Source organism: Mesorhizobium sp. M1D.F.Ca.ET.231.01.1.1 (assembly GCF_003999155.2).
Classification (GTDB): Bacteria; Pseudomonadota; Alphaproteobacteria; order Rhizobiales; family Rhizobiaceae; genus Mesorhizobium.
Genome location: NZ_RZOZ02000002.1, coordinates 1 through 452,079, shown reverse-complemented (window position 1 = coordinate 452,079; position 452,079 = coordinate 1). Strand labels below are relative to the sequence as shown.

Genomic DNA, 452,079 nt, shown 5'->3' with positions numbered 1-452,079 from the left:
CCTGCACGGCCGGGTTGCGGCGGCCAGGCGCTCTCCACTGCGCCTGCTTGTTTACGGGGCGGGGGCTCACCATATCGAATCCAGGGAGTCATAGTCTCCCTGCGACAGACCGGAAACCAGAAGGAGTGACGTGATGAAGACGTCGAATCCGGCCTGGAACGTTCCGGCACACTGAGGCGGCCGCATGTGCCTCCCTTGCCGGAATGCGAAGGCGAAGGAGGTGCCCCATGGCACGCATATTTTCGTTTCGATGGATCAAGCTGGCGGTCGTCGGCGCCATGGCGGCGTTGCCGGCACTGCCTGCGCGGGCGCAAGTCATCTGCGGCGGCCATGACTATCTGGTCTCAAGACTGGCAGAGGCGTTCGAGGAGAAGCGGCTCGGCTATGGCGTGGCCGGAGAAGCCGCCATCTTCGAGGTGTTCGTCTCGGCCAAAGGGACCTGGACCATCCTGATGACCGACGTCAAGGGCCAGGCCTGCATCCTGGCGGCCGGGGACGGATGGGAAGACACGCTGGCCACCGCGGTCCGGCAGCCGGGCGGCTGAATTGCGCAAATAGCCAACCGGAGCGGTGCGGCGAAGGACCGCTCCGCTCAGCGCGTTGCCGCCATCTCGGCGTGGCCGCGCAGCAGCGCCATCAGCTTCTTGGCGTCCTTGGCGGCGGATTCCTCGTCGCCGTCGAGGATCGAGCGGATCAGCGCGACATGGTGCTCGGCCGATTCGGCCAGGCCGGTGTCGGCCTTGTAGCGGAACCAGAAGCGACGGCTGTGCGTCTGCAGGGGCGCCGCCACGCGCGCCGCGAACGGATTATCGGCGGCGATCGCCAGCGCTTCGTCGAGCTGCTTGTCGGCTTGGATGAAGGCAAGCACGTTGCCCGAGATCACCGCCTTCTGCATGGCGAGCGCCGCCTCGTGGAACAGGTCGGCCGCCTCGCGGGTGACGAAGCGGGCGGCGGAGCGGGCAAGCACGACCTCGACGCCGCGCCTGGCGTCGATGACGCGCAGCCAGTCGCCGGCGTGAAGCGGCGCGACCGCGATGCCCGCGCGGGGTCTTATGTCGAGAAGCCCTTCCCAGGCGAGCCTCTGGATCGCCTCGCGCACGGGCGTGCGCCCGAGGCCCAGCCGCTCGATCAGCGCGCCCTCGGTGACGAAGCTCGAAGGCGCCAGCTCAAGCGTGACGATCATGTGCTCCAGCGCTCGATAGGCCTTGGTCGCCGCAGGCTCGAAGGTCGCGTTCGTCTCAACGGATATCAGCGAGAATATCAATGGGCAGGCTCCTGATATATTTTTCATATATCATAACGGATTCAGCGTTGACAGGCCAGTTCTTAATAGATATACGTCTGATATATCAGAGGAGAGATTGTCATGTGGGCCGGAGTTTTCCCAGCAGTCACGACCAAATTCACCGCCGACGACCGCCTCGACCACGCCGAGATGGAGCGCTGCTATGGCTTGCAGATGGAGGCCGGCTGCGACGGCATCATCGTCTGCGGCTCGCTCGGCGAGGGGCCGATGCTGTCGCCTGACGAGAAGATCGAGGTGCTGAAGACGGCGCAGAAAGTCGCCGCAGGCAAGCCGGTGCTTTTGACCGTCAACGAGCCGGGCACGCGCGAGGCAGCAAGCATCGCGCGCCGCGCCGCCAGGGAAGGCGCCAATGGTCTGATGGTGGTGCCGAGCCCGATCTACCACACCGACCGCCGAGAGACGGTGGCAGCGCTGCGCGCCGTCGCCGAAGCCGGCGACCTGCCGGTCATGATCTACTCCAACCGGCTCGCCTATCGCGTCGACGTCACCGTCGACCTGATGGAGGAGCTGGCGTCGGACAAGCGCTTCGTCGCCATCAAGGAATCGTCCGACGACATCCGCCGCTCGACCGAGATCATCAACCGCCTTGGCGACCGTTACGACCTCTTCACCGGCGTCGACAACCTCGCCTTCGAGGCGCTCTCGGTCGGCGCCATCGGCTGGGTGGCCGGCCTAGTCACCGCCTTCCCGCGCGAGACGGTCGCCATCTACCAACTGATGAAGCAAGGCCGCCGCGAGGAGGCGCTGGCAATCTACCGCTGGTTCCGGCCGCTGCTCGACCTCGATGTCTCGACCTATCTGGTCCAAAACATCAAGCTTGCCGAAGTGCTGGCGATCGATACCAATGACCGCGTTCGCATGCCGCGCCAGCCGCTGTCGGGCGAACGCCGCAAGGCGGTGGAGAAGATCGTCCGGGATGCGCTGGCGGTGCGGCCGAAGCTGCCGGCGTTCCAGAATACTCCACGACCGGCGGAGAAGATGGTGGCGGCCGAATAAAGGGCGCAGCACTGACGTGCAAGGAAATTCCAAATCCCCGGGAAAGGGGCGCCGACCCGCCGCCGGGGCTCCTTCTCCCCGTGAGCGGGGAGATGGAGAGGTCGTCGCCATCATCGGCGGCGGTATCATCGGTATCTGCGCCGCCGCCTTGCTCGCCGAGGCCGGGCGCAGCGTCGCCGTTTTCGACCGCACCGGCATCTGCGAGGAGACGAGCTCCGGCAACGCCGCCGCCTTCGCCTTCTCCGACGTGCTGCCGCTGGCGCATAAGGGGATGATCAGGCAGTTGCCGAAATGGCTCACCGATCCGCTCGGTCCCTTGGCCATTCCGCCAGCCTATCTGCCCAAGCTCCTGCCCTGGCTGATCCGGTTCTGGCGCGCGGGCGCCGCCAGGCACTACGAGGCCAGCCTCGCGGCGCAGGCCGGCATGATGAGGCTCGCCGAAGCCGAATGGATGGGCCTGCTCGACCGCTCCGGCACCAGACCGATGCTGCGCGAGGACGGCTCGCTGGAACTCTACGAAAGCGAGGCCGAGTTCCGCGCCGCGCTGCCCGGCTGGGCGGCGCGCGAGCGCTTCGGCATCGGCTTCCGCCATGTCGAGGGCGAGGAGATGGCCGGCTTGCAGCCGGGCCTCGCGCCGCGCTTCGTCAAGGGCACCTTCGTGCCGAGCTGGAAGACGGTCGCCGATCCGAAGCTGCTCGGCAAGGCGGTCTTTGCCTATGCGCAGACGCTCGGCGCCCGTTTCGAGCCCGCGCGGGTCGAGCGCATCGCGGCCGGAACGGACGGCGCCACGATCGTGCTTGCCGACGGCACGGCCCGAAAGGCGAAGCAACTCGTCGTCGCGGCCGGCGCGTGGTCGCATCTCTTGGCCAAAGACCTCGGCGACCGCATCCCGCTCGAGACCGAGCGCGGCTACAACACGACGCTGCCGGTGTCGGCCTTCGACGTGAAGCGGCAGTTGATCTTTTCCGGGCACGGCTTCGTCATCACGCCGCTGGAAACGGGCCTGCGCGTCGGCGGCGCCGTCGAGCTCGGCGGCATCGAGCGGCCGCCGAATTTCCAGCGCTCGAAGGCGATGCTGGAAAAGGCCAGGCGCTTCCTGCCGGGGCTCGATTCGTCGGGCGGCCGCGAGTGGATGGGTTTTCGCCCCTCGCTGCCGGATTCGCTGCCGGTCATCGGTCGGGCTCGGACGCCGAACGTCTTCTACGCTTTCGGCCACGGCCACCTCGGCCTGACCCAGGCGGCGTCGACCGGCCGCTTGATCCGTGATCTCGTTCTCGGGCAGACTCCGCCGCTCGATCTCAACCCTTTCCGTGCGCAACGGTTCTGAAAGTCTTTTCGTTTTGACGCAATTCCGGACGGAACGTTACGGCGAAGGCGCCGAACTTAATCGCACACTTTTGCTGAAATTGCTCTAGGAAGCATCATGGCCAAGAAATCCTTCTTCTGCATCGACGGCCACACCTGCGGCAATCCGGTGCGGCTGGTCGCCGGCGGCGGGCCGCTGCTTGAGGGCTCCACGATGATGGAGCGGCGCGCGCATTTCCTCGCCGAGTACGACTGGATCCGCACCGGCCTGATGTTCGAGCCGCGCGGCCACGACGTGATGTCGGGCTCGATCCTCTATCCGCCAACGCGCGAGGACTGCGATATCGCGATCCTGTTCATCGAGACCTCGGGCTGCCTGCCGATGTGCGGCCACGGCACGATCGGCACGGTGACTTTTGCGATCGAGCATGGGCTGGTGAAACCGAAGACGCCGGGCGTGCTGAGGCTCGACACGCCGGCCGGTTTGGTCGTCGCCGAATACAAACAGGTCGGCGACTATGTCGAGGAAGTGCGCATCACCAACGTGCCGTCCTTCCTCTACGCCGAAGGGCTGACGGTGGAGTGCCCGGTGCTCGGCGAGATCGGCGTCGACGTCGCCTATGGCGGCAATTTCTACGCCATCGTCGAGCCGCAAAAGAACTATCGCGACATGGCCGACCATTCGGCCGGCGACCTCATCGCCTGGAGTCCGGTGGTGCGCCAGCGCCTCAACGAGAAATACTCATTCGTCCATCCGGAGAACCCCGGCATCAATCGGCTGTCGCACATGCTGTGGACCGGCAAGCCGAAAGATGCCGAGGCCGATGCGCGCAACGCCGTCTTCTACGGCGACAAGGCGATCGACCGCAGCCCTTGCGGCACCGGCACCTCGGCGCGCATGGCGCAGCTCCACGCCAAGGGCAAACTGAAAGCGGGCGACAGCTTCGTCCATGAATCGATCATCGGCTCGCTGTTCAAGGGCAGGGTCGAAAAGGAGGTCAGCGTGGCCGGCACGCCGGCTATCATCCCCTCGATCGGCGGCTGGGCGCGCATGACCGGATTGAACACCATCTTCATCGACGACCGCGATCCGTTCGCGCATGGCTTCATCGTCACCTGATCGCTCCCGATCGAGGCGTCAGGCCGCTTCGCCGTCCGTCGAAACCTGACTGCGGAACCAATCGGCAAAGGTGATTTCGGCGGCCGAGGGATGCGCCGACATGATGAGATAGTAGCCTTTGTCCTTGTCGGTCGCGATGTCGGAGACGACAACGAGATCGCCGCGTCGCAACTCCTCGCGGAAAACCTCGATCGGGCAAAGGGCGACGCCGTGGCCGGCGATGACGGCGGTCGCCAATATGTTGAAATCCGCAAAGACAGGCCCGTTGCCGACATCGGCTCCGGCCATGCCGGCTTGCGAGAACCACTCGCGCCAGCCCTGCCGCGTCTCATCATGCAAAAGGTCCACCGCGGCCATGTCCGCCGGCGTGCCAAACCGGCCTTTGCGGGCCAGGTAATGCGGGCTGCAGGCGGGCTGGCTGACACGGGAAAAGAGCTTCAGGCTGGTGGCCCTTGGAGACGGATCCGCGCCGAGCGTGATCAGGATGTCATTGTCGTCGTCCTCGAGCCGGTCCTCGGCTTTCGCATAGGCGACGCGGATCGCAATCTCGGGGTAGCGGGCGGTAAAGTCCGGCAGGCGTGGAACCAGCCAGCGACTGGCAATGGATGGAATGCAGCCCACCGAAATCGACGCGACAACCGCGTTCCTGCGGATACGCCGGCAGGCAGCCGCGAGGTCGGAGAGCGCCGCGTTCGCCGAGGCCTGGAGAGCCAGTCCGGCGTCGGTCAGGCGGACCTTGCGGGCATCCCTGTGGAACAAGGGCACGCCGAGCCACTCTTCGAGTCGCCTGATCTGATGGCTGATCGCTGGATGGGTAACGTGCAACTCCTCGCCGGCGGCTGAGAAGCTGAGATGGCGCGCGGCGGCTTCGAAGGCGCGAATGGCATTCAGCGGCAAATAGTCCATCTGTAAATTTTTCTAATGCGTTGGGCGAAAATCGGTCATTTGAATTTCCCGGCCGCTTACGACATTTCCTCACCCGGTTTCGAAAACTTAACGCATCGAACCCGCAAAAACCACATCAATCCGAGAGGCTGTCGCTCTCGCTGCAACTCACAAGAAAGAGATGCCATGTTCACCAGGCAATTGGCCGATGTAGAAAAAACTGACTTCTTCGTCGATTGGGGCAACGGCACGAGCCACCGGCTGCTCACCCGGCGGGACGGCATGGGGTTCACAGTCTGTCATACGGTCGTGCGTGCGGGCAGCGAGTCGCGGCTTCAGTACCGGCGGCACCTGGAGGCCTGCTACTGCATTTCCGGCAGCGGCGAAGTCGAGGATATGTCGGGCGCGGTCCATCGCATCGAATCCGGCACGATCTACGTTCTCGATGCCCATGACGATCACTATCTGCGTGCCGATGCGGCCGGCGACATGGTGCTGGTCAGCGTCTTCAATCCGCCGCTCCACGGCACAGAACGGCATACTCTCAGCGGCGAAGGAAGCTCTGCTTACTGAAACTTCGGGCCGGGTGAAACGCTTCATTGGCGAGGCGAATATTCGCGGCGTCGCCTCGCCGTCACATGACCGTCACACCGAGCAGAATCCTGACCCAGCGGAATGTGTGGGACGGCAAAATCGAGCGCTCCCGTTGACGCAAGGAATCTTCTCATCAACTTATTTTGACGGCGATTTCTTCGAAACGGCGCGCATCATACGGCTGAATCGTCAAAGACATTGCGTTGTGCCAATGATAGGGTCCGCGATAGTCCAGAGGCCGGGTGCGAAAAAACGGGCAATCGGGCGGCGTGCGTCCAAACCACGCTCGGCGATTGAAAAAATCACGTTGCAATCCGGGCTCGAAACTTTACGACTAGGGGAAATACGAACAAGGAGTGCGACCGGGGAACGGGCGACATTCCAGGGGAGCCGCATAAATATGCAGTACTTCGTCCAGCAGCTTATCAACGGGCTGACGCTGGGATCTATCTACGGGCTGATCGCGATCGGCTACACGATGGTCTACGGCATCATCGGCATGATCAATTTCGCCCATGGCGACATTTTCATGGTCGGCGCCTTCACGGCCCTCATCGTCTTCCTCATCCTCGGCGCGATGTTCTACTCGGTGCCGGTGGTGGTGGCGCTCCTGATCATGATGATCGTGGGCATGCTGCTTACCAGCCTCTACAACTGGACGATCGAGAAGGTCGCCTACCGGCCGTTGCGCGGCTCGTTCCGGCTGGCGCCGCTGATCACCGCAATCGGCATGTCGATCGCGCTGTCCAACTTCGTGCAGGTCACGCAAGGGCCGCGCAACAAGCCGATTCCGCCGCTGGTCAGCCAAGTCTACACCATCGACGGCATCAGCGTCTCGCTGAAGCAGATCATCATCGTCTTGGTCACCGCCGTGCTGCTGGCGATCTTCTGGTACCTCGTCAACAGGACGGCGCTGGGGCGGGCGCAGCGCGCCTGCGAGCAGGACCGCAAGATGGCGGCGCTGCTTGGCGTCGACGTCGACCGCACTATCTCCATCACCTTCATCATGGGCGCAGCACTTGCCGCTGTCGCGGGCACGCTGTTCCTGATGTATTATGGTGTGGTGGTGTTTTCGGACGGCTTCGTGCCGGGTGTGAAGGCGTTTACCGCGGCGGTGCTCGGCGGCATCGGCTCGCTGCCGGGCGCGGTGCTCGGCGGGCTCCTGATCGGCTTCATCGAGAGCATGTGGTCGGCCTATTTCTCGATCGACTACAAGGACGTCGCAGCCTTCTCGATCCTGGCGATCGTGCTCATCTTCCTGCCCTCCGGCATCCTGGGCCGGCCTGAAGTCGAAAAGGTCTGATCCTCATGGCCGTTACCGTGTCTCCGGAGCGCGACGTCGTCGTCCCTCCCATCCAACGCGCATTCCGCGAAGCGCTCTACGCCGGCGCCATCGCGCTCGGCCTGTTCGTGCTGTTCATCGGCCTCAGGACCGACCAGAACATCAGCAACGAATTGATCTTGGTGCAACGCTGGGGCCTGCTTGCCCTGGTGGTCATTGCCACCGCCGTCGGCCGCTTCCTCTATGTCGGCTACGCGCAGCCGGCGATGGAGCGGGCCAAGGCGGAAAAGGCCAAGGCGCCGGCCGCCGTCGCGGCCGAACCGGGCTTTGTGCGGCGCAACTTCAACAGGATTGGCGTCACGGTGCTGATCGCCTATCCAGTCGTGATGGTCCTGGCATTCGGCTTCCAGGGCTCGCTGAAATGGGTCGACAATTTCGGCATCCAGATCCTGATCTATGTGATGCTGGCCTGGGGCCTCAACATCGTCGTCGGGCTGGCAGGCTTGCTCGACCTCGGTTACGTCGCCTTCTATGCCGTCGGCGCCTATGCCTACGCGCTACTCGGCACGCATTTCGGCCTGTCGTTCTGGATCCTGCTGCCGGCCGCTGGCATGATGGCCGCGTTCTGGGGCGTCATGCTCGGCTTCCCGGTGCTGAGACTGCGCGGCGACTACCTGGCGATCGTGACGTTGGCCTTCGGGGAGATCATAAGGCTGGTCATCATCAACTGGCGCGAGGTGACCAACGGCTCGGCCGGCGTTTCCGGCATTCCGAAAGTGTCGTTCTTCGGCCTGATGTCGTTCAACGTCTCGGACCCTAACTACATAGCCAAGGTGCTGCACATCGCCCAGTCGGGCGCCTATTATAAAATCTTCCTGTACTACCTCATCCTGGGCCTCTGCTTCATCACCGCCTTCGTCACCATCAGGCTTCGCCGCCTGCCGGTGGGCCGCGCCTGGGAAGCATTGCGCGAGGACGAGATCGCCTGCCGCTCACTCGGCATCAACACCACCACCACCAAGCTCACGGCCTTCGCCACCGGCGCCATGTTCGGCGGCTTCGCCGGCTCGTTCTTCGCCGCCCGGCAAGGCTTCGTCAGCCCCGAATCCTTCGTCTTCCTGGAATCGGCGATCATCCTCGCCATCGTCGTGCTGGGGGGCATGGGCTCGCTCGGCGGCATTGCGGTGGCGGCGCTGGTGATGATCGGCGGCACCGAGATCCTGCGCGAGCTCGGCTTCCTCAAGGCCGTGTTCGGTCCTGACTTCACGCCGGAACTCTACCGCATGCTGCTGTTCGGCATGGCCATGGTCATCGTCATGCTGTGGAAGCCGCGCGGCTTCGTCGGCAGTCGCGAGCCGACAGCCTTCCTCAAGGAGCGAAGAGCGGTCTCAGGCTCCTTCACCAAGGAGGGCCACGGCTGATGAACGTGCAAGCTTCCACGAGCGATTTCATCCTCCAGGTCGAGCATCTGTCGATGAAATTCGGCGGCCTGGTCGCCATCGGCGACCTGTCCTTCCAGGCCAGGCGCGGCGAGATCACCGCGCTGATCGGGCCGAACGGCGCCGGCAAGACGACGGTGTTCAACTGCATCACCGGCTTCTACAAGCCGACGGAAGGCATGATCACGCTCAACAAGCGCGACGGCTCGACCTTTCTGCTCGAGCGCCTGCCCAACCACGAGATCCCGGCGCGCGCCAACGTGGCGCGCACCTTCCAGAACATTCGGCTGTTCTCGGGCATGACGCTGCTCGAGAACCTTTTGGTTGCGCAGCATAACAAGCTGATGAAGGCCTCGGGCTACACCTTCCTCGGCCTGTTCGGCTTTCCGAGCTATCGACAGGCTTCCGCCGAATCGATCGAGCTTGCCAGGCATTGGCTGGAAAAGGCCGACCTCGTCGACCGCGCCGACGATCCGGCGGGCGACCTGCCCTATGGCGCGCAGCGCCGGCTGGAGATCGCGCGCGCCATGTGCACCGGCCCCGAGCTGCTCTGCCTCGACGAGCCGGCCGCCGGCCTCAATCCGAGAGAGTCGGCGGCGCTCAATGAACTCTTGATGGACATCAAGAACAGCACGTCGATCCTGCTGATCGAGCACGACATGTCGGTGGTGATGCAGATCTCCGACCATGTCGTCGTGCTCGAATATGGTCGCAAGATCTCCGACGGCAATCCGCAATCGGTCAGGACCGACCCGCGCGTGATCGCCGCCTATCTCGGCGTCGACGACGAGGAGGTGGAAGAGGTGCTGACCGAAGTCGGCGACGAGGCCGTCATCGAGCAGCTGGATACCGGTCCCGATGCCGCGCACGGCCCTGGAAGCTCGGCCTCGATGATGGCGGGGCCGGTTTCCGATACCGTCGAACACGCGGACGAAGGCGAGCGGGTCACGGTGTCGAAGGGGGCCTCGAAAGCGGCTCAGGTCGACGCGCGCGCGAACTCGACAAGAAGCAAGCCGGCCTCGCAATCCGGACAGCCCGCAGTGAAGCCGAAGCCCTCGGCCAAAAAGTCCACCTCGCCGGCCAAGCCGGCTGCGAAATCCTCGACAGCTAAGCCGCGCGGAGGGCGTAAATAATGGCCGGCACATCGCTGCTCGATATCAAGGGCGTGCAGACCTACTACGGCAACATCCGGGCGCTGAACGGCGTCGACGTCAGCGTCAACCAGGGTGAGATCGTGGCGCTGATCGGCGCCAACGGTGCCGGCAAGTCGACGCTGATGATGACCATCTTCGGCGCGCCGCGCGCTAGCGCGGGCACCATCACCTTCGCCGGCACCGACATCACCCAGTTGCCGACACACGAGATCGCGCGCCTGCGCATCGCCCAGTCGCCGGAAGGGCGCCGCATCTTCCCGCGCATGACGGTGATGGAAAACCTGCAGATGGGCGCCAGCATCGACAACCTCAAGCATTTTGACGAGGATGCCGAGAAAGTCTTTGCACTGTTCCCGCGGCTGAAGGAGCGCATCAACCAGCGCGGCGGCACGCTGTCGGGCGGCGAGCAGCAGATGCTGTCCATCGGGCGCGCGCTGATGGGGAGGCCGAAGCTGCTCCTACTCGACGAGCCGTCGCTTGGCTTGGCGCCGCTGATCGTCAAGCAGATCTTCGACGCCATCCGCGAGCTCAACAGGTCGCAGGGGCTGACCGTGTTCCTGGTCGAGCAGAACGCCTTCGGCGCGCTTAAGCTCGCCAATCGCGGCTACGTCATGGTCAACGGCAATGTGACGATGAGCGGCACCGGCAAGGAGCTGCTCGCCAATCCGGAAGTGCGCGCCGCATATCTCGAAGGCGGGCATCACTAGGGGCAGTTTTGATGCAATTCCGGAAAACCGTTTCACACTTTTCCTGGAATTGCTCTACGGTCGGGAGACATCAAATCATGCAAGGCGTTCTCTACGAAGAAGCCTCGATCTGGCACTTCTTGTTCGTCACGGGCCTGCTCGGCGGCGGGGCGGCATGGATGACCGGCAAAGCTGTGGCCCAGACCTGGGGCACCCACGTCCGCCTGTTCATTTACATGCTTGGCCTCGGCATCGGGGTAAGGTTCATCCATCATGCCCTGTTCGGAGGCACGATGTTCTCGCTGCATTATTACATCGTGGATACCATCGTGCTGATGTTATTCGGCTTCCTCGGCTATCAATACACACGCACCAACCAGATGGTCACACAGTATAATTGGCTCTACGAAAGAGCTTCCTTATTGAGCTGGAAGCCCAAGGGCTGAAGTTCATGATTAACGTCGTTTCAGGGATGAATCGGCGTGACAAGTGCCTGAAAATCGGCATTCTACGCTTTCTGCGATAAGGGTGGGCATCGCATGAAAGTATCATCCACGCCCACTCCGTAAATGGGAGCGTTTCAATGAAAAAATCACTTTTGTCCGCCGTGGCGCTGACCGCGTTCATCGCGTTCAGCGGCAACGCGTGGGCCGATATCCTGATCGGCGTCGCCGGTCCGATCACGGGCCCGAACGCCGCCTTCGGCGCGCAGCTGCAGAAGGGCGCGGAACAGGCGGTCGCCGACATCAACGCGGCGGGCGGCATCAATGGCCAGCAGCTCAAGCTCGAGATCGGTGACGACGTCTCCGATCCCAAGCAGGGCATCTCGGTCGCCAACAAGTTCGTCGCCGATGGCGTCAAGTTCGTCGACGGCCACTTCAACTCGGGCGTGACCATTCCCGCGTCGGAAGTCTATGCTGAAAACGGCATCCTCGTCATGACGCCGGCTGCGACCAATCCGAAGCTCACCGAGCGCGGCCTGTGGAACACCTTCCGTACCTGCGGTCGCGACGACCAGCAGGGCAAGGTGGCCGGCGACTATATCGCCAAGAACTTCAAGGACGCCAAGATCGCCATCATCCACGACAAGACGCCTTACGGCCAGGGCCTCGCCGACGAGACCAAGAAGAACCTGAACGCCAACGGCACCAAGGAAGTGATGTATGAAGGCGTGAATGTCGGCGACAAGGACTTCTCCGCCCTCATCGCCAAGATGAAGGAAAACGGCGTCACCCTGATCTACTGGGGCGGCCTGCACACCGAAGCCGGCCTGATCATCCGCCAGTCGGCCGACCAGGGCCTGAAGGCGCCGCTGTTCTCGGGCGACGGCATCGTCTCCAACGAACTGGCCTCGATCGCCGGCGACGCCGTTGCCGGCACGCTCAACACCTTCGCTCCGGATCCGCGCAAGAATCCGGCCGCCAAGGAAGTGGTGGAGAAGTTCCGCGCTGCCGGCTTCGAGCCGGAAGCCTATACGCTCTATTCCTATGCCGCCATCCAGATCATCACCCAGGCCATCGCAAAGGTCGGCTCGGCCGATGACGCTCAGAAGGTCGCCGACACGATCAAGTCGGGCGGTCCGTGGAAGACGGCCATCGGCGAGATCGGCTACGACTCCAAGGGCGACATCACCCGTCCGGACTATGTCGTCTACGAGTGGAAGAAGGGCGAGGACGGCAAGTACAGCTACTTCGAGAAATAAGCCGGCAAACACAAGCCGACTTTTCGGATGCCCGGCGCTCAGCGCCGGGCATTTTTTGTTGACGGTGCCGTCGTCCCGGTCGGCGGCGTCGTCCCGCATTGAGGACAACCCGCAAATCGTCCCTGAACCGCTTTGGGGGAACGGCAGCGGCAGCCCTGGCGCAAACAGAGGATTTAAATCGTTTTAGGTGTCGCGCTATTTTGTTTGCGCTGCAGCATTTTCACGTTAATCATTGCCCCGTTCATCTCACCTTCCGCTGCTGGAGCCCAGTCCTTGGCAATCACGAAGATCCTCGTCGCCAACCGGTCCGAAATCGCCATCCGCGTCTTTCGCGCGGCCAACGAGCTGGGGCTCAAAACCGTGGCGATCTGGGCGGAAGAGGACAAATATTCGCTGCATCGCTTCAAGGCCGACGAAAGCTACCAGGTCGGGCGCGGGCCGCATCTGGCCAAGGACATGGGGCCGATCGAGAGCTACCTTTCGATCGAAGAAGTGATCCGCGTCGCCCGGCTGTCGGGCGCCGACGCCATTCACCCCGGCTACGGCCTTTTGTCGGAGAGCCCGGAATTCGCCGAGGCATGTGCGGCCGCCGGCATCACCTTCATCGGGCCGAAGCCGGAGACGATGCGCCGGCTCGGCAACAAGGTCGCCGCGCGCAACCTGGCGATCGAGGTCGGCGTGCCGGTTGTGCCCGCCACCGATCCGCTGCCCGACGACATGGAAGAGGTGAAGAAGCTCGCCGCGCAAATCGGCTATCCGGTGATGCTGAAGGCCTCATGGGGCGGCGGCGGCCGCGGCATGCGCGCCATCCGCTCGGAGGCCGACCTCGCGCGCGAGGTCATGGAAGGCAAGCGCGAGGCGAAGGCCGCCTTCGGCAAGGACGAGGTCTATCTCGAAAAGCTTATCGAGCGCGCCCGCCATGTCGAGGTGCAGGTGCTCGGCGACACCTATGGCAACGCCGTGCATCTGTTCGAGCGCGACTGCTCGATCCAGCGCCGCAACCAGAAGGTCGTCGAACGCGCGCCGGCGCCCTACCTCAGCGAGGTCCTGCGCGAGGAACTCTGCGGCTATGCGCTGAAGATCGCGCGCGAGACCAGCTATATCGGCGCCGGCACGGTCGAGTTCCTGCAGGACGCCGACACCGGCAAGTTCTACTTCATCGAGGTCAATCCGCGCATCCAGGTCGAGCACACGGTCACTGAAATGGTGACCGGCATCGACATCGTGAAGGCGCAGATCCACATCCTCGACGGCTTCGCCATCGGCACGCCGGAATCGGGCGTCCCGGCGCAAAAGGACATCAAGCTCAACGGCCACGCGCTGCAGTGCCGCATCACCACCGAAGATCCGGAGCACAATTTCATCCCGGACTATGGCCGCATCACCGCCTATCGCGGCGCCACCGGCTTCGGCATCCGGCTCGACGGCGGCACCGCCTATTCGGGCGCGGTCATCACCCGCTTCTACGATCCGCTGCTGGAAAAGGTGACGGCCTGGGCGCCGACGCCGGCCGAGACGATCGCGCGCATGAACCGGGCGCTGCGGGAGTTCCGCATCCGCGGCGTGGCGACCAACCTCACCTTCCTCGAAGCGATCATCAATCACCCGAGCTTCGCCGACAATTCCTACACCACCAAGTTCATCGACACGACGCCGGAACTGTTCCAGCAGGTGAAGCGGCAGGACCGCGCCACCAAGCTGCTCAACTACCTGGCCGATGTCAGCGTCAACGGCCATCCGGAGACGCGCGGACGGCCGATGCCGAAGGCCGATGCGTCGGCGCCTGTCGTGCCCTATCTCAACGGCAAGGTGCCGGACGGCAGCAAGCAAAGGTTCGACGCGCTCGGGCCGCAGAAGTTCGCGGCATGGATGCGCGAGCAGCCCCAGGTGCTGGTCACCGACACGACGATGCGGGACGGCCACCAGTCGCTGCTCGCCACCCGCATGCGCACCTATGACATCGCCGGCATCGCCGGTACCTATGCGCGGGCGCTGCCGCAGCTGTTGTCGCTGGAATGCTGGGGCGGCGCCACCTTCGACGTCGCCATGCGCTTCCTCACCGAGGACCCGTGGGAGAGGCTGTCACGGGTGCGCGAAGCCGCCCCCAACCTTCTGCTGCAGATGCTTTTGCGCGGCGCCAACGGCGTCGGCTACACCAACTATCCGGACAATGTCGTGCAGCATTTCGTCAAACAGGCAGCCGCCGGCGGCGTCGACCTGTTCCGCGTCTTCGACTGCCTGAACTGGGTCGAGAACATGCGCGTTGCCATGGATGCGGTGGGCGCCGAGGGCAAGCTGATCGAAGCGGCCATGTGCTATACCGGCGACATTCTCGATCCGGTGCGCGCCAAGTACGACCTCAAATACTATGTCGGGCTGGCAAAGGAACTGGAAGCGGCCGGCGCGCATATCATCGCCGTCAAAGACATGGCGGGCCTGTTGAAGCCGTCGGCGGCCCGGGTGCTGTTCAAGGCGCTGCGCGAAGAGACCGACCTGCCGATCCATTTCCACACGCACGACACGTCCGGCCTGTCGGCGGCGACGGTGCTGGCGGCGGTCGAAACCGGCGTCGACGCCATCGACGCGGCGATGGATTCCTTTTCCGGCAATACCTCTCAGCCTTGCCTCGGCTCGATTGTCGAGGCGCTCAGGGGCACGGAGCGCGACCCGCGCCTCGACCCACAGTGGATCCGCCACGTCTCCTTCTACTGGGAAGCCGTCCGCAACCAGTACGCCGCCTTCGAAAGCGACCTCAAGGGGCCGGCCTCGGAGGTCTATCTGCATGAGATGCCGGGCGGCCAGTTCACCAATCTCAAGGAGCAGGCGCGCTCGCTCGGCCTCGAAACCCGCTGGCACGAGGTGGCGCAGGCCTATCATGACGTCAACCTGATGTTCGGCGACATCGTCAAGGTGACGCCGTCCTCGAAAGTGGTCGGCGACATGGCGCTGATGATGGTGAGCCAGGACCTCACCGTCGCCGATGTCGAGAACCCGGCCAAGGACATCGCCTTCCCGGATTCGGTCGTCTCGATGCTGCGCGGCGATCTCGGACAGTCGCCCGGCGGCTGGCCGCAGGCGCTGCAGAAGAAGGCGCTGAAGGGCGAAAAGCCGATCACGGTCAGGCCGGGCTCGCTGCTCAAGCCGGCGAACCTCAAGGCCAGCCGCAAGGAGATCGAGGAGAAGCTCGAGCGCAAGCTCAGCGAGTTCGAATTCGCCTCCTGGCTGATGTATCCGAAGGTCTTCACCGACTTTGCCGCCGCGCAGGAAACCTACGGCCCGGTCAGCGTGCTGCCGACGCCGACCTATTTCTACGGCATGAAGTCGGAAGACGAGATCTTCGTCGACATCGAGAAGGGCAAGACGCTCGTCGTGCGTTGCCAGGCGTTCGGCGATGTCGACGAAAAGGGCATGGTCACCGTCTTCTTCGAGCTCAACGGCCAGCCGCGCCGCGTGAAGGTGCCGGACCGGGCCCACGGCGCCTCGGCCGCCAAGGCACGGCGCAAGGCGGAACCCGGCAACGAGGCGCATATCGGCGCGCCGATGCCTGGCGTGGTGTCGGCGCTTGCCGTCGCAGCCGGCCAGGCGGTCAAGGCGGGCGACGTGCTGCTCTCGATCGAGGCAATGAAGATGGAGACGGCGCTGCACGCCGAGCGCGACGGCGTGGTCGCCGAAGTGCTGGTCAAGGCCGGGGACCAGATCGATGCCAAGGATCTGCTGATCGCTTTCGGCTGAGGCGCACTGATATTCAGGTGAGGCCGGCCTGCAAACGCAGGCTTCCTGCGCTTCCGGCCTTCGCCGGCCGAAGCATCCGGTTCTCGGAAGCCACCGTTTTCGACTCGGCCTGACCTGAATCTCAGCACACCTCAGGTGCCGCAACCCTTCATGCCGCATCGATAATGTCTTGACCCGCCGCGCCTGCTCGGGCATCGAACCCGCTCCAATTTTGCCGGGCGGGAATCGCCGCGGCGCAAGAAAACGCGGAGAGAAAAATGGCCGATGAGATCACCGAGACCAGCCAGACTGTAGCCGCCGGCCAGCTGCGCGCCATCATCGAGCGCATCGAGCGGCTCGAGGAAGAGAAGAAGACGATTTCCGACGACATCAAGGATGTCTATGGCGAGGCCAAAGGCACCGGCTTCGACACCAAGGCGATCCGCACCATCATCCGGCTGCGCAAGAAGGACCAGGCCGAGCGCCAGGAGGAGGAGTCGATCCTCGATCTCTACAAGGCCGCGCTCGGCATGGTCTGAGCCTCATGGCCGGAGACCGGCCATGAGTGAGTTCGACTTCGGCGGCCGGCGCGCCTCGGAGTTCCGCCATCGCGGCTTCTGGGCGCTGTTCGCCGAGCGGCATCCGGAAGAAAGGGCCCGGCTGGCGAGGCGCGGGCCCTGGTTCTGGCAGCGTGGAATGCCGGAGTTCGCCCTGGTGCTTTCCATGTATGTCGCGCCCAGCGAGAACGTGGTCGGCGTCTTCTTCGGCCGCAATGAGAAGCTTGGCGCGACCGGTGTCTGGTCACGGCTGAAGCCGTTCCAGCCGGCGATCGAGGCGCGGCTGAAGCTCAGGCCGGAGCAGAGCGCGCAAAACCTCGGCATCAATTCGCAGTGGCGGGTCAACTGTTTCGCCGAGGACAACTGGCCGGCCATGGCCGACTGGCTGGTGACCGAATGTTCGCGCTTCGAGCAGGCTGTTCTCGCCGTGCTGGGCGACGAAGACAGGCCATAGAAGCTCAGCGCCTTTACAGGTGGGCGCTCGTTTCAGCCAGTTTGCGACTGGTTGCGGCCAATCTCTTCGAGATGCTGCTGCAGCGCCATCTGATCGAGCGAATGTATCGGCAGGTTCGTGAACAGGCCGATGCGGTTGCTCATCATGCGGAAAGCCTCGGCGAAGGCCAGATGCTGCTCGGCGTCCCTTCCACCGGCCCTGGCCGGATCCGGCACCGCCCAAAGCGCCGTCATCGGATGACCGGGCCAGATCGGACAGCTTTCGTTCGCGGCGTTGTCGCAGACGGTGAAGATGAAGTTCATCTCGGGCGCGTTTGGTCCGGAAAACTCGTCCCAGCTCTTGGAGCGGGCGAAGGAGGTGTCGTAATTCAGGCTCTCCAGCAGTTGAAGCGTGTATTGGTTGACCGTGCCCCTGGGGTTGGCGCCGGCTGAATAGGCCTTGAAACGGCCGGCGCCGAGCCGATTGAGAATGGCCTCGCCCATGATCGAGCGGGCCGAGTTGGCGTTACAGAGAAAGAGGACGTTGTAGACTTGACCGCTCATTTTCGAACCTCTCTGTGTTTGCTGGTGCAAATGACAGAATACGATGTGGGGGTCACAGATCCGTGATGATACATGTTATGGCGGCCAGCTTCTGTTTCGTCTGCGTCGGATTCTGCGACATCGAGGTTCGTCGATGGGTTTGAAACTTTCGTTCGGCTCAATGAGGCTCGATTGATGGACAAGCCTGAACCCGCGGCCCCCCAACCAGCGAAAATCGATCGCGGGGCGGCGGACTTCTTCCGCATGCGCTGGCAAGGTGAAGCACCGCTCGACCGGCTGTTCTGGCGCGACATGCTGCTCGCCGGGACGGCGATCAACATCGCCTCGTCGGGGCTGGCGCTGACGCTGCTCGGGCTGAAGCTGCCGCTCTGGCTGGTGCTGACGGTGCACTTCCTCCCCGTTCCCTACAACATCTTCCTCGCCCTTGCCGTCTGGCGAACGGCGGAGAAGGCGGGCGGCGCCAAGGCCTCGCTGATGATGCTGGGCTCGGCGCTCTGGCTGATCGCGACGGTTGTCGCCTGAGGGACCGTCCGCAAAACAAAAAGGGCGGCCGAAGCCGCGCTCTCCAGTGTGCGTTGTGGCCGTTCAGGCCGACGGCTCGAACTGCAGCGCCACGCCGTTGATGCAGTAGCGCAGGCCGGTCGGCGGCGGGCCGTCCTCGAAGACATGGCCGAGATGGCTGCCGCAGCGCGAGCAATGGCACTCGGTCCGCACCATGCCGTAGCTGCGGTCGACGGTGGTCTCGATCGAGCCGGGGACCGGATCGTTGAAGCTCGGCCAGCCGGTGCCGCTCTCGAACTTCAGCTTGGATTCGAACAGCGGTTGGTCGCAGCCGACGCAGAAGAAAGTGCCGGCGCGCTTCTCGTAAAGCAGGGCGCAGCTTCCGGGGCGCTCGGTGCCGTGGTTGCGCATGACGGCATATTGCTCCGGCGTCAGCCGGGCGCGCCACTCGGCATCGGTGCGGGTGACGGGGTAGGCGTGGGTGTCCATGAAATCTCCTCGGCCTTGGCGGCTCGTTGTTGGTTTGCAGCCTGTATTCGCGCAAACATAGGCTTTTGTTACAGGCGCTGCCAGCGGCAGTGGACTAGTGCTTGCGGGACAGCTGCCTCGTCGCTGCCTCGAGCCCAGCCAGCGTCAGCGGGAACATGCGGCCGCCGAAGATGTCGCGGATCAACTGGATCGAGTGGGTGTAGCCCCAGTTCTTCTGGCTTTCGGGGTTCAACCAGATTGCATTCGGCCATTGCTGCAGCAGGCGGCCGAGCCAGATGCTGCCGGCCTCCGGGTTCCAGTGCTCGACGGAGCCGCCGGGATGGGCGATTTCGTAGGGGCTCATCGACGCATCGCCGACGACTATCACCTTGTAATCCGGCCCGTATTTGTGGATGAGGTCGAAGGTCGGGATCGTCTCGGCAAGGCGGCGGCGGTTGTCCTTCCAGACGCGCTCGTAAAGGCAGTTGTGGAAGTAGAAATATTCGAGCTGACGGAATTCAGCGCGGGCGGCGGAAAACAATTCCTCGACGCCGCGGATATGGTCGTCCATCGAGCCGCCGACGTCGAAGAACATCAGGAGCTTCACCGCGTTGCGCCGCTCGGGTCGCGTCTTGACGTCGAGATAGCCGTGCTCGGCGGTGGCGTGGATGGTGCCGGGCAGGTCGAACTCTTCTTCGGCGCCCTCGCGCACCCAGCGCCGCAGCCGCTTCAGCGCCACCTTGATGTTGCGGGTGCCGAGCTCGACCGCGTCGTCGAAATTCTTGAACTCACGCTTGTCCCAGACTTTTACAGCGCGACGGTGGCGGCTCTCGTGCTGCCCGATGCGCACGCCTTCGGGATTGTAGCCATAAGCGCCGAAGGGCGAGGTGCCGCCGGTGCCGATCCATTTCGAGCCGCCCTGGTGCCGGCCCTTCTGCTCCTCCAGCCGCTGCTTCAAGGTCTCCATCAGCTTGTCGAAGCCGCCCAGCGCCTCGATCAGCTTCTTTTCCTCGTCGGTCAGGTGCTTCTCGGCAAGGCGTCGCAGCCATTCCTCGGGGATCTGGGCGACATCGACGGCGTCCGGCCCGCCAAGCGCCTCGACGCCCTTGAAGACATGCGCGAACACCTGGTCGAAACGATCGATATGGCGCTCGTCCTTCACCAGGGCCGAGCGGGCGAGGTAGTAGAAACCCTCTACGTCATAGTCGACCAGCCCGGCCTCCAGCCCTTCGAGCAGCGACAGATATTCCCTGAGCGAAACGGGAACCCGCGCGGCCTTCAATTCGAGGAAGAAGGGGATGAACATGGTCGGATTGTTATCTGTGTCCCTCGATCTTTTCTCTGGCAGCGCTTGCAATGAAAGCGGAGCGCGTGAGTCCACGCCGGCCAGCCTCTTCGTCGATTGCCGCCAAAAGGCCGGCGTCCAAAGAAAGGTTGGCTCGTACAGGTCGCCCGGAATCGATCAGCACAGGAATCATCACCGCCGACTCGCCGGCACTGCTGTCGATTTCGCCCGCCAGCAACAAATCCGCCACGGTACGTGGGGCAGGCATGGGCAACTGCTTTGCCATCCGTGTTTCGGCCCATTCCCGCATGGCCGAGGTCGCGTCGGCAATCGCTTCCTCGGGGCTCGCACCGCCGGCATGGCAGCCGGGAAGATCGGGAACGCGCACGCCCCAAGTATCTTCGGCGCCATCGAGAATTCCGACATAATGCGTCATGCAATTGGTCCTCAAAGCCATCCGGCAAGCCGCGCGATCGACCGCGCGACGCCCGGAGACTGTTCGCGATGCCTCGGCACGACAAATCATGATCTCCGGTTTCTCCGGATGCTCGTACTTGTCGTGCTTGCCTCCGCCTACGCTAACCCAGCCGTCACGCAACAGCCTCGTGATGATCTTGCGCGTGTCAATCTCGATCAGCGGCATGACCAGCATCGATCGATGCGCAATATATTGCGCAAACTCGGTGAATTCAACCGGCGCTGCTTCACAACAGATCGTATTCGATGAAGCCCGTGCGGCGCGCGACATGGTCGTAGAGCCGGCGGGCGGTGGCGTTGGTCTCGTGCGTCATCCAGTAGACGTTCTTCACGCCGATCTTGCCGGCCTCATCCTGCACCGCCTTGATCAGCGCGGCGCCAACGCCCTTGCCGCGCACTTCGGGGTCGGCGAACAGATCCTGCAGATAGCAGTTGTCGACCAGCGACCAGCAGGAGCGGTGGTAGAGGTAGTGCGTGAGGCCGACGGCCTTGCCGTCGAGCGTGGCGATGAAGCCCTTCGGCTCGAATTCGCCTGCCGTGAACAGGCGCTTCCAGGTGACGTCGTAGACCTCGTCCGGCAGCCTGGTCTCGTAGAAGGTGAGGTAGGCGGTCCACAACCGGCGCCAGTCGGCGTGGTCGGACTGGGCAAGCGGGCGAACGGTGATCTCGGTCATTATTTCCTCCAATGCTTCTCCCCGAAGCTGCGGCAGCGGCTGCTTGGCGGCAACGGTCCACAGCCGAAGAATGCGCTATTGCTGCCGATTATTGTTGCCGCCTCGCCATGAAGGCCAGGCGCTCGAACAGATGCACGTCCTGCTCGTTCTTCAACAATGCACCATGCAGCTTCGGCAGCGCGTTTTTCGGATCGGCGCGCAGGTCTTCCGGCGCGATGTCGTCGGCGACCAGCAGGCGGATCCAGTCGAGCGCCTCGGAGGTCGACGGCTTCTTCTTCAGTCCGGGCACCTCGCGGATCGCGTAGAACTGCGTGAGCGCGGCGCGCACCAGGTTCTGCTTGATGCCGGGATAATGCACGTCGACGATCCGGTGCAGCGTCTCGATGTCGGGGAAGCGGATATAGTGGAAGAAGCAGCGGCGCAGGAAGGCGTCGGGCAGTTCCTTCTCGTTGTTGGAGGTGATGATGACGATCGGCCTCAGCGCCGCGTGAATCGTCTCGCCGGTCTCGTAGACGAAGAACTCCATCCGGTCGAGCTCCTGCAGGAGGTCGTTGGGGAACTCGATGTCGGCCTTGTCGATCTCGTCGATCAGAAGCACGACCTTCTTCGGCGCGGAGAAGGCATCCCAAAGCTTGCCGCGCTTGATGTAATTCCTGATGTCGCTGAAACGGTCGTCGCCGAGCTGGCTGTCGCGCAGCCGCGAGACGGCGTCATATTCGTAAAGGCCCTGCTGCGCCTTGGTGGTGGACTTGACGTTCCATTCGATGAAATCCAGCCCGAGCGCCGCCGCCACCTGGCGGGCGAGCTCGGTCTTGCCGGTGCCGGGCTCGCCCTTGACCAGCAAGGGCCGCTCCAGCGCGATCGCGGCGTTGACCGCCACCATCAAATCCTTGTCGGCGACGTAAGCCGCGGTGCCTTCGAAACGCATTTCTTCTCCTGGCCGTTTTGCGGCGACCGTAAGGAGGCGGCTCGGAGCGCGCAAGGGCGGGATGTCGAGGGGGCTGTTCTGGCGATCCCGGCGGTTCAATAACGTCGCCCTCGACGTCCGTTCCTATGTCGGTCGTTTCTCTGGCGCTTGGCCAGCCATCGGCCTATATTGGCGCCGGCGGTCTGCGCTTCCCGGCAGGAGAAACTTATCCCCGGGGCCTTATCGATCCTTAGGGAGCTGTCCCTGGGAAGACCCGTGGGTTTTCTCACACGGCGCCCACCTACTTTGTAGGCACCCGGGATCGACCTCTCCACCGGTTGTGTGGATCGTCGCACTCCCTTTTTGGCAAGCCGTGCGGTAGAAGACGTCGTTCCTGCAACTTCACCCGGATACGACCTTCTCTACCATCGTCGCATGACACCTTCCAAAGACCTGAAAAAACAGCTTCGCAAGGACGCCTTGGCGCGCCGGGACGCGCTGGATGAATTCTGGCGAGTCGAGATCGCGCTCGAGATGGCGGAAACCGCGAAGGAGAAGATCGCCGTCGAGCCGGGCCAGATCGTCTCCGGCTTCTGGCCGATGCGCTCCGAGGTCGATGTGCGGCCGCTGATGTTCGCGCTGCGCGAAAAGGGCGCCAGGCTCTGCCTGCCGGCGATCCTCGACAAGACCACCATCGTCTTTCGCGAACTGGTGCGCGGCGCGCCGATGGTCGAGATGGGCTTCGGCACGGTCGGGCCGCATGCTGAGGCGGAAGTGCTGGACCCGTCGATGATGCTGATACCGCTTGCCGCCTTCGATGCGCGCGGCCATCGCATCGGCTACGGCGCCGGCTACTACGACCGGGCGATCGCGAGGCTGGCCGACAAGGGCCTGACACCCCGGCTGATCGGCATCGCCTTCGACTGCCAGGAAGTCGAAATGGTCCCTGACGAGAACCATGACGTCATCATCCCGGAAATACTCACCGAGAGCGGGTTGCGCCGGTTCACGCCGGAATTGTAGAAATGCGTTTGAGAAACGCATGATCTTTTGCGGAAAGTCATGCAGCTTTTGCTTGGCGGACCTTCGGCGCAGGATCGTATGAGACTTTTCTTTCTCGGCGACATGGTTGGAAAAACTGGACGCACGGCGGTGTGGGAACAGCTGCCCGGACTGATTTCCGACTTCAAGCTCGACTTCGTCATCGTCAATGGCGAGAACGCCGCCGGCGGCTTCGGCATCACCGAGGAGATCTTTCGCGAGACGCTCGCGGCGGGCGCCGATGTCGTCACCACCGGCAACCATGTCTGGGACCAGCGTGACGCGCTGATCTTCGCGCCACGCGAGGAGCGCTTCTTGCGCCCGTCCAATTTCCCGAAGGGCACGCCGGGGCGCGGTTCGGGCGTCTACATCGCCAGGAATGGCGCGCGGGTGCTGGTCGCCAACATCATGGGCCGCGTCTTCATGCATCCCGAGCTCGACGACCCGTTTCAGGCCGGCGAGCGCGAGCTTGCGGCCTGCCCGCTCGGCGAGCAGGCGGATGCGGCGGTGATCGATTTCCATGCCGAGGCGACCTCGGAAAAGATGTGCTTCGCGCATTTTGTCGACGGCCGCGCCAGCCTGGTTGTCGGCACCCACACGCACCAGCCGACGGCCGATCATCAGATCCTCAACGGCGGCACCGCCTATATTTCGGACGCGGGCATGTGCGGCGACTATGATTCCTCGCTCGGCATGGACAAGGAGGAACCGCTCAACCGCTTCCTGTCGAAAGTGCCGAAGGGCCGTTTCGAGGCGGCGAACGGACCAGCGACGCTGTGCGGCATCGGCGTCGAGATTTCCGATCGCACCGGGCTGGCCGAAAAGATCGCGCCGTTTCGTCGCGGGCCGCGGCTTGAGGAAACGGCGCCGTCCTTCTGGTCGTGACATTGATATGGGCGAGGCCAGCACCTAACTGGCGACGAAACCCGCGAAAACTTCTCTAAACCACGCAATTCCGGACGGAAAACCGCTACGCACTTTTCCTGGAATTGCTCTCGATCGTAGAGGGGACGACCTTCATGCAGCTTGTCGAATTCCTGGCGCCGCACTTTGCCTTCGTTTCCGATCCGACCGCATGGATCGCGCTGCTGACGCTGGTGGTGCTGGAGGTGGTGCTCGGCATCGACAACCTGATCTTCATCTCGATCCTCACCAACAAGCTGCCGGAAGCACAAAGGGCACGCGCACGCCGGCTGGGCATCTCGGCGGCGCTCGTCATGCGCCTCATCCTGCTCGCCACCATCTCGATCATCGTGCAGCTGACGACGCCGGTGTTCACGGCGCTCGGGCACGGCTTTTCCTGGCGCGACCTGATCCTGATCGCCGGCGGACTGTTCCTGGTCTGGAAGGCGACCAAGGAGATCCATCACACCGTCGACCCGCAGGACCATCAGGATACAATGGTGGGCACGCTGCAGTTGAGCCTGGCCGGCGCGATCTTCCAGATCCTGCTGCTCGACCTCGTCTTCTCGATCGATTCCATCATCACCGCCGTCGGCATGACCGACGAGATCGCCATCATGTATATCGCGGTGATCGTGGCGGTGAGCGTGATGATGCTGGCGGCGACACCGCTCGCCAATTTCATCGCCAAGAACCCGACCATCGTCATGCTGGCGCTGGGCTTCCTGCTGATGATCGGCATGACGCTGATCGCCGACGGCATGGGATATCATGTGCCCAAGGGCTACATCTACGTCGCCATGGGTTTTTCCGCCCTGGTCGAGGGGCTCAACATGCTGGCGCGGCGGCGGAAGGAGCAGAGGCCCGGCGACGGGCATTGAGACCCATCACGACACGCCCTTGGGGTGCCGGTCGCCGATAAGGCCGAGCGTCAGGCCCTGTTCCAGCCACGCCTTGGCGCCGGCAAGCACCAGCGCAAAACCGCCGGTCGAGCCGATCGCCTGGTTCACCTGGTCGTCGCCTGAGCCGGCGAAGCCGAAATTGCGGACCTCGAGAAAAGTCGCGTCGCCCGGCATCCGGGTGAAAGTCCAGACAACGGTGGTCGGCGGCTCGCTCCATTGCATGACGATCTTTTCGTTGGGGACGATCTCACTGACCTCGACCTTGGTCGAGACACCGTACATGCGCCATTCCCACTGAACGGGCCTGCCCTCGTCCAGCCGGCCGCTGGAATGCGTGAACCAGAACTTCGTCGTGATTGCCGGATCGACAATGGCCTCGAAAACTTCGGCGACCGGCCGGCGGATAAGCATGCCGGTCTCGGCGGCAGGGGCCTGGTTGAGTTCCATGACATCCTCGAATTGCTCAGGGCAGGTTGATCTGCCAGGAGACGCCGAAGCGGTCGTTGAGCCAGGCGAAACGCTGGCTGAAGCCATAATTGCCGGTTGGCATCAGGAAGCCGCCGTCTTTGGACAGAACGCCGACGATGCGCTCCAGTTCCTCCTCGGACGAACAGTCGACGAAGAAGGAGAAGGACGGCGTGAAGGTGAAGGCGTGATGCACGGGACTGTTGTATAGCCTGACCTCGACGCCGCCGATCGAGGCGCGTGCCAGCTTGACCGTTCCTTCGGGCCCGTCCTCGCCTGGACCGTAGCGCGTGACGTCGAGGACGCTGCTCTCGGGAATGGTCCCGCAATAGAGTGTCATGGCCTCTTCGGCCCGGCCTTCGAACATAAGGAACGGCGTAACTTTCACAACCGACCTCCTTGGCTAGGATGTTGGGGCTCAGATGTTGGTTTCGTTGGCCGGCTCGCCTTTCATCTCGGCGCGATAATAGCCGTCACGCAGGTTGATGCCGTATTCGAGGTAGGCCTTCATGCAGGCGAGCATCTGCGACCAGCCCTCGCAGTTGAGGTAGGACTTCTTCAGGCCGGCATCGCCTTCGTGCCAGCCGGCCTCGGCGATGGTGACGAAGGTGCCGCCGTCGTCCAGCGGTTCGAAATTCATCTCGATGCGGGTCTTGTAGGCCGGCTTGCCCTCAGCGTCGGTCGCGTCCCAGCGCAGCACGATGCGCTTGTCCCTGGTCACCTCGTCGACCTCGACAGGCACCGTCTTCCACCAGGTGACGGTGGTGCCGGCGACCAGCGGAGCGGAGGCGCCGCCGATGGTGGTGAAGTAACCGCTGAGCTTCGCCGGATTGACGACAGCGTCGAAGACCTCGTCGACCGGTTTGCCGATGCGTCCGGAGATCCTGAATCCAAGAGACATATCCACAGCTCCTTCCTTGCTCGTCCAAACGATATGTTATAGAAATATAACATGTCAAGTCAAACCGCGGACGACCATGTTTTCAAGGCCTTGGCGCATCCGCGTCGGCGCGAGCTGCTCGACCGGCTGAAGGATCGGCCGCAGACCACCGGCTCGCTCTGCGAGGCTTTCCCGGACATGGACCGCTGCACGGTGATGATGCATCTCAAGGTGCTCGAAGAGGCCGACCTGGTCGTGGCGCGGCGCGAGGGGCGCGAGCGCTGGAACCATCTCAACGCGCTGCCGATCAGGCAGATCCACGACCGCTGGATCAGCCAGTATGCCGGCCACGCCATCAGCATCCTCGACCGGCTCAAGTCGGATCTGGAGGGATGATTTCCTGCCATGCGGGCCGTGCTCGTCCGCCGTCTTGCGGGGGCCACGGCGCGGCTGGACGAATTGAGCCGATTTATCTATAAGCCGGCCATTCCGACAGAGAGCGCCGTGTGCCTTCGCAGGCATGCTTGCAGCGTTCTGAAATTATGAATTCGAGCATTTGCCGATGCCGGGTGATCGCTCCGGCCGAAAGATGCTCTAGCCGAACACGACAGGGGTGCCATGGCTGGCCATTCGCAGTTCAAGAACATCATGCACCGCAAGGGCCGCCAGGACGCGGTGCGGTCGAAAATGTTTTCCAAGCTGGCGCGCGAAATCACCGTCGCCGCCAAGACCGGCACGCCCGATCCGGCGATGAACCCGCGCCTGCGTCTTGCGGTGCAGAACGCCAAGGCGGTGTCGATGCCGAAGGACAACATCCAGCGCGCCATCAACAAGGCCTCCGCGGGCGACGGCGAGAACTACGAGGCGGTGCGCTACGAGGGCTACGGCCCGGGCGGCGTGGCGCTGATCGTCGAGGCGTTGACCGACAACCGCAACCGCTCCGCGTCCAATGTGCGCGCCGCCTTCACTAAGGCCGGCGGGGCGCTCGGCGAAACCGGCTCGGTGTCCTTCATGTGGGACCGCATCGGCGAGATCTACTATCCGGCCGCTGCCGGCAGCGCCGACAAGGTGATGGAAGCCGCGATCGAGGCCGGCGCCGACGACGTCGAGTCGGACGAGGAAGGCCACACTATCTACTGCGGCTTCGAAAATCTCGGCGAAGTGTCGAAGTCGCTCGAAGCCGCGCTCGGCGAGGCGGAATCGGTGAAGCCTATCTGGCGGCCGCAGAACAATGTCCCGGTCGACGAGGAGCGGGCGCAGTCGCTGATGAAGCTGGTCGCCACCCTCGAGGACGATGACGACGTGCAAAGCGTCTACGCCAATTTCGAGGTCGACGACGAGACGATGGCCAAGCTCAGCGCGGCCTGATCCACGTCGCCATGAGCGAAAAGCCGCTGCCCAGCATCCGCATCACCTACTGCACGCAGTGCCACTGGCTCTTGCGCGCGGGATGGATGGCGCAGGAACTGCTCTCGACCTTCGGCACCGATCTCGGCGAGGTGACGGTGGTGCCGGGCACCGGCGGCATCTTTACCATCACCTGCAACGAGGTGCTTATCTGGGAGCGCAAGCGCGACGGCGGCTTTCCGGATGCGGCGAAGCTCAAGCAACTGGTGCGCGACGTCATCGACCCGGATCGCGACCTCGGCCATGTCGACCGCACAACGCACAAGAAGACAGACCCCGCCTGACGCGGGGTCTTTTGCATCGTGGAGTGCTGTCTTCAGATCAATGCCATGATGAAGCAGGCCATCGCCACGATGGCGGTGATGGTGCGGACGTGGTTCCACATCACCCATTCGCTCAGATAGTTCGTCCAGATCGCGGCGCCGTTGGCGTTCGCCGGATCGACGGCGGCTAAAGCATCGTTGAGCGGCACGTTGAAGACCATGGTCACGATCGGATTGCCGACGAAATAAATCACGGCGCCGGCAAGCAGCCAGTACGTGCCGGACTGGCTCCAGCCGAAGAAAACGGCCGCAATGAGCACCAGGCAGATGAGGCCGGTGCCGAACAGCGCCGTCATGAATGTCGGCGTGATCACCGTGATGTTGATCGAATTCATCGCCGCGATCCCACTTGGGACGGGCAGCCGGGTAAGCGCCGCCATGACAAAATTGGAAAAGGCGAAGAACACGCCGCCGACCACGCCGGAGCCGATCGCGGCGATGAAGGTGAGGGTGGGCAGAAGTTTCATCATGTCAGTTGCTCCAGATGCCGGGTTCAAAATATGAGTAATCCTCACATTTGCGAAACGTGATAAACCCTCGTATTTTGAGAGTCAAGCCAGCTTTCGGAAAATCGCCTGGAGAGCGCCATGGATGAGAAAGTCGCCGCGAAGACCGATCACGCCGTCATCGCTTCACCGCGGCGGGCACCGACGCAGCAACGCAGCCGCGAGCGCGTGGAGCGAATGCTGGCCGCCGCCTCGGCACTGATTGCCGAGCAAGGCAGCGATGCGATGCGCATGGGCGAGGTGGCGGAGCGGGCAGGGGTTTCGATCGGCTCGCTCTACCAGTTTTTTCCCGACAAGCGGGCGATCGTCTGGGCGCTGGCCGAGCGCTACACCGCCGAAAGCCAGGCCTGCATTGCATCGGCGCTGAAGGATGTCGGCGACGCCGAAGGCCTGAAGCAGGCGTTTTCGGAGCTGGTCGACATCTACTACCGGCTGTTCCTGGCCGAGCCGGTGATGCGCGATATCTGGTCGGGCACGCAGGCCGACAAGGCGCTGCGCGAGCTCGAGCTGGCCGACAGCCGGGCCAACGCCGAATTCCTCGTCGCGGTGCTCAAGCGCCTGCGCCCCGGCGCCGATCCGATCGCGCTGGAGACGACGGCGTTCCTCGTCTGGCAGATGGGCGAGGCCGCGATGCGGCTGGCGATCTCGGTCGACCGGGAAGAAGGCGACCGGCTGGTCGCGGCCTACAAGCGCATGGCGCTGCGGGAGCTGGCGGGCAAGTAGGCGGGTTAGCTGCCCCAATACATCTTGAGCATTTCCTCGCGCTCATCGTCGGTGAACATCACTATTCTGGCCATGCTGAGACTGCCACAATGGAATGCGACGACTGCCAATGCGTAAGTCGCGGTCGCCTCGTCGGTGGTGGTTGCAAGGTCTCGCAACGCCAGATGCAGTAGCGTCTGCCAAGCGGCCCTATAGTGCGGTTCGATCCAATCGGGGATCGGCGGATTGCGCTCATCCGCCAACCGAGCCTCTTCGATTACCGCAGCGATGCCATAGGTTGCCCAATTCGCGGGGACGTGCTCAGCCGAGAGGCGTACGATCTCCGGGATCGCCGCGTAGGATGCGCTCCCGACATCCCCTTGATGGTGCAATTCCTCCCAAAGTTCGTTCCAGATTGTTTTATCGTCGTAGCGAGCAGCCAACGCGCGCAAGGCTGGTCTTGGGTCGTAAACGACCTTGTATCCACCCCGAAGGTCGGACCATCGCTCGTCATCAAGATCTATCACCTGTATCCCCATCATGGTCGGCTCAGCCTGCTATCGGCGGGACGTCATGGCAACAAAAAACCCGCCTCGAAGGCGGGTTTTTGATCTGCGACAAAGCGCGGAGAAACTTAAAGGCCGAAACCTTCGAAGCGCTTCTTGAACTTGGAGAGGCGGCCGCCGCGGTCGAGCAGGGTCTGTTGGCCGCCGGTCCAGGCCGGGTGCGTGGTCGGGTCGATGTCGAGGTTCATCGTGTCGCCTTCCTTGCCCCAGGTGGAGCGGGTCAGGTACTCGGTGCCGTCGGTCATGACGACCTTGATGGTGTGGTAGTCGGGATGGATATCGGCCTTCATTGTCTTATTTCCTGGCTTGCCGGCGCTGGTGACGGGCCGATGGCCTGCGTCGATGCGCCCCTTTTTAAAACTCGAAGCCGCAGCTAATGAAAAGCCACGGCTTCTAAAACGGTCGGCGAGCCTATACATCAGCCGGAATTGAATCACAAGGCCGCGGCAAGCGCATATTGAAGCGCATGACCGGCAAAGCGGCCAGAGGAAACGCTCATGGCGGATATCGGTGTCAGTGGAGACGCGCGCAAGCGCTCGATCCGGCCGCTCAGAAGCCTTTTTCCGTACATCACTCGCTACCGGAAACTGGCGATCGGCGCCATCATCTCGCTGATCGTGGCGGCGGCGACGACGCTCGCCCTGCCGATGGCCGTGCGGCGCATGATCGATCACGGCTTCCAGGCATCGAGCTCCACCTTCATAGCGGAATATTTCGCCGCGCTCGTGGCGATGGCGGCGCTGCTCGCGGCGGCATCGGCCAGCCGCTACTATTTCGTCATCACGCTCGGCGAGCGGGTCGTCGCCGACATCCGCCGCGATGTGTTCGCCCATGTCACGACCCTGTCGCCGGCCTTTTTCGACAAGGCGCATTCGGGAGAGATCGTGTCGCGGCTTGCAGCCGACACGACGCAGGTGAAGTCCGCCGTCGGGGCCACGGCCTCGGTCGCGCTGCGCAATCTCATCCTCGGCCTCGGCGCCGTGGCGATGATGGTCTTCACCAGCCCAAAACTCTCCGGCCTGGTCATTGCCGCCATTCCGCTGATCGTGTTGCCGCTGGTCGCCTTCGGCCGATCGGTGCGGCGCAAGTCGCGGCTGGCGCAGGATACGCTCGCCGAAGCCACCGCCTATGCCAGCGAGCAGATCGGCGCGGTGCGCACGCTGCAGGCCTTCACCAACGAGAAGCTGGTGACGGGGCGCTTCTCGGCCGCCGTGGAGGCTGCCTTCGAGGCGGCGCGCATGTCGGTCTTTGCCCGCTCCTTCCTCACCTTCTTCGCCATCTTCATGATCTTCTCGTCGGTGGTGGCGGTGCTCTGGTTCGGCTCACGCGACGTGCTTGCCGGCACGATGTCGGCCGGAACGCTCGGGCAGTTCCTGCTCTATTCGGTGTTCGCCGCCGGCGCGCTCGGCGCCTTGTCGGAAGTGTGGAGCGAGCTGTCGCAAGCCGCGGGCGCCGCCGAGCGGCTGACCGAGATCCTGGCGGAAAAGCCTGCCATCCAGCCGCCCGCCGATCCGCAGCCGCTGCCGGCCAAGGCGAAGGGCGCGATCAGTTTCGACGATGTTTCCTTCTCCTATCCGGCGCGGCCGGACCGGGCCGCCGTGCATGGCCTGAGCTTCCAGGTCAAGCCGGGCGAGACGGTGGCGATCGTCGGACCGTCGGGCGCGGGAAAAAGCACGGTCTTCTCGCTGATCCTGCGCTTCTACGATCCGGAAAGCGGGCGCATCGTTATCGACGGCGTCGACGTGCGCGAGGCCGATCCGGCCGCGGTCCGCGAGCGCATCGCCATCGTGCCGCAGGACGTCACCGTCTTCGCGGCAAGCGTCCGCGACAATATCGGCTTCGGCCGGCCTGGCGCCGGCGACGCGGAGATCGAGGCGGCGGCAAAGGCGGCCCTTGCCGACGAATTCATCGGCAAGCTGGAACGGGGTTATGACAGCCAGGTCGGCGAGCGCGGCGTGACGCTGTCGGGTGGCCAGCGCCAGCGCATCGCGATCGCCCGCGCCATCCTGCGCGACGCGCCGATCCTGTTGCTCGACGAGGCGACCTCGGCGCTCGACGCGGAAAGCGAGACGCTGGTGCAGACGGCGCTGGAGCGGCTGATGCGCGGCCGCACTACCATCGTCATCGCCCACCGGCTGGCGACGGTGCTGAAGGCCGACCGGATCCTTGTCATGGAAGGCGGCCGCATCGTCGAGGAAGGCACGCATCAGAGTCTTGTCGCCAAGGGCGGCACCTATGCCCGGCTCGCCAAGCTGCAGTTCGAGATCGGCGCCAGCGCCTTCAAGGGCGCGGCGGAATAGCCACGCTACAAAGCGGCTGGTTTTAGCTGCACGTCAGTCCGCGTAGCGCTTGCGCAAGTGCTCGGTGAAATAAGCGGCGTCGAGCCTCTCGCCGGTGGCGCGCTGGAGCAGTTCCGGCGTCGACCAGCGCGAGCCCTGCGACCAGATCCTTTTGCGGCGCCAGTCGTTGATGGCGCTGAAGTCACCCTTGGCGAGGTCCTTGTCCGCCGCCGGGTGCTCCCTGGTCAAGGCGGCCCATTGCTGCGCCGCCATCATCGCGCCCAGCGTGTAGGACGGGAAGTAGCCGAAGGCAGCGCCCGGCCAGTGCACGTCCTGCATCGGCCCGTCGGCAGGGTTGTCGATGGTCGACAGGCCGAGATAGTCGCGCATCTTGGCGTCCCATGCCTCCGGCAGGTCGACGGCTTCCAGCCGGCCGGAGACGAGCTCCTGCTCGAGCTCGTAGCGCAGGATGACGTGCAGCGGATAGGTCACCTCGTCGGCGTCGACGCGGATGAAGCCGCGTTTCACATGGTGGACATGCGGCAGGATGTCGTCGAGCGACCAGACCTCGGCAAGATGTTTTTCGACCACCGGCAGCGCCCAGCGCCAGAAGGCGGGATTGCGGCCGATCTGCTTTTCGACGAACAGGCTCTGGCTCTCGTGCACGGCCATTCCGCGCGCCTTGCCGAGCGGCCAGTGCGACCAGGTCTTCGGCAGGTTCTGCTCGTAGAGCGCATGGCCGGTCTCGTGCAGCACGCCCATCAGTGCCGACAGGAAGTCGGAGGTCTTGTAGCGGGTGGTGATGCGCACGTCGCTCGGCACGCCGCCGCAGAAGGGATGGTGCGACACCGACAGCGAGCCGTGGGTGAGGTCGAAGCCGACCGCGGCCATCATGGCAAGGCCGAGCTCGCGTTGACGGTCGATGGCGTAGCTGCCGGAGAGCGGCTTCAGCGGATGCTTGGCCAGCCGCGCATCCTGCACGGCCAGCGCGTGCGGCAGGAAATCCTTCAGGAAAGCCTTCAGCTCGGCAAACACCGGCGTGATGTCGGCGGCGCGGTTGCCGGGATCGTACTGCTCCATCAGCGCGTCGTAGGGGGCGAGGCCGAGCGCGTCGGAGCGCAGTGCCGCCTCTTCGCGCACCAGCGCCACGACGCTTTCCAGTGCCGGCAGGAAGCCCGCCCAGTCGTTCTTGGCGCGCAGGTCGCGCCACAGCTGCTCGGAGCGCATGCGCGCGACCGTCTGGCGCTCGACGAATTCGACCGGCAGGCAGGTGAGGTTGGTGTATTGTCGGCGCAGCTCCCGCACCGCCGCCTGCTGTTCGTCGTTCAGCGGCTCTTGCTCGGCGGCGGCGATCCAGTCGCCGATCTCCGGCGCGGTCGCCTGGGCGTGCAGCATGCCGGCAAGCGCCGACACTGCCTCGGCGCGCTTCTCGCCGCCGCCGACCGCCATGTGCGTCGCCTCGTCGGCGCCGAGAATGGCCAGCGCATGCTCCAGCGCTTCGAGCTTGTGGCCGAGTTGGTCGAGTTTTTGGAAGGACATGGATGGTTTCCGGCTACAAATGGGCTGGCGCGAAAAGATACCAAGGCATCGAGCTTGGCAACCCTGATCGATCAGCGGAGAGCAGCCGCATCTTGCCTTGCAGCGGCGGCGCGTGATCAATGCCGGGAACAACAGCTGGAGGGGACAATGATCGGCAACATCCTGACCGCGCTGGTAGCGCTGATCCACTGCTACATCGTCTATCTGGAGATGGTGCTCTGGGACACGCCGCGCGGGCACAAGGCGTTCAAGCTGACGCCAGAATTCGCGAGCGCCTCAAAAGTGCTCGCTGCCAACCAGGGGCTCTATAACGGCTTTCTCGCCGCAGGCCTGATCTGGGGCCTCTATCTCGGCGCCGGCGGGTTTGCGATCAAGATGTTCTTCCTGCTTTGCGTGGCCATTGCCGGCCTTTACGGCGCGGTCACCGTCGGCCGGAAGATCCTGTTCATCCAGACCGTGCCGGCGGTGCTCGCCATCGTCGCGGTTTGGCTTGGCTGGTGATCAAAAAGGGCGCGATCGAAAAAAGGACGCCCTTGGGGCCAGGTCCCTCGGGGCGCCAGGCGGTCCCTTCCTCCGAAGACCTCAACCGTTCGGGTAGTGACCGCCGTCCGAGCCGTCGCCCATCAGGAAGCCGCTGCCGGTGTCGACCATGAGTTTCTGGTCGACATGGTCGAGACGGCGCAGCAGGTCGTGATATTGTGCGGCGGGAATCCTGCCATGATCCGAAGCGGCGACCTTTTCGGCGGCCTGGCTGATATGAGCGGCACGAATATGCAACTGCTCGGCCTCGGTGGCCGAGATGGTATTGGCTTCCCGCGCATCCCTGATGCCCTGGTCCACACCCTGGACCTGCTCGATCAGGCTGGTCGCGCGCGGGCCGGTCATGTCGGTTGGAGCGGTTGCGTCGAGAGCGCCCTTATGATGCCCGGCGGCGTGGGCGCCGGCCAGCGGAGCGGCGATCAGAACCGCGGCGAGGGTTGCAGTCTTGAGAGATGTCGAAGCGCGCATGACGGCCCATCCTCCTGCTGGGAAGGGAGCGGCCATTCCGCTCCGCCTTCCGACCTTGTGGGGCCGTCCGGTTCCGTCGCGTCGCGATGGGGCCATCGCCGGCGGTTCCCGGCCCTGCGCGGCAAGCTAGGAGCGCCAATTTGCGATGTGTAATTAAAAAAAGATAATATTTTCAGGCCTTGCCGCCGGAACCCTGCGCCCTAGAGTTGAGCCGGCGAACAAATTCGCGTGAGCTTGAATCAACGTTCGGTGAGCTTCAGTTCAATGCGGCGGTTCTTGCTGCGCGCGTCGTCCGTGTCGGCGGGATCGAGTGGCTGGAATTCACCGAAGCCGGCGGCGACCAGCCGGTTGGCGGGCACGCCGTTCTCGATCAGGAACTTCACCACCGAGGTCGCGCGCGCCGTCGACAGTTCCCAGTTGTCGCGATAGCGGCCGGCGCCGGACAGCGGCTTGTTGTCGGTGTGGCCATCGACGCGCAGCACCCAACTGATCTCGGGCGGGATTTCCTTCTGCAGCTCGATGACGGCATCGGCGAGCTTCTTCATCTCGACCTTGCCGGCATCGTTGATCTCGTCGGAGCCGGTCGGGAACAGCACCTCCGACTGGAAGACGAAGCGGTCGCCGACGATGCGGATGTTCTCGCGGTCGGCGAGGATCTCGCGCAGCCGGCCGAAGAAATCGGAGCGGTATCGGTTGAGCTCCTGGACACGCTGCGCCAGCGCCACGTTCAGGCGGCGGCCGAGATCGGCGATCTTGGTGTTGGACTCGCGGTCGCGCTGCTCCGATACGTTGAGCGCGTCCTCGAGCGCCGCGATCTGCTTGCGAAGTGCTGCGATCTGCTGGTTGAGGATCTCGACCTGGCTCAGCGCCTGCTGGCTGATCTGGCGCTGGTTGCTGAGCTCGCCGGAGAGCGCTTCCGCGCGCTTGTTGGCCGCGTCGCCGGCGCCTGCGCCCTGGTCCAGCAATTGCTGAAGCCGGCTCCTTTCGGCTTCCGCCGCCGACAGCGAGGCCTGCAGGTTGGCGAGCGTATCTTCCTTGTCCTGACTGTTCGAGCGCTCCAGCGCGAGCAACTGCGTCAGTTCGTTGATCTGCGAGTTGAGGCGGTTGAGCACGGTATCCTTGCCGGAGATCTCGCGGCTGAGCAGGAACTGCGCCAGCACGAACACCGTCAGCAGGAACATGATGGCGAGCAGCAGCGTCGACAGCGCGTCGACGAAGCCCGGCCAGTAGTCGATGCGGCGGTCGGCGCGCCGTCTTGCCAGCGCCACGTCAGTGGACCCCTTGCTTCTTCAGCGCGTCGGCGATCTTTTCCAGCGTGTTGCGCATCGCCTTCTGCTCGTCGGACTGCGCCTCGACCCAGTCGCGCATGATCTGCTGCTCGGAGCGCATGTTCTTGACCAGCCCGGAGATGCCGTCCGCCAGGTTGGCCATGGCGGTGGCGACGCGCGGGTTGGAGCCGCCGCCATTTTCCTGCAGGCTGCGCAGCCGTTCCGACAGCAGGCGGATCTCCTCCGACGGTTCGGTGCGGGCCTGGTCGGCGACCACGATGTCGGACGAGAGATCTGTGACCGAGGACAGCCAGTTTTCGAGCTCGGTGTAGAAGCGGGTCTGGGCGCGGCCGGCCTGCAGGTCGAGGAAGCCGAGCACCAGCGAGCCGGAGAGACCGAACAGCGAGGACGAGAAGGCCGTGCCCATGCCGGCGAGCGGCGCCGACAGGCCCTGCTTCAGCGCGTCAAGCACGGCGGCCGCGTCGCCCGTGCCGGGGTCTAGCGCCTCGATGGTCTCGCGGATCGAGGCGATGGTGCCGAGCAGGCCCCAGAAGGTGCCGAGCAGGCCGAGGAACACCAGCAGCCCGACGAGATAGCGCGAGGTGTCGCGGCTTTCGTCGAGGCGGGTGGCGATGGAATCGAGCATGGTGCGCATCGAAGAGGTCGAGAAGGCGATCGTCGACGAACGGCCGATCATCGCCTTCATCGGCGCCAAAAGCACCGGCTCGGTGGTTTCGGAGCCGGCACGGAACGAATTGACCCAGCGCACTTCCCGGAACAGCCGCCCGACCTGGACAAAGGCGAGCAGGATGCCGACGGCGAGCACGCCGATGATCAGCCCGTTGAGGCCGGGATTGGCGGAGAAGGCTCTCGATATCTGGCGGGTGAGGATGGCGGCGATGAACGCGACGATGACCAGGAAGATCACCATGGTGAGCAGGAAGACCTGCGGACTCGACAGCTTGTGCGGATCGTAGACCAGGACATCCGAGCGCCTGCCGAAGGATCTGAGAAAAGCCATTCGTGCCCCGTTTCCGATGCCACCCGCCGCAGAATTGCCGCGACTCTAAACGGAATTGTGACCAAATTGAATGGCGCTTGGCAATATCGCCGTCGCCGCCTTGTTTTGACGCAATCCCGGACGGAAAGGCTATGGCGAAGTCGCCGAGCCTGAACGCTTCACACTTTTCCTGGAATTGCTCCAAAGCGCGTCGCGCCGAAGATTTTCAGGCGAAGCGCTTCGATCTTTTGTTTGATGCATGTCGTTGTCCCAAAACCGTTGCGCACTTTTGGGCGACATGCATTGGCATCAGAACCGGTTGATAACCAGGCAGTCGACCATCGCGGCCAGGTGCAGCCCGGCGCCGGTGACGACGAAGCCGTGCCAGACGGCATTGTGGAAGCGCAGGCCTTTCCAGGCAAAGAAGATGACGCCACAGGAATAGACGATGCCGCCGGCAATGAGCAGCACGACCGAGGTCGTCGGCAGGGTCTCCGCCAGCGGTCCGGCCAGCGCCACGCCGCTCCAGCCGATAGCGAGGTAGAAGACGATCGCCAGCCTGTCGTAGCGCCCGGGCAGGAACATCTTGATGGCGATGCCCATCGCCGCCGCGCTCCACACGATGACGATCATGGGCAAGGCAAGTGGCGACGTGTCGATCTGGGCCAGGAAAGGCGTGTAGGTGGCGGCGATCAGGAGATAGATCGCGGCATGGTCGAAGCGACGCAGGATCCACTTCGCCGGCCACGATATCGGCCACAGATTATAGGCCAGCGACACCGACAGCACGGTAAGCAGCGACACCACATAGAAGACGGCGGCCACATATTCGCCCGGACCGGAATGGAAGGCGGCCAAAGCCAGGAAGGCCGAGCCGGCGGCGATCGCCAGCACGATGCCGACGGCATGGACGATGCCGTCGGCGATCATCTCCGCGCGCGAATAATGCCAGCGACCCACAAAGGGGATCTCGATCTGGGAGATTGGGCGCGCGTCGTTCATGAGTGATCCTGCAACTCTAATCTGGGCAGTCGCGGACCAGTATTTCAAGCTACGATTGCGGATTTGCGACGACAGCCGCGCGTCCTTTCGACGCGCAAAGGACGATGTAGTACCTCGATTTGGTTCAGTGCGTCGCGCGCTTCAGCCGGGCCGACCTGTCAGCCGGACCGACCAGTCAGCGGGGCCGACTTGTCAACGGGGCGCAAGCGGCTTCTTCACCGTCTTCCAGAGCGCGCGCTGGATGATCTCGTTGCCGGCGACGACGGAGCCGGCCTCCAGCATGTCCTGCCCGCCATCCATGTCCGAAACGAAGCCGCCCGCCTCGCGGATGAGCAGCGTGCCGGCGGCGATGTCCCAGGCCGAAAGGCCGGTTTCCCAGAACCCGTCCATGCGGCCGGCCGCGACATAGGCGAGGTCGAGCGCGGCGGAGCCGAGGCGGCGGACGCCGGAGACTTCGGCCATGACGTTGCGCAATTCGATCAGGAAATTGCCGTGCTGGCCTCGTCCGAGATGCGGCACGCCGCAGCCGATCACGGCATCCGTGAGCTTGGCGCGCCCGGCGACCCGCAGCCGGCGGTCGTTCATGAAAGCGCCGCCGCCGCGCTCGGTGGTATAGAGCTCGTCCATGGCCGGATTATAGATGACGCCGGCGACGATCTGGCCCTGGCGCTCGAGCGCGATCGAGACCGCGAAGAGCGGTATGCCGTGCAGGAAATTGGTGGTGCCGTCGAGCGGGTCGACGATCCAGCGATGCTGGCCGTCCTCGCCTTCGACGGCGCCGCGTTCCTCCATCAGGAAGGCGTAGCCCGGCCTTGCCTTGGACAGTTCGGCAAAGACGATCTCTTCGGCCTTGCGGTCGGCCTGGCTGACATAGTCGCCAGGTCCCTTCATCGAGACCTGCAGGTTCTGCACCTCGCCGAAATCGCGCGACAGGGACCGGCCGGCCTTCATCGCGGCCTGGACCATCACATTGAGGAGAGCGGAGCGCGCCATTTTTCTTCCTGCTTCCGGCCGTTCAGTCTGCGCGGCGTACGTAGGTGATTTCGTTGGTGTCGACGATGATGCGCTCGCCGGCCGAGATGAAGGGCGGCACGAGAACGCGGACGCCGTTTTCCAGAACCGCGGGCTTGTAGGAGGAGGCCGCCGTCTGGCCCTTCACCACCGGATCGGCCTCTGTGATGGTCAGCGTCACCTGATCCGGCAGCGAGATGCCGATCGGCCGCTCCTCATAGAGCTGGACCGTCACCATCATGCCGTCCTGCAGGAAGGCGGCGCGCTCGCCGACAAAATCCTTCGCCAACTCCAGCTGCTCGTAGCTTTCGGTGTCCATGAACACCAGCGCGTCGCCCTGCTCGTAGAGGAAGGAGAAGTCCTTCAGATCGAGCCGGATCTGCTCGACGGTCTCGGCCGAGCGGAAGCGCTCATTGAGCTTGGTGCCGTTGATCAGGTTCTTCAGCTCGACCTGGTTGTAGGCGCCGCCCTTGCCGGGCTTCACGGTGTTGGTCTTGACCGCCACCCACAGGCCGCCATCGTGCTCGATGACATAGCCGGGACGGATTTCGCTGCCACTGATCTTGGCCATGTTGAACTGGTCCGGAATGAGATTTTCTCGCGCGGAACGCGCTTTGGCGCCTCCAAGACCACAAATCGCCCGGAGAGGCAAGGGAGAGGGTGCCAAGGAGGGCGTCGCGGACGCTCGCAAATCCGGCCGCTGCCGGGGAACGTCTTTTCAGGGCAGCTCAGGGCAGCCGGTTCGCCTTCTGCAGCGCCTGCTTGGTCTGGTCGTCGTCGAGGCCTTGCAGGAAATCGTCCATCTGCGGGTCGATCAGCCCGGCGCGGCGGGCGACGATATACCAGGCTCCGGCCAGGATCAGGTCGGGGTCGGTGCCGATGCCACCCATATAGAGCTTGGCGAGGCGGTTCTGGGCGGCGACATTGCCGCCCTCGGCCGCCCGCCTCATCCAGGCGAAGCCCGATTTCAGGTCGCGCCCGCCGCCGCGCCCCTCGATCATCCAGGCGGCGAGATCAAGTTGCGCGGTATCGTAGTTCTGCCGCGCGGCCTGCGCCAAAAGGGTGCGAGCCTTGGCGTCGTCGCGCGGCTTGCCGCCGGCGCCGTTGGCGTAGATTTGCGCCATCGCATATTCGGCGTCGGCAAGGCCGGTGCCGGCGGCGCGCTCATAATACGCGGCGGCCTTGGCGATACCGGCATCGCCCGGATCCTGCTGGATGAGCAATTGCGCGAAGTTGAACTGGGCCAGGCGGTTGCCGGCCTCGGCGGCGGCCTGCATCAGCGCATAGGCTTCCTTGTCGTCCTTCTTCACATAGCGGCCGTCGAGCAGCATCAGCCCATACTGGAACTGCGCCTCCGGCACGCCCTGCTCGGCGGCGAGCCCATACCATTTCGCGGCTTCGGCCGCGTTGATCGGCACGCCCAGCCCGCGCGACAGGATCTCGGCGACGAGCGTCTGGGCTGCGGGGTCGCCGTTCTTGGCCCGGACCAAGGCAAGGTTGTAGGCGGTCTTGTAGAGCCCGCGCTGGAAGGCGCCGTAGGCGGCGTCCGGCGGCTTGGCGCCGAAGCGGTCGGGATTGACGGTATCGGCCGATGGCGGCTGAAGCGTCGCCGGCTGGGGCAGCGGAGTTACGATCGGCTTGTCCGTATGGACGGCACCGGCATTCGGGGCGCCAGCGTTCGGGGCGCCGGTAATCGGTGTGCGTGTAACAGGGGCGCCTGTATTGGCAGGGCTTGTGGTCGGCGCGCCCGTGTCCGGCCTCGGCTGCGGCACCGGCACGCTTTCCGTGCCCGCTGCCGCGGCCGCCTGGATGGTCAAGGCAGCCGCCAGGGCCGTGAAGGAAAGCCGGGACCAGCGCACGTCAGTCCTCGAAGCGCGGCGCGCTGTCGTCGAGCAGCGCATTGGCGGCGGCGACCGCCGCGCGCGGATCGAGTCCCTCGGCGAAGACCGCGCTGGAGAGCGCCACGAACTCGGCTCCGGTGGCCGCTACGGTCTCCACCGAGGCGAGCTCGGACCCGGCCATGACGATGCAGGGAATCTGGATCATCTGCGCCCACCATTCGCCGAGCGAAAGGTTGCGCGGATGCGGCTCCGGCTTGTTGTCGTAACCGAAGCGGCCGAAGAACATATAATCGGGCCGCTCCTCGCCGAGGTCCAGCGCCTCGTCACGGGTCTTGGCGCCGCCGGTGCCGACCATCATCTTGTCCGCCAGGCGCTCGATCGTCTCGGCGAGTTCCTTGCGATTTGCCTCGACATGGATGCCGTCGGCGTGGACGCGGCCGGCGATGCGGCTGTCGCCGGCGATGATGACGGCGATGCCGGCGGCTTGCGCGAGGGGCACGATCTTCTCGGCAAAGGCCTGGAAGGCGGCATCGTCCATGCCGTTGCCAGGCAGGATCAGCGAGGCGATGTCGCCGCCGTCGAACGCCGCGCAGATGTGCTCGGCCGTCGCAAGCGGCGGCGCGATCAGCACGATGCGGCAGCGGTTGGGCGGCGTTGCTTCATTCATTGGTCTTCGATCCCGGTTTTCGCCTATGCCGGGCGAAGATGGTTGCATTGCGGCATAGAACAAAGCGCCCGGTTTGAACAGGCGGGGCGACGCAGGATCGTCAGAAGGCCGCGCCCAGCGCCGTCGCGAGCGGCGGTCCAGGCGGCGGTCTAAGAGCGGTTCAGCTTTTCACAGAATCGCCGACCCGCTCTAAGCGTTTGTTTTTGCGCAATTCCGGACGGAGAACCGCTACGCACTTTTCCTGGAATTGCTTTAAGGGGGTCACCCGTCCGGTAGGCCGAAGACGGCGCACGATCTGGCGATTCCGCGCAATTGATGTTCGCCCAGCGGGACCAAGGGCGTTGATATTTCCGCTGCGACAGCCCCCGAGATCAGCACACCCCGTCCAAGCGGCCGGCACAGGCCTTCGAGCCGGCTGACAAGATTCACGGCCGGGCCGATAGCGGTGAAATCCAGCCGGTCGGCTGTGCCGATATTGCCCCACACCATGTCGCCCAGATGCAGCGCCATGCCGAACTGCAGCTCGGGCATGCCCTGCCTGGCGCGGACCTGATTGAGCTGCGCCATCCCCGCCCGCGCCGCTCCGATCGCGCGCAACGCTGCCTCGCAAGCCTCTGAAGCCGAACGTTCGCCGACAGGAAAGATAGCCAGCACCCCGTCGCCGATGAATTTCAGCACCTCGCCGCCAAATGCGTGAACGGCCCCGGCGATGCGGTCGAAGCTGGCGTTGAGCGCCGCCACGACCTGTTCGGCGGCCGTCTCCTCCGACAGGGCGGTAAAGTCGCGCAAATCGCTGTAGAACAGGATGGCGCGGATCGTCTCGCCAACCTCGCGCCGTGAGCGGCCGGCCAAAACCTGCGCCGCGCTTCGCTGCCCGAGATAGGCCTGAAGCAGGGCCGACAGGGCCGACCTGGCGGTGAGCGCGGCAAGCGGCGCGGCGGCGAAGCGCGCCACCTGGTCCAGTGTGTTCGATTCGTGCACCGCGAGCGGACGCGCCGCGACCCAATTCAGCTTTGGTTTCTCGGATTGGTCATCCTCACGCTCAGGCCCGACCGTGTAATCGTGCACAACACCGGTTCCCAGTCCCGCCAGCCACTCGCGTCCGAGATCGCCCTCCCCGGCTCCAGGCATCGTGCCGGCGCCAAAACCCAGAGCCTCCATAACGACGCCCGTCTCGGCCCGCCACAGCCAGGCGCGGCGCGTTATGATCGGATGCGGCGCGGCGAGCGTCAGGGCTCCACCGGCGAGCGGCAGCCCATCGCCAACCAGCCGCGCGCCCAGCGTGGCCAGAAAATCATCCGGTTGGCCGGCGCCGCCGGCGCTGTCGACCAGCCAGGCGAGAGTTGAAGAAAGCCGCATCGACACGATCTTGCTTCGGCGTGCCGCCGCTGTCACCAGCGTGAATCAACCCAACGAGATTTTTGTTGAACGGAAGGGCGATTTGGCTTCGAATCGAAAGCGCTGGTCCGGCGCCGCCTGCCGGGCAGGCCATGTTGGTGCACGTAAACTCGGGAGGTATCGGTGGCTGAACCCTTGATCGTTCGTCGCGAGGTGCAGATCGCGGCACCGCCGGCGACAGTCTTCGCCTTCCTGACAGATCCCGACAAGATCGTGCGCTGGATGGGAACGGAGGCAACGACTGAGCCCAACCCCGGCGGTCTTTACCTGCTCAATTTGGCGGAAAGAGCCACGGCACGCGGCCAATTCACCGAGGTCGTACCCGTCCACCGCCTTGCCTACAGCTTCGGCTGGGAGGGCAACGACAAGACACCGCCCGGTTCGAGCCTTGTTGAAATCGATCTGGTCGAAGAGTCCGGCGGAACCAGGGTCAAGCTCACCCATAGCGGCCTTGCCGACCGAGAGATTTGCGACAGCCACGAGAAGGGCTGGACGCACTATCTGGGCCGGCTCGCGATCACCGCCGCCGGTGGCGACCCGGGACCGGACAAGATGTAGGGCTGCGGCCGCGATCGCGAACAGCCAACGACCAACCGCTAGAGCCCGAGCTTGTAGCCGATGTGGCTCGCCTTGAAGCCGAGCCGTTCGTAGAAGCGATGCGCGTCGAGCCGGCTCTTGTTGGTGGTCAGCTGGACGACCCTGCAGCCGCGCTCGCGGCATTTCTCGATCGCCCATTCCAGCAGGCGCTGCCCGAGCCGTTCGCCGCGCCGGTTCGCCGCGACGCGCACCGCCTCGATCTGGCCGCGCCAGGCCCCCTGCAACGACAGCCCCGGGAGAAAGCTGATCTGGAGAGTGCCGATGACCTCGGCGCCCTGCGTCATCACCGCCAGGAACTGGTCCGGGTTGCCGTCGATCGCCGCGAAGGCATCCTGATAAGCTCGCGCCAAAGGCAGGCTTGCGTTCTCGCGGGCGCGGCCAAGCGCGTCGTCGGCAAGCATCGCGACGATCGCCGGGAGGTCGGCGTTCTCCGCGCGGCGGATCAGGATTTCGCTCATCGTCAAAACCTCGGCTGGACCCGCGACCTTATGCATGGTCCTGCGCCTGCCGCAAACCGGGAAGGTCGGGTTACGGACAGTTGATCGCGGCGGCCGGCTGGCGGAACGCATCGGCTATCGCGGTCTTCCGCTTTGTGGTCTATAGCGGGTTTTCCGCCATCCGCCATCCGCTTCTGATCCCCGTTCCCCCATGTCAGGCCTGCTCAGCGATCCCTGGTTCTATGCCGCCGCCATTCCGGCGGTCATCCTCGTCGGCCTGTCGAAGGGCGGTTTCGGCGGCGCCGTCGGCTTCGTCGGCGTGCCGCTGATGGCGCTGGCCATCCCGCCGGTGCAGGCGGCGGCCATCCTGCTGCCGATCCTTTGCCTGATGGACATCGTCTCGGTGTGGACATGGTGGGGCGTCTATGACCGCAGGATGCTGGTCGACATGATGCCCGGTGCCGTCATCGGCATCGGCCTCGGCTGGCTGACGGCGGCCCTGGTGACCGAGGAAATGGTGCGGCTGATCGTCGGCGCGGTCGCGCTGGTCTTCGTCCTGCGCTGGATCTATCTGCAGTTCCGCCATGGCGCAGACCACGCGGCGGAGCCGAACCGCATCGCCGCGGCCTTCTGGGGCACGGTCGCCGGCTTCACCAGCTTCGTTGCCCATGTCGGCGGCCCGCCCTTCCAGGTCTATGCGCTGCCGATCCGGCTCGATCCGAAAGTGCTGTCGGGGACGGCGGCGATCTTCTTCGCCGCCACGAATGCGCTGAAGCTCGTTCCTTATTTCGCGCTCGGCCAGTTCGACAGCACCAACCTCATCGCCTCTTTTGCGCTGATGCCGCTGGCGCCGCTCTCCACCATCGCCGGCGCCTGGCTGGTGCGCCGCATGCGGCCGGAAGTGTTTTATCCGTTCACCTACGCGACGGTGGCGGTGGTGGCGGTCAAGCTGCTCTGGGACGGCGTCGCAGGGCTCATGTAGCGGATGGGGCGGCCAGGCAGCCGCCCCGGGGCATGACGCCATCAGGCCGCGCTCGGCACCATCTGGCGGCCGGCGCCGAGGGCCAGCGCAGCGCCGGCCGCCATCACCAGCACCATGCCGGCGATGATGCCGATGTCGCTCATGGTGGGCTTGAGCACCATGTCGGCAATGATCACCAGCATCACCGCATAGTCGAAACGCGCCCAGCTCATCATGCGCTGGCCGATGGCGAGAACCGCCGGCGTCACGCCTTCCTTGGCGACCATGGCGCCCATCCGCTCGCCGGTCGGCTTGAAGACCAGCATGCCGATCGAAAAGGTCGTGGCGTAGCCGGCGAGGCCGATGACGATCCACAGCTCGGAAAAGCCGACCCAGAAGCCGCACATGATGAGGCCGAAGATCAGCGTGAGCATCGACATCGGCGCGAAGAAGCGGCCACCGAGCTCACCGCTGGCGCGCAGCGCCTGCAGCTTGTCCTCGATTTTGCCGGAGCGCTCGGCAAGCACGCCGAGCAGGAACAGCACGAAGCCGCCACCCACCCACAGGATGGCCGAGACGACGTGAAGGAATTTGACGATCGAGTACCAATCCATGCTGTGCTCCTGCATATCTTGCTGATTGGCGACGGCGCGGATTTGCGCCAGCCCCTGAGAGGAGCGGCGTTTTGCGCGGCACGTGTTTCGGAACGATGTCGCAGCGGCGGCCGGCATGTTTCGGCGCCGCGATCAGCACGGGAGAATCCGGTCTTCGTACGAGCCGCGGAGACAAACCGACCCGTCCCGTTCCGGCACAGGAAGGCCGGTTCGGTTAAAAATTCCATCCGGCGTTAAGGCTTCATTAAGCTTTACAGGCGTTTACTACGATCATCCAGTTTTGCTGGATTCTTACCGAGTGGTTGGAGCCACTTTGTTTGACGCCTCCCTGTTAAACTCCTGAGAGCCGCCTTATCCGCGGCTCTTTTTTTGTCCGCCGGCGGAAGGCCGGCGGCGCGGGCCGGCGTTAACCGTTTGTTAAACATGCGCTTGCCTTCGTGGGCATCGAAGCGCATTTTCAAGCCTCAGTCGTTTAAGGGTGCAGGACGTATCGGCAAGGATGCCGAATCGGCTTGCGGCAGTGCAGGGGCGTATCGATGACCGAGCCTTCGAAAGGCAGCGCGAAAACCATAAAACTCGCGGAACGCCGGGTGTTCTCCCAATCCTTCAAGCCGCTCTATCAGGAGGGCATGGGCCTGGTCGAGCAGGCGGCCGAGTATCTCGACGGCAAGGGCAGGCTCGAGGCCAAGAAGCTGTCGCGCACGGCGGCGACGCTCTATGCGGCCGAATCGATGCGGCTGACCACCAGGCTGATGCAGGTCGCCTCGTGGCTGCTTCTGCAGCGGGCGGCCAATTCCGGCGAGATGACCCGCGACCAGGTCGCCTCGGAGAAATCCAAGGTGCGGCTCGACACCGCCTCCGCGCATGACGAGGCGCTGGGCTGGAATGAGCTGCCGAAGGAATTCCTGGATCTGGTGAGCCGGTCGCTGCGGCTGCAGGCGCTGGTAAAGCGCATGGACGAGGAAATCTATGGCGGTGCCCTGAACGACCCGCCTTCCGCCGTCCGCCGCGCCAATCCGGTGTCCGACCAGATCAGCCTGTTGAACACGGCTTTCGCACGCGGCTGACGGCAGGTTCCTTATTGCGGCGGGTTGTCCGCAAAGCTGTTTCTGGTTTGTTCACATTTCGCTGGCATCACCATGCGCCGAGGTTAGACTTGGCGCATGGGGGAAGCGATTCGCATCATCGGCATCGATCCGGGCCTTAGGCGCACCGGCTGGGGCATTATCGAGAGCCTCGGCAATTCTTTGCGCTTCGTCGCCTCGGGCACCGTGCGCTCCGACGACAAGGCGCCGCTGGCAACAAGGCTCTGCCAGTTGCATGACGGGCTGGCCGAAGTGCTGCATCAGGCCATGCCGCATGAGGCCGCGGTCGAGCAGACCTTCGTCAACAAGGATGCGACGGCGACCCTGAAGCTCGGCCAAGCCCGCGGCATCGCCATGCTGGTGCCGGCGCGCGCCGGGCTGGTGGTCGCCGAATATGCCCCCAATGCGGTCAAGAAGGCGGTGATCGGCGTCGGCCACGGCGAGAAGAAGCAGATCCATATGATGGTGAAAGTGCTGATGCCGAAGGCGGTCTTCGAGACCGACGATGCCGCCGACGCTTTAGCCATCGCCATCTGCCATGCGCATCACCGCCCGAGCGTCGCCTACCGGATGGCGGCGCTGGCGTGAGGGGACAGTCATGATCGGCAAGCTGAAGGGAACGCTGGACGAGATCGAGGAGGACTTTTGCGTCGTCGACGTGCATGGCGTCGGCTATGTCGCCCATTGCTCGGCGCGCACGCTGGCCTCCCTGCCGGCGCCTGGCGAGGCGGTGGTGCTGTTCATCGAGACCTATGTGCGCGAGGACATGATCCGGCTCTACGGCTTCCAGTCGGCCCTTGAGCGCGAATGGTTCCGCCTGTTGATGAACAATGTGCAGGGCGTCGGCGCCAAGGTGGCGCTGGCGGTGCTGTCGACCATGGCGCCGGCCGATCTCGCCAATGCGATCGCGCTGCGCGACATCGCCATGGTGTCGCGCGCGCCAGGCGTCGGCAAGAAGGTGGCGGAGCGCATCGTCACCGAATTGCGGACCAAGGCGCCGGCCTATGCGGGCGCCGCCAGCGGCACGATCGGCCTCAAGCAGGAGCTCGGCGAAGGTGTGGCGCCGGCCCCCATCACCGACGCTGTCTCGGCGCTGGTCAATCTCGGCTATTCGCGCGACATCGCCGCCAACGCGGTTTCGGCGGCGCTGAAGTCGGCCGGCGAAGGCGCCGACGCTTCCAAGCTGATCCGTTTTGGCCTCAAGGAGCTGGCACGGTGAGGCGACGCTTGTTCGGTCCTTTGGCGTATGCGAGGAAGGCGGCATGAGCCTTTCGCCCCGCCTCATTGCCTCCGACAAGCGCGGCGAGGATGCAGACCAGACCCTGCGGCCGCAGTCGCTGGACGAGTTCGTCGGCCAGGCGGCGGTTCGCGCCAACCTCAAGGTCTTCGTCGACGCCGCCAAGAGCCGCGGCGAGGCGCTCGACCATGTGCTGTTCGTCGGCCCGCCGGGGCTCGGCAAGACGACGCTGGCGCAGATCATGGCGCGCGAGCTCGGCGTCAACTTCCGCTCGACCTCGGGGCCGGTCATCGCCAAGGCGGGCGATCTGGCCGCGCTGCTCACCAATCTCGAAGAGCGCGACGTGCTCTTCATCGACGAGATCCATCGGCTCAATCCGGCGGTGGAGGAGATCCTCTATCCGGCGATGGAGGATTTCCAGCTCGATCTCATCATCGGCGAGGGGCCGGCGGCGCGCTCGGTCAAGATCGACCTCGCCCGCTTCACGCTGGTTGCCGCGACGACCCGGCTCGGGCTTCTGACCAATCCGCTGCGCGACCGGTTCGGCATTCCGGTCAGGCTCAATTTCTACACGGTCGAGGAGCTGGAGCAGATCGTGCGCCGCGGCGCGCGCATCCTCTCGATGCCGCTCGGCGACGACGGCGCGGTGGAGATCGCGCGGCGCGCGCGCGGCACGCCGCGCATCGCCGGCCGGCTGTTGCGCCGGGTGCGCGACTTCGCCTCCGTCGCCGGGAACGGCCATGTCGACAGACGCATCGCCGATGAGGCGCTGACCAGGCTCGAGGTCGACGGGCTCGGCCTCGACGCGCTCGACCGCCGCTATCTCTCGATGATCGCCCGCAACTTCGGCGGCGGCCCGGTCGGCATCGAGACGATCGCGGCAGGCTTGTCGGAACCGCGCGACGCCATCGAGGACATCATCGAGCCCTATCTCATCCAGCAGGGCTTCATCCAGCGTACCCCGCGCGGGCGCGTGCTGACCGCCAATGCCTGGCGGCATCTCGGCCTCGAGCCGCCAAAGGACCTCGCGCAGCAGCAGATCAGCCTGTTCCAGGAAGAGTAACGGACATTTGTTCGCCGGACGCGCGTGGAACGGCCTGTCTGCGCAAAATCTCCTTTGCTCCGCCAAGGTGAAGGCACAATTGTCGCCTTTAAGGCAAAGCTCGCGTAATGAATCCCAAGGGCTTGGGGCAACTGATGATCACCAGACGTGGCTTCCTGCGCCTCATCGGCGGCTCGTTCCTGTCTATGGTGTCGCTCAGCGCCTATGCCATCGGCATCGAGCCGATGCTGCTCACCCATGTCAAACGCTATTCCCTGACGCCGCCCCACTGGCCTCCAGGCCTCAAGCTCCGGGTGGTTGCGCTTGCCGACATTCATGCCTGCCGGCCGTGGATGACGCCGGAGCGGATCGCTTCGCTCGTCGAAAAGACAAATGCCTTGCAGCCGGACCTGATCGCGCTCCTTGGCGACTATGTCGACGGAATGCGCCTGGTGACTGCCGACGTGCCCGCGCCGGATTGGGCCTCCGCCCTTTCAGGGCTGAATGCGCCGCTCGGTGTGCTCTCGATCCTCGGCAATCACGACTGGTGGCACGACTATGCCGCTCAGGTGGCCGGAGCCGGACCAACGGTCGCGCGCGAGGCGCTGGAGGGCGTCGGCATTCCGGTGCTGGAGAACGACGTCGTGCGACTGGAGAAGGACGGCCATGGTTTCTGGATCGCGGGGCTTGCGGACCAGCTGGCGATCCGGCCAAGCAAAGCCCTGGGCCGCCACGGCTTCAAGGGCCTGGACGACCTTGACGGCACGCTCGCCAAGGTGAACGACGACGCGCCCGTCATACTGCTTGCGCATGAGCCGGACATCTTCCCGAAAGTTCCGTGGCGGGTTTCGCTAACGCTGTCCGGCCACACCCATGGCGGGCAGGTGCGGCTGTTCGGCTATTCGCCGGTCGTGCCTTCCGATTTCGGCAACCGCTACGCCTATGGCCATGTCGTAGAGAACGACCGCAACCTGATCGTTTCCGGCGGCCTCGGCTTCAGCATCATGCCGGTGCGCTTTGGTGTGCGGCCCGAAATCCTGCAGATCGATTTGGGCTGAGCCCGCCTCAGTGAAGCGATTTGATCGCGTCCATCACGTTGGGCTCGGCCTTGTCGCCGTCGAAGGCATCGACGATGCCGAAGGCCCCGCCATAGCCCCACACCGACCAGGAGAAGCCGTGCGCCTCGGCGCGCGCGATCATGTCCCTGACATAGGCGGCACGGTATTCGGCGGGCATCACATAGGCGTTGCCGTATTCCTGGCGGATCATGCCGAACTCGCCGAGCGTGATGTCTTCCGGCTTGATGCCGTTGGCTTTCGCCCAGCTCTCGACGGTCTTGAAGGGCGCATCCATCTGGCCGACGAGCTTGTCGGGTGTGTCCATGCTGGCGACCTGCTCGTCGAGATAGGCAAGCATGCCGCCGCGGCGCGTCCACGGCGCCTCGGCCCTGATCCTGTCGCGGATCGTCTCCAGCGCCACGTCGAGCCGGGCGCGCGGCACGGCGGTCAAAGGATAGGGAAGGCCGGTGACATAGCGGATGAAGTCGCCGGCCCAGGTCGCGCCCTGGTGCGTCAGCAGGAACGGGTCGTAGGAGTGGAAAGTCCAGATGATGTTGTCGTCGGGGATAGCCTTCGGGTCGATCTTCGCCAGCGAGGCCGCGTTCGAATAGCAGCCGCCGGTGAGGATGAGCGTCAGCCTGGTGGCGGAAGACCGCGCCGCCGCGAACAATGTCTTCTGGCGGTCCGGCCAGAGGTTGGTGCCGTTCTCGTCGCAATCGACGATCGGCTCGTTCATCAGCTCGAGGGCGACCTGGCCCGGGTCTTCCTGCGACAGCGTACGCGCCATCTTGCGCACGAGCTCGACATAGGCGTCGAAGGTCTCCGGATCGTCCATCACCTCGCTCATGCCGATCTTGCGGCTGCCGCCGGCCGGAATGAGATGCAGGTCGACGATCACTTTCAGCCCGGCGCGGTTGATCATGCGCGCCGAGTCCCGCACGCTGGCGTAGAGGTCGTCGCGCAGCGGCAGCGTCTCGTCGGACAGGAAGGGCGCGGGATCGACCGGCATGCGCAAGAAATCGAAACCGGCGTCCTTCAACGCCTTGAGGTCATTCCCTTTCAGATATTTGCGCCATTCCGGATAGGGCAGGATGGCGTTCGGGTCGTTCCATTTCTCCTCGCCGGTCCAGGTCGTCCACTGGTCGAGATTGAGGCCGCGCTTCATCGCGAACGTCGCCGCCTCGGCCGGCAACGCCACAGCGACAAGCGTCAGCAGCGCCGCCATCGAGGTCTTGATCATCGCGCCCAACAGTGCCATCCGGTTCCCGCGCGAAAACACCTGCCTGTTTGGACCTGAAAAGGAAAGCGCGATGGACGATCATGGTGAATCGGCGGCGCTGAGCGCCGGGCTTTCCGGAGCGCTGACGGCATTCGGCCATCGCCTGATGGCCCGGGTCTACTATGCCGACACCGACTTCTCAGGCGTCGTCTATCACGCGCGCTATCTCGAATTCCTCGAGCGCGGGCGCTCGGATTACCTGCGGCTCGCCGGCGTCCATCACACCGAGCTGTTGGATGGCAAGCACGGCGAGCGCATCGTCTGGGTGGTGCGGCGCATGGAGATCGACTTCCGCTCGCCGGCGCGCATGGACGACATCGTCACCATCGACACGCGCACCGAAGACATTTCCGGCGCCCGCATCTTCATGGCGCAGCAACTGAAGCGCGGCGGCGAGATGCTGGTCGAGGCGAAGGTCGAGGCGGCGATCGTCGGCGAGAGCGGCCGGCCGAGGCGCTTCCCCAAAGAGTGGATCGCTGCATTCATGCCGAAGGCAAGCGATTGATTTCGGGGCGTTAACGGGACGATCCCAGGCATAAGGCTTGCTGCCCAGGCGCGGCAATGCGCCGCGCTTCATATCCTAACCCATCCTTAACCATAACGGTTCATGAAGGAATTGGTGAAGATTGGCGCAATTCGTGCGCCTTCCTTTCACCAATATTTGCCCCGAAAAGGCCGCGAAACGGTGCATTTCGGGGCAAGTCCCGCAAAGCTCCAAGCTTCGCGCGATGTGACCAAAGGGATGCCCATGGGCCAGCCGCTAGCGATGCCCGGAAAATCTTAAGGACTTAAGTCATGGAAAACATCGCACTCGCCGATCCGGCTGCGCATTTGTCGATCTGGGCCTTGTTCATGCAGGCCGGCTGGGTGGTCAAACTGGTCATGATCGGCCTGCTTTGCGCCTCGATCTGGACCTGGGCGATCATCATCGACAAGCTCGTCGCCTACAGCCGCATGCGGATGGCGCTCAACCGCTTCGAGCAGGTGTTCTGGTCGGGACAGTCGCTCGAGGAGCTCTATCGCACGCTGTCGGACCGCAAGACCACCGGCATGGGCGCGATCTTCGTCGCCGCCATGCGCGAATGGAAGAAGAGCTTCGAGAAGGGCGCCAAATCGGCGCTGGCGCTGCAGACGCGCATCGACAAGGCGATGGACCTGGCGCTGACCCGCGAGATGGAAAGGCTGGAGGGCCGGCTCGGCTTCCTCGCCACCACGGGTTCGGCCGCGCCCTTCATCGGCCTGTTCGGCACCGTCATCGGCATCATGACGTCCTTCCAGGCGATCGCCGCCTCGAAGAACACCAGCCTGTCGGTCGTGGCGCCCGGCATCGCGGAAGCGCTGCTCGCGACGGCCATCGGCCTGCTCGCGGCCATTCCCGCAGTCATCGCCTACAACAAGCTGTCATCGGATGCGAACAAGCTTGCCGTGCGCATGGAAGGGTTTGCGGACGAGTTCTCCGCCATACTCTCGCGCCAAATCGATGAAAAAGTCGCGCAGAAGGCCTGAGGTACGATCATGGGGATGTCTGCTGCTAGCGCAGGTGGCATAGGGCGAGGCGGACGCGGCCACAGGCGGCGCGGCCGCCATCATGGCCTGATGTCGGAAATCAATGTCACGCCGATGGTCGACGTGATGCTGGTGCTGTTGATCATCTTCATGGTCGCGGCGCCGCTGCTGACCGTCGGCGTACCAGTCGACCTGCCGGAAACGAAAGCCAAGGCGATGAATGCCGACACGCAGCCGATCCAAGTCTCGATCGACGCCGCCGGCAAGATTCACCTGCAGGAGACCGAAATCCCGCAGGAAGAGCTGGTCGCCAAGCTGCAGGCGATTTCCAAGACCGGCTATGACGAGCGCATCTTCATCCGCGGCGACAAAGCGACCAATTACGGCACCGCGCTGAAGGTGATGGGCCTCATCCAGGCCGCCGGCTACAAGAATATCGGCCTGATCTCGCTGCAGGAACAGGATCAATAGAAGCGAATGCGGACCGGCCTCACCTCATCGGTGATCTTGCATGCGGTGGCGCTGGCCTTCGGGCTGTTCACGCTGTCCTCGCCGCCGGCGATGCCCGCTTCAGACGTGGAGTCGGTGGCGGTCGACATCGTGCCGATGGAGGCGATCGCGCAGACGCTGCAGGGCGACAAGAAAGCCGTCATGCATGACAAGCCGGCGCCGCTGCCGACCAAGCGCCCGGATATCGTTCCCGATGCCCAGAAGGTCGGCGAGAACAGCGTCGACACCGAGAAGCCGGTGACGGACGAGGCCAAGCCGAAGCCGGTCGAAAAGACTTCGGCGCCGCCGCCGGCGCCGACGCCGACCGAAAAACCGGCCGTCGAAGACGTGCCGAAGCCGCAGGAAAAGCCGAAGCCGGTGCCCGCGACCGAAGTGGCGCCGACGCCTGCGCCCAAGGAAGAGGTCAAGCCCGAGCCGGTCAAGCAGACGGACCCCACGCCGACGCCGGCCAAGGAGCCCACGCCGGCGCCGCCGAAGGACACGACCGCCGCCATCCAGAAGGAGGAGGTGAAGCCGGACGCCGTCGCCGAGGCGATCGCCAAGGAACAGCCGACCGAAGAGGCCAAGCTTCCGGACTCCGCTCCGGCGCCCGAGGCGCGGCCGAAGCCGCAGCCGGCCCAGGCCGAGAGCGCCAAGGCGCCGGAACGCAAGGACGCGGAAAAGCCGGTCAAGGAGGCCTCCTCGAAGCCGAAGTCGGATGAGAAGCAGTTCAACGCCGACGAGATAACGGCCCTGCTCGACAAACAGAAGCCGTCCGGCGGCGGCGCCAAGCGCTCGACCCAGCAGGCCTCGCTCGGCGGCGAGAAGGACCAGGGCCAAAAGCTCTCCAAGTCGGAGCAGGGGGCCCTGGAGGATCAGCTCAAGGGCTGTTGGTCTATTCCAGCCGGTCTCGAGGGTGCCGAGAACTTTGTGGCAGTCATCCAGTTCAATCTGAATGCCTCCGGCAAGCTCGATGGCCGACCGAATGTCGAAAAGTCGAGCGGCAATCCCCAATTCGACGCCAGCGCGGTGCGGGCCATCCAGAAATGCGACATGGCTGGCCTGCAGGTTCCTGCCGGCAAGCAGGACATCTGGAACGATGTCGAAGTCACGTTCGATCCACGAGCGATGTTTGGCCTCTAGGCCGAGTGTCTGAACAATCGAAGAAGAAAAGCGAGAAGACATGAGATCTTTCCTCAATCCGCTCCTGGTGATCGCAGCGATGGCACTGGGCACGACTTTGGGCTCTGCCTTGCCGGCATTGGCTAAGGTTGAGCTGAAGGTCACCCAGGGCAATGTTGAGCCGCTGCCGATCGCCATCCCCGATTTTCAAGGAGGGCTTGGGCCACAGATATCGGAAATCGTAACCGCCGATCTGAAACGGTCGGGACTGTTCGCGCCGATCGACAAGGCTGCCTTTGTCGAAAAGATCACGAATCCGGACGCCGCGCCCCGCTATGAGGATTGGAAAGTCATCAACGCCCAGGCGCTGGTGACCGGCGCCGTGAGCAAGGAAGCCGATGGCCGCATCCGCGCCCAGTACCGGCTGTGGGACATTTTCGGCAACCAGCAGATGGCCGGCGAGCAGTTTTTCGCCAACGACGCCAATCAACGCCGTGTCGCGCACATCATCGCCGACGCGATCTATGAGAAGATCACGGGCGAGAAGGGCTATTTCGACACCCGCGTCGTCTTCGTCGACGAATCCGGCGCCAAGAACGCGCGCAAGAAGCGTCTCGCCATCATGGACCAGGACGGCGCCAACGTGCGCTATCTCTCCGACGGCCGCTCGATCGTGCTGACGCCGCGCTTCTCGCCGAACCGGCAGGAAATCACCTACATGTCCTATGAGAGCGGGCAGCCGAAGGTCTATCTCTTGCAGATCGAGACCGGGCAGCGCGAGCTGGTCGGCAACTTCCCCGGCATGACGTTCGCGCCGCGCTTCTCGCCTGACGGCCAGAAGGTGATCATGAGCCTGCTGCGCGACGACGGCAATTCCAACATCTTCGCCATGGACCTGAGGAGCCGCTCGACGACGCGGTTGACCGATTCGGTCGCCATCGATACCTCGCCGTCCTATTCGCCGGACGGTTCGCAGATCGTCTTCACCTCCGACCGCGGCGGCGGCAGCGGCCGTTCGCAGATCTATGTCATGGGCGCCGACGGCTCCAACCCGCGCCGCATCTCGTTCGGCGACGGCGTCTACTCCACGCCGGTATGGTCGCCGCGCGGCGACCTCATCGCCTTCACCAAGCAGTCAGGTGGCGAGTTCCAGATCGGCGTCATGAAGACCGACGGTTCGGGCGAGCGCATCCTGTCCTCCGGCTTCCAGCAGGAAGGCCCGACCTGGGCGCCGAACGGTCGCGTTCTAATGTTCTTCCGCGACTCCGCCGGCGGACCGAAGCTCGTCTCCGTCGACCTCACCGGCCGCAACGAGCAGCAGATTCCAACCGCGAATTTTGCTTCGGACCCGGCCTGGTCGCCGCTGCTGGAGTGAGCGCGGGAATTGAAGAACTGAGGAATTGAAGAATCGAAGAAATAAGAATGGAGAAAGAAGGCAGCTACATCAAGCGCGCGAAGGACTTGGAAGTCTATAGGCGCGCTTATGCGGTTTCCCTCGAGGTTCACAAGGCTACACTCGTCTTCCCGAAAATCGAGCAATACGCTTTGGCCGACCAAATGCGTCGATCCAGCAAGGCCATTTGCGCCAATCTCGCGGAGGGCTTCGCCGTGGTCGCGTTTTGGCCGCATTTCCGCCTACGGTCCCCGCGCATTGTGAGCCTAGCGAAATCGGCCGAGGACGGCGGCACGAAACGAAAAATTAACCGTGTTTCTTGAATGCCGGTTAACCCAAACGTGGTTACTGGGTGATCAACGAAATCACTCGAATGCGAAGGAGAGGCGGCATGGGCCGTATCGCAGCACTTACCAGAAACCCGGCGATGATCGCGCTGGTGGCGGCGCTCGCCATCACCGGTTGCGCCTCGAAGAAGACGCCGAACAGCGCGGCCGATCTTGGCCTGAACGGCGCCGGTGCCGCCACGCCCGGCTCGGCGCAGGACTTCACCGTCAACATCGGCGACCGCATTTTCTTCGACACCGACTCCTCGTCAATCCGCGCCGACGCGCAGACGACGCTTGGCCGCCAGGCACAGTGGCTCAACCAGTACAGGCAATATGCCATCGTCATCGAGGGCCATGCCGACGAGCGCGGCACGCGCGAATACAATCTGGCGCTGGGCGCCCGCCGCGCCGCCGCCACCCGCGACTTCCTGGTTTCCAAGGGCGTCGCGGCCAACCGCCTGAAGACGATCTCCTACGGCAAGGAACGCCCGGTCGCCGTCTGCGACGACATCTCGTGCTGGTCGCAGAACCGCCGCGCCGTCACCACGCTCTCGGGCGCCGGCTCCTGACGCCTCGTGCCGAAAATCGGTATCGATTTTCGGAAAGGATCATAAGCGCCACAGCGTCCTTTGCGCGTCTGACGACGCGCGGCGCTGTGGGCTGCAAAAATACAACATCGCGCAACGAAAGGCGGCCTCAGGGCCGCCTTTTTCATATGCGACCGCTTGAAACAAAATTTGGCCGAAGTCTCGCGTCCTGCTAAGAGCGCGAGGGCGCTTCCTCCCATTCCGATTTGGAAAGGCGCATCAGGCCAACAGATTTCACGGCGAGAGACAGAATGCATTTCAGAACGGTCCTGAGCGGCACGCTTGCGCTGCTGCTCGTATCAAGCATCGCAGGCGTCGCCGCCCCGGCGGACAGCGGGCAATCCTCGGACAGCGGGTTCACTTTCCATCTGCCGACGCTCGGCATCTTCGGCGACAAGAAGAAGGCCGAGCCGGGGCAGATGGCGCAGCAGGACAATGCCGGCATGACCGGCCTGGAAGATCAGCTGCGCCAGATGAACGGCAAGATCGAGGAGCTCAATTTCCAAATCCTGCAAATGCAGGAGCAGATGCGCAAGCAGCAGGAAGACAACGAGTTCCGCTTCCAGCAGCTCGAAGGCGGCTCGCAGGGCGCCAAGCCCGCCGGACAGAAGAAGTCCGAGGCCGCGCCGCAGGACGGCAACACCAGCGTTGGCGACGCAAATACAGGGAACTCGAGCACCGGCGACGGCGGTGCCGTCACCGGCGTCGCCCAAGCCCCGGCGACGCAAGCCCCGTCCGACACTGGCGCGCAGGACGGCGGCGGCAAGAGCGTCGGCGACGTCATCGTCGAATCGCAGAGCGGCGATCCGGGCAAGCTGATCACCGGCGCGCCGCCGAAGAACTTCGGCACCATCACGGTCGACAAGAACGGCAATGTCGTCAATGCCGAGTCCGACCCGCGGGCGGGCGCGCAAGCGGAAGCTCCCGCGGCCACGGCAAACGCGCCTTCCGCCGAGACCGGGGCCAAGAGCGGCAAGGGCAAGGCCGGCGGCACGGTGATGGCTTCGCTGCCGTCGACCAACAATCCGGACGAGCTCTACCGCAACTCCTACCAGTTCATCCTGTCGGGCGATTATCCCACCGCCGAGCAAGGTTTCCGCGACCATATCTCCCGCTTCCCCAAGGACGCCAAGGCGGCGGATGCGCATTACTGGCTGGGTGAATCCCTGCTCGGCCAGCAGAAATACCGCGACGCGGCGGAGGTCTTCCTGGCGGCCAGCAAGGATTATCCGAAGGCCAAGAAGGCGCCCGACATGCTGCTCAAGCTCGGCGTGTCGCTGGTCGGCCTCAAGCAGAACGACGTGGCCTGCGCCACCTTCAACGAGATCGGCAAGCGCTATCCGGATGTCTCCGGCACGCTGAAAGAACGCATCAAGCAGGAAAGGGCGCTGGCGTCGTGCTAGTGCGTTTCACCGTTTCACGGAAACGGCGAAATGCCCTATCTTCTTGTTTTTACGCAATTCCGGACGGAAAACCGCTCACACTTTTCCTGGAATTGCTCTAGCCTGCATGTCGGTATCCCGAAACCGGGACCGCTTTTGGACGACATGCACTGATGCTCGACACCGAGCCTGATCTTTCGGACCGCCTTTTTTCAGACTACGACTTTTCCAACGGCGCCGTTGCAGCCGTGTCCGGCGGCAGTGACTCGACCGCCCTTCTCTTTCTCCTCAAGCACCACCTCGATCGAACCCTGCCCGCGGCAACGCTGCTTGCGGTGACGATCGATCACGACCTACGCCCAGGTTCGGCGGCCGAAGCGCAAGCGGTGGCCCGGCTTTGCGCCGGGCACGGCATCGCGCATCGCACGCTCGTCTGGTCCGGCCGCAAGCCGTCGACCGGCCTGCCCGCCGCCGCGCGCGAGGCGCGTTACCGGCTGCTCGCCGAGGCAGCGGAAGCGGAAGGCATCCGGCTCATCCTGACCGGCCACACCGCCGACGACCAGGCGGAGACCGTGCTGATGCGGCAAGCCCGTGACGAGGGGGCACGCGAGGACGATACGCACGACGGCCGGGGCCTGGCCGGCATGGCGCCCGCCACGCTCTACAATTGGCGTACATGGATCGCCCGGCCGCTCCTCGGCACCCGCCGCGCGGCATTGCGCGAGATGCTGAAGCGCCGCGGCATCGGCTGGGCCGAGGATCCGACCAATGTCGACCAGCGTTTCGAGCGCCCGCGCCTGCGCATGTCGCTTGCAGGCGGCGACGGCGAGGCGCGCGCTGAGCAGGCGATCACCAAGGCCGGGCAGGCGGCCGCCGAGCGCGAGGAACTCGGCCGGCGGGCGGCCGCGCTGATCGGCGCCCTTGCCAGCAGCCCGGCTTCAGGGCTCATCCGCCTCGATCGCGTTTTCGCCGACGGCGAGGACGGCGAAGCGGCCGTCTATGCGCTGCGCATCCTGCTCGCCGCGGTCGGCGGCGTCTCGTTCCTGGTCGATGAGGCGCGTTGCCGGGCGCTGTTCGAGCGTCTCAGGTCCGGGGCGCTTTGCGCCACATTGTCGCGGACGGTGGTCGACGCGCGCCGGACCGGCATCTTTCTCCACCGCGAGGCCCGCGACCTGCCCGCCGTTCAGGCAGCGGACCAGGCCGTTTGGGACGGCCGGCGCAGGATCACATTGAGCGACAGATCGGACGGGTTGGTGATCGCTCCGGCGGGGTCCGCGGCGGCCAGCCGATATGCCCCGGAAGGCGATGTTCCAGCAAGCGTGCTGCGCAGGGCGCTGGCCGCGGAACCCGCGCTGTGGCGCGGCGGTGAACGCCTTGATTTTGCTGGCGGCGGCGCGACGCCGCCGGCAGCGGCGATCATCCCGGTGGTGTCACCTTTCGCGCGCTTCCTGCCGTCCTTCGATCTCAAGCCCGCGGCGGCAGTCGCCGCGCTGATCGGCGCACCGCCGCTGCCGCCCTTGCCTTGTCGCGGCCATGATCGCGACGGAGCATGGGCGAAAGCTTAACCGAGGCGTGCTGTTATGCTTGGCAAGGGGAGGCGCTCTCCCTATGTTAGGCCCAAGCCTCCATCACCATCGTGGGTCCGCGTGCGGACGCCAACAGGACAATAGATGAATCCGAATTATCGCAACCTCGCGCTCTGGGCGATCATAGCGGTCCTGCTCATCGCCCTGTTCAATCTTTTCCAGACGCCGCAGACGCGCGGCGCTTCCAGCGAGATTGCCTATTCGCAGTTCCTGCAGGATGTCGCGTCCGGGCGGGTCAAGAGCGTGACGATCGCCGGCGCCCGCATCTCGGGCAACTACACAGACAACGCCAACGGCTTCCAGACCTATTCGCCCGGGGATCCGTCGCTGGTCTCGAGGCTGCAGGACAAGAACGTCACCATCAACGCCAGGCCTGAAACCGACGGCTCCAACTCGCTGTTCGGCTACCTGATCTCGTGGCTGCCGATGATCCTGATCCTCGGCGTGTGGATATTCTTCATGCGCCAGATGCAATCCGGCTCCGGTAGAGCGATGGGCTTTGGCAAGTCGAAGGCCAAGCTGCTCACCGAAGCGCATGGCCGCGTCACCTTCCAGGACGTCGCCGGCGTCGACGAGGCCAAGGAAGACCTTGAGGAGATCGTCGAGTTCCTGCGCGATCCGCAGAAGTTCCAGCGCCTCGGCGGCAAGATCCCGCGCGGCGTGCTTCTGGTCGGCCCTCCCGGAACCGGCAAGACGCTGCTCGCCCGCTCGGTCGCCGGCGAAGCCAATGTGCCGTTCTTCACCATTTCCGGCTCGGACTTCGTCGAGATGTTCGTCGGCGTCGGCGCTAGCCGTGTGCGCGACATGTTCGACCAGGCCAAGAAGAACGCGCCCTGCATCATCTTCATCGACGAAATCGACGCGGTCGGACGCCATCGCGGCGCCGGCCTCGGCGGCGGCAACGATGAGCGCGAGCAGACGCTGAACCAGCTGCTGGTCGAGATGGACGGCTTCGAGTCCAACGAAAGCATCATCCTGATCGCCGCCACCAACCGGCCCGACGTGCTCGACCCGGCGCTGCTCAGGCCCGGCCGCTTCGACCGCCAGGTGGTGGTGCCGAACCCCGACATTGTCGGCCGCGAGAAGATCCTCAAGGTGCATGTGCGCAACGTGCCGCTGGCGCCCAATGTCGACCTCAAGGTGATCGCGCGGGGCACGCCCGGCTTCTCCGGCGCCGACCTGATGAACCTCGTCAACGAATCCGCGCTGATGGCGGCGCGGCGCAACAAGCGCCTCGTCACCATGGCCGAGTTCGAGGACGCCAAGGACAAGATCATGATGGGCGCCGAGCGCCGCTCGTCGGCGATGACGCAGGCCGAGAAGGAGCTGACCGCCTATCACGAGGCCGGCCACGCCATCCTGGCGCTCAACGTGCCGACGGCCGACCCGCTGCACAAGGCGACCATTATTCCGCGCGGCCGCGCGCTCGGCATGGTCATGCAACTGCCGGAAGGTGACCGCTATTCGATGAGCTACAAATACATGATCTCCAGGCTGGCGATCATGATGGGCGGCCGCGTCGCCGAGGAGTTCAAGTTCGGCAAGGAGAACATCACCTCCGGCGCCTCCTCCGACATCGAGCAGGCGACGAAGCTGGCGCGGGCCATGGTCACGCGCTGGGGCTTCTCCGACAAGCTCGGCCATGTCGCCTATGGCGACAACCAGGAAGAGGTCTTCCTCGGCCATTCGGTGGCGCGCACGCAGAACATCTCGGAAGAGACGGCGCAGATCATCGACGCCGAGGTGCGCCGGCTGATCGACGACGCCTATTCGACGGCCAAGGCCATCCTGACCAAGAAGAAGAAGGACTGGATCGCGCTCGCCGAAGGGCTGCTCGAATACGAGACGCTGACCGGCGACGAGATCAAGCAGCTGATCGCCGGCCACAAGCCCGCCCGCGACCTCGGCGACGACACGCCGCCCAGCCGCGGCTCGGCCGTGCCGAAGGCCGGCACCGGCGGCCGCCGCAAGAAGGGCCCCGAGCCCGAAGGCGGCATGGAACCGCAGCCGTCAAGCTGAGGTTGGCGCGCGAAAGACTGACCGAGAAACGCCGCGGCTTGGTCCGCGGCGCTTTTGTTTGGAAATTGGAGACAAGGCAAGACTTCCCTCGTCCTGGCGCCTAGAGCGGTTCGCCGTTTCACGGAAACGGCGAACCGCTCTATCCCTTTGTTTTTACGCAATTCCGTACGGAAAACCGCTCACACTTTTCCTGGAATTGCTCTAGATATCGCCCGACAGCAAATCCTCGGACACGCCCGAGGATGATGGCTCAACGTCTGCGGGAAAAACGGTGAACCGCTCTATCCGCCGTATTCGATTTTTATGATTCAGCTTTCAGCCGCGCATTGCAAAGGCTGTAGTAACCGCCGCCCTTCTGGATCCAGCGAAGGCCATTCAATGTACCCGCCTCCTTGTTGTCGTGGTAACCCTGCAGGCAGGTCTTCATCCGGGCCTTCGCGGGCTTTTCGGTCTTGAACTCGGCGGCGAGGGTGGTCGGGAATGTCACGCCCGCCGGCGCTACAGTGGGGGCGACCGCCGCGCTGGTTTCCTTTTTCTGCTGCTCCGCGGTTTTGACCGTATCCGCGCTGACGCTCTCCGGGGCGGACGTCGCGCATTTCTCCTTGCGAAAAGCGGTCCAGTCCATGCCGTTCAGAGTGCCGCCTTCCTTGGCTGCACGATAGGTCTCGCCGCATTCCTTCATCGTCAGTGCGCTTGCAGGTGCGGTGCTCCAAGCGACTACTGCCGTCACAGCCAACGCCGTCAATTTCAAACTGAACATAAGACCCTCCCGATTGATAATAGGTTGATGTCTTTTTGTATACTGTTTGTTCTCGATATGTTCAACTAGAATCTTTGCGACTACCGATAAGCCTGGCGGTGGGCAGTGTGGGAGAGAATCGATGATGCCGACAGTCCCGCGATATGCAGATGCGAGCAAGGCCGCGGGCGTCTTCGCGCGCAACAAAAAGCCCGCGCATCTTGCGATGCGCGGGCCTTTTCTCTTCGAATAATTAGGCGATCAGCTCTTCAGCTTGGCGTTGCAGAGGCTGTAGAAGCCGCCGCCCTTCTGGATCCACTTCAGGCCGTTCAGCGTGTTGGCGTCCTTGTTGGCATAGTACTGCTCGAGGCAGGTATGCATGCGGCCCTTGGCCGGGGTCTCGGTGGCGAACTTGGGCGAGATCGCGGTCGGGAAGGTCACGCCCTTCGGCGCGGCTGCGGTCGGCTTCGCCGGCTCCTTGGTGAAAGTCGCCTCGGTCGGGGCCGGCACGGTGTCATCGTCGGCGGCGTCGGCACCGCATTCGGCCTTGCGGAAGTCGTTCCACTTCATGCCGTTCAGCTTGTTGGCGGTCTTGGCTGCCTGATACTTGGTGCTGCACTCGGCCATGCTCAGGCCCTTGCCGCCTTCAGCCGCCGTCGTGGCGGTCTTGGTCGCCTTGGCAGGCTTGGTGTCGGTCGCCGCCGCGGTGGCGCCGGCCGCGCATTCGGTCTTGCGGAAGTCGTTCCATTTCATGCCGTTCAGCGTGCCCGCGGCCTTCGCGGCCTGGTACTTGGCGCTGCATTCCTTGGCGGTCAGCCCCTTGGCGGAGCTGTCGGCGGTTGCCGCGGCGGTCGACTCCTTGGCCTTCTTGGCCGGCTTGGTTTCAGCCGCCTTGGTGTCGGTCGCGGCCTTGGTGTCGGTCGCTGCGGAGGCGTCGCTGCCGCACTCGGCCTTGCGGAACTGGTTCCAGGTCTGGCCATTGAGCGTTCCGGCGTCCTTGGCCGCGTTGTACTTGGTGCTGCACTCGGCCATGGTCAGCGCGTTGGCCGGCGCCGCCACGAAAAAGGCTGCGACGGCGAGGCCCGTCAATGTTGCAAGTCTATGAATAAGCATGGCGTTTTCTCCCTTGCTGCCGCCAGGTGGTGTCCCTATACCAAATCAATAGCCCTCAACTTCCGACTGCGCCAGATGCTTCCGGCGCGGACGCCGTCACAAAGTGTGTTCCTCGCGACAAGGTGATGAATTGCTTGGCGTCGGCTGCGAAAACAAGGTTTTGCCCGGCGACCTTGGGCAGAAAAGCTCGCTCCGGCTGGTATATTGCCGCTACAGTCAGAGGTCGTGGTAGGCTGTCGAATCACTTGAACCGCCCGCGACAATGATTTTCTAAGGAATGGTAATATATAATCACGAAATGTGATGATCGGATGCGGCCCAATTGTGGCAATACGGACGGCTGAAAAACCGACGGGGACATTGGCAGGCATGGCAGGGCAATATTTCGGCACCGACGGCATTCGCGGACGCGCCAACAAGTTTCCGATGACGGCCGAGGTCGCCATGCGAGTGGGTATGGCAGCCGGCCTTTCATTCCAGCGCGGCAACCATCGGCACCGCGTCGTGCTCGGCAAGGACACGCGGCTTTCCGGCTACATGATCGAGAACGCGATGGTCTCGGGCCTGTGCGCTGCCGGCATGGACGTGTTCCTGCTCGGGCCTATACCGACACCGGCGGTCGCCATGCTGGTGCGTTCGCTGCGCGCCGACATCGGCGTGATGATCTCGGCCTCGCACAATCCCTATTTCGACAACGGCATCAAGCTGTTCGGCCCCGACGGCTACAAGCTCTCCGACGAGATCGAGGAGCGCATCGAAAGCATGCTCGACAAGGATATCGAGCTCGCGCTGGCCGATTCCGACGGGCTGGGCCGCGCCAAGCGCGTCGACGGCGTCCACGACCGCTATATCGAGTTCGCCAAGCGCACGCTGCCGCGCTCGATGTCGCTTTCCGGGCTTCGGATCGTTGTCGATTGCGCGAACGGCGCCTCCTACAAGGTGGCCCCCGAGGCGCTGTGGGAGCTCGGCGCCGAGGTGGTGGCCATCAATGTCGAGCCGAACGGCTTCAACATCAACAAGGAATGCGGCTCGACCCATCCGGCAGGTCTGCAGAAGAAGGTGCACGAGGTGCGCGCCGACATCGGCATCGCGCTCGACGGCGACGCCGACCGCGTGGTCATCGTCGACGAGAACGGCGCCATTGTCGACGGCGACCAGATCATGGCACTGATCGCCGAGTCCTGGCACCAGGGCGGGCGGCTGGCCGGCGGCGGCGTCGTCTCCACCGTGATGTCCAATCTCGGCCTCGAGCGTTTCCTCGGCGATATGGAGCTGCAACTGCACCGCACCAAGGTCGGCGACCGCTACGTCGTCGAGCATATGCGGGCGCACGGCCTCAATGTCGGCGGCGAGCAGTCCGGCCATATCGTGCTCTCCGATTTCTCGACCACCGGCGACGGCCTGGTTTCGGCGCTGCAGGTGCTGGCCTGCATCAAGCGGCAGAACCGGCCGGTCAGCGAGCTGTCGAAGAAGTTCGAGCCGGTGCCGCAGCTCTTGAAGAATGTCCGCATCTCCGGCGGCAAGCCGCTGGAGGAGGCGCCGGTCAAGGCGGCGATCGAGGAGGCGCGCAACCGGCTCGGCAAGTCCGGCCGCCTCGTCATCCGGCCCTCCGGCACCGAGCCGCTGATCCGGGTCATGGCCGAAGGCGACGATCCGCAATTGGTCGAGACCGTCGTCAACGACATCGTCGGCATCATCTCGGAAACCCGCAGCGCCGCCTGACGAAGGCCGAAGCAAAGCTGGTCGCCTGGAAGCCCGCCGCCCGGCGGGCTTTTTCGTGCGCGCACGCCGGCCGGACAACGGCATACTCTCTAAAATTGTATAGGTTCGTGGTTAATCGGTACGGTTAAACGGCTTTTAACCTTTGCAATTCATTATCCACGCCGAGGTTCATCTTCGGGCGATGTCGTCCCGAGGCTTGTTAGGGGTGACAGCATGTTGAATGCAGCAAGAATGGCATTGTTTGCCGCGCTGTTTGCGGGGGTGGCCGGACCGGCGCTCGCCGCCGACCTCGCGGAACCGCCTCCGGTCGAGGAGGCGCCGCCGCCCGTCGTCGAGGCTCAGCCGGTCGATGTCGGCGGCTGGTACATCCGCGGCGACATCGACTATCACTGGTCGAATTTGGGCAGCATCGACTACATCACCTACGGCCCGCCGCCCGGCACCAACGATTTCGATTTCGGCGACCTGAAGAGCGGGTTCTCGCTCGGCGCCGGCGTCGGCTACAAGATCAATGATTATCTCCGTACTGATCTGACTGCCGACTACTGGCTCAAGTCGGATTTCAACGGCCAGACCTCGGATCTCGTCACGACATCGACCGAGGTGTCGAGGATGAGCGCCTTGCTGCTTCTGGCCAATGCCTATGTGGATATCGGCACGTGGCACGGCATCACGCCTTATGTCGGCGCCGGCATCGGCGGCGCAAGGATCAAGTGGGATACGGTGCGCGATCCCAACACCACCGAAACCAACCCCGGGTCGTCCAACTGGCGCTTCGCCTACGCGCTCATGGCAGGCGCTTCCTACTGCCTCACAGACAAGATCATCCTCGATGCGGGCTATCGCTTCACTCACATCCAGGGTGGGCGCATGTTCGAATTCGATACGACCAGCTCCGGACCGGGTTTCGACCACGGCCTCAACACGCATGAAGTGCGCGGCGGTCTGCGCTATCAGTTTGGCGGCAATAATGGCTGCGCCGCGCCGGTGGTTGCCTATCAGCCTGAGCCGGAGCCGATCTACACCAAGTAGTCTCTTCCGCGTCCTGAAATTTGCGAGCCGCCCGGCGCCAGCCGGGCGGCTTCCGTTTGTGAGCCGCCGGTAAAATCTCATCGAAATCAATTCGGTAACTGCCTGTTATCCTTAACCGGCACTTAACCACTATGGTTAACAATGCTCCCTGAAACGGCAGCTGTGCTCGCGTTCGCGACTGGCGCCAACTTCAGGAGCCGGGGACCATGACATCAAAATCGCGTATCGCACTGGCGCTCGCCGCAATCGTGCTGATGCCGGCGACACAGGCGGTGTCGGCCGACTACGACCCGCCGATCTATGTCGACCAGGCGCCGGACTACCAGCCGGTCGAGGTGGGCTCGGGCTGGTACCTGCGCGGCGACGTCGGCTACGCCTTCAGCAATCCGTTCAAGCACGAGGAAGTATCGTCCGGTCCGCTCAACACCTTTTCCGACGAGTCCAGCCTGTTCAGCGGCAGCATCGGCATGGGCTATCACTTCAACGACTATCTCCGGGTCGAGTTGAACGGCGGTATCCTGCCGACCGACAAATTCGCGGCGAGTGAAAAGCTCGGAGCAACCTGCGACGGGCACACGCTTGTCGACGACGGTTTCGGAACGATCAATTCCGTGCCGGCCAGCCAGGCTTGCGATCTCTCCGACAACGCCTCCAACAAGGGCTACAGCATCATGGCCAACGGCTATGTTGACCTGGGCACCTATGTCGGGCTCACGCCCTATGTCGGCGGCGGCATCGGTGTCGCCTACAACAAATACTACAGAAGCATCGGCGCACGCGACTGCGTGGAAGTCCCGACCAACAACGCCGGCACGGGGGGATTCTTCTGCGACGATCCTGCCGGCTATGAAGGACAGACCGACACCGCGGCCAAGTTCAATCTCGCCTATTCGATCGGCGCGGGCCTGTCCTACCAGGTCACCAAGAATGTCTCCGTCGATCTCGGCTACGAGTATTTTTCGGTGCCGGGCGCCAAATACGTCGCCTATGACGGCGGCGCTTTCAACATCCGCAAGGGCATCGATTATCAGACGGTCAAGCTCGGGCTGCGCTACGATCTCTGGTGAGAAACGAAAGTCCGGAAATGTCGACGGCGGATCCAGCGATCCGCCGTTGTCGTTTCACCGTGTAGTGAAAAACCTGACGAATATCCCGCCAGCGACAAAAACTTTGCTCTTGACGCCGAAAGGCTGAAAGAATATCGCCGTCCGTGGGCCACCCCTCCCCAACGAGGGGCCACTATCTGGAAGGATAGACCACGATGACGACGCTTACCAAGCCCGGACTCCGTCCGGCAAATCCCAATTTCTCCTCAGGTCCCTGCGCAAAACGTCCCGGCTGGTCGGCCGAGGCGCTGAAAGACGCCGCGCTCGGACGCTCCCACCGTGCCAAGATCGGCAAGGGCAAGCTCGAGCAGGCGATCGAGCTGACGCGCGAAATCCTCAAGGTTCCCGCCGGCTACCGGATCGGCATCGTGCCCGCGTCCGATACCGGCGCGGTCGAGATGGCGCTGTGGTCGCTGCTCGGCGAGCGCGGCGTCGACATGGTCGCCTGGGAAAGTTTCGGTTCCGGCTGGGTGACCGACGTGGTCAAGCAGCTCAAGCTCGCCGACGTGCGCAGGTTCGAGGCCGGCTACGGCGTCTTGCCTGACCTGACGCAGATCGACTTCGACCGCGACGTGGTCTTCACCTGGAACGGCACGACCTCGGGCGTGCGCGTGCCGAACGGCGACTTCATCCCGGCCGATCGCCGCGGCCTGACCATTTGCGACGCCACCTCGGCAGCCTTCGCGCAACGGCTCGATTTCGAAAAACTCGATGTCGTCACCTTCTCCTGGCAGAAGGTGCTGGGCGGCGAGGGCGCGCATGGCATGCTGATCCTCTCGCCGCGCGCCGTCGAGCGACTGGAGACCTACAAGCCGGCCTGGCCGCTGCCGAAGATCTTCCGCCTGACCTCGGGCGGCAAGCTGATCGAAGGCATCTTCAAGGGCGAGACCATCAACACGCCGTCGATGCTGTGCGTCGAGGACTATCTCGATGCGCTCAACTGGGCGAAGTCGACCGGCGGCCTGGAGACGCTCATTGCCCGCGCCGACGCCAACGCCGCGGTGCTCGACCGGTTCGTGGACAAATCATCGTGGCTCGGCCATCTGGCCGTCGATTCGGCGACGCGCTCGAACACCTCGGTCTGCCTGTCCTTCACCGATCCGGATGTCGCGGCGCTCGATGCCGACGCTCAGGCGGCTTTCGCCAAGGGCATCGTGTCTTCGCTCGACAAGGAAGGCGTCGCCTACGACATCGGCTCCTATCGCGATGCGCCGCCCGGCCTGCGCATCTGGTGCGGCGCGACCGTCGAGACCTCCGACCTCGAAGCGCTGCTGCCCTGGCTCGACTGGGCCTTCGCCACGCAGAAGGCGTCGCTCAAGGCAGCGGCCTGAGTTCCGTGGCGGCCCCGCGGGCCGCCATTTCCCCGACCCATCCAATTCCATCAAGGAGGCCGCCATGGCGCCCCGCGTTCTCGTCTCGGACAAACTTTCAACCACCGCCGTGCAGATCTTCAAGGACCGCGGCATCGAGGTCGACTACTTGCCCGATCTCGGCAAGGACAAGGAAAAGCTTCTCGAAGTGATCGACCAGTATGATGGCCTCGCCATCCGCTCGGCGACCAAGGTCACTGAGAAGCTGATCAATGCCGCAACCAGGCTCAAGGTCGTCGGCCGCGCCGGCATCGGCGTCGACAATGTCGATATCCCGGCGGCAAGCCGCAGGGGTATCATCGTGATGAACACCCCCTTCGGCAATTCGATCACCACGGCCGAGCATGCCGTGGCGATGATCTTCGCGCTGGCGCGCCAGATCCCGGAGGCCAATGCCTCGACGCATGCCGGGAAATGGGAAAAGAACCGCTTCATGGGCATCGAGATCACCGGCAAGACGCTGGGTGTGGTCGGCTGCGGCAATATCGGCTCGATCGTCGCGACGCGCGGCGTCGGCTTGAAGATGCATGTGATCGCCTTCGATCCGTTCCTGTCGGACAGCCGCGCCGAAGAGCTCGGCGTCGTGAAGGTCGAGCTCGACGAGCTCTTCGCGCGCGCCGATTTCATCACCTTGCACACCCCGCTGACCGACAAGACGCGCAACATCATCGACGCGGCCGCGATCGCCAAGATGAAGGACGGCGTGCGCATCATCAATTGCGCGCGCGGCGGGCTGGTCGTCGAGGCCGATCTGGTCGCCGCGCTGAAGAGCGGCAAGGTGGCCGGCGCCGGCATCGACGTCTTCGAGGTGGAGCCGGCGGAGAACAATCCGCTGTTCGGCAGGGAGAATGTCGTGGCAACCCCGCATCTCGGCGCCTCAACCACCGAGGCGCAGGAGAATGTCGCCCTGCAGGTCGCCGAGCAGATGGCCGACTATCTGATCAAAGGCGCCGTTTCCAACGCCATCAACATGCCCTCGATCACGGCGGAAGAAGCGCCGCGGCTAAAGCCCTTCGTCAAGCTGGCCGAGGTGCTCGGCGCCTTTGTCGGCCAGGTCACCGAGGATCCGATCAAGGAGGTCGAGATACTGTTCGACGGATCGACCGCGACGATGAACACGCGCGCGCTGGTGAGCGCCACCCTTGCCGGCCTGATCCGGCCGCAGGTCTCCGACGTCAACATGGTGTCGGCGCCGATCATGGTGAAGGAGCGCGGCATCATCGTCGCCGAGGTCAAGCGCGACAAGTCGGGCGTCTTCGACGGTTATATCAAGCTCACCGTCAAGACCGAGCACATGACGCGCTCGATTGCCGGCACCTGTTTCTCAGACCACAAGCCGCGCTTCATCCAGATCAAGGGCATCAACCTTGACGCCGAGGTCGGCCAGCACATGCTGTACACGACCAATGCCGACGCCCCCGGCATCATCGGCCTGCTCGGCACCGTCTGCGGCGAGAACGGCGTCAACATCGCCAACTTCCAGCTCGGCCGCAACCGGCCGGGCGGCGATGCCATCGCGCTGCTTTATCTCGACGCGCCGTTCCCGGAAAAGGTGCTCGACCAGCTGCGGGAGCACAAGTCGATCGACTCGGCCAAGCCGCTCCACTTCGACGTCGGCAGCGTCTGAGCGGGCGGGTATCGGAAACGTCCGCCTGCGCAGGCGGACGTTTCAACAAGCCAAACCTCGTCCGGCCTCATCCTCAACGAGGCGGCTATCTCTGGCTGCCGCTTGACATGCCTAGAGAAGGTGGGGGCGATGCCTGCAGGATTGCCCTTCTGCCACTGTATTCGGCGAGCGCGATGCCACCGAGCACGAGCACAAGCGCTAGGCCCTGGTAGAGCTGAAACTGCTCGCCGACGATCAGCACCGAAAGCAGCGTGCCGAAGATCGGCACCAGGTTGATGAACAGCCCGGCGCGGTTGGCGCCGATCAATTCATTGCCTCTGATGTAGAAGATCTGCGAGACGACGGACGCGCCGAGCGCGGTGTAGAACGCGACAGTCCATCCCCGAGCGTCCGGAGCGATGACGCGACCCGCCGCCACTTCCCAGACAAAGAACGGCAACGAGGTCAAAAGCGCGGCGAGCGACAAAGCCAGCATGAGGCTTTGCCAGCGGATGGCCGGCTTCAGACGCAGCCCCACCGAATAGAGGCTGTAGCAGAGAACCGCGACCAGCATGATGGCGTCGCCGAAATTGAGATCGAGCCGCAGCAACTGGCTGAGATCGCCGTGGCTCGCGATGATGGCGACACCGACAATGGTCAGCGCGACACCGACGATCTGCAGGCGCTGCACGTGCAGCCGGAACAGCGCGAAATTGGCGAGAATGATGACGATCGGTATGGCTGCCTGCAAGATCGAGACGTTGATGGCCGTGGTGTGGTTCAGCGCCGTGTAGAAGATGACGTTGAAGATCGTGAAGCCGCAGGCGCCGAGGCCGGCAATCAGCCGCCAATGCCGGCGCAGCTCCGGCCAATCCTCGCGAAAAGCCCGCCAGCCGACTGGCAGCATGATCAGCACCGCCAGCACCCAGCGCAGGAAAACCAATGTCATCGGCGACACATGGCCGACGGCAAGCTTGCCGGCCACGGAATTGCCGCCCCATAGCAGCATGGTGGAGAGAAGGAACAGATAGGCGGCTCGATGCATCGCTTGATCCGGCATGGGAGGCGCGTTCGAAGTTCGGAGCCGGCCTACGGCGACGGCCAGGCCAAGTAAATGATGCGAAAGCCGGAATTTGTTGTGCCTGGCTTGTTGCGTCTGGCTTGATGCGCCTTGGGCTGGTTTCGACGGCAAAGAAGGGGTCGCATCGGCATGCACATGAGGTTATAGAGGCCTGTCGTTTCAAGCCGCCAAGGCGGCATCTCAAGGGAAAAGAACATGGCCAATGTGGTGGTCGTCGGCTCGCAGTGGGGCGACGAAGGCAAGGGCAAGATCGTCGACTGGCTGTCGGAACGTGCCGACGTGGTCGTGCGCTTCCAGGGCGGCCACAACGCAGGTCATACGCTGGTCGTCGACGGCAAGGTCTACAAGCTTTCGCTCCTGCCGTCCGGCGTGGTCCGGCAGGGCAAGCTGTCGATCATCGGCAACGGCGTGGTCTTCGATCCGCATGCCTTCGTCGCGGAGGTGGCCAAGCTCAAGGAGCAGGGTGTGGAGGTGACGCCCGAGCGCCTGAAAATCGCCGAAAACACCGCGCTTATCCTGTCGTTGCACCGGGAACTGGACGGGTTCCGCGAAGACGCCGCCTCGAATTCCGGAACCAAGATTGGCACGACCCGCCGCGGCATCGGCCCCGCTTACGAGGACAAGGTGGGCCGGCGCGCCGTCCGGGTGATGGATTTGGCGGATTTGGAAACGCTTCCCCTGAAGGTCGACAGGCTGCTGACGCACCACAACGCGCTGCGCCGCGGGCTCGGCCATGCCGAGGCGACGCATGAGGCGATCATGCAGGAGCTGACCTCGGTGGCCGGCGAGATCCTGCCTTACATGGACCGCGTCTGGAAGGTGCTCGACGACAAGCGTCGCGCCGGCGAGCGCATCCTGTTCGAGGGCGCGCAGGGCACGCTCCTCGACATCGACCACGGCACCTATCCTTTCGTCACCTCATCCAACACGGTGGCGGGGCAGGCGGCCGCCGGCTCCGGCACCGGTCCCGGCGCGATCGGTTATGTGCTCGGCATCACCAAGGCCTATACGACGCGCGTCGGCGAAGGGCCGTTCCCGACCGAGCAGAAGAACGAGATCGGCGAATTCCTCGGCACTCGCGGCCACGAATTCGGCGTCGTCACCGGCCGCAAGCGCCGCTGCGGCTGGTTCGACGCGGTGCTGGTGCGCCAGGCGGTGGCCGTCAACGGCATCAAGGGCATCGCGCTCACCAAGCTCGACGTGCTCGACGGGCTGGACGAAATCAAGGTCTGCACCGGCTACCGCCTCGATGGCGAACCGATCGACTATCTGCCGGCCAGCCAGGGCGCCCAGGCGCGCGTCGAGCCGATCTATGAGACGCTCGAAGGCTGGAAGGGGACGACGGCCGGCGCCAGGAGCTGGAACGATCTGCCGGCGCAAGCCGTCAAATATGTCCGCTACATCGAGGAGCTGATCGGAGCGCCGGTTGCGCTGCTTTCCACCAGCCCGGAGCGGGACGACACGATACTTGTGACCGACCCGTTTCAAGACTAGTTTCACAGCCCTTCCCGGCGCCACGGCTGATTTGCGGCCAGCCGGGGAAAGAATGCAGGTCGACTGACGCATGGCAGATTTCGTTGGTGTTCTGAAGAAGCAGCTCGAGAAGCACGGCGAGCCCTCGTCCGAGCTGCGCAAGCGGATTTACGAGAATGCGCGTGCGGCACTGGCGAAGCAGCTCGCGAACTATTCTCCACCGTTGTCCGCCGATGTCGTCAGCAGGCAGAAGCGCTCGCTCGAAGACGCGATTTCCAGCGTCGAGCGTGATTATGCCAAGCCCGCTCCGGCGCCCAAGCCGGCTCCGGCAGAAGACCCGCTGGCGGAGCTGGAGCATATCTTCTCGTCGATCGACCGCAACAAGAACCAGCCGAGCCACGTCCGGCAGCCGTCCGTGGCGAAGCCCGAACCCGCCAAGCCGGAGCCGTTCAACCCGGTGCCGGCTCCGGTCAAAACGGAACCAAGCTGGCAAAGCGCCCCAAAAACCGAGCCAAGCTGGCAAGGCGCGACGAAGACGGAGCCCGGCGGCTGGCACAAAGTGCCCGCGGCACCGCCGTCGATGCCCTCGCCGCGCGAGGACGATGTCGGCCTGCCCGGCATGAACGCTGCCGAACCGGACGACGGCAGCGATGTCTTCGCCAGTGACGAGCAGCCGGCGCCGGACAATTTTCAGCGGCTGCGGTCGCCGGCGCGCAAGCGCAGCTATGGCGGTTTGATCGCCGCTGTCGTCGCGTTGCTGGTGCTGGGCGGCGGCGGTTACGGCGTCTGGCTGAACAAGGATGCGTTCCGCTCGATGCTCGGTCTGAACGGCGGCGGCAGCAAGACGGTCTCGGTCGAGCCATTGGTGAAGCCCGCTCCGGCAAAGCCGGCTACCGAGACGGCGGCGGCGCCGCCCGCCGGGGGCGCCAACGCAGCCGGCGCCAACGAACCGGCCGAAACAAAGTTCACCCAGCGCCTGACGCCTGAAGGCAAGGAGGTCGATCCCGGCCCTGCAGGCGGACCGAGCACCATCGGCGAGGGTGAATCCGTGGCTGCGCTGACCACGCCGCCGCCGGCCGCGCCTGCAACGACCGCTCCGCCGGCCGCGCCTGCGACGACGGCTCCGCCGGCCGCGCCTGCTACGACGGCTCCGCCGGCCGCGCCTGCGACGACCACGCCGCCGGCCGCAGCCGCACAGACGCCGAGCGCGACCCTGCCCACCGCCGGAGCAACCCCGCCGGCGCCCGCCGGTGTCGCCAATCCGCCCGCGCCGGCTGCCGGGGCGACACCGCCTGCAGCGGCTACGACCCCGCCCGCCGCCGGCACAACGCCTCCCGCCGCCGGAACCACGCCTGCGCCGGCGACGGCCCAGGCGACCGTACCGGTCGGCCAGAAGGCGATCTTCTATGAGGAGCGCACCAGCACCCAGCAAGGCACCGCCGAGCCCGGCAGCATCGTCTGGTCGCTGGTGCAGGAATCGCCGGGCGGCGACCTGCCGCCGGAGCCGGCGATCCGCGCCGAGGCGACCATACCCGGCAAGGACATCCAACTGCGCATGACCATCCGGCGCAACACCGACCAGACGCTGCCAGCCAGCCACATCATCGAGATGATCTTCCTGACGCCGGAAGGGTTTGACGGCGGCGGCGTCGACAACATCCTGCGAATCGCCATGAAGAGCTCCGAGCAGGACGCCGGCAGCCCGCTGATCGGCATCCCGGCCAAGATCGCCGACGGCTTCTTCCTCGTCGCGCTCAACGACACCAAGGCCGACGAGGACGCCAACCTGACGCTGCTCAGGGGGCAGGACTGGATCGACGTGCCGGTGGTCTACAAGACCGGACGCCGGGCGCTGCTTACCATGGAAAAGGGCATTCCCGGCGAGAAGGTCTTCGATGAGGCGCTGAAGGCCTGGGCGACGAAGACTTCGGGGTGAGGAAAGATTGTCGTCCGCTCAGAAGCCTTGGAAAAGCATATCAAGAGCGGCGACGATATCGTCGTGGTGTCTTGCAAGATTTCCTTCTGCCGCCCGCAGCTCGGAAGCCGTCAAAGCCGACATGAATTGAGTGACCATCACATGGTCCTCGCCATCAATCCTGAAGATTGGATTCAGCCTGCGGGCCGGCAAGGGCGCAATGTTGGGCGGCAGAAGCGGAACGACGACCTTGGTGTCGAGGTGCTCCAGCAGGTCGGATTGGACGTCGAGGAGATAACCGCCGCTTCCCGCGTTTCGGTAGAAGTCATATCGGGCCATCAAAATAGCCGGTACTTGGCTAAAGGCAGGCCGTTGCGCTTGACGTAGTCGTTGGAGCTTTCGAGCGCCTGCTTGTTCTCTTCCTGCCAGCGCCGCGTCTTTTCAGCAGAAATTGCCTTGGCGATGCCTTGCTCGGCAGCACGGGACATGTTGATCCCCAATGCCTTAGCCTCCTCGATCAATCTGGAATCGATCGAGGTGTTGACCGATTTGCGCTGTGGTTTTGCGGTTGATTTGAGCACAGTCGCCTCATTTATGCGCATAAGGTAGGCGCATAAATGCATGCAGGCAAGGGTTATCCCTCCATGTCCTCCCGCAGCATCTCCAGCTCAAGCCATTGTTCCTCAAGTGCCGCCAGCGTCGTGCGCTCCTTGTCGAGCGCCGCGATGGTCTTCTGGAACGAGACGGGATCGCGCTCGTAGAAGGACGGATCGGCGATGTTGTTCTCCAGCCGCGAGATCGAAGCCGTCACCGCCTCGATCTTCTTCGGCAGCGATTCCAGCGCGAATTTCTGCTTGAAGGAGAGTTTCTTCGCCGGCCCTTTCGAGGTTGTCAGCTCGGCCTTGGGCGCAACGCCCGCGTCGGCGGTTTCGGCCTTGGACTTCGCCCGGCGCTCTTCAAGCCTCGAGCCGCCGCGCTGCGCCAGCATGTCGGAATAGCCGCCGGCATATTCGACCCAACGGCCGCCGCCGTCGGGCGCGATCACGCTGGTGACGGTGCGGTCGAGGAAATCGCGGTCGTGGCTGACCAGGATCACCGTTCCGGCAAAGCCGGCGACCAGTTCCTGCAACAGCTCCAGCGTCTCCATGTCGAGGTCGTTGGTCGGCTCGTCGAGCACCAGGAGGTTCGCCGGCCGGGCCAGCACGCGAGCCAGCAGCAGGCGCGCCCGCTCGCCGCCGGAAAGCTCGCGCACAGGCGTGCGCGCCTGTTCCGGCTTGAACAGGAAATCCTTCATGTAGGAGACGACGTGGCGCTGCTCGCCATTGACCACGAGGTTCTCGCCACGGCCGTCGGTGAGGTAATGCGCCAGCGTCTCCTGCGGGTCGACGGCCTCGCGCTTCTGGTCGAGCGCCGCGATCTCCAGATTGACGCCGAGCCGCACTGTGCCTGCATCCGGCGTCAGCTCTCCGGTCAGCATCTTGAGCAGCGTCGTCTTGCCGGCGCCGTTGGGGCCGACAAGGCCGACACGGTCGCCGCGCTGGATGCGGGTCGAAAAACCCTTGACGACGGTGAGGTCGCCAAAGCTCTTCTCGATACCCTTGGCCTCGATCACCAGCTTGCCGGATTCGGCCGCGTCGCTCGCCACCATGGTCGCGGTGCCCTCGGCGCCGCGATGGCTGCGGAAGCGCTGGCGCATGGCCTGCAGCTCGCCGAGGCGGCGCATGTTGCGCTTGCGCCTGGCGGTGACGCCATAGCGCAGCCAATGCTCCTCGCGCACGATCTGGCGGCCAAGCTTGTGCTGCTCGCGCTCTTCCTCTTCCAGCACCTGGTCGCGCCATTCCTCGAAATGCGCAAACCCCTTGTCCAGCCGCCGCGTCTGGCCGCGGTCGAGCCAGACCGTGGCACGCGAGACGCGTTCGAGAAAGCGACGGTCGTGCGAGATCAGGATGACGGCGGACGAGGTGCGGGCAAGCTCCTCTTCCAGCCATTCGATGACCGACAGGTCGAGATGGTTGGTCGGCTCGTCGAGCAGCAGGATGTCGGGTTCGGGCGCCATGACGCGGGCAAGCGCCGCGCGGCGCGCCTCGCCGCCGGAAAGGTCGTTCGGCCGTTCCTCCCCCGTCAGGCCGAGATGATCCATCAGATAGGTGGCGCGATGCGGGTCGTCGGCCGGGCCCAGCCCTGCCTCGACATAGGCGCGCACAGAGGCAAAGCCGTCCATGTCGGGCATTTGCGGCAAATAGCGAACCGTCGCCGAAGGCTGGCGGAAGACCTCGCCATCCTGCGGCTCGATCAGCCCGGCGGCGATCTTGAGCAGCGTCGACTTGCCGGAGCCGTTGCGGCCGACAAGCGCGATCTTCTCGCCGGCGGAGGCACTGAGCGCGGCGCCGTCGAGCAGCGGCGTGCCGCCAAACGTCAGTTTTATGCCGTCGAGATTGAGAAGAGGCGGAGCCATGTCAGCTTTCGGGAAGAGGATAGGGATGGGCGAGCAGCAGCGCCCGGCCACGCTCGAGCGCGATCTCGAGCCGGCCCTTGACCTCGTTTGATATAGTGAGCGAGGAGCCGAACGCCACCTCGACACGGTCAAGCGGCCACTTGGCGCCGGAGACCGTCAGGCCGGCGAGCTCGGAAAAGCCCAGCACCGAAAACAGCGTGCCGTCGGCGTAGTCGAAGCCGGCTGTGCCGGGCAGGATGGGCACGCCTTCCTGGGCGCCGCTGGTCAGCAGCACCGTCGTGCCCGCCTCGGCCAGCCGCACGCTGAGAGCCAGATGCAGGAAGGCATGGTCGGCGCGCTTGCCGCCGAAGGCGCCGGCCAGCACCAGGCTGGTGGCGCCGCGCGCGAGCGCTTCGGCGATGGCCAGCTCGCCATCGGTCTTGTCCTTCTCGGCCGGAAAGATCTTGCGCGGCACGGCGGCGAGGTCGGCCGGAAGGTTCGCCGGCACCGAGTCGAAGTCGCCGACCCAAAGCTCAGGGATCAGCCCAAGCATGCGGGCATGGCCGATGCCGGCGTCGGCGGCGATGACGCGGGAGCCTTCGATCTGGCGATCGAGCCGAGGCGTGCGGACGAGGTCGCCGCCAAGCAGGATGGTGAATGTGCCCATGGGCGTCGCCCTTACCAGCCCCGGTCGTGAAACGGAAGCCAGGCGCATCCAAACCAAACGGCGCGCGTTCCAGAATAGGCCGTGATGCATTGGATGCCCGGCAAACTTCCGCTTGCGCGCCGCATCGGCCGGGCCTATGTCTCGAAACGCTCTAACGGGGTGCCGGACGCTGACTTCGCGAACCGGCTGAGAGGCGACAAAGCCAACCCGCTGAACCTGATCCGGTTTGTACCGGCGGAGGGATTAGACGTTTCGGACCATCCGACGCCTCAATTCCTTTAACGCGAACGAAGGAGGCGCCGATGCGCTCATTGTTGTCCCGGCTTATTCTCGCGATAGGCTTTGTTTCACTTCTGGCAGGCATCGCGCCCGCCGAGGCGAAGGACAAGCTCACCGTCTATACCTATGAAAGCTTCACCGCCGACTGGGGTCCGGGACCCGCGGTGAAGAAGGAATTCGAAGCCGAATACGGCTGCGATCTCGAATTCGTCTCCGTCGCCGACGGCGTGGCGCTGCTCAATCGCGTCAAGTTGGAGGGCGCCGGCACCAAGGCCGACGTCGTGCTCGGCCTCGACACCAACCTGACGGCCGACGCCAAGGCGAGCGGACTGTTCGTGCCGCATGGTGAAGTGTCCGGCACCAATGTGCCGGGCGGCTGGAGCGATGACACGTTCGTGCCCTTCGACTACGGCTACTTCGCCGTCGTCTACGATACCGAGAAGCTGAAGAGCCCGCCGAAAAGCCTGAAGGAACTCGTCGAAGGCAACGCCGCCGACAAGATCGTCATCCAGGATCCGCGCACCTCGACGCCCGGCCTGGGGCTGCTGTTGTGGGTGAAGTCGGTCTATGGCGACAAGGCGCCGGAAGCCTGGGCGAAGCTCAAGGCAAAAGTGCTCACCGTGACGCCTGGCTGGAGCGAGGCCTACGGCCTGTTCACCAAGGGCGAGGCGCCGATGGTGCTGTCCTACACAACCTCGCCGGCCTACCACATGGTGGCCGAGAGCACCGAACGTTACCAGGCGGCGTCCTTCGAGGAGGGCGAATACCTGCAGATCGAGGTCGCCGGCATCACCACCACGGGCGCGAAGAACCCGCTGGCGGAAAAATTCATCGCTTTCATGACCGGACCGAAATTCCAGGACGTCATCCCCGAGACCAACTGGATGTTTCCGGCCGGCAAGACCGACAAGCCGCTCAATCCGGCCTTCGACAAACTGGTGAAGCCGACCAAGACCTTGCTGTTCAGCCCGGAAGAGGTCGCGGCCAACCGCAAGGCCTGGGTGGACGAGTGGCTGGCGGCGATGAGCAAGTAGGCTTTCGATCTCGTCGATGTCTGCGCCAAGCCACCCCCCTCTGTCCTGCCGGACATCTCCCCCTCAAGGGGGGAGATCGGCAGCTTGGGCGCCTCGCTCAGTCCTTCAGCGCAGGAGATTGGCGAAAGCCGATGTGACGGCCAATCTCCCCCCTAGAGGGGGAGATGTCCGGCAGGACAGAGGGGGGCGCGAAGGAACGCGGCGTTCGTTGGCTCGAACCCCGTTGGTGCAGCGTGCAGTCCGCACCGCGCCCTGACTCCCGCGTCACCGCCGGCATCGTCGCCCTGGTGGCAATCGCCGTGCTCATCGGCGGCGCCTTCGCCGGGCTCATCCTCGAAGGCGCGAACGACCCATCCGGCGCTCTCGCCGCCTTCGACGGTTATCTCCTGCGCGTCGCACGCTTCACATTGTGGCAGGCGCTGCTGTCGACATTGCTGTCGGTCGCGCCGGCGCTGCTGGTGGCACGCGCCCTGTCCCGGCATCCGGGCTTTCCGGGCCGTCGGCTGATCCTGCAGCTCTTCGCCGTGCCGCTGGCGCTGCCGGCAATCGTGGCGGCGCTCGGCATACTGGCACTCTACGGCCGTGCCGGCTACTTTGCCGGCGTCCTCGGCAGTCTTGGCGCCGGGGAATGGCCTGGCATCTATGGCCTTTCCGGCATCCTCATCGCGCATGTCTTCTTCAACCTGCCTTTGGCCACGCGCCTGTTCCTGGAGGCGCTTGGCACCGTGCCGGCCGACCAGTGGCGGATGGCGAGCCAGCTCGGCATGGGGGCTTGGCCGGCGTTGCGGCTGATCGAATGGCCGGCGCTGCGCGCGACGTTGCCGGGCGTCGCCGGGCTGGTCTTCATGCTCTGCATCACCTCCTTCACCATCGTGCTGACGCTGGGCGGCGGACCGGCCGCGACGACCCTGGAAGTCGCCATCTACCAGGCGCTGCGCTTCGATTTCGATCCCGCGCGGGCCGTGACACTGACGTTTCTCCAGATCGTTCTGACCTTTGTCGTGGTCGCCATGCTGACGCGGCTCGGCGCCAACACGGTCGGCGACGCCAATTTGCCGGTCGCGCCACGGCGCTATCTTGCGGCAGGCAAGGCTGAGACGGTGCTGAATGCCGGCCTGATCGCGCTTGCCCTGCTGTTCGTCGCCGGGCCGATGGCGGCGACCGTGCTGGCCGGCCTGAAGGCCGATCTCGGACGGTTGGCCGGCGAGGAGGCGGTGCGCCGGGCGACGCTCACCAGCGCCGGGCTTGCTTTGCTGTCGGCGCTGGCAAGCGTCGCGCTGTCCCTGGCGCTGATCGCCGCCCGGCGCGCGCTGGCCATGCGGTGGCGCGCGGGCGGCGCCACGTCGCTGCTCGAGCATGCCACCGACACTGGCGCCGGTTTCGTGCTCGTCGTGCCGCCTATCGTCGTCGGCGCCGGCTGGTTCCTGGCCCTGCGCACCATCACCGATGTGTTCGCCATCGCGCCGGTCATGGTCGTCGCCGTCAACGCGGTGATGGCGATGCCGTTCGCCATCCGCGCCGTTCGCCCGGCCTACGATGCGGCGAGCGAGCGTCATGAGCGGCTCTGCCTGGCGCTCGGCATTTCCGGCTGCAACCGGCTGCGCCTGGTCGACTGGCCGGCGCTCAGGCGGCCGCTCGCTACGGGCTTCGCCTTCGCCATGGCGCTGTCGCTCGGCGACCTCGGCGTGATCGCGCTGTTCGGCAGCGATTCGGTGCAGACCTTGCCCTATCTTCTCTTGGCGCGCATGGGCAGCTACCGGACCGCCGACGCCGCGGGGCTGGCCTTGCTGCTCGGCCTCGTCTGCCTGATGCTGGTGGTCGCCGCCGATTGGCTGGGGCGGGAGGCAACGGCATGACAGGGACGACCGACGGGATCGCGGCACAGAAGGCGCTCGCCGTCGCGCTGAAGGGCGTTTCGTTCAGCTATGGCGAGGCGTCGTTCCGCTTCGACGCCGAATTCGCCGCCGGCAGGATCACCGCCGTCATGGGGCCAAGCGGTTCAGGCAAGTCGACGCTGCTCAACCTGGTCGCCGGCTTCGAATCGCCCGATGCGGGCAAGGTGCTGATCGGCGGCGTCGATGTCGGCACTGCCGCGCCTTGGGCGCGCCCGGTGTCGATGGTATTCCAGGAAAACAATCTGTTTGCCCATCTTTCGGTCGAGGGCAATGTCGGGCTCGGCCGCTCGCCATCGCTCAAGCTCACTGCCGCCGACCGTCATTCGGTCTCGGAGGCACTGGGGCGCGTCGGCCTTGCCGGCAAGGAGAAGCGGCTGCCGCGCGAGCTTTCGGGCGGCGAGCGCCAGCGCGTCGCGCTGGCAAGGGTGCTGCTGCGCGACCGTCCGGTGCTTCTGCTCGACGAGCCTTTCGCCTCGCTTGGTCCTGCGCTGCGCGACGACATGCTCGACCTTGTGGCCGGCATCCATGCCGAGCGGCACATGACGGTGGTTTTCGTCACCCACCAGCCGGAGGATGCGCGCCGCATCGGTCAGGAGATCGTGTTTGTGGACGAGGGCAGCGTCGCGGCAACGGGGTCGGCCGCCGATTTCTTCGACGGCTCTGGACCGGTCGCCTTCCGGCGCTATATCGGCGATCGAGGCGGCAGCGTTGCCGGATGACAACACATTGCCCGGAAGCGGACATAATTTGCGGCCAAACCGGCTGCGGGTAATCCGGCGTTTGCTTGCCTTGTCCGGGGGAGTGTGGCTAGGTCCGGCCATGCTGGTCCGGAGTGGCCGTGATTTGCCGAAAGATTTCGAAAGGAAGCCGATCTGACGACCGGCATCGAGAGAGTGTGGACGAGGCCGCTGGCGCGATTTTTCGCGATGGCCGGCTTTGCCGTGGCGCTGGCGAGCTGCCAGATGTTCACGCCGCCGGACGTGCAGGAGTCCGGCTTCCAGCCCTCTGACAAGCCGATCACGGTCGACAACGTCGTCGCCAACGCCAAGCTCGCCGAAATGGCGAAAGCGCAGCATCCGCGGATACTCGCCACCTATGGCGGCGAATATTCCGATCCGAAGCTCGAGCGCATGGTGGCCAAGGTCGTCGGCAACCTGACGGTGGTGTCGGCCAACCCGACCCAGACCTATCGCATCACCATTCTCAATTCGCCCAACGTCAATGCCTTCGCGCTGCCGGGAGGCTATCTCTACGTCACGCGCGGGCTCCTGGCGCTTGCCAACGATTCCTCGGAACTCGCGGCCGTCATCGCGCATGAGATGGGCCACGTCACCGCGAATCACGGGTTGCAGCGGCAGCAGCTCGAGGCCGAGGAAGGGCTGGCGACCAAGGTGGTCTCCGACGTGCTCGGCGACAGCCCGACCGCCAAGGCGGCGCTCATCCGCGGCAAGCTGAAACTGGCGCAGTTCTCGCGCAACCAGGAACTGCAGGCCGACGCCATCGGCATCAAGTCGATCGGCGAGGCGGGCTATGACCCCTATGCCGCCGGCCGCTTCCTGCAGTCGATGTCGGCCTATACCGATTTCCGCTCGGTCAGCGGCGCCACCGATGCCAGCCTCGACTTCCTGGCCACGCACCCCAACACGCCGCAGCGCATCGAGCTGGCGCAGCGCCTTGCCCGCAATTTCGGGCCACCGGGCGTCGGCACGCGCGACCGCGATGCCTTCCTCGCCGGCATTGACGGCCTGCTCTACGGCGACACGCCGGAAGAAGGCTATGTGCGCGGGCAGACCTTCCTGCATCCGGGCCTCGGCGTCTCGTTCTCGGTGCCGGACGGCTTCGTCATCGACAATTCGGCGGCCGCCGTGACCGCGACCGGTCCGGGCGACATTGCCATCCGATTCGACGGCGTGGCGATCGACAAGTCGGTGTCGCTGACCGACTACATCCGAAGCGGCTGGGTCGCCGGACTTGAAGACTCGAGCGTGCGCCAGGAAACGGTCAACGGCAACGAGGCGGCGATGGCGCATGCCCGCGCGCAAGGCTGGCAGTTCGACATCGCGGTCATCCGCGCCGGCGGGCAGGTCTACCGGCTGCTCACCGCCGCGCCTTCGGCCAGCAGCGCGCTGGAGCCGGTCGCGCGCTCGGTCAGCGGTTCGTTCCGCACGCTGAGCGCGGCCGAGAAAGCGGCGCTGAAGCCGCTGCATATCAGGGTGGTCACCGTGCAGCCGGGCCAGAACATGGGCACGCTTGCCGCCCAGATGGTCGGCGTCGACCGCAAGCTCGACCTCTTCCGCGTGCTCAATGCAATGTCGCCCGGCGCGACCGTATCGGCCGGCGACAAGGTCAAGATCGTCACCGACAGGTAGGGCCAGCGCCCGCATTCAGGCGGTTTCCGCGAGGACGACTCGGCGCCGTCTGTTCGATTGGCGCCGCGCACGCCAACGCTGTTGGTATCCGTCAGAAGAGCCCGGAGCTGACGCCGTCAAAGCCGCCGGTGCTTCCTGTGTCGGAGCCGGTGCTGGTGCCGGTGTCAGAGCTGCCACTGCTGCTGCCTTCAGAGCTTCCGTCATCGGAGCCGCCGCCGCCGCGGGGCTCGGGATGATCGCCGTTACTGCCGCGCCAAGGCGCCGGTCCGGTATCGATCGGTACCTCGACGACCGGTGGCGTCTTTGGCGTGGGTATGCGGACCACCTTTATCTTGGTGATTGTTTTCCGCACGACCTTGGGCTTGCACACCGCTGCCGTCTGGGTGCTGCGCGCGGGAAGACCGAGAATGCTCATCGAATACACGCCTTGCCGTTCGATGCCGGCTCTGAGGAAAGCCAGGGCGCGGGCCGGGTCGGCGGGCACGCCATTGCGGCCTTCCTGGAAGATCAGGGCGAGATCGTTCATGGCGTTGATATGCCCCATCGCCGCCGCCCTGAGCAGAAGGTCCAGCCCCTTGCCGGTATCGCGCTGGACGCCGAGGCCATTGAACAAGGCGCGTCCCCAGGCGGCCATGGCGTAAGGGTCTCCCTTGTCGGAAGCTTGCGAATAGAAGCCGCTTGCTTTCGTTGGATCCACGGCCGTCCCTATTCCGGACGAGGCGATGGAGCCGAGCTCGAAGACGGCGCGGACATGCCCCTTGTCGGCGGCATCCTGGATGGCCTTCCTGGCCTCATCGACCTTGCCGGCCGCCAGCAGCGCCCGCCCGAGCTCATAGTGGAAGCGGGCGACATCGGGGTAGGCCGTCACCGCCGCCTCGCAAGCCTCGACAGCCGCGCCGCCGATCTCGTTCGGCAACCTGCCGCGAACGACGCCTTGCAGGTCCAGCGGCGCGCCCGCGGCCTGGTCGCAGGGGTTGAGGCTTGGCGACAGCTTCATCGTCGCCGACCTGGACGCGTTGCCGGCGCGGATTTCGAAGCCAACCTCGACGGGAGTTGCCGAACCGATCTGCGGCTCGTAACGCAGATTGTCGACTTCATCGGCCGTCAGGCTCGATTGAGGCGGCAATATGCGATCCGGCAACGACAGCATTCCGGTTGCCGGATAGCTCGCCAGCTTCAGGCTGACCGCGGGATCCCCGGTCGGAAAGTCCAGCTTCAATGAAACCGGGCCAACGCCGACTGGAATGCTGATGTCGCGGCTTTCGATCGCCTCGGCGGCACCGCTGGGCAGGTTCAGCGCGCCAAGCTCGACGCCCGACGGCTGGACTTTCTCCGGCGCCGGTTGGCTCGGGCCGCGCAACAGCACCACGTCGTCGATCAGCGAGGAGTTTTCCCAGGGAACCTGCTTGCCGTTGGTGGCTTTGACCACGTCGCGGCGCACGGCCGCCATCACGGCGCGGATCTCCTGGTCCGGCGCCAGCGCGCGGCGGGTGAAGGCGGATGAGAAGGGGCTGAGGCTGCCGGCGCCGTCATAGGCGACCGCTCCCGGCTCGGTGGCGAAAGCAATCAGCGTGTTCAGCGAGCTTTTCACCTGCGCCAGGCCGGTGTCGCCGGCGACGATCAGCTGGTCGCGCAGCCAATAGTCCTTGCGCGGGAACGGATTGTTGCGGCAGGCATCGAGGATGATCACCTGGATCTTCGACTTCGAGCGCAATTGCTCCAGCACGTCGTCGAGCTTGATCGCCTGGACCTCGATGTCGGCCGCGGCCTTCAGCGAGGCGTCGACCGGGATGAGGAAATTCTCGCCGCCGATCTGAAAGCCATGGCCGGAATAATAGACGACTGCGAGATCGACGCCGTCGGCCGCGGCAAGATAGTTGCGGAACTGCTCCTCGAACTCCAGCTTGGTGAGATCCCTGGCGACGAACACATCGAAGCCGGCCAAGCGGAACGTGTTCGCCACGTCACGAGCATCCTTGTCCGGATTCTTAAGCGCCGGGATTTGTTGGTATGCGGAATTGCCGATCACAAAGGCAACCCTGCGATCGGCGTGAGCTTCGAACGCCGTGAACCCCACGAGGATCAAGGCCGCAAGGAACGCGTAGCATCGCAGCATGGCAAATCCCCCATCCGCTATGGTATGTTGGCTCAACAAAGACCAGTTGCGGCACGCGGGTCTGTTAAAGAATTCACAATACGCCGATTTGGAAAAGAAGAAAGGTCGCTGCGTTCGCGATATATTTTGGGTTTATAGATATTTATAGATATTTTGGCCTCAGCAACTTCAAGTTGCTGCTCAGGCTGCTTCCGCCAGGAATTCCGGGTTCTGCTTGACCAGCGCCACCCGCAGCTTTTCCATGGCCCGCGCTTCGATCTGGCGGACGCGTTCCTTGGAGATGCCGAGCGCTTCGCCGAGCGATTCCAGGGTGGCGCCGTCGTCGCTCAGCCGACGCTCCTCGATGATCCGGAGCTCGCGGGCGTTGAGCGCGCCGAGCGCGCTTTTCAGCCAGATGGCGCGGCGCTCAATGTCGATCGTCTCGCCGACCACCTCGTCGGGAAGCGGATCCTCCGAGACCAGGAAATCCATCCGTTCGGCGGCGCCGTTCTCGTCGGCCAAAGGGGCGTTGAGCGAGCTGTCGGGTGCCGAAAGGCGCGAATCCATCATCGCCACGTCGGCCTCGGGCACGCCGAGCGCGGCCGAGACCTCGCGATAGAGCGAGGCGTTGGAGATCGGCTCGGCGCCATTGGCGAGCCGGGCGCGCAATCTTCTCAAATTGAAGAACAGCGCCTTCTGCGCCGAACTCGTCCCGCCACGCACGATCGACCAGTTGCGCAGGATATAGTCCTGCATCGAGGCGCGGATCCACCAGGTGGCGTAGGTCGAGAAACGCACTTCGCGGGCGGGCTCGAAGCGGGCCGCGGCCTCCAGCAGGCCGACATGGCCTTCCTGGATCAGGTCGCCCAGCGGCAGGCCGTAATGGCGAAATTTGGAAGCCATCGAAATCACCAGGCGCATGTGGGCGACGGTGATCATGTGTAGCGCGTCCTGGTCGTTCTTCTCCCTCCAGCGTATGGCCAGGAGATGCTCCTCGTCGCGCTCGAGATAGGGAGCCTTCATTGCCGCCCGGACCAGTGTCCGTCCTGCCACATCCTCGATCATGCGGGCTCCTCTTGGAGGTCGTTGCGCCGATGGCGGTTGAAAAGACGCTGCCGCGCCCTACAACAGCCTGCAACGTGTCAGGCGCATGGATGGTTCCGTGCGGCGGAGGCGCGCATGCATTGCGCCTCGCACGGTTTTGTTATCGATCCCGGGCGCGTGCCTGTCGCGATTTGCATCGATTTTGAGGATCAGATTTCTGGCCGAGCCAATGTTTGAAATCTGGTTCCTTATTTCGCGGACATCTATCTGTCAGTTTGCGGCTCTCACAATGCGCCGGGGCACCGGTCAAAACGGGATCACAGAAAAATGAAATGGCTCAAATCGCTCCTCGTCGCCGGAACGTTGCAGGTTCTGGCGGTTACAGCCGGTCACGCCGGCGCCAATCTCGACCAGATCAAGCAGGCAGAGGTCATCAAGGTCGGCACCGAGGGCACCTACGCGCCCTTCACCTATCATGACGAATCCGGCACGCTGGTCGGCTTCGACGTCGAGATCGCCAAGGCGATCGCCGAAAAGCTCGGCGTCAAGGTGGAATTCCTCGAAGGCAAGTGGGACGGCCTGATCGCCGGTCTCGACGCCAACCGCTACGACGCCGTCATCAACGAGGTCGGCATCACCGACGCGCGCAAGGCCAAGTATGATTTCTCCGATCCCTACATCGCCTCCAAGGCGGTGCTGATCGTGCGCGGCGACAACAGCGACATCAAGACCTTCGCCGATCTCAAGGGCAAGAAGGCGGCGCAGTCGCTGACCTCGAATTTCGGCAAGCTCGCCGAGAAGAACGGCGCCGAGCTGGTCGGCACCGACGGCTTCGACCAGTCGATCCAGCTGCTGCTCACCGGCCGCGCCGACGCCACCATCAACGACAGCCTGTCCTTCCTCGACTTCAAGAAGCACAAGCCCGACGCCAGTGTGAAGATCGCCGCGCAGGAAGAGAACGCGGACTATTCCGGCGTCATCGTGCGCAAGGGCGATCCGGAACTGGTGGCGGCGATCAACAAGGCACTGGCCGACATCAAGGCCGACGGCACCTACAAGAAGATCGCCGACACCTATTTCGGCCAGGACGTTTCGCAGTAAGACACCAGCTTCGTTCTTTTGATCCCGGCGGGCCGTCTTTGACGGTCCGCCGGTTTTTGCGTGATAGTCATCCAGATACCGGGCAGACGCTTTCGCATCCGGAAAAGAGAGGGCTCCGTGCCGCACTGGCTGCAATTGATGCTGGAATCATTGCCGACGCTGCTGTGGGCGGCATTGATCTTCACCGTGCCGCTGACGCTGCTGTCTTTCGCGCTCGGGCTCATCGCCGGGCTGGTCACGGCGCTGATCAGGCTGTTCGGCCCGAAGCCGCTGGTCGCGCTCGTCCGGTTCTATGTCTGGATCTTTCGCGGCACGCCGCTGCTGGTGCAGCTGTTTTTGATCTTCTATGGCCTGCCGTCGGTCGGCGTCCTGCTCGATGCCTTTCCCGCCGCGCTGATCGGCTTCACGCTCAACATCGGCGCCTACACCTCGGAGATCATCCGCGCCGTCATCGGCTCGGTGCCGAAAGGGCAATGGGAGGCTTCCTACTCGATCGGCATGACCTGGAGCCAGGCGATGCGGCGCACGATCCTGCCGCAAGCAGGCCGCGTCGCGGTGCCGCCGCTCTCCAACACCTTCATCTCGCTGGTCAAGGACACATCGCTCGCGGCGGCGATAACGGTGCCCGAGATGTTCCAGGCCGCGCAGCGCATCGTCGCCACCACCTACGAGCCGCTGATCCTCTATGTCGAGGCGGCCGCGCTCTACCTGGCGATGAGTTCGGTGCTGTCGGCGCTGCAGGCTCGGCTGGAGGTGCGGCTCAATCGGTATGGCGGCTTCCTGGAGGCCAATGCATGATCGGCCTCACCGATATCGAGAAGCGCTTCGGCGACAACCTTGTCCTGAAGGGCGTCACCGTCAGCATCGACGAGGGCAGCGTCACGGCGCTGGTCGGGCCGTCGGGCGGGGGAAAGAGCACGCTTTTGCGCTGCATCAACCTGCTGGAGATCCCGACCTCCGGCACCTTGCGCATCGGCGACGAGACACTGGAATTTCACGCGGGCGCAAAGGTGCCGGCAAGGGATGTCCAGCGCGTGCGCCTGCAGACTGGCATGGTGTTCCAGAACTTCCAGCTCTTTCCCCATCGCACCGCGATCGAGAATGTCATGGAAGGGCTAGTGACGGTGCTGAAATGGCCGCAGGCCAGGGCCCGCGAGCGGGCGCTGGCGCTGCTCGAAAAGGTCGGCATGGCGCACAAGGCCGATGCCTGGCCGGCGACGCTGTCCGGCGGCCAGCAGCAGCGCGTGGCGATCGCCAGGGCGCTGGCGCCGTCGCCGCGCGTGCTGCTTTGCGACGAGCCGACCTCAGCGCTCGATCCAGAACTGGCGCAGGAAGTGGTCGATGTGCTGGGACAGCTGGCCCGCGATGGCACCACCATGGTGATGGCCACGCACGATCTGAGGCTCGCCTCCAAGATCGCGCAGGAAGTGGTGTTCCTCGATGCCGGCTCGGTCGTCGAAAAGGGCCCGGCCGCCATCGTGTTCGACAATCCGGAGCGTGAGCGGACCAAGCGCTTTATCGCCTCGCTGCGCCAGGAAGAGGCGCAGAAGGAAGCCGGCGGCGAGGGATAGGTTTGGCGCCGGACCCAACAAAAAAAACCCGGCGCAAGGCCGGGTTTTTCGTGTTCGGTTGAGCGCAAAGCTCAGGCAGCTTCTTCCTGCTCGGCTTCCTCGTTGTCGGCCTTGGCGCCGCGCTTCGGGCCCTTGTTGAGGTTGACCTCGATGAGGCGCACCGCTTCCGTCTCCGACATGCGGTTGACGGCGGCGATCTCGCGGGCCATGCGGTCGAGCGCGGCTTCATAGAGCTGGCGCTCGGAATAGGACTGCTCCGGCTGGTTGTCGGCGCGGTAGAGGTCGCGCACCACTTCCGAGATCGAGATCAGGTCGCCGGAATTGATCTTGGCGTCATATTCCTGCGCGCGGCGCGACCACATGGTGCGCTTGATGCGGGCGCGGCCCTGCACGACCTTCAGCGCGCGGTCGACGTAATCCTCTTCCGACAGCTTGCGCATGCCGATCGAGGTCGCCTTGGCGACCGGCACCTTGAGACGCATCTTGTCCTTCTGGAAATCGATGACGAACAGCTCCAGCTTGTGACCCGCGACTTCCTGCTCGTCGATGGCCACGATCTGGCCGACGCCATGCGCCGGATAGACGATGAACTCACCGGTCTTGAACCCGTGACGGGCCGCGGTGGACTTCTTCTGCGGGGTGATCGTTGCCATTACGCCCTGAACTCCTTAGTTGTAGCGCCGGCATGGCGGCGCCGGCTGAACCCACGTGACCGGCGTTGGCCGATCGTTAGCCGCACAACAGGTGAACCCGCCGGAAAAACCGAGACCGACAACCCGCACGAATGCGACCGCCTGCCCCAGATCGCTCTGGTTGGGGTTTGAAAAGCTCACCTTTCAGTGATTTGGGGCGTTAGCGCCATAAATCGACGTTGTGTCACCGGCATGTTTGGTTTGATGTAACACAAAAAGTCGGAAGAATCAAGGTTTTGCTGCGTTCGCTAACGTCAAGCGCCATCGCTGCCTGTCAAGACAGCAATTGTATCGGCTCCGTTACGCCGCGTCATGCCGACTTGGGCGGCTGAGCCGTCAGTCGCCTTCGCCAGGCTCGGCCGAGAAATATTTCTCGAACTTTCCGGTCTCGCCGTCAAAGGTCTTGGCGTCGGCCGGCGGCTCTTTCTTGGCGGTGATGTTGGGCCATTTCTCGGCGTATTCGGAATTGACCTGCAACCATTTGTCGAGGCCCGGCTCGGTATCCGGCTTGATCGCGTCGGCCGGGCATTCCGGTTCGCAGACGCCGCAATCGATGCACTCATCCGGGTGGATGACGAGCATGTTCTCGCCTTCGTAGAAACAGTCGACCGGACAGACCTCAATGCAGTCCATGTATTTGCATTTTATGCAATTGTCGGTCACGACATAGGTCATTGCAAGCTCCGGGAGGTCCCGTTTTGTCGGGCTTTTCAAGGTGAGGTAACGCCTTTGTCCGTCGCTTGCAAGGGCAGGGCCTGCCGGCTGGGGCAGCGTGGCGGAATGGAATTCCAGCCGGCTGTCGCGACGAGTTCGGATGGTTCCTTCTAGTCTTCGCCGAGCAGCCGGTCGGTTTGCCGGCGCTCCCGCTTGGTCGGGCGTCCGCTGCCGGCCTCGCGCAGCGCCGGAATGGCGTCGGGAACGGCCTCGCCCTTCGGCGTCGGCAGCGGCGACATGTCCTCGTAAAGCAGGCGCGCTTCCTCGGCCGGGCCGCGCCGGGAACCGCAGCCGAGCAGCTTCCAGACCAGGATCCGGCGGTCGAGCGTGATGGTCAGCACATCGCCGGCCTTGATCAGATCGGAGGCCTGCGCTGCTTTGTCGCGATTGATGCGGACGCGTCCGGCAACCACCAGCTTCGCCGCCAGCGAGCGCGATTTCACCGCACGCGAGAAGAACAGCCATTTGTCGATGCGCTGGCGGCCTTCTCCAACCATCGCAACCGGCCTGGGCTATTTCTTCAGCTGGTCGCGCAAGGCGGCGAGCTTGGCGAAGGGCGAGTCCGGGTCGAAGCGCTGCGGGCGCTCGTCGCGCGGCTTGCCCTGGAAGGCCGGCTTGCCGGCATTGCCCTTGCCGTCCTGCCTGTTGCCCTTCCAGTCCGGCCGCCCCTCGCGGCGGTCGGTGCGCTCGCCTTGCGGCTTGCCGTCGCGCCGCTCGCCGTCACGTTCCGGGCGCGGCTTGAACTTCGAGCGATCGAAGCGCGGCTTGCCGGCGCCCTCGCGCTGGTCGCGGCGTCCCTCATGAGCCGGCCGATCGCCGGCCTGGCCACCCGTGGCGCCTGGCTGGCCATCGCGTGCCGCCTGGCCGTTGCGGGGACGATTGTCGCGGCGGTTGTCATGACGGTGGCGCGGCCGCTGATGGTCGAAACGGGCCTGCCGCCACAAAAGGATCGGCTTAGGCTCTTCCTGCTCGGTTGCGGTTTCGCCGGCGGCGGCTTCCGGTGCGGCGTCCGTCGGGGCTTCCGTTGCCGCGGCGGTATCGGACCGAGCAGCGCTCTCGCCACTTTCCGCCGCAGGTGCCGCTTCGGCAGTTGGCTCAGCCTCGGCAACGGCAACCAGTTCATCGGTTTGTTCCGCCGCGGCGTCGTTCGCCGCCACGGTTTGGGTGCGCGCTTCTGCTTCAGCAGCGGGTTCTGCATCTGCTTCGGCAGCAGGCTCGCCTGTGGTTTCGGCTTCCTTGGCGGCGTGCACTTCAGCCGCCGCCTCCGAATCTTCGGCAGCCGCTTCGGCAACGGCATCCGTGGTCGATGCCTCGGCCGCCTTTGCTATCCGAGCGGCCTCCTCCGCTGAGAGCTTCGCGGCGGCGGCCTCGCGGGCCGCGTTGTCCAGCGCGTCGAGCTTGGCCTTCACCTCGGCGGCCGGCTTCGGTTCGGAGCGATAGCCCAGACCTTTGAGGATCTCTTCCATGTCGTCGGCGGTGGCCCCGAGAATCGACATCATCGGCGGCGTCACCATGAAGGCGTGGCCGTCATAGGCGCCGTCCGGACGCTGGCCGAGGCCGGGCTTCCAGTTGGTCGCCGGACGGATCAGGTCGGCCAGCCGCTCGAGGATGTCGACGCGCACGGCGCGGCGGCCGAGATTGCGATAGCCGGCGAGCTTGTAGAAGGTCTTGTCGAAGGCCGGGTCGATGACCACCGACGTGCGGCCCGATGCCAGCGCATGCACCACGTCGCCGAAGCCCGGCTTGTCCTTGCCGTCGTTCTTCAGCGCCCACAGCAGCGTCACCAGCCCGGCCGGCGCCGGCTTGATCAGCGCCGGCACGAAGACATGGTAGGCGCCGAAGCGCACGCCGAGGCGTCGCAGCGCCGCGCGGCCCTCCTGGTCGAGCGACTTCATCTCCTCGGCGATGTCGCGGCGGTTGATGAGGCCGAAATGCTCGACGAGCTGGAAGGCGATGCCGCGCGCGATGCCGGCGAGCTGCTCGGCATTCTTCAAATCGACCAGCGGCTTCAAAAGCGTTTCGATCTGGAAATTCACGAAACGCTCGGCGCGCGCCGCCACCTTGTCGCGGGCCGGGCCGGTAAGCTGCTCGTCGGCGAGCAGCACGAGCCGCGGCTTGAGTGCTTCGTCGCCGGCGACCAGCGTGCCGATCGGCGCGCCGATCCAGCGCAGGACGCCGTCCGAGCCCAACGCCAGATCGCCATTGGCGCAGGCGGCGAAGCGCTCGGCGCGCGCCTCGAACTCCGCGCTGAGCGCCTTCTGGGCTGCGGTGCGCACCGCCTTGGCGTCCTCGCCGCCGGCGCTCTGGTCGGCGGTGAAGCGGAATCCCTGCAACTCGCCGACGTGATGGCCTTCGACGAGGACGGTTCCGGTTGGGCTGATTTCGGCTTCAGGCATGGTATTTTCTCTAAGGCGCCGCATGAGGACGGAAGTCCTGCGGTCTACGAAGCGTTTCGTCAACCGCTCATGCAGCGCATCCGACAATCTGTCTTCGATTTCGCGCGTCTTTTCCTGCCAGTGTAGCTGATCGGCCAGCCAGCCAGGCCGGTTGGAGACGAAGGTCCAGGTGCGGATCTGGGCGATCCGGTGCGACAGCGTGTCGATATCGCCATCCGTGGTGTCGGCTCGCCGCACCTGCTCGGCCATGTAATTCTCATCGACATGGCCACGGCGTGCAAGGTCCATGTAGATCGAGGCGATGAGGTCAGAATGCTGGGCCGGCGCGATCTTGCGGTAGTCGGGCAGCGCGCAGGCTTCCCAAAGCAGCGCCACGCGCTCCTTGGCCGTGGCGAGCGCCCTGATGTCCTCGTCGCGCGACAGGTGCTCCAGCGCCTGGGCGTCGACCGCCGGCAGCGCCCGGGTCAGGCCTTCGACCGGCGCGTTGGTTTCGATCGAGCGCTTCAACGCGTCGAGGCTGGAGAAATCGAAGTCGGCGGTGCGCCACTGCAGCACCTTCACCGGGTCGAAATCGTGCCCCTCGATCTTCTTGACCAGATCCTCGTCGAACGGATCGACCTGGCCGGTGACGCCGAAGGTGCCGTCGCGCAGGTGGCGGCCGGCGCGGCCGGCGATCTGGCCGAGCTCGGCGGCGGTCAGGTTGCGGTACTGGTAGCCGTCGAACTTGCGGTTCTGGGCGAAGGCGACGTGCTCGAGATCGAGGTTCAGTCCCATGCCGATGGCGTCGGTGGCGACGAGATAGTCGACGTCGCCCGACTGGAAGATCTCCACCTGGGCGTTGCGGGTGCGGGGCGAGAGCGCGCCGAGCACGACGGCGGCACCGCCCTGCTGGCGGCGGATCAGCTCGGCAATCGCATAGACCTCGTCCGCCGAGAAGGCGACGATCGCCGTGCGCCGCGGCAGACGGGTGAGCTTCTTCGAGCCGGCATAGGCAAGGTGCGACAGGCGCGGCCGCGTCACCACCGAAACGCCCTTCAGCAGTTTCTGCAGGATGCCGTGCATGGTGGCGGCGCCCAGAAGCAGCGTCTCCTGGCGGCCGCGCAGATGCAGGATGCGGTCGGTGAAGATGTGGCCGCGCTCGAGGTCGCCGGCAAGCTGCACCTCGTCGATGGCGACGAAGGCGGCATCGGTCTCGCGCGGCATCGCCTCGACGGTGCAGACGGAATATTTGGCGCCCGCCGGAACGATCTTTTCCTCGCCGGTGACCAGCGCCACCTTGTGCGCGCCAACCTTCTCGCAAACGCGGGCATAGACCTCGCGGGCAAGAAGTCTCAGCGGCAGGCCGATGACGCCGGTCTCGTGCGCCACCATGCGCTCGATGGCGAGATGGGTCTTGCCGGTGTTGGTGGGGCCGAGCACGGCGGTCACGTCGCGGCCCGAAAGGATCAGCGGCTGGGAGTGTTTCGGCTGGATATTCATCGGCCCGGAAATGACGCTTTCTGCCGCTTGTTGTCGGGGACGCGGCGGTGCCGCCGCGTATGACAGCCGACACATAGGGATTTCAGACGCGAAGCGAAAGCGGAATGTTCCCATCAAGAGATGGCATCAAGAGATGGCGCAACGACAGGCAAGGTCAAATCCGTTGCAGATTAACCGTTGGAACGAGTCTGGAACGAATCGGCGACGAATCACTGACTCGTTCTGATTCAGGTTTTGTTCACGGCTATATGTGGATTTTTTGACGATGAGTCTCACCACATGCTGAATCCGGGAACTGGCCCGTTTCATGCTTGGCTCGGACGGGCCGCGGGGGCTGTTAACTTTTGCTGGTGAACGATCATCGCCGGCTTGGGCGCGGTCGCCAAGATTATGAAATGGTTGATCTTTCCTAACCGCCGTTAATCTTTTCAGCGCCATTTCCGAGCCTCGGCGTTAACTTTGCGGTCAAAGCCGGAACGAATCGGCGACGAATCAGCGATCCACGCATTTTCCCGGTTTGTTCACCCCCAGATATGGTGTTGTCCACAGCTTGCGCACCGAAAACTCACAGCTTGTGAACAAGGTTTCGCACAGGGCGCGGGGAGGCCGTTAACTTTTGCGTGCCGAATTGAGGCATACATCGCGCGGCCCGGAAAAACAGCCGACCCGATTGCGTCGGGCCGGCTGCCGCGGTGTCAAAAGATCTCAGGCAAAATGGATCTCAGGTGAAATATTGGCCGCCATTGGCGCTGATCGTCGAGCCGGTGATGAAGCCGGCCTCGTCCGACGCCAGGAAGACGACGCAGCGCGCGACCTCTTCCGGCTCGCCGAGCCGGCCGACCGGAATTTGCGGGATGATGCGCTCGTTAAGCACCTTCTCGTCGATCGCCTTGACCATCTCGGTCGCGATATAGCCGGGACAGATGACGTTGACGGTGATGCCCGCGCGGGCCCCCTCCTGCGCCAGCGCCTTCGAGAAGCCGATGTCGCCGGCTTTGGCGGCGGAATAATTGACCTGGCCGGCCTGGCCCTTCTGGCCGTTGATCGAGGAGATGGTGATGACGCGGCCGAACTTGCGGTCGCGCATGCCGCTCCACAGCGGGTGCGTCATGTTGAAGACGCCGGAGAGGTTGGTGTCGACGACCTCCTTCCACTGCTCGCGGGTCATCTTGTGGAACATGGCGTCACGCGTGATGCCGGCATTGTTGACCAGCACCGAGACCGGTCCGAGATCGGCCTCGACCTGTTTGATGCCGGCGGCGCAGGCGTCGTAGTCGGCGACCGACCATTTGTAGACGGGAATGCCGGTCTCGGCCTTGAATTTCCCAGCCGCTTCGTCATTGCCGGCATAGTTCGCGGCAACCGAATAGCCGGCATTCTTCAGAGCCACCGATATGGCCGCGCCGATGCCGCGCGATCCGCCCGTGACGATTGCTACCTTGCTCATGTGGTCCTCCCTTTAAAATCGTCTGAGCGAATAGGGAGTAGCGAATAGCGAGTAGGGACCTGTCGTCCCGGCGCGCAGCGCTTTTCTTCCCCATTCGCTACTCCCTATTCGCTATTCGCCGAGCTCAGAGCGCCTCGACGCACATGGCGACGCCCATGCCGCCACCGATGCACAGCGTGGCGAGACCCTTCTTGGCGCCGCGGCGGCGCATCTCATAGACCAGCGTGTTGAAGACGCGGGCGCCGGAGGCGCCGATCGGATGGCCGATGGCGATGGCGCCGCCATTGACGTTGACGATCGAGGGATCCCAGCCCATGCCCTTGTTGACGGCGCAGGCCTGCGCGGCGAAGGCTTCGTTGGCCTCGACGAGATCGAGATCCTTGACCGACCAGCCGGCCTTCTCCAGCGCCCGCTTCGAGGCCGGGATCGGGCCGGTGCCCATGATCGCCGGATCGACGCCGGCGGTCGCCCAGGAGGCGATGCGGACCAGCGGAGTGATGCCGCGCCGGGCGGCCTCGGCCTCGGTCATCAGCAGCGCGCCGGCGGCGCCGTCATTGATGCCGGATGCGTTGGCTGCGGTGACCGTGCCATCCTTGTCGAAAGCCGGCTTCAGCTTGGTCATGGCGTCCAGCGTGGCGCCGAGACGGATATATTCGTCCTGGTCGACGATGGTGTCGCCCTTCCTGCCCTTGACGGTGAAGGCGACGATCTCATCCTTGAACTTGCCGGCCTTCTGCGCGGCTTCGGCCTTGTTCTGCGAGGCCAGCGCGAACTCGTCCTGGTCGTCGCGGGTGATCTGGAACTGGCGGGCGACGTTCTCGGCGGTGTTGCCCATGTGGTAGCCGTTGAAGGCATCCCACAGGCCGTCCTTGATCATGGTGTCGATCATCTTGTAGTCGCCCATCTTGACGCCGGCGCGCAGGTGCTGGGCGTGCGGCGACAGCGACATCGATTCCTGGCCGCCGGCGACGATCACCCTGGCGTCGCCGGTGGCGATCTGCTGCATGCCGAGCGCGACGGCCCTGAGACCCGAGCCGCAAACCTGGTTGAGGCCCCAGGCGGTCGTCTCCTTGGGCAGGCCGGCATTGATGGAAGCCTGGCGGGCGGGGTTCTGGCCCTGAGCGGCTGTCAGCACCTGGCCGAGGATGACTTCGTCCACTTCCGCCGGATCGACCTTGGCCCGCGACAGCAATTCCTTGATGACGACGGCGCCGAGCTCGTGCGCGGGCGTTGCGGCGAAACTGCCGTTGAAGGAGCCGACCGCCGTGCGGGCGGCGCTGGCGACGACGATTGAATTGGAAGCGGACATTTTCTTCTCCAGACTTCGAGGTGTCGTGTTTCGGGCTATCCTTGAGGACTTTTCTTGCCCGTTCAAGGACCTGAGTCAAACCGGAAATGGGCATGGCCGCCATGCGCGGCAAGCAGGTCGGGCGCTTATCGTGACGGCGCAGCCGTTGCCGCGCAGCACAATTTGCTCCGCCCTTTCCGCATTAAATGATGCCGCACTGCACAAAGCACTTGGAATTATGACGCTTTTGCGCATATCCTCGGCAAATGGCGCAATCGTTACCGGCCGCTTACTCTGAACGCGCCGGTATCCTGGGGAGGATACGGATGGCCGCAAAAGACGACCCAATCGTCATCAAGAAATATGCCAACCGCCGGCTCTACAACACCGGCACCAGCACCTATGTGACGCTCGAGGATCTGGCCGACATGGTCAAGAAGGGCGAGGAGTTCACGGTGCAGGACGCCAAGACCGGCGACGACATCACGCATCCGGTGCTGACCCAGATCATCTTCGAGCTGGAAAACAAGGACGGGCAGAACATGCTGCCGATCCCGTTCCTGCGCCAGCTGATCTCCTTCTACGGCGACCAGATGCAGATGATCGTGCCGAGCTTCCTCGAACAGTCGATGATCGCCTTCTCCAAGGAGCAGGAACGGTTCCGCGAGCAACTGAAGGGCGCGTTCGGCAAGACGCCGATCGACATGATGAAGACGCCGATGAAAGCGCTGGAGGAGCAGACACGGCGGAACGTGGAGATGTTCCAGAACGCCATGCGCATGTTCACGCCGTTCCCATCGGCAGGGACCAATGCGTCTGCCTCGGCCGAGCCGCCGAAGAAGGAAGAGAAATCCGACGATCTGCAGGAACTGAAGGCGCAGATCGCCGCGATGCAGCGCAAGCTGGATACGATGTCCTGACGGGTGTGCCGATATTCAGGTGAGGCGGCCTGCGAACGACGGCTTCCTGCGCTTCCGGTGCTCACGTACTTCAAGTACGCTCCGCTCCGGCCTTCGCCGGCCGAAGCCCTCATAAGGATCTCCGCTCTATGAAGGCTACGGCCGGCGTAGGCCGGTTCTCGGAAGCCATCGTTCTCGACTCGGCCTGACCTGAATCTCAGCGCACCCTACGGCTTTCCATCGCTCACCGCTCTCTCGGCCGGCCCGTCATAGCGGGCGCGGGGCCTGATCGGCCTGTTGCTCGTCACCTGCTCGAGCGCGTGCGCCGTCCAGCCGACGCTGCGGCCGAGCGCGAACAGGCGGAAGGGCGCGTCGGCGGGCAGATGCAGGCTCCGCGTCAGTGCTGCAAGCGCGAAATCGACATTCGGATGCAGGCCGGTAGCGGCAAGGACGCTGCCGCGCAGACGCAACAGGGCGTCATCGACCTGGACATGCGGTAGCAAGGCCTCCGCGCGCGGATCGCCTTCGGGGTAAAGCTGGTGACCGAAGCCCGGCAATGGCCGGTCATGGGCGAGCCAGCGGGCGACCGCCTCGTCCGAGCCTAGCCGCTCGGCGTCCTCGACAAGCGCGATCGCCGCGGCGCCGGCACCGCCATGACGCGGGCCGGTGAGGGTGGCGAGGCCGGCAAGCAGGCAGGCCGCGATCGGCGCGCCGGTCGAGGCCGCGACGCGCGCGGCGAATGTCGAAGCGTTGAGCTCATGATCGGCAAGCAGCACCAGAGCCCTGCGGATGAGATCGGCGCCGGCGGCGTCGACCGACCAGCCGCGCGCCAGCCGTTCATGCACCGGCTCCGCCCCAGGGCTTGCGCCGAGGGATGTCGCGAGCACGCTTGTGGCGTTGGCGCCGTCCTGCTGCAGCATGGCCGGCCGGCGGCCGAGCGAAGGCCGACCCGCGGCCGCAAGCGCCGATAGTCTTGCAAAGGCCGTCTGCGTGCCGCTCTCCCGAACGGCCGAAGGGGTCAGCGACGCGAAAGACACCAGGGCGCCCGAAGCCCAAAGCAGGCCCGCCGTTTCCTCCAGCCTCGCCGTCGCCGCAAACGTCGCGGCGTCCTTGCCGCGATAGACGAGGCGGCCGTGCAGCACGGTCGAGATGGCGGTGGTGATTGCCGGCTCGCCCCAGGCGATGGCGCTTTCGGCGATCGCCTGCGGGCTGCGTCCGCGCGCCCGGCGGGTGGCGAGCGCGGCAATGTCGTCGGCGCGATACTGGCTGCGGCGCGGGTCGACCCCGTCCGGCCGCATGCCGATGCGGCCGCGGCTGACATAGGCATAGAGCGTCTGCGGCCGGACATTGAGCCGCGCCAGCGCTTCCTCCCGCGTCAGCCATTCCGACATGCTTGCCGCCTCATATTGATTCAGTTGATCAAGATTGATGCATTGATCGCGCAGCATTAATTGCAGTGCACAAAAGGTCAAGGAGACAAGGTCATGGCAAACGGGCTCGATGATGTTGTGGCGGCGGAGACGGTGCTTTCCGATGTCGACGGCGCAGGCGGACATCTCACCATCCGAGGCTACTCATTGACCGAACTCGCCGGCCATTGGCACTACGGCCAGGTGGTCCGCCTGCTGCTCGACGGCTTCTTCGACGAGCTTCCCGGCGACGCCGAACTGGAGAGAGCGATCGGCAAGGCCCGCGTCGAGGTTTTCGAACGGCTGCAACCGATGCTTGGCCAAATCGCGCCGCTCGATATCTACCGCGCGATGCGCGCCGGCATCGCCCTTCTGCCGGATGGCGAGGCGCTTGCCGATGCGCTCAGGCTGGTCGCGGCGCCGGCGGTGCTGACGCCTGCCCTGCTGCGGCTCGGCCGCGGCGAGAAGCCTGTGGCGCCGGACGCTCGCGCCGATCACGCCGCCGATATGCTGAAAATGCTAGGCGGCCCGTCATCGCCGGCGCTCGCCAAGGCGCTCGACACCTATCTGGTGACGGTCAGCGACCACGGGCTCAACGCCTCGACCTTCGCGACGCGGGTGGTGGCGTCGACGCAGGCAGGTTTGACCTCGGCGATCCTGGCCGGGCTCGGCGCGCTCAAGGGGCCGCTGCATGGCGGCGCGCCGGGACCGGTGATCGAGATGCTCGATGCCATCGAAGCCAGCGGCGACGCCGCCGCCTGGCTGCGCGACGAGATCGCACGCGGCGAGCGCATCATGGGTTTCGGCCATCGCATCTACCGTGTGCGCGATCCGCGCGCCGACGTGCTCAAGGCGGTCGTGCGGCGACTTGGTTCCCGCAAGGATACCGGAAGCCGGGAGACGGGCAACCGGCTGGCCTTCGCCGAGACCGTGGAACAGACGGCGCTCGATGTGCTCAAGGTCGCCAAGCCGCAGCGCTCGATCCAGACCAACGTCGAATTCTACACGGCATTGCTGCTCGAAGCCGCCGGCTTCCCGAAAGAAGCGTTCTCCAACGTCTTTGCCGCCGGTCGCGTCGCCGGCTGGATTGCGCATGCGCGCGAGCAGCAGGCGACCGGACGGCTGATCCGGCCGCAGTCGCGCTATGTCGGACCGGTGCCCGATCTCGTCGCCTGACATATTTCGCGGCCGATGCAACCTCTCCTCTCCCAGCGGGTGGGGAGGTTTTCATGACCGAAATTTCACGTGATCACGCTTGTGTGTTCGTGTTCTTGCCTTGGTCAGCCCTTATATGCTGCACTGCAACATAAGCTGACGGCGCCAGCTCCGCCTTCGTTACGCGGCGGCAGGCAGGCGCATCGAGACAAGGAACGTCATGGCGAAGAACGGCAAGGCGGAGCACGACAAGAAGATCAACATCGCGCTCCAGGGCGGCGGCTCGCACGGGGCCTTCTCATGGGGCGTGCTCGACCGCCTGCTCGAGGACGGCCGGCTGGAGATCGCGGCCGTGTCCGGCACCAGCGCCGGCGCCATGAACGCGGTGGCGCTGGCCGACGGCTTCGTGCGCGGCGGCGTCGAGGGCGCGCGCAAGAAGCTCGACGATTTCTGGCGGGCTGTGGCCTCGAAAGGCCGCTTCAGCCCGGTGCAGCGCATGCCGTGGGATGTCGTGTGGGGCAACTGGTCGATCGAGAACACGCCCGGCTATCTGTTCTTCGACACCATGTCGCGGGTGTTTTCACCCTATGTCGCCAATCCGCTCGGCCTCAACCCGCTGCGCGACGTGGTCGAGAAGGAGATCAACTTCCGCAACGTGCGCGCCTGCAAGTCGATGGAGCTCTTCATCTCGGCGACCAATGTCGAGACCGGACAGTTGCGCGTCTTCTCCGACGGCGAGATCGACCTCGACACGGTGATGGCGTCGGCCTGCCTGCCGCAATTGTTCCGCGCAGTCGAGATCAAGGGCGTGCCTTATTGGGACGGCGGCTATGGCGGCAATCCGGCGCTCTATCCGTTCTTCAAGACGGCGGCGACCGAGGATGTGCTGCTGGTGCAGATCAACCCGGTGGTGCGCGAGGGCACGCCGAAGAGCGCCAACGAGATCCAGAACCGCATCGACGAGATCACCTTCAACGCCGGGCTGCTACGTGAATTCCGCTCGATCGCCTTCGTCAAGGAACTGATCGCGGCCGGCCGCCTGCCGCATGGCGAATACCGCGACATCCGCATGCACAGGATCGACGCCGACGAGGCGTTCAAGGACCTCTCGGCCTCGTCCAAGGTTAACGCCGAATGGGCCTTCCTCGCCTATCTCCGGGACCTCGGCCGAAATGCCGCCAGCGACTGGCTGGAGGAAAACTACGACGCCGTCGGCAGCCGGGCGACGCTCGACCTGTCGGGCGAGCTCGACGACGGCTTCAAGCCGCTGCGCGGTCCGGCGCCGGGGCGGCGGGTCAAGGAATTCCTCGCAGTGCGCATCAAGCCGGAATCGGCGCGCCGGCGAGCGTAAATCGCCCTTGAGTTTCTCGATCACGTTTTAGGTGGCGCTGATACTTACCTTGCGGAAACCGGCGACGCGCTGGATTCACCCTCGACGGGCGAGTAGTTTACCTCGACGTAAACGAGAGGTGGCGATGCTGCAGACCAGACAGAATGCCCTCGGGGTCAGGTTTGAAGCGCAGTGCAGGGCCTTCGAGAAGGAGCCCTTTCCCAGCCTCGAGGTGCGCAAGGACCGGCTGAAGCGCCTGCTGGCGCTAACCGAAAGGCATGAGGCTGAGATCTGCGCCGCGATCGACAGCGATTTTTCCGGCAGGGCTCAGCAGGAAACGCGGCTTGCGGAACTGTTCGTCGTTGGCGCCGGCATCCGGCATGCCGTTCGGCATCTGAGCGGCTGGATGCGCGAGCGCCGCGTCGCCACCAGCCTGCCCTTCCTGCCGGGCCGCAACCGGTTGCTGCCGCAGCCGCTCGGCGTCGTCGGCGTCGTGTCGCCCTGGAACTATCCATTCCAGCTCGCCATCGCGCCGGCGACCGCCGCTTTAGCCGCCGGCAACCGAGTGCTGCTCAAGCCGTCCGAGCTGACGCCGAAGTTTTCGGACCTGCTTGCCCGCCTGGTCGAAGAGCATTTCTCTCCCGACGAGATGAGCGTGGTGGTCGGCGACGCCGAGGTCGGCAAGACATTCGTGTCGATGCCATTCGATCACCTCCTGTTCACCGGCTCGACTGCCGTCGGCCGCCAGGTGGCGCTGGCCGCGGCCGCCAACCTGACGCCGGTCACGCTTGAGCTCGGCGGCAAGTCGCCGGCGATCTTCGATGCGTCCTGCGATCTGGATGCCGCCGTCGCAAGCGTCGCCTACGGCAAGCTGTTGAACGCGGGCCAGACCTGCATCGCGCCGGACTATCTGATGGTGCCGCGAGGGCAAGGCGCGGCGATCGCCGCAAAACTTGCCGCCGCGATGGCGCGGCTCTATCCCAGTCTGCGCGACAATCCCGACTACACGGCGATCGTGAGCGAACGGCACCGCCAGCGGCTGAGCGACATGATCGCGGAGGCGCGCGAAAGCGGCGCCGATGTCACAGAGGTCAATCCGGCAAACGAGGAGCTTGGCGTGAGCGACCGCAAGCTGGCGCCCGTCCTGGTCCGCAATGCCGGCGAGAACTTGCGGCTGATGCGCGAGGAAATCTTCGGGCCGGCGCTGCCGATCCTCGAATACGGCACGGTCGACGACGCCATCGATCACGTGAACCGCGGCGAGCGGCCGCTCGCCCTCTACTGGTTCGGCAAGGACAGCGCCAATCGCCAAAGGGTGATGCGGGAAACCGTGGCCGGCGGCGTGACGGTCAACGACTGCATGATGCATCTGGTGCAGGAGCGGCAGCCGTTTGGCGGTGTCGGCGAAAGCGGCATGGGCGCCTATCATGGCGAATGGGGCTTTCGCACCTTCAGCAAGGAAAAGCCGGTCTTCGTCCAGTCCAGGCTGAGCGCCGGCGGCCTGCTCAGACCACCCTATGGCAGGATGTTCGAGCGGCTGTTCCGGCTGCTTAACTTGATCAGCTGACAGCATTTATTTTCGAGGTGGGCGCGTCCTCAGCATTGTCCCATGCCAATGCGCGGCGTCATTTCGCAAAAAAATTCTTCATCATACTGACGCCTGCTGCCATTCAGCGTCAGAACGCGCGAAAAACCGCCCCGATTGAGAAAAGCCGGGCAGTGTGGCATGTAAAAAATGAAAAAAAACCGGCGCGCCAAGCGCCGCAGCGCAATAATCCATCAAAGTTTCTGACTATATTGCACCGCAACTTTGCGGTAGAAGCGCGCTTCGCCGATCACGGCAAATTGAACATGGCTTTGCGCGCACCCATATCGGCCGCGCGCCCGGGGATTGGATACGCCGACCTCGCCAGGCCTGCAACGGAAAAACGACGATGCCGAAAATCAGGTTTCACAAGCTTGCAGCCATTGCTGTGCTCATCGGATTCGCTGCCTGGATGGCAACGGGCGAGTTCTCGTCCGTGGGCAGCGCCGCCGACCACCAGAAGGCAGGAGAAGCGGGCAAGGCCGCGCAATCCGGGACCGAGAAGCCGAAGACGGCGGAGGCCGAGCCGAAGGCGGCATTGCGCACCGTCGCGGTGGTGACGCCGCCGCGCAGGACCTTCGCGCGGGCGATACGGATCTCGGGCCTGACCGAGGCTGACAAGCGCGCGGTGCTCGCCACCCGCGTCGCCGGCGTCATCGACAAGCTGCCGGTCAAGCAGGGTGATCACGTCAAGACCGGCGACCCGGTGCTGATGCTCGCCGCCGAGGAGAAGATCTCCAATGTCGACAACGCCAGGCAGCTCCTCGTGCAGCGCCAGGCCGAACTCGACGCGGCGCTGCGGCTGATGAAGACCGGCAACCTGCCCAAGCTACAGCTCGACACCGCGCGCTCGAACCTGACGGCGGCGCAGTCCATGCTGGAGACGGCACAGGCCGAACTGGACCGCAATGAAGTAAAGGCGCCGTTCGACGGCGTCATCGACCGCTTGCCGGTCGAGCTCGGCAGCTCGGTGATGCAGGGCGGCGAGGTGGCGACCATCCTCAAGCTCGATCCGGTGATCGCGCGCGGCGAGATCAGCGAGCGCGACCTGCGCTACATCAAGATCGGCGACGAGGCCAATGTGCGCCTGGTCAACGACCAGAAGGTCACCGGCACGGTGCGCTACATCAGCCGCGATGCCTCCTCGCAGACCCGCACCTTCCGCGTCGAGGTGGCGATCCCCAATGGCGACGGCTCCATCCCCGCCGGCATGACGGCCGAGATCACGCTCAGCGCCGAGCCGACCGACGCGGTCATGCTGCCGCGTTCGGTGGTGACGCTGGGCGACAAGGGCGATCTCGGCATCCGCGCCGTCGGCAAGGACGACAAGGTGGCGTTCTTCCCGATCGACCTCGTCGACGACACGCCGAATGGCCTGGTGCTCGGCGGCATCCCGCAGGATGCGCGCATCATCGTCGCCGGCCAGGAGCTGGTGAAGGAAGGCGATCTGGTGAAGCCCGTCGAGGCCGACCAGGCGACCATCAACAAGCTGATCAGCGAAGCCACGGCCGGCACGCAGTAGCGCGATCGTCCTGGCGCGTCGGGTCGCCCGGCGCCGCCGGCCAATGTCGCGGCTTCCAAGAAAACAGCAGGCATAAGTCATGGACATCGTCAGACTCGCCATCCACAACGCCCGCCTCACGATATCGGCGCTGATGTTCCTGCTCGCCGCGGGCTGGGTCGCCTATCAATCGACGCCGAAGGAAGCGGAACCCGACGTTCCGATTCCGATGATGTATGTCAGCCTGATCTACCAGGGCATCTCGCCGGAGGACTCCGAACGCCTGCTGCTGAGGCCGATGGAAAGCAAGCTCAAGAGCCTCAAGGGGCTCAAGGAGATGCGCTCGGCCGCCTTCCAGGGCGGCGGCTACGTGCTGGTCGAGTTTCAGCCGCAGACCAATCTGGCGACGGCGCTGCAGGATACGCGCAGCAAGGTGCAAGACGCCAAGGCCGACCTGCCGCAGGCGGCCGAGGAGCCGACCGTCAACGAGGTCAACGTCTCGGAATTTCCGGTCCTGGTCGTCACCCTTTCCGGCGACGTGCCGGAGCGCGTGCTGACGTCCGCCGCGCGCGAGCTGCGCGACCGCATCGAGGAGGTGCCGGGCGTGCTGGAAGGCTCGCTGCAGGGCGCGCGCGACGATCTGGTCGAAGTCGTCATCGATCCGGTCAAGCTCTCCTCCTACGGGCTGCAGCTCGACCAGGTGATCCAGGGCGTCGGCGCCTCCAACAGCCTGGTCGCGGCCGGCAATCTCGAAGGGTCCGAAGGCAAATACGCCGTCAAGGTGCCGTCGCTGATCGAGACGCCGGAGGACGTCGCCAACCTGCCGGTCGTCGCCACGCCCAATGCCGTGGTGCAGGCCAAGGACGTCGCCACCGTGCGCTCGACCTTCAAGGACGCCGAGACGGTGACCCGCCTCGACGGCAAGCCGGCGATCGCCATCGAGGTCAAGAAGCGCATCGGGGCCAACCTGATCGACACGCTGACCCATGTCAGGGAGGTGTCGGACAATTTCATCAAGACCATGCCCGAGGGCATGCATGTCACCTACACGCAGGACAAGTCGGTCTTCGTCAACCAGCTTCTAGGCGACCTGCAGAACCACGTGATGATCGCGGTCATCCTGGTGTTCATCGTCATCCTCTACGCGCTGTCGGGACGGGCCTCGCTGCTGATCGGCCTCGCCATCCCGTCATCCTTCCTGATCGGCATCCTGCTGCTCGCCATGATGGGCTACACGATCAACATGATCGTGCTGTTCAGCCTCATCCTGGCGGTCGGCATGCTGGTCGACGACGCCATCATCGTCACCGAATTCGCCGAGCGGCGCATGAGCGAGGGCATGCCGAAGGCGGACGCCTTCGCGCTGGCCGCCAAGCGCATGGCCGGCCCGGTCATCGCGGCGACGATGACGCGCATCGCCGCGTTCTCGCCGCTGCTGTTCTGGCCCGGCATCATCGGCGACTTCATGAAGTACATGCCGATCACGCTGATCGTGACGCTGTCGGCCTCGATGCTCTATGCGCTGGTCTTCGCGCCGACGCTCGGCGCCATCTTCGCCAAGGCGCCGGCGCATCACGAGGAGAGCAATCGCGACGGCTGGTACATGGGCTTGGTCAAGCAGGCGGTGCGCTTTCCGATCACCGTCATACTGCTCACGGTCTGCCTGCTGGTCGGCGTCGGCTTCGCCTATTCGAAATACGGCGCCGGAGTCGAGTTCTTCCCCAGCGTCGAGCCGGACTACGGCCTGCTCTACGTGCATGCCCGCGGCAATCTTTCGCTGGCCGAAATGGACGCCGCCACCAAGACGGCGGAAAGCCGCCTGCTCGGTTGGCCCGGCGTGAAATCGGTCTACACGCGCGTCGGCAAGACGCAAGGCGGCGGCCAGGACATCCCGGAAGATGTCGTCGGCGTGATCCAGTATGAATTCGTCGATTGGCGCGAGCGCAAGTCGGCCAACCAGATCCTCGACGATCTGCGTGGTGTCATGGCCGGCATTCCCGGCGTCGATGTCGAAGTACGCGTGCCGGAGGCCGGTCCACCGACCGGCAAGCCGATCCAGATCAGGCTTTCGGCCGCCGACCCGGCCGGGCTCGACGACAAGGCGCGCGCCGTCGCCGCGCGCATCGCCAAGATACCCAACGTCATCGATATTTCGGACGGCCTGCCGCCGCCCGGCGTCGACTGGGCGCTCGAGGTCGACCGCGCCAAGGCGGCGCAATACGGCATCAGCCCGACCTCGGTCGGCACGGTGGTGCAACTGGTCACGAACGGCCTCAAGCTGTCGGAATACCGGCCGGCCGGCGCCGACGACGCCGTCGACATCCGCCTGCGCCTGCCGGAAGACCGGCGCACGCTGTCGACGCTCGACGAGCTCCGGGTGCAGACCTCGCAAGGGTCGGTGCCGATCTCGAACTTCGTCGTCAGGAAGCCGGAGCCGACGGTCGGCATCCTCAACCGCATCGACGGCGCGCGCACCGTGGTGGTGCAGGCCAATGTCAGCGCCGGCGCGCAGGTGGCGGCGGTGCAGCAGCAAGTCACTCAGGCCGTCGCCGACATGGATCTCGGCAGCGGCATCCGCTGGAAGCTCGCCGGCTCCAACGAGGATAGCGCCGAGGCCAGCGCCTTCCTGAGCAAGGCCTTCGGCGCCGCGATCTTCCTGATCTTCCTGGTGCTCCTGGCGCAGTTCAACAAGTTCACCAGCGTGTGGCTTGTTCTGTCCTGCGTGGTCATGGCGACCATCGGCGTGTTCCTGGGGCTGCTTCTGACCGGCGAGGCCTTTGGCATCGTTATGTCGGGCATCGGCGTCATCGCGCTCGCCGGCGTGGTGGTGAACAACAACATCGTGCTCATCGACACTTATGACCGGCTGCGCGAGGAGGGCTGGGACAAGATGGACGCGGTGCTGCAGACCTGCCGCGAGCGCGCCCGGCCGGTGGTGCTGACGGCGGTCTCGGCCATCCTCGGCGTGCTGCCGATCGCCTTCGGCCTCGGCCTCGAGATCTTCCATCACGAGACCACGATCAACGCGCCGTCGACGCAATGGTGGATCTCGCTCTCCTCGGCGATCGTCTTCGGCCTGTCCTTCGCCACCTTGCTGACGCTGGTGGTGACGCCGTCGATGCTGATGGTGTTCACCCGCGCCAAGGTGAAGCCTGGCGCGCGGCGCGGCTGGTTCGGCCGCCTGTTCCGTCGCGGCAAGATGTCGGCCGATCAACCGGCGACCGAGCCCGGCACCGAGCCGGCGATCGCCTTCCCGAAGGCCGCGGAATAGGCGGTTTTCGAAATCCAAATGCAAAAAGCCGCCCGGGAACAACCGGGCGGCTTTTTGCATTGTTCCCTTGAGGTTCAACCAACCGGCGAGGGCATTTTCATGACGATCGGCACACTTCTCGTAATAATCCTGATCCTGATCCTAATCGGCGCCGTGCCGGCATGGCCGCATTCGCGCGCCTGGGGCTACGGGCCTTCGGGGATCGTCGGCGTAATCCTGGTCATTCTGCTGATCATGTTGCTGTTGGGACGGATCTGATCAGGCGGCCTCGCGCGAAGTCGCGGCGCCAATGCCGATATCCTGCATGGCTTCCGCCACCGCTTGGTCGAGCGGGGTGTGTGGGATTTCGCCGATGACCTCTTGCAGCCGCGCCGAGACCAAACGGTGCGGCTGGAAGCGCAGATAGGACATCGAGACGATCTCGCGCCACATGGCCACGAACGGGCTGCCGGCGCGCAGCACCCACCAGGGCATGAAGGAAAGTTTGAGCCTGCGTGCCAGCGCCTTCTCGGCCGCGGCCTTGATGTCGAGGTCGGTGACGGCGTGGCCCGGGAAATTCAGAGCCTCATAGAAGCCGAGCTTGTCGAGATTGCGCGCCAGTCCGACGAAAGCCACAGCAAAATCGGGCAGATAGGCCCATTCATGCGTGAGGTCCGCCGGGCCGGGTGCGGTGTAGACGCCCTTCTTCATCTTGGCGGCGACGACGAGGTCGAACCAGCCGCCGCTGCCGGTGCCGCCGAAGAAGTCGCCGGCGCGCAGGAGGATGGTGCGCACGCGGCCGGCATCGGCCTCGCGGCGGAACAGCTTTTCCATGGCGCAGCGGACCCGGCCCTTCTCGGTCGTCGGATGGAAAGGCGTGTCCTCGGCGATCAGCTGCGGCATCGGCGAGCCGTAATTGTAGACGGTGCCGGGGAAGAGATGCAGCGCGTTGTTGGCGCGGCAGGCGGCCATGACGTTCTCGGCCATCGGCAGGCACTTGCCCCAATCGGTGTAGATCGGGTTCAGGCCGTTGAAGACAATGTCGACGCCTTCCGTCGTGCGGATCAGCGACTGGCGGTCCAGCGCGTCGCCGGCGACGGCGATAGCGTCCTTGAGCTCGGCCGGCACCTTGCCGCTGCGGGTGACGGCGCGGACGTCGAAGCCGGCGTCGATGAAGGCCTTGGCGACCACGCGGCCGAGCCGGCCATTGGCGCCCAGAACTGCGATCTTGGTCATTTGTCGTCTCCGTTTCTTGCGTTTGCCCCGCTAATCTGACTGCCTCCATCAATGAATGAAAATTGACTAGGATCGGCGATCTGATATTCAAGAATGAATGGCAGAATTCGACTGGAACCTGATCAAGAGCTTCGTCGCGGTCGCGGAGACCGGCAGCCTTTCGGCCGCTGCCCGCAGGCTGGAGGCCAGCCAGCCGACGCTCGGCCGCCACATCGCCGAGCTGGAGCAGGCGCTGGGCGTCACGCTGTTCCGGCGCGGGCGGCGCGGCTATGAGCTCACCGAGGCCGGCGGCGCGCTCCATAAGCGCGGGCGGGCGGTCAGCGAGCAGGCCAACGCCTTCTCGTTGCTGGCGCTGGGATCGGTCGAGGCGATCGAGGGCACGGTGCGCATTGCCGCCTCGGAGGTGGTCGCGGCCTGCGTGCTGCCCGAAATGACGGCGCGTCTTGGCGAGGAGGAGCCGGGCATAGAGGTCGAGATCGTCGCCTCGAACCAGGTCGAGAACCTTTTGCGCCGCGACGCCGACATCGCCATCCGCATGGTCAGGCCGGCGCAGAACGAGCTGGTGGCGCGCAAGATCACCGACATCGCGCTTTGCCTTTGCGCGGCGAAATCCTATCTCGACCGGCACGGCCGCCCGCAAAAGCCCGCCGACCTCGCCGACCATGCCCTGGTCGGGTTCGACCGCAGCGACGAGATCATTCGCGGCTTCACCGCTTTTGGCATCGCGGTCGGCCGCGCCGACTTCCGCTTCAGGACCGACAACCAGATCGTGCTTTGGGAAGCGGTGCGGGCAGGAAACGGCATCGGCATCGGCCAGGAGCCGCTTGCGAACCGCGATCCGGACATGGAGAAGCTTTTGCCGGAGGCTCCCTTGCCCGTGCTACCGGTGTGGCTTGCCATGCATCGCGATGTGCGCACCAGCATGCGCATCCGCCGGGTGGCGGATTTCCTGCATGAAGAGCTGAAGCGCTATTCGGCCGGCGCCGGCTAGAGCATGATGCCGAAAAGTGTGACGCGGTTTTCGGACGACATCATGCTCTATTTCTCTGATCCTAGAGCCGGATGGATTTCAGGTCGGATCGACCTGAAATCCATCCGGCTCGGGCGCGAATTCGGCCCGCTGAGCGAGGCTCGCCATCAACAGCACGATGACCAGCAGGCCGGAAAGCGCGATGAAGATCGGGCCGAAGCTCGAGTGCTCCGCGACGAAGCCGATCGCCGACGGCGCCACCAGGATGCCGGAATAGCCCATCGTGGTGACCACGCTCATGCCGGTGCCCGACGACATGCCTTCCTGGTTGCCGCCGGCCGAGAACAGGATCGGCACCATGTTGGCGATGCCGAAGCCGCAGAAGGCGAATGCGGCAATGGCGAGATAAGGCGAAGGCGAGAGGCCGGCCACGAGCATGCCGGCGGCGGCGACAAGCGCCGAGCCGCGCAGCGTCGCCACCGCGCCGAAGTGGTTGCGTACGCCGTCGCCCAGGAAACGCATCAGCGCCATGACACCGGAGAAGGCGGCATAGGCAAGGCCGGCAATCGCAAGGTCGGCGCCGAGCTCCTGTTGGAGATAGAGCGCCGCCCAGTCGAGCACCGCGCCCTCGGATACCATGGTGAGCAGCGCCATCAGCCCGACCAGATAGACGATCGTGTGGCGCGGCAGCGTGAACTTCCGATGCTCGGCGGCCTGCGGCCTGTCCTCGGCGATCAAATAGCCGATCGCGAAAGCGATCAGAGCGAAGGCGATCGCCGTCACGACGATCGCATGCGCCAGATAGCCGTAGTTCTGGATCGTGTAGCCGCCCAACGCGCCGCCGGCGAAGCCGCCCAGGCTCCAGAAGCCATGCGAGGACGACATGATCGCCCGCGACAGTCGCCGTTCGACGACCACGGCGTTGGAGTTCATGGCGACGTCCATACCGCCGATCGATCCGCCGAAGATGAGCATGGCGATTGCCGCGAGCGGCACATTGGGCGCGAGCGCCACGACCAGCAGGCCGAAACTGCCGCAAACGCCGAACCAGCACAGCACGGCGCGCGGGCCGTGTCTGGAGATGAGATGGCCGCACCAGGTCATCGCCATCACCGCGCCGACGCCGAACAAAAGGATCAGCAGGCCGAGGGTGAATTTCGAGAGGTCCAGCCTGGTGAGGAACACCGGGATCTGCGGCGCCCAGCTGCCGGTGAGGAAGCCATTGGCAAGGAAGATGCCGGCAACAGCCCAGCGGCCGCGCGTCGCGGCATGCATTGTTGTTTGCGCGCTCATGCTCTGAAACCCGGTGCGCCGTGGATTTGGGCGGCAAATTAGATCGATTCAATTGGCGGTCAAGAACCTGACCGCCAAAGCTTGTGGGCCAAGTCGAAGAGCAAATGACAAAACCGTTCGGCAGCGATCCTTCGCGCCCCCCTCTGTCCTGCCGGACATCTCCCCCACGAGGGGGGAGATTGGCTGTTCCAGCGCACCGCCGTATCCTGCAACGTTGGAGATTTGCGAAAGCCGACGTGACGTCTGATCTCCCCCAAGTGGGGGAGATGGCCGGCAGGCCAGAGGGGGGCGCTGTCCCGCCAGCGTTAAGCCTTGTGCATTGCGCGATAATTCAATGATCCTTCGGCCGCTTCGCCTCGAACTCGGCCTTCTTGGCGTCCGACGCCTCCGTCTGGTTGAGCGCCTGCCACTCGCCATAGGGCATGCCGTAGATGATCTCGCGCGATTCATCCTTGGAGAGCGCGACGCCGTCGGCCTCGGCTGCCTCGCGATACCAGTTCGACAGGCAGTTGCGGCAGAAGCCGGCGAGGTTCATGAGGTCGATATTCTGGACGTCGCCGCGCTCGCGCAGGTGATCGACCAGCCGGCGGAAAGCGGCGGCCTCGAAATCGCGTTTCTGTTCGTCGCTGAGTTCGGTCATTTCGTAGATCCTGGCCTGACGGCCTTTTCACACCGGCCCTGTGCGCGAGCCGAACATCTTCACCTGGTGTATATCGGCACGGCGGTCGATGGCGTCAACGATCGGGGCCAGCCGTTCCGCCCATGCGAGAGCGCCGGCGCGGTTGGCGATCAGGTCCTGGCGGATCTCGATCAGCGCATGGGCGTAACCGTTGACGATGGCGTGGCGGAACATGGTGTCGCCGCGCAGCGCGCCGTCATAGGGTTCGTTGTCGCCGACGACGAGCGCCTTGTCGGCGGCCAGCATGTCGATCAGCGGCCGCGCCACGCGGTCGTCGCGGTCCCACAGGATGCCGACATGCCAGGGGCGGATGAAGCCTTGCATGCGCGGGGTGAAAGAGTGCACCGAGAAGATAAAGGGCGCTTTCCCGGAAGCGTGCGCCACCGAGGAAATCATCGCCCCGACGGCGTCGTGATAGGGCCGGTAGAAGCGGTCGAGGCGCTTCTCCCGCTCGTCTTCGGCCATGGGATAGTTTCCCGGCACGATGGTGCCGTCATAGAGCTGGCGGATCAGCGTTGGGTCGTCCTCGCCGCGGTTGGGGTCGATCAGAAGCCGGGAGAAGCCGGCAAGCAGGGCCGGCGCGTCGAGCGCCGCCGCCAGCTCGCGGGTGACCGTCTCGACGCCGATGTCATAGGCGATGTGGCGCTCGAACTCCGCCGCCGGCAGGCCGAGGCTGCCATACTCTTCCGGCAGGTCGCGGCGGGCATGATCGGCCAGAAGCACGATGCCTTTCTTGCGGTCGCCCTCGACGATGTCGAAAGGCGCGAAAGCTGTGGATCGGGTCATCGGCTGAAAACGGGTCCGTTCGCTGGCGTTCGGGCAGGGTGTTATGGTCATTCCACGAAGAGGACTGAGGCGCAATGCCGTTGTTTGGCCACGGTTTCTGCAAAAAATCCCGAATGGGACGACTGACCGCACGCCTGCAGCGCCGCGCGTCCTCTTGGACGCGCAAAGGACGCTGTGGCACTTTGATTTTAGCGCATGATCCTTTCCGGAAATCGATTCCGATCTTCGGGGTCATGCGCGAGCCTTTCTAAATCGATTGGAATTGAACAAAACGGCGCGTTGACATGCGCCCGGAGTTTGCTGAAAAGGGCTTCAAGAGATGCAGATGTGGTTCGCGAAGGGATTTGGGATGGGTTTCGCCGGCAGGCCGCGCAAGCGCCTGACCCTGCCGCTCCTGATCTTTGGCGCGGTTCTCGGCGCGCTTTGCGCGACCTCGCCGGCGCGCGCCGACTTCCGCGTCTGCAACGCGACGCAGAACCTGGTCGGCGTCGGCATCGGCTATCGCGCCAAGGCCGGCTGGATCACCGAAGGCTGGTGGCATATCGAAGGATCGACCTGCAAGACGCTGATCGAGGGACCGCTGTCATCAAGGTTTTACTATCTTTATGCAGAAGACGCCGAGCGCGGCGGACGTTGGGACGGCCCGATCAACATGTGCGTCGCCGAAAAAGAGTTCAAGATCGCCGGCGTGAATGATTGCGTCGCCCGGGGCTTCCAGCGCGCCGGATTTCAGGAATATGACACGGGCGAGCAGGCAAGCTGGATGGTCCAGCTGACCGACGAGCCCGCAACGGGAGGCGCGTCAGCGACCCCCGCCCCGGGAACGAACAGTCAATGAGACGCAACCGCAAGGTCAAGATCCTCGCCACCATCGGTCCGGCTTCCTCGTCCGAGGAGATGTTGAAGAAGCTCTTCGAGGCGGGCGCCGACGTCTTCCGCATCAACATGAGCCATACCGACCACGAGCTGATGCGCACGCTGGTCGGCCGCATCCGCGCCGTCGAGGCCGCCGTCGGCCGGCCGATCGGCATCCTGGCCGACCTGCAGGGGCCGAAGCTCAGGGTTGGCAAGTTCGCCAATGGCAAGGAAGCGCTGACCGTCGGCCAGACCTTCACGCTCGACGACAATCCGGAGCCCGGCACGTCCAGCCGTGTCTACCTGCCGCATCCTGAAATCCTGAGCTCGGTCGAGGCCGGTCACCGTCTCCTGATCGACGACGGCAAGCTGGAGCTCAAGGCTCTGAGGAGCGACGGCAAGTCGATCACCTGCACGGTCGTCGCCGGCACCGGCATTTCCGACAAGAAGGGCGTCAGCCTGCCCGACACCGACCTGCCGGTCGGGGCGCTGACCGAGAAGGACCGCGCCGATCTCGACGCGGTGCTCGCGGCAAACGTCGACTGGGTGGCGCTGTCCTTCGTGCAGCGGCCGGAGGATCTGGCCGAAGCGCGCAAGATCGCGCGCGGCCGGGCCCTGATCATGGCCAAGATCGAAAAGCCGCAGGCAGTCGCCCGTCTGGCCGAGATCATCGAGCTGTCCGACGCGTTGATGGTCGCGCGCGGCGATCTCGGTGTCGAGATGCCGCTGGAAGCCGTGCCCGGCATCCAGAAGCAGATCACGCGCGCGGCGCGCCGCGCCGGCAAGCCGGTGGTGATCGCCACCCAGATGCTGGAATCGATGATCACCGCGCCCGTGCCGACCCGTGCCGAGGTATCGGACGTATCGATCGCCGTGTTCGAGGGCGCGGACGCGATCATGCTTTCCGCCGAATCCGCCGCCGGCGCCTATCCGGTCGAGGCTGTCGCCATGATGAACCGCATCGCCACCAAGGTCGAAACCGACCCGACCTATGCCGGCATCATCAACGCCCAGCGCTCGGAGCCGGAAGCGACCGGAGCGGACGCGATTTCGCTGGCCGCCCGTGAGATCGCCGAGACGCTGAAACTGTCGGCGATCATCACCTACACCGCCTCCGGCACCACTGGGCTGCGCGCCGCGCGCGAGCGGCCGCAGGTGCCGATCGTGGCGCTGTCGCCGATCGTCAACACGGCGCGGCGGCTGTCGCTCTTGTGGGGCACGCATTGCGTGGTCTCGGAGGACGCCATCGACCTAGACGACATGGTCGACCGGGCCTGCCGCATCGCGCTCGACGAAGGTTTCGGCAAGCCGGGCGACCGGATCATCATCACGGCCGGCGTGCCGCTCAGGACACCCGGCTCGACCAACATGCTGCGGATTGCCTATGTCGGGTCGGAAACGCATTAGGTATGCCGATATTCAGGTGAGGCCGCCCGGCGCGAGTTCCACGTCCGGAACCTTGAGCTCGGGGCATCTGCCGGTGCCTTGCGTGTCGTCGGCAATCCGCTCCTCTACCATGCCGGCCATAGCCTGCAGATCGATGTCCTTGCCCGCGACCTTGTCGATGGCGCCGACGACGAGATCGGGCGCGACCCAGTCCGGTTTGTGGCCGAGGTTGCGGACCCAGACCAATTCGGCGCCGGGAACGTCGCGCTCCAGGCCGATCGAATGGATCGTCGCGTAGACCACCTTGTCGCGATCGCCCGAGATGACGACCGTCGGCACCTTGAGTTCACGGTACCCGGGCGAGGCCGCGCGCACATAGTCATATAACTGGGCCACATCGCGGGCGTTGGCGCGGAACGCCGGCGGCCTCAACACCAAGGGGATCGCGGCCTTTTCGATGTAGTCCTGCGGCGCATTGTTAGGCGAAAAGACGCAGGCCGTCGCGTCGCCGATCTGCAGCATGCCCGCCGGATAGGCAATCGTCTCGGAAAACAGCCAGCCGACCACCGGCATGGCGGTCAGCTTGTAGTACCAGGCCGTCGCGCCGCCCGGCCAGGGATGGCTGACGGGCGCCAGGAAGACGAGGCCGAGCGTCTTTTCCGGGTGTTTTCGAGCAAAGGCGGTGGTAACCGCGCCGCCGAAGGAATGGCCGACGATGACGGCTCCGGCGATGCCGAGGCGATCCATCAGCGCGGCGATGGTGTCGGCCTGCGCGGCAAGCGTTTCGTTGTTGCCCGCCCCGCGCTCCGACCAGCCGAAACCCGGCCGGTCGAGGAAGAGCAACTCGGCGCGGCCTTCGAGCAGGGGCTGCAGCGGCAGCATCTGGTCCTTCAGATTGGCGCTGGCGCCATGGATGAAGACGACCGGCGGCAGGTCGGCGGCTGGGGCGGCTGGAATGTGGACGTAGTGGATACTGGCGCCGTCAATGTCGGCGAATCGGCCGACCGGAGGGTTGCGGCGCTCGACCAGCCAGGCACCGGTACGGGTGACGCCGGCGAGGGCGAAGACGAGTGCGGTAAGGAAGAGGAGCGCGGCGCAGATGAGGTTCATGCGGAGGAGATACGGGCGAAGGGCGGAATTGGTTTTGAGGGTGCTGTGACTTTGACAGGTTAGGGGCGTGTTGGCAGCCAGAATCTGGCTGGTCGTCGGTGAGCTATCGCAGACGTTCGAGATTGGCCGAAGCCCCTCAGCTTCGTCATCCACGGGCGGAGCGGGAGCGAAGCGGACGCGGAGACCCGAGGATCCATGCCGTGACGTCGATCGCAGGATGCAGCGGAGCAAAATTCTGCACCGTCGCGACGCTCCAAAGTAACGGCATGGATTCTAGGGTCTGCGCCGCGTCGCTTCGCTCCTTGCTCCGCCCTAGAATGACGAAGCAACTGACGCAGCACATCAGTTCCGAATCAAATGCCTTCGCCGGCCAGCTCTTCCGAAAGCGCCGATACCTGGTCCTGGGCGCTGCGCATCATCGGATAGATGGCGAGCACTTTCTGCCAGGCTTCCAGCGCCGACTGCTTGTGGCCGGTTTCGGTCATGATCTGCGCCAAGCCGGAAAGCGCGCCGAAATGGCGGGGTTCGAGATGCAGCGTATGGTCGATGTCCGACATCGACTTCCCGTAATTCTTCATCAGGAAATGCACGGTGGCGCGGCGATTCCAGCCTTCGGCATAGTCGGGCTGCAAGGTCACGACCTGGTCGAGGAAGTCGAGCGCGACGTCGAATTTCTGGTCTTCCGTCGCTTTTTGCGCCCACTGCATCATCAGGTCGATCGAGGCGCTGCCGGACTGGTTCCACTCGTTCCAGATGCGGCCGGCGATGCGTTCGGCGGCCTTTTCGTTGCGCTCGCGTTTGAGATCGCCAAAGAGCTGGTCGAGGCGCCCCTGCCTGGTCGAAGCGACGGGCGGCGGCGTGATGGCCGGCGGCGGCGGGGCGGCGGACGGCCGCGTGGCCTGATCCTCGGCCGACGCAGGCGAGGCAGCACATGCCAGGAGAACGCCGGTGAAGAATGCAAAAAGAATCCGCATCGCCGGAATCTAACGCCGGACGGCGGATCGTCAAAATGATTTTAGCGTGAGAGGGCCGGCGAACCGGCAATCGACATCAGCTCGGCGCGGCCTCTTCGTGCGTGTCGTTGCCCAGAACCCGGTTCTGGGCAACATGCAAGCCGCGCGCAGGTCTCAGCCCTGGCGCGCCTTGTAGCGCGGAGCGGTCTTGTTGATGATGTAGATGCGTCCCTTGCGGCGAACCAGCCGGTTGTCGCGGTGACGCGCCTTGAGCGCCTTGAGCGAATTCTTGATCTTCATGGTCTTGCCTGTTCGGTCGGGGGCCCGGTCCCGGGCCGAATTTTAAAGGCGCGCCCGAAAAAAGCGCGCCTTTGAACTTGCGTGGCTCATAAACGAGGAGCCTTGCCCGTGTCAACCGCAAGCGCGCAACTCTGATACCCTCAACTGGCGCGCTCATCAAATATTCGCCATCCGGATCGCGGCGCATTGCGCGACTCGGGAGCCGCTGGGATGCTGCCCCGACGCAAAGCGATTGGAGATCCAGCATGCGCCGTCTCTTCCTGCCAGCCAGCCTCGTCCTCCTGGCAACCGCCCCGGCAGCCTGGGGACAAGAATGCGACCGCAACGACGACAGCCAGTCGATGATGACGATTTGCGCCAACACCGACTATGAAGCGGCGGATGCCAAGCTCAACGCCGCCTACAAGGATATCGTCGGCGGCAATGACGAGAACGCCAACAAGCTGCTGCAGACGGCGCAACGCGCCTGGATCGCCTTCCGGGACGCCGAATGCGCCTATTCGACCGCCGACAGCGAGGGCGGCTCCATCCATCCGATGGAGGTTTCGCAATGCCTGACGGAGCTCACCAACGAGCGCGCCAAGCAGCTTACCTCCGGGCCAAACTGTCGGGACGGCGACCCGAGCTGCGCCAGCCCGGACGAGGACGAAGGCCAGGATATGCAGTAGTCGGGATTACCTCCGGCGAAGAATCCGGGTGAGATGGCCCATCTTGCGGCCGGGGCGGGACTCCGCCTTGCCGTAGAGATGCAGCATCAGGTCGGGCTCGGCGAGCAGCGCCGGGACCTTCAGCATGTCGTCGCCAACCAGGTTTTCCATGACGCAGTCGCAATGGCGGGCCGCTGAGCCCAGCGGCAGGCCGGCGACGGCGCGGATATGCTGCTCGAACTGCGAGACGGTTGCTGCGGCCTCGGTCCAGTGGCCGGAATTGTGGACGCGCGGCGCCAGCTCGTTGGCCAGCAGCGAGCCGTCGGCGAGGACGAAGAACTCGACGCCGATGACGCCGACATAGTCGAGCGCGGCGAGGATTTTTGCAGCCGCATCCTTGGCTGCCTCGGCCGTATCGGATTCAATGGCGGCAGGCAGGGTCGAAGTTCGCAGAATGCCTTCGCGGTGGACGTTCTCGGCCGGATCGTAGGCGGCCGTCGAACCGTCCTGTGCCCGCGCGGCGATCACCGAAATCTCGCGCTCGAAGGCGACCAGCGATTCGAGGATAAGCGGCACGTTGCCCATCGCCTCGCAGGTGCCGGCAAAGCCGCCGCTTTCCATGTTGCGGAAGACGCGCTGGCCCTTGCCGTCATAGCCCAGGCGGCGCGTCTTCAAGACGCCGCTGCCGCTGAATTTTTTCAGCGCCACAGTCAGCTGGTCGTCATCATCGACGGGGCAGAACTGCGCCGTCGGAATGCCGATGCCGTTCAGGAAACTCTTCTCGGTGACGCGATCCTGCGCGACTTCGAGCGCGCGGGCCGGCGGATGGACCGGAACGCGCGCGGCGAGCGTTTCGGCCGCTTGAACCGGAACGTTCTCGAATTCGTAGGTCACGACGGCGCTGGCGCCGGCCAGCTCAGCGAGCGCCGCGGCATCGTCATAGGCGGCGACGATCTGCCGGTTGGCGACCTGCGCCGCCGGGCAATCGGGCTGCGGTTCCAGCACGATCGTGCGATAGCCGAGGCGGGCGGCGGCCATCGCCAGCATGCGGCCGAGCTGGCCGCCGCCGATGATGCCGATGGTCGATCCGGGAGCCAGGCTCACGGCGTATCCGCCGGCTCGGCGGCGACTTTGGCGGTCTGGGCGGCGCGCCAGGCGTCGAGCCGGGCGGCGAGCTTTTCATCGTTCAGCGCCAGCACCGCTGCGGCGAGAAGCGCCGCATTGGCGGCCCCGGCCTTGCCGATGGCTAAAGTGCCGACCGGAATGCCGGCCGGCATCTGCACGATGGAAAGCAGCGAATCCTGGCCGGACAGCGCCTTGGATTCGACCGGCACGCCGAAGACGGGGAGCGGCGTCATTGCCGCCGTCATGCCGGGCAAATGCGCCGCGCCGCCTGCGCCGGCGATGATCACCTTGTAGCCGGCCGCCTTGGCGCCCTTGGCGAAGTCATAGAGGCGGTCGGGCGTGCGGTGCGCCGAGACGATCAGCCTTCTGTGCGGGATGCCCAGCGCGTCCAGCGTTTCGGCCGCCTGGCGCATCGTCGCCCAGTCGGACTGGCTGCCCATGATGATGGCGACGTCGGCACGCTGGTCGGTCAAGGTGTGGCTCCGCGGCGGCAAAGGCGCGCCTTAGCGGAATTCGCCAAAAGCCGCAAGGATTAGGTCTTGTGTGCCAGCCGGGCGCGCAGTTACTGCCAGCCGCCTGATGCGGCGATGCGCTCGCCGGTGAGCCAGGCTGCTTCGTCGGAGGCGAGGAAGACCGCTACGCGAGCGATGTCCTCCGGTTGGCCAAAACGGCCGAGGGGAGTCCGCTCGACGATCTGCTTCTCAAGTTCGCTGCCCATGATGCCGACACGCCTCAGTCCTTCGGTGTCCACCACGCCGGGCGCTATGGCATTGACACGAATGTTGCGGCGGCCGAGTTCCCTGGACATCGAAACAGTGATCGTATCCACGGCACCTTTGGTCGCGGCATAGACGAGTGAATTCGGTTGCGGATTTGAACTGGCAATCGAGCTGATGTTGATGATGCTGCCGCCGGCGGGGCCGAAATACCTGGCCGCTTCCTGGATGGTGAGGATCGGCCCAAGCACGTTAACGTCGAACTGACGGTGAAACCGCGCCTCCGTCACCGTTTCCAGTGGCTCAAACTCGAATACCCCGGCATTGTTTACCAAAATCGCGGGCGTACCGAACGAGGATTTTGCTGTCTCGAATAGACGGCGCACATCGACGGCTATCGATACGTCGCCCTGGACGGATATGGCTTCGCCGCCCTGCCGCTTGATCTGGCCCACCACCTGGTCGGCATCCATCTTCGATGAGGTGAAATTGACGACTACGGCGGCGCCGGCCGCTGCAAGCGCCTTGGCAATTGCTGCGCCGATACCTTTGGAACCACCCGTGACGATAGCGACCTTGTTGACCAGCTTGCTCATCAAATCTCTCCTTATGGCGATGACAGGCGCTATGTGGAGATGATTAGTTGACCGATTAGGGTTGATTTGGTGCGTTCTTTTTTTCCTGGAATTCCGGAATGACAACTATCCTTGAAAAAACCGCCGGCCTGGTCGCCTTCGTAAGGACCGTCGATGCCGGGTCGTTCCAAGCCGCGAGCCGCTTGCTTGGATCAAGCCCATCAGCGGTTTCGAAGAGCGTGGCGCGGCTCGAGCGACGGCTGGGGGTGCGGCTGATCCGCCGTTCGACGCGTCGGCTTGGGCTGACGAGCGAGGGCACAGCGTATTACGAGCGTGTCGCGCCTCTCTTGAGGGCGCTCGACGATGCAGAAGACACCGTCCGCGTGGCCGACAATGCGCGGGGCCTCTTGCGCGTCACCGCGCCTGTCGAACTTGGCCGCACCCTGATTGCTTCGTGGGCACAAATGTTCCTGGCCCGGCACCACGAAGTGAAGCTTGAGCTCAACGTTACCGACCGTCACGCCGACTTGATCCGGGAAGGCTACGATGTCGCGGTGAGGATGGGGGAGTTGTCGGACGTCGGCTTGCTCGCGCGAAAGATTGCCGATCTGCCGGTCGTGCTGGTCGCGTCCCCCGCCTACATCGAGCGGAAGGGTGACCCGAACTCAATCGAAGACTTGCGAAATCACGACTTTGTTCGTCATCAGATGCTGGGCCGGCCTTATCCGGTTGCCTTCGCCAACGGTGGCCGTGTTGTGCCGAACGGCCGTCTCGACACCGACGATGCCGGTGCAATTCGCCAAGCGGCGCTTGCCGGCGCGGGTATCGCACACCTCATGCAATTTGCGGTACAGGACGATCTCAGCTCAGGCCGGCTGGTCCGCGTGCTGACGCAAGCGAGCATGCCCGCCATACCTGTGCGTGCCGTTCATGCGTTCGGTCGGCAGGTGCCGGTCCGCGCCCGGCTGTTTATCGACTTCCTGTCAAAGCAGATGGCCGTGCTGACGAGGCCGGTGCAGCCAGACACTTGAAGTGGTGCTTGAAGTTCCTCTTCCGGAGCGGTCCTTGGGCGGGAGCAGCTGTGTCAATCCGGCCAGCGCAGCGCGCCGGCAGAATCCTTGCGGGCCGCTTTCATTGCATCTACGGGACGCTCCTTCGCCGTCAGCATGGCGCGCAGTTGCTCGGCCACGATCTCGGCTTCGCCGGGATGGAGGTTGCACGGATCGAGGAAGAAATGGCCGCGCTCGACCTCGTGGTTGCGCACAATGACCGGCGGCGAGCCGGCGGCCAAAGCCGAGGCGAGGCCGGCGGCGGTGAAGCGGCTTTCCGGGCGCACGAAGACCTGCAGGCGATCGAGCGGATTGGCGGTCGGGTCGGGGATGATCTCAGCGCCGATGCCGGGAATGCCTTGCAGCGCGTCCTTCCACAGATTGAGCGCTGCCTCCTCGCGCCGGCGGATGCCGGCATGGTCGCGCTTCTCCCAGGCTTCGAGCGCGGCCATGGTGCCGGCGATGCTTTCCTTGCCGACCTTCATGGCCCGCGCCACGCCGCGGTTTTGCAGATAAGCGGCGCGCACGAGTTCCTTGCGGCCGGTGACGATGCCGCTGGTCGGGCCGCTCAGGAATTTGTGGCCGCTGTAGACGACGACATCGGCGCCGCGCGCGAGGAAGCTGCGCAGATCGTATTCCGAAGCCGCATCGACGATCACCGGAATGTTTTTGGCGTGACAGATCTCGCAGAATTCCTCCAGCGAAAGCATGCCGTATTGCACGGTGTGGTGCGCGACGACGTAGAGTGCGGCCGCCGTGCGCTCGTTGATCGCCTCGCGCACGTGGTAATCCTGCGTGACGCTGACCGTGCCGGCGGGGATTACTTTGGCGCCGGCGACGCGGATCGACTGGTCGATCGGCGCGCCGTAATTGACGATATGGCCGAGCTGGATGACGACCTCGGACTTCAGCCCTTCGGTGTCGTCCGGCAGCCGTTCCATTGCCAAAAGGTTGGTGCCGGTCATCGCGCCGGCAATCGACATGGTGATGCCTGAGGCACAGCAGGCGGTGATGAAGCCGGCCTCGCCGCCGGTGAGGCGTGCGACGACCGCGCTCGCGGCGCGCTGCAGATCGTCCATCTCCACCCATTGCGAGGCGATCTCGGCCATGGCGCTGATCGCCTCGGGAACGATGATCGAGGCGCCCAGCGTCGTCATCGTGCCGGACACGTTGATGATCGGGCGAAGGCCAAGACGCTCGCGGATTGTCATGTTGGAGATCGTCATCTCAAGAAAATCCCATTCTGATAGGCCTTAGGCGGCGATCTCGACCACCGCCTCGATTTCGACCGTGATGTTGCCGGGCAGCGAGCCGACGCCGATGGCCGAGCGCGCGTGCCCGCCGATCCTATCAAAGACGTTGGCGAAAAGATCGGAGCATCCGTTGACCACTTTCGGGTGATCGCTGAAGGTCGGCGTCGCGTTGACGAAGCCGAGCAGTTTCACCACGCGCACGATGCGGCCGAGATCGCCCGCCGCCGCATGCATGACGGCAAGCAGATTGAGGCCGGTGAGGCGGGCATGCTCATAGGCCTGCGCGACGGTGACATCCTCGCCGACCTTGCCGGTGCAGAGCGTGCCGTCGGCGCGCAGCGGCCCCTGGCCGGAGAGGAAGATCAGCCGGCCGCTCTCGGCATGGGTAACGAAGTTGGCGATGGGCGTCGGCGGCTCGGGCAGCGTCAGGCCGAGTTCAGCGAGCCGGATGTAAGGCGTCATGCAAGAAGGCTCCCCAGGATGGCTTCAGCCATCCGTTGTCGACGATGAATGGCGAAGATCATCCGATTTCAGAAATGCGAGGCGCGGAAGCGCGCCAGGAAGGTACGCAATCGCTCGTTGGTCGTCTCCGAAGCGAGGACCTCCTTCGGCGGTCCGACGGCGCTGACGCCGCCATCGGCCATGAAGACGATGCGGCTGGACGCATCGCGGGCAAACGCCATTTCGTGCGTCACCATCACCATGGTCATGCCGTCTTCGGCGAGGCTCTTCACCACGGCCAGCACCTCGGCGACAAGCTCCGGGTCGAGTGCCGAAGTGATCTCGTCGAGCAGCAGGATTTTCGGTTCCATGGCGACCGCACGCGCAATGCCGACGCGCTGCTGCTGGCCGCCCGAAAGCTCGGCAGGCAGGCTGTCGGCCTTGTGGGCGAGACCGACACGGCCCAGCCAATGTTCGGCGATCGAGCGCGCCTCGGCATTGCTCTTGCCGCGCACCTTGGTGAGGCCGAGCATGATGTTGCCGGCGGCGGTCAGATGCGGGAAAAGGTTGAATCCCTGGAAGACCATGCCGGTCTCGGCGCGCATGGCGGCCAGGTCGCGTTCGCTGCGGCGCTGCCGTGCGCCGCCGTCGCGAAAACCGACCTCCTTGCCGTCGATGCGGATGGAGCCGCTGTCGTAGCTTTCAAGGAAGTTGACACAGCGCAGCAGCGTGGTCTTGCCGCTGCCGGACGGGCCGATGACGGTGACCACCTCGCCCTTGGCCACTTGCAGGCTGACCGAGCGCAGCACCCCGACGGAGCCGAAGGATTTCGAGACTTCGGCGATATCGAGAAGCGCCGGGCTGTTGTTCGAATTGTTGGCCATCGTGCTATTCCCGGATGAAGGCGAAACGCTGCTCCAGCCGGCGGCTGGCGTATGAAAGCGCGTAGTTGACGGCGAAATAGAGGAGGGCACCGAGGATATAGAGTGGCATCGCCTCATAGGTTCTGCCGATGACCTGGTTGATGGCCTGCATCAGGTCGGTGATGCCGAGCAGCGAAACCAGCGCGCTGCCCTTGACCGCGTCGGTGACGCCGTTGATCCAGGGCGGCAGGAAGCGGCGGAAGGCCTGCGGGAAGATGACGTAGGCGAGCCGCTGGCGGAAGGTCAGGCCGATCGCCATCGCCGCCTCGGACTGGCCCTTCGGGATGGAGGCGACGGCGCCGCGCAAATATTCGACCACCTGGGCGGTCTTGAACAAGGTCAGCGCCAGCACGGCGGCCCAGAAGGACTGCAAGTGCACGCCGACCGCCGGCAGACCGTAATAGACGAAGAAGATCAGCACCAGGATCGGGATGCCGCGAATGGTGTCGCTGAAGATGCGCACCGCCCAGCGCAACGGTGCCGGGCCGTAGACGAGGCCGACGCCAAGGATCACGCCGGCAATCAGCGACAGCACCACGACCAGCAAAGACACCCAGAGCGTCAGCGCGAAGCCTTCGGCAAGAAAGGGCAGGGCATAGGCGATCTGGCCAAGCATCAGCGCGCCGTCCTGTACCAGCGTTCGACAAGCCGCAGCGCGAAGAGAAGGGCATAGCCGGTCACCAGATACATCGCCGTCACCACGAGATAGACCTCGACGATGCGGAAGGTATTGAAGTTGATCCACTGGGCGCCATAGGTCAGCTCGGGCACCGAGATGACGGATGCGACGGAGGTGTCCTTGAACAGCGAGATGAACGTGTTCGACAGCGCCGGCAGCGTGATGCGCATCATCGTCGGCAGACGCACATGAAGCAGCCGCTGCCAGGGCGTGAGCCCGATCGCCTTGCCGGCGTCGATCTGGCCGCGAGGCACGGCCTCCAGGCCGGAGCGGAAAACTTCGACCAGATAGGCGCCGCTATAGAGCGCCAGCGTCGCCACGAAGGAGGTCTGTGCGCTGTAGGCGAGGTCGACGATGGTAGGCAGGCCGTAGAAGACCAGATAGACCAGCAGGATCAGCGGCACGTTGCGGATGAATTCGACATAGGTCGCGATGACGCCGCGTACGACGCGCCCGGCCGAGACGTACCAGACTGCCAGCACCAGCCCGATGACGATGCCGATGGCGATCGAGATCACGGCAAGCTCGAGGCTGAGCAGAAGCCCGCCCCACAGCTTGTCGAAATGCCGCCAGATCAGATTGAAATTGAGCGTATAGCCCATGCGTCCGTCTCAATGGCCCATGGTGGCGGATCCGGGATCCGACGCCGCTTGGCCTCCGTCGGGGAGAAACAGGCGAAAGGGCGTTTGCCGCGCCCTTCCGCCGACACCATCAGATGAGCTGTGTCATACGGCCGGGAAGCCCGGGTGGCGGAGTGGCGGCTCCTGGCCGAAATATTCCTTGAAGGCGGCGTCGTAGAGCGCCGTCTCATGGCCGAACATGGCGATGGTGAAGGTCTGGTTGACGAAAGTCAGCCAGTCGAGATCGCCTTGGCGAAGTGCAGCGCCGTAAAGCATCGAATACCAGCTCTTGCCGGCATCGAAATATTTGTCGGGGTTGCGCGAGGCGAGCCAGCGCACGGTGGAGAGGTCGACCGCGGCGGCGTCGACGCGCTTGGATTCCAGCGCCTGTAGGACGTTGGCCTGGGTGTCGATCTGCATCACCTGCGCCTGCGGCAAGGCGTAATGCACCGAAGTTTCGGCGTCGACATTCTGCAGGATCGAGACGCGCGTGGCGGAGCCGCCGGCAAGCAATTTGTCGAAGGTTTTGTTCTCGGAGCCGGGCAGCGTCAGCAGGGCGACGCCTTCGACATAATAGGGCCGCGAGAAGTGAATCAGCTGCGAGCGCTGCGCGTTCATGGTCATGAACTGGATGGTGATGTCGACCTTGTTGGTGGTCACATTCGGAATGCGCTGCGCCGGATCCTGGGTGACGAATTCGACCTTGGTCGGATCATCGAAAAGGCCCTTGGCGAGAATGCGGCCCATGGTGATGTCCATGCCTACCAGCTCGCCGGCATCGTTTTCGAAATGCCACGGCGCATTGGTGCTGCCGGTGCCGACAATCAGCTTGCCGCGATCGAGCGCGGTGCGCAGCACGCTGTCGGGCGCGGCTTGCGCGGCGGCCTTCTCGGCGCTGACCGCGGTGAGCGCGCCGGCGGTGGCAAGTCCCGCCATTCCCAATTTCAGAAAATCACGTCTTCCGGATGTGTCGTTCACGGCGACCTCCTTTCGTGTTGTGTTCCCCTTGCGAATACACGCGCCGGCAAGCGACAAAGCAGTTGTCTCTTACAAAGGACAAGTGTATCCTGTACAAGACAGATACTAGCATCAGGAATCGACAATGCAAGATGGCGAATCGCTAGCCGAGTGGCCGGCCGGCGGCATGGACGAGGAGAAGCCCGCGAATTCCCGTGAAAAGGGTCTCAACCGCGTGCTGCATATCCTGGAGTTCCTGCACGCCACGCAGCGCGCGATCGGCATCGGCGAGCTGGCCAAGGGACTAAACGCGCCGCGCTCGACGACCTACACGCTGGTGCGCGAGCTGGTCGATGCCGGGCTCCTCGAGATGACCGGCGACGGCAACCGCGTCTATTTCGGCAAGAAGCTCTACCTCTATGGAATGGCCTATATGCGCGGCAACGACCTGCTCAGGCGCGGACGGCAGGAGGTCGACACGCTGTCGCGCGAGACGGGCGAGACCTCGGAGCTGTGCATGCTGCAGAGCGGCCGCTACACGATCGTCCATTCGAGCCCCGGAACGCGACCTTTCCGCATCAGCTCGGCCACCGGCCTGCAGATACCGCTTCCCTGGACGGCTTCCGGTCGGCTGCTGCTCGCGGGCCTCGACCGCAGCCGGATCGAAGCCATGATGTCCGAGGACGACCTCGTGCTGCCGGACGGCCGCAAGATCGAGCTCGACGACTTCATCGACGACATAGGAAGAGCCCGCGTCACCGGCTATTGCGTGACCTCGGGCCTTGTCGACGCCTACACCAAATGCCTGGCGGCGCCGGTCTTTTCGGCGCCCGGCAAGGTCGAGGCGACAATGTGCCTGGTGGTGCCGATCGACACGTCGCAAGAGCGGACAGGCGAACTGGTCGCGCTGCTGCGCGAGCGCGCCGCGCGGCTGTCGATCTCGTAGCGAAGGAAAGCGCTGCCGGTCTAGGCGATGATATCGGGGATGATGCGGTCTTCCAGCGCCATCAGCCGGTCCTTCAGCAGCAGCTTCTTCTTCTTCATGCGCTGGATCTGCAGCGGGTCGCAACCCATGGCGATCATCGCATTGATGGCGGCGTCGAAATCGGCGTGTTCCTGTTTGAGCCGGGAATATTCTAGGCGTATTTCAGCCTGTTCCTGTTCGGACATTATCTACCGTCTGCGTATGCGTCGCCCAGGATGGGCCTTTGGGCGGGGCCGGTGGGGTTTGTGACCTGTCGGTCTTGTCACCGGCGCGCCGCTGATATCACATTTCACATTGTCGTGGAATGCTACCACACGGCATTCGACATCGAGATTGGTTGGTGGCAAAGTGTCATCGTGCCGTCACAGTCGCGACCTGCGGTGGACGTGCCTGCGACGGCTGCGATCGAGGAAACCATGAAAGGGAGAACCAATCATGTCTCTTGCATCCCATCTTGATGAGCTGCAGCGGAAGCACGGCGACATCGAGCGTGAGCTTATCGACGCGATGAACCATCCTTCGGTAGACGACCTCGAGATCGCCAGTCTCAAGCGGCGCAAGTTGGCAATCAAGGACGAGATTGAAAAGCTGAAGGCGAAACCGACGGCACACTGAAGCTCCTCTAGGCAACATACGCGCATTCGCGGCGCAATCATCCCCCGGTGGCTCTTGTGCTGCCGGCGCCTAGGTTTTTAATTTCGATTTCTGACCAGTTTCGGCAGCGGCGGCGCGGCTTGGGCGCCTTCGAGGCCGAAGCCGGGTCTTATAGTCTCGGCGGCAGCTCAGGCAGCCGATTTGTCCGATCGACGGCTCCCCGCCATTGACAAGCCTTCTTTGCTCCTCCACCTCATGCCCGGACCCTTGAGCATCTTCCTGCTCCAAGCTAAAGGCGGCCGGCATGACCGGATATTTTTCTTCTCCTTTCCCGCGCAGGACGTCCGTCGGCGTCGATGTCGGCGGCGTGGCGGTCGGCGGCGGCGCGCCCGTCGTCGTGCAGTCGATGACCAATACCGACACCGCCGATGTCGACCAGACGGTCGCGCAGGTTGCGGCGCTGCATCGCGCCGGCTCGGAGATCGTGCGCATCACCGTCGACCGCGACGAGAGCGCCGCCGCCGTGCCGCGCATTCAGGAAAGGCTGTCGAGGCTCGGCGTCAACGTGCCTCTGGTCGGCGATTTCCACTATATCGGCCACCAGCTGCTCGCCGATCATCCGGCCTGCGCCGAGGCGCTGGCGAAATACCGCATCAATCCCGGCAATGTCGGCTTCAAGGAGAAGAAGGACCGCCAGTTCGCGGCGATCGTCGAGATGGCGATCAGATACGACAAGCCGGTGCGCATTGGCGTCAACTGGGGCTCTCTCGACCAGGAACTCCTGACACGGCTGATGGACGAGAACCAGGCCCAGGGCTCGCCGCGCACCGCGCAGGAAGTCACGCGCGAGGCGATCGTGCAGTCGGCGATTCTCTCGGCCGAGATGGCCGAAGAGATCGGACTTGGCCGCGACAAGATCATCCTGTCGGCCAAGGTCAGTGGCGTGCAGGACCTGATCGCCGTCTATACCGAGCTTGCGACCCGCTCCGACCATGCGCTGCATCTCGGCCTGACCGAGGCCGGCATGGGCACCAAGGGCATCGTCGCCTCTTCCGCGGCGATGGGCATCCTCCTGCAGCAGGGCATCGGCGACACGATCCGCATCTCGCTGACGCCGGAGCCGAACGGCGACCGCACGCGCGAGGTGCAGGTCTCGCAGGAACTGTTGCAAACCATGGGCTTCCGCCAGTTCGTGCCGATCGTCGCCGCCTGCCCCGGCTGCGGCCGCACGACCTCCACCGTGTTCCAGGAACTGGCCCAGAGCATCCAGGCCGACATCCGCAAGAACATGCCGGTGTGGCGCGAGAAATATCCCGGCGTCGAAAACCTCAAGGTCGCGGTGATGGGCTGCATCGTCAACGGCCCAGGCGAATCCAAGCATGCCGATATCGGCATATCCTTGCCCGGCACCGGCGAGACGCCGACGGCGCCGGTGTTCATCGACGGCAAGAAGGCGGCCACGCTGCGCGGACCCTCGATCGCGCAGGATTTCGAGAAGATGGTCGCCGACTACATCGAGCAGCGGTACGGACACGGCAAAGCCGCCGCGGAATGAGCCCATGCGGCGTTTGTTCAGGGCGGCACTGATCCTGACTTGCGCGTTGATCCCTGCAGGCCAGGCGTTCGCCGATCCGCCGCAGTCGCAATCGGCCGCCAAACGGCTGATTTCCCGCGTCTGCGACTTGATCGAGACCCAGGCCGAGCAAAACCGCCTGCCCAAGGATTTCCTCGCCAGGCTGATCTGGAAGGAAAGCCGCTTCGATCCCAATGCGGTCAGTCCGGTCGGTGCCGAAGGCATCGCGCAATTCATGCCGGGCACCGCCACGCTGCGCGGGCTTGCCGATCCCTTCGACATCGAGCAGGCCATCCCGGCTTCAGCGAAATATCTCGCCGAGATGAAGGCGGGCTACGGCAATCTCGGCCTGGCGGCAGCCGCCTACAATGCCGGCGAGAACCGGGTGTCGCGCTGGCTAAGCTCCGGCGGCTTTCTGCCGATGGAGACCGAAAGCTATGTCTTCGACATCATGGGCGAACCGGTCGACAAGTTCTCGGACACAGCCTATGCCGGCGCCATCCAGCCGCTCGATCCGAAGATGAGCTTCGCGGTCGCCTGCCGCCGGCTGCCGGTGATCATGTCGCAGACCGTCGCCATGGCCTCGATCAACGTCAAACCGTGGGGTGTCCAGGTGGCCGGCAATTTCCGCCGCTCCGCCGCGATCGGCCAGTGGCTGCGCGTGCGTGGCCGGTTCCCGGCCCTGCTCGCCAGCCATGATCCGGTGGTGAGCCGCGTGCGCACGCCGATCGGCCGGCGCGGCATCTATGCGGTCAGGATCGGCGCCAATTCGCGGGCTGAGGCCAACGGCATCTGCGACAAGCTGCAAAACGTCGGCGGCGCGTGTGTGGTCATGCGCAACCGGTAGGTCGTCTGCAACGAGATATCTAGAAACGCTGGCGGGACAGCGCCCCCCTCTGTCCTGCCGGACATCTCCCCCACAAGGGCCCACTTGGGGGGAGATTGGCAGCTTCGTCGACGGCGCTCGTCCTGCAAGGTTGGAAATTGGCGAAAGCCGTCATGACATCCGATCTCCCCCCAAGTGGGGGAGATTGCCGGCAGGCCAGAGGGGGGCGCGAAGGAACTCGGCGAAGGCCGTTGGCCGCCACCCGGTCTCAATCTCACGCCGTCTTTGCCGTCACCGTCTCGCTGAGCCAGGTGCCGATCTTGGCGCCAAGGCGGTCTGGGGAAACCGGCTTGGGCAGGTAGTCGTCCATGCCGGCCTCGATGCATTTTTCGCGGTCGCCCTTCAGCGCGTGCGCTGTGACGCCGATGATCGGCGTATGGCTGCCGGCCTGCTGCTCGATGGCGCGGATGGCTCGCGTCGCCTCGTAGCCATTCAGCTCCGGCATGGAGACGTCCATCAGCACCAGCCGCGGCCGCAGCGAGCGGTACATCTCGACCGCGGTGCGGCCGTTGCCGGCGATGCGATAGCTCAAGCCAAGGCCGTTGAGGATCTGACCGAAGACCAGCTGGTTCACCTCATTGTCCTCGGCGATCAGGATATCGATCGGGCCGCTCGGCGCGACGGTCGATTCCGGCGCCACCGGCACCGGAACGGCCGGACCGCGGATGACGGTGAAGGCCGGCGGAGCCGGCTGGGCGACGACCGGCTCGCGCACGAAATGCGCCTTGGCGCCTTGCATACGCGCCTTCTGGATGGCGGAGATGACGGTGCCGAGCAGCACCGCCGAACGCGCCGGCTTGGTGAGATGGGCGACGATGCCGAAGTCGATCACCATCCTGCCGAAATCGACCTGGTCGACGGAGGTGAGCAGCACGACCGGAATGGACGTGAGGCGGCTGTCCGCCGCTATGGCTCTCGCGACATCGGCGCCGTTCATGCCGGGCATCTGGTAGTCGAGGATGATGCAGTCGACCGAGGCGCCGAGCTGGCAGGCACGGTCGAGGAAGGCGAGGCCGACGGCGCCGCTTTCGGCCGCCGCGCAATCGAAGCTCCAGCTCCGCAGCTGTTCCAGCAGGATCTCGCGATTGACCGGATTGTCGTCGATGACCAGCACGCGGGCGCCGGTGACGTCGACCGGCACGATCTCGTCGCGCGCCTCCTGTTTGTGCACCGGCAGCGGCACGGCGAACCAGAACACCGAGCCGCGGCCGATCTCGCTTTCGACGCCGATCTTGCCGCCCATCAGGTCGACGAGGCGGGCGGAGATGGCGAGACCGAGGCCGGTGCCTTCGTGACGGCGGGTTGACGAGCCGTCGACCTGGGCGAATTTCTCGAACACGCTCTGCAGCTTCTCGGCGGGGATGCCGATGCCGGTATCCTCGACGCGGACCTTGAGCTGGACCGTGCCGTCGACGACATCGCCGCCGACATCGATCAGCACATGCCCCTTCTCGGTGAACTTCACCGCGTTGCCGAGCAGGTTGGTGACGATCTGGCGGAAGCGCCCGGCGTCGCCGACGACGAAAGCCGGCAGGCGCGGATCGACGCGCACGATCAGCTCGAGGTTCTTTTCGGCCACACGGGCCGACACCAAAGTGGCCACGTCCTCGACGGCTTCGGCCAGGCGGAAGGGGGCGGGGTCGAGCGTCAGCTGGCCGGCGTTGATCTTCGAGAAATCGAGGATGTCGTTGATGATGGTGAGCAGCGCGTTGCCGGATTTGACGATGACGTCGGTGAAGGTCTTCTGGCGCGGCGTCAGCTCGGTCTTGGCGAGAAGCTCGGCCATGCCGAGCACGCCGTTCATCGGCGTGCGGATCTCGTGGCTCATATTGGCGAGGAATTCGGACTTGGCGCGGTCGGCCGCCTCCGCCTTGAACAGCGATGCGGCGGTTTCGGCGAAGGCGCGGCGGATCGCGCTCTCCATCGGCCGGAAGATCAGAACCGCCGCGATGGCGAGCACCGCGAAAAGCAGGCCGCTCGCCCACAAGAGCAGCCGGTCGTTGGCGGCGTCGGCGAGATGCCGCTCGTCATCGAGCGCCGTGCGAACGCGCACCAGCATCGGCTGGGCGAAAAGATCGTTCTGGTTGCGGATCTCGCGATAGCTCCATTCGTCGACTTTCTGAGCCACCGACATCAGGTTGAAGTTGCGCACCATGTCGCGCGCCGACCAGAACAGATCGCCGTTCACCGAAGCGGATTCGAGCGCGTTGAGGGTGTTGTTCGACAGGCGCGGCCTGATCGCCGCGAGCTGCGCGTTCAGGATCTCGATCTCGCCCATCAGCCGTTCGGAATGGCCGCGCGCGGCGGAGGTCAGCGCATCGCGGGTCTCGGCCCGCCAGGTTGTTCCGGTCGTCTCGGCGAAATTGGTGGCGTTGCGAAGGTCGCGGGAGAAGATGACGAAATTGGCGCTGAGGGCATCGACCTCGTGGCGGTATGAGTTCACGCGGTTGAGCGCGAACATGATCGCGGCCGAGGCCAAAGCGAAAACAAGCAATCCCGAAATGTAGCGAACCCGGATCGACCGGATGAAGGAGGAATACTCCGGCATGCGCAACCCCAACCCATACGCACAATTTTAATGGCCGGGATTACGCTTGATTTACATTAAGATTTCGTTGGTGCCGGGGTGTCGTGCCCGTGAATGGTGAATAGTGAAATGGTGAATGGTCAAACTGCCGTTCACCACTGACTGGTCGCATGGATGACAGCGCCGCCAGTCCGCCGGCGACCTTGCGAGCCATCGAAGCGGCCACGGTGCGGGATCGCGACGGACCGTCGCTTCACTCGAGCCCGATCCACACAAAGCCATCCTGCTTTCGGCAGGGATAGACGATGAGCTTTGCGCGGTTTTTCGAAATGTCACCCAAATATTCCAGGCCCGCCCTGGTACCGTCGTGCTCCAACTTGGCCCACCCCCTGATTTCACCGGTAAGCAGGTCGAAACAGCTCTGATGCCAGCGGCAGACCAAGCCAAGATCCGCGGTGATCGTGCTCTCCGTGTGCGGGAGCTTCAGCGCTTCGGCCTGAGCGGGGCTTCGGCGTTCGTAGAGCGGCAGGTGAAGATGCGGGCAGGCATTGTTGAAGGCGCAATAGCTGTCGGATCCGCGAATGACGACGATGTCGTAGTTCTCGAAATCGAGAACCCGGCGTTCGTGGGGCTGTAGCTCGTCTTCGGCAAAAGCGCGGATCCACCTCCTGCCGCCTTGGCGTATGGTTTCGCGAGGCCGTTTGGCATTCAGCTCGGCGTCGATTTCCGGATTCAACCCGACGATTTCGAACAGGCTCGTGCGCTCGGCGGTACCGCGAAGGCGCACCCTGACGAAATCGGCGATTTCGACCTTGTCGGCGATCTGGTCGCGCAGGGTCTCGGATATCAGCAGTCGCGTGCCGGCATCCTTGTTGGCCGCCTCGATCCGGCTGGCCAGATTCACCACGTCGCCGACTGCCGTGAGACGTTCGTGTCCGGCCAGACCCAATGTGCCGATGACGGCTTCGCCATAGTTGAGGCCGATCCGAATATCGAAATCGATGCCATACATCGAGGCGAAGAACGGCTTCAGACGATCGACTGTGGCGAGGGTCTGAAGCGCGGCGTTCACGGCGCGGAGCGGAGCGTCGGGCTGGCCGTCGATGCCGAATATAGCCATCAGCCCATCGCCGATGAGCTTGTCGACGAAACCACCGTTCTGCTCGATGATGTCGCCGACCTGGGCGAAGTAGCGATTGAGCAGATACATCACGTCGTAGGGCGAAAGGCGCTCCGACAGCGCCGTGAAATCGACGACGTCGCTGAAGAAGACCGCAACATGCTTTGCTTCGCCGCAACGCGTCGCGGCGGAACCGCCAAGCTGGCTGGTGATCATCATGTCGGTTTCGTCCAGCACCAGGCGTCGGACGCGAAGCTCGCCTTCCGGCCTGAGCTGACAGGCCAGCCGAACCTCATCCGCCAATCGCAACCGCTCCGCCATCGAAGCCTCGGCGGAATTCCGGTCCGGGCAGGCCTTCAGGCCGTCGAGCACCCAGACGCGGCAGGTCGAGCATTTCGCACGGCCGCCGCAGGCATGCGCGAACGGCACACCCGATCTGAGAGCCGCCTCGAGCAAGGTCTCATCGGCGGCCACGTCAAAATCGATCTGGTCAGGTAGAGCGGTTACTCTGGTCATAATCTTGAACAGGGCTCTGCGGCGTTGACCGGTTTGCCAGTGTAGCACCAATCGGCTCAGGCAATCGAATCATGCAATATTCGGCCGACGGCGGGCCGTGATGGGTTCGTTGCGAACAAGCGGAACGCGATGCTTCGAGGGCGCAATCGAATTGACTGCGCTCGCCAGGCGGACGTCACGGGCTCCGGTTCCAGGCATTGCGAAGGGAGTTGGCGCGCTGATCGCGTCTAGCCGCGCATAATGCGATAGACGGTTGCATCACCCTCCACGCCCCGAAGAGGCGCCTCAAATGCCACGACACGATGGCCGGCAAGCATTTCGCCGACCCCGGGCGCGGCACGGAGCGCCTCGGAAATGCAGACTTGTCCGGCCTCCGCCAGGGACTGCACGCGCGCGGCCACATTCACGGTCTGGCCGAAATAGTCGAGGTTGTCGTTGAGCGTCACGGCGATCGACGGCCCACAATGGGCGCCGATCTTGAGGATGATCCCCGGCCCGTCATGGTCGCCGTTGAAGCGATCGATTTCTTCAAAGATGTGGAGTGCGGCCGAAATCGCATCCGACGGCCGCGAGAACGCAGCCATCACCGCATCCCCGATCGTCTTGACCACCGCTCCGGCATGTTGCTGAACCGCCGCGTTGACCAGAGCGAAATGCTCGCGGACCAGAGCATAGGCGTTGAGGTCGCCCAGGCGCTCATACATGGCGGTCGAACCCTTGAGGTCGGTGAACAGGAAGGTGATCTGCCGGATGCCGAGCCCCTCCTTCTCGTCGACACGTTCGGACCGGAAGAGCTGGCGGAAGGTTTGCCGCGCTAGCAGCGCTCCACCGGAAACATAGGGGTCGAAATCGAGGGCCGGCTTGTTGGTCAGCGCGACAAGCTCGGGCGGCCAGTTGATGGCAAGCAAGGAACCTCGCACCGGCCCCCTGTTCGCCACCTCAATGACAACCGGACCCGGTGGCACGGCGGGCAACGCCGGCAAGAAGCGCTTGCCGTCATAGTCGACCTTCAGAAGTGTCGGCGCCAACACCGGATCGCCTGATATCGGCACAGCGAAAGCGGCCTGCGTCTGCACATTGACGCCCGCAAGCGCGCCCGGTCCCAGGTCGGCGCGGAGCACTGTCGTGGTGCCTGGCGGCAGAAACGTCATGCCCCGAATGAAGCCGCGCAGGACGTCGAGAAAGCGAACGTGTTGCCCGGGTAGCCGCCCGTCATGTCCGAAGTGGAGCCTCCAGTGAAAATCCTCGACAGGGAGCGTCTCGGGATCGTGATAGGGCAGGCGCCGTAACTTTGGCGAAATCGAGAAGGTGACCTCGATAAAGTCGTCGAGGTTGGTGTCGCCCGACACGTCGCACAGGCCGCAGACATAGTGGGTCTTCAGCGTACGCAAGGCGCCGAAACTGTCGAGCACCATCCCGGACTGGGGACAGATCACATCCCAGCTCATGTCGAACAGGCCACAGCGGGCGGCATGAAGGAAGAGGTCGATCGCCTCCGGCTCGGCGATTGCGCGGTCGCGCGCAAAGGTCAGCGGATTGACGCGATAGAGCGACTGGTCGTCGGAACTCCTGATCAGCGTCTCGAATTTCGAGATGACGCGCGGGCTCCAGGCTCGCGCCTGCTCGACCTTGGTCATCCTGCTTTCGAGAAGACGATCGTCGACTGCCGTCACGTCGGATCCTCAACTTCCTCCTGACAGCCTACTAAAAAACCAGCGCGATGCGAATAGGCTCGGAACGGATCGCGGCGCACTGGAGCAGGCGCCCGCCGACCATGCCGCCGCTGCCCGCGGCATGGTCGGCGGGCGCTTGGACGAGCACCGTTCGGCCGGCAACGCGGTCGCCTCGTCGAGGGGCCGGCGGCTCGCTCAGTTCAAGTCAGACAGTATCTTTCGCCCGGTAGGCGTCGGGAAGGATGAAGACTTCGTCGGCGCGGCCGTAGCCTCCATCAGGAACTTCTTCGATCAGCACCATGGTGTAGGGGCGCACAGCCTCGCCGAAATAGTCGACGAACATCTGCGTGGTCTTGTGGACGAGTTCTTCCTTCTGCGCCCTTGTCAGGGCGGCTTCGGGCGTCTTGAAGTTGGCAAAGGGCATTTCGGGGTCCTTTCGGATTGTTGTCTTACAGCGACGGATGGAGAAGGTCGGCGAGACCGATGCGCTCAAGAAGCTGCGCCCGGACGCGGTCGGCGACGCCGTTGACGATGGTCGCGCCGTCGTCCGACGGATCGACATGGACACGGAACGGCCGGCGGCCATGCGGCATCGCGACGAGATCGACGATGGCCTGGGCGACTTTCGAGGGATCGGCATCGGCCGGTTCCAGCCCGGCAAGGCCCTTCAGCGCCTGCTCGTCCACGCCGGCATAGGGTCCCGACCAATAGGCGTCGGCGCGTTCGGTGTCGGCCGGCTTGCCGGAATGGGCGAAGTGCTCCGTGCCTTTCGTGAATGCGCCCGGCACCACGATGCTCGTCTCGATGCCGAAACGGGCAAGCTCCAGCGCATAGCTTTGCGCCAGCGCGTCCATGCCCGCCTTGGCGGCGAAGTAGGGCGCGAGGAAGGGCGGCGTGCCGCCGCGCGTGCTGCTCGATCCGACCCAGATCATCAGAGCCCGGCCGAACCCGCGCAGATGCGGAAGCACCGCCCGGTTGACACGCTGGGTGCCGAGCACGTTGACGTCGTAGAGCGCCGCCAACTGCTCCGGCGTGAAGGCTTCGGTCGGTCCGAACACCATGTGGCCGGCATTGTGGATGACGACGTCGATGCGGCCGGCGTCTTCGATGATGGTTCTGACGGCCGCCTCGATCGATGGTTCGGACAGCACGTCGAGCGCGATGGCGCGGAGCGCCAGTTTCTCGTCGCGCGCCAGCCTTTCGACTTCGGCCGCTGCCGCGCCTCCGCGTGCCTGCGGATCCCGCATCGAGGCATAGACGCGGTGACCGGCCCTGGCGAGAGCCTTGGCCGTCATCGCGCCGAAGCCGCTCGACGCGCCGGTGATAAGTATCGTCTGCTGCATGATCGTGCCCTTAAATGGCGCCGCCATTGGCGCGGATGATCTGGCCGTTGACCCACTGGCTGTCCGGACCGGCGAGGAAGGCGACAAGCCCGGCGATGTCGTCGGGCTGGCCAAGGCGGCCGAGCGGAATAAGCTTGGTGATCGCCTCGATCTGCGCGGCGCTTTTGCCGTCGGTGAAGAGTTCGGTGTCGATCGGCCCGGGCGCTACGGCATTGACCGTGATGCGGCGCGGGCCGAGCTCCTTGGCCAGGATATGCGTCATGGCTTCGACGCCGGCCTTGGTTGCGGCGTAGACGCCATAAGCCGGCTGGTAGAAGCCCACCACGCTCGAGGAAAAGTTGATGATGCGTCCGCCATCGTTCAGGCGCCGGGCGGCTTCGCGCATGCCGCGGAACGGGCCGCCGAGATTGACGGCAAGCTGGCGTTCGAATTGCGCCTCGTCAGTCTCCGCGATCGGCGAGAGCTTCATCATGCCGGCGTTGTTGACGAGAATGTCGACCCCGCCAAAGGCCATTTCCGCCGCGTCGAACAAAGCAGGCATGCCGGTCGGATCGCCGATGTCGGCCTGGACCGCAAGCGCGGCGCCGCCGGCCGCCTCGATGGCCGAAACGACTTCGTCGGCGGCGTCCTTTCCGCGCGCATAGTTTACGATGACGGCAATGCGCTCTTGGGCGAGTCGCTTGGCGATCGCCGCGCCAATGCCTCTTGACGCGCCTGTCACGATCGCGGCTCTTGTCTTCTGCATGATCGATCTCCGTTTGTTTGTTGCAGAACGGATATAGACGGTATCTCCTGCCGGATAATCGGCCCGCTATTGACAGTAGTATTCGGATTGGGCGAACAATCCGACATGGATCGACTCGACAGGATGCGGCTGTTCGTGCGGGTGGTGGAGCGGCGCAACTTCACCGCGGCAGCGGCCGATCTTAGCCTGCCGCGTTCGACCGCCACCGAAGCGATCAAGCAGCTGGAGGATCATCTGGGGACAAGGCTGCTGGACAGGACAACGCGCCATGTCGCCACGACGCTCGACGGGCAGGCCTATTACGAGCGCTGCCTGTCGATCCTGGGTGAAGTGGAGGATGCCGAGGCCGGGTTCCGCAGCGCCGAACCGCGCGGCCTGCTGCGCATCGACGCGCACCCGCTGCTCACGCAGCGGTTCCTGCTGCCGAAATTGCCCGCCTTCCTCGAACGCTATCCTGAGATCGATCTGCATATCGGCCAGGGCGACAAGCTGGTCGACCTGGTGCGCGAAGGCGTCGACTGCGTCATTCGCGCCGGCGAGCCGCAGGACAGCGGCATGATCATGCGGCGGCTGGCGATGATCCGCGAAATCACCTGTGCGAGCCCGGGCTATCTGGAGCGTCATGGGGTGCCGGCGTCGCCCGACACACTGGGCGGCCATCAGGCCATCGGTTTCGTCTCCTCGCGCACAGGAGAAATCCTGCCGCTGGAGTTCACGATCGGAGCAAGGGTGCACCGGCTTGCGCTGTCGGGTCGGGTGAGGGTCAACAATTCAGACACTGCGGCCGCGCTGGCGCGCCTGGGCTTCGGGCTTATCCAAGCGCCACGCTATCGGCTCGAAAAGGATCTGGCGGACGGGACGCTGGTCGAGGTGCTCCAGGATTTCCCGCCGACGCCAACGCCGCTGTCGGCGCTCTATCCGCAGAACCGGCAGCTCGCTCCGCGGCTGCGCGCCTTCCTGGAATGGGCATCCCGCATTTTCGCGGAGGCGAGGCTGTGAAGATCGGATTGGAGCGATGCCGGCACGACCGTCGCCCGCCCGTAACCCGTCTCAGCTGTTGCGCGTCGCCACGAAAGTCGCGGCGGCTTTGAGCATATCCGCCTGCTCGCCATAGGGCTCCAGCAGCGCATGCGCCTGGTCGATCAGGCCGTGGAGCTGCTCGCGCGCCCAGTCGGCGCCGTGCAGCGCAGCGAGCGTCGCCTTGCCGGCGGCAGCATCCTTCTTCGTCGCCTTGCCCATCTGCTCGGCATCCGCGGTGAGGTCGAGCAGGTCGTCGGCGAGCTGGAAGGCAAGGCCGATCGCCGAGCCGAATTCCGCCAGCCTTTCGCGATCGGCGGCGGGCGCGCCGGCGACGATGGCGCCGGCCTCGCAGGCGAAGCGGATCAAGGCGCCGGTCTTCATCGCCTGCAGGCGGATGATGCCGGCCTCGTCCGCCCGCTTGCGCTCGGCCTCCAGGTCCAGCATCTGGCCGCCGACCATGCCGCCGCTGCCTGCGGCGCGGGCGAGCGCCAGCACCAGCGCCGCCCGGCGCTCGGCCGGCAACGCGGTCGCCTCGTCGGCGAGGATGTCGAAGGCCAAAGTCAGCAGCGCGTCGCCGGCAAGGATGGCGGTCGCCTCATCGAAGGCCTTGTGCACGGTCGGCTGGCCGCGGCGCAGATCGTCGTCGTCCATGGCCGGCAGATCGTCATGGATCAGCGAATAGCAATGCACACATTCGAGCGCCGCCGCGACCCGCCGCGCCGCCTCGTTGTCCGCCGAAAACAGCGCCGCACTTTCCATGACCAGAAAAGGGCGGAGCCGCTTGCCGCCGTTGAGCACGCCATGGCGCATCGCCGCCATCAGGCGTTCCGGCCGGGCGATCTCACCGGAAAGCGGGCGCGGATCGAGGACCTGCCGCAGCAGCGCCTCGACCGCGGCGGCGTACGCCAAAAGCGCGGATTCGAAGGCCGTCTGGTCGTCTTTCATCATGGCCGGGACCGGTAGCCGACACTCAGACATTGCGCAAGAAGCCTCGCGCCATTATGCCGGGGTAGCGAGTGGCACGGGTGGGGCGACTTGACGGAACCGATCGTCGAACATGAAAGCGAAGGGCTGGACATGGCGCGGCCGCGGCGCCTGAACCGCGCCGGTCTCAAGCGCCTTGGCCGGCGCTGTCTGGCCGCGGCGATCGTGCTGGCGACGATCCCGGTCGTGCTCACCTTCCTCTATCTGCCGCCCTTCGTGCATCCGGTTTCGACGCTGATGCTGAAGGACCTAGCCACCTTCTCAGGATACGACCGGCGCTGGGTGTCGATCGACGACGTGGCGCCTGTGCTGGCACATTCGGTGATCATGTCGGAGGACGGGCAGTTCTGCTTCCACCGCGGCGTCGATCTCGGCGAATTGCGCGGCGTGGTCGACGATGCGCTCGCCGGCGAGGCGACGCGCGGCGCCTCCACCATCACCATGCAGACGGTGAAGAACCTTTTCCTGTGGTCGCGGCCGCTGGGCAGTGTGCGCAAGGTGGTCGAACTGCCTTTGGCCGTGTATTTCGATGCGGTGATGTCGAAGCGGCGGATCATGGAGATCTATCTCAACATCGCCGAATGGGGACCTGGCATCTACGGCATCGAGGCCGCCGCGCGGCATCATTTCGGCGTCTCGGCCAAGCAATTGTCGCGCCGGCAGGCAGCACTTCTTGCCGTCAGCCTGCCCAACCCGATCGCGCGCAATCCGGCGAAGCCGGGGCCTGGTCTGAGGCGTCTCGCCAACCTGATCGAGCGCCGCGCGGGACGCTCGGGCGCCTATGTCGGTTGTCTCGATTGAGGCGGACCGGCGTCGGCTTAAAAAATTTCGCGAGCGGCGCTGGCCAAAACAGCGCAAGACGTGTATAGGCACCCGACTTTCTCAGATTATGGCCTCGATGCGGCCCTTTCGCGAGGGTTGCCGGGGCATTTTGACCATCTAGTGGAGCATATCCATGGCCGTTCCAAAAAGAAAAACCTCTCCGTCGAAGCGCGGCATGCGGCGCTCGGCCGACGCCCTCAAGGCCCCGACCTATGTCGAGGACAAGAATTCCGGCGAAATGCGCCGCCCGCATCACATCGACCTGAAGACCGGCATGTATCGCGGCCGCCAAGTGCTGGAGCCGAAGGAAAGCTGAGAAGCTTCCACGGTTTGCGACGTGTCGAAGGACCGGCCCCTGGCCGGTCTTTTTGCGTTTGCACCGGTTTAAGCCCCAGAGGCATCGTGTTTGCCTATGCCAAAGAACCCGGCGCCGGTGGCAATATCCGCCGCGGCCGAGGTGCTGTATCTCCTCAACGTGAGACGCCATGTCTCTCCACATCCGGCGTCAGCACCCGACGGCATCGAGGCGGAGGAACCAGATGTCTAGACTCACCACCGCGCCGCGCGATGTCTTCCGGACATTCATGAACTTTCCGCTGGTCGATGACCTCGACGCGCTGAAGGCCGATGTCGCGATCATCGGCATGCCCTACGGCGATCCCTATACGATCGACGAGCTGATCAATGACCAGACCAACGCGCCGACCGCGGTGCGGCGGGCCTCGCAACGCGTCAGCCTCGGGCTCGACCGCTACGATTTCGACATCGGCGGCACCTTGTTCGATGGCCAGGACATAAAAGTGGCCGATGTCGGCGACGTTCCCGCAAGCGTGGCCGATCCCAGGGGTCACTACGGGCTGGCCGAGGCCGCGATCCGCAAGATCCGCACGGCCGGCGCGCTGCCGATCGCCATTGGCGGCGATCACGGCATTCCGATCCCGATCTTGCGCGCGCTGGATGGCGAGGGTCCGGTCACGCTGGTGCAGGTCGATGCTCATCTGGACTGGCGCGACAACGTCAACGGCGTCAGGGAAGGCTATTCAAGCCCCATTCGCCGCGCCTCGGAGATGGCGCATATCGACAAGATCTTCCAGCTCGGCATTCGCGGCCAGGGCAGCGCCCGCGCCGAGGAGGTGGAAGCAGCACGCGCCTATGGTTCCAACATCATAACCGCCAACGAATGGCAGGATATCGGCACCGCGGCGCTGCTGAAGCGCATTCCCGACCGCGGCCGCTATTATCTCACCATCGACGCCGACGGCCTGGATCCCGCGGTGATGCCCGCGGTTGAAGGTCCGTCACCCGGCGGCGTCAGCTACCGGCAGACCATCGAATTGATCAAGGGGCTGATCGCCAAGGGCAAGCTGGTCGGCATGGATATCGTCGAGATCGCGCCGTCGCGCGATGTCAACGAGATAACCGCGATCACGGCCGGCAACATCATCCTCAACGTCATTGGCGCCGCCGTGCGCGCCGGCTACTTCAAGCGCTAGACCTTCGCTGAATTGCCGGAGCATGATCCGCTGCGAAACCGGTTCTCACTTTCGCAAGACATGCTCCGGGCCGTAGGCCGGTGACGCGAGCGACAGCATGTCGGCCGGGCAACCGGCTGACATCGTTATTTCATTAGGTCTTAGAGCGTGTTCGGCGCCGCCGCCGAAAAGCCTTGACGGCGTGCCTGCCGCGGCTTTTACAAAAGGGTGCCTCATTGGAGTCACCCAGATGTTCGGTGCCATCCCACTGCTGATCGTGCCCTTCGTCCTCTACAATCTCGGACTGCTCGGGCTGTTCGGCGGCGGCGACGATCCATGGATGATCGAGATGTTCTCGTTCCGCATGATGTCGGGCGGCGTCTTCTCGATGACGCTCGGCGACCTCATGGTGCTGATCGGGCTGATCTTCCTGTTCATCGAGATCTCAAAATCGGTGCGCACAACCAATGCCTCGATCCTGGATCATCTTCTATCGACGCTCGTCTTCATCGCCTTCCTGGTCGAGTTCCTGCTGGTGAAGGGCGCGGCGCACTCGGTGTTCTTCACGCTGATGGTCATCGCGCTGTTCGACGTGCTCGCCGGCTTCTCGGTGTCGATGCGATCGGCCAGCCGCGATATCAACCTGAACTGAAGGCATAGAATTTCTGGTCGCATGACTTCGCGATTGGCGAAGCACATTGATCGCGTCGTCATTCTATGGCGGAGCAAGGAGCGAAGCGACGCGCGCAGACCATAGAATCCATGCCGTGGCTTGGAAGCGCTGCTGCGGTCCAGAATTCTGCTCCGCTGCATTCCTCGGCCAAGTTAACGGCATGGATTCCAGGGTCTCCGCGACGGAGCTTCGCTCCTGCTTCGCCCTGGAATGACGAAGTTTCTTCGCCCCGCCTCAGCCTGCCATCGCCTCCGCCTTCCGGGCGACCACTTCCTCATAGGCAGCCTGCAGTTGCCGGCGCACAGTCGGCGCGCCCGGCGGCGTCTTCACCGGCGCGCCGAGGTGTTCGTGGCGCAGCTCGTCCATGAACTGCTCCCATAGCGGCGGGCCGCCCTTCTCGAGCAGCTCGGCGCGGATCGACAGCTCCTCGCTGACCGGCAGCCACACCCGTCCCCAGGCGCCGAGATGCGCCATGATCGGCACCAGCGTGATCGCCATCTCGGTCAGGCTGTAGATCGCCTTCTGCTTGTGGCTGGGGTCGTCGGCCTTGGTCAGCAGGCCGAGCTCCATCAGCCGCCGCAGCCGGTCGGCCAGGATGTTGGAAGCGATGCGTTCCAGCGACCCGTTGAGCAGCTCGCGGAAATGGCGCCTGCCGCCGAAGATCATGTCGCGCAGGATGATCAGGCTCCAGCGGTCGCCAAAGACCTCGAGCGACAGATTGATCGGGCAGCTGGAGCGATGCTCGGTGTTCATGACGGTCTCCAAAAAACCAGTTGCATTATGATATCGGTGTGATTATCGTGCAACTGATTGCAAAATGCAATCGGATTGGGAGAGGAGAGAAGGATGACCGCTTTGCCGCGCCCCGAAATCGTCTCGGAGACCTTCGGCGATCCGTCCGATCCGGCGATCCTTCTGATCATGGGCGCCATGGCCTCCATGCTCTGGTGGCCGGAAGCCTTCTGCCGGCAGCTTGCCGAACGCGGCCGCTTCGTCATCCGCTACGACAGTCGCGATACCGGCCTATCGACCAAGTACAAGCCGGGCGAGCCGCCCTATGCATTCGAGGACATGGTCGACGATGCCGTCCGCGTGCTCGACGACCACGGCCTCGCGAGCGCGCATGTCGTCGGCATGTCCATGGGCGGCATGATCGCGCAGATGGTGGCGCTGAAATATCCGACGCGCGTCAGCGCGCTCACGGTGATCTCAAGCTCGCCGCTCGGCGTCGATACGTCCGGCCTGCCCGGAACGACCAAGGCCTACAAGGAGCATTCCGCGCAAGGCGCCGATGTCGACTGGTCGAACCGGAGACAAGTGCTCGACTTCATGGTCAAGGATGCGCGGGCACTTGCCAGCACCTTGCATCCGTTCGACAGCGAACGGACACGCGCAATGATCGAAGAAGATTACGACCGCTCCGGCGGCCTCGCCAGCGCTTCCAACCATTTCCTGCTCAAGGGCGGCCGTCCGGAGCGGCGGATCAAGGACCTGACGGCGCCACTGCTCGTCATCCACGGCACCGCCGATCCGATCTTCCCGATCGAGCATGGCGAGGCGCTCAGCAAGGCGGTTCCCGGCGCCGGGCTGGTGCGGATCGAAGGCGGCGGCCACGAACTGCACCGCAACGACTGGCCGCAAATCATCGAAGCCATCGCGACGCATCGCTAGCCGGCGACGGCCAGCCTTGACTCCAGCGGTCCAGGAAAATAGTTAAGTGATCACTTCAGTATTGCCTCGACGCCCGACCACAGGAGAAAAAATGTCCCTGACGCTGCATTTCCATCCGCTGGCCTCCTTCTGCTGGAAACCGCTGATCGCGTTCTACGAGAACGACACGCCCTTCACGCCGGTGATCGTCGATCTTGCCGAGGAGCAATCGCGCGCGGCCTTCCTGAAGGTTTCGCCGACGGGCAAGATGCCGGCCCTGCGCGACGACGCGCGGGACCGCACCGTGCTGGAATCGACCATCGTCGTCGAATATCTCGCGGCCCATTACCCTGGGCCGGTCGAGCTCATCCCCGCCGCCATCGATCTCGCCATCGAGGTCCGCCAGGCCGACCGCTTCTACGACTTCTACGTGCAGCAGCCGATGCAGAAGATCGTCGCCGACCGGCTGCGGCCGCAAGGCAAGACCGACCCGTTCGGGGTCGAGGAGGCCCGGGCGCAGCTGCGCAATTCCTACGCCATCATCGAAAAGGAGATGCAGGGAAAGATCTGGGCGGTCGGCGAGACCTTCACCATGGCCGACTGCGCCGCTTCGCCGGCGCTGTTCTATGCCAACAAGGTCGAGCCGCTCGGCGACAGTTTCCCTGCCGTGAAACGCTACCACGACCGTCTGCTCGAACGGCCGGCCTTCGCCCGCGTGATCGAGGAAGCGCAGCCTTATTTCAAGCTCTTCCCCTACAACAACGGCTAGCCCGCGATGCTGCACGATCCCGCCCAGCTCGACCTGATGTTCCAGGCGCTCGCGGATCCGGCACGGCGCCAGATGGTGGACCGGCTGTCGCGCGGGCCGGCCTCGGTCAGCCAGCTGGCCGAACCGCTGGCGATGTCGCTGTCGGCCGTCGTCCAGCACCTCAGCGTTCTCGAGGCGAGCGGCCTTGTGAGCAGCGAGAAGCTCGGCCGGGTGCGCACCTGCCGCATCGAGCCGAAGGCGCTCAGAGCTGCCGAGCATTGGATCAACGAGCGGCGGCTCGCCTGGGAGCGCCGACTTGACCGGCTCGGCGATTTTCTCGCCGAAACCAAGGACCAAAACTGAGGAACGCCGTCATGACCAAACGATCCGTCGTCCATTCCACCTTCGTCATCGAGCGCGTCTACCCGGCGGCGCCCGAAAAGGTCTATTTCGCGCTCAGCGATCCGGCGGCCAAGAAGCGCTGGTTTTTCGATCCGGACAATCCGATGCCGAGCCGGCATGAGATGGACTTTCGCGTCGGCGGCAAGGAGGTGAACGCCGGCTGCCCCAGCGACGGGCAGATGCATTTCTTCAACGCGGTCTATCAGGACATCGTGCCGAACCGGCGTATCGTCTACAGCTATGAGCTTTTGTTCGGCGATACCCGGGTCTCGGTGTCGCTTGCGACGATCGAGCTGATCGCGGAAGGCAAGGGCACGCGGCTTATCATGACGGAGCAAGGAGCCTTCTTCGACGGCATCGATACGCCGTCCACGCGCGAGCATGGGACGGGCGAGCTGCTCGATGCGCTCGGGGCGGCATTGGCAACTGGCGACATGAAGCAGTAGAGCGTTTCATCATTTGACGGAAACGGCGAGCCGCCCTCTACCTGTCAAATGCTTGGCTTTTCGTCGCTGCATGGTGAAGCAGGTCCAGCTAAGGAGTCCTACTCCGCCGCAGCGACCAGATCACAGAAAACGAGCCGTGGCGGCGCACTCAGCAGCGCCTCGAAGCGCTCCAACGCCTGCTTCACCGGCGGAGATGCGAGGTGCGCGTCACACGCCGCCGCGTCTCGATAGAGCTCGTAGACCACAAAGGCACTGGGGTCCTCCTTCCGCCGATGCACGGCATAGCGCACATTGCCTTCTTCGCCGCTTGCGATATCCACTAGCTTGCGCAGAATCTCTTCGACTTCGCCGGCACAGGCAGGGCGGGCACTCAATTCCGCCAGCAAAAGATGCATGATGACAATCTCCTAGAGGTGTGAAGGAGCCATCAGCATCGATCCAACCCGACGGGAAGTATTGTAAAAATGCGTCCTGGCGCGAGCCTCTCTGAGGTAGCGCTGCGGAGACACCGCAACCAGCTCGCGGAAGTGGCGGATAAAGTGAGCCTGATCGTAATAGCCGTATGCCAGCGCCGCGTCTGCGGTCCTTGCGCTTTCATCCAGCATCAGGGCGCGAACCGTCTTCTGGAGGCGTCCCAGACTACGAATCTCGACTGGTGTCTGCCCGGCAATCCTAGCGAAACGGCGTTCCAACTGACGGCGCCCGAGTCCGACGCAGTCCGTCAACCGGTCGATCGCGAGGTTGGCAGGATCGCCATACAGCATGCCCATTGCGTGCTCGAAGACGATGTCCGGCGCCGCGCGGGATAGGCGTTCTGCAAGGAAGCGCTGGATCAGCAGGAGCCGGGCGGACGGCGTCTCCGCGCCGACTACACGCCAGGCCAACTCTTGGCCCGCCGCCCCCCACAGGTCCTGCGCGGAAAGGGCACGATCCATCATGTCTCTGCCCGGCATATCGACAAATCGATGTATCATGCCGGCCCGGAAGCGCACCGCGACGAAACCTACGTCGTCTGATGACAACAGTTCCAGCGGCTGCTGGCGAATGTAGAACAAGTGGGCGACGGAACAGGTTTCCGGTGCGCCACCACCCACCGATCGCCTGAACGGCGTACGGTAGTGGAAATACAGTTCGGCCCCGGTTCCGGGAAGCAGCACAGGCAAGTCGACCCGCTCGCCGCGGACACTTTCCCATCCCCAAATCCTGTCGACATAGGGAGCCAGACCATCGATCGGAAGGAATTGAAAGGCGCGCATCTGCACACTTTCTGAGCGACATGCATTCACGGCCAAAGGCTATTCTCCCGGCGCCGTCTCCCAGAACTGGTCGAGCCAGATGTTGAGCCTGAGGAAGCCGGCGCCGCTGACGGTATAGACGCGCCTTGTGCCTTCAGCCTTGGCATTGACCAGGCCGGCGTCGAGCAGGACCTTGAGATGCTGGGAAACGGCCGGGCGTGAGACGGGCAATCCGGCAGCCAGCTCGTTCACCGTCTTCGGACCGCGCCGGAGTTCTTCCAAGAGATAACGCCGGTTGGGATCAGCTATCGCCACGAAGGCGTCGGAAAAGATCATGCCTTCATTTGTGAGGCAAAGTCTTGCGAATCTCAACTATTGGTTTCAACCTTTCTGCGCGGATCGAGCCGTGTGGCCTCGGGCGTGACCGCGCGGTCGGCGGGCTGCGTCTTGAAGGCCTCGCGGTTTTCGATCGGCACCGGCGCGCGTGCGCGGATGCGCAGCAGCGTGTAGCCGGTGAGACTGAGATGGGCGAGCGCGGTCGCAAGGAAGAGCGCTTCGGGGCGCAGCCAGCCCATAAGGGCCGCCGCAAGCAGCGGCCCGATCATGGTGCCGAAGCCGTAAAGCAGAAGCAGGCCGCCCGAAACCTTGACGAAATCCTCCGCCCGCGCGTGGTCGTTGGCATGCGCGACGGCGATCGAATAGAGCGTATAGGCGAAGGCGCCGTAGGAGGCGGTCAGCACGATGACGAAGACGCCCGAATGCGGCTCGACCAGGAAGATCAGCACCGCGAAAAGCGCCGCGCCAAAGGCGGCGCCGGCCAGCACGAAACGGCGGTCCGTGGTGTCGGAAAGCCGCCCCGCCGGGAGCTGCATGGCTGCGCCGGAGACGACCACAAGGCTCATCATCAGCGCGATCTCGGGGGTGGAGATGCCGATGCGGGCGCCATAGACGGCGCCGAGCGTGCCCCAGGCACCATTGGCGATGCCAATCAGAAGGCAGGCCACCGCCGAAACCGGCGAATTGGCGTATAGGCCTTTGACGTCGAGCTTGACGTCCTGCAGCGGTTTGGGATGCGACTGCGTCGAGACGGCGGTCGGAATGAGCGACAGGCAGAACAGGATGCCGGTGATCATGAACAGCGAGGCCGATTTCACGTCGCCGCCGGCGACGATCATCTGGCCGCCCATGATCGAGGCATAAGTGACCATCATATAGAGGCCGAAGACGGTGCCGCGGTTCTCGTTGGTGGCTTTCTCGTTCAGCCAGCTTTCGATGACCATGAAGGCGCCGGCCATGGTGAAGCCGGTGAAGGCGCGCAGCAGGATCCAGAAATATTCGTCGATGATGAGGCCGGTGAGCAGTGCGATGATCGCGCCGGAGGCGGCGAAGGCGCCGAAGGCCCTGACATGGCCGGCGCGGCGAACGAGGCGAGGCGCGAAGAAGCAGCCGGTGACGAAGCCGCCGGCCCAGGCCGTGCCCATCAGGCCGAGCGAGGCGGTCGAGAACCCTTCGACCTGGCCGCGCAGCGGCAGCAGCAGGCCATGCAGGCCAGATGCCGCCAGCAGGAATGCGGTGCCGCGCAGCAGCGAGAGGATCGGTCGATAGGTAGCGAACATGGGCTGATCCGGCTGGAAATTTCGGAGCACAGGTGGGTTCAGAGGAAAGGTGTCTGGCAGTCGCTTTCAGGCTTTTCCGGGGCGGGCGAACACGCCGCCAGGATTATCCCCGGCGAAACAGCGCCTCGGCGGCGGATTTGGTGGCGCCCTTGGCGGCGCGCTCTGCTTCCAGCCTGGCGATCTCGTCACGCAGCAGGGCAATGCGCTCGGACAACTCGTCGGCGGACAGCAACGACAGATCCTGGCCGATCTCGTGCGGGCGCGGCTTCTTCTTGGGTTCGTCGTCGAAGATCGCCATCGTCGCTCCTCCCTCACTTGGCCATTTGCCTGATTTGGTAATGAGCATACATAGGGCGGGGCTGCTGATGCAAATAGCCGGCCAACGGCATGAGGAGACGGACAATCCATGGCAAGCGGACAGAAGATTCCGGCGAGGATGACGGCCATCGCGATCTCGCAGCCCGGCGGTCCCAGGGTGCTCAAGCCCGAGACGCGCGACGTGCCTTCGCCTGGTCCCGGCGAGATCCTCATCCGCGTGCATGCCGCCGGCGTCAACCGGCCGGACGTGCAGCAGCGCAAGGGTGCCTATCCGCCGCCGCCCGGCGCCTCGGACCTGCCCGGCCTCGAGGTGGCCGGCGAGGTCGCAGCGCTCGGCGACGAGATATCGCGCTGGCGCATCGGCGACCGGGTCTGCGCGCTGACGCCGGGCGGCGGCTATGCCGAATATGTCAAGGTCCATGCCGGCAGCGTGCTGCCGATCCCAGCCGGCTTCACCTATTCGGAGGCAGCCGCCGTGCCAGAGAACTATTTCACCGTCTGGCACAATGTGTTCGAGCGCGGCGGGCTGAAAAAGGGCGAGACGCTGCTCGTCCACGGCGGCTCATCGGGCATCGGCACCACGGCCATACAGCTGGCCTCGGCGTTCGGTTCCTATGTCGTCACTACGGCCGGCAGCAAGGAGAAGTGCGACGCCTGCCTGAGGCTCGGCGCCGACCGGGCGATCAACTACCGCGAGCAGGATTTCGTCGCCGAGGTCAAGGACGCGACCGGCGGCCGGGGCGCCGACGTCATCCTCGACATGGTCGGCGGCGACTATGTGGCGCGCAACTACGATGCCGCGGCGATCGAAGGGCGCATCGTCCAGATCGCCGTGCAGGCCGGCGCCGTCGCCAGCACCGATTTCGCAAAGCTGATGGTCAAGCGCCTTGTCCATACCGGCTCGACGCTCAGGCCCCGCACCGTCGAATTCAAGGCGGCCATCGCGGGTGCGCTCGAGGCCCAGGTCTGGCCGCTGCTCGGAACCCGCAAGGTCGCTCCGGTCATGGACATGATCTTTCCGCTGACGGAAGCCTGGCGGGCGCATGAGCGCATGGAAGAGGGCGAGCATATCGGCAAGATCGTGCTCGACGTCGGTTAGGATGGGCCCCACCTGAATCTGGACCCATCCTGGGCCTGGGCATTCCCCCGCGACAGGCTGAACAAAGGCCTAATGCTGCAATGCACAAAACGCATTGCGGCCATGCAAAAGCGTCCGTTCAATTTGTGGGCAGGCGTGCCTATTTACGCGGCATCGAACAATTAGACCAAACGATTGGAGAACCATCATGAACCCGATCCGTGCTTTCCGTAAATGGCGCATGTACAACGAGACCGTGCGCGAGCTGAACAAGCTCAATGCCCGTCAGCTGAACGACCTCGGCATCAACCGCGCCGACATCGAGCGCATCGCCCGCCAGGCGGTGTAATCACAAGCAGCCCGACCGCAAGGCCGGGCTGCGACATGCAAGCCAGAGCCGTCGAGACGCTTGCTTCGTTTCCGGTTCCAAGCCCGCTGGACCTCGTCCAGCGGGTTTTGTCTTTCTGGGGCTGTCTCAATGCATGTCGCCCAAAAGTGCGCAGCGGTTTTTGGGAAGACGACATGCGTAAACAAATACCTAAAGCGGGTCGCCTGCATCCGCTTCGGCGCGACGCGCTTTAGCCCCTTTCCAAAAACATTGCGAAAATGTGAGGGAGCGTTTATACAGGCCGCGAATTTCCCATTTTGGTGGCTCTAAAACCACCGCCCGCGCGGGAACGCGGGCGAACGAGAAGGATTTTTGACATGGCCAATACGCTGCTGATGCCCAAGGCGACCGCTGTCTGGCTGGTCGACAACACCGCGCTCTCCTTCGAGCAGATCGCGCAGTTCTGCGGGCTGCATCCGCTGGAGGTCAAGGCGATCGCGGACGGCGAGTCGGCGCAGGGCATCAAGGGCATGGACCCGATCATGACCGGCCAGCTCACCCGCGACGAGATCGCCCGCGGCGAGAAGGACCCGAACCACCGGCTGAAACTGTCCGACCCCAAGGTGCGGGTGCCGGAATCGAAGCGCAAGGGCCCGCGCTACACGCCGCTGTCGAAGCGCCAGGACCGGCCGAACGCCATCCTGTGGCTGGTGCGCAACCATCCCGAGCTCAAGGATGCCCAGATCGCCCGCCTGGTCGGCACCACCAAGTCGACGATCGAGCAGATCCGTGAGCGCAAGCATTGGAACTCGGCCAACCTGCAGCCGATGGATCCGGTGACCCTCGGCCTCACCTCGCAGATCGACCTCGACCTCGAAGTCAATCGCGCCTCGCGCGGCCGCGAGCAGGCGCAGCCTGTCGCCGGCGACACGCTGCTGCCGGCGGCGCTCACCGAGCGGCTGGTGCCGGCTCCGGAGAAGCCGAAGGACGAGGATCAGGAACTCGACGCCAACGCCGTCTTCGCCAAGCTTTCGGCGCTGAAGTCGAAGGACAAGGACCAGGACGACGGCGAGGAGTAGGCTTATCGAGGTCTAAAGCGCGTCGCGATCTTTCAGATTCGCTCCGCGCGCTTTAGGTTCTTGATTCTACGCATGTCTTTGTCCCGAAACCGGTTCCCACTTCGGGAGACATGCTCCAACAAAAAAGCCCGCTTCGAGCGGGCCTTTTTGTTGGACAAGTCGCTTGGGAGGGATCATGTCCGCGCTGCGCGGTCGGGCGCCATGCCGTAATCCTCGCTGCGCTCCACGGCGCGGTAGAAATCGGCGAGCTGCTTGCCGCGCTCCGGCTTGTAGACGCGGCCGGCGATCACCACCGAGGCGATGCGGTCGATGCGGAAGGCGCGAAAATCGTCGCGCATCTCGCACCAGGCGACCAGGGTCCAGACCTTGCCCCAGAACCACAGGCCCAAAGGCCGGATGTCGCGTGCCGTGCCGCGGCCGGCCTCATCCGAATAGTCGATGGTCAGCACCTGGCGCTTCTCGATGGCGCGCTCGATCAGATCGATCGCTTCCCGCGCGGCATCGCTCACCACCCACATCGGCGTATGGATCTCGGTGCGCGCGATGCGGTCCTTTTCCGTGTCGGGCAGCACGGCGCCGATCTTGACCAGCGCCTCGTCGGCGGCCCTTGCCATCGCGGCGCCGCCGAAGGCGCGCACCATGCGGGCGCCGGCAACCAGCGCCACGATCTCGTCACGCGTGAACATCAGCGGCGGAAGGTCGAAACCCTCCCTCATCATGTAGCCCACACCCGCCTCGCCGTCGATCGGCACGCCGGTCGACTGCAGGTCGGCGATGTCGCGGTAGATGGTCCGCTCGGAAACCTCGAGCCAGGTGCCGAGCTTCTGCGCGGTGACCAGGCGGCCGCCGCGCAAATGCTGGACGATCTGAAAAAGCCTGTCGGCGCGGCGCATCGTTTGACCCCTTGGTTTCGGTTCTACGCATGCCGCGGTCCCAAACCGGTTCCCGCAGGTTCAAGACTGCATCAATAACGCAAGCCTCCTGACAACATACTGTCAGGAGGTTGCGGCCAATCCGCCACGGGACAACGGCGTCTTTCGTGAAACCCAGCGTTTCAACCGACATTACATCTGGGCGTGGCACGGTCGCTATCCAAGTCGTGCGCGCAAAAATTTCAGTTCCTACGCACGCGGCCGTCATAGAGATCCGGCCAGCCGATGTCCTTGCGGATGTCCGCTGGCAAAGTATTCAGGAAACGCTGGGTGCGAATCTCGTCCCGCACGGTGCGGATCTTGCCGACATAGTTCTGTACGCTACGCAGGATGGTAAAACCGTTCATGACCAGACTCCTCTCTTTTGATGGGAGGAGTATCTCACACCCCTGCTGACAGCAGTCTGTCAGGAGCCTGGCAGGTTGCCGAAGCAGGCCCCGGAAAGATTGGCGCGGCCCCGGGCAACCGGTTGCCTGTCAGGAGCGAATGCGGCTGCCGGAGGCGCCAAGAACCGCTTTGACAGCTGCCGGCGATGCTGGTCAAAGGCGGCATGACGAAACTTCTCGCCCTTGTCATCATCGGCATCATGCTGATCCAGATCATCAAGCCGCTCGGCTGGCCGGGGCTGAAGCGCCGCAGCGATTTCTGGAAGCTGGCGCTGCTTGCCATGGCCGCGATCTCTCTGGCCGCCGTGCTCGGCCACTGGGCCTGAGGCACGTCCATATTCAGGTGAGGACGCCTACGAATGGCGGCCTCCTGCGGCTGATTCGACGGAGGTGAACGAGGCCGGTCACTCGCAGCAGTCCGGCCGATCCTTGCCTTGCGCCTGGTATTCGTCGTGCAGGCGAACCCAGTCCATCAGGCCGTGATAGGGGCCGGTCTCGTTGCGGCCTTTCGGCGTCATGTCGAGATAGTGGTAGGCGCCGATCAGCGCGTCGCCGCCGCGGGCGCGCGACATGAAGGTGAGGAAGATGTCGCCGTTTGCGTCGCGGTAGAAGACGCTGATGCCCGGCAGGTCCCTCGACCGTAGCGGGCGCTTCTCGAAATTGTAGACGGTGTCGCCGGCCGCGATCTGCCTGTCGGTGAAGGAGACCTGCATGTCGAAGTTGAAGTCCGACGCGTAGGACGACACCCAGTCGAATTTCCAGCCCATGCGCTGCTTGTAGGGCAGGAGCTCGGCCAGCGGCGCCCGTGAGACGGCGACCAGCGACACGTCGTGGTGCTTCAGATGCTGGTCGGCGGCGTCGATGTGATCGGCCAGGAACGAGCAGCCTTCGCAGCGATGGTCGGATCCTGGTGTCATCATGAAGTGGTAGACGATCAGCTGGCTCCTGCCGGCGAACAGTTCGGCGAGGCGCTTCGGTCCCTGCCCGCTTTCGAAGACATAGTCCTTGCGCAGCTTCAGCCAGGGCAGTTGCCGCCGCTCGGCGGCGATGCAGTCGCGAAACCGCGTCAGCTCCTTCTCGCGCTCGAGGTGCCTTCTGTGCGCCGCGAACCAGTCCTCTCGCGAAACCACGGCATTGCGATGCATGATCATCTCCTGTCCTCTCCTGCCAAGGACGTTCGACATCGGCGCGATCCGACACGGCCGGTAGCGGCCGCAGCCTCACAAGTGGGAATGCAGTCCGCAAAAAGCAAAACCCGGGCCGATGGCCCGGGCTTTCAGCGGCGGCGAGGCGGATGTCAGGCGGCTTTTTCCAGCGCCGGCTGCCATTTTCCGAGCGCTGCCAGGTGGTTCATATGGGCGCGGTGGATGAAGGCCGCCTGGCCGGCGGCGACGTTCGACGCCTTGCCGCTCCAGGCCTTCTGCGCGGCCGCCTGCAGGGCGCGGCCGTAGGAGAAGGAAAGCTTCCACGGATGCGGGCCGATGACGTTGATGGCATTGAGGTTGGCCGTCGCTTCCTCGTCGTCCTGGCCGCCGGAGAGAAAGGCAATGCCTGGCACCGCCACCGGCACGGTCTCGCGGAACAATTTGATCGTCTTCTCGGCGACTTGCTCGGGATTGTCCTTCTTTCCCGATTTCTTGCCGGAAATGACCATGTTCGGCTTGAGGATGGTGCCTTCGAGCACGACGCGCGCGGCATAAAGCTCGCCATAGAGCTTCAGCAGGGTAGCCTTGCTCACTTCGTAGCAAGTGTCGATCGAGTGGGCGCCGTCCATCAGCACTTCCGGCTCGACGATCGGCACGATGCCGGCCTCCTGACAGAGCGCGGCATAGCGGGCAAGCGCATGCGCGTTGGAGGCGATCGAGGTCGCCGAAGGCACGCCCTTGGCGGTGTCGATGTCGATCACCGCGCGCCATTTGGCGAAACGGGCGCCGAGCTTGTAATAGTCCGCCAGCCGCTCGCGCAGGCCGTCCAGGCCTTCGGTGATGGTGTCGCCGGGAAAGCCGGCGAGGGGTTTGGCGCCGAGATCGACCTTGATGCCCGGAATGGCGCCGGACGCCTTGATGATATCGACCAGCGGCGTGCCGTCGGCGGCCTTCTGGCGAATCGTCTCGTCATAGAGGATGACGCCGGAAATGTACTTGGTCATCGCGTCCTTGGCGCGGAACATCATCTCGCGATAGTCGCGGCGGCTGTCGGCGGTCGATTCGACGCCGATGACGTCGAAACGCTTCTTGATGGTGCCGGAGCTCTCATCGGCGGCCAAAAGGCCCTTGCCATCGGCCACGATCGCGGCGGCAATGTCTTCGAGACGTTCGCTCATGGTGCTGCTCTCCTTGACGGTTGTATTCCGCGCCTGGAGCGGTCAGCCCGTCGACCGCTTCAGGCCTTTGTTTTCCCGCAATTCCGGACGGAAAACCGCTGCGCACTTTTCCTGGAATTGCTCTAAGCAGAACACTACCGCCAAAGGAATGACGCCGGAAAGCTCGAATCGATTGAAAGTCTTTGAGGCTGGACCGGCTCGCCGACTATTGATCGGCTCAGCGCTTCAGCACCTCGACACCGGGCAGCGGCTTTCCCTCCATCCATTCCAGGAAGGCGCCGCCGGCGGTCGAGACATAGGTGAAGTCGTCGGCAACGCCGGCCTGGTTGAGCGCGGCCACCGTGTCGCCGCCGCCGGCAACCGACACCAGCTTGCCCTCCTTGGTCCGGGCCGCGGCGTGTTTCGCCGCAGCCACCGTGGCGCGGTCGAAGGGCTCGATCTCGAAGGCGCCGAGCGGGCCGTTCCACACAAGCGTCGCGGCGCGGTCGATCCAGTCGGTGACGCTCTTCACCGTTTTTGCGCCGACATCGAGGATCATGCCGTCGGCCGGCACGGCCTCGATGGCGACGGTTTCGCTGGCGGCGCCCGCCTTGAATTCCTTCGCCACGACGCCGTCGGCGGGCAGGATGATGGCGCAGCCGGCCTCTGCCGCCTCGATCATGATCTGCTTGGCGGTGGAGGCCAGGTCGTGCTCGCAGAGCGATTTGCCGACATCGGTGCCGCGCGCGGCGAGGAAGGTGTTGGCCATGCCGCCGCCGATGACGAGCGCGTCGACCTTCTTCACCAGGTTCATCAGGAGGTCGATCTTGGTCGACACCTTGGCGCCGCCGACGATGGCCACCACGGGCCGAACCGGATTGCCGAGACCCTTTTCCAGCGCGTCGAGCTCGGCCTGCATGGTGCGGCCAGCAAAGGCCGGCAGGCGGTGCGCCAGGCCTTCGGTCGAGGCATGCGCGCGGTGCGCGGCGGAAAAGGCGTCGTTGACATAGATGTCGCCATTGGCGGCAAGCCTTTCGGTGAAGGCCGGCTCGTTCTTCTCCTCGGCCTTGTGGAAGCGGGTGTTTTCCAAAAGCAGGACGTCGCCGTCCTTCATGGCCGCGACGGCTTCAGCCGCCTTGTCGCCGATGCAGTCGGAAGCAAAGCCCACCGGGCGGCCGAGCACTTCCGCCGTCGCCCGGGCGATCGGTTCCAGCGAGAACTCGGCCGACGGGCCCTCCTTGGGACGGCCGAAATGCGCGAGCAGGATGACCTTGGCGCCTTTGCCGGAGAGCTCGGAAATGGTCGGCGCGACGCGCTCGATGCGTGTCAAGTCGGTGACCTTGCCGTCGGCGACGGGAACGTTGAGGTCGACGCGCACCAGGACGCGCTTGCCGCTGACGGCGCCGATATCGTCGAGTGTCTTGAAGCCGGCCATGATCGTTCCTTTTTAGCGAAAAACGCGGCGACCTTACCCGGCACCGGAGACGATGCAAGGGCTGCGTTACGGCGCGCGCGCAAAAATCATCTCGATGTGTGACGTCAGCTTTCGGTCGCGGCTTTTTGCGCCGCGGGTTCGGGCTTGGCCGCTTCGTTTGCCGCGCTCTCGGCAACCGGCACCTGCGCCGGTTTGCGCCACTTGCGGATGAAGGCGCCGAGGCGGTCGGCGATCTCGCCGGCGCTCAGGAATACAGGCACGCGCGCCACCGGCGCGGTCGGCTCGAAGGACAGGCCAAGGCCGGTGATCCGGCCCTTCTCGTCAACATCGCGCACGATCAGCTCGATCGGGCCGATCATGACGCGGTCGGCATATTCGGCATGGCCGCCGAGCCGCTCGGTGACCAGTGCCGCGACGGTGAGCTTCTGTTCGGCCTCGGTGAGGCCGGGCGCGTATGCGGCTTCCAACTCGGCAGCGGAGCGGGCCGGATCGACGGCGAAGGCGCCGAAGAAATCGGCGTCCTCGGGGTCGACGACGGCGCGGCTGGCGAACAGCTTGTCGAGCAGGCGCGGATAACGGTCCGGCACGAAGATGTAGACCTGGTCGCCCGCGGTCAGCCGGCCCATGTCCTGGAAGCGCATGGAGCGGCCGTCGCGCAGCACCAGCGAGGGCCGCGCCCAGCGCGGGATGCGCTCGCCGCGCGCCACCGGGCTGCCTGGCGCGACGCGATAGGCGAGGAGCTCGTGATGCGCCGAGCCCGGCAGCTCGAGCTCGACCTTGTCGAGCGGGCCGAGTCGCGCCGGCACGATCAGGCCGAGCCGGCGCGCCAGCGGGCCGACGGTCCAGCCCTGCACCACCAGCGACACCAGCACGATGATGAAGGCGACGTTGAAGATCAGCCGGCCGTGCTCGAGGCCGCCGAGCAGGGGCGTGATGGCAAGCAGGATCGACACGGCGCCACGCAGGCCGACCCAGGAAACGAATGCGACCTCGGGGCGCGGCAGGCGGAACGGCATCAGGCAGAGCCAGACGGCCACAGGCCGCGCGACGAAGATCAGGAACAGGCCGAGCAGGATCGCCGGCAGCATGATCGCCGGGAATTGCGAGGGCGTGGCGAACAGGCCGAGGATCAGGAACATGATGATCTGCGCCAGCCACGACATGCCGTCCTGGAAGCGCTTCAGGATGGTGACGGCGCGGATGTCGGAATTGCCGGCGACGAGGCCGGCGAGATAGACCGCCAGGAAGCCCGAGCCGCCGACCGCGCCTGCCGCCGCGAACACCATCAAGGAGAGCGTCAGCACGAAGATCGGCAGCAGGCCGTGGTCGAGGTTCAGCCGCTCGACGAGGCGCACGATCGCCAGGCCGCCGAGCACGCCGATGACGGCGCCGAGCCCCATGTTGATGAGGAAGCCGAGCAGGAGATTGGTGGCCAGCACGTTGGCTTCCGGATTGGCATGCGCGGCAATGATCTCGACCAGGGTGATCGTCAGGAAAATAGCGATCGGATCGTTGGTGCCGGATTCGACCTCCAGCGTCGAGCGCACGCGCTCGCGCAGATGGATCTCGCCGGCGCGCAGCAGGAAGAACACGGCGGCCGCGTCGGTCGAGGCGACCGCCGCGCCGAGCAGCGCGGATTCCAGCCAGCTGAGATTGAGGAGATAGAAGGCGGCGACGCCGAAAATGCCGGTGGTGAGGACGACGCCGATCGTGGCCAGCGACAGCGCCGGCCCGGCCGCCTGGCGCAAGGCGTTGAGCGGCGTGCCGAAGCCGGAATCGAACAGGATGATGGCCAGAGCCAATGAGCCGGCAAAATAAGCCAGCCGCGCATTGTCGAACTCGATGCCGAGGCCGTCGACGCCGGTGGCAAGCCCGATGCAGAGAAAGAGGAGCAGCAGGGGAGCGCCGAAGCGGAAGGCGATCAAGCTCGAAAACGCGGCGGCCACGACAAGCGCGGTTCCGACCAGCGTCACAAGATAGATCGCATGCTCCATCCGGAATCGCCCCTCATCTTCCGCTTCCCTCCCGCTTTACGGCAGAGTGGGGCGAAGACATGACCAGTGCAAGGCGGCGGTGTGTTTTTTGGCTCAAGCCGGCCAACAAAAAACGCCCGGCCGAAGCCGGGCGTCTGGATCAGAGTGACTATTCTCTAGATCAGGCGATGGTCTTGCCGAAGGCGACGGCGGTGTCGGCCATGCGGTTGGAGAAGCCCCATTCGTTGTCGTACCACGAGAGCACCGACACGAAATTGCCGTCCATGACCTTGGTCTGGTCGAGCGCCGCGATCGAGGAATGCGGATCGTGGTTGAAGTCGATCGAGACATTCGGGTGATGGGTGACCGCCAGGATGCCCTTCAGCTTGCCCTTGGAGGCGGCGATCAGCGCTTCGTTGATCTCCTGCGCGGTGGTCGAGCGCTTGGCGATGAACTTGAAGTCGACGACCGAGACGTTGGGGGTCGGGACGCGGATCGAGATGCCGTCGAGCTTGCCCTTGAGGTCCGGCAGCACGAGGCCGATCGCCTTGGCGGCGCCGGTCGAGGTCGGGATCTGCGACAGGGCAGCCGCGCGGGCACGGTAGAGGTCCTTGTGCATGGTGTCCAGCGTCGGCTGGTCGCCGGTGTAGGAGTGGATCGTCGTCATCATGCCCTTCTCGATGCCGACGGTCTCGTGCAGCACGGCGGCAAGCGGCGCCAGGCAGTTGGTGGTGCAGGACGCGTTCGAGATGACGACGTGGTCCTTGGTCAGCTTGTCGTGGTTGATGCCGTAGACAACGGTGAGGTCGGCGCCGTCGGACGGGGCCGAGACGATGACGCGCTTGGCGCCGGCGGCCAGATGCGCGGCTGCCTTGTCGCGGGCGGTGAAGATGCCGGTGCATTCGAGCGCGATGTCGATGCCGAGATCCTTCCAGGGCAACTGGGCCGGATCCTTGATGGCGGTGACCTTGAACTTCTCCGAGCCGACCGAGATCTGGTCGCCGTCGACCGTCACCTCATGCGGGAAGCGGCCGTGCACGCTGTCGTAACGCAGCAGGTGCGCGTTGGTCTCGACCGGGCCGAGATCGTTGACGGCGACGACGTCGATGTCCTTGCGCCCGGATTCGTGGATCGCGCGCAGGATGTTGCGGCCGATGCGGCCAAATCCGTTGATGGCAACTCTGACGGTCATTTTTCTCTCCCTAGGGGCTGGAAGCAGATAGGTCCGCAGCTTCATAGCGGCGGACGGCACAAGAATCCAGCCGCAGAAGCCGGAATTTAAATCGATTAGGTTAGGCCAGTCCGGCAAAGCCTTTGAATAGGCATCGCCGGACCGGAGCCCTTCCTGTTCTACAGGCCGCTCGAAACCGCCGTGCGCTTTCGAGCGACATGCAATGGCTCACTTGCCGTGCAGGCGTTCTTCCACGGCCTTGGCCGCGGCCTCGGCGGTAATGCCGAAATGCGGATAGAGCTGCTCGATCGAGCCGGAGGCGCCGAAGCCGTGCATGCCGACGAAAATGCCGTCGGTGCCGATCAAGTGGTCCCAGCCCTGGCGGATGCCGGCTTCGATGGCGACCTTCACCTTGGCGTTGCCGATGGTCTTCTGGCGATAGTCCTTGCTCTGCAGGTCGAACAGCTCGAAGCACGGCACCGAGACGACGCGGGTCGGGTGACCGTGCTTCTCGAGCAGATCGCGGGCGCCAAGCGCGACCTCGACTTCGGAGCCCGTGGCGAAGATCGTCACCGCCGCCTCGCCGCTTGCCGCAGCGAGCTCATAGGCGCCGGAAGCGCTGCGGTTCTCTTCGCTGAACTCGGCACGCACGGTCGGCAGGTTCTGGCGGGTCAGCGCCAGCGTCGAGGGCGTCTTTTCCGATTTCAGCGCCAGCTGCCAGCATTCCATCGTCTCGACCGCATCGGCCGGGCGGAACACGTTGTGGTTCGGAATGGCGCGAAGCGCGGCCAGATGCTCGACCGGCTGGTGGGTCGGACCGTCTTCGCCGAGGCCGATGGAGTCGTGCGTCATGACGAAGATCGAGCGGATGCCCATCAGCGAGGCAAGGCGCATCGAGGGGCGGGCATAGTCGGAGAAACAGAGGAACGTGCCGCCATAGGCGATCAGCCCACCATGCAGGGTCAGCCCGTTGATCGCCGCCGCCATGCCGTGCTCGCGGATGCCGTAATGAACATAACGCTGGCCGTAGTCGTCCGGCGTGATGTTCTTGGTCTGGCTGGTCTTGGTGTTGTTGGAGCCGGTGAGGTCGGCCGAGCCGCCGATGGTCTCCGGGACCGCGCCGTTGATGACTTCCAGAGCCATTTCCGAAGACTTGCGGGTGGCGACCTTCGGCTTGTCGGCCGAGAGCTTCTTCTTGTACTCGGCAATGACGGCGTCGAAATTGCCGGGCAGCTTGCCGGCGAGGCGGCGCTCGAATTCGCCCTTCAGGCTGGCGTCGGCCTTGGCAAGGCGGCCTTCCCAGTCGGCGCGCGCCCTGGCGCCGCCGATGCCGACGGCGCGCCAGGCGTCGAGGATGTCGGCCGGAATCTCGAAGGGCGGCGATTCCCAGTTGAAGAATTTGCGGGCGCCGGCGATCTCCTCGGCGCCGAGCGGCGAGCCATGCGCCTTGTTGGTGCCGGCCTTGGTCGGGGCGCCGAAGCCGATGGTCGTCTTGCAGGCGATCATCGTCGGCTTGTCGGAATGGCGGGCCGCCTCGATGGCGTAGGCGATCGCTTCGGGATCCGTGCCGTCGATGTGGCTGGCGTTCCAGCCGCTGGCCTGGAAGCGGGCGACCTGGTCGGTGTTGTCGGCAAGCGAGACCGGGCCGTCGATGGAGATGTTGTTGTTGTCCCAGAAGACGATCAGCTTGTTGAGCTTGAGGTGGCCTGCAAGCGCGATGGCTTCCTGGGAAACGCCCTCCATCAGGCAGCCGTCGCCGGCCAGCACATAGGTGTAGTGGTTGACGAGGTCGTTGCCGAAGGCGGCGTTCATGATGCGCTCGCCGAGCGCGAAGCCGACCGAGTTGGCGAGGCCCTGGCCGAGCGGACCGGTCGTGGTCTCGATGCCGGCCGCATGGCCGAATTCGGGATGGCCAGCGGTCCTCGATCCGAGCTGGCGGAAATTCTTGATCTGGTCGATCGTCATGTCCTCGTAGCCGGTGAGGTACAAGAGCGAGTAGAGCAGCATCGAGCCGTGGCCGGCCGACAGGATGAAGCGGTCGCGGTCGGCCCAGCGCGGGGCCCTGGCGTCGAATTTCAGGAAGCGGGTGAACAGCACCGTGGCGATGTCGGCGCAGCCCATGGGCAGGCCAGGGTGGCCGGAGTTCGCCTTCTCGACGGCGTCCATGGAAAGGAAACGGATCGCGTTCGCCATCCGGTCATGTTGTTCACGCGAGGTCATGCTTCCTCCGGAAGTAAGGGTTGGAGCCTTGGGAGAGCCCGTGGAAAGGGTGCGCGACACATAGCAGGCGCGGCCCTTGAGTCAACAAATCGGTGCTTTTTTGCCGGGCTTGTGAAGGCGCCGGCGGCGCAACATTAGCGTTAGCGGGGGACAGTCGCGAGAGCTTTATTGACGCGCGCTTCACCCGGTGCCTAATGTTTCCGCAATAACGCGTTCTGAACGCGAGCGATTCGGTGACGGGCAGGGCATAGGACGAAGGCCATGACCGGGGAAACGACCCTCAAGGAAGTCATCGCCAGGCTCGGCAAGGCCATGGAAGGACTGGAAAGCGCCGTCGCGGCGCGGCTCGAGCACGAGCGCGACTATTCCGAAGCCGAGGCCGAGGTGCAGCGCATGAACGCCGACCGCTCGCGGCTGGCTCAGGAGCTCGACAATTCCGAGGCCCGCGCCGAACGGCTTGAGGATGCCAACAAGGAAGTGTCGCGCCGGCTGGTCACCGCCATGGAAACCATCCGCGCGGTGTTGGACAGGTAGGCCAATGGCACAGGTGACGGTTTCCATCGACGGCAAGCAGTACCGGATGGCTTGCGACGAGGGCCAGGAAGAGCATCTGATCGACCTCGCCGAGCGCTTCGACCGCTATGTCATGCATTTGAAGGATTCTTTCGGCGAGATCGGCGACCAGCGGCTGACCGTGATGGCCGGCATCATGGTGATGGATGAGCTGTCGGAGCTCAACAAGCGCGTCAAGGGCATGGAAAGCGAGGTGCAGACGCTGCGCAAGACCCGCGACGAGGCTCTGACCAAGGCCGACAAAAGCGACAGCGTGCTGACCACCGCGCTTGCGGCGCTCGCGCAGCGCATGGAAGACCTGGCGACAACGCTGGCGATGAAAAAAGCTTAAAGCGCGGCGCAGGGTTAAATATCCGTCGCGGAAGTTCCTGCTGTCTTTTCCAGGAAAAGACGAAATTTTTCCGCTCTCCCGATCACGCTTGCGGACACAAGCCTTTTGAACCGGACCGTGCGGCGGTATAGAAGGCAGAGCCGCCGATGGGTTGGCCCATGCCGGCGAATGTCACAGGGTTGGGAGCAACGTCATGAGCCTTCGTATCAACGATACCGCGCCGGACTTCACGGCCGAGACCACGCAGGGAACGATCAATTTCCATCAATGGATCGGTGACGGCTGGGCAGTGCTTTTCAGCCATCCGAAGAACTTCACGCCGGTCTGCACGACCGAGCTCGGCACGATGGCCGGCCTCGAAGGCGAATTCAAAAAGCGCAACGTCAAGGTCATCGGCATTTCCGTCGATCCGGTGTCGAGCCACGACAAGTGGCAGGCCGACATCAAGACCGCTACCGGCCAGACGGTGAACTACCCGCTGATCGGCGACAAGGACCTCAAGGTCGCCAAGCTCTACGAGATGCTGCCGGCGGGCGCCGGCGAGAGCTCGGAGGGCCGCACCCCGGCCGACAACGCCACCGTGCGTTCGGTCTATGTGATCGGCCCGGACAAGAAGATCAAGCTGGTGCTGACCTATCCGATGACCACGGGCCGCAACTTCGACGAGATCCTGCGCGTCATCGATTCCATCCAGCTGACGGCCAAGCACCAGGTGGCGACGCCGGCGAACTGGAAGCAGGGCGAGGATGTGATCATCACCGCCGCCGTCTCCAACGAGGACGCGATCAAGCGCTTCGGCGCCTACGAGACGGTGCTGCCGTATCTGAGGAAGACCAAGCAGCCGACGGCTTAGGGCGTACTGATATTCAGGTGAGGCCGGCCTGCAAATGCCGGCTTCCTGCGCTTCCGGGGCTCACGTACTTCAAGTACGCTCCACTCCGGCCTTTGCCGGCCGAAGCCCTCATAAGTCTCTTCGCTCTATGAAGGCTACGGCCGGCGTAGGCCGGTTCTCGGAAGCCGTCATTTTCGGCGCGTCCTGACCTGAATCTCGCCACGCCCTGGGCCGTGCCCTGAAGACAACAAAAAAGCGGCGCCGAAACGCCGCTTTTTGTTTCCATATCGAGATCGAGCTTTAAGCAGCCGGCTGCGCTTCAATGGTGCGCAGCGCCTGGTTTTGGCGCTTGGCCGCGGCCTTGACCGCGTCCTGGACCTTCTCGAAGGCGCGCACCTCGATCTGGCGCACGCGCTCGCGGCTGATGTCGAACTCGGCCGACAGCTCTTCCAGCGTCAGCGGCTCTTCGGCCAGGCGGCGCGCTTCGAAGATGCGACGCTCGCGATCGTTGAGCACCGACAGCGCGCCCGACAGCATGGCGCGCCGGCTTTCCAGCTCGTCCTGCTCGATCAGCATCTCTTCCTGGCTCTCGTGGTCGTCGACCAGCCAGTCCTGCCATTCGCCGGACTCGCCCTCGCTCGCCCTGATCGGGGCGTTCAGCGAAGCGTCGCCCGACAGGCGGCGGTTCATCGACACCACCTCGGCCTCGGAAACGTTGAGGCGCGTGGCGATCTCGGCGATCTGGTCGGGCTTCAGGTCGCCGTCGTCGAGCGCCTGGATCCTGCCCTTCACCTTGCGCAGGTTGAAGAACAGGCGCTTCTGGTTGGCGGTGGTGCCCATCTTGACCAGGCTCCACGAGCGCAGGATGTATTCCTGGATCGAGGCCTTAATCCACCACATGGCGTAGGTGGCGAGCCGGAAACCACGCTCCGGTTCGAATTTCTTGACGGCCTGCATGAGGCCGACATTGCCTTCCGAGATCACCTCGCCGATCGGCAGGCCGTAGCCGCGATAGCCCATGGCGATCTTGGCGACGAGCCGCAAATGGCTGGTGACGAGCTTGTGCGCGGCGGAAGTGTCCTGATGCTCGGCGTAACGCTTGGCGAGCATGTATTCTTCCTGCGGCTGAAGCATCGGAAAGCGACGGATTTCTTCCAGGTACCGGGCGAGACCGCCTTCACCGGAAACGATACTGGGTAGTGACTGGGCCATGATAGCGCCCCCTCTCAATTGGAGTGATGCCCCCGTAACGCGGCGGGCATGTGACGCGAATGCCAATCGGCTCATCCGCGGCAACTGCTGTATATAGGAACAAAACCAGAAAGGACAGGCATTTGTTCAACACGAAACAGTGTGTCACGCTGAAGTGAACAACGCCAGTCAGGTTTTTTGATGGCTGGTTTGAAGCGTCTTGATGGCGGTTCAGAACTTGCGAAAGCCGCCGACGAGTTCCTCCATGTCCCTCGGCATCGGCGCCTCGAACCTCATCGTTAGATGGGTGGTCGGGTGCCGGAATGCAAGGAGCCAGGCGTGCAAGGCCTGCCGGGAAAATGCATTGACCTCGCTTTTCAGCGGCTCCGGCAGCCGGTTGGCCTTGGTGCGAAAGGCCTGGCCGTAGTCCGGGTCGCCGATCACGGGATGGCCGATATGCGCCATATGGACTCTGATCTGGTGGGTCCGCCCGGTTTCCAGCCGGCATTCGATCAGGCTTGCGGTGGCGAATTCCTTCTGCTGCGCGCCGAAACGCTCCACCACCGAAAAATGCGTGACCGCGTGGCGGGCATCGTCCCGACCTTCGGGAACCACGGCGCGCCGCACGCGGTCGGCGGCGCGGCCGAGCGCTGCGTCGACGGTGCCGGTCGGCCGCTGCGGGATGCCCCAGACCAGCGCCAGATAGGCTCGCTCCAGATCGCCGGTCAGGCCATGGTCGGCGAAGGCCTCCGACAGCGCCTTGTGGGCGCGGTCGGTCTTGGCCACCACCATGACGCCGCTGGTCTCCTTGTCCAGCCGGTGCACGATGCCTGGCCGTTTTACACCGCCGATGCCGGAGAGACTGTCGCCGCAGTGATGGATCAGCGCGTTGACCAGCGTGCCGGTCCAGTTGCCGGCGCCGGGATGGACGACCAGTCCGGCAGGCTTGTTGATGACGATCAGCTCGTCGTCCTCGTAAAGGATATCGAGGGGAATGTCCTCGCCTAGCGGCTCGGCCGGCTCCGGTTCCGGCATGACGACCGAGACGCGCTCGCCGGCCGCAATCTTGCGCTTGACTTCCTCGACCGGCTTGCCGGCGATGGAGACCGCGCCCTGGCGGATCAAGGCCTGCACGCGGCTGCGCGAGATATCGGGGCCGAGCTTCGCGGCCAGCCATTGGTCGAGGCGCTGGCCGGCGGCATCGGCGCCGGCCTCCAGAACGACCGCTTCGTTATCGGCCAATTCATCCCCTATCAAAATCGGGGGCTCTTCGTTATGAGCGCTCATCGAAACCCGTTGCGGATTGTTTAGCCATGGCCCGGCCTGTCGCCGAAGAAGATGAGGAGAAGCCGCTCGACCCGGCAGCCGAAAAGGTGCGCCGGAAGCTCATCCGCTTCATGATCGTCAATCTCGGCCTTCTGTTCCTCGCCCTTATGGTGGTGATCGGGGCGCTTGTCTACAAAGCCCGCAACGCGCCCGGCGCCGGGTCGGCTCCTGCTGGCGATGTCCCGGCCCCGGCCGGCGCGCCGCTCTCCGGCGACATCGTGCTGCCGGTCGGCGCCAGGGTGGTCAGCCAGGCGCTGTCCGGCAACCGGCTGTCGATCGACGCCGAGCTTGCCGACGGCAGCCGTTCCATCTTCGTCTACGACATTGCCGAGCGCCGCATGATCGGCCAGTTCGCGATCCGCAACAAATGAGCCCGCAACAGATGAGCGGCTTTGCCGAAAACCGCTGCATTGCGACCGTGGCGCTCGTGGTCGGGAACTACGACGAGGCGATCGCCTGGTATGTCGGGCGGCTCGGCTTCGTGCTGACCGACGACGTCGCCCTCGGCGGCGGCAAGCGCTGGGTGACCGTCACGCCGGCGAGCGGGCGGGGCGCGCGGCTGCTCCTGGCGGAAGCCTCCGGCGAGACGCAGGCAAGCCGCATCGGCGACCAGACCGGCGGCCGGGTGTTTCTGTTCCTCGAAACGGACGACTTCGCGCGCGACCATCAGGCGATGCTCGGCCGGGGCGTCGAGTTTCGCGAAACGCCGCGCCTTGAAGCCTATGGAACGGTGGCGGTGTTTGCCGATCTCTACGGCAATCTATGGGATCTGATCGAGCCGAAACGGCGGGGCTGATCACGGTCCTCTGGCAAAGTCTGCGGACAGTCCGAAACCCCAGTTGCTTTTTCGCGGCCTTCATCCTATGTAGCCGGTTCTTGAGCGCGCCCATCGTCTAGCGGTCAGGACACCGCCCTCTCACGGCGGGAACAGGGGTTCGATTCCCCTTGGGCGTACCATCTTCATTTAATTGCCCTTTGTTTTCAGCTGCTTACGGCGGTGTTTGTCCAACTTTTCGACTTGGTTGGACAAGTTTTGTTCCCTTTTTGCACTTTCCAGCCGCTCCATGCCGCGATCGGCGAGCTGCTTGCGATCGGCCTTCTTGATGTAGGTCTGCGCCTCGGCCGGCGTGCGATGGCCGAGGAAGGCCATGATCTCCAGAACGTTCGCGCCGGCATTCGCCAAGCGCGTCGCGCCAGCCTTGCGCAGGCCGTGCGCGGAGCAGTGCGGCAGGCCGGCGGCGACGCATTGGTCGCGGAACCAGTTGCCGAAGGATTCGGTCTTGTAGGGCCGCGCCGCGCCATGGGTCAGGAATAGCATCTGATCAGACGGCACGAAGGCCAGCACATCGGCGAGCTCTGACAGGATCGGCAGGTCGACGTCGCCGCCAGTCTTGCCGCGGCGATAGGCGATGCGGCCGGCCTTGGTGCTCTGCCGGCCAAGCTTGATTACATCCTGGCGGGCCGCTCCGGTGCAGAGCATCAGGCGTAGCGCGCGCACTGGCTTCGAGGCGATGCCGTGATGTTCTTCGAACTTCAGGATCTCGTCCTCGGTCCAAGTGTGGAAGCCGTCGGGGTTTTCCGCATAGCGCTCGGCGCCAACCGTCGGATCGGTCGTGATAACACCCTTGCGGATAGCGAAGCGGCAGAGCCGGCGAATGAGCTTCAGCAGCCGGTTGGCCGCCGCAGGCGTCGCTGCCTTGCGCGCCAGCAGCGCCTCAATGTGCTCGGGCCGCAGGTTCTTGACCCGCTTGCTGCCGTGCTCGGTGCGGAAGCGATCCATTTCATGCAGCAGGTTACGCCGACTGATCGGCGCCAACTTCTGCCATTTCGGCGTCCTGACATAGTGCTCGATCAGCCAGTCGAACGTCCCATATTCGGCCTTGGGGACGACGGGCAGATTGCTGCCTCCGGACTTCGCTTCCTCATAGGCCGCCCGGAATTCGGCCGAGCCATAGACGCCTGGCAGGTAGCAATTGGGCCGACCCTTGAAGCGGAACCGCCAACGCACCTTGCCGTGGCGATCGACGGTTCGCGTGACGCCCGGAAATGGATTTGGTGCGCGCCGTTTCATCTGGTCAGGACCTCGTCCCACTCATTGCCGCCGGCGTCGCTGCTCTCTCCTTCGCGCAGCGTCTCGGCGAGCAGTTCGATACGACCGTCGGGATGCGACACCAGGCGCGCCCGATCGTAGCCGGCGGCCTTTGCTGCCTGGAAAAGCCGGCTGGCGTCGCTCTTGGTGATCAGTGCTGCACGCTTCGACATGGCGTCCTCGAAATCTCCGCCCCGAATCGCCGAAGGGAAGGAACACCCTTTGCGACCCTCAAAGCCCGGCGCCAGGCTTCCGATCTGCGCCACCCTCCCCATGAACGGGGCTTAACCGCGAGGGGCGGAGGATGATGCTTGAGGCCTGATCGAATGGCCTTCCAGAGTTGCCCCTCAGACCTCGCTATTCGCCGGGATTGAAGTAGGCGGCGCGGTAGTCGTAGACGCCGCAACCGAAATCGAGGATGCAGCGGAACTCGGTGCCGAGTACTTCCCAGCCCGCCTTGGTCTCGATCTGCGGCCCGGATGCGCCGTCGAGATAGGCATGCATGAATGCAGGCCGGCTGGCCGGATCGGCGAGCAGCCACCAGCCGCTGCCCTCGTAGCGATCCTCGACCTCGACCTTGAGCTTGCCGCTGAACGGGTTGACCGCGTCGATCGCCGTCGAGTTGAGCGTCGCCACGATCTTTTCGGCGGCTGTTTCCTGCGCCGGGCCAACGAGAAGGACCGCGGGCACGGTGCCGGAAATCCAGCTGCCGTTGACGTTCATCTGCTGACGCATGGCTTGCCGGGCAGCACTCAGGCCAGTGATGTCGTCGAGGCCTGCGGCGCTGCCAAGATTGCCGTGATCGGCATGGAACAGCTTCTTGCCGTCCGACAGTTTCTTGCCGCCGAAGTCGTTGGCGGAAAGCAGCTCATAGAACAGGTTGGCCTCGGTCGTGGCGGCCGAGATGCCGAAGGCGCTGATGAAGTCGGCGAATGCGCCAAGCGAATCGTTGTAGATCGCCTGCCGGCTCAAGGAAAACATCTTGCCGTAGGTCGCGACCTGCAGCCCTTGCTTTTCCTCCGACAGTGTGCCGCTCTTGACCTCGCCCGCCTCGTTGACCTTTTCGAGCAACGGCGCCTCGCCGGGCCTGATGTAGGACATCGGCTTGAAATCACGTGCCGAGCGCACCGCCGAGAACCGCTTGAGCGGCGTGAGCTGCGCGCCAAAGCGGGCCATCAGCGCATCGTTCGCGGCCGTGTTCATTAGCATCGGAAAATCCGAGGTCGTGTGCATGGCGCGCTGGCCCTGCCCAGGCGAAAGCATGTGCCCGACGATCTGAAGATCAGACATGCCCCTTGTCGAGGTGCCGGCAAGCTCCATGTGCGCCCGGAACATCCCGACCAAAGTCATGCCGCGGAACTCGTTTTGCCCCTCGATCGTCTGGGGGCCGCCGAGGCGGATCGAAAGCGCCTCGACCATGTGACGCTCGGCGTCTTCGATACGGCTAAAGCTGCCTTCCTTGCGGCCAGGGTTTGTCGCGGTTCGGCGAGAATTCTCGGCCAGCCGATGGAAGACGCGCGTCCGGGCTTCGTCGGCCGTCCGGACATCGCGGAGATCGGCGTCGAGCTGGCGACCGTCGAGGCCGGCTGCAACGCCCTGGCGGAAGACGGTGTCGATGTCGCGCTGATCGCGCGCGGTGCGCTCGATCTGACGCTGGCGCGGCGGCTGATCATCGTCTTCGTCGTCGGTGATGGTGGCATCGTCGTCGACCAGGTCATCCTGGCTGAGATCGAGCGGCGGCGGGTTGGAGACACGGCGTGGACGCTTCATGTTCATTCCTCGTATTTTGGCGTTGGGGTCAGCTGGCACGCTGACCAGCGACGCCTCGAAAGGCGTCCACCGCGTCACCGTGACGGTTAATGTCCCATCGGTCGCTCTGGATTCGGTCTCGTCGTCGACGGTGTAGCCGACGCTCATTTTGCTGATCGTGCCGGCGGCGATCTGGGCCATGGCGGCATCGCCGCGCTCGGTCTCGGCCAGCCTGAATTTCATCACCAGCGACGGCCCTTCGAAGCGATAGGCGATCGCGCGGCCGAGCAGATTGTCGATGCCGACGATCTGGTGTGAATCGAGCAGCGGCAGGTCGGCCAGTCGCTCGACGTTCACGGCGCCCGCATTGCAGGCGAGGATCTCGCGGCCGAAGAAACGCCGGACCGGCGTTTGCGTGGCGACGGTCGCCTCGAATGTGCGCGTCTCGGTGTCGATCGATTCCGGCCGGAACTTGAGCGCCAGGCGTTCGATGCCGCCGGGCTTCTTGCGGGTGGTGAGTGGCTTTTTCAATGCTTTGCCTCCCCCGCCAACGGCGCGACGTGGGCCGCAATCTGGCTGATCGCTGCCTCGCTGAGGTCCCATGCCTCAATGAAGGCAAACAGCATCTGCGCCATCTCGCTAGGCAGACCCAGGCCTTCGGCAAGTTCATCGTCGGTGAGGGATTTGCCCCTTGCGGTCGCCGCGCGTGCGGCAAGGCGCGTTCTGGTCAAACGTTCGATGAACTCGCGCGACCGAAGATAGGCCGAAACGTTATCCATGAGGTTGTCTCCTGCCTTCGCAAATGACGTTGATCCTGGCGGCCATGTGATGCGCCTGCCCCTCGATCGCCGCGGCGGCCTGCCAGGCGCAGATCAGGTCGACGATTGGGCGCGGCAGGTCGAGGATGACCGCGGCGGTGCTCGGTGCCACGCTGCCGGCGCGCGCCGTCGCGGCGCGAAGATTGGCGATGCGCCTGACAAAGTCAGGCTCGCGCATGCCGTCGGCGATCCTGGCCAGGCGACGGTCGTTCATGCGTCACCCTTGCTTTGCAAGAAAGGCTTCGATGTCGGCCAAGCGGCGCCGGCCGATGACCGACAGATTGACGCGAAGAAACCCTTCGCTCTGGACCACATGGTCCACGGGATCGTTGAAGCCGGTAGATTGAGGGATATCGAAGCGGGCGATCATCCACTGGCGAATGTCGCCACGGCTCTCAGGATCGAACGTCAGAAACAGTCCCCTGTCAGGCCACTCCTCGCCCACGATGATCGCGGCGAAAAGCTGATGAGCGTGCGGATGGTCGACGATCTTGAAGGCTCGCTTCAGGTCAACACCCATGCCGCTGATCGAAAGGGCGGCGCCCATCTTGACGACCTCGATCCAGGAATACGCCATCCGAGCGCCGTCGCCGCCATAGCGGCAGATGTCGCGCACTCGCCAGATCTTCAGAACGCCTTGCTTGATGCCAAGGATCTCGGCCGTCTCGGCCATTGTGAATTGCTGTTTCATGCCAGCCTCTGGTTACAGCGTGTTGCCATCCATATACGGCAACACGCTGTATCCGGTCAAGAGGCTTCATGCTAGGCGACGATATAGGTCATCGTGCCTTCATCTGGCCCATCTTCCCTCCGGCACACGTAGCCCTTGACCGGATCACCGTACATGAGAGGCGGCCCGGCAACGCCAGTCGGATCATGCAGGCCACGAAACCATTTTGGATGACTGGCGAGCTGGCGAGGCCGCTGCTCATCATTGAACGTTACTGTCTGGTCGGAAGCGATGTAGATTTCCCACGTCATGCCCGTTTCCTCGCAAAGCAGATCGTTCAGCTGCTCGATGCAAGCTTTGATCTTCTCCTGCCGGGAGGGCATCAGCCCAGACAAAGCGGCGCTTGCTTGGTCGCTGACCATCAGGCCGGCGGTAAGAGCGACTGATCCGGAAAGCATATTGCGACGGGTGATCGGGACGTTCGGCATTGGGTGACCTCCGATTGCGGCAAAGTTACATCAATGGTATAAGGCTACACCAGAATTGAAGTCAACAACTTTGATATAAGGTTTGATTAAAATGATAATCTCATCTGCGCAATGTCGGGCTGGTCGCGCACTGATCGGATGGTCGCAAGACCAACTCGCCGACGCATCGAAGGTGGCCAAGGCAACCATTGCGGTTTTCGAGACCGGCAAGCGAACCCCCTATGATCGGACGCTTGGCGATGTGCGAGCGGCGCTCGAGGCCGCCGGCGTCATCTTCGTCGAAGAGAATGGCGAAGGTCCTGGCGTGCGGCTGCGGAAAGTGCGCTGAAGGAATCGATGCGCATTGGTCCGAATTGACCGTAGATTCGCGCCCCGAGGCGGCCTCTAACTTGCGTTTGGACGCGTCCAAATGCGTTTTCTGCAACTAAATCAATGTCAATTGCACGCTTTCCACAGGGGTGCTGGTTTTCTGTGGATAGGTTGCAAGCTTTTGATTTTACTTAGATATTTGCAGATTTTAGATCAAACAGCGAACAACGGGCCTGTTAACACCGGATCGGTTCGCTTGACGTGAGGCGCGACAAACTATCAGCTTGATCGCGACATGTGATGGAAGAGAAGCCGTCGTGGCTTTGCCTCCCCCGACGGCTTCTCGAAATCACATCCTGCTCAATGGTTGTGCCCAAGGCGCAGGAAGCGGCCCCTTTAGGACTAGGACACACTGTCCCGTTCCTTTCCGTCGGTCAAGCCTTGGGACGTTCCGAAACATGATAGGAACCTCTCAAATGGAAATACCTTCTCCCGAAATCCCTCCGCCGAGCAAGCAACCGCTCACTTTCAAGGATGCTATTGTGGTCTGGATGCTTCGCCGCGACGGCTGGCACCAGCACCAGATCGCGGCGCGATTCGGCGTCAATTCGGCCAGGATCAATGACATCCTGAAAGAGCGAAAGCACGTCGGCAGCAAGGATGCGCCCGACGACACCGCGCACTGAGGCTTAACCGCCTTCTCTGCTGGCGCGTCTAGGCGCGCCAGCTACCAAGGCCACCACGCCAGCGCCAGCACTACAGCGCAGGCGATGGCGAAGGCGGCGTGCGCGATCATGTGGCGCCCTTTGGATCGTCGCCACCGGTCTTGCCTCCTGACAGCACCGTCAGGTTAGGACCTGCCTCTGAGATGCTCGGCACGATGTACCCGGGCGTGATGAGTGCTTCCCAGATTGGCCTGACCTTGCTGAGAAGGTCTTCCATAATCTGCGCCGGGCCGGTTCCACGCACGCCGGCATCGCACATGGCCAAGAAGATAAATCCTTGGAAGTGTGCGAAGGCTGCATGTCCATCGTGCCAGGCCGGATCGGCTCCCATCCCGCTCGTCACTGCCCGAGAAAACTCTGTCGCCAGATGTTGGCAATATTTGAAGTTGTCGCCCTCGAATGGGCCAAGGTTCGGGTTCGGAAGTGTCATGTTCTAAGCCTTTGTTAGCGATTGACTGACCGACCAACGCGCAAGCCTGTCGACGACGCTATCATCAGCGATCATCTGAAAGACTTCGGCGCGACTTGGTCCGAGTCGCAGGTTGATCTCTGTCACCCTTCTAGTCGAGCCCAGCACCGCCGGCGCAAGCGGCTTGACCGTGCCTCCGCCGGCAAAACTCTGGGCCGACATCGATCGATTGAAACCGTCCACCATGCCGCCGATGTTGAAACCGCGCATGCCCCTGAAAAACTCGCGCGGGATCTTCATCTGGTTGAGCGCATGCATGAAGCCTGGTCCATAATAGGCAGTGGCCTTCGCCTGCATGATGAATTCCTTGACCGACGCCATGATCGGGATGCTGTCGCTGGTCGGCGTACCGGGACCGTTGGCGAGATAGCCGCCGCCGGCAAAGCCACCTTGCGAACCGCCGCCTGACGAAGAACTGCCGCCCGCCTGCGCGCGCAACTGCTGCGCCTGCGCCACCGCTTCCCGCAAGGCCGAGATGATTGAGTTGATCTCCGTGCGGATTTGAGAGGCGAGGCTGGAAATGACAGAGGACAGATTTCCGAAGCCGCCCTGGATGAGCGCGCCGAGACCGGAGAAGATGCTTGAAAAGATGCCAGGCAATTGCTGGAACGGCTGGGCCACACCGGCCGCCGCCGAACTTGCCGCCGGCGGCATCTTGTCGAGTTCGGTGATGACCCCGTCGACCGTCGTGCTGATATCGGCGCTCAGGCCACCGCCGACATCGCCGGGGTTCAGCGCGGATTGCAGACCGCTCACCGCTTCAGTTGCGGCCGGCCCCAGCTTCTGAACGCTGGTGACGACGCCATTGACGGCGGTGTCGACATTCGCGGCCAGGCCAGCCCCGACGCCGGTGTCAACGGTCAGCGCCTCTTTCAGACTTGTGCTGGCAGCGTCGGCCGCTGGCTTGATCCGGCCAAGATCGTTGACGACGCCATCGACCGCCGGCTTAACCGCATCGGACTTGAACGCATCAGGGACGGTGCGGATGTGGCTGGCGATATCATCGGCAACCTGCTTGACCTTGTCGCCGGCAGTCTTGGCGCTGGTCCCGACATCGTCGAGCGCCTTCTTGGACTGCTCGGCCTGCTGCGCCACGCCGTTGACAACGTTGAAGACCTCGGACGAAAGCTTCCCGCCCTCGCCGCCGCCACGGAAAACGGTGATCTGATGCGACAGGCCCTCAATCTTCTTGCCGGTTTCGTCGGCCGCATTGCCAAGCGCCTGCGTATCGGCCACGGCGTTTTTGTTTGCCGCAACAAAGCCATCGATCCCGCGCGCCGCCTGCGCAGCCTGGAACGCTTGGTCGGACATCTTTCCCGACAGCCAGGCGACCCGGTCCGCCATCTCGTTCGTCTTGGCGGTGAGGTCGGTCGCGTTCTTGGTCAGCTCGAGCCAAGTCTGGGCCAGCTTCGCGACATCGCCGGGGTTTTCGGCGCCGATGCGGGCAATGGCCTTGTTGAACTCGTCGACAGATATCTTGCCGTCCTGGAACTGCTTGGCGAGATCGAACATCGCCTGCGCGGCGGCGTTCTGCATGTCGCCTTCGAAATGCGGCAGCTTGTTGGACAGATCGGCCAGGGCATCGACGAGCGCCTGCTTGGTCTTATCGAGAGAATCGCTCGCCTCGAGCAGAAGGCGATCCTTCACCTCCTGCGTCATTTTCGCGAGCGAGCCGCCTACCTTCTGGTACGCGGCGTCGACCTCATTGACAACCTTCTCATGTTGCTGAAGCGCGGCGGTGGCCTCATCGGTGCGCGTGGCCCAGACCCCGATCGCCACGCCGATGAGCGTCAGAGCGGCTAGTTCTGGAACGCCGGCAACGAAAAGCAGCGCCGCGGCGAGGTTGCGCAAGCCGGCAATCAGTGTGCCGAGGCCCTGCAACGTAACCCCGAAAGCGCGCGTCGCGAGGCCGAGACCAAATAGAAATGGACCGATTGTTGCTACCACTCCGCTGACGACAGTCCCAAGTCGCAGCACCTCTGGACTGAGCTGCGAGAGCGCCTGCGCCCAATCTGTGAGCTTAATGACGATATTCGTCACAAAATCGAGGAAGCCAGACTTGCCGATAGCGATCGAAAGGTTCTCCACCGCGCTATTGAACTGGTCGAGCTCACCGACCAGGCCTTTGACGCGCGTCGCGGCAATGTCCGCCGAGTTCGTATTTTTCAGATGCATCATCATGGCATCGATGCCGGCACCGCCCTGCTTCATGAGAGCGATTGCCGTGCGCAGCGCATCGGTGCCGAAGATGGTAGAAACGGCGTCGTTGAGGTCTTCCTGCGACAGCTTGCCGAGCTTGTCCTGAAGCTCCTGCGCGATCTGTGACATCGACTTCATCTTGCCGGATGCGTCGAAGAACTTCAGGCCTAGCTTTTCCATCATCGCCGCAGCCTGCTTCGATTGCGGGACGAGACGGGTCAGGAAGGTCTTGAAGGACGTGCCGGCATCAGAGCCCGAGGCAAATGATGAAGCCGTCGCCGCAAGGACGGCGTTGAACTCTTCGAATTTGACGCCGAGCGCTCCCGCGGCGCCACCAGCCTGCCCGATGGCAAGCGCATAGTCATCGAAGGACAGCTTGGATTCGACGGTCGCGCCGGTGATGGAATCGACGATGCCGGGAAGCTGCGAGGCGCTGAGCTTGAACTGGTTGATGACGTCGCCGACGACGGCCGCCGAAGACGCAAGGCCGGTGTCGTTCGCCGCCGCAAGGTCGACCATCGCCTTGGCCGCGCCTTGCATGATGGTCTGGAAATCGAGGCCGACCTTGGCGAGCTCGGTCATGCCCTCGGCGGCTTCGGACGAGGAGAAGACCGAAGCCTGGCCGAGATCCTGCGCTTTCTTCTCGGCATCGGACAGCGCCTGACCGGCAACGCCAGCATTGACGGCGAAGCTGTTCATCGCCTTCTGGAAATCGGCGGCCTGCTTGAGGATGCCGGCGCCGGCGCCGACGATCGGCAGGGTGAGCGCGGTCGTCAGCGTACGGCCGATATCCTGGATCTGCTTGCCGGTCGTTGCGAACTGCGCGCCCAGCGATTTGACCTGCGCTTCGGCATTTTTCAGCGACGAGAAGAAGCCAGCCGGCAGGCCCTTAACCTCGGCGGCAGCAGCCTGCAGGTCACGAAACGCCTTGCGACCGGCGGCGCCGAATTCCTCGAGCTCGCGCTTAAGTTCCTTCCCGCCGTCGAGTTCGATACGCTGTTTGATGGTCCCTGCCATGATAGAAAAATCCTTTCAAAATAGTGGTGAACGTTTACCGTTCACCTCGATCGTAAACTTCGTACACCCAGTTTTCCGGACCCCGTCACTAGTCCCCCCTCGGTCTTCGCCGTCCCGCATACGGTTTTGATGGCGGGAAGGACCCGCGACGGGGTGGCGTCCCAACCGTCCCGACCTGTCGCCTGCTCGGCTGGAAGTTGGGACAGGATATTTCTCAATGAAATCAAGGCCTCGTCCCAACTGTCCTAACTGTCCTAACCTTTTCAGAGGGGTTGTAGGAAAGCAGACAAGTCGATCCTCGCTAGAGTACGCGCGCGCACGGACCAATCGATCAGGTTGGGACAGTTGGGACAGTTGGGACTGCCCATTGATTTCGTTGGCTTTTTCGCGTCCTAACCTCGGAGGCTGTCCCAACCTAGGTTGGGACAATCGTCTATTCGGGGTCATCGATAGCCCCCCAATCTGATCGTTGCCCGACCTGTTCATCGAAGGCCGCGCGACAGTCGGCGAGAGGTGGCAGGGCATAGAACCATCGCCGCGCTACGTTCGCGCCAGTCTCGTCGGTGACCTGCCTGCGCACGCGATCTATGCCCGGCAGCAGATGGCCTATCTTCATGCCGAACGAGATCTGGGAGACCCGATAGCGGATGCCCATCTGCTCGGCCGTAGCGAGGTAGCTTTTGTAAAGCGCCTCGCATTCGACCGCCTTCGGCCAGGCCACGCCTCGATCGATGATCGCGCCCTCATGCAGCCTGTCGTAAAGCCATTGCTCGACAGGATCGAACGACCTGATCTTTTGCTCGAGCAGCGCCGCAGTCTTGGGGATCTCTCGCAGATTGACCTTGGACAGGTCGAAGGTGAGCAGATCGTAGAGCAGCGCCTCACGCCCGCCGGCGTCAAGCTCCTCGGTCATCTCGCGGAAATATTCGTGGTTCTGTTTCGCATGCGGCGCGATGTCAAAGCAGGCGAAACGCCGTTCTTCCTTGCCTGCGGGGACGACCCAATCGAAATTGGACGTCATCATCAGGCGTATGTAGTTCGGCAGGCGAATGGGGTCGATGCCCTTGCTTTCGACCATTTGGCGCTCGGATGTCACCAAGCCGCGCAGATGACCCTCGGCAGCTTTGTCGCCGGCGAAAACCGCCTCGTCGGCCTGCAGAAACAGGCAGGCCGCCATGTGGCTATTGAACTGGCCGATCAGGTATCGCGGATTGTCGATCTGGAAATAGTGCGCCTGGATCAGCGAGCCGAACACCTCGCCTATCTTGGTCTTGCCGGCGCCCATCGGGCCGCGGAGGATAATCGACGTGCCGGGCTTTTCGCGCGGCAGCTGCATCATCTGGGCAAACCAGCCGAAAAACCATGCGTAGGTCTTTTCCGACCCGCCGCAGACGTTGGTCAGAATGTGATCGCGGAAGATGGCATAGCTGCCGCCCCTGCGCGGATCGACTGAAAAGCCTCTCCACAAGTTGTAGAAGCCGGGTGTTCCTTCGGTGCCGGCCGGGTCTGGGAAAAACTCCAAGCCGCGAAAATCGCGTCGGCGCGGGCTGTCTAGCCAGGCGTTGGCCTGCGTCTTCCATTTCGGCTTTCGGTCGGCGCCGAGCACTTCGGTGAACCGGTTCTGATAGATCGTTTGGAAAGCGCTGATCTGCAGAAACTGCAGCTGCTCCTCCGGCGGCGCGTCCGGCTTTTCCCAAAGGATGACCGCGCGGCTGCCAATCGGCACGACCGCAAACTGCCGGTTGAAGGCGTCGATATTGAAGCCGTTGTCGTCGACGTTTTCGCCGTTTGCCTCAGCGGCCAGGGCATCATACTCTGCCTGGCCATCGGGGTCGTCATCCGACGGTCGCTCCATGCGTTCGAGCGCCGCTTTCGCGACCTCGGCACCGGGCCTCGATTTCTTACTGCCGCCGGCCATGAACGATCAGCCGGCGTTGGACACGGCGACAAATTCGCCAATGGTTTCAATGGTGTCCCGGTTGCTGGTTGGACACGCTAACCAGTTGATTTCAAAGGAAAGATAAACTCCCCTTGGGCGTACCATCTCTCCCAATAAGCTGCGTAGGTTGCCGGTGCTGACCCGACATCCGATTCTAAACGCCCGCTACGGTCTTGTCATGGGACGCCTGCTCCAGCAACCGCGACAGGTGCTGGAGGTGCATCGATTGGGCATCTTCGAGCAACTGCAGGAAGTTGGACGCCTTGCCGCGCGGCAGCCGACGACGCTTCAGGGTGGCGATGCGCGCGCGCTGGCGCTTGATGTGGCGCTCGGCCTGCAGGACATGCCGTTCCGCCATTTGGATATCGTCGTTCAGCGCCATGGCCCTAAACGGCCGGGCGGTCAAAGGGTTCCGCAGGGGAAAGCTCTGAAGCGCGGTCCCGATGGCGAGAACCCGATTCGCTACGCGGCCTGAGCGGAAGGCAGCTCGCGGTGCAGGCGGGGATCACGCCCAGCATGCTGTCGCAGATAGAGCGCAGCGGAAAGGCCGCCTCCGCCAGGACCCTCAAGGTCATCGCACGCATCCTGGACGTGCCTTTGGAAGCCATTTGCCGGACCTTTCCGCCGGAGCCCCGGACATGCTGGCGGATACCAGCAGGTCGGTCGCCTGGGTTTTGACCTGAGGCATCGAGACGCCCGCGCCGTGCGCCTGAAGCTCAGCGCTTCTGGCGCAACGCCGCGGATTGAATTAGCATCCGTTCATCAAAGCTTCGGCCGCAATCCCGCAGGATACGGAAAATGCGGTGCGCGGGGAGCGAAGCCGGGCGGCGGTCACATGCCGGGCGCCAAGCGCGACTGGGCATCTGAAACGCGTCCGCCGGCAAGGCGGCGTGGCCGGGAGGAGCAGATGCAGAAACTGCAATCGCAAGGCGTCCATCACATCACGCTGGTCGGCGCCGATCGCCAGACCTCCATCGATTTCTGGGAAGGCGTGCTCGGCATGCCCTTCGTCTTCGAGCAGCCCAATCTCGACAAGGCGAGCGAAAGCCACCTCTATTTCGACCCGGGCGATGGGCGGCTGATCACGGTCTTCACCGACGAGAGCCGCAGCCCGGTCAAGCGGCGCACGCCGACCGACATCGGCTGCGTCCACCACATCGCGTTTGCGGTGTCGCGGGTGACCTTCCTGCAGGCAGTAGGCCGGCTCGACGAGCGCGGCATCAAGCACAGCGGCGTCAAGGATCGCGGCTTCATGGATTCGATCTATTTCGAGGATCCGCTCGGCCTGCTGATCGAGCTCGCCTCCTACCGCTTCGAGCCGCCGGCCGGCTTCAGCCATGCCGACGTGCTGATGGAGGCGCACAGGGTTCGCGTGGGGCGCGGCGACTACGCAATAGCCGAGGTGCATCTTGCCGACGCCATCCAGGCGCTGGTCGAGCGATCACGCGCAACATTGTCCGAGGACCGGGCGGCGAAGAATCCATACTGAGCAGGTGACAGGGAGGACCAAGATGGCAAAGGCAGCAACGAAAGCAACGAAGAAGACCGCGGCCAAGCCAGCGGCGAAGCCTGCAAAGCCGGCGGCGAAAACCGCGGCAAAGGCAACAACTGCCGCCAAGGTGTCGGCCAAGGCAGCCAAGCCCGCGCCTAAAGCGACGGCCAAAGCCGCGCCTAAAGCCGGGGCGAAGCCGGCCAGGAGATCCGCGGTCAAGCTCAGCATGCTGAGGCCCAGCGTCAACAACATGACGGTCAGGGTGTTCACCCGCGCGGCCGGCCTCGATCATGCCGAGACCGACGCCTGGGGCCTGACGCGCACGCCGGAATTCCTGGCGCGGAACCCGGCGCATCTGACGCCGATGATCGAGGACAAGGGGCTTCCGAGAGGCGTGCTGTGGGAAAGCTGCGCCATCATGCAGTACCTCGCCAACAAGCACGGGCTGGACAAATTCTATCCCAAGGCGCCCGCCAGGCGGGCGATGGTCGACAGCGCCATGTTCTACCTGGTCGGAACGCTCTATCCCTATGTGGCCAGGGCCACCTATCCGGCGCTCGGCTTTCCGCAATATGCCGGCGAGGTCGGCCATAGCGACGCCCATCCGGAGAAGAAGTCGGAAGCACAGAAAGCTGCCGCCGCCGCGATCGCGGAGCCGCTGGAGGTGTTTCACTCCTTCTTCAGGGACGGCAAGCCGTTCATCGGCGGCAACAACCCGTCGATCGCCGATATCCGTCTGGCGGCGACGCTCGAGTTCCTGGCCGTCATCGACTATGCTCTGCCGGCATGGGCGAAGGACTATATGGCCGCGATTGAGAAGAAGCTCGGCAAGGCCTATGCGGAGCCGGCCGGCGACGTGCGCGGCTATATCGCGCATATCAAGTCGCAGGCCGCCGCCTGAAGCGTGTCGCTCCGAAACGGATTCAGGCGACGCGCTTAAATGGTTCGTTAACCAAAGCCTGTCTAGTGATCCGGCCCTCTTCGCGACCACGGATGTACTGGCGCGATGGCAAGGCGAAGGAAAGGTCGGCTCCGTGCCGGCCTTTTGCTTTTGGCGACGGTCGCGCGATCACGGCAGTCTGATTTCGACAGCGCCGGGCGGGTCGAAATCCTATTGTCATCGTTCCCGTTGATCGTACGATGCCATCGGCGGGCGGCGAAAGCGACGAGGACCTGCGATGAGAAACACGGCAAGATTTGCGGCGGTCGCCGGCGTGCTGCTGGCGCCACTCTTCCCGGCGAATGCCGCGTCGCTCAACACCATGAACGAGGTCGGAACCGCCCTCCAGGCGTGCTGGACGCCGCCCGCCGATTCCGGAACTGCCTCGGTCACCTTGAGCTTCAGCTTCAAGCGCGACGGCACGCTGATCGGCCCGCCGAAGCCGACGGCCATCAAGGTCAGCGGCGACGACAAGGCGCGTCAGGCCTATGTCGACGCGGCCACCGCGGCCCTGCGCAACTGCCTGCCGCTCAGCTTTTCGCCGGCATTGGCCAAGGGAATTGCCGGCAACGTCTTCACGCTTCAGTTCAATTCGCCGAAGCAATAGCAAATGCCGGGCTATCCCGACGCAAATGCTCCGCGGCGCGTGAGCGGAACGCCGTTCCACGACCAGGCAAGGCCTGCCCCGGGCAAATCAACAATCAGTGCGGCAAGGATTCAGCGCGCGCCACGCCTTGCGGTGACGTGCTTTGCCAACTCCGGCATCTCGAACACATAGTCGTTCCAGGCCGACTCCGGAATCTGTCCGGCCAGATAGCATTCCAGCAGCAGATTTTGCTCCGGCGTCAGATGCCTCGGCGCCCGCTCGTGGTCCAATCCAAGCGAATGGATCAGGTTCCTGGTCAGGCCAGAGACGGTGAAGTGAATGGACATCTTCAGTCTCCCTCGCGCTGCACAGATAACGTCCGATGCCGGCCAAAGGTTTCATCGTCAGTCCGTGATCGAGGGCCGCCGGACATCGATAGGCAGGCGCCGGCCGGTGCGGAGTGATTTTTGGCTTCTGTCCCATTCTTGAAATGAAAGCGTAATATTCATTTTACAAGATCGGTCAACACTCAGTATAAGGAGGCCGATTGAGGCGCTTTACTTGCAATCGCGACGATGAGCCTAAAAGCCGTTGTTTTATGCATGTCGCCCAAAACAGCTGTGCATTTTCGGGTGACAGGCATCACTCGCAGACGACGCGATAGCGCTTGCCGGTTTCGCTGACATTCCTGCAGGCCAGCGCCTTCTCCGGCTGGGAGGACGCATCGGGCAAATCCGGCTGAAGGGAAGGGGTCGTCGAAGCCGGCCTGAAATGTCTTCGGCCGGGGGGACCCGCAGGCGCGCCCGGCGGCTGCGGAAATACGTCCGAGGCAACCTGCCTCGAGGCGGTCGTCCCCGGCGGGGCCTTGTCCCAGATGCGCCTGACGTCCATCCGGCTTGGAATGATGACGGTTCCGTCGTCGCTGCGCGCGCAGCTGCTTGCCGCGAGCAGCGCCGGGCAGAGAACAAAAGTCAGCATTCGACCAAGCATCGGCAATACCCCCGGACAGTCTTATATCGCGGTGGCGGCGGGGCAGCCAACGGGCGGATTACCGCAGCCGGCATCGGACCAGGGTCTGACTAAATGGAATTACGCGGAGGTGGTTCCAATTCGTTAAGGTTAGCGGATCGTTAATGCTTCTAAGGCACTGTCCGCCGACGAACCACGAAGGCGGTTCGGCTGGGGGTGGCGACAGCATGGCGGACTTGGACGAGACGGGCGGGACAGGCGGCATGCGCAACCCCCTCGAAGCAGCGGTTGCGCGTGGCGACGATTCGTCCGGCAGCGAACAGCATCTTGCCGATCTCGATCGCACCATGGACGCCATGCATATGGGCGTCGTGCTTTTGGACGCCCGGCTCGACACGCTGATCATCAACAAGGCCTATCGCGACCTGTCCAGGATTCCGGACGGGGCCGTGACCGTCGGTGCCCCATTCAGCCACCTGATGGACCTCAACCGCCGCAACGGCATCTATGGCGAGATCGGCGAACAGGAGTGGCATCGCTACCTCGCCGCCCGGATCGCGGAGATTCGCGCCGGATCCGTCGCGCCGCGCGAGTTCGTCCATGCCGACGGCCGGACGATGATGTTCTCGGTGACGGCGCTGTCCGAAGGCAAGCGCCTGCTGACCTACTATGATGTCACCGAGGTCAAGCGCCGCGACGCCGAGATCGAGAGAGCCAACGCCAGGACGGCCGAGACGTTCACCAATCTTCGACTGATGGTCGATTCGATGCCGATCGGCGTCATCGTCCTCGATGCCGATCTCAGGGCGGAGGTCATCAACCGCGCCTTCTACGACTTCTGGAAGATCGATCCGCGCCGCGCCACGGTGGGCTGCGGCTTCCGCGAGCTGATGGAGGCGAGCCGCGACGCCGACCCCTATGGCGCCGACGAGGCGGCCTGGCAACGCCACATCGCCGAACGCGAGGCGGAAATCGGGGCGGGTGTCGCCGGCTCCAGGCAGTTGCCGCGCATTGACGGCCGCACGCTGATCGCCTCGCTGGCGCCGCTTGCCGGCGGCAAGCGGCTCATCTCCTATGTCGACATCACCGACATGAAGCATCGCGAGACTGAGGCCGACGATGCGCGCAAGAACCTCGCCACCGTGCTGGAATCGCTGCCGGCCGGGGTCATCATCTACGATCGCGACGACAAATTCGTCTTCGCCAACCGCAAGCTGCAGGATACGCTGCCGGCGCTGAAACCGGCCTGGCAAGCGGGCTGCACGTTCCGCGAGGCGCTCACTCTCGGTCATTCCGTCGGCTATTTCCGGTCGAGTGGCGACGCCGAGGTCGACAAGCTCTACAGCATCGAGAAGGAACGCTGGCTCGACGCCATGCTCGGGCGCTATCGTTTGCCAAATTCCTCCTACGAGCGCCAGAATCCCGACGGTCGCTGGTACCAGGTCTACGACATGAGGACCGACGACGGCACGTTCATCGGCGTGCGCGTCGACATTTCCGACATCAAGGCGCGCGAGAAGGCGCTGCGCGACTCGATGCGCCAGATCGACCTCTACCGGCATGTCATGGACGAACTGCCGGTGGCGGCCTTCATCAAGGCAGAGGATCTCAGCATCGAGTTCGTCAATAAGGCCTGGTGCGCGCTGACCGGCATCCCCAAGGAAGACGTCATCGGCAAGACGGACCGCCAGCTTTTCGGTACCCAGGATGCCGAAAGCTACAGCCAAGACGACACCGAGGTCGTCGCCACCGGCAAGGGGCGCGAGGTCGAGGAACCGGTCACCCATCGCGACGGCACCGTGCGGCAGCTGATGACGCGCAAGAACCGGCTGGTGGCCATCGACGGTTCGGTGCATCTGGTCGGCTCCAGCACCGACATCACCGACGTCAAGGCGCGGGAGCGGGCGCTCAAGGAAAGCATGAGCGAGAACGAGGTGTTCCGCAGCCTGATCGACAACGTGCCGGTGTCGATCTATGCCAAGCGCTCGGATCTGCGGCAGTTCTACGTCAACAAGGGCTGGTCGGATCTCACCGGCTTCAGCAAGGACGAGGCGATCGGCAAAACCGACGTCGAAATTTTCGGCGCGGACGGCGAAGCTTTCATCGCGGGGGATCTCGCGGTGCTGCGCACCGGCGAGACGCAGGAGATCGAGGAAAAGGTGACGCTGCCCGACGGCAGCGTGCGCCACCAGTTCGCGCGCAAGGGCGCGATGATCGCGTCCGACGGCTCGCTCTACCTGATCGGGTCGACCACGGACATAACGGAACTGAAGCAGCGCGAGGCCGAGCTTAGCGAGGCGCGCCAGCGCGCCGTGCTCGCCGACCGCGCCAAGTCGGAGTTCCTCGCCAATATGAGCCACGAGATCCGGACACCGATGAACGGCGTGCTCGGCATGGCCGAGCTGCTCGCAAAGTCCGACCTCGACCCGAAGCAGAAAACGTTCACCGACATCATCGTCAAATCGGGCAACGCGCTGCTCACCATCATCAACGACATCCTCGACTTCTCCAAGATCGACGCCGGCCAGCTGGTGCTCGACCCGGCGCCCTTCAATCTCGCCGAGGCGGTCGAGGACGTGGCGACGCTGGTGTCGACGCGCGCCAAGGAGAAGGACCTCGAGCTCATCGTCCGCGTCCAGCCCGGGCTCGACGGGCAGTTCGTCGGCGATGTCGGCCGCCTCAGGCAGATCGTCACCAATCTGCTCGGCAACGCGGTGAAATTCACCGACCAGGGCCACGTGCTGGTCGACGTCATCGGCGAGCGGGTTCCGGCCGGCACCAGGCTCACCATCTCGATCACCGATACGGGTATCGGCATTCCCGAGGACAAGCTGAAGCTGGTGTTCGAGAAGTTCAGCCAGGTCGACACCTCCTCGACGAGGCGGCACGAGGGCACCGGCCTCGGCCTTGCCATCACCTCGCGGCTGGTCGAGCTGATGGGCGGCGAAATCGGCGTCGACAGCGCCGAGGGCAAGGGCTCGACCTTCTGGTTCACCGTCACGCTGCCGCGGGCGGAACGCGGCGGGCAACGGATCATGCCGGTCGACGTGACCGGCGCGCGCGTGCTGATCGTCGACGACAACGCCGTCAACCGCTCGATCCTGAGCGAGCAGATGGCGTCGTGGACCTTCGATTCCTGCGCGGCCGAAAGCGGCGCCGAGGGACTGAAGGTGCTGATCGCGGCCGCCGCCTATGGCGTGCCTGTCGACTGCGTCGTGCTCGACTACCAGATGCCGGGCATGACAGGCGCCGAAATGGCGCGCATCGTGCGCAACACGGTCGGCCTCGCGCATACGCCGATCATCATGCTGACCTCGGTCGACCAGTCGCTCGCCACCGCCGCCTACCGCGATCTCGGCATCGATGCGCAACTGATCAAGCCGGCACGTTCCTCCATCCTCCTGGAGACGCTGGTCGCCACCATCCAGCGCCATCGCCACACAACGGCGGCTGCCCGGCCGCCGCTGGCAACCGGAACCGGTCCCGCGCATGGCGCGCCGCCGCAGCCATCGCAGGCGCAGGTGCCCGCGGCGGCGTCGAATCGTGCCCTGCTGCAGCCGCCGTCCGTCCGCGCGCGCCCGCGCCCGGCCGGCGCGGAGCGCGGGCTCGACATCCTCGTCGCCGAGGACAATGAGGTGAACCAGCTGGTGTTCACGCAGATCCTCGGCGAGACAGGCTATCAGTTCGAAATCGTCGGCAACGGCCGCAAGGCGCTGGACGCCTTCAGCAAGCTCAACCCGCGCATGATCCTGATGGATGTGTCGATGCCCGAGATGAGCGGTCTGGAGGCGACCGCCGCCATCCGCCAGCTCGAAGCGGAGATGGGGACGCATGTGCCGATCGTCGGCGTCACCGCGCATGCGCTGAAGGGGGACCGAGAGCGCTGCCTGGAAGCCGGCATGGACGACTACCTGCCGAAGCCGATCAGCCCGAAGGCGTTGCTCGAAAAGCTCGAAAGATGGCTCGGGTCGGACGCCGAAGTCCGGCGCAGCGCCGGCTAACAGTCTTGCTCGCGGAGTTACCCGCCGCGAGCAGTGTCCGCGGATCGGACGCGGGGCATATGGTGTGATCGCACCATACAAAACGAAGCCCAAGTCGCGACAATGGTCACTGTCGATTCCGCCCTTCGGTTACGGGCGGGAGCAGCGACCGCCGGCAAGGAACAGCGTCGACTCTACCCCAACGGACCTGTTTTCGGCGATGGCTATGCCATGATCCGCTCTGGCATTCGGGCAACGCGCTCTCGTCCGGATTTTATTTCCCGGCGGCCGAGATCCGGCCGCCGGGATAATTTTTGACTCAAAAGTCAGACAAGTTACTGATTCCCGCGGCAAACTCCGGCCGGTCCGCAAAGGGCGGCTGCAGGCTCCTCCAGGCATCGCCGATGAGGCGTTACCGGGCTGACACGAAACTGTCATGCAACTGTAATAATCGAGAGCTATTGCGCTCACGGGCGCCGCCAAAAGGCGGTGCCAAGAGACCATATTCCGAACAGGAGCAGGCCACATGAGACATTTCATCCGCTCGGCGGCCGTTGCGATCGCAATGGCTACGGCGTCCACGCTCACCCTGTCCGCCGCTTGGGCTGCGGACATCTCCGGTGCCGGCGCCACCTTCCCCTATCCGATCTACGCGAAGTGGGCCGACGCCTACAAAAAGGAGACCGGCATCGGTCTCAACTATCAATCGATCGGTTCCGGCGGCGGCATCAAGCAGATCAAGGCCAAGACCGTCACCTTCGGCGCCTCCGACGCGCCGCTGAAGGGCGACGAACTGGACGGCACCGGCCTCGCGCAGTTCCCGATGGTGATGGGCGGCATCGTTCCGGTCGTCAACCTCGAAGGCGTCAAGCCCGGTGAACTCGTGCTCGACGGCCCGACGCTGGCCGATATCTTCCTCGGCAAGATCACAAGCTGGGATGACGCGGCGATCAAGAAGCTCAACCCCGACGTCAAGTTGCCTTCGCAGGCGATCGCCGTGGTTCACCGTTCAGACGGTTCGGGCACCACGTTCAACTTCACCTACTATCTCGGCGACGTCAGCGCGGACTGGAAGGGTAAGGTCGGCGTCGACAAGGCTGTGGAATGGCCCGTCGGCATCGGCGCCAAGGGCAATGAGGGCGTTGCCAACAACGTCTCGCAGACCGGCGGCGCGATCGGCTATGTCGAATATGCTTACGCCAAGCAGAACAAGCTGACCTACACCGACCTGATCAACAAGGACGGCAAGAAGGTCGAGCCGACCGCTGCGGCGTTCTCGGCCGCGGCGGCCAGTGCCGACTGGAACTCGCAGCCGGGCTACGGCGTGATCCTGGCCAACCAGGCTGGCGCCGAATCCTGGCCGATGACGTCGGCCACCTGGATCCTCGTCTACAAGAAGCCCGACGACGCCGCGGCCACGACCGAAGCGCTCAAGTTCTTCGCCTGGTCCTACGCCAAGGGCGACGATATGGCCGCCGAGCTGGACTATGTTCCGATGCCCGACGCGGTGGTGAAGAGCGTCGAGGAAATGTGGGGCAAGGACATCGTCGACGCGAACGGCAAGCCGCTCTATTCCGGCATGTAATTCCTGCGGAATAAGGAGGGCGCCACGGCGCCCTCCTGTCTCTTTCGAAATGCGAGGGGCTAAATGACTTCTGTTTCCGAAGCCGTGGCATCGTCGGTCACGCGGACCAGAGAAGCGACGGTGCGCCGCTTCGCCCTCACCGACACGATCTTCCGGACGGCCACGCGCCTTTCCGCCATCCTTGTGCTGGTCCTGCTCGGCGGGGTCGCGATCTCGCTGATCGCCGGCTCGTGGGAGGCCCTGTCTAAGTTCGGCTTCTCCTTCCTTACCACCGAATCCTGGAACCCGGTCACCGAGAATTTCGGTGCCCTGGCGCCGATCTACGGCACCATCGTCACCTCGGCCATCGCCATTCTCATTGCCGTGCCGATCGGCATCGGCATCGCCGTCTTCCTCACCGAGCTCTGCCCGCGCCCGCTCCGGCGCCCGATCGGCATCGCGGTCGAGCTGCTCGCCGGCATTCCCTCGATCATCTACGGCATCTGGGGCCTGTTCGTCTTCGCGCCCTTCCTGCAGACGACGGTGCAGCCCTTCATCATCGGCCTTTTCCACGGCATACCGGGCCTTTCCAGCCTGTTTGCCGGTCCACCCTACGGCATCGGCCTGCTGACCTCGTCGCTCATCCTTGCCATCATGGTGCTGCCCTTTATCACCTCGATCACCAAGGACGTGTTCGATACGGTGCCGGCGGTGCTGAAGGAATCAGCCTACGGCATCGGCTGCACGACCTGGGAAGTGACCCGGCGCGTGACCATTCCCTACACCCGCGTCGGCATCATGGGCGGCGTCATGCTCGGCCTCGGCCGCGCGCTTGGCGAGACGATGGCCGTCACCTTCGTCATCGGCAACGCGCACCGCATCAGCGCCTCGCTGTTTGCGCCGGGCACGACGATCTCGGCGACCATCGCCAACGAATTCACCGAGGCCGACGGCGAGCTGTATACGTCCTCGCTGGTCTCGCTCGGCCTGATCCTGTTCATCATCACCTTCATCATCCTCGCGCTCGCACGCTACATGCTGTTGCGCATCGATAGCCGCACGGGAGCCTGACCGATGTCGACAGCCGCATCGCTCCACCAGAGCCGCAAGCGCAAGAACGCCGTGATGATGGCGCTGTGCGTCATCGCCGCGGGCATCGGTCTTGCCTGGCTGGCGCTGATCCTCGGCGCGCTGATCTACAAGGGCCTCTCCGGCGTCTCGCTGGCGGTCTTTACCGAGATGACGCCGCCGCCCGGCGACGCCGGCGGCCTGCTCAACGCCATCTACGGCAGCATCGTGATGACCATCATCGGCATCATCGTCGGCACGCCGATCGGCGTGCTGGCCGGCACCTACATGGCCGAGTACGGGCGCTTCTCGCGTCTCACCACGGTGGTGCGTTTCATCAACGACATCCTTTTGTCGGCGCCGTCGATCATCGTCGGCCTGTTCGTCTATGAGCTGATGGTGCGGCCGATGGGGCATTTCTCGGCGATCGCCGGCGCGGTGGCGCTGTCCATCCTGGTGATCCCCGTCGTGGTGCGCACCACCGAGGACATGCTCAACCTTGTGCCCAACGCGCTGCGCGAAGCCGGCACCGCCATCGGCGCGCCGCGCTGGGTGGTGATCCGCTCCGTCGCCTATCGTGCCGCGCTATCCGGCATCGTCACCGGCATATTGCTGGCGATCGCTCGCATTTCAGGCGAGACGGCGCCGCTGCTGTTCACCGCGCTCAACAACCAGTTCTGGTCGAGCAATCTCAACGCGCCGATGGCCAGCCTGCCGGTGACCATCTTCCAGTTCGCGCTCAGCCCCTATGAGGAATGGCAGCAACTGGCCTGGACGGGCGCACTCATAATCACCCTGACGGTTCTCGGGCTGAGCATTTTCGCCCGCAGCCTTACCGGACGCAGAGAGGACAGATGAAACCGATGTTGTCCACCGACCTTAACGTAGCCGAGACGGCCGTCGAAAAGGCCAAGATCGAGGTCAAGAACCTCAACTTCTACTATGGCCAGTCGAAGGCGCTGAAGGACATCAACCTGTCGCTGCCGGAGCGCAGCGTCACCGCCTTCATCGGGCCGTCGGGCTGCGGGAAGTCGACGCTGCTGCGCGTGCTGAACCGCATCTACGAACTCTACCCGAAGCAGAGCGCCGAAGGCCAGGTGCTGCTCGACGGCAAGAACATCCTCGACCGCTCGCAGGACCTCAACCTGCTCAGGACCAAGATCGGCATGGTGTTCCAGAAGCCGACGCCGTTCCCGATGTCGATCTACGAGAACATCGCCTTCGGCGTCAGGCTGTACGAGAAGATCAGCAAGGCCGAGATGGACAACCGGGTCGAGTCGGCGCTGAAGCGGGCGGCGCTGTGGAACGAGGTCAAGGACAAGCTCAACGCCAGCGGCCAGAGCCTTTCGGGTGGCCAGCAGCAGCGGCTCTGCATCGCCCGCACGGTGGCGGTGAAGCCGGAGGTCATCCTGCTCGACGAGCCGGCATCGGCGCTCGATCCGCTGTCGACGGCCAAGATCGAGGAGCTGATCGACGAGCTGCAGGCCGACTACACGATCGTGATCGTCACCCACAACATGCAGCAGGCGGCGCGTGTGTCGCGGCAGACGGCGTTCATGTATCTCGGCGAGCTGGTCGAGTTCGACCGGACCGAGAAGATCTTCACGTCGCCTCGCGAGAAGCGCACCCAGGACTACATCACCGGCCGCTTCGGCTGAGTTCATACGAGGACATCACCATGGCCCATACGGTCGCTTCCTTCGACGACGATCTGAGGCAGATCAGCCAGCTTATCCGTGACATGGGCGATCTTGCCGGGTCGATGGTCGGCGCGTCGACCAAGGCTCTGCTCAACTCCGACAACGCGATGGCGCAACGTGTGGTCTCCGACGATGCCATCATGGACGCGCGGCAGCGCGAGCTCGACGATCGCGCCATCACGCTGATCGCCAAACGCCAGCCGATGGCCGACGACCTGCGCAGCGTGGTCGGCGCCATCCGCATGGCCGGCGACCTCGAGCGCATCGGGGACCTTGCCAAGAACATCGCCAAGCGCGTCGGCTCGGTCGGCGTCAGCGCCGCGCCGCGCGACCTTTCGCACTCCATCGATTCGATGGCGCAGCTGGTGCTGATCCAGGTCCAGGGCGTGATCGAGGAGTATACGGCGGGCGACGCCACGGCGCTCGCCAAGCTGCGCAACGACGACGAGCGCATCGACGTCAAATACACCTCCGTCTTCCGCGAGCTCCTGACCTACATGATGGAAGACCCGCGCAACATCACGGCTTGCACGCATCTTTTGTTCTGCGCCAAGAATCTGGAGCGCATCGGCGACCATGTGACCAATATCGCCGAGAACGCCTATTATGTGCTGACCGGCACGCAATTGCCCGCGAACCGTCCGAAACAGGACGAGACGGCGATGTCGGCGCCGGCGGCCTGACAGCGAAGGTAGCTCTATATGATCGCGCCACGCATCATGGTGGTGGAGGATGAGGAGCCGCTGGGGGTGCTGCTCCGTTACAACCTCGAATCCGAAGGCTATCAGGTCGAGGTGGTGACCCGCGGCGACGAGGCCGAGATCCGCCTGCAGGAGAACGTGCCTGACCTTCTGGTGCTCGACTGGATGGTGCCGGCGGTTTCCGGCATCGAGCTTTGCCGGCGGCTCAGGATGCGGCCCGAGACCGAACGGCTGCCGATCATCATGCTGACGGCGCGCGGCGAGGAAAGCGATCGCGTGCGCGGCCTCTCGACGGGCGCCGACGACTACCTGGTCAAGCCGTTCTCGACGCCGGAATTCATGGCCCGGGTCAAGGCGCTGCTGCGTCGCGCCAAACCGGAGGTGCTGTCCAGCGTGCTCAAGGTCGGCGACATCGTGCTCGACCGCGAATCGCACCGCGTCTACCGCAAGAAGAGCGAGATCAGGCTCGGCCCGACCGAGTTCCGGCTGCTCGAATTCATGATGCGGCATCCCGGCCGGGTGTTCTCGCGCAGCCAGCTGCTCGACAATGTCTGGGGCGAGACGATCTATATCGACGAACGCACGGTGGACGTACATGTCGGACGCCTGCGCAAGGCGGTCAACAACGGCCGCATGCCGGATGTCATCCGCACCATCCGCGGGGCGGGTTACGCGATCCGGGAAGACTAGGCTAGAGCCCCGCCATCCCGATGGATCGAAATCATGTTCCAGGGGCAGAACTCAATAGCAGGCGGTTGCCGATGCCGCAGTAGTGGCGATGCAGGGGATATGCATGAGGCCCGGCTCGCCTGGCCTCAAGCCTTCCTCCGGCTTTCCCGCAGGCGCTTCACCGTTGCATCGACGATCGGACCGATGTCACTGCGATCGATACCCACATCCTCGAGATAGTGGTCGTTGAGCCTATTCAGTTCCTCGATCACGGCGATCCGGAATACTTCATCCTGGCACCAGCCCACCAGTTTGCCGAGAACGCGGCCGACACCAGAAGAGGACCAGTGGCGCCAGGCATGCGGCCTTGCGTATGGCGGCAGGGACTTCACACTCGTTGTCATGTCGAACCTCCCGGAAATGTTTATGCAGTCTCTGCCTTCTCCGGCGGAAAGACCCGAAATGCTCCTGAAAGAGTTCGGAAAAGTTTCCGAAGTCGGGTAGATTTCGGCCCATGGTGATGATCCACCGAATGGGACCGTTCCGCCTCGATACCGAGACGGGAATCGTGTTTCGAAATGCCGAGCCCCTCGCATTGGGGCAGCGAGCGGTTGCGCTCCTGCGCGTGCTGGTGGAGCGAGCGGGTGCACCCGTCTCCAAGGCTGCGCTGATGGATGCCGGATGGTCCGGTCTCGCCGTTGAAGAAAGCAACCTGACTGCCCAGATCGCGGCACTCCGCCGGGTGTTCGGGGAAGAACCCGGCGGCGAGCGCTGGATCGAGACGCTCCCGCGCCGCGGCTATCGGTTCGTCGGACCAGTGGTCCCGGCGAAGGACCCGCCCCAAGATGAAGGAGCGGAAGTGAATCCGGCACTCCTGATTCCCGGAGGGCCCTCCCTCGCCGTTCTGCCCTTCGTCAACATGAGCGGCGACCCCGAGCACGAATACTTCAGCGACGGTATCACCGAGGACATCATCACCGACCTCTCGAAGGTCTCCACGCTCAACGTGCTGTCGCGCCACACCACCTTCACGTTCAAGGGCAAGGCCGTCGAAATAGGTCAGCTGGCTCAGCGGCTGAAGGTCGGTTACGTCGTCGAAGGCAGCGTGCGCAAGGCTGGCGGGCGGGTGCGGATCACGGCGCAGCTGATCGACGCGAGCAAGGACAGCCAGGTCTGGGGCGAGCGCTATGACCGCGAACTGAAAGACATCTTTGCGCTGCAAGACGAAATCGCGCAGGCCATCGTGGCGGCGCTGAAGATTAGGCTGCTGCCAGCCGAGAAGACAGCGATCGAGAGCCGCTCGACGCAGGACCCGGAGGCCTATCAGCTCTATCTCCAAAGCCGGTATTACCGGACGCAGCAGGGAGCGAGAAACCTGGAGATCGCTGTTCGCTTTTGCCGGCGAGCGCTGGAAATCGACCCTGACTACGCTCGCGCCTGGGCTTTGGTCGCCCTCTGCCAGGCGGGCCTGCATTTCAGGGGAAGGTCAGAAGAGCCGGGCTTATCAGCCGCCGAAAAGGCGCTCTCGATCGATCCAACTTTGGCCGAGGCTCATACTGCTAGGGGGCGAGCACTGGCTGAGATGGGGCGCTTCGATGAGGCGCTGGCGGCGCAGCAGGAATCGCTGCGCCTGGAACCGGACTCGTTTGAGGTGCGGGCTAACCTTGGCGTGACCTGCCATTACCTCGGCCGCTACGAAGACGCGATCGAGCATTCCGAGCGCGCCACCCGGCTTTTTGAAGCAGACTACTGGGCTCCCTGCATTGCGGCTGATTGTTATCGAATGTTAGGCCGGCATGACGAACTCAGGGCTGCTGCACGTCGGATTTTGGAGCGCGTCGAAAGGGAGATCGCGCTGCACCCCGACAACGCACGTGCCATTGCGATAGGAGCTATCGCATTGGCCCACCTTGGAGAGAAAGCCCGCGCCAAGGAATGGGCCGCGCGAGCGTTGACGATTGAGCCGGATGACGTGATGGACCACCACAATATTGCATGCGCCTTTGCCCAGATGGGCGAGCTGGATCAGGCTATCGATCTATTGGAGACCTGCGTTCGCAGAGCTCCGCCCAAACATCTCATGTGGATCACGCGAGAGCCCGATTTGATGCCCCTCCACGGCCATCCACGGTATCAAGCGCTGATCGCGCGCGAAGAAGCGCGGTTAGCTGCGATTGCGACCGGGCAAGCGAGCTAAGCAGGTTGACTTTGGTCGCTTGTCCGATATCGACCTGAAGGTCTCGATGTCAGCATTTGGCATACAGCAGGTCGGAAATTCGGTCGCTTAGAGATGATCGGTTTCACCCCTAATCGTCAGGCGACGTTTTTCCCGGTTGAGCCGGACCTCGCCTGAACGCCCGGCGCGAAGATCTCCTGGTCGACGAAGGTCAGCGCGCGCATGGCGCAGCCTTCGCGGATCAGCGGCAATTCGTTCGGCTCGGTATCGAAGGAGATCGACTGCGAATGCTGGCCGCCGGCGGTCTGGGCGATCGCCTCGCGCAGCGCCGGCTCGATCAGGTCGAAGGCGGCGGCGCTGACGCCGACCATGGCGACCGGCGCCGGGTCGATCAGCGCGAACAGGCTGCCGAGGCTGAAGCCCAGGGCCTCGCCCGCCCGGCGATAGGCCTCGCGCTCCGGACCATCCTTCTCGCGCGCCTTGGCGGCGAGCGCGCGCATGTCGGCATCGCCGACATCGACTGGCTCGGCATCCTCGCTCATCTTCATGGCGCTGCGCCAGATGGCGTAGTTGCCGGCATAGGCCTCGACGCAGCCGCGCCGTCCGCAGCGGCAGAGCGCGCCGCCCGGACGGTGGATCATGTGGCCGAACTCGCCGCCCGAGGAATGCGTGCCGGTGAACAGCTCGCCCTTCAGCACCAGCCCCATGCCGATGCCGTGCGAGAGCAGGATGGCGATGAAATTGTCGCGATAGCGGTCGGGGTCGCGCCATTGCAGCGCCACCGCCATCATGTTGCAGTCGTTCTCCATGGTCGCCGGGATGCCGAATTCCTTTTCCAGGATGTCGGCGAAGGGAATGTCGGTCAGCGGCGTGATCGGCGACCACAGCATGGCGCGGGCATGGGAATCGGTGATGCCCTGGATGCCCATGGCGAGGCGGGCGACGCTGCCGACATCGAGGTCCGGATCCTCCAGCCGGCGCCGCACGATCGCAATGCATTCGCCGATCAGCTCTTCGCGCGGCATGGTAAGGGTATCGAGGCGACGCTGCTCCTCGGCGATGACCTGGCCGGCATAGTCGATGACCGCGACAGAGAGGAAATTCAGCGACAGCACCACCGTCACCACCGCCGCCACCTCGGGATTGAGGGCGAGGCCGACCTGCGGCCGGCCGCGCTTCAGGGAAGCGGTCTCGCTCGGCTTGCTCTCGGCCAGGATGCCTTCCTGGATCAGGTCCGCGCTGATCGCCGAAATGGTCGAGTGGCTGAGCCCGGTGGTTGCGGCGATTTCCGTTCGCGACGGCTGGCCGGCCTGTCGCACGGCCGAAAGCACCATGGCGCGGTTGCGCCGGCGCAGGTCGTCGTGGCGGATTCCGACCGACATTTCTTCCTCCCGGTCAGCGCGGCCTCTTGATAATGCATGGCCGTCGGCGACGCGCCAGATCGGTTCAGGTCCGGACAGTGCCGTCGAACCGCCTGAATTGTCTCGTTCAATTCCAGCGGAAAGCGTCGCGCTTCCTTGGAACTGTTTTGGGATAGTGGCAGAAGCGGCAGGGACTGTCATTATTTATTGCGGGCCTCGAAAAAAAGTCCGGGCCACCTCAAAAACCATCATTGTCGCAGTTGACAGCGCTTCGGCGTTGGATCACTATTTTTTCGAGGCTCGAAAAAAAGCCTCGGTGCCGGCCTTCGGGCCAGTCTGGGTCGCGCCGCAAGGGCGCAGGGAGGAAATCATGAAGAGATTCGCAACCGCCATGCTGGCGGGTGTCGCCTTGTCGTTGACGCTTGCGTCGGTCGCCGAGGCGAAGGACAAGGTGATCGGCGTTTCCTGGTCGAATTTCCAGGAAGAGCGCTGGAAAACCGATGAAGCGGCGATGAAGAAGGCCATCGAGGCGGCCGGCGACAAGTATATTTCCGCTGACGCGCAGTCCAATCCGGGCAAGCAGCTGACCGACGTCGAAAGCCTGATCTCGCAGGGCGCCAATGCCCTGATCGTGCTGGCGCAGGACGCGTCGGCCGTCGGGCCGGCGGTGCAGAAGGCGCTGGACGAGGGCATTCCGGTCGTCGGCTACGACCGGCTGATCGAGAACAAGGACGTCTTCTACCTGACCTTCGACAACAAGGAAGTCGGCCGCATGCAGGCCCGCGAAGTGTTCAAGGTCAAGCCGGAAGGCAACTATGTCTTCATCAAGGGCTCGGGCGCCGACCCGAACGCCGATTTCCTGTTCGCCGGCTCCATGGAAGTGCTGAAGGAAGCCATCGACGGCGGCAAGATCAAGAATGTCGGCGAGGCCTATACCGACGGCTGGCTGCCCGCCAACGCGCAGAAGAACATGGAGCAGTTCCTGACCGCCAACGACAACAAGGTCGATGCGGTGGTGGCGGCCAATGACGGCACCGCCGGCGGCGTCGTCGCGGCGCTGACGGCGCAGGGCCTCGCCGGGACCGTTCCGGTGTCGGGCCAGGACGGCGACCACGCCGCGCTGAACCGCATCGCGCTCGGCACCCAGACCGTGTCGGTGTGGAAGGACGCGCGCGAACTCGGCAAGAACGCCGCCGAGATCGCCTCGGCGCTCGCCGACGGCAAGAAGATGACCGACATCGCCGGCGTCAAGGATTTCACCACGCCGGGCGGCAACACTGTCAAGTCGCTGTTCCTGACCCCGGTGGCAATCACCAAGGACAATCTCAACGTGGTCATCGACGCCGGCTGGATCAAGAAGGACGAGGTCTGCGCCGGCGTTGCCGCGGGCGCCGTCGCCGCCTGCAACTGAGGCAGGCCTTCCAGTTTGAAGACCAGGCGCCGCGGCCCATAAGCCGCGGCGTCCATCAAGCTTCGTTTCGCAACGGGCTTCCGGCTTCAAGTGAGCCGGGAAAGCCAATAGAATCATGTTCCGGCAACCGCGCCAGACGGCAAACCGGTGGGAGGAAATCATGACCGATACGACCTCAAGCACGGTCGCCGCGGACCGGGCACGCGCAGCCGAACTCAGCGCCGCCGGCCGCTTCCTCAAGGCAACCGAACTCGACACGCGCATGCTCGGCATGGTCGGCGCGCTGCTGGTCATCTGGATCGGCATCCACGTCCTGTCGGGCGGGCTTTTCCTGACGCCGCGCAACCTGTGGAACCTGTCAGTGCAGACGTCCTCGGTAGCCATCATGGCGACCGGGATGGTGCTGGTCATCGTCATGCGCAATATCGATCTTTCCGTCGGCTCCGTCGAAGGCGTGGTCGGCATGATCATGGGCGTGGCGCAGGCCGAATTCCTGATCCGGGTCATCGGTCTCGAGCTCGGAAATCCCTTGCTGTGGATCATCGCGCTCGCCGCCGGCGTGGTGCTTGGCCTGGCGATCGGCGCGTTCCAGGGCTTCATCATCGCCTATATGGAGGTGCCGGCCTTCATCGTCACGCTGGGCGGCCTGCTGGTCTGGCGCGGCATGGCCTGGATGATCACCAGCGGCCGCACGGTCGCGCCGCTCGACGCCACCTTCCAGTTGATGGGCGGCGGACCGCGCGGCTCGATCGGCGCCACGGCGAGCTGGGTCGTCGGCGTCGTCGCCTGCGCGGCGGTCGCCTTCGCGCTGCTCAACGGCCGCTCGCAGCGCAAGCGGTTCAATTTCCCGCTGCGTCCGGTGTGGGCGGAAGTCTTCCTCGGCGTCGTCGCCTGCGCCGCCATCCTCGGCGCGGTCTCAGTCGCCAATTCCTATCCGTGGCCGGTCGGCATCGTGCGCCAGTACGCCCAGCAGAACGGCATCACCATTCCCGAAGGCGGTCTGTTCATCGCCCACGGCATCGCCATACCGGTGCTGATGGCGGTCGCGGTCGGCATTGTCATGACCTTCATCACCCGGCGAACCCGCTTCGGCCGCTATGTCTTCGCCATCGGCGGCAATCCGGAGGCGGCCTCGCTCGCCGGCATCAACACGCGCTGGGTGACGATGAAGGTGTTCATGATCATGGGCGTGCTGGCCTCGATCAGCGCCGCCATCTCGTCGGCGCGCCTCAACGCCGCCACCAACGCGCTGGGCACGCTGGACGAGCTGCTGGTCATCGCCGCCGCCGTCATCGGCGGCACGTCGCTCGCCGGCGGCTCGGGAACCGTGCTGGGGGCCATGCTCGGCGCGCTGCTGATGCAGTCGCTGCAGTCAGGCATGGTGCTGCTCGGCATCGACTCGCCGCTGCAAAGCATAGTCGTCGGCGCGGTTCTGGTCGTCGCCGTCTGGCTCGATACCGTCTACCGAAAGCGAGTCTGAGCAAGAACTTCAGGGAGGAGACGCGACCATGGAAAAGACAGCTCCCACCGGCACGCCGCTGATCGACATGCGCAACATCTCGATCGCCTTCGGCGGCATCCGCGCCGTCGACGATGCCTCGATCGATCTCTTTCCGGGCGAGGTGGTGGCGCTGCTCGGTCACAACGGCGCCGGCAAGTCGACGCTGATCAAGATCCTGTCCGGCGCCTACAAGCGCGACGCCGGCCAGATCTTCGTCAACGGCGAGGAGGCGCACATCTCCAATCCGCGCGACGCCAAGAAATACGGCATCGAGACGATCTACCAGACATTGGCGCTTGCCGACAATGTCGACGCCGCCGCCAACCTTTTCCTCGGCCGCGAGCTGATGACCGCCTGGGGCACGCTCGACGACGTCGCCATGGAGGCCGAGGCGCGCAAGGTGATGGGCCGGCTCAACCCACGCTTCCAGCGCTTCAAGGAGCCGGTGATCAAGCTCTCCGGCGGCCAGCGGCAATCGGTGGCGATCGCGCGCGCGATCCTGTTCAACGCCCGCATCCTGATCATGGACGAGCCGACGGCGGCGCTCGGGCCGCAGGAGACGGCGCAGGTCGGCGAGCTGGTCAAGCAACTCAAGGCCGACGGCATCGGCATCTTCCTGATCAGCCACGACATCCATGACGTGTTCGAGCTGGCCGATCGTGTCTGCGTGATGAAGAACGGCCAGGTCGTCGGCACGGCGCGCACCGGCGACGTGACCCAGGACGAGGTGCTTGGGATGATCATTTTGGGCAAGTGCCCGCCGGGCGCCATCCCGGGTCCCGGAGCGCTGAAAATCGCGGCCTGAAGCGCGTTGCGCTGAACTGATTCAGCGCGACGCGCTTCAGGCCTTGTTCTTCTGCATCTCGTTTTCGCAAGACCGCTGCGCACTTTTTGCGCGACATGTAAACGCATTAAGTTAGCCGGCTAATTTACGAATGATTGATGTGCCAGCCGCCGCGATGGTTTGGCCTCGCCATTGTGTTGACGCGGAGACTTGCTCATAAAGGTGGTCAACCATCCATGGGCCGCACCCTGCGTTGAAAAAGCTCTTTCCGATCGTCGCTTTCATCGCCGTCGCGCTGATCAGCCTGACGATGGCGGGGTTTGCCTATTTCGCGACCCAGGAGGCGGCGCGCATCAAGTTCGAGGGAACGGCCGACGACGCGCTCAACCGCATCGAGAGCCGCATCGACCTGCATCTGTCGCTGCTGCGCTCGACGCAGGCGCTGTTCGATGCCCGCAACGGCGACATCACGCGCGGCGAATTCAACGCCTTCTTCACCGCGCTCGACATCGACGACAATTTCGCCGGCCTGCGCGGCATCGGCTTCCTGCGGCTGGCGAAGACCGGCGACGAGGCGGCGGTCGAGCGCGACATCCTGCACGATCACGGTTCGGCGCACCCGATCTATCCTGCCACCACGCAGCAGCCGTGGCGAACGCCGATCGTGCTTTTCGAGCCACTCGACACGTCCAACCAGTCGATCATCGGCTTCGACATGTTCAGCGAGCCGATGCGGCGGGCGGCGATCGAGAAGGCCATGGCCGACGACCGGCAGCATGCGAGCGGACTCGTTCAACTTGGCCAGGGACAAGGGCAGGAGCAAACCTTCCCCGGTTTTCTGGTCTTCGTGCGGCTGAACGTGGAAACGGCTCCGGACGTCATCAATGCCAGCCGCTCCTCGACCGCGGGCCTCCTCTACGCCGCCTTCCGCGCGCGCGATTTGTTCCAGGTGGCGCTCAGCAAGGCTCCGCTGCTGCCGGTCAATGTCGAGATTTATGACGGCAAGCCGGGAGGCGACAATCTCCTGTTCCGGTCGGAGGCGCCGCCGGCCGAATCGCTTGGCGGAAGGCTTGTGGCGCGCCGGGATATCGTCGTGGCCGGCCGGCCCTGGACTGTCCTGTTTCGGCCGACGAGCGCTTTTTCGTTGCCTTCCTCACGCGCCATTCCGGTGATGCTCGGGCTGTTCGGCCTGCTGCTGGCCGGGGCGATCGCCCTGGTGGCCCGCTATCAGGAACGCGCCTATGAGGCGAAGTCGCTGCTGCATGAGGCGACGGAGAAGAGCCTGCTGGAAAAGGAGCTGATCCTGCAGGAGATGAAGCACCGCATCAAGAATTCGATCACAAGGGTGCTGGCGATCGCGCGGCAGACTGCTTCCCAGGCCACCGACGTGAAGGAGTTCTCCGCATCATTTTCGGCGCGGCTGCAGGCGATGGCCGCGTCGCAGGACATGCTGACACGCTCGCGCTGGCAGAAAGCGGATCTCGGCGATCTCCTGCGCATCGAACTTGGCCAGGTGTTCGGCAAGGAGCTCCCCGAAGGCATATTGTCGGGGCCAGAGGTGCTGCTCGACGAGACGACGACACAGGCGCTCGGCCTGACCTTCCACGAGCTTGCCACCAATGCGCTGAAATATGGCGAAGCCGGCAGCACGGCCAATGTTCTCAAGGGAGACTGGGCGCTGAAAGTCGACTGGATGGTGGAACGGCGCGGACGCGAGCGGACGCTGGTGCTCAACTGGCGCGAGACGGGGCAGGAAAAGCTGGAAGCACCGGCCAAGACCGGCTTCGGCACCAAGCTGATCGATCTCAATGTCACGCGCGAGCTGCACGGCACGATCAAGCGCGATTTTCAGGCCGACGGACTGAAAGTGGAGATAAGGCTTCCGCTGACGGAGTGAGCGAGCCTTTCAGCGGGCAACCGCTCGTTCAAACACAAGAAATGGAGGCCGGCGAGCCGGCCCCCAGATTGGCATTTTACGCAATTCCGAACCTGGAATTGCTGATCAATTGCAGCGGGCGGTGTAAATCCGGCCGCGGTGATCGCGATACTGGCAATAGCCATTGCGCAGATTGCGGACCAAGAGGCCGGACCCGGCGCCGACGGCCGCGCCGATCAGCGCGCCCTTGCCGCCGCCGACCAGGCCGCCCACACCGGCGCCGATCAGGCCGCCGCCGACCACATCCTGCTCGGTCGTGGTGCAGCCGCTGACAGCGACCACGGCAACCATGGCAATGATCATCTTCCGCATAAATTGCTCCTCACTTTTGTCCTCACTTTTGGCAGTACCAGCCGCCATTTAGCACGAAAAGGCGGGCTTTGCTTGCCTGATCTTACTGTTGCTGAAGATAGTCTTTTTCGGGGCGCGCGCCGTTCGACGCGACAACCGTGCCGGAGACCTCCAGCGACGCGACGAGCGTGCCGTCGGGACGCACGGTCCAGAGGATCTGATCGTAGTCGTCCTCGAGCGCCGGATCGACGGCAAGGCACTCGCCCATGATGTGCGGCGTCCGGCCCCGCAGGTCGCCCAGCGCAAAGGGCCGTTCGGCAATGCAACCCTCGAAGGTCTCGAAAACGCTGACCGGCACCGGCAGCTGGCGGCAATCGGTCATAGTGTCCGAGCAGCCGATGACGAGGAGCAAAGCGGCGATGTGTTCCACGGAGTGATCCTCCCGCCGCCAAGAACGATTCTCGCCGCTCAAAAGTTCCCGGCCAGCTACCCTTGCCGGCCACGATACCGCGAGCCCTTAAGCGGCTCCCGGAATTGCACCAGTGGCCCGGAATTGCTCCGGTGGCTATGCGGTTGCCGAGCGGGAACTCATCGGATCAGGTCAGCCGCCACGCCGCCGCCAGCACCAGCGCGGCAAGGAGCGCGACGGCGCCGAGGCGGAGCGACAGATGGGCGGAACGCGGCAAGGGCGGCGCCTCGGCATCCTGGAAGCCGCTCATCGAGACGCGGGCGGCCTGCTCCAGCCTGTTCATGTCGGCAACCATCATTCAGTCCTCCCGGATCGCATGCCCACTCGTGTGCCAAATCACGTGATCGGGCGCGATTGGGTTCCGGCGCACCCGCGCGGTTCAGCGTTCGATGGGGCCGCCGACCCGCTCCAGGTGTTTGTTTCTGCACAACTCCAGACGAAAATCCGTCGAACGCTTTTCCCGGAGTTGCTTTCAGCCGGGAACAGAATCGGACTTTATGGTGAACAGCCGGTTAAGGCTCGCCGGCGAATGGCGACGCGGCGGTTCACTCTATCTCGAAATTGCCGCGCGGGATCGTGAGGCGGTATTCGAGACGATCCTCGTTGATATCGAGGGTGGCCGAGCCATTCAGCGACGTCGGCACAACACGTTCGAGAGCGACGCTGCCAAAGCGTTTTTCGTCGCGCCGGCCGGCGCCGATCTTTTCGGCCCATATCAGCAAAAGACCGGGCGAGGTCTCGCTGCCGGCGGCGATCCTGGCGCTTACCTTGATCCGGCCGTCGGGCCGCGACAGGGCGCCGTAACTTACCGAATTCACGGCCAGTTCATGCATGGCAAGCCCGATATGCAGGGCGGCGTTCGGATTGAGGTAAGGGTTCTCGCCATCGAAACGCAAGCTGCGACCTGGATCGGCGCTATAGCGGCCGACCTGGCCGGATACGAGCTCCCGAAGCGCAGCTCCCCGCCAGTTGGAGGATGTCACCAGATCTTGAGACGATGCGAGCGACTGGAGGCGTCCGCGAAAGCGCGTCAGGAAGTCGCCAAGCGTCTCGGAGTAGCGCCCGGTCTGGGTGGCTATGCTCTGGATGATGGCCAGAAGGTTCTTCGAGCGATGGCTGACCTCCCGCAGCAGCGTCTTCAGCGTCTGCTCGCGGCGTTTCTGCTCCGTCGTCTCGACCATGGTGGTGACGACGCCCTGGACTTCGCCGGAGTCGCTGCGATCGGCATCGATCCAGATATGGAACCAGCGCACGCCGTCATTGTCGGGAATGCCGAGCTCGAGGCGATCGGCGTTGCCGGTTTCAACCACCTTGCGCTTGGCCGCGCCTATGCGCTCGGCCTGTGCGGGGGACAGCAAATCCTTGCCGTCGGCTGTCTCGGATGCCCACGGCGCGCGCATGTTGCGGGCCCAGACGGTTTTCATTTCACGATCCTGGTAGAGGACCGAAATTCCAGCATTGTGCAGCGCATGGAGCAGCGCGCGCCCGAGCTGCATCCCGCTTTCCGCCGGATGCATCGCGATCACTTCATCGCTGCGTCTTTCCGTATCGTCTTTCTCCGAGGCCTTGGAACGCATCCAATACTTCCCGCATCCAGGCTTGAACGGCTAAGTCGGGTTACCGCCCCCGGTTTTGACACGCCGAGGCTGCGCGTAGCCCCAAAAGCGGTCCGCCGGACGATGCCCTTTGGAGACACCGCCCGGCGGTAGCTGGAAACCGTTTGAGGGGTGCGGCTTCCAGTGTTCGGCGTTCTCGCGTCAGACCCGTCTGAAGAGGCCGGCGATAAGCGAAATCACCAGGAAGGCAAGGAAGATGAAGAACAAGATCTGCGCGATGCCAGCCGATGTGCCGGCAACGCCGCCGAACCCAAGCGCGCCGGCGATAATCGCGACCACAAGAAAAACGAGCGCCCAGTACAGCATGATACATCTCCTTCTGATGACCTGAAAAACGTGGTTGGATAGCGTTTGTTCCACCATTTGCGGAAAAAGACGACCCCTGGAAGCAGTTGCCGATCAGGCACCGCCAGCCTCATGCGAGGCGGGACCCTCGCATGAAATATCGGTCGTCGGCACGGATAGGGTCAGGCTGCGGCTTTTGCCTGGCGGTCGAAGAAAAGCGCCTGGCTGATCAAGGCCTTGACCATCTCGGGATTGAACGGCTTGGTCACCAGAAACGCCGGTTCCGGGCGCTCGCCGGTCAACAGGCGTTCGGGGAAAGCGGTGATGAAGATCACCGGCACCGGTGTCGAGGACAGGATCTCGTTCACCGCCTCGATGCCCGAGCTGCCATCGGCGAGCTGGATGTCGGCCAGGACCATTTTCGGACGCGTCTTGCCGAAAATCGCCACCGCCTCGGCATGCGTGCGCGCGGTGCCAACAACGCGATGGCCGAGGCTTTCGACCATCTCCTCGATGTCCATGGCGATCAGCGGCTCGTCCTCGATGATCAGCACGTCGGTCGCGACCTGGCGGGAGATCTCGCTGCTTGCCTGGGCAAGCAATTCCGAGAATTCCTGTTCGTCGGCGTCGAGGATTTCCGCCGCCTCGTCCTCGCTGAAACCTTCCACGGCGACCAGCAGGAAGGCCTGCCGCGGCCGCGGCGCGATCGCGTTCAGATTGGCGGCCGCCCGCTGCTCCCAGGCGGTCTGCGCATGCTCCTGCGGCACGCGGATGGCAATCGAGGTGAAGAGCCTGGCGAAGACCTTGTACAGCGCGATGCGATCGCTCGATGCCTTGGGGAAGACGTCGGTGTCGGCGATAATGGCTTCCAGCAACGCGGCGACCAACGCGTCACCGCTTTCCTGGGATCCCGACACGGCGCGCGAGAAACGGCGAAGGAACGGCAGGTGAGGAGCGATGGTTGCGGATAGGCTCATATTCGACGTCTCCCTCAGATGACGCTGTTGCATTTCCATTAGGCCAGACAGGTCGCGAACCCCGGCAAACCAACGTCGGCTTTCTGAAAAAGTTCCGCCGGGCGTGGAACTAAATTAGGAAGCGGACGTTTGGGGATTTCGGGATGGGCAACCAGACAAAGGTGCCGCTTGCGTTGTGGTCTGTGGTTCTAGAGCGGTTTCGGGTGCTTGGGAATTAGGGCAAATATGAAAGAAATGTCAAAGAATTCAACGACTGGCGCCATGGGCAGGCACCGGAATGGGGGTGGCAATCCGCTCGGACCGAACTCCGAAATTGCCCGCAAGCTCAAACAATATTACGACGATCTGGTTTCCGATCAGGTGCCGGATCGATTCGCTCAGTTGCTCAGCCAGCTGGAAAAGGCCGAACCCGCCGAGAAAAAGGACTGAGGCATGGCGGCGGTCTCCCAGAGCTTCAAGACCGAGCTGCTCGGCGCGATCCCGAGCCTGCGCGCCTTTGCGGTATCGCTGACGCAGAATGCGGACAAGGCGGACGACCTTGTCCAGGAAACGCTGGTCAAGGCGTGGGACAAGCATGAGAGCTTCCAGCCGGGCACTAACCTCAAAGCCTGGCTGTTCACCATCCTGCGCAACGAATTCTATTCGCAGATGCGCAAGCGCGGCCGCGAGGTGCAGGACAGCGACGGCATCATGACCGCCAGGCTTGCCGTCCACCCGGCGCAGCACGGCCAGCTCGACCTCAAGGATTTTCGCGGCGCGCTGGAGCAGCTGCCGGAGGATCAGCGCGAAGCCATCATCCTCATCGGCGCGTCCGGCTTTTCCTACGAAGAGGCGGCCGAGATCTGCGGTTGCGCAGTCGGCACCATCAAGAGCCGGGTCAGCCGGGCGCGCGCCCGGCTGCAGGATATCCTCAAGATTTCCGGCGAGGACGAATACGGCCCCGATGCGATCTCGGCGCAGGTGACCGGTTCGAACGCGGCCTGACGTCGCGCCGCATCGAATATCGTTCCCTGTGGCGAATCAACCCGTTCAGGCGGCCGCCGCGCGCCCGCAGGCGGCAGCCAGGGCCGTGACCAGGTCTTCGCCCGAAAAGGGCTTGCCGATCAGCCGTATCTCGGGAAAGGAGTCCCTGAGGTCGTCCGAGTCCGAATAGCCGGTGGCAAAGACGAACGGAACGCCCGTGCTGCGCAGTCGCCCGGCAAAATCGAGGGTCGAAACGCCGTCCAGCATCAGGTCGACGACGGCCGCGTCGAAGCGCGACGGCAGGTCCTGCTCGTCGATCTCGGTCAATCCGCGGGCGATGGCGACATCGGCGGCACCATGGTCCCGGCACAGCTGTTCGACATCCATGGCGATCAGGAATTCATCCTCTACAACCAGGATGCGCAATCCGTCCAGCAATGAGGGCACGTGTCGGCGACTCCTATAAGGCCCGCAGTCATGCGCGGTATTTGGGTCTCTGTCATTTAAAAAAGACATGACCGGGTGATGCATTGCCGTGAACGGCGGAACCTCGGTGCGCGTGGAGCGTTTCCATTCGCCCGATCGGGGGAGGGATTTCGAAGAGGGGTCGAAATGTCCGGCCAGAGCGCACCTTCCGTTTCCAGCCGCCAATACCCTTGCGAGAAATGTCCGCTGCGGCCGCTGCCGGCTTTTCGCGAATTCGAAAGCCAGGAGCTGTCATTCATCAGCGGCTTCAAGAAGGGAGAGCTCGCGGTCGACAAGGGCGCGACGGTGCTGGTCGAAGGCAGCCACAGCGCTCATCTCTATACCGTCCTCTCGGGCTGGGCATTCCGCTACAAGCTGCTACCCGACGGGCGGCGGCAAATCCTCAACTATTCCATGCCGGGCGATCTCATCGGCCTGCAGGGCAGCCTGATGGGCGAGATGCAGCATTCCGTCGAGGCCTTGTCGCCGATGCTGCTGTGCGTCTTCGAGCGCGACCAGTTGCACGAGCTCTACCGCAACTACCCGGGCCTGGGCTATGACATCACCTGGATGGCATCGCGCGAGGAACGCATGCTCGATGAAAACCTGCTGAGCATCGGCCGGCGCTCGGCGCTGGAGCGCACGGCCTATCTCGTTGCCTTCATCTCCAGCCGCGCCCGGGGCGCAAGCCTGGAAAGCAAGAAGCCGATGCAGATCCCGATCACGCAACAGCATATCGCCGATACGCTCGGCCTTTCGCTGGTGCACACCAACAAGACGATCCGCAAGCTGATCGACCGCAAGCTGATTGCGTGGCGCGACGGCGGTTGCGAGATCATCGACCAAGAAGGGTTGAAGGACCTCGCCGGTTGGGAAGGCCTGGGTGAGGAGCGCAGGCCGCTGATCTGAAGGACCCGGGCTGCGAGGTACGGAACCCTGGTCTCGACCGGGCGTTGGAAGCGAAGCGAACTTAAGGAGTTAAGCAATGGCGACCGCCTCAGGCAGATCCGCAACGGATGCTCCCTCCAACACCGACCTCGAGGCCGACATCCGGCAGTTGAAGGCCGACATCGAAGAGCTCACCAGGCAATTGGCCAAGACCAGGGACGACGGCTACGGCGCGGCGCGGCGAGCGGCCACCGAGGGCGTCGAGCAGTTGCGCGCGCAAGGCGAAGCAGCGTTCGAAAGCGTGCGCGGAAGCGCCCAGGACCTGGAAGCGCAGTTGATAGCCAGCGTCCGCGAAAAGCCGGTGACATCGCTGGCGATCGCCGCGGGAGTGGGCTTCCTGTTCGCTCTGCTCTCGCGCCGCTAGCCCGCATATGGGGACGCTGGCTTCGCTGATCTCGGCCCTTGCTTCCGGCGAGGCGACGGCCGCTTTGCAAAGAGCGCGCATGACGGCAATCCTCTACGGGCTTGCCGGTGTTTTTGCCCTGTGCGGCGTCGGCTTCCTCGTCGGCGCCACCTACATCTGGTTGGCCGGGCGCTACGGCGCGCTGGCGACTTCCCTGGGCTTCGGCGTGGGGTTCCTGGTGTTGGCGGCGCTCATTCTGGCGATCCACAGGCTGACCGCCGGTATGCGGGCGCGGCGACGCGCGCGAAGGCGAAAGGCCGACATGACGGCCGTCGGTATCACCGCGGCGCTCGCGCTGCTTCCGGCGCTGGCCAAGAGCAAGGGTGGCCTGGGGGCGCTTCTCGCCCCCGCGATCGCGCTCGCCGCCTACGCCATCTACCGTGAGAATGTGAAGCCCGGGCCCGGCGATCCGGATTCCGGCAGTGGATCTTAAGCGGTTCAGCGTCAGGCAGGAACGCCGAACCGCGATTTGTCTTTCGTCACTTCAGCAGCGGCTCGAGCGGCATCGCTATCTCGGCAAAGACGCCGCCGGGACGATATTCGTGGGTCACCTCGCTGTCGATGACCTTGGCCAGGCTGCGCCGGATCAGGATGGAGCCGAAGCCGTGGCGATCGGGGGGCTCGACCTTGGGGCCGCCGGTCTCGCGCCAGGTCAGCACCAGCCGTCTCGCGCCCTTTCGACCCTGTGTTTTCCATTCCAGATCGACTTTTCCGGTCGGAACCGAAAGCGATCCGTATCTCAGCGCGTTGCTGGCGAGCTCATGCAGGATCAAGCCCAGCCCAACGGCCTGATCCGGCGAGAGCAGGAGATCGGGGCCGGAGATCCTTATGCGGGACCGGCCGCCGGCGTCGAAGGCCTTTGCCTCGATCCTTGCCAGCTCGGCGATCCCGATGCCGCGCCATTCGCGGTCCGACAGCAAACCGTGGGCGGCGCCAAGCGCCTGCAGCCTGGCGCTGAAGGCTTCGAGAAACTCGCTCGGCTGGCGGGCATGGCGCACGGTCTGCGTCGCCAGGGCCTGGACCGTCGCCAGCGTGTTCTTGACGCGATGGTTCAGCTCGCGAAGCAACAGGCGCTGGCGCTCGTCGCCGAGCTTGCGCTCGGTGATGTCGTAGTTGACGCCGAAGATAAGCGTCGGCCTGCCGTCGCTGTCGCGCTCGACGACGCGTCCGCGCGTCGCGATCCAGCGGACCGGATGAAGCCCCTTGACGCGATATTCGCCAAAATAGTCGTCACTGCCGCTCAGCGCGTCGCGGAAGCGCGTCTCGGTCTGATAGACGTCGCGGGGATCGATGGCGCGCAGGATGTCCTTTGCCTTGAGCCGGTTGGACGGCGGCAGGTTGAAAAGCTCCGCCAAAAGCGCGTCGCAGTCGATCATGTCGGTGCGGATGTCCCAGGCCCAGCTCGCCAGCGAGGCAGCGTCGAGCGCGATCGCGCGGCGCTTTTCCTCGCGTGCCAGCTGCGCCTGGGCGATGGCGCCGTTGCGCGTGGCGTCCTTGAGCACGAACAGGCTGGCGGCAAGCTCGGCCAGCGTCTTCAACTGCGCGATCTTCTCGTCGGCCGGAAACGCCCTCGGCTTCCGATCGAGCACGCAAAGCGTGCCGACCCTGACGCCGGCAACGATCACCGGCGCGCCGGCGTAGAAACGGATATGCTCTCTGCCGGTGACCAGCGGATTGCCGGCAAAGCGCGGATCGAGCGTGGCGTCGGTGACCACCATGGGATCGTCGCCGGCGGCAATGGCATGGGCGCAGAACGAGATGGCGGTCGGCGTCTGCCTCTCGTCGAAGCCCAGCCGCGACTTGAACCAATGGCGATCGGTGTCGACCAGCGTCACCAGCGCGACCGGCGTTTCGAGTATCGCGGCGGCGAGACCGCCGATGCGGTCGAAGTCGGGATCGCCGGCCGTGTCCACGGCCCTGAGGCCGCGAAGCACGCCAAGCCGGCCCGCATCCTCGACGAAGCGGCTGACGTCGGCCGGCAAGCTGGCTGCCTTGCTACCCACCAATCCCCCATGCGCCACGCCCCGCGACAAGCGGCGGCCCGATCGCTGCCGAACCTCGCCCGCGGTTTCGGAACCTTCCCTGAAAGGGCCCGTTACCCGACCATGCCGCGCCCGCCGCCACGCAACATGGAGGCCAATAATGACCAAGATCGTTCCTGAAGACAAAGCCCGCCAGGGGCACTGGGGCTGGCACGCGCTGAGAATCCTCGTCGCCGGGCTTTTGCTGGCCTTTATCGCCTGGGCGGCGGTCGAGATCTATGGCGAGGTGATTAAGAGCCCGACGAGCGACCAGAGCGTGCCTGAGGCGCCGGCTGCCGGGCAGAAATCCCCGCAAGGCGGCTGATCGCATCATCATGCCGCCTTGGCCTGCGCATTGCTTGCCGGAACCAGCACGTTCAAGGCGCGGGGATGGATTTCGATCACCGTCTCGCGTTCCAGCCTGACCAGCTCTCCATCCATGACCGCGCTGAATTTCCTCGTCGGCGAATGGATCCTGAGAACGGCCTTGTCGGCCTGATGGATCTCGACATGCTCGCTGTCGCGCCATCGGCCGCGCAGCATGTCGAGGAGCAGCTTCGCCAGGTGGTGACGTCGACGCGCGACGCTGACATAGATGCCCAGCACGCCACCCGCCGGATTGTCAGCGTAAGGCAGATGGCCTTCGCCGAACAGATTGTTGCTGATGCCGATGCCGGTCGTGCGGGTGACGATCTCGGCGTTGCCGATGCTCAAGGTGACCTTGAGGGTACGCGGGTTCTTGATCGTTGCCCATGCCGCGCGAACGGAAGCCCGCATCTTTCCCAGCCGCGAACCGAAATCCATATTCGCCCGAAGCTGCACCATCCTCGCATGCATGCCGATCGAAAACTGATGCACGAATGGCTGGCCGTTGGCGCTTGCCATGTCGACGGCCATCACCTCGCCCCCGGCGAAGGATTTCAGCGCCGCATCCAGTGTCTGCGGGATGCCGAGCCCGCGCGCAAAGAGATTCATCGTGCCCGCCGGCAATATGGCCAGGGCCTTTTTCTTGTTCATGAGAAGGGACGCCGCCGCCGAAATCGTGCCGTCACCGCCTCCAGCGATCACGACGTCGATGTTCCGCTTCGCTATGGCCGTTTCCAATGCCGTGGCGACTTCGCGGCCGGCAACGATGTCGACCTCAACCGAATGGCCTGCCGCTTCCAGCGTCTGGCGCAGACGATCGGCAAAGGCTGAGATGTCGATCGTGCGCAGCGTGCCGCCGTCCTGGTTCAGCACCGCCGCAAAACGCATGCCCCGCTCCGTTCCTTGCAATCCCTTGGCTGAATGACCCCTCAGCCGCAGGCTGAAACGAAAACCGCCGCCGAAAGGTTCCTTGCCGGCCAGGAAACCCGGCAGGGCCAGTGCCGGCCGCTGTTTTGGAACAAGCCCCCGCTCACGACGTTGTGAAATCGTGGAACAGTGCCGCATCGGGCCGGCGTAGCCAAAGGCCCGTAGTGCGGCGTGCACCAACCAGGCACGAGGAGGAACCATCATGATCCGCACCCTTTTTGCGACGACCGCGCTTGCGACGCTGGTTGCAACCGGGGCCTTCGCCCAGACGGCAACGCCGGCACAGCCGCCTGCCGCCGAAAACCCCGCGTCAGTGATCCGCGCGGATGGCGCCCTAGTGACCAACATCATTGGCGAATCCGTTTACAATGGCACGGGCAACGACGCTCAGAATATCGGCAAGGTCGACGATGTCGTCTTCGACGCAAGCGGCAAGGCCAAGTCCGCAATCATCGGTGTCGGCGGTTTTCTTGGCGTCGGCACGAAGGACGTTGCCTTTGACTATAGCAAGCTCGAGTGGGCCGAGAAGAACGGCGACCGGTGGCTGGTGGCCAAGACGACTAAGGACGAGCTGAATGCCCAGCCTGCGTTCGACCGCAAGCCATACGATCCGGCCCCGGCGCAATCGGCAGATGCTACCCAGCCTGCAACCACTGGAACGGCGCAGGCGCCCGCTCAGCCGGCTGAACCGGTGAAGAAGGCGGACGGCAATCTCGCCACCAACATCATGGGCGAGTCTGTCTACAATGGCACCGCCGATGACGCCCAAAAGATCGGCGATGTGAACGACATCGTGCTTGCCAAGGATGGCAAGGCCGAGTCGCTCGTCATCGGCGTGGGCGGCTTTCTTGGCATCGGTGAAAAGAACGTCACCTATGACTTCGCCAAGGCAAAATGGGCAGAAAAGAACGGCGACCGCTGGCTGGTTGCCGAGACGACGAAGGAGGAGCTGCAGGCGCAGCCGGACTTCAACCGCAAGGCTTACGATCCGGCGCCGGCCTCGACAAGCACTGCTGCGTCGAACGAGACGCCACCTACCACAACGCCCGCTGTGGCGTCGTCCGACACCACGGCCGGCAAGGAGGCTAAGCCAGCCCAAACTGCGCAGGCGACCACCGAGACGAAGCCTGCGGACTCCGGCACGTCAGCCACCGACACGACGCAGACAGCTTCGATCGACAAGTCGACCCTGACCGAAATGCCGATGGACAATATCCGGGGCGACGATCTGAAGGGCGCCACCGTCTATGGCGCCAACGACGCCAAGATCGGCACAATCGGCGATGTCGTGCTGAAGGACAACAAGCCGGACGCCGTGATCGTCGACGTTGGCGGCTTCCTCGGCATCGGCGCCAAGGAAGTGGCGGTCGGCATGGACAAGCTCAAATTCATGACCGACAAGGACGGCAAGAAATATCTCTACACCAACTTCACCAAGGAGCAGCTGCAGGCGCAGACGGCCTATGACAAGGGCACCTATGCCACGAAGCGCGACCAGCAGCGGATGATTCTGAAATAGGGAACAGGGCAGTAGGGCAGTAGGGCAGCAGGAGACACCGTCTCGACATACTGCCCTACTGCCCTACTGCCTTGGCCACGTGGCCGACCACGCCATTCTCCGTAAGCTCCGCCAGCGCCAGCGACTGGTCGAGATGCCTGGCGCGCCAAGCCAGCATCCTCTCGGCGAATTCCAGTCGCGCCGGCAGGTAGGCGGGGTCGTTCGCGACGTTGCGCAGCTCGCCGGGATCCTTTGCAAGGTCGAACAACAGCGGCGGTAGGCCGCCACCGAAATGGATATATTTGAAGTCGTCGCTGCGCAGGACAGCCAGGTTGCAGTCGCGCGAGCCGATGCCGAAATGATGCTCGGCTTTGCCGTCGGCGATCTCGCGGAAATCGAATTCCCAATGCGCGGCCTCGCGCCAGTCGGTCGGCTGCTTGCCGTCGAGCCACGGCGCCAGCGACCTGCCGTCGAGATGCGGTTCGGGTGCCGCGCCGATCAGGTCGAGCAAAGTCGGAAAGATGTCGACGGCTTCGGTGAAGCGGTCGACGGATGCGCCGGCCACCGCTCTGCGGCTCGGATCGCGGATGATCAGCGGGATGTGGTAGCTGGCGTCGAAGAAGCCGCCTTTGCCGAGCATGAAATGGTCGCCCATCATCTCGGCGTGGTCGGAGGTGAGCACGATCACAGTGTCGTCCCAGCTGCCGGCCGCCTTCAGCGCTTCCCAGATGCGGCCGAGCTGCGCGTCGAGCTCGGAGATCATGCCGTAATAGATTGCGCGGATGCGGCGGAAGTTTTCCTCGCTCCAGTCCGGCACCTTGCCCTCGATGCCGGGAACGAACTTGGTCCGCTTCTGCAGGCCCAGATCGTAGGCGAGATAGGGATGGCTTTCGGCCTCGGCCTGCCAGGTCGCCGCGCGCCGGAAAGCGGGACCGTCGGCCGGATCGTACATGGTGTTGTAGGGCTCGGGCACGATGAACGGCGGGTGTGGGCTGATGAAGGAGATGTGCGCGAACCAGGGCGCACCCTGCTCGCCAAGCCAGCGAATGAATTCGCCGGCCAGGAAGGCGGTCGGCGTCTGGTCCTTCGAGTAGACCGGCAGCGCGTTGCTCACATCGCCTCCGGTCTTGCCTCGCTCGCCCGCCGGACGATGGATGCCGGGGCTGCCGGCGCTGGCGTCGATGCCCTGCATTCTCAGCCAGGACAGCCATTGCTTCTGATGCTCGGGCAGGGACTGCCGGACGCTGAAGCCGGGCAGCACGCCTTCATAGCTCCTCAGGCGCGGATCGCCGGCTGCGAGCCGGCGAGGGTCAGGCGCCACATCGGTGTAGCCGAACAGCGTCGGGTCATAACCCGCCGCGCGCGCCGAAAGCGCGATATTGCCGTGGCGGGCATCGAGCGGCGAGCCGTTGCGGCACACGCGGTTGTTCATCTGGTAAAGGCCGGTATAGAGGCAGGCGCGGGCCGGCGAGCAGGGCGCCGCTCCGCCATAGTGGCGCCGGAAGAGCACGCCTTCGGCGGCAAGCGCGTCGGTGTTCGGCGTCCTGACCACCGGATGGCCGGCGGCCGAAAGGCAATCGCCGCGCCACTGATCGCAAGTGATGAGAAGAACGTTCGGGCGGCTCACTCGGTTGTCCAAGGTCTTCTCCTCAAAACGGCGCGCCGCTCATGGAGCCGAAATTCCCGTTCATTGCAAGGAAGGCATCTTCCTCAATTTATGAACATGAACCATAGGTCCGTTCACTTTTATGAGACAGTCCATTCTGTGTTTGCCTGCTTTGCCGCCGGCGGGGCTATCCTCATATTGGCGTGGACAGCGGCGAGGGCCGCAGCAACGATAAGGAAGGAGCAGCATCATGCTCAACCAGATCAAGGGCCTGCATCACGTCACCTCGATGGCGAGCGATGCGCGCCGCAACAATGAATTCTTCACCAAGAAGCTCGGCCTGCGCCGGGTCAAGAAAACCGTCAATTTCGACGCGCCGGACGTCTATCACCTCTATTATGCCGACGAATTCGGAACCCCGGGCTCGGTGATGACCTATTTTCCGTTCCCGGATATAGGCAAGGGTCGGCACGGGGTCGGCGAAGTCGGCACCACGGTCTTCTCGGTGCCGGAAGGCACGCTCGGCTATTGGGAAAAGCGCTTCGCCGACGAGGGCGTGGGCAATGTTGCCCGTACGGAAAGCTTCGGCGAGAAGCGTCTTACCTTCACCGGTCCCGACGGCGACAGCTTTGCGCTCGTCGAGGACAAGGCCGACAGCAGAGCGCCCTGGGTGAAGGGCGGAGTTCCGGCCGACGAAGCGATCCGCGGCTTCCACTCGGTTGCGCTGAGGCTGAAGGACGGCGGCGCCACCGAGGAGCTCATGAAGTTCATGGGCTATGAGGAAGTCGACAAGTCCGGCAACATCCGCCGGCTGGCGATCAAGAACGGCAACGGCGCCGATGTCGTCGACATCGAATCGCTGCCCGGCGCGGGCTTCGCCAATCTCGGCGCCGGCTCGGTGCATCACGTCGCCTTCGCGGTCGAGGATCGCGCCAGGCAGCTCGAGGTGCGCAAGGCGCTGATCGACACGGGTTACGGCGTCACGCCGGTGATCGATCGCGACTATTTCTGGGCGATCTATTTCCGTACGCCGGGCGGCGTGCTGTTCGAGGTCGCTACCAACGAGCCGGGCTTCGACCGCGACGAGGACACCGCGCATCTCGGCGAGGCGCTGAAGCTGCCGACGCAGCATCAGCATCTGAGGCCCTATCTCGAAGAGCATCTGCAGAAGCTGGAAGACTGAGGCCATGAGCAAGGACGCTTACATCCACAAAATGCTGCCCGGTTCGCCGGGCAGCCCGCTGCTTTTCGTCTTCCACGGAACCGGGGCGGATGAGAACCAGCTTCTGTCCTTCGGTCGCGAGTTGCTGCCATCGGCGACCATCGTGTCGCCGCGCGGCGATGTCTCGGAACACGGCGCCGCCCGCTTCTTCCGCCGCACCGGCGAAGGCGTCTACGACATGGACGACCTTGCACGCGCGACGGGCAAGATGGCGGGCTTCGTCAAGGCGCATGTCGAGGCGGCAAAGCCTTCGGCGGTGTTCGGGCTCGGCTATTCCAACGGCGCCAACATCCTGGCCTCGCTGGTGTTCGCGGAGCCGACCTTGTTCGATGCCACGGCGCTCATGCATCCGCTGATCCCGTTCGAGCCGGACGTGCAGGGCAGCCTTGCCGGCCGCCGCATCCTGATCACGGCCGGCAGGCGCGATCCGATCTGCCCCCCGAACCTGACCGCGCGGCTGGAAGCCCATTTGCGGGCCGACGGCGCGGATGCCACAGTGGAATGGCACGACGGCGGGCACGAGGTGCGGCCGAATGAAATCGAAGCGGCGCGGCGGCTCTTCGCTCTCGTGTCCGCTGCCGAAGGAGACAGGAACAATGGCTGACCAACCGCCCGAGATCGAACTGGAAGACCGCGGCTCGAAGGGGCGCTACGTGCTGCGCGGTTCCGGCGGCGCCGAGGCCGAGATGACCTTTACCAAGGTCGGCGAGCACCAGCTCATCATCGATCACACCGAGGTGCCGGATGTGTTCCGCGGCCAGGGCGCCGGGCTTCGGCTCGTAACCCGCGCGGTCGAGGACGCGCGCGCCGCCGGCAAGAAGATCATCCCGCTCTGCCCCTTCGCCAACGCCCAGTTCCGCCGCCATCCGGAATGGGCCGATGTGTTGAAGCGGTAGCAAGTTCCCCCTTCTTCCCTTCTGGGAGAAGGTGGATCGGCGCGCAGCGCCGAGACGGTTGAGGGGTGCTGGACGGATCGCCGTGCTTGCCAAGCTGGAACACCCCTCATCCGTCGCCTTCGGCGACACCTTCTCCCACAAGGGGAGAAGGCATTCCCGCCACCCAGCCACAGATGCGAACACGCGTCTGGCATTTGCGCAGTTCGACCATCTTGCCTAAGTAGACAGATCACCCGCGGATTTCTCCCGCCCGACCTGCCACCTCAAAAGCGAATGGCCTGATGACCGAACCCGACCTCATTCCCGTTTTCGATGGCCACAACGACACGCTGCTGAGGCTCTACCAGTCGAAGGAAGCGGATGTCGAAAAGCTGTTCATCGAGGGCACGCCGGGCGGGCATATCGACCTGCCGCGCGCGAGAAAAGGCGGCTTTGCCGGCGGCATGTTCGCGATCTTCCCGCCGCCCATCGAAAAGACCAAGCGCAGCGCCGTGCCGCCGGCGCCGAGCGACAACGAACCCCTGCCGCCGGAACTGCCGCGCGCCGAAGCGGTAACGTCGACCATCGGCATGGCCTCGATCCTGTTCAGGCTGGAGCGTGCCGGCGCGCTCACCATCTGCCGCAGCGCCGGCGAGGTGCGCGAGGCGATGGCGAAGGGCTCGGTCGCGGCGGTGTTCCATATCGAAGGCGTCGAGGCGATCGATCCCGAGCTTGCCATGCTCGATGTGCTGCACGCCGCCGGCCTGCGTTCGCTGGGCATCGTCTGGAGCCGGCCGAACGCCTTCGGCAACGGCGTGCCGTTCCGCTTTCCGTCCTCGCCGGACACCGGGCCCGGCCTCACCGACGCCGGCAAGGCGCTGGTCAAGGCCTGCAACCAGCTCAGGATCATGATCGACCTGTCGCATCTCAACGAGAAGGGTTTTCGCGACGTGGCGGAGTTGAGCGACGCGCCGCTGGTCGCGACGCATTCCAATGTGCATGCGATCTGCGGCCACTCGCGCAACCTGACCGACTGGCAGCTCGGCGCGATCCGCGAAACGGGCGGGATGGTGGGCCTGAACTTCGCCACCGGCTTCCTGCGCGAGGACGGCAAGATGAATGCCGACACCGGCCTCGACATCATGGTGCGCCACATCGACTCGCTCTTGCAGGCGCTGGGCGAGGACGGCGTCGGTCTGGGTTCGGACTTCGACGGCGCCATGATCCCGGCCGTCATCGGCGACGTCGCCGGCCTGCCGAAACTCATCGATGCGCTGGCCGCGCGTGGGTTTGGGCGCGCGCTGATCGAGAAGATCGCATATCGCAACTGGCTGAATGTGCTGGAAAGAACAATAGGGTGAGCCACACTTACCGGGCCCAAAGCGCGTCGCGCTGAAACGGATTCAGGCGGGGCGCTTTAGGTCTTTGTCTTTATGCATATCGTTCCCCTGATACCGCTGCACATTTCGCAGCGACATGCATTAGCCGATACGCTTCAGCCATTCCTTTGGTCGGTACGGCCCATGTCGACATAACGAAGATGCTTGACGGGGTGAACGCCGCACCCTCATCTGCGCGGTTGGGAGCCGGTCGAACTGCCGGCAGATCAGGGCCGGCAATTGAGCAGCAAGATCGAAAGCATCGACGTTGCGATCATTGGAGCGGGGTTCACCGGCCTCTGCGCCGCGCTCGAACTCAAGCGCGCCGGGACCGATTTCCTGCTGTTCGAGGCGCGTGATCGCGTCGGCGGTCGCGTGGAGGCCATGCGAAACGGGCTGGGCGAACGGATCGACAGCGGCGGCCAGTTCCTGTGCCAGGACATGCCGGAGCTGATGGCGTTGGCGCAGGCGCATGGCAAGACATTGGTCGAGACCCATTTCGATGGCAACTTCATCACGCATCCGCCAATGTCGGTCGATCAGGCGGGGCGGACCTACCATGCCGCGATGGCGATCCGCGAGCGGATGAACTGTATCGAGCCTGAGGATCCGGCGATCGCCGGTCTGACCGTCGCCGACTGGCTGGGCCGCCAGAAGGACGCGGCCGATGCCAAGTCCGCCTTCCGTTCGATGATCGAGGGGTTGTGGTGCCTGGCGATCGACAAGGTGCCGCTCTGGCACCTGATCGACAACGACCGTCGCATCACCAACGAGGCGCCGGAGCTACAGTATTCCCTGCACGAGACCATGCAGTCGCTCGCCGACGATCTGGCCGGCGATATCTTTGACCGGGTGCGGCTAAGCGAGCCGGTCACGCGCATCGAGCACGGCCGCGAAGGCGTCGGCGTCAGCACGGCGAGCGGTGTCATCGAAGCGCGCCAAGTCCTTGTCGCCCTGCCACCGGCGACGGCCGCGAAGCTCGAGTTCGCGCCCGCCTTGCCGACCGCGCTGACCAGGGCGCTGGGCGCCTGGGAAAGCGGCGCGGTTATCAAGATCGTGGCGCGCTATGCCAGGCCCTTCTGGCGGGAGCGAGGATTGAGCGGCATGGTGATGTGGCGCGACCTGCCAGGCTTGTTTGCCTGTGACGCCAGCAGGGATGAGGAGCACGCCGCGCTCACCGTCTTCATCGGCGGGCCGCTGGCGTTGCGCTGGCGCAAGTTGGGCGAGATGGCCCTGCGTGCGGAAGTGGGGGCAAGACTTGCCGATGCGCTCGGTCCGAAGGCGGTCGACATGCTCGATTTCAACCAGCGCGATTGGACACATGACCGCTGGAGCGGTGGCGCCTATGGCGACCTCATCGTCGATGTGACGGCAAGGGATGCGGAAAGTACCATCCTTGCCGGCGCGCCACCTGTCCATTTCGCTGCTTCGGAACTGTCGCCGTCATTTCCCGGCTATGTCGAAGGCGCGATCGTGGCGGGGCGTATCGCCGCCCGGAAGATCTCGGCCGCGACTCAATCGGTCAGGGCGACGAGAGCCTCGAGATCGTAAGCGGGCGGATCGGCGCGCCGATCGGAATGTCTGCCGCGCCGACGTCGTCGCCCCCGGTCACTGAAATCGGTTTCCCCGGCTCGGCATCTCAAAGATCAGTGTCTGCGACGCCGATTCAGCGCGCTGTGTGAGTTCGCTTACAGTTCGCGAAATCCGGCTGTGCATGAGTTCACTAAGCCGGAAGCGGCGCGCGCCAGGCGGTTGGCAGGGACGGGTGTCGCGGCGAAGGTCGCTGTTTCAATCCTGTTACACGGGTAATCGCGCCCTACCATTCGCTCGTTACGCAGTGCGCGTACGTTCGTTTCATAAAGGAAAAGAAAGATAACGAAGGGAACCGCCGATGTTTACGAAAGTCCGGATCGCCGACAGCAGCCGCCGTGCCCATGGCCCCGAGCGTAATGACCGCCGGCCGAAGCTGGCGTTGCGCCAGCGCGCCAGCGACCATCCGATGGCGATGTTCATGCTGTTGGGCGCCACGGCCTTTACCAGCATGGTGCTCGCGCCTGCCGCCGGTCCCGCTTTCGCTTCGATCAATCCTCCGGCCAATGTCGTGGAAGGCGCGCCGACCACGCTCAAGACCGCGCGCCTGCCGCAGCCGCAGGTCGACTTCGCCTGCAAAGGCCAGAACTGGGGCGCCGAAAGCCCAGAGTGCCTGCGCGCGATCGCCGAGCAGTCCGGTCAACACAGGGCCCACGCGGTGCGCATGATCGCCAACGCCGCGCCGCTCACCAACACCCCGAACGTTTTTTGAGGCTCCCCTGAGCGCACCCTCCGCGCTCCAGTCAGGCTCCCGCCGCAAAGTCGGTCGGGAGCCTCTTTTTTGGACCTGTCGATATTCGGGTGAGGCCGGCCTGACCGGAATCTCAACAGACCCTGGGGGCGCAGAATTTCAGCCTTCCACGGCCGCCTGATCGGCAATGGCGGAAAGGACGCCGCGGACGTCGAGCGTCGAGAAAGGCTTCTCCAGAATCTGCGGCCGCTGCTGCGGCGGCAGCGCGTCGATCTCCGCCTTGGCGCCGACAAGGTCGCCGGTGACCAGCACGAAACGCTGCGCCAGCTCCGGCTGTTCAGCAAGCAGCTCGCGATAGATCGATATGCCGCTGGTGCCCGGCATGCGCAGGTCGGAAAAGACGATGTGCGGCGGTATCTGGCCGCTCAGCACCTCGCCGGCGGACGTCCAGCTCGGCACGATACGTGACTTGACCCCCATCAGCTCCAGTATATCCGAGAGCGAAGCGGCGACGTCGGGCTCGTCGTCGATGATCAGCGCGTGGCGCAGCCCGCTCGATCGGACTGGACTTTCGCCTGCCCTTGCCGCATCGCCGGCAATGGCCGGCAACTGGACGACGAAGCGCGCGCCATGCGGGTCAACCTCTTCGAACCAGATGTTGCCGTTGTGGCGCTCGACGATCGATTTCGAGATCGACAGGCCGATGCCGGTGCCGACGCCGACCGGCTTGGTGGTGAAGTAGGATTCGAAGATGCGCGAGCGGATCGCCTGGGGAATGCCGGGTCCGTTGTCTTCGACGGAGAACCCGGGATTGCCGCGCTCGCTGCGAAAGGTCCGCACCTTGATGCGCCGTTCGCCGGTGATGCCAGCCAGCGCGTGCTGGCTGTTGATGAGGAAGTTGGCCGCGACCTGCGTGACATGGTCGGCGTCCGCCATGGCGAGCAGCGGGCCGTTGGCGAAGTCGGTGTCGATGATGATGCCGGTGGAGCGCGCGCCGTAGGCGGTCACCTCGAGCGCCGAGCGCATCACCTGGTTGAGGTCGGTTTCGGCCTGCTCGGTCGGATGCAGACGCACCATCGAGAGGAAGCTCTTGACGATGCGCCCGCAGCGTTCGGCGGCCGCGCGCACCTTTTCGGCCCGCACCTTGGTCTGCGGGTCGGTCGCGAATTCATGCAGCAGGGTCGATTGCGCGACCACCACCGCCAGGGGGTTGTTGAGCTCATGCGAGACGCCGGCGAGCAGCGAGCCCATCGCCGCCATCTTTTCGTTCTGGTGCAGCTTCTCGCGCTGGCGGTTGATCTCTTCCTCGGCGTGCAGCTTCTCGCGCAGGTCGCGGATCGAGCCGAAGATCAGGCGGCGGTCGGCGACACGCATCTCGGTCGCCGTCAGTTCGATCGGAAAGACCTCGCCGGCGGCATTCTGGGTGACGGTCTCCATCCGCTGGCCGACCATCGGCGCGCCACGGCCCGACATGTATTCGGCCCCCGAGGCATAGCCCTTGCGGTAGTAGATCGGCACGATGGTGTCGAGCAGGTCCTTGCCGAGGATGTTGCTGCGCGGGAAGCCGAACATCTTCTCGGCCGCGGGATTGAATTCGATGATCGAGCCCGCCTCGTCGATGACGATGATGGCGTCGAGCGAAGCCTGCAGCATGGTGCGGCGGATGACTTCGCTGGCATGCGCCTCGGACGGGGAGTGTTCGATGGCGTCGCCGATGGCTAAAGCGATGATGTGGAGCGTCGCTTCTTCCTCGTCCGTCCATTCGCGCTCGGCCACGCAGTCGTTGACGGCCAGCGTGCCCCAGAGATGGCCGTGGGCGAAGACCGAGACCGACAGGAAGGACTTGATGTTCTGCTTCTCGAAATCCGTCCGCAGAAAACCGTCGAGGTTGCGCGTGTGGCCGGCAAAGACCTTGCCCTGGCGCTCGTCTTCCTGCAGCCGTTCCAGCAGCGGATCCGAGTTGATGAGCGATTGCACGATCACGGTGGGCGATGCCAGCTCACCGCCGAACTCCGGGTCGATCCAGTAGGCCGAAACGGACTGGGCAAAGCCCTGGCCCGGCAGTTCGCGCAAACGGAAGAGAATGCCGCGCTGGCAGTCCATCGAGCGGCACAGCGTTTCCAGTATGCCCTCCATCTCGCGCTGCCAGTCGCCCGCCTCGCGAAGTCGGCGCACGACATGGACAGCCGCCATCGCGGCGCCCTGGCGGGAGCCGTGCATGTCCATCCGTGCGGCCTCAGCTGTCATCGTCGAACGTCATCCCCGGGGCATATCGGTAAACCATGAAATCCAGTACACAAGCCCCGAAAATCGATCGCGGTTTTCGGGAGCCATGCGCTGGATCGGCATGCTACAGCGTCCGTCGCGTATCCGGAAGGATGCGCGGCGCCGGAGTCAGTTGCCGTCGCCGGTCGGCAGCGAGAAGATATAGCCTTCGCCGCGCACCGTACGCAGGAATTTCGGATTAGCGGGGTCCGCCTCGATCTTTTTCCTCAGGCGCATGATGCGGATGTCGACCGCGCGCGAAGACTCAGGGTCCTCGACAAAGCCGATCGCCTCCGAGATCGCGGCCCGCGTCAAAAGCCGGTTGGCGCGGGTGAGGAAGACTTCCAGCACGTCGAACTCGCTCTTGGCCATCTCGATGACCGCGCCATTGGCGCCGGTCACCAGCCTGCCGTCGAAATCGGCCTGGAAGCCGCCAAAATTCATGAAGCGGCGCGTGCCGGCCTCGGCCTTCGCGGCCTGCGGAGCGACCGGCTGCGGCACGCGGCGCAACACGCTGCGGACCCTCGCCAGCACTTCGCGCAACTCGTAGGGCTTGACGATGTAGTCGTCGGCGCCGAGCTCCAGGCCGACGATGCGGTCGAGCGCGGTGCCGGCGGCGGTGGCATAGATGATGCCGATCTGCGTCCTGGAGCGCAGCCAGCGGCCGAGCGACAGGCCGTCCTCGCCGGGCATGGCGATGTCGAGGATGGCGAGGTGGAAGGGCTGCGCCTCGAGCAGGCTGCGCGCCGCCGCGGCATTCTCGGCCGTGGCGACGTCATAGCCGCTGGCGCCGAGATACTCGGCAACCGCTTCCCTCAGGTCCGGCTCGTCCTCGACGACGATAACGCGCGCCTTCACAATGGTCTCGCTCCCGCTTTCAGCGGAAAGTAGATTGGGTATAAACATGATGTCCAGCGCTCATCTCAAGTTGTCTGTGGCGGGGTGGAGAAAAATGGCAGCACGATCCGTCGTCGCGCTTGTGTCCGTAGCCGAAGTGGTGGCCGGCGACCTTGCCGACCATCTCGAGCGGCGCGGGCACGACGTGCGCCTGGCGCGCCAGCCCTGGGAGGCCGAGTCGCTGCTTTCGGCAGGGGGCATCGACGTCGTGGTCGTCGGTGACGACGTGACCCAGGCGGAGGGGCGCGAACTGCTCAAGCGCTATAGTAGCCAAGGTGGGGGCGGCGAGGGTGGCTCCGACTTCATCCTGATCTGCCGGCCCGCCGATCTCGTCGACAAGGTGCTGGCGCTGGAGCTCGGCGCCGCCGACGTGATCGAAAGCCCGCTCAACGTGCGCGAGCTGGCGGCGCGTATCGGCGGCCTGCTGACGCGGCGGGGCCGCAACACCCAGGAACTGATTGTGCTGGAGAACGCCACCGTCGACTTGAGGTCGGCTATGGTCATGCATCGCTCCGGCGCCGAGGATCAGCTCTCGCCGGGGCAGGTGGCGCTGCTCAGGCTGTTTCTGGCGAGCCCGCGAAAGGTGCTGACGCGCGACGACATCATTGCCGCCGCGCCCGCCGAGAATGCCGATGCCTTCGACCGCTCGATCGATTCGCGCATCGTGAGGCTGCGTCGCAAGCTCGATACGGAGACCATCACCACCATCAGGGGCGCCGGCTACCGCTTCGATCCGCCGACGTCGCGCACCGACTGAACCGAGGGTGGCCAGGGTTCTTCCTTGATCCTGCATCGGATTGCCCCAAAGCCGCTTCGCACTTTTTGGGTCCGAGGCTCGCGCCTATCGCACCACCAGCACCGAGGGACCCGAGGGCAGGTCCGCGCTGGCGGTGATTTCGACATGGGCGCGCTCCTTGAGCAGCACCGTTGCGAGCGCGGCAAAGCCGAGCAGTCCTTGCGCGTAGAGCAGTGCCGAAAGCACGGAAGCTGCAAATCTGGTGTTCATGTCGTTACCCCCTAAATCGATATGTATTGGTGCTTCAGGAAACTCCCGAAGCGCCCGCGCCGCTGACGGAGCCCCCCGCTGCGGCGCGGGCCTTCGGTCCTCTCGGCAGCAAGTAGCCGGAGGGGCCGCGAGTCCTCATCAACCAAAGGCCGACCCGCCAGAGGGCCTTCAGCCGGTGGACGCGCAGGCTGGAAACAATCCAGACCGTGGCGATGAACAGTGCAGCGTGCAGCGTCGAAACCTCGCCGGAATTCATGGCGCCAAAATTCAGGGCGCCAAAATTCAGGGCGCCAAAATTCAGGGCGCCAAAATTCAGGGCGCCAAGCGTCGTCACCGGGTTGCCGGCGACAGTGCCGGCGGGGCCACCGAGGATGATCGCCGCGACGCCGATCCTGAGAAGCCAGGTGCGTGGTTTCGATTTCCTGCCCATTTTCGTTTGCGTGTCTGTTCCCGTTGCGTCGACATTGCCGCCGGCCTGTATCCGCATCATGCCGCGCGAGCCGCGCTTTGTTGCAACCCGGTTTCGAGATCGGCGAAACGACTTTTCGCATCAAGGCCATACGCGTTTTCGTTTGCCAGCTTCCCCCAATTTTTCGTTAATCATACCCGGATCCGCGAGCCGATTTCGTCAGCGGCGCCGTTAACCTCGGGAAACAGATTCGAAACAGAAGCGAGCATCAAGCGAAATAGCCTTGAAACAGGCGCCCACGATAAGACGGCCCATCGAAATTGAAGCCGGCCGGACCGGCATAAAGAGAGGGATCGTCATGCACACTGCCATTTCCGCCAAGCTCATCAACGTCTCGGCCGCCGCGCTCACACGCGCGGCACTGCTCTTCGGCAGCAATGCCGCTCACGCCAACCAGATCGTCGCCCGGGTTTCGCTGTCGCAGCAGATCATGGAAGTCACGGTCGACGGCCGGCCGACTTTCACCTGGAAAGTGTCGACGGGCGACAGGGGGCACATCACGCCGACGGGGTCGTTCAAGCCGACCCGCCTGCATGAGATGTGGTATTCGAAGAAGTACGACAACGCGCCGATGCCGCATTCGGTGTTCTTCAGCGGCGGCTACGCCGTGCACGCAACCTACGCCATCAAGCGGCTCGGTAGTCCGGCCTCGCATGGCTGCGTGCGGCTGCATCCCGATGCCGCGGCCGATTTCTACCAGCTCGTCGAGGCTTTCGGCCCGGCCAATACCAGCATCGTGATCGTCAAGTAGCGGGCTGGGTCAAGTAGCAGGCTGGTTGCCGCCTTCGGCGGACACGTCGAAGCAGCGGGGCGACCGCCAAAAAAAGAGGCCGGAAATATTCCGGCCTCTTTTGTTTTTCGAACTCGTCTTGTCGTCAGGTCGGCAGCGCCGGCATCAGCTTCGGATCCGGCTTCTCGGCGAGATGCGGAAGATCCTTGCTGGCGATGAAGGTGTAGAACATGGGCACGACGAACAGCGTGAACATCGTGCCGACGAGGATACCGGTGAAGATCACCAGACCCATCGAGTAGCGGGCCGCGGCGCCGGCGCCGCTGGAGATGATCAGCGGCACGACGCCGAGCGCCATCGCCGCCGTCGTCATCAGGATCGGCCGCAGGCGCACCTTGGCCGAGGCGATGATGGCGTCACGGCGCCGCATGCCATGGACCTCGCGCTGCTGATTGGCGAACTCAACAAGCAGGATGCCGTGCTTGGTGATGAGGCCGATCAGCGTGATCAGTCCGACCTGCGTGTAGATGTTGAGCGTGCCGAGCCCGATGTTGAGCGGCACGATGGCGCCGAAGATCGAGAGCGGCACGGCCATCATGATGATAAGCGGATCGCGGAAGCTCTCGAACTGGGCGGCCAGCACCAGGTAGATGACGACCACGGCGGCCGCAAAGGCGATCAGGATGGTGTTGCCCTGCTCCTTTTCCTGCCGCGACTGGCCGGAATAGTCGATGAAGAAGGTGTCGGGAAGCGTTTCCCTGGCGAGGTCTTCCAGCACCTTCAGCCCGTCGCCGGTGGTCACGCCGGGCAGGGGCAGGGCGGAGATCGTGGCCGAGTTCAGCTGGTTGAACTGCTCGATCGCCGCCGGCGAGGCGTTGGTCGAGATTTTCACCACGGCCGACAGCGGCACCATCTTGCCGTCGACGCTACGCACGAAATACTCGCCGAGCTTGGCCGGATTGTCGCGGAATTCCTGCGGCACCTGCGGGATGATGTCATAGCTGTTGGAGTCGCGGTCGAACTGCGCCACCTCGGCGCCGCCGACAAGCAGCGTCAACGTGTTGCCGATATCGGCGATCGGCAGGTTCAGTGCCGCCGCTCGCTCGCGGTCAATTGTCACCGTCACTTGCGGCGCGTCGTAGGACATCGAGTTCTGGACGACGATGAAGCGGCCGGAAGCCTGCGCCTTGTTCTTGATCTTCTCGGCCTGGTCGAAGACCTCGGACGGATCGCCGGTCGAGCGGACCACCATGGAGATCGGCAAGCCGCCGCCCGAGCCAGGCAGTGTGGGTGGCGCGAAGACGAAAGCCTCGACGCCCGCGACCTTGGCCAAGCGACCGGTGATGTCGGCCTGGATTTCCTTCGAGCTGCGCTGGCGTTCGGCCCAGTCTTTGAAGGCGAAGCCGACAAAGGCGCCGTTGGTGGCGCCGCCGAAGGCGACCGCCGAGAACTGCGCCCGCGTTTCTGGAATGTCCTTCACAAGACCGAGGATCTGGTTGACGTAGGTCTCGGTGTAGTCCGAGGTGGCGTAGCGCGGCGCGGTCACGATCGAGAGCAGGAAGCCCTGGTCTTCTTCCGGCGCCAATTCGGTCGAGGTCTTGGTAAACATGAAGCCGGTGAGCGCCACCAGCGCGAGGACGATGATAAAGGTAACCGGCCTGTTCCTGAGCGAGGCGGTGACTGCCCGCTCGTAGACGCGCTCGACCCGACTGAAGGTGCCGTCGACGATGCGCTGGAAGCGGCCATGCACGCCAGGCTTCAAGAGGCGCGCCGACATCATCGGTGTGATGGTGACGGCGATAAGGCCGGACAAGACCACGGAGCCGGCCAGCGTCACCGCGAATTCGCGGAACAATGCCCCGGTCAGGCCGCCGGTGAAGGCCAGCGGTGCGAACACGGCGGCCAGCGTGATGGTCATGGCGACGATGGCCGAGAAGATCTCGCGCATGCCGTTGAAGGCCGCCTGCATCGGCGACATGCCTTCTTCTTCCATGTGGCGGTGGATGTTCTCCACCACCACGATGGCGTCGTCGACGACGAGGCCGATAGCCAGCACCATGGCCAGCAGCGACAGAAGGTTGATCGAGTAGCCGACGGCAAACAGGATGAAACAGACGCCGATCAGCGACAGCGGGATGGTCACGATCGGCATCATCACCGAGCGGAACGAGCCGAGGAACAACAGGATGACGACGATGACGATGGCAACCGCCTCGACGATGGTCTTGAACACCTCTTCGATCGAGGCGCTGATCTGCTCGGTGGAATCGTAGACGACCTCGATCGTCATGCCTTTCGGCAGCGTCTCCTGAATCACCGGCACGAGCTTGGTGACTGCCGCCGCCGTCGTCAGCGGGTTGGCCGCCGGCGTCGGGAAGATGGCGAGGAACGTGCCGGGCTTGCCGTTGAAGCTCACCCTGGTGTCGGTGCTGGCAGCGCCGAGCTCGACGCGCGCCACGTCACGCAGGCGCACCACCTGCCCATCCGTCGAGCGGATCGGCAGCTGGGAGAAGGCTTCCGGCGTCTGCAAGGTCGAGTGAACCGTGATCGACGAGACCACATATTCGTTCTGGGTGTTGCCGGGCGCCGAAAGGAAGTTGGAGTTGTTGATCGCGGTCAGCACGTCGGCGGCGGTGGCGCCGCGGGCGGCAAGCCTGACCGGATCGATCCAGACGCGCATCGAATATTCCTCGGCGCCAAAGATCTGGACATCGGCTACGCCTTCCACCGTCGAAATGCGTGGTCGAACGACGCGCTCGATGTATTCGGTGAGCTGCTCCTTGGTCATGTTCGGATTCTGCATCGAGATGTACATCATCGCGAACTGCTGGCCGGTGCCCTTGATGATCACCGGGTCCTTGGAGGCATCCGGCAGCGTGCCGCGCACGCCCTGAACCTTGGACAGCACCTCGGTCAGCGCAACGTCGGGATTGGAGCCGAGCTTCATCTGCACGGTCACGGTGCTCGAAGAGGGGCGGCTCGACGAGGTCACGTAGTCGATGTTCTCGGTCGAGGCGACGGCACGCGCGATCGGCGCGGAGATGAAGCCCTGGATCAGGTCGGCGCTGGCGCCGGGATAGGCCGTGGTGATGGTGATCGCCGTCTCATCCACCTTCGGATACTGGCGGATCGACAGGTTGAAGATGGCCTGGAAGCCCAGGAGCAGGATCATGCAGGCCAGCACCGTCGACAGCACGGGCCGGCGAATGAAGATATCGGAAAAGCTCATTGCTGAACCTGCTTGTTCGCCGATTTGCTGGGATCAATAGTGTTGTCGACGGCAACCGACATGCCGTTGAAGAGCCGGTTCTGACCGGCGGTCACGACCTGATCGCCGGCCTTCAGGCCCTCGGTGATCTCGACCATGCCGTTGTTGCGGCGGCCGAGCTTGACGAATGCCTGCGACAGAACGAGCGCCGGCTGCTGCGCGGCCTCGGCCGGCTTCTTAGCGTTGTCGGCAGGCTTTGCCGTGTCGGAGGCGGGCTTCGAGGCATCGGTTTGCGGCTTGGCGGCATCGCCGGCCGGCTTCTCCGCGCCGGCTTTCTGGTCTTCCGGTTTCGCCGGCGCGGCAGTACCGACATCGGCGGGCTTGGCCGGCACGACCACGAAAACGAAGTCGCCGTAGAGGCTCGACGTCACCGCCGTCTGCGGTACGGAGATGACGTTGTCTTCCTCCGGCAGCTCGACGCGGATCTGCACGAACTGGCCAGGCGTCAGCTTGCCCTCGGGATTGGCAACCTCACCTCGGATCGACACCAGCCGGCTCGCCGGGTCGATCTTGGGGTCGATACCACGAATGGAGCCGGCAAACGGCATGTCCGCGCCGCTCGAGCCGATCCGCACGGTCTGGCCGATCTTGAGCGACGGCAGCTGCTGTTCGGGAACCGTGAAGTCGACCCGCATCGTGTCCAGATCCTGGATAGTCACTACCGGGGTTCCCGGCGCCAGATATTGGCCGATATCGATCCTTGGAATGCCCACCGTGCCGTTGAACGGCGCCGACAGCTGCTTCTGGTCGAGCACCGCCTGCAGCTTGTTGACCTGAGCGGCAGCGGCAACTGCCGCTGCCCGCGCCAAGTCAAGCGTTGCGTCCGTGCCGACGCCGCGCCGCTGCAACTCGAGCGCGCGGGTCAGTGCCGCCTGGAAGGAGGCGGCCTGCGCCTTCTGTGCCGCCAGGTCGGCCTTCTCGACGGCATCGTCGAGCTGCAGGAGCACGGCGTCGGCCGCGACCTTCTGGTTGGCGTGGAAGAGGATGTCCTTGACGATGCCGGCCGTCTCGACGGTCAGGTCGACGCCGCGCACGGCGTTGACGGTGCCGATCGCCTCGACGCCGGGCGTCCAGTTCGCGGGCTTCGCGACAACGGTCGACACTGTCGCGGCCGGCGGCTTCATGGTGGCGAAAAACTGCTTGATCGCACTGTCGCGAAACAGGTTGAAGCCGACGATGCCGGCGCAGACCACAGCGAGCAGCAGCAGAAATCCGGTAATGATGGCGAAGCGCTTCACGAACAGACCCCTCGAGCCGGCAACCGGCAAAACAATCGATGCCGGGACACATACCGGCGATGGGTCCCGATTTCAAATTTCGGGCGCTTTACTGTACCGTCTGGACGGTCTTGTCAATTCCGCATATGCTAATGTAGGTGGAGGGGTGATGAAGGCTCGCAGGGCGAATTCGCGCGACAGGATATTGGCCGCCGCCGCCGACGTGGCGCGCGAGGCGGGTCCGGGAAGCCTGTCGCTCGACGCGGTTGCCAGCCGCGCTGGCGTCTCCAAGGGCGGCCTGCTTTACAACTTCCCGACCAAGGCCAAGCTGATGCAGGGGCTGGTCGAGAACTACCTCAATGCTTTTGAAAAGGCACTCGAGGAACGCACGGCCGAGGCCGGCGACGGAAGCGCGCTCGCGGCCTACATTCGGCTCTCGGCCGACGATTGCGAGAAGCCGAAACCTTCGGCCACCTGGATATTCTCCGCGATTGCCGAGGATCCGGAATTCCTGACGCCGATAAATGCCTTCAAGCGGCAGCTTTTCGAACGGCTGAAGGGGGAGACGGACGACCTCGGCTCGCTGCTGGTCTGCTTCCTCGCCATCGAAGGCCTGCGCAGCATGAACCTTTTCGATTCCGACGTGCTTTCGGAGGACGAGCGCAAGCTGCTGGTGGCCTCGCTCCTCAGGATAGCCGGATAGGTTGCAGGCGTCACACCAGCTTCATCCTGGGGACATAGCGTTCTTCCGGTTCTTTGCTGCAATGCAAAAGGAGTGGGACATGGTGGACGTTGTTTCCAGTGAGGCGGGGATTCCGAGACCGGATCACCCATTAGAGCAATCGAGCGGCGCCAAATGGTTCCTGCCGGCCTTCGGCGTGCTGGTTCTGGCCGGCCTGATCTATGTCGGCTATGCGCTGAGCCAGGATCTGGCGATCGCCAAGACGGTGCCCTGGATCCTGCTCGGCATCGCCCTGCTGATCGCGCTCGGCTTCGAGTTCGTCAACGGCTTCCACGACACCGCCAATGCGGTGGCCACCGTCATCTACACGCGCTCCCTGCCGGCGGAATTCGCCGTCATGTGGTCCGGCGTCTTCAACTTCCTCGGCGTGCTCACCTCCAGCGGCGCGGTGGCGTTCGGCATCCTGTCGTTGCTGCCGGTCGAGCTCATCCTGCAGGTCGGCTCCTCGTCAGGCTTCGCCATGGTGTTCGCGCTCTTGGTGGCGGCGATCCTGTGGAACCTGGGCACCTGGTTCCTCGGTCTGCCGGCGTCCAGCTCGCACACGATGGTCGGCTCGATCATCGGCGTCGGCCTCGCCAACCAGTTCATGGCGCCGGCCGGAAGCGCCACCAGCGGCGTCGAGTGGGGGCAGGCGAGCAATGTCGGCCTGTCGCTGCTTGTCTCGCCGCTTGTCGGCTTTTTCGCCGCCGCCATCCTGCTCTATGCGATGAAGCTTCTGGTGCGCAATCCGGCGCTCTACGAGGCCCCGAAGGGCAACACGCCGCCGCCGTGGTGGATCCGCGCCCTGCTGATCTTCACCTGCACTGGCGTCAGCTTCGCGCATGGCTCGAACGACGGCCAGAAGGGCATGGGCTTGATCATGCTGATCCTGATCGGCGTGGTGCCGACCGCCTATGCGCTCAACCGCACGCCGGACATCAACTATCTGGAAGCCTACAAGTCGGCTTCCGTCGCCGTCGAGCAGGCGCTGGGCAAGTACGCCAAGCCGGGCGTCACCGTCGCCGACGCCAAGGCCGCGGTTCAGGAGGCTGTGCGCAGCAAGACCTGGAACGATCAGACGACCGTGGCGCTGCAGACCTACATCCACAACACGACCGCCGGACTGCAGCCCTATGCCAGCATCGACAAGGTGCCGACCGACCTGGTCAGCAACGCCCGCAACGATATCTACCTGATCGGCGAAGCGCTGAAGCTGATCGACAAGAAGAAGCTGCTGCCGATGCAGGACGCGGACCTGAAGGCGGTGACCGACTATCACAAGGCAGTCGACAACGCGACGAAGTTCATCCCGCTGTGGGTGAAGATCGCCGTGGCGCTGGCGCTCGGCCTAGGCACCATGGTCGGCTGGAAGCGCATCGTCGTCACCGTCGGCGAGAAGATCGGCAAGAGCCACCTGACCTATGGCCAGGGCGCCGCCGCCGAGCTGGTCGCGATGATCACGATCGGCGCTGCCGACCGTCTCGGCCTGCCGGTGTCGACCACCCACGTCCTGTCGTCCGGCGTTGCCGGCACGATGGCGGCGAACGGCTCCGGCCTGCAGTGGGCGACCGTGCGCAACCTTTTGCTCGCCTGGGTGCTCACGCTGCCCTGCTCGATCGCGCTGTCCTTCGTCCTCTTCGTGGTGTTCCGCCAGGTGTTCTAGCGTTCGAAGCGGAAAATCAGAGGCGGCGCCGTTCGCGGCGCCGTTTCTTTTTGGCGGAAAGCAGGGGTCAGTACGCCCGGGTAATCGCCAGCACCGATGCTCTGCACATGCGGAACGATCAGCTGCCAGGGTCCGGGCGAGGTAATCATTCCCATGGTGATCGCGACTGCGAAGTCGGCCAGTCCGATGAAATTCCAGAAAGTTGCCGCCCTTCGGCCCCCGGCTGTGCCGGTCGCCACGGCGATCGCCGCCGGCAGCGCGAGCAGTCCGGTCAGCATGTCGCCGATGCCTGCCGGCATTGCGAAGACGCCGGGCAGCCCACCATGCAGCCAGGCCGCGATCGCCCAGCTGCCGAATATGCGGTAGAGCTGAAGCGTGACGAGCCAGTTCGCTGGTATCGCATCGAGCACCTGCCCAATCCGTTTTGAGAACAGCAGCAGCGGCGCGCCGATCACCACCGGCAGGAAGATCGCCGATGGCAACACCGGAAAAGACGCGGTGTCCGGGTGGAAGACGCCGTTGATAGCGGCGCTCCAGGCGACGGCGAGCCACAGGGTGTCCGGGATCATGATTGCCAGCCAGGTCGCGCGGCGTTGACCCAGCGTCAAGCTCGTGTGTTCGAGGCCGAGCCACAATCCCAGTGCGACGAGCCCGTGGGCGGCGAGTTGGTGAGCCGTGGTCGGAATGCCGCTGCCCGGTATCGCCGGCCAACTGTAGATCAGCAGTAGCCATAGCGCCGTGAGCGGCGCAAACCAGAGCAGGCTGCGCCAGGGATCTTGCGACGGAACGATAGCAGAGGGAACAGCTTCGGCGGTCATCGGCGGCACTCCATCGAGCCTGGCGCATTTGCTTTCGCCCGGATGTACGCCAGCTTTCCGCAAGCGCCTATTCGCGGTAATGTTGATGGGCTATCAAGCAGAACTTCACAGTTCGAAGGCGTTACCAAGCGTTGCCCTGCACCGCGGTTTTCGCCGAGGCGCCGCAGAAACTCAGGGTGTCTCTTGTCGGATGAGTCGGCGGTGCGCCTTTATGAGGCGCGTCGGACCAACGCGTGATGCACACCCGACGCCCAGCATCGGGCTGACCGAAGCCGGTGAAGGTTTCCTTCCGCGCGCAAAACCTGCCTTCGACAATATCAGGTCGGATCTTCCCGATGCAGGTCGTGGATGGCGACGCCTTCGACATTGGTCGGCAGCATCAGCCACTGCTTGTGGCGCAGCGTGCGCTCGGTGTCCTCGAGGCCCATCTCCCAGTGCTCGCGCATCGAGGTGCCCGAGAACTCATAGTCCTTGGCGTGGCCCTCATAGCCTTTGTGCTGGTAGATCAGGTGGACGATGTTGACCACGCCGGCGTCGGAATAGTCGGCGATCAGCTCCCTCTCGCCCTCCTTCAGCAGTTCCGGTGGAACGCGCTTGAGGGCATCGAGCAGCTTCATCTTCAGCGCATGGATGCGCTGGAAATTGTCGGTGTTCTGGCGCGTGCGGCTCGAATACATGATATCCTTGTGGCGCGACAGCACCTCGGCCATGCCGCGCGGCAGCGCGCCGCGGGCGCTGAAAAGATCGACCTGGAACACCAGCGAGGAACGGTCCTCTTCCTGGTCGAGCAGGTACTGCAGCGGTGTGTTGGAGACGATGCCGCCGTCCCAGTAATACTCGCCCTCGATGCGGATCGACGGGAAGGCCGGCGGCAGCGCGCCGCTCGCCATGATGTGCTCCGGTCCGATGCGCACCTTGTCGGTGTCGAAATAGACGAAGTTGCCGGTCCTGACATTGACCGCGCCGACGCTCAGCCTTTTCCTGCCGTCGTTCAGCACATCGAAATCGATCAGGCTCTCCAGCGTCTCCTTCAGCTCGGCGGTGTCGTAGAAGCTGGTCGCGCCATCCGCGCCCGGCGGCTGGAACCATGGGTTGGGACTGCGCGGCTTGAAGAAGCCGGGCTGACCCATGGTCATCGTCATCCATGACGAGGTGCGGTTGCGGATGTCGCGGTAGACGTCGCCTTCGGGCGTGTAGGCCCAGATCTTGCGGCCCGAGACCGTCTGCCAGAACTGCTCGAGACGCCGCAGCCGCCGGCTCGGCTCGTTGCCGGCGATGATCGAGGCGTTGATCGCGCCGATCGAAACGCCGGACAGCCAGGTCGGCTCGCAGCCGGCGTCGGAAAGCGCCTGGTAGACGCCGGCCTGATAGGCGCCCAGCGCGCCGCCGCCCTGGAAGACCAGAGCGACGCGGTCATATTGCTGCGAGATTTCCTGGATGGTGGCGGCGATAGCCTCGCTTCGGGTGCGTTCAAGCACGAGCCTTCTCCGGCTGGATTGCACTGGCGGCCGACTGTTCAGGGAGATAGTCGTGGACGACTTCGCCGAGCCCAAGCGTCAGGTCGGCGGTGAAGTGGACGGCCGACACCACCTCGAGCACTGGCAGCTTCGCCACATCGGCCATGACATGCGGCCGAAGGTCGAGCGCGGCCGGCGCCGTCCAGGCTTCCTTCAGCGTCACGTCGGTCAGGTAGTAGCGTACCAGCTCGCAGATGCGCGGGCTGCCGTCGACATGCGGGATGATCTTGATCAGGAAGTTGGGCGCGGCGAGCGAGGCGAGCACGGAATCATGGTCGGCTTCGCGGTGCTTGTAACCCATGGTGCCGGTGGCGCACAGAACGCTGCCATAATGCAGCGTGCCCACCACCACCTCGCCCTCATGCACGATCTTGGGGCTGGCGAGCTTCTTCGGGAAACCCCAGAGCTCGCGGCCGCCGGCGATCGGCGCGTCGTCGTCGAGATACATGGAATGGACGTAGCCGCCATGCTGGCCGCCGAAGCGCACGGGGATCACCTGGCCGGTCTCGGTGTACTCGCCGAAACCGGTCGAATCCGGCATGCGGATGAACTCATACTTGACCAGCGGCTCGTCGATCTCGAGCGGCTTCGGCACCACCGCTTCCAGCGCCTCGCGTGTCGTGCGGTAGGTGATGATGATGTATTCGCGGTCGAAGAAGCGGTATGGGCCGGGCGGGAAGGACGGGTTGGTGAGCGGCATGGCATAGGCGCGCTTCACGACATCGGCGATTTCCAAGCTATTCACCCATCGGCTCAGGAATGACACACGCGAGACGCGCAGGAGGATTATGTTGCACGGCACCATGACAGTGCCATGTCACCCTCTCGCCCGCCAGCTTCTCGGCTCCCGGACTGCATCACAACATTGTAATCGCAACGACATTGGTCATGACATTGTTATGTTGCGGTGCACAAACTATGTGCCTTCGCAGTTGCACTCACCTGTCGCGAGATTTCCCATGGGTTCCCTGTCTTCGAAGAATGCGCTCGTCACCGGCTCGACCAGCGGCATCGGGCTGGCAATCGCCCGCGCCTTTGCCGCCGAGGGCGCCAACGTCACCATCAACGGCCTGGGCGATGCCGCGGCGATCGAAAAGGAACGTGCCGGCATCGAGAACGACTTCGGCGTCAAATGCCGCTACTCGGACGCCAACATGATGGACGGCGCGGCGGTGACCGCCATGATCCGTGATGCCGAAGAGGCGTTCGGCAGCCTCGACATCCTGGTCAACAATGCCGGCATCCAGCATGTCGCGCCGATCGACGAGTTTCCAGACGACAAGTGGGAGGCGATCATCCGCATCAACCTGCTTGCCGCCTTCTATGCCATCAAGGCGGTGCTGCCCGGCATGAAGAGCCGCAAATGGGGCCGCATCATCAACACGGCGTCGGCGCACGCGCTGGTCGCCTCGCCGTTCAAGTCGGCTTATGTCTCGGCCAAGCACGGCATTGCCGGCCTGACCAAGACAGTGGCGCTGGAAGTGGCGCAGGACGGCATCACCGTCAACGCCATCGCGCCCGGCTATGTCTGGACGCCGCTCGTGGAGAAGCAGATCCCCGACACGATGAAGGCGCGCGGCATGACCGAGGAGCAGGTCAAGCACGACGTGCTTTTAGCCGCGCAGCCGACCAAGGAGTTCGTCACCGTCGAGGAACTCGCGGCGCTGACGCTCTTCCTCTGCTCGGACGCCGCCAGGCAGATGACCGGCACGACCCTGCCGATGGATGGCGGCTGGACGGCGCAGTAGCCGAAACAGCGCTCGCGGAAAGGACGGCGGGCGGGAACGCCTTCCTCGGCAATTGGATTCTTGACAATCGCAGGCGAGCGTTCCAGCATTCTGGTCAAGGGGTTCCCCGCGACGACCCCGTGAGGCGTCAGCCCAACGATCGCGTCCAAACTCTCTTCGTTTCAGGAGGTGGACGCCATGCCATCAACAACCGCAATCACCGTTCCACAGCTTTCCCGTCTCGTCGGCCTGCCGGACGCACCTGTTCTCATCGATGTACGCATTGACGACGACTACCAAGCCGACCCGCGCCTGCTGCCGGCTTCTTACCGGCGCGATTTCAGAACCGTCTCGACCTGGGCGGCCGCGTTCTCCGGATCGAAAATCGCCGTCATCTGCCAGAGAGGGCAGAAGCTCTCGCAGGGCGTGGCGGCGTGGCTGCGCCACGAAGGCATTCCCGCGGAGTCGCTGGAGGGTGGCTTCGAGGCCTGGGCTGCTGCCAAGGCGCCATTGGTCACAGCCAGCGCGGTGCCGCCGCGCGACGAGAAGGGCCGCACCGTCTGGGTCACCCGTTCCCGGCCGAAGGTCGACCGCATCGCCTGCCCGTGGCTGATCCGCCGCTTCGTCGATCCTAAGGCGGTGTTCCTGTTCGTCGACCCGGCCGAGGTGCCTCTGGTGGCCGATCGCTTCGCCGCGGTTCCCTTCGACATCGAAGGCGTGTTCTGGAGCCACCGCGGTGAGCGCTGCACCTTCGACACTATGATCGAGGAATTCGGCCTGCGCATCGAGGCGCTCGATCGTCTGGCGCTGATCGTGCGCGGGGCCGACACGGCGCGCCTCGACCTCGTGCCGCAGGCGTCCGGGTTCCTCGCCGCCTCGCTTGGGCTGTCGCGCATGTTCCGCGAAGATCTCGAACATCTCGAAGCCGGCATGCTTCTCTACGACGCCTTCTTCCGCTGGTGCCGCGACGCCATCGACGAGACGCATAACTGGCCGGTCGGAGGCAAGCCACAATGACCGTGCTTGCCAAAGACGGCGCCGCGCAGCCGGCCGAAGTCCCGGTCATGCCGAGCTTCCGCGAGGCGACGCGGCTCTGGGCGAAGATCGGACTGCTCTCCTTCGGCGGGCCGGCCGGGCAGATCGCCCTGATGCACAAGGAGCTGGTCGAGGAGCGCCGCTGGATCGGCGAGGAGCGCTTCCTGCATGCGCTCAACTACTGCATGCTGTTGCCGGGACCCGAGGCGCAGCAGCTTGCCGTCTATATCGGCTGGCTGCTGCACCGGACGGCCGGCGGCCTCGTCGCCGGAACATTGTTCGTGCTGCCCGGTGCGCTGGTCATGCTTGGCTTGAGCAGTTTCTACATGCTCTACAATGACGCGCCGGTCATCGAGGCGTTGTTCTTCGGCATCAAGGCGGCGGTGCTCGCCGTCGTCGTCGAAGCGGTGATCCGCATCGGCAAGCGGGCGCTGAAGAACCGGGTCATGGTGGCGATCGCTGTGGCGGCTTTCCTGGCCATCTATGTCGCCAGGCTGCCGTTCCCACTGATCGTGCTGGCGGCAGGTCTGATCGGCTGGATCGGCAGCCGCTTTGCGCCGGGCCTGTTTTCGGGCGTGGCGCACGGCAAGGGCAGCGCCGCTGCCGACAGTCGCGGCGTGGTCGATCTGATGTTCGAGCGCGGCGAGCTCGGCCACGCCGTGCCGAGCAGATGGCATGCGGTTCGCACCATCGCCATCTGGCTGCCGATCTGGCTGGGCCCGGTGGCGCTGATCGCCTTGCTTGCCGGCCCGGGAAGCGTGTGGGCGCAGATCGGTGGCTTCTTCAGCCTGATGGCCGTCGTCACCTTCGGCGGCGCCTACGCGGTGCTCGCCTATGTCGCGCAGGCAGCGGTGACGTCGTTCGGCTGGCTTTCGCCCGGAGAAATGGTCGACGGGCTGGGGCTCGCCGAAACGACGCCCGGGCCGCTGATCCTGGTGCTGCAATTCGTCGGCTTCGCCGCCGCCTATCGCCATGCCGGGGCAGTCAGCCCATTGCTTGCGGGATCGCTGGGGGCGGCGCTGACGCTCTGGGCCACCTTCGTGCCCTGCTTCTTCTGGATATTCCTGGGCGCGCCCTACATCGAGCAGTTGCGGCAGAACAAGGCGCTGTCGGCGGCGCTCGGCGCGATCACGGCTGCCGTCGTCGGCGTCATCATGAACCTGGCGCTGTGGTTCGCGCTGCATGTCGTCTTCGGCAAGGTCGTGAGCGTCGGCTGGGGCGTCGAGGTACCTGTCCTGTCCTCGCTCGACTGGCGGGCCGCGCTGCTGTCGGCGGCGGCGATGATCGTCATGCTCAGGCTGAAGGTCGGGATGCTGCCGACGCTGGCGGGATCTGCATTGGCGGGATTGGCTCTACAGGCATTGTGAATTTATTTCTGGCCGCCGCCGACGTGATCAACGGACTTGTTTACAGCTAACATGTTAGTATGATAATGCTGCCTGCAGATTGATGAATTGGAGACTTTGCAGGTGGCTTCGCGCTTTGGTCTGTCGGTTGCGCTCACAACGCCCTTTGATGCCGCCGGGCGGATTGCCGTCCCGCTGATGACAGCCCATGCCAAGGCTTGTCTCGAAGCCGGTTGCAGCAGCGTGACGCTGTTCGGCACCACTGGTGAAGGCGCTTCGGTCGGCACGGCGGAGCGGCAGGCGGTCATCAACGCCATGCTTGCCGCAGGCATCCAGGCCGATCGGCTCGTTGCCGGCGTGCTGGTCGATGCGGCGGAAGACGCTGCGGAGCAGTGCCGCCAGGCCTTGCAGCGCGGCGCCCGCAACATCCTGCTGGCGCCGCCGAGCTACTTCAAGAATGTCGGCGACGACGGGCTGTTCGGCTGGTTTGCCGCCGTATTCACGGCGCTCGGTGCGCTCGCCCGCGGCATGCTGCTCTACAACATCCCCTCGGTCACGACAGTGGAGCTGTCGCTCGACCTGATCGGCCGCCTGCGCAAGGCGTATCCGGACGTCATCGCCGGGGTCAAGGATTCCGGCGGCGATTGGGCCTACAGCGAAGCGCTGCTCAAGGCGCATAGCGACCTGATCATCCTGATCGGCGACGAACGGCATCTGGCGCCCGCGGTGCGGATCGGCGGTCAAGGCGCGATTTCCGGCATGGCCAATTTCGCCGGTCGCGAGCTTTGCGCCATTGTGGAGAGCGGGCGCGACGATCCCCGTGTGGAGGGCTTCGTCCTCGAGCTGCTCAGGCGTCCGGTCATTCCGGCGGTGAAGGCCATGGTGGCGCGACAGACCGGCGACGAGCGTTGGCTGACGGTTCGGCCGCCGCTCGAGCCGATGGCATTGCAGGAGCGGCAGCAGCTTGGCGCCGCTTACGACCGGCTGTTCGCGACGCAAGCGGCCTGAACGGCAAAGGACGCGGGATCGGCATGGACGATACGAGCGAACCGGCAACTCTGAGGGAAAAGGCCTATGCCAGCTTCACGCGGCATCTTTTGGCCCGCGACCTGAGACCCGGCCAGTTCGTGTCCCAGCGCGAGCTGGTCGCCTTCACCGGCCTGCCGCTCGGCGCCATCCGCGAGATCGTGCCGCGGCTCGAGGCCGAGGGGCTGCTGACCACCATACCGCAGCGTGGCATGCAGATCGCGCATATCGACATCAGCCTGATCCGCGAGGCTTTCCAGTTCCGCCTGTTCATGGAGCGTGAGGCGGTTGCGCTCTTTGCCGTCAACGCTTCCGACACCGAGATTGCGCAGCTCAAGCGCGAGCACGAGGACATGCTCGCCCAGGCGCTGGCGCAAACCCCGACGCCGGAAATGGAAGCCCAGGCGCAGAGCATCGACTGGGCCATGCATGACACGTTCATCAGCGCGCTGGGCAACGAGATCATCGCCAAGGCCTATCTGGTGAATTCGGTGAAGATCCGGCTGATCCACCAGGAGCGGTTCCGCATCGACGGTCGCGTCGTGCCGGTCATGCGCGAGCATCTGGCGGTGATCGATGCGCTGGAGAAACGCGATCCGCAGAAGGCGGTCGAGGCGATCAGCCGGCACATCGACAATGCGCGCCGGCTGGCGCTGCAGATTTGAGGAAGCAGGACCGCGTCGCAATCGTCGCGGCGCAATCGACAACGACAACAACCGGGAGGAAGAGATGTCGTCCAATCCGTTCAATCCAACCAGAAGGCAGTTGCTCCGGGGAACCGCTGCACTGGCCGCCGCAGGTTTCGCCGGTCTTCGTCCGAGTTTCGCCGCGGGCGTCGACTGGAAGCGCTTTTCCGGCACCACGCTCGACGTCAATCTGGTCAAGAGCCCGCGCAGCGAGAACATTCTGAAGAACCTCGCCGAGTTCGAGGAACTGACCGGCATCAAGGTCAATGCGGAGGCGACACCCGAACAGCAGCAGCGCCAGAAGACGGTGATCGAGCTCAGCTCCGGCAAGCCGAGCTTCGACGTGGTGCATCTCAGCTACCACGTGCAGAAGCGACAGTTCGAGAAGGGCGGCTGGCTGGCCGACATTTCCGGGTATCTTGCCGATCCGGGCCTCACCGATCCGGGGCTGGTCGAAAGTGACTTCGCCGAGGCCGGCATTCAGTTCGCCAAGGACAGCCAGGGCGTGCTGCGCTCACTGCCGTTCTCCGTCGACTACTGGATCCTCTACTGGAACAAGGAGCTGTTCGACGCCAAGGGGCTGAAATATCCCGAAACCTTCGAGCAGCTGGTGGCTGCCGCCGAAGCGCTGACGGATCCGTCCAGCAACACCTTCGGCTTCGTCGCACGCGGTCTCAAGAACGCCAACACGCCGGTCTGGACGTCGCTGATGCTCGGCTACGACATGACGCCGCTCGGCAGCGACGGCAAGCTGCGCACCACTTCGCCGGAAGCAATCGAAGCCGCCAGCCTCTATCAGCGGCTGATGACCAAGGCTGCGCCTCCGGGCGTCACCGGCTTTAACTGGGCCGAGGCGCAGTCCGCTTTCCTGCAGGGCAAGATCGGTATGTGGTTCGACGGCGTCGGCTTCGCGCCGCCCATGGAAAATCCGGAGAAGTCGCGGGTGGTCGGCAAGGTCGGCTACGGCGTTGTGCCCAAGGGTCCCAAGGCGCATGCCGCGGGCACTTTCGGCGACGGCATCGGCGTGGTTTCCGCCAGCACGAAGAAGGAAGCGGCCTATCTGTTCTGCCAGTGGGCGGTATCGCCTGCCATGGGCGCACGGCTGCTGCAGGCCGGCGCCGGCGTGCCGTTCCGCAAGTCCGTGCTGGAAGACCCCAAGGTGCGCGAGGGCGTCACCATGCCGCCGAGCTGGCTGGATGCCGTGGTCGGCTCCGGCAACATCAGCCGGCTGGCGCTGCCGGTCATCATCCCGGTCACCGAGTTCCGCGACATTTATGGCGTTGCGCTGACCAACATGATTGCCGGTGCCGACCCGGCCGACGAACTGAAGAAGGCCACGGAGCAGTTCCAGCCGGTTCTCGACAGGAGCGAGCAAGGCTGATGTCCGCCATCGCCCCAGAACGCGCGGGGGTGACGACGCAAGCCATCGAAGAGAGCCAGCCGCTTCGGCTGGCCCCCAACTACTGGCCTTTCGTCGTCCCGGCGCTCGTAGTCGTCGGCGCCGTGATTGTCTTTCCCTGGGCCTTTACGCTGTGGATGAGCGTCAACAGCTGGACGCTCGGCCAGTCGCGAAGCTTTGCCGGCATGGAAAACTATCTGCGCCTGGCGACCGATCCGCGCTTCTGGGAATCGCTCTGGCATACCTTGATCTACACCTTCCTGTCAGTCGTCGCGCCAATGTTCCTGGGCACCGTCGCCGCCTTGATCTTCGACGCGAAATTTCCGTTGCGCGGTCTGCTGCGCGGACTTTTCGTGATGCCGATGATGGCCACACCGGTTGCAGTGGCGCTGGTCTGGACGATGATGTTCCACCCGCAGCTCGGCGTGCTGAATTACCTTTTGTCGCTGGTCGGCATTCCGGCGCAGGAGTGGATCTTCAACCCCAACACGGTCATTCCTTCGCTGGTCGCGGTCGAGACCTGGCAGTGGACGCCGCTGGTGATGCTGATCGTGCTTGGCGGGCTGGCATCCGTGCCGCGCGAGCCGTTCGAGAGCGCCGAGATCGACGGCGCCAACGCCTGGCAGCAGTTCCGCTATCTCACCTTACCGATGATCGCGCCGTTCCTGATGATCGCGGTGATCATCCGCACGATCGATGCGTTGAAGAGCTTCGACATCATCTACGCGATGACCCAGGGCGGGCCGGGCACCGCCTCGGAGACGATCAACATCTACCTCTACAACACCGCCTTCTCCTACTACGACATGGGCTACGGCTCGGCCATGGCCGTGGTCTTCTTCATCGTCATCGTGGCGCTGTCCTTCATCCTGTTGATGCTGCGCCAGCGCTCGCAATGGATCGACGCGGAGGGCAAATAGATGGGCTCGCGGCTGCTCAACAAGATAGGCCTGTTCTTCGCGGCGCTGGTGCTGGTCTCGCCGGCGATCCTGTTCTTCCTCTGGATGGTGTCGCTGTCGCTGAAGTTCGAGATCGACAACGGCGCCTACCCGCCGATCCTAATCCCTGAGCGCTTCGCCTGGTCGAACTATGCGAAGGTGTTCGAGGAGAACAATTTCCTGCTCTATATGTGGAATTCGGTTCTGGTGACCGGCACGGCAACCCTGCTCGCTCTCTTGATCGGCGTGCCGGCTGGCTACGGCATCGCCCGGCTCAAGGCAGAGCGCTCGGCGATCGTCATCATGATCGCGCGCATGACGCCGGGGCTCTCCTATCTCATCCCGCTGTTCCTGTTGTTCCAGTGGTTGGGGATCCTCGGCACGCTCTGGCCGCAGATCATCATCCATCTGGTTGTGACGGTGCCGATCGTGGTCTGGGTGATGATCGGCTATTTCGAGACGACGCCGATGGAACTGGAAGAGGCGGCCAATATCGACGGCGCCTCGTCTTGGCAGGTGTTCCGGCTGGTGGCGCTGCCGATCGCCAAGCCTGGCATCGTCGTGGCCTTCATCCTGTCGATCATCTTCTCGTGGAACAACTTCGTCTTCGGCGTTGTGCTCGCCAGCCGCGAGACGCGGACCTTGCCGGTCGCCGTCTACAACATGCTGTCCTACGAGCAGGTGAGTTGGGGGCCGCTCGCCGCGGCGGCGCTGGTGGTGACGCTGCCGGTGCTGGTGCTGACCATGTTCGCGCAACGGCAGATCGTCGCCGGGCTGACCGCCGGCGCGGTCAAGGGCGGCTGAGCGCCTGATCCGCCGCCACTTTTTGGAGACACGCAATGGCATCGGTAACCATCAACAACGTGCAGAAGGCCTTCGGCAACGCCAAGATCATCCACGACGTCAGCGTCGATATCGCCGATGGCGAGTTCGTCATCCTTGTCGGACCTTCGGGCTGCGGGAAGTCGACCCTGCTGCGCATGATCGCGGGGTTGGAAACGATCTCGGCCGGCAAGATCGCGATCGGCGAGCGAACCGTGAACAATCTCAGGGCGCGCGACCGCAATATCGCCATGGTGTTCCAGAACTACGCGCTCTACCCGCATATGACGGTGGCCGACAATATGAGCTTCGCGCTGATGATCAAGAAAGCCGATCCGGCCGACACGGCGAGCCGGGTCAAGCGCGCGGCGAGCATCCTCGGCCTCGAAAAGCTGCTCGACCGCTATCCGCGTCAGCTCTCCGGCGGTCAGCGCCAGCGCGTCGCCATGGGCCGCGCCATCGTGCGCGATCCGCAGGTCTTCCTGTTCGACGAGCCGCTCTCCAATCTCGACGCCAAACTGCGCGTCCAGATGCGCGGCGAGATCAAGGCGCTGCATCAGCGGCTTGGCACCACCACCATCTATGTCACGCACGACCAGATCGAGGCCATGACCATGGCCGACAAGATCGTCGTGCTGCATGACGGGCTTGTCGAGCAGATCGGCGCGCCGCTCGATCTCTATGACCGCCCGGCCAATCTGTTCGTCGCCGGCTTCATCGGCTCGCCCGCCATGAACTTCATCCACGGCCGTATCGAGGAAGGGATCTTCCGCAGCGCCGGCGGGCTGACGCTGCCGCTGCCGAAAGCCATCCAGCCAACCGAGGCCGCGGGAAAGGAACTGGTCTACGGCATTCGTCCCGAACACATCCGGGCGTCCGGCCAGGGTCTCTCCGGCACCGTCACCCTGATGGAGGCGACCGGTTCGGAGATCTTCGCCACGGTCGACTGCGGCGGGGAGGTGATCTCCTGCCTGTTCCGCGAGCGGCTTGCGTTGAAGCAAGGCGAGGCCGTGCGGATCGAGGTCGACCGCGCCTCGGCGCATCTGTTCGACGCCAAGACCGGCCAGCGCATCTGATCGCGGCTGTCCGTGCCGACCGCCCGGAACGACCGCGCCCTGCCGTTCGAACCGTTCGGCAAGGCCGGGGTTGCCGGATCTCCGGGTAGCCTTGGCGACATCGATCACGTCAGCGTGATCGAAAAAAAGCCGGCCATCCGGGAATAAACCATCGGAAATGCCGGTCTTTCGGGCATGCGCCGTTCACCGCGTGCTGGAGACCGAGATGACCTACGATGCCGTTGAGAATGCCGAGAGGCAGCCCGCGGGCGCCCGCCTTTGGCGCGCATGGGCTGGAGCAGGGCGCTCCAGCCATCGTCGTTCCTCCGCCGGCCGTGACCGTGCGAGCCGCAACAAAAGTGATCCACGACAATGACGGCGGCATTCTCTTCGCGGTCAGCGATGCGACGTTCCGCTCTGAGGCGCTTGACTCCGGTGACACCTATGCCTTCACCTCCCCCAAAGCAGGCGCCTTCGCCTGCAGTCGCGATCTTTACCCGCAGGAGCAAGGACGGATCGCCGCCTCCCGCTGAAGGTGGCCGCAAAGCCCAGGCGGAGGCGCCTGACGGTGGGACTATGTTGAGCGAAAGAATGCTGGCCGCGCGTTTTGCCGAAGTGGTGCTGCCGCATCTTGGCGACGCGCTGTCGCTCGCCCGCTGGCTGACCGGCAATGCGGCGGACGCCGAAGATGTCGTGCAGGAGGCCTGTCTCAAGGCGCATGCCGGTATTGCCGGTTTTGCCGGCGGCAATCCGCGCGCCTGGCTGCTCACCATCGTGCGCAACGCCTCCTACACCTGGCTGGCGCGCAACCGTCCGCGCAGCGTGGTCGCCGTCGGCGACCTCGCCGATCTCGATGACGTGTCGCCGCCACCTGACAAGGACGCGGACAGCCCGGAGGCGGCGCTGATCGCCAAGGCCAACTCGGCGGCGGTGGAAGCAGCGATCGCGAGGCTGCCGGACGCGTTTCGCGAAACGCTGGTGCTGCGCGACATAAACGGCCTCAGCTATCGCGAGATCGCGGCGATGCTCGGCGTGCCGCAAGGCACGGTGATGTCGCGGCTGGCGCGGGCCCGCAGCCTGCTGATGACGGAACTTGGAGGTCGCCCATGAGCCCGCGTGAGAATGGCCCGCGTGAGGACGGATTGCCGGAAGACCCGCAGGATATGAAGCTGATGATCCATGCACTTGTCGATGGCGAGCTCGATGCAGCTGCGGCGCTTGCCGTCGAGCGCCGCATCGCCGCCGATCCGGAGCTTGCCGCCGAACATACGCGCCTCCTCGCGCTGCGCACGGCTGTCGCCGGCGTGCCGCGGCCGGCGGTCGGCGACGACTTCCTGGCGCGCATCGCGGCCATCGCCGAGGCGAAAGGTTCCGACGAAGCCGAGGCAGCGCAGGCCGGCGCCGTGACGGCACAGCCGCAACGGCAGAACAAGGTCATCGAGATGCGGCCGCGCGCTTCGGCACGCTGGTTCAACGCTTTCGACTGGCGCCAGATGGCGGCTTCGATCGTGCTGACGGCGTTTCTCGCCAGCGGCGCGACGCAGTGGCTGATGGTGGAGAATACGCCCGACAGTTTCGCGGTCGCCGTCGCCAACGGCCATCGCCGCAGCCTGCTCGCGACGAGCCCGGTCGACATCGTCTCGTCCGACCGGCACACGGTGAAGCCGTGGCTCGACGGCCGGATCGGCGTGTCGCCGCCGGCGCCAGACATGGCCAAGGACGGCTACGCGCTGCTAGGCGGCCGCGTCGAGGTCATCGGCGACAGGCCGGTGCCGGCGCTGGTTTACCGCCACCACGAGCATCTCATCACCCTGGTGGCGGCGCCGCGGCAGAACGAGGCCAAATCGGTGCCGGTGGCGGACGATCTCTCGGCGGGCGGGTTCCTGCTGGTCCACTGGACTGACGGCGCCTTCTCCTACTGGGCGATCTCGGACGCCGAACGGCCGGCACTCGACGATTTCGTCGCCCGCTTCCGGGCGGCCGTCATCGCCAATCCGGCGGCGGGCAGCCCGGGGTGATGCCTTGCCGGCAAGCTAGAGCGTTTCAGCGATTCATAGAATCGCCGAACCGCCCTTAGTATTTGTTTTTACGCAATTCCCGACGGAAAACCGTTACACACTTTTCCTGGAATTGCTCTAGGCATCGACGATATAAAAATTTGGTGAGCCCGACTGGGAATCGAACCTGTGACCGCCATCGCACCAGCGTCTGGATCCTCGGCGGGCTTGGGTGGCCAGAACGACGCGACTGATGATGGTGCGTTTACGCGCTCGTCGCCCGGTTCGCCTCGGCCAACTCGCCGAGCGCCCGCTCGATCCTGGCGATAGATTCATCAATCCGGCCGAGGAGAACCAATGCCTGATAGGTCAAGGCGACCTTGGCCTGTGGGTGCAGATCGCTGGCCTTCGCGGCCGCCATGTCAAATCTTGGATTCGGGATCATTGGACAGCCTTAGTGCGCGGCGGGGTGAACTTCGGGCACCAGAAACAATTGGCGGGCGTTTTTGGTTCCGACACAGTTCGAGACAGGCTGTCACACAGCGTCAAACAACAGACCTGCGGCAGTGGCAGCTTGAGGCTAGTGCTGCACGGAAGGCGGAACTGCCCGGCTGGTCGCAACAGACATTGCGGTGATCACAGACGAGGGCTTGTCGTGGACATGCTGGCAACGCGACACGCCGCGGAGCAAAGGTGACGATGATGTGTGTAGGGGACGTGGCGCTCTTCCCGGCCGACAGCAGAAGCGGTCACATGATTGAACACAAGGAAAAGCGCGACGATCTGTCGAAATGGGGCAATGACCTGCGGCAGACGTTCCGCACAATCGCTCAGGCCGCGGGTGTGGCGGAGCTCGATGTTCACCTTCTGATGAATCATTCAATCCCTGGAGTTAATGCAGGCTACATCACCCCGCAATAAGCTGCTGAGTGATCACCTGCGTCATCAGCAGGAGGCCATTTCACGTCGGATACTCGAAGCGGGGCGTTCGCGAGAGACGGGGCCTCGTGCTTCTGCCTGGCCCGCGCTCCCGGCCAGACGCATCCTTGATGAACTGATGAGCGGCAAGGATTAGCACAGTGCCACATTCCACCGGACGTAGCGCGAGCTGATGGCAACTTTGCGCCGATCTCGGTCGTGGAGATCGACTTCGCAAGTTCCTGAAAGCAGACCTTGGCGGCGAAAACGCTGCGTGTCGCGGCTGCGCTAAAACAGCCGAACTCCCGGCGCAGTGGTCAGGTTTCGGCCCCAACGCGCCGCTCGCCTCTGTTAACGGGGATCGATTTCGCAGCTCGGCTGCGACTGTGCCGCAAGCGCCGACTCGCCTCACGCGATGATGACAGGCCCCTTCGGCGCCTGGCTCGCGCCGCCTCCGTGTGCCGCGACCCGCTGAAACTGCAATCCAGTCGCCGATGATCTACGGGCTCCCCGCCGTCGCTGTGGCGAGCGGGTCCGCTCGGCAGTCTTATCGGAGTCATCAATACCGGCATTCCCACAATGAATTGGCCGCGTATGGAAAGACAACGAAAATAAACGAAACAGAATGACGACTGCGAGGAATGAATGGCGGCGGGAACGACAACAACGGACATGCAATGGATACAGGCGATCCGCGTTGACAGCCTGCCCGTCGGCGACGCCACGCGCGTAGAGCACGCCGGGGCGTGCATCGCAATCTTCAATCTCGGCGGCAGATTTTACGCGACAGCCGGCGTCTGCACCCATGCACACGCATTTCTTTCCGAGGGCTACATCGATGGCCAGACGATCGAATGTCCGCTGCATCAGGGACTGTTCCATATCCCGACCGGCATGCCGCTTTCGCCGCCGGTCACCGAGCGGCTGAAGACTTACGAAACCAAGGTGGCGGACGGCTACGTCCACATCCTGGTGGGAGGAGGAGACTAGCACTGACTTCTTCGGGACATATCCCGGGCTGAAACCAAAATATGGGAGGAAACCTAATGCTGAAACTATCACGCCGTCATCTCTTGAAGACGGCTGCGACACTGACCGTGCTTGCTGCCGCCCCGCTGGCAATCGCTCCGGCGGCCGCCGAGGAATCGGTCCATTCCGTCATCAACGCGCTCATCAAGAAATATTCCGACGAGGCAAAGGCCGAAATGTCGAATGGGGACGTGGGCGCGCTGTTCGAGAAGGATGGCTTTCGCGATTACCTAGACGTCTATCCTGTCGGCGATCTCGCAGGCGGGTTCGTATGGAAACCCGGCATGGGCGCGAGTTTCGTCGGTCCCTATAGCAAGCTTCAGATCAAGTCGCCTTTCACTGACTATCTGCCGCTGGCGGAAGGTCCGGTGCTGGATCACAACAAGAAGTACCGCATAGGGCTGGTCTTTCACGGCTTCAACCACCCCTGGCTGATCAGCCTCGCGGACACCGCCGCCTGGGAGGCCAAACGCCATCCCAACATCGAGCTCGAGGTGATCGACGCCGAGTTCGACGACAACAAGATGGGCCAGGTCATCGATACCTGGATCGCCAAGCAGTATGACGGAATAGTGCTTTGGCCGAACCGCGAAGCGCCGATGGGGCCACCGGTCGACCGCGCCATCGCGGCCGGCATCCCGGTAGTGAGCCTCGATCGCCGCACTTCGTCCGAGCAGATCAGCTCGGAGGTGCTTGGCAACTTCTATGCCAACGGTCTGCAGCAAGGTCTCTATCTCAAGCATGCCGCGCCCGAGGGCAACATCATCTTCAATCGCAAGGATCTCGGCAGCACGGCGGACTCGATCCGCACCGGTGCCTTCCTGGAGGCGATCGGCAACACACCTGGCTACAAGGTGCTCGCCAACTATCACACCAACAGCCAGCGCACGTTGGCCTTCAAGTCGACGGCGGATGCGCTGCAAGCTTTCCAGGACATCTCGGTGTCGTTCAACACCGGCGGCGAGGAAGCCATGGGTGCGCTCGACGCGATCCGCGAGGCAAACCGGCTGAATAGCGCCCCCGGCGGGAAGAAGATCATGATCCTCGCCAATGACGATGCCCGCGAGGTGCTGAAGGAGATCAGGGCCGGCAACATCGAGATGGTGTCGCCCTACACGCCGCTGATCGGCGACATCGGCATCCGCGCCGTTGTCATGCATATAGGCGCCAAGGCAGGCCTCAACGAAGCGCCGCCGAAGCTCATCATGACGCCCAACCTGCCGATGATCACCAAGGAGAAGATGAACATCGAGGGCATCGAGACGCTGACGCCGGACGAGTGGCCCTACGCCTACGGTCCGGAAGTCGCGGGCTGATCGCCAGCTCCCATGCGCCTGCCGGATTCTCTGGTGAGGACCGGCAGGCGCTGACCGAACAGGCAGGCGAGCACGTCATGACCATGAGCACTCTTGAAACCAAGGTCGCCTCACAGGCGCGGCCTTCCGACGCCTTGCGGCACCTCGGCGTCGGCGACATGAGCCGCGTCGCGGTGTTGATCGCGCTGCTTATTGCGGGGCAGGCGATCACACCGTCCTTTCTGTCCCTCGCCAACATCCATGTCATACTCCTCGCCGTGGCCGCGATCGGCATCATGGCCTACGGCATGACACTGGTGGTGATCACCGGTGAGATCGACTTGTCGATCGCCGGGGTCGCGATCCTGTCGTGCATCGCCGGTGGGCTGTTGATCCCGACAGGCTCCGCGGCACTGGTCATCGGCGCCACCTTGCTCACGGGCCTTGCCATCGGCCTGGTCAACGGCATTCTCGTCGCCGCGCTGGGTATTCCCTCGCTGATAACCACGCTCGGCATGCTCGGCATAAGCCGCGCGCTGGCCAACATCTTCTCGGGTGGCCAGGCGCTTTATCCCGAACCGATCGCCGCCTACCTCTGGCTCGGCCGCGGCGACCTCGCAGGCATCCCGCTGCCGGTCGTGCTGCTCGTCGTGCTGGGCGCAGCCGCGATCGCGCTTACCAAATACTCGATCTTCGGACGTGCGCTCTACGCGACCGGCGGCAACGTCAAGGCGGCCGCATTGTCCGGCATCAATGTCGTCGGCGTCCGCTCCGCCGTGTTCGCGATTTCCGGCGCCTGCGCGGCGCTTGCCGGGATGCTTGAAAGCGCCAGGCTGTCCTACATCAATCCGGCGGGCTTCGAAGGCATGGAGCTTTCGGTTCTGGCGGTCACCGTGCTGGGAGGCGCGGCGCTGTCCGGGGGCTCGGGCTCGATCATCGGCACGGTTGTGGCTGCCCTGATCATCGGCATCGTCAACAACCTTCTCAATCAGCTCGGTGTCAGCATCTATCTGCAGCAGGTCGTGACCGCGGCAGTCATCCTTGCCGTCGTGATGCCCGGCATGTGGCAGCGGGGGATCGCGAAATGAGCGTCCTGGAGCTCTCCACCCCGCGCGTCGCGCCCTTCCTGCAGGGTTTGCTCCGCGATCCCATCATCTGGCTGATCCTGCTGATCTTCGCGGTCGGTGCGCTGACGTCGCAGTATTACCTCACGGCGCTCAACATCGAGAACCTCATGCGCAGCATCGCGGTCATCGGCCTGTTGTCGCTCGGCATGACGGTGGTGCTGCTTACCGGCCGCATCGATCTGTCGGTCGCGGCGCTGATGATCTTCTCGGTCATTGTCGGCGTGGTCGTCATGGCCGAGATCGGCCCAATGCTGGGAAGCCGTTGGCTGGTGCGCGGCAACACCTATGCCGGTCCGATCGTCCCGGTCATTCTGATCGCGCTGGCGACCGGTATCGCGGTCGGCGCGCTCAACGGCATCGGCGTGGCGTATTTGAAGGTCGCGTCCTTCATCATGACTCTGGTGTCGCTGACGGCCTTGCGCGGCTTCAATTATATGCTCACCAATGGCCACCCCTATTATCTCAAGGCGCCGTTCTACAGCTGGATCGGCGATGGCAAGATAGTCGGCATCCCGGTCAGTTTCGTGGTCTTCGTTTTCGTCCTTCTTGCTCTCATTGGCTTCGTAAATGGCAGCATGCGAGGGGGCCGCTTCTACGCCATAGGCGGCAACGAAAAAGCCGCGCTCTATGCCGGCATCAAGACGCAGCGCTACGTGGTGCTGGCCTATGCCATCAGCGGATTGTGCGCCGCTCTTGCCGGCATCATCTTCACCGCGCGGCTGAAGTCGGTCGATGCGCCGCTCGCTGCCGGTTATGAATTGACCGCCATTGCCATTGCTGTCATCGGCGGCACGGCGCTGGCTGGAGGCATCGGATCGCCGTGGCGTACGCTGCTGGGCAGCGTTGCGTTTGCCGCCGGCCTCAACCTGCTCGCCATCTGGGGCGTCGGGACCTGGTACCAGAACCTCGCCATCGGCGTTGTTCTCATCATATCGGTCGGCTTGTCGAAGATGAGCCGCAAGAAAACACAAGCATAGAGCCTCTGGGAGGAGCGATTTATGGGCGGACATCTCACGCTCGGCATCGATATCGGCACGACGAACGTAAAGGCGGCGATTCTCGACACCAACACCGGCAAGGTGGTGGCGTCAGGCTCGCAGGAGCATCCGCTGTTTCACCCGTTCCCCGGTTGGGCCGAACAGGATGCGTCGAATTACTGGGGCGCCGTGGTCTCGTCGATAAGGCAATGTCTGGAACAGGGGCGCTTCGCTGATGATATCGCGGCTGTGGCGCTTTCGGGCCTGGTTGGCGTGACGCTGCCGGTCAGCGACCAGGGCAGGCCGTTGCGTCAGGCCATGATCTGGATGGACTCCCGCTCCGAGGAAGAGTGCGAGGACATCCGCCGCAGCGTCGGCGAGGCGACCATCAACAAGAACAACGGCAACCGCATTGCGCCCTGGTTCATCGACCCCAAGGCGCTGTGGATCAAGAAGCACGAACCGCACATCTTCAACGCCACGCACAAGTTCCTGTCGCCTTCCGGCTATTGCACCTACCGGATGTGCGGCAACTTCACGATGAATACCGGCGATGCGGGCCTGGCCTACGCTTACGAGTACCGCGAGGAGCGCTGGAACGAGTCGGTCGCCAGGGCGATCGGCATTCCACTCGAGAAGCTGCCGCGGCTCTACCAATCCCATGAAGTGGTGGGCGAGGTGACCAGGCAGGCGGCCGAGGAGACGGGGTTGCGGCCCGGCACCATAGTCGCCGCAGGCGGCACCGATATCAGTTCGGCCGCACTTGGCGTCGGCGTCGCCAAAGCCGGCGAGGCCTACTACTCCATGGGCACGGGATCCAACCTCGGCATCATGATCCCGACCGAGCAGAACGTCGAGGAATACCGCATCCTGAAATGGCCGCACGTGCTGCCCGGCCTGACCATGTTCGATGGCCCCATGGCCTTTACCGGCGCGTCGTTGAAATGGTTCCGCGACCAGTTCGGCGACGCCGAATTCCGCCTCGCCGAGCGCATGGGCCACAATGTCTTCGACCTTTTCACCGAGCAGGCGAAGCGCATACCGGCATGTTCCGACGGTCTGCTTTACTTGCCGTATCTCGGCAACACGCTGTCGCCCAACTGGAACAGCAATGCTTGCGGCAACTTCTTTGGCGTACGCCCGACGACGACACGGGCGCATTTCATCCGCGCGCTGATCGAGGGCGTCGCCTTCGACCTTTACTCCAACGTCCGCGTCGCCAACGCGGCCGGCGTCAAGGTCGACGGTTTGATCCTGAACGGCGGCCCGACGAAGAGCCGGTTCTGGAACCAAATCACCGCCAGCGTGGTGAACCTGCCGTTGAAGACACCGGATATAGGCGAAGCTGCCCCGATTGGTGACGCGATCCTTGCCGGCGTCGCCGCCGGAATCTACAAATCGCCGACCGAGCCTCTTGCGAGAATCGTTCGCATCAAGGAGACGATCGACCCCGATCCGAAACTGCACGAGCGTTACCGGGATTTCTTCGAAGTCTGGTCGTCCGTCTATCAGAACCTGCGCGGAGACATGGATCGCCATCGCGCGCTTCTCAACAAATATCATTCGGCGTGATTGCAATGAGCACCCCGCTGCTCGAGGTCGAATCGATCCGCAAGACATATCCTGGTGTCGTCGCGCTTTCCGATGTGACCTTCGATCTGAAGGCCGGCGAAGTACATGCCCTGGTCGGTGAGAACGGTGCCGGCAAGTCGACGCTGCTGTCGGTCATGAATGGCCTCGTCGCGCCCGACAGCGGCGAAATCAGGATCGACGGCCGGCCTGTGGTCCTCAACGATCCCACGGTGGCCCTCGCCAACCGGCTGGCACTGGTCCACCAGGAACTGGTGTTATGTCCTAACCTGAGCGTTGCCGAGAACATCTTTATCGGCCGTGAACCGGCCGGCCGTCTTGGCAAGACGCGCGCTATGCTCAACCGCATGGCGAAGGACCTGCTTGACGAAATTCATGTCAGTCTCGATCCGTCGCGAGCTGTCGGCGAACTCAGCCTCAATGAGCAGCAGATCGTCGAGATATGCCGCGCATTGGCGAGCCGTCCGCGCGTGCTCGTCTTCGATGAGCCGACAGCCTCGCTGAACGAGGATCAGGTCGCCCACCTGCTCGCCATAATTCGCAAGTTGAAGGCCAACGGTCTCGGCATCGTCTATGTCTCGCACCGGTTGAGCGAGGTGATGCAGATTTCGGATCGCGTTACCGTGCTCCGCGACGGCCATGTCGTCGCCACCCGCGACATTGACGGCTTGAGCGAAGGTGCTCTTGTCGCCTTGATGGTCGGACGTGAACACAAGCCTGGCCAATCCGCCTACAAGGAGAGGCGCTTCGGCGATGTTGCGCTGGAAGCAAAGGGGATCGGCAAGGCCGGCGTCTTCGACGATATTTCGATGCAGGTGCGGGCGGGCGAAATCGTCGGCATTGCCGGGTTGCTTGGCTGCCAGCGTGAGGCAGTCGTGCGCGCGATCTTCGGCGACCAGTCTATCGATCGCGGCGAGATCCGCGTTCAGGGACGCAAGGTGCGGCTGCGTTCTCCGCGGGACGCCATTGCCTTCGGCATCGGCTTCATGCCTGCCGATCGCAAACGTGAGGGCCTCGTCCTGCCGATGAGCGTCGGCGACAATATCGGCATGACGATCCTGCGCCGCCTCGGTCGCCTCGGCTTCGTGAAGCGTCGGCAAAGAAACGCGACGGCCAACGGCCTGGTACGCACATTGGCAATCAAGACCAACGGCCTGTCGCAGCTGGCGTCACAACTGTCCGGCGGAAACCAGCAGAAGATCGTCATCGGCAAATGGATCGCGCGCGGCGGCGACATCGTGATCGCCGAGGACCCGACCCGCGGTGTCGATGTGGGCGCCAAGTTCGAGATATGGCGTGCCATCCAGGGTCTGGCGGAAGAGGGCAAGGCAATTCTGCTGCTGACTACGGAACTGCAGGAGATGATGGATGCCTGCGACCGCATCCTCGTCATGAGCCGCGGTCGGGTGACCGGACACTTTCACCGCAAGGATTTCTCCGCGGAAGCAATCGCGCATTGCTTCGTGGCCTGACGCCGAACCAATAACGCCATGGGAACAATGAATTTTTCTTCTATGTGGCGACCCCGCTAGACTGTCGCGACAATATGCAATCTGAAGGAGGATCGGCATGCAAGGCGACAATTCCGCGAGCTATGCTGGGATTGGCGGCATCGGCAGCAAGATATGGCCGCTAACGGGACCGGAGATCATTTCACGCGACAAGCTGAAGACGCTTCGCACGCGAACCAACGGACCGGGGCTGATCAGATTGGCGGTCCATCTCACGGCTCTGGCTCTCGGCGTACTCGCCGTCTACCTCTCCGGTGGAACGCCGTGGCTGCAGATACCCTCAATGCTCGCTTACGGCATCATCATCGTGCTGCTGTTCGCACCCTTGCACGAATGCTCGCATGGCACCGCTTTCCATTCGCGATGGATCAACCACATCGTTGGATTTGCGGTCGCCGCCTTCACTTTTCGTCCGTTTCTCTACTTCAAATACCGACATGCTGCGCATCATACCTTCACCCAGCACGAGGACAATGACCCGGATATCGTGCCGTTCCCCACATCACTTCGCGACTATTTCGGGCAGATAATCGGCCTCTCCTTCTGGCCGAAGCTGGTCGGCACGCTTTGGCGCGGCACAACAGGGCGCTTCACTGAGGAGGAACGTGAATTTCTGCCGAAATCGGTCTGGAAGCAGGTGATGCTGGAGATACGGCTGCTCGTCTTGCTCTACGTCGTCATCGCCACCGCCTCGATCTATTTCGGCAGCATGATCGCGCTGTTGTATTGGCTGCTTCCACGGGTGATGGGTGAGCCCGTGCTGCGTGCCATTCGCATGGCCGAGCACACCGGCGCCGAAGAAAGTCCGAACCTGCTTGCCAATACCAGGACTACGCTCGCGAATCCGTTGCTGAGGATGCTCTACTGGAACATGCCGTTCCATGCGGAGCATCACCTCGCCTCCTCGGTGCCGTTTCATGCGCTGGGCCGGCTTCATGACGAGGTCTCGCCGCATCTGCAATGCGTCAGCAAGAGTTACTTCCATGTGCATCGCGAGATCATCCGCGAGGTGCTGCGGAATGGCCGCGCCGGCGCCACGCCTGCCGGGCAGGGGGCTTGAACGGCGTGGCGGGTCCAGGGAGGACGGCCGGGGTTGTGATCGTCGGCGGAGGACACGCCGGCGGCCGCGTCGCGGAAAGGTTGCGGCACGGCGGCTTTGTCGGGCCGATCGACGTGGTCGGGGCCGAAACGGAGCTGCCTTACGAGCGGCCGCCTTTGTCCAAGGGTGTGCTGACATCGGCGGGCGTGCCGGCAAATGCCTATCTGCTATCACCGGCACGGTGGAACGAGATCGGCGTGCGGTTCCATCTGGGTGTCGAGGCGGTCGGCATAGACCGGCGAGAGAAGATCGTGGCTCTCTCTAACGGCGCCAGCCTCTCCTACCGGAAGCTGGTTTTGGCGACGGGATTGTCGCCCCGCCGGATCCGATCACTTGAGCCCATCGCGGCACACACCTTCTATCTTCGCTCGTTCTCGGATGCGCTCGCGCTGCGTGAGCGCGTCGTGGCTGGCGCGCGGTTGGTGCTTGTCGGAGCGGGGCTGATCGGCCTGGAGGTCGCTGCAAGCGCGGTCAAGCTCGGTGCGGCGGTGACGGTTCTGGAAGCCGCCGAGCGGCCGTTGAGCCGACTGCTTCCGCCTTATCTTTCACAATGGCTCGCCGATCTCCATGAACGGGCAGGCGTACGCATTCTCTGTGGTCGCCAAGTCGTTTCCTCCGAGACGCTGGATGCCGCTGGACGCCTCCATCTCGATGACGGGTCGCTGCTGGAGGCCGACCTTGTTCTGGTCGGCATCGGCGGCACGCCGAACGACCGGATCGCCGGCGAAGCCGGCCTGCATATCGACAACGGCATCGTCGTCAATGAGTTCGGGAAGACCAGCGATCCCGATATCTTCGCCGCCGGCGATGTCGCGGCGCATGAGAATCGCGTCTTCGGCCAGCGCTGGCGGTTGGAGTCGTGGAAGAATGCGGAAGACCAGGCGGCCGTCGTTGCGTCCTATCTGTGCGGCAATCCATCCCCTTACAGCGAAGTGCCTTGGTTCTGGACGGATCAATATGACCTCAATGTTCAAGTGGCGGGGATGCCGGGTGCAGGAGAGCCGGCATTTGAGCGCGGCAAGCCAGGCGAGCGCGCCTATCTGGCGTATTTCACGACTGGTGGCCGGCTGATTGGTGCAATCGGCGTCGGCTGCGGCCGCGACATCCGCATCGCGCGCGAGATGATCAAGGCAGGCGCAAGGCCGGACGGCGCCGAACTCGTTCGTAGGGGCTTCACGCGCTTCGGCGATGAACTCGGCAGGCGGGCGTCATGATCCGTTCACGCGCCGCGATCTGCTTCGAAGCTCACAAGCCGCTCGCGATAGAAGAAGTACAGGTCGCGCCGCCCGGTCATGGTGAAGCGCTCGTCGAGATCGTCGCGTCCGGCCTTTGTCACACGGATCTCACCGCGCTCGACGGCGTCAACGCGACCAGCGTCTATCCTCTCATTCCCGGGCATGAGGGCGCAGGGCGAGTGGTCGAGGTGGGCGAGGGAGTCTACGACCTCCAACCGGGCGATCATGTCATTCCGCTCTATGGTCCCGAATGCCGGCATTGCCGCATGTGCAGGAGCGGGCGGACCAATCTTTGCTGGACCATCAAGCCGACACGCGACCAGGGCGTCATGCCGGATGGGACTTCGCGCTTCTCGATCGGATCGCAGCCGGTGCACCATTTCATGGGCACCTCGACGCTTTCCCGCTATACGGTCGTCCCTGAAATTGCGCTGGCGAAGATCCGCAAGGATGCGCCGCTGGACAAGGTCTGCCTGTTCGGCTGCGGTGTCACGACTGGCGTCGGCGCGGCGCTGGCCGAGATCCGGGAGGGTGACGCCGTTGCCGTCTTCGGGCTCGGCGGTATTGGCATCAATGTTGTGCAGGGAGCGCGGCTTGCCGGCGCCGCAACCATCATCGGCATCGATCTGACCGACGGCAAATCCGAACTCGCCCGCTCCTATGGCATGACCGCTTTTGTCGACGCGTCGCGCGAGGGCGGCAAGGTCGTCCAGGCGGTTCGCGATCTTACCGATGGCGGCGTCGACGTCGCCTTCGAATGTACCGGCATCGTGCCGGTCATGCGGCAGGCCTTCGACTGCTGCCAGCCGGCCTGGGGCACCGCCGTATTGCTCGGCGTCGAGCCGCCAGGCGCCGAAATGGGATTCCCACCGGTAGGCGTCCGCTACGGCCGCACGATCCGCGGCAGCTATTTCGGCGGCGTCAAAGGACGCGGCGGGTTGGGAAGGCTGATCGACTATTACATGGACGGCAGGCTCGATCTTGACCGTCAAATCACACACAGCCTGGCGCTCAGTGAGGTCAATCGCGGCTTCGACCTGATGCGAGCGGGAGAGTCGGTGCGCAGTGTCGTTCTCTTCGAATGAATGGCGCGAATTCCAGCAAGGAATACGGCTACGTCTTCCGTGACCGTCATCCGGAAAGAGCGGACGTCTATAGACGTTTCGATGAGGCGAGCGCCGCTGCCCGCAGTTCACTGACATGCCGACGCAACGTTGCCTACGGCGCGCATCCGCGTGAAGTGTTCGACTTGTTTGCGGCCGGCGCGGGTGCGCCGCTGGTGCTTTTCGTACACGGCGGCTACTGGCAGAGCCTCGACAAGGACCGTTACTCCTTCGTCGCTTCGTCGCTCGTTGGCCGCGGCTTCTCCGTGGCGCTGCCAAACTATCCGCTGGCGCCGGAGACGCGCATCGAAGCAATCGTTGCACGCATCGGGACCTGCGTGCCGGCGATTTTGCGAACCCTTGCAGCGCCTCCGGCTTTCTGGATCGCGACCGGCCATTCCGCCGGTGGTCATCTTGCTGCCACACTCGCGATGACAAGCCCTATGGTAAGCGTGCCGCTGGCAGCTTGCGTTCCGATCAGCGGCATCTTCGATGTCGAGCCGGTGGTGGAGACATCTCTCAACGCGGCGCTTGGGCTCGACGGCGAGCGAGCCGCAGGGCTCAGTCCGATCCGCTGGCCGGTGCCGCATTGTCGGCTCGCGGCGATCGTAGGCACGGACGAGACCCGAGAGTTCCGCGAGCAGTCCCAGCGGTTCTCTTCCTATTGGAGCGGCTCGGGCCAGCATGCCGAGTTGGTTCCGATACACGGAAAAAACCACTATACGATATTGTGCGATCTGTTGGAGGAACGCTCGGAAATTGCTGGAGAAATCGTGCGGATGGCTGACGCCTTTCGCAGGGAGACAGGTCGTGGGCGGCATTAACAAGCTTCATTTCGTCAATTTCAGCCAGCTGCGTTCCTTCTATGCGGTGGGTCGCGAGCTTAGCTTCACAAAGGCTGCCGATCTGCTCTGCATCGGCCAGCCGACGGTGACCACCCAGGTCAAAGCGCTTGAAGAAACCTATGACGTTCAGCTCTTCTTGCGGTCGCCGCGCGGACTGAAACTGACGGATGCGGGCGAAGCGCTTCTGACCGTGGCACGCCAGATCTTCTCGCTGGAGGAGCAGGCGGTCGGCATACTGCGCGCCGAGGGCAATCAGATTTCGGGCAAGCTGCGCGTCGGCACGGTGGGTCCGTTCTTCGTCATGGAACTTCTCTCCGCGTTTCATGCTCAATACCCTTTGGTGCAGGTCTCGCTTGAAAGCGGCAATTCCGACGTCGTCTACAACAAGCTCATGAATTATGAGGTGGACGTGGCCATCATCGGCCGAGACTATGACGACCCGCGTCTTGATCTCGTTCAGCTCGGCCGCCATGAGGTCATCATCTTCGTTCACCGCAACCATCCGTGGGCAGGCCGGCAGCAGATCGATCTCGAGGAACTCGACGGGCAGCGGATGATTTTTCGCGAACCTGGTTCGATGACGCGTCGGGCGTTGGAGGAGATGCTGGAACTGCATCGGATCCGACCAAACGTGGTCATGGAGATCCCGCGCGACGGTGTTCGGGAAGCGGTCGCGGCAGGCTTGGGTGCCGGCATTGTGTCAAAGACCGAGTTCCAGCTCGACGACCGGCTGACGCCCTTGTCGATCGCAGACCACAAGCCATTCACCGAGTCCTTCGCAACGTGCCTGAAGGCACGTCAAGAACTTCGTCCAATCGGGGCCTTCATGAAACTTGTGACGGAAGTTTCAAATCTAAAGTTCAACCAAATGGCTGCCGCCGTCCTCTGAGAGGAATGAACCTCAATCAGAGGCACTAGGATGACAGGTCCTTGAGGCTATCGGCGGAAGTGGCGACGCGGCTGGAGGGCCCAAGTCTGCCCGCCAGACGAAGCGGAAGGGCATCGCGGCGACCGGCGGCCGAGCGCGACGTCTTGCGACACGCCGTCCACATTGATTGTCGTTTCTAGAACTGCCGATACAAATTCCAGCGATGCAGTCTGCGACGGGCACTTACGCTCACTCCAATTCAATCGTCCTCTTCAATGCCTGGCCTCTTCGCAGGGAAGGAACCTTTGATCCAATCCGCGAAGGCCTGGGCGGCAGCGGACGGGATCGATAGCCGGGGAAGTAAGAGGTGGAAGGCATGGCGGACGATGGGCCTGGCGTTGACGGGTTGAATGAGCGTCCCGTTCGAGAGGAATCTCTGAACCAGCGGCGGGCCGATCAAGGCAAACCCCTGACCTTCAAGCGCGGCCTGAACCAGGTTCGTATAGGAATTGACGGTTATTCCGGCCTTCGCTCTTGCCAGATCGAGTCCGTGAACACGCAGCCAGGTCGACCACCTGGTATGTTCGTCATATGGACCTTCCAGGTGAATGAGCGGATAGGTCAGGAGTTCGGACGGTTCGAGCAGCGTGCCCGCGGGCAGAAATGTATTCGCGCAGGTAGGACTTATCTCTTGCCGAACAAGGAATGTCGTCTCGGCATCATCAAACGGCGGGGAACCGTATCGGATCGCGAGGTCCATATTATCCTCGAACTGCAAGTTGCTGTCGGAGACGATAAACCTCAGTTCGATGTCGGGGTGGATCGCCCTGAACTCGCCGAGTCTCGGTGACAGCCAATAGGTCATGAAACCCGGCGTGGCGCCAACATTGACGACGTTGGTGTCGGAGCGCCGGCTGATTTCGAGCGTCGCGCGAAGCGCTCGTTCAAGGGCCTCGGAGATGGCGCGGTGATACCTCTCTCCTGTCCGTGTCAACCGAACCGAGCGTTGCAGCCGTTCGAACAGCGGCACACCGAGAAATCTCTCCAGAGCATGAATCTGCTGGCTGACCGCGACACGCGAAACATTCAGCTCCGACGCCGCTTTGGTAAAGCTAAGCTGACGTCCGGCAGCCTCGAAGGTGATTAGAAGATTGGGCGGCGGCAGCTTGTGGCGAAGTTTTTGCATAAAGCTCAGCTTACCCATTGCGTAGGAATTAAGCAACTTGCCAACCGGCTGTCGGGCCGTAATCTGGCTCCTGCTTAACAAGCCGAAAAAAACACCTGATCGCGCGCCGCGGGGACGCAGCAGCAATCAAGCTCGCCGCGCTTGATCAGGCATAACTTCGCCAAAGGGGAATGACATGAAATCTCTTATTGCAGCAGTCGGCATGATCGGCGCGAGCTTTCTGGCAGGCGCATCGCCCGCCAGCGCCGCGTGCGGCACGGTGACGATCACAGAAATGAACTGGGCCTCGGCCGCCGTGGTCACCGCCGTGTCGAGCTTCCTGATGGAGCAGGGCTACGGCTGCACGGTGAAGAAGGTGCCGACCTCGACGGTCCCGGCGCTCACTTCGCTTGCCGAAACAGGACAGCCCGACATTCTGACCGAAGTCTGGCCAGGCGTCGCGGATATCTATTACAAGCTCGAGAAGGAGGGCAAGATCGTCAAGGTCGGCGACGTTCTCTCCGACGGTGGCGTCGATGCGTGGCTGATTCCAGATTATCTCGCCGAAGCCCATCCCGAACTGAAGACGCTCGACGGCATCCTGGCCAACCCAAAGCTCGTAGGCGGCAAGTTCAACAATTGCCCAGTCGGCTGGGGCTGCCGCACCTCGAATGACAACCTGATCAAGGCCTTCGAAATCGAGAAACACGGGATCGAGGTTTTCAACCATGGTTCCGGCGAGACGCTGGCGGCCTCGATAGCGGCGGCCTATACGGCGAAGGAGCCATGGTTTGGCTACTACTGGGCGCCCACGGGGGTTCTCGGAAAGTACAAGATGGTGGAGGTCGACATGGGGCCGGTCGACAAGGACAAGGCAAAGTGCAACGCCACGGCCAATTGCCCGACCCCAGGCAAGACCGGTTGGCCGAAGGCCACGGTTTTGACCACGATGTCGAAGCCTTTCTACGACAAGAACCCAGAACTGGTCGCGCTCATGAGCAAGGTGAGCTTCACCAACCAGATCATGAACGAGCTTCTTGCCTGGCAGGAGGACAAGAAAGCAACCGCCGACGAGACGGCCGTGTATTTTCTGACGAAATACAAGGATGTCTGGCCGAACTGGCTGTCCGACGACGCCAAGGCGAAGGTCACCGCCATCGTGAAGTAACGTTGTTGGGTTCGTGGGCAGATACGGCCTGCGGACCCATTGCCGTTGTTGTGGATCCTGGCTTTCGAGATGGCGTTGCTTTGCGCCGATCCGATGCCGGACTGAAGGCGCCCCATGGCTTATTACGCCGGACTATTCGATCAGCTCGGACTTCGCGGGTGGTGCGATGCCTCGGACTCCACGGGTCCGATGAGCATGGCCGAATTGCTCAAGAAGAGCAAGGAAGCCAATGCGGGCGGGCAAGCCACCGAGAGCGTTCCGTTCCCATCGCTCGACGCGCTGCATGATGCCTGTCGCGCGGTGCCGCGCACCAGGGACTTCACCGCCGGCATCGAGAACAGCTTCCTCCACGTGCGGGTGACGTTGAAGACGGTGCTCGATCCGCTGACGCAGCCGCTGTCATGGCTTCTGGATTTCTCGCTCAGGGTGGTCGAAGTCGTCCCGTGGTGGGCGCTGGTGATCGCGCTTCTGCTGCTCGTTTATTTCGTGTCCCGGTCCTGGTCCATCCTGGTCCTGGTCGCCGCGACTTTGTTGCTGTTTGGCTTCATCGACCATCTTCATTACGCGCTACAGACGATGGCAATCGTCTTCACCTGTACGTTCATCTGCATCCTGATTGGCATACCGATCGGCATACTCATGGCGAAGAGCAACCGGTTCGAGAGACTCTCGCTGCCTGTCCTCGATATGCTGCAGACGCTTCCGTCCTTCGTTTACCTCATCCCCCTGATCTTCCTCTTCTCGGTCACCGAGTCGAAGCTCTACGGGATTGCGATCATTCTTTATGCCGTCGTTCCGGTAATCCGGCTTACGAACCTCGGCATCCGTATGGTCGACGGCAATGTCGGCGAAGCCGCGGATGCCTTTGGCATGGACCGCTGGCAGAAGCTGGCGAGGGTGGAGATGCCGCTCGCGCTTCCCAGCATAATGGCGGGTGTCAATCAAACGATCATGATGGCGCTTTCGATGGTCGTCATCGCATCTCTGGTGTCGGCTCCGGGACTGGGCGTCCTCGTCCTGCGCGGCATCAACAACCTCGAACTAGGCGTCGGATTGGTCGCGGGCCTCGGCATCGTGCTCCTGGCCATCAATTTCGACAGGGTGAGCAAGGCCTCGATGGCGCGCGTCAACGGAACGCTCCAGCCACGCGGAGAAAGCCGTTGACCGAGCAACCGAAGATTTCCATCCGGAACCTGTACAAGATCTTTGGCCCCGACCCGCGGTCGATGGTGCCCAAGGTCCAGGGCGGTATGAGCAAGGCCGAGCTGCTGGGCAAGCACAACCATGTCATCGGGCTCCAGGACATTAACGTCGACATGCGCAGCGGTGACATCACCGTGATCATGGGCCTTTCGGGTTCGGGAAAGTCGACGTTGATCCGCCATCTGAACGGTCTCATCAGGCCCACAGCCGGCGAAATCCTCCTCGACGGCGTCAATGTGGCGGGCCTCGCCGGTGCGGCGCTCCGGGAGCTGCGCCGGTTTCGGATGTCGATGGTGTTCCAGAGCTTCGCCCTGATGCCGCATATGCGCGTGCTCCAGAACGTAGAGATGGCACAACGCGTCAGAGGCGACAGCGAAGCGGATGCTCGTGACAACGCGATCAGATGGCTGGAGCGGCTCGGTCTCAAGGGGTTCGAGAACCACTATCCGCACCAGCTCTCCGGCGGCATGCAGCAGCGCGTGGGCATCGCGAGAGCGCTGGCCTCCAACTCCGATGTCATGCTGATGGACGAGGCGTTTTCGGCGCTTGATCCGCTGATGCGGACGGACATGCAGAGCCTTCTGCTCGAACTTCAGGAAGAGCTTTCGAAGACGATCGTCTTCATCACCCATGACCTGGATGAAGCGCTCCGGATCGCGGATCACCTGGTGATCCTGAAGGATGGCGTGGTCGTCCAGCAGGGCGAGCCGCAGAGCATCATCCTCAATCCGGCCGACGCCTACATCGAGAAGTTCGTGAACGACATAAATCGCGCACGCGTGCTCCGCGCCGAGTCCGTCATGGTGCCGGGCATCATCGTCGAGTCCGGCACGTCGGGGCAGGTCGATGTGGACGACAATCTCGAAACGGTGATGGCGCGTTCGCAAGGCGATCTCACCCGCACCTTTGTCGTCGTAAGGGCGGGCGTTCCGGCCGGGTTGATAAAAATGCAGGACGTCTTCGCGGCATTGGTCCCCCGGCATGCCGTGCCGCCGGCGCCCGCAATGGCAATCAAAGAGGCACGGACATCTTGAAACATCTCGACCACTTCTACATCGACGGCCGCTTCGTTCCGGCGCGGGACAGGCCACAGAGGGCCGTCATCAACCCGGCGACGGAGGAACCGGCCGGGAGTATCGCAATGGGCACCGCGCAGGACGTGAATACCGCGGTCGTGGCCGCCCGGATAGCCTTCGGCACTTATGGTCATTCGACGCGCGAGGAGCGCCTGGAGATGCTTCGGCGCGTGCTTGCGCTGTTCGATGAGCGTGCCGAGGAGCTTGCGCGACTGACGACGCTCGAGATGGGCGCGCCGATCACATTCGCGCGGCAGGCCCAGATCGCCGGGTCGAGGGCGCACATCGCCGACACCATCCGCATTCTCGAACACTACGAATTCGAGCGGCTGGCCGGCCGGACTATGTTGGCGTTTGAACCGGTCGGCGTCTGCGCCCTCATCACGCCGTGGAACTTCCCGGTGCTCCAGATCGTCACGAAAGTCATGCCGGCGCTGGCGAGCGGGTGCACGATCGTACTGAAGCCCAGCGAGTATGCACCGATCAGCCCGATGCTGTTCGCCGAAGTCCTCCACGATGCCGGCGTGCCGCCGGGCGTCTTCAATCTGATCAACGGTGACGGACCAACGGTCGGCGAAGCGCTCTCGAGCCATCCTGATGTCGACATGGTATCATTCACCGGGTCCACTCGTGCGGGCGTTCAAGCGGCGAAAAACGCCGCCGACACCGTCAAGCGTGTCCACCAGGAACTCGGCGGGAACTCAGCCAACATCCTGATGCCGGATGTCGACGTGGAGCCGGCCGTAACCAGGGGAGTTCTCGGCGCTTACCGCAACGCGGGCCAGTCATGCACTGCGCCGACACGGATGCTTGTGCCTCGGCAACTGCACGAGGAGGCGATCGGGATCGCCAAACAGACGGCCGAATCCGTGATTATCGGCGACGTGAATGACGAAGCCACCACGCTCGGCCCGGTGATGAACGAGCGGCAGTTCGAGCGCGTGAATTCTCTGATCGAATCCGCGGTCCAGGAAGGTGCAACCCTCGTCACCGGCGGGCCTGGCAGGCCGTCGTCGCTGAATCGGGGATTTTTCGTGAAGCCGACCGTGTTCGGTCGTGTCACGGCCGATATGACGGTGGCTCGGGAGGAGATGTTCGGCCCGGTCGTCAGCCTCATCCCCTATGACAGCGTGGATGAGGCGATCGAGATCACCAACGACACTCCCTATGGCCTCGCCGCTTATCTGCAGTCGAAGGACCTCGGCGCGGCCAAGCGCGTCGCCTCGAAGCTTCGCGCAGGACAGGTGATGATCAATCACCCGGCCTGGGATGCGTCCGCGCCGTTCGGAGGCTTCAAGCAGTCGGGCAACGGCCGCGAATGCGGGGAATTCGGTTTCGAGGCATTCCTCGAGGTCAAGGCGATCGGCGGACTTCACGAAGGCTGAGCCAACCGACTCCAGCAATCCAGCTCAGCGCACCGCGGCGACAAGCGTTCCCACGGCCGTCGCGATCCGCTGACGCAGTCCCGCCGTCGGTTCGTTCTCCGGCCCGAAATCGTGGTCCAGGGCATAAACGGACCCGGCCACCACGTTCGCCCGAAAGAAGGCAAGCAGCGGTCGAAACTGGTGGTCGATCATCAATTCGTGGCTCGGTGCCTTGGCGGTCGCGGCGACCAGGACCGGGCGCCCGCGAAGCGCGTTCATGTCCAGCACGTCGAACAGATGCTTCAGCAGACCTGTGTAGGATGCCTTGTACACGGGTGAGCCGACCACGAGCGCATCGCATGTTTCGATAGCCGTCCAAATTTCGTCGATCTCGGGCAGGGCCTGTTTCCTGCCGAAGGTGGCGCCTAGCGAAGGTCCGGCATCGACCAGATCGAAGACTTGGGAATTCCAATTCAGTTCTCTCGCGGCCATGTCGACGATCGTCTCCACCAGGCTGCGGGTCTTCGAGGGACGGCTGAAATTGCCGCTGATGCCGACTATGGTTGCCATGGAGCCCGCCTCCTTTTCAGCGATGTTCGCGTGCGTCACAAATCGGTCGCGGTGACGACGCGATCGACGTCAGCCGCGCAGACACGATCATTGCGGCTCTATTGCCGCCAGGTAGATCGGTGCGCTCCGCGGCAATGAAGCGGCCGACGCGTGTTCAGTCATACCATGCGTCTCAAGGATGCGCGCGATCCAGCCCGTCCGAGAGAAGGGACGTAGGCACTTCGTGGACGCAGCATTCGCATCTGCTGCGGGGAGACGCCATGGAATGCTTTGTAGCACTTGGCGAAATGGGACCCCGAGACAAAGCCGCACGCTACGGCCACGTCGATGATGGCCATGCTCGATTGCAGGAGCATCAGCCGTGCTCGATCCAGCCGAAGCTCGAGAAAGTAGCGGGAGGGAGATGTCGCGAGCTCCCTGGAGAAAAGACGCTCCATCTGCCTGCGGGAAAGGCTGATGTGCCTCGCCACCGCCGCGATATCCGTCTGATCCGCGATATTGTCTTCCATGAACTGAACGGCCGCCAGCACAAGCGGGTTGACGCTGCCCAATGTTCTCAACGGACTGGGCTGCCGTTCAAACGGCTCTCTTATACGGTCGACAATTGCCTGTTCGCAAATCGCCAACGCCACCCGCCGGCCGCAGTCCTTTTCAATGAAGTGGAGCATCATGTCGAAGGAGGCCGTCCCGCCAACGCAGGTATGGATGTCGTCGTCGCTTTCGATGAGGCCGCCGCCGACAATGACGGACGGAAACGTCTCTCTGAAGATTGGAAAGTTCTCCCAGTGGATGACGCAACGCCTCCCAGCCAACATTCCCGCATCCGCGAGGATGTGGGCGCCCGTGCAGATTCCCGCGACGGAGATGCCGAAATTCCGGCTTTGGCGCAGCCATCCCGCGACAGATTTGTCCACCGCACGCTCGACGTGCCAGCCCGTGCAGACCACGATCATATTCGGCCGCTCCGCTCGTGGGCTCGAGCGCTCTGCGGCAACGGAGCGATCGGGTGGGACCGACAGTCCGCAACTGGATCGCACGGGGCCACCATCCACGCTGACGATCCGCCATCGATAGACGTCTTCCCCCATGACCGCATTCGCCAAACGCAACGCTTCGATGGCGGACGTAAACGCAAGCATGGTGAATTCGGGCACGATGTAGAAAACGAAGGTCTTTGACACGGGCTCTTTGGTCATTGTCGGATCACTCGAAACTGTAGCGGCGGTCATGCTTCCGCACCCCAATCACCCGTCAAATCATGCCGTGGCGTAGGCGGCTTGTTTCTGAAGGATCAGATCGGCGCCCTTCTCTCCGATCGCCATGCTGATGGCATTGAGATTGCAGCTCGGTATCTGCGGGATGATGGAGGAATCGACCACGCGCAGGCCCTCCACGCCGATGACCTTGAGATCCGGTGTCACGACGGCCATGGGATCGATGCCCATCTTGCAGGTGCCGCACGGATGGTAGCTGCCGCTCGCGTTCTCGCGCATATAGGCGATCCATTCGTCGTCCGTCTGGACGTCCTTGCCGGGCTTCATCTCGCCCGTGACATAGGGGGCGAAAGCCCTCGTTTGCAGCGCCGCGCGTGCAATCCTGCCGCCCGCCATCAGTGTTTCGATGTCGTAGCGATCGCTCAGAAGGTTCAGCTGAATCTTCGGTTGTTCATTCGGATCGGCTGAGCGAAGTTCGAGATAGCCGCGACTGCGTGAAGCGTTGACATTGGGCTGGAGGTTGATCGCAGCCTCCTTCTGCATCTCGATGCCTTCGTCAGTGTAGTTCGCGGAGAAGGCACCGAAATGGTACTGGATGTCCGGATACTCGAGATCGGGCCGCGTGCGCACCATTCCCATGCCGGTATAGGTGTAGGTCGCATAACCCGAGCGGCTAAGCAGGAATTGCGCTCCATACTTCAGGATGCCCAAGAGATTGAACTCCTGGTTCGGCGTCTTCACGTTGACATAGGCCTTTACCTGGGTACTGGCATGCTCCTGAAGATTGCGGCCGACGCCTGGGCTGTCTTGCAACACCGGGATGCCATGTGCCTCAAGCTGCTCGGCCGGACCGATGCCTGACAGCATGAGCAGTTTTGGAGAGTTTATGGCGCTGGCAGCGATGATCACTTCGCCGGAGCAATGCTCCGTCCGGGTCCTGCCCTCTATTTCCAATTCTACACCGGCCGCGCGCCGTCCTTCAAAGATGACCTTTCGCGCGACGGCGCCGGTGATGATCTTGAGGTTTGGCCGTGACTTGATGGGGTCGAGATAGCCCCTCGCGGCGCTGAAGCGCGTCCCCATATGCTGGGTTACGTGGCTCAAGGCCACGCCCTCGGTCGGTTCCGCGTTATAACTGGGGTTATGCGGATAACCGAGTTCCTGCATGGCCTCGATGAATACCTGGGCCAGTTTCGGCGGCCTGCGCACGACACTGACGACGATCGGCCCGTCCTTGCCGTAGATATCTGTGACGCCGTCGCGGTTGCCCTCGAGCTTCTTGAAGTAGGGCAGAATATCGTCGTAGGACCAGCCCCTGTTGCCGAGTTGCGCCCAATGGTCATAGTCGCCGCGATTGCCACGCACGTAGAACATCGCATTGATCGAACTGGAGCCTCCGAGAACCTTGCCACGCGGGACCATATCCCGACGGTTATTCCGCGTCGGATCCGGCTCGGCCATGAATTTCCAGTTAGTGCGCTTGTCGGCCATCGCCTTGAAGGCCAGCGACGGCATCATGATGTTGAACTTCTTGTCGCTGCCACCCGCTTCGAGCAGCAGAACCTTCGTCGATGGATCGGCGCTCAGGCGGTTGGCGAGCACGCAACCGGCAGAACCCGCGCCAACGATAATATAGTCCCAACTCATCAGTTTGGGGCCCGGTTCTGCGAAATAAGCTTGGACAGCGTCTTCTGCGTGGTGCGAAGGTCCGCCTCCGGTATGCCCGCCATCTGGTCTCGCTGGAAGTTCCGCCAGCGGGTCTGGATCGCTTCGCGCAGGCGCTTTCCGGCCTCGGTGAGGGTCAGTTCTCCAGCCGTGCCGCTCACAAGCATCCCGCGCTCGGCAAGCGTCGCGAGGGCGTCCTCTGTGTCGCGCTGTCCGAGATAGGTGACGCGAGCCACTTGTTCCGCCTTCAGGCCTGGAATGTCATACACGCAGGCGATGACGCGGGCCACCGGGATATCAAGGCCTTCCGCGTGCCTGTGCTCGTCGAACACCGCCGACAGCAGATGATGCGCCTCGAAAATCTGCGGGATAATCCCTGCCTGCGAAGGCATTTCAGGCTTGGGACCACTGACTTCGGGCGCTGCAGATACCTCCGGATGGGCGTAGGCGACCGAGTATTGGCCCTGCGCGAACAGGAGCGGCTCCCCCTCGAACCGGCTGGCCCGGCGTACCAGCCCTATTAGGACGGTGTGGTCGCCACCTTCCACCTGCGCGTAGGTCTCGCACTCGAAGTGAGCGAGGCAGCCATGAAGCAGCGGTGAGCCATGCTGGCCCGGACTCCAGTCCGCATCTGCAAACTTGTCCTCGATCTTGCTGGAAAAGTGCCGCGATACCCCCATCTGGGTGGAGGCGAGGATATTCACGGCGAACGGACCGCCAGCCTTGAACAGCGGATAGCTGCGGGACGTGTGGCTGATCGACCAGAGCACAAGAGGCGGATCGAGTGAAACGGACGCGAAGGAGTTCACCGTAACCGCCGCCCGCTGACCAGCGTTCTCCATTGTGATGATGGCAATACCTGTTCCGTAGAGACCGAGGCATCTGCGAAACAGCCTGCTGTCCTCCGCGGGATCGGCCGACTCAATCGGTAGACGAGTAGCACTTTCGGACATCGTGGGTTCTCGACTGACGTTCGCCTGCATGTCGTGGACTCGTTCGATCGTGATCAGCTGGCGAGACGCGCAACTGCTGAAGCATCAGCGTCGTAGCGGCTCTTTGGCAACGGTAGTCCGAGGTTCTCGCGCAGCGTGCGGCCCTCATATTCGTCGCGGAACAGGCCGCGCCGGCGCAGTTCCGGCAAAACCAGTTCGACAAAATCATCAATGCCCTGCGGCAGGTGCGTCGGCGTGATGTTGAAGCCGTCCGCAGCACCGGCCTCGAACCAGCTTTCCATCTCGTCGGCCACGTCCTTCGCGGTGCCGACAACCGTCTTGTGTTCCTGCGCCATGCCAAGCTTTTTATAAAGCTGGCGGATGGTCAGGTTCTGCTTCTGGGCCAGTTCGTAATACATCTGCGCGCTGCTCTTGAGGCCGACCTTGTCGAGATCCGGTTTCGGCACCGGACCATCAAGCGGCAAGTGCGAGAGGTCGCCGAACGACCGATAGAGCAGCTGCAGGCCGACGACCGGATCGATCAGCGATTCCAGTTCTTCATACTTTTCCTGCGCCTCCTCGCGGGTGCGGCCGACGATGGGTGTCAGGCCGAGCATCATCAGGAGATCCGTCTTCTGCCTGCCGAAGCCATCGAGCCGATTCTTGACCGACGAATAATAGTCTTGGGCGGATTTCAGGTCGTTCTTGGCCATGAAGACCATATCACAATACTCGGCCGCGATCTGCTGCCCTGGCTCCGATACGCCTGCCTGCACGAGGATCGGCCGACCCTGGGGCGAACGCCGGACGCTGAGCGGTCCGCGGACGGAGAAATGCTTTCCGACATGATCGAGAACATGCATCTTGCGGTCGTCGAAAAAGATGCCGGACTCCTTGTCGATGACAAATGCATCCTCGTCCCAACTATCCCAGAGACCGGTAACGACATCGACGAATTCCGCGGCCCGCTCATAGCGAGTGTCGTAATCGAGCTGCTTGCTCATCGAAAAGTTCCAGGCCTCCTGATCCGACCAGGAGGTCACGACATTCCATGCCGCCCGGCCACCGCTGATCTGGTCCAGCGACCCGTACTTGCGCGCAATGTGGAAGGGCTCGTTGTACGTGGTTGACGCCGTGGCGACGAGGCCGATGTTTCGCGTAAGCGCAGCCAACGCCGAAAGCAGCGTCAGCGGCTCCAGCTCGACGTTGTGATGCGAGCGGCAAAGTGAGCCTTTCGGCTTGTCGTCCAGCCGTACACCAATTCCGTCCGCGAGGAACAGCATGTCGAACTTGGCACGCTCCGCCGTCTGAGCGACGCCGAGGAAGGACTGAAGCATAGAATTTCCGCCCTTGACGGTATCCGGATGCCGCCATGCCCCCACGTGGTAACCCATGTAGCGCATGGAAAGCCCCAGCTTCATCTGCTTCTTGCCCATAAGGAAAACCCTCCGTTGGCATGCGTTGCGGCGGCGATTCGGCGACCGCACGACCGCGAGACATGCTCTTGTTGAGGGCAACGTCCGACTTCGGCCGGACATTGTAAACGCCGAAAAAACTGCCGTTGTTGTTAAGCGGAGCTTACGCCAGCGATGCGCAGATGTGGAAAATCCTGAGGCCAAATTTGGCGACCATGCACAAAGTCAATTGGGCGCCAGAACAAGAGGTCGCGCCTTGCGGCGTCCATCCTGCCCGCCTGAAATGTCGCCTTTCGACATATCACTACGGAAGACCGACAGACCGCCTTCGGTCCCATTTCACCGTTCACCGACAGCTATAAGGGAGGTCGCTCATGGCCCAAAGTTTGAAGGTCTGCAAAATTTGCCGTACTTTTTGGGCAAAAATAGTACGGCGATTTCCGAGCCAACCATTGAAAACTATGGTGATCCCGACAGGAATCGAACCTGTGACCTACAGATTAGGAATTTGTCAGACGGCCTTTCCTGTTATTTCCCGATGCCGGTCGTTGTAAGATTGCGCTGGTTCTAACATATTCAAGTTGTTGTTGTTTTCGCACTGCGCGGCTATGATAGCGTAGACAAACCGACAGATCGGGTCGGATCGAACATCGCGCAATCGCCGTACTAATGCCGTACTAATTTCATGAAAGACCTTCGGCTCTCCCTCACCGACCGAGCCATCTCAAGCCTCCAGCCGCGACACCGATCTGCCGGGCTTCATGGTGCTTGTGGGCAAACGGCGCAAAACATTCGTTGTCCAGAGGTGAGCGAAGGAAGGCGGGGCAGCGGCTTTCCGTCCGAATGAAGGTTGCCGAAGTTGGAGAACTCACGGCGCGCGCGGCGCGTGCGAAGGCGTAGGACATTCTCGGCATGATCGCCAGCGGCGCTGACCCTCGCTCGCCCACTCGTAAGCCGGGCGGCGATACCGCGGTGGTTGATCTGCCGCCGATTGCGAACCCCACGATGCGCATTGCCTGGGACGCTTCCGTGACGGGCATATGAAGAACAAAGGCCGAAGCATGGGACGATCGACAACTATCGCGATCACATCGAGCGGCTATTGGCCGATTGGCTCGACGAGCCACTCCCCAAGCTGGGTAATGATCCTTCCCTTGTGACTTGTGCTGCATGAGAAACTCACGAAAGAGAACGGCGCTATATCGCCAATGGGTGCATGCGAACGCTGCGCGCCGTCTACAATCATGCTCGCAAAGCCGCTCGCACGCTCCCAGCAGACAACCCGGTCTCAGCCATTGATTGGAATGCCGAACATCGGCGCAACACGGCGCTGGGCTTTCGGATCTCGAGGAATGGTTCAGCCAACTGGCAGCAGTGAAGAACCCTGTCCAGCGGGAGTTCCACTTGTTCATGCTGCTCTCAGGCCACCGCCCTGACGTGGTCAGGAAGGCGCGGGTCGCGCACGCCGACTTTCGTAAGCGTGTCCTGCGCATACCCAGGCCAAAGGACCGCGCCGGGCGTCCCGCTAGGAGAAACGGTACCTCCTACGTGGGATCAAACTTGCGCAAGCTTTCAACGGATCCATCTGATGAACCGGACGATTACCTTCTCGGCGATGATCATGACCATGACGACGATAATCAACGTCACCACTCCGTGCAGTATGCGTTCGAACCGAGCCGGAGAATGCGCTTGAGATGAGCGAACAGCATCTCGACCTTCTTGCGGCGCGTACAGGCCTTCTCATCTCAGTCCGCCACGTTGAAGCCGGCTTTCCTCAGCGAACGGATGAAAATTTCGACGTCTTGCGAACGGGCCAGCCGCATCGACACCACCTGACGCATGTTCTTCGCCCAAGCCGGTTGATTTTGCTCCAGCCAGGCACGCTCGCGATCAGCCTCGACCCTGTAGCCCCCTTCGCTCAGAATGGCAGCCGCAACAATATGATAGATCGGGTTCAATCGGACCGGCGATTTCTTGATCCACATAACCGCCTGCGAATAATCGCCGTTGAAATAGGAGCAAAGAGCCAGATCCACCTCATAGTAGCCCAACGAACTCGGATTTTTTTGACGCGCCTCCGTAATCAATGCGCAGCCGTCGTGCCAATTTCCGGAGACAGCCAGGCGCTGACCGTATTCGCCCATGAATTCGGTGTCGTTGGGATTGATGGCCAAACCCCGTTTGCCCACTTCCAATGCCAGTTTGATTTCCTTGCTGAAATAGAGTGCAAGCATTTCTCCCTGAAGCCCTCTTACATTGAGAGGATCGACTTCCACCGCCTGTCTTGCGGCTGCCAAGGCGCGCTCGAGCGCGGCGGCGGACAATTTGGGGTCGTTTGGAAATTCGAAGCGGTAGTCGTCGATGTAGATAAGCGAAAGAAGACCCCAGGCGGTGGCGTAATTCGGGAAGCGCCCCACGGCCTTCTCGAGGCACGTACGTACGGATGCACGGGTTTGTGGGCTGAGGTCGACGCGATATGCATAGAAGGACAAGGTGCACGAATATGCCACCCAATCGTCGGGCGGATTGTCGACATGGAGATTGGCATCCGCCTGGAAGATGACACCATAGGCTTGAGCCAAGCTCGTCGACACATTCCGCGCAATGTCCGCCTGGGCTTCGACAAGTTCCGCGACTTTCATCCGGCCATCATAGCTGTCTGCCCACAGAACCGAACCGTTGGCTCGGTTGATCAACCTCACCCGAAGCAGAAAGGTATCGACCGACAGGTTGACGCTTCCGGCAAGGACAAAGCGTGGTGGCGCGGTCGACGTATCGCCATCCTTAGGCGCCGACTCCATGACCACAATATCCTTGAACTTCGAAAGTTGGCTGACAATTTCCTGCTTCAATCCGCTCGCAATGGCTGCCGCCGCGGCGTTGCCGGTCAGATCGTCAAACGGCTCAACAAGCACGTGGGGCGTTTCTGGCGCGCTTGACCTGACAGACCCCCACGACCATGCCAGTACCGACGCTCCAGCCGCGAGAATGGTTGCAAGCATCGCCGGCAGCAGGAACGCAATCCATCGGACCGGAGAGTGGGTGATTGATTGAGAAACTATGGGCGGCTGCGGTTGCGCCAACAAAGGCGGCGACCGAAGCGAGAAGATAGGAACATAACCACCCTTTGGAATCGTGATCAGGATTGGGTCTGTATGTCCGGCTGTCAGATAGTATCGCTCGAGCGCACGCCTGAGGTGGCCGGCCTCGATGCGGACGATCGGATCCGTCTGCGGGTCGAACGCCTCGCCACGTCCAAACACTTGGACGGCGATTGAATAGGCCTTGATCCGGTCGCCTCGCCCCGACAATGCTTCTTCCACCACATGGCTGAGGAAGCGGCGCTCGCGGCCGGTGGCATCGAAGCCCGCACTGTCGAGGATAAGGGCAAGTTGGGCGCGACAAGCCTCTATAGGGATCTCATGCTCCCTCAGCGCGGACGTTTCCGCCTGGATCACCTTACCCTCGCCTGATCCCGTGCACCGCAGTTTTTGTTGTCGCGCGGTTACATGCTTGTCCACGTAACTTACCTTCTGCGGCCAGTTCTTTGCAATACGATTGCGTGAGGTCGATGAACTGGTGTCATGGCAACAAAAGACGGATCGTCTGACAGACATAGAGCGGTCTCGGCGGCAATGCGCCGATTCCCCCAGTTTGAATTGACGATCCATCGGCTCATGGACCGAAGCGAGAGCTTTCGCGACATCTGCGAGGAACTCGCGGATGCAGAGTTTGCGCTTTCGAAGGTCGACGAGGCTCCGCCGGCATTGCGCGAGACCAGACGAGCCGAATGGCAGGAACTGGTGGATCGGTTGGTCGGAGAGGTAGGAGCAGCAGTGCTGAACGCCGACGCCGCCCGGAAATCGGGTATCAACCCTTGGCCGCCACGGTGAACAGCCATGAGTGCCGGGCCGAAAGAACTGGCGGCCGGGGAAATCGAACTGGTGAAATGACCTCCGAGCAACGCCCTGGGTTGAGCGCTGCTGTGACGATCCACAAAAACGAACATTCATGAACAAAGAACGGCGAACAAAGGGAAGACAATACCATGCGAAACTTCATGACACTCATCGCGGCAACATCAGTGGCACTTTCGTCTGCGACGGCGGCCTACGCGCAAACAGAAAATCCCCTTCCTAAGGCCAGCGATGTGCTTGTCCGATACGGGAAGGACGTCGAGGGCTGGACGGTCTATGCGAACCAAACCCGCGGAGATTGTTTGATCGTGCGCCAAGATGGACCAAGCGCGGTGCAAATGGGCGTTACCGCAAATCAGGAAGTCGGGTATCTTGGCGTGTTCACCAAGGTGGATATCGGCCTTCAGAACGGGACCAAGTCGGACATCTTCGTCTCCTTGGACGGCCATCTCTACAAGGGTGTGGCCACGAGCACGAGCGGCGAACTCAAGGGCGGATATTCAGGCGGCTATATCTTGACCGACGACCCGAACTTTAAGCGCGACGTGGCGAAGAAATACAAAATGACCGTGTTTCCGGAAACCAAGGGGACCTTCGTCATCGACCTGAAGGGGACTTTCAAGGCAATGGCAGTGGGCCGCAAATGCCTCAAGCACTGACCGCCCGCCGGGCAATATCTCCGCCACTGGCCGCAGCAAGCATCGCTTCGGGGATAGGCGAATTTAGGGTTGGCGCTTCACCCGCTCTGCGTGGTGACGGATCCCAGTGTCTGGAACAATTTTGGATCGGCGACGTTTCATCCAGTTAATGACACGCTTCGCCTACGGTAAACATTGCCACCAGCGAGGACGCGATCATGAGATTGCTGTCAGGCATAGCGACCTTCCTGGTCGCAACCTTTGCACTAGCGAGCACTTTTCCGGTTGATGCCGCCCCGATCTTCGTGCCCAAGGTGCAAAGCGCGCAGTCTGATGTCATCCAAATTCGGGATGGCTGGCACAGGGGCTACCGCCACTATCGGGGATATCACCAGCACGACGACTTCTGGGCGACTGGGGGTGCATTTGTCGCCGGAGCGCTGCTCGGCAGCGTGCTCGCCAACGACAACGGCTACTATGGCGGGTATTACCGAGGCGATGACTACTACGGAGATCCGTATTACGGCGATCGGTATTATGTCGATCCGTATTACCACGACCGGTATTACGCCGACCGCTATTATGGCAATGGGTATTACTCAAACAGGTCCTATCGCCCATGCTCGCCCAGGGAAGCGGATTCCGGCAATTGTTATTAGCGTGGCGTTGCGCGGCCTGTCGCGGCACAGTTTGCCGCCTGTCGCCAATTTGACCTTGATGTGCCCAGATGCCACTATGAAACGATAGCTGGACTGCGAAGACAAGACTTCTTGCCGCGGCGACCTATCCCTTAAAACGTGCGGCTGGCAGCGATGAGTTGAGCCCAACGAACCAGATTGGCAAGACGTCGATTTGCTTTGGTGTTCAATTCTCGGATGGTTTAGGTGGAGGAGCAAAATGGCCAAAGACATAGACACAAGTGCGGTCCCGCCAAGTGCTGAGCAACTGCGAATGGCTCTCCTGCAGGAGCAGATGGCAGAGGCAGACAAGCAGGAAAAACTGCGAGCGAGAGAAAATGAGGAACTCACGAAGTTTACAAACAGTTTCCTGAAGGACCAAGTGAACGACGATGAAATCGCAATGGTCCGCCGCCTGGTGATGAACGCTGTCAAGAATGGTAAGTATGAGGCACTAGTATATAGTTTCCCCTCGGACCTGTGCACTGACAGTGGTCGAGCCATAAACAGCTCTGATCCGCAATGGACCGAGACCCTCCAGGGTAAAGCCAAGCAATTCTATCAACGCTACCTTGAGATTGCGAAGCCGCAAGGTTACAGGCTCAAGGCCATGGTCATTAACTTCCCAGGCGGAGTGCCCGGTGACATCGGCTTTTTCCTTAGCTGGGCGCCGGAAACCAAATAGGAACCGGCGCTGGTTCTACGCGCTGCTCTTTCAGAACACGTCCGGCACCACGTTGCGCGGAGTCGCATCGTCCACGAAGTCGTCGGGTCGCTTCTGGCGTTTACTGAAGTTTGGTTTTTCGAACTCGACGCGCTCATAGGGGATTGAGCTCAGAATGTGCGAAATGCAGTTGATGCGCGCGCTCTTCTTGTCGTTCGACGGCACGATCCACCAGGGCGCATGCTTTGTGTCTGTTGCACGGATCATTTCGTTGTAGGCGCGGGTATAGTCCCACCAACGGTTGTATGACTCAACATCCATCGGGCTCAGTTTCCACTGTCGAAGGGCGTCGTCGGCACGCTGCTGGAAACGCCGTTCCTGCTCTTCCTCGCTCACATCGAGGAAGTATTTGAGCAACGTGATGCCGCCTTCTACGACGGCCGCCTCAAAAGTCGGTACCTGTTCGAGAAAGCGCCGCGCCTGCTTGTCGGTGCAGAAACCCATGACGCGTTCGACGCCGGGACGGTTATACCAGGAGCGGTCGAATATCACGATCTCGCCTGCCGCAGGAAAGTGCGCGAAGTAGCGCTGCATATAGAGTTGGGTCTTCTCCCGATCGGTCGGCGCCGGCAATGCGACGACCCGGAACACCCGTGGGCTGACCCGCTCGGTCAGGCGCTTGATCACCCCCCCCTTCCCGGCGGCATCACGGCCCTCGAACACGATCGCGATGCGGGCGCCGGTCTTCTTTACCCAAGCCTGAAGGTGGGCAAGCTCAACATGCAACCGGGCGAGTTCTTTCGAATACTTTTTCCCTCCCGATTTCTCCACATGCTCAGATACGACGGCCGACTTGTTCTTCTTCTTACCCATGGGTTCCTCCCTTCAACACAACTCACACGGTGCAAATTCCTTGAACAGTCATCGCGGGCCAGGCGGGCGCAGAATTCGGCTGGGCTGGCGCAAAACGTGGATGAGATCCGCCCCTTCTGGAAGTAACTCGGCACCGCGACCGACGGCTGACACAAGCGCCAATGGGTTCCCAATTAGTCTTGGTTGAAACGCGTCGTATACTGCTGAATGGCTTCCCGCGCCCCGGAAAATAGGCGCTCGGGGCCCAGCCGATTGGCGAAGCCTGAGGCCCGGATATATGCGAATACGCTGGGGTTCAGCCCTACTATCCAACATGTCATGCCTTGCGCGGTTAAGCGGCGTTCACCCTCCATCAACATCTGGAGGGCTGAATACTCGATGTCGAAGACCCGGCTCATGTCGAGCGCGAGGACACGCGGCTTATGCTCGGCGACCAGGGCCTGGATTCGATCGGCGACCCGTTGGGCATTGGCGAAGAAGAGCCGTCCCTCCGGCCGCAGGATAAGCAAGCCCTCGAATGTCTCATCGTCCGGGTGCTCGGGTGACAACGGACGGATTACGTCGGTCCCCCGATTGCGGCCGATCACGTAGACATTTGGGTTGGCTGACTGACTGGCCAAGCCTACCAGCGACAGAACGATCGCCACGACGATGCCCTGCAGCGTGCCGAAGGCAAGCACGCCAAGGAAGGCCGCCAGCGCCCATCGAAACTCCATTCGCCGAACCCGGCGGATGGACATGAACTCGGTCGGCTGAATTAGTCCGATCGAGTAGACGATCACGATTGCCGCCAGCACAGCCTGGGGCAACAGGCTGAGCAGCGGAGCGAGCAACAGCATGGTGGCTGCTGCGACGGCGGCCGTGACGAGCGACGCCATCTGCGTGCGTCCTCCGACCGAGCGGACCACGGCGGTCTGCGAAGTACCACCCCCCGCCGACATGGCGCCGAACAAGGCACCTGCGAGGTTGGCGGCCCCAGTTGCAAGAAGCTCGCGGTCGGGATTGATGGGTGGGTCCACCGGGGCAACAAAGGCTCGGCCGGCGGCGATCGTTTCGGTGAAGCTCATCAATGCGATGCCGAGAGCGCCGGGCAAGAGTTGTTGGACAAGGCTGAGACCGGGCAGGGTGATCGACGGGAGCGACTGTGGAATGAACCCCACGGTGGCAACGCCCAAGGTATCCAAACCAAGGAACCACGAAAGCACGATCCCGGCACTCACTACGACCAGGGGAGCTGGCGAATGGGGCCAGAGCCGCTCCATCACCAACAGCGCGACTATCGCCGCGATGGCGATGGCCAGAGTGAGCACCGACGTGTTGGACAAATGGTGCGCCACACTCAGAATGTCGCGGAGGAAGCCTTCCTTCGCAATGTGCAAGCCAAGCAGCTTCGGCACCTGATCGAGCACGATCACAAGGCCGATACCGGCCTTGAAGCCGGTCAGAACGGGAGACGAAATGAAATTGGCGACGAACCCGAGGCGAAGCACGGAGGCCCCGATCAGCAGGGCTCCGGTCAGCGCGGTGAGCGTCGCAGTCGCCGTGATCAGCTTGCCTGGATCACCGTCCGGAACCGCGAGCCCGAGCTGCGTCCCGACTAGGATTGCAAGGGTGGTCGTCGAGCTTACGCTTAGCACGCGCGATGTGCCAAGCAGCGCGTAGACGATCATCGGCACGAAGGCCGTGTAAAGCCCGATGCTCACCGGCAGCCCCGCGACCGTCGCGTAGGCCATCGCCTTGGGCAGGACGACGGCCGCGGCCGTCAGACCTGCGACCACGTCGAGGCGTTGGATTGGAACAAGCGAGGGCTTTTTCACGCCGCTTTGCCAGCGCTCATTGGTCGAGCGACCTTCTTGATGTCAATTATGGATTCTGGTCCTAGCGCGCAACTCCTCGGCAAGGAAGGTAACTAACTGTATCCTACTTCAGCAAAGTCGGTTCGGTCGTCATTGACGAGGCGAGCCTTTCTTGGCCATCCTGAGGACAATTCGACCTCTTTCGAACGGTCTTGCAGTCGGAAAATTACCTGCCCTCCACGTAACTTACGTTCCGCTACCGGTTCGGTCCGGTAGTCTCGGGGACAATACGAACCAAACAACGGGACGGAACTCGTCGGCTGGCAGACAAAAAGGCGGCGGCGGCGCGCCGGTTGTGCCGTTTCGGGGTTCTTCGGCGATCGCTCCGACGACGGGAGTTGGCAACAATGTTTGACCGGGCAACGAGGCATAGATAATGCCCGCGAATGCACCTACCTCCGACCCCGCGCATCGGCGTTCGGCCCTGGTCGATGCTGCACTTAGACTCGGACTTTTGGCCTTGCTGCTATACGCCTGCGGCCGGATCATATTTCCGTTTGCCGGCATCCTGCTCTGGTCGGTGATCCTGGCGGTGATGCTGAACCCGCTGCACCATCGCCTGGCCGCCCGGTTAGGCAATCGGTGGTCGGCGCTGCTGATCGGGCTGGTCAGCGTTGCGATGATCCTGGTGCCGATGGTCACGGTAGTGACCTCGCTTGGGTCTTCCATATTTTCGCTCGTCTGGAGTTGGCAGAACCACGGTCTGACCGTACCGCCGCCGCCGCCATGGCTCGCCGATCTTCCGATGGTCGGCCAGAAACTGACGGAGACCTGGGCGCTCGTCGCCACCAACACGCCGGCGGCGCTTGCCAAATACGGCCAAATGTTGAGCGGGCCTGCGGCGTCGCTGATGTCGTTCGCCGGCGGCCTGGCCGTCGGTGAACTATCGTTTGTCCTTTCGTTCGCGATCGCCGCGGTGCTCATCGCCTACGGCACGAGTGCCGCGGAATTCGCCAGCCGCCTGTTGGAACGTGTCACCGGCAGCACGGCGCGTGGGGCAATGCTAGTTACGCTGACAGCCGCCACGATCCGCGGCGTGGCAGTGGGCGTGGTCGGCGTGGCAACGATCCAGGCGCTGCTCCTCGGGGTCGGCTTCTTCGCCATTGGCCTTCCGGCAGCCGGACTTTTGACGCTGGTGACGCTTTTGCTGGCCATTGTGCAGGTGCCGGCGCTGCTGCTGACCCTGCCGGTCATGGCCTATGTCTTTGCGACGGAAGCAACCACGTCGGCGATCATCTTTGCGGTCTGGACCCTTTTCGCCGGACTCAGCGACAATATCCTCAAGCCTTTGATGCTCGGCCGCGGACTGGAAGCGCCGATGCCGGTAATCCTGATCGGTGTCATCGGCGGCATGCTGGTCGACGGCCTGCTCGGCCTGTTCGTCGGCCCGGTGGTGCTGGCCGTCGGCTATGTGCTGCTCAATGAATGGCTGCGCCAGCCTCCGGGCAGGCCACAAATCGAGGGTCCGGCGCCGTGATTACGGTTGTTGTGCTCGGCTTGCTGGCGATGTCGGTATGCCTTGCGTTCCAGGCTCTGGCATCGGTCCTCGCCGCGCGCTACATAGCCAAGGCCTCCAAACAACCTCTGGGCGCAAGGCCGTGGCGGTCGATCTTCCTGCAATTCTCGATACTGATGATCGTGCTCATGATCGGTAACATCGTCCAGATCGCGTTCTGGGCGGTGCTCCTACAGATCGCTTGGTGCCTTTGAGGATTTTGAAACGGCGATGTATTTTTCGGGTGTCACCTTCACCTCGCTTGGCTATGGCGACGTGGTTCTCGTCGGCCGCATGCGGCTGCTTGCGCCGCTCCAGGCCGCCAATGGGCTGATGATGTTCGGGGTTACCACGGCCCTCTTCATCGCCGCTGTTCAGCACGTCACCGGTAAGTGGACCGCGGCGCTTCTGACCCGCCCGCAGGATGCGGAGTGAAACCCTCCACGTCGAGGGCGCTCCACAGCGGCCGAGCCATTGGCGAGATCGAGTAGGCCCTGCTGACTATCGGATAGCCGCGTGAGCTATCCCGGGACAAATCCGACGTCCTTCGAACGCCTTGTGAGCCCGAAAATACCCTGCCCTCCACGTAACTTACGTTCCGCTGCCGGATCGGTGCGGTAGGCTGTAGAGGATGGTGCCTGATACTGGACCAGGCGGGGTAGTTGAGATCCTTAAAGGGGGACGGAATGGCGGACACGACACATCCTGCGGCGATTGAGCATTTGCCAATCTTCATTACTGCTCCCGGCCACACTGATTGGCTGTTTAATGTGATGATCGTCGTCATTTTGGCGATGGTCCTGATCGTCGGCAATCTCTACTTCCAACTCCATGCACTTCCGGAGCACTTGGCGCATCGGGGTAAAAAAGTGCAAATGGAGATTGTGGCAGTTCTTGGATTGATCTCGCTTTTCACCCACAACCATATTTTCTGGATCGCAGGTTTGTTGCTGGCGTTGATCGACCTGCCGGATTTCGGATCGCCGGTCTCTTCAATTGCACTGTCGCTCGAGAAACTGTCCGGACGCGATCCCGACGCCGAGGAGCGGGCGCAGGAGCAGGCAACAGCGCAAGCTGGACCTGAGCAGAAAACCGACGCTGGGGCCGGGAGTATCAGTCATGCTTGAGCTAACTCTCTGTTCGTTGTTGACGATCCTTCCGGACTATCTTTTCCGCCGTTATGTGCAAGGCAAGCGTATCGGGCGCGAGATTACCCTCTACACGATGTGGTACGAGCTGCGCTGGGGCATCACGGCCTGCTTGCTGCTGACCATTTCGCTGATTACCCTCATTTTTTATTATCATCCTTCGACGAAAGACGTCTCGGCGGTATTCCGTACCGTTACCATCCTTCCCGAGACGACCGGCCGTGTTGCCGAGGTGTTCGTCGGTGTAAATGCAAAGGTCAAAGCCGGCGACCCACTCTTTCGCCTTGACAGTTCCCAGCAGGAAGCCGCGCGAGAGACGGCGCAGCGCCAGATAGCCGAAACCGACGCCGAAGCCGCGGTAGCGCAAACGGAATTGGCGGCAGCGGATGGGCTCATCCAGCAGGCTCAGGGCGCCTACCAGCAGGCCCTGGACGAACTGGAAACCAAGCAGCAGCTGATGGCAAAGAATGCAAACGTCGTTTCGGTTCGTGAGATCGAGCGGCTGCAAAACGCAGTCGATGGCCGCAAAGGTGCCGTTGACGCGGCCATCGCAAGCAAGCGGACCCTCGAGACGAAAATAGCCTCGCTGCTGCCGGCACAGAAAGCCAGTGCGGAGGCGGCGCTTGCGCAGGCGCAGGTCGAGTTGGATAAAACCCTGGTTCGCGCCGGCGTTGCTGGGACCGTCCAGCAGTTCACACTTCGGCCCGGCGACGTGGTAAACCAAATGGTGCGACCCGCTGGCATCCTAGTCCCGGAAGAAGCCGGGCGTGTAGCCTTGATTGCCGGCTTTGGTCAGATCGAGGCGCAGGTGATGAAAGAGGGGATGATTGCCGAGGCCACATGCGTCGGCAAGCCATTTACGATCCTTCCCATGGTCGTGACCCAGGTACAGGACGTCATCGCTGCCGGACAGATCCGACCGACAGATCAGCTTGTCGATGTTCAACAGCTTGCCAAGGGTGGGACGCTCACCGTCTACCTCGAGCCACTCTACCCGGGGGAGCTCGACGGCCTGCCGCCGGGCAGCAGCTGCATTGCCAACGCATACACAAACAACCACGACGCGCTCGCGGCAAAGGACATCAGCACGCTTAATTGGGTGTTCCTGCATGTGGTGGACACTGTAGCGGTTGTGCATGCCATGATCCTTCGAATTCAGGCACTGTTGCTGCCGGTCCAGACGCTCGTGCTGGGTGGGCACTGAAGGATTCTCGACTAGCGCGTCGGCGGCGCGCTGCTAATGCATGTCGCCCAGAACCGCGCACACTTCTGGGCGACATGCATTAGGCGGATAGTCCGCAGTGGGTCGAATCTGCTGTGGCCGCTCAGGAACTCGCGACAAGTCGGCACATTCTGGCGAGGTCGGGTCGTAAGGCGAAATCGTCGCTCGCATCGCATCAGCTTTGCAGTGAGGGAGGCGCTGCTCAGCCGAAGCAGCCGAATAGAGCCTGTTCGATGTAGGCCGTTCATCTGCGGCCACGCGTCAGAGCGCTATCGGTTCACGGAGCCGGTCCTGAGACGTTCGTCCCGTTGGGGACGTAGCATACAGTTACTTACGTTGCCCCTCGGCGGGTAATGCGACAAGATTCAAGATTGTACTAAGGCAACAGCATTCGCCCTGGACTTGGCGAAATAACATCGCTGACAGCCAGGTTGGCACAACTTGGAGGGACGACAATGGGGGTCAAGTTTCCATGCTGGCCTGTTGGCACTGTGGCCATAATGGCGTTCTTGATGTGCTCCGGTCCGGCCTCTTTCGCGGTTGCTCAGGATCAGGCTGCTGCGACCAATGGCACAGCGGCAACCCAAGCTCCCGAACCGCTCGACGAGGATGAACTCGAGATCCTGGTAGCGCGAATTGCGCTCTACCCCGACGAGCTTGTCGCAGTGATTTCCGAGGCGTCGCTGTATCCATTGCAGATCGTGGAGGCGAGCCGGTTCTTGGATCAGGTCGCCAAGAACAAAAGCCTGAAACCGAAGGAAAGCTGGGACGGCAGCGTCATCTCGCTGCTCAACTATCCCGACATCGTCAAGATGATGGGTGACGATCTGGAATGGACCCAGACGCTTGGCGGCGCACTGACGTATCAGCAGAAGGACGTGCTGGTCGCAATTCAGCAGTTGCGCGACAAGGCTGTCGCCAAAGGCGTGATCAAGACGGATGACAAGATCAAGGTTGTCGAGGAGAACAACAACGTCGTCATCACGTCCGCTACTCCCGACAAGATCTATGTTCCACGGTATGAGCCGGAAATGCTCTATACCACGGGCTATCCGGTTGCCCCGATCTCGTACTACCCCGATCCCTACCCTAGCTACTACTATCCGACCGCAACCTATTTCGCGGCCTTCGCGACTGGCGCCCTCTTTGCAGCGGCAATAGATTGGAATAATTGGGGTGTTTGGGGTGGCGGCTGGAACGGCAACGATATCGATATCGACTGCAACAATTGCTTCAACAACAGAAACGGCAAGTTCAATTTCAACGACGTCGACTGGAAGAACGTTGACCGTTCGAAATTGAACTTCGACAGGTCCCAGCTCGCCAAAATCGACAAGACGAACATCGGCGACCGGGTCAAAGCCGACGATCGCAACAATATGCGCAACAAGGCGTCTAATCTCCAAAAGGACCGCGCGAGTGCGCTTGCCAGAAACTCCGGCAAGGTGAAGGACGTCCGCCAACGCGAAATCAAAGAAGGTTTGAAGGCCAAGCCTGGCCAGAATCCTGCAGCAAAGTCAGCCCAAAACAGGCCGACTGCTTCGGCGCGAAATGACAACCGCCCTGCCGCAGGGAATCGCCCGGCTGGCAAGCCGAAACCGGCAACGAGGGTGGACAACAGGCCGAAGAAGCCTTCCGGGCTTGGCGACTATGGCTCCGGGAAAAGGCAGAAGGTTTCCTCCAACCGAGGTGCGCAGAGCAGGGCAGGCGTATCTCATGGCGGCGGACGCAGTATGGCCAGGCCCAGCGGCGGCGGACACAGGGTGGTCAGGCCCAGCGGCGGGCGAGGCGGTGGCGGGCGCGGGCGCAGGCGTTAGGAACTAAGAACTTTGGCGAGAGGAAAACTGACATGAAAACGTCCGTCCGGGGTCTTGTTCTACGTTCGCTGCTCGGTGCCGGAGTGATCTTGAGCATTTGCGCGGGTTCCACAAATCTTGCCAGCGCGCAAGACGTGCGCAGCCTCACGGACTACGTGGCCAAGAACCATCCCCCGCTTTTCGATGATCCCTCAGCGGCAGTTGAAGCGTTCAAATCGGTCATGGCGAAGGACGATTTCGATGGACTGGCGGCATTGCTTGGGCTGAATGGCGCGAAGCTGCGGACAAGCGAAGGCGTGATGGATACCTACGCGCAGATCCGGCAAGGCGCTGGGAAGTCGGTGACTGTGCACGATCTTGGCGACCGCAAGGAACTCGACATTGGCGACGAGCTATGGCCCCTGCCATTCCCAATCACGAAGGGTAAAGACGGCAAATGGGCGTTCGATACCCGTGCTGGCATCGAAGAGATCATCAACCGGCGCGTCGGCGAAAATGAGCTCACGGCAATCGAAACGGTCCGCGCCTATGTGGACGCTCAGCGCGATTATGCCGCCGAAGATCGCGATGGCGATGGCGTGCTGGAGTACGCCCAGAAGCTGATCAGCAGCGACGGCAAGGCCGACGGGCTGTATTGGCCGTCCAATGAGACCAATGGCGTCAGTCCGGCAGGCGACTTCATCATCCAGGCTGCTCTCGACAAGGCGAAGAAGGGCAATGGCTATTTTGGTTATCGCTTCCGCATCCTGACCGGCCAAGGCAAAAACATCGCCGGTGGCGCCTACAACTATATCATCAACGGCAACATGATCGCCGGTTTCGCACTTGTGGCCTGGCCTGTGAAATACGCCGAAACGGGCGTCAAAACCTTTGTGGTCAATCAGCAAGATATCGTCTACGAGGCCGATCTGGGCCCAAACACCGAGGCCGCGGCCGGACGGATAACGCTGTTCAATCCCGATGACAAATGGCAGGTGACCGGTGACTAGCCTGGTTCGGAAAAGGTGATGCTATCGCCAATACCAAACTCGTTGGCAGAGGCCGCTTCATGATCAACCGGAACTGGTGGTTCACGACCCCGCTGACAAAGCAGTTTAAGTATTGTCCGCCGTTAAATCGGTCCATCAAGTGCGAAGTGTTGAAGTCGCTCGTCGCCGCCATTGCTGTTCTTGCCTTGGGTGGGTCGGCTTTGGCTGCCAGCGTGGTTAACAAGGACAGCGAGATCCGCACGCTGATCGTGACGGAAGGCGGCGGCAAGACGAAGCTTGCACTGCATGCCGGCGAGACCGTGGAATTCTGTCCGAACGGCTGTTTCGTCACCTGGCCCAATGGTGACCTCGAGCCCCTGACCGGGTCGGAAACGATCGAGATTTCGGGTGGCGTCGCCCGCATCAAGTAAAGTCGGCGGCATTTGGGGGGGTGTTTTGAAAACCGGCGTAATAAGCAAGTTCAAAGTCGAGCGTATCACAAACGCGTTGTTGGCATTCGCCCTGATCGGCCTGGTTGGCGGCTGCGCGTCTCGTCCCACAAACGTGCTGCTGCCCGTAGCCGATACGTCCCCGTCATCCAGCAAGGTGGAAATGCTGGTGACGACGACGCGCGCTCGCTCAGCCAATCCGGCCGAGATGTATACGGGCGAGCGCGGAAGCGCTCCCTCTTTTGCGGACATTACGGTGTCGATCCCGCCAGTGTCGGCGCGCAAGGTCGGCGAGGTCGCCTGGCCCAAGAAGCTGCCCTCAAACCCGGCTACCGATTTCGCAGTGGTGAAAGCCGAAGAATTAACACGGGATGGCGCGAAGGAGTGGCTACACGCCTCCGTCAGGAAGAGCCCGGACCACAGCGTTCTGGTTTTCATCCATGGTTTCAACAACCGCTTCGAGGACTCCCTTTATCGCTTTGCGCAGATCGCGAAAGACACCGGCACCGACAGCGCTCCGATCCTGGTCACATGGCCTTCGCGAGGCAGTACGCTGGCCTATGGTTACGATCGCGAAAGCACCAACTACACCCGAGATGCGCTCGAGACGCTGTTCCAATACCTGGCGCACGATCCCGAAGTAAAAGAGGTTTCGATCCTCGCCCATTCGATGGGCAACTGGCTGGCGTTGGAGTCCCTGCGCCAGATGGCCATCCGCAATGGCGGTCTGCCGGCGAAGTTCAAGAACGTCATGTTGGCAGCGCCTGATGTCGATGTCGACGTGTTTCGCACGCAGATTGCCGACATGGGCAAACAGCACCCGCAGTTCACCCTGTTTGTCTCGCAGGATGACCGGGCGCTCGCATTTTCGCGGCGGGTTTGGGGCAACATCCCGCGGCTCGGCTCTATCAATCCGGAAGAGGCTCCATACAAGGAAGAACTTGCGAGCAACAATGTAACCGTCATCGACCTGACGAAAGTCAAATCCGGAGACAGCTTGAATCACGGTAAGTTCGCCTCGTCACCGCAGATCGTCCAGTTGATCGGGGCGCGGATGGCTGCCGGCCAGACCCTGACCGACAGCAGGGTCGGCCTTGGCGACACAATCGTGCAAGCGACGACCGGCGCGGCGGCAGTGACCGGCAGCGCTGCAGGGTTGGTGATTTCGGCACCCCTAGCAGTGGTCGATCAGAACACCAGGGAAAACTACGGCAACGAGGTCGAGAGTTTGACCGGCTCCCCAAGCCAGAAATCGAATACCGGCAGCAAGAATTGCGACCTGCCCGCGGCATCCACGAAGGGGTGCAAGAAATAGCGGTTCAACGAGGCCATAGTGGTAGCGAAGCTTATTGATGCCCCATCTCGAAGTTGCGTCGAACGTTCCGTGAAAATGGCCTTCAGAGGGCAGAGCGAGCCCGTCCACACTGGAAGCGACGCCTCTGCTGGTCCTGTCTGGCTGGAAGGGGAATGAATGCATCGCATCGCTCGCATCTCGCTCGCCATCCTTCTTTCGTCAGCCGTTGCAATTTTCACTGCCTGGGCCGGGCTTGCCATCTGGTACCGCTTGCCTTTGGCAGAGCTTGGACGGGTTATGGCCTGCGCCCTTTTCATCTTGTTCGGCATCGGCACCGTCATTGCGCTCTTCAGCCGTTTTCGCTTCGGGGGGCTCGTCCTGTTTCTCGCGGCTTTCGTCACGGTTCTGGTTTGGTGGAGTACCATCAAACCTTTGGGCGACGCCGACTGGGCGCCCGATGTCGCCCGTCAGGTAACCGGGACGCGCGATGGAAATCTGTTGACGCTGAAAGACGTGCGCGACTTCGAATGGCGCAGCGACACTGATTTCACCGAACGTTGGACAACGCGAACCTACGACCTCTCCACCGTTCAGACCGTCGACCTCTTCATGTCCTATTGGGCTGGACCGAGAATCGCCCATGTCATCCTGAGTTTTGGCTTTTCAGGGGGTGACCATCTTGCCTGGTCCATCGAGGTGCGGCGTCGTATCGGTGGCGAGTTTTCGCCCGTAGCGGACCTGTTCAAGAGCAATCCCCTGGTCATTATCGCGGCTGAAGAGCGAGACGTTGTCGGCGTCAGGTCGAACGTTCGCGGAGAGGACGTCCAGATCTATCGGCTAAAAGCCTCGCCGGACGCGGCCCGGGCGCTCCTGCTGGAATACGTCTCCGATGCCAATGCGCTTTCCACAACGCCAAAATTCTACAATTCCATCACGACGAACTGCACGACCACGATCGTCAAGATGATGCGCGCTGTCGGCGATGTGGTTCCTTTCGACTGGCGTCTCATCGTCAACGGCTATCTTCCCGACTATGCTTATGCACGGGGTGCACTCGACACCCCGCTTGCCATTGTCGACTTTGAGGCAGTTAGCCCACATAGGCGACCGAGCGCGGAAGTCGGGCCTTTCGCTAGATTTTTCGAGATTGATCCGTGTTGGCGTGCCGTCTTCCGGCCCTGGCGATTGATGGGAGTTCTCGAGGGTGGGATCGAAGCGCCATGGGGCGTTTTCCGGACTTGATGATCTCGATTGGTGGTAAGCTGGCTAAGCAGCGCGGTTGTGATTTTTGCATCGCAAGAAGACGTCTGGCCATTCGCCGAAACGAGATTGGTAGTGACGATGATAGAGGTGCGCTCGCAGAGCCGCGAGACGGGGAATTGTGCCGATGGCCGCAGATCATATCGAATTTCCGGAACTTGCGACGCTGATCATTGGTCTCATCGCGTTGCTCGCGGGAACCCGCATCCGTCAAATGGTTCCAATGCTGAAACGCATCGACATGCCCAACGCCGTGATCGGAGCCATGATAGTGGCTCTGCTGGTTCTCCTTGTTCAGGTCATGTTCGGAACCGAGGTCGCCTTCGGCACAAAGCTCCGCGATCTTCTGTTGCTTGTCTTCTTCACGACGATCGGCCTGTCGGCAAAGTTGAAAGCGCTGCGAGCAGGTGGCCGTCCGTTGGTCATCCTCTGCGCTGTGACGGTGCTTCTGCTGGTCTTCCAGAATCTGGCTGGCATCGCTGTCGCGGCTTGGGGTGCACACCCCTTCTACGGGCTCCTTGCCGGGAGCCTTTCCTTCGTCGGTGGGCCGGGGACTGCACTTGCTTGGGCGAAGGAAGCGGAGGCCGTCGGGCTTCAGAATGCACAGGCTGTCGGAGCCGGCGCGGCGACTGTTGCCGTCATCACCGGCGCTCTGGTGTCGGGACCCATTACCGGCTGGCTGATCGGGCGTCACAAACTTTCCCCGGTTGCGGCACTGCAGACTGAGGTCTCCTTCGCCGAGCCGCAAAAGGAGGCGCCGGGAGCATCTCAGGAGGGTCGCGGTAACCTTGAGAGTATTCTGGCGACCATCCTGATCGTCGCTGTATCGGTCTTTCTTGGCGACAAGCTCAATAGCTGGGCCAAGGGCGCGGGACTATTGCTGCCTGGGTTCCTTTCGGCGATGCTCGCTGGGGTTTTCCTGACGAACCTTGCTGACTGGACCCGCATCCGCCTGGACTCCGACCCAATTCAAAAGGGCGGCGAGGTCGCTCTGAACCTGTTTCTGGTGCTCAGCCTGATGAGCACAAAGCTGATTGCCGTTGCCGCTATCCTCGGACCACTTTTCGTCAACGTGCTGCTGCAGATCGTCGTCATCGTGGCGATTGCCTATTTCGTTCTATTCCGGTTGCTGGGGCGGGACTATGAGGCAGCGGTTACGGTCGGCGGGTTCCTCGGCTTTGGGATATCTTCAATGCCCGTCGCGATGGCGACCATGGATGAGGTGGCGCGCCGTTACGGTCCCGCTCCGAAGGCGTTCTTGCTCATCACCTTGGCGGGATCGTTCTTCGTCGATCTCGCCAATGCGCTGGTTGCGAAGGCATTCCTCGCGTTACCACTCTTCGACATGAATGCCCTTGGCATCGCGGGGCGCTGATTCGACAGATGCGGTCTGACGAGCGGCAGCCTATCGACTGGCATAGCGATGCCGCTGGCCGCCCTAAAGCCGACTCGTTATGCTTGTTGCAAGTTTGTCGGCCTCATCGGCAACGGCGATCTTCGCGCGGTTCAACAGCAACAGGTGAAGCATACGGCGCAGCTGGCTTTGCTACTCGTTCGGAGCGACCAACTCGCCCAGCGGATCAATTGCGCGTGGTGTTGGGCGGCAGTATTGAGACGCAACCGCAGTCCACCACAGAGGCCCACCATGGACGATACTGCCACTGCCGATGTGACTGGTCGATCCGACAGCGCCGTAGCTGACACGCATCAGAAGGCGCTGGAGGTCAATCTCGATGCGACGAGTTTCGGCTCGTTCGCCGAGATCGGCGCGGGTCAGGAAGTGGCGCGATGGTTTCTGCGCGTTGGCGGCGCGTCGGGCACGGTGGCCAAGACCGTCTCAGCCTACGACAAGGAAGTGAGCGACGACCTCTACGGCTCCGGAACGCGCTACGTGTCCGCGCCACGGCTTAAGGCGATGCTCGACTGTGAATGGAAATCGCTTGTGCAACAGGTCGGCAATGCCCGCGGCAAAGACACGCGCTTATTCGCTTTCGCCGATACCATCGCCGCCCGTAACTTTGCGGGCACCAACGATTGCCACGGCTGGATCGGTGTCCGCTTTCAGGGTCACCCACGGGCCGAGGCGAGCGACATTCTGCTGCACGTAAACCTTCGCGACAATGCCAATCTGCTTCAGCAGGAGGCTGTGGGCATTCTGGGTGTGAACCTGCTGCATGCGCTGCTGAATGAGCGGGCAGTCCCCGGCGATTTGCCTGCGAGGATGTTCGACAATCTCGCAAACGATCGCCTCGAAATTGATCAGATCGTGATGCGTGGCAGCGCGTTCGCGGGTTGCGACATGCGCGAACTGCATGCGGCCTTGGCACGTGACGGCCAGGCTGAGGCGGTGACGCTGGACGGCGAGGGTGCGGCCGTCGCTGCCAACGAATTTCTGTATAAAAAGTCTGTGGTCATAGTGCCGCTGGCGAGCGACGCGCACGACGACCTTTCACCGGAAGCGATTGCGGCGTGCCTGGAAACGCTTCGCCGCGAGGTCGCTGGCAATCCTGAGGTGAAGGATGTGATCGACGTGCGCCTGATGATCGTCGGTTCTGATACGTCGCTACCTGCAATGGGCAAGGGTGCAGCAATGATGACGCGGCATCGCCAGTTGTACCGCACCACCGCATTCGTGCGTCGATATACGCAGGCTCCATTGCGCTTTGCCGTGCCGCTGCCTGCCTTGATGCGGATTTTCGACGATGTGAGATATCGGCACCTGGAAGGCCGCCTGCTCGAGGGTATCGCGCGGCTTTTCGGCTCCAACGTGCGCGTTCTGGCCTATCCGTGCCGTCGCGAGGAGTTGCTACACCTACTCAAGACCGAACTGGGACACGGATGGGAGGTTGACGGCAGCGGGCAATGGATAACTGCCGATCAGTTGCGTCCCGCACCGCCGCTACGGCATCTTTATGAATATCTGCTGGCCAGTGGCTTCCTGGTCGCGATACCTCCCAGCTAGTGATGGTATGCCGCGCAAACTTCTCAACACTCCCACTCTGCTACGATGAAGCACTGCCCGTCGAATGGGCCATTGTCGTTTGGCAGCGTACGTGCTTACGGGGAGGCGTTCAAATAGAGAGCTGAATGAGATGTTGGTTTTCCGAAAGTCGAGCAGGAGAAAGCCACAGACAACGCTTGAGAGGCAGCGCAAATCAGACCTGCGACATTGGCGCGGTCGTTGCGCTCTGGGCCGATAAGTTCAGTGCGCTCGGACCCCGCGTGGGTAAGGGGCCAGGCAGAAAAGCTTGAATTGTTCGACGGTTAGGCGCTGGATAGCGAGACAGCGGCCGACGGAACTGGCTTCCGAGGCGTTGAAGAGGGGGAGATCGTGAACACGACGGCGGACACGGACGTTACTTCGTTGATTTCGGGCTTCGAACAGTTCGCCGAGCGTTTCGTCTCCGGACTGTTCGCGCGGTTTGCCGCTTTGAGCGACGTCCCCGTCGAGTTTGAAAACCTGAGGGCCTCACTTGCGGCCGGGGGAACATCTCTCCTTGCGCTCCTGTTCGAGATTGTGTTGGTTGTTGCGCTCGTCGCGGGCGTGTTCATCCTGCTCGCCCGGCGGTTCAGGAAGCCGAGTGCCACAAGTAGCGCATGGCGCAGATTCTTCGCTGGCGCGGCGGCGACCGTGGTGGCGCTGGTGATCGGTTTCATTGCTGCGCGGCTGCTGGCCGGTTCTGGCTTGCCTTTGCAAACCCTTCGCCTTTGGACGGTGGTGACTGTGCTCGGCTTCATCATTCTAGCCGCCGTCAGATCGCTCTTGATGGCATCGCGGCGAATCGAGTTCGCGGAGCGCTCCGTCCATCTGGAGGCGCTCGTGCGCGACCTCTCGCTTGCCATTGGCTTGGCGATCATCGGCGCTACGCTGCTCGCGACGTTGCGGCTCTGGAGCGTCGGGCCGGCCTTGGGGGATCTGCTGCGAACAGGCTTGGGAATTCCGATCTACCTTCTGTTTGCATGGGCGGTATGGCGGCACAGGCGCACAATGGCAGCCGCCGTCGCCGGTCCGCGCCCCAGAGGCCGCTGGCGCACCCGTCTCGCCAAAATGTGGCCGGCAATCGTGATCGCGTTCCTGATAATCACCTTTCTCAGCACTCAGGCCGCACTGACCCTGGGAGCATCGCTTCGTGGGTCGGTCGTTCTGCTGACCGGGTTGATATTTCTCGCCGCGCCGCATCTCGACGCAATGATCGGGAACTGGGCGCAGCGCGGACTGGAGTCTCGTGACATCTCGATCTTGGCAGCGGCAGGGCGACAGACCGCCCGCTTCACCGTTGTGGCCACCATGATTGCCATGCTGGGAACACTCTGGGCGACACCGTTGGCTGCCGGGTTCGGCATAGATCTGCGAGAGGTCATCAAGGGCGCGTCTGGTGTGGCGCTGATCATGTTGGTGGCGGCGTTTCTGTGGAACGTGGTCGGCACAGCGACGGCTCGCGCCTTGCGCGCGGAATTGCCCGCCGCAGCTGGTGACGAGGAGGCGCTGGGTGCGCCGCGTTCACGGCTGGGCACGTTGGTACCGCTGATCAGCGCCGTCGGCAAATCGAGCATTCTGGCCTTGGCGCTGCTCTCGATCCTGGTGTCGGTCGGGGTCAACGTCTGGCCGCTGATCGCCGGCTTGAGCGTGTTCGGGCTGGCCATCGGCTTCGGCTCGCAGACGCTGGTGAAGGACCTGGTCTCCGGGCTGTTTTTCCTGATCGACGATGCATTCCGCTTCGGCGAATATATCGAAACGTCAGGCGCCAAGGGGACCGTGGAAAAAATCTCGGTCCGGTCGGTTTCCCTGCGCCATCAACGCGGTGCCTTGGCGACAATTCCCTATGGCGAGATTGGCAAGATCCAGAATTTCAGCCGCGACTGGATGATAGAGAAACTGGTCTTTCGCGTTGCGTTCAACACCGATGTCGAAAAAGTCCGCAAGATTTTCAAGAAGATCGGGCAGGATATGTCGGCCAACCCGGACCTTGCTGGAGATCTGCTCGAGCCGTTCAAGAGCCAGGGAATTGCCGAGGTTGAGGACGGCACGCTGGTCATCCGGGCCAAATTCAAGGCGAAAGCGGGCAGACACTTCATGATCCGCCGCGCCGCTTTGATCGCCGTGCATCAGGCATTTCAGGAACACGGCATTCAGGCCGTCCCAAAGCCACTGACATCCAATCCCGGAGCAACCTGAGCATTCCGGATAGTCAAGGCTATGACGTGCTGATGTATGCTGATCACATCGCGCGTGTCTGGACCTTCAATGCTGCGTGGCTAGGCGTCTGGAGCCGGCGCGATCCTTGGACGGGCGCGGGCCGTAGCGAACAAGGAGCGTCGCCGTGATCGATCCGTGACAGATTCGCGATTTCAGGAACGCCGAAGCCGCGCTTAAGGTCGGTCAGGCAAACAGGCGGAGGTTGGGTCTTGCCGCAAGGGGGGCGTGTTGTCCTGCGCCCGAGCGATAGAGTCGTGGACGGCGTGACCGTAGCGGAGCGCGGTGCACAATAGGCTGAAAAACTAGCGGCGGGTTTTTGTGTCTGCAGAAAGAGTCCGAAATAGCTGCGAAATAGACGCGCCATGCACGAGAGTGAGAAACCAACCTCAAGGAGATCGATTGAAGGTCGGTTCCTGACAGCGATAGACGCGGCATTGACCGTCGCGTGTCGGGACCGAGGCGGCGGTCGGCACGTCCGGCCAGTCGCATTCGTTGCCGAACTGGCGGACGTATCGATCGTAGGTGTTGCGGCCGGTGGTCAGAACCACCGAGCGATGGCTTTTGATCAGGGCCTGCGTCTGATCGCAGGTCATCACGCGCGCGTCCAGTCGCGCATCGGCGACGCTGGTGACACAAACTGCCATCCCGGCAAGAAAGGCGATCGCCAGACTTTTCATGGTCAATACAACCGAACTCCCGACCGATGAGTATGGACCGGTCCTGCAAAACGGCAAGGATATTTCGGCCGATGAAATCGCGGGGCTGGGTAGATATGCACTCGCGCCAACATATGCGAAGCATCAGCCGATGACCGACAAGCCGGCCAAACCTACATCGTTGGCGTGTTCGAGAAGCCGCGGTGACGCATGCTGCTGACCACGAAGGACAAGGCGAAGCGCTTGTACAGTCCTACGGGCTGACCAGGTCGCCATAGACGACGTGATGCTGACGAGTTCCGGCTTGTTGATCAGGTAGTGATCGTCCTCGGGATAGTAGCGGGCCCGCTCAGGTTGCGAAATTTGCCGTACTTATTTCGCAAAAGCTTCGCTAAAAAGTACGGCGATAATTTCGCTAAGTATTTGAAAACTATGGTGATCCCGACAGGAATCGAACCTGTGACCTACAGATTAGGAAACTTCCTACAGTCCTTGTAGCGCAAGGCTTTGGTGGCTCCATGTCACGTTTGTGTCGCGAAGGCTAATTGCGAGCAGCACGTTTCTGCAGCTCGGGAGCCAGATCTTCGATCTGAAAATAGACGAGAGTTCGATGGTCCTCGTCATCGTAAGGTTTGAAACCTGGCGGCCACGGGCTAACCAATTCGCAAAGCAATCTAAATTGAACCGGTGCGTCGGCATTCACTTGCTTCACGGACACTCGAATGGAGTTGTGGGTCGCCGCGACCAGCTTCTTTAGATCACCGGCAAGATAGCGGGGGCAGTAGCCGATCATTGCGGACGGGTCGCTCGATCTAAGTGCGACTGCGTCAGGGTCGAACGGATTTTGAAAGTCGAGCATCGGGAATAGCTGCTCGCCTGGACGAAGCGCGAGCGTTCGGGCTTGAGCTTGCTCGAGGACATGCCGCACACCGTGGCAAAAAAAGACAGTCTCATAAAACCCGTTGGGATTTTGTTCCGGGACGGGATGGACTTCAAGAGTGTCTGTAGCTCGCCCTCCTCCCATGCGAGCCATGAGCAAGAGCGGATCTGTATGCTGCCGATCTTCATAAATCCCTGACCACCGAGCGTACTGGCTAAATTCTGGCCTGCGTTCGTTCATGACGCGGTTCGCAAAAATCGGGAACAGTTCAGGCGAGACATAGATTGAATTGCGGTCCGTCAGTCCAGCAAAGGGCGAGAAGTTTGGCGAATGCAGGGACCCAGACGTATAGGCAAAAATATACTGGCCAAACGCGCGCTGGAGCTTAGCGACGGTGTACCAACGGCGACTAATCGGGTCCTGCCAATTGATGAAGAAGACGTCACTCATGGCCGTGCTCCCGCAGTTCGAGAAGCCTGCGCTTGTTTGCTAACAATAGGCGAAGTCCGAACTCTTTTTGAGCTACACTCATGACGGAGGCTGGCACCATCATAAAAATCCCTTCGACGGAGGCCTCGGAAATGGATTCGAGCTTTTTGAGCCAATAGAGGCCGCTGCTTCGATTTGACCGAGCAGCTAGTGCGAATGCGTCTATTGTCCCCAAGGGTCGCCTGTCGGTCACTTCTGCGAATAGAGCGGAGCGGGCTTTTGCAGCGAACGCTTCGACCTTAAATCGGATGTCGTTCGTCGCGAGACGCTTGGCTCTCTCTTCATCGGATAGTTCTCTGCCAAGGCTAGAGGCATGGTCGAACGTTGGGGCGAGCCGGACCGTTCCATCACTGGACCGAATAACCCCCCAGTTCTCGTGGTGGCGGTCAGTGTTGCCCGTCCAAGCATCGAGCATCAAATAGCCGATGAAATTGTGCCATCCAGTGCGAACAAGCGGCCGGAGACTGACCGCGAGGGCAGCGAGCACTCGCCCGACCGTGTGCTCTCGTTGCAGATATTCGCGGGTTCCAGCGGTGCCTTTGGTCGAGTGAGCGATTAATTCGTTTCCTAGGATTAATCGACCGCCGTCCTCAACAAGAGACGGTGTGATGACGCATCGCCTCCCTTGGAACGTTGCCAGGTCATAGTGAGCATGAGAGAGCCCCAAAAGGGTAGCAAGCTCACAGACGATCTTTTCAGCCCAGTCCTCACCCGTGTCCGGTCGTCCGAACTTCACCAGGCTTAACTTCTCGCCATGCCTGACCCAAAACTTCTCCTTCGTGCCCAAGCTTTCTGGGATTTCGGCTTCGGCTTCGACATCGATAATGGGATAGGCTTTGGTCACTGAAAGAAGGCGCTTTCAGCTGCGGCCAATTCGCTGGCATCGTCAGCCCTTGGAAAAAGGTGCCCGTATGTATCCATCGTAAGCGTGATGGAGCTGTGGCCGAGACGTTCCTGGACCATCTTCGCCGGCAATGCCAAGCCGCCGTCTTCAAGCCGATTGATCAGCCACGAGGCGTAGAAATGGCGCAGCGCGTGAAGGCCGGTGTATTTGGCCCGCATGACGGGCAGGCCTTCGCTGTCCTTCTCGCCGGTGTCGATTGCCACGCCGGCCTCGACCTGGGCGGGCAGGAAGCCTCGCTGCATGATGTTGGATAGCGATTCCACTTTCCCTTGACCATTTGGGAAGACGAGCTGCTCGGGACGCATCTCCTCGACCAGCCAGGCGCCGTCGGCGTCCTCCTCGCCCGTTCGCGGGCGCGGGCAGGCGAGACGCCATTCCCGCAGCGTGTTTGCGACAAGCGGCGGCATCGGGACGGTGCGCTCGCCGGCTTCCGATTTCGGCCGCCCGATCTCATTAAACCGATCGGCGCGCTGGCGAACATGGATCTCTCGTCGATCGAGGTCGACGTCTGACCACCGTAGCCCGCGCAGCTCTGAGGCTCTCAGCCCGGTGAAGATCGCAGTCAGCAGGACTGGCCGCCAGCGGCCTGTCAGGGTTCCTACAATGGCCTTGATCTCCTCGCGCGCGGGAATGTCAACCTCGACCTTCAGCTTGCCCCTGTGGCGCCTCTCCTGCCGCCTATCCTTGCCTTTCTGGCGGGCGCGGCTTTTCTCCCGGACCGCATTGCGGATAACCAGACCGCGTTCCTGAGCGTCGGCGAGGAGCGACCCGAGGCTGGTGAGCACCTTGCGAACCATGGACGAAGAGACGCCATTGGCGCGCAGCTGATCCTCGAAAGATCGGACGACCGGCACCGTCAGCTTGGACAGTAGCGTCTCGCCGATGGCCGGCACAATATGGAGGTCGAGATGCTGGCGGTATTGAACGATCGTCCCGCGCTCGAGCCCGGCGGCCACCGCAGTGGCAATCCAGAAGTCGCCGGCGGCTTTTACGGTGGCGCTGTCGCTGTCGGCGACATGCACGCCTTCCCTGACCTCCACCTTGGCCGTCGCCTCGAACTGGTCGGCGTCCTTCTTCTTCGCGAACGTTTTCAGGCGGCGGATACCCTTGCAGTCAAGGTAATCGACGACCCATGCCTCCTTCTCGAGGCCCTTGTTCGTTTTCCATTTGCGCTTGCGAATTGACATGCGGATCAGATTCCTGGGTCTCGGATGCTGTCTCTATTCAAGACACTTTCTCTATCAATACCGTCTTTATCCAAGTTCCTCGGCCACGAAGTCTCGGGGTCCACAATGGTGGCCCTACCATCAGCGTGCACTGTGATTTGATCACCCCTCGTCAGCGTGAACTCGATGCGATCAAGTTCCATGCGCAGCGTCGAAAGCAGCGGGTGGCCGATGAGGACATCCTTGGCAATGTCGGCAAGCAGCCTTGTTTCTTTCAACCGATCCTGAAAGCGACGAGTTATGGAAAGGGCGGTATCGTGGTGCTTCAAGGCCTCGTCCAGAAGCCTGCGCGCGGTTTCGACCTCCGACGCTAGCCCCATCTCTTGCTGATACGCGACCATGCGATCGACCAACTCGGTCGGAAGCACATAGACACGGCGCTGGGTCTTCGCTTTGTCATCGGCCATTTTCATTCTCCCCGATATCTTACCATATGTTCGCATATCATCCTGTCATATGCAATTGACACTTGAATGTCAATGAAGACTGACACATGATATAACATCGTCACAGTGAGGCCCCGCAATACGAGCTGAAAACGGAGGAAGCAGGCATGACCGAAAGGGTGAACTCTCAGGCGATTGATCTCGTGTGGGGCGCAAAGGCCATCGGACTGGAGATCAATCGCAGCCCGCGCCAGACGTACTGGCTGCTTGAGTCCGGGAGGGTTCCGGCAAAGAAGGTCGGAGACCAGTGGGTAGCGGAACGCGGAAAGCTGCGCGCAGCCCTCGTGGGGGAAGCTGCACCGGACACGGAGGTCGCATGAATCATGACCTCCAATGCGGAACCGCCCGCATTTGGGCTGCGGGCGGCTCAGAAAAGTGACCTAGCGGGCGGCCAGATCGATCACAGACATAGTCAACCTGCTTTCATTTTGCAAGCAGTGCAGGGACGGCCAGCGCGTGCCGTCACGATGCACGATCTCGTCGTAGGTTCTTTCTGCGGAGACCATCCGTGCCGGTTTCGGCAACAGGTCGAGACCTACCGCGAACTCCTCGATTTCCGGAAACACGATATCGATAGCCTCGCCGCCGAGAAGCTCGTGACCGTTGACGAAATCGGGGTGGGCCGGCGCAAGGCCAGCCACGGCGGCAATGGATGGAGGGGCTGAGCGATGGGTCGGCTCAACCGGAAATTCGCCTCCGTTCCGCACGACTTCTATGTGACGCCGGCAACCGCGGTGCCGTCGCTGCTGCGATGGCTGGAGCCACAAACGCTGTTCTGCGATCCGACTGCGGGTAACGGTGCATTGATCGACCACCTTTCCGCGCATGGGCACCGCTGCGTCGCCGCCTTCGACCTTTCTCCGGGCCGGGAGGACATTGTCGAACGAGACGCGCTGATGCTCTCCGAAAGGGAGGTCGGCGACGCGGACATGCTCATTACAAACTTGCCTTGGTCGCACCCAGTCTTTTCGAACCTCATTCGGCACCTGATGACGATCAGGCCGCTGTGGACGCTGGCGCCGGCGCGTTGGGCACACGCTGCGCGCTCGGCGGCGCTGGTCAACCACTGCAGCCATATTGTCTGCCTCCCACGCCTGAAATGGTTCCGTGACAGCAAGCATACCGGAACGCAGGACAGCGTCTGGCTTCGGTTCGACGCGAGCCACCGGGCGGGCCCCCACTTCTATCCGCGTGGATGGCAGCGATGAGGGACGTTTATCGGAGAAGCTTCCGCCTGCCGCACGGTCACAAGGTGACCTTTAGCTACGGGCCTGAAGGCCTGCAATGCATCGCGGTACCTTGGCCTCCGGTTCAACTGTCGGCCCGTCAGCGGCGCCGCCTTTCCGCAGCCTACGAGGCGGCTCGGGCGGAATTCATGAGCGATGTCGCGACTATGCTAGGCGGCCCTGTTCACGTCCTCGACGGGAAAGGGCTGCACGTCTTCACACCCGCGAGAAGGCAATGACGGGCTTTACCTATTCCGATCTCGCTGGGCTCGCCGACGGCCGCGTAGTCGCAGATGTCGCCTGCCCGCTGTGCGGCCCAGACCGCCGGGACCCATATAACCGCAATCGCACGGTGCTCCGGCTCTGGTCGGAACCGGGCTTCATCACCTTCCACTGCGCCCGTTGCGGCGAGCATGGCGTTGTCCATGGCGGCGGACGCCGTGAGATCGGCGAGGCCGAGCGGAAGGCGATGCTTTGCGCCCGTGAAGCCATCGCCGCGCGTGATGCCGAGACCGCCAGGGAACGGCGCCGCAAGGCCGTGTGGCTGTGGTCGATGCGCCAGCCTGTCCAAGACTCGCCGGCCGAACGTTACCTGCGGGAGGCGCGCTCGATCTCCAGTTCGCTGCCGCCGACGCTCGGATTCTTGCCAGCCCGCGACGATCACCCTCCGGCCCTGATCGCAGCGTTCGGCATGGCCAGCGAGGTCGAGCCGGGTCGTCTGGCGACTGCTGACAGGCAGCTCCGGGGCGTGCATCTGACGCGGCTCCGGCCAGACGGCAGCGGCAAGGCGGAGGAGCCAGCGAAGATGATGATTGGGCGCTCGGCGGGCTGGCCAATCGTGTTAGCGCCCCTGAACGACCTACTTGGACTGGCCGTCGCTGAAGGCATCGAGGATGCGCTGAGCGCGCATCAGGCAACCGGGCTCGGTGCATGGGCCGCAGGATCGGCCTCGCGGCTGCCGGCACTGGCGGATCAGGTGCCCGGCCACGTCGATTGCGTCACCGTGCTGACGGATGACGATGTCGCCGGTCGTCGCCACGCCACGACTTTGGTCGAACGGCTGATCCAACGCGGCATTCATGCCGAATTGAGCATTCCCGGAACGGAAGCGACGTGATGCCCCGCGATGCCAACGACATCCTGCGCGAAGAGGGCGAGGCGATTCTGCGGGAGAAGATCGACAGAACGCGCCAAGCGAACGGCAGCGAGCGGGAGCCCGATCTCGGTGAGTGGGACGCTGGTGGTGACACGGACACCATCCCGCCCCGCCAATGGCTGCTTGGCAATGTCTTCTGCCGCCGTTTCGTAAGTTCGCTGCTCGCGGACGGCGGAACCGGCAAGACTGCGCTGCGCCTCGCCCAAGCGCTCGCGCTGGCGACGGGACGCAACCTGACGGGGGAGTTTGTGTTCCAGCGCTGCCGCGTCCTTCTTGTCTCGCTCGAAGACGACAGAGACGAACTGCGCCGTCGGGTCAAGGCAGCGATGCTCCACCATGGCGTTTCCGAAGCGGAGGTCAAGGATCACCTTTTCCTAGCCGCGCCGGGCGGCAGAGCTGGCAAGCTGATGGCCCTCGACGCCAAAGGGCAGCCTAGAGTCAGTGGGTTGGCTGAGACGATCAAACGGACCATTCAACGCCGCAAGATCGACTTCGTCTGTCTCGATCCCTTCGTGAAGACCCATGGCCTGACCGAAAACGACAACAACCAGATGGACCAAGTGATCGAGTTGCTAGCCAACCTTGCCGTCGAGATGAATATCGCCATTGACGTGCCGCACCACACCGCAAAGGGCGGTGCCAATCCGGGCAGCGCCGACCGGGGACGCGGCGCCAGCGCCATCAAGGACGGCGCACGCCTCGTCTATACGCTGACGACAATGAGCGAGGACGAGGCGGAGAAGTTCGGCGTTCCTCCTGCCGATCGGCGGCTCCACATCAGGGTAGACAGCGGCAAGGTGAACATCACGCCGCCCGCCGCCGCTGCGAAGTGGTTCAAGCTGGTCAGCGTCGCTCTGCGCAACGGCAACGACCTCTATCCTGACGGCGACAATGTGCAGACCATCGAGCAGTGGATCCCGCCAGAAACGTGGGGAGGGCTCACCGACGATCTCGTGAACCGGATCCTCACCGATATAGACTCCGGCATGCCGGACGGCGAACGCTACTCCGACGCCGGTGCCGCCACGACGCGCGCTGCTTGGAAAGTGGTCCAGAAGCACGCAGCGAAGAAAACAGAAAAACAATGCCGCGAGATCGTCGCTGCGTGGGTCAAAACCGGCCTGCTCCTCAAGGAAACGTACCATAGTCAGGTCGCTCGAAAGGACCGCGAAGGGCTCCACGTCGACGACATGAAACGACCGGGAAGGACCGCTTGAAATGATCACTTCAGCCCTGCGCCATTGGCAAAACTTGATGGCGCGCCATTGGCGCAAAGCAGGGCGCGCCATTGATGAAGGTGCCCTAAGGAAATTCAATGGCGCATTGAGGTGCGCCAATTGACTTTTCCAAGGGCGCACCGATGGCGCAAATCGCGAGGGTCGGCACACCGAGCAAGGTCACGTTGGTCCCACAGCAAAAAGGGGCGACGACGTAGCCCTTCTCACCACGAACACCAGTTTGGAAAGGAGAAAATGCCATGGGTATGGATATTCGCGGAAAGCGCCCCGATGCACTAAGTGGCGAATCTTTTTGGTGCTGGGACTGGTCCAGCCTTATCGGAATCGTGCTTCATCTTGCCCCGAGTGAAACCCGAGCCTGCGAGCACTGGTTTACAAATGATGGTGACGGCCTTGAAGCCGCGGGTAGCATCGCGCTCGCCGACAGGGTCGATCGCTGCATAGAAGAGGGCGTCGTGGATAGTTGTGTCGCCCGGCGCAACCAGCTTGCCGAGCAACTGGACGACAGCACGCGTCCGGACCTTTCGGTAAACGATTTTCGCAAGTTCAGCGAATTCCTGCGCCATTCGGGTGGCTTTGTAATTTGGTAGACGATGATGCCTCTGCCTTAGGAGGCTGCCCTTCGTGGCTTGTTATGGTGGCAACCGCCTGTGCATTGCAGTACTCTCGGTTATGCCCATCCTCGGAAACACGCGCCACGAGCGGTTCGCGCAAGGCCTCGCCAAGGGCCTGAGCGGCAAGGCGGCGTATTGCGAGGCCGGCTATCGGTCGACCGGAAATGCCGCTGAAGTCGGGGCAGCGAAACTGGTCAGGAATGGTAAGATCACCGCCCGCGTCGCCGAGTTGCAGGCGCGACAGGTGCGGCGGCTTGATGTGACGGTCGAAAGCATCGTAGCCGAGTTGGAGGAAGCACGCGCGGCTGCACTGGACCACAACCAAATGGCGGCAGCGGTTGCCGCCTCTCTGGGCAAGGCGAAGCTCCTCGGGCTGATTGTCGACCGGGCCGAGGTTGAGAGTGTGATCCGCAAACCTATGCGCGAGCCGGGCCAAGTCGAGCAGATGAGCTTGGAGCAGTGGCAGGAAAAATTCGCGCCGAAGCTGCTCGACCAGCAGTCCGGCAGCGGCGAGCCCGCTGCCGAACCGGAGAAGGCGGAGCCGGAGGAGGAGATCGGTATCATCGAAACCATTCGGCGAGCCAAGGCGGCAAAGCGGGCCAAGCCGACCGGCTTTTAGACGGCGCTAGTGAACTCGACGTGCGGACCGCCGTTTCGCGCCCGTTTGCTGTGTTGCGCCGTTTCGGTTGACCCTATCTGTCCGAATATATGGATCCGCAGGCCGGACGTTACCCCGGCGGCTATCAACCCTGGCCAGCCGGCGCGCGTCGCCGGGCGGTCGTTGGCGTGGCTTCAGAGTGGCTTCACCAGGAGCGGCGACGCTCCTCTGCGGACCAGTGATGCATGTAGCAATCGCGCACTCAGCGGCAACCGGTCCCGCCCGAGCTCGTATCAGTAACCAACCGCGCAAGATACCACGGCAATCCACCCACAGCGCGACTGCAAGGGGCATTTTGTTTTCGCCACTCGCCGCTCGGTGTCGGGGTATTTGAACTGCCGTCGGAGTTCATCAAAAGGTCCTTGCAATCGCCCGTGTTTAGGTCGTAACATTACACAACGGTCGTTGACATATGTTACCATGGCATTAAAATGAAAAACTTCCCGGCTGCATTGGCGCAGCGGGCATGAGGCCGGCGGCAACCGGCCGGCCACCGGAAGGGGGTTCCGGTTGGCGGGGCGACTGGCGATATGGGGCCGCCTTTCTCTCTCCCCAGGAGTGAATTTTGACTCGCCCGCTCTGCCGTAACTGTGGCCGGACTATCCGCCGGGTGTTCCGCGACGTGTCCTTCGGGGAGCAGCACGTTGCCCGCTACCGCCACCACCAGTCGTTCAGCGAGTTCCCCGACAGCATTGAGGAGGTCAAGCGCCTGACCGGCGTGCAGACGGTGCTCAGCGTCACTTGGGTCACTGACGCCGAGCGCTGGATCAAGCGTGCCGTCGTGTGGGACGGCGCGTCGTTCACCGACCCGTATTTCTGCGGCCAGGGCTGCGCCATGCAGTTCGGCCGCCATCAGGCCGCGCTCGGCGCGACTACCGATACATACGCCAAGGCGCGGCTCAGAGAGCGCGTCAAGTTGAGGAAGCCCGACAGGGTGAAAGAGACGCACAAGTGCGCGTGATAATCATTGCCGCCGTAGCGGCTTACGTTTTGCTGCTGCTGTCGAACAGTGGCGTGCTGGTAGGCAGCGAGCTGGTGCAGGCCGATCCTGTTCGGAAAGCTGCCGGGGAGGCGCAGGACTACTTCCATTGCCGCTATTTCACTGGCCGATCGGTCGTCGAGATCGACTTCTGGTATTCGCCGAATGGGTTTATGGGCCGGGCTCAGTGTCCGTTTTTGGTGCGGCTGTAACAATGCGCAGATATGTCGTTTACCTTCGCGTCTCGACGAAGGAGCAGGGCAAGAGCGGGCTCGGCCTGGAGGCGCAGCAGCGCGATATCGAGTTGTTCCTGCAGAACTACTCTGACGTGCCCTACGAGGTGGTCGCGACGTTCCAGGATATCGGCAGCGGTGCCGACAACGGCAGACCCGAGTTGCAGAAGGCAATTGCCTTAGGCAAGAAGCAGGGAGCGGAGTTGCTCGTATCCAAATTGGACAGGCTCTCCCGCCGCCTCGCCTACGTCGCCACGCTGATGGAAGACCCGAAGCTCAAACTGCGGGTTGCCAGCATGCCGAACGCCGATAAGACGATGCTGCACGTTTACAGCCTGGTGGCGGAGATGGAGCGGGATTTCGTCAGCGCAAGGACGAAGTCGGCGCTCGCTGCGGCCAAGGCGCGGGGGAAGAAATTGGGCGGCCTGCGCGGCGGCGGCGAGAATTTGGTAAGGGCGAACGAGGCGCGCCAGGCTAAGGCTCAGGCGCATGCTGAGGGCGTCAGCAAGGTCATCCAGCCGCTGCGCGACGCCGGCATGAGCCTGTCGGAGATCGCCAGGACGCTTGATGAGCAGGGCATTGCCGCGCCGCAGGGCGGCGAGTGGTCGAAAATGGCCGTGCAGCGCATGCTGGCGAGGCCGGCAAGCTCGACCGAGGCGAAGGTTAGCACCAGTCGCCGAGGCCCAATCGGCCGAGGCGCCAAAACCTGGAAAGCAGAGGCGGACCAGGACGACGCGGGAAGAGACCCCGTGTAGCCCATCGCTAAGGTCAAGGAGCTAATGCGGCAGGGCTGATCCCCCGGCCCCCCTCCGGGGGCTTTCGCGGTGGCCGGGGGTACCCCGGGTCTGAGGGGCCCCATTCCCCAGCGGGCATTCCAGGTTTGGGGAGACGGTCTAGGGTTGATTTGAAACGCCCCACCATTCCGGTGGTGAGCGTTGGCGGGCTGGGCGTCAGTTTAGAGGGTCATGTCCGTGTCTGGGTTGCAGTCCCAGACGGTGATAGACTGAATAGTATGTTTGGTTTTCTGCGCCGCAAGCCTCCACCCGAAGCTCCCCAATTCGTCCGAGTTCCGGGCAGGGAGTTCAGCGCGGCTGTCGGCGCAGCCATGCACGCTTTGACCGAATTGCAGGAAGCCTCAAGATACGCAAAGGCCCGGCTGAGTAAGCGAGAACCCATCGTGCAGGCCGATCTCGAAGACCTCTTGCATAAACTTGCAGAGGCGAAAGAGCGCATTGAATGCGATAGGCAAAAAGTCGCGACAGAGGCAGGTGACGAGGCTGATACCCTATGGGATAGAGCCGGGTATGATCAGATTGTGGCTCCGACCTTGCGGATGGGTAACTCCCCGCAGGAAATAGTTGATCTAACTCTCACCGCCGCTGACAACGGAGCAAAGAGCGCTAAGCTATTGTACGAGCTAGTGATCGCTGAAATGGAAGTTGCCATTGCGCGCCACTTTGTGACAATGAACTCGCATCTTCGGCGTGGCTAGGCTCCGGCTCGACACGGGGCACCGTGTCGCGGCGGCGTGTCACCGTTGGACCTAGTGGCTGTCGCGCGAAGGGGGAGAGCGACCATGAAGCGTTCCGCGGGCCTGGGCGTGGCGCTGGTGGTGCTGTCGGCGGGCTTGGCGGCGGCTCAGGAGGCTGAGTGGACCCCGGCCTATCTGGGGTGCACGTTCACGCACACCGCGTTCTCTTCGCACAGTGAATTGCCATGGATGGCGGGCGAGGACAACGCGCTAAAGGTTACCGAGGATGAGTTCGAGCTAACGTTCGCGGCCATCGATCTGGTCGGCAGGCGGGCGCAGCTGGTTGGCAATCAGGGTGCGGCAGAGGTGGCTGCTCAGCGGGGCGGCTATGGCAGTGTGTGTTCTTCGAGTGGACGCCGGCGGGTAGCATGAACATGACGACGGTGTTCGCCCCGGGGAAAGACGGCGTTATCCGAGCGGTCACGTCCCGGCACATCGCAGAGCCTGAAGCTGGCGGCTACATGGCCTCCCAGATGCTGGGGACGTGCAAGGATCGTGTTGGCAGGCCGCCGGCATTGACCGGGCAAGGAAAGTGATGTCAACGCAGATATGGCAGATCTGCTATGTGCGGCGGCGCTGCCTTGCTGGGCATTATTAATATGCTGGAACTTCTCCACCGGTGCCTCGACAAAATCGAAGAACGCTTGGGCATTGACGTTTAGGCACTCCTCTCCCCGGGGGGCGAGAGCCGGTTGGGGTGGCGTTCTAGCTTTTTGTCGCTCGCATGGTCCACTGACCGCATTGTCAGCAGACAGCGTCCGACTGTCTCTGCGCTCCGCCACCGTGGTGCTATCGTGCTCCGGCAGGATCCGTAGCAGGAGGACCTCCAGTGCCCGCGATGACCCGCCGTACTCTTCTCGCGCTGACTGGCGCCGCGGTCGCCGCCGACCCCGTGTCCGCTGGCGTAAGGACCTCACCGAGGCTGCAGGAACTGATCGCGGAGCACAAGGCGGCCTATGACGCATTCGATCGCGTTGTTCATCGAGTGGGTAGCAATAGCGTTGAGCGCGAACGGGCCGACGGGGTCGAGCAGGAGGCGCTGCTGGCCGTCTGCTCCTATCCGGCGATCAGCCGAGATGACTGCCGGATCAAGGCAAAATATCTGCTCGCTGTTGAGGCTCGCGGCGAACTCGATCTGCATGGGCACATGCAGGCCATCCTGCGCTCGATGATGCAAAGCTAATCGCCGCTCGACCAGCGCATCTCCACAAAAAACGCTTGGGCATTGGGGTCTAGGCACCCCGCCCCCGGGGGCGGTTTCCCAAAAGCTGGGATGGGGTGGCAATGTGGGGCCCCTGTTTCCCGCGGGCGTTCAGGTTTTCGAACGCCTTTAGTGTGGCTACAGGTTGACTGACAGCCAAACAGCTTGGAGCGATGATCGCCACCGTTAACATTTTGGGATGGATCGGCCTGCAATCTTTCCGATGCTGACCGCGATGTCGTCGTGCATGTGGTTTACCGCGAGGCCGAACCAGCAACACCCCCGGGGCGAACGTTCGCCGAGGCGACGGATCAGTCTTCCAGCCAGACCTGGCCATGCTCCCTAGTGAAGTATAAGTGTATCTCGTAGGGGTCAGCGGCGACTTCGATTCTCACCAGAAGACCCTTTCGGACCTCGGTCCCACCCTTGCCGTCCGGGAAGTTGCGGATCGCACGCACTGCGGTTCGAAGCGAAGCCCGAACCATCTCCCGGCTCAGAAGGTCGCCGAGTTGAGCATGATGGAAGCGGCAGAGAATGAGAACGTTCGGCGCGCCGAACCCTGCGGTATCTTTCGTAGAAAGCTTGCCCAGATTGGCCAGCAGCCTCACGTGGTGCGCGTGGATGATCGACTTTCGGTAATGTGGGGAGTGCACGTACGATTGGGGCGGAGCCGCGTCGAGGACGTCGTAAGCGCCGATGCACGCCTGGCAGTGCGCGGCATAGTGCTTGAACTTGAGGTCGTTGAGTTGTGCGTCTTCCTCGATGCTGTGGCGTAGCGCGTCGGTCGAGGCGGATCCCTTGCTCTTCTTTTTCCGGGTAGGCCCTGTGTAGGTCCGCCCGCTCAGCTTCTCGATCTTGGTCGGCTTGGGCAGGAATGGGTTTACGTCGGCAGGGAGGCCGTGTCCCTTCTCCGCGCTACCGCCGGTCTCCTTCTCGGTCGAGGCAGTCTTGTCATGCTGACTCTGCTTGAGATCCTCCTCCTTGATGTCGAGATCTTCGAAGTGCGTTTGCGCGAAGCCAGGCGCGGTTATTTCATGCACAGCCCGGTAGAGGCCATATGTGTACGCCGGCGGGCTGTTCGCATCGAAGATCTCCTTGGCGGCGGCCTCGTAGAATGGCATCGTGAGTCCGCTGTTTGCGGCCACGTAAAAGGTCCGCCTCTCCGCGAGATAGCCCGCTGTTGCCGGCGCTCGGTAGTGCCGCCGGTTGACGGTGTAGACCGCCTCGAGGCCGTCGGCGGCCCGCACCCCCGCAATTCCGTCGAGAAATCTCCGAAATTGTCGTCCGAGGGCCTCGCTGGGCACGTCGAACCGCGGCAGCATGGATTTGAGGAACCGTCGGACGTCACTAGACCGCAAAAGACGAAGCTCTGCGTCCAGCCGCTCGTCGGATCGGGATTGACCCACGATCGAAAGCCCTGTTGGTGCGCCGATCTTGTTCGCGACGGACTTCACACCGCGATCGCGGATCTCCTGGATCGCGGAGCCGTCGACGCCCCGCGCGTCGACGACGGCGAGTTTCATGCGTGGATTGTCCGCGAGCACCGCCGATTGGATGGCACGCATATCGGGCAGGTAGATTTGTGCCTTCGTTGCGGTCGCCTCCCGATGCGAGTGAAGCGAGGGCGAATTGTCAGAACTATAGGCCATCACGCAAGGTGTGGTCGGGTGAAGCGCACTCCACCGCGAAGGGCCGGCACGACGATCGAGCCAATGACGAACAATCTGCGTCCTGTGGCGGCTGAGTACTGCAGGCTGGACGGCGGCCAGCCATTCAAAAAAACCTCTCGAGTACTCCTCCTTCACTCCCTTGAGCACCCCCGATTCCTCGAGCAGCTTGGCCTCCTGGGGGGCTAGTTCCCCGATCGGGATTTTGCGCTTCCATTCGCCCCACATGTCAGTCGAGGCCTCGAAGGCGAGAGACGACGGAGTCAGGAGCTTTCCATCGAGGTCGATGATGGGTTCGTCGGACAGTTCGGATAAAGGTCGCTCGGTACTCTTGTAGGCGTCGAGGCGCGCCGCCAGCCTCGAACGCTGCGGGTCGGCGCGAAGCACCTTGATCAGCGCCTCCGGCAGCGGCGTGGCGTTCGCGCCCAGCGCCAAGTGCAAAACTCGGCGTGCGGCCGGCAAAAGATCCTCGGCCGCGAGATGGCACGACCGTACGGCAGCCGTGTCAGCGTGAAGCTGGACGATGGGCCGAATCTCTCCCGACAGACTGACACTCAAATGGCCACGGGCGAAGTTCTTCGGGCCAATTCCATCCTCGCGCACCCGGTCGAGAATCTTCTCGGCGTGGGCAATCTCGGCCGCCGCCGCGTTCGCGTCTGTGGCTGCGCGCACTCGGTCCATCGCGGTCTTGTGCCATGAGGCTAATTCCTCGAACCCTGGCGTTGACCTGAGGCGCAGCGCAGCGTTCGACGCGCGCCGCAGTCCGGGAAACGACACGACCTGTTGGGCCGGCATCGGTAACGCGATGGAGAGCGCCTCACGCAGATATTGCTGCTTCGGCCAGCAGAAGCTTTCCAGCGACCGTCCCACGCCCTGTTCGTCAGGCCAGACCGGGTATTCAGCAATCTTACCCAGTGAGCGCGGCGACAGAGAAGAGTGGTTGCGCCGAAGCCACTGGAAGAATGCCGTGCGCGCGATCGCCCCTGCGCGGTTGAAATCAAGCCGCGCGAGATAATCGTCTAACTTGAAGCGTAAAATAATACCCGCACCGTCCCTCAATATCGCGGACTTCGCCAGTCGCGGGTGAAGCAGCCGAGGGTTCTCAACGCCGGGGATTTTCGGTGGCGGAACGGCTGCGCGTTCCATCAAACTCCATGGCTTCGCACTGCCGTCTGCAGTCGGCAACCTGCCGGACGCCTTGAGTTCTGAAGTCTCCTTCGGCTCAAGCTTGCCGCTTAGGCGCGACAGCTCGAGAAGATGCAGCGACCGCTCGCATTTCTCGAGCCAGCCATCCTGCTTCTCGCCGGCTCCGGGCGCCTCGTCGACGAACACGGACCGGGCGGCAGTGACCTCGTCAAAAATCCTGACCTCGTCGATATCGCGCATCGCAAGCACCACCGAGATAGGTGACTCGGGATGAAGGAGCGCGATTTTGGCTGGAGCGAGCTTCGCGAGCCCCTCATCCAGCATACCTCCTCCGTAGCGCGGCATCGGGAGCTGCGGCGGGAGTCCGGCCGTCGAAGTCTCATAGAGTTGGCGCCGGCCGGATTGGGGGGCAGCCGACCAGATAGGCAGCGCGCCGGCATCAACCAGCGCGTCGACCATGGCCTTAACGTCTGCGGGCCTGGGGCTCTCGACGTTCTCGAGAAGTGCGAGCGCGGCCGGGCCATGGGTAGGGACGAGATGCCTCAACATCAGATCGACGAATGCGGCGCGCGCGGCCTTAATTAGGTCGACGTTCCGTCGATCTTCGCCGAGAGAGTGTCGAGCCTTTCCGGCAACAATTGGTCCAGAGACATCGAAACCCAGACCATTTCCGGCCTGATCCTTCGGGAGTGCGATCGGGTAACGGTAGGTGCCTGCGCCCTGCTGTGGCCGTCCCGATGCGTCGGTCGGCCAGCATAGTTCGCAAACGATCTTGCTGCCGCGTCGATAGAGCCTCGGCACCTTCGCGTCGTCGCTTTCGTCCGTTGTGAAATCGAAGGTGCTGCATGCCATGCGGGCGACGAGTCTGCCTGCGCGGGCATTTGAGGAGAGGTGGCAGGTTCTCAAGCTGATCCCTGACCTGTCTGGAGCTGTCGATCGGAACGTCATCCTGGCCTGCCGACCTCGTCGGCGCAGCACGAGTTCGTACCGCCAGGGGCGTCCCGGCGCCGACGCGCAGAGGAAGCGGTCCGGCGCCATGCTGGTGGCGTCCTCGAACAGCTTGTCGAGCGTAATCGCGGTGGGGGCGGTAAGCGGGTTGCCGATTACCATCTTGGCCGGCCGCGTGCGGTACGGGATAGTGACCCTAACACCTCTCCTGGGCGCTTGGAGATCAAGTTCCTTCGGCCACGCGGCGGGATAGAACCTCTCCGGCTCCTCAGGTTGGCCTTTGGCCGTGAGGTCGATGCGATGGCGGTCGGACTGAACCGTTATGTTGTCGCCCAAGAGAAATCCAGCGCGAATGCCGTGGTTCTTCGAGCCAATGCCGTCGATCTTTGCGTCGACTAGGGCGCCGGCGCCGAGCACAAAGCGGAGACGCTCCCATCCCTCGGGCTCCATCGCCGATCCGTTCCCAAAGCAGATCAGTGCATCGTCGCCGATGTCGATCTCTGTTCGGGTCGCGCCCGCATCGAGTTCGTTCTGGACGAGCTCGACGATGACATCGATGTTGTCGACCTCGGTGAGAAACTCACCCACAACCGCAACGTGGTCGATATGCACTTGCGGTCTTCCGGTGCGTGCGGATGGGATGCGCTGTTCCCCCGGAGGGGCGGCGGCCACTCGGTTCCGACTAGCTGAACGCGAACTACTTTTGGCACCACGAGTTCGGCGCACTCTCTCTTCCATGGTACCCCAGGCCGGCAGTCAAGCGTGGATCATATCCTAGAACCAGTTCTTCCGCTAACGGTCCAAGAATACGCTCCCGGCGGGCGTATAGTGCTTCGATCCGACCTGTGCCGATCATAATGCAGTAACAATCTACAATCGTCCCCAGGACCCGCCCGGCGGGGTTTCTCAGTGGCGGGCGGTAGGGGTGGTTGTGGGGCCTCTATCAGTCGCGCATGACCGACACCCTCGTTTAGGTTCGGCACCTCCTCGCGGCTGGCCGTTCTCGCTTCCAAAACCCAAATCACCCCGAACGACCGAGTTCGACCACGCTCTTGACCGCTCGTTGCCGAAAGATCAGGTTATGCAAGCTGCAGTTGCGGCTTCGTTCCCGGGGGAGGTGTCATGAAAACGGGGTTAATTGCTGTAGGCATTGCTACTATGGCTTTGACGTTCAGCACTGACGGATGGGCGCAGGCAGAGGATCTCTTCGTTCATATCAAGAGCGCCAAGGATAAGGACAAGCTCAATCCGTATTATGGCGGTATTCCCGGCTTTCAACTGGACAAAAAAAACGCTGCACTTATCGGAGATCTCTTCCCTCACGGCGTTGCAACCAAAGATGGGGGACTCTACGTCCTTCGTGATCAGGATCCCGATCACATCAAGTGTATGAGTGAGAACGGTTTGGCACCACTGCTTCAGATCCGGGATCACATGAAGGATCCACTGGCCGCAATCGTCGGAGACTTCGAGATCGAGCCGATCGTCGGCTGCAACGAGCGCTGGCACCGGAAGATCGTCGATGCTTTGACCAAAAAAGATGCGAAGATCGAGGAGCTCAAGCTCGAGGCTCGAGATCAGAATATGCGCGATCAGGTCATTCAGATCGTGAACCTGCTGAAGGGAGTCAAAGTCGATATCGAGGATCCGGAGGGTCCGATCGGCGCGTTGAAGTCTCAAATGAACTCCATCGCCGCGTCGAACACGGAACTCATCAATATCCTGAAGACGCAGCAAGACGCTGCGGACAAGGCCGACAAGATCCGCGAGCAGAAGGCCAAAATCGAGGCGGGCGCTCAATTCACTGACATGCTCGGTAAGATCGTCTTCGCTAAGAATCCCGAGGCCGCCTACAAGGTCAGCGTCGCCACCAAGGGATTGTCGTCGATCGCGCAGAACATTATTGACATCAGAAACACGGAAAAAATCGGACAAAAGCTGCTTTCCGGCCTCAGTGCCACCAATGCGGCGCTCTCGATGATTTCCATGTTCAGTGCGTTCGGTGAGGATCCCACGGCCTCGATGATCAAACAGGGCTTCGAAAGCCTGCACAACGACATCCAGAACCTTGCTGAGACCATGAACAACCGGTTCGATCGGGTCGAAGCCGGCATGCAGCTGATCTACAACAACATGAACAGTCGGTTCGACCGATTGGATGTGGAACTGGCGACGCTCGGCAGTCTTCTTGGCAAGCTAGACGACAGAGTGAAGCATGACCATAAGATCACAGAAGAGGCTTTGGCAGCGCTGCTGAGCCACCCCGTCAAGAAGGCGTATGCAATTTGCGCCGAGAAATATGCTGATCAGGTCATTAGCTTCGATGCACTCCGGGACTGCCAGGGAGAATTTGCATCGTTCGGTATCTTTGGCGCAGTCGATGCCTCGCTGAACGGGGAGGCTTTCTTCGATGTTGCATTAGCGCCCGAGGTATCCGCAAATCTGCTCGACGGAATCGATTTGCAGAACCAGCTGGGGTACTTGCGAAGCTCGCTGGTCGATGGCTTGGGCAACCCAGGCGCAGGGTCGGCGGTGCTGACCAAGAAAACCGCGTCGCCTTTCATCTGGGCCAATACGATAGATGCTTACCTCCTGCTGTTCGATCTTGCACCCAAGTTGGTAAGGGATCCGATAAAATCCGAGGCGCTCATCAATGCCTCTCAGGGTCAGATTGCCGGTCTGATCGGTAGCGGCGAAAGCATTCTCGCTTCCGAGCGCGCGCTACGAACGGAAGGCGTAGACATTGCGGTCGCGATCTATCGCTTGCGGCTGGCCGAGGTCTCGAACAGTCTCAGCGCGTTTCTTTATTCCCAAGCCCTGGATCGAGATCTGGGCATTACGAAGGAAGACGACTACAGAACTGTCGAGGCGGGGTTCCCGGACGATCCCAACCACATCACGATCTCGATGCGCCGTGGGACTGGTATCTATATGATCGAGGGTCCGCAAAAGGGAACACCGATCGTTTGGAAGCGCTACCAGATGAGAAAGATTCCGCAGATCGATATTTCCGGCGGGAATGCACCAGCAGTTATCGCGTATTACATCAATCTTGCTGAGACTGATTGGATCTTGAACGATGAGCCGCTTCAGTTCGGTCTCACAACTTACGAGCCGCCAGTCGATAATTCCGCCGACGAAATAAAGGCGAAATTACGATCTGCCAACGAACAATTCGGAGGGACGCTCAAGGTTGCCGAAATGAGTAACGCACCGGCGATGGAGCTCGATCGCCTGCCGGCGTGGATCGCGCCGCCGCCCCGCGATGTTCAACTTGCTCAGGCTTGCGTCAATCTCGCGTCCGCCAGGCTCTATGTGATGCGGCTAGCGCTATTCGGGCGCGCCGTGGATGGGGAGAACGACAACTGGGCGGAGGCGCTTGCTCAACTTCCAGGGGGGCAGGCGAGCGAGGGACACGAGTGTGACGAGCTCGTCTCGTTTCTAAAGCAAACCGGCATACCGGCTGGGCTCCGAAAGGACAAGTTGCTCCGAGACTACTACAACGACTGGATCATGGCTTCGGCCGGAGCGAAAGTTGATGCTTTCGTGGAAGCCTACAAGATCGCCAATCAGAACGTAGCGGATCCGATGGTCGAAGTCAGATTGCAAGCGCTGAAGAATATGGTTCGCCCGGACATGCAGGCCGCAGCGCCGTAAACTTCGGGCGTCGGCCTGGTCGGGCCCGGGATGTATCGGCGGCCAGTGACGCGACGTTGTGTGGAACGCAAGTGGGTGTCCGGCGAGTGACTACGGGCCACCACCCCGTGCTGGATCGGCGCCACCAGGCGAGCCACCCCCCACTGGTGGAACGCCACTGCGGGGCGGGGGTTTGAGCGGCGGCTGGCAGGGCGATTGTCGGGGCAGGATCGATCTTGGTTCATAAGGTAGGACTTAGGTCCTGAATCCGTGCTTGGAACAAGAGCTATCAAGACTCGACCATTAGTGCTCGGAACAAGAGCCCTGGAAGCAAACGTTTCGGCGTCACATAGCCGAGCGATTTTCCTGAACCGCTAGGCTCGGCCAAGTTTGAAACAAATCAGGCACTCCAACTCTGTTCAGAATGAATGCCATGAACGCGAGCAGCGGTCGGTTCCGGCAAATCCGCAGATGGCCAGGTGGAGGTGCTTCGGTCTTAGGGCAATCGAGTGAGCTCTTCCCAAGGCAAAAGATTTCGTCTTTTGCTCCGTCTCCACTTTCTTGCAATTACTGTCTGTCCAAGGTAGAGCTCAAGGCCTTATCTCGCGAATTGGTGCAAGCATGAAGCAATCGGGAGCGGGCAGCGTTCGCCCTCAAAACGACGTCCCTCACGTCAAAGCAGAATGGATTGACGACGCAATTACTTCATGTCGCTAAGTGGTTTAGTCTACCAGATGCGCGGCGGAGCCGTTCGGCAGCCGCCTCCACCAACCATTAGCGCGCACCCCCAAACCCGAGCTGAACCGCTGTGACCTATTGGCCCATCCGGCGCGATGCTGAGTTGCCTCCCGTGCTCTTCCCGCCGGAGCACCTGCGCCAGACGTTGTTCGAGTTTATGCCTCTCCGGTTCGACTGTTCGGCCGCGACAATCCGGCACGGGCTGAAGAGCCACCTCAAGCGCACCGCCCCGCAGAGTTGGCGAAGCACGATGACAGGCGATCCGCTCGCGCGAGACCGGGCCATGGCAGCAACGCTCGGCAACTGCGCGGCTGCTCGATCGCGAACGGCCGAGATTGTGTTCGTCTCCGAGAAGGATAACAAAAGATTCGGTCGCGGTGCCACGCAGGTCCGGACGAGAAGAGTGCAGGTCAACTTCGCCCAGCTTATTTGGTCCGGCTACATGCTAGACCCCAGCCTTACTGAGCTTGTGGATTGGTGCATGGGCATCAGCGTGAAGCGACCCGAGATCAGCGAGGGTGGCTTCCTCACAGCGGATATTCTAAGGCAGGCCCGGCAGGCCGGCCCATTCCCAGTGGCCGGGCCCAAACTTGCGAGGGCAATCACGCTATTCGCCTCTCTCTTGCCCGCAGCGGAGGGACTCGATCTGCTCGAGACGGCGCTCGAACTGGGCTGCAATGAGCTTGCCGAACTAGGCCTGGGCCAAAGGAACGGAGAGGAGGGTCAAGGTCCAAGGCAGCAAGCCGCTCCGCAACCGGCCGAGGCGCCGTCCGAGCTCCCAATCAATCATCCGAGCCGACCTCGCCTCGAGCTTCCCGGCGAGCCCGTGATACCAACAATCGCACCGTCGAGTGACCTGCAACGGCAAGCGGTCGAACTTGACGCGGTAGCCAGTCGTAGCATGCGGTCCTCATTGCACGCCTCCGAGATGCTCGGGTTTGATCCGACGGTATTGATTGCGGCTCCCGATGAGGAGTGGGCGAATATCGTTGATGCGGTCGATGCTGCGCGAGCGGACCGAAGTGCTCTCGTTGAGACGAGATCCGCTGCCCAAGACAAACTATGCTCGCTCCGCGCGGCGATTGAAGGAGTGGTCGGGGTGGAGCTTGCGCTGAACCTCGGGGTTGATGCAGAACAGGACATCGCCGCGCAGCTGCGCACCCACGAAGGACTGGTGCTCGCGTTCGAGGAACTGAAACCTTCCGCCTCTTGCCTCGCCAAGTGGCGCGAAGGGGCATCCCTGCCGGCAGGTCGCCGGGATCTCGATCACCTTCTCGACTTGGCCGCGTCCGAAGCCGCCGAACGAGAAGCTCGCTCACGATTTTTGGTTCAAGTGAAGGACTGGGCGCGAAGCCGGTCCACCGCTGACCTGGCCGCCTTTCTCCACGACTCCGGTGCCGAAGAGCTCGAGATTATCGTCACTGATATGACTGATGACACGTGGATTGTTGGTGGAGCGCTCCTCATGCGGGCCGCCATCGATGCTGCAATGGCAAGGGTGCCCGAAGGCCTCTTGAACATCATCCTGTCGCAGCACGAGACCGGGCGTCGTCGATCCCTTCTTCGATTCGTCGATCCGAGCACATCGGCTTTCGATGAGCGTCCCGATATTCGTCGTCTGGTCGCGGCGGAGCGGCTGCGAGACGCGCTCATTTTCGGCCCTCTCGCACAGATCTCCGATCCGGGCGCGGGGCTCAGCGATCCTGAACTGGTAGGCAGGACAGTGAGCAAGATTACCGAGTTGGTCACGGCCGCGCTCGACACTGTGGGGAGTGGACAGGAGCTGTTGCTGTTGATTCAAGATCCGGGCCACGACGGCCACGGCGCCGAAGCCGCCTTGTCCTCGTTCATCGAAGCTCCTGCTGGGTTGAAGGGTAATTTTCGGCGTCTTCGCGAGCTGGTGCGCGAGTCCTTGCTGCTACCAATCCTGATCGATGGACGGCCAGAGGCACTAAAGGCCAGAAAGCTGGCTGCTACACTCGCGTCGCGAGAGGCAACAGTCGCCGAAGTGCTGACCCAGTTCCATGCTGACCGCCCGATCGACCGACTTGAGCCACGTCACGTTGAACAGTTGGAGAAATACCTCGATCAGGCGGCACTGCTTGTCGCGGATTTCGTGTCAGAGCTCGACCGTCGGCTCGATCTACGGTCACGCGCGGTGCGTGACGCGCTCCAGAGCGCCAGACAACAGCTGCGTGGCGGCGGCTCTTTAGGTAGCGTTGAGTGGCTTGAGGGGCAGCTGGCGCACATGCTCGCGGGCGATGGTTTGCAGCATCGGCATGCGACGTTGTTGGGCTCAGCTGAGCCGTTAAGCATACGGACGTGGTCGAGCTCTGATGACGGCTGGTTGGCGGACCACCTCGATCTGCCTGAGCGGTATGGCCGCCAACGACCTTCTGCGATGGATGTGGCGGCGAGCGTGGTCAAATGGCGGTCTGTTGGTCGGCCGGCCGGTCCGCGAGACATCGTCGAGGAGCTAATCGCGAAGCGAGAGTTCGAAGCGGCGCTCGACGTATCTGAACGGTCCGGGGACGCGGAGGCGTCGGCCTTGGTGCGGGAAGCAGTTGCACCGATGGTCCAAGCGCTTCAGGCTCGTCGGACACAGTTGAATATGCAAGAAGGGGCGGGCAGCACCTTCCTCTCCGAGGAGGGCGCGGCAGTCGATGCCTGTCTGGCTCGGCTCGACCTTGATGGAGCTGCCGATCATCTCGATCTAATCGAGTTGGCTTTGGAGGAAGCTGCCGCGAAGCCCCAAAACGAGGGCGGATCACTCCAACAGGAGCGTCTGCTCAGGCTCCTTGAACTCGCCGGGGTGAGCGTTGGCGGATGGCGCCTCCCGACGGCCGACCTCCAGTCGCTGTGGGACGACACCTTCGCCGCTCGCGCACATGAACGACGTCACCTCGTGGTGGTCGACGCGGCATTCGCAGGCAGCGAGACCTGCCTCACCGAGCTGGAGCCGGATCTGACTGCCTTCCGAGTGGGCATGGAAGAGGCGGATCGGTGGCTTCCGAAGGAGGTCGCGTCCAACTTCGCCGACCTCGTTCAGGACTCGGCCGTGAAACTCGGGAGCTGGGCGAAGTCCGCACACATGCTCGTCGTGGCAGAGCGCACCGCGCTGGCAACCCTGACCCGATGGTTCCTCGAATTCGTCGTCGAGCGCGCAAATTCACTCAGCCAAATCGACGATGCCGATGCGATAGAGACGGGCCTCGAGCGACTGCTCCAGGTCGCCGATTGCATTCTTAGCTCGGATCGCGCTGGATCGTGCCTCGATCAGGTGGAGAACATCGGCGAGGTTGTCGTCTCACCACTGGCCAGGGGCCGTGAATCCGACCAGCTCGAATTCGCGCCTTATTCCGCAGCCCCGGCAGATGACCGGGGCGATGCAGACGGTCGCGCCCCCTCCCAATTGAGCTTTACCGATGCTTCAGCGGGGGTGGCGTTGCCAGATGGCGCGCGCGAAGCGATCAGGAGGGATGACTGGAACGAGGCCGCCGAGTTATGCCGTGCGGCTGCCGCCTCCGCTAGCACCAACGCTGCCGAACAGCTAATCTCGCGCGCCAGGGCGTTCACCGCACTCGGGGACCTCAGCGCGCGCCCTGCCGCCGAAGTCGCCGATGCGCTACCTGCGGCCGCGGCTTGGTTATCCAGCATGACTGAAGAAGAGACGGGCGTCGGCGAGTCCCGCTGGGCCGAACTTGCCTACCGGCTGCTCACAGGCGCCGTCGCCGCCGACAGCGGCAGCGACATGACACGCGCACCCGCCCAGGGGGGGGCTTGGAGTGAGCTACCGACCTCTCCATTCGGTCGCATGATCGCAAGCGAGCTGCCATCGAGGACAAGTCGGGTCCTCGATGGCCTGGTAACGGGTGCCAATGGCCCCATCGTCGCGGAACGGGTGTGGGATGCAGCAACAAGCATCCGGGAACCGCAAGCGTTCCGAACCCCGCTTCTCGTATTCCTCCATGAGCATGGCGCCCAAGAGGCCGTGCTCAGACTCGCGCACCGCCACGACAATCCGATCGAGGCGCGGCTAGCGCAGCTGTTTGATCTCAGGGCCGTGGCGTCCAATCGCCCGGATCTGCTCCCTGTCGCGGAGGCGCTGGCCGATCAGATCGCCTCAGTCGCTAAGCCGGGACCGTTCCGAGCTTTTCTACGCAACCTGCCGACAGCGGCGCGGCCCGTGAAGCCGGCGCTCCGCGTCGGCCTAGACGACAATCTGCGGCTGCGCGAGCGAGGGCGGGGCACCGGCTCGATCGATCTTCCGGTCGTGGTCACCCCCGAGGGATTGGTGCCCGCACTGCTCGAGGTGCACCTCTTCGCGGATGACGATGTGACCTTCGCCGATCTTTCCCGCCGTCGGGAACTGTCTGCAAGTCCGATTTACTTTGCCGCTGACTTCACACTCCCGCTGCGCTTCGGTCCGTCGTGGTTCGAAGCAAAGCAAACAGGCCGGCGAGAAGGTGTCCGCTTACGCTTCGCCGCCCGAACATTGACCGGAGACCTCATCCACGAGGACGTGGTCTGCAGCGTCCGTGCGCTCGATCGCAGCCGGCAGACGGGGCGCATGCTCGATACCGATACGCTGCTCGACCTTTATCCCGGCGTCAGCAATACGCCGGCCGTCGATGATGCGTTCGTTGGCCGGATCGATGAGCTTGAGCGTCTAAGGCAGGTACTCGTCTCCGCGCGCCGGCCGAGTCCCGTGCTTCTCACCGGCATGCGCCGGATCGGCAAGACCTCGCTCCTGTACAAGTTCCACCGGCAGCACGCGCAGCCTGGCGCGCAGAGTGCTATCACTTTTTATGTTTCGCTCGCCGAACGACGTGTCGAGCTGGCAAGTCCTGACCAGTCAGTCGCGGCCACCGTATTCAAAGCGATCTCGCACGCTCTGGTACGTCAGAACCTGACCCCGACCGACCAGAATTACGCTCTTTCCGCGCGCATCCGAGAGTTCTTCGGCAACGACTGGAAGCGGGCCCGCAGGACAATCCAGGATTGCTACGATGAGCAAAGCCTGTCGGATTCCCTGATTGCCTTGAGCGACCGCGTCCGTGAGTGGGCAGACTTGGGCGAGGTCCGCCTACTTCTGCTGATGGACGAAGCCGAAGCGCTCGTTGCAGCCTATCAGGTCGGTGGCCGCAAGCGCCTAGAGCTCGAGCAGCTTCTGCAAAGCCTCCGCGAGGTATCACAGACAACGGGACTCGTCGGGATCCTGCTGTCGGGAAGCAATCACATCAACGTCTTCGCTCGCGAGTACAAGAACGCCTTCTTCGGAAGCAGCCAGGCGATCGCGCTTGAAGGCTTCAAAGACTTCGAAGCCGCCTCCAAAATCGTAGCGCCCATCGGTGTTATGCCCTACATCCAGTTCGATCGTACCGCAGTAGAGTATGCGAGAGAGCTGTGTTCCGGCATGCCACAGTTCCTCTGGCAGGTCGGCGCGACCACTTCCTTCCAGGTCCGCACGGGACCGGCGATGCGACTCGATATACGTGGCGCGGTCGCGACGTTGGTCCGGGGGAACGCCGAGCTGCCGTTCAAGCCGTACGAGATCCTCGAGCCGATCGACAACATGCTCGGTCTCGAGGCACCGCGTGAGCGCGACTTGCTATGGATGCTCCTTTATCGCGTGGCGCAAGCGAGCTCGCTAACGGCACCCGAAGCCGCGATACCGTTCGTGATCGACCAGGCACTTCTTTCGCTGGACGGCAATCTCTCTTGGAAGCAGCGCCTACGATCGTTGGTCGATCTCAAAGTGCTGCGCATGGATTCGCCGTCTGCGGTCCGCTTCGAGATCCCACTCTTCGCGGAGGGTTTCCGGGCGCCGCGAAACTGGCAGGAATTCAATTTGCGGCAGCAGCAGGTGGCGGGATGAGGCGGGACTGCGGCTGGTTTGCTTCGAGGGCTCGCATGGTCTGGGGCGCCGTGCCCGGTCGATCCATGCTGCTGTTGGTGCCGTCCGGTTGCAAAGAACCGCAGACGGCGCGCATGGTTGCCGAGTGGGCACAAAACCATTTCACTATGCCTGCTCAGTTCGCCAACCACAGGCCGATCTGTGTTCGAGTGACTTCCGACGCAATGTTGTCGAGCGCCCAATTCACCGCGACTGTCGCGCAGCGGATCAGGCAACAGGCGCAGGTCACGGTCGACGTCGATCCAATCGACTACCCGAGCGACGTGCTTCAAAACGTAGTCGAGGCGGCGCTCGATGCTGGTTCCTACCCCATTCTGGTCATCGAGCGGTTCCACGCCTTCGCGACCATACGCGATGGCGGCATGACTTCGGTCTTGTCGGGCATGCGATCGCTCGAGCATGAGCGGAAGTTGACCACGCTCGCCCTGTCAGCGATCGGCTACGACGCGATCCGTCGGGAACTAGACGCGCAGCAGCCGTTTCTGAACTCCGTATACGGCGACAATCACGACCAAGCTGTGATGAGCTTGCTGTCCCGTGAGGACTTCGTGTCCGCAGCCCAGGAACGTGGGATCGCGCCGCCTGCGGCGAACCGCCTGTACAGCAAGGCGGGAGGCCCAGACGCGGTTTATGAAGCTCTGCTGGACGTGGCCGACAGCGGCGAGGGTCAGCTAGTCGCGCAATGCTTGCATCGCGCAGGGCCTGCCGTTGATCGGTTCCTGGACCGTTTCATAGCGATCCCCGCAGCACAGCGTCAGGAGCTTTTTGTGTCTCTGGCACTCGGCAAGATTAGGCCGGCGCAAGAAGCCTTCCTGCTCCAGAACCCGCTCCACAATTTTTTGTGCAAGCGCAACGAGAGCAACGAGCTCATCTGCTCCACCCAGATACTGGCGCGTCGAATTCTGCAGGGAACTCTTCCCCAATGGAGCGCCTATGGGGATTGCCTGACCGCGCTGGAGGAGGGCGATGTCCGACGGGCAGGCATGCTTGCTGCGACATTAACCGATCCCAACCCTCGCTTGACCGCCTTCCGCGAGCTCATCAGCTTGCGATCGGCGCTTCATCCGGAAACGAACCGAGGCCTCTTCGGCATCGACTGGCCGGCGGTCGATCAGGGCCTCAAGCAATTGGGCCGGCTCGATCCCGAGCGTCTTCAGCCCTTCAGAGACTGGCTTGACCAGATCGGGAGATGGGCAGAATGCATCAAGAGAGTCGTCGGCTTTCCGAGGCTGCGAGCCGACGTGCTGGCCAGGCGAGCTGCGGATCCGGAGCTGCGCACCGCATTGTTGTTCATGATCGTAGGCGCAACCCGATCGGCCCTGGCTTTGTCAGAACCCGCCGGGAGAGTGAACGCCCTCGTCAACGTCCCGGAGACTATCCTACAAACCATCGCTGCGGGCTTCTGCTCGATCGATTTCGCCAACTCGCCCGTGGAGTTGGTCGAAGCGGACTTCGACGGATATTTCAGTGGCCAGACAGCTTTCGTGTTCCCGTCAGCAGGACAGAAGATGACACTGTCAGCTCTCTTGACCATCGTGCCCGCCATGCTCGCCCGGCAACGCACTAAGGGGGCATCCGCGCTTGTCGATGCGGAACAAATCCGTCCGCTCCACGGTAAGCTCATCGACGCGGTGCGGAACCCTGCGGCGCACACAGTCGTCGCGTTTGCTTCCAGGGATGCCGACCTCCTGCAACAGGTCTGTGGAAGTTGGCTTCACGATTGGATCGCCATGGAGGGCTACGAGAGCGAAGAGGACATCCCTGGGATACGCGGTACACCTAGTTGCGAGGCTCTCGGCACCTTGCTGATGGGCTGATTGACCCCCGACTACCGTACCAGGGCTACGATCAACGCCCGCCTCTCGCGGCCGCCGAGCCCTATGCTCGTCAGTCGAACCAAATACACCTAGTCACTCCAAGGCGGTGCGCGGCTGCCTCGACGAGTGCCCGGGTAGACGGGCGAACGTACCTCGGCGCTGCTCGAAATAGAAATGCTGTTAGTTCTGTGTCGCGGGTTCCGTAAGATCGTTCGAACAAAGCACCTAGTAGCGATTTCCAGTCGTCCGCTCGCCCCCACGCCACAAAGGCGCCGTCGGTGAAACGAAAGCCATGAGGCTTTATGAACCTTTCCGCTACGTCTTGGTGGAGTCGCTGTAGAACGCGCAATACTTGGCCTTCATGCAGGTTAAGCTGTTGGCGGCTGAAGCCTTTGAGGAGCGTATCCTTGATATAGACCCTTACAGACCGAGCATCCATGTGGGCAGCGAGGGTTCGACCGATATCGCTGTCGGTCCATTGCTGATAATGGCGCGCTTTCTCCGATTGGGTGAGCGAATCCCATTGGAGGCGGTCTGCCGTTTGCCAAAGGCGCTCCTTAATCGCGTCTCGGACTTCCCTCGGGACGGTCAATGCACGCCCCCGCGCGGAAGCGTGTTCGGATATTCGAAGCTGGGCAAATCTAACGTAGGATCCCCCTCGCGAAGCAAGAGTGACGCTTGGTCCTTGACCCATTCCATCAGGAAGGAGCCTGCGGACCGATCCGCGAATTCGATGAGATGGCTGCCCAATGGCAGCTTCTCGGTCGGCGCGTTAAGCCCCGCCATCCGTTCCAGTTCGGTGACTTCGGCAATGCGCCGCAGGTCTGTTACGAAATCGAGGATAACCACCTTGTCCTTGCCTGGCTTTATTCGAAGGCCGCGGCCCAGCTGCTGCACGAAAATGCGACGGCTGTGGGTCGCGCGCATGAACGCGATCAAATCAACGTCGGGTACATCGACGCCCTCGTTGAATAGATCGACGGTGCAGAGGACATCAAGAGTGCCCCTCTTAAATTGCGACATCAGCTTGTCTCGCTCGCGTGCTGGCGAGTCGCCGAACATGGCTTCAGCCTGAAAGCCGAACAGGCGGAGCGTGGCAGCGAAGTGCTCCGCGTGATCGACGCTCGGCGAGAAGACTAGCGCGGACTTGCGGTTTTCCTGCTTGAAGACGTCGGCGAAAATGCGCGCCACTTCCTCGTCCCGGGTGGGAATGATCAGCCGCCGGTTCAATTCAGTCAGCGTGTAGCCATAGGCCGAAGCGTTCTGAATAAATTCCCAGTCGATGTTATCAGCAAGCAGCCGATAATCGACCTCGCTCAAATAACCAAACTTCAAACCCTCAGCGATGCCGACGCGAGAGAGAGGTTGGCCGAGGACGCTATCAATGTCGAATTCGTCGCCGCGCCATGGGGTGGCGGTCACCCCAGCGAGCCGCTTAGGAGCGAGTTTATGCAACACCTCCTGATATGTTCGTGAACCGATATGATGTGCCTCGTCCACGAAGACAGCGTCAAATTCCGGCAGTTTCTCAACGCGGCTGTGAACCGTCTGAACCGTCGCAAATGTGACTCCTTCCCAGTAGGCAGGTTCCTCTTCTGGCGCGAGAAGATGTGTGGCGACGTCCTTCGGCAGCTGCGCCCAGAACCCAATTTGGAGCTGGCGAACAAGTTCACGCTTGTCGGCTAGAACTAGGATGCGTCTGTTTTCTAGGGTACCGGCGTCAAAAAGGCGTGATGCGACCTCCGCCATCACGACCGTTTTTCCTAGCCCCGTCGCCAGGACAAGTTGGCCGCGACCTGTCTCCTCCAGCGCAGCAAAAAGACGATCACAGGCGTGGTCCTGATAGGATCGTAATTCCCTGCGCGTTGGCGGCAGATCGGGTACGCTCGCCATAATCTGCATAAGTTTGTTTGGGCTCAGCAGATCGACCTTGAACCCAAGTCCCTTTACACGGGCCAACTCGTCGATAAGGGCTTTGCCTGGCGCGCGGCTAGTCGCGAGAGCCATGCGATCGGCTTCGTAAAATCGGCCCGCCGCGAGCACCTCCTCGACCGCCGCCTTCGGGGGTGATGAGGTGCTCGTGAACTTACATTGGACAACCCAAACTTGGCCGGCCTTCACGCCCACCACATCGGCGCCCATGTCGCCGGTGCCACCGACGATGCGGACATCGTCGAACCCGGCAAACATAAACGCTCTTGCTACGTCGCGCTCAAAGGCCTGCCATGGACCGTCGAGCAGGCGGCGCTCATCCAGGAACGGGTGGCTCACAGGATTTCCCGGTCAGGACGTAGGAGACTGACGGACATCAGTCCTCGTACCAGTTCCTCCTTGCGGATGTCGCCTAGTATTGTGCTGTCAGCCTCCGCCAGCCAAGAGGCATCCGAGACGAGCGACTTCGCTCGGTCGATGACTTGCTGTTTAGCGCGCTCGGTTAGCTGGGCGTCACCATAGTCAAGCGAGGAATAGGGTGTGTCCCAGAACGTTCCGTCGAAGACGAGGTTAGGGAACGCCTCGATAATCTGCCCGAGGATCGTCACAGGTGCGGCGGTGAGAAACGAGCCGTCCGCGATTGGAGCCGCAGGCGCGATACCTTTTCGAGCCAGTGCCCGCATGACATCGGACCGCTGCTCAACAGTGAGGGCGTCGAACAGCTTACTAGTTTCAGTGCCCGGCATGTTGTGGAGAATCGCTCTAGCCAATGTGGATAGCGCATCGCTCGCGTCCAACGCGATCATTCTAGCGTCCAAGCTTGCCGTTTGGGCGTAGTGCTCACGATAGTAACTTAGCAGTGCGGCATTGGAAGGCGCTACTTTCGCGGTCCGCAGATACTCGCCCGTGAGAAACGAGAGTTCGATGAGAAGCGCGTCTAGAGGTTCAAGGGTGATGGAACGAAACACATCGGCTCGCGGCTTGAACAAGAAATGATAGGTCCTGGTCGCCACGTCGCCCATGATAAGACTCCAGGCGGCGTCAGTGCCGATGTCTGGATCATGCGCGACACAGTCAAATGCCCTAACGGTGAAGGTTTGACCAGCCGGGGCGTAGACGTAGGTTCTGGACAGGCTCGGAGCCTCGCGCCGTTGCGCGCGATAGTCTGGCGAGGGTGGTGGCGCGACCTGCGGCACTTCCGCTTCCGCTTCCGCTTGTGGCTGCTTAGGCTCGTCGAGGAAGCCTTCCGGCAGCTCCTCGTCATCATTACTATCGTCACCCGGGGTGCCGGACGTTGTAAGCAGCCGCCGCTCGGCCTCCTCGATGAGGCGCCACCAATGGGTATCCTCCTGATAGTCGGGATGTCCGTCATAGAACTTTTGAGAGAGTTCCTTTGCGATCCCATTGTCCGGGACCGCCAGAAGGCGTCTCCAACCGCCAGCGACGCTGCTATGCGGCCTCATTCGGCGGAACGCTCGATAAAGCTTGAAGAGGGGGCTGCTGTTGTTGGCGTGCCCGAGTTCTCGAGCCTTCTCTGGGCGCAGCGGCCCTTCGCCCCTGATGAGCTTCACCATCTCATCCCAAGCCGGGTCAGTCCTATCGAAGCGTTCCTTGGCGAAATTCACCCGGCAGTGATCAATGTGGATTTCGCCCACAAAGCGGCCGCGTCGGCTTGGGTCATCGATCGGGTATTCTGGCTCCTCACCGTTGTCGCCGCGCCAGATGAAGAGGTCTTTGCTGCTAAGTTCGATCTTCCGTCCGTTCCGGATGAAATCGAGGCCGAAGTCGACGGCATCCGCATAGCGTTGAAGACCGAGCCAACCGTGCACACGCCGTGTGCGTCTCTGAAGAGTTCCCTCGCCTCCACAGACCGGACACACCTCAGGCGCGGTAGTTGGAATCGCGACCCAGTTCATGCAGGATATGCAATGGTGGCGGTCGCTGAGGGGATAGTTGAACGTTTGGACAGCGAGCACCTCGCCAAGGTCGGGTAGTTCGGTTGATCGAGTTTCCCCCCAAAGACAAAACGGGCGCGAAAGCACCACGCGATTATTTAGATATAGCTTGAACTCAATTGGGTGGCCATTAGGTCGCAGCATCGCGGCATAAGCTTGCGAAAGCCTCTTTCTGAGTTGTGATTGATTGCCGGACTTCCCAAGCCACTGGCGCTGCGCCGGCTTAAGCCGACGTATGATAATCTTCGTTCCGTGGACAGACGAGTCGGGCTTCGGCGTAGTCAGCAACGGGGTGCGGAAATTCCCCTGACGCTGCAGGCGATCGAAGTCGATCTCGAGACCATGCCACTCCGCATCGCCGGCCTGGGTCGTCCACACTTCAGTGGTCAGACCTAATCGTGCGGTTGCAATGTTGAACCCCATTCCGAAAAGACCGAGATTGTCGGTTGGGTTGTTGCCCGACCAACCCGCCTTCACGGCTTTCTCGAGGTTCCCGGTCGTCATTCCCGGGCCGTTGTCGACGATCTGAACGACGGCCTCCTCTCGGTCAGCTTCCGGAAGGGTGATCTGCACGACGGGATCGTCTACACCCTCGCCACGTCGCTTCGCGTGAAGAAAGCCGTCAATCGAGTTATCCACCAACTCACCGACACACCGCCACTGGTCGAGGTTGATCTCGCCGAGCATCGGGAGAACACGTGGCGAAGGAGCGAGATCAAACTCCCTCGTGCCGGCCGTCTGAGGTATTGGTTGCGCCATCGTTCCCCCTTCGATTCGGTAGTGCGTGTACCACCGTAGATGATACAAGTCCCGGGGGCGATGATGAAAGAGCGACATACAGAAGATCTCGAGGCCTTCTTGGTGCGGATGCAGCCGACGCTAAACGCGGCGTTAACCAAACTGGCCGATACGAGCTTTCGATCCGATCCAATCGGAGGCGCAAAGTATTCACGCGCGACAAGCATTATTAGTTCGGCCTACAAGCGACATGGCCAGATCCTGGGCCGCGCGCTGCTCGAGAGATTGAAGGATTGCGGACGTTTCCAAGTATGGACAGAGGACGAATTCAAACTCGGCCCAGCTTCTCGACTTGAACTGCAAAAGGCTATGCCGCCCGCTGCCTATAGGGAGATATCAATGTTGTATGGCGAGTATGATCAAACCATACCGGTTGATCTTCTCGTTTTCGACAGCGCTACCGGCGGTATCGGGTCGTACAATGTGAAACGTGGCAACGGCGAATATGATGCTGGGAAAAAGCGCCTGATCTTGAACGAGCTTCTGCGCACCCAGATGCATCTCAGAGATTATGCCCGTTCGATGGGACTTCCGGCGCGAGGCGCCACCGCCTACATTGTGTTCTACTACGGGCTACGATCGATCCCCGAACCATTCTCGTTGGTTGGAGATGACCTCGATCAGCACTTCGGTTTTCCTGTTCAGGCCGCGATTGAGGCGGTCAACGCTCGATTCCGCGATGGGCTCTACGCCTTGATCGAGCATGGAGCTATCTGATTGACGATGTATGACCTACAGGTCTGTGAATAGATCTTTGGAAATTCCGCGCGGCTCACATGGTATGTTCGCGGGCACGGAGAAACAATTGAGGAACCCGGGCTCGTAATCCATACTTCGCTCCAGGACTTTGCGGCACGGCGGTATCCAGACAAGGCGGGTGTCCCGAACCAGTGGCTTTCGCCAGATGATCCAGGCGTATCCGGTCGCGGTGGACGCCTTTGGATCCAACCGCCCTTTTACCATCGGCACTCGCTCCGAGAATTGAGCGACCATTGTTGGAGCGAATTTGGAGAAGACCCGCAAGTGCCGACCAATGCTCTCGAGAAAGACGGTGCGCACCAGAAGGGCGACGCCGACGCGCGCGATTTCGTGAGCGTGAAGAAAGAAGTCTTCAGCCAAGCGAAAGGGCGGGTTGGTGATTACCCAGTCGATGATTTGGCGCCTCTCAATCGAAAGAAAATCGCGGCGATCACCGTATCCGTAGCCGCCGATGTCGCTCACTTCCAGCTTTCGAAAGTAGGGTCGCAACGCTTCAGCCATGTGGCCGCGTCCGCACGCGGGTTCGAGACAACTCATCGACCCGACGTCATCGACTCCAAGCACATGCTCAATGAGCGCTCGAGTGGCCCACGGTGGAGTCGGAAAATCGTCTAGGCTGTCTGCGGCCTCGTACCTTTGGGCCATGACCGCATGGGACCTGTTTTGCGTTACATTCATTAGATCGCTCTAAGCGCCCGCCTGGTTCATGTACACGGGTCATGCAGGCGATTCGAATTGACGACCTGACGATATCACGGTTGTTCCGGTTGTTCTCGGTAGAGCTAACAGAATTGGATTGCAAACACACGAGATCGCAATGCCGACCGCCGTGCATGGTAGAAAGGGTGTAAGTCATACTCGGCCGGCATGAGCGTTCGCTCGATCCAAATGCTCGCGAACCGAGGATGCCACTACGTGGGCGAGGTCGACCGGAACAGCGTTGCCGAGTTGGCGCATCGTCTCGCTCCAGGAGCCGTGAAATGCGTAGTCATCCGGGAATGTCTGCAGCCGCGCGCTCTCTCGCACCGTGAAATAGCGCACTGAGCCGTCGGGACGGCGCAGCATGTTCTCGCCGCCGGGTACTCCATGAACGCCCGCCTTTAAGGTCTTGGCGGGTTCGTCGAGCGGGCTTCCGGTATGCCCTTGGTACGAGCGGGCTCCGACTTGCAACCGGTGGTCCTTGAACCCGTGCGTCGCCCCAGGCGACAGTTCGGGATCCGGCAACCCGATCAGCGCGTCGCGGGTGGTTGTCCAGGGAAGCGTGGTTGGTCTAACGACAATCGCCCCAGCAGCGCGTATTGCAGGCTCGTCGGCTAAGCGATGCGACTTAGCTACCTCATGTCGATCCCAATAGTCGCCGCCTCGATACTGATCCCATAGAAGCGCGTCACGGGAATGAGTCTCGCGCGGGAACGACCATTCAACGCCTAGGTCCGAGCGGAACCCAACGAAGAAGACGCGCGCGCGCTTTTGCGGCACGCCGTAGTTGGCCGCATTGAGCACTTTTGGCGGGAGCACCCGGTAGCTCAGCCCTGAAGACCGGCTGGAGGTGTGGTGCTGTTCTAATCGCGCGCGATGATCTAGCCAGGTCTCGTCCCCACGAAACACTATTTCGGGATACGTGAGTTGGAGGAAAATATAGCTGAAATAGATCGCGAAAGTCTCGCGAGTGAGACCCTTCACATTCTCGAAAATAAAAGCTGACGGTTGGGTCTCACGCACGATCCGCACCGTCTCTGGCCACATGTCGCGATGATCATGCTGCGCGCGATGCCTCCCTCCCAGTGAGAAAGGTTGGCAGGGTGGGCCTCCCGTCACCAAATCGATGCCGGCGAGACCATCAAACGAGATACTACGGACATCCGCTTCGCGCGGCTGCGGCCAGTGACGCATCCCATCCAAGCCCCGCGCGCGGTTCTCGCGTATGGTGTCGCAACACCAGCGGTCCCACTCGACAACTTCGATCGGCGTGAACCCCGCCCGGCTAACCCCTAGTCCCAGGCCCCCGGCGCCTGCGAAAAGCTCAATCGCCTTCATCAATCCCCTCGACAAACCGATAAAGCGTGTTTCCCAATTGTTCTCTATCCTTCATCCTGCATTCCCACACAAGCAGGACCCGCCATCCGAGCGCTCTAAGTTGCGAAATATTTTCCACGTCACGCCTGCGGTTGGCCTCCAGCTTCGGCACCCAGAAGTCGAGCCGGCTTTTCGGTAAACGCGCCAACCGGCACGCTGGATCGGGGTGGCGGTGCCAGAAGCAGCCGTGCACGAAAATTGCACGCTTACGGCCACGAAATACAATGTCGGGCTTGCCGGGCAGATCCCGCGCATGGAGGCGGAATCGGTATCCCATGTGCCACAGTAGCCCCCTAACAATCAGCTCTGGTTTGGTATCCGCGCCGTTGATGCGCGCCATGCGCTGACTTCGTTCGAGAAGAGTGAGGGTGTCGGCCACTAGGCAACGATAAAGAAGATAGATCTTGCTTGTCTAGCGGTGGCTCGCGGAGGGCAGGGGTCGCGAACTCGAGTGAGCGCACCTTTGATGGTTGCGGTGATCTGATCCCATGGGCACTTATTGATTCCAGATCGCTCATGCTTTCCAAGGGCGATTGATCACGCAATGAGCCAGCAGTGATGGGCCACGCAGCCAACAACCTTAGAAAGACTCTGGCTGACGGCGTTGCCTGTCATCCTACAGCCACCCCACCCGTGCGAAGGCTTGATCCCGGTCAGGCGAAGCACGGCACCTCGGCAATGGTGAGCGAGAGCACTCAATCGCGGTTTAATCCTGGGCAGGGTCGGTCGTTTGCAAGCTCACGCTCTGCACCCAGCGCGCGGTCCCTTTTTCGCTCGTGTATAGCCAGGAACAGTGATCGTCCGTTGCTCAGCGAGGCGAACGCGTCGCTCGTAAAGCGTGGGGAAACGCGAAGCCACGCCGTCCAGAGTGGCTCGCCGCGGATTTCGTCGATGAGTCCAATGCCCGGCGGTGGATCGTAAATCGGGATCTGTCTACCGTGGTATTCACGGTATTTGGGCGACCCGTGCTCATCCCGCTCCTGCACATTTTTGAGCGTCGCACGAATATCGCCTCAGCCAAGATTGTCGCCCATAGCTTGTGATCTCATAGGTATCGCCCGCCCGTCCCTTGGTGGATATTCCGGCGACGCCCAGTCGCGTGGTGGTATGTGTGAGCTTTCGACAACGAGGAGGTCGAAGTGTGCGAAACGTATCGCGCGATCAACTTTATGAGCAGGTTTGGTCCAGGGCAATGACAAGGGTAGCCGCCGAGTACGGCGTCTCCAGCACAGCCCTGAAGAAGACCTGCGATCGACATAAGATCCCCACCCCAGAACGCGGATACTGGGCAAAGCTCGAACACGGCAAACCGGTGCGAAAAGTGCCTTTGCCGAAGCTGGCCGACACGCGCCTCGCTCAAATTCGTATCCTCGGAGGGGTCGAGGAGCGACTACCCGAAGAAGTGCGACAAGCGAAGGCAAGGGCGCGTCACCGGCTGGAAGAACTCGCAGCTTCAGTGCCAGACGACGCATCTGTAGCAACCGAAACCCATGCCGTGGAAGCTGCAGTCCTGAACGCTACCCGTCGCGCGATTTACAAGGCTCGCCCGGACGGGGAAGGATTTGTTGAAGCTCGGGGTCGTGGTGTCGTGCCACTGAAAATCGCGCTCCCCTCCATTGAGCGCGGACTTCAAGTCTTGAGCCGGTTTCTTGTGCTGGCCGAAACGCAGGGGTTTCGGCCCCAGGTCGCCGACAACGGACTGGATCTTGTTGTCGATGGAGAGGCCGTCGCTTTTGGCCTTGAGGAGCGGCCAGGGAAAGCCCCACATGAGCCAACCGCCGTCGAGTTGAAGCGCAGGGACGAAAATCACCGCTGGGGTAACCCAAGGACGCCATGGCATGCTCCGTCGGGACGGCTGGCCATCGTCATCCGAGCGAACTCCTATTCCGGACTTCGCCGGACCTATTCGGACCGAAAAACCCGAGCGCTCGAGGATATTCTCCCAACCGTTTTGGCTGGCTTCGCGGAACATGCGGCGCTTATCAAGGAACGACGCCGTGCCGACGAAGAGCGGAAACGTCAGTGGAGAGAAGCGGAAGCACGCCGATTACGCGAAGAGGCTTTCAAAGCACGAGAAAAGCAACGCATGGCTTTCGTCGATGCCATCCACGAGCAGCTTGCTCAACGCGCCAAGCTAACCGCCGTTCTCTCGCATTTGGAAAGTGCTACCGGCGACGAGGCGCGCAGGATGGGCCCAATGTTGGCGTGGGTGCGACGCCGCCTCCACCAGGTCGACGCTCTCATCAGTCCGCTTTTCCTCGATATATCGGCAACGTTCGCCAAGATTGAGTTCGAGGAGCCACGTGCCGATGGCGAGATTGAGGGCTCCGGCGAGTATTTCAGTTACTCGCCCTCTGTCGAGCTTCAACTTTGGTCGATCGATGAGGAGAAGGGCTTGGCGACGTCGAGAACCGAACTGCAATGGGCCGTTGAAGCCGGCTTGGTACCGGCGGATCTGGCCGATGTCCCTGGCGATAAGCAATGACATCGGCAAGACTTGCCGCTGAAATCCGTAGAAGATCAAACCCGCTGAACCATACTGAAAGGGCTGACCTGTCTGTGCCGCCCTCCAGCTTTCTATGTCGCGTCCATGTCGCGTGGACGTGCCGACAATCCCAGGAAACCCTTGGAAATCAACGGAAGTCGTTTGTAACATGATGCGACATAAGAGGTGCCTCCGATGGCATCTAAACTATTGATTTAGCTGGTGATCCCGACAGGAATCGAACCTGTGACCTACAGATTAGGAATCTGCCGCTCTATCCAACTGAGCTACGGGACCACGCGGCCCGACACATAAACGCTTCGGGCCGGTTCGCCAAGAGGCGTTACCGGCCGATGTCGTAAGCACATGAGTTGTCCGGGTTAGGTAGCACACGAGTTGTCCGGTTTTATCGCCAGCGAATGGAGGCTGGGGATGGGACGGACAGCAAGGCTGCAGGACCGGAGAATGCAGAAGTTTCGGGACGTTTTGAGCCGCTGGAATGGTGGCGATCTTTCGATGATGGAGGCGGGTGAACTGCTAGGGATGTCGGAACGCCAGTTCCGCCGGTACCGTGACCGCTACGACGAGGCTGGGGAGGATGGCTTAAGGGACCGGCGTTTGGGCAAGCTTTCGACGCGCCGGGTGCCCGCGGAGGCAATCGAGGAGATGCTCGAGCTTTACCGGAACCGTTACCTCGGTTGGAACGTGAAGCATTTCCACGAGCACCTGATACGCGATCACGACTTCAGCTGGGTTATACCTTCATCAAGACGCAGCTTCATGCGGCCGGGTTGGTCGAGCGGGCCAAGCGACGCGGGGCGCATCGGCGCAAGCGGGAAAGGAAGCCGTGCGAGGGGATGATGCTGCACCAGGACGGCAGCCGGCATGCCTGGCTGGCGGGCCAGCCGGAGCTGGACCTGATCGTGACGATGGACGACGCCACGAGCAAGCTCTATTCGGCCTTTCTGGTTGCCGAGGAAGAGCACGGCGTCGAGCTTTCAGGGGCTTATGGAGACCTTTGCCGCCAAAGGCCTGCCCTCGAGCCTCGACACCGATCGCGGCAGCCATTACTTCGTGACGCTCAAGGCCGGCGAGGCGGTCGACAAGAGCCGGCTGACGCAGGTCGGGCGGGCGCTGCGGCAACTGGGCATCGAGCATATCCCGGCTTATTCGCCTGAAGCCAGGGGCCGCTCGGAGCGGATGTTCTGCACCTTGCAGGATCGGCTGCCAAAGGAGCTGGCGCTGGCCGGCATTGCCGATATCGAGGCCGCCAACCGCTTCATCGCACAGACCTATCTGCCGGCCCACAACGCCCGCTTCGCCAGGCCGGCCGCGGTCCAGGACAGCGCCTTCGTCGCCGCCGATCCAGCCGTTCTGGCCGAGATCCTGTGCATCCAGGAAGAGCGCGTCGTTGCCCGCGACAATACCGTCGCCTTCGCGCGGCTGCGCTTGCAGCTGCCGCAAAGTCCGATCCGACACCATTTCGTCAAGGCTGCGGTCAAGGTCAGGCAATACCCGGATGGTACGCTCGCAATCTTCCACGGGCCGCGCCGCATTGCCCAATACAGCTCACAAGGCACCGCAATCCAGCAAACCTGCCCCACCGGGCAAGCTGCGTGAACCGCTTCGACGCAAAACTGAAGCGGACAAATGATGTGCTACCAAACCGGACAACTTGATTAGCTACCGACAGAGGCGTTACCGGCCGATCGCCAGTGTCTTGCTGCGTGGCGCCGGGCGGCGGCCAGGCGAGATCGCCTCTCCGCAAAAAGCGTCAGGCGGCAAGCGCCGTCTCGGCCAGCCGCACCCAGTAGCTCATGCCGTGCGGGATCACCTCGTCGTTGAAGTCGTAGGCCGGATGGTGGAGGCCGGCCGAGTCGCCGTTGCCGATGAAAATGAAGGCGCCGGGGCGTGCTTCCAGCATGTAGGAAAAATCCTCGCCGCCCATCACCGGCTGGATGGCGCGGTGGACATGGGCGTCGCCGGCGACGCCGGCGGCGACATCGCTGGCGAAGACCGTCTCCTGCGCATGGTTGAAGGTGACGGGATAGTTGGCATCGAAGTCGACCTCGATCGTCGCGCCGAATGCCGACGCCAGGCCGGCGCAGATGGCGCGCATGCGCTCTTCCGCCTTCCTGGCCACTTCCTTCTTCAGCGTGCGCACCGTGCCGGCGATCTCGGCCTGTTCCGGAATGACGTTATAGGCATCGCCGGCATGGAACTTGGTCACCGACACCACGACGGCCTCGACCGGATCGGTGCTGCGCGAGGCGATGGTCTGCAAGGCGCCGACCAGCTGGCTGGTGATCACGATCGGGTCGATCGTGCCGTGCGGCATGGCGGCATGGCCGCCGTGCCCTTTGACGGTGATGGTGAATTCGGCGGTCGCCGCCATGATCGGCCCGGGCTTGATGGCGAACTCGCCGACGGGAAGGCCGGGCATATTGTGCATGCCGAACACCTTCGCGATGCCGAAGCGCTCCATCATGCCGTCCTTGACCATCTCGTTGCCGCCGCCGCCGCCTTCCTCGGCCGGCTGGAAGATCACCGCCACGGAGCCGGCGAAATTACGCGTCTCGGCGAGATATTTGGCCGCGCCGAGCAGCATGGCGGTGTGGCCGTCATGGCCGCAGGCATGCATCTTGCCGGGAACGGTCGAGGCATAGGGCTTGCCGGTGATCTCGTTGATCGGCAGCGCGTCCATGTCGGCGCGCAGACCGATGGTCGAACCCTCGCCGTTGCGGCCGCGGATGATGCCGACGACGCCGGTCTTGCCGAGCCCCGTCACAACCTCGTCGCAGCCGAAAGCCTTCAGCTTGTCGGTGACGAAGGCGGCGGTCTGGAACACGTCGAAGTTCAGTTCCGGCGTCTGGTGCAGATGGCGCCGCCAGCCGGCGACTTCGTCCTGCATTTCCGCGGCACGGTTGAGAATCGGCATAATCGGTCCATTTCTTTGTTGGAGCGAACGGTTAAGGCCGCTGCTCAGCAATTGTGATTGTGGCGCTTTGCCATTTTGGCGTCACATAGGGTAAATAGCACCGCATGGTGCGGCCGGGTCGAGGGACGGTCCGCACCAAGCTGGCCGTCGCGTAACGAAATCTTACGGAGCCAGCGGCAATTACGGCAAGAGGCGATTTCGGAATTGATCATGCGGCAAGGGCATTTCCTCAACCTATTGCTTGCGGGCGCGCTGGCGCTGCCGGTGCTTTCCGGCGCTGCGCGGGCCAATCCGGTGGTGCTTTTCGACCTCACGAGCGGCAAGGTGCTGGAGCATCAGGACGCCTTCAAGCGCTGGTATCCGGCCTCGCTCAGCAAGCTGATGACGGCCTATGTCGCGTTCCGCGCGATCGCCGCCGGCGAGGTGGCGCTCGATTCGCCGATCAAGGTGACGAAACACTCGGCCGGCGAGCCGCCGAGCAAGATGGGCTTCAAGCCAGGCTCGGTGATGCGGCTCGACAATGCGCTGAAGATGATGCTGGTCAAATCGGCCAACGACATCGCCATGGCCGTCGGCGAGAACATCGGCGGATCGCAGGCGGCCTTCGCCGACCGCATGAATGCCGAGGCCGCCAGGCTAGGCATGGTCGGAACGCATTTCGTCAATCCGAACGGGCTCTATTCGCCGGACCAGTACACGACCGCGCGCGACCTTGCCGTCCTGGTGACGGCGCTCCGCAATGATTTTCCGCAATATGCGCCGTGGTTCTCCATCGAAGGACTTGCCGTCGGCAAGAAGGCGCTTCCGAACTACAATCTGCTGATCGGGCGCTACCCGGGCGCCGACGGCATGAAAACCGGCTTCGTCTGCTCGTCGGGATTCAACATGATCGGCTCGGCGACCCGCAATGGCCGCACGCTGGTCGCGGTCGTGCTCGGCGAAAGATCGGCGATCAGCCGCGCCGAGACGGCGGCGAGGCTGCTCGACCAGGGTTTTGACGCACCGGCTGCCGGCTCGACGACGCTTGCGGCGCTCCAGCCCTATGGCGACACGCTGTCGCCCAACGATCTGCATGACGAGATCTGCAAGAAGAAGCCGAAGGACGAGCAATCCGAGGCAGCGCCCACCGTTGCCGCCAAGGACAAGCCGAAATCGCCCTATCAGGTGAAGCTCGACCACCCGACACTGATCGCGGTCGGCCTCGGCGGCGCGACCGGACCGGCGCCCAAGGCCTTCGTCGACCAGACCGATCAGAACTATGCCGATGTGCCGCTGCCGACCTGGCGGCCCGACAAGCCGCTGCCGGCCGGCGCCGCGCCCGCCGCCACCGCATCCGCCGCGGCGCAGGGGGATCAGCCGGCCAAGGCGGCGAACTAGCGATGACCGGGCAGATGCGCGGCGGCTTTCCCATCCCCGTCTCGGTCGTCACAGGCTTTCTCGGCGCCGGCAAGACGACGCTGCTCAACCGGCTGCTCAAGGATCCGGCGCTTGCCGACACGGCGGTCATCATCAACGAGTTCGGCGAGGTGGCGATCGACCATCTGCTCGTCGAGCAGGCCTCCGACGGCATCATCCAGCTTTCCGACGGCTGCCTCTGCTGCACGGTGCGCGGTGACCTCGTCGACACGCTGGCCGATCTCGTCGACCGGCTGCAGACCGGCCGCATCGCCAAGCTGGCGCGTGTCGTCGTCGAGACCACAGGGCTTGCCGATCCCGCCCCGGTGCTGCAATCGATCATGGCTCATCCGGCGCTGATGCAGGCCTTCCGGCTGGACGGCGTCATCACGCTGGTCGACGCCGTCAACGGCGAGGCCGCGCTCGATGCGCATGTGGAAGCGGTGAAGCAGGCGGCGGTCGCCGACCGCATCGTGCTGACCAAGACCGATCTCGCCGAGGCAAGCGATGTCGAGGCCCTCAGGGCCCGACTTCACCAGGTAAATCCGGGCGCCGTCCTGCTCGACGTCAATGATCCCGCTACAGGCGCCGCGGCCCTGTTCAATTGCGGCCTCTACAATCCCGAAACCAAGAGCGCCGACGTGCGGCGCTGGCTCGGCGAAGAGGCCGCTGATGATCACGACCATCATCACCACGGCGATGACCACGGCCATCACCATCACGACCACCGCCACGATGCCCGCGTGCACGCCCACTCGCTCGTCCATGACGGGCCGGTGCCGTTCTCGGCGATCGAGATGTTCCTCGATCTGCTGCGCTCGACGCATGGCGAGAAGCTGCTGCGCATGAAGGGCGTGATCGAGCTCGCGGAAGATCCGTCACGGCCGCTGGTCATCCACGGCGTGCAGAAGATCCTGCATCCGCCGGCAAGGCTGCCGGCCTGGCCGGACGGGCAGCGCGGCACCCGGCTGGTGCTGATCACGCTCGATATGCCGCAACACTATATCCAGCGGCTATTCGCCGCCTTCACCAACAAGCCGTCCATCGACACGCCCGACCGGACGGCGCTCGAGGCGAATCCGCTGGCGATCGCCGGGCTGTAAGCCGAAAAGACAGGCTCAGGCGATGCCGCCGCGCTCGACCAGGAAACGATGGCCGCCGGCAACCGCGGCCGTCTCGATCAGTTGATGGCCGGCATCGGCGCAGAATGCCGGAATGTCGATCACGGCCAGCGGGTCGGTGGTTTCCAGCCACAGGCGGCTGCCCGGCCGCATCGCGGCCAGCCGTTTGCGGGCCTTCAGCACCGGCAACGGGCAATTCAGCCCCTTCAAGTCGTAGATAGCGGTTGATCTGGCCAAGATCGAAAAATCTAGCCGCCGAACATGCCGAGCAGCTTCTTCTTCAACTTGGACACGGTGCCTTCGTCGGCACTTGCGGCCTGCTGCGCTTCCGGTGCCGGTTGCGCGGGAGCCGCCTCGACGCCCGCGGTGACCACCGGCTGCTGCGCCGCCTGCTTGGCGGCTTCCTTTTCGGCCAGAGCCTGCGCCTTGGCTGCTTCCTTGGCGGCCTTGGCCGCCTCGATCGCGGCCAGCCGCTGCTCCTCAGCCTTGCGCTTGGCTTCCTTCTCCGCGTCGAGCGCAGCCATCTTGCGGCCGAGTGGCGAATCGATGCGGCCCATGCGCGTCGTCTCCGTCACCGAGCCGTCGGAATTCATCGACGGCGGGTCGATCGGCACGCGCTCGCCGCGGGCGCGGCGCTTCGACCAGTCGGAAACGATGCTGGCTTCCTTGATGCCGGCAATGGTCGGCTTGGGCGCCGGGGTGCTCGAGTTCACGGCCGCATTGTAGGCCGCGTCGTAACGCTTCTCGTAGTCGGCATAGGCCGTCTTCAACGAGTCCGGCTGGGTGCTTGCCGGGCAGGCGCCAGTCGGGTCGAAGGTCGTGCCTTCGGGCGCGACCTGGTTGAAGACGTAGCGTTTTTCGCAGACGTCGACCTTCGGCGGCACCTTGGTGATCTCGAAATTGTCGTAGCCGACCTTGAGCATCTTCCAGAACTCGTAGTTCGGGTCGTTGCGGTAGCGCGCCATGTTGGCGGCGGTCATGCGGAACGGGAAGGCCTGGATCTGGAAATCGGTCTGGCCGCCCTGGAAAGCGTCACGGCCGAAGGCATAGATCTGCTCGATCTGCGCGTCGGTCATCGAATAACAGCCGGACGAGGAGCAGGCGCCGTGCACCATCAGATTGGTGCCGGTGCGGCCGTTGGCTCTGTCATAGGCGTTGGGGTAACCGATGTTGAAGGACAGATGATAGTTCGAGCGCGGATTCATCTGCGAGGGACGCACCGTATAGAAGCCTTCCGGCGCCTGGCGGTCGCCCTCGGTGTATTTGGGACCGAGCTTGCCCGACCATTTGCAGATGTCGTAGCTGGCGACGAGATCGTAGCGGCCGTTGGTCTTGGCCTTCCAGATCTCCAGCTTGCCTTCTTCCTTGAAGATGCGCGCCATCACCGAGGAGGTGCGGACCATGCCCTTGGCCTTCATGTCGGCAAGGATCTTGTCCGGCAGCGGCTTGTTGGCCTCCGGCGCGAAGTCCTTCATCGACGAATCATTGCAGCCGGCAACGCCTATCGCGGCGATCAGGACTCCGGCACGGGCAAGCTTGGCAAACATCGGTACGGCTACGTCTTTTCTCTCGGCCAATGGCTTCGGCATGGCCAGGTCCGCAGGCTGAACACCAATGGACCGTAAGCCCGTTAACCTTGAAAATTCCTTACCGCAAGCCTCAGCCAACCCCTCACGGCGATTTCCATTGAACCGAATCCGGCGGCATTTTTGTGGCGAAATTGTTCATTCTCGCCACAGTTGAATGCACGGCGGGGTCAGAGGCTGCGGCCCATCGCCAGATATTTCTCGCGGCGCTGCTCGCGGAAGTCGGTGTTGGCGCCGGCAAAGTCCTTCATGGTCTTGGCGATCAGGTCGCCGGTGGCGGCAATCACCGTTTCCGGCGCGCGCTGGGCGCCGCCCATCGGCTCGGGGACGATGGCGTCGATGATCTTCATTTCGAAAAGATCCTGGGCGGTGATCTTCATGTTGGTCGCCGCGTCCTTGGAACGGGTGGTGTCGCGCCAGAGAATCGAGGCTGCGCCCTCGGGCGAGATCACCGAATAGATGGCGTGCTCCAGCATGTAGACGCGGTTGGCGGTGGCGATCGCGATGGCGCCGCCGGAGCCGCCTTCTCCGATGACGACGGAAATCGACGGCACCTTCAGCGCCAGGCAGGCCGAGGTCGAGCGCGCGATGGCCTCGGCCTGGCCGCGCTCCTCGGCGCCGACGCCGGGATAGGCGCCGGCGGTGTCCACCAGCGTCAGCAGCGGGATGTTGAAGCGGTCGGCAAGCTCCATCAATCGCACCGCCTTGCGGTAGCCTTCGGGCCGCACCGAGCCGAAATTGTGCTTGATGCGGCTTGCCGTGTCCGAGCCTTTTTCCTGGCCGATCACCGCCACCGGCTCGCCGCGGAACCGCGCGAAGCCGCCGACGATCGCCTGGTCGTCGCCGAAATTGCGGTCGCCGGCCAAAGGCGTGAAGTCGCTGAACAGGCCCTTGATGTAGTCAAGGCAGTGCGGCCGGTCCGGATGGCGGGCCACCTGCACCTTCTGCCACGGGGTGAGCGCCTTGTAGAGGTCGCGCAGCGCATCGCGCGAACGCTTCTCCAGCCTGCTGATCTCGTCGGCCACATCGACCGCCTCGCCGTTCTCCGCAAGCTTCTTCAGCTCAAGGATCTTGAGCTCCAGATCCTGCACCGGCTTTTCGAAATCGAGGTAATTGTACATGCTTGGGCGGACCGATCCGTCGGAAGGCAATGGCTGGCGGAACCATGGAAATGCTGGCCCCGGGCGGTGGAACGTCGCCCTCACATAGCGATATGAGGCCTAGTCGGCAAGCGGATGATGATCGTTGACCAGCCGCACCAGCCGCTCCTCCAGCACATGGGTGTAGATCTGCGTGGTGGAGATATCGGAATGGCCGAGCAGTTGCTGCACGGCTCTAAGATCGGCACCGTTCTGCAGGAGATGGCTGGCGAAGGCGTGGCGCAGGACATGCGGCGAGATCTTGGCCGAGGCGATGCCGGCCCGCGCCGCCAAACTTTTGAGATCGCGCGCGAAAACCTGCCTGGAAAGATGGCCGCTGTCGGATGAGGCGGGAAATAGATGGGGGCTGTCGGCAAAGGCCGGCCTGGTTGCCCGTTCCGAAAGCCATGTCCGCATGGCCGCGCGCGCCTTGGCCGACAGCGGCACCATGCGCTCCTTATCGCCCTTGCCGCGAACCATGAAGAAGCGGTCGTCGCGCAGCGCCACAGTCACCGGCAGGCCGACCAATTCGGAAACGCGCAGACCCGTGGCATAAAGCACCTCGACCAGGGCGTGCAGGCGTATCGCCGCCAGCCGGTCGCCGTCCGGTGCCGCGGCGCCCGCCTCCTCGGCCGCGCGGTCGAGCAGGCGGCCGGTCTCGGCTTCGGTCATGGTCTTCGGCAGCGGCCGGCCCTTCCTCGGGCTGTCCAGCGTCCCGGTCGGGTCGTCGCCGCGCAGGCCTTCGGCGTAAAGGAATTTGAAGAACTGGCGGATCGCCGACAATTTGCGCGCCTGCGAGGTGGGCGCGAAGCCACGCGCGGCGATGTCGTCGAGATAGGCGCGGATATCGGCCGCTCCCGCTCCCGCCAGGCCGCCGCCAATGGCTTCGGAGGCGTCTTCGAGGTCGCGGCGGTAGGAGGACAGCGTGTTTTCAGCCGCGCCCCGCTCGGCGCTCATCATCTCCAAAAAGGCTTCGATGCGGGCCGCGCTGTTCATCTGGCCGGGGTCAGTTCTTCTTCGGATTGAGCTTTTCGGCGGGAATGCGCACGCTCATTTCCGCCTTCTTCGGCTCCACGAACATCGCCAGCGCGAACATCGCGCCATAGATGACGCCTGCAAGAACCGCCAGCGTCACGACAAAGCGAAACAATGTCGGCATTCAGTCTTCGCCCGTCTTCTGGTTCTGCGATTCCAAACCCTGTGCCCTTATGGGACGCCAATCCGGCCAATTCAAGGAGGAAGGATTGGGCAAAGGATTTGTCGACAAAGGTTCTCGACGGAAGCAGCACGATCAGGCCCGCCTGCGGCGCCCTGCTTGACGCAAACAGGCTTTTGATGTCGATACGGCGCAAAGAGGGTTCCGCATGAACGCGCTACCAGCAAATCCGCCGGACGAAGGCCGTGTCGCGCTGCTCGAGCGCCTCGGCAGCCGCTGCATCGTCTTTGTCGGCCTGATGGGCGCCGGCAAGACGGCGATCGGCCGCAAGGTGGCTGCGATGCTTTCGCTGCCCTTCATCGACAGCGACCAGGAAATCGAGAGCGTGTCGCGCATGACCGTGCCGGAGTTGTTCGAGCGCTATGGCGAGCCTGAGTTCCGGGCGCTGGAGCAGCGGGTGATCCTGCGCCTGCTCGAGAACGGTCCGCAGGTGCTGTCGACCGGCGGCGGCGCCTTCATGAACGCGCAGACGCGCGAGGCGATCGGCGGCCACGGCGTCTCTGTCTGGCTGAAGGCCGATCTCGATCTCCTCATGGAGCGGGTCTCGAAGAAGCAGAATCGGCCGCTGTTGAAGAATCCCGATCCGCGCGGCGTGCTGGAGAAGCTGATGGGCGAGCGCTACCCGGTCTATGCCGCGGCCGACATCACGGTTCCGACCCGCGACGACCGCAAGGAGGTCATCGCCGGCGAGGTGGTATGCGCGCTTTGCGCCTATCTCGGGATCGCCGCCATCGCCACCAGCGGCGAGGTGGAACAATGAGCCATACCGAACCGGTGAAGGTCGAGGTCGGGCTCGGCGAGCGCGCCTATGACATACTGATCGGGCCTGGCTTGCTCTTCGCAGCCGGAACCGAAATCGCGGGCCGCCTTCCGGGCACGCGCGCGGCCATCGTCACCGACGAGAATGTCGCCGCAGCGCATCTCGAAAGGCTGAAGGCCGGCCTGGCAAAAGGCGGCATCCAGGCCGCCGTCATCACGCTGCCGGCCGGCGAAAAGACCAAGAGCTTCGTCCACCTCGAAGAGGTGGTCGACGGCGTGCTCGCCGCCAAGCTCGAACGGCGCGACGTGGTGATAGCACTCGGCGGCGGCGTCATCGGCGATCTGGCCGGTTTCGCCGCCGGCATCGTGAGGCGCGGGATGAATTTCGTACAGGTGCCGACCTCGCTCTTGGCGCAGGTCGATTCTTCCGTCGGCGGCAAGACCGGCATCAACAGCGCGCGCGGCAAGAACCTGATCGGGGTCTTCAACCAGCCCAAGCTGGTGCTGGCCGACACCGGCGTGCTCGACACGCTGCCGATCCGCGAGTTCCGCGCCGGCTATGCCGAGCTCGCCAAATACGGGCTGATCGACCGGCCCGGCTTCTTCGCCTGGCTGGAGGAGAACTGGCAAAAGGTATTCGCCGGCGGCCAGGAGCGGACCGAAGCCATCGCCGAGGCCTGCCGCGCCAAGGCCGACGTGGTCGCCCGCGACGAGTTCGAGACCGGCGATCGCGCGCTGCTCAATCTCGGCCACACTTTCGGCCATGCGCTCGAAGCCGCCACGAACTACGACGGCGCCCGTCTCGTCCATGGCGAGGGCGTCGCCATCGGCATGGCGCTGGCGCACCGTTTTTCCGCGCGCCTCAACCTGGCGAGCCCTGACGATGCCGAGCGCGTGGAGGCGCATCTTCGCGCCGTCGGCCTGCCCTGGCGGATGGCCGACATATCCGGCGAATTGCCGGATGCCGAGGCGCTGCTTGGCTTCATCACCCAGGATAAGAAGGTCTCGCGCGGCGCGCTCACCTTCATCCTGACGCGCGGCGTCGGCCAGGCCTTCATCGCCAAGGACGTGCCGCCCTCGGAAGTGCTGTCGTTCCTCAAGGCGAGCCATCCCGAATGCTCAAGATGAGCCATTCCGAATGCTCAAGATGAGCCATTCCAGATGATCGACGCCGGCTGGATCGCCGCAGCCGTCCTAGCCGCTGTCGTCGTGCTGGCGCTTCTCTTGCGCACACGTCTGTTCGCGGCGCTCGGCTACAGCCTGCAGCCGATCAAGCCGACGGCGCCCGAGGACGACGAGCCGGACGACAACGGCGACGACACCCGCCGCAACGGGCAGGCGCGCGAGGATCGCAACCGGCTGGGCGCGCTTTTCGATCTCGAGGAACTCGAGGTTTCGGACGTGATGGTCCATCGCACCAACATGCGCTCGGTCAACGCCGACGATCCGCCGGAAATGGTGGTGCGCGAGATCCTGCAAAGCCCGCACACGCGCATGCCGCTCTGGAAAGGCTCGCTCGACAACATCGTCGGCGTGCTGCACGCCAAGGATCTGCTGAGAGCCCTCAACGAGGTCGGCAACGACTTTTCCAAGATCGACGTGACAAAAATCGCGTCGAAGCCATGGTTCGTGCCGGATACGACCACCCTGCAGGACCAGCTCAACGCCTTCCTGCGCCGCAAGGCGCACTTCGCCATCGTCGTCGACGAATATGGTGAGATGGAAGGGCTGGTGACGCTGGAAGACATCATCGAGGAGATCGTCGGCGAGATCGCCGACGAGCACGATGTCGACATGCAGGGCGTCAAGCAGGAGGCGGACGGCTCGGTCGTTGTCGACGGCACGGTGCCGATCCGCGATCTCAACCGTGCGCTCGACTGGGACCTGCCGGACGAGGAGGCGACCACGATCGCTGGCCTCGTCATCCACGAGACGCAGACGATCCCCGAGGAGAAGCAGGCCTTCACGTTCCACGGCAAGCGTTTCGTCGTGATGAAGCGCGACAAGAACCGTATTGCGAGACTGCGGATTCGGCCCGCCGGCGAAGGTTAAGCTAAGGCCGGCGCAGGCCGATGCTGCCGTCTTTCAAGCACGCTCCGCTCGGCGAAGTTGGCTTCCGATCTCAAAGTTCCTTTGTCGAGCGCTCGCTGAGCGTCGCGCCGGTTTCGGCATCGGTCGCCGCCAGGCTGACGTCGTAGCCCCACAGCCTTCGGATATGGCGCAGGGTCGCGTCGCGGCTCGCGTCCTCGAGCAGGATGCCGTCCTTGACATTGTGCTGCAGCCGCAGATGCCGGTCGCCCAGGAGGTCCACGTCGACCACCTGGATGTCGGGCCGGCTCGCCCCCACGTCGTAGCGTTGGGCCAGCGCGGACCGTATCTTGGCATAGCCGCGCTCGTTGTGGATCGAGGCGACTTCGTAATGCGGCTCGTCGGCGCCGTCGGCCAGCACGAAGAGCCGCCATTTCCGGATCAGGGTGGGGCTCAGATACTGGCGGATGAAGGACTCGTCACGGTGATTGGCCCAGGCGTCGAGCAAGGTGTCGCGCCAGTCGCCGCGGCCGGCGATGTCCGGAAACCAGTCGCGGTCTTCCGCGGTCGGTTCGGTCGAGATGCGCTGGATGTCCTGCATCATGTCGAGACCCAGCGCATAGGGATTGATGCCGGAAAAACGCGGATCGTCGAACGCCGGCTGGAAAACCACGTTCGAATGGTTGCGCAAGATCTCGAGCATGGCGCCCTCGCTGATGCGGCCGCGATCGAAAAGCGTGTTCATGATCGTGTAGTGCACGAAGGTGGCGCAGCCTTCGTTCATCACCTGGGTTTGGCGTTGCGGGTAAAAATACTGCGCGATGACACGAACGATCCTGACGATCTCGCGCTGCCAGGGCTCCAGGACGAGGCTGTTCTTCTCGAGGAAGTAGAGGAGGTTCTCCTCGGGCAGATTGAGCGATTTCTTCCGCTCGGCAAGGATTTCGTCCCTTGCATCGGGCTTGCTCTTTCCCGGCGAGGGCGGCAACGTCCGCCAGAGATCGTTGAAGGAGCGCTCCTCATATTCGAGGCGCTCGCGCAGCCCTTCGCGCTGCTGCTCCGACGACAGCTTCGGTGGCCGGCGGTAGCGGAACACGCCCTGCTCCATCAGCGCGTGGGCGGAATCCAGGATCGCCTCCACGGCGGCCAGGCCATGCCGTTCCTCGCACCGGGTTATGTAGCTCTTGGCAAAATCGAGATAGCTCAGGATCCCCCCGGCGTCCGTCCATTGCCGGAAAAGATGATTGTTCTTGAAGAAATGGTTGTGGCCCAGCGCCGCATGGGCGGTCACCAGGGCCTGCAAGGCCATGGTGTTCTCTTCCATCAGATAGACGATGCAGGGATTGGAATTGATGACCAGTTCGTAGGCCAGACCGCGGGCGCCCTTGCGGTAGAGAAGTTCATCATAGAGGAAACGTTTGCCGAACGACCAATGCCGATACATCAGCGGCATGCCGACCGATGAGTAGGCGTCGAGCATCTGCTCGGAGGAAATGACCTCCATCTGCACCGGATAGATGTCGAGGCGAAGTTCTTCGGTCCCGATCGCCTCGATCTCATCGTAGACCTGCGACAGTTTCGCAAAATTCCAGTCAGACCCGGAAAACAGCAACTCGGATTTGCGCGCCTGACTGACCATCAGCCCTGTCCCATCGACCCCCTCGGCCTCACGCACTCTTGCGCAGGGCGGGCTGCCTGGCGAAAAGCTCGCGGAAGACCGGATAGATATCGGCCGGGGCAGCGATGCGCCTCATCTGGAAATTCGGCCATTTTCCGTCGACGGCGTTGTAGGCGCGCCAGAGCGATGTCCCGTTCTCGGTCGAGCCGAAAATGTGGCTTTCCCGTTCGTCGATGATCTCCACATAGGCGAAATACTGGCAAAGGCGCATGAGCTTGCGGTCGAGCAGTTCTATGCAGCGCTCGGAATCGGTGGCGAAGTTGTCGCCGTCGGAAGCCTGGGCGGCATAGATGTTCCATTCGCTGACCGGATAGCGCTGCTCGATGATGCGATGCATTTCCTCGAGCGCCGTGGAGACGACGGTGCCGCCGCTTTGGGTGTGGTAGAAGAATGTGTGCTCGTCCACCTCCTTGGCCTCGTGGGTGTGGCGAATGAAGACGATCTCGGTGCGCTCATAACGGCGTGTCAGGAAAAGGTGCAGCAGCACGAAGAAGCGTTTGGCCAGATCCTTCTCGCGCTCTCCCATCGATCCGGAGACGTCCATCAGGCAGAACATGACCGCGCTTGCATTCGGCACCGGCTGGGGGTCGAAGCGATTGAAACGGATGTCGACCGGATCGACATAGGCAATTCGCTTGCGCCGGCGCTCGAGCCGGTCAAGCTGCTCGCGCAGGGCCGCCAGGCGTTCGCGCACCGCCGGGCTAGTCGGCTTGGATGTCAGCTCGGCAATCTGCGCGGCGACCGCGTCCAGCTCCGCCTGCTTGGGACGCCTGAGCGCAATGCGGCGCCCGTGGCTGTTTCGCATCGTGCGTCCGACATTGATGTTCGTCGGCGACCCGCTTGCCGTGAAGCCTGCCCGTCTTGGCTTGAAGCTCAGTATCTGCTTGAGGTTGAGCTTGACCAGGTCGGGCAGTTCGAGATCCTCGAAGAAGAGGTCGAGCACTTCCTCGCGCGACAGCACAAAACGAAAATCGTCTTCGGATTCCGTGGTTCCCGGCGCCGAGGAGCCCGCGCCGCCGCCGCCGGGCTTGGGGATCAGATCACCGGGGCTGAACGATTTGTTGCCGGGCAGGATGTGCTGGCGCCGTCCGCTGTCCTTGGCGTCGCTGAAGCTCGGCTCGCTGGTGCCCTTGCGCGGCATCGGCACGGCGAGTTCCCGATCCAACTCGGCGATGCGGCCTGTGCGGACATGGTCGCGGATGCTCTGCTTGAGCTCTTCCCGGGCGCGCCTGAGGAAGCGCTGGCGATTGCTCAGGCTCTTGTCCTTCGGATTCAGGCGGCGGTCGATGAAGATCGGCATGGAACCGTTCGGGCTTTGCTCAGCCAGCCTTGTTCACGCGCATGTACCAGTCGACCAGCCGGCGCACCTGCCGCTGGGTATAGCCGCGCTCCACCATCCGCTCCACGAATTCGTTGTGCCGTTTCTCCGTAACACTGTCCTGCTTGGAGCCGAAGCTGATCACCGGCAGCAGATCCTCGACCTGGCCGAACATGCGCTTCTCGATGACCTCGCGAAGCTTCTCATAGCTCGTCCAGGACGGGTTGCGGCCATGATTGCGCGCCCGGGCGCGCAAGGTGAATTTGACCACTTCGTTGCGGAAATCCTTGGGATTGGCGATGCCGGCCGGTTTTTCGACCTGCGACAATTCCTTGTCCAGGACCTCGCGATTGAGGATCTGGCCGGTATCGGGGTCCTTGTAGTCCTGGTCCTCGATCCAGGCATCGGCGTAGGCGATGTAGCGATCGAAAAGGTTCTGGCCGTATTCGCTGTACGATTCCAGATAGGCCTTTTGGATCTCGTGGCCGATGAACTCGGCGTAGCGCGTTGCAAGTTCCGATTTGATGAACTCGAGGTACGCGGCTTCCGTTTCCTTGGGGAATTGCTCGCGCTTGATGGCCTCCTCGAGGATGTACATCAGGTGCACCGGATCGGCGGCGACCTCCTTGGTGTCGTAGTTGAAAGTCTGCGACAAGATCTTGAAGGCGAAACGCGTGCTGACCCCGGTCATGCCTTCGTCGACGCCCGCGGCATCGCGATACTCCTGGACCGATTTCGCCTTCGGGTCGATTTCCTTGAGGTTCTCGCCGTCATAGGCACGCATCTTGGTGTAGAGCGGCGAATTCTCGTGCTCGGCAAGGCGGGTCGAGACCGTAAAACGGCTGAGAATGTCCAGCACCTCGGGGGCGCAGGGACTGTTCGCCAGATCGCTCTCGCGCAGAAGTTTTTCGTAGATCTGCCTTTCCTCGGTGATGCGAAGGCAATAGGGGACCTTGACCACGAGGATGCGGTCGAGGAAGGCCTCGTTGTTCTTGTTGTTCTTGAATTGCTGCCATTCCGATTCGTTGGAATGGGCAACGACGATGCCCTGATAGGGGAAGGCGCCGAAATTCTCGGTGCCGTTGTAGCTGCCCTCCTGGGTTGCCGTCAGCAGCGGGTGCAGGACCTTGATGGGCGCCTTGAACATTTCGACGAATTCGAGCAGGCCCTGGGTGGTCCGGTTCAAGCCGCCGCTGTAGGAATAGGCATCCGGATCGGATTGGCTGAAATTTTCCAATTGCCTGATGTCGACCTTGCCGACCAGGGCCGAGACGTCCTGGTTGTTCTCGTCGCCGGGCTCGGTCTTGGCGATGGCGATCTGGCGCAGACGCGACGGCGACAGCTTGACCACGCTGAATTTGGAAATATCGCCCGACAGTTCGTCCAGCCGTTTGGCCGCCCAGGGCGAGATGAGTCCGTTCAGGCGACGGCGGGCTATCCCGTATTTGTCTTCCAGCAGATCGCCCATCCGATCGGGGTGGAACAGGCCGAGCGGCGATTCGAAAATCGGGCTGATCTGATTGCCGACCTTCAGCGTGTAGATCGGGCGCTGCTCCATGAGCTTCTTCAGCCGTTCGGCAAGCGAGGACTTGCCGCCGCCGACCGGCCCGAGCAAATAGAGGATCTGCTTGCGCTCCTCGAGACCCTGCGAGGCATAGCGGAAATATCCGGCGATGCGCTCGATCGTATCCTCCATGCCGTAGAAATCGGAGAAGGAGGGGTACACCTTGATGGTACGGTTCGAGAAGATGCGCCCGAGCCGCTCATCCTTGCTGGTGTCGACCAGGTTCGGCTCGCCTATTGCCTCGACCATCCGCTCAGGCGCGGAGGCATACATGGATTTGTCCTCGCGGCAGGCTAGCAGATATTGCTGAAGGCTGATCTCTTCCTGGGCTGCGTTGGCGTAAATCTCCGAAAACAGATCGAAGACGTCGGATTGGTTCTCTCGCATGATATTCTGCCCTCAGAGCCGCTCTGGCTTCCAGTCGGCCAAGTCGGCTCGTCTCGTATTCAACTGCCGGAAAGCATTGTGGTTCCCTCACATGAAGGAGAGCGTCTGCAATCGGGCATCGACGTCTCAAAGCACCCGACTCAGACGGAATGCTCACCTATGTTATTAAGGTGGTGATAGCCGGGAGACCTTCAAGGAGAATCTTGGTTTTTCCCCCGCTTACATGTCGTGGTCGGGAACATAGAGGCAGAATGAGTGCTGAGAGTTCGAGTCGCCGCCGGGCTTGCACTCGTGAAAGAACTCGTCACGCGAGCGCTTGATCCGACTGTCGGAGTAGGGAATGAGCTCTCCCGTGGAGAGCTGGTATCCATATTTCGTTTCCTTCACATCGGCCATGGGTGCCTGATAGCAGTCCATTCCCGAGCAGCATGAGCTGTCATACTGCCAGCCCTTGGGCGCCTGATGGGCGGCGGCCGGAGCCGAAAGCAAGGCCGCCAGCGCAATTGCCGGGAACAGGCGCAGAGACTGCAAACGGCCTGAGCACCCGTTGGCACGCGCGGCTGAAGCTCGATACGTCTTCGTCATTGGTGGTCACCCTTCGGAGGCGCCGGCCGATGGCATCGGCTCTCCGGTCAGACTAGCAATCCGCCCGGCATGGACGAGGGCTTCCTCCAGGGCCGAGCCTTCACTCAAACTGCCGGCCTGGGGAAATGTTCCATGGTCCTCCTCACGCGGCAGCGTTGCGCGCCGGCGCATTTGAAGGCGCGAAAGAGGGTTGCCGGCTCGCCGTTGGCGAGCCAGCTGCGCAGCCGGTCAACAATCCTCAACTGGACGTCTGCCGCGCTCGCATGCACTCTTTGCGGAAGGCGGTCGGGGCGGAAGGCGGTCGGGGCGGAAGGGCGGTCGGGCAGGGGGGCGGCAGGAGATGATCATGATCGATCGTCGACGTTTCGTCGTTGCGTCCGTTGCCGCGCTGCTGCCGACGGCTGCGTCATCGGCCTGGCGCCCGCGCCAGCCGGCGCCGCGGACGCTCGACTACGGACCGGCCAAGCTCGATATCTATGCGCGCGAGGGCGCCAAGGGCGGTCCGGTCGTCTTCTTCATCCATGGCGGCGCCTGGCGGTTCGGCAACCGCGGCAATGTCAATGCCAAGCCGGCTTTCCTGCTCGCCAACGGCTTCGTGTTCGTCTCGATCGACTACCGCATGCTGCCCGCGGCCGACGTCGCCACCCAGGCGAGCGACGTCGAGAAGGCTTACGGCTATGTGCGGGCCAATATCGCCAGATATGGCGGCGATCCCGACCGTATCGTGGTGATGGGCCACTCGGCCGGTTGCCATCTCGCGGCGCTGACGGGTTTTCGCGGCGGCTTGCCCGGTGTTGCCGCGCTGGTGCTCGACGATACCGAGGCCTATGACATCGAGGCCCTGGCCAAGGCGCAGGGCGGCAGGCTGCGTCCGGTTTATGCGCAGGCCTTTTCCGATCCCGGCCAGTGGCGGGCGCTGTCGCCCGCGACCTATATCGGGGCGGCCAGGCATCCGCCCGTGTTCGTCGCCTATTCGAACACGCCGATCCGCGCGGCCGCGGCCCGCAATCTGGCGGACCGGCTGCGGGCAGGGGGGACCAAGGTCAGGCTGTTCGACGGCAGCGCCTATTCGCACATGGCGATCAACCGCCGCTTCGGCGAGGACGGCGACGCGTTGACCGCAGCGGTCATGGCTTTCCTGAAGGCGACTGTCGCCTGATTGCCGCCTGGATCGCGGCAAAGTCGGGGCCGGACATTGCGGCGCGGACACTTATCGGGTCAATTGTCCGGGGGCCACCGGACAAGAGGGAACGCGATGAATGGCGCGGACGTACTTTGCGACGTGCTGCTGGCGAATGACGTGGACGTCTGCTTCGCCAATCCCGGTACCTCGGAAATGCATTTCGTCGCCGCGCTGGACCGCAAGCCGGAAATGCGCTGCGTGCTCGGCCTTTTCGAGGGCGTGGTGACCGGTGCCGCCGACGGCTACGCAAGAATGACCGACCGGCCGGCCGCAACGCTGCTCCACACCGGCCCCGGACTGGCCAATGGCCTCGCCAACATCCACAACGCCCGGCGCGCCCGCGTGCCGATGATCAACATCGTCGGCGACCACGCCTCCTACCATCTGCCGCTCGACGCGCCGCTCACCAGCGACATCGAAAGCCTGGCGACGCCGATGTCGAACTGGGTCCGCCGCATCTCGGGTCCGGCCGACGTCGCGCCGTCCGCGCAAGCAGCCGTCCGCGCATCGCTGACGCCTCCCGGCATCGCGACGCTGATCCTGCCGGCGAACGCCGCATGGGGCGATGCCGGCCCCGTGTCATCGGCCAGGGCGGCGCCTGTGCCGCCACCCGCGGTCGACATGGATGTCGTGCGCAAGATCGCCGAGGCCGTTCGCGCCTCACATGGTCGTGTCGGCATGGTCCTGCGCGGGCGCGCTGCGCGCCAGCGTGCTTTGGAAATCGCCGGCCGGATAGCGGCCGCCTTGGATGTCCGGCTGTTCAGCGAGGTTCTGGTAGCCCGGATGCAGCGCGGCCGCGGGCGCGTCGCGCCGACCCGCATTCCATACCCAATCGACGCGGCAAGGGCGCTCCTTGCCGATATCGACGTGCTGATCCTCGTCGGCGCGAAGGAACCGGTGGCGTTCTTTGCCTATCCGGGCAAGCCGGGCCGGCTCGTACGCGAAGGCTGTGAAGTGATGACGCTGGCCGAGCATGGCGAAGACCTTGAGGCCGCGCTTGCGGCGCTTGGCGATGAGCTCGGCATCAAGCCGTTACAGCCGGTGTCCGTCGCCACGGCATTTCCCGACGAGCCGAGCCCGCGCGGCACGCTGACGGACGACGCGGTGGCAGTTTCGGTCGCGCGGAAACTTCCCGAGAATGCGATCGTCTGCGACGAGGCCGTCACCTCCGCGCGACGCTATTTTGCGCTCTCGGCTTTCGCCGCGCCGCACGATTACATGATGGGCACGGGCGGGTCGATCGGCGGCGGCATTCCGATGGCGACCGGTGCCGCAATCGCCTGTCCCGGCCGCAAGGTGATCAACCTGGAGGCGGACGGCAGCGGCATGTACACGGTGCAGGGGTTGTGGACCCAGGCGCGGGAAAGGCTCGACGTCGTGACGATCGTCTTTTCCAACCGGACCTATGCCATCCTGCACGCCGAAATGCGCAATGTCGGGGTGAACGCGATCGGCGAGAATGCCAGGCGCATGCTCGATCTCGATCAGCCGGCGCTGGACTGGGTCTCGCTGGCAAACGGCATGGGGGTGGAAGCGGCCCGTGCCGACACATGCGAGCGCTTCGAGGCGCTGCTCGACAGCGCGCTTTCGCGCCCGGGGCCGTTCCTCATCGAAGCGGTGGTTTAGATCAGTTCAGCTTTTCACGGAAACGCTGAACTGATCTAAGCCTTTGTTTTTGATGCAATTCCGGACGCAAACCGCTCACACTTTCCTGGAATTGCTCTGAGCAGGTCCTGGGAACCCGCGGCACCTACCAGCGCGTCTTTTCGCCGGGCGCGGCCGGCTCGATCGCCAGCGCGTGCACGCCGGCCTTCAGTTCGTCGGCAAGCAATTGGTTGACGGCGCGGTGCCGGTCGATGCGGCTCATTCCGGCAAAATCCGGCGAGACGATGCGAATACGGAAATGCGTCTCGCCGGTGCCGTCGAAGCGGGCGTGGTGGCCCGACTCGACATGATGATGGCCCGCGTGAAGGTGGCTTTCGTTGATGACGGCGAGCCGCTCCGGCGAAAAGGCCGCCTTCAGCTTGTTTTCCATCGTCGACTGTATGGACATCGGGGCGTTCCTTCACCACATCAGCGGCACCGCCGCAAAATCCGCGCTTTCGACCGCTTTTAAGCCGCGATTCAGCGGTTAGGGCGATCATCGGCGAAATGTCAATTCTTGTTTCGCACCAGCGAACAGCCCATAAATGGGTGAGATGAAACCGTATCCCAAATATTTCGAGAAAATCCGCATCCGGCCGGAAAAGGACGCCGAGCTGAAGTCGCGCGCCCCGATCTGCCAGTGGGACGGTTGCAAGGAGGCCGGCACGCATCGCGCGCCGGTCGGGCGGCTGAAGGAGGGAGAGTATTTCCGCTTCTGCTTCGAGCACGTGCGCGAATACAACAAGAGCTTCAATTACTTCTCCGGTGTGTCGGACAGCGAGATCGCCCGCTTCCAGAAGGAGGCGCTGACCGGCCACCGGCCGACCTGGCGCATGGGCGCAAATGGCGGCGGGATGCGTTCGGCGCCCGATTTCGCGCAGCAGCGTTCGGGGCGCGCCGGCTACTACAACCGCATGCGCGACCCCTTCAACCTGTTCGGCGGCGGAACGCGGGAGGTGCGCGAGCGCAAGGCGAAGCCGCTTGAGGCCAAGGCGCTGGAAACGCTTGGCCTTGATACAAAGGCGACTGGCAAGGACATCAAGGCGCGCTATAAGGAACTCGTTAAGCGCCACCATCCCGATGCGAATGGCGGCGACAGGGGTTCGGAAGACCGGTTCCGCGATGTGCTGCAGGCCTATCGCGTGCTCAAGCAAGCAGGATTGTGCTGAGCGGCCCTACGGTCCGTGTCGTTTTCCAACTTTCATAAGCTTGGAAAAGGCTCTAAGACCGCCCCCGAACAAAATCGATTGCCGGCGAAACGCGGCGTTTCGCCCGTGGAGACGTTGATAGTGATGAACAAGGTCGATCGCGACATCGCCAACCTGCCCGACACGACCGTGTCGGTGAGGGAGAAATTCGGCTTCGACTCCAGGATGGTGGTACCCGCCTATTCGGCAGCGACCGAACATGTGCCCGACATCGATCCGGACTATCTCTTCGACAAGGCGACGACATTGGCGATCCTGGCCGGCTTCGCCTACAACCGCCGCGTCATGGTGTCTGGCTATCACGGCACCGGCAAGTCGACGCATATCGAGCAGGTCGCCGCGCGCCTCAACTGGCCCTGCGTGCGCGTCAACCTCGACAGCCATGTCAGCCGCATCGACCTCGTCGGCAAGGACGCCATCGTCGTCAAAGAAGGCCTGCAGATCACCGAATTCCGGGACGGCATCCTGCCCTGGGCATATCAGCACAATGTGGCGCTCTGCTTCGACGAATATGACGCCGGCCGCCCGGATGTGATGTTCGTCATCCAGCGTGTCCTGGAATCGTCGGGCCGGCTGACGCTGCTCGACCAGAGCCGGGTCATCCGCCCGCACCCGGCCTTCCGGCTGTTCGCCACCGCCAACACGGTCGGCCTCGGCGACACCACCGGCCTCTATCACGGCACGCAGCAGATCAACCAGGCGCAGATGGACCGCTGGTCGATCGTGACCACGCTCAACTACCTGCCGCATGACAACGAGGTCTCGATCGTTCTGGCCAAGGCCAAGCACTATCGCGACAGCAAGGGCAAAGAGATCGTCAACAAGATGGTGCGCGTCGCCGACATGACGCGCTCGGCCTTCATCAACGGCGATCTGTCGACCGTGATGAGCCCGCGCACCGTCATCACCTGGGCCGAGAATGCCGAGATATTCGGCGATATCGGCATGGCGTTCCGGCTGACTTTCCTGAACAAGTGCGACGAGCTGGAGCGTTCGGTGGTGGCCGAATTCTACCAGCGCGCCTTCGGCGAGGATCTGCCGGAGAGCGCCGCCAACGTGGTGCTGGGGTAGCGCGTGCCGAGAGGCTTGGCCTTTCGAGCCAAAACGCGCAGGGAATGATCGATGGCGGGTCCGGGCGACAACACGCGCAACAAGCCGAAGAACGGGTCTGAAGCGGACAGCTTCAAGCGCGCCGTCACCGTCTGCATGCGCGCCGTCGCCGGCGACAAGGACCTCGAGGTCGGCTTCGCCAAGGACCGGCCGGCGCTGGCGGGAAATCGCGCCCGCCTGCCCGAGCTGCCGAAGAAGGCTTCCCGCAACGATATCGCGATCACCCGCGGCATCGGCGATTCCATGGCGCTGAAGCGCGCCTGCCACGATCAGCGCATCCACTCGAAGCTGGCGCCGGAAGGCAAGCTGGCGCGGGCTATTTTCGATGCCGTCGAGCAGGCGCGCGTCGAGGCGATCGGCAGCCGCGCCATGCAGGGCGTGGCCGACAATATCGGCTCGATGCTCGAGGACAAATACGCCAAGGCGAACCTGCTCGACGTCAAGGACAAGGCCGACGCGCCGCTCGAGGAGGCGGTGGCGCTGATGGTGCGCGAGAAGCTGACCGGCCGCGCCGTGCCGAGGAGCGGCGAGCGGCTGGTCCACCTGTGGCGCCCATGGGTCGAGGAGAAGGCCAGCACCGACCTCGACGGCCTGTCGTCCAAGCTCGACGACCAGCAGGCCTTTGCCCGCATCGTGCGCGACATGCTCGTCTCCATGGAAATGGCCGAGGAGCTCGGCGACGACCAGGAGACCGAAGATACCGAGGACAACGAAGAGAACGAGCAGCAGGGCGAGGAGCAAAGCGAGGAAGGCGGCGAGGACGATTCCGGCTCCGAGCAGTCGCAGTCCGAAGATGCCGAGGCCTCCGCCGACGAGGAAGACTCGGCCGAGACGGAGGCGACCGACGCGACATCGGACGACCTCTCCGACGAGGACGATTCCGACGCCGAGACGCCCGGCGAAGCGCGCCGCAACGACAATCCGTTCCTCAACCTGCCGAAGGAAATCGACTACAAGGTCTTCACCACCGCCTTCGACGAGACGGTCGGCGCCGAGGACCTTTGCGAGGAAGAGGAGCTCGACCGGCTGCGCGCCTTCCTCGACAAGCAGCTCGCCAATCTCTCCGGCGTCGTCGGCCGGCTCGCCAACCGGCTGCAGCGTCGCCTGATGGCGCAGCAGAACCGCTCCTGGGATTTCGACCTGGAGGAAGGCTATCTCGATCCGGCGCGGCTGGTGCGCGTCGTCATCGATCCGATGCAGCCGCTGTCCTTCAAGCAGGAGCGCGACACCAAGTTCCGCGACACGGTGGTGTCGCTGGTGCTCGACAATTCGGGCTCGATGCGCGGCCGGCCGATCACCGTCGCCGCGACCTGCGCCGACATCCTGGCGCGCACGCTGGAGCGCTGCGGCGTTTCGGTGGAAATCCTCGGCTTCACCACCCGCGCCTGGAAAGGCGGGCAGGCGCGCGAGAAATGGCTGAAGGACGGCAAGCCGCCGAATCCGGGCCGGCTCAACGACCTGCGCCACATCATCTACAAGTCGGCCGACCATCCGTGGCGGCGGGCGCGGCGCAATCTCGGCCTGATGATGCGCGAGGGCCTGCTCAAGGAGAACATCGACGGCGAGGCGCTGCTTTGGGCGCATAATCGGCTGATCGGCCGGCCGGAGCAGCGCAAGATCCTGATGATGATCTCGGACGGCGCGCCGGTCGACGATTCAACGCTCTCGGTCAATCCCGGCAACTATCTGGAGCGCCATTTGCGCGCGGTGATCGAGCTCATCGAGACGCGCTCGCCGGTGGAGCTTTTGGCCATCGGCATCGGCCACGACGTCACGCGCTACTATCGCCGCGCCGTCACGATCGTCGATGCCGAGGAACTGGCGGGCGCCATGACCGAGCAATTGGCATCGCTGTTCGGCGAGGAAAGCGCGCGCGACACTCGGCGCGGCGGCTTGCGGCGCGCCGGATGATCTTATCGGGGGGCGGATTCCGGCGGACGGTTTTCGCTTGCGCGGCGGCCTGCGCGACCGCTTCGGCAGCGATTGCGGCCGAGCGAGCTCCGGTCGAGGCGGTCGAGGTTTCGGCGCGGCCGATCACTGCGTTCCATGTGGGCCATGACGAGAAACTGTTCGGACCGCTCGAATTTATCGGCGGGCTGGAGATGACCTCGCCGTCGCGCGATTTCGGCGCGCTGTCGGCTTTCCGTTTCCTCAAGCCCGGCGGCGATTTCATCGGCGTCGCCGACACCGGCTTCTGGTTCTTCGGCAGCATCACCCGCGATGCCGACAAGCGCCCCTCGGGCGTGTCGAGTTTCCGCATGCAGCAGATGGTCGACGCTTCCGGTCGGCCGATCGACGAGAAATGGGAAGTCGACGCCGAAGGCCTGGCGGTCAAGGACGGCATCGCCACCGTCGGCTTCGAGCGCGAGCAGCGCGTCGTCCAGTTCAAGATCGACCCGGACGACATGAAGGCACCGTTCAAGACGCTCGACTATCTGGTCCCGACCCGGGAACTGCGCCAGAACCGCGGCTTCGAGACCGTCACGCATGCCAATCCCTACGGCCAGCACGAGGGCGGCCTGGTCGTGGTTTCGGAAAAGAGCCTCGACAAGGCCGGCAACATCTTTGCGGCAATCATCGAAGGGCCGAGGAAGGGCGTCTTCACCGTCAAGCGCAACGGCGATTTCGACATCACCGACGGCGCCTTCCTGCCCGATGGCGACCTGCTTTTGCTGGAACGCAGCTTCTCGATGGCGCGCGGGGTGAAGATGCGGCTGCGGCGCATCTATGGCGAGAGCATCGAGAAGGGCGCGGTCGCCGACGGCCCGGTGCTGATGGAAGCCGATATGGGCTACCAGATCGACAACATGGAAGGGCTCGACGTCTGGACCCGCGACGACGGCGCGCTGATGGTGTCGCTGGTGTCGGACGACAACCACTCGATCCTGCAGCGGAACCTCTACCTGGAGTTTATCCTGCATCAGGATTGAGCCGCGCTGCGGCGATCCTGTTGTTCAGCGGACCCTGTAGATCTCGACCGGCTTGTCCGCCGTCGCGCCGTCCAATTCCAGCCAGTCGGGAACGTCCCGCTTCAGCAGCCGCCCGGCCAGGCCCGTGGGGGCCTCGGCGGCGAGCGCCAGCTCTTCCGAATTGCCGCGGCATATGGCGACCAGCCCGACATGTTCGCGCTCGACGATGGCGCGGGCGGTGTCGGGCGTTCCCATGAAGGCGTCGAGCATGGCGAGGTTGCCGCCGACATTGCGATGGTAGGGGCCGGCCAGCGCCCTGTGCCCGGTAAACAACAAAACAGCGGAGCCGAGGTTGGAAGACGCAAGCACCGTCGTTGCCGGCATGGCGGCCAATTGGCTGAAGTCTGCGGCCTTGCCGCAGATCAGCGCATGGTCCGCGTCGGAGTTGACGTCCCTGGGCACCTTTTGCACCACCGCCTGCGCGGCGACCGCAACGCCGGCCCAGGTCGCGTTGAGCGACACCAGCCATGCCGCCGCGATGCGGGTCGAGACGCGCCATGACTGCGCGGCGTTTGCCTGCAGGCGGATCCTGGCGACCCAGGTCGAGAGCGGCAGCACGGCCAAGGCGACCGAGAAGGTCGAGCCGCGCACCTGCCAGAGGCTGACGGCGAAAGCGACGATCAGCAGGATGGCGGCAAGGGCTTCCTCGCGGCGCAGGCGGCGGCTGCGAAGCTGAAGGCCGATCAGCAGGATTGCGATGAAGGGCGTCACATAGCGCGCCGCCATCAGCTTCGGCTGGTTGACGGCCACGCTGAGGAAGGGCTGCGCCTCGACGACGTCGTTCAGCCAATAGGTGCGAATGCGCTCGTCCATGCCGGCATAGGGCGATGCCAGGCATTGCGGGAAGAACACGATCGCAACGGCCGTGATCGCCAGGGCCAATGCGGACATTAAGAAGAAACGCGTCCTGGCCGTCGACTGCCCGGACAGGCCGGCAATGGCCGCAAGGCCGAAGCCCGACAGCGCCGCGATGACAAATTGGAAGGCCGAGAAGGCGTCGCACTGGGCCACGCCCCAGGCCGCCGGCGGTATGGTGGCCACGAGGACCACCGAGGCTATTGCCGCAAATCCGAGGCCGAAGCCGCGCGCGGTTTGGCGCTCCCTTTCGTCGACGATAAAGAGCGCCGCGGCACAGGCGCCAAGCGCGGCCACATAGGGCGCTGTCTCCATACCGACGGCCAGCGTCAGGCCCGCGCACAGGCCGGACAGAAAGGCGGCCGGCCGCCAGAAGGGAGCCTCCATCAGCAACCAGAGACTGGCCGCCGTCAGCAGGAGCTGGACGTTATGGTGGTCCAGCGTGCCGGGGTTGAAAATGCCGAGAAAGAACAGCGCCGCGGTCGCAAGCACCAGCGACGGCATCGCCACGTCGGCGCCGGCAAAGCGCCGCGAGGCGCGCAGGATGACGAATATGGTGAGCCCATAAAGGAAAAGCGGCCAGATGATCTGCGCCGCCCTTTCGGCGGCGGCCGTGCCGGCGCCCAGCGCGTGGAAGGCCATGATGATCAGCGCGATCGGCGTGTCGACCAGCCGCGACCAGTGCATGACGAAGCCGCCGGTCAGGCCCATCCGGTATTGGTGAAGATCGAACCAGTTCTGTCCCGCCAGCAGGTCTCTAACCTCGACCAGCCTCAGCATGCTGTCGTTGTCGGCGCCAAGGTCCGCAATGGTCGGAAAGCCGGAGATCGCGTTGATCGCCAGCACCAGCAGCGTCGCGCAGGACGCGAGCAGGAGATCATGTTTCCAACCCGTGCCCTGGATGGTCATGCTGGCGGCGATGTCCTGGATCGTTTTCGCGATCCTGCACCAACGGCCGTAACAAAGCGTAAAGCCGGCTGGTTTCCGGCTGTTGAAAGCGTCAGGGGCGTGCTGCTCCAGCGGTGAGCGGCCGGCAGGGATCAGTGGCCGTTGGCTGCGATCCAGATCAGATGACGGGCACCGCGCTTGCCGCGGGCGCGCGCGGCGATCTCCTCGACAATGAAGCCCGCCTGCTTCAACCGCCGCGTGAAGCCGCCGTCCGGTCCCTGCGACCAGACCGCCAGGACGCCGCCGGGCTTCAAGGCGGCACGCGCGGCAGCGAGGCCGGCCGCGCTATAGAGCGAGTCATTTTCCTTGTAGACGATGCCTTCGGGACCATTGTCGACGTCGAGCAGGATGGCGTCCCAAGCGGCCGTCTCGGCCCTTATCAATTGGCCGACATCAGCCTCACGAATGGTGACGCGGGGATCGTCGAGGCAGCCCTCGAAAATCCCGGCCATCGGGCCGCGCGCCCAGGCGACGACCGCGGGGACAAGCTCGGCAACGGTGATGGCAGCGTCCCCGTCAAGCGCGGCAAGGGCGGCGCGCAAGGTGAAGCCCATGCCGAGCCCGCCGATGAGGATTCGAGGCTGCCTGCGGCCAGCGATCCGCTCGCATGAAAGCTTGGCGAGTGTCTCCTCGGAGCCGCTGAGGCGGCTGTTCATCAGCTCATTCGTACCCAGCATGATCGAGAATTCATCGCCGCGCCGCTTCAGGCGAAGTTCCTGCGCGCCGTCCGGTGTGCGGGCTGAATCAAGCTGAACCCAGGGGATCATGCTCTCTCTTTTTGTTGGAGCATGATCTGTTCCAAAAACCGGTTCCCACTTTTTGGGATCATGCTCTAGACCGCGAGCGCCGGCTGGTTCCAGCGGGCGGCGAGCAGCCGGTAGGGGATCAGCGCCACCACCGCGATGATCAGCTTGACCGAGAGATCGCCGAGCGCCCAGGAGACCCAGCGCATGGTCTCGACGGGCAGCACCCCCATCAGCGGCGCCGTTTCCAGCGCGAAGCCGTCGTTCGGCCCGACAAAGGCGAAGGCGGCGGAGAAGGCGACGCCGAAGAAGACCAGCGTATCGAACACCGAGCCGACCAGCGTGCCGACGATCGGCGCGCGCCACCAGCTCTGCCGGCGCAGCCGGTTGAAGACGGTCACATCAAGCAGTTGCGCGATGAGGAAGGCGGCGCCGGAAGCGGCGGCGATCCGCACCAGCCGGTCGGCGGCGGTCTCGAATTCGATCAGGCCGTGGCGGAACAGGAAGGGCGGAACGAGGATCGAGCAGATCACCGCCGTCATGAAGCCGACGAACACCACCTTGCGCGCCACGGCCGGGCCATAGCGGCGATTGGCGAGGTCGGTGACCAGAAAGGAGAAAGGATAGGTGAAGGCGCCCCAGGTCAGCAGGTCGGCCAGCGACAGGCTGCCGACCTGGCCCTGCATCGGGAACTGGACGAGGATGTTCGACGCCACGACGACAAGCGCCATGGCGGCCACGAAGGGCAGGTATCGTGTGAGGAAGTTCATTTTTTATCCTGGGTAATGGAACCAGCGGAATGTCATGCCGAATCTGCACGCCACTCCTTGGAAGGCGGTCGACGCCGCCTGAAAAGCACCTTAGGCGGCCGACTGCTCGGCGAGCTTCTTGGCGATCTGCTTCTTGAGCAGGCGGGCGCGCTGCGACAGCTCCTTGGCGTCTGCCTTGGCCAGGAACGCGTCGAGACCGCCGCGATGCTCGACCGAACGCAGCGCGTTGGCCGAAATGCGCAGGCGAACGTTCTGGTTCAGCGCTTCCGAAATCAGCGTCACATTGACCAGGTTCGGCAGGAAGCGACGCTTGGTCTTGTTGTTGGCATGGCTCACATTGTTGCCGGTCTGGACTGCCTTGGCAGTGAGCTCGCAGGTACGGGACATCTTGTCTAACCTTCAGTTCTGAACCTGCCAAACCATTCTGCCCGCGCCAGGCGGCGCGCGGTCTCGGTCAGGCGGCCTTTGGAAAAGTTGGCGTTCCATAGTTGCATTTCGCCACGCCGTCAAGCTCCGCCAGGTGCGCTACGGCGAGGCGCGCTCCATATAAAGGCCGGATTTCGCCGTATAAGCCCTTCGCGAAGGAATTGCCAGGCTGGAACCGTTGCGTCTCCGCCCGTATCAAGGACTTGCCGCCCGCCATGCTTCGATCATCCCAAGCCTTTGCCGCCCTGCTTGCCGTCATCGTTCCGACGTCGGGTTTCGCCGCAGCCTCGCCACAGTCCTTCAAGGGCGAATACACGGTTTCTTTCCTTGGCCTTTCGGTCGCCAGGGCGACTTTTTCGAGCCGTTACGACGGCGACAACTACGCCATCAACGGCACTGTCTCGGCCGCGGGCATTGCCAAGCTGTTCGACGACACCAAGGGCACGATCTCATCGAAGGGCACGATTTCGGGCCAGCAGATGCGGCCGCAAGCCTTCCGCGCAGACTACACCTCCGGCAAGAAGGCATCCGCGGTCGACATACGCTTCGCCGGTGGCGGCGTCTCCTCGACGAAGGTCGTTCCGCAGCCCGGCAAGCGCGATCCCAAGAGCTGGGTGCCGGTCGGCGCCGGCGACCTGAAATCGGTGCTCGACCCGATGGCGGCCACCGTCATCCATGCCGACAGCCTGGACAAGGTCTGCGGCCGGACCGTCAAATTCTACGATGGGGAGATGCGCGCCGACCTGTCGCTGACCTATGCCTCGAAAGGCTCGATCTCGGTGCCCGGCTACAAGGGCGACACCGTCACCTGCAAGATGGGCTTCGAGCCGGTGGCGGGCTATCGCAAGGGCCGCAAGGCGCTTGAATTCCTCAAGAACAAGAGCCGCATGATGGTGACATTTGCACCGCTCGGCCAATCCGGCGTATATGCGCCGATCCGTGCCACGGTCGGGACCCAGATCGGTCCGCTGACCATAAGCGCGCGACGATTCGAAGCAGTGAACTAGTTTGTTTTTGCGCAATTCCGGGCGGAAATCCGCCAGGCACTTTTCCTGGAATTGCTAAGGGCGCCACGGCGCCCCGCCGGGGACAGGTATGGGGCGCGCAACACTGATCGGTTTCTCGGCGGTTGCCATGTGGGCGCTGCTTGCCCTGCTCACCGACGCCTCCGGGCAGGTGCCGCCGTTTCTGCTGTCGGCCATCACCTTCGCCATCGGCACCTGTGTCGGGCTTGCCGCCAGGCTGGTGATGCCGGCTCCGGACAAGAGCCGGAAGGTGCCGCCGCAGGTGTGGCTGATCGGCATTGCCGGGCTGTTCGGCTATCATTTCTTCTACTTCACGGCGCTGCGCAACGCGCCGGCAGTCGAGGCGAGCCTGATCGCCTATCTGTGGCCGCTGCTCATCGTGCTCGGCTCGGCGCTGATGCCGGGCGAACGGCTCGCCTGGAACCATGTCGTCGGCGCGCTGCTCGGCCTTGCCGGCACTTTCCTCATCGTCACCAAGGGCGGCGGGCTCGCCTTCGACGCGCGCTACGCCTTCGGCTATGCGATGGCGGGCGTCTGCGCGCTGCTCTGGTCGTCCTATTCGCTCCTGTCGCGACGCTTCCCGTCGGTGCCGACCTCGATCGTCACATGGTTCTGCGCCGCGACGTCGGTGCTTTCGCTCGCCTGCCACCTGCTGCTCGAAACGACCGTGCTGCCGGACGGCCCGGGCCAGTGGCTGGCCGTCGTCGGGCTCGGCCTGATGCCGGTGGGGGCCGCCTTCTATGCCTGGGACATCGGCGTCAAGCGCGGCAACATCCAGGTGCTGGGGGCGGCAAGCTATGCCGCGCCGCTTTTGTCGACGCTGGTGCTGATCGCGGCCGGAGTGGCCGAGCCGTCGCTGCGCATCCTCGCCGCCTGCGTGCTTATCACCGGCGGGGCGGCGCTCGCGGCCAAGTCGCTCCTGCTGCGCAAGCCGGCGACCGGCGGAGCAAGCGCATGATGCCGTTCGCGGGCGGCATCGAGGCCAACCCGAATGCGACGCTTCTGTTCTCTATAGCCGCCTCGGCGATCTACGTCCTGGCGCTTGAGCTTTCGCCGCGCCTCGCCCGCTCCGCCGCCAAGACGCTGGCCGTCGCCTTGCTGGCGGCGCTTGCCGTCATGCAGGGCGGTCCGCTGCTGCTCGTCGCGGCATTGGCGCTCAGCGCCGCCGGCGATGCGTTCCTCTCGCGCGACGGCGAAAAGGCGTTCCTTGGCGGGCTGGCGAGCTTTCTTGCCGCGCATGTCGCCTATGTCGCCCTGTTCCTCGAGGCGGGCGGGGGGATCGGGCTGCTCGCGGCCGAACCCTGGCGCGGCGCGATCGCCCTGGTGATGGCGGCGTTCGTTATCGTGATGCTCGCAGCGCTGTGGCGCCGCGTCGGTCCACCCTTGCGTATCCCGATCGCCGTCTATGTCGCGGCGATCCTCGCCATGGGCATCTCGGCGCTAACGACCGGCTATCCGTGGGTGATCGCGGGCGCCGCGCTGTTCATGGCCTCGGACGGCTTGCTGGCGGCCGAGCGCTTCCTACTTACCGCGATCTCGCCGCATCGCGTCTGGATGCGCTACGCGGTCTGGGTGCTCTACTATGCGGCCCAGCTGGCAATCACGCTTGGTTTTCTCTTGAGTTAAGAGGTTTTCGGCTGCCAGCCCGGCTCGGCAAGCTCGAAAGCCGCGAAGTCGAAACCCGGCGCCACCGTGCAGCCGACCAGCGTCCATTCGCCGAGGCTGCGCGCCGACTGCCACCAGCCGGCCGGCACCACGATCTGCGGCCGCTCGCCCGCGGCAAGCGCGGCGCCCAGCACCTGTTCGATGACGGCGCCGGAGCCTTCCTCATGCATGGCGAGCGCCAGCGGCGCGCCGGCATAGAAGTGCCAGACCTCCGCCGCATCCTTCACCCGGTGCCAGGCCGAAAGCTGGCCTTTCTCCAAAAGGAAGTAGATCGCGGTGGAATGGCCGCGCGGGCCTCCCGAAGCATCGCGAAACGTCTCGGCATACCAGCCGCCTTCGGGGTGCGGCTGGAGCCCCAGCGTTGCGATGATTTCGGCGGCGCTGGTCATGAAAGAGGTCTTTGACCTTGATGCATGTCGTTATCCCAAAAGCCACATACTTTTCGGGCGGCATGCATCAGAAATTGTCCTTGCGCTTGCGGATCTCCGCGAACACCTCAACGTCGCTCGCCCTCTCCATGCCGAGATGCTTGCGGATCGTCGGGTCGTGCCAGCGCAGGAACGGATTGGTCGACAGTTCCTCGCCGATCGTCGTCGGCAGGGTCGGCTTGTTGTCGGCGCGCAGCGCCTCGATCCTTGCGGCGCGTTCCTTCAAGGCCGAATTGCTGGGGTCGACGGTCAGCGCGAAGCGGGCATTGGCCAAGGTGTATTCGTGGCCGCAATAGACGACGGTCTTGGCCGGAAGGGCGGCAAGCTTCTTCAGCGACTCGTGCATCACCGGCGGCTTGCATTCGAACAGCCGGCCGCAGCCCAGCGCAAACAGCGTGTCGGCGGTGAAGGCGACCTTTGAGGCCGGCAGATGGTATGAGACGTGGCCGGCGGTGTGGCCGGGCGTCTCGATGACCTCGATCCTTTCCTCGCCAAGGCGGATGACGGAGCCTTGCCTGACGGTCTCGTCGATGCCGGGGATCTTCGCTTTCTCGGCTTCCGGCCCGATGATGGTGAGCTTGAAACGCTCCTTCAGGGCCAGATTGGCCTCGACATGGTCGCCATGATGATGCGTGGTCAGGATCATGGTCGGCGTCCAGCCGGTGCGCTTGATCGCGGCCAGGATCGGGGCTTCCTCCGGAGCGTCGATGATCGCCGTCTGGCCGCTTTCGGGGTCGTGAACCAACACACCGAAATTGTCGGTGCGGCACATGAACTGTTCGATTTCGACCGGCATATCGGCGCTCTCCGTTATCGCCGCAGACATAGGGCGCCCGGCCGCCGATGTCATCCGCCTTTGTTGAACTCGGCATTTATCGCGGCTACCGTCCCAGCCATGCATTCCGATATCGTCGATCTCCGCTCCTTCTATTCGACCACGCTCGGGCGCCTTGCCGAGCGCGCGATCACCATGGCGCTGTCGTCGATATGGGCAGCCGTTCCGAACGAGCGACTGGTCGGCCTCGGCTACACGCTGCCCTGGCTGGAGCGCTTCGGCACCGACGCCGAGCGCGTCTTTGCCTTCATGCCGGCGACGCAAGGGGCTGTGGTGTGGCCGGCGACGGGACCGACGGCGACCGCGCTCGTCTTCGACGAGGAGCTGCCGCTGGTCGATTCCTGCATCGACCGCATGCTGCTGGTCCATTCGCTCGAACATGTCGAGAATCCGCGCGAGACGCTGAACGAGATCTGGCGCGTGCTGTCGCCGGCGGGTAGAGTCGTCATCGTCGTGCCCAACCGGCGCGGCGTCTGGGCGCGCTTTGAGCACACGCCCTTCGGCAACGGCCGGCCGTTCTCGCGCGGCCAGCTTACCGAATTGCTGCGCGAGGCGAATTTCACGCCCGCCGCGTGGTCCGATGCGCTGTTCTTCCCGCCGTCGCCACGGCGCTTCATGATGCAGTTCCACAACGTGCTGGAGCGGGCCGGCCGGCGGTTCTGGCCGATCTTCTCCGGCGTCATCGTCGTCGAGGCGCAGAAGCGCCTCTACCAGGGCGTGCCGGTCGCGCAGCGCGCCTCGCGCCGCGTCTTCGTGCCGGTCTTCTCGCCGCAGGGCGCGACGCGGCTCGGCCGAAAGGCGGCCGACACGCTGCGTCGGACAAAGCAGATGACGCGTTCGTGATCGGGGGCAATCCTTGCATCGCAAGGCAATCATCACCCTATCTCAGGGCCAGGTTCGGGGTGCGGCATCGGCGTCGATGACCGTTTCCGAAAGCAGGGATACCGCGTATGGATGACAAGCCCCGCGCCGAACAGGCAGCGTTCTCGGTCGAGTCGAGCAGCCTCTCCGACCAACTGGCGGCGATCAGGCTGGCGCTGAAGACGTCGCCGGTGCGCAGGCCGCTCCTGTGGGCCTCGATCGGCATTGTCGGCGTCATCGTCGCGACCTCGATCGGGCAGGTCCTGCTCAACCGCTGGAACCAGCCCTTCTACGACGCGCTGGCGCGGCGCGACCTGCCGGGGTTCCTGCACCAGCTGATGGTTTTTGCCGCAATCGCCGGCAGCCTCCTGGTGCTCAATGTCGGCCAGACCTGGCTCAACCAGACGATCCGGCTGAAGTTGCGCGAGGCGCTGACGCTCGACCTCATCGCCGAATGGATGCGGCCGGCGCGCGCCTTCCGGCTCACCCACGCGGGCGCCATCGGCGTCAACCCCGACCAGCGCATGCAGCAGGACGCCGGGCATCTCTCCGACCTGTCGACAGACCTCGGCGTCGGTTTGTTGCAATCCTTCATCCTGCTTGTGTCCTTCATCGGCGTGCTGTGGGAGCTCTCCTCCGGCTTCGTCTTCGATATCGGCGGCCATTCGCTGACGATACCCGGCTACATGGTCTGGGCGGCGATCCTCTATGCCGGCATTGCCTCCTGGCTGAGCTGGCTGGTGGGCCGGCCGCTCATCCGCTTCAACAGCGATCGCTACACGCGCGAGGCGGAGCTGCGCTCCTCCATGGTCCGCGTCAATGAGAATATCGACGCCATCGCGCTTGCCCATGGCGAGGCGGACGGCCGCCGGCAGCTGGAGGTCGATCTCGCCAGCGTGCTCGGCGCCATGCGGCGCATCTATGGCGCCCAGATCAACCTGTCCTGGATCACCGATGCCTATGGCTGGATCACCGTGGTGGCGCCGATCCTGGTCGCGGCGCCGGTCTATTTCGCGGGCGATATCAGCTTCGGCGGATTGATGATGGCTGTCGGCGCCTTCAACCAGGTGAATTCCTCGCTGCGCTGGTTCATCAACAATATCGGCGCCATCGCCGACTGGCGGGCAACGCTGATGCGCGTCGCCGACTTCCGCATCGCGCTCGGCGAAACGGACATCCTGCATGCCAAGGAAAAGCGCATCGCGTTCGGCGAGAACGCGAATGGCAAGCTGACATTCGACAAGCTCGAGGTCGCCTCTCCCGACGGCTGCACCAGGCTTGCCGAGACGGATGCCGAGATAAAGGCCGGCGAGCGCGTCATGATCACCGGCGATCCGCGTGCCGGCAAGACGCTGTTCTTCCGCGCCATCGCCGGCCTTTGGCCCTGGGGAAGCGGGCGCATCGGCATGCCGGCCGGGGAGAGGCCGTTTTTCGTACCGCGCACGCCCTATTTCCCGCTCGGCACGCTGCGCGACGTTCTCAACCATGCCGAAGGCGCCAGGATCGACGACGCTGAGATTTCCGCGGTGCTCGGCGAAGTCGGCCTCGAGCGCCTGTCGTCGCAGCTCGACCGCTCGGCGCGCTGGGAGCATGAACTGGCCGACGAGGAACAGCGGCTGCTCGCCTTCGCGCGGCTGGCGCTGAGGAAGCCGAAATGGGTGATCATCGACGAGGCGCTGGATACATTCGACGGCGCCACGCTGCGGCGCGTGCTGGCGATGCTGCAGGCCAGGCTGCCGGACGCCGCCATCCTCAATATCGGGCGTGGCCTGCACAACAACCAGTTCTTCCCGCGCGCGCTCACCATCGTCAAGGACAGCGGCCGATCGGCGCTCAAGCCGGCCCGCCTTCGGGCCGGCGCGATCGAACCCCCGCCGGCCGCGGCGCACGCCAGGAAATAGCTTTATTTCGCCGTGATCGCGGTGAAGAATCCCGGCGTGGTGGGAGCCTGCCATGCTCAAGCTGCTCAGCCTGCTTGCATGCCTTGCCTGCGCCGAGGCAGCGCCAATGCCTGCAATCGGCGGCACTGCCGTCGATGTCGAACTGGTGCTGGCCGTCGATATCTCGCAATCGATGGACGAAGGGGAGTTCGCCCTGCAGCGCGCCGGCTATGTCGAGGCGCTGCGGCATCCCGATTTCATCAATGCCGTGCGTTCGGGTTCGAGGGGCCGCATCGCGATAGCCTATTTCGAATGGGCGGGCGTCGTGCGCAATGACGGCGTGATCGGCTGGCAGGTCATCGACGGCGCGGACAGCGCCAATGCCTTCGCCGACAAGATCGCGGGCCGTCCGTTCCGGAGCTTTCGCGGCACCTCGATTTCCGGCGCCCTCGGCTTCGGCGCCGCGCTTCTGCAGAAAAACGGCTTTTCGGCGCCGCGCCGGGTCATCGACATATCGGGGGACGGGCCCAACAATGCCGGGCTACCTGTCGCCATGACCCGCGATGCGGCCCTGACCGAGGGCATCATCATCAACGGCCTGCCGATCCTCATCAGCCCGTCGCCGAGCGTCAGCCATCTCGATCGCTACTATGCCGACTGCGTCACCGGCGGCCCAGGTTCGTTCGTGCTGCCGATCTATGCGGCGTCCGAATTCTCGACCGCGATCCGCCGCAAGCTGATCCAGGAGGTGAGCGGCGTCGGTCACCTCAGAACGGTTCGCGTCGATGCCCAGGCGCCGATCGATTGCCTGCTTGGCGAGCGGCTGCGGCAGCGGTTCTCCGATCCGTATTTTCCGGAGCTGGATCGATGAACTGGAGCGCGCCAGACGTTCCAACTTCTGTTTTTCGCAATTCCGGACGGTTTTGCCCCAGGCGCCCTTAAACCGCCCGGGCGCCGTATTTGGCGCGGAACTCGTCATAGCAGTCGCGGCGCCAACGCCGGCCGACGACATAGCCGCGCAGCAGTTCGGCCGGCGAGTAGCCGAGCGCCTTGGACGACCGGTTGGCGAGATAGCCCGAAAATGCCTGCGGCAGCCTGCCCTTCAGGATGTCGGCGATGATCTGGCGCGCGATCATATAGGGCGGGACGTCGGGATAGCGGTCGGCGATGTAGGGGTGCTTGCCGATCAGGTTGGCATAGGCCTCGACATAGCCGTCGCGTCGGCCGGAAATCGAATTTTCCGAATTGTACTTCTTCCAGTCGATATCATCCGACAGCAAGGCGCCGCTGCGGTTGGCAAAACGCAGCAGCAATTCGCGGTCCTGCATGCGCGTGATGTCGCTGTCGAAGCCGCCGATCGCAAGCAGCGATTCGTGCCGGGCGGTGATCGCCGAGCCGGCGATGAAGATCGTCTGCGAGACCAGAGCGCGCTGCAGCGTGCTTTTGTCGAGCAAGGCCTGGCGGTTGATGCATTTGGTGCTGCGGTTGCCCTTCACAGAGATGAAGGAGCTGATCAGCACTTCGAGAGAAGGGTTTTTGTCGAAGTGCGACAGCGTCCGGTCCAGGCGGTCCGGCAGATAGACATCGTCCGAATCAAGGAAGGTCACGATCGGCGCCCGCGCGCGCTCGATGCCCGCGTTGCGCGCGGCATTGGCGCCCCGCCATTTCGCGCCGACATAGATCAGTCTGGGGTCGCGAATTTCGGCGAGCGCCAGGGCGGTGCCGTCGGTCGAACCGTCGTCGACGACGATGTGCTCGAAGCGGGTAAGTGTCTGGGCAAGAACGCTTTCCACCGCGCGCACGACCTGGCTGCGCCGGTTGTGCGTCGGTGTGATCACGGTGATCAGAGGAGCTGTGTCGGAAGCGGTCGGCATCTAACCTTCGTTGTGGGGCGGACAAGCAACGATCGGATCGATCCCGCACCTGCCCTTTATGTCCACCGCCCCGATGGATTCGACAAAAACGGTACCGAAAAGATGCGCCTATGTCACCTGAAGCGTCGCTTCAGCGTCAGGGTCGGTACGTATTTCCTCAATGTCATGCGGTTTGAAGGCAACACTTTGCGACGACCTATCCTCAGCCATGCCCGACACTGCAGGAACGACTTCCACCCCGACCGAACAGGTTGGATGTTGCACCGCCATCATCTTTCCACGACCGCAGTCAGCGCTTGAGCAGGAATACCGCCTGCTGGCCGAAGAAGTTCCAGAACCACCACGGCATCGACAGGCCGATCTTCTGGCCGTTGGCGTCGAGCGCGGTGGCCTTCTCGACCGTCGCGCCGAGCTCCTCGCACAGATTGACGAAGTCGCGGATGGTGCAGAAGTGGATGTTCGGCGTGTCGTACCAGGAGTAGGGCAGGTCCTTGGTGACCGGCATCCTGCCCTTGATCAGCAGCGAGAAGCGCACGCGCCAGTGGCCGAAATTGGGGAAGGAGACGATGGCGCGGTTGCCGATCCGAAGCAGCTCGTCGAGCACCACCTTCGGATTGCGGGTCGCCTGCATGGTCTGCGACAGCACGACGAAATCGAAACCCTTGTCGGGATAGAATTTCAGATCCGTGTCGGCATCCCCCTGGACGACGGAAAGGCCGCGCGCCACGCATTCGTTGACGCCTCGCTGCGACAGCTCCAGGCCGCGGCCGTCGACCTGCCTGGTCTCCTGCAGAAGCTCCAGCAGCACGCCGTCGCCCGAGCCGACATCCAGCACGCGCGAATGCGGCGGGATGAGACCGGTGACGACCTCGAGGTCGACTCGCTGGGCACGATTGACGCTCATGGGCACACCTCCGGCCTTGGAGCCTTTGCGGCCACGGGGAATCCTGGCGCCGCGCAAATGCGGCCAAAACAGAGGGATCGCGCGCCGCTCACAGGCTGAGCCCCCTGGCGCGTGCGGCCGAGGCGATGAAGCCGTTGATGGCCGCGAACAGTTCCGGCTCGTCGAGCAGGAAGGCGTCATGGCCGCGATCGGTCTCGATCTCGACGAAGGAGACGGAGGCGCCGGCGGCGTTCAGCGCATGCACGATCGAGCGGCTCTCCTCGGTCGGGAACAGCCAGTCTGATGTGAAGGACACCAGGCAGAAGCGCGTCTTGGTGCCGGCGAAGGCGTCGGCCAGCCGTCCGCCATGGTCGGCGGCGAGGTCGAAATAGTCCATCGCGCGGGTCAGATAGAGGTAGGAGTTGGCGTCGAAGCGGTCGACGAAGGTCATGCCCTGATGGCGCAGATAGCTCTCGATCTGGAAATCGGCGTCGAAACCGAAGGTGAGCGCCTCGCGATCCTGCAGGTTGCGGCCGAATTTGCGGTGCAGCGCTGCTTCCGAGAGATAGGTGATGTGGGCGGCCATGCGGGCCACGGCGAGCCCCTTTTCCGGACGCCTGCCGAAATCCAGATATTTACCGCCGTGCCAGTCCGGATCGGCCATGACGGCCTGCCGCCCGACCTCATGGAAGGCGATGTTCTGGGAGGAATGGCGGGCGCCGGTGGCGATGGGCAGCGCCGAGAAGACGCGCTCCGGGTAGCTTGCGGCCCATTGCAGCACCTGCATGCCGCCCATCGAGCCGCCGAGCACGCAAAACAGCTTCTCGATGCCGAAATGGTCGACCAGCATCAGCTGCGCGCGCACCATGTCGCGGATGGTGATGATCGGCAGGTCGAGGCCATAGGGCCTGCCGGTCGCCGGATTGGTCGAGGCCGGGCCGGTGGAGCCGAGGCAGCCGCCGACGACGTTGGCGCAGATGACGAAAAAGCGGCTGGTGTCGATGATCTTGCCGGGGCCGATCAGCACCTCCCACCAGCCAGGCTTGCCGGTCACCGGATTGGTGTTGGCGACGTGCTGGTCGCCGGTCAGCGCATGGCAGACGAGGATGGCGTTGGAGCGGGCGTCGTTGAGGGTGCCGTAGGTCTGGTAAGCGACCTGGAACGGCGACAGCACCGTGCCGGCATCGAGCCTCAGCGGCTTGTCGGGTCCGAACTGCAGCACCGGGCTCGACGGGCGGTCGGCCTCGTTGTTGGTCCTTGGAGCGCGCTGAGCGGCCATTGCATTCCCCATCCAGTCCGCATCGATCTCACCGACGCGGTGTCCGGCCGGCCGCGGACAACAAAAAACCGGCTCGCCTTCGCAAAGCCGGTTACAGGTTGCAAACGGCCCTTTAGCGAATTGTTTAACGTGGCTGCAAGCCGACCGGCCAAATCACCACGGGAAGTCCGGCTGCTCTTCTAGGACCAGCATTGCGCTTCGTCAACGGCCAGCATCCGAGGGGCAGCATTTGAGGCCAGCCTGCCGGCGCGAGCGCGGCACTCGACATTCCGGGCCACGGCCTGTATTTCCGCAGCGGCCTCCGGACCGAGGCCTTCTCGACGGATTTGTGACATGAAGCAGGATCAGCCACGTCCGACGCCCCGCGCGGGCATCATGGACATCGAGGCCTACGTGCCTGGAAAAAGCACCGCGCCCGCCGGCGTGACGAAGGTCTACAAATTGTCGTCGAACGAGAATCCGCTCGGGCCTTCGCCGAAGGCGATCGAGGCCGCGCGGGAGGTAGCTGCAAAACTGGATGTCTATCCCGACGGCTCCGCCCGCCGGTTGCGCGAGGCGATCGCCGAGGTGCATGGCCTCAACCCGGCAAACATCATCTGCTCCAACGGCTCCGATGAGATCCTCGGCCTGTTGGCGCAGACCTATCTCGCGCCCGGCGACGAGGCCGTGTTCACCGAGCACGCCTTCATGGTCTACAAGATCTACATCCAGGCCGCTGGCGCCAAGCCGGTGGCGGTCAGGGAAACCGACGAGCGCGCCGACATCGACGCGATCCTGGCTGCCGTCACGCCGCGAACAAAAATCGTCTTCCTTGCCAATCCCAACAATCCGACCGGCACTTACGTGCCGTTCCAGGAGGTGCGCCGGCTGCACGCCGGATTGCCGAAGAACGTGCTTTTGGTGCTCGACGCGGCCTATGCCGAGTACGTGCGGCGCAACGACTATGAAGCCGGCATCGAGTTGGCGGGCAGCGCCGAGAATGTGGCCATGACCCGCACCTTCTCAAAGCTCGGCCTCGGCGGCGCGCGCGTCGGCTGGATGTACGGGCCGGCGCATATCGTCGATGCGATCAACCGCGTGCGCGGCCCCTTCAACGTCAACGCGACCGCGATCGAGGCCGGCATCGCGGCCATCCGCGACCGCGCCCATATTGAGCGCAGCGTGGAGCACAATGCAAAATGGCTGGCCTGGCTGAATGAGGAACTGACCAAGCTCGGGCTGCGCGTGACGCCCAGCGTCGGCAATTTCGTGCTGATCCACTTCCCGGACGACAAGATGCATTCGGCGGCGGCGGCCGACGACTATCTGAGTGCGCGCGGCTACATTCTGCGCCGTGTCACCGGCTACGGCTTCCCCAATGCGCTGCGAATGAGTGTCGGCACCGAAGAAGCCAATCGCGGCGTCGTCGATGCGCTCAAGACCTTCCTGAAAAGCTAGAGACCATGGCATCACCGATGTTCGAAAGAATAGCGCTGGTCGGCATCGGCCTGATCGGCTCGTCGCTTGCCCGCGTCATCCGCCGCGAGGGCCTGGCGCGCCATGTCGCCATCGCGACGCGCAGCAAATCGACGCTCAACCGGGCCGGGGAACTCGGTCTCGGCGATTCCTACACGATCGATGCAGAAGAAGCGGTCCGCGACGCGGATCTCGTCATAGTGTCGGTTCCGGTCGGCTCGTCCGGCGAGGTCGCCGCCGAGATCGCGCCGGCGCTGAAGAAAGGCGCCATCCTGACAGATGTCGGCTCGACCAAGGCCTCCGTCATCGCGCAAGTCGGGCCGCATGTGCCCGAAGGCGTGCACTTCATCCCTGGCCACCCGCTGGCGGGCACGGAAAAATCCGGGCCGGATGCCGGCTTCGCCGACCTCTTCGACAACCGTTGGTGCATCTTCACGCCGCTGCCGGACACCGACCCCGAGGCGCTGGAGAGGCTCTCGGAGTTCTGGCGCCGCTGCGGCTCCAACATCGACACGATGGACCCGCAGCATCACGACATGACCTTGGCCATCGTCTCGCATCTGCCGCACATCATCGCCTACAACATCGTCGGCACCGCCGACGATCTGGAATCCGTGACCAAGACGGAAGTCATCAAATATTCCGCCTCCGGCTTTCGCGACTTCACCCGCCTGGCTGCCTCCGACCCGACCATGTGGCGGGATGTCTGCCTGCACAACAAGGACGCGATCCTGGAAATGCTGGCGCGCTTCTCGGAGGATCTCGCGTCGCTGCAGCGGGCGATCCGCTGGGGCGACGGCGAAAAGCTGTTCGACCTCTTCACCCGCACCCGCGCCATCCGCCGCTCGATCATCGAGGCCGGCCAGGACATCGATGTGCCGGATTTCGGCCGCCAAGCGGTCGAGCATCCTAAAAGGAGCTGATATTCAGGTGAGGCCGGCCTGCAAATGGCGGTTCCCTGCGCTTCCGGTGCTCACGTACTTTAAGTACGCTCCGCTCCGGTTCTCGGAAACCGCCATTTTCGACTCGGCCTGACCTGAATCTCAGCTCCCTTTGCCTTGCTGGGATGACGGCCAGTGGGCCGCCATCATCGCCAGTGTCTCGGCCCGGTCCGGCGCGCCGAGCCGGCCGCCGAAGCGCAGGCATTTGAGCGCTGCGGCGGCGCTGGCAAAGCGCAGCGCCTGATCGGCCGGCATCGCTTCGGCAAGGCCAACGGCAAAAGCACCGTGGAAGACATCGCCGGCGGCGAGCGTGTCTACTGCCTTGACCTTTGGCGCTTCGACATGGCGGACGCGGCCGGCTGCCCGGTCATGCCACCAGGTTCCGGCGGCGCCTCCGGTCACCGCGACAAAGGCGTCGGTGCGCGAGGCAAGATCGGCGCAGGCGCTTTCAGGGTCGAGCGCGTGGCCGCAGACGATGCGCGCCGCCGGCTCAGAGGCGACGATGTGCGAGGCCAAGGGCAAGAGCCGTTCCAGCACCTCGACCGGCGCGGTGTCGGCGTCGAGGATCGCCGGACGGCCGGCGTCCCGCGCGGCCGTCAAGGCAAGTGCGGCGGCGCCCGGCCAGCGCACATCCGCCAGCACGGCGTCGAAGCCGGAAAGATCGGCAAGCGGCAGGGAGCCGGGATCGGCTTGCGCCTTCCCGTCATAGAAGGGAACGATGATGCGCTCGCCATGGGTATCCACCAGGATCGCGGCCAGCGCAGAGCGCGTGCCGGCGACGCGGCGGACCAGGCCGCAGTCGACGCCTTCCGCCTCGATCTCGGCGATCAGCCGGTCGCCGACCGCATCGTCTCCCGCGCTCGCCCAGAGCGACACGTCGGCGCCGAGGCGATGCGCGGCGCAGGCGGCGCTCGTCGCCATGCCCGAGGCGATCTGGACACCATCGCCGGCGATGAATTTGCCCTGATGCGTGGGGAGCGTCTCGACACGCAAGATCGTATCGAGGGTGAAGGCGCCGACACTGAGCAGCTTGACCGGCCTTGGCATTATCGGCCTACTCTACCGGCTTGATCTTGCCGAGCGGGATGAAGCCGAGCGAAGCCTTGCCTTTGACGACCTTGAGCGGCATGGACGGCTCGCTGCCGAGCATGGCAATGCCGGCAAAACCCTGCTCGATTTCATTTTTGCGCTCTGGAATGGCGCCGGCGAGGATGGCCGCCACCGCCTTGGGGTCCTTGAGCTTGATCTTCAGGCTGGCATCGATCAGGCCGTCCGCGTCGACCGAGATCGGTCCGGACACGGTGACGCGCGCCGTTCCCGACGACAGGTCGAGGCTGGCAATGTCGACCATCTGGCCGCGCAGGCTTTTCGGCGGCGCCGCAAGCAGCGCGACGCCGTTCTTCAGCGTCGCCTCGCCGCCGCCGTCCAGCGCCGGCAGCACGCGGCCGCCGATCGCGTTGGCGTTGATCTCAAGATCGCTGAAGCTGCCGGTATAGACGATATCCTGGCCGTTAGGCTGCAACTGGCCAGCAGCCTGGCCGGCGCTGAACAACTGCATGGGATCGGTGTCGTCGGCCGGATCGGTCTGTCCGGACAGGCCCTCCGCCTGCAGCAAAATGCGCCGGGGAAGCGGCCATGACAGTTTGACCGTGGCGCGCAGTTGGTCCCAGTCGAGCCACAGCGGCGGCATGCCTGGCGCGACGGTCCGCAACGGCCCGCGCAGATCCGCCACGGGCGACAAGGGCTGGGTGATCCGGGCGACGGCGCTAAAATCGCCGATCGACGCCGCGACATTCCGGGCATCGTCCTGATAGGCCAGGCTGTCGCAGGAGACAGCGAAGGTCAGCGGATAACCGCTGACCGTGAGATTGGCGCAGTCGGCCTTGATGCCTTTGCCTCCGAGCTCGGCAACGGTCCGCTCGGCCTCGGTCTTGACCCGGCCGGCGAGATAGAACCATCCGCCGCTGTAGAGCGCGAACAGCACCAGGATGAAGGCGGCAAGCCAGAACAGCCGGCGGCGAGGTTTGCGCGATCGCTGGTCACTTGACGTCATGCTGCGGCTCTCGTTAACCCCTCGTGCGGCGAGCGGGCTGTTAATCTCACGCACAAGAAGCGGGGACGGAACAAACACCTTATCGGTGCGGTGTCGTCACTCGAATGCGATCAGGCTTGGCGATATGGGCGATTTTTGGGTTTTTGGCTATGGGTCGCTGATCTGGCGGCCGGGATTCGCACATGTCGAGACGCGGCGCGCCCGCCTTTACGGCTATCGCCGGTCGCTTTGCGTCTATTCCTTCGTGCATCGCGGCACGCGCGAGAGGCCGGGACTGGTGCTCGGCCTCGACCGCGGCGGCTCGTGCATCGGTCTTGCCTTTCGCGTGCCCGGCGATTTGCGCGACGAAGTGCTTTCCTATCTGCGCGAGCGCGAACTGGTGACCAGCATCTATCTCGAACGCACCCTCGATGTCCGGCTGGATGGGGCAGGACGAGGCGGAACGGTCGAAGCGGTCGCCTACATTGTCGACCGCGCGCACGAGCAATATGCCGGCGGGCTCGATGCCGGCCATGCGGCAGAAGTCGTGCGCGGCGCGGTCGGCCAGTCGGGCAGGAACGAGGACTATGTCTTGAGCACGGTGGAGCATCTGAAAGCGCTCGGCATCCGCGACCACTGGCTGGAAGACGTGGGGCGGCGGGTCGCGCCTTCGTGAAGGGCATTTCCGGCGAACCAGATCGCCTCCAATGCTCTATCTTTTTGTTTTTCCGCAATCCCGGACACAAGGGCTACAGCGAGGCCGCTGACCCTAACCGCTACGCACTTTTGCTGGAATTGCTCTGGCCCGATCAAAAAGCAGAACCATGCCTTTGACCTCGGCAAGGCGCGACCTAGCTTAACGGCAATCCATCCCACCAAGCCCTTCTTTGGGCGTCCAGGCCTTCCCAGCATCACGGAGATCAGTCTTGCAGAAACGCCGTCTCGGTCGCACCGACCTTTCCATCGCGCCGCTGGTCCTGGGAGGCAACGTCTTCGGCTGGACCGCCGACGAGAAGACCTCGTTCGACCTGCTCGATCGCTTCGCCGAGGCCGGCTTCAACGCCGTCGACACGGCGGATGCCTATTCGCGCTGGGCGCCGGGCAACAAGGGCGGCGAATCCGAAACCATCATCGGCAACTGGATGAAGAGCCGCGGCAATCGGGACAGCATTGTCGTCATCACCAAGGTCGGCTCCGACATGGGCCAGGGAAAGAAGGACCTGTCGGCGGCCTATATCGAGAACGCGGTGGATCAGTCGTTGAAGCGGCTGCAGACCGACGTCATCGATCTCTATCTGTCGCATTGGCCCGACCCGGCCACGCCTTACGAGGAAACGCTCGGCGCCTATCAGCGCCTGCTCGAGAAGGGCAAGATCCGCTATCCGGGCTGCTCCAATCTCGATGCCGGACAGTTGCGCGCGGCCCTCGATGTCGCCAGCCTGCGCAGCCTGCCGCGTTATGAGGTTCTGCAGCCTGAATACAATTTGTACGATCGTTCTTCGCTGGATGGCCCGCTGATCGATCTCTGCAAGGGGCAGGATCTCGGCGTCATCACCTATTTCAGTCTGGCCAAGGGTTTTTTGAGCGGCAAATACCGCAGCAAGACCGATCTCGGCCAGAGCGAGCGCGGCGAAGACGTGGCCGAGTATCTCAACGAGCGCGGCATGCGCATCCTCTCCGCGCTCGACGCGGCCGCCGGGCGCCATTCGGCCAAGCCGGCGGAAGTGGCGCTCACCTGGATCATGGCGCGGCCGGGCATCACCGCGCCGATCGCCAGCGCCACGACGCCCGCCCAGATGGACAGCCTGATCCGCGCGGCGTCGCTGAAACTTTCCGCCGACGACATCGCCGCGCTCGATCGCGCCAGCGCCTAACGTCTCTTAAGGCAGGTGCGCGAAGCCGATCGGCTCCGCGCACGATCGTCCAAGACCTTTGCGGGCGGCGTCGCGATAATTCCTGACGCATCGCGACAGGAATCGGATTCGGCATGATCGGAGACATTCTGTCTGGAGCGCAGTCCTGGCAGCAACTGCTGGCGCTGGTGTTGGCGGCCACCGTCGTCATGGGCAGTCCCGGTCCGGCGACGATCAGCGTGACCGCCATAGGCGCCGCCTTCGGACTGCGTCCGTCAATGCGCTACACGTCAGGCGTCGTGTTCGGGACGATCGCTGTGCTTCTCGTGGTGGCCGCCGGCCTGGCCGGCATGCTCGCCTCGATGCCGGCGCTGGCGCCCGTGCTGACAGTCGCTTCGGCCGCCTACATCCTCTATCTCGCCCTCAGGATAGCAATGGCGCCGCCGCTTGCCGAAGGTGCAAACAAGGCGGCGCGTCCCACTTTTCTCGGCGGCTTCATGCTCGCCGTCGCCAATCCGAAAGCCTATGTGGCGATCGGCGCCGTGTTCGCCGGCGCTTCGTCGCAGGCCGACGGTCTCGGCATGTCGACAAAGCTGCTGGTGCTCGCGGCGATGATCGTGGCCATCCACATCCTGTGGCTTCTCGCGGGCACGGTCTTCGCGCGCTTGCTGCGCAATCCGCGGGCCGCGCGGATCATCAATCTCGCTTTTGCCGCGACACTGGTGCTGACGACTGCTTTGGCAGCGCTGCCGTAGGAGGGCTCTCAGGCCTTCGCCGTTTTCGTCGCGCCGAGCTCCGCCAGCCGCTTCACCGCCGTCGGCGGCATCGGCGGCGGGTTCGCCGTGCTCGCCGCTTCGACCAGCAGCTCGTCGCAGGCGGCTTCTGTTTCGCCGATCAGGCGCTGCATGAATTCCTCCTTGTCGAGTCCGGGCGGGATCGGCGGCAGGAAGCGGGCCTTGATGGTGCCTGGATAGCGCATGAACTTGCGGCGCGGCCAATAGAGGCCGGCGACATGGGCGACCGGTACCACGGGGACGCCGAGCTGGGTATAGAGCTCGACGATGCCGTATTTGTAGGACGGCTCGGCGCCCGGCGGGCGGCGGGTACCTTCGGGATAGATGATGAGCTGGCGCGGATTGCGCGCCATTTCCTGCCTGGTCGCGGCGACGACCGCTTTCAGCGCCTTGGCGCGACTGCCGCGGTCGACCGGGATCATGCGCATCTTCATGATGTACCAGCCGAAGAAGGGGATCCAGGTCAGTTCCCGCTTCAGAATATACAACGCGTCGTCGAGATACGGAAAAAAGGCGATCGCGTCCCAGAAGGACTGATGCTTCGGCGCCAGGATGAAGGACCCTTCAGGCAGGTTCTCGACGCCCGTGATCTCGCTCCTGGTGCCGGCGATCTTGTCATAGAGCCACATCGAGGTGCGCGACCAGAATTTCGGCACGAACCAGGCGCGGTGGCGGGGCGACAGGAAATAGAAGGGCGTCCAGAAGATCATCTGGATGACCAGGCTGAGATAGAAAGCAAGGTTGAACGCCAGCGAGCGGATATAGAGCATGCGGGAAGGGGCCCGGTGTGGAAGTGTGCGTTGGTTACACCAAGCGCAGACAAAAAGGAAACGGCCTGGTGAGCGAGCGCGCCGCCGTCATAAGGATTGCGCCAGCCGCTCCTTCAGGCGCGGCGCCGCGAAATCGAGGAAGGCGCGCAGCTTTACCGGCAGCAGGCCCTGGCCGGCATGCACGAGATTGACCGGCCATGGCGGCGGCTCGAACGGCTCGAGCACCACGCGAAGCGCGCCCGCGCGCACGGCGGCGTCCACCTGATAGGAAAGCACCTTCGTCAGGCCAAGACCGGCGATCGCCGCATCGATCGCCGCCTCGGCGGTGTTGACCTGCAGCCGCGAGCGGACCGGAACCACGGATTCCCTATTACCGGACACGAAACTCCATGTCGCGGGGGCGGCAAGCCCTTCGAAGGTGACGCAGTCATGGCCGGCGAGATCGCGCAGTTCGAGCGGCGTGCCGCGCTCGGCGAGATAGGCCGGGCTTGCGCAGACGACGCGGCGGATCGAGCCGACGCGCATCGCGACCATGGCCGAATCCGGCAGCTCGCCGATGCGGACGGCGAGATCGATATGCTCCTCGACCAATTGCGTGATCCGGTCCGAGAGGGTCAGGCGGATGTCGACGTCGGGATAGGCGGCGAGGAAGGCGGTGACTACGGGCAGCACATGCAGGCGGCCGAAGACGACCGGCGCGGTGATGACCAATTCGCCGGTCGGGCTCGAGTATTCGCCAGCGGCAGCGCGCTCGGCTTCGCTGACCTCTTCCAGGATCCGGCGGCAGGCGGCCAGATAGGATTGGCCGGCGTCTGTCAGGGTGAGGCGTCGCGCCGAGCGGTTTAGCAGACGCGTCTTCAGATGCGTCTCCAGCACGGAGAGCTTGCGGCTGACCGTCGCCAGCGGGACGCCGGCGCGCCGCGCGGCGGCGGAAAGGCTGCCGGCCTCCACCGTGGCGACGAACAGGGACATGGCGTCGAGGCGGTCCATTCATTCTTCCAGATAACGGAAGGATAGATTGCAAATATGCCTTCTGTCTTCGGATTTCGGAAGGGATTAAATATTATGGGATTTCGTTCGAGGAGCGCCGCCATGAACGCCTTCACCAGCGATGTCGCCTTCACGCCCACCGTCAAGGCGATCCAGTCCCGCAAGGGTTCGCGCGGAAACTATGCCCGCGTCGAGGAGCGCGGCGGCTGGCGCGCGGCGATCACGCCCGATCTCGCGGCCTTCGTCGAGGCGCAGACCAGCGTGCTCCTGGCGACGGCCAATGCCCAGGGCCAGCCCTACATCCAGCATCGCGGCGGGCCGGCCGGCTTTCTCAAGGTGCTCGACGAGCACACGATCGGCTTTGCCGACTTTTCGGGGAACCGGCAGTTCATCACGCAGGGCAACTTGGAAGACAATGCCCAGGCCTTCCTTTTCCTCATCGACTACATGCTTCGGCAACGCATCAAGATCTGGGGTCGGGCGCGGGTCGTCGAGGACGATGCGGAACTGACGGCAAGGCTGATGCCGGCAAACTACAAGGCACGGCCGGAGCAGGCGATCCTGTTCAGCGTCACGGCCTGGGATGCCAATTGCCCGCAGCACATCCCGCAGCGCTTCGAGGCGGCGGATGTGGCGGCGGCGCTTGCCGAACGCGACGGGCGTATCCAGAGCCTCGAACAGGAGATCGCGCGGCTGCGCGGCAATGCGCCGGGTGAAGCCTAGTGCGTTTCACCGTTTCACAGAAACGGCGAAACGCCCTATCTCCCTGTTTTTACGCAATTCCGGACGGAAAACCGCTCACACCTTTCCGGGAATTGCTCTAGTTTTTTGCCGTGGAGGCTTCGGCGAGCGTGACGCCCTCTGCGGTCGGGCGCACGGGAACGATGCCGCGCGCCAGCGCCAGCACATATTTGCTGTATTCGGTGAGCAGCACGCGCAGCGCTTCCGGCTTGGTCAGCCAGCTTCCATTGCCGAGTTTGGTGTTGACCACCGGATAGGGCTCGAGCCGCGCGCCATGCAGCAGCCGGCTCATCTCCAGCAGGCTGCGCGGCATGTGGTAGTTGTTGGTGACGAGGATGATGCTGCCATAGGCGTGGCTTTCCACCCATTTGGCGCTCTCCTCGGCATTGCCGATCGTGTCGAGCGCGGCGCGGTCGATATCGACGCAGCAGGAGAACAGCTGCTTGTCGCCGCCCGTCGCCATTTGCAGCTGGCGGCGGCTGGCCGAGGGGTGAACGCCGCTGATCAGCAGCCGCTCGCCCTTGCCCGATGCCAGCAGATCCATGGCGGCGTCGAGCCGCGACTGGCCGCCGGTGAGCACGATGATGGCGTCGGCCCTGGCCGGATTGACCGGCGTCGTCATGTTGCTGACCTTATCGGCAAACCAGCCGAAGCCGCCGGCGAAAAGCGCCAACAGGGCAAGCAGGAAGAAACCGCAGAGACGAAGCGCGAACCTGAGACGACCGGGCCTTGCAGGCGCCGCGCCGCGTCCAAGCGCCGCCGGCATCCGTCCAGCCGTTCCGAAGGAATCCCGCGCGTCCATCATCCCCAGGTTAATCCTGAAAACGTCCTATGGTTAACTCTGAAATGCGGCCTTTGATAGATGGGGCGGCGCACATTGCGTTACGGCAGTTTCCCTTGCGTGATCATGCACTTGGATCGCAATCGCATCGGAAACCCGGTTGCTGCCTCCTGCATTCGCCGACCCTTGGCTTCGGATCATGGTCAGCCCGCCTCCGGCTGACGGATATCGATATCGCTGAGGTAGGCGACGACCGTGGCATGCGAGGTCGCCGCCGTCAGCGCGCCGATCACCAGCACCATCAGGCCGACGCCGAGATAGCCGGTGGAGCCGATGGCGAAATTGCCGAAGAGTGCGGTCGCCTGATCCGCCTCAGGCGTCGCCATGTTGCGCGACGACCACCAGGAAAAGACGATGAAGACAGCGATCGCGGCGCCGCCGCCGGCGGCGGCGCCCTTCATGCCGGTGACCAGGAAATGCCAGCGGAATTCGCGCGCGATGAAGCGGGCCTCGGCGCCGACGAAATGCAGCACTTCGATGATGTGACCGTTGCCGGCCATGGCGCCGCGCGTGGCGAACACCACGGTCAGCACCGTCGCCGACAAGATCAGCGCCAGCACGGCAAAGCCGATCGTCACCGTCGTGCGCGCCATGGCGACCAGCCGGTCGACCCAGGTGCGATGGTCGTCGAGCGCGGCGCTCGGCAGCTTGGGCGTGATCGCGGCGCGCATGGCGGCGAAGTCGGGCGGATTGGCCTCGTCGATGGTGACGACGATGAGGCGCGGCACCGGCAACTCGTCGATGTTGAGGCCGGTGCCCAGCCACGGCTCCAAAAGGCGCGCCGTCGCATCGCGGTCGACGATCTTCGTGCCCGTCACGCCGGGAAACTCGCTGGCGATCTGCGAGGCCTGCGCGAGGGCCGCTTCCATGTCGAGGCCTTCGACCGGCTTGATCTGGATCGTCGCCTCGCGCGAGATCTGGTTCTCCCACACCGAAGCGGTGTCGCGCACCAGCGTCACGGCGCCGAAGGTCAGGCAGGACAGGAAGGTCATGATGGCGATGACCAGCACCAGCGCCCGGCCGGCGATGTTCTGCGCCGGTACGATCGGCGCCATCTTGCGTTGGACGCGCCGGACGGTCGCCGTCGTCCCGGCGGCTTCGTCCTGCAGGTGATCGGCCGGAAGATCAGTCATAGACGTCCAGCCTTCCGCCGGCGAGAATCATGCGCCGCGCATCGACCTGCTCCATCAGGCCGAGATCGTGGGTGGCGATCACCACGGCGGTGCCAAGCCGGTTGAGCTCGATGAAGAGCCTCAGCAGCCGGCGCGCGAGCGGCGGATCGACATTGCCGGTCGGCTCGTCGGCAAGCAGGATCTCGGGCTGCTCGATCAGGGCGCGGGCGATCGCGGCACGCTGCTTCTCGCCGCCCGACAGCACCGGCGGCAGCACATGCATGCGGTCGCCGAGGCCGACCCATTTCAGGAGCTCGGTGACGTCGGTGCGATAGCTCGCTTCCTCGCGCCCGCGCACGCGCAACGGCAGCGCGACGTTCTCGTAGGTGGTCATGTGATCGAGCAGGCGGAAATCCTGGAACACCACGCCGATGCGGCGCCTGAGCAGCGGCAACTCGCCGCGCGAGATGCGCGAGCGATCCTTGCCGAAGATGGTGATCAGCCCGCGCGTCGGTTTCAGCGACATGAAGAGCAGGCGCAGCAAGGTCGTCTTGCCGGCGCCCGAGGGACCGCTCAGGAACTGAAAGGAGCGCTCCGGAATGTGCAGGGAAATGTCGCGGAGGATCTCCGGACCCATGCCATAGCGAAGGCCGACATTTTCGAAGCGGATCACTTTCGGCGACCTGAAACCTTAGGCGGCGTCCTGCCAGCCTGTTCTCTGCCAAGACCATCGGCCGGCATGGTTAATGGTTGGTTAATTTCTGCTGGTTTTCGACGTTTCACGGCGGTTCCGGTGGGGAAGCGTTAACCATTTGCGTTTACCCAAAACAAACGAAGATTGCACTGGGGCCGTAATGGCTGAGGATCGAACCGCGCGCCCTGTTTCCGGCGAAATCATGACGGGTGCGGCAGCAAACGCCGCGCCGGAGCGCGTCAGGCTCGACGCGCCGGCCGACATCGTCGATGCCGACTATGTGGTGTTGCCGCGATTCGCTGCCCGTCCGGAACCGATCGCGGCGCCGCTGCCACCGCAAGCGCCCTCGACGCCATCCATCGAAGGCATGGGCATGCTGCGCAAACCGGAGGGCGTGCCCGCGCGGCCGGCCTCGCGCGGCGGTCCGATCTTCTGGACCGCCGGAGTGGGCGCAGCGCTCGTCGCCTTCTGGGTGTCGGGCGGACACGCCCTGGTGCGTCAAAGCCCCTTCTGGGCGGCTTCTGCGCCGGCAAGCGCGCTCAGCATTTCCGGCGTGACGTCGCGAATCGATGCCTCGGGCTTGAAGCCCGTCCTGTTCGTCGACGGCGAGGCCGCCAATGACGGCGCAAGATCGCAGCCGCTGCCGCCGCTCGAGATCCGCGTCACCGACAATGCCAGCAACGTCATCCGCTACAGGCTGGGGACATCCAACCGCTCGCTGGCGCCCGGCGAAAGATTCGGCTTTTCCAGCCGTCTCGATGTGCCTAGAAACGGCGTTAGGGCCGTATCGGTCACCTTCGCCGGTTGAGGCGGATTGATATTCAGGTGACGCCGGCCTGATCTGAATCTCAAAACGCCCGGGCGATCTTTTTTAGAAAGGTAGTTGATGCCAGTTGTGCGCGGCAAGGATATCGAGGTCCTGTTTTCGGCGTCGGCGATCGCCCGCCGCAATCTCGAGCTCGCCAAGGAGATCGCCGGGCGCGACTATCACGATCTGCTGGTGATCTCGATCCTGAAGGGCTCGTTCGTGTTCGCCGCCGACCTCATCCGCGCCATGCATGATGTCGGCCTGTCGCCCGAGGTCGAGTTCATTTTCATCTCAAGCTACGGCGCCGGCACCACCAGCGGCGAGGTCAAGGTGTTGCGCGACATCGACAATGAGGTCGCCGGCCGCGACGTGCTTTTGATCGACGACATCCTCGAATCGGGCAAGACGCTTTCCTTCACCCGCGACCTCATGCTGTCGCGCGGCGCCAAAAGCTGCGCGATCGCCGTGCTGCTCGACAAGCGCATGCGGCGCCAGACCACGCTCAACGCGGATTATGTCGGCTTCGACTGCCCCGACTATTTTGTCGTCGGCTACGGCATGGACGTCGCGCATGCGTTCCGGGAATTGCCGTTTGTCGGGGTCGTGAAGGGCGACGCGTAACGGTCGCGCCGAAAAGGCCGCAGCGGCGTTTCAAATTTTCAGAAAACGTCAACGTTTCGGCGGCATCTATCTCGGCATGGCAAAGCTCCTGATCGTCGAGGACGATGAGTCCGTCCGCACCCTTGCTGCCCGCGCGCTGGAGCGTGACGGGCACAGCGTCACCATCGCCGCCGACGGCGCGCAGGGGCTCGCGCTGATCAACCAGGCGCGCGGCGGCTACGATCTCGTGGTATCCGACATCCGCATGCCGGAGATGGACGGCATCGAGATGGCGACGGCGGCGGCAAGACAGTTCCCGGCGATGAAAATCATGCTGATGACCGGCTATGCCGACCAGCGCGAGCGCGCCGAGGAACTGAACGGCATCATCCTCGACGTCGTGCAGAAGCCGTTCACGCTGGCCGAGATCCGCGCCCGCGTCGGTCGGGCGCTAAGCTGCTTCGCTTGACTGTTCAAACTGCTTCGCCAGGCGCAGCGATTGCTGGCGCCGCACCGCGCCGGCGTTCGCCGTTGAGCGCGACCAGGCCGGCGCCGATGATCAGCGCAGCACCCAGCACTGTCGTTTCGCGAGGAACCTCGGCAAAGAACAGGAAGCCCCAGAGCGGCGACCAGAGGATGCCGGTGTATTCGAAGGTGGCGACGCGATTGGCGGGCGCCATCCGGTAGGCCTGCGACAGCAGGATCATGCCGGCGGAGGCAACGAAGCCGCAGGCGGCCATCTTCATGAAGTCCGGTATCGTCGGCCACACCCAGGGCCGCACCAAGAAGTCGAGGCTCGGATGGCCGGCATGGGTGATGCCGGCAAGATGAAACATGATGGCGACCGCCACAGCGCCGGTGAGATAGGCGCCGTTCTGGTAAAAGGCCATGACGGTGGAGGATTCGGTATCGCCGATCCGGCGCGCCATCAGCTGCGAGAAGCCGTAGAGGAACGCCGAGCCGAGCGACAGCAGCGCCGCCCAGTCGAACACTCCGGCGCCCGGACGGAGCATCACGATCACGCCGACCAGGCCGATCAGCACGGTCGTCAGCGTCCGCCAGGAAACGTGCTCGCCGAGATAGGGCCCGGCAAGCGCCATGATGAAGAGCGGCGCCATGAAATAAAGCGCTATGGCGTCGGCCAGCGACAGAGCGGCGATCGCCAGGTAGTAGGCCGTATAGGAGCTGAATTGGATGAAGGCGCGCAGCGTCAGCATGCCGGTCCGCTTTGACAGCAAGGCCTTCAGGCCGACATCGGCCTGGACGACGACGACCAGGATCGGCAGCGCGACGATGGCGCGGATCGCCATCACTTCGGTCACTGGATAGCTGCCCGAAACCGCCTTCACCAGCGGATCCTGCAACGAAAACACGAGAACGCCCAGGCAGAGGCTCAGAATGCCAAGCACCATCCGGTTCTGCATCGTCGTTCCAGCGAAAAAGAGCCCGCTACCGTTGCGGGCAGCGGGCACGAGTGAGGACTCTTCGAATTGGTCCGCGGCCGAATCTCACGGCCGCATATCCAATGGGTGAGGGAAATATCCCGCCGCGTTTGACATGTTGCAAACGAATTGGAATGATGCCAGCAATCAAAATTTCTTATGGCGACGTCCATGAAGCCCACACTCGACAGCGACCTCCTGCGGACCTTCGTGGCGGTGGCCGAGACGGGCAATTTCACCAAGGCCGCCGAAAAGGCCGGACGCACCCAGTCGGCCGTTTCCATGCAGATGAAGAAGCTGGAGGACATGGTCGGCGACAGCCTGTTCGAGCGCGGCTCGCGCGGGGTGGCGCTGACGCGCCGGGGTGGCGAGCTCATCGTCAACGCCCGCCGCATCGTCTCGCTGCTCGACGAGACCGCGGCATCGCTGGTGGCGCCGCCGCTGGGCGGCCTGGTGCGCATCGGCATCCCCGCCGAATATGGCCGTTCGATCCTGTCGCGGGCGCTCGGCGAATTCGCCAAACGCCACCCGCGCGTGGAGGTCACGGTGCGCTACGCGCATTCCGATTCGCAGGTTAGGGCGCTCGCGGCCGGGGAACTGGATCTCGCCGTCGTGTTCGAGTGGGAAGGCTCCTCCGGAGGCGAGGTGCTGATGCACGATCCGACAGTGTGGGTGACATCGGCTCTGCACCACATGCATGAGGAGCGGCCGGTGCCGATCGCGCTCTACAGCCGTAACGGCTGGTGCCGCGACTTCGCGATCAAGTCGCTGCAGCAGCGCGGGCTCGACTACCGCGTCGCCTACACCAGCGACACCAATGGCGGCCTGACGCTGGCGGTCACTTCCGGTTTGGCGATCGCACCGATCTCGCGCAGCAACATCCCGCCGGACTGTCGCGAGCTGACGGCCGCCGACGGCTTCGGCGACATCGATTCCTCCAACGTGGTGCTGCATCGCAATCCGCTGGCGACCGGCGAAGCGATCGACGGCATGGAGAGCGCGATCCGCGAGGCTTTCATGCTGACCAGGCAGGTCGCGCCCGTGGCATAAATACCGGCGCGCAGCGATCCTTCGCGCCCCCCTCTGTCCTGCCGGACATCTCCCCCACGAGGGGGGAGATGTCCGGCAGGACAGAGGGGGGCGCTGTCCCGCCAGCATCCCAAAGGTAGGCTGGCCGTCACATCCAGTCTAAGAGCTTTGAGGCGCGCTATTTCAGCTCGAGCAGCCGTTCGAGATAGCTGCGCTCGATGTCGGGGCTCAGCGCATTGCCCAGGCGCTTGCGGATCGCCTCGAGGATCTGGCGGGCGCGCTGCACGTCGATCTCGTCCGGCACCTTGACCGAGTTGCCGTCGTCGGGACCCTTCGTGGCGCGCGGCCGGCCGAGCGGGTCGCGGTCGGCGTCCTGCTGACGCCCGCCTTGCTCGCTGCCGCCCTGGTCGCCCTGCATGGCCTGCATCTGCTTCATCATTTCCTTGGCGCCGCGGCGCAGGGCCTCGAGCGCGCGGCCCTGATGGCCCACCGCCTGGTCGCCGTCGCCCTCGCCAAGCGACTGCTCGGCATCGCCCATGGATTTGCCGGCCTCGCCGAAGCCTTCATTGGGCTCCATGCCCATGCCTTCGAGGCCCTTCTTCAGCTTGTCGAGATCGCTCTGCAGCTGGCCCTGGCCCTCCTGCAGCTGCTTCAGCGCGTCGGCGAACTCCTGCGGCGTCATCGGCTTCGGCCGGCCGAGCGGATCGCGGTCGTCGCCGGGGCCGGGTTTCTGCCCGTCTTCCGCTTGGCCCTGCTCGCCATCCTCGCCAAGCTGCTCTTCACGATTTGCTCCGCGCTGCCGCTCGCCGCGCTGCATCTGGTCGAGGCGGAAGGTGTCGTTCATCATCTCCTGCTGGCGCCGCATGATCTCGCCCAGCTTATCCATCTGCTGGCGCATCTCGCTGTCCTGCTCGCCAGCCTGCTGCTGACGGCCGGCCTGCAGGTTGTTCATCATGTCCTGCAGCTCCGACAGCAGCTGCTGGGCCCGGTCGCGGTCACCGGATTTGGCGAGGTTCTCGATCTCGTCCATCATCCGGTTGATGTCGCTCTGGCGCAGCTCCCGGCCGTTCTGCTGCATCTGCGGCGCGTTCGGGTTCTGCTGCGCGCGCTGGGCGAATTCCTGCAGGAACTGGTTCATCGCCTCGCGCAGTTCCTTCATCGCCTTCTCGAGTTCTTCGTCGCTGGCGCCGTTCTTGATGGCGTCCTGCAGCGCTTGCTGCGCCTGGCGCAGCCGCCGCTCGGCGGCCGAGAGATTGCCTTCCTCGATACCGAGCGCGATCTCCCACAGATAACCCACCTCGCTGCGCAGCTGGTCGTCGGTCTCGGAGAGCTTCAGCCGGCTCCTTGCGCTCATGATCGCGAGGTAATGCGACATGTTGTCGAAAGTATCCTCGGGGCGCAGCGTGATCGCGTCCATCAGCTCGAGCACGCGCGGCTTGGCGTTGGCGTCGAGCGCCAACATCCGGCGCTGCTCGATCACGGCGCGGGCCAGCGGATTGGAGAAGGGCCGCTCCGGCATCACCAGCGTCTTGATTTCGCTGGTGGCGGTATGGCCGGCATCGTCGGTGGCGGTGAGCGTCAGCTTGATGCTGCTGCCGGCCCAGACATGCTCGGTCAGATCCTTGGTCGTCTTGGCCGCGTTCGCCTTGCCGCCGCGGCGCGGCAGCGTCAGCGGCATGTCCGGCGGGCCATAGAGCGGATGAGCATTGGCCGGCGGCGGATCCGACAGCTCGAAGACGGCCTTGGCGGAGGCAGCGCCGTAATCATCGTCGATCTGGTAGTTGAGCTCGATGGCGCCGTTCACGGCGCGCTTAGGCTCGCCGACGAAACGGATCGCCGGCGGCTTGTCCGCAACAATGGCAAAGGCCCATCGGCCGAGATCGTCCTCGCCGGATTTGAGCGTCAGCGTGCCGTCGGTGCTCAGCTTGCCGGAGAATTGGCGCACCTTGAGCTGGGTGGGGGCCGGGGCCCCCGTCTGGGCGGCGGGCGTGACACCCTTCGGCGCGGCCGGTTCGATGGCGCGGTCGTTGCCGCTTGTGTCGGCATAGCTCAGCGTCTCCTCGCCGGTTCCGCCGGTGACGCGCAGCGAGACGTCGCTGCCCTGCGGGACGCTGAAGGTGCGTGCCGCCTGATTGGCGTCGGCGGTCAAAAACAGCGGCGGCTTGCCGGTGTAGGCGGGCGGCGTCACCCAGGCATCGATGCGCGGCGGCACCGTATCGCGCGCGGCGCTGGCGACGAAGCCGTCGCTGATCCTGCCGCCGAAAGGCCCGAACGAGAAGGCAAAGGCGGTGACGAACAGCAGCCCCACCACGGCCCGCAGGCCCCAGCGGTCGTGATCCGGCACGCTTGTGCGCGGCCTGTCGGCGCCGAGGCTGGAGAGCCGCTCGGCCATGCGCTTCTGATGCTCGCGCCACAGCGCCTGCGAGAAAAGGCTCTCCGCGCCGCTCGGCCGGTCGGTCTGCACCTGCACGGGGCTGTGCAGCAGCTCGTTCGCCGCCTCGATGCGCCGGTCGACCTCGGCGGCGGAAGGAATGCGGAAGAAGCGCAGCGGATAGAGCGCCGCCAGCGCCGAAATGGCGAACAGGATCAGGAGGCCGATCCGCGCCAGATCCGGCAGGCGCTGAAACAGGCCCAGCCACGAGACGCTGAGGAACAGGCTGGCGACCACCGCCAGCGGCAGCAGCAACGGCCAGCCGCGCTCGAGGATCATCGAGGCCCGCGTCGCCAGCCGGCTCAAGGCAAGTCGCCCGGCCAGACCGCGTTCGCCGCTGGAAATGGGTTCCGTCATCGGCCCTTCCTGCCCGGGCGGGATGGCCCGGACCTCACGAGCAGAAGAATACCAGCAAACACGGCAAAGGCGAGGCGGGTTCCAAAAACGTGAAGCGGTTGGCCCCGTTTATCGTCAGAAATTCGCGGGATTCGTGTTGGAGCCGCAGACCAGCACGGCGACGCGCTCGCCGGAAGCCGGCGCGTAGCGGCCGGAAAGCAGCGCGGCAAAGGCGGCCGCCCCGCCGGGCTCGGCGATGATTCGGGCGCGATCCCAGAGCGCCTTCTGGGCGGCCACGATGTCGTCGTCGCCGACCAGGATCGAGCGCTCGACGAAGGCCTTGGCGATCGGGAACATCATTTCGCCGACACGCTTCGGCGCCAGCGAATCGGCGGCGATGCCCTCGGCCGGCGCATCGACCGGCTTGCCGGCCTCGAAGGCGCGGTAAAGCGTCGGTGCGCCCTCGGGCTCGATGGCGACGATGCGGATGCGGCCTGAGAACCAGGCGGCGATGCCGCCGATCAGTCCGCCGCCGCCGACGGCGACGAGAAGCGTGTCGAGATCGGGCAGGTCGGCGTCGATCTCGAGGCCGAGCGTGCCCTGGCCGATGAGCGTCTCTTCCTGATTGAAGGCGTGGATCTGCAGAGCGCCGGTCCTTTCGGCAAAATCTTCGCTGGCTGCCTGCGCCTCGGCGTAGCGCGCGCCGCCGACGACCAGCTCGGCGCCGTAGCCGCGGATGCGCTCGAGCTTTGCCGGCGGGCTGACTTCCGGCACGAAGATGGTGGCCTTGTGGCCGAGCTTCATGGCCGCGTAGGCGACGGCGGCGCCGTGATTGCCGCCCGAAGCCGCGACGACGCCGGCTTCCGGCACCTGCCGCTCGAGCAGGTTGGTGAAGGCGCCGCGCGCCTTGAACGATCCGGAATGCTGCAGGCATTCAAGCTTCAGGTCGACCGGAAAAGCCGGCCGGCTGAAATCCGCCATGTCGACGCGCATCACCGGCGTGTGGCGGATGTATGGGCGGATGCGCGGTTCCACGGCGGCGATGCGTTCGCGCGTGATCGTCCGTTTGTCCGACGTGCCCGTGTCCGACGTGCCCGTGTCCGACGTGCTTGTGTTCAACATGGTTTGCTCCTCGGGATTGACTTCAATTAGTAACTTAGCAAAATGACTAAATGCAAGAGGTTGAAATCTTCAAGGCGATCGCCAACGAGCGCAGGCTGCAGATCCTCGATTGGCTGAAGGATCCGCGCGCGCATTTCCCGCGCCAGGCCGATGGAGATCTGGTCGAGGACGGCGTCTGCGCGCTGCTGATCGCCGAAAAGCTCGGCATCACCCAGGCGACGCTCAGCGAGCATATGCGCATCTTGACCCAGGCGGGCCTGCTCAGCGCCAAGCGCACCAAGCAATGGATATTCTACCGCCGCGACGAGGAGAGGATCGCCGAAGCGAAGGCGCTGATCCGGCAGAGGATCTAGGGCTTCGCTACTTCAGCCAGTCGGGCAGCGAATCCAGCCCAATCAGTTCCTCATAGGTCTGGCGCGGCCGCACGACATGGAAGCGGTCGCCGTCGACCAGCACTTCGGGCACCAGCAGCCTCGTGTTGTAGGTGCCGGCCTGCACCGCGCCATAGGCGCCGGCCGTGGAGACGGCGATGAGGTCGCCGGCCTTCAGCCTGGGCAGGTCGCGGTCGAGGCCGAGGAAATCGCCGGTCTCGCAGACGGGGCCGACAATATCAACCTTCATGCGCGGCGTGGCAGCCGGCGGCTGCACCACCGGCTTGATGTCGTGGAAGGCGTCGTAGAGCGTCGGCCGGATCAGGTCGTTCATCGCGGCGTCGACGACGAGGAAATTCCTGGCGTCGCCTTCCTTCACATAGATCACTTCGGAGACCAGGACGCCGGCATTGCCGACGATCAGCCGGCCCGGCTCGAACATCACCTTCAGGCCGAGCCGGGTGACGTGCTTCCTGACGATCTCGGCATAGGCGTCGGGCAAAGGCGGCGGGCTGTTGTCGACGCGGTACGGGATGCCGAGGCCGCCGCCGAGATCGACATGCTCGATCGCGTGGCCATCGGCGCGCAGCACGCCGACCAGTTCCACCAGCAGCGCGAAGGCATCGTCGAAAGGCTGCAGCTCGGTGATCTGGCTGCCGATATGGGTGTCGATGCCGGTCACCCGAATGCCGGGGAGTTCCGCCGCGCGGGCATAGACCTGGCGCGCCCGCTGCCACGGGATGCCGAACTTGTTCTCAGCCTTGCCGGTGGAGATCTTCTTGTGGGTCCTGGCGTCGACATCCGGGTTGATGCGCAGCGAGACCGGCGCCACCTTGCCGAGCGCGGTGGCGCGCGCCGACAGCAGTTCCAGCTCCGGCTCGGATTCGACGTTGAAGCAGAGGATGCCGGCGGAAAGCGCGAAATCCATTTCCGGCGCGGTCTTGCCGACGCCGGAAAACAGGATCTTGCCGGCCGGGATGCCGGCGGCCAGCGCCCGGCGCAATTCGCCTTCCGACACCACGTCGGCGCCGGCCCCTTGCCCGGCCAGCGTCTTCAGCACCGCCTGGTTGGAATTCGCCTTCATGGCGTAGCAGACCAGCGCGTCGAGCCCGGCAAACGCTTCTTTGAAGACGCGGAAATGCCTGGTCAGCGTCGCCGTCGAATAGCAGTAAAAGGGCGTGCCGACGCTGGCGGCGATGTCGGGGATCGCCACATCCTCGGCGTGGAGCACGCCGTCGCGGTAATCGAAATGGTTCACGGGAAAAGGTCCGAAAATTGGGGCACGGTGAGATCGGACGATCTCGTCGGCTCTAGAGCAAGGGGTCGAGAATGAACTTCTTGTCCTTGACCGGTTTTTCCGGCTCGGGCGGCAGCGGCTGTTTCGCCTTTTCCGCATCCTTGCGGGCCTCAACGGCAGCCTCGTAAGGCGTATCGAGGCCGCCCCTCCTGCCGCAGGCCGTGACGGTGACGACCGCCGCCAGCAGCGCGAGCGTCACCAAAATCCTGCCTCGGGTCATCGATCCATCCGTTCGAAAATGTTTCTTGTGCCGCCGCTTTTAGCCGAGTTTTCGGCGCATTGCATCCCGGCATTACGCCCTGGCGAGCCGCTTTTTCCAGTAGCGGATCTGCTTCTTCACCTCGGACGGCGCGGTGCCGCCGAAACTGACGCGGCTCTTCACCGAATTCTGCACGGCGAGCACCGAGAAGATGCCGTCGGTGATGCCGGGATGGATCGAGCGCAGGTCCTCCAGCGAAAGCTTCTCCAGGCCGACCTTCTTCTCCTCGGCAAGCGCGACGGCGCGACCGGTGACGTGGTGGGCCTCGCGGAAGGGGAGGCCGAGATTGCGCACCAGCCAGTCGGCAAGGTCGGTCGCGGTGGCGTGGCCGGCGCCGGCCGCCTTCTTCATGGCGGCGGCGTTCACGGTCATGTCGCGCACCATGCCGGTGGTGGCGGCCAGCATCAGGTCGAGCGTCTCGGCGGCGTCGAAGACCGATTCCTTGTCCTCCTGCATGTCCTTGCCGTAGGTCAGCGGCATCCCCTTCATCACCGTCAGCAGGCCGACGAGATGGCCGTTGATGCGGCCGGTCTTGCCGCGCACCAGCTCGGCGGCGTCCGGGTTCTTCTTCTGCGGCATGATCGAGGAGCCGGTGGAGAAGGAATCCGAGAGCCGGACGAAGCCGAATTGCGGCGTCGACCAGATGATGATCTCCTCGGCGAGCCGCGACAGATGCGTGCCGCAGATCGCGGCGACGCCCAAGAACTCGAGCGCGAAGTCGCGATCGGAAACGCTGTCGAGCGAATTGCGCATCGGCTCGCGGAAGCCGAGCGCCTTCGCCGTCATGTGGCGGTCGATGGAAAAGCTGGTGCCGGCAAGGGCAGCGGCGCCCAGCGGGCTTTCGTCCATGCGCTCGATGGCGTCCCGGACGCGCGAGAGGTCGCGGCCGAACATCTCGACATAGGCCATGCAATGATGGCCGAAGGTCACAGGCTGCGCGGCCTGCATATGGGTGAAGCCCGGCATGACGGTAGCGGCATGCTCCTCGGCGCGTTCGAGGAAAGCGGCGATCAGATCCTTCAGCGCCCGGGCGACGCGCTGGCATTCCTCCTTGACCCAGAGCCTCAGATCAACGGCCACCTGGTCGTTGCGCGAGCGGGCGGTGTGAAGCCGCCCGGCGGCCGAGCCGATCAGGTCCGCCAGGCGCGCCTCGACATTCATGTGGATGTCTTCGAGCCTGGTCGAGAATTCGAACCCGCCGTCTTCGATCTCTTTCAGGATCGTGTTCAGGCCGTGAGCGATTTTTTCTTGATCGGCCGCCGAAATAATGCCCGTTTGCGCCAGCATCTCGCTGTGGGCGATCGATCCGCGGATGTCCTGCGCGTAGAGTTTGCGGTCGAAGGAGATCGACGCGTTGATCGCTTCCATGATCGCGGCGGGACCCGAGGCAAAACGTCCGCCCCACATCTGGTTGCTGGCCTTCTTGTCGCTCATCGCTATAACCCGTGCTCCGGAGCAGTTCTTAAGAAAATGGCAGACGGCAATAAATTCTTCCCGGCCCCGCGTCTCATCCTCGCCGCCCTGGTGGCGGGCGTGCTGGCCGGCGCGGTCGCGGTATATGTCAGCGAGAGCGGTTCTGGCAACAACGCCCCGCCCCAGGCCGCCGCGAGTACCGACGGCAAGGACGACGTCGCCTGCAAGGCCAAGGCCGAGCATGCCAAGCAGGTCGCGGCAAAGGCGGTCGGCCAGGTGGCGGCACTGCAGCCGGCGGACCCGCCGCAATCGCTGAAGAGCCTTGCCTTCAACGGCCCCGACGGCAAGCCGATGACCATCGCCGACCATGCCGGCAAGACCGTGCTGCTCAATCTCTGGGCGACCTGGTGCGCGCCCTGCCGCGCCGAAATGCCTGCGCTCGATGCGCTGCAGAAGGAAAAGGGCGGCAACGCCTTCGAGGTCGTGGCGGTCAACGTCGACACAGGCGACGACGCCAAGCCGAAGAAATTCCTCAAGGAGATCGGCGTCGAGACGCTCGGCTATTACCGGGACCCGACGATAGCTCTGTTCAACGAGGTCAAGACGCGCGGGCTGGCGCTGGGTTTGCCCGTCACCATGCTGATCGACGGCGAAGGCTGCCTGATCGCACATATGAACGGCCCGGCGGAATGGTCGAGCCCCGACGCCAAGCGGCTGGTGGAAGCAGCGGTCGGCCCGTCAGGCTGAGCGCGATGCCGCGGCCGGCTCCAGCATGAGGATGCTGCCGCCGCGCGATACGACGCGATCGTTGGCCGCCGGCGCCGCCACGCCGGTCAGCTCGCTGAAGGTTTCGATCGGGCCCGGCCTGCCGAGATAGTATCCCTGGCCGATCTCGCAGTCCTCGGCGTCGAGGAAGCGCAGTTCGTCCAGCGTCTCGACGCCTTCGGCCAGGACCGGCAGGCCGAGGCCTCGCCCCAGGCCAAGCACCGCACGCACGATGGCCGCCACCTGACCGTTGCGGTCGACCGATTTGATGAAGGAACCGTCGATCTTGATCTTGTCGAAGGGGAAGGCGCGCAGGTTGGACAGGGACGAATAGCCGGTTCCAAAATCGTCCATCGCGACGCGGACACCGAGCGCCTTGACCTGCCGCAAGGTGGCCAGCGCCCGTGGCATGTCCTTGATGAGCGCCGTCTCGGTCACTTCGAGCTCGAGCCGGTCGGGCGCCAGCCCGGTGCGCAGGAGGATCTCGTGCACCTTGCGGCTGAAATTCGGGTTGTGGAGCTGCACCGCAGAGACGTTGACGGCGATCGTCAGCGGATTTTTCCAGCGGACGGCTTCCTCGCAAGCCGTCGCCAGCACCCATTCGCCGATCTGGGCGATGCCGCCGCTGTCCTCGGCCACAGGAATGAAAACCGACGGCGGGATATTGCCGCGTTCGGGATGATGCCAGCGGATCAAGGCTTCGAAACCGATCATCTTGCCGCTGCTGATCTCCTTCTGCGGCTGATAGACCAGCCGGAACTCGCCGCGCGCGACCGCCTGGCGCAGGTCGTGCTCCATGGCGCGCCGGTCGCGAGTCTCCACGCCCATCGAGGCCTCGAAATAGCGGTAGGTGTCCTTGCCCTCGGCCTTGGCGCGGTAGAGCGCGGTGTCGGCATGGCTGACCAGCGCCGCCTGCTCGTCGGCGTCGAGCGGGTAAAGGGCGATGCCGATGCTGGCCGACACCAGCTCGCCGCCGGGTGACAGTTGGTTCTCCTGACGCAATTTGGAAAGCACCGCCTCGGCGATCCGGCCGGCTGCCTGCGGGTCGGGAAGATTCGGGGCGATGATGGCGAACTCGTCGCCGCCGAGACGGGCGAGCATCTGCCCGTGGCGGAGCACGCTCGAAGCGCATTGCGCCACTCTTTGCAGCACGGCGTCGCCGGCGGCGTGACCGAAAAGGTCGTTCACTTCCTTGAACCGGTCGAGGTCGAGAAGCATGAGCGCGAGCTGCCCGCCCTTGCCGTTGCCGCCCGCCGCGGCGATCTCGGCTTCGAGCCGGCCGGCGAAGCTGCGGCGATTGGCAAGCCCGGTCAGCGGGTCGAAATGGGCGAGGCGAATGATCTCCTGTTCGGCCTTCTTGCGCTCGCGGATGTCGCGCACGGCGACGACATCGTGAGGCTTGCCGCAATAGTCGATGCTGCGGGCGATCAGCTCGACGGGGATCCGGGCGCCATCCCGGCCGCGCAGCTCGGCTTCCTGCGCCTGGCCGTGGCCGCCAGCGATGCTCGAGGCGATCCGCTCGCCGAAAAGATCGCCAAGCGTCATCGTGTTCAGCGTGCCGGCGGCGATGCCGCTCAGCGCCGCGATGCTGTCGTTGGCGCTGACGATGCGGCTGCCGTCGCACACGATCAGCCCTTCCACCGCGGCGTTCGCCAGGCCGTGCATGCGCTCGGCCTCGACGCGGTGGCGGCGGAAGCGCAGATCGATGCGCAGCGCGGCGGCCGAGAGCACCAGGATGACCAGGCTCGCCGCAGCGGCGGCGAAGGCCTGCGACATCGGCGCGATCGTGAATTTCGAGATCTCAATCGAGGAATCCGGGTAGATCGACACCGCGCCCATGGCGATGAAATGCAGCGTGCAGATCGCCAGCGTCAAAAGGACAGCTGCGGCGATCGTCGTCAGCGTCGACGGGCGGCGCAGCACGACGAGCAGCGAGAGCGCGGCAAGCGTGATGCCCGCCACCAGCGAAAGCGCGACGAGCAGCTGGTCCCAGACGATCCTGCCCTGGACCTCGAACGCGGCCATGCCGGTATAATGCATCGCGGCGATGCCGGCGCCGAGCACGGCGCCGCCGACAAGGTAGTGATCGATGCCGCCGCGCATGGTGGCGATCCACATTCCCGCCGCCGTCAGGGTGACGGAGGCGGCCAGCGACAGCGCGGAAAGCTCCGCGTTATAGGCGTTGGGTATTCCCGGTGTGAAAGCGACCATGGCGATGAAATGCGTCGCCCAGATGCCGAATCCGGTGGCCGTGGCCGCAATCAACAGCCAGGCATACCGATTTCGACTGGTCGACTGCTGGACATGGCGAAGAAGATTGACCGCCGAGAAAGACGAAATTCCGCAGATGAGCGCGGCAAGTACAACCAACCTCAGATCGTGCTCGTGCACGATGCAATTATAGACGGTCAACATCCTGCTTCACCTGATCTTCCCGCATCAATCAAGTTAAGATTGATTAAGGCCCGACGGCTGAAGAATCGATTAGTGCGGCTGCAACCGAGGCGTGTCTTTCAGGTTGTGGTCGCCGGCGGCGAAGCGGCCGTCATTCAACGCGTACCGTCACCACGAGCGCGTCGTGATCGGCGGTCGGGCTGCCGTCGGGCAACAGCGCCGGCAAAGTGGCCGGCTTGGAGGCCGCGAGGCCGCGGGTGAAGAACCAGTCGATGCGGCCGACCGGCGTCGGATCGCCTGCTGCTCGGCGCTGGGTCGGCCGGTCGAGCGTGTTGGCATCGCGCCAGCGGTAACCGCGTTCGGCAAGCAGCTGGAACAGCGGTTCGCGGCGCTCGACGTCGATCAGCCGGTCGGGCTCGGCGGCGATCCGCGCGCGCCATGCGGCCGGGTCGTCGTGCCGTTCCTCATGGGTCGCGGTCAGTGTGTTGAAATCGCCGCCGATCAGCACCGGCGCATCCGCATCATATTTGTCGACGGCGTCGAGGAGGTGGCGTGTCTGGTCCGCACGCCCGGTGGGATCGATGCGGTTTTCGAGATGCACCGAGACGACGGTCACCCGGCGCTCGCCGAGCAGCACCTGGCCGCCGATCGCCATGCGTCCACCGATGCGCGGCTGGCCGCGTTCGGGCCGGAACCAGCCGCCGGCGGCATCCAGACGAATGAGGATTGGGCGCCTGAGCGGCACGGCGCTGGTCACGGCGTTGCCGTGGAAGCCTTCCTCATTGCGGGCTTCGCGGGCCGCCGACTGCTCCGTCTCGTTGCCGGTGCCCAGCTCGACGAACTCGACGCCATAGGCAAAGGCATGGCCGAGCCGATCGCAAGCAGGCTCAACGGATGACCGTTGCCGGAGCGGGCCATGCCCTTGTCGACCTCCGTCAGCAGCACCACGTCCGGCGCCTGGGCGGCGATCGTCTCAGCGATCGCTTGGACATGGCGAAGCCGCTCCACATTCCAGGCCATCACCGTCAGGCTTTCACCGGCGCCGTCGCGGGACGTCCTGCCGCCGATCTCGATCTCGCCCAATGCCGGAATGGCCGCGGCGTGACGCATATGGGTGGCGCTGTCGCGCGGACCTTCCCGCATCGCCTGGCGTTCGGCCATCGGCACATGGGTCAATCGCGGGACAAGCATGTCATTCATCCAATTAGCCGGCATCCAATTTAGCCGGTTAAGCATAGCCGGTCTTTACGGCGCCTTTCGGCGCCCTAGCTTCCTAGACCGCCGATATGACGTTTTCATGCCGGCGCAATCGCCGAGGGGGAGGAGAGACTGGCTGTCCACAGGCCGCAAAGCCCACAACAGAACTGTCACATACCTTCTCTAAGAGAGCGGGCAAGGACTTGCGCAAAACCTTGTGAAACTGCCACTCAAGAGGGAAAAACCATGACCATCATCAAGCGGGGCCTCGCTGCCCTTGCCGCCGGCGCGCTCAGCTCCGCGCTTGCGGCACCCGCCTCCGCAGAGCCGGTGAAATTCGATTTCTGGTTCGGCCTGTCGGGCGATCTCGCGCGCGTCGTCGACACGCTGTGCAAGAACTTCAACGCCTCGCAGTCCGACTATGAAGTGGTCTGCACCAGCCAGGGCAATTACGACGCCACGCTGCAGAACACGATCGCCGCCTTCCGTGCCGGCAAGCAGCCCACCGTCGTCCAGGTCTATGACGTCGGCACCGCCACCATGATGCTGTCGGGCGCCTACAAGCCCGCGGACAAGCTGATGGAGGAAAACGGCTACAAGATCGACTACAGCGACTATTTCCCCGGCATCGCCCGCTACTACGCGACGTCGAAGGGCGAGATGCTGTCCTTCCCGTTCAACTCCTCGACGGCGCTGATGTACTGGAACAAGGACGCCTTCGCCAAGATCGGCAAGACCGAGGCGCCGAAGACCTGGGAAGACGTCGGCGCCGACCTCAAGGCGCTGAAGGACGCCGGCTATGATTGCCCGATGGCGATCAACATCTCTGGAAATGAAAGCTGGCAGTTGATGGAGCAGTTCTCGGCCATCCACAACCAGCCGATCGCCACCAAGAACAACGGCTATGACGGCCTCGACGCCCGCCTGGAGGTGAACAAGACCAAGTTCGTCCAGTACGTCACGGACCTGAAGAAGTGGTATGACGACGGCCTGATCAAGATCAAGTCGAAGGATCTCGGCCAGGACATGGTGCAGGCCTTCGCCACCGGCACCTGCCAGGTCATCATGAGCTCGGTCGGCGACCACGGCACGGTCGGCAAGACCAAGAAGGAAGGCATGAACTGGGATGTCGCCGAGCTGCCGGTCTATGCCGGCACCGAGCGCAAGAACTCGCTGGTCGGCGGCGCTTCGCTGTGGGTGCTGTCCGGCAAGTCGGACGCCGAATACAAGGGCGCGGCCGCCTTCCTCAACTTCATCCACGACCCCAAGACCGCCTTGTTCTGGTCGACCAACACCGGCTACATTCCGGTGACGAAGTCGGGCTTCGAGTACATGAAGTCCAGCGGTTTCTACGACAAGGCGCCCTATAAGGGCCGTGAGGTGGCGATCGCCAGCCTCACCGCCTCGGAGCCGACCGAGATCACGCGCGGCATCCGGCTCGGCAACTTCACCCAGATCCGCGCCGAGTTCGGCACACAGATGCAGGCGATCTTCGCCAACAAGGAAAGCGTGCAGGACGGCATCGACGCGCTGGTCAAGAACGGCGACGCCATCCTCGACCGCTTCCAGCAGACCTACCCGAACAAGACGCTGCCCTGATTTCAGGCATTTGCCAGCCGCCCGCCGAGAATCGACGGGCGGCTATTCACATAGGTTCTTGATTGCGCATGTCTTTGTCCCGAAACCGGTTCCCACTTTCGGGAGACATGCTTTAGTCTGTTCACGGCAAGGCGGGCTGGCGGTTCAACGGCGTCAGCGGATCGATGGAAAAACGCGTCACTTTCGGTAGATGGACGATCGGCATCCTGTTCGCGGTGCCGCAGTTGATCCTGATCTTCACCTTCTTCTATTGGCCGGCCGGGCAGGCGGTCTACTGGTCGCTGACGCTGCAGCAGCCCTGGGGCGGCGGCAACATCTGGGTCGGGCTCGACAATTTCCGCTCGATCCTCGCCAATGCCGATTACTGGAACTCGATCACCGCCAGCCTGACCTTTGCTGCAATCAGCACCGGCCTTGCGATGGTCATCGCGCTGGTGCTCGCCACCTTGACCGACCGGCAGCTTGCCGGCTCACGTCTCTACCGCGTCGTGCTGATCTGGCCCTACGGCATCGCAGCGCCAGCGCTGGCGCTGGCGTTCCGCTTCATCCTGGCCCCGGAAGCCGGTTTCATGGCCGCCGTCAACAAGTTCTGGCCGGGCTTCTGGGACCCCGGCCTCGACGGCGCCGACGCCATGGCCTCCGTCATCATCGCGTTCTCCTGGAAATATGTCGGCTACAATTTCATCTTCTTCCTCGCCGCGCTGCAGGCGATCCCGCGCTCGCTGATCGAGGCGGCGGCGATGGACGGTTCGGGTGTCGTCCGGCGCTTCTGGGACATCCAGTTTCCGCTGATCACGCCGACGATCTTCTTCCTCCTGGTCATCAACATCACCGAGAGCTTCCAGGACTCCTTCGGCATCGTCGACATCATGACCTCCGGCGGTCCGGCGAACGCCACCAACCTGATGGTCTACAAGATCTATTCCGACGGCTTCAGGGGCCTCGATTATTCGGGCGCCGCGGCGCAGAGCATCATCCTGATGCTGCTCATCATCCTGCTCACCATCGTCCAGTTCCGCTTCATCGAGCGGCGCGTGCATTATCGCTGAGGCGGCCATGGTCGAGCGCACCCCGATCCTCAACTTCTTCACGCATCTGATTTTGTTCGCCGGCTTCGTTTTCTGCGTGGCCCCATTCGTCATCGTGGCGATCGCGGCCTCGCATAATCTGAAGGACGTCAACGACGTGCCGATGTCGCTGCTGCCGGGCAGCGACTTCTGGATCAACATCAAGACGGCCTGGACGACAGCCGACCTCGGCCCGAAGCTTCTCAACAGCTTCATCATGGCGGCGGGCGTTGCCGCCGGCAAAGTGATCATTTCAGCGCTCACCGCCTTCTCGATCGTCTATTTCCGCTATCCAGGGCGGACGCTGATCTTCTGGTTGATCTTCGTCACGCTGATGCTGCCGCTCGAAGTGCGCATCGTGCCGACCTATGCGGTGGTGGCCAACGTGCTTTCGCCCTATCAGGCGATCATGGACGTGACCGGACTCTCCTGGCTGATCGAGAAGATATCGGGCGTGCAGGTCTCGCTCAGCCTCGGGCTGCTCAATTCCTATACCGGCCTGATCATGCCGCTGATCGCCACGGCTACCGGCACCTTCCTCTACCGCCAGTTCTTCCTGACGGTGCCGGACGAACTGACCGAAGCCGCGCGCATGGACGGCGCCGGAGCGCTGCGCTTCTTCATCGACATCCTCCTTCCGCTGTCGCGCAACAACATGGCGGCGCTCGGCACCATCATGTTCCTGTGGGCCTGGAATCAGTATCTGTGGCCGCTGCTCATCACCACGGATCAGTCGCATGCGACCGCGGTGACAGAGTTGAAGCAGCTCATTCCCAATGTCGGCGGCGCGCCGGAATGGCATATCGCCATGGCGGGCACGCTGATCGTGATGCTGCCGCCGCTGATCGTCGTCGTGCTGATGCAGCGCTGGTTCGTGCGCGGCCTCATCGCCACCGAAAAATAAGGAGACAAAAAATGGCCTCCATCACCATCCGCGACGTCAGGAAGAGCTACGCCAAGATGCAGGTCGTGCACGGCGTCGATCTCGACATCGCGTCGGGCGAGTTCGTCGTCATCCTCGGGCCGTCAGGCTGCGGCAAGTCCACGCTGCTTCGCATGATCGCCGGGCTGGAGGAGATCTCCGGCGGCACGATCGCCATCGACGGCGCGGTGGTCAACAAACTCGAGCCGCGCGAGCGCGGCTGCGCCATGGTGTTCCAGAACTACGCGCTCTATCCGCATATGAGCGTCGCCCAGAACATCGGCTATTCGCTCAAGGTGGCAGGCGTTCCGGCAGCCGAACGCGCCCGGCGCATCCAGGCCGTCGCCCGCATCCTGGAGCTCGAGCACCTGCTCGACCGCAAGCCGATGGCGCTTTCCGGCGGCCAGCGCCAGCGCGTCGCCATGGGCCGCGCCATGATCCGCGAGCCCAAGGTTTTTCTTTTCGACGAACCGCTCTCCAACCTCGACGCCAAGCTGCGCGTGCAGATGCGCTCGGAAATCCGCAAGCTGCACCGGCGCCTCAGCGCCACCTCGGTCTTCGTCACGCACGATCAGGTTGAGGCGATGACGCTGGCCGACCGGCTGGTGGTGATGAATGGCGGCCGCGTCGAGCAGGTCGGCACACCGGCGCAAGTCTACAGCCGTCCGGCGAGCCGCTTCGTGGCGACCTTCGTCGGCGCGCCGGCCATGAACATGCTCGAAGGCGAGGTCACGCTCGAAGGCCTGTCGCTGCTCGGCGGCGGCCGCAAGCTCAACGTATCGCGCGCGGGTCTTCCCGTGGGCTCGAAGGTTGCGGTCGGCGTCCGGCCCGAGGCCGTGCGCATGGTAGCGCCGGGCACGCCCGGCGCGCTCGCCGCAACGGTCGATCTGGTCGAAGAGCTCGGCGCCGGCCGGGTCGTCTATGTCGATCTCGACGGCGCGCCGTTCTCGGTGGTCACCTCCGAGACCGTGCATCCAGAGCCTGGCAGCGCGATCGGCCTGCAGTTCGCGGAGAGCGACCTGCATTTCTTCTCATCGGAGACCGGAAGCCGGCTCGACGTGTTCAAGGCCTCGGTGCCGGAGCCTGCACTCTAAGGGCGGTCCTTGCACGGCCGGCTTTGCAAAATTGATCGAGGGTTCAGGGAATGAAGATCATTCAGGTCACCGACGTCCATCTCGGTCGTCAGCGCGAGGTACGATTTGGCGCGAACCTGAATGAGCGGCTCGATCGTTGCATCGACCACATCAACGCCCGCAATGGCGATGCGACGCTCTGCGTCTTCACTGGTGACCTGACCGACGACGGCGAGGCCGAGAGCTATGCCGACCTGAAATCGGCGCTGAGCCGGCTCACCGTGCCGTACCGGCTGCTGCCCGGAAACCACGACCGGCGCGCCAATCTGGTCGCCGCCTTCCCGGAAAACGGAACCGACGCCAATGGCTTCGTGCAATCGCTCTTCGAGACGCCGGAGGGCCGGCTGGTGTTTATCGACAGCCTGGCAGAAGGCCGCGTCACGGGAGAGCTGTGCGACGACCGGCTTGCCTGGTTGGACGCGCGGCTCGCCGAGGCGGCGGGCAACCCCGCCTATCTCTTCCTGCACCATCCGCCGGTGGAACTCGGCCTGACGATTCTCGATCCGCTCGGCCTTGAGCAGCCGCAGCGGCTCATCGACATGCTGACGCGCCACGGCAATGTCCGCTATATCTTCTTCGGCCATGTCCATCGCGACATCGCCGGTACGGTCGCCGGCATTCCGTTTTCGGCGCAGCGCGGCCTGCATGCCCGCTTCATGCTCGACCTGGTCGGCGAGGAAGTGGTCGAGCAGGCGCCGCCCGCCTATTCGATCATCCTGATCGACGGCCAGCGGGTCGTCATCCATAGCCACGATTTCCTGGAGCAATGGCCACTCTGGTCGCCGGCGACAGGCGAGCGGGTGCGGTAGAGCAACCGCGCCCAGCCTGCGTTCAGGCAAACACATGCGCCTTGCCGGTGACGGTGAGGCGCACGATCTCGCCGACAGACGGGGCATCCATGCCTGTCTTGCGTAGGATGAGCGGCGTGTTGCCGATCGCGGCCGCATCCGGCGGATCGGGGCTGTTGAGCAGCCGCACCGCGACAGTGCAGGCCGAACCCGCGAATTCGGAGTCCGTCACTTCGCCGAACAGCATGTCCGGTGTTCCCGACATGCCTTCGCGCGAGGTTCGCTTGAGGACCACCTGCTCGGGCCTGAGCATGATGCGGGCGACATCGCGCCGCTCGGCGGTGTCGACGGCGATGCGGCCGAGCGGCGAGATGGCGAAGCCGTCGGCGATCCTGGCCGGCACGATGATCGCGTCGCCGAGGAACTCGGCGACCATCCTGTCCTTGGGCTGGAAATAGAGCTCGCGCGGCGTGCCGACCTGCGAGAACAGGCCGTCGCGCATGACGGCCACCTGGCTGGCGAAGGACAGCGCCTCGGCCTGGTCGTGGGTGACCAGGATGGTGGTGATGCCTGCCTCCTCCAGAAGTTCGGCCACCGCCTTTCGCATCGAGGCGCGCAGGCCGGTGTCGAGCGCTGAGAACGGCTCGTCGAGCAGCATCAGCCGGGGTTTCATCGCCATGGCGCGGGCGAGCGCGACGCGCTGCTGCTGGCCGCCGGAAAGCTCGTGCGGCCGGCGCTTCAGGATCGCCTTGTCCAGCCCGACGATATAGGCGAGCTCGATAATGTGCTCTGCGCGCTTCTCGGCGCTTCGGGGCATGCCGAAGCCGATATTGTCGGCGATGGTGAGATGCGGGAACAGGGCGCCGTCCTGCGCCACCACGCCGATGCCGCGGCGATGCGCCGGCACGGCCGCGCCGCCATTGGCGAGCACCTTGCCGTCGAGCGCGATGCGGCCGCTGTCAGGCGCCTCGAAGCCGGCGATCAGCCTCAGCAAGGTGGTCTTGCCGCAGCCGGAGGGTCCGACGATCGCGGTGCGGCTGCCGCTTTCGACGGTGAGGTCGACGCCGGCCAGCGCCGCCACCTTGCCGTAGTATTTCGCCACGCCGTTGAGTTCGAGGAAGCTCATCGTCCCGCCATCCGCTTCGACTGGACATAGAGCACCCAGGTCATCGGCAGCGACATCGCCACCATGATCAGCGCATAGGGGGCGGCGGAGGCGTAGTCGATCTCGCCGCTGTAGGACCAGAACGCCATCGCCAGCGTGCGGGTGCCGTTCGGCGCCAGCATCTGGGTGGCGGTCAGTTCATTGGTGATGCCGAGCGCCACCATCGCCATGCCGGCCGCCGCACCCGGCGCCGACAGCCGGATCGTCGTCGACCACAGCGCCTTGAGCGGCGCCCGGCCCAGGCTCGAGGCGGCGCGCTCGAGCTCCACCGGCGCCTGCGCGACCGAAGCGCGCAGGCTGACAAGCGCGCGCGGCAAAAACATCAGCGCATAGCCGAAAAGGATGGTGAAGAGCGTCTGATAGAGCGGCAAGGCGATGCGCACGGTGATGGTGACCAGCGCCAGCGCGATGACGACACCGGGCAGCGAGCCGACGATGTAGTTGCAGCTCTCGAGCAGGCGCTGCAGACGGCCCGGCGCGCGGATCGAGATCCAGGCCATCGGCATCGCGGCGATCGTGGCAAGCAGCGCGCCGGCGACGGCGAGGAACAGCGTCTGGCCGAGCGCCAGGCCGATCTCGTCCCAACGCCAGACATCCGCGCCGCCGGCGAGCAGCCAGCGGCCGACGGTGACGAACGGCACGCCGAGCGCGAGCAGCGCGGTGACGGCGGGCAAAAGCAGGCAAGGCAGCGTGGCGCGGCCGAGGCTGGCGCGCTGCTGCTGGCGCGCGGCGCCGGAGCCGACGCGCGCATAACGCTCCTCGCCGCGCACGATCACTTCCACGCCAAGCAGCACGAAGCAGCAGGCGACCAGCACGGCGGCAAGCATGTTGGCCGCCGGGCCGTTGAAGGTCGACTGGAACTGGTCGACGATCGCGGTCGTGAAGGTGTCGAAGCGAATGAAGACATAGAGGCCGTATTCGGCAAGCAGGTGCAGGCCGACCAGCAGCGAACCGCCGCAGATGGCGAGCCGCAATTGCGGCAGCACGACGCGCGCGAAGACCCGCCAGGGCCCGAGGCCAAGCGCGGCCGCCGCGTCCTCCAGCGCCGGGTCGAGCCGGCGCAGCGCGGCCGCGATCGGCAGATAGAGGAACGGGAAATAGGCGATGACGGAGACCAGCACGCCGGCCCAGAGCCCGTGCAGGCCGGGCACAAGGCTGATCCAGGCATAGCTGTGGACGAAGGCCGGGATGGCGAGCGGCGCCACCGACAGCCACGACCAGAGGCGATTGCCGGGCAGGTCTGAGCGCTCGGTCAGCCAGGCGAGCGCCACCGACAGCACGATGGCGATCGGGACGGTCACGACGACAAGCAGGATGGTGTTGACCAGAAGATCGCCGACGCGCGGCCGGAAGATCAGCGCGATCACGGTTTCCCAACCGGTCTGGATCGCGGTCCAGACGATGAAGGCGAGCGGCAGCAGCGCGATCAGCGAGACGAGGGCGGCGGCAAGCGTGATCCACGACGTGGACCGCTGGCTCTGCCTTGCGGCAGCCGTCGGGCCTGAGGGCGTGAGGTCGATCGCGGATGCCATCAGAGGCAATGCTTCTCCGGGCTCGACGGACGCAGGCGATCCGATGAACCGCTGATGCGGCCGGATAGGCAGCTGATCGTCATCGACGAGGCCATCTCCAAAACAAAAGCGCTCCCGCGGAAAGCGAATTCCCGCAGGAGCACGGTCGGTGTCCTTTTAGGACGAACGCGAACTAAAGCAAGCCGGCTTGCGTCATCAGGTCGATGACCTTCTTGGAGTTCAGCATCGCCGGATCGACCTTGGGCGCCTGCAGGTCGGCGAGCGGCACCAGCTTCGGGTTGGACCCGGCGCCCTTGCCGACCGCGTATTCATAGGATGTGCCGGTCTTCAGCACTTCCTGGCCGCCCTTGCCAGTGACCCACTTCAAGAACGCCTGCGCCTCTTTCTGATGCTTGCTCGAGGCCAGCACGCCGCCGCCGGAGATCGACACGAACGCGCCCGGATCCTGGTTCTTGAAATAGTGCAGGCCGATATTCTTGCTGTTTTCGCCGGTCTTGGCCTGATCGCCGAAATAGTAGTAGTGGTAGATCACGCCGCCTTCGATCTCGCCGGCATTGACCGCCTTCATGACCGTGCTGTTGCCCTTGTAGGCGGTGAAGTTGTCCTTCATCGCCTTCAGCCAGTCGGCGGTTGCGGCTTCACCCTTGAGCTGGACCAGGGCGCCGACGATGGCCTGGAAATCGGCGCCGGACGGCGATGCCGCCCAGCGGCCCTTCCAGCTCGGATCGGCGAGGTCGAGCAGCGACTTGGGCAACTGGTCTTCCTTCAGCTTGTCCTTGTTATAGGCAAAGACGGTGCTGCGCGCGGCGACGCCCACCCACTTGCCGCTCGAAGGCTGGTATTCCTGCGGCACCTGCGCCAGCGTCTCGGCATCGACCGGCGCGAACAACCCGGCCGCCTCGACAAGCGCCATCGCCGGCGAATTCTCGGTCAGGAACACGTCGGCCGGCGAGGCGGCGCCTTCGGCGACGATCTGGTTGGAGAAATCGCTGTCGCCGCCATTGCGCAGCGTCACCTTGATGCCGGTTTCCTTGGTGAAGCCCTTCGCCCATTCCTTGGCCAGGCTCTCATGCTGGGCGTTGTAGACGATGATGCCGGCATCCTCGGCCAGGGCCGGCCCGGCGATCAGGCTCGCCGTCAGCGCAACGGCGCCGGCAAGGGTGGAAAGAGCATATTTCATGGCATGGTCCTCAAAACTTGAGACAGGGGTTCGGGCTCGGACGCACCTATCAATACCTGATCAGGATAGTCAACATTCAGACCCTGCTTCAATCGGTCGCCGTGCCGCAAACTTTCGTGATTTTCCGGTACTTTGGCTTGGACATTATTTCGTTGGCCACGTAACAAACCAGGGCCGAGGCGCGAACATCGGGGGTAAACTCTTGTGACCGGCAAGGACGAAGCCGAGCTTTCCCGGCTGCTCAGGGCCGCGATCGCCGGAGACGAAAAGGCTTATGCCGACTTTCTTCGCCGGATAGCCGCCCTCGTCCGCGGTTTCGTCCGGCGCAAGATCGTTCAGGGCGGGGTCGACCCCGAGGATGTCGTGCAGGAAACCTTGGTGGCCATTCACGTCAAACGGCACACGTGGCGAGAAGACGCGCCGGTGCTGCCATGGGTCTATGCGATCGCCCGCTTCAAGCTGATCGACGCGTTCCGCCGGCGCGGCCGACGCATCGAGGTCGAGATCGACGAGATCGCCGAGACCTTCGCCGAGCCGGAAGCGGAGACGGTCAGCGAGCGCGACATAAACCGGGCCCTCGACGGCCTGCCGCCTTCGCAGCGCTCCGTGGTTTCGGCGATTTCGGTCGATGGCCGCTCGATCGGCGAGACGGCGGCCAAGCTCGGCATCAGCGAGACGGCGGTGCGCGTCTCGCTGCATCGCGGCCTTGCCGCGATCGCCAAAAGGTTCGGACGACAGTGACATGAGAACCGAGGACCTCATCAAGGCGCTCGACGCCGATGCCAGCAGCAAGGCGATGCCGCTCGGCCTGGCCTGGTGGCTGGCCATCGGCGTGGCGGTGGCGGTTGCGGCGCTGGTCTTCTTCATGACCATCGGCCCGCGCCCCGACATCATGCCGGCCATGCACACGATGCGCTTCATGTCGAAGTTCGTCTTCACCCTGGCGCTCACGGCCAGCGCCTTCCGCCTGATCAGGGTGCTGTCGACGCCCGGTGCGGCGGGCAGGCGCGCCAAACTATGGATGCTCGCCGCGCCCGCGCTCGTCGTGCTCGCCGTGGTCCTTGAGCTTCTCGTCGTGCCGGAGGCCGACTGGGGGCGCCGCCTCGTCGGCACGAACATGATGATCTGCATGAGCTTCATCCCGCTGATCGGCATCGGACCTCTGGCGGTCTTCCTCGGCATGCTGCGCTATGGCGCGCCGACGCGGCCGGTGCTGGCCGGCGCGGTCGCGGGCCTGCTGGCAGGCGGCTTGGCGGCGACCTTCTATGCCGCGCATTGCTTCGACGATTCGCCACTGTTCGTCGCCACCTGGTACACGATCGCGATCGCGTTTCTCACCGCGCTCGGCGCGCTTGGCGGGCGGTTTTTCGTCCGCTGGTAGGATTGCACACCGATCCTTCGGTACAGTTTGGAAACAGTACCTTAATCATGCCGGCAATTGTTTGCCGGTTAGCGGAACGCTCGCCGCCGCTTGTGCAACCATTCCTTAAAATCGATCCGCCAGGGTTGTGGCGACGTGCAGTTGCGCATTGGGTGGGATCGCATTGTGGCGTGGTTGAGTTGGAAAGGTCCGCGGGCCGGCAAGCGCGCTGTGCTCGCCTTGATGGGAGCTGGGCTGCTTAGCCTGACGGCATCGGTCCTGTTGCCGGCGCTGGAGCTCGGTTCGGAGGCGCTGAAGCTCTGCCTGCAGCTATCTGTCGCCGTCACGGCCGTGACGCTGTTTGTCTCGGCGCTGTCCATCCGCAAGATCATCGACGACCGCCGGCAGATCGCCGAAAGCGAGCAGCGCTTTCGCCGCGCGATGGAAGATTCGGCGATCGGCGTCGCCATCGTCGGCCTCGATGGCCGCATCGTTCAGACCAATCCCGCCTTCGCCGCGATGCTCGGCTACAGCCGGGCGGAAATCGAGGCGCTGACCTTCTTCCAGATCACGCATCCCGACGATCTGCAGATCGGCCGTGAGACGATGATCGCGCTGAAGGAGGGAAAGATCGATTCCTTCCATTTCGAGAAGCGCTACCTCAAGAAGGACGGCACCCCCGTCTGGGCGCAGCTTGCCGGCTCGGTCATCCGCGAAGAGGAGACGCGTCGCCCTCTCTACCTTGTGTCGCAGATCGAGGACATCGATGCGCGCAAACAAGCCGAAGCGCGCATCGCCGAAGCCGAAACGCGCTGGAACTTCGCGCTGACCAGCGCCGGACAAGGCGTCTGGAGCCTCGACATGCGCAAGGGCGGCTCGATCTACTCCGAGACCTGGGTCAGGATGCTGGGCTATGACGATGGCGAGCTGGACGGCGATCCCGACCGCTGGCTGACGATGATCCACCCGGACGACCGCGAGCGCGTTGCGGACGCGGACCGGGCGCATCTTGCCGGCGAGACGGCCTTCTTCGAGGCCGAGTTCCGGATGCGACACAAGGACGGTCATTGGGTCTGGATCCTCGACCGCGGCAAGGCGATCGAACGCGACGGCGAAGGCCGGCTGATACGGGCCATCGGCAGCCTGACCGACATCACCCAGCGCAAGCAAGCCGAAGAACGGCTCCGGGTTTCCGCGGCCATGCTGGCCGACGAGAAGGAGCGGCTCAGGGTCACGCTGCAGTCGATCGGCGACGCGGTGATCTGCACCGACGCCGCCAACCGCATCACCTTCATGAATCCGGTCGCCGAAAAGCTGACCGGCGTTGCTGCCGGTGAGGCGCTGGGCGAGGTGCTTGGCCATGCCTATTGGCCGGTCGACGAGGAAAGCGGGCAGAGGATCGGTCTGACGCGGCCTTCGGCGGGCAGCCGTCTTCACGGCGACCAGAACACCCGCGCCGTTCTCGTCCGGCGCGACGACACCCGCTGCAGCATTCGCCAAATGGTGTCGCCGATCATGAACGACCGCAACGAGTTCTGCGGGCTGGTCATCGTCTTCCAGGACTTCACCGACGCGCGCGCCCTGCAGCGCCAGCTGGCCTACGCTGCGGCGCACGACGCGCTGACCGGGCTCGCCAACCGCTCCAGCTTCATCCTCACGATGGAGGAACTGGTCGATCAGTGCCGTCTCACCGGCGGCGAGCACCAGTTCATGTTCGTCGACCTCGATCATTTCAAGGCGGTCAACGACACTGGCGGCCATGCCGCCGGCGATGCATTGCTGAAGCGCGTCGCAGACGTCATCCGCCACGCGCTCGGGCCGGAAGACATCGTCGCCCGCATCGGCGGCGACGAGTTCGCCGTCATCCTGAAATCGGGGGCGCCGGCGCGAGCGGCGATCGCGGCGCGCTCCATCATCGATGCCATCCGCAAGCTGAGCTTCAGTTGGGACGGCCGTGCGCATTCGATCGGCGCCAGCATCGGGCTGGCGCCGATCCGCGCCGGCTGCGGCGAAGTGGACGAGATCATCGCCCGCGCCGACGCCGCCTGTTATGCAGCCAAGGCGGCCGGACGCGGTTGCGTTTCGGCGGCCCCGGACGAGGACGTCAGGGATGAGACCGTGACGGCGCTTGCCGCGGCGTCCTGAGCTTCAGTCGAGAAAGTTCAGCGCGTCGGCACCGGATGGTCGCCGCGATAGTCGTAGAAACCGCGGCCGGTCTTGCGGCCAAGCCAGCCGGCCTCGACATATTTCACCAGCAGCGGGCAGGGGCGGTACTTCGAGTCCGACAGGCCCTCATGCAGCACCTGCATGATCGACAGGCAGGTGTCCAGGCCGATGAAGTCGGCAAGCTGCAACGGTCCCATCGGATGGTTGGCGCCGAGCCGCATCGCCGTGTCGATGGCGTCGACCGTGCCGACGCCCTCATAGAGCGTGTAGATCGCCTCGTTGATCATCGGCAGCAGGATGCGGTTGACGATGAAGGCCGGGAAATCCTCCGAAACGGTGATCGTCTTGTCGAGCCGGTTAACGAATGCCTTGGCGGCCTCGAAGGTCTGGTCCTCCGTGGCGATGCCGCGCACCAGCTCGACCAGCTTCATCACCGGCACCGGATTCATGAAATGTATGCCGATGAAGCGCTCCGGCCGGTCGGTCTGAGCCGCGAGTCGGGTTATCGAGATCGAGGAGGTGTTGGTTGCGAGAATCGCTTCCGGATTGAGCTGCGGGCAGAGCTGGGCGTAGATCTTGCGCTTGACCGTCTCGTCCTCGGTCGCCGCCTCGATGACGAGGTCGGCCGCGGCGAGATCGGCCATGGCGGCGGCCGACGAGATGCGTGCCATCGCCTCGTTGCGCGCCTTCTCCTCGAGCTTCCCGGAGCCGACCTGGCGGGCCATGTTGCCGCTGACGGTGGCGATGCCCTTCTCGATGCGGTCGGACGAGATGTCGTGGATCAGAACCTTGTAGCCGGCCAGCGCCGAGACATGGGCGATACCGCCACCCATTTGGCCCGCGCCGACAATACCGATCGTCTCGATCTTGCTCATTACCCCGATCCCGTCTGAAGCCTCTCCGCTTCTGCGAAGCACGGAAACGCTTCTTTTTGTTTCTCGTAATTCCGAACGGAAAACCGCCACGCGCTTTTCCCGGAATTGCTTTTTTAAGCCATCGCGGCCTGCTTTTTGTGCAGTGCAAACTAAAAGGGCGGGGCGACTTCGTCTACCCCACCCTTCGGATTTTAATATGCCAGAGTTGATGTCGTCAAAGCGCCTTTTGCAGCTCCGGCAGGATGACGAAAAGATCGCCGACGAGGCCGTAGTCGGCAACCTGGAAGATCGGCGCTTCCTCGTCCTTGTTGATGGCGACGATGACCTTCGAATCCTTCATGCCGGCCAGGTGCTGGATGGCGCCGGAGATGCCGACGGCGATGTAGAGGTCGGGGGCGACCACCTTGCCGGTCTGGCCGACCTGCCAGTCGTTCGGGGCGTAGCCGGCGTCGACCGCGGCCCGGCTTGCGCCGACGGCCGCGCCGAGCTTGTCGGCGACGGGCAGGATCACTTCCTGGAACTTTTCCGACGAGCCGAGCGCGCGGCCGCCCGAGATGATGATCTTGGCCGAGGTCAGCTCCGGACGGTCGTTCTCGGAGAGCTTGTTCTCGACGAAGGAGGAGAGGCCGGGGTTCGCGGCGGCGTTCACCGTCTCGACCGAAGCCGCGCCGCCCTCGGGCGCGGCCGAGAAGGAGGCGGTGCGCACCGTGATGACCTTCTTGGCGTCGGTCGACTGCACGGTCTGGATGGCGTTGCCGGCATAGATCGGCCGCTTGAAGGTGTCGGGCGAGACCACCTCGATGATCTCCGACACCTGCGCGACGTCGAGCAGGGCCGCGACGCGCGGCGCGACGTTCTTGCCGGCCGAGGTGGCCGGCGCGACGATCGCGTCATAGGAGCCGGCGAGCGACACCGCGAGCGCGGCCAGCGGTTCCGCCAGGCGCTCGGAGAGCTCATCGGCTTCGGCGAGCAGCACCTTGCGAACGCCCTTCAGCTTGGCAGCGGCGTCGGCAGCGGCCTTGGCGCCCTTGCCGGCGACCAGCACGTCGACGTCGGAGCCGATCTGCACGGCCGCCGACAGCGCCTTGGCGGTCTGGTCGGAAAGGGTAGCGTTGTCGTGTTCGGCGATGAGGAGAATTGCCATTTTCCTGTTCCTTTCCTGACCGCTTCAGAGCACGCCGGCTTCGTTCTTGAGCTTCTCGACGAGCTCGGCGACGCTCTTGACCTTGACGCCCGCCTTGCGGCCGCCGGGTTCCTCGGTCTTGATCACCTTGAGGCGCGGCTTGACATCGGCGCCGTAGTCGGCCGGGCTTTTCTCGTCGAGCGGCTTCTTCTTGGCCTTCATGATGTTGGGCAGCGAGGCATAGCGCGGCTGGTTGAGGCGGAGGTCGGCGGTGACGATCGCCGGCATCTTCAGCTCCACCGTCTGCAGGCCGCCGTCGACCTCGCGCGTCACCTTGGCATGATCGCCGGCGAGCTCAACCTTCGAAGCGAAGGTGCCCTGGGCCCAGCCAAGCAGCGCCGCCAGCATCTGACCGGTCTGGTTGGAATCGTCATCGATGGCCTGCTTGCCGAGGATGACGAGGCCGGGTTGCTCGGCCTCAACCACGCCCTTCAGAACCTTGGCGACGCCGAGCGGCTCGGTCTGCTCGTCGGTCTTGACCAGGATGGCGCGGTCGGCGCCCATGGCAAGCGCGGTGCGGAGCGTCTCCTGTGCCTGCTGCGGGCCGATCGACACGACGATGATCTCCTCGGCCTTGCCGGCTTCCTTGATCCGGATCGCTTCCTCGACGGCGATCTCGTCGAACGGGTTCATCGCCATCTTGACGTTGGCAAGCTCCACGCCCAACCCGTCGGCCTTGACCCGGACCTTGACGTTCGCATCCACAACCCGCTTCACGGGCACAAGGATCTTCATTTTCCTGTCACCTCTCCTGAGATAGTCGGGCGCGCTATAGCAGTGTACGCCTTGTCAGAGTTGTCGAAAGCCGACATTCCGGGCGGAATTCTGGTCTTCGACCGCCAAGAACCTGTTCCACCCCGATCTTTCGATTGTGCATGACCTTTTCCGAAAACCGGTTCCCACTTTTCGGGATCATGCCCAGGGTGGCGTTTCCGTAGTGGCGGCAATCCGGCGCGTCAATATGCACGACGCACTCAAATCGGTTCAGTCCCGAGGTGACGCGGCGCCGCGGCCCCATTGCGGCGCCGGCTGCGCCGGCGTTTCGGGCGTTGCCCCGGACTCGGTCGGAACGGGGACCTGCTGGACATTCGGCGTCGGCTCCGGCTCGCCGTCGGCGCCGGCAAGCAGCGGCACGCCGCGGCTGCGCAGCACCAGGACCAGGACGGCGCCGGCAATGATGCCGCCGATATGGCAGGCCCAGGAAATCTGGTCCTCGCCGCCGGCGGCAAACATCACGATCTGGAACACGATCCAGAGGATCAGCGGGATGAAGGCGGGGATGCGCAGGGGAATACGGGCAAAAGCCAGCACCCACACCTTAACCCTCGGATAGAGGATCAGATAGGCCGCAACCACGCCGGCGATGGCGCCGGAGGCGCCGATCAGCGGCACCTGCGAATCCCAGCCCACCAACCCTTGAACGAAAGCGCCGGCCGCCGCGCAGGCGAGGTAGAAGATCAGGTAGCGGATATGGCCGAGCGCATCCTCGACATTGTCGCCGAACACCCACAGGAACAGCATGTTGCCGCCGAGGTGGAAGATGTCGGCATGCAGGAAGGAATAGCTGAGATAGCTGAGGCTTTCGGGAATGACGACGAATTCGGGCGACAGCTCGACCTTGTCATGGACCACCGATGGGATGAAGCCGAGGCCGAGCACCGCGGCGTTGGTGAAGCTTTCGCCGCCAAGCGTGGTCGCGAGATAGACCAGCGCGTTCGCCGCGATCAGCCCGATCGTCACATATTGCAGGCGGATGTGGCGCAGCCTGTTGGTGTCGTAGAGCGGGATGAACATCGGACCTTTCCGCTTACCCGATTGTCAGCGGTTCTTGCCGGGAACCCATAGCACGTCGGCATTTCCGTTGTCATTGACCGCTCGCGCGGCGACGAACAGGAAGTCGGAGACGCGGTTGATGTATTTCAGCGCCTCGCGGTTGACGTGCTCGGCAGGATGCTGCGCCAGCGCCACCATGATGCGCTCGGCGCGCCGCGCCACCGTGCGCGCCAGATGCAGGGCGGCCGCGGCCGGCGTGCCGCCGTTCAGCACGAACGATTTCAGCGGCTGCAGGTCCTTGTTGAGAAGATCGATGTCCTTTTCGACGCGCCCGGTCTGCGCCGCGACGACGCGCAGCGGCTCGTAGTCGAGCGGCTTGCCCTCGTCGGGCACCGCCAGATCGGCGCCGAGGTCGAAGAGATCGTTCTGGATGCGGGAGAGCATGGCGTCGATAGCCGGATGATCCTTTGCGGTGTGGACCCGCGCCATGCCGATGCAGGCATTGGCCTCGTCCACCGTGCCGTAGGCTTCGACGCGAAGATCGGATTTCAGCCGCCGGTCGCCGCTGCCGAGGCCGGTGGTGCCGTCGTCGCCGGTGCGGGTGTAGATCTTGTTGAGCTTGACCACGTCGCTCTCCCGTTCCGTTACTTGCGGGTGAAGTAGACGGTCAGCATGATCAGCACCAAGGCTATGAACTGCAGCAGCACGCGGGCCTGCATCAGCTTGTTCGAGGTGAAGCCGGAGCCGCCGCGCATCATGTTGATGAGGCCGCGGATCAGCACGACCACGACGGCGGCCATGACGAGGATGGCGAGGATGTTGAAGACGGTTGCCATGGGCTGGCTCCAGTTCGGTTTCGGTCAGGCGCGCCTGGCGAGCACGCGGTAGAGCGCTGATGCCGGCAGGATGCGCTTGAGCGCCACGCCGATTCTGGCCGGCACCGTTACCACATAGTGCGGGCGCGGGCGCTGTGACAGAAGCGCGTGGCGCAAGGCGGCATGAACGACCTCCGGTCCGGGCTTCAGACGCGAGACGCTGCCGCCGGCCTGCAGCCGCGCAAGCTGGGCCTGGTAGTCGGCGCGGTGGACAGAGTTCTCGATGTCGATATTCTTCAAGAACCAGGCCAGGCCGTTGCTGGCGATCTTCGAGGTCACCGGCCCCGGCTCGATCAACGAGGCATGGATACCGCTGCCTTCGAGTTCCTGGCGCATGCACAGCATCAGGCCTTCGACGGCATGTTTGGACGCCGAATAGGCGCCGCGAAAACGAACTGGGGCGAGGCCGAGGATCGAGGAGCAGTGGACGAGGCGGCCATGGCCCTGGCGGCGCATGACCGGCATGACGCGCCGCGTCAGGTCGTGCCAGCCGAAGAAATTGGCCTCGAACTGCTCGCGCAGCGCCTCGACAGGCAGATCCTCAACGGCGCCGGGCTGCGCATAGGCGCCGTTGTTGAACAGCGCCGCCAGCGTGCCGCCCGTGCGCCCCAGCACGGCATCGACCAGGGCGGCGATGGAGTCGGTTTCCCGATAGTCGAGATAGAAGGCCTCGATGCCGTCGGCTTGAAGCGCTGCGATGTCGGCCGGCTTGCGCGCGGTGGCGAACACGCGCCAGCCTTCCGCCTTCAAGGCCCGCGCGCAATAGGCACCTATGCCGGAGGAGGCGCCGGTGACGATGATGCTACGCAACTGTTCAGCGGTGGGCAACGTTGTCTGACCTTGCCATTTGCCGCAATCCCTTCCCATATTCGCGGCGTCGACACAATCGAGCGGAGCGCGGGCCCTTGCTCAGGAATATCGTCGCGGTCAAGCGCGTGCTCTACGATGCGATCGGCCATTTCAACACCGACGACGGCTGGGCAATGGCCAGCCATCTGGCGATCACCTCGCTGATGGCGCTGTTTCCGTTCCTGATCTTCGCCACGACGCTGGCCAGCTTCCTCGGCGCGCGCGCCTTCGCCGACACGGCGGTGCACCTGGTCTTCGATACCTGGCCCGAGCAGATCGCCAAGCCGATCGCGCGCGAGGTGCAGAACGTGCTCACCGTGCGACGGACCGACCTTCTGACCTACGGCGTGCTTTTGGCCGCCTACTTCGCTTCGAACGGCATCGAGGCGCTGCGCACCTCGCTCAACCGCGCCTATCGTGTGACCGAGACGCGCGGCATCATCCACCGCAGGGTGCAGAGCATCGTCTTCGTGCTGATCGCGACGGCCTGCTTCCTCGCCGTCAGCGTGCTTCTGGTGTTCGCGCCGCTGCTCGGGCGGCTGGCCGAGGCGCATCTGGAATGGATCAAGCCCTATATGGGAACGATCACCATATGGCGTTACGTGATCGCCTCCACGGTCATCGTCATCGGCCTGTTTTCGGTGCATATCTGGCTGCCGGCCGGCAAGCGCCGCTTCGTCTCGATCGTTCCCGGCATCGTCTTCACGCTGGTCGCCTGGCTGGCCGGCTCGACCATCTTCGCCACCTATCTCGACCATTTCTCGTCCTACGTGACGACCTATGCGGGGCTGGCCTCGATCATGATCGCGGTGGTGTTCCTCTACATCATCTCGGCGATCTTCATCCTCGGCGGCGAGCTCAACGCCGCGATCAGCCGCTATCTCGAGGCGCGCGCCCGCGTTGGTTGAGGTCCGCGCGACCCGGCGGTGGCCAGGCCGACGCCAAGAGTGGCGATCGCCATGCCGGCGATCTGCAGCGCATTGAGCTCTTCGCCGAACAGGGCACAGGCGATGACGGCGGTGACGGCCGGCACCAGATAGAACAGCGACGCGACTTTCGACATTTCGCCGTCCCTTATCATCACCATCAACAGGAAAATGGCGCCGACCGACAGCACCAGGACCAGCCAGGCCATGGCAAAGATGAGCTCACCGTTGACGGTGATCGCGCGCGTCTCGAAGGCGAGCGACCCCAGCATCGTCACGACCGAGCCGCCGACATATTGCCACATCGTCGCCGAGACGAGGTCGCTGCCAGAGGCGAAGCGTTTCTGCCAGATCGTTCCGGCGGCCATGCCGAGCACCGAGACCAGCGAGGCCGTCAGCGTTGCCGCGGTGACGCCGCCGCCGATCATGCCGAGCTTTGGCCAGAGCACGATGACGACGCCCATAAGCCCGACGGCAAGGCCCGCCCAATGGCGCGGCAGGATCGCCTCGCCGAGGAATTTGCCGGCAAGCACCGCCGTGATCAGCGGCTGCAGGCCGACGATCAGCGCCGAAAGCCCAGCCGGCATGCCCCGGTGGATCGCCCAGAACACGCCACCCAGATAGACGCCGTGCATGAGGACGCCGGCCACCGTCGCGTGAAGCGCTTCCCCGCGGCTCGCCCGCCGCGAGCCGAGCAACACAGTCAGGCCCGCAAACAGGATCGCGGCCAGCACGAAGCGGATGGCGAGGAAGGTGAAAGGCTCCGCCCACGGCATGGCATAGCGTGCGCCGATGAAGCCTGTCGCCCAAAGGACGACGAAGGAGGCGGGGATGAACGGCTTGATGCTGTGCATTGGGAGGAGGGCTCTGGCTGCGGGTGAAAAGTTGATGACGGCAATTGCTCTAATGCCGTTCAATTCGGCAAGCAAAACGAAACGGTTGATCCATAAGCTCATTCGAATTCAACACGGGTGCCAGAGGGGCATGGCGTTAAGGCACGCCATGAGCAGGCATGCTTTTGCATCTCGGTACGACTTGGCTCCTGTTCGCGGTCGCGACCGTCGCCGTGTTCGGTTTCTTTTTCGGCACGGCGCTCGATGCCATCATGAAGGACGACGGTTTCGGCTCGACCGGCAACACGCTGCTGTTCACGCTGGGCTTCTTCGTCGCGGTGATGGTCGCCAATGAGCACGGCATCACCTTCAGGGACCTCAGGCTGGCAGTGGCATGGGGTTTGAGCGGCGCCTTCGTCTTCATCAGCGTGATGGCACTGATCAAAGCGGGACTTGCCCGCCTGTAGTCAAAGCCCGATCAGCCGCTTGACCGCCTGCGGCGACGCGCCGGCGTCCCGAAGCGCGGCAAGGCCGGTATCCTTGAGGCTCTTCGACAGCTTCCTGCCGTCCGGCCCGAGTATCAGGCGATGGTGGAAATAGCGTGGCGGCGCAAGGCCCAGCAGTTCCTGCAGCAGGCGCTGCACGCCGGTGGCCGCGTAAAGGTCCTGACCGCGAACGACATGGCTGACGCCCTGCAGCGCATCGTCGACGACCACGGCGAGATGGTAGCTGGTCGGGATGTCGCGGCGCGCCACGATGACGTCGCCCCAGGCCTGCGGCTTTGCTTCGACGGGGTGCGCCGCAACCATGGTCTCGTCGGTGAATTCGGTCCATGACAAGGCGCCGGGCACCCGCGCCATGGCCGCTTCGACATCGAGCCGCCAGGCGAAAGGCGCATTCTCGGCCATGCGCCGCTTGCGCTCCTTCATCGGCAAGGCCTTGTCGAGAGGCGGGTAGAGCGGCACGCCGTCGGGGTCGCGCGGCCAGTCGCGGCCATGGTTTTCGGTTCCGGCGATGAAGGCGCGGATCTCGCCCCGGCTCATGAAGGCGGGATAGACGAGCTCCTCGGCGATCAGCCGGTCGAGCACGGCCTTGTATCCGGAAAAATGCTCGGATTGGCGCCGCACCGGCTCCTCCCAATCGAGCCCCAGCCATTTGAGGTCGCGGAATATGCAAGCCTCGAATTCAGGCGTGCAGCGCGTGACGTCGATGTCCTCGATGCGCAGCAAGAGCCGTCCGCCCGCCCGCGTCGCCATTTGCTGGTTGAGCAAGGCCGAATAGGCATGGCCGAGGTGCAATTCGCCGTTGGGGCTCGGCGCGAAGCGAAATGTCAGGAGCGTCATGTCTCGGGCGGCATTCGGGTTGAAAGGCGCTTCCGCCGGTTGATAGTTAGCCACCACCAATTGCCACTTCGCGGACGCCTAGGGAACAAGCAAACGTGCAACGCATCGCCACGCTCGACGACATTGCGGCAGGGCTGGACGCGCTCTGCCTCATCGATCCGCGGCTGGAGCAGGTGCGTGGCATGGCGGGCGAGGTGCCGCTGAGGCTTTCCGAGCCCGGATTCGGCAGCCTTGCCTCGATCATCGTCTCGCAGCAGGTGTCCCGCGCCAGCGCCGATGCCATCTTCGGCCGGCTGACCAGGCTGGTCGATCCGCTGACGCCGGAAGCGATACTTGGCGCCGGCGAGGACATTTTTCGCGAGGCCGGCTTGTCGCGGCCGAAGCAGCGCGGGCTGATCGCGATCGCCGAGGCTGTGGCCGCAGGGCTCGATCTTTATCACCTTTGCTCGCTCGACGCAGGCGAGGCGATCGCGGCCATGACGGCCGTGCCCGGCATCGGCCCCTGGACGGCGGAATGTTATCTGCTTTTCGCCGCCGGCCATCCGGATGTCTTTCCCGCGCGCGATGTCGCGCTGCAGACGGCGGTCGGTCATGCGCTGGGCATCGACCCCCGTCCGCCGGAGAAAACACTGATTCGGCTGGCCGAATCATGGAGTCCGTGGCGAGGGGTCGCGTCGCGGCTTTTCTGGGCCTACTATCGCGAATTGAAGGGCAGGGACGCGGCGCCCCCGGTCGAAATGGCCAAAAAAGCATGAAAATCATGCGTTTTTGACCGTTTGGACGAACGACAATCCGCTTCACATCCCTGTCATGTCGGGCTTACAGTATTCGCGCCGTTCGGTTCTAGAACCAAGGAGGCTGAGGACGTGACGGTTGCCGTATCTCCGGATGGGCTTCCCGCGCTGGTGCTGAATGCGGACTACCGTCCGCTCAGCTATTACCCCCTGTCGCTCTGGTCGTGGCAGGACGCCATCAAGGCCGTCTTCCTCGACCGGGTCAACATCGTCGCCGAATACGAGCACGCCGTCTCCTCGCCGACCTTCTCGATGAAGCTGCCCAGCGTGGTGAGCCTGAAGGCCTATGTGAAGCCGTCCAGGCATCCCGCCTTCACCCGCTTCAACGTCTTCCTGCGCGACCGCTTCCAGTGCCAGTATTGCGGCACGCCGGACGACCTCACCTTCGACCATGTCATCCCGCGCCATCGCGGCGGGGCGACGACCTGGGAGAATGTCGTGGCCGCCTGCTCGCCCTGCAATCTCAGGAAAGGCGGGATGATGCCGGCGCAGGCCAAGATGTGGCCGCTGCAGAAGCCATACCAGCCGACGGTGCACGACCTGCACAACAACGGCCGCCTGTTCCCGCCCAACCATCTGCATGAAAGCTGGATGGATTATCTCTATTGGGACGTCGAACTGGAACCTTGAGATCGTTCGAGAATTCGGGAGGCTGGCCGCCTGAAGCGATTTTCTGCGCTTCCGGTGCTCACGGACTTAATGTCCGCTCCGCTCCGGTTCTCGAAAATCACTCCATCCAACTCATCCTGCCGAATTCTTGAACGATCTCGCGTCGGCGCTGTGGTGCCGGCTCAGTCGCGCGACAGCGCGCTGCGGAAGGCGACGGCGGCGAGGATGAAGCTGGCGATGGCGTTCCAGCCGGCGAGCGACAGGCCGAGGATGCGAAGCGCTGCCTTGTCGCAGGAGGGCGGCACGAATTTGTCGAGCGCGTCGAGCACGCCCTTGCCGCCGGTGTCGACCGGGCCGGCGCCGGCGGTGCAGTCGGCAGGCCCCGGCCACCAGGCCCATTCGACGCCGGAGTGGTAGACGCCGAGATAGAGGCCGTAGAGCATCAGGAGACCGCCGATCGCGAGCAGCCCGCGCGTCACCCAGGCCGGCGCGCGCAGCATCGAGGCGATCACCGCCGCCAGCATCAGCGGCGCGCCGACATAGTAGGGCGTGCGCTGCTCCAGGCAGAGATGGCAGGGGATGTAGCCGCCGATATACTGGAAGGCCAGCGCCGAGCCGACCGTCGCGGCCATGGCGACGGCAAGGAACAGCGCGGCGCGCGTCCGCTGGCGTCCGGTGTCGGCATTCATGGTCGCTGTCATCGGTCCTTGATCCCGTTCGCTTGGGCTTATCCGTGCGCGTATCTGACCGCGATATAGAGCAAAATAAGGGCAGCGGCGCCGGCGCTGACAATCATGCCAAGGCGTTTTTCGATGAACTCCTTGATCGATTCGCCGTAGCGGCGCAGCAGCCAGGCAAGCAGCAGGAAACGGGCGCCGCGCGCCACGATCGCAAGCCCGATGAAGAGCAGCAGGTTGACGCCGATGACGCCCGAAAGAATCGTCACCACCTTGATCGGCGGCAAATGCGCCGCGCCCGAGGTGATGAGCATCAGGACGATGAAGCCGACGCCGGACGAAACCCGCAGCTGCTCGAACTCGTCGTATTTGCCGTAGAATTCGAGGATCGGCTTGGCCACCGCCTCATAGGCATAATGGCCGATGAACCAGCCGAAAATGCCGCCCAGCACCGAGGCGACCGTGGCGATCAGCGCGTAGCGATAGGCGCGCTCGGGCCTGGACAGCGCCATCGGCAGATAGAGCACGTCGGCCGGCACCAGGAAGACCGAGCTTTCGACGAAGGCGATGAAGGCCAGCCACCATTCGGCCGATTTGCGCGCCGCCAGCGACAGGGTCCAGTCGTAAAGTCCGCGAAGCATCGGCTCTCCTAATGCATGCCGCCCCGGATAGCGCAGTGGTTTTCGGTCACTGGGATGCGCGAGACAAGGACCCAAAGCGCCGCATCCAGCGCTTTTCGCTCTGGGCGCCTCGACATGCCCGCCTGTCTAGAAAGATTTTCCGCGCCGCACAATGGCGGCGCGGTCACGAAACCGAAAGGCGCGGCCAGCGCTGCCAAATCGGCAACAGCCCAGTTGACGAAAACCCGTCCACTCGTATAGTCCGCGCCCATCCAGGCCGCCCGGCCTGAGCCCCTATGGCGGAATTGGTAGACGCGCTCGACTCAAAATCGAGTTCCGCAAGGAGTGCTGGTTCGATCCCGGCTAGGGGCACCAACGCCTTTATGTAGGTGTTGGGCTACCTGACTTTTTTCCGATTTTTGTCCCGCACCTCGTCATCGAATTTTTTGATGGGACAATTTTGTCTTCAAAGTCGAGACGCACCGCCCGGCCCAGACACGCAAGACAAGTCAAAGGCAACTCTGGTGTGTTATATACGCTGTGTTCTCGGGGCGGGTACGAGATCGATGGATCAGGAAAGACTTCTAGCCGCAGTCCTCTTAGCTGATGTCGTGGGCAGCACGCCCCTCTATGAGCGCCTCGGCGACGATGCCGCTCTGCAGCAGGTCTCGGATTGCCTGGGCGCGATGCGCGAGATCGTCGCCCGGTACGGCGGTGATTTCATCCACTCGAAAGGCGATGATGTACTCAGCCTATTCAAGAACCCGGAGGCGGCGCTAAGGGCCGTCTGCCAAATCAGCCGGCAACTGACGGAAGGGCCGTTGAGCGCCCGTATCGGACTGCATTTCGGGGCGGTCATTCGCACGCGGGGCGAGGTATTCGGTGACGCTGTCAATGTCACCGCAAGGTTGTCTACCACGGCCAATCCCGGGGAGGTGCTGATCAGCCAGAGTTTCTGCGAAGCGCTTCCCGCGGGGAGCCGCAGTGGCTTGCGGCTCCTCGACAAAATGGCCTTGAAGGGGAAGCAAGAACTCTTCGATGTCTATACTCTGTGGAGCGACGATGAGGCCCGTACGCAGATCACCAGCCGGGGTACCATCATCGACAGGCACGTCGCTCCGCCGCCGCAGATCAATCTGGTCATCCGCTATGGAGATCAGTTGCGATCCTGTCGAAACAACGAATTGGTGACGATCGGTCGATCCCCGGAATGCAATATCGTCGTCCAGCGGCCCTGGGTCTCAAGGCACCACGCGGCGTTCACCATTTCGAATGGCAAGGCCCGGCTTATCGAGCGAAGCTCGTCGGGCACATTTGTGTCGATGGGATCCGACCATGAAGTATTCGTGCGCCGCGAAGACATTCTCCTCTTCGGCTCCGGCGTAATCTCGCCGGGACGGAGATCGTCCCTCGGCGACGCCCAGATCCTCCACTACGAAATTGTCTCAGGCTGACCCTGCCGGCTCGTTAGCCGCGATCGACTGCAAGCGGCGCGACGATCTCTTCGGCAATTCTGCATGCGCGCAGCGCTGGTTCGCTGACGCGGTCAATGTTCGTGCTGAACCTTTTTCCTGGCGTCTCGTCCAGCAGAATGGTTGACGATCAAGCCCCGCGGCCCGGCTGCCTGACCGCCTTCCTCGCGGGCTTTGCCGCCGTCTTGCGCCTGAGCTCGTTGGACTTCGCCAGCGCCGACCGTTGGGCGGCGTGCCCCGGCTAGGGCACCAATGCCTTTTTCATGCGTTGATTTTGCCCACTTTTTTGGCTCTCTTTGTCCCGCTTTCGGCAACCACGTTGTGCGGTGGGACAATTCTGTCAGTTTTTAGTTTCGGGACGAGCAGGTGCGCGACCTAGCTGCCATGCGCCCGCGCTGGGCTTTTTGGGTGTAGAGCGTCGTCTGCCGCTGAGTCGTCCAGCCGAAGATCAGACGAAGCGGTGGCCGAGCTCGAAGCCGTCGACACCGCTCGTCGCGAACGCAGACAAATACACACCGAGGAAATCGGATGACTGATTGCTCCACTTTCTCGAAAGCTGATGGCTGAAAATTCCGGTCCGGTGTCGATTGCTGCCGCCATCGCCACTCTACGTGCTACAAAGATCAACGCCTCCGACGCCGATTTGCAGTCGCTGGTTGCATCTTCGCGGCGGAGCGACACCGCCCGATACGCTGCGATTGTGTTGTGGCCGAACGGGTTAAGTCGAATGGACGAAGACGAGATTCCTCCGAACAGAGTCACGTTCAAGAACATTGAGGAAAGAGCGAATTCTCTACGCGAATTATTGACTGAATCCATCTTCCCTAGGTTGATGCGGGGCCACGACAGGTTCGCCGGCGCGGAAGATTTAGAAGCTCGCTTTCGGGCAATGAACTCTGTCCATCCGTTTGTACCCGCTTGGTACGAATTGTTGGACAGCGCGGCCAAGTCGCTCGAATCCGGCTCAATGCAAGTTTCGGAGGAGGCCACATTTCTGCTCGGCCTCCGATTTGCTCTCTATCGCCTGAGGTCGAGCGAATATTATGGAGATATACTCAATAAGCTTATCGATAAAACTCAGTTTTTTTCTACACTTTTTGAACTATTTGTGTGTATTACGTACTCATTTGAGTTGCAGCAGGACATCACTTTCGTTCCAGAGAGCAATATCAAAGGCGAAAAGCGGCCTGACCTAGTTTTCAAGTCAAGTGACGACGCTCTCGTTTACCTTGAGTGCAAAAGCATGCTCGATGATGTTCGAGTTGAGCAGCAAGTTTGGTTGGATATCCAGGCGGCTATCGCAAAAAAATTGAAAAGATCACCTGTGAGTCTTTCAGTTTTAGTACGCGCCGATAGCAGGCTCAAGCCGCGCGACAGCGACGCCATTATAGTGGCGGCTTCTGACGTGATTAAGAATTATCCGCTATTGACACGCGCAGACACGGATGAATTTTCCGTACGAGTTGCAAAGATTTTGGAAGCTGACGAGCATATGGAGCTGCCCTTTGAAGTACGGGCACTCGATGGCGCAGAGTCGATGATGCATGGCGGAGAGTATTACGAAGCCGAAATTGGAGGGGTCAAAAAAAGCTTTGCTCGGAAGCTTTGGAAAATAGATACGTTTACGTTCGCCGATACAAAACAGTCAGAAAGAATAGTTGGCCTCATTAAGGACGCCAGTAGGCAGCTCCCGCGTGACGTTCCGGGCGTCATTCATCTGCAGATCCCTTATCGAGATCCGCGCCACTTTCAGTCGGTTCTGGATGAGGTAAAGAACGCAGTCGAGGATGAGAGCTCTAAGCGGGCTCATGTCTGTGCTATTGTGATAACAGGTCGCTTTCAAGACAAAGATAAGCACAGGAAAGCGGGAAGCGATCCAATCCTCACTTTTCATTCTGTCATTCCAAACTATAATGCTGAATATGTGCTCCCGAAGGATTTTCGGTTGCTAGGTTCGCATCCTAGTATGACGGTTACTGACGAGAATGATACCAAAAGAGCGTTTGAAATGGGTCCAGAAGGGAGCCTCCTGACAGAGTTTGCGCCTGAAACAGAGTTATCGGATCATGAGGGCGTTCACATCGTTCAGTATTGCTCCCGGGACGGCCGTCGACAGGTCAACATTTGGCAAGATTTCAACAAGCGTGCACGGGTAGAAGTTTGGCACGAGCATGCCGGTCATCACACTTTGGATATCGATTTGAGTACGATCCGCGTGAAACAAACAAACAAGGCGTTGGTGACTTGGAGTAAGCGAGGCATCAGCTTCGTAATAAACGGGAATGAGGTGATCAAGTCTTATAGCGGCGACGATTGACCGCTTTCTCCTGCCGCCTAGGTCGCTGGAGAGTAAAAGCGCGTTGTCAGTCACACCAAGGCAACCGCTTGCCCGTCCAACGCCGGCTAGGGGCACCATCCTTCGCTCTGCGAGCTTCGGGTGGCAGGCCAACCGACGCACCCCTACCGCATATTCCCCGTGTGCCCCTGCGAATACCGCCCCGGCTGCGGCCATACCGTCAGCCCGTGCGGCTCGACGCCGACGCGGATCTTGGTCACGGCGCCCGAGGTCGTGTCGATCATATAGACTTCGCTGTCGAAGCGGCCGGAGAGCCATAGCTGCCTGCCGTCGGCGCTGACATTGCCCATGTCCGGGCTGCCGCCGTCCGGGATCGGCCATTGGGCGACGACCGAGCGGGTGGCGAAGTCGATCACCGTCACGCTGCCAGGCCCGTCGGCGCGGCCCTGCTCCATCTTGTGCGAGCCGCGGTTCGAGACGTAGAGCCGCTTGCCGTCGCGGCTGACGACGAAGCCGTGCGCGCCTATTCCGGTCGCAATGAAGCCGATCTCCTTGAAACTGTCGCCGTCGATGAGGAAGACGCCGTCATTCATCATGTCAGCGACGTAAAACACCTTGCCGTCGGGCGAGAGCCTTATGTCCTGCGGCATGCCCATTTTCGACAGATCGAGATGGCCAAGCACCTTCTGGTTCTTGAGGTCGATCTTGGCCAGGCCGCCGTCGCCATATTCGCAGGTGAAGATCGCGTAGGAATTGTCGGCCGAGAAATCGGCGTGGTTGATGCCAGGGCAGGTCGGCGTCGGGATGATCGATTTCAGGGCCATGGTCTGCGGGTCGCGCAGATCGAGCTGCCTCAGCGCCTCGTCGACGATGATGCCGGCACTGCCGTCGGGCATGAAATACATGTTGTAGGGGTCGTCCACCGGCACCTGCTTGCCGGGTTTGGCGGTCGTCGGGTCGATCGGCGTCAGGCTGCCGTTCCTGCCGGTGCCGTTGTTGGCCACCCAGAGCGTCTTCAGGTCCCAGGACGGAACGACGTGCTGAGGCTTGCTGCCGACCGGAAACCTGTCGACCTCCTTGAGCGTCGCCGGGTCGATCACCGAGACGCTGTTCGAGGAGCGGTTGGGCACATAGACGCGCGGTAACGCGGCTGACGTCGCCTGGCTCATATTGCCGGTGGTGGTGTGGCTGTAGACGTTGACGGGCGGCGGCGCGGGCTCGGAGCAATCCTCGGGGCAAGTATCGGCCAGGGCCCGGGCCGGAAGCGTGGCGAGCAGGACAAGCGGCGCACAGAGGCGGGCGAAGCGCAGGAAGGTTTCGATCATCGGGAAATGCTTTGTGGTGAGGGCCGGCCGGATCCGGCCGCCGGATGCCATAGCCGGTATGCCGCCTTTCATCTAGCGCCTTTTCAAGAGGCTCCGCATGCGGTTGCGCAGGAGGCGCGCCATGTTGCGGGTCTCGCGGTAGAGGTGCAACTGCGAGGCCGCCTGGCGGGCCAGCCGGTCGGCGTCGGGCGTCAGGCCGACCACCAGCGTGCCCATCGGCTTGCGCTCCATCCACAGCCGGCTCATCACCGGATGGTCGGGCACTGCGCAGGAATCGGTCATGACGATGTTGGGGTCGTCGAGATGCTGCTTCGTCACCTCGATCATCAGCAGCGTGCCCGGCGAATAGGCGGAGAGCGTCTCGTCATAGGCCGTCTTCCAGGTGTAGGCGACACCCGCCTCGACGAAGACCACCAGGCAGGCGATGGTGCGGCCGTCGAGCTTCAGCGAGTGGATGCGGCACATGTCGTGCTCGGCCAGCCTGTGCACGGCCTCGCGGGCGAAGGCGGCGCGGTAGCGGTCGATCGCCATCGCCGTGCGCTCGCGGCCCTTCCAGCCGGCGGCTTCCAGCGTCAGGAAGCTTTCGATGGCATGGCGGATCTCGTCCTGTCCGCGCGCCACGAGATGCTCGAGCTTGCCGAGGTCGGCGAGGCGCCGCTTCAGGCGCCGGAATTCGCGATGGTGATGCGCGCGCAGCGATGTCTTGAGGTAGTCGTCGCCGTCGGCATCGCTTTCCAGCACCGGGCGCTCGGCCTTGCCGGTGACGACCAATGTCAGGCCGCGGCTGTCGGCAAAGGAGGTGAGCAGGCTCGCCACCGGGCCGTCGAGCTTCATGTCGGGCAGCACGAACACCTTCGGCAATTTGAGATGCGGCCTCCCCAGCATCGAGAAGAAATCCTCGATGACGCCGACCGGATCGTCGCGGTCGACCAGCGGCGTGCCGAGCGGCCCGAAAGGGCTCGCCCAGGTGCGCATGACCGGGACGCCGAGCGGGATCGCCGGGCGCTCGACCGAGAACGGCACCAGAAGCCGCAGCCGGTTGCGGTACTCGTCGCCGTCACGGATCACGGCCAGCCGCACTTCGCGGTCCTCGAGCCTCGGCATGGCGGGCGCCACGAAGCGCGGGTTGAAGAAGACGTTGGGCTCGATCGTGCGGGCGCTGAGATAGTCGAGCTCCTCGACGAGGTCGAAGCCGGCCGAAGCCGGATAGATCGCGAGCTTGCGCTCCGGCCGGTTGTTGGCGAAGAGCTCGATATGGGCGGGATCGGCCTCCCTGACGAGGCCGGCAAGGCCCGACACCATGGCGCCGGCCGGACCGCCGCTGGTCTCTTCAAGCAACGGAACCGCGGCCATCAGGCGACTTCCCTATTTGCAGGCACGAAAATCGCCATGACGATGCCGAGCTTGCGCCAGACGGTGAAGGACAGCGCGCCGGCCTCGAAGACCATGGCGAGGCTGGTGGCGATCGCCGCGCCCCAGAGGCCGAAGTGCGGAATCAGGATGACGTTGAGACCGATGTTCAGGGCAAGCGTCATGGCGTAGACGGCGGCGCAGATGTTCTGGTTGCCGCTCATGGTCAGCAGGCTTTCGCAGGGGCCGACGGCGCCGCGCGCGACGACGCCTAGGACCAGCAGGAAAAGCAGCGGATAGCCGGCGGTGAATTCGGGGCCGAACAGCACCAGCATCGGCTCGCCCAGCGCCAGCACCAGCAGCGCCATCGCCAGCGAGGGCCAGAACGTCCAGGAGACGGTCTCGCGGGCGAAGGCGGCGAGCCTTTCGGGCTCGCCATGGGTGAACTGCGCATAGCGCTGGGCAACGCCCGCCTTGACGGCGAAATAGACGAAATGCACCAGCGCCAGCGTCTTCACCGTCGCGAAATAGACGGCGACGTCATTGGGGTCGAGATAGGCGCCGACCATCAGCACGTCGGCATTGGTGAGCAGGAAGAAGAAACTCTCGACCAGGAAGATCGGCAGCGAGACGAGGAACCACTGGCCGAAATGCACGGTCATTGGTCCGGCCGGGATTTTTTTCTCCATGCGCGAGGTGACGCCCATCAGCTGGCCGAGCGTCGTGACATAAGTGGCGGCGATCGAGGCGAAGATCGCGATCGTGGCATCGGGCACGTAGCGCATGGCGAGCATTGCCGCCATGAACACCAGAATCAGCACCGGCCGGACGAGATAGGTCGGCGACAGCGCAAACAGGGCCCATGAATTGGCGCGCGCCAGCCCCTGCAGCAGATCGCCCATCGCGATCATCGGCAGGCAGATGACGCCGAGGATGAAGGGAACGACGTAGTAGCTCTCGATCCAGGGCGAGGCGAGCCACACGCCGAGCGCGCCCAGCCCTGCGATCAGCGTCGAGGCGACCAGCACGAACAGGCGGCTCGCCATCACGATGCCGCGCAGTTCGGCAAGCATGCCGCGCTCGCGATATTCGGGAATGAAGCGGATGACCGAGGTGTGGAAGCCGAGGCAGGCGAGGTTGCCGACGATCACCATCGTCACCCAGACGAGCACGAAGATGCCGTATTCGAACGAGCCCATCCAGCGCGCCATCAGCACCTGGCTGATGAACGCGATGACGGCGCTGACGATGCGGATGGAAAAGGCGATCAGCGACATGCGGCCGGCTTCGCCGCGCTCGTCGGCGGTGAACAGCGCGGCATCGATGCGGCCAAGCAGCGGCCGCATGCGCAGCGCCCAGCGCTGCGGCAGGAACCGCCCGGCAGTCGTCGCCGCGGAAAAGCGCACCCCGAATACTCTCCGTTTTCCGCCTCTTTTTCGGCATTCCGGTCTATCCGAAACACCTTAAGAAACGGTTGGGTGGAGCGCTTCCTTCTCCCCGTCAATATACGGTGAGGTGGGCGTGGTCCGCGCAGCAGACGAAAAGCCAATTGCTTGGCTTTTCGAACGGCGAACGCCGGCAGGAGGATGAGCGGCAGTGCAGGCTTTCGAAGGATCGCGCTACGGCAAATCCTGCGGAAGTTGCATGGATCGTAGACATCGGGCGCTGGCGTTGCCCCCTCATCCGACCCTTTCGGGCCACCTTCTCCCCGTGAAATGGGGAGAAGGAAAGGGTGTCTCTTACATCCCCTTCATCGCATCGCACGACACGTTCGGGTTCATGTCGGCGAAGGCGCCGGTGGGGTTCGGCTTCCAGGCCCAGACATGCAGCTCGTAGAACGGGCCGAGGCCGTAGCGGTTGGGCGCCGTGTTGAAATTGAACAGATGGCCTTCGAGCGAGGCCGGACCCTTCGAGGTGATATACTCGACGGCGATCAGCTTCAGCGTGCCGTCGGCCATCGGCTCGTACATCACCGCCTCGGGCTTGGCGACGTCGACGGCGTCGTCCTTCAGATAGGCGGCGTTGACGTAGTGGATGCCCATGGCGCCGCCGGTGAGGCCGCTGGCGCAGGGGATCGGCGCATAGCCTTCGGCTTTCGCGGCCGCGACGTCCTCGAAGCGGCTGTCGGCCGCCCGCACTTTTTCGGCGAGCGGGTTGACGGTCTCGGCCTCGGCGGCACCGGTTGCCAGGACGGCCAGGACCGATGCCGCGATGAGGCACCGGGACCAGTTGTGGATTTTCATTTTCCTCTCCAATTCGGTTGAGGCGCGCAAGGCAGAGCCGGCCAGGTCGATGGGCGGCCCTGGAATGCCTGCGGCGCCTGTAATTGCTGGCGGGACCGCTCAGGTCCGCCGGTCTAAGATCAGCGGTGATGCCACCAATACTCCCAATATTCGCGTGGCATCTCGCGCTGCTCGAAGCCGATGTCGCGTCTCAGATAGTCATCCCGCGGCGGCAACCGGCGGCGCCGGTTCCGCAGAGGCGAAAGCAGCGCCGACACGGCCCGCCGGATGAAGCCGCGCCGTGGCGTGAGGATATCCGCCGGGGCGGATACACTCTCGCTGTTCGGCATGACATCAGGTCCGCCTCCGGCGGGGACGATCTGGAGCGCATCGCTGCGTCGCGGATCAGCGATAAAAGTAGGGGTCGAGGACCCGCACCTCCGTGATCTTGTCGACGGGAAGCGAATTCTTCTGCGCCGTGCTGCGGATCGCCTCGGGCGAGGGCGCGTCGTAGACGCAGAAGCTCTTCGACTTGTCGGGCGAGACGAAGGACTGCACCCAGGTCACGCCCTTTTCGGCGTTGCGGGCGATGACGCCGCCCATGGCGGTCGCGCCGGCATCGTTCATCGGCACGTTGAGCCCGTCGGGAAATGTACGTTCAACCAGATAGCGAGGCATGATTGCTTTCCTTTGGTGATTGAATCGCGCTCGGTCCGAGCGCAGCCGGACTAAAACCACGCTCGCAAAATCCGCGCATCGGAGTCTTTCCCCATATTGGGGCGGGACGATTCCCTATATTGGCGACGTTATTTGTGGAGAGAAGCACCGCAATGTGTGGAAGGTCACATTGTGGCGCGCTCATCCGGACTATCGAGGCGGCACGCCCGCCACGGTGAAATTCGTACTTCGCGAGAGAGATGACAATGCTGCTGGAACGGCAGACGCAGCTGCGGCAACTGGAGGCCCTGTTGGCGGACGCGGCAAAAGGTCGTGGCCGCGTCGCGGCGCTGGCGGGCGAGGCCGGCGCCGGCAAGACGGCGCTGGTCGAGGCTTTCGTGGATCATGTGGGCATGGATCATGTGGGGCAAGGGGTGAGCTTGCTGCGCAGCGCCTGCGAGGACCTGTCGATCCCCGACCCGCTGGGGCCGCTCTACGACCTCGCCCGCGAGGCGCAATGGGAACTGCCGCGCGCGATCGATGATCGGCAGGGGCAAAGGCTGCCGTTGTTTTCCGATGCGCTCGACGTCTTCGAGGCGAAAGGCCGGTGTCTGCTGGTCATCGAGGACCTGCATTGGGCGGATGACGCGACGCTCGATTTTGTCCGCTTCCTCGGGCGGCGCATTGCAAACTCCCACATTCTGCTGCTGGTCACGGCGCGCACGGACCGCAGCCAGGGACAGATGCGCGTGCGCCGCGCGCTTGGCGAAATCCCGGCCGGCAATGTCCAACGTATTGAGGTGCCGCTGCTCAGCGAGGCCGCGGTGCTGTCGCTGGCCGAACTGGCCGGCCGCGACGGCGGCGCCATATACCGGGCCTCCGCAGGCAATGCCTTCTTCGTCACGGAACTGCTTGCCGCCGAAAGCGACACCGCGCTGCCGGCCAGCATTCGCGACGCGGTGCTGGCGCGGGCGGAGCGGCTGTCGCCCGGCGCCCGCTCGATGCTCGACGCGGTGTCGGTGTTTCCGCGCCGCGCCGACGGCTGGGCGCTGCAGGGCCTGTGCGGAATCGCCGCCGCCGGTCAGCTCGCCGAATGCGTCAGCCAGGGCATGCTCGAGGATTTCGGCGACGGCTACGCCTTCCGGCATGAGATAGCCCGCCGCGCCATCGAGATGGCGCTGACGCCGAACAAACGGCGCGAGTACAACCAGCGGGCGCTCGCAGCGCTGCAGAAGAACCCGGACGTGGCCACGGCAAGGCTGGTGCACCATGCTGTCGAGGCGCAGAACCTCGAGGCCGTGCGCGCGCTGGCGCCGCTTGCCGCCCGCGAGGCTTCGCTGGTCGGCGCGCATCGCGATGCCGCCGGCCATTACGAGGTCGCCTTGCGGTATTGCGACGGCCTGCCGATGGAAAGCCAGGCGGCGCTGCACGAAGGCCATGCCTTCGAATGCCATTTGATCGGCCGCATCGACGCGGCCATGGGGGCGCAGGGAGAGGCGCGCCGGCTGTGGCAGGCGCTTGGCGACAGGTTGAAGGAAGGCGACAGCCTCAGATGCCTGTCGCGCTTCGCCTATCTCGTCGGCGACCGCGCGGCGGCGGACCGGTTCGGCGCGCAGGCCGTCGAGCTTCTGGAGACGGCACCCGACAGCGCCGAGCTTGCCATGGCCTATTCGAACCTGTCGCAACTGGCGATGCTGGCGGAGCGGCTCGAGGAGACGCTTTCGCTTGGAGCCAAGGCCGTCGAGCTGGCGGAGCGGCTGAACCGCCCGGACATCCTCTGCCACGCGCTCAACAATGTCGGCGCCGCCGGGCAATGGCTGGATTTCGCTAAGGGACGGCGCGACCTCGCGCGCAGCCTTGGAATCGCCCTTACGGGGAACTTCCAGGAGCATGCGGCGCGCGCCTTTACCAATTGCGCCTGCGTCGAGATGAACAGGCTCAACCTCGTCGAAGCGGAAGCCTTGCTCAACCGCGGCATCGCCTATTGCGTCGAGAACGATCTCGCGACCTGGCGCGACTATATGCGCGGCGTGCAGGCGCAATTGCTGCTGCGGCGCGGTCTGTGGAACGAGGCGGCGGCGGTGGCGCATGACGTCATCGACGACGAGGCAACGACCGCGCTTGTTCGTTATCCCTCGCTGGTGGCGCTGGCGAGGCTGCGCATCCGGCGCGGCGATCCATCGGCCGAGCCGGTGCTGGACGAGATGAAGCGGTTCCTCGACAAGGGCATGGAGCTACAGCGGCTGGCGCCTTACGCGGCGGTGATGGCGGAGCTTGCCTGGCTAGGGCAAGGCGACCGGGACGAGGCGCTGCGCCTTATCGATCTTGCCGAAAACCTGTCGCCGGCGCGCGCCGTGGTCGGCGAGCTGGTCACCTGGCGCCTATTTCTGTCGCCGGACAGCGATCCCGGCGTGATCGACGGCATGGCCGAGCCGCATCGGCTTTCGCTTGCCGGCGACTGGCAGGGCGCCGCGGCTTTCTGGAACCGGATGGGCGCCCCCTTCGAGCGCGCGCTCGCCCTGCTACAAGGCGACGAGGTGGCGCAGCGCGAGGCGCTCGACATTTTCGAGGAACTTGGCGCAAGGCCGGTGGCGCAGCATGTGCGGGGCATGATGCGGCAGAGCGGTGTCAGCCATGTGGCGAGGGGACCAAGGCAGGCAACGCGCGCCAACCTTGCCGGCCTCACCCACCGCCAGATGGAGGTCCTCCAGCTGATCGAGCGCGGCTTCTCCAACAAGAAGATCGCCGCGCAGCTGACCATCTCGCCGAAGACCGTCGATCATCATGTCTCGGCGGTGCTGGAGAAACTCGAAGCCGTCTCGCGCGGCGAGGCAACCGCGGCGGCGCGGGCGTCGGGGTTGTTGTAGAGGCTTGTTCCCTAGAGCGTTTCAGTGATTCATAGATCGCCGGCCCGCTCCGCTTTCCTGGAATTGCTCTAGGCCTGAAGTAAACCGCCAACGCCGGCGATGCCCCTCATCCGCCCTTCGGGCACCTTCTCCCCGTTAACGGGGAGAAGGAAAGAGATTAAGCGAATGCGCCGTGGCAGTGCTTGTATTTCTTGCCGGAGCCGCAGGGGCAGGCCTCGTTGCGGCCGATCTTGCCCCAGGTCGCCGGGTTCTTCGGATCGCGATTCTCCGGCGCGACGATGGCATTGGATTCCTGGCGGACCAGCAACGCCGTCTCGCCGCCCTGGAAGTCGTCCTCGCCGGTGGTGCCGTCGATGTGGCTGCCGAACATGTCGGGCGCCGCCGGCGGCGGCGCTTCAGCCGCCTGGCGAACCAGCTCGACGCGCATAAGCTGCGCGGTGACGGCCTGTTCCAGATTGCCGAGCATGGCCTGGAACAGCTCGAAGGCTTCGCCCTTGTATTCCTGCAGCGGATCGCGCTGGGCATAGCCGCGGAAGCCGACGACCGAGCGCAGGTGGTCGAGGTTGACGATGTGCTCGCGCCACAGGTGGTCAAGCGTCTGCAGCACCACCGAGCGCTCGACATAGCTCATCACGTCGGGGCCGAAGCGGTCGGCGCGTTCCTTTGCGGCCGCATCGGCAGCCGCCGTGATGCGTTCGCGGAGGTCGTCCTCGGCAATGCCCTCTTCCTTGACCCACTCCTCGACGGGCAGGTCCAGGTTCAGGTACTGCGCCACTTCCTCCTTCAGGCCGGTGACGTTCCACTGCTCGGCATAGGCATTTTCGGGGATGTTCTTGGCGACGATCTCCTCGATGACGCCCTCGCGCATCTCGGCGACGGTTTCGGCCAGACCTTCGCCGTCCATCAGCTCGATGCGCCGCTGGAATACCGCCTTGCGCTGATCGTTCGAGACGTCGTCATATTTCAAGAGGTTCTTGCGGATGTCGAAGTTGCGTGCCTCGACCTTCTTCTGCGCCTTTTCCAGCGCCTTGTTGATCCACGGGTGGATGATCGCCTCGTCTTCCTTGAGACCGAGCTTCTGCAGCATGCCGTCCATGCGCTCGGAGCCGAAGATGCGCATCAGATCGTCCTGCAGCGACAGGAAGAATTTCGAGCGGCCCGGATCGCCCTGGCGGCCGGAGCGGCCACGGAGCTGGTTGTCGATGCGGCGCGATTCATGGCGCTCGGTGGCCAAGACGTAGAGGCCGCCTGCGGCCAGCGCCTTCTCCTTCAGCAGCGCGACGTCGTCGCGGATCTGCTTCTCGCGCGCGTCGCGTTCCGGCCCGGCCGGCATGTCGGCCAGCTCCTCGGCGATGCGCATGTCGGCATTGCCGCCAAGCTGGATGTCGGTGCCGCGGCCGGCCATGTTGGTGGCGATGGTGATGGCGCCGGGCTTGCCGGCCTGGGCGACGATGGCCGCCTCGCGCTCGTGGTGGCGGGCGTTCAGCACCTCGAAGTTCTTGAAACCGTCCTTGCGCAGGCGTTCGGCCAGCTGCTCGGATTTCTCGATCGAGGTGGTGCCGACCAGGATCGGCTGGCCCTTGTCGCGCGCTTCCTTGATCTCCTTGACGATCGCCTTGTACTTCTCGTCCACCGTCCGATAGACCTCGTCGTCCTCGTCCTTGCGCACGACCGGCAGGTTGGTCGGGATCTCGGTGACCTCGAGATTGTAGATGTTGGCGAATTCCTCGGCCTCGGTCAGCGCCGTGCCGGTCATGCCGGCGAGCTTCTTGTAGAGGCGGAAATAGTTCTGGAAGGTGACGGAGGCCAGCGTCTGGTTCTCCGGCTGGATCTGCACATGCTCCTTGGCTTCGAGCGCCTGGTGCAGGCCTTCCGAATAGCGGCGGCCGGGCATCATGCGGCCGGTGAACTCGTCGATAATGACGATCTCGCCGTTGCGCACGATGTAGTCCCTGTCCTTCTGGAACAGGAGGTGCGCCTTCAGCGCGTTGTTGACGTGGTGGACGATGGCGACGTTCTCGACGTCGTAGAGCGACTCGCCCTTCAACAGGCCGGCATCGCGCAGCATGTTTTCCAGCTTCTCGGTGCCGTCCTCTGTGAAGATCGTGGTCTTCTGCTTCTCGTCGACCTCGTAGTCGGCCGGGCCGAGCTTCAGCATGAAGGCGTCGATGGTGTTGTACATTTCCGAGCGGTCCTCGAGCGGACCGGAAATGATCAGCGGCGTGCGCGCTTCGTCGACCAGGATGGAATCGACCTCGTCGACGATGGCGTAGGCATGGCCGCGCTGCACCATCTGCGAGCGCTCGTATTTCATGTTGTCGCGCAGATAGTCGAAGCCGAGCTCGTTGTTGGTGGCGTAGGTGACGTCGCAGGCGTAGGCGTCGCGGCGCTCCTCGTCGGAAAGGCCGTGCACGATGATGCCGACAGTCAGGCCGAGGAACTTGTAGATGCGGCCCATCCATTCGGCGTCACGCTTGGCCAGATAGTCGTTGACGGTGACGACATGAACGCCCTTGCCGGCCAGCGCGTTGAGATAGACCGGCAAGGTGGCGACCAGCGTCTTGCCTTCGCCGGTACGCATTTCGGCGATGCCGCCATTGTGCAGCACCATGCCGCCGATCAATTGAACGTCAAAGGGGCGCATGCCCAGAACGCGGCGGGCTGCCTCGCGCACGGTGGCGAAGGCCGGTATCAGCAGGTCGTCGAGCGAGGCGCCGTTGGCGAGATCCTGGCGGAATTTCTCCGTGCGGCCGGCAAGCTCGGCGTCGGAGAGCGCCTGCATCTCGTTTTCCAGGGCGTTGATCGCCTCGACCCGGGGCCGGGTCGCCTTGACTCGGCGATCGTTGGAGGAGCCGAAAACCTTACGGGCGAGACCGCCGAGACTGACCATCCAATGGCCCTTTCGATAGCAATTTTAGCCGTTTGCGACGGGCGCCTGGCGGGCCCATCAAATCCGCGTGAATGCGGACAAACGCAAAAAGCGCCCGGAAAACGGTTCTGGACGCCAAGTCGTTGGACAGATAAGAGGGGGCTCAATCGATGTCAACGCCGCGTTGACCCTATGGGCAGCGCCAATTTCCGCCACAATCCGACTGATCTGGAACCTTTCCGCTCAAGCGATCCTTATTGGCAATCCCATTGGAGTTTATCTTGATGTCCCTGTCGTTCCGCCGCGCGTCGCTCGCCAGCCTTGGCCTGGCCTTCGGGCTCTCGGCTCTTTCGCTGTCGCCGCTGATGGCGCAGGAAACCAAGCCCGCCCAGCCGGATGCCGCGGCGCCCGCCGCCGCTCCGGTCGACCCGAACGCCGTGGTCGCCACCATCAACGGCGAGAAGCTGACCGAGGCCGACCTCGCGCTCGCCGAAGGCGAGCTGTCGCAGCAGTTCGCGCAGCTGCCGCCGGAACAGCGCCGCGCCGCCGCCCTTTCGGCGGCCATCGAAATCCGCGTCATGGCCAAGAAGGCGGTCGACAGCGGTCTAGACAAGAATGCCGATTTCCAGCGCCGCATGGCGTTCCTGCAGAAGCGCGCGCTGCATGGCGAGGTCGTCGAGAAGGAGGTCGTCGACAAGGTGACGGATGCAGATGTCCGTGCCCGCTACGACCAGGAAATCGCCAACACGCCGCCGGTCAACGAGATCCACGCCCGTCACATCCTCGTGAAGACGAAGGAAGAGGCCGAGGCGATCATCAAGCAGCTCGACGGCGGCGCCGATTTCCAGAAGCTCGCCAACGAGCACACCAGCGACCCGAGCGGCAAGTCGAGCGGCGGCGACCTCGGCTGGTTCGGCCCCGGGCAGATGGTGCCGGAATTCGACAAGGCGGCGTTCGCGCTCGATGTCGGCAAATACTCGAAGGAGCCGGTGCAGTCGCAGTTCGGCTGGCATGTCATCAAGGTCGAGGACAAGCGCGCCAAGCAGCCGCCGGCCTTCGACGACGTCAAGGACCAGGCCAAGCAGGCGGTGATCCGCGACAAGTATTTCGCCATGGTCAAGGAATTGCGTGCAGCCGCCAAGGTCGAGATTCCGGACGCGAAGCTGAAGGCGGCGGTCGACACGATGGAGAGCGGCAAGTAATCCGGCAGAGGCCAGAACCCATTGCAAAGGGCGCCTGCGGGCGCCCTTTCGCGTATTATGCGGCTATGCCGCGCACCACATAGCGCACCGCGGCCCGGATCGTCGCTTCGTCTTCATCGAGGCGGTTGGTCAAAAGATGTCGCCAGGCGTAGGAGGCGATCAGGTCGGCCACGATCTCGGCATCGACATCCACCGACACCTCGCCGCGGGCCTTGGCCCGCTCGACTATGCTGCTGGTGTGGGCTCGCCGCCCTCTCGCATAGTCGGCAAGCGCCACCGCGGCGGCCTCGTCGGATTGCGCTTCGGCGACCAGCGAGCGGAAGACATTGCCGGACGAAGTGTCGCGCCAATGCGCGAACAGATTCACGAGGAAGCCGACAAGATCATCCTCGAGCCTGCCGGTATTGGGCACCGCGACGCGCTTTTGCCGCTGATAGACCTCGATCAGCAACGCCGCCTTGCTCGGCCACCAGCGATAGATGGTCGGCTTCCCGGCCCGCGCCCGCCGCGCGACGGCCTCTATCGAAAAGCCGGAATAGCCGGCCTCCGCCAGCACCGCTTCCGCGGCCTCGATAATGGCGTCGGCGCTTTCCGGGTTTCGCTTCGCGCCGATCGATTTGCGCCTCGGGGCGGCGACTTCGCCCATATCCGCGTCCTTAGCCGATGAATCTCTTTGCCGATCATATTGGGTCCGAGGCTGAAACGAAACGGACCGTTTTAAGTTGCAGCGTCTCCGCGACGCCCGCGAGGCGCGGCCAGAACGCCTCTTGCGCCAGCGCGTTCTATCGGGCAAACCGGCCTTCCTTTCGCGTTCCTGCCGCTCCGGGGTGCCCATGTCCGCAACCATTTCGCCGCTCGCGCCGAAGAAATATCCCAAGATGCCGATCATCGAGGGCGTGCGCATCGCCACCGCCGAGGCCGGGATCAAGTACCGGAATCGTACCGACCTGCTCGCCATGGTCTTCGATCCGGGCACGGCCGTCGCCGGTGTGTTCACCAAGTCCAAATGCCCTTCGGCGCCGGTCGATTACTGCCGCCAGAACCTTGCCGCCGGCAAGGCGCGGGTGCTGGTGGTCAATTCCGGCAATGCCAATGCCTTCACCGGCAAGAAGGGTCGCGCTTCGACGGCTTTGACCGGCGAGGCGGCGGCGAAGGCCGCCGGATGCTCCGAAAGCGATGTGTTCCTGGCCTCGACCGGCGTCATTGGCGAGCCGCTCGACACCAACAAATTCAGCCATCTGCTTGCCGGCCTGGTGAAGGACGGCAAGCCGGACCTGTGGACCGAGGCGGCGAAGGCCATCATGACCACGGATACCTATCCGAAGGTGGCAACGCAGATGGTGAAGCTCGGCGACACCGACGTGACCATCAACGGCATCGCCAAGGGCGCCGGGATGATCGCGCCCGATATGGCGACAATGCTCTCCTTCATCGCCACCGACGCGCCGATCGCGGCACCCGTGCTTCAGGATCTGCTGTCGCGCGGCACGGCCAAGACCTTCAATGCGATCACCGTCGACAGCGACACCTCGACCAGCGACACGCTGCTCATCTTCGCCACCGGCAAGGCCGCCGCGCGCGGCGCTCCGGTGATCGGCGATCCGAAGGATGCGCGGCTCGGCGCCTTCCGCCGTGCGCTGGGCAAGGTGCTGAAGTCGCTGGCGCTGCAGGTGGTGCGCGACGGCGAGGGCGCGCGCAAGCAGGTCGAGGTCACCGTCACCGGCGCCAAGTCCGCCCGCTCGGCCAAGCGCATCGCGCTTTCGATCGCCAATTCGCCGCTGGTCAAGACGGCGGTCGCCGGCGAGGACGCCAACTGGGGCCGCGTCGTCATGGCCGTCGGCAAGGCGGGCGAGCCGGCAGACCGCGACCGGCTGTCGATCTGGTTCGGCGACAACCGCCTGGCGCATGAGGGCGAGCGCGATCCGGCCTACTCGGAAGAAGCGACCTCGGCCTATATGAAGCGCGACGACATCCGCATCCGCGCCGACATCGGCATCGGCCGCGGCAAGGCGACGGTGTGGACTTGCGACCTCACCAAGGAATATGTCGCCATCAACGGCGATTACCGGAGCTGATGGCGCCGGTGTCGAGGCATCCGGCAAGCGTGCTCGCGATCGTGCGCCGCTACGAGGCGGCGGGTTTTCGCGCCTGGCCGGCGGCGGCCGTCCACTACGACGGGACATGGGTGGTGCGGCTGACGGCCGGCCATCCGGCGAAGCGCCTGAACTCGGTCAATCCGCTCGATCCGGGCGACACCCAGCACATTGCCGAGCGCATCGTGCGCGCCAGCCGCCGCTTCGAGGCCTATGGCAGGCCGCTGACCTTTCGCATGTCGCCGCTTTCGGGGCAGGTGCTGTCGAAGCATCTCGACGAGGCGGGCTGGAACCGGTTCGACGAGTCGCTGGTGATGCGGCTGCCGCTCAAGGAGGCGCAGCTCGACGCGGCCATGGACCAGATCCCGCTGAAGGACATCAGCCGGTTCATCGGCGCTGCGATCAAGACGAACGGCTCGGACGTCGCATTGCGGCCCGGCCTGTCGGAGATCATCGGCGCCATCCAGCCGGAAGCCGGGCTGTTTGCGCTAGAAGACGGCAACGAGCCGCTGGCGACGCTGATCTGCGTCCATGACGGCGACCTCGCCGGACTGTTCGAGATCGCCACCGAAAAATCGGCGCGCAACAAGGGCCATGGCCGCAACCTCATCCTGTCGGCGCTGAAATGGGCGCGGCTGCGCGGCGCGCGCGAAGCCTGGCTGCAGGTCGAGGCCGGCAATGTTGCGGCGCTGTCGCTCTACCGGTCGCTCGGCTTCGAGGAGGTCTACCGCTACCATTATCGCCGGCCGGCCGGCGCATGAGCGGGATCAAGCCAGCCGGAAGGCGCCTGCTCCTCGTCGCGGCCTGCGCGCTGGTCGACGCCGACCGGCGCGTGCTTCTGGCGCAGCGCCCCGAAGGCAAGCAGCTCGCCGGCCTGTGGGAGTTTCCGGGCGGCAAGGTCGAGCCCGGCGAGACACCCGAGGAATGCCTGGTGCGCGAGCTGCATGAGGAACTCGGCATCGAGACCGAGATCCCTTGCCTCGCGCCGCTCACCTTCGCCAGCCACAGCTATGACGATTTCCACCTGCTGATGCCGCTCTATGTCTGCCGGAAGTTCCGCGGCATCGCGCAGCCGAAGGAAGGGCAGGGGCTGAAATGGGTCAGGCCGCGCCAGATGCGCGACTATCCGATGCCGCCGGCGGACGCACCGCTGATCCAGTTCCTCATCGATCTCTTGTGACCATCAACCTGCCGCCTGTTTTAGGCAGCGTTAATGGAAGATTTATCTCGACATGGAAGATTGAGGCAAAGCCGTCCGCGCGGCGGCATGCCGATTTGTTTGGAGCCAATCCATGAGCCTCGAGAGAGAGTGGGACTCGATCCGGACCGACCGCACCTTCCGCGCCGCCGATGCCGGCATGGGTATTTTGCGGATCGCCTTGCTTTTCGGGTCGGCCGCGGTGGCGCTGGCGCTGATCGCGACGCCTTTCCTGGACAACCAGACGCGGCCGCAGGGGGCGCGAAACGGTCTGATCGGAGGTCTCGACATGGCCAGCACCGGCTCGATCGGCCACCGAGACACCTACACGCTGCGCCGAAGCGTGCTGCAGCCGCTGCCCGGTTCCATCTGCGTGATCCGTAACGACGGCAGCCGCCACGGCGACTGCTAATTGGTTAATAAATTCAGACAGAAACGGCTATTTCACCCCCCGTTAAGCTTTTGCCGTTAACCTTTCTTAACGGGTAGGCCTTATGGTTCCCGACAAGAGGGATCGACGACCATGAAAAACCTGCTTCAGCAATTCCTAAAAGATGAAACGGGCGCCACGGCCATCGAATATGGCCTGATCGCTGCCGTGCTGTCGCTCGCAATCGTCGGCGGCGTCGGCAAGGCCGCCGATGCGATCCAGTGGCTGTTCTCCGACAACAACAGCAAACTTGCCAACGCCTTTGCCAAGCACTGACGGCGTTGGAGGTCCGGCGTCGGACTATTTGTATTGCACAATTCCGAAAGGAAAACCGCTAACGCCTTTCCGCTCTAGTGTCCCGTCGGCTTCTCCAGGATCGTCTTCAGCGAGACCTTGGCCGAGCCGGGTTTGAGCGGTTTCTGCTGCGAGGCGTCGGGCGCCCAGCCGGACAGCCACACGATCGAAAAGCTCGCCCGGATGCGGCCGTCCGGATCGGAAAACCGTTCGGCATAGATTTCGGCGGCGCGGGCGAACAGCCGCCGGGTCGCCGGACGCCGGCTGCGGTCGAAAAGCGGGCTGGTCTCGCCCATGGCGCGCAGATCGGCGGCAAGGCCGAACAGCGAATCGTAACGCACCGTGACCGTCTCGACGTCGGCGACCGGCAGCGCCAGGCCGGCACGCTGCAGCAGCGCGCCGGCGTCGCGCACATCGGTGAACGGAAGCACGCGGGGGCTCGCGCCACCGTAGAGCTCGGTCTCGGCGGCAAGCAGGCTTTCGCGCAGCTCCGCAAGCGTGCCGGCGCCGGCGAGAGCGCCGAGGAACAGCCCGTCGGGCTTCAGCGCGCGACGGATTTGCGCCAGCACGCCCGGGATGTCGTTCATCGCCTGCAGCGACAGCAGCGAGACGACGAGATCGAGGCTTTCGGCTTCGAACGGCACGGTTTCCGCCGGGGCGACGATGCCGGCTTCGCCGGCAAGGAAGGCGTCATCGATCTCTACGCGAACGGTGTCGATCACCTTGCCGCTGCCGGCGAGCACCTGGGCCGCAGCCGCCGTCTGGCAAAACAGCGCCGCCGCCTTGCCGAATTTGCGCTCGACCGCGCCCAGCCTGTCGGCAAGGTCCTCTGCCGCCCGCCGCATCAGGAAATCGGCGCCGTCGACAGGGCGCTTGAGCGCCCGGCGCTTGTGCGCAAGCCAGAGCTCCGTGTCGATCAAGGGCTGCAATGGGCTATTCCTATTGTCCGCGCACGCCGGACCGATGCTATGGTGGCGCGAGTTTCGCTTCACGTGGCCGATCCGGTGCACAAGATCAAGACCGTTGCGATCAAGGACATGGCGCGGCAGGCGTTGGGCTGGCCGGCGCGCGTGCTGTTTCCGCCGGTCTGCGCCGGCTGCCGCCGCCACGTCTCTCGACCCGGCGTGCTGTGCGGCGTCTGCTGGCCGAAGCTTCGGCTGCTGGAGAAGCCCTGGTGCCCGGTGATGGGCACGCCTTTCACCCATGACATGGGCGAGGGTTTTCTCTCTGCCGAAGCGATCGCCGATCCGCCGCCTTTCGAACGGGCGCGTGCGGCGGTGGTCTATTCAGGCGTCGCGCGCCAGATGGTGCAGGGGCTGAAATACCAGGATCGCACCGATCTCGCGCCGTGGATGGCGCGCTGGATGATGCGCGCCGGCGCGGAACTGATCGCCGAAGCCGATATTGTGGTGCCGGTGCCGCTGCACTGGCGGCGGTTCTTGCGCAGACAGTTCAACCAGTCGGCCGAGCTGGCGCGGGCGGTGTCCACACTCAGCGGCCTGCCCTTCTCACCGACCGCGGTCCGGCGCGTAAAACTCACCCGCCAGCAGGTCGGGCTGGAACGGCACGAGCGCGAGGACAATGTGCGCGCCGCTTTCCGCGTCCCGCCCGAAGCCGAGATCGAGATCGCCGGGCGCCGGGTGCTCGTCATAGACGATGTCTTCACCACTGGCGCCACCGTGCGCGCGGTGGCCAAGGCGCTGAAGAAGGGCGGCGCCGGAGCGGTCGACGTGCTGACCTTCGCCCGCGTCCTGCCGGGGGACTTTCGGGCCGATGAGTCCGCGACTATATAAGGTTGTATTTTGGTGCGTGTCGGCGTTCCGCAACCTTTGGCAGCGGCGGCATTGCAGGATGACTGATTGATGGTCGATGTGACGATCTACACCCGGATGATGTGCGGCTATTGCACGGCCGCCAAACGGCTGCTCGAGCGCAAGGGCGTGGCCTACACCGAACATGACGCGTCGTTCTCGCCGGAATTGCGCCAGGAAATGATTTCCCGGGCGCATGGGCGAACCACCTTTCCGCAGATATTCATCGGCGACACCCATGTCGGCGGCTGCGATGACCTCCACGAACTGGAGTCGCAGGGCCGGCTGGACGCGCTGCTTGCCAACGGAGCGAGGGTTTGATCATGGGCGTCTTCAAGGCCGCGGCGGTGCAGATGCGTTCGGGGACCAGCCCGGAACGCAACGCGGCCGACATGGAAAGGCTGGTGCGCGAGGCGGCAGACCGGGGCGCCACTTATGTCCAGACGCCGGAAATGACCGGCGCGCTCGTCCGCGACAAGCAGGCAGGCGCCGCCGCATTCACCAGCGAGGACAAGGACATCGTCGTTTCGACAGCCAGCAAGCTGGCGAAGGAGCTTGGCATTTATCTCCATGTCGGCTCGACGGCCATCCGTCGCGCCGACGGCAAGCTCGCCAACCGCGCGTTCCTGTTCGCGCCGGACGGCGCCTCGATAGCCAGCTACGACAAGATCCATATGTTCGACGTCGATCTCGACAATGGCGAGAGCTGGCGCGAATCCGCCTCTTACGAGCCAGGGACGGAGGCCCTCGTCGCCGACATCCATGGCGCGAGGCTGGGCTTTGCCGTCTGCTACGACCTGCGCTTCCCTCAGTTGTTCCGCGCCGAGGCGCTGGCAGGGGCGGAGGTGCTTTCGGTGCCCGCCGCCTTCACCCGCCAGACCGGCGAGGCGCACTGGCATGTGCTGCTTCGGGCGCGCGCGATCGAGAACGGCGCCTATGTAATCGCTGCCGCGCAAGGCGGCCTGCATGAGGACGGCCGCGAGACCTATGGCCACTCGCTGATCGTCGACCCGTGGGGACGCATCATCGCCGAGGCCGCGCATGACGTGCCGGGCGTGATCGTCGCCGAGATCGATCCGGCGCAGTCTGCCGCCGCGCGCCGCAAGATCCCCAATCTCAAAAACGCGCGCGATTTCACCGTCAATGCCGGCGAGACGCCGCGCCTAAGGGGTGCAGCCTCTGATTCGCTTTTCGCTTGTCTGTGAGCACGAGCACGAGTTCGAAGCCTGGTTTCGCAGCAATGACGACTTCGACACGCAGAAGAAGCGGGGTTTCGTCGACTGCCCGGCCTGCGGCTCGCACAAGGTCGACAAGGCGCTGATGGCGCCCGCCGTCTCGACCTCGCGCACCCAGGAAAAGGTGGCGCTGGCCATGGGCGAGGCGCAGAAGCAGGCGTTGGCGCAGCTCAAGGCGCTGGCCGACAAGGTGCGCGAGAACGCCGACTATGTCGGCGACAAGTTCGCCGAGGAAGCGCGCAAGATCCATTTCGGCGAGACCGACCCGCGCGGAATCTATGGCGAGGCGACGACGGAAGAGGCAAAAAGCCTCGCCGATGACGGCGTCGAATTCATGCCGATCCCGAGCTTTCCGGAGGACCGGAACTGAGCGGAGCCTAGCTGTTTAGTCCCGGCATTTGATGGATTGGATCGAGCCTGAAGCGTTCAGGGTCCTTTGTCCAGCATTTGCAGATGTATTCGTAGGGGGTTAGCCCCGTCAGTGTCTTAAGCCGGCGCCCGAAGTTGTAAGCGTC

Annotated in this window: 439 protein-coding genes, 3 tRNA genes, 1 other RNA gene, 3 pseudogenes and 2 riboswitches; of the genes and pseudogenes, 247 read left to right on the top strand and 199 right to left on the bottom strand. The window is 63.7% G+C overall.

The genetic code is table 11. The annotated features are described in order from the left end of the window. The first annotated feature begins 227 nt into the window (after positions 1-227). Entirely contained in the window at positions 228-545 is a 318-nt protein-coding gene (locus EN874_RS08630) for a hypothetical protein (protein WP_127427558.1), read from the top strand. Positions 546-592: 47 nt separating this feature from the next. Here EN874_RS08630 and EN874_RS08625 read toward each other — a convergent pair whose 3' ends face one another. Continuing rightward, entirely contained in the window at positions 593-1,252 is a 660-nt protein-coding gene (locus tag EN874_RS08625; protein WP_126089672.1) for a GntR family transcriptional regulator, read from the bottom strand. Between the two features lie 114 nt (positions 1,253-1,366). On the opposite strand from EN874_RS08625, the gene EN874_RS08620 reads away from it, so the two are divergent. The 3 genes from EN874_RS08620 (at position 1,367) to EN874_RS08610 (ending at position 4,727) form a co-directional block, all read left to right on the top strand. Next, on the top strand, positions 1,367-2,302 hold the full coding sequence (locus EN874_RS08620; RefSeq protein ID WP_127427559.1) for a dihydrodipicolinate synthase family protein: 936 nt from the start codon (positions 1,367-1,369) through the stop codon (positions 2,300-2,302). 16 nt (positions 2,303-2,318) lie between these two features. Beyond that, positions 2,319-3,629 carry an FAD-dependent oxidoreductase gene (locus tag EN874_RS08615; protein ID WP_127427560.1) on the top strand — a complete coding sequence of 437 codons (1,311 nt, stop codon included), beginning with the start codon at positions 2,319-2,321 and terminating at the stop codon, positions 3,627-3,629. A gap of 96 nt (positions 3,630-3,725) precedes the next feature. Further along, a complete protein-coding gene (locus EN874_RS08610) occupies positions 3,726-4,727 on the top strand; it encodes a 4-hydroxyproline epimerase (RefSeq protein WP_127427561.1) in 1,002 nt (333 codons plus the stop codon). A gap of 18 nt (positions 4,728-4,745) precedes the next feature. Here EN874_RS08610 and EN874_RS08605 read toward each other — a convergent pair whose 3' ends face one another. Beyond that, entirely contained in the window at positions 4,746-5,633 is an 888-nt protein-coding gene (locus tag EN874_RS08605; RefSeq protein ID WP_127427562.1) for a LysR substrate-binding domain-containing protein, read from the bottom strand. Between the two features lie 165 nt (positions 5,634-5,798). Here EN874_RS08605 and EN874_RS08600 point away from each other — a divergent pair, with 165 nt between their 5' ends. The 10 genes from EN874_RS08600 to EN874_RS08555 all read left to right on the top strand — a co-directional run bounded on the left by EN874_RS08600 (position 5,799) and on the right by EN874_RS08555 (position 17,191). Beyond that, complete coding sequence (locus EN874_RS08600; protein ID WP_127427563.1) at positions 5,799-6,185, top strand: ectoine synthase; 387 nt, start codon at positions 5,799-5,801, stop codon at positions 6,183-6,185. A gap of 421 nt (positions 6,186-6,606) precedes the next feature. Beyond that, positions 6,607-7,509, top strand: a complete 903-nt coding sequence (locus EN874_RS08595; protein WP_067001669.1) for a branched-chain amino acid ABC transporter permease LivH — start codon at positions 6,607-6,609, stop codon at positions 7,507-7,509. Positions 7,510-7,514: 5 nt separating this feature from the next. Next, positions 7,515-8,909, top strand: coding sequence for a high-affinity branched-chain amino acid ABC transporter permease LivM (gene livM / locus EN874_RS08590; RefSeq protein WP_126087072.1), 1,395 nt, complete (start codon positions 7,515-7,517; stop codon positions 8,907-8,909). Beyond that, entirely contained in the window at positions 8,909-10,060 is a 1,152-nt protein-coding gene (locus EN874_RS08585; RefSeq protein ID WP_127427564.1) for an ATP-binding cassette domain-containing protein, read from the top strand. Before livM ends, EN874_RS08585 begins: the two co-directional genes overlap by 1 nt. Then, positions 10,060-10,788 (top strand): ABC transporter ATP-binding protein, encoded by a 729-nt coding sequence (locus EN874_RS08580; RefSeq protein ID WP_127427565.1) that lies wholly within the window; start codon positions 10,060-10,062, stop codon positions 10,786-10,788. Before EN874_RS08585 ends, EN874_RS08580 begins: the two co-directional genes overlap by 1 nt. 77 nt (positions 10,789-10,865) lie before the next feature. Then, positions 10,866-11,213, top strand: coding sequence for a DUF6867 family protein (locus tag EN874_RS08575; protein WP_126087075.1), 348 nt, complete (start codon positions 10,866-10,868; stop codon positions 11,211-11,213). A 137-nt stretch (positions 11,214-11,350) separates the two neighbouring features. Next, positions 11,351-12,469, top strand: a complete 1,119-nt coding sequence (locus EN874_RS08570) for a branched-chain amino acid ABC transporter substrate-binding protein (RefSeq protein WP_127427566.1) — start codon at positions 11,351-11,353, stop codon at positions 12,467-12,469. A gap of 273 nt (positions 12,470-12,742) precedes the next feature. Continuing rightward, on the top strand, positions 12,743-16,201 hold the full coding sequence (gene pyc / locus EN874_RS08565) for a pyruvate carboxylase (protein WP_127427567.1): 3,459 nt from the start codon (positions 12,743-12,745) through the stop codon (positions 16,199-16,201). Positions 16,202-16,458: 257 nt separating this feature from the next. Next, positions 16,459-16,719, top strand: a complete 261-nt coding sequence (locus EN874_RS08560) for a DUF2312 domain-containing protein (protein WP_095804728.1) — start codon at positions 16,459-16,461, stop codon at positions 16,717-16,719. A gap of 22 nt (positions 16,720-16,741) precedes the next feature. Beyond that, on the top strand, positions 16,742-17,191 hold the full coding sequence (locus tag EN874_RS08555; RefSeq protein WP_127427568.1) for a hypothetical protein: 450 nt from the start codon (positions 16,742-16,744) through the stop codon (positions 17,189-17,191). 32 nt (positions 17,192-17,223) lie between these two features. Here the strand turns inward: EN874_RS08555 and EN874_RS08550 are convergent, their stop codons facing one another. Further along, positions 17,224-17,733 (bottom strand): arsenate reductase ArsC, encoded by a 510-nt coding sequence (locus tag EN874_RS08550; RefSeq protein WP_127427569.1) that lies wholly within the window; start codon positions 17,731-17,733, stop codon positions 17,224-17,226. A gap of 174 nt (positions 17,734-17,907) precedes the next feature. On the opposite strand from EN874_RS08550, the gene EN874_RS08545 reads away from it, so the two are divergent. Further along, a complete protein-coding gene (locus EN874_RS08545; RefSeq protein ID WP_128261468.1) occupies positions 17,908-18,255 on the top strand; it encodes a hypothetical protein in 348 nt (115 codons plus the stop codon). 63 nt (positions 18,256-18,318) lie between these two features. On the opposite strand, the gene msrB is transcribed toward EN874_RS08545, so the two are convergent. From msrB to EN874_RS08515, 5 genes are all read right to left on the bottom strand, one after another. After that, positions 18,319-18,723, bottom strand: a complete 405-nt coding sequence (gene msrB, locus EN874_RS08540; protein ID WP_127428636.1) for a peptide-methionine (R)-S-oxide reductase MsrB — start codon at positions 18,721-18,723, stop codon at positions 18,319-18,321. Between the two features lie 94 nt (positions 18,724-18,817). After that, positions 18,818-20,008, bottom strand: a complete 1,191-nt coding sequence (locus tag EN874_RS08535) for a VWA domain-containing protein (protein WP_127428635.1) — start codon at positions 20,006-20,008, stop codon at positions 18,818-18,820. 10 nt (positions 20,009-20,018) lie between these two features. Continuing rightward, positions 20,019-20,735, bottom strand: a complete 717-nt coding sequence (locus tag EN874_RS34295) for a type II toxin-antitoxin system HicB family antitoxin (protein WP_245513516.1) — start codon at positions 20,733-20,735, stop codon at positions 20,019-20,021. Further along, positions 20,692-21,138 (bottom strand): GNAT family N-acetyltransferase, encoded by a 447-nt coding sequence (locus EN874_RS08520; protein ID WP_127428633.1) that lies wholly within the window; start codon positions 21,136-21,138, stop codon positions 20,692-20,694. Before EN874_RS08520 ends, EN874_RS34295 begins: the two co-directional genes overlap by 44 nt. A gap of 88 nt (positions 21,139-21,226) precedes the next feature. Further along, positions 21,227-22,066 (bottom strand): MoxR family ATPase, encoded by an 840-nt coding sequence (locus EN874_RS08515; RefSeq protein ID WP_127428632.1) that lies wholly within the window; start codon positions 22,064-22,066, stop codon positions 21,227-21,229. Between the two features lie 176 nt (positions 22,067-22,242). Between EN874_RS08515 and ssrS the strand changes: the two genes are divergently transcribed. From ssrS to EN874_RS08495, 4 genes are all read left to right on the top strand, one after another. Beyond that, positions 22,243-22,398, top strand: a non-coding RNA gene (ssrS, locus tag EN874_RS08510) — 6S RNA. Positions 22,399-22,480: 82 nt separating this feature from the next. Beyond that, a complete protein-coding gene (locus tag EN874_RS08505) occupies positions 22,481-23,068 on the top strand; it encodes a 5-formyltetrahydrofolate cyclo-ligase (RefSeq protein WP_126087086.1) in 588 nt (195 codons plus the stop codon). Positions 23,069-23,146: 78 nt separating this feature from the next. Continuing rightward, positions 23,147-23,971 carry a YmdB family metallophosphoesterase gene (locus EN874_RS08500; protein ID WP_126087087.1) on the top strand — a complete coding sequence of 275 codons (825 nt, stop codon included), beginning with the start codon at positions 23,147-23,149 and terminating at the stop codon, positions 23,969-23,971. A 134-nt stretch (positions 23,972-24,105) separates the two neighbouring features. Next, a complete protein-coding gene (locus EN874_RS08495; protein ID WP_127428631.1) occupies positions 24,106-24,870 on the top strand; it encodes a TerC family protein in 765 nt (254 codons plus the stop codon). 6 nt (positions 24,871-24,876) lie between these two features. On the opposite strand, the gene EN874_RS08490 is transcribed toward EN874_RS08495, so the two are convergent. From EN874_RS08490 to EN874_RS08480, 3 genes are read right to left on the bottom strand one after another with little or no spacing between them, the layout of a single operon-like run. After that, on the bottom strand, positions 24,877-25,338 hold the full coding sequence (locus EN874_RS08490; RefSeq protein WP_127428630.1) for an SRPBCC family protein: 462 nt from the start codon (positions 25,336-25,338) through the stop codon (positions 24,877-24,879). A gap of 16 nt (positions 25,339-25,354) precedes the next feature. Beyond that, positions 25,355-25,744 (bottom strand): VOC family protein, encoded by a 390-nt coding sequence (locus tag EN874_RS08485; protein ID WP_281061406.1) that lies wholly within the window; start codon positions 25,742-25,744, stop codon positions 25,355-25,357. A gap of 30 nt (positions 25,745-25,774) precedes the next feature. Further along, on the bottom strand, positions 25,775-26,257 hold the full coding sequence (locus tag EN874_RS08480; protein ID WP_127428629.1) for an SRPBCC domain-containing protein: 483 nt from the start codon (positions 26,255-26,257) through the stop codon (positions 25,775-25,777). A gap of 51 nt (positions 26,258-26,308) precedes the next feature. Here EN874_RS08480 and EN874_RS08475 point away from each other — a divergent pair, with 51 nt between their 5' ends. The 3 genes from EN874_RS08475 (at position 26,309) to EN874_RS08465 (ending at position 27,927) form a co-directional block, all read left to right on the top strand. Then, on the top strand, positions 26,309-26,632 hold the full coding sequence (locus EN874_RS08475) for a helix-turn-helix domain-containing protein (RefSeq protein WP_126087091.1): 324 nt from the start codon (positions 26,309-26,311) through the stop codon (positions 26,630-26,632). Between the two features lie 222 nt (positions 26,633-26,854). Next, the gene (locus EN874_RS08470; protein ID WP_127428628.1) at positions 26,855-27,604 is read left to right on the top strand and encodes a YebC/PmpR family DNA-binding transcriptional regulator; all 750 of its coding nucleotides are present in this window, start codon (positions 26,855-26,857) and stop codon (positions 27,602-27,604) included. Positions 27,605-27,615: 11 nt separating this feature from the next. Further along, on the top strand, positions 27,616-27,927 hold the full coding sequence (locus EN874_RS08465) for a SelT/SelW/SelH family protein (protein ID WP_127428627.1): 312 nt from the start codon (positions 27,616-27,618) through the stop codon (positions 27,925-27,927). Positions 27,928-27,959: 32 nt separating this feature from the next. On the opposite strand, the gene EN874_RS08460 is transcribed toward EN874_RS08465, so the two are convergent. Further along, positions 27,960-28,436 (bottom strand): DUF1772 domain-containing protein, encoded by a 477-nt coding sequence (locus EN874_RS08460; RefSeq protein WP_127428626.1) that lies wholly within the window; start codon positions 28,434-28,436, stop codon positions 27,960-27,962. A 117-nt stretch (positions 28,437-28,553) separates the two neighbouring features. On the opposite strand from EN874_RS08460, the gene EN874_RS08455 reads away from it, so the two are divergent. Beyond that, complete coding sequence (locus EN874_RS08455; protein ID WP_127428625.1) at positions 28,554-29,195, top strand: TetR/AcrR family transcriptional regulator; 642 nt, start codon at positions 28,554-28,556, stop codon at positions 29,193-29,195. Between the two features lie 5 nt (positions 29,196-29,200). Here EN874_RS08455 and EN874_RS08450 read toward each other — a convergent pair whose 3' ends face one another. Together EN874_RS08450 and rpmE are read right to left on the bottom strand one after the other, a co-directional pair. Beyond that, positions 29,201-29,716: a hypothetical protein gene (locus EN874_RS08450; protein ID WP_245513515.1), complete on the bottom strand. Its 516-nt coding sequence runs from the start codon at positions 29,714-29,716 to the stop codon at positions 29,201-29,203. Positions 29,717-29,808: 92 nt separating this feature from the next. Next, positions 29,809-30,030: a 50S ribosomal protein L31 gene (gene rpmE / locus EN874_RS08445; protein WP_040974396.1), complete on the bottom strand. Its 222-nt coding sequence runs from the start codon at positions 30,028-30,030 to the stop codon at positions 29,809-29,811. A 207-nt stretch (positions 30,031-30,237) separates the two neighbouring features. Between rpmE and EN874_RS08440 the strand changes: the two genes are divergently transcribed. Continuing rightward, positions 30,238-32,040 carry an ABC transporter transmembrane domain-containing protein gene (locus EN874_RS08440; protein WP_127428624.1) on the top strand — a complete coding sequence of 601 codons (1,803 nt, stop codon included), beginning with the start codon at positions 30,238-30,240 and terminating at the stop codon, positions 32,038-32,040. A 33-nt stretch (positions 32,041-32,073) separates the two neighbouring features. Here EN874_RS08440 and EN874_RS08435 read toward each other — a convergent pair whose 3' ends face one another. Continuing rightward, positions 32,074-33,558: a carboxypeptidase M32 gene (locus tag EN874_RS08435; protein WP_127428623.1), complete on the bottom strand. Its 1,485-nt coding sequence runs from the start codon at positions 33,556-33,558 to the stop codon at positions 32,074-32,076. Positions 33,559-33,705: 147 nt separating this feature from the next. Here EN874_RS08435 and EN874_RS08430 point away from each other — a divergent pair, with 147 nt between their 5' ends. Then, entirely contained in the window at positions 33,706-34,059 is a 354-nt protein-coding gene (locus tag EN874_RS08430; protein WP_127428622.1) for a DUF1304 domain-containing protein, read from the top strand. Between the two features lie 81 nt (positions 34,060-34,140). Here the strand turns inward: EN874_RS08430 and EN874_RS08425 are convergent, their stop codons facing one another. The 9 genes from EN874_RS08425 to EN874_RS08385 form a co-directional block, all read right to left on the bottom strand. Next, positions 34,141-34,566, bottom strand: coding sequence for a hypothetical protein (locus EN874_RS08425; protein ID WP_127428621.1), 426 nt, complete (start codon positions 34,564-34,566; stop codon positions 34,141-34,143). A gap of 239 nt (positions 34,567-34,805) precedes the next feature. Beyond that, complete coding sequence (locus EN874_RS08420) at positions 34,806-35,834, bottom strand: peptidoglycan -binding protein (protein WP_126087100.1); 1,029 nt, start codon at positions 35,832-35,834, stop codon at positions 34,806-34,808. Between the two features lies 1 nt (position 35,835). Further along, the gene (locus EN874_RS08415; protein ID WP_127428620.1) at positions 35,836-36,855 is read right to left on the bottom strand and encodes a MotA/TolQ/ExbB proton channel family protein; all 1,020 of its coding nucleotides are present in this window, start codon (positions 36,853-36,855) and stop codon (positions 35,836-35,838) included. Positions 36,856-37,143: 288 nt separating this feature from the next. Continuing rightward, complete coding sequence (locus tag EN874_RS08410; RefSeq protein WP_126087102.1) at positions 37,144-37,836, bottom strand: hemolysin III family protein; 693 nt, start codon at positions 37,834-37,836, stop codon at positions 37,144-37,146. A gap of 192 nt (positions 37,837-38,028) precedes the next feature. Continuing rightward, positions 38,029-38,829: an inositol monophosphatase family protein gene (locus EN874_RS08405; RefSeq protein WP_127428619.1), complete on the bottom strand. Its 801-nt coding sequence runs from the start codon at positions 38,827-38,829 to the stop codon at positions 38,029-38,031. A gap of 22 nt (positions 38,830-38,851) precedes the next feature. Beyond that, on the bottom strand, positions 38,852-39,418 hold the full coding sequence (gene efp / locus EN874_RS08400) for an elongation factor P (RefSeq protein WP_059190016.1): 567 nt from the start codon (positions 39,416-39,418) through the stop codon (positions 38,852-38,854). A gap of 157 nt (positions 39,419-39,575) precedes the next feature. After that, a complete protein-coding gene (locus tag EN874_RS08395) occupies positions 39,576-40,706 on the bottom strand; it encodes a tetratricopeptide repeat protein (RefSeq protein ID WP_245513514.1) in 1,131 nt (376 codons plus the stop codon). A 1-nt stretch (position 40,707) separates the two neighbouring features. Next, entirely contained in the window at positions 40,708-41,355 is a 648-nt protein-coding gene (locus EN874_RS08390; protein WP_127428618.1) for a thiamine phosphate synthase, read from the bottom strand. Positions 41,356-41,616: 261 nt separating this feature from the next. Then, positions 41,617-42,714 carry an adenylate/guanylate cyclase domain-containing protein gene (locus EN874_RS08385; protein WP_127428617.1) on the bottom strand — a complete coding sequence of 366 codons (1,098 nt, stop codon included), beginning with the start codon at positions 42,712-42,714 and terminating at the stop codon, positions 41,617-41,619. A gap of 162 nt (positions 42,715-42,876) precedes the next feature. Here EN874_RS08385 and EN874_RS08380 point away from each other — a divergent pair, with 162 nt between their 5' ends. After that, positions 42,877-43,311: an SRPBCC domain-containing protein gene (locus EN874_RS08380; protein ID WP_127428616.1), complete on the top strand. Its 435-nt coding sequence runs from the start codon at positions 42,877-42,879 to the stop codon at positions 43,309-43,311. Positions 43,312-43,349: 38 nt separating this feature from the next. Here EN874_RS08380 and EN874_RS08375 read toward each other — a convergent pair whose 3' ends face one another. Further along, positions 43,350-43,808 carry a GNAT family N-acetyltransferase gene (locus EN874_RS08375; protein ID WP_127428638.1) on the bottom strand — a complete coding sequence of 153 codons (459 nt, stop codon included), beginning with the start codon at positions 43,806-43,808 and terminating at the stop codon, positions 43,350-43,352. Between the two features lie 190 nt (positions 43,809-43,998). Here EN874_RS08375 and EN874_RS08370 point away from each other — a divergent pair, with 190 nt between their 5' ends. Beyond that, positions 43,999-44,769, top strand: a complete 771-nt coding sequence (locus EN874_RS08370; RefSeq protein ID WP_127428615.1) for a sulfite exporter TauE/SafE family protein — start codon at positions 43,999-44,001, stop codon at positions 44,767-44,769. 41 nt (positions 44,770-44,810) lie between these two features. Here EN874_RS08370 and EN874_RS08365 read toward each other — a convergent pair whose 3' ends face one another. Then, positions 44,811-45,362 carry a DUF2269 family protein gene (locus EN874_RS08365; RefSeq protein WP_127428614.1) on the bottom strand — a complete coding sequence of 184 codons (552 nt, stop codon included), beginning with the start codon at positions 45,360-45,362 and terminating at the stop codon, positions 44,811-44,813. A gap of 536 nt (positions 45,363-45,898) precedes the next feature. Here EN874_RS08365 and EN874_RS08360 point away from each other — a divergent pair. From EN874_RS08360 to EN874_RS08340, 5 genes are all read left to right on the top strand, one after another. Then, entirely contained in the window at positions 45,899-46,429 is a 531-nt protein-coding gene (locus tag EN874_RS08360) for a DUF1465 family protein (protein ID WP_127428613.1), read from the top strand. Between the two features lie 96 nt (positions 46,430-46,525). After that, positions 46,526-47,035, top strand: a complete 510-nt coding sequence (gene ruvC / locus EN874_RS08355; RefSeq protein WP_126087109.1) for a crossover junction endodeoxyribonuclease RuvC — start codon at positions 46,526-46,528, stop codon at positions 47,033-47,035. A 10-nt stretch (positions 47,036-47,045) separates the two neighbouring features. Beyond that, positions 47,046-47,666 (top strand): Holliday junction branch migration protein RuvA, encoded by a 621-nt coding sequence (ruvA, locus tag EN874_RS08350; RefSeq protein ID WP_127428612.1) that lies wholly within the window; start codon positions 47,046-47,048, stop codon positions 47,664-47,666. 43 nt (positions 47,667-47,709) lie between these two features. Next, positions 47,710-48,747: a Holliday junction branch migration DNA helicase RuvB gene (gene ruvB / locus EN874_RS08345; protein ID WP_127428611.1), complete on the top strand. Its 1,038-nt coding sequence runs from the start codon at positions 47,710-47,712 to the stop codon at positions 48,745-48,747. A 134-nt stretch (positions 48,748-48,881) separates the two neighbouring features. Then, positions 48,882-49,784, top strand: coding sequence for a metallophosphoesterase (locus EN874_RS08340; protein WP_127428610.1), 903 nt, complete (start codon positions 48,882-48,884; stop codon positions 49,782-49,784). Positions 49,785-49,791: 7 nt separating this feature from the next. Here EN874_RS08340 and EN874_RS08335 read toward each other — a convergent pair whose 3' ends face one another. Continuing rightward, complete coding sequence (locus EN874_RS08335; RefSeq protein WP_127428609.1) at positions 49,792-51,042, bottom strand: cellulase family glycosylhydrolase; 1,251 nt, start codon at positions 51,040-51,042, stop codon at positions 49,792-49,794. Between the two features lie 52 nt (positions 51,043-51,094). Between EN874_RS08335 and ybgC the strand changes: the two genes are divergently transcribed. The 10 genes from ybgC to ftsH all read left to right on the top strand — a co-directional run bounded on the left by ybgC (position 51,095) and on the right by ftsH (position 61,476). Beyond that, positions 51,095-51,568 carry a tol-pal system-associated acyl-CoA thioesterase gene (gene ybgC / locus EN874_RS08330; protein ID WP_127428608.1) on the top strand — a complete coding sequence of 158 codons (474 nt, stop codon included), beginning with the start codon at positions 51,095-51,097 and terminating at the stop codon, positions 51,566-51,568. 290 nt (positions 51,569-51,858) lie between these two features. Further along, entirely contained in the window at positions 51,859-52,569 is a 711-nt protein-coding gene (gene tolQ / locus EN874_RS08325; RefSeq protein ID WP_126087115.1) for a protein TolQ, read from the top strand. A 9-nt stretch (positions 52,570-52,578) separates the two neighbouring features. Beyond that, complete coding sequence (tolR, locus tag EN874_RS08320) at positions 52,579-53,040, top strand: protein TolR (protein WP_168247413.1); 462 nt, start codon at positions 52,579-52,581, stop codon at positions 53,038-53,040. Between the two features lie 6 nt (positions 53,041-53,046). Further along, positions 53,047-54,201, top strand: a complete 1,155-nt coding sequence (locus EN874_RS08315; RefSeq protein ID WP_127428607.1) for an energy transducer TonB — start codon at positions 53,047-53,049, stop codon at positions 54,199-54,201. A gap of 79 nt (positions 54,202-54,280) precedes the next feature. Next, positions 54,281-55,555, top strand: coding sequence for a Tol-Pal system beta propeller repeat protein TolB (gene tolB, locus EN874_RS08310; RefSeq protein WP_245468331.1), 1,275 nt, complete (start codon positions 54,281-54,283; stop codon positions 55,553-55,555). A gap of 47 nt (positions 55,556-55,602) precedes the next feature. Further along, positions 55,603-55,896 carry a four helix bundle protein gene (locus EN874_RS08305; protein ID WP_127428606.1) on the top strand — a complete coding sequence of 98 codons (294 nt, stop codon included), beginning with the start codon at positions 55,603-55,605 and terminating at the stop codon, positions 55,894-55,896. 68 nt (positions 55,897-55,964) lie between these two features. Next, positions 55,965-56,471: a peptidoglycan-associated lipoprotein Pal gene (pal, locus tag EN874_RS08300; protein ID WP_095816681.1), complete on the top strand. Its 507-nt coding sequence runs from the start codon at positions 55,965-55,967 to the stop codon at positions 56,469-56,471. 269 nt (positions 56,472-56,740) lie between these two features. Further along, positions 56,741-57,892: a tol-pal system protein YbgF gene (gene ybgF, locus EN874_RS08295; RefSeq protein ID WP_127428605.1), complete on the top strand. Its 1,152-nt coding sequence runs from the start codon at positions 56,741-56,743 to the stop codon at positions 57,890-57,892. 152 nt (positions 57,893-58,044) lie between these two features. Next, complete coding sequence (gene tilS / locus EN874_RS08290; protein WP_127428604.1) at positions 58,045-59,436, top strand: tRNA lysidine(34) synthetase TilS; 1,392 nt, start codon at positions 58,045-58,047, stop codon at positions 59,434-59,436. 105 nt (positions 59,437-59,541) lie between these two features. Further along, positions 59,542-61,476 carry an ATP-dependent zinc metalloprotease FtsH gene (ftsH, locus tag EN874_RS08285; RefSeq protein ID WP_126087122.1) on the top strand — a complete coding sequence of 645 codons (1,935 nt, stop codon included), beginning with the start codon at positions 59,542-59,544 and terminating at the stop codon, positions 61,474-61,476. A gap of 301 nt (positions 61,477-61,777) precedes the next feature. Here ftsH and EN874_RS08280 read toward each other — a convergent pair whose 3' ends face one another. Further along, positions 61,778-62,236 carry a hypothetical protein gene (locus EN874_RS08280; protein ID WP_127428603.1) on the bottom strand — a complete coding sequence of 153 codons (459 nt, stop codon included), beginning with the start codon at positions 62,234-62,236 and terminating at the stop codon, positions 61,778-61,780. 240 nt (positions 62,237-62,476) lie between these two features. After that, a complete protein-coding gene (locus EN874_RS08275; protein WP_126087124.1) occupies positions 62,477-63,328 on the bottom strand; it encodes a hypothetical protein in 852 nt (283 codons plus the stop codon). A gap of 369 nt (positions 63,329-63,697) precedes the next feature. Between EN874_RS08275 and glmM the strand changes: the two genes are divergently transcribed. From glmM to serA, 5 genes are all read left to right on the top strand, one after another. Then, the gene (glmM, locus tag EN874_RS08270; RefSeq protein WP_127428602.1) at positions 63,698-65,050 is read left to right on the top strand and encodes a phosphoglucosamine mutase; all 1,353 of its coding nucleotides are present in this window, start codon (positions 63,698-63,700) and stop codon (positions 65,048-65,050) included. A gap of 213 nt (positions 65,051-65,263) precedes the next feature. After that, complete coding sequence (locus EN874_RS08265; RefSeq protein ID WP_127428601.1) at positions 65,264-66,082, top strand: outer membrane protein; 819 nt, start codon at positions 65,264-65,266, stop codon at positions 66,080-66,082. A gap of 206 nt (positions 66,083-66,288) precedes the next feature. Beyond that, positions 66,289-67,149: an outer membrane beta-barrel protein gene (locus EN874_RS08260; RefSeq protein WP_127428600.1), complete on the top strand. Its 861-nt coding sequence runs from the start codon at positions 66,289-66,291 to the stop codon at positions 67,147-67,149. Between the two features lie 194 nt (positions 67,150-67,343). Further along, positions 67,344-68,519 carry a phosphoserine transaminase gene (locus EN874_RS08255; protein WP_126087128.1) on the top strand — a complete coding sequence of 392 codons (1,176 nt, stop codon included), beginning with the start codon at positions 67,344-67,346 and terminating at the stop codon, positions 68,517-68,519. 64 nt (positions 68,520-68,583) lie between these two features. Then, a complete protein-coding gene (gene serA / locus EN874_RS08250) occupies positions 68,584-70,185 on the top strand; it encodes a phosphoglycerate dehydrogenase (RefSeq protein WP_127428599.1) in 1,602 nt (533 codons plus the stop codon). Between the two features lie 85 nt (positions 70,186-70,270). On the opposite strand, the gene EN874_RS08245 is transcribed toward serA, so the two are convergent. Continuing rightward, complete coding sequence (locus tag EN874_RS08245) at positions 70,271-71,209, bottom strand: DMT family transporter (RefSeq protein WP_127428598.1); 939 nt, start codon at positions 71,207-71,209, stop codon at positions 70,271-70,273. Positions 71,210-71,440: 231 nt separating this feature from the next. On the opposite strand from EN874_RS08245, the gene EN874_RS08240 reads away from it, so the two are divergent. Both EN874_RS08240 and EN874_RS08235 read left to right on the top strand, forming a co-directional pair. Further along, positions 71,441-72,739 (top strand): adenylosuccinate synthase, encoded by a 1,299-nt coding sequence (locus EN874_RS08240; protein WP_127428597.1) that lies wholly within the window; start codon positions 71,441-71,443, stop codon positions 72,737-72,739. Between the two features lie 70 nt (positions 72,740-72,809). Continuing rightward, complete coding sequence (locus EN874_RS08235; RefSeq protein ID WP_127428596.1) at positions 72,810-74,654, top strand: hypothetical protein; 1,845 nt, start codon at positions 72,810-72,812, stop codon at positions 74,652-74,654. Between the two features lie 18 nt (positions 74,655-74,672). On the opposite strand, the gene EN874_RS08230 is transcribed toward EN874_RS08235, so the two are convergent. From EN874_RS08230 to EN874_RS08215, 4 genes are read right to left on the bottom strand one after another with little or no spacing between them, the layout of a single operon-like run. Next, complete coding sequence (locus EN874_RS08230; protein ID WP_127428595.1) at positions 74,673-74,972, bottom strand: CcdB family protein; 300 nt, start codon at positions 74,970-74,972, stop codon at positions 74,673-74,675. After that, a complete protein-coding gene (locus EN874_RS08225) occupies positions 74,972-75,256 on the bottom strand; it encodes a type II toxin-antitoxin system CcdA family antitoxin (RefSeq protein ID WP_245516030.1) in 285 nt (94 codons plus the stop codon). Before EN874_RS08225 ends, EN874_RS08230 begins: the two co-directional genes overlap by 1 nt. An 11-nt stretch (positions 75,257-75,267) precedes the next feature. Further along, positions 75,268-77,088 (bottom strand): ATP-binding cassette domain-containing protein, encoded by a 1,821-nt coding sequence (locus EN874_RS08220; RefSeq protein WP_127428594.1) that lies wholly within the window; start codon positions 77,086-77,088, stop codon positions 75,268-75,270. 1 nt (position 77,089) lies between these two features. Continuing rightward, positions 77,090-77,734: a thiamine diphosphokinase gene (locus tag EN874_RS08215; RefSeq protein WP_127428593.1), complete on the bottom strand. Its 645-nt coding sequence runs from the start codon at positions 77,732-77,734 to the stop codon at positions 77,090-77,092. 145 nt (positions 77,735-77,879) lie between these two features. Next, positions 77,880-77,994: riboswitch (TPP riboswitch) on the top strand. A gap of 42 nt (positions 77,995-78,036) precedes the next feature. On the opposite strand from EN874_RS08215, the gene thiB reads away from it, so the two are divergent. From thiB to EN874_RS08190, 4 genes are all read left to right on the top strand, one after another. Next, entirely contained in the window at positions 78,037-79,047 is a 1,011-nt protein-coding gene (gene thiB, locus EN874_RS08210; protein ID WP_127428592.1) for a thiamine ABC transporter substrate binding subunit, read from the top strand. Positions 79,048-79,211: 164 nt separating this feature from the next. Continuing rightward, on the top strand, positions 79,212-80,903 hold the full coding sequence (gene thiP, locus EN874_RS08200; protein ID WP_127428591.1) for a thiamine/thiamine pyrophosphate ABC transporter permease: 1,692 nt from the start codon (positions 79,212-79,214) through the stop codon (positions 80,901-80,903). Continuing rightward, positions 80,900-81,661, top strand: a complete 762-nt coding sequence (gene thiQ, locus EN874_RS08195; RefSeq protein WP_127428590.1) for a thiamine ABC transporter ATP-binding protein — start codon at positions 80,900-80,902, stop codon at positions 81,659-81,661. Before thiP ends, thiQ begins: the two co-directional genes overlap by 4 nt. A 207-nt stretch (positions 81,662-81,868) precedes the next feature. Next, positions 81,869-83,311, top strand: a complete 1,443-nt coding sequence (locus EN874_RS08190; protein ID WP_127428589.1) for a M48 family metalloprotease — start codon at positions 81,869-81,871, stop codon at positions 83,309-83,311. Between the two features lie 91 nt (positions 83,312-83,402). Here the strand turns inward: EN874_RS08190 and EN874_RS08185 are convergent, their stop codons facing one another. Continuing rightward, positions 83,403-85,427 (bottom strand): caspase family protein, encoded by a 2,025-nt coding sequence (locus EN874_RS08185; RefSeq protein ID WP_128261467.1) that lies wholly within the window; start codon positions 85,425-85,427, stop codon positions 83,403-83,405. Between the two features lie 180 nt (positions 85,428-85,607). Then, a complete protein-coding gene (locus EN874_RS08180; RefSeq protein WP_126087141.1) occupies positions 85,608-86,471 on the bottom strand; it encodes an RNA polymerase factor sigma-32 in 864 nt (287 codons plus the stop codon). A gap of 306 nt (positions 86,472-86,777) precedes the next feature. Here EN874_RS08180 and EN874_RS08175 point away from each other — a divergent pair, with 306 nt between their 5' ends. The 3 genes from EN874_RS08175 to EN874_RS08165 all read left to right on the top strand — a co-directional run bounded on the left by EN874_RS08175 (position 86,778) and on the right by EN874_RS08165 (position 89,122). Next, complete coding sequence (locus tag EN874_RS08175; protein WP_127425897.1) at positions 86,778-87,551, top strand: amino acid ABC transporter substrate-binding protein; 774 nt, start codon at positions 86,778-86,780, stop codon at positions 87,549-87,551. Between the two features lie 117 nt (positions 87,552-87,668). Beyond that, positions 87,669-88,349: an ABC transporter permease subunit gene (locus EN874_RS08170; protein ID WP_126087143.1), complete on the top strand. Its 681-nt coding sequence runs from the start codon at positions 87,669-87,671 to the stop codon at positions 88,347-88,349. Beyond that, the gene (locus EN874_RS08165) at positions 88,346-89,122 is read left to right on the top strand and encodes an amino acid ABC transporter ATP-binding protein (RefSeq protein WP_127425898.1); all 777 of its coding nucleotides are present in this window, start codon (positions 88,346-88,348) and stop codon (positions 89,120-89,122) included. The genes EN874_RS08170 and EN874_RS08165 overlap by 4 nt, the downstream gene beginning before the upstream one ends. 71 nt (positions 89,123-89,193) lie before the next feature. On the opposite strand, the gene EN874_RS08160 is transcribed toward EN874_RS08165, so the two are convergent. The 6 genes from EN874_RS08160 to EN874_RS08135 form a co-directional block, all read right to left on the bottom strand. Continuing rightward, positions 89,194-89,775: a CarD family transcriptional regulator gene (locus EN874_RS08160; protein ID WP_040974338.1), complete on the bottom strand. Its 582-nt coding sequence runs from the start codon at positions 89,773-89,775 to the stop codon at positions 89,194-89,196. A gap of 375 nt (positions 89,776-90,150) precedes the next feature. Beyond that, positions 90,151-90,489, bottom strand: a complete 339-nt coding sequence (fdxA, locus tag EN874_RS08155; RefSeq protein WP_126087145.1) for a ferredoxin FdxA — start codon at positions 90,487-90,489, stop codon at positions 90,151-90,153. A 149-nt stretch (positions 90,490-90,638) separates the two neighbouring features. Beyond that, positions 90,639-91,025 carry an RNA-binding S4 domain-containing protein gene (locus tag EN874_RS08150; RefSeq protein ID WP_127425899.1) on the bottom strand — a complete coding sequence of 129 codons (387 nt, stop codon included), beginning with the start codon at positions 91,023-91,025 and terminating at the stop codon, positions 90,639-90,641. A 15-nt stretch (positions 91,026-91,040) separates the two neighbouring features. Then, positions 91,041-94,403 carry a helicase-related protein gene (locus tag EN874_RS08145; RefSeq protein ID WP_127425900.1) on the bottom strand — a complete coding sequence of 1,121 codons (3,363 nt, stop codon included), beginning with the start codon at positions 94,401-94,403 and terminating at the stop codon, positions 91,041-91,043. A gap of 721 nt (positions 94,404-95,124) precedes the next feature. Continuing rightward, entirely contained in the window at positions 95,125-95,850 is a 726-nt protein-coding gene (gene phbB, locus EN874_RS08140) for an acetoacetyl-CoA reductase (RefSeq protein ID WP_126087148.1), read from the bottom strand. A 124-nt stretch (positions 95,851-95,974) separates the two neighbouring features. Continuing rightward, positions 95,975-97,159, bottom strand: coding sequence for an acetyl-CoA C-acetyltransferase (locus EN874_RS08135; RefSeq protein ID WP_127425901.1), 1,185 nt, complete (start codon positions 97,157-97,159; stop codon positions 95,975-95,977). Here EN874_RS08135 and EN874_RS08130 point away from each other — a divergent pair. Further along, on the top strand, positions 97,146-97,436 hold the full coding sequence (locus EN874_RS08130; RefSeq protein ID WP_127425902.1) for a hypothetical protein: 291 nt from the start codon (positions 97,146-97,148) through the stop codon (positions 97,434-97,436). The two genes, EN874_RS08135 and EN874_RS08130, sit on opposite strands and share 14 nt — an antisense overlap. A gap of 28 nt (positions 97,437-97,464) precedes the next feature. Beyond that, positions 97,465-98,058 (top strand): polyhydroxyalkanoate synthesis repressor PhaR, encoded by a 594-nt coding sequence (phaR, locus tag EN874_RS08125; RefSeq protein ID WP_126087150.1) that lies wholly within the window; start codon positions 97,465-97,467, stop codon positions 98,056-98,058. A 206-nt stretch (positions 98,059-98,264) separates the two neighbouring features. Here the strand turns inward: phaR and EN874_RS08120 are convergent, their stop codons facing one another. Beyond that, complete coding sequence (locus EN874_RS08120) at positions 98,265-99,428, bottom strand: citrate/2-methylcitrate synthase (protein ID WP_127425903.1); 1,164 nt, start codon at positions 99,426-99,428, stop codon at positions 98,265-98,267. Between the two features lie 93 nt (positions 99,429-99,521). Between EN874_RS08120 and EN874_RS08115 the strand changes: the two genes are divergently transcribed. The 6 genes from EN874_RS08115 (at position 99,522) to EN874_RS08090 (ending at position 108,546) form a co-directional block, all read left to right on the top strand. Further along, complete coding sequence (locus tag EN874_RS08115) at positions 99,522-100,622, top strand: citrate synthase/methylcitrate synthase (RefSeq protein ID WP_127425904.1); 1,101 nt, start codon at positions 99,522-99,524, stop codon at positions 100,620-100,622. Between the two features lie 199 nt (positions 100,623-100,821). Then, a complete protein-coding gene (locus tag EN874_RS08110; protein WP_127425905.1) occupies positions 100,822-101,952 on the top strand; it encodes a patatin-like phospholipase family protein in 1,131 nt (376 codons plus the stop codon). Positions 101,953-102,076: 124 nt separating this feature from the next. Then, positions 102,077-103,498, top strand: coding sequence for a coniferyl aldehyde dehydrogenase (locus EN874_RS08105; RefSeq protein ID WP_127425906.1), 1,422 nt, complete (start codon positions 102,077-102,079; stop codon positions 103,496-103,498). A gap of 367 nt (positions 103,499-103,865) precedes the next feature. Continuing rightward, the gene (locus tag EN874_RS08100) at positions 103,866-105,038 is read left to right on the top strand and encodes an efflux RND transporter periplasmic adaptor subunit (RefSeq protein WP_127425907.1); all 1,173 of its coding nucleotides are present in this window, start codon (positions 103,866-103,868) and stop codon (positions 105,036-105,038) included. Positions 105,039-105,117: 79 nt separating this feature from the next. Then, positions 105,118-108,288, top strand: a complete 3,171-nt coding sequence (locus EN874_RS08095; protein ID WP_127425908.1) for an efflux RND transporter permease subunit — start codon at positions 105,118-105,120, stop codon at positions 108,286-108,288. A gap of 99 nt (positions 108,289-108,387) precedes the next feature. Next, on the top strand, positions 108,388-108,546 hold the full coding sequence (locus tag EN874_RS08090) for a DUF3309 family protein (RefSeq protein WP_126087157.1): 159 nt from the start codon (positions 108,388-108,390) through the stop codon (positions 108,544-108,546). Here the strand turns inward: EN874_RS08090 and EN874_RS08085 are convergent, their stop codons facing one another. Beyond that, complete coding sequence (locus EN874_RS08085) at positions 108,547-109,503, bottom strand: SDR family oxidoreductase (protein ID WP_127425909.1); 957 nt, start codon at positions 109,501-109,503, stop codon at positions 108,547-108,549. Between the two features lie 97 nt (positions 109,504-109,600). Here EN874_RS08085 and EN874_RS08080 point away from each other — a divergent pair, with 97 nt between their 5' ends. After that, on the top strand, positions 109,601-110,494 hold the full coding sequence (locus EN874_RS08080; protein WP_127425910.1) for a LysR family transcriptional regulator: 894 nt from the start codon (positions 109,601-109,603) through the stop codon (positions 110,492-110,494). 78 nt (positions 110,495-110,572) lie between these two features. Here EN874_RS08080 and EN874_RS08075 read toward each other — a convergent pair whose 3' ends face one another. The 3 genes from EN874_RS08075 to EN874_RS08060 all read right to left on the bottom strand — a co-directional run bounded on the left by EN874_RS08075 (position 110,573) and on the right by EN874_RS08060 (position 113,231). Then, the gene (locus EN874_RS08075; RefSeq protein ID WP_127425911.1) at positions 110,573-111,766 is read right to left on the bottom strand and encodes an MFS transporter; all 1,194 of its coding nucleotides are present in this window, start codon (positions 111,764-111,766) and stop codon (positions 110,573-110,575) included. Between the two features lie 331 nt (positions 111,767-112,097). Next, positions 112,098-112,406, bottom strand: coding sequence for a DUF1244 domain-containing protein (locus EN874_RS08065; protein WP_127425913.1), 309 nt, complete (start codon positions 112,404-112,406; stop codon positions 112,098-112,100). 27 nt (positions 112,407-112,433) lie between these two features. Next, positions 112,434-113,231, bottom strand: a complete 798-nt coding sequence (locus tag EN874_RS08060; protein WP_127425914.1) for an N-formylglutamate amidohydrolase — start codon at positions 113,229-113,231, stop codon at positions 112,434-112,436. Positions 113,232-113,580: 349 nt separating this feature from the next. Here EN874_RS08060 and EN874_RS08055 point away from each other — a divergent pair, with 349 nt between their 5' ends. Both EN874_RS08055 and pyk read left to right on the top strand, forming a co-directional pair. Then, a complete protein-coding gene (locus EN874_RS08055; protein WP_127426158.1) occupies positions 113,581-114,069 on the top strand; it encodes a DUF1036 domain-containing protein in 489 nt (162 codons plus the stop codon). Then, positions 114,066-115,493 (top strand): pyruvate kinase, encoded by a 1,428-nt coding sequence (gene pyk / locus EN874_RS08050; protein ID WP_127425915.1) that lies wholly within the window; start codon positions 114,066-114,068, stop codon positions 115,491-115,493. The genes EN874_RS08055 and pyk overlap by 4 nt, the downstream gene beginning before the upstream one ends. A 12-nt stretch (positions 115,494-115,505) precedes the next feature. Here the strand turns inward: pyk and EN874_RS08045 are convergent, their stop codons facing one another. The 3 genes from EN874_RS08045 to ykgO all read right to left on the bottom strand — a co-directional run bounded on the left by EN874_RS08045 (position 115,506) and on the right by ykgO (position 117,835). After that, positions 115,506-116,582: an alpha/beta hydrolase gene (locus tag EN874_RS08045; RefSeq protein WP_127425916.1), complete on the bottom strand. Its 1,077-nt coding sequence runs from the start codon at positions 116,580-116,582 to the stop codon at positions 115,506-115,508. 353 nt (positions 116,583-116,935) lie between these two features. Further along, on the bottom strand, positions 116,936-117,556 hold the full coding sequence (locus EN874_RS08035; RefSeq protein ID WP_127425918.1) for a hypothetical protein: 621 nt from the start codon (positions 117,554-117,556) through the stop codon (positions 116,936-116,938). Positions 117,557-117,709: 153 nt separating this feature from the next. After that, a complete protein-coding gene (ykgO, locus tag EN874_RS08030; protein WP_040974291.1) occupies positions 117,710-117,835 on the bottom strand; it encodes a type B 50S ribosomal protein L36 in 126 nt (41 codons plus the stop codon). Between the two features lie 245 nt (positions 117,836-118,080). On the opposite strand from ykgO, the gene EN874_RS08025 reads away from it, so the two are divergent. Beyond that, entirely contained in the window at positions 118,081-118,503 is a 423-nt protein-coding gene (locus EN874_RS08025; protein WP_127425919.1) for a lysozyme inhibitor LprI family protein, read from the top strand. Positions 118,504-118,509: 6 nt separating this feature from the next. Here EN874_RS08025 and EN874_RS08020 read toward each other — a convergent pair whose 3' ends face one another. The 3 genes from EN874_RS08020 to EN874_RS08010 form a co-directional block, all read right to left on the bottom strand. Further along, a complete protein-coding gene (locus EN874_RS08020; RefSeq protein WP_127425920.1) occupies positions 118,510-119,586 on the bottom strand; it encodes a 5-(carboxyamino)imidazole ribonucleotide synthase in 1,077 nt (358 codons plus the stop codon). Further along, positions 119,583-120,080 (bottom strand): 5-(carboxyamino)imidazole ribonucleotide mutase, encoded by a 498-nt coding sequence (purE, locus tag EN874_RS08015; RefSeq protein ID WP_127425921.1) that lies wholly within the window; start codon positions 120,078-120,080, stop codon positions 119,583-119,585. The genes EN874_RS08020 and purE overlap by 4 nt, the downstream gene beginning before the upstream one ends. Before the next feature lie 89 nt (positions 120,081-120,169). Next, positions 120,170-120,919, bottom strand: coding sequence for a glucose 1-dehydrogenase (locus EN874_RS08010; protein ID WP_127425922.1), 750 nt, complete (start codon positions 120,917-120,919; stop codon positions 120,170-120,172). 98 nt (positions 120,920-121,017) lie between these two features. Here EN874_RS08010 and EN874_RS08005 point away from each other — a divergent pair, with 98 nt between their 5' ends. Further along, entirely contained in the window at positions 121,018-121,929 is a 912-nt protein-coding gene (locus tag EN874_RS08005; protein WP_127425923.1) for a LysR family transcriptional regulator, read from the top strand. A 53-nt stretch (positions 121,930-121,982) separates the two neighbouring features. On the opposite strand, the gene EN874_RS08000 is transcribed toward EN874_RS08005, so the two are convergent. From EN874_RS08000 to EN874_RS07975, 6 genes are all read right to left on the bottom strand, one after another. After that, positions 121,983-123,158 carry an aminotransferase class V-fold PLP-dependent enzyme gene (locus EN874_RS08000; protein ID WP_245513524.1) on the bottom strand — a complete coding sequence of 392 codons (1,176 nt, stop codon included), beginning with the start codon at positions 123,156-123,158 and terminating at the stop codon, positions 121,983-121,985. Between the two features lie 42 nt (positions 123,159-123,200). Beyond that, on the bottom strand, positions 123,201-123,662 hold the full coding sequence (locus tag EN874_RS07995; RefSeq protein ID WP_127425925.1) for a RidA family protein: 462 nt from the start codon (positions 123,660-123,662) through the stop codon (positions 123,201-123,203). 68 nt (positions 123,663-123,730) lie between these two features. Next, a complete protein-coding gene (locus tag EN874_RS07990; RefSeq protein ID WP_127425926.1) occupies positions 123,731-124,525 on the bottom strand; it encodes an amino acid ABC transporter ATP-binding protein in 795 nt (264 codons plus the stop codon). Positions 124,526-124,529: 4 nt separating this feature from the next. After that, positions 124,530-125,180 (bottom strand): amino acid ABC transporter permease, encoded by a 651-nt coding sequence (locus EN874_RS07985; RefSeq protein ID WP_127425927.1) that lies wholly within the window; start codon positions 125,178-125,180, stop codon positions 124,530-124,532. Then, a complete protein-coding gene (locus EN874_RS07980) occupies positions 125,180-125,845 on the bottom strand; it encodes an amino acid ABC transporter permease (protein ID WP_127425928.1) in 666 nt (221 codons plus the stop codon). Before EN874_RS07980 ends, EN874_RS07985 begins: the two co-directional genes overlap by 1 nt. Before the next feature lie 123 nt (positions 125,846-125,968). Continuing rightward, positions 125,969-126,841 (bottom strand): transporter substrate-binding domain-containing protein, encoded by an 873-nt coding sequence (locus EN874_RS07975; RefSeq protein ID WP_127425929.1) that lies wholly within the window; start codon positions 126,839-126,841, stop codon positions 125,969-125,971. A 124-nt stretch (positions 126,842-126,965) separates the two neighbouring features. On the opposite strand from EN874_RS07975, the gene EN874_RS07970 reads away from it, so the two are divergent. Continuing rightward, a complete protein-coding gene (locus tag EN874_RS07970; RefSeq protein WP_127425930.1) occupies positions 126,966-127,766 on the top strand; it encodes an IclR family transcriptional regulator in 801 nt (266 codons plus the stop codon). A gap of 20 nt (positions 127,767-127,786) precedes the next feature. Here the strand turns inward: EN874_RS07970 and EN874_RS07965 are convergent, their stop codons facing one another. Continuing rightward, complete coding sequence (locus EN874_RS07965; RefSeq protein WP_027166663.1) at positions 127,787-127,990, bottom strand: DUF465 domain-containing protein; 204 nt, start codon at positions 127,988-127,990, stop codon at positions 127,787-127,789. A gap of 250 nt (positions 127,991-128,240) precedes the next feature. On the opposite strand from EN874_RS07965, the gene EN874_RS07960 reads away from it, so the two are divergent. The 3 genes from EN874_RS07960 (at position 128,241) to EN874_RS07950 (ending at position 130,819) form a co-directional block, all read left to right on the top strand. After that, entirely contained in the window at positions 128,241-128,420 is a 180-nt protein-coding gene (locus EN874_RS07960) for a YdcH family protein (RefSeq protein ID WP_126087177.1), read from the top strand. 283 nt (positions 128,421-128,703) lie between these two features. Beyond that, the gene (ispG, locus tag EN874_RS07955) at positions 128,704-129,954 is read left to right on the top strand and encodes a flavodoxin-dependent (E)-4-hydroxy-3-methylbut-2-enyl-diphosphate synthase (protein ID WP_127425931.1); all 1,251 of its coding nucleotides are present in this window, start codon (positions 128,704-128,706) and stop codon (positions 129,952-129,954) included. 4 nt (positions 129,955-129,958) lie between these two features. Further along, on the top strand, positions 129,959-130,819 hold the full coding sequence (locus EN874_RS07950) for a lytic transglycosylase domain-containing protein (protein ID WP_127425932.1): 861 nt from the start codon (positions 129,959-129,961) through the stop codon (positions 130,817-130,819). A gap of 253 nt (positions 130,820-131,072) precedes the next feature. Here the strand turns inward: EN874_RS07950 and EN874_RS07945 are convergent, their stop codons facing one another. The 6 genes from EN874_RS07945 to EN874_RS07920 all read right to left on the bottom strand — a co-directional run bounded on the left by EN874_RS07945 (position 131,073) and on the right by EN874_RS07920 (position 138,782). Further along, positions 131,073-133,406 (bottom strand): response regulator, encoded by a 2,334-nt coding sequence (locus tag EN874_RS07945; protein ID WP_127425933.1) that lies wholly within the window; start codon positions 133,404-133,406, stop codon positions 131,073-131,075. 232 nt (positions 133,407-133,638) lie between these two features. Continuing rightward, positions 133,639-135,021 (bottom strand): adenylate/guanylate cyclase domain-containing protein, encoded by a 1,383-nt coding sequence (locus tag EN874_RS07940; RefSeq protein ID WP_127425934.1) that lies wholly within the window; start codon positions 135,019-135,021, stop codon positions 133,639-133,641. A 227-nt stretch (positions 135,022-135,248) separates the two neighbouring features. Next, positions 135,249-136,694, bottom strand: a complete 1,446-nt coding sequence (locus tag EN874_RS07935; protein ID WP_127425935.1) for an adenylate/guanylate cyclase domain-containing protein — start codon at positions 136,692-136,694, stop codon at positions 135,249-135,251. Between the two features lie 205 nt (positions 136,695-136,899). Continuing rightward, positions 136,900-137,118, bottom strand: a complete 219-nt coding sequence (locus EN874_RS07930) for a 4-oxalocrotonate tautomerase family protein (RefSeq protein ID WP_126087183.1) — start codon at positions 137,116-137,118, stop codon at positions 136,900-136,902. Positions 137,119-137,143: 25 nt separating this feature from the next. Continuing rightward, on the bottom strand, positions 137,144-138,040 hold the full coding sequence (locus EN874_RS07925) for an SDR family oxidoreductase (RefSeq protein WP_127426159.1): 897 nt from the start codon (positions 138,038-138,040) through the stop codon (positions 137,144-137,146). A gap of 7 nt (positions 138,041-138,047) precedes the next feature. After that, on the bottom strand, positions 138,048-138,782 hold the full coding sequence (locus tag EN874_RS07920; RefSeq protein ID WP_189394108.1) for an SDR family oxidoreductase: 735 nt from the start codon (positions 138,780-138,782) through the stop codon (positions 138,048-138,050). 105 nt (positions 138,783-138,887) lie between these two features. Here EN874_RS07920 and EN874_RS07915 point away from each other — a divergent pair, with 105 nt between their 5' ends. Further along, positions 138,888-139,781, top strand: a complete 894-nt coding sequence (locus EN874_RS07915) for a LysR family transcriptional regulator (protein WP_127425937.1) — start codon at positions 138,888-138,890, stop codon at positions 139,779-139,781. A gap of 51 nt (positions 139,782-139,832) precedes the next feature. Here EN874_RS07915 and EN874_RS07910 read toward each other — a convergent pair whose 3' ends face one another. Further along, the gene (locus tag EN874_RS07910; RefSeq protein WP_127425938.1) at positions 139,833-140,750 is read right to left on the bottom strand and encodes a polyprenyl synthetase family protein; all 918 of its coding nucleotides are present in this window, start codon (positions 140,748-140,750) and stop codon (positions 139,833-139,835) included. A 129-nt stretch (positions 140,751-140,879) separates the two neighbouring features. Between EN874_RS07910 and EN874_RS07905 the strand changes: the two genes are divergently transcribed. From EN874_RS07905 to EN874_RS07890, 4 genes are all read left to right on the top strand, one after another. After that, positions 140,880-141,587 (top strand): transglycosylase domain-containing protein, encoded by a 708-nt coding sequence (locus tag EN874_RS07905; RefSeq protein WP_126089680.1) that lies wholly within the window; start codon positions 140,880-140,882, stop codon positions 141,585-141,587. 154 nt (positions 141,588-141,741) lie between these two features. After that, entirely contained in the window at positions 141,742-141,924 is a 183-nt protein-coding gene (gene rpmF, locus EN874_RS07900; protein ID WP_006203806.1) for a 50S ribosomal protein L32, read from the top strand. A gap of 223 nt (positions 141,925-142,147) precedes the next feature. Further along, complete coding sequence (locus tag EN874_RS07895; RefSeq protein WP_127425939.1) at positions 142,148-143,101, top strand: agmatinase; 954 nt, start codon at positions 142,148-142,150, stop codon at positions 143,099-143,101. Between the two features lie 229 nt (positions 143,102-143,330). Next, positions 143,331-143,732: a hypothetical protein gene (locus EN874_RS07890; RefSeq protein WP_126087188.1), complete on the top strand. Its 402-nt coding sequence runs from the start codon at positions 143,331-143,333 to the stop codon at positions 143,730-143,732. A 255-nt stretch (positions 143,733-143,987) separates the two neighbouring features. On the opposite strand, the gene EN874_RS07885 is transcribed toward EN874_RS07890, so the two are convergent. Beyond that, complete coding sequence (locus EN874_RS07885; protein WP_126087189.1) at positions 143,988-144,506, bottom strand: helix-turn-helix domain-containing protein; 519 nt, start codon at positions 144,504-144,506, stop codon at positions 143,988-143,990. Positions 144,507-144,599: 93 nt separating this feature from the next. On the opposite strand from EN874_RS07885, the gene EN874_RS07880 reads away from it, so the two are divergent. From EN874_RS07880 to EN874_RS07865, 4 genes are all read left to right on the top strand, one after another. Further along, positions 144,600-145,424 carry an alpha/beta hydrolase gene (locus tag EN874_RS07880; protein WP_127425940.1) on the top strand — a complete coding sequence of 275 codons (825 nt, stop codon included), beginning with the start codon at positions 144,600-144,602 and terminating at the stop codon, positions 145,422-145,424. Positions 145,425-145,515: 91 nt separating this feature from the next. Then, on the top strand, positions 145,516-146,172 hold the full coding sequence (locus tag EN874_RS07875) for a glutathione S-transferase family protein (RefSeq protein ID WP_127425941.1): 657 nt from the start codon (positions 145,516-145,518) through the stop codon (positions 146,170-146,172). A 6-nt stretch (positions 146,173-146,178) separates the two neighbouring features. Beyond that, a complete protein-coding gene (locus EN874_RS07870) occupies positions 146,179-146,514 on the top strand; it encodes a metalloregulator ArsR/SmtB family transcription factor (RefSeq protein ID WP_127425942.1) in 336 nt (111 codons plus the stop codon). A gap of 11 nt (positions 146,515-146,525) precedes the next feature. After that, complete coding sequence (locus EN874_RS07865; protein ID WP_127425943.1) at positions 146,526-146,999, top strand: SRPBCC family protein; 474 nt, start codon at positions 146,526-146,528, stop codon at positions 146,997-146,999. Positions 147,000-147,097: 98 nt separating this feature from the next. On the opposite strand, the gene EN874_RS07860 is transcribed toward EN874_RS07865, so the two are convergent. From EN874_RS07860 to EN874_RS07840, 5 genes are all read right to left on the bottom strand, one after another. Further along, the gene (locus tag EN874_RS07860; protein ID WP_127425944.1) at positions 147,098-147,394 is read right to left on the bottom strand and encodes a putative quinol monooxygenase; all 297 of its coding nucleotides are present in this window, start codon (positions 147,392-147,394) and stop codon (positions 147,098-147,100) included. A gap of 12 nt (positions 147,395-147,406) precedes the next feature. Further along, positions 147,407-148,285, bottom strand: a complete 879-nt coding sequence (locus tag EN874_RS07855; protein ID WP_245513523.1) for a helix-turn-helix transcriptional regulator — start codon at positions 148,283-148,285, stop codon at positions 147,407-147,409. 9 nt (positions 148,286-148,294) lie between these two features. Next, a complete protein-coding gene (locus EN874_RS07850; RefSeq protein WP_126087196.1) occupies positions 148,295-148,570 on the bottom strand; it encodes a metalloregulator ArsR/SmtB family transcription factor in 276 nt (91 codons plus the stop codon). A gap of 32 nt (positions 148,571-148,602) precedes the next feature. Then, entirely contained in the window at positions 148,603-149,850 is a 1,248-nt protein-coding gene (locus EN874_RS07845) for an MFS transporter (protein ID WP_127425946.1), read from the bottom strand. A gap of 103 nt (positions 149,851-149,953) precedes the next feature. After that, positions 149,954-150,148: a DUF1192 domain-containing protein gene (locus EN874_RS07840; RefSeq protein WP_126087198.1), complete on the bottom strand. Its 195-nt coding sequence runs from the start codon at positions 150,146-150,148 to the stop codon at positions 149,954-149,956. Between the two features lie 108 nt (positions 150,149-150,256). Between EN874_RS07840 and EN874_RS07835 the strand changes: the two genes are divergently transcribed. From EN874_RS07835 to EN874_RS07825, 3 genes are all read left to right on the top strand, one after another. Continuing rightward, the gene (locus EN874_RS07835; RefSeq protein WP_126087199.1) at positions 150,257-151,267 is read left to right on the top strand and encodes an NAD(P)H-quinone oxidoreductase; all 1,011 of its coding nucleotides are present in this window, start codon (positions 150,257-150,259) and stop codon (positions 151,265-151,267) included. Positions 151,268-151,454: 187 nt separating this feature from the next. Continuing rightward, entirely contained in the window at positions 151,455-151,595 is a 141-nt protein-coding gene (locus EN874_RS07830; protein ID WP_126087200.1) for a DUF1127 domain-containing protein, read from the top strand. A gap of 356 nt (positions 151,596-151,951) precedes the next feature. Further along, complete coding sequence (locus tag EN874_RS07825) at positions 151,952-152,653, top strand: DUF1013 domain-containing protein (RefSeq protein ID WP_126087202.1); 702 nt, start codon at positions 151,952-151,954, stop codon at positions 152,651-152,653. A gap of 173 nt (positions 152,654-152,826) precedes the next feature. On the opposite strand, the gene EN874_RS07820 is transcribed toward EN874_RS07825, so the two are convergent. Beyond that, positions 152,827-153,546: a YafY family protein gene (locus EN874_RS07820; protein ID WP_126087203.1), complete on the bottom strand. Its 720-nt coding sequence runs from the start codon at positions 153,544-153,546 to the stop codon at positions 152,827-152,829. Between the two features lie 221 nt (positions 153,547-153,767). After that, positions 153,768-153,932: a hypothetical protein gene (locus tag EN874_RS07815; RefSeq protein ID WP_126087204.1), complete on the bottom strand. Its 165-nt coding sequence runs from the start codon at positions 153,930-153,932 to the stop codon at positions 153,768-153,770. Between the two features lie 203 nt (positions 153,933-154,135). Between EN874_RS07815 and EN874_RS07810 the strand changes: the two genes are divergently transcribed. Beyond that, on the top strand, positions 154,136-154,297 hold the full coding sequence (locus EN874_RS07810; RefSeq protein WP_082953665.1) for a hypothetical protein: 162 nt from the start codon (positions 154,136-154,138) through the stop codon (positions 154,295-154,297). Positions 154,298-154,375: 78 nt separating this feature from the next. Here the strand turns inward: EN874_RS07810 and EN874_RS07805 are convergent, their stop codons facing one another. The 6 genes from EN874_RS07805 to tkt form a co-directional block, all read right to left on the bottom strand. Then, a complete protein-coding gene (locus EN874_RS07805; protein ID WP_127425947.1) occupies positions 154,376-155,116 on the bottom strand; it encodes a thioredoxin family protein in 741 nt (246 codons plus the stop codon). A gap of 152 nt (positions 155,117-155,268) precedes the next feature. Further along, a complete protein-coding gene (locus EN874_RS07800; protein WP_126087206.1) occupies positions 155,269-156,294 on the bottom strand; it encodes a class I fructose-bisphosphate aldolase in 1,026 nt (341 codons plus the stop codon). A gap of 217 nt (positions 156,295-156,511) precedes the next feature. Next, on the bottom strand, positions 156,512-157,708 hold the full coding sequence (locus EN874_RS07795) for a phosphoglycerate kinase (protein WP_127425948.1): 1,197 nt from the start codon (positions 157,706-157,708) through the stop codon (positions 156,512-156,514). Positions 157,709-157,812: 104 nt separating this feature from the next. After that, positions 157,813-159,702 carry a potassium/proton antiporter gene (locus EN874_RS07790; protein WP_127425949.1) on the bottom strand — a complete coding sequence of 630 codons (1,890 nt, stop codon included), beginning with the start codon at positions 159,700-159,702 and terminating at the stop codon, positions 157,813-157,815. 160 nt (positions 159,703-159,862) lie between these two features. Next, positions 159,863-160,873 (bottom strand): type I glyceraldehyde-3-phosphate dehydrogenase, encoded by a 1,011-nt coding sequence (gene gap, locus EN874_RS07785; protein WP_127425950.1) that lies wholly within the window; start codon positions 160,871-160,873, stop codon positions 159,863-159,865. A gap of 207 nt (positions 160,874-161,080) precedes the next feature. Continuing rightward, the gene (gene tkt / locus EN874_RS07780; protein WP_127425951.1) at positions 161,081-163,072 is read right to left on the bottom strand and encodes a transketolase; all 1,992 of its coding nucleotides are present in this window, start codon (positions 163,070-163,072) and stop codon (positions 161,081-161,083) included. A gap of 261 nt (positions 163,073-163,333) precedes the next feature. Between tkt and EN874_RS07775 the strand changes: the two genes are divergently transcribed. The 3 genes from EN874_RS07775 to EN874_RS07765 all read left to right on the top strand — a co-directional run bounded on the left by EN874_RS07775 (position 163,334) and on the right by EN874_RS07765 (position 164,829). Beyond that, entirely contained in the window at positions 163,334-163,606 is a 273-nt protein-coding gene (locus tag EN874_RS07775) for a DUF4164 domain-containing protein (RefSeq protein WP_126087211.1), read from the top strand. Between the two features lie 4 nt (positions 163,607-163,610). Next, positions 163,611-163,976 carry a cell division protein ZapA gene (locus EN874_RS07770; RefSeq protein ID WP_126087212.1) on the top strand — a complete coding sequence of 122 codons (366 nt, stop codon included), beginning with the start codon at positions 163,611-163,613 and terminating at the stop codon, positions 163,974-163,976. A 193-nt stretch (positions 163,977-164,169) separates the two neighbouring features. Further along, positions 164,170-164,829, top strand: coding sequence for a peroxiredoxin (locus EN874_RS07765; RefSeq protein WP_126087213.1), 660 nt, complete (start codon positions 164,170-164,172; stop codon positions 164,827-164,829). 279 nt (positions 164,830-165,108) lie between these two features. Here the strand turns inward: EN874_RS07765 and rpoH are convergent, their stop codons facing one another. Continuing rightward, positions 165,109-166,020: an RNA polymerase sigma factor RpoH gene (gene rpoH / locus EN874_RS07760; RefSeq protein ID WP_126087214.1), complete on the bottom strand. Its 912-nt coding sequence runs from the start codon at positions 166,018-166,020 to the stop codon at positions 165,109-165,111. 210 nt (positions 166,021-166,230) lie between these two features. Further along, positions 166,231-167,286 carry an RluA family pseudouridine synthase gene (locus EN874_RS07755; RefSeq protein WP_127425952.1) on the bottom strand — a complete coding sequence of 352 codons (1,056 nt, stop codon included), beginning with the start codon at positions 167,284-167,286 and terminating at the stop codon, positions 166,231-166,233. Positions 167,287-167,312: 26 nt separating this feature from the next. On the opposite strand from EN874_RS07755, the gene EN874_RS07750 reads away from it, so the two are divergent. From EN874_RS07750 to EN874_RS07740, 3 genes are all read left to right on the top strand, one after another. Next, positions 167,313-167,696, top strand: coding sequence for a fimbrial protein (locus EN874_RS07750; protein ID WP_127425953.1), 384 nt, complete (start codon positions 167,313-167,315; stop codon positions 167,694-167,696). An 11-nt stretch (positions 167,697-167,707) separates the two neighbouring features. Continuing rightward, on the top strand, positions 167,708-168,121 hold the full coding sequence (locus tag EN874_RS07745) for a VOC family protein (protein ID WP_127425954.1): 414 nt from the start codon (positions 167,708-167,710) through the stop codon (positions 168,119-168,121). Positions 168,122-168,207: 86 nt separating this feature from the next. Beyond that, positions 168,208-168,282: transfer RNA gene (locus EN874_RS07740), tRNA-Glu, on the top strand. Between the two features lie 7 nt (positions 168,283-168,289). Here the strand turns inward: EN874_RS07740 and EN874_RS07735 are convergent. The 7 genes from EN874_RS07735 to EN874_RS07705 all read right to left on the bottom strand — a co-directional run bounded on the left by EN874_RS07735 (position 168,290) and on the right by EN874_RS07705 (position 173,139). Next, a complete protein-coding gene (locus EN874_RS07735; RefSeq protein ID WP_127425955.1) occupies positions 168,290-169,396 on the bottom strand; it encodes a tyrosine-type recombinase/integrase in 1,107 nt (368 codons plus the stop codon). After that, positions 169,393-169,587, bottom strand: coding sequence for a hypothetical protein (locus tag EN874_RS07730; RefSeq protein ID WP_127425956.1), 195 nt, complete (start codon positions 169,585-169,587; stop codon positions 169,393-169,395). The genes EN874_RS07735 and EN874_RS07730 overlap by 4 nt, the downstream gene beginning before the upstream one ends. 184 nt (positions 169,588-169,771) lie before the next feature. Next, on the bottom strand, positions 169,772-171,694 hold the full coding sequence (locus tag EN874_RS07725; RefSeq protein WP_168247411.1) for a prohead protease/major capsid protein fusion protein: 1,923 nt from the start codon (positions 171,692-171,694) through the stop codon (positions 169,772-169,774). After that, positions 171,691-171,942, bottom strand: a complete 252-nt coding sequence (locus tag EN874_RS07720) for a hypothetical protein (RefSeq protein WP_128261465.1) — start codon at positions 171,940-171,942, stop codon at positions 171,691-171,693. Before EN874_RS07720 ends, EN874_RS07725 begins: the two co-directional genes overlap by 4 nt. After that, positions 171,935-172,195 carry a hypothetical protein gene (locus EN874_RS07715; protein ID WP_127425958.1) on the bottom strand — a complete coding sequence of 87 codons (261 nt, stop codon included), beginning with the start codon at positions 172,193-172,195 and terminating at the stop codon, positions 171,935-171,937. Before EN874_RS07715 ends, EN874_RS07720 begins: the two co-directional genes overlap by 8 nt. Positions 172,196-172,198: 3 nt before the next feature. Next, the gene (locus EN874_RS07710) at positions 172,199-172,654 is read right to left on the bottom strand and encodes a hypothetical protein (RefSeq protein WP_127425959.1); all 456 of its coding nucleotides are present in this window, start codon (positions 172,652-172,654) and stop codon (positions 172,199-172,201) included. 89 nt (positions 172,655-172,743) lie between these two features. Further along, a complete protein-coding gene (locus tag EN874_RS07705; protein WP_127425960.1) occupies positions 172,744-173,139 on the bottom strand; it encodes a hypothetical protein in 396 nt (131 codons plus the stop codon). Positions 173,140-173,311: 172 nt separating this feature from the next. Here EN874_RS07705 and EN874_RS07700 point away from each other — a divergent pair, with 172 nt between their 5' ends. Together EN874_RS07700 and EN874_RS07695 are read left to right on the top strand one after the other, a co-directional pair. Continuing rightward, positions 173,312-173,467 carry a hypothetical protein gene (locus EN874_RS07700; RefSeq protein ID WP_245513512.1) on the top strand — a complete coding sequence of 52 codons (156 nt, stop codon included), beginning with the start codon at positions 173,312-173,314 and terminating at the stop codon, positions 173,465-173,467. 523 nt (positions 173,468-173,990) lie between these two features. Continuing rightward, positions 173,991-174,134 carry a hypothetical protein gene (locus EN874_RS07695; protein ID WP_245513511.1) on the top strand — a complete coding sequence of 48 codons (144 nt, stop codon included), beginning with the start codon at positions 173,991-173,993 and terminating at the stop codon, positions 174,132-174,134. A 106-nt stretch (positions 174,135-174,240) separates the two neighbouring features. On the opposite strand, the gene EN874_RS07690 is transcribed toward EN874_RS07695, so the two are convergent. The 4 genes from EN874_RS07690 to EN874_RS07675 all read right to left on the bottom strand — a co-directional run bounded on the left by EN874_RS07690 (position 174,241) and on the right by EN874_RS07675 (position 180,179). Further along, a complete protein-coding gene (locus tag EN874_RS07690; protein WP_127425963.1) occupies positions 174,241-174,603 on the bottom strand; it encodes a hypothetical protein in 363 nt (120 codons plus the stop codon). A 3-nt stretch (positions 174,604-174,606) separates the two neighbouring features. Then, entirely contained in the window at positions 174,607-177,858 is a 3,252-nt protein-coding gene (locus tag EN874_RS07685; protein WP_127425964.1) for a phage tail tape measure protein, read from the bottom strand. Between the two features lie 433 nt (positions 177,859-178,291). Beyond that, complete coding sequence (locus EN874_RS07680; RefSeq protein ID WP_127425965.1) at positions 178,292-179,776, bottom strand: primase-helicase family protein; 1,485 nt, start codon at positions 179,774-179,776, stop codon at positions 178,292-178,294. 175 nt (positions 179,777-179,951) lie between these two features. Continuing rightward, positions 179,952-180,179 carry a hypothetical protein gene (locus EN874_RS07675; protein WP_127425966.1) on the bottom strand — a complete coding sequence of 76 codons (228 nt, stop codon included), beginning with the start codon at positions 180,177-180,179 and terminating at the stop codon, positions 179,952-179,954. Between the two features lie 525 nt (positions 180,180-180,704). Between EN874_RS07675 and EN874_RS07665 the strand changes: the two genes are divergently transcribed. The 3 genes from EN874_RS07665 to EN874_RS07655 all read left to right on the top strand — a co-directional run bounded on the left by EN874_RS07665 (position 180,705) and on the right by EN874_RS07655 (position 182,836). After that, positions 180,705-181,286 carry a VOC family protein gene (locus tag EN874_RS07665; RefSeq protein WP_127425967.1) on the top strand — a complete coding sequence of 194 codons (582 nt, stop codon included), beginning with the start codon at positions 180,705-180,707 and terminating at the stop codon, positions 181,284-181,286. Between the two features lie 22 nt (positions 181,287-181,308). Beyond that, entirely contained in the window at positions 181,309-182,190 is an 882-nt protein-coding gene (locus EN874_RS07660) for a glutathione S-transferase family protein (RefSeq protein WP_127425968.1), read from the top strand. 277 nt (positions 182,191-182,467) lie between these two features. After that, the gene (locus EN874_RS07655) at positions 182,468-182,836 is read left to right on the top strand and encodes a hypothetical protein (protein WP_127425969.1); all 369 of its coding nucleotides are present in this window, start codon (positions 182,468-182,470) and stop codon (positions 182,834-182,836) included. A gap of 110 nt (positions 182,837-182,946) precedes the next feature. Here the strand turns inward: EN874_RS07655 and EN874_RS07650 are convergent, their stop codons facing one another. Further along, positions 182,947-183,162, bottom strand: a complete 216-nt coding sequence (locus tag EN874_RS07650) for a hypothetical protein (protein ID WP_127425970.1) — start codon at positions 183,160-183,162, stop codon at positions 182,947-182,949. 849 nt (positions 183,163-184,011) lie between these two features. Here EN874_RS07650 and EN874_RS07640 point away from each other — a divergent pair. The 7 genes from EN874_RS07640 (at position 184,012) to phoB (ending at position 193,487) form a co-directional block, all read left to right on the top strand. Further along, positions 184,012-187,785 carry a PAS-domain containing protein gene (locus EN874_RS07640; RefSeq protein ID WP_127425972.1) on the top strand — a complete coding sequence of 1,258 codons (3,774 nt, stop codon included), beginning with the start codon at positions 184,012-184,014 and terminating at the stop codon, positions 187,783-187,785. A gap of 505 nt (positions 187,786-188,290) precedes the next feature. Further along, the gene (gene pstS, locus EN874_RS07635; protein WP_127425973.1) at positions 188,291-189,349 is read left to right on the top strand and encodes a phosphate ABC transporter substrate-binding protein PstS; all 1,059 of its coding nucleotides are present in this window, start codon (positions 188,291-188,293) and stop codon (positions 189,347-189,349) included. Positions 189,350-189,412: 63 nt separating this feature from the next. Beyond that, a complete protein-coding gene (gene pstC / locus EN874_RS07630) occupies positions 189,413-190,399 on the top strand; it encodes a phosphate ABC transporter permease subunit PstC (RefSeq protein ID WP_127425974.1) in 987 nt (328 codons plus the stop codon). A gap of 3 nt (positions 190,400-190,402) precedes the next feature. Then, positions 190,403-191,254, top strand: a complete 852-nt coding sequence (gene pstA / locus EN874_RS07625) for a phosphate ABC transporter permease PstA (protein ID WP_127425975.1) — start codon at positions 190,403-190,405, stop codon at positions 191,252-191,254. Continuing rightward, complete coding sequence (gene pstB, locus EN874_RS07620; protein ID WP_127425976.1) at positions 191,251-192,054, top strand: phosphate ABC transporter ATP-binding protein PstB; 804 nt, start codon at positions 191,251-191,253, stop codon at positions 192,052-192,054. The genes pstA and pstB overlap by 4 nt, the downstream gene beginning before the upstream one ends. A gap of 20 nt (positions 192,055-192,074) precedes the next feature. Further along, positions 192,075-192,779 carry a phosphate signaling complex protein PhoU gene (gene phoU / locus EN874_RS07615; RefSeq protein ID WP_127425977.1) on the top strand — a complete coding sequence of 235 codons (705 nt, stop codon included), beginning with the start codon at positions 192,075-192,077 and terminating at the stop codon, positions 192,777-192,779. A gap of 18 nt (positions 192,780-192,797) precedes the next feature. Next, positions 192,798-193,487 (top strand): phosphate regulon transcriptional regulator PhoB, encoded by a 690-nt coding sequence (gene phoB / locus EN874_RS07610; protein ID WP_010911896.1) that lies wholly within the window; start codon positions 192,798-192,800, stop codon positions 193,485-193,487. Positions 193,488-193,612: 125 nt separating this feature from the next. Here phoB and EN874_RS33645 read toward each other — a convergent pair whose 3' ends face one another. After that, complete coding sequence (locus EN874_RS33645) at positions 193,613-193,870, bottom strand: DUF1127 domain-containing protein (RefSeq protein ID WP_168247410.1); 258 nt, start codon at positions 193,868-193,870, stop codon at positions 193,613-193,615. A 110-nt stretch (positions 193,871-193,980) separates the two neighbouring features. On the opposite strand from EN874_RS33645, the gene EN874_RS07600 reads away from it, so the two are divergent. Then, positions 193,981-195,663, top strand: coding sequence for a winged helix-turn-helix domain-containing tetratricopeptide repeat protein (locus tag EN874_RS07600; protein WP_127425979.1), 1,683 nt, complete (start codon positions 193,981-193,983; stop codon positions 195,661-195,663). Between the two features lie 116 nt (positions 195,664-195,779). Here EN874_RS07600 and EN874_RS07595 read toward each other — a convergent pair whose 3' ends face one another. Continuing rightward, the gene (locus EN874_RS07595; RefSeq protein ID WP_127425980.1) at positions 195,780-197,024 is read right to left on the bottom strand and encodes an ROK family protein; all 1,245 of its coding nucleotides are present in this window, start codon (positions 197,022-197,024) and stop codon (positions 195,780-195,782) included. 349 nt (positions 197,025-197,373) lie between these two features. On the opposite strand from EN874_RS07595, the gene xylF reads away from it, so the two are divergent. From xylF to EN874_RS07575, 4 genes are all read left to right on the top strand, one after another. Next, positions 197,374-198,414 (top strand): D-xylose ABC transporter substrate-binding protein, encoded by a 1,041-nt coding sequence (xylF, locus tag EN874_RS07590; RefSeq protein ID WP_127425981.1) that lies wholly within the window; start codon positions 197,374-197,376, stop codon positions 198,412-198,414. 160 nt (positions 198,415-198,574) lie between these two features. After that, positions 198,575-199,894 carry a sugar ABC transporter permease gene (locus tag EN874_RS07585; protein WP_127425982.1) on the top strand — a complete coding sequence of 440 codons (1,320 nt, stop codon included), beginning with the start codon at positions 198,575-198,577 and terminating at the stop codon, positions 199,892-199,894. Positions 199,895-199,922: 28 nt separating this feature from the next. After that, a complete protein-coding gene (locus EN874_RS07580; RefSeq protein WP_127425983.1) occupies positions 199,923-200,720 on the top strand; it encodes an ATP-binding cassette domain-containing protein in 798 nt (265 codons plus the stop codon). A 232-nt stretch (positions 200,721-200,952) separates the two neighbouring features. Beyond that, positions 200,953-202,596 carry a CHASE domain-containing protein gene (locus EN874_RS07575; protein ID WP_127425984.1) on the top strand — a complete coding sequence of 548 codons (1,644 nt, stop codon included), beginning with the start codon at positions 200,953-200,955 and terminating at the stop codon, positions 202,594-202,596. 105 nt (positions 202,597-202,701) lie between these two features. On the opposite strand, the gene EN874_RS07570 is transcribed toward EN874_RS07575, so the two are convergent. The 6 genes from EN874_RS07570 to EN874_RS07550 form a co-directional block, all read right to left on the bottom strand. Next, positions 202,702-202,947 (bottom strand): YMGG-like glycine zipper-containing protein, encoded by a 246-nt coding sequence (locus EN874_RS07570; protein WP_027166589.1) that lies wholly within the window; start codon positions 202,945-202,947, stop codon positions 202,702-202,704. A gap of 82 nt (positions 202,948-203,029) precedes the next feature. Continuing rightward, on the bottom strand, positions 203,030-203,356 hold the full coding sequence (locus EN874_RS07565; protein WP_127425985.1) for a hypothetical protein: 327 nt from the start codon (positions 203,354-203,356) through the stop codon (positions 203,030-203,032). Positions 203,357-203,522: 166 nt separating this feature from the next. Next, positions 203,523-203,693, bottom strand: coding sequence for a hypothetical protein (locus EN874_RS33640; protein WP_168247409.1), 171 nt, complete (start codon positions 203,691-203,693; stop codon positions 203,523-203,525). Between the two features lie 247 nt (positions 203,694-203,940). Beyond that, positions 203,941-204,972, bottom strand: a complete 1,032-nt coding sequence (locus EN874_RS07560) for a PAS domain-containing sensor histidine kinase (protein ID WP_127425986.1) — start codon at positions 204,970-204,972, stop codon at positions 203,941-203,943. Positions 204,973-205,152: 180 nt separating this feature from the next. After that, the gene (locus EN874_RS07555; RefSeq protein WP_126087234.1) at positions 205,153-205,317 is read right to left on the bottom strand and encodes a DUF1328 domain-containing protein; all 165 of its coding nucleotides are present in this window, start codon (positions 205,315-205,317) and stop codon (positions 205,153-205,155) included. Between the two features lie 161 nt (positions 205,318-205,478). After that, on the bottom strand, positions 205,479-206,273 hold the full coding sequence (locus EN874_RS07550; RefSeq protein ID WP_126087235.1) for a response regulator: 795 nt from the start codon (positions 206,271-206,273) through the stop codon (positions 205,479-205,481). A 225-nt stretch (positions 206,274-206,498) separates the two neighbouring features. Here EN874_RS07550 and EN874_RS07545 point away from each other — a divergent pair, with 225 nt between their 5' ends. Beyond that, positions 206,499-206,702, top strand: a complete 204-nt coding sequence (locus EN874_RS07545; RefSeq protein ID WP_126089684.1) for a NepR family anti-sigma factor — start codon at positions 206,499-206,501, stop codon at positions 206,700-206,702. A 3-nt stretch (positions 206,703-206,705) separates the two neighbouring features. After that, complete coding sequence (locus EN874_RS07540; protein ID WP_040973662.1) at positions 206,706-207,257, top strand: RNA polymerase sigma factor; 552 nt, start codon at positions 206,706-206,708, stop codon at positions 207,255-207,257. Positions 207,258-207,302: 45 nt separating this feature from the next. Here EN874_RS07540 and EN874_RS07535 read toward each other — a convergent pair whose 3' ends face one another. Further along, a complete protein-coding gene (locus EN874_RS07535; protein ID WP_245513509.1) occupies positions 207,303-207,683 on the bottom strand; it encodes a response regulator in 381 nt (126 codons plus the stop codon). Positions 207,684-207,848: 165 nt separating this feature from the next. On the opposite strand from EN874_RS07535, the gene EN874_RS07530 reads away from it, so the two are divergent. The 3 genes from EN874_RS07530 (at position 207,849) to EN874_RS07520 (ending at position 209,485) form a co-directional block, all read left to right on the top strand. After that, on the top strand, positions 207,849-208,610 hold the full coding sequence (locus EN874_RS07530) for a Crp/Fnr family transcriptional regulator (RefSeq protein ID WP_127425987.1): 762 nt from the start codon (positions 207,849-207,851) through the stop codon (positions 208,608-208,610). Positions 208,611-208,686: 76 nt separating this feature from the next. Continuing rightward, complete coding sequence (locus EN874_RS07525) at positions 208,687-209,013, top strand: DUF883 family protein (RefSeq protein ID WP_126087237.1); 327 nt, start codon at positions 208,687-208,689, stop codon at positions 209,011-209,013. Positions 209,014-209,020: 7 nt separating this feature from the next. Then, positions 209,021-209,485, top strand: coding sequence for a phage holin family protein (locus EN874_RS07520; RefSeq protein ID WP_127425988.1), 465 nt, complete (start codon positions 209,021-209,023; stop codon positions 209,483-209,485). A 46-nt stretch (positions 209,486-209,531) separates the two neighbouring features. On the opposite strand, the gene EN874_RS07515 is transcribed toward EN874_RS07520, so the two are convergent. After that, a complete protein-coding gene (locus EN874_RS07515; protein WP_127425989.1) occupies positions 209,532-211,055 on the bottom strand; it encodes an HWE histidine kinase domain-containing protein in 1,524 nt (507 codons plus the stop codon). Positions 211,056-211,194: 139 nt separating this feature from the next. Here EN874_RS07515 and EN874_RS07510 point away from each other — a divergent pair, with 139 nt between their 5' ends. Further along, positions 211,195-211,398 carry a hypothetical protein gene (locus tag EN874_RS07510; RefSeq protein WP_126087240.1) on the top strand — a complete coding sequence of 68 codons (204 nt, stop codon included), beginning with the start codon at positions 211,195-211,197 and terminating at the stop codon, positions 211,396-211,398. Between the two features lie 8 nt (positions 211,399-211,406). Here EN874_RS07510 and EN874_RS07505 read toward each other — a convergent pair whose 3' ends face one another. Then, positions 211,407-212,327, bottom strand: coding sequence for a diacylglycerol kinase family protein (locus EN874_RS07505; protein WP_127425990.1), 921 nt, complete (start codon positions 212,325-212,327; stop codon positions 211,407-211,409). A gap of 241 nt (positions 212,328-212,568) precedes the next feature. Between EN874_RS07505 and EN874_RS07500 the strand changes: the two genes are divergently transcribed. Beyond that, entirely contained in the window at positions 212,569-213,885 is a 1,317-nt protein-coding gene (locus tag EN874_RS07500; protein ID WP_127425991.1) for a PRC-barrel domain-containing protein, read from the top strand. Positions 213,886-213,940: 55 nt separating this feature from the next. Here the strand turns inward: EN874_RS07500 and EN874_RS07495 are convergent, their stop codons facing one another. Continuing rightward, positions 213,941-215,503 carry an alkaline phosphatase family protein gene (locus EN874_RS07495; RefSeq protein ID WP_189394106.1) on the bottom strand — a complete coding sequence of 521 codons (1,563 nt, stop codon included), beginning with the start codon at positions 215,501-215,503 and terminating at the stop codon, positions 213,941-213,943. 217 nt (positions 215,504-215,720) lie between these two features. Between EN874_RS07495 and EN874_RS07490 the strand changes: the two genes are divergently transcribed. The 6 genes from EN874_RS07490 to EN874_RS07465 all read left to right on the top strand — a co-directional run bounded on the left by EN874_RS07490 (position 215,721) and on the right by EN874_RS07465 (position 221,248). Then, positions 215,721-216,653, top strand: a complete 933-nt coding sequence (locus EN874_RS07490; protein WP_127425992.1) for a VOC family protein — start codon at positions 215,721-215,723, stop codon at positions 216,651-216,653. Positions 216,654-216,657: 4 nt separating this feature from the next. After that, positions 216,658-217,296 (top strand): alpha/beta hydrolase, encoded by a 639-nt coding sequence (locus tag EN874_RS07485; RefSeq protein ID WP_127425993.1) that lies wholly within the window; start codon positions 216,658-216,660, stop codon positions 217,294-217,296. Continuing rightward, complete coding sequence (locus EN874_RS07480) at positions 217,289-217,588, top strand: GNAT family N-acetyltransferase (protein WP_127425994.1); 300 nt, start codon at positions 217,289-217,291, stop codon at positions 217,586-217,588. Before EN874_RS07485 ends, EN874_RS07480 begins: the two co-directional genes overlap by 8 nt. A 281-nt stretch (positions 217,589-217,869) precedes the next feature. Continuing rightward, positions 217,870-218,928, top strand: coding sequence for a dipeptidase (locus EN874_RS07475; protein ID WP_127425995.1), 1,059 nt, complete (start codon positions 217,870-217,872; stop codon positions 218,926-218,928). A gap of 258 nt (positions 218,929-219,186) precedes the next feature. Beyond that, entirely contained in the window at positions 219,187-220,497 is a 1,311-nt protein-coding gene (locus tag EN874_RS07470) for a flavin monoamine oxidase family protein (RefSeq protein ID WP_127425996.1), read from the top strand. Positions 220,498-220,837: 340 nt separating this feature from the next. Continuing rightward, positions 220,838-221,248 carry a hypothetical protein gene (locus EN874_RS07465; protein WP_127425997.1) on the top strand — a complete coding sequence of 137 codons (411 nt, stop codon included), beginning with the start codon at positions 220,838-220,840 and terminating at the stop codon, positions 221,246-221,248. Positions 221,249-221,386: 138 nt separating this feature from the next. Here the strand turns inward: EN874_RS07465 and EN874_RS07460 are convergent, their stop codons facing one another. Both EN874_RS07460 and EN874_RS07455 read right to left on the bottom strand, forming a co-directional pair. Further along, positions 221,387-223,474, bottom strand: coding sequence for an ATP-binding protein (locus tag EN874_RS07460; protein WP_168247408.1), 2,088 nt, complete (start codon positions 223,472-223,474; stop codon positions 221,387-221,389). A gap of 147 nt (positions 223,475-223,621) precedes the next feature. After that, a complete protein-coding gene (locus EN874_RS07455) occupies positions 223,622-224,350 on the bottom strand; it encodes a response regulator transcription factor (protein ID WP_168247407.1) in 729 nt (242 codons plus the stop codon). A 94-nt stretch (positions 224,351-224,444) separates the two neighbouring features. Here EN874_RS07455 and EN874_RS07450 point away from each other — a divergent pair, with 94 nt between their 5' ends. Then, on the top strand, positions 224,445-225,146 hold the full coding sequence (locus EN874_RS07450) for a response regulator transcription factor (RefSeq protein WP_127425998.1): 702 nt from the start codon (positions 224,445-224,447) through the stop codon (positions 225,144-225,146). 84 nt (positions 225,147-225,230) lie between these two features. Here EN874_RS07450 and EN874_RS33635 read toward each other — a convergent pair whose 3' ends face one another. After that, on the bottom strand, positions 225,231-225,395 hold the full coding sequence (locus EN874_RS33635) for a hypothetical protein (RefSeq protein ID WP_168247406.1): 165 nt from the start codon (positions 225,393-225,395) through the stop codon (positions 225,231-225,233). A 175-nt stretch (positions 225,396-225,570) separates the two neighbouring features. Here EN874_RS33635 and EN874_RS34045 point away from each other — a divergent pair, with 175 nt between their 5' ends. Both EN874_RS34045 and EN874_RS07440 read left to right on the top strand, forming a co-directional pair. After that, a complete protein-coding gene (locus EN874_RS34045) occupies positions 225,571-226,128 on the top strand; it encodes a hypothetical protein (protein ID WP_189429039.1) in 558 nt (185 codons plus the stop codon). A 34-nt stretch (positions 226,129-226,162) separates the two neighbouring features. After that, entirely contained in the window at positions 226,163-226,615 is a 453-nt protein-coding gene (locus EN874_RS07440) for a L,D-transpeptidase (RefSeq protein WP_127426000.1), read from the top strand. 124 nt (positions 226,616-226,739) lie between these two features. Here EN874_RS07440 and EN874_RS07435 read toward each other — a convergent pair whose 3' ends face one another. Then, a complete protein-coding gene (locus tag EN874_RS07435) occupies positions 226,740-229,823 on the bottom strand; it encodes an efflux RND transporter permease subunit (RefSeq protein ID WP_127426001.1) in 3,084 nt (1,027 codons plus the stop codon). Further along, positions 229,820-231,100: an efflux RND transporter periplasmic adaptor subunit gene (locus tag EN874_RS07430; RefSeq protein WP_245513508.1), complete on the bottom strand. Its 1,281-nt coding sequence runs from the start codon at positions 231,098-231,100 to the stop codon at positions 229,820-229,822. Before EN874_RS07430 ends, EN874_RS07435 begins: the two co-directional genes overlap by 4 nt. Positions 231,101-231,248: 148 nt before the next feature. Between EN874_RS07430 and EN874_RS07425 the strand changes: the two genes are divergently transcribed. Together EN874_RS07425 and EN874_RS07420 are read left to right on the top strand one after the other, a co-directional pair. Then, positions 231,249-231,782: a TetR family transcriptional regulator gene (locus EN874_RS07425; protein WP_126087253.1), complete on the top strand. Its 534-nt coding sequence runs from the start codon at positions 231,249-231,251 to the stop codon at positions 231,780-231,782. A 79-nt stretch (positions 231,783-231,861) separates the two neighbouring features. Continuing rightward, positions 231,862-233,463, top strand: a complete 1,602-nt coding sequence (locus tag EN874_RS07420; protein WP_126087254.1) for an inorganic phosphate transporter — start codon at positions 231,862-231,864, stop codon at positions 233,461-233,463. Here EN874_RS07420 and EN874_RS07415 read toward each other — a convergent pair. The 3 genes from EN874_RS07415 to EN874_RS07405 all read right to left on the bottom strand — a co-directional run bounded on the left by EN874_RS07415 (position 233,460) and on the right by EN874_RS07405 (position 236,534). Beyond that, positions 233,460-234,281, bottom strand: coding sequence for an MFS transporter (locus tag EN874_RS07415; protein WP_127426002.1), 822 nt, complete (start codon positions 234,279-234,281; stop codon positions 233,460-233,462). The genes EN874_RS07420 and EN874_RS07415 overlap by 4 nt on opposite strands. Positions 234,282-234,598: 317 nt before the next feature. After that, the gene (locus EN874_RS07410) at positions 234,599-235,759 is read right to left on the bottom strand and encodes a patatin-like phospholipase family protein (RefSeq protein WP_127426003.1); all 1,161 of its coding nucleotides are present in this window, start codon (positions 235,757-235,759) and stop codon (positions 234,599-234,601) included. Beyond that, positions 235,752-236,534 carry an acetoacetate decarboxylase gene (locus tag EN874_RS07405; RefSeq protein WP_127426164.1) on the bottom strand — a complete coding sequence of 261 codons (783 nt, stop codon included), beginning with the start codon at positions 236,532-236,534 and terminating at the stop codon, positions 235,752-235,754. Before EN874_RS07405 ends, EN874_RS07410 begins: the two co-directional genes overlap by 8 nt. A 223-nt stretch (positions 236,535-236,757) precedes the next feature. On the opposite strand from EN874_RS07405, the gene EN874_RS07400 reads away from it, so the two are divergent. The 12 genes from EN874_RS07400 (at position 236,758) to EN874_RS07350 (ending at position 247,850) form a co-directional block, all read left to right on the top strand. Next, complete coding sequence (locus EN874_RS07400; RefSeq protein WP_127426004.1) at positions 236,758-237,546, top strand: 3-hydroxybutyrate dehydrogenase; 789 nt, start codon at positions 236,758-236,760, stop codon at positions 237,544-237,546. A 177-nt stretch (positions 237,547-237,723) separates the two neighbouring features. Then, positions 237,724-238,542 carry a sulfurtransferase/chromate resistance protein gene (locus EN874_RS07395; RefSeq protein ID WP_127426005.1) on the top strand — a complete coding sequence of 273 codons (819 nt, stop codon included), beginning with the start codon at positions 237,724-237,726 and terminating at the stop codon, positions 238,540-238,542. Beyond that, on the top strand, positions 238,539-239,927 hold the full coding sequence (chrA, locus tag EN874_RS07390) for a chromate efflux transporter (protein ID WP_127426006.1): 1,389 nt from the start codon (positions 238,539-238,541) through the stop codon (positions 239,925-239,927). The genes EN874_RS07395 and chrA overlap by 4 nt, the downstream gene beginning before the upstream one ends. A 102-nt stretch (positions 239,928-240,029) precedes the next feature. Further along, on the top strand, positions 240,030-240,914 hold the full coding sequence (locus EN874_RS07385) for a dihydrodipicolinate synthase family protein (RefSeq protein WP_127426007.1): 885 nt from the start codon (positions 240,030-240,032) through the stop codon (positions 240,912-240,914). 23 nt (positions 240,915-240,937) lie between these two features. Further along, positions 240,938-241,597, top strand: coding sequence for a GntR family transcriptional regulator (locus tag EN874_RS07380; protein ID WP_127426008.1), 660 nt, complete (start codon positions 240,938-240,940; stop codon positions 241,595-241,597). 64 nt (positions 241,598-241,661) lie between these two features. Continuing rightward, on the top strand, positions 241,662-242,999 hold the full coding sequence (locus tag EN874_RS07375; protein ID WP_127426009.1) for an extracellular solute-binding protein: 1,338 nt from the start codon (positions 241,662-241,664) through the stop codon (positions 242,997-242,999). Beyond that, positions 242,999-243,937, top strand: coding sequence for a sugar ABC transporter permease (locus EN874_RS07370; protein ID WP_127426010.1), 939 nt, complete (start codon positions 242,999-243,001; stop codon positions 243,935-243,937). Before EN874_RS07375 ends, EN874_RS07370 begins: the two co-directional genes overlap by 1 nt. Continuing rightward, positions 243,938-244,759, top strand: a complete 822-nt coding sequence (locus EN874_RS07365; RefSeq protein WP_126087263.1) for a carbohydrate ABC transporter permease — start codon at positions 243,938-243,940, stop codon at positions 244,757-244,759. Positions 244,760-244,794: 35 nt separating this feature from the next. After that, positions 244,795-245,853: a sn-glycerol-3-phosphate ABC transporter ATP-binding protein UgpC gene (gene ugpC, locus EN874_RS07360; protein ID WP_127426011.1), complete on the top strand. Its 1,059-nt coding sequence runs from the start codon at positions 244,795-244,797 to the stop codon at positions 245,851-245,853. A 338-nt stretch (positions 245,854-246,191) separates the two neighbouring features. Beyond that, positions 246,192-246,365, top strand: coding sequence for a hypothetical protein (locus tag EN874_RS33630; RefSeq protein ID WP_168247405.1), 174 nt, complete (start codon positions 246,192-246,194; stop codon positions 246,363-246,365). Between the two features lie 58 nt (positions 246,366-246,423). Continuing rightward, positions 246,424-246,942: a sigma-70 family RNA polymerase sigma factor gene (locus EN874_RS07355; protein WP_245513507.1), complete on the top strand. Its 519-nt coding sequence runs from the start codon at positions 246,424-246,426 to the stop codon at positions 246,940-246,942. Then, positions 246,939-247,850, top strand: coding sequence for an anti-sigma factor (locus tag EN874_RS07350; RefSeq protein ID WP_127426013.1), 912 nt, complete (start codon positions 246,939-246,941; stop codon positions 247,848-247,850). The genes EN874_RS07355 and EN874_RS07350 overlap by 4 nt, the downstream gene beginning before the upstream one ends. A 244-nt stretch (positions 247,851-248,094) precedes the next feature. Here the strand turns inward: EN874_RS07350 and EN874_RS33625 are convergent, their stop codons facing one another. Next, a complete protein-coding gene (locus EN874_RS33625; protein ID WP_168247404.1) occupies positions 248,095-248,250 on the bottom strand; it encodes a hypothetical protein in 156 nt (51 codons plus the stop codon). A 302-nt stretch (positions 248,251-248,552) separates the two neighbouring features. Between EN874_RS33625 and EN874_RS07345 the strand changes: the two are divergent. The 12 genes and pseudogenes from EN874_RS07345 to EN874_RS07290 form a co-directional block, all read left to right on the top strand. Next, positions 248,553-248,904, top strand: a pseudogene (locus tag EN874_RS07345) (integrase); the annotation flags it as partial. A 488-nt stretch (positions 248,905-249,392) separates the two neighbouring features. Continuing rightward, complete coding sequence (locus EN874_RS07340) at positions 249,393-249,737, top strand: non-heme iron oxygenase ferredoxin subunit (RefSeq protein WP_210211668.1); 345 nt, start codon at positions 249,393-249,395, stop codon at positions 249,735-249,737. A gap of 56 nt (positions 249,738-249,793) precedes the next feature. Next, complete coding sequence (locus EN874_RS07335) at positions 249,794-251,092, top strand: sugar ABC transporter substrate-binding protein (protein WP_168247403.1); 1,299 nt, start codon at positions 249,794-249,796, stop codon at positions 251,090-251,092. Positions 251,093-251,169: 77 nt separating this feature from the next. Then, a complete protein-coding gene (locus EN874_RS07330) occupies positions 251,170-252,159 on the top strand; it encodes an ABC transporter permease (protein ID WP_127426015.1) in 990 nt (329 codons plus the stop codon). Next, on the top strand, positions 252,156-253,175 hold the full coding sequence (locus tag EN874_RS07325) for an ABC transporter permease (protein WP_127426016.1): 1,020 nt from the start codon (positions 252,156-252,158) through the stop codon (positions 253,173-253,175). Before EN874_RS07330 ends, EN874_RS07325 begins: the two co-directional genes overlap by 4 nt. 21 nt (positions 253,176-253,196) lie before the next feature. Further along, a complete protein-coding gene (locus tag EN874_RS07320; protein ID WP_127426017.1) occupies positions 253,197-254,747 on the top strand; it encodes an FGGY family carbohydrate kinase in 1,551 nt (516 codons plus the stop codon). Positions 254,748-254,752: 5 nt separating this feature from the next. Next, complete coding sequence (locus tag EN874_RS07315) at positions 254,753-256,237, top strand: sugar ABC transporter ATP-binding protein (RefSeq protein WP_127426018.1); 1,485 nt, start codon at positions 254,753-254,755, stop codon at positions 256,235-256,237. 97 nt (positions 256,238-256,334) lie between these two features. After that, positions 256,335-257,336, top strand: coding sequence for a fatty acid desaturase (locus EN874_RS07310; RefSeq protein ID WP_127426019.1), 1,002 nt, complete (start codon positions 256,335-256,337; stop codon positions 257,334-257,336). A gap of 35 nt (positions 257,337-257,371) precedes the next feature. Then, positions 257,372-258,589, top strand: coding sequence for an FAD-dependent oxidoreductase (locus EN874_RS07305; RefSeq protein ID WP_168247402.1), 1,218 nt, complete (start codon positions 257,372-257,374; stop codon positions 258,587-258,589). Next, entirely contained in the window at positions 258,589-259,695 is a 1,107-nt protein-coding gene (locus EN874_RS07300) for a zinc-binding dehydrogenase (RefSeq protein ID WP_168247418.1), read from the top strand. Before EN874_RS07305 ends, EN874_RS07300 begins: the two co-directional genes overlap by 1 nt. Beyond that, positions 259,692-260,537 carry an alpha/beta hydrolase gene (locus EN874_RS07295; RefSeq protein ID WP_127426022.1) on the top strand — a complete coding sequence of 282 codons (846 nt, stop codon included), beginning with the start codon at positions 259,692-259,694 and terminating at the stop codon, positions 260,535-260,537. The genes EN874_RS07300 and EN874_RS07295 overlap by 4 nt, the downstream gene beginning before the upstream one ends. Continuing rightward, positions 260,524-261,447, top strand: a complete 924-nt coding sequence (locus EN874_RS07290; RefSeq protein ID WP_168247401.1) for a LysR substrate-binding domain-containing protein — start codon at positions 260,524-260,526, stop codon at positions 261,445-261,447. Before EN874_RS07295 ends, EN874_RS07290 begins: the two co-directional genes overlap by 14 nt. Before the next feature lie 238 nt (positions 261,448-261,685). On the opposite strand, the gene EN874_RS07285 is transcribed toward EN874_RS07290, so the two are convergent. Continuing rightward, positions 261,686-262,738: a LysR substrate-binding domain-containing protein gene (locus EN874_RS07285; RefSeq protein ID WP_245513506.1), complete on the bottom strand. Its 1,053-nt coding sequence runs from the start codon at positions 262,736-262,738 to the stop codon at positions 261,686-261,688. Between the two features lie 49 nt (positions 262,739-262,787). Between EN874_RS07285 and EN874_RS07280 the strand changes: the two genes are divergently transcribed. The 4 genes from EN874_RS07280 (at position 262,788) to EN874_RS07265 (ending at position 267,423) form a co-directional block, all read left to right on the top strand. Further along, positions 262,788-263,759: an ABC transporter substrate-binding protein gene (locus EN874_RS07280; protein ID WP_126087278.1), complete on the top strand. Its 972-nt coding sequence runs from the start codon at positions 262,788-262,790 to the stop codon at positions 263,757-263,759. A 114-nt stretch (positions 263,760-263,873) separates the two neighbouring features. Continuing rightward, complete coding sequence (locus EN874_RS07275) at positions 263,874-264,923, top strand: ABC transporter permease subunit (protein ID WP_127426024.1); 1,050 nt, start codon at positions 263,874-263,876, stop codon at positions 264,921-264,923. Continuing rightward, a complete protein-coding gene (locus EN874_RS07270; protein WP_127426025.1) occupies positions 264,920-265,996 on the top strand; it encodes an ATP-binding cassette domain-containing protein in 1,077 nt (358 codons plus the stop codon). Before EN874_RS07275 ends, EN874_RS07270 begins: the two co-directional genes overlap by 4 nt. Next, on the top strand, positions 265,993-267,423 hold the full coding sequence (locus EN874_RS07265) for an aldehyde dehydrogenase family protein (protein ID WP_127426026.1): 1,431 nt from the start codon (positions 265,993-265,995) through the stop codon (positions 267,421-267,423). Before EN874_RS07270 ends, EN874_RS07265 begins: the two co-directional genes overlap by 4 nt. Before the next feature lie 24 nt (positions 267,424-267,447). Here EN874_RS07265 and EN874_RS07260 read toward each other — a convergent pair whose 3' ends face one another. The 6 genes from EN874_RS07260 to EN874_RS07235 form a co-directional block, all read right to left on the bottom strand. Next, positions 267,448-267,972 (bottom strand): NAD(P)H-dependent oxidoreductase, encoded by a 525-nt coding sequence (locus EN874_RS07260; protein WP_127426027.1) that lies wholly within the window; start codon positions 267,970-267,972, stop codon positions 267,448-267,450. A gap of 158 nt (positions 267,973-268,130) precedes the next feature. Further along, positions 268,131-269,201 (bottom strand): GlxA family transcriptional regulator, encoded by a 1,071-nt coding sequence (locus EN874_RS07255; protein WP_245513505.1) that lies wholly within the window; start codon positions 269,199-269,201, stop codon positions 268,131-268,133. Between the two features lie 27 nt (positions 269,202-269,228). Beyond that, a complete protein-coding gene (locus EN874_RS07250; protein WP_127426029.1) occupies positions 269,229-270,833 on the bottom strand; it encodes a GMC family oxidoreductase N-terminal domain-containing protein in 1,605 nt (534 codons plus the stop codon). After that, positions 270,833-271,834, bottom strand: coding sequence for a flavin reductase (locus EN874_RS07245; RefSeq protein ID WP_245513504.1), 1,002 nt, complete (start codon positions 271,832-271,834; stop codon positions 270,833-270,835). Before EN874_RS07245 ends, EN874_RS07250 begins: the two co-directional genes overlap by 1 nt. A gap of 23 nt (positions 271,835-271,857) precedes the next feature. Next, positions 271,858-273,219 carry an LLM class flavin-dependent oxidoreductase gene (locus EN874_RS07240; protein ID WP_127426166.1) on the bottom strand — a complete coding sequence of 454 codons (1,362 nt, stop codon included), beginning with the start codon at positions 273,217-273,219 and terminating at the stop codon, positions 271,858-271,860. Positions 273,220-274,946: 1,727 nt separating this feature from the next. Continuing rightward, positions 274,947-276,722, bottom strand: coding sequence for a hypothetical protein (locus tag EN874_RS07235; RefSeq protein WP_245513503.1), 1,776 nt, complete (start codon positions 276,720-276,722; stop codon positions 274,947-274,949). Positions 276,723-276,785: 63 nt separating this feature from the next. Here EN874_RS07235 and EN874_RS07230 point away from each other — a divergent pair, with 63 nt between their 5' ends. The 4 genes from EN874_RS07230 (at position 276,786) to EN874_RS07215 (ending at position 279,118) form a co-directional block, all read left to right on the top strand. After that, complete coding sequence (locus EN874_RS07230; protein ID WP_127426030.1) at positions 276,786-277,094, top strand: hypothetical protein; 309 nt, start codon at positions 276,786-276,788, stop codon at positions 277,092-277,094. A gap of 155 nt (positions 277,095-277,249) precedes the next feature. After that, the gene (locus EN874_RS07225) at positions 277,250-277,777 is read left to right on the top strand and encodes a hypothetical protein (protein ID WP_127426031.1); all 528 of its coding nucleotides are present in this window, start codon (positions 277,250-277,252) and stop codon (positions 277,775-277,777) included. Positions 277,778-277,974: 197 nt separating this feature from the next. Continuing rightward, positions 277,975-278,415: a BA14K family protein gene (locus tag EN874_RS07220; protein WP_127426032.1), complete on the top strand. Its 441-nt coding sequence runs from the start codon at positions 277,975-277,977 to the stop codon at positions 278,413-278,415. Positions 278,416-278,653: 238 nt separating this feature from the next. Continuing rightward, the gene (locus tag EN874_RS07215) at positions 278,654-279,118 is read left to right on the top strand and encodes a histidine kinase (RefSeq protein ID WP_127426033.1); all 465 of its coding nucleotides are present in this window, start codon (positions 278,654-278,656) and stop codon (positions 279,116-279,118) included. Between the two features lie 30 nt (positions 279,119-279,148). Here EN874_RS07215 and ppk2 read toward each other — a convergent pair whose 3' ends face one another. Both ppk2 and EN874_RS07205 read right to left on the bottom strand, forming a co-directional pair. Next, positions 279,149-279,970: a polyphosphate kinase 2 gene (gene ppk2, locus EN874_RS07210; protein WP_127426034.1), complete on the bottom strand. Its 822-nt coding sequence runs from the start codon at positions 279,968-279,970 to the stop codon at positions 279,149-279,151. A 173-nt stretch (positions 279,971-280,143) separates the two neighbouring features. Beyond that, a complete protein-coding gene (locus EN874_RS07205; protein ID WP_281061402.1) occupies positions 280,144-281,787 on the bottom strand; it encodes a SulP family inorganic anion transporter in 1,644 nt (547 codons plus the stop codon). A gap of 415 nt (positions 281,788-282,202) precedes the next feature. On the opposite strand from EN874_RS07205, the gene EN874_RS07200 reads away from it, so the two are divergent. The 13 genes and pseudogenes from EN874_RS07200 to EN874_RS07145 all read left to right on the top strand — a co-directional run bounded on the left by EN874_RS07200 (position 282,203) and on the right by EN874_RS07145 (position 296,655). Next, positions 282,203-283,303: an AI-2E family transporter gene (locus tag EN874_RS07200; RefSeq protein ID WP_127426035.1), complete on the top strand. Its 1,101-nt coding sequence runs from the start codon at positions 282,203-282,205 to the stop codon at positions 283,301-283,303. Then, complete coding sequence (locus EN874_RS34290) at positions 283,300-283,536, top strand: hypothetical protein (protein ID WP_245513500.1); 237 nt, start codon at positions 283,300-283,302, stop codon at positions 283,534-283,536. Before EN874_RS07200 ends, EN874_RS34290 begins: the two co-directional genes overlap by 4 nt. 16 nt (positions 283,537-283,552) lie before the next feature. After that, entirely contained in the window at positions 283,553-283,756 is a 204-nt protein-coding gene (locus EN874_RS34285; protein ID WP_245513499.1) for an ion channel, read from the top strand. Positions 283,757-284,007: 251 nt separating this feature from the next. Further along, positions 284,008-284,448: a hypothetical protein gene (locus tag EN874_RS07190; RefSeq protein ID WP_245513498.1), complete on the top strand. Its 441-nt coding sequence runs from the start codon at positions 284,008-284,010 to the stop codon at positions 284,446-284,448. Then, a complete protein-coding gene (locus EN874_RS07185) occupies positions 284,441-285,673 on the top strand; it encodes a biotin/lipoyl-binding protein (RefSeq protein WP_127426036.1) in 1,233 nt (410 codons plus the stop codon). Before EN874_RS07190 ends, EN874_RS07185 begins: the two co-directional genes overlap by 8 nt. A gap of 518 nt (positions 285,674-286,191) precedes the next feature. Then, complete coding sequence (locus tag EN874_RS07180; RefSeq protein WP_245513521.1) at positions 286,192-287,508, top strand: DUF3300 domain-containing protein; 1,317 nt, start codon at positions 286,192-286,194, stop codon at positions 287,506-287,508. 32 nt (positions 287,509-287,540) lie between these two features. Beyond that, entirely contained in the window at positions 287,541-288,497 is a 957-nt protein-coding gene (locus EN874_RS07175; RefSeq protein ID WP_127426038.1) for a DUF2950 domain-containing protein, read from the top strand. A gap of 146 nt (positions 288,498-288,643) precedes the next feature. After that, entirely contained in the window at positions 288,644-288,907 is a 264-nt protein-coding gene (locus EN874_RS07170; RefSeq protein WP_127426168.1) for a hypothetical protein, read from the top strand. A 76-nt stretch (positions 288,908-288,983) separates the two neighbouring features. Continuing rightward, positions 288,984-290,240 carry an alpha/beta hydrolase gene (locus EN874_RS07165; protein WP_245513520.1) on the top strand — a complete coding sequence of 419 codons (1,257 nt, stop codon included), beginning with the start codon at positions 288,984-288,986 and terminating at the stop codon, positions 290,238-290,240. Between the two features lie 156 nt (positions 290,241-290,396). Next, positions 290,397-291,408: pseudogene (locus tag EN874_RS07160) on the top strand (DUF4105 domain-containing protein). A 198-nt stretch (positions 291,409-291,606) separates the two neighbouring features. Beyond that, on the top strand, positions 291,607-292,854 hold the full coding sequence (gltS, locus tag EN874_RS07155; RefSeq protein ID WP_127426039.1) for a sodium/glutamate symporter: 1,248 nt from the start codon (positions 291,607-291,609) through the stop codon (positions 292,852-292,854). A 270-nt stretch (positions 292,855-293,124) separates the two neighbouring features. Next, on the top strand, positions 293,125-294,441 hold the full coding sequence (locus tag EN874_RS07150; RefSeq protein ID WP_127426040.1) for a hypothetical protein: 1,317 nt from the start codon (positions 293,125-293,127) through the stop codon (positions 294,439-294,441). A 369-nt stretch (positions 294,442-294,810) separates the two neighbouring features. Beyond that, positions 294,811-296,655, top strand: a complete 1,845-nt coding sequence (locus EN874_RS07145; RefSeq protein ID WP_245513497.1) for a mechanosensitive ion channel domain-containing protein — start codon at positions 294,811-294,813, stop codon at positions 296,653-296,655. Positions 296,656-297,062: 407 nt separating this feature from the next. Here EN874_RS07145 and EN874_RS07140 read toward each other — a convergent pair whose 3' ends face one another. The 5 genes from EN874_RS07140 to EN874_RS07120 all read right to left on the bottom strand — a co-directional run bounded on the left by EN874_RS07140 (position 297,063) and on the right by EN874_RS07120 (position 301,238). Continuing rightward, complete coding sequence (locus tag EN874_RS07140; protein ID WP_127426170.1) at positions 297,063-297,353, bottom strand: hypothetical protein; 291 nt, start codon at positions 297,351-297,353, stop codon at positions 297,063-297,065. A gap of 520 nt (positions 297,354-297,873) precedes the next feature. After that, positions 297,874-298,662: an HIRAN domain-containing protein gene (locus EN874_RS07135; protein ID WP_127426042.1), complete on the bottom strand. Its 789-nt coding sequence runs from the start codon at positions 298,660-298,662 to the stop codon at positions 297,874-297,876. Then, positions 298,655-299,545 carry a HipA domain-containing protein gene (locus EN874_RS07130; RefSeq protein WP_127426043.1) on the bottom strand — a complete coding sequence of 297 codons (891 nt, stop codon included), beginning with the start codon at positions 299,543-299,545 and terminating at the stop codon, positions 298,655-298,657. Before EN874_RS07130 ends, EN874_RS07135 begins: the two co-directional genes overlap by 8 nt. Continuing rightward, positions 299,542-300,792: a site-specific integrase gene (locus EN874_RS07125; protein ID WP_127426044.1), complete on the bottom strand. Its 1,251-nt coding sequence runs from the start codon at positions 300,790-300,792 to the stop codon at positions 299,542-299,544. The genes EN874_RS07130 and EN874_RS07125 overlap by 4 nt, the downstream gene beginning before the upstream one ends. 5 nt (positions 300,793-300,797) lie before the next feature. Then, on the bottom strand, positions 300,798-301,238 hold the full coding sequence (locus EN874_RS07120; RefSeq protein ID WP_127426045.1) for a hypothetical protein: 441 nt from the start codon (positions 301,236-301,238) through the stop codon (positions 300,798-300,800). 146 nt (positions 301,239-301,384) lie between these two features. On the opposite strand from EN874_RS07120, the gene EN874_RS07115 reads away from it, so the two are divergent. Further along, entirely contained in the window at positions 301,385-301,597 is a 213-nt protein-coding gene (locus EN874_RS07115) for a DNA-binding protein (protein ID WP_245513496.1), read from the top strand. A gap of 60 nt (positions 301,598-301,657) precedes the next feature. Here the strand turns inward: EN874_RS07115 and EN874_RS07110 are convergent, their stop codons facing one another. Then, positions 301,658-301,918: a hypothetical protein gene (locus EN874_RS07110; protein ID WP_127426046.1), complete on the bottom strand. Its 261-nt coding sequence runs from the start codon at positions 301,916-301,918 to the stop codon at positions 301,658-301,660. A 27-nt stretch (positions 301,919-301,945) separates the two neighbouring features. On the opposite strand from EN874_RS07110, the gene EN874_RS07105 reads away from it, so the two are divergent. The 12 genes from EN874_RS07105 (at position 301,946) to EN874_RS07060 (ending at position 310,095) form a co-directional block, all read left to right on the top strand. Next, positions 301,946-302,485 carry a hypothetical protein gene (locus EN874_RS07105; RefSeq protein ID WP_127426047.1) on the top strand — a complete coding sequence of 180 codons (540 nt, stop codon included), beginning with the start codon at positions 301,946-301,948 and terminating at the stop codon, positions 302,483-302,485. Between the two features lie 253 nt (positions 302,486-302,738). Then, the gene (locus EN874_RS07100) at positions 302,739-303,620 is read left to right on the top strand and encodes a toprim domain-containing protein (protein ID WP_168247400.1); all 882 of its coding nucleotides are present in this window, start codon (positions 302,739-302,741) and stop codon (positions 303,618-303,620) included. Beyond that, positions 303,620-304,876 (top strand): AAA family ATPase, encoded by a 1,257-nt coding sequence (locus EN874_RS07095; RefSeq protein ID WP_127426049.1) that lies wholly within the window; start codon positions 303,620-303,622, stop codon positions 304,874-304,876. Before EN874_RS07100 ends, EN874_RS07095 begins: the two co-directional genes overlap by 1 nt. Position 304,877: 1 nt before the next feature. Further along, on the top strand, positions 304,878-305,000 hold the full coding sequence (locus EN874_RS34805) for a hypothetical protein (RefSeq protein WP_281061401.1): 123 nt from the start codon (positions 304,878-304,880) through the stop codon (positions 304,998-305,000). A 136-nt stretch (positions 305,001-305,136) separates the two neighbouring features. After that, positions 305,137-305,487: a hypothetical protein gene (locus EN874_RS07090; RefSeq protein ID WP_127426050.1), complete on the top strand. Its 351-nt coding sequence runs from the start codon at positions 305,137-305,139 to the stop codon at positions 305,485-305,487. Positions 305,488-305,569: 82 nt separating this feature from the next. Continuing rightward, the gene (locus EN874_RS07085) at positions 305,570-306,130 is read left to right on the top strand and encodes a terminase small subunit (RefSeq protein WP_127426051.1); all 561 of its coding nucleotides are present in this window, start codon (positions 305,570-305,572) and stop codon (positions 306,128-306,130) included. 649 nt (positions 306,131-306,779) lie between these two features. Further along, positions 306,780-307,130 carry a hypothetical protein gene (locus EN874_RS33620; protein WP_168247399.1) on the top strand — a complete coding sequence of 117 codons (351 nt, stop codon included), beginning with the start codon at positions 306,780-306,782 and terminating at the stop codon, positions 307,128-307,130. Next, positions 307,121-307,360 (top strand): YobH family protein, encoded by a 240-nt coding sequence (locus tag EN874_RS33615; RefSeq protein WP_168247398.1) that lies wholly within the window; start codon positions 307,121-307,123, stop codon positions 307,358-307,360. Before EN874_RS33620 ends, EN874_RS33615 begins: the two co-directional genes overlap by 10 nt. Before the next feature lie 2 nt (positions 307,361-307,362). Then, a complete protein-coding gene (locus EN874_RS07075; protein ID WP_127426053.1) occupies positions 307,363-308,136 on the top strand; it encodes a recombinase family protein in 774 nt (257 codons plus the stop codon). Positions 308,137-308,393: 257 nt separating this feature from the next. Next, positions 308,394-308,873, top strand: coding sequence for a hypothetical protein (locus tag EN874_RS07070; RefSeq protein ID WP_127426054.1), 480 nt, complete (start codon positions 308,394-308,396; stop codon positions 308,871-308,873). 84 nt (positions 308,874-308,957) lie between these two features. After that, positions 308,958-309,284 (top strand): hypothetical protein, encoded by a 327-nt coding sequence (locus EN874_RS07065; protein WP_127426055.1) that lies wholly within the window; start codon positions 308,958-308,960, stop codon positions 309,282-309,284. Between the two features lie 466 nt (positions 309,285-309,750). Further along, complete coding sequence (locus EN874_RS07060; RefSeq protein ID WP_245513519.1) at positions 309,751-310,095, top strand: hypothetical protein; 345 nt, start codon at positions 309,751-309,753, stop codon at positions 310,093-310,095. A 329-nt stretch (positions 310,096-310,424) separates the two neighbouring features. Here EN874_RS07060 and EN874_RS07055 read toward each other — a convergent pair whose 3' ends face one another. Then, positions 310,425-314,486: a hypothetical protein gene (locus EN874_RS07055; protein WP_127426057.1), complete on the bottom strand. Its 4,062-nt coding sequence runs from the start codon at positions 314,484-314,486 to the stop codon at positions 310,425-310,427. 510 nt (positions 314,487-314,996) lie between these two features. On the opposite strand from EN874_RS07055, the gene EN874_RS07050 reads away from it, so the two are divergent. From EN874_RS07050 to EN874_RS07040, 3 genes are all read left to right on the top strand, one after another. Beyond that, complete coding sequence (locus tag EN874_RS07050) at positions 314,997-317,531, top strand: hypothetical protein (RefSeq protein ID WP_127426058.1); 2,535 nt, start codon at positions 314,997-314,999, stop codon at positions 317,529-317,531. Between the two features lie 1,000 nt (positions 317,532-318,531). Then, positions 318,532-324,126, top strand: coding sequence for an AAA family ATPase (locus EN874_RS07045; RefSeq protein ID WP_168247397.1), 5,595 nt, complete (start codon positions 318,532-318,534; stop codon positions 324,124-324,126). A 35-nt stretch (positions 324,127-324,161) separates the two neighbouring features. Further along, positions 324,162-325,982, top strand: coding sequence for a hypothetical protein (locus EN874_RS07040; protein ID WP_127426060.1), 1,821 nt, complete (start codon positions 324,162-324,164; stop codon positions 325,980-325,982). 588 nt (positions 325,983-326,570) lie between these two features. Here EN874_RS07040 and EN874_RS07035 read toward each other — a convergent pair. Together EN874_RS07035 and EN874_RS07030 are read right to left on the bottom strand one after the other, a co-directional pair. Beyond that, the gene (locus tag EN874_RS07035; protein ID WP_127426061.1) at positions 326,571-328,253 is read right to left on the bottom strand and encodes a DEAD/DEAH box helicase family protein; all 1,683 of its coding nucleotides are present in this window, start codon (positions 328,251-328,253) and stop codon (positions 326,571-326,573) included. After that, positions 328,250-330,556, bottom strand: a complete 2,307-nt coding sequence (locus tag EN874_RS07030; RefSeq protein ID WP_168247396.1) for an ATP-binding protein — start codon at positions 330,554-330,556, stop codon at positions 328,250-328,252. Before EN874_RS07030 ends, EN874_RS07035 begins: the two co-directional genes overlap by 4 nt. Before the next feature lie 135 nt (positions 330,557-330,691). Between EN874_RS07030 and EN874_RS07025 the strand changes: the two genes are divergently transcribed. Further along, a complete protein-coding gene (locus tag EN874_RS07025; protein WP_127426063.1) occupies positions 330,692-331,384 on the top strand; it encodes a hypothetical protein in 693 nt (230 codons plus the stop codon). A 15-nt stretch (positions 331,385-331,399) separates the two neighbouring features. On the opposite strand, the gene EN874_RS07020 is transcribed toward EN874_RS07025, so the two are convergent. The 3 genes from EN874_RS07020 to EN874_RS07010 all read right to left on the bottom strand — a co-directional run bounded on the left by EN874_RS07020 (position 331,400) and on the right by EN874_RS07010 (position 333,881). Next, the gene (locus tag EN874_RS07020; RefSeq protein WP_245513495.1) at positions 331,400-331,927 is read right to left on the bottom strand and encodes an SAM-dependent methyltransferase; all 528 of its coding nucleotides are present in this window, start codon (positions 331,925-331,927) and stop codon (positions 331,400-331,402) included. 351 nt (positions 331,928-332,278) lie between these two features. After that, on the bottom strand, positions 332,279-333,463 hold the full coding sequence (locus EN874_RS07015; RefSeq protein WP_127426064.1) for a DNA cytosine methyltransferase: 1,185 nt from the start codon (positions 333,461-333,463) through the stop codon (positions 332,279-332,281). Beyond that, a complete protein-coding gene (locus EN874_RS07010) occupies positions 333,450-333,881 on the bottom strand; it encodes a very short patch repair endonuclease (RefSeq protein ID WP_127426065.1) in 432 nt (143 codons plus the stop codon). The genes EN874_RS07015 and EN874_RS07010 overlap by 14 nt, the downstream gene beginning before the upstream one ends. A 762-nt stretch (positions 333,882-334,643) precedes the next feature. Between EN874_RS07010 and EN874_RS07005 the strand changes: the two genes are divergently transcribed. Beyond that, positions 334,644-335,987 (top strand): hypothetical protein, encoded by a 1,344-nt coding sequence (locus EN874_RS07005; protein ID WP_127426066.1) that lies wholly within the window; start codon positions 334,644-334,646, stop codon positions 335,985-335,987. Positions 335,988-336,207: 220 nt separating this feature from the next. Here the strand turns inward: EN874_RS07005 and EN874_RS07000 are convergent. Then, positions 336,208-336,284, bottom strand: a tRNA-Arg gene (locus EN874_RS07000). A gap of 168 nt (positions 336,285-336,452) precedes the next feature. Here EN874_RS07000 and EN874_RS06995 point away from each other — a divergent pair. Further along, positions 336,453-336,848, top strand: a complete 396-nt coding sequence (locus EN874_RS06995) for a helix-turn-helix domain-containing protein (protein WP_168247395.1) — start codon at positions 336,453-336,455, stop codon at positions 336,846-336,848. A 147-nt stretch (positions 336,849-336,995) separates the two neighbouring features. Next, a complete protein-coding gene (locus tag EN874_RS06990; protein WP_127426068.1) occupies positions 336,996-337,607 on the top strand; it encodes a hypothetical protein in 612 nt (203 codons plus the stop codon). A gap of 154 nt (positions 337,608-337,761) precedes the next feature. Here EN874_RS06990 and EN874_RS06985 read toward each other — a convergent pair whose 3' ends face one another. Continuing rightward, positions 337,762-338,925 carry a M20 aminoacylase family protein gene (locus EN874_RS06985; protein ID WP_126087364.1) on the bottom strand — a complete coding sequence of 388 codons (1,164 nt, stop codon included), beginning with the start codon at positions 338,923-338,925 and terminating at the stop codon, positions 337,762-337,764. A 210-nt stretch (positions 338,926-339,135) separates the two neighbouring features. On the opposite strand from EN874_RS06985, the gene EN874_RS06980 reads away from it, so the two are divergent. Both EN874_RS06980 and EN874_RS06975 read left to right on the top strand, forming a co-directional pair. Then, complete coding sequence (locus EN874_RS06980; protein WP_127426069.1) at positions 339,136-340,302, top strand: D-alanyl-D-alanine carboxypeptidase family protein; 1,167 nt, start codon at positions 339,136-339,138, stop codon at positions 340,300-340,302. A gap of 2 nt (positions 340,303-340,304) precedes the next feature. After that, complete coding sequence (locus EN874_RS06975) at positions 340,305-341,423, top strand: GTP-binding protein (protein WP_245513494.1); 1,119 nt, start codon at positions 340,305-340,307, stop codon at positions 341,421-341,423. A 15-nt stretch (positions 341,424-341,438) separates the two neighbouring features. Here the strand turns inward: EN874_RS06975 and EN874_RS06970 are convergent, their stop codons facing one another. From EN874_RS06970 to EN874_RS06950, 5 genes are all read right to left on the bottom strand, one after another. After that, entirely contained in the window at positions 341,439-341,678 is a 240-nt protein-coding gene (locus EN874_RS06970) for a sulfurtransferase TusA family protein (RefSeq protein WP_127426070.1), read from the bottom strand. Between the two features lie 11 nt (positions 341,679-341,689). Next, positions 341,690-342,988: a murein L,D-transpeptidase family protein gene (locus tag EN874_RS06965; RefSeq protein WP_127426173.1), complete on the bottom strand. Its 1,299-nt coding sequence runs from the start codon at positions 342,986-342,988 to the stop codon at positions 341,690-341,692. A gap of 209 nt (positions 342,989-343,197) precedes the next feature. After that, positions 343,198-344,148, bottom strand: coding sequence for an acetyl-CoA carboxylase carboxyltransferase subunit alpha (locus tag EN874_RS06960; protein ID WP_126087367.1), 951 nt, complete (start codon positions 344,146-344,148; stop codon positions 343,198-343,200). Positions 344,149-344,247: 99 nt separating this feature from the next. Beyond that, positions 344,248-345,162 carry a site-specific tyrosine recombinase XerD gene (locus EN874_RS06955; RefSeq protein WP_127426071.1) on the bottom strand — a complete coding sequence of 305 codons (915 nt, stop codon included), beginning with the start codon at positions 345,160-345,162 and terminating at the stop codon, positions 344,248-344,250. A 10-nt stretch (positions 345,163-345,172) separates the two neighbouring features. Further along, the gene (locus EN874_RS06950) at positions 345,173-345,325 is read right to left on the bottom strand and encodes a histidine kinase (RefSeq protein ID WP_126087369.1); all 153 of its coding nucleotides are present in this window, start codon (positions 345,323-345,325) and stop codon (positions 345,173-345,175) included. 205 nt (positions 345,326-345,530) lie between these two features. Between EN874_RS06950 and EN874_RS06945 the strand changes: the two genes are divergently transcribed. The 3 genes from EN874_RS06945 to EN874_RS06935 are packed head-to-tail and all read left to right on the top strand — an operon-like array spanning position 345,531 to position 348,193. Continuing rightward, positions 345,531-346,142: a shikimate kinase gene (locus EN874_RS06945; protein WP_127426072.1), complete on the top strand. Its 612-nt coding sequence runs from the start codon at positions 345,531-345,533 to the stop codon at positions 346,140-346,142. Continuing rightward, the gene (gene aroB / locus EN874_RS06940; protein ID WP_127426073.1) at positions 346,139-347,269 is read left to right on the top strand and encodes a 3-dehydroquinate synthase; all 1,131 of its coding nucleotides are present in this window, start codon (positions 346,139-346,141) and stop codon (positions 347,267-347,269) included. Before EN874_RS06945 ends, aroB begins: the two co-directional genes overlap by 4 nt. Positions 347,270-347,302: 33 nt before the next feature. Next, positions 347,303-348,193: a transporter associated domain-containing protein gene (locus tag EN874_RS06935; protein WP_127426074.1), complete on the top strand. Its 891-nt coding sequence runs from the start codon at positions 347,303-347,305 to the stop codon at positions 348,191-348,193. Positions 348,194-348,263: 70 nt separating this feature from the next. On the opposite strand, the gene EN874_RS06930 is transcribed toward EN874_RS06935, so the two are convergent. From EN874_RS06930 to EN874_RS06915, 4 genes are all read right to left on the bottom strand, one after another. Further along, positions 348,264-349,808, bottom strand: coding sequence for a SpoVR family protein (locus tag EN874_RS06930; RefSeq protein ID WP_127426075.1), 1,545 nt, complete (start codon positions 349,806-349,808; stop codon positions 348,264-348,266). A gap of 28 nt (positions 349,809-349,836) precedes the next feature. Beyond that, positions 349,837-351,147 (bottom strand): YeaH/YhbH family protein, encoded by a 1,311-nt coding sequence (locus EN874_RS06925; RefSeq protein ID WP_127426076.1) that lies wholly within the window; start codon positions 351,145-351,147, stop codon positions 349,837-349,839. 19 nt (positions 351,148-351,166) lie between these two features. Beyond that, complete coding sequence (locus EN874_RS06920; protein ID WP_126087375.1) at positions 351,167-353,116, bottom strand: PrkA family serine protein kinase; 1,950 nt, start codon at positions 353,114-353,116, stop codon at positions 351,167-351,169. A gap of 219 nt (positions 353,117-353,335) precedes the next feature. Then, positions 353,336-353,701: a hypothetical protein gene (locus tag EN874_RS06915; RefSeq protein WP_127426077.1), complete on the bottom strand. Its 366-nt coding sequence runs from the start codon at positions 353,699-353,701 to the stop codon at positions 353,336-353,338. Between the two features lie 346 nt (positions 353,702-354,047). Between EN874_RS06915 and EN874_RS06910 the strand changes: the two genes are divergently transcribed. Further along, the gene (locus EN874_RS06910; RefSeq protein WP_127426078.1) at positions 354,048-354,860 is read left to right on the top strand and encodes an alpha/beta hydrolase; all 813 of its coding nucleotides are present in this window, start codon (positions 354,048-354,050) and stop codon (positions 354,858-354,860) included. A gap of 96 nt (positions 354,861-354,956) precedes the next feature. Further along, positions 354,957-356,510, top strand: coding sequence for an acetolactate synthase large subunit (locus tag EN874_RS06905; RefSeq protein WP_127426079.1), 1,554 nt, complete (start codon positions 354,957-354,959; stop codon positions 356,508-356,510). 124 nt (positions 356,511-356,634) lie between these two features. Here EN874_RS06905 and EN874_RS06900 read toward each other — a convergent pair whose 3' ends face one another. Next, positions 356,635-356,937, bottom strand: a complete 303-nt coding sequence (locus EN874_RS06900) for a BolA family protein (RefSeq protein WP_127426080.1) — start codon at positions 356,935-356,937, stop codon at positions 356,635-356,637. 136 nt (positions 356,938-357,073) lie between these two features. On the opposite strand from EN874_RS06900, the gene EN874_RS06895 reads away from it, so the two are divergent. The 4 genes from EN874_RS06895 to EN874_RS06880 all read left to right on the top strand — a co-directional run bounded on the left by EN874_RS06895 (position 357,074) and on the right by EN874_RS06880 (position 361,776). Next, a complete protein-coding gene (locus EN874_RS06895) occupies positions 357,074-357,697 on the top strand; it encodes a J domain-containing protein (protein ID WP_127426081.1) in 624 nt (207 codons plus the stop codon). Between the two features lie 123 nt (positions 357,698-357,820). Beyond that, the gene (gene cobS / locus EN874_RS06890) at positions 357,821-358,807 is read left to right on the top strand and encodes a cobaltochelatase subunit CobS (RefSeq protein WP_126087381.1); all 987 of its coding nucleotides are present in this window, start codon (positions 357,821-357,823) and stop codon (positions 358,805-358,807) included. Between the two features lie 51 nt (positions 358,808-358,858). Next, positions 358,859-360,757 (top strand): cobaltochelatase subunit CobT, encoded by a 1,899-nt coding sequence (gene cobT, locus EN874_RS06885; protein WP_127426082.1) that lies wholly within the window; start codon positions 358,859-358,861, stop codon positions 360,755-360,757. Then, complete coding sequence (locus tag EN874_RS06880; protein WP_127426083.1) at positions 360,754-361,776, top strand: esterase-like activity of phytase family protein; 1,023 nt, start codon at positions 360,754-360,756, stop codon at positions 361,774-361,776. The genes cobT and EN874_RS06880 overlap by 4 nt, the downstream gene beginning before the upstream one ends. A gap of 24 nt (positions 361,777-361,800) precedes the next feature. Here EN874_RS06880 and EN874_RS06875 read toward each other — a convergent pair whose 3' ends face one another. From EN874_RS06875 to rpmB, 4 genes are all read right to left on the bottom strand, one after another. Then, positions 361,801-363,579 (bottom strand): GtrA family protein, encoded by a 1,779-nt coding sequence (locus EN874_RS06875; RefSeq protein ID WP_127426084.1) that lies wholly within the window; start codon positions 363,577-363,579, stop codon positions 361,801-361,803. A 131-nt stretch (positions 363,580-363,710) separates the two neighbouring features. Next, positions 363,711-364,385: a hypothetical protein gene (locus tag EN874_RS06870; protein ID WP_127426085.1), complete on the bottom strand. Its 675-nt coding sequence runs from the start codon at positions 364,383-364,385 to the stop codon at positions 363,711-363,713. Positions 364,386-364,450: 65 nt separating this feature from the next. Continuing rightward, positions 364,451-365,131: a queuosine precursor transporter gene (locus EN874_RS06865; RefSeq protein WP_127426086.1), complete on the bottom strand. Its 681-nt coding sequence runs from the start codon at positions 365,129-365,131 to the stop codon at positions 364,451-364,453. A 90-nt stretch (positions 365,132-365,221) separates the two neighbouring features. Beyond that, positions 365,222-365,518, bottom strand: a complete 297-nt coding sequence (gene rpmB / locus EN874_RS06860) for a 50S ribosomal protein L28 (protein WP_126087388.1) — start codon at positions 365,516-365,518, stop codon at positions 365,222-365,224. 254 nt (positions 365,519-365,772) lie between these two features. Here rpmB and EN874_RS06855 point away from each other — a divergent pair, with 254 nt between their 5' ends. The 3 genes from EN874_RS06855 (at position 365,773) to EN874_RS06845 (ending at position 368,208) form a co-directional block, all read left to right on the top strand. Further along, entirely contained in the window at positions 365,773-366,564 is a 792-nt protein-coding gene (locus tag EN874_RS06855; RefSeq protein ID WP_127426087.1) for a DUF3108 domain-containing protein, read from the top strand. An 88-nt stretch (positions 366,565-366,652) separates the two neighbouring features. Beyond that, positions 366,653-367,540 (top strand): EamA family transporter, encoded by an 888-nt coding sequence (locus tag EN874_RS06850; RefSeq protein ID WP_126087390.1) that lies wholly within the window; start codon positions 366,653-366,655, stop codon positions 367,538-367,540. Further along, positions 367,537-368,208 carry a lysoplasmalogenase gene (locus tag EN874_RS06845; RefSeq protein WP_127426088.1) on the top strand — a complete coding sequence of 224 codons (672 nt, stop codon included), beginning with the start codon at positions 367,537-367,539 and terminating at the stop codon, positions 368,206-368,208. The genes EN874_RS06850 and EN874_RS06845 overlap by 4 nt, the downstream gene beginning before the upstream one ends. Here EN874_RS06845 and EN874_RS06840 read toward each other — a convergent pair. Next, on the bottom strand, positions 368,205-368,636 hold the full coding sequence (locus tag EN874_RS06840) for a cupin domain-containing protein (RefSeq protein ID WP_126087392.1): 432 nt from the start codon (positions 368,634-368,636) through the stop codon (positions 368,205-368,207). The two genes, EN874_RS06845 and EN874_RS06840, sit on opposite strands and share 4 nt — an antisense overlap. 67 nt (positions 368,637-368,703) lie before the next feature. Continuing rightward, complete coding sequence (gene gloB, locus EN874_RS06835) at positions 368,704-369,471, bottom strand: hydroxyacylglutathione hydrolase (RefSeq protein WP_127426089.1); 768 nt, start codon at positions 369,469-369,471, stop codon at positions 368,704-368,706. Between the two features lie 99 nt (positions 369,472-369,570). Between gloB and EN874_RS06830 the strand changes: the two genes are divergently transcribed. From EN874_RS06830 to EN874_RS06820, 3 genes are all read left to right on the top strand, one after another. Next, complete coding sequence (locus tag EN874_RS06830; protein ID WP_127426090.1) at positions 369,571-370,353, top strand: methyltransferase domain-containing protein; 783 nt, start codon at positions 369,571-369,573, stop codon at positions 370,351-370,353. A gap of 107 nt (positions 370,354-370,460) precedes the next feature. Continuing rightward, positions 370,461-372,272 (top strand): ABC transporter ATP-binding protein/permease, encoded by a 1,812-nt coding sequence (locus EN874_RS06825; RefSeq protein WP_127426091.1) that lies wholly within the window; start codon positions 370,461-370,463, stop codon positions 372,270-372,272. 52 nt (positions 372,273-372,324) lie between these two features. Continuing rightward, a complete protein-coding gene (locus tag EN874_RS06820) occupies positions 372,325-373,122 on the top strand; it encodes a DUF1194 domain-containing protein (protein WP_127426092.1) in 798 nt (265 codons plus the stop codon). Positions 373,123-373,189: 67 nt separating this feature from the next. Here the strand turns inward: EN874_RS06820 and EN874_RS06815 are convergent, their stop codons facing one another. The 3 genes from EN874_RS06815 to EN874_RS06805 all read right to left on the bottom strand — a co-directional run bounded on the left by EN874_RS06815 (position 373,190) and on the right by EN874_RS06805 (position 376,287). Then, positions 373,190-374,125 carry a glycosyltransferase family 2 protein gene (locus EN874_RS06815; RefSeq protein ID WP_127426093.1) on the bottom strand — a complete coding sequence of 312 codons (936 nt, stop codon included), beginning with the start codon at positions 374,123-374,125 and terminating at the stop codon, positions 373,190-373,192. Positions 374,126-374,414: 289 nt separating this feature from the next. After that, a complete protein-coding gene (gene metW / locus EN874_RS06810) occupies positions 374,415-375,029 on the bottom strand; it encodes a methionine biosynthesis protein MetW (protein ID WP_126087398.1) in 615 nt (204 codons plus the stop codon). Positions 375,030-375,117: 88 nt separating this feature from the next. Next, positions 375,118-376,287: a homoserine O-acetyltransferase gene (locus EN874_RS06805; RefSeq protein WP_127426094.1), complete on the bottom strand. Its 1,170-nt coding sequence runs from the start codon at positions 376,285-376,287 to the stop codon at positions 375,118-375,120. A gap of 92 nt (positions 376,288-376,379) precedes the next feature. Further along, positions 376,380-376,457: riboswitch (SAM riboswitch) on the bottom strand. Between the two features lie 163 nt (positions 376,458-376,620). On the opposite strand from EN874_RS06805, the gene hisC reads away from it, so the two are divergent. Both hisC and EN874_RS06795 read left to right on the top strand, forming a co-directional pair. Continuing rightward, the gene (gene hisC, locus EN874_RS06800) at positions 376,621-377,724 is read left to right on the top strand and encodes a histidinol-phosphate transaminase (RefSeq protein ID WP_127426095.1); all 1,104 of its coding nucleotides are present in this window, start codon (positions 376,621-376,623) and stop codon (positions 377,722-377,724) included. 5 nt (positions 377,725-377,729) lie between these two features. Further along, complete coding sequence (locus EN874_RS06795; RefSeq protein WP_189394098.1) at positions 377,730-378,665, top strand: prephenate/arogenate dehydrogenase family protein; 936 nt, start codon at positions 377,730-377,732, stop codon at positions 378,663-378,665. Positions 378,666-378,785: 120 nt separating this feature from the next. Here EN874_RS06795 and EN874_RS06790 read toward each other — a convergent pair whose 3' ends face one another. Together EN874_RS06790 and EN874_RS06785 are read right to left on the bottom strand one after the other, a co-directional pair. Beyond that, positions 378,786-379,730 carry a sugar kinase gene (locus EN874_RS06790; RefSeq protein WP_127426097.1) on the bottom strand — a complete coding sequence of 315 codons (945 nt, stop codon included), beginning with the start codon at positions 379,728-379,730 and terminating at the stop codon, positions 378,786-378,788. A gap of 7 nt (positions 379,731-379,737) precedes the next feature. Then, the gene (locus EN874_RS06785) at positions 379,738-380,736 is read right to left on the bottom strand and encodes a DUF2125 domain-containing protein (protein WP_127426098.1); all 999 of its coding nucleotides are present in this window, start codon (positions 380,734-380,736) and stop codon (positions 379,738-379,740) included. A 124-nt stretch (positions 380,737-380,860) separates the two neighbouring features. On the opposite strand from EN874_RS06785, the gene EN874_RS06780 reads away from it, so the two are divergent. The 3 genes from EN874_RS06780 to EN874_RS06770 all read left to right on the top strand — a co-directional run bounded on the left by EN874_RS06780 (position 380,861) and on the right by EN874_RS06770 (position 383,323). After that, positions 380,861-381,391, top strand: a complete 531-nt coding sequence (locus EN874_RS06780; RefSeq protein WP_127426099.1) for a gamma-glutamylcyclotransferase — start codon at positions 380,861-380,863, stop codon at positions 381,389-381,391. A 250-nt stretch (positions 381,392-381,641) separates the two neighbouring features. Next, complete coding sequence (locus EN874_RS06775; RefSeq protein WP_127426100.1) at positions 381,642-382,589, top strand: aldo/keto reductase; 948 nt, start codon at positions 381,642-381,644, stop codon at positions 382,587-382,589. A 113-nt stretch (positions 382,590-382,702) separates the two neighbouring features. Further along, positions 382,703-383,323: a LysE family translocator gene (locus tag EN874_RS06770; RefSeq protein WP_127426101.1), complete on the top strand. Its 621-nt coding sequence runs from the start codon at positions 382,703-382,705 to the stop codon at positions 383,321-383,323. Positions 383,324-383,331: 8 nt separating this feature from the next. Here the strand turns inward: EN874_RS06770 and EN874_RS06765 are convergent, their stop codons facing one another. Continuing rightward, entirely contained in the window at positions 383,332-384,132 is an 801-nt protein-coding gene (locus EN874_RS06765) for a 1-acyl-sn-glycerol-3-phosphate acyltransferase (RefSeq protein ID WP_127426102.1), read from the bottom strand. A gap of 87 nt (positions 384,133-384,219) precedes the next feature. Beyond that, on the bottom strand, positions 384,220-385,122 hold the full coding sequence (locus tag EN874_RS06760) for a LysR family transcriptional regulator (protein ID WP_127426103.1): 903 nt from the start codon (positions 385,120-385,122) through the stop codon (positions 384,220-384,222). Positions 385,123-385,224: 102 nt separating this feature from the next. Between EN874_RS06760 and EN874_RS06755 the strand changes: the two genes are divergently transcribed. Beyond that, entirely contained in the window at positions 385,225-385,845 is a 621-nt protein-coding gene (locus tag EN874_RS06755) for a pyridoxamine 5'-phosphate oxidase family protein (RefSeq protein ID WP_127426104.1), read from the top strand. Between the two features lie 97 nt (positions 385,846-385,942). Here EN874_RS06755 and EN874_RS06750 read toward each other — a convergent pair whose 3' ends face one another. The 3 genes from EN874_RS06750 to ftsE all read right to left on the bottom strand — a co-directional run bounded on the left by EN874_RS06750 (position 385,943) and on the right by ftsE (position 388,489). Further along, positions 385,943-386,668 carry a YdcF family protein gene (locus EN874_RS06750; protein WP_127426105.1) on the bottom strand — a complete coding sequence of 242 codons (726 nt, stop codon included), beginning with the start codon at positions 386,666-386,668 and terminating at the stop codon, positions 385,943-385,945. A 179-nt stretch (positions 386,669-386,847) separates the two neighbouring features. Further along, positions 386,848-387,837 (bottom strand): ABC transporter permease, encoded by a 990-nt coding sequence (locus tag EN874_RS06745; RefSeq protein ID WP_127426106.1) that lies wholly within the window; start codon positions 387,835-387,837, stop codon positions 386,848-386,850. Continuing rightward, positions 387,830-388,489, bottom strand: a complete 660-nt coding sequence (gene ftsE / locus EN874_RS06740) for a cell division ATP-binding protein FtsE (RefSeq protein WP_027167480.1) — start codon at positions 388,487-388,489, stop codon at positions 387,830-387,832. The genes EN874_RS06745 and ftsE overlap by 8 nt, the downstream gene beginning before the upstream one ends. Before the next feature lie 223 nt (positions 388,490-388,712). Between ftsE and EN874_RS06735 the strand changes: the two genes are divergently transcribed. The 3 genes from EN874_RS06735 to EN874_RS06725 all read left to right on the top strand — a co-directional run bounded on the left by EN874_RS06735 (position 388,713) and on the right by EN874_RS06725 (position 390,387). Next, entirely contained in the window at positions 388,713-389,318 is a 606-nt protein-coding gene (locus EN874_RS06735) for a hypothetical protein (RefSeq protein WP_245513493.1), read from the top strand. A gap of 78 nt (positions 389,319-389,396) precedes the next feature. Continuing rightward, entirely contained in the window at positions 389,397-389,939 is a 543-nt protein-coding gene (gene hpt / locus EN874_RS06730) for a hypoxanthine phosphoribosyltransferase (RefSeq protein WP_124996673.1), read from the top strand. 76 nt (positions 389,940-390,015) lie between these two features. Further along, entirely contained in the window at positions 390,016-390,387 is a 372-nt protein-coding gene (locus tag EN874_RS06725) for a response regulator (protein WP_127426108.1), read from the top strand. 4 nt (positions 390,388-390,391) lie between these two features. Here EN874_RS06725 and EN874_RS06720 read toward each other — a convergent pair whose 3' ends face one another. Continuing rightward, on the bottom strand, positions 390,392-391,342 hold the full coding sequence (locus EN874_RS06720) for a DMT family transporter (protein WP_126087413.1): 951 nt from the start codon (positions 391,340-391,342) through the stop codon (positions 390,392-390,394). Between the two features lie 189 nt (positions 391,343-391,531). On the opposite strand from EN874_RS06720, the gene EN874_RS06715 reads away from it, so the two are divergent. Then, entirely contained in the window at positions 391,532-392,410 is an 879-nt protein-coding gene (locus tag EN874_RS06715; RefSeq protein ID WP_127426109.1) for a LysR substrate-binding domain-containing protein, read from the top strand. A 157-nt stretch (positions 392,411-392,567) separates the two neighbouring features. On the opposite strand, the gene EN874_RS06710 is transcribed toward EN874_RS06715, so the two are convergent. Beyond that, positions 392,568-395,177: a TIGR02302 family protein gene (locus tag EN874_RS06710; RefSeq protein WP_127426110.1), complete on the bottom strand. Its 2,610-nt coding sequence runs from the start codon at positions 395,175-395,177 to the stop codon at positions 392,568-392,570. Positions 395,178-395,291: 114 nt separating this feature from the next. Then, positions 395,292-396,278 (bottom strand): threonine/serine dehydratase, encoded by a 987-nt coding sequence (locus EN874_RS06705; RefSeq protein WP_127426111.1) that lies wholly within the window; start codon positions 396,276-396,278, stop codon positions 395,292-395,294. 50 nt (positions 396,279-396,328) lie between these two features. Between EN874_RS06705 and EN874_RS06700 the strand changes: the two genes are divergently transcribed. Continuing rightward, positions 396,329-396,631: a metalloregulator ArsR/SmtB family transcription factor gene (locus EN874_RS06700; RefSeq protein ID WP_127426112.1), complete on the top strand. Its 303-nt coding sequence runs from the start codon at positions 396,329-396,331 to the stop codon at positions 396,629-396,631. A gap of 7 nt (positions 396,632-396,638) precedes the next feature. Here the strand turns inward: EN874_RS06700 and lysA are convergent, their stop codons facing one another. From lysA to argH, 3 genes are all read right to left on the bottom strand, one after another. Further along, the gene (gene lysA, locus EN874_RS06695) at positions 396,639-397,907 is read right to left on the bottom strand and encodes a diaminopimelate decarboxylase (protein WP_127426113.1); all 1,269 of its coding nucleotides are present in this window, start codon (positions 397,905-397,907) and stop codon (positions 396,639-396,641) included. 52 nt (positions 397,908-397,959) lie between these two features. Beyond that, a complete protein-coding gene (locus EN874_RS06690) occupies positions 397,960-398,166 on the bottom strand; it encodes a lipoprotein (protein WP_126087419.1) in 207 nt (68 codons plus the stop codon). Positions 398,167-398,238: 72 nt separating this feature from the next. Continuing rightward, complete coding sequence (gene argH, locus EN874_RS06685) at positions 398,239-399,639, bottom strand: argininosuccinate lyase (RefSeq protein ID WP_127426114.1); 1,401 nt, start codon at positions 399,637-399,639, stop codon at positions 398,239-398,241. Positions 399,640-399,675: 36 nt separating this feature from the next. On the opposite strand from argH, the gene EN874_RS06680 reads away from it, so the two are divergent. Then, a complete protein-coding gene (locus tag EN874_RS06680; protein ID WP_127426115.1) occupies positions 399,676-400,365 on the top strand; it encodes a TlpA disulfide reductase family protein in 690 nt (229 codons plus the stop codon). Here the strand turns inward: EN874_RS06680 and EN874_RS06675 are convergent. The 3 genes from EN874_RS06675 to EN874_RS34270 form a co-directional block, all read right to left on the bottom strand. Next, on the bottom strand, positions 400,357-402,798 hold the full coding sequence (locus tag EN874_RS06675) for an EAL domain-containing protein (RefSeq protein ID WP_127426116.1): 2,442 nt from the start codon (positions 402,796-402,798) through the stop codon (positions 400,357-400,359). The two genes, EN874_RS06680 and EN874_RS06675, sit on opposite strands and share 9 nt — an antisense overlap. Positions 402,799-402,928: 130 nt before the next feature. After that, positions 402,929-403,534, bottom strand: coding sequence for a hypothetical protein (locus tag EN874_RS34275; protein WP_245513492.1), 606 nt, complete (start codon positions 403,532-403,534; stop codon positions 402,929-402,931). Further along, positions 403,531-403,977 (bottom strand): hypothetical protein, encoded by a 447-nt coding sequence (locus EN874_RS34270; protein ID WP_245513491.1) that lies wholly within the window; start codon positions 403,975-403,977, stop codon positions 403,531-403,533. The genes EN874_RS34275 and EN874_RS34270 overlap by 4 nt, the downstream gene beginning before the upstream one ends. Before the next feature lie 243 nt (positions 403,978-404,220). On the opposite strand from EN874_RS34270, the gene EN874_RS06665 reads away from it, so the two are divergent. From EN874_RS06665 to EN874_RS06645, 5 genes are all read left to right on the top strand, one after another. Further along, positions 404,221-405,573, top strand: coding sequence for an extracellular solute-binding protein (locus tag EN874_RS06665; RefSeq protein ID WP_127426117.1), 1,353 nt, complete (start codon positions 404,221-404,223; stop codon positions 405,571-405,573). Between the two features lie 164 nt (positions 405,574-405,737). Next, the gene (locus tag EN874_RS06660) at positions 405,738-406,622 is read left to right on the top strand and encodes a sugar ABC transporter permease (RefSeq protein ID WP_126087425.1); all 885 of its coding nucleotides are present in this window, start codon (positions 405,738-405,740) and stop codon (positions 406,620-406,622) included. 7 nt (positions 406,623-406,629) lie between these two features. Beyond that, the gene (locus tag EN874_RS06655) at positions 406,630-407,544 is read left to right on the top strand and encodes an ABC transporter permease subunit (protein ID WP_127426118.1); all 915 of its coding nucleotides are present in this window, start codon (positions 406,630-406,632) and stop codon (positions 407,542-407,544) included. An 11-nt stretch (positions 407,545-407,555) separates the two neighbouring features. Next, entirely contained in the window at positions 407,556-408,656 is a 1,101-nt protein-coding gene (ugpC, locus tag EN874_RS06650; RefSeq protein ID WP_127426119.1) for a sn-glycerol-3-phosphate ABC transporter ATP-binding protein UgpC, read from the top strand. 50 nt (positions 408,657-408,706) lie between these two features. Next, positions 408,707-409,504 carry a phosphodiesterase gene (locus EN874_RS06645; RefSeq protein WP_127426120.1) on the top strand — a complete coding sequence of 266 codons (798 nt, stop codon included), beginning with the start codon at positions 408,707-408,709 and terminating at the stop codon, positions 409,502-409,504. A 22-nt stretch (positions 409,505-409,526) separates the two neighbouring features. Here the strand turns inward: EN874_RS06645 and EN874_RS06640 are convergent, their stop codons facing one another. The 3 genes from EN874_RS06640 to EN874_RS06630 form a co-directional block, all read right to left on the bottom strand. Beyond that, positions 409,527-410,609, bottom strand: coding sequence for an ABC transporter ATP-binding protein (locus EN874_RS06640; protein WP_127426121.1), 1,083 nt, complete (start codon positions 410,607-410,609; stop codon positions 409,527-409,529). Further along, positions 410,606-412,180: an iron ABC transporter permease gene (locus EN874_RS06635; RefSeq protein ID WP_127426122.1), complete on the bottom strand. Its 1,575-nt coding sequence runs from the start codon at positions 412,178-412,180 to the stop codon at positions 410,606-410,608. The genes EN874_RS06640 and EN874_RS06635 overlap by 4 nt, the downstream gene beginning before the upstream one ends. 172 nt (positions 412,181-412,352) lie before the next feature. Further along, positions 412,353-413,360, bottom strand: coding sequence for an iron ABC transporter substrate-binding protein (locus EN874_RS06630; RefSeq protein WP_127426123.1), 1,008 nt, complete (start codon positions 413,358-413,360; stop codon positions 412,353-412,355). A gap of 204 nt (positions 413,361-413,564) precedes the next feature. Between EN874_RS06630 and EN874_RS06625 the strand changes: the two genes are divergently transcribed. The 3 genes from EN874_RS06625 to EN874_RS06615 all read left to right on the top strand — a co-directional run bounded on the left by EN874_RS06625 (position 413,565) and on the right by EN874_RS06615 (position 416,865). Beyond that, positions 413,565-414,101, top strand: a complete 537-nt coding sequence (locus EN874_RS06625; protein ID WP_127426124.1) for a sigma-70 family RNA polymerase sigma factor — start codon at positions 413,565-413,567, stop codon at positions 414,099-414,101. A gap of 1 nt (position 414,102) precedes the next feature. Continuing rightward, the gene (locus EN874_RS06620; protein ID WP_127426125.1) at positions 414,103-414,741 is read left to right on the top strand and encodes an NrsF family protein; all 639 of its coding nucleotides are present in this window, start codon (positions 414,103-414,105) and stop codon (positions 414,739-414,741) included. A gap of 165 nt (positions 414,742-414,906) precedes the next feature. Next, a complete protein-coding gene (locus EN874_RS06615; protein ID WP_245513490.1) occupies positions 414,907-416,865 on the top strand; it encodes a PAS domain S-box protein in 1,959 nt (652 codons plus the stop codon). A 17-nt stretch (positions 416,866-416,882) separates the two neighbouring features. Here the strand turns inward: EN874_RS06615 and EN874_RS06610 are convergent, their stop codons facing one another. The 7 genes from EN874_RS06610 to EN874_RS06580 form a co-directional block, all read right to left on the bottom strand. Further along, positions 416,883-417,761: a 3-hydroxybutyryl-CoA dehydrogenase gene (locus tag EN874_RS06610; RefSeq protein WP_126087434.1), complete on the bottom strand. Its 879-nt coding sequence runs from the start codon at positions 417,759-417,761 to the stop codon at positions 416,883-416,885. A 214-nt stretch (positions 417,762-417,975) separates the two neighbouring features. Next, entirely contained in the window at positions 417,976-418,905 is a 930-nt protein-coding gene (locus EN874_RS06605) for an electron transfer flavoprotein subunit alpha/FixB family protein (RefSeq protein ID WP_127426126.1), read from the bottom strand. 24 nt (positions 418,906-418,929) lie between these two features. Further along, a complete protein-coding gene (locus tag EN874_RS06600; protein ID WP_126087436.1) occupies positions 418,930-419,679 on the bottom strand; it encodes an electron transfer flavoprotein subunit beta/FixA family protein in 750 nt (249 codons plus the stop codon). A gap of 249 nt (positions 419,680-419,928) precedes the next feature. After that, positions 419,929-420,738: a rhomboid family intramembrane serine protease gene (locus EN874_RS06595; RefSeq protein WP_127426127.1), complete on the bottom strand. Its 810-nt coding sequence runs from the start codon at positions 420,736-420,738 to the stop codon at positions 419,929-419,931. 24 nt (positions 420,739-420,762) lie between these two features. Further along, positions 420,763-421,344: a cob(I)yrinic acid a,c-diamide adenosyltransferase gene (locus EN874_RS06590; protein WP_127426128.1), complete on the bottom strand. Its 582-nt coding sequence runs from the start codon at positions 421,342-421,344 to the stop codon at positions 420,763-420,765. A 17-nt stretch (positions 421,345-421,361) separates the two neighbouring features. Continuing rightward, entirely contained in the window at positions 421,362-421,553 is a 192-nt protein-coding gene (locus EN874_RS06585) for a twin transmembrane helix small protein (RefSeq protein WP_126087439.1), read from the bottom strand. 24 nt (positions 421,554-421,577) lie between these two features. Continuing rightward, positions 421,578-422,459: an SDR family oxidoreductase gene (locus EN874_RS06580; RefSeq protein WP_127426129.1), complete on the bottom strand. Its 882-nt coding sequence runs from the start codon at positions 422,457-422,459 to the stop codon at positions 421,578-421,580. A gap of 38 nt (positions 422,460-422,497) precedes the next feature. Here EN874_RS06580 and EN874_RS06575 point away from each other — a divergent pair, with 38 nt between their 5' ends. Beyond that, positions 422,498-423,349, top strand: coding sequence for a YihY/virulence factor BrkB family protein (locus tag EN874_RS06575; RefSeq protein WP_126087441.1), 852 nt, complete (start codon positions 422,498-422,500; stop codon positions 423,347-423,349). Here the strand turns inward: EN874_RS06575 and EN874_RS06570 are convergent. Next, a complete protein-coding gene (locus EN874_RS06570; RefSeq protein WP_127426130.1) occupies positions 423,319-424,221 on the bottom strand; it encodes a DMT family transporter in 903 nt (300 codons plus the stop codon). The two genes, EN874_RS06575 and EN874_RS06570, sit on opposite strands and share 31 nt — an antisense overlap. Before the next feature lie 158 nt (positions 424,222-424,379). Between EN874_RS06570 and EN874_RS06565 the strand changes: the two genes are divergently transcribed. Continuing rightward, a complete protein-coding gene (locus tag EN874_RS06565) occupies positions 424,380-424,667 on the top strand; it encodes a hypothetical protein (protein WP_126087443.1) in 288 nt (95 codons plus the stop codon). On the opposite strand, the gene gluQRS is transcribed toward EN874_RS06565, so the two are convergent. Beyond that, positions 424,668-425,543, bottom strand: coding sequence for a tRNA glutamyl-Q(34) synthetase GluQRS (gene gluQRS / locus EN874_RS06560; protein WP_127426175.1), 876 nt, complete (start codon positions 425,541-425,543; stop codon positions 424,668-424,670). A gap of 95 nt (positions 425,544-425,638) precedes the next feature. Between gluQRS and EN874_RS06555 the strand changes: the two genes are divergently transcribed. Beyond that, a complete protein-coding gene (locus tag EN874_RS06555) occupies positions 425,639-426,298 on the top strand; it encodes a DNA-3-methyladenine glycosylase (RefSeq protein WP_127426131.1) in 660 nt (219 codons plus the stop codon). A gap of 111 nt (positions 426,299-426,409) precedes the next feature. Then, positions 426,410-426,967, top strand: coding sequence for an HNH endonuclease (locus tag EN874_RS06550; RefSeq protein WP_013892845.1), 558 nt, complete (start codon positions 426,410-426,412; stop codon positions 426,965-426,967). A gap of 161 nt (positions 426,968-427,128) precedes the next feature. On the opposite strand, the gene EN874_RS06545 is transcribed toward EN874_RS06550, so the two are convergent. The 3 genes from EN874_RS06545 to EN874_RS06535 are packed head-to-tail and all read right to left on the bottom strand — an operon-like array spanning position 427,129 to position 428,515. Next, positions 427,129-427,647 (bottom strand): disulfide bond formation protein B, encoded by a 519-nt coding sequence (locus EN874_RS06545; protein WP_127426132.1) that lies wholly within the window; start codon positions 427,645-427,647, stop codon positions 427,129-427,131. Between the two features lie 26 nt (positions 427,648-427,673). Then, the gene (locus EN874_RS06540) at positions 427,674-428,264 is read right to left on the bottom strand and encodes a YqaA family protein (protein WP_127426133.1); all 591 of its coding nucleotides are present in this window, start codon (positions 428,262-428,264) and stop codon (positions 427,674-427,676) included. A gap of 8 nt (positions 428,265-428,272) precedes the next feature. After that, entirely contained in the window at positions 428,273-428,515 is a 243-nt protein-coding gene (locus tag EN874_RS06535; RefSeq protein ID WP_127426134.1) for a hypothetical protein, read from the bottom strand. A gap of 18 nt (positions 428,516-428,533) precedes the next feature. Between EN874_RS06535 and EN874_RS06530 the strand changes: the two genes are divergently transcribed. The 3 genes from EN874_RS06530 (at position 428,534) to EN874_RS06520 (ending at position 432,032) form a co-directional block, all read left to right on the top strand. Further along, positions 428,534-428,618 (top strand) — tRNA-Leu (locus EN874_RS06530). 191 nt (positions 428,619-428,809) lie between these two features. Beyond that, the gene (locus tag EN874_RS06525; RefSeq protein ID WP_168247394.1) at positions 428,810-429,697 is read left to right on the top strand and encodes an adenylate/guanylate cyclase domain-containing protein; all 888 of its coding nucleotides are present in this window, start codon (positions 428,810-428,812) and stop codon (positions 429,695-429,697) included. Between the two features lie 577 nt (positions 429,698-430,274). Continuing rightward, positions 430,275-432,032: a hypothetical protein gene (locus EN874_RS06520; RefSeq protein WP_127426136.1), complete on the top strand. Its 1,758-nt coding sequence runs from the start codon at positions 430,275-430,277 to the stop codon at positions 432,030-432,032. A gap of 143 nt (positions 432,033-432,175) precedes the next feature. Here the strand turns inward: EN874_RS06520 and EN874_RS06515 are convergent, their stop codons facing one another. From EN874_RS06515 to EN874_RS06490, 6 genes are all read right to left on the bottom strand, one after another. Beyond that, positions 432,176-433,408, bottom strand: a complete 1,233-nt coding sequence (locus EN874_RS06515) for a YncE family protein (protein ID WP_245516025.1) — start codon at positions 433,406-433,408, stop codon at positions 432,176-432,178. Then, on the bottom strand, positions 433,409-434,689 hold the full coding sequence (locus EN874_RS06510) for a GNAT family N-acetyltransferase (RefSeq protein ID WP_127426138.1): 1,281 nt from the start codon (positions 434,687-434,689) through the stop codon (positions 433,409-433,411). Then, a complete protein-coding gene (locus EN874_RS06505; protein ID WP_127426139.1) occupies positions 434,689-436,092 on the bottom strand; it encodes a lipopolysaccharide biosynthesis protein in 1,404 nt (467 codons plus the stop codon). Before EN874_RS06505 ends, EN874_RS06510 begins: the two co-directional genes overlap by 1 nt. A 333-nt stretch (positions 436,093-436,425) precedes the next feature. Continuing rightward, positions 436,426-436,929, bottom strand: a complete 504-nt coding sequence (locus tag EN874_RS06500) for a hypothetical protein (protein ID WP_127426140.1) — start codon at positions 436,927-436,929, stop codon at positions 436,426-436,428. Positions 436,930-437,048: 119 nt separating this feature from the next. After that, entirely contained in the window at positions 437,049-437,258 is a 210-nt protein-coding gene (locus EN874_RS06495; RefSeq protein ID WP_127426141.1) for a hypothetical protein, read from the bottom strand. Between the two features lie 55 nt (positions 437,259-437,313). Next, positions 437,314-437,586: a DUF4242 domain-containing protein gene (locus EN874_RS06490; RefSeq protein ID WP_127426142.1), complete on the bottom strand. Its 273-nt coding sequence runs from the start codon at positions 437,584-437,586 to the stop codon at positions 437,314-437,316. 245 nt (positions 437,587-437,831) lie between these two features. On the opposite strand from EN874_RS06490, the gene EN874_RS06485 reads away from it, so the two are divergent. Next, positions 437,832-440,432 (top strand): LuxR family transcriptional regulator, encoded by a 2,601-nt coding sequence (locus tag EN874_RS06485; protein WP_127426143.1) that lies wholly within the window; start codon positions 437,832-437,834, stop codon positions 440,430-440,432. A 157-nt stretch (positions 440,433-440,589) separates the two neighbouring features. Here EN874_RS06485 and secA read toward each other — a convergent pair whose 3' ends face one another. Further along, a complete protein-coding gene (gene secA, locus EN874_RS06480) occupies positions 440,590-443,322 on the bottom strand; it encodes a preprotein translocase subunit SecA (protein ID WP_127426144.1) in 2,733 nt (910 codons plus the stop codon). A 263-nt stretch (positions 443,323-443,585) separates the two neighbouring features. Between secA and EN874_RS06475 the strand changes: the two genes are divergently transcribed. Then, complete coding sequence (locus tag EN874_RS06475; protein WP_127426145.1) at positions 443,586-444,503, top strand: peptidylprolyl isomerase; 918 nt, start codon at positions 443,586-443,588, stop codon at positions 444,501-444,503. Positions 444,504-444,558: 55 nt separating this feature from the next. On the opposite strand, the gene EN874_RS06470 is transcribed toward EN874_RS06475, so the two are convergent. Continuing rightward, positions 444,559-445,149, bottom strand: coding sequence for a TetR/AcrR family transcriptional regulator (locus tag EN874_RS06470; protein WP_127426146.1), 591 nt, complete (start codon positions 445,147-445,149; stop codon positions 444,559-444,561). A gap of 187 nt (positions 445,150-445,336) precedes the next feature. On the opposite strand from EN874_RS06470, the gene argJ reads away from it, so the two are divergent. The 5 genes from argJ (at position 445,337) to EN874_RS06445 (ending at position 448,500) form a co-directional block, all read left to right on the top strand. Next, positions 445,337-446,578: a bifunctional glutamate N-acetyltransferase/amino-acid acetyltransferase ArgJ gene (gene argJ, locus EN874_RS06465; protein WP_127426147.1), complete on the top strand. Its 1,242-nt coding sequence runs from the start codon at positions 445,337-445,339 to the stop codon at positions 446,576-446,578. After that, complete coding sequence (locus EN874_RS06460) at positions 446,578-447,357, top strand: GNAT family N-acetyltransferase (RefSeq protein ID WP_189394096.1); 780 nt, start codon at positions 446,578-446,580, stop codon at positions 447,355-447,357. The genes argJ and EN874_RS06460 overlap by 1 nt, the downstream gene beginning before the upstream one ends. Continuing rightward, entirely contained in the window at positions 447,354-447,776 is a 423-nt protein-coding gene (locus tag EN874_RS06455) for a (deoxy)nucleoside triphosphate pyrophosphohydrolase (protein ID WP_127426148.1), read from the top strand. The genes EN874_RS06460 and EN874_RS06455 overlap by 4 nt, the downstream gene beginning before the upstream one ends. 112 nt (positions 447,777-447,888) lie before the next feature. Next, positions 447,889-448,206 (top strand): hypothetical protein, encoded by a 318-nt coding sequence (locus EN874_RS06450; RefSeq protein ID WP_127426149.1) that lies wholly within the window; start codon positions 447,889-447,891, stop codon positions 448,204-448,206. A gap of 111 nt (positions 448,207-448,317) precedes the next feature. Then, positions 448,318-448,500 carry a Flp family type IVb pilin gene (locus tag EN874_RS06445; protein ID WP_127426150.1) on the top strand — a complete coding sequence of 61 codons (183 nt, stop codon included), beginning with the start codon at positions 448,318-448,320 and terminating at the stop codon, positions 448,498-448,500. A gap of 74 nt (positions 448,501-448,574) precedes the next feature. Here the strand turns inward: EN874_RS06445 and EN874_RS06440 are convergent, their stop codons facing one another. Continuing rightward, positions 448,575-449,447 (bottom strand): methyltransferase domain-containing protein, encoded by an 873-nt coding sequence (locus EN874_RS06440; protein WP_127426151.1) that lies wholly within the window; start codon positions 449,445-449,447, stop codon positions 448,575-448,577. A gap of 63 nt (positions 449,448-449,510) precedes the next feature. Between EN874_RS06440 and EN874_RS06435 the strand changes: the two genes are divergently transcribed. The 4 genes from EN874_RS06435 (at position 449,511) to EN874_RS06420 (ending at position 451,934) form a co-directional block, all read left to right on the top strand. Further along, the gene (locus EN874_RS06435; RefSeq protein ID WP_127426176.1) at positions 449,511-450,311 is read left to right on the top strand and encodes a ComF family protein; all 801 of its coding nucleotides are present in this window, start codon (positions 449,511-449,513) and stop codon (positions 450,309-450,311) included. 69 nt (positions 450,312-450,380) lie between these two features. Next, entirely contained in the window at positions 450,381-450,650 is a 270-nt protein-coding gene (gene grxC, locus EN874_RS06430) for a glutaredoxin 3 (protein WP_126087464.1), read from the top strand. Between the two features lie 2 nt (positions 450,651-450,652). Further along, positions 450,653-451,534 (top strand): carbon-nitrogen hydrolase family protein, encoded by an 882-nt coding sequence (locus tag EN874_RS06425; RefSeq protein ID WP_127426152.1) that lies wholly within the window; start codon positions 450,653-450,655, stop codon positions 451,532-451,534. Continuing rightward, complete coding sequence (locus EN874_RS06420) at positions 451,509-451,934, top strand: DUF1178 family protein (RefSeq protein ID WP_127426177.1); 426 nt, start codon at positions 451,509-451,511, stop codon at positions 451,932-451,934. Before EN874_RS06425 ends, EN874_RS06420 begins: the two co-directional genes overlap by 26 nt. 7 nt (positions 451,935-451,941) lie before the next feature. On the opposite strand, the pseudogene EN874_RS06415 reads toward EN874_RS06420, so the two are convergent. After that, positions 451,942-452,079, bottom strand: a pseudogene (locus tag EN874_RS06415) (IS481 family transposase); the annotation flags it as partial.

Excerpts from the sequence above, each read along its gene's own strand:
- EN874_RS06565 (WP_126087443.1), top strand. The coding sequence starts at position 424,380 with ATGCTTTTGCATCTCGGTACGACTTGGCTCCTGTTCGCGGTCGCGACC.
- EN874_RS33645 (WP_168247410.1), bottom strand. The coding sequence starts at position 193,870 with ATGACAACGAGTGTGAAGTCCCTGCCGCCATACGCAAGGCCGCATGCC.
- tilS (WP_127428604.1), top strand. The coding sequence starts at position 58,045 with ATGCTCGACACCGAGCCTGATCTTTCGGACCGCCTTTTTTCAGACTAC.
- aroB (WP_127426073.1), top strand. The coding sequence starts at position 346,139 with ATGAGCCATACCGAACCGGTGAAGGTCGAGGTCGGGCTCGGCGAGCGC.
- EN874_RS06470 (WP_127426146.1), bottom strand. The coding sequence starts at position 445,149 with ATGGGCGAAGTCGCCGCCCCGAGGCGCAAATCGATCGGCGCGAAGCGA.
- EN874_RS08045 (WP_127425916.1), bottom strand. The coding sequence starts at position 116,582 with ATGAACCTCATCTGCGCCGCGCTCCTCTTCCTTACCGCACTCGTCTTC.
- hisC (WP_127426095.1), top strand. The coding sequence starts at position 376,621 with ATGAAGCAGGATCAGCCACGTCCGACGCCCCGCGCGGGCATCATGGAC.
- EN874_RS06525 (WP_168247394.1), top strand. The coding sequence starts at position 428,810 with ATGGATCAGGAAAGACTTCTAGCCGCAGTCCTCTTAGCTGATGTCGTG.
- EN874_RS07755 (WP_127425952.1), bottom strand. The coding sequence starts at position 167,286 with ATGAGCGCTCATAACGAAGAGCCCCCGATTTTGATAGGGGATGAATTG.
- EN874_RS07250 (WP_127426029.1), bottom strand. The coding sequence starts at position 270,833 with ATGAGTTGGGACTATATTATCGTTGGCGCGGGTTCTGCCGGTTGCGTG.
- EN874_RS07425 (WP_126087253.1), top strand. The coding sequence starts at position 231,249 with ATGAAGGCTCGCAGGGCGAATTCGCGCGACAGGATATTGGCCGCCGCC.
- EN874_RS07665 (WP_127425967.1), top strand. The coding sequence starts at position 180,705 with ATGCAGAAACTGCAATCGCAAGGCGTCCATCACATCACGCTGGTCGGC.
- EN874_RS08415 (WP_127428620.1), bottom strand. The coding sequence starts at position 36,855 with ATGGCTTTTCTCAGATCCTTCGGCAGGCGCTCGGATGTCCTGGTCTAC.
- gluQRS (WP_127426175.1), bottom strand. The coding sequence starts at position 425,543 with ATGACGCTCCTGACATTTCGCTTCGCGCCGAGCCCCAACGGCGAATTG.
- EN874_RS07870 (WP_127425942.1), top strand. The coding sequence starts at position 146,179 with ATGCTGCACGATCCCGCCCAGCTCGACCTGATGTTCCAGGCGCTCGCG.
- EN874_RS08055 (WP_127426158.1), top strand. The coding sequence starts at position 113,581 with ATGGGTTTCGCCGGCAGGCCGCGCAAGCGCCTGACCCTGCCGCTCCTG.
- EN874_RS06965 (WP_127426173.1), bottom strand. The coding sequence starts at position 342,988 with ATGTTTGCCAAGCTTGCCCGTGCCGGAGTCCTGATCGCCGCGATAGGC.
- EN874_RS06770 (WP_127426101.1), top strand. The coding sequence starts at position 382,703 with ATGATCGGAGACATTCTGTCTGGAGCGCAGTCCTGGCAGCAACTGCTG.
- EN874_RS06515 (WP_245516025.1), bottom strand. The coding sequence starts at position 433,408 with ATGAAAGGCGGCATACCGGCTATGGCATCCGGCGGCCGGATCCGGCCG.
- EN874_RS07350 (WP_127426013.1), top strand. The coding sequence starts at position 246,939 with ATGAGCCCGCGTGAGAATGGCCCGCGTGAGGACGGATTGCCGGAAGAC.
- EN874_RS06665 (WP_127426117.1), top strand. The coding sequence starts at position 404,221 with ATGACCATCATCAAGCGGGGCCTCGCTGCCCTTGCCGCCGGCGCGCTC.
- EN874_RS08315 (WP_127428607.1), top strand. The coding sequence starts at position 53,047 with ATGCGGACCGGCCTCACCTCATCGGTGATCTTGCATGCGGTGGCGCTG.
- ugpC (WP_127426011.1), top strand. The coding sequence starts at position 244,795 with ATGGCATCGGTAACCATCAACAACGTGCAGAAGGCCTTCGGCAACGCC.
- EN874_RS07840 (WP_126087198.1), bottom strand. The coding sequence starts at position 150,148 with ATGGCGATCTTCGACGACGAACCCAAGAAGAAGCCGCGCCCGCACGAG.
- efp (WP_059190016.1), bottom strand. The coding sequence starts at position 39,418 with ATGGCCAAGATCAGTGGCAGCGAAATCCGTCCCGGCTATGTCATCGAG.
- EN874_RS07810 (WP_082953665.1), top strand. The coding sequence starts at position 154,136 with ATGACGAAACTTCTCGCCCTTGTCATCATCGGCATCATGCTGATCCAG.
- EN874_RS07310 (WP_127426019.1), top strand. The coding sequence starts at position 256,335 with ATGCAAGGCGACAATTCCGCGAGCTATGCTGGGATTGGCGGCATCGGC.
- EN874_RS07065 (WP_127426055.1), top strand. The coding sequence starts at position 308,958 with ATGAAGCGTTCCGCGGGCCTGGGCGTGGCGCTGGTGGTGCTGTCGGCG.
- EN874_RS08440 (WP_127428624.1), top strand. The coding sequence starts at position 30,238 with ATGGCGGATATCGGTGTCAGTGGAGACGCGCGCAAGCGCTCGATCCGG.
- cobT (WP_127426082.1), top strand. The coding sequence starts at position 358,859 with ATGGCGGGTCCGGGCGACAACACGCGCAACAAGCCGAAGAACGGGTCT.
- EN874_RS06795 (WP_189394098.1), top strand. The coding sequence starts at position 377,730 with ATGGCATCACCGATGTTCGAAAGAATAGCGCTGGTCGGCATCGGCCTG.
- EN874_RS07140 (WP_127426170.1), bottom strand. The coding sequence starts at position 297,353 with ATGAAAAGTCTGGCGATCGCCTTTCTTGCCGGGATGGCAGTTTGTGTC.
- EN874_RS07585 (WP_127425982.1), top strand. The coding sequence starts at position 198,575 with ATGACCGATACGACCTCAAGCACGGTCGCCGCGGACCGGGCACGCGCA.
- EN874_RS06960 (WP_126087367.1), bottom strand. The coding sequence starts at position 344,148 with ATGTACAATTACCTCGATTTCGAAAAGCCGGTGCAGGATCTGGAGCTC.
- EN874_RS07325 (WP_127426016.1), top strand. The coding sequence starts at position 252,156 with ATGAGCGTCCTGGAGCTCTCCACCCCGCGCGTCGCGCCCTTCCTGCAG.
- EN874_RS07540 (WP_040973662.1), top strand. The coding sequence starts at position 206,706 with ATGGCGGCGGTCTCCCAGAGCTTCAAGACCGAGCTGCTCGGCGCGATC.
- EN874_RS06510 (WP_127426138.1), bottom strand. The coding sequence starts at position 434,689 with ATGGCCGCGGTTCCGTTGCTTGAAGAGACCAGCGGCGGTCCGGCCGGC.
- EN874_RS08610 (WP_127427561.1), top strand. The coding sequence starts at position 3,726 with ATGGCCAAGAAATCCTTCTTCTGCATCGACGGCCACACCTGCGGCAAT.
- EN874_RS08115 (WP_127425904.1), top strand. The coding sequence starts at position 99,522 with ATGGCAAACGGGCTCGATGATGTTGTGGCGGCGGAGACGGTGCTTTCC.
- EN874_RS06600 (WP_126087436.1), bottom strand. The coding sequence starts at position 419,679 with ATGAAGATCCTTGTGCCCGTGAAGCGGGTTGTGGATGCGAACGTCAAG.
- EN874_RS07230 (WP_127426030.1), top strand. The coding sequence starts at position 276,786 with ATGGCAACAAAAGACGGATCGTCTGACAGACATAGAGCGGTCTCGGCG.
- EN874_RS08145 (WP_127425900.1), bottom strand. The coding sequence starts at position 94,403 with ATGAATATCCAGCCGAAACACTCCCAGCCGCTGATCCTTTCGGGCCGC.
- EN874_RS08390 (WP_127428618.1), bottom strand. The coding sequence starts at position 41,355 with ATGAATGAAGCAACGCCGCCCAACCGCTGCCGCATCGTGCTGATCGCG.
- EN874_RS08335 (WP_127428609.1), bottom strand. The coding sequence starts at position 51,042 with ATGGCACTGTTGGGCGCGATGATCAAGACCTCGATGGCGGCGCTGCTG.
- EN874_RS07560 (WP_127425986.1), bottom strand. The coding sequence starts at position 204,972 with ATGCGTTCCAAGGCCTCGGAGAAAGACGATACGGAAAGACGCAGCGAT.
- EN874_RS08180 (WP_126087141.1), bottom strand. The coding sequence starts at position 86,471 with ATGATCGAGGATGTGGCAGGACGGACACTGGTCCGGGCGGCAATGAAG.
- EN874_RS08435 (WP_127428623.1), bottom strand. The coding sequence starts at position 33,558 with ATGTCCTTCCAAAAACTCGACCAACTCGGCCACAAGCTCGAAGCGCTG.
- EN874_RS07295 (WP_127426022.1), top strand. The coding sequence starts at position 259,692 with ATGAATGGCGCGAATTCCAGCAAGGAATACGGCTACGTCTTCCGTGAC.
- phaR (WP_126087150.1), top strand. The coding sequence starts at position 97,465 with ATGGCCGCAAAAGACGACCCAATCGTCATCAAGAAATATGCCAACCGC.
- gloB (WP_127426089.1), bottom strand. The coding sequence starts at position 369,471 with ATGCCGGTCGAAATCGAACAGTTCATGTGCCGCACCGACAATTTCGGT.
- EN874_RS06930 (WP_127426075.1), bottom strand. The coding sequence starts at position 349,808 with ATGGTCAGTCAGGCGCGCAAATCCGAGTTGCTGTTTTCCGGGTCTGAC.
- EN874_RS08135 (WP_127425901.1), bottom strand. The coding sequence starts at position 97,159 with ATGTCCGCTTCCAATTCAATCGTCGTCGCCAGCGCCGCCCGCACGGCG.
- EN874_RS08365 (WP_127428614.1), bottom strand. The coding sequence starts at position 45,362 with ATGGATTGGTACTCGATCGTCAAATTCCTTCACGTCGTCTCGGCCATC.
- EN874_RS06915 (WP_127426077.1), bottom strand. The coding sequence starts at position 353,701 with ATGACGAAGACGTATCGAGCTTCAGCCGCGCGTGCCAACGGGTGCTCA.
- argH (WP_127426114.1), bottom strand. The coding sequence starts at position 399,639 with ATGAGCGACAAGAAGGCCAGCAACCAGATGTGGGGCGGACGTTTTGCC.
- EN874_RS08000 (WP_245513524.1), bottom strand. The coding sequence starts at position 123,158 with ATGACAATCCGCGAGCGTCTTGGCCTTCGCCCGATCATCAACGTGTCC.
- EN874_RS06880 (WP_127426083.1), top strand. The coding sequence starts at position 360,754 with ATGATCTTATCGGGGGGCGGATTCCGGCGGACGGTTTTCGCTTGCGCG.
- ybgF (WP_127428605.1), top strand. The coding sequence starts at position 56,741 with ATGCATTTCAGAACGGTCCTGAGCGGCACGCTTGCGCTGCTGCTCGTA.
- EN874_RS07945 (WP_127425933.1), bottom strand. The coding sequence starts at position 133,406 with ATGCCGGAGTATTCCTCCTTCATCCGGTCGATCCGGGTTCGCTACATT.
- EN874_RS06460 (WP_189394096.1), top strand. The coding sequence starts at position 446,578 with ATGGCGCCGGTGTCGAGGCATCCGGCAAGCGTGCTCGCGATCGTGCGC.
- EN874_RS08470 (WP_127428628.1), top strand. The coding sequence starts at position 26,855 with ATGGCTGGCCATTCGCAGTTCAAGAACATCATGCACCGCAAGGGCCGC.
- EN874_RS06640 (WP_127426121.1), bottom strand. The coding sequence starts at position 410,609 with ATGAGCTTCCTCGAACTCAACGGCGTGGCGAAATACTACGGCAAGGTG.
- EN874_RS06815 (WP_127426093.1), bottom strand. The coding sequence starts at position 374,125 with ATGCCGACCGCTTCCGACACAGCTCCTCTGATCACCGTGATCACACCG.
- EN874_RS07225 (WP_127426031.1), top strand. The coding sequence starts at position 277,250 with ATGCGAAACTTCATGACACTCATCGCGGCAACATCAGTGGCACTTTCG.
- EN874_RS07400 (WP_127426004.1), top strand. The coding sequence starts at position 236,758 with ATGGGTTCCCTGTCTTCGAAGAATGCGCTCGTCACCGGCTCGACCAGC.
- EN874_RS07815 (WP_126087204.1), bottom strand. The coding sequence starts at position 153,932 with ATGAACGGTTTTACCATCCTGCGTAGCGTACAGAACTATGTCGGCAAG.
- EN874_RS07510 (WP_126087240.1), top strand. The coding sequence starts at position 211,195 with ATGACCAAGATCGTTCCTGAAGACAAAGCCCGCCAGGGGCACTGGGGC.
- EN874_RS06520 (WP_127426136.1), top strand. The coding sequence starts at position 430,275 with ATGGCTGAAAATTCCGGTCCGGTGTCGATTGCTGCCGCCATCGCCACT.
- EN874_RS07330 (WP_127426015.1), top strand. The coding sequence starts at position 251,170 with ATGACCATGAGCACTCTTGAAACCAAGGTCGCCTCACAGGCGCGGCCT.
- EN874_RS07705 (WP_127425960.1), bottom strand. The coding sequence starts at position 173,139 with ATGCCGAACGTCCCGATCACCCGTCGCAATATGCTTTCCGGATCAGTC.
- EN874_RS08475 (WP_126087091.1), top strand. The coding sequence starts at position 26,309 with ATGTCAAGTCAAACCGCGGACGACCATGTTTTCAAGGCCTTGGCGCAT.
- EN874_RS06925 (WP_127426076.1), bottom strand. The coding sequence starts at position 351,147 with ATGCCGATCTTCATCGACCGCCGCCTGAATCCGAAGGACAAGAGCCTG.
- ispG (WP_127425931.1), top strand. The coding sequence starts at position 128,704 with ATGACCGGATATTTTTCTTCTCCTTTCCCGCGCAGGACGTCCGTCGGC.
- EN874_RS07940 (WP_127425934.1), bottom strand. The coding sequence starts at position 135,021 with ATGACCAGAGTAACCGCTCTACCTGACCAGATCGATTTTGACGTGGCC.
- EN874_RS07420 (WP_126087254.1), top strand. The coding sequence starts at position 231,862 with ATGGTGGACGTTGTTTCCAGTGAGGCGGGGATTCCGAGACCGGATCAC.
- EN874_RS07655 (WP_127425969.1), top strand. The coding sequence starts at position 182,468 with ATGAGAAACACGGCAAGATTTGCGGCGGTCGCCGGCGTGCTGCTGGCG.
- livM (WP_126087072.1), top strand. The coding sequence starts at position 7,515 with ATGGCCGTTACCGTGTCTCCGGAGCGCGACGTCGTCGTCCCTCCCATC.
- EN874_RS06605 (WP_127426126.1), bottom strand. The coding sequence starts at position 418,905 with ATGGCAATTCTCCTCATCGCCGAACACGACAACGCTACCCTTTCCGAC.
- EN874_RS08620 (WP_127427559.1), top strand. The coding sequence starts at position 1,367 with ATGTGGGCCGGAGTTTTCCCAGCAGTCACGACCAAATTCACCGCCGAC.
- ruvA (WP_127428612.1), top strand. The coding sequence starts at position 47,046 with ATGATCGGCAAGCTGAAGGGAACGCTGGACGAGATCGAGGAGGACTTT.
- EN874_RS07885 (WP_126087189.1), bottom strand. The coding sequence starts at position 144,506 with ATGAACACCGAGCATCGCTCCAGCTGCCCGATCAATCTGTCGCTCGAG.
- EN874_RS06990 (WP_127426068.1), top strand. The coding sequence starts at position 336,996 with ATGGAGACCTTTGCCGCCAAAGGCCTGCCCTCGAGCCTCGACACCGAT.
- EN874_RS07730 (WP_127425956.1), bottom strand. The coding sequence starts at position 169,587 with ATGTCGAAGCGTGCAGCACTGATCACCAAGAGCGACGCCAGCCGGCTT.
- EN874_RS08465 (WP_127428627.1), top strand. The coding sequence starts at position 27,616 with ATGAGCGAAAAGCCGCTGCCCAGCATCCGCATCACCTACTGCACGCAG.
- EN874_RS08215 (WP_127428593.1), bottom strand. The coding sequence starts at position 77,734 with ATGGGCACATTCACCATCCTGCTTGGCGGCGACCTCGTCCGCACGCCT.
- EN874_RS06595 (WP_127426127.1), bottom strand. The coding sequence starts at position 420,738 with ATGTTCATCCCGCTCTACGACACCAACAGGCTGCGCCACATCCGCCTG.
- EN874_RS08035 (WP_127425918.1), bottom strand. The coding sequence starts at position 117,556 with ATGCGGATTCTTTTTGCATTCTTCACCGGCGTTCTCCTGGCATGTGCT.
- EN874_RS08480 (WP_127428629.1), bottom strand. The coding sequence starts at position 26,257 with ATGTCTCTTGGATTCAGGATCTCCGGACGCATCGGCAAACCGGTCGAC.
- thiP (WP_127428591.1), top strand. The coding sequence starts at position 79,212 with ATGTCCGGCAGGACAGAGGGGGGCGCGAAGGAACGCGGCGTTCGTTGG.
- EN874_RS07920 (WP_189394108.1), bottom strand. The coding sequence starts at position 138,782 with ATGCAGAAGACAAGAGCCGCGATCGTGACAGGCGCGTCAAGAGGCATT.
- EN874_RS08515 (WP_127428632.1), bottom strand. The coding sequence starts at position 22,066 with ATGCGTTTCGAAGGCACCGCGGCTTACGTCGCCGACAAGGATTTGATG.
- EN874_RS07025 (WP_127426063.1), top strand. The coding sequence starts at position 330,692 with ATGAAAGAGCGACATACAGAAGATCTCGAGGCCTTCTTGGTGCGGATG.
- EN874_RS08060 (WP_127425914.1), bottom strand. The coding sequence starts at position 113,231 with ATGACCCGATCCACAGCTTTCGCGCCTTTCGACATCGTCGAGGGCGAC.
- EN874_RS07435 (WP_127426001.1), bottom strand. The coding sequence starts at position 229,823 with ATGAGCTTTTCCGATATCTTCATTCGCCGGCCCGTGCTGTCGACGGTG.
- EN874_RS07895 (WP_127425939.1), top strand. The coding sequence starts at position 142,148 with ATGTCTAGACTCACCACCGCGCCGCGCGATGTCTTCCGGACATTCATG.
- EN874_RS07865 (WP_127425943.1), top strand. The coding sequence starts at position 146,526 with ATGACCAAACGATCCGTCGTCCATTCCACCTTCGTCATCGAGCGCGTC.
- EN874_RS06950 (WP_126087369.1), bottom strand. The coding sequence starts at position 345,325 with ATGCCGACATTGTTTCGCTTTGTCGTGACGCTGGCGGTTCTTGCAGGC.
- EN874_RS08580 (WP_127427565.1), top strand. The coding sequence starts at position 10,060 with ATGGCCGGCACATCGCTGCTCGATATCAAGGGCGTGCAGACCTACTAC.
- EN874_RS33635 (WP_168247406.1), bottom strand. The coding sequence starts at position 225,395 with ATGAACACCAGATTTGCAGCTTCCGTGCTTTCGGCACTGCTCTACGCG.
- EN874_RS08425 (WP_127428621.1), bottom strand. The coding sequence starts at position 34,566 with ATGCGCGCTTCGACATCTCTCAAGACTGCAACCCTCGCCGCGGTTCTG.
- pstA (WP_127425975.1), top strand. The coding sequence starts at position 190,403 with ATGTCGACAGCCGCATCGCTCCACCAGAGCCGCAAGCGCAAGAACGCC.
- EN874_RS07465 (WP_127425997.1), top strand. The coding sequence starts at position 220,838 with ATGTTTACGAAAGTCCGGATCGCCGACAGCAGCCGCCGTGCCCATGGC.
- ruvB (WP_127428611.1), top strand. The coding sequence starts at position 47,710 with ATGAGCCTTTCGCCCCGCCTCATTGCCTCCGACAAGCGCGGCGAGGAT.
- EN874_RS07750 (WP_127425953.1), top strand. The coding sequence starts at position 167,313 with ATGGCCCGGCCTGTCGCCGAAGAAGATGAGGAGAAGCCGCTCGACCCG.
- EN874_RS06455 (WP_127426148.1), top strand. The coding sequence starts at position 447,354 with ATGAGCGGGATCAAGCCAGCCGGAAGGCGCCTGCTCCTCGTCGCGGCC.
- EN874_RS06475 (WP_127426145.1), top strand. The coding sequence starts at position 443,586 with ATGTCCCTGTCGTTCCGCCGCGCGTCGCTCGCCAGCCTTGGCCTGGCC.
- msrB (WP_127428636.1), bottom strand. The coding sequence starts at position 18,723 with ATGGACACCCACGCCTACCCCGTCACCCGCACCGATGCCGAGTGGCGC.
- EN874_RS08245 (WP_127428598.1), bottom strand. The coding sequence starts at position 71,209 with ATGCATCGAGCCGCCTATCTGTTCCTTCTCTCCACCATGCTGCTATGG.
- EN874_RS07485 (WP_127425993.1), top strand. The coding sequence starts at position 216,658 with ATGAGCAAGGACGCTTACATCCACAAAATGCTGCCCGGTTCGCCGGGC.
- EN874_RS06760 (WP_127426103.1), bottom strand. The coding sequence starts at position 385,122 with ATGGACCGCCTCGACGCCATGTCCCTGTTCGTCGCCACGGTGGAGGCC.
- EN874_RS07790 (WP_127425949.1), bottom strand. The coding sequence starts at position 159,702 with ATGGAGCATGCGATCTATCTTGTGACGCTGGTCGGAACCGCGCTTGTC.
- EN874_RS07180 (WP_245513521.1), top strand. The coding sequence starts at position 286,192 with ATGGCGTTCTTGATGTGCTCCGGTCCGGCCTCTTTCGCGGTTGCTCAG.
- EN874_RS06710 (WP_127426110.1), bottom strand. The coding sequence starts at position 395,177 with ATGACGGAACCCATTTCCAGCGGCGAACGCGGTCTGGCCGGGCGACTT.
- EN874_RS06715 (WP_127426109.1), top strand. The coding sequence starts at position 391,532 with ATGAAGCCCACACTCGACAGCGACCTCCTGCGGACCTTCGTGGCGGTG.
- EN874_RS07800 (WP_126087206.1), bottom strand. The coding sequence starts at position 156,294 with ATGAGCGAACGTCTCGAAGACATTGCCGCCGCGATCGTGGCCGATGGC.
- EN874_RS07970 (WP_127425930.1), top strand. The coding sequence starts at position 126,966 with ATGCAAGATGGCGAATCGCTAGCCGAGTGGCCGGCCGGCGGCATGGAC.
- EN874_RS07745 (WP_127425954.1), top strand. The coding sequence starts at position 167,708 with ATGAGCGGCTTTGCCGAAAACCGCTGCATTGCGACCGTGGCGCTCGTG.
- EN874_RS34805 (WP_281061401.1), top strand. The coding sequence starts at position 304,878 with ATGATCACTTCAGCCCTGCGCCATTGGCAAAACTTGATGGCGCGCCAT.
- EN874_RS07680 (WP_127425965.1), bottom strand. The coding sequence starts at position 179,776 with ATGGCCGGCGGCAGTAAGAAATCGAGGCCCGGTGCCGAGGTCGCGAAA.
- hpt (WP_124996673.1), top strand. The coding sequence starts at position 389,397 with ATGCCAGTTGTGCGCGGCAAGGATATCGAGGTCCTGTTTTCGGCGTCG.
- EN874_RS07255 (WP_245513505.1), bottom strand. The coding sequence starts at position 269,201 with ATGACCGCCGCTACAGTTTCGAGTGATCCGACAATGACCAAAGAGCCC.
- EN874_RS07280 (WP_126087278.1), top strand. The coding sequence starts at position 262,788 with ATGAAATCTCTTATTGCAGCAGTCGGCATGATCGGCGCGAGCTTTCTG.
- EN874_RS07530 (WP_127425987.1), top strand. The coding sequence starts at position 207,849 with ATGTCCGGCCAGAGCGCACCTTCCGTTTCCAGCCGCCAATACCCTTGC.
- EN874_RS08430 (WP_127428622.1), top strand. The coding sequence starts at position 33,706 with ATGATCGGCAACATCCTGACCGCGCTGGTAGCGCTGATCCACTGCTAC.
- phoU (WP_127425977.1), top strand. The coding sequence starts at position 192,075 with ATGGCCCATACGGTCGCTTCCTTCGACGACGATCTGAGGCAGATCAGC.
- EN874_RS07135 (WP_127426042.1), bottom strand. The coding sequence starts at position 298,662 with ATGAGTGACGTCTTCTTCATCAATTGGCAGGACCCGATTAGTCGCCGT.
- EN874_RS07085 (WP_127426051.1), top strand. The coding sequence starts at position 305,570 with ATGCCCATCCTCGGAAACACGCGCCACGAGCGGTTCGCGCAAGGCCTC.
- EN874_RS07825 (WP_126087202.1), top strand. The coding sequence starts at position 151,952 with ATGGCCAATACGCTGCTGATGCCCAAGGCGACCGCTGTCTGGCTGGTC.
- EN874_RS07805 (WP_127425947.1), bottom strand. The coding sequence starts at position 155,116 with ATGCATCGCAATGCCGTGGTTTCGCGAGAGGACTGGTTCGCGGCGCAC.
- ybgC (WP_127428608.1), top strand. The coding sequence starts at position 51,095 with ATGGACGATCATGGTGAATCGGCGGCGCTGAGCGCCGGGCTTTCCGGA.
- tolQ (WP_126087115.1), top strand. The coding sequence starts at position 51,859 with ATGGAAAACATCGCACTCGCCGATCCGGCTGCGCATTTGTCGATCTGG.
- EN874_RS08505 (WP_126087086.1), top strand. The coding sequence starts at position 22,481 with ATGACACCTTCCAAAGACCTGAAAAAACAGCTTCGCAAGGACGCCTTG.
- gltS (WP_127426039.1), top strand. The coding sequence starts at position 291,607 with ATGGCCGCAGATCATATCGAATTTCCGGAACTTGCGACGCTGATCATT.
- EN874_RS06870 (WP_127426085.1), bottom strand. The coding sequence starts at position 364,385 with ATGATCCCCTGGGTTCAGCTTGATTCAGCCCGCACACCGGACGGCGCG.
- EN874_RS08630 (WP_127427558.1), top strand. The coding sequence starts at position 228 with ATGGCACGCATATTTTCGTTTCGATGGATCAAGCTGGCGGTCGTCGGC.
- EN874_RS07045 (WP_168247397.1), top strand. The coding sequence starts at position 318,532 with ATGGCAGCAACGCTCGGCAACTGCGCGGCTGCTCGATCGCGAACGGCC.
- EN874_RS07915 (WP_127425937.1), top strand. The coding sequence starts at position 138,888 with ATGGATCGACTCGACAGGATGCGGCTGTTCGTGCGGGTGGTGGAGCGG.
- EN874_RS06610 (WP_126087434.1), bottom strand. The coding sequence starts at position 417,761 with ATGAGCAAGATCGAGACGATCGGTATTGTCGGCGCGGGCCAAATGGGT.
- EN874_RS08175 (WP_127425897.1), top strand. The coding sequence starts at position 86,778 with ATGAAATGGCTCAAATCGCTCCTCGTCGCCGGAACGTTGCAGGTTCTG.
- EN874_RS07690 (WP_127425963.1), bottom strand. The coding sequence starts at position 174,603 with ATGACACTTCCGAACCCGAACCTTGGCCCATTCGAGGGCGACAACTTC.
- EN874_RS07335 (WP_168247403.1), top strand. The coding sequence starts at position 249,794 with ATGCTGAAACTATCACGCCGTCATCTCTTGAAGACGGCTGCGACACTG.
- EN874_RS07990 (WP_127425926.1), bottom strand. The coding sequence starts at position 124,525 with ATGGCCAACAATTCGAACAACAGCCCGGCGCTTCTCGATATCGCCGAA.
- EN874_RS08490 (WP_127428630.1), bottom strand. The coding sequence starts at position 25,338 with ATGGAACTCAACCAGGCCCCTGCCGCCGAGACCGGCATGCTTATCCGC.
- phoB (WP_010911896.1), top strand. The coding sequence starts at position 192,798 with ATGATCGCGCCACGCATCATGGTGGTGGAGGATGAGGAGCCGCTGGGG.
- EN874_RS07595 (WP_127425980.1), bottom strand. The coding sequence starts at position 197,024 with ATGTCGGTCGGAATCCGCCACGACGACCTGCGCCGGCGCAACCGCGCC.
- EN874_RS08105 (WP_127425906.1), top strand. The coding sequence starts at position 102,077 with ATGCTGCAGACCAGACAGAATGCCCTCGGGGTCAGGTTTGAAGCGCAG.
- EN874_RS07175 (WP_127426038.1), top strand. The coding sequence starts at position 287,541 with ATGAAAACGTCCGTCCGGGGTCTTGTTCTACGTTCGCTGCTCGGTGCC.
- EN874_RS08520 (WP_127428633.1), bottom strand. The coding sequence starts at position 21,138 with ATGACCGAGATCACCGTTCGCCCGCTTGCCCAGTCCGACCACGCCGAC.
- EN874_RS08230 (WP_127428595.1), bottom strand. The coding sequence starts at position 74,972 with ATGGCCCGATATGACTTCTACCGAAACGCGGGAAGCGGCGGTTATCTC.
- cobS (WP_126087381.1), top strand. The coding sequence starts at position 357,821 with ATGAACAAGGTCGATCGCGACATCGCCAACCTGCCCGACACGACCGTG.
- EN874_RS06920 (WP_126087375.1), bottom strand. The coding sequence starts at position 353,116 with ATGCGAGAGAACCAATCCGACGTCTTCGATCTGTTTTCGGAGATTTAC.
- EN874_RS07550 (WP_126087235.1), bottom strand. The coding sequence starts at position 206,273 with ATGAGCCTATCCGCAACCATCGCTCCTCACCTGCCGTTCCTTCGCCGT.
- EN874_RS07040 (WP_127426060.1), top strand. The coding sequence starts at position 324,162 with ATGGTCTGGGGCGCCGTGCCCGGTCGATCCATGCTGCTGTTGGTGCCG.
- EN874_RS08255 (WP_126087128.1), top strand. The coding sequence starts at position 67,344 with ATGACGACGCTTACCAAGCCCGGACTCCGTCCGGCAAATCCCAATTTC.
- EN874_RS07320 (WP_127426017.1), top strand. The coding sequence starts at position 253,197 with ATGGGCGGACATCTCACGCTCGGCATCGATATCGGCACGACGAACGTA.
- EN874_RS06985 (WP_126087364.1), bottom strand. The coding sequence starts at position 338,925 with ATGCCGATTCTCAACCGTGCCGCGGAAATGCAGGACGAAGTCGCCGGC.
- EN874_RS07315 (WP_127426018.1), top strand. The coding sequence starts at position 254,753 with ATGAGCACCCCGCTGCTCGAGGTCGAATCGATCCGCAAGACATATCCT.
- rpmE (WP_040974396.1), bottom strand. The coding sequence starts at position 30,030 with ATGAAGGCCGATATCCATCCCGACTACCACACCATCAAGGTCGTCATG.
- EN874_RS07710 (WP_127425959.1), bottom strand. The coding sequence starts at position 172,654 with ATGGCCGAGACGGCCGAGATCCTTGGCATCAAGCAAGGCGTTCTGAAG.
- EN874_RS07095 (WP_127426049.1), top strand. The coding sequence starts at position 303,620 with ATGCCCCGCGATGCCAACGACATCCTGCGCGAAGAGGGCGAGGCGATT.
- EN874_RS06585 (WP_126087439.1), bottom strand. The coding sequence starts at position 421,553 with ATGGCAACCGTCTTCAACATCCTCGCCATCCTCGTCATGGCCGCCGTC.
- EN874_RS07715 (WP_127425958.1), bottom strand. The coding sequence starts at position 172,195 with ATGAACGACCGTCGCCTGGCCAGGATCGCCGACGGCATGCGCGAGCCT.
- EN874_RS08240 (WP_127428597.1), top strand. The coding sequence starts at position 71,441 with ATGGCCAATGTGGTGGTCGTCGGCTCGCAGTGGGGCGACGAAGGCAAG.
- EN874_RS07365 (WP_126087263.1), top strand. The coding sequence starts at position 243,938 with ATGGGCTCGCGGCTGCTCAACAAGATAGGCCTGTTCTTCGCGGCGCTG.
- EN874_RS07640 (WP_127425972.1), top strand. The coding sequence starts at position 184,012 with ATGGCGGACTTGGACGAGACGGGCGGGACAGGCGGCATGCGCAACCCC.
- EN874_RS07240 (WP_127426166.1), bottom strand. The coding sequence starts at position 273,219 with ATGGGCAAGAAGCAGATGAAGCTGGGGCTTTCCATGCGCTACATGGGT.
- EN874_RS07125 (WP_127426044.1), bottom strand. The coding sequence starts at position 300,792 with ATGTCAATTCGCAAGCGCAAATGGAAAACGAACAAGGGCCTCGAGAAG.
- EN874_RS08605 (WP_127427562.1), bottom strand. The coding sequence starts at position 5,633 with ATGGACTATTTGCCGCTGAATGCCATTCGCGCCTTCGAAGCCGCCGCG.
- EN874_RS07070 (WP_127426054.1), top strand. The coding sequence starts at position 308,394 with ATGTTTGGTTTTCTGCGCCGCAAGCCTCCACCCGAAGCTCCCCAATTC.
- EN874_RS07850 (WP_126087196.1), bottom strand. The coding sequence starts at position 148,570 with ATGATCTTTTCCGACGCCTTCGTGGCGATAGCTGATCCCAACCGGCGT.
- chrA (WP_127426006.1), top strand. The coding sequence starts at position 238,539 with ATGACCGTGCTTGCCAAAGACGGCGCCGCGCAGCCGGCCGAAGTCCCG.
- EN874_RS08225 (WP_245516030.1), bottom strand. The coding sequence starts at position 75,256 with ATGCATTTATGCGCCTACCTTATGCGCATAAATGAGGCGACTGTGCTC.
- EN874_RS08575 (WP_126087075.1), top strand. The coding sequence starts at position 10,866 with ATGCAAGGCGTTCTCTACGAAGAAGCCTCGATCTGGCACTTCTTGTTC.
- rpoH (WP_126087214.1), bottom strand. The coding sequence starts at position 166,020 with ATGGCCCAGTCACTACCCAGTATCGTTTCCGGTGAAGGCGGTCTCGCC.
- EN874_RS07545 (WP_126089684.1), top strand. The coding sequence starts at position 206,499 with ATGAAAGAAATGTCAAAGAATTCAACGACTGGCGCCATGGGCAGGCAC.
- EN874_RS07890 (WP_126087188.1), top strand. The coding sequence starts at position 143,331 with ATGTTCGGTGCCATCCCACTGCTGATCGTGCCCTTCGTCCTCTACAAT.
- EN874_RS07020 (WP_245513495.1), bottom strand. The coding sequence starts at position 331,927 with ATGGCTGAAGCGTTGCGACCCTACTTTCGAAAGCTGGAAGTGAGCGAC.
- EN874_RS07120 (WP_127426045.1), bottom strand. The coding sequence starts at position 301,238 with ATGGCCGATGACAAAGCGAAGACCCAGCGCCGTGTCTATGTGCTTCCG.
- EN874_RS07505 (WP_127425990.1), bottom strand. The coding sequence starts at position 212,327 with ATGCGTTTTGCGGCGGTGCTGAACCAGGACGGCGGCACGCTGCGCACG.
- EN874_RS08275 (WP_126087124.1), bottom strand. The coding sequence starts at position 63,328 with ATGCTTATTCATAGACTTGCAACATTGACGGGCCTCGCCGTCGCAGCC.
- EN874_RS08375 (WP_127428638.1), bottom strand. The coding sequence starts at position 43,808 with ATGAGCGAAATCCTGATCCGCCGCGCGGAGAACGCCGACCTCCCGGCG.
- EN874_RS08535 (WP_127428635.1), bottom strand. The coding sequence starts at position 20,008 with ATGTTCATCCCCTTCTTCCTCGAATTGAAGGCCGCGCGGGTTCCCGTT.
- EN874_RS07835 (WP_126087199.1), top strand. The coding sequence starts at position 150,257 with ATGGCAAGCGGACAGAAGATTCCGGCGAGGATGACGGCCATCGCGATC.
- EN874_RS06840 (WP_126087392.1), bottom strand. The coding sequence starts at position 368,636 with ATGACCAGCGCCGCCGAAATCATCGCAACGCTGGGGCTCCAGCCGCAC.
- EN874_RS08545 (WP_128261468.1), top strand. The coding sequence starts at position 17,908 with ATGGACAAGCCTGAACCCGCGGCCCCCCAACCAGCGAAAATCGATCGC.
- EN874_RS07720 (WP_128261465.1), bottom strand. The coding sequence starts at position 171,942 with ATGGATAACGTTTCGGCCTATCTTCGGTCGCGCGAGTTCATCGAACGT.
- EN874_RS07150 (WP_127426040.1), top strand. The coding sequence starts at position 293,125 with ATGGACGATACTGCCACTGCCGATGTGACTGGTCGATCCGACAGCGCC.
- EN874_RS08495 (WP_127428631.1), top strand. The coding sequence starts at position 24,106 with ATGCAGCTTGTCGAATTCCTGGCGCCGCACTTTGCCTTCGTTTCCGAT.
- EN874_RS07375 (WP_127426009.1), top strand. The coding sequence starts at position 241,662 with ATGTCGTCCAATCCGTTCAATCCAACCAGAAGGCAGTTGCTCCGGGGA.
- EN874_RS06750 (WP_127426105.1), bottom strand. The coding sequence starts at position 386,668 with ATGATGGACGCGCGGGATTCCTTCGGAACGGCTGGACGGATGCCGGCG.
- EN874_RS07100 (WP_168247400.1), top strand. The coding sequence starts at position 302,739 with ATGACGGGCTTTACCTATTCCGATCTCGCTGGGCTCGCCGACGGCCGC.
- EN874_RS06690 (WP_126087419.1), bottom strand. The coding sequence starts at position 398,166 with ATGACCCGAGGCAGGATTTTGGTGACGCTCGCGCTGCTGGCGGCGGTC.
- EN874_RS07355 (WP_245513507.1), top strand. The coding sequence starts at position 246,424 with ATGCTGGCCGCGCGTTTTGCCGAAGTGGTGCTGCCGCATCTTGGCGAC.
- EN874_RS07245 (WP_245513504.1), bottom strand. The coding sequence starts at position 271,834 with ATGCAGGCGAACGTCAGTCGAGAACCCACGATGTCCGAAAGTGCTACT.
- EN874_RS07525 (WP_126087237.1), top strand. The coding sequence starts at position 208,687 with ATGGCGACCGCCTCAGGCAGATCCGCAACGGATGCTCCCTCCAACACC.
- EN874_RS08600 (WP_127427563.1), top strand. The coding sequence starts at position 5,799 with ATGTTCACCAGGCAATTGGCCGATGTAGAAAAAACTGACTTCTTCGTC.
- EN874_RS08555 (WP_127427568.1), top strand. The coding sequence starts at position 16,742 with ATGAGTGAGTTCGACTTCGGCGGCCGGCGCGCCTCGGAGTTCCGCCAT.
- EN874_RS08460 (WP_127428626.1), bottom strand. The coding sequence starts at position 28,436 with ATGATGAAACTTCTGCCCACCCTCACCTTCATCGCCGCGATCGGCTCC.
- EN874_RS06495 (WP_127426141.1), bottom strand. The coding sequence starts at position 437,258 with ATGCCGAACAGCGAGAGTGTATCCGCCCCGGCGGATATCCTCACGCCA.
- EN874_RS07380 (WP_127426008.1), top strand. The coding sequence starts at position 240,938 with ATGGACGATACGAGCGAACCGGCAACTCTGAGGGAAAAGGCCTATGCC.
- EN874_RS08235 (WP_127428596.1), top strand. The coding sequence starts at position 72,810 with ATGGCAGATTTCGTTGGTGTTCTGAAGAAGCAGCTCGAGAAGCACGGC.
- glmM (WP_127428602.1), top strand. The coding sequence starts at position 63,698 with ATGGCAGGGCAATATTTCGGCACCGACGGCATTCGCGGACGCGCCAAC.
- EN874_RS06805 (WP_127426094.1), bottom strand. The coding sequence starts at position 376,287 with ATGGCCGCTCAGCGCGCTCCAAGGACCAACAACGAGGCCGACCGCCCG.
- EN874_RS06980 (WP_127426069.1), top strand. The coding sequence starts at position 339,136 with ATGCGGCAAGGGCATTTCCTCAACCTATTGCTTGCGGGCGCGCTGGCG.
- EN874_RS06955 (WP_127426071.1), bottom strand. The coding sequence starts at position 345,162 with ATGAACAGCGCGGCCCGCATCGAAGCCTTTTTGGAGATGATGAGCGCC.
- EN874_RS06490 (WP_127426142.1), bottom strand. The coding sequence starts at position 437,586 with ATGCCTCGCTATCTGGTTGAACGTACATTTCCCGACGGGCTCAACGTG.
- EN874_RS06975 (WP_245513494.1), top strand. The coding sequence starts at position 340,305 with ATGACCGGGCAGATGCGCGGCGGCTTTCCCATCCCCGTCTCGGTCGTC.
- EN874_RS07735 (WP_127425955.1), bottom strand. The coding sequence starts at position 169,396 with ATGAAACGGCGCGCACCAAATCCATTTCCGGGCGTCACGCGAACCGTC.
- EN874_RS07860 (WP_127425944.1), bottom strand. The coding sequence starts at position 147,394 with ATGCATCTTTTGCTGGCGGAATTGAGTGCCCGCCCTGCCTGTGCCGGC.
- pstC (WP_127425974.1), top strand. The coding sequence starts at position 189,413 with ATGACTTCTGTTTCCGAAGCCGTGGCATCGTCGGTCACGCGGACCAGA.
- EN874_RS07965 (WP_027166663.1), bottom strand. The coding sequence starts at position 127,990 with ATGTCCGAACAGGAACAGGCTGAAATACGCCTAGAATATTCCCGGCTC.
- EN874_RS08065 (WP_127425913.1), bottom strand. The coding sequence starts at position 112,406 with ATGACCGAACTCAGCGACGAACAGAAACGCGATTTCGAGGCCGCCGCT.
- EN874_RS07060 (WP_245513519.1), top strand. The coding sequence starts at position 309,751 with ATGACCCGCCGTACTCTTCTCGCGCTGACTGGCGCCGCGGTCGCCGCC.
- EN874_RS06580 (WP_127426129.1), bottom strand. The coding sequence starts at position 422,459 with ATGGGAAGGGATTGCGGCAAATGGCAAGGTCAGACAACGTTGCCCACC.
- EN874_RS07395 (WP_127426005.1), top strand. The coding sequence starts at position 237,724 with ATGCCATCAACAACCGCAATCACCGTTCCACAGCTTTCCCGTCTCGTC.
- argJ (WP_127426147.1), top strand. The coding sequence starts at position 445,337 with ATGTCCGCAACCATTTCGCCGCTCGCGCCGAAGAAATATCCCAAGATG.
- EN874_RS08025 (WP_127425919.1), top strand. The coding sequence starts at position 118,081 with ATGCGCCGTCTCTTCCTGCCAGCCAGCCTCGTCCTCCTGGCAACCGCC.
- EN874_RS08260 (WP_127428600.1), top strand. The coding sequence starts at position 66,289 with ATGACATCAAAATCGCGTATCGCACTGGCGCTCGCCGCAATCGTGCTG.
- EN874_RS07660 (WP_127425968.1), top strand. The coding sequence starts at position 181,309 with ATGGCAAAGGCAGCAACGAAAGCAACGAAGAAGACCGCGGCCAAGCCA.
- EN874_RS06620 (WP_127426125.1), top strand. The coding sequence starts at position 414,103 with ATGAGAACCGAGGACCTCATCAAGGCGCTCGACGCCGATGCCAGCAGC.
- EN874_RS06660 (WP_126087425.1), top strand. The coding sequence starts at position 405,738 with ATGGAAAAACGCGTCACTTTCGGTAGATGGACGATCGGCATCCTGTTC.
- EN874_RS06645 (WP_127426120.1), top strand. The coding sequence starts at position 408,707 with ATGAAGATCATTCAGGTCACCGACGTCCATCTCGGTCGTCAGCGCGAG.
- tolR (WP_168247413.1), top strand. The coding sequence starts at position 52,579 with ATGGGGATGTCTGCTGCTAGCGCAGGTGGCATAGGGCGAGGCGGACGC.
- EN874_RS06535 (WP_127426134.1), bottom strand. The coding sequence starts at position 428,515 with ATGGGCGCGGACTATACGAGTGGACGGGTTTTCGTCAACTGGGCTGTT.
- EN874_RS06910 (WP_127426078.1), top strand. The coding sequence starts at position 354,048 with ATGATCGATCGTCGACGTTTCGTCGTTGCGTCCGTTGCCGCGCTGCTG.
- EN874_RS08570 (WP_127427566.1), top strand. The coding sequence starts at position 11,351 with ATGAAAAAATCACTTTTGTCCGCCGTGGCGCTGACCGCGTTCATCGCG.
- EN874_RS07215 (WP_127426033.1), top strand. The coding sequence starts at position 278,654 with ATGGCCAAAGACATAGACACAAGTGCGGTCCCGCCAAGTGCTGAGCAA.
- EN874_RS08160 (WP_040974338.1), bottom strand. The coding sequence starts at position 89,775 with ATGGCAACGATCACCCCGCAGAAGAAGTCCACCGCGGCCCGTCACGGG.
- EN874_RS07200 (WP_127426035.1), top strand. The coding sequence starts at position 282,203 with ATGCCCGCGAATGCACCTACCTCCGACCCCGCGCATCGGCGTTCGGCC.
- EN874_RS08075 (WP_127425911.1), bottom strand. The coding sequence starts at position 111,766 with ATGAGCGCGCAAACAACAATGCATGCCGCGACGCGCGGCCGCTGGGCT.
- EN874_RS06995 (WP_168247395.1), top strand. The coding sequence starts at position 336,453 with ATGCAGAAGTTTCGGGACGTTTTGAGCCGCTGGAATGGTGGCGATCTT.
- EN874_RS08280 (WP_127428603.1), bottom strand. The coding sequence starts at position 62,236 with ATGTTCAGTTTGAAATTGACGGCGTTGGCTGTGACGGCAGTAGTCGCT.
- EN874_RS07650 (WP_127425970.1), bottom strand. The coding sequence starts at position 183,162 with ATGTCCATTCACTTCACCGTCTCTGGCCTGACCAGGAACCTGATCCAT.
- EN874_RS07015 (WP_127426064.1), bottom strand. The coding sequence starts at position 333,463 with ATGAAGGCGATTGAGCTTTTCGCAGGCGCCGGGGGCCTGGGACTAGGG.
- EN874_RS06655 (WP_127426118.1), top strand. The coding sequence starts at position 406,630 with ATGGTCGAGCGCACCCCGATCCTCAACTTCTTCACGCATCTGATTTTG.
- EN874_RS06545 (WP_127426132.1), bottom strand. The coding sequence starts at position 427,647 with ATGACAGCGACCATGAATGCCGACACCGGACGCCAGCGGACGCGCGCC.
- phbB (WP_126087148.1), bottom strand. The coding sequence starts at position 95,850 with ATGAGCAAGGTAGCAATCGTCACGGGCGGATCGCGCGGCATCGGCGCG.
- EN874_RS08360 (WP_127428613.1), top strand. The coding sequence starts at position 45,899 with ATGACCGAGCCTTCGAAAGGCAGCGCGAAAACCATAAAACTCGCGGAA.
- EN874_RS08265 (WP_127428601.1), top strand. The coding sequence starts at position 65,264 with ATGTTGAATGCAGCAAGAATGGCATTGTTTGCCGCGCTGTTTGCGGGG.
- tkt (WP_127425951.1), bottom strand. The coding sequence starts at position 163,072 with ATGACCTCGCGTGAACAACATGACCGGATGGCGAACGCGATCCGTTTC.
- EN874_RS07950 (WP_127425932.1), top strand. The coding sequence starts at position 129,959 with ATGCGGCGTTTGTTCAGGGCGGCACTGATCCTGACTTGCGCGTTGATC.
- EN874_RS07985 (WP_127425927.1), bottom strand. The coding sequence starts at position 125,180 with ATGCTTGGCCAGATCGCCTATGCCCTGCCCTTTCTTGCCGAAGGCTTC.
- EN874_RS07500 (WP_127425991.1), top strand. The coding sequence starts at position 212,569 with ATGATCCGCACCCTTTTTGCGACGACCGCGCTTGCGACGCTGGTTGCA.
- EN874_RS06820 (WP_127426092.1), top strand. The coding sequence starts at position 372,325 with ATGCTCAAGCTGCTCAGCCTGCTTGCATGCCTTGCCTGCGCCGAGGCA.
- EN874_RS07960 (WP_126087177.1), top strand. The coding sequence starts at position 128,241 with ATGTCTCTTGCATCCCATCTTGATGAGCTGCAGCGGAAGCACGGCGAC.
- EN874_RS33625 (WP_168247404.1), bottom strand. The coding sequence starts at position 248,250 with ATGGCGGCCGCGAAGGCCAGCGATCTGCACCCACAGGCCAAGGTCGCC.
- EN874_RS07090 (WP_127426050.1), top strand. The coding sequence starts at position 305,137 with ATGGGTATGGATATTCGCGGAAAGCGCCCCGATGCACTAAGTGGCGAA.
- EN874_RS07450 (WP_127425998.1), top strand. The coding sequence starts at position 224,445 with ATGGCAGCACGATCCGTCGTCGCGCTTGTGTCCGTAGCCGAAGTGGTG.
- EN874_RS06755 (WP_127426104.1), top strand. The coding sequence starts at position 385,225 with ATGAACGCCTTCACCAGCGATGTCGCCTTCACGCCCACCGTCAAGGCG.
- rpmB (WP_126087388.1), bottom strand. The coding sequence starts at position 365,518 with ATGTCCCGTACCTGCGAGCTCACTGCCAAGGCAGTCCAGACCGGCAAC.
- EN874_RS06875 (WP_127426084.1), bottom strand. The coding sequence starts at position 363,579 with ATGACCATCCAGGGCACGGGTTGGAAACATGATCTCCTGCTCGCGTCC.
- EN874_RS08305 (WP_127428606.1), top strand. The coding sequence starts at position 55,603 with ATGGAGAAAGAAGGCAGCTACATCAAGCGCGCGAAGGACTTGGAAGTC.
- EN874_RS08120 (WP_127425903.1), bottom strand. The coding sequence starts at position 99,428 with ATGTCGGAATGGCTGACGCGGGAGGAAGCGCTGGCGCGGCTCAATGTC.
- secA (WP_127426144.1), bottom strand. The coding sequence starts at position 443,322 with ATGGTCAGTCTCGGCGGTCTCGCCCGTAAGGTTTTCGGCTCCTCCAAC.
- EN874_RS07675 (WP_127425966.1), bottom strand. The coding sequence starts at position 180,179 with ATGGCGCTGAACGACGATATCCAAATGGCGGAACGGCATGTCCTGCAG.
- EN874_RS07905 (WP_126089680.1), top strand. The coding sequence starts at position 140,880 with ATGGCGCGGCCGCGGCGCCTGAACCGCGCCGGTCTCAAGCGCCTTGGC.
- EN874_RS07460 (WP_168247408.1), bottom strand. The coding sequence starts at position 223,474 with ATGACAGCTGAGGCCGCACGGATGGACATGCACGGCTCCCGCCAGGGC.
- pstS (WP_127425973.1), top strand. The coding sequence starts at position 188,291 with ATGAGACATTTCATCCGCTCGGCGGCCGTTGCGATCGCAATGGCTACG.
- EN874_RS06500 (WP_127426140.1), bottom strand. The coding sequence starts at position 436,929 with ATGAAAATCCACAACTGGTCCCGGTGCCTCATCGCGGCATCGGTCCTG.
- EN874_RS07275 (WP_127426024.1), top strand. The coding sequence starts at position 263,874 with ATGGCTTATTACGCCGGACTATTCGATCAGCTCGGACTTCGCGGGTGG.
- EN874_RS07555 (WP_126087234.1), bottom strand. The coding sequence starts at position 205,317 with ATGCTGTACTGGGCGCTCGTTTTTCTTGTGGTCGCGATTATCGCCGGC.
- EN874_RS07770 (WP_126087212.1), top strand. The coding sequence starts at position 163,611 with ATGGCACAGGTGACGGTTTCCATCGACGGCAAGCAGTACCGGATGGCT.
- EN874_RS06865 (WP_127426086.1), bottom strand. The coding sequence starts at position 365,131 with ATGAACTTCCTCACACGATACCTGCCCTTCGTGGCCGCCATGGCGCTT.
- ppk2 (WP_127426034.1), bottom strand. The coding sequence starts at position 279,970 with ATGGGTAAGAAGAAGAACAAGTCGGCCGTCGTATCTGAGCATGTGGAG.
- rpmF (WP_006203806.1), top strand. The coding sequence starts at position 141,742 with ATGGCCGTTCCAAAAAGAAAAACCTCTCCGTCGAAGCGCGGCATGCGG.
- EN874_RS07930 (WP_126087183.1), bottom strand. The coding sequence starts at position 137,118 with ATGCCCTTTGCCAACTTCAAGACGCCCGAAGCCGCCCTGACAAGGGCG.
- serA (WP_127428599.1), top strand. The coding sequence starts at position 68,584 with ATGGCGCCCCGCGTTCTCGTCTCGGACAAACTTTCAACCACCGCCGTG.
- EN874_RS06680 (WP_127426115.1), top strand. The coding sequence starts at position 399,676 with ATGGCAGACGGCAATAAATTCTTCCCGGCCCCGCGTCTCATCCTCGCC.
- fdxA (WP_126087145.1), bottom strand. The coding sequence starts at position 90,489 with ATGACCTATGTCGTGACCGACAATTGCATAAAATGCAAATACATGGAC.
- EN874_RS06485 (WP_127426143.1), top strand. The coding sequence starts at position 437,832 with ATGCTGCTGGAACGGCAGACGCAGCTGCGGCAACTGGAGGCCCTGTTG.
- pal (WP_095816681.1), top strand. The coding sequence starts at position 55,965 with ATGGGCCGTATCGCAGCACTTACCAGAAACCCGGCGATGATCGCGCTG.
- EN874_RS07105 (WP_127426047.1), top strand. The coding sequence starts at position 301,946 with ATGGGTCGGCTCAACCGGAAATTCGCCTCCGTTCCGCACGACTTCTAT.
- EN874_RS06675 (WP_127426116.1), bottom strand. The coding sequence starts at position 402,798 with ATGTTGACCGTCTATAATTGCATCGTGCACGAGCACGATCTGAGGTTG.
- EN874_RS07260 (WP_127426027.1), bottom strand. The coding sequence starts at position 267,972 with ATGGCAACCATAGTCGGCATCAGCGGCAATTTCAGCCGTCCCTCGAAG.
- EN874_RS07340 (WP_210211668.1), top strand. The coding sequence starts at position 249,393 with ATGGCGGCGGGAACGACAACAACGGACATGCAATGGATACAGGCGATC.
- ftsH (WP_126087122.1), top strand. The coding sequence starts at position 59,542 with ATGAATCCGAATTATCGCAACCTCGCGCTCTGGGCGATCATAGCGGTC.
- EN874_RS08005 (WP_127425923.1), top strand. The coding sequence starts at position 121,018 with ATGACAACTATCCTTGAAAAAACCGCCGGCCTGGTCGCCTTCGTAAGG.
- EN874_RS06720 (WP_126087413.1), bottom strand. The coding sequence starts at position 391,342 with ATGCAGAACCGGATGGTGCTTGGCATTCTGAGCCTCTGCCTGGGCGTT.
- EN874_RS08220 (WP_127428594.1), bottom strand. The coding sequence starts at position 77,088 with ATGGCTCCGCCTCTTCTCAATCTCGACGGCATAAAACTGACGTTTGGC.
- EN874_RS07115 (WP_245513496.1), top strand. The coding sequence starts at position 301,385 with ATGACCGAAAGGGTGAACTCTCAGGCGATTGATCTCGTGTGGGGCGCA.
- EN874_RS07520 (WP_127425988.1), top strand. The coding sequence starts at position 209,021 with ATGGGGACGCTGGCTTCGCTGATCTCGGCCCTTGCTTCCGGCGAGGCG.
- thiB (WP_127428592.1), top strand. The coding sequence starts at position 78,037 with ATGCGCTCATTGTTGTCCCGGCTTATTCTCGCGATAGGCTTTGTTTCA.
- EN874_RS08150 (WP_127425899.1), bottom strand. The coding sequence starts at position 91,025 with ATGGTTGGAGAAGGCCGCCAGCGCATCGACAAATGGCTGTTCTTCTCG.
- EN874_RS07830 (WP_126087200.1), top strand. The coding sequence starts at position 151,455 with ATGAACCCGATCCGTGCTTTCCGTAAATGGCGCATGTACAACGAGACC.
- EN874_RS08385 (WP_127428617.1), bottom strand. The coding sequence starts at position 42,714 with ATGCGGCTTTCTTCAACTCTCGCCTGGCTGGTCGACAGCGCCGGCGGC.
- EN874_RS06765 (WP_127426102.1), bottom strand. The coding sequence starts at position 384,132 with ATGCTCTATATCCGCTCGCTGGCGTTCAACCTTGCTTTCTATCTCAGC.
- EN874_RS06635 (WP_127426122.1), bottom strand. The coding sequence starts at position 412,180 with ATGGCATCCGCGATCGACCTCACGCCCTCAGGCCCGACGGCTGCCGCA.
- EN874_RS08560 (WP_095804728.1), top strand. The coding sequence starts at position 16,459 with ATGGCCGATGAGATCACCGAGACCAGCCAGACTGTAGCCGCCGGCCAG.
- EN874_RS08410 (WP_126087102.1), bottom strand. The coding sequence starts at position 37,836 with ATGAACGACGCGCGCCCAATCTCCCAGATCGAGATCCCCTTTGTGGGT.
- EN874_RS07880 (WP_127425940.1), top strand. The coding sequence starts at position 144,600 with ATGACCGCTTTGCCGCGCCCCGAAATCGTCTCGGAGACCTTCGGCGAT.
- EN874_RS07475 (WP_127425995.1), top strand. The coding sequence starts at position 217,870 with ATGACCGAACCCGACCTCATTCCCGTTTTCGATGGCCACAACGACACG.
- EN874_RS08185 (WP_128261467.1), bottom strand. The coding sequence starts at position 85,427 with ATGCTGCGATGCTACGCGTTCCTTGCGGCCTTGATCCTCGTGGGGTTC.
- EN874_RS06705 (WP_127426111.1), bottom strand. The coding sequence starts at position 396,278 with ATGTTGAACACAAGCACGTCGGACACGGGCACGTCGGACACGGGCACG.
- EN874_RS06855 (WP_127426087.1), top strand. The coding sequence starts at position 365,773 with ATGCTTCGATCATCCCAAGCCTTTGCCGCCCTGCTTGCCGTCATCGTT.
- EN874_RS07190 (WP_245513498.1), top strand. The coding sequence starts at position 284,008 with ATGGCGGACACGACACATCCTGCGGCGATTGAGCATTTGCCAATCTTC.
- EN874_RS06745 (WP_127426106.1), bottom strand. The coding sequence starts at position 387,837 with ATGACTGATCTTCCGGCCGATCACCTGCAGGACGAAGCCGCCGGGACG.
- ugpC (WP_127426119.1), top strand. The coding sequence starts at position 407,556 with ATGGCCTCCATCACCATCCGCGACGTCAGGAAGAGCTACGCCAAGATG.
- ykgO (WP_040974291.1), bottom strand. The coding sequence starts at position 117,835 with ATGAAGATCAAGAATTCGCTCAAGGCGCTCAAGGCGCGTCACCGCGAC.
- EN874_RS06540 (WP_127426133.1), bottom strand. The coding sequence starts at position 428,264 with ATGCTTCGCGGACTTTACGACTGGACCCTGTCGCTGGCGGCGCGCAAA.
- EN874_RS34270 (WP_245513491.1), bottom strand. The coding sequence starts at position 403,977 with ATGAATGACATGCTTGTCCCGCGATTGACCCATGTGCCGATGGCCGAA.
- EN874_RS07775 (WP_126087211.1), top strand. The coding sequence starts at position 163,334 with ATGACCGGGGAAACGACCCTCAAGGAAGTCATCGCCAGGCTCGGCAAG.
- EN874_RS07570 (WP_027166589.1), bottom strand. The coding sequence starts at position 202,947 with ATGCGGAAGATGATCATTGCCATGGTTGCCGTGGTCGCTGTCAGCGGC.
- EN874_RS06785 (WP_127426098.1), bottom strand. The coding sequence starts at position 380,736 with ATGACGTCAAGTGACCAGCGATCGCGCAAACCTCGCCGCCGGCTGTTC.
- EN874_RS07185 (WP_127426036.1), top strand. The coding sequence starts at position 284,441 with ATGCTTGAGCTAACTCTCTGTTCGTTGTTGACGATCCTTCCGGACTAT.
- EN874_RS06830 (WP_127426090.1), top strand. The coding sequence starts at position 369,571 with ATGCATTCCGATATCGTCGATCTCCGCTCCTTCTATTCGACCACGCTC.
- EN874_RS07220 (WP_127426032.1), top strand. The coding sequence starts at position 277,975 with ATGAGATTGCTGTCAGGCATAGCGACCTTCCTGGTCGCAACCTTTGCA.
- EN874_RS07995 (WP_127425925.1), bottom strand. The coding sequence starts at position 123,662 with ATGACGCCTTACATCCGGCTCGCTGAACTCGGCCTGACGCTGCCCGAG.
- EN874_RS07820 (WP_126087203.1), bottom strand. The coding sequence starts at position 153,546 with ATGCGCCGCGCCGACAGGCTTTTTCAGATCGTCCAGCATTTGCGCGGC.
- EN874_RS06790 (WP_127426097.1), bottom strand. The coding sequence starts at position 379,730 with ATGCCAAGGCCGGTCAAGCTGCTCAGTGTCGGCGCCTTCACCCTCGAT.
- EN874_RS08595 (WP_067001669.1), top strand. The coding sequence starts at position 6,607 with ATGCAGTACTTCGTCCAGCAGCTTATCAACGGGCTGACGCTGGGATCT.
- grxC (WP_126087464.1), top strand. The coding sequence starts at position 450,381 with ATGGTCGATGTGACGATCTACACCCGGATGATGTGCGGCTATTGCACG.
- EN874_RS08080 (WP_127425910.1), top strand. The coding sequence starts at position 109,601 with ATGGCAGAATTCGACTGGAACCTGATCAAGAGCTTCGTCGCGGTCGCG.
- EN874_RS08165 (WP_127425898.1), top strand. The coding sequence starts at position 88,346 with ATGATCGGCCTCACCGATATCGAGAAGCGCTTCGGCGACAACCTTGTC.
- EN874_RS06895 (WP_127426081.1), top strand. The coding sequence starts at position 357,074 with ATGGGTGAGATGAAACCGTATCCCAAATATTTCGAGAAAATCCGCATC.
- EN874_RS06445 (WP_127426150.1), top strand. The coding sequence starts at position 448,318 with ATGAAAAACCTGCTTCAGCAATTCCTAAAAGATGAAACGGGCGCCACG.
- EN874_RS08095 (WP_127425908.1), top strand. The coding sequence starts at position 105,118 with ATGGACATCGTCAGACTCGCCATCCACAACGCCCGCCTCACGATATCG.
- EN874_RS34285 (WP_245513499.1), top strand. The coding sequence starts at position 283,553 with ATGTATTTTTCGGGTGTCACCTTCACCTCGCTTGGCTATGGCGACGTG.
- EN874_RS08100 (WP_127425907.1), top strand. The coding sequence starts at position 103,866 with ATGCCGAAAATCAGGTTTCACAAGCTTGCAGCCATTGCTGTGCTCATC.
- EN874_RS08340 (WP_127428610.1), top strand. The coding sequence starts at position 48,882 with ATGATCACCAGACGTGGCTTCCTGCGCCTCATCGGCGGCTCGTTCCTG.
- EN874_RS07490 (WP_127425992.1), top strand. The coding sequence starts at position 215,721 with ATGCTCAACCAGATCAAGGGCCTGCATCACGTCACCTCGATGGCGAGC.
- EN874_RS08405 (WP_127428619.1), bottom strand. The coding sequence starts at position 38,829 with ATGGCGCGCTCCGCTCTCCTCAATGTGATGGTCCAGGCCGCGATGAAG.
- EN874_RS07765 (WP_126087213.1), top strand. The coding sequence starts at position 164,170 with ATGAGCCTTCGTATCAACGATACCGCGCCGGACTTCACGGCCGAGACC.
- EN874_RS06945 (WP_127426072.1), top strand. The coding sequence starts at position 345,531 with ATGAACGCGCTACCAGCAAATCCGCCGGACGAAGGCCGTGTCGCGCTG.
- EN874_RS06935 (WP_127426074.1), top strand. The coding sequence starts at position 347,303 with ATGATCGACGCCGGCTGGATCGCCGCAGCCGTCCTAGCCGCTGTCGTC.
- EN874_RS06735 (WP_245513493.1), top strand. The coding sequence starts at position 388,713 with ATGACGGGTGCGGCAGCAAACGCCGCGCCGGAGCGCGTCAGGCTCGAC.
- EN874_RS07415 (WP_127426002.1), bottom strand. The coding sequence starts at position 234,281 with ATGACCGCCGAAGCTGTTCCCTCTGCTATCGTTCCGTCGCAAGATCCC.
- EN874_RS07685 (WP_127425964.1), bottom strand. The coding sequence starts at position 177,858 with ATGGCAGGGACCATCAAACAGCGTATCGAACTCGACGGCGGGAAGGAA.
- EN874_RS06450 (WP_127426149.1), top strand. The coding sequence starts at position 447,889 with ATGAGCCTCGAGAGAGAGTGGGACTCGATCCGGACCGACCGCACCTTC.
- EN874_RS08110 (WP_127425905.1), top strand. The coding sequence starts at position 100,822 with ATGGCGAAGAACGGCAAGGCGGAGCACGACAAGAAGATCAACATCGCG.
- EN874_RS06570 (WP_127426130.1), bottom strand. The coding sequence starts at position 424,221 with ATGCACAGCATCAAGCCGTTCATCCCCGCCTCCTTCGTCGTCCTTTGG.
- pyk (WP_127425915.1), top strand. The coding sequence starts at position 114,066 with ATGAGACGCAACCGCAAGGTCAAGATCCTCGCCACCATCGGTCCGGCT.
- EN874_RS06780 (WP_127426099.1), top strand. The coding sequence starts at position 380,861 with ATGGGCGATTTTTGGGTTTTTGGCTATGGGTCGCTGATCTGGCGGCCG.
- thiQ (WP_127428590.1), top strand. The coding sequence starts at position 80,900 with ATGACAGGGACGACCGACGGGATCGCGGCACAGAAGGCGCTCGCCGTC.
- EN874_RS07875 (WP_127425941.1), top strand. The coding sequence starts at position 145,516 with ATGTCCCTGACGCTGCATTTCCATCCGCTGGCCTCCTTCTGCTGGAAA.
- ruvC (WP_126087109.1), top strand. The coding sequence starts at position 46,526 with ATGGGGGAAGCGATTCGCATCATCGGCATCGATCCGGGCCTTAGGCGC.
- EN874_RS07370 (WP_127426010.1), top strand. The coding sequence starts at position 242,999 with ATGTCCGCCATCGCCCCAGAACGCGCGGGGGTGACGACGCAAGCCATC.
- EN874_RS07980 (WP_127425928.1), bottom strand. The coding sequence starts at position 125,845 with ATGGGCTATACGCTCAATTTCAATCTGATCTGGCGGCATTTCGACAAG.
- EN874_RS08190 (WP_127428589.1), top strand. The coding sequence starts at position 81,869 with ATGGCCGGCTTTGCCGTGGCGCTGGCGAGCTGCCAGATGTTCACGCCG.
- EN874_RS08585 (WP_127427564.1), top strand. The coding sequence starts at position 8,909 with ATGAACGTGCAAGCTTCCACGAGCGATTTCATCCTCCAGGTCGAGCAT.
- EN874_RS08370 (WP_127428615.1), top strand. The coding sequence starts at position 43,999 with ATGTCAGGCCTGCTCAGCGATCCCTGGTTCTATGCCGCCGCCATTCCG.
- EN874_RS06845 (WP_127426088.1), top strand. The coding sequence starts at position 367,537 with ATGATGCCGTTCGCGGGCGGCATCGAGGCCAACCCGAATGCGACGCTT.
- xylF (WP_127425981.1), top strand. The coding sequence starts at position 197,374 with ATGAAGAGATTCGCAACCGCCATGCTGGCGGGTGTCGCCTTGTCGTTG.
- EN874_RS06850 (WP_126087390.1), top strand. The coding sequence starts at position 366,653 with ATGGGGCGCGCAACACTGATCGGTTTCTCGGCGGTTGCCATGTGGGCG.
- EN874_RS08550 (WP_127427569.1), bottom strand. The coding sequence starts at position 17,733 with ATGAGCGGTCAAGTCTACAACGTCCTCTTTCTCTGTAACGCCAACTCG.
- EN874_RS07845 (WP_127425946.1), bottom strand. The coding sequence starts at position 149,850 with ATGTTCGCTACCTATCGACCGATCCTCTCGCTGCTGCGCGGCACCGCA.
- EN874_RS08455 (WP_127428625.1), top strand. The coding sequence starts at position 28,554 with ATGGATGAGAAAGTCGCCGCGAAGACCGATCACGCCGTCATCGCTTCA.
- EN874_RS07050 (WP_127426058.1), top strand. The coding sequence starts at position 314,997 with ATGAAAACGGGGTTAATTGCTGTAGGCATTGCTACTATGGCTTTGACG.
- EN874_RS08085 (WP_127425909.1), bottom strand. The coding sequence starts at position 109,503 with ATGACCAAGATCGCAGTTCTGGGCGCCAATGGCCGGCTCGGCCGCGTG.
- EN874_RS08450 (WP_245513515.1), bottom strand. The coding sequence starts at position 29,716 with ATGATGGGGATACAGGTGATAGATCTTGATGACGAGCGATGGTCCGAC.
- EN874_RS07600 (WP_127425979.1), top strand. The coding sequence starts at position 193,981 with ATGGTGATGATCCACCGAATGGGACCGTTCCGCCTCGATACCGAGACG.
- EN874_RS07030 (WP_168247396.1), bottom strand. The coding sequence starts at position 330,556 with ATGCTCGGCGAGATCAACCTCGACCAGTGGCGGTGTGTCGGTGAGTTG.
- EN874_RS06700 (WP_127426112.1), top strand. The coding sequence starts at position 396,329 with ATGCAAGAGGTTGAAATCTTCAAGGCGATCGCCAACGAGCGCAGGCTG.
- tolB (WP_245468331.1), top strand. The coding sequence starts at position 54,281 with ATGGCACTGGGCACGACTTTGGGCTCTGCCTTGCCGGCATTGGCTAAG.
- EN874_RS07910 (WP_127425938.1), bottom strand. The coding sequence starts at position 140,750 with ATGATGAAAGACGACCAGACGGCCTTCGAATCCGCGCTTTTGGCGTAC.
- EN874_RS06425 (WP_127426152.1), top strand. The coding sequence starts at position 450,653 with ATGGGCGTCTTCAAGGCCGCGGCGGTGCAGATGCGTTCGGGGACCAGC.
- EN874_RS06900 (WP_127426080.1), bottom strand. The coding sequence starts at position 356,937 with ATGTCCATACAGTCGACGATGGAAAACAAGCTGAAGGCGGCCTTTTCG.
- EN874_RS06825 (WP_127426091.1), top strand. The coding sequence starts at position 370,461 with ATGGATGACAAGCCCCGCGCCGAACAGGCAGCGTTCTCGGTCGAGTCG.
- EN874_RS08500 (WP_126087087.1), top strand. The coding sequence starts at position 23,147 with ATGAGACTTTTCTTTCTCGGCGACATGGTTGGAAAAACTGGACGCACG.
- EN874_RS06905 (WP_127426079.1), top strand. The coding sequence starts at position 354,957 with ATGAATGGCGCGGACGTACTTTGCGACGTGCTGCTGGCGAATGACGTG.
- pstB (WP_127425976.1), top strand. The coding sequence starts at position 191,251 with ATGAAACCGATGTTGTCCACCGACCTTAACGTAGCCGAGACGGCCGTC.
- EN874_RS07580 (WP_127425983.1), top strand. The coding sequence starts at position 199,923 with ATGGAAAAGACAGCTCCCACCGGCACGCCGCTGATCGACATGCGCAAC.
- EN874_RS07075 (WP_127426053.1), top strand. The coding sequence starts at position 307,363 with ATGCGCAGATATGTCGTTTACCTTCGCGTCTCGACGAAGGAGCAGGGC.
- EN874_RS34295 (WP_245513516.1), bottom strand. The coding sequence starts at position 20,735 with ATGTCGCGCGCCGCACGGGCTTCATCGAATACGATCTGTTGTGAAGCA.
- EN874_RS06725 (WP_127426108.1), top strand. The coding sequence starts at position 390,016 with ATGGCAAAGCTCCTGATCGTCGAGGACGATGAGTCCGTCCGCACCCTT.
- EN874_RS07440 (WP_127426000.1), top strand. The coding sequence starts at position 226,163 with ATGCACACTGCCATTTCCGCCAAGCTCATCAACGTCTCGGCCGCCGCG.
- gap (WP_127425950.1), bottom strand. The coding sequence starts at position 160,873 with ATGACCGTCAGAGTTGCCATCAACGGATTTGGCCGCATCGGCCGCAAC.
- EN874_RS08090 (WP_126087157.1), top strand. The coding sequence starts at position 108,388 with ATGACGATCGGCACACTTCTCGTAATAATCCTGATCCTGATCCTAATC.
- EN874_RS33640 (WP_168247409.1), bottom strand. The coding sequence starts at position 203,693 with ATGATGGTTGCCGACATGAACAGGCTGGAGCAGGCCGCCCGCGTCTCG.
- EN874_RS07795 (WP_127425948.1), bottom strand. The coding sequence starts at position 157,708 with ATGGCCGGCTTCAAGACACTCGACGATATCGGCGCCGTCAGCGGCAAG.
- metW (WP_126087398.1), bottom strand. The coding sequence starts at position 375,029 with ATGAGCGTCAATCGTGCCCAGCGAGTCGACCTCGAGGTCGTCACCGGT.
- EN874_RS08010 (WP_127425922.1), bottom strand. The coding sequence starts at position 120,919 with ATGAGCAAGCTGGTCAACAAGGTCGCTATCGTCACGGGTGGTTCCAAA.
- EN874_RS07480 (WP_127425994.1), top strand. The coding sequence starts at position 217,289 with ATGGCTGACCAACCGCCCGAGATCGAACTGGAAGACCGCGGCTCGAAG.
- EN874_RS06630 (WP_127426123.1), bottom strand. The coding sequence starts at position 413,360 with ATGAAATATGCTCTTTCCACCCTTGCCGGCGCCGTTGCGCTGACGGCG.